The following is a 455758-nucleotide window of genomic DNA, read 5'->3' on the forward strand; positions in this document are numbered from 1 at the left end:
CGCCGCGGCACCACCCCGTCGTCCGCTGGGTCAAGCCCGAGGAGTTCGTCGGCTTCCAGGCCCGGGCCGAGGAGATCGGCTTCCCCGGTGTGCTCGCCGGGCCGCTGGTCCGCAGCTCCTACCGGGCCGGCCGGCTCTACCAGCAGGCAGTCGAGGCCCGCGGGCTGACCCGCTCGAACTGAGGACGTCGCGGCCGGTCCACCGGGACCGGCCGCGCGCGCCCCTATCCTGGGGGCATGGCACGCAGCAAGCCCACAGACTCCCCCGCGCCCGCCGGCAAGGCAGGGCGCGGCCCCGCTGCGGGGCGCGGCCGGTCCTCGGGCGCTGCCGCCGGGGCCACGGCCGCCTCCGGAAAGGGCCGGGCCGACAAGGGCAAGGGCCGGGCCGGCAAGGACGGCGAGCCCAAGGTCGGCCGGCTCAAGAAGGTCGGCAACCAGGTCCGCATGATCAAGCAGGCGTACTCGCTGACGCAGAAGAACGACCCGAAGCTCCCCTGGCTGATGCTCATCGCCTTCGTGGCGGTGGCCGGCGTCGTCGAGCTCGTGGCCGTCCTCCTCGGCTCCCCGTTCCTGTTCCTGCCGATCGCGATCGTCCTGGGCGTCCTGGCCGCCATGATCGTCTTCGGCCGCCGGGCGCAGGGCTCGGCCTACCGGCAGGTCGAGGGCCAGCCCGGAGCGGCGGCCTGGGTCCTCGAGGGCATGCGCGGCGACTGGCGGGTGAGCGCGGGCGTCGCCGGCACGACCCAGCTCGACGCCGTGCACCGGGTGCTCGGCCGGCCCGGGGTCGTCCTCGTCGGCGAGGGCTCCCCCACCCGCGTCCGGAGCCTGATCGCGCAGGAGAAGAAGAAGATCGCCCGCGTCGTGGGCGACACCCCGATCTACGACCTCGTCGTCGGCGACGAGGAGGGGCAGGTGCCCCTGCGCAAGCTCAGCACCCACGTGATGAAGCTGCCGCGCAACCTGTCCGCCGCCGAGGTCAACACCCTCGGCCGCCGCATGTCCGCGCTCGGCGGCCCCCGGATGCCCGTCCCCGGCGGCCCGATGCCCGGAGGCCGGCAGATGACGGTCAGCGCCCGGCAGGTCCGCCGCCGCTGAGGCAGGACCACCCCGCCCCCCACCGCGCGCTCGCGGCAGGGGGCGGGGCGGCCGGCATCCCAGGGGCCCGGGTCAGGCGACGTCGCGGCGGGTCACCACCGCCAGCGTCACGACGGCGAACCCGACCAGGTAGGCGGCCAGCCAGCCGGCCGACGCCGGCCCGCTGAGCACGTCGAGCACTCCCGGCGTGCCCTGCGCGGCTCCGCCCTGGGCGCGGCTCAGCGCGCCCACCAGCGAGCCCGCGGCCGTGCCCGGCAGGTGGTCGGTGACCACCGTCAGCCCGTCGAGCACCCCGCCCACGCCACGCAGCAGGGTCTCGACCACCAGCGCCCAGACCAGGCCCAGCCCCACGCCCAGCGCCGGGCTGCGGGTGAGGACGCCGACGAGCACCCCGGCCATGGCCCACGTGCCCAGCACGAGCAGCCCGGTGCCCACGGCCTGCGCCCAGTCCCCCACCGAGGGCAGGTCCACCGGCTGCCCCTCCACGGTCGCGACGAGGACGGACGCGCCCAGGTCGACCGCCGCGGTCACGAGCACCAGCCCGGTGACGACGACGGCGAGCGCGGTCAGGGTGCCGCCGATCACGGCACCGCGGCCCGGTCCCTGGGTGAGCACCGTCTTCCAGGTGCCCCAGCCGTAGCCGCTGCCGACCGCGAGCGCACCCAGCACCAGGACCAGCGCGCCGCCGAACACCGGCATCCCCTGCACCAGCGTCACCGGCGCGGCCGGCGGCAGCAGCCCGGGCAGCAGCGCACTGCCCACCGGTGCGCCGGGGGGCGCACCCGGCCCGGGGGCCGAGCCGTTGCGGTAGGCGATCCAGTCGAAGACGTAGCCGAACGTCACGTTGAGGGCCACCCACACCCCCAGCAGCACCCACATCGCCGGCCACCGCCGCAGCCGCAGCAGCTCGGCGCGCGTGCTCGCTCCCAGCGCGCTCATCGCACTCCCTCCAGGTCCGTCGCGGGGACGCCGGAGCTGCCGGTCAGCTCCAGGAAGACCTCCTCCAGGGACCGCTCGACGCTGCGGACCTCCCGCACGTCGACGTCCTCGGCGACCAGCGCCCGCACCAGCGCCGGCACCGGCGTCGCGCCGTCCAGCCGCAGCGCGCGGCCGTCGTCGACCACGGTGACGGCGTCGTCGCCGGCCACGCGCAGCGCGACGGCCAGGGCCCGGTCCAGCGGGTCGGCCCGCAGGACGACGGCGGCACCCCCGCGCAGCTCGGCCACGGTGCTCTCGGCCAGCAGCCGGCCGTCGGCCAGGACCCCGACCCGGTCGCAGATCTCCTGCACCTCGGTCAGCAGGTGGCTGGAGAGCACCACGGTCTGCCCGCCGCGGGCGACGTCGACGACGAGGGCGCGCATGTCGGCCATGCCCGCCGGATCCAGGCCGTTGGTGGGCTCGTCGAGGACGAGCAGCTCCGGCTCGCCCAGCAGGGCCGCGGCGACGCCGAGGCGCTGCTTCATGCCCAGCGAGTAGGAGCGGAAGCGGTCCCGGCCGCGGCGGGTGAGGTCGACCCGCTCCAGCGCCGCGTCGACGGCGCTCTCGCCCAGCTGCCGGTAGCGGGCCACCACCCGCAGGTTGTCCCGGCCGGAGAGGTAGGGGTAGAAGCCCGGGCCCTCGACGAGGGCGCCGGTCCCGGACGCGGCGGCGCGGCTGCCCGGCGCCGCGCCCAGGACGGTGGCCCGCCCACCACTGGGCCGCACCAGGCCGAGCAGCATGCGCAGCGTCGTCGTCTTGCCCGCGCCGTTGGGGCCGAGGAAGCCGTACACCTCGCCCCGCCGCACGGTCAGGCTCACGGAGTCGACGGCGGTCCGCGCCCCGTAGCGCTTGGTCAGGCGGTCGGTGACCACCACGGTGTCGTCCATGCCCGCCAGCCTGGCGACCGGCCGGCTCGCGCGCGTCGGCCCAGGAGCGGCTCTCGCGCGTACGCAGATCTGCGTACGCCGGGCGCCGTGCCGCGGGGGACGACGCGCCGGGCTGCGCCGACCTATCGTCGCCGCGTGCCCACCGCGCCCGCGCTCCGCCCGGGGTGGCACGACCTCGTGCCCGCCCTGCCGCTGCTGGTGCTCGGGCTGGCCGCGTCCGGCGAGGCCGCGGAGGACCAGCCGTGGCTGCGGGTGCCGGACGCGGAGGCCCACGTCTACGTGGCCGTGGCGGCGCTGGCGCTGCTGCTGCGCCGGCGCGCGCCGCGGCTGGTTCTCGTGGTCTGCGGGCTGGCCGTCTCGGCCTACCTCGCCCGGGGCTTCGCGTTCGGGCCGGTCCTGCTGACCGGGCCCGTGGCGGCCTGGGCGGTGGCGACCCGGCTGTCCTGGCGGGAGGCGCTGGCCTGGGTCACCGGCCTGGCCCTGGTCCCCGCCGCGGCGGCGGCCCCGGCGTTCTACGGGGGCCGGGGCGGCTGGCTGGCGCACCTCGCCTGGAGCACCGGGTGGGCTGCCGTGGTCGGCGGGGTGGCCGCCGTCGGTGCCGCGCTGCAGGTGCGCCGCCGCTCGGAGGAGGGGGTCCGCGCGGAGCAGGCCCGGCGCGCCGTCTCCGAGGAGCGCCTGCACATGGCGCAGGACGTGCACGACGGTGTCGGTCACGCGCTGGCGGTCGTCGCCCTGCACGCCGGGGTGGCCAAGCACGTCCTCGACCGCGACCCGGAGCGGGTCCGGGAGCTGCTCACCAGCATCCAGGCGACCAGCCGCGAGGCGCTCGACGGGCTGCGGGCCGACCTCGACCGGTGGCGCTCGGAGGACGCCGGCAGCCGCCGGCCGGTGCCGGGCCTGGCCGACCTCCCGCACCTGCTCGACCGGATGCGCGCCGGCGGCCTGGTGCTCACCGCCGACGTCGAGCCCTGCGACGGGGTCCCGGAGGAGGTCGGCGCGGTCGCCTACCGGGTCGTGCAGGAGTCGCTGACCAACGTGCTGCGGCACGCGGGCGGCGCGCCGGCGCACGTCCGGGTCGCCTGCAGTGGGGCGGCGCTGACCGTCGAGGTGGGCGATCGCGGCAGCGGCGTCGCCGTCCCGGTGCCGGCGACGGGCAGCGGGATCGAGGGGATGCGCCGGCGTGCGGCGTCGGTGGGCGGCTCGCTGACGGCGGGGCCGGTGCCCGGGGGCGGGTTCGCCGTCCGGGCCGAGCTGCCGCTGGCCGCCGCGGCTCCCCGGACGGCGGTCGCCGTCCCGGAGGTCCGGCCGTGATCCGGGTGGTCGTGGTCGACGACCAGGCGCTGGTGCGCATGGGCCTGCGGGTGCTGCTCGACAGCGAGCCGGACACCGAGGTCGTCGGTGAGGCGGCCAACGGCGCGGCCGGTCTCGACCTGGTGCGGGCCACGGTGCCCGACGTGGTCCTGATGGACGTCCGGATGCCCGGTGTCGACGGGCTGACCGCGCTGCGCCGGATCACCGCCGACCCGGCGCTGGCCGCCGTCCGCGTCGTCGTCCTCACCACGTTCGGCCTGGACGAGTACGTGTTCGAGGCGCTGGCCGCCGGCGCGAGCGGCTTCGTCCTCAAGGACGGCGACCCCGACGAGCTGCTGCGGGCGGTGCGGGTGGTGGCCGACGGCGGCTCGCTGCTGTCGCCCGCGGTCACCCGCCGGGTGATCGAGCAGTTCGCGGCGGCGCCGGCGGCCCGCTCGGCGCCGCACCCGGGGATCGCCGAGCTGACCGAGCGGGAGCGGGAGATCGTCGCCTGGGTGGCCACCGGCCGGTCCAACGACGAGATCGCCGAGGAGCTGGTGGTGAGCCCGGCGACGGTGCGCACCCACGTCAGCCGGGCGATGCTCAAGCTGCACGCCCGGGACCGCGCACAGCTGGTGGTGTTCGCGATCCGGTCCGGCCTGCAGGTCGGCCCCTGACCGTCCCGGGAGGGGCGGCCGGGATCAGGGGACCTGATCATGCGGTGTCCTCCCTCACGTCCCACCGTGAGGGAGGACGCTCGACGATCAGGTCACCTGATCGTCGCGGGCCCGGCGGAGGCCGTCAGAGGCGGGTGAGGGGTTCGGCGTAGCGGAAGGTGCCGCGCTGCTCGGGGCCGGCCAGCCGGCGGGCCTGGAAGTGCGCGTCCCACGCGGGGTCGGGCGGGGCGACGCCGAGGTCGGTGGACCGGACGAAGCCGAACCGCCCGTAGTAGCCGGGTGCCCCGAGCAGCGCGACGAGGCCCTCGCCGGCCGCCTCGGCCGCGGCGAGCAGCGCGTGCACCAGCACGGTGCCCACGCCCCGGCCCTGGGACCCCGGCCGGACACCGAGCGGGCCGAGCCCGAGCGCCGCGGCGCCCAGCGGCTCGATCCACCCGCGGGTCGCGATCACGTGCCCGACGACGTCCCCGCCGTCCGCGGCCACGAGGGACAGGTGCGGCAGGAAGCCCGCGTCCGCGCGCAGCTCGTCGAGCAGCCGGGCCTCGACGTCCGTGGGGAACGCCGCCGCGTGCAGCTCCCGCACCGCCGCGTGGTCGAGTGGGTGCTCGCGGCGGACGATCACCTGTCGCGGACGACGGCGGTGTCGGTGACCCGGTCGTGCAGGCCGCGGCCGTCGGCGTCGACCACCAGCGCCGGCACGAGCAGCATCAGCAGCCCGGTGCGGACGACGGCGCGCCACAGCGCCAGCCGCTGGGCCGGGCGCGGGTGGGCCAGCCGCAGGCCGAGCAGGCGCATGCCCGGGGTCTGCCCGGCGGCGACCAGGAAGAGCACGTAGACCGCGGCGAAGGACAGCAGGCTCCAGTTGCCCGGCAGGCTCGGCGCGGTGAACAGCCCGGCGACCACCGCCGAGAGGAACGCGTCGACGACGAAGGCCAGGACCCGGGTGCCGAAGGGCGCCAGCGAGCCGGGCCCGTCGGACGGCAGGCCCAGGGAGGCGCCCCGCCGGCGCTCCTGAGAGGGTTGCTGCGCGTCCCCGACCACGTGCACCAGCGTAGGACCCACCGGCAGCCGAACCGCCGGGCCGAGGAGACACCGACCGGCGCCGACACGCCGGACGGCGTTGTTACCGCCCTGAAACAGACGGGACACGGCAGGGCAACTCCTCGCTCGTAGCTTGGCCGGTGGCTGTCCGCCCACTCCCGGAGGATCGATGTTCACCAGTCCCGACGAGGTCGCCGCCTACATCCGCGACAACGACGTCGAGTTCGTCGACGTGCGCTTCTGCGACCTGCCCGGCGTCATGCAGCACTTCACGATCCCCGCGTCGACGTTCGGCGAGGACACGTTCTCCGACGGTCTGGGCTTCGACGGCTCGTCGATCCGCGGCTTCCAGGCCATCAACGAGTCGGACATGCTGCTGCTGCCCGACGCCAACAGCGCCTTCGTGGACCCGTTCCGCAAGCACAAGACGCTCAACGTGAACTTCTTCATCCACGACCCGATCACGCGGGAGGCCTACAGCCGCGACCCGCGGAACGTGGCGAAGAAGGCCGAGGCCTACCTGGCCAGCAGCGGCATCGCCGACACCGCCTACTTCGGCCCCGAGGCGGAGTTCTACGTCTTCGACTCGATCCGTTACGACACCAGGATCAACGAGGGCTACTTCCACATCGACTCGGTCGAGGGCTCCTGGAACTCCGGCTCCCCCACCGGCGAGAACGGGCTCGGCCCCAACCGCGGCTACAAGGCGCGGATGAAGGGCGGCTACTTCCCGGTCGAGCCCTACGACCAGCAGAGCGACCTGCGGGCCGACATGATGAAGAACCTCATCGGGGTCGGGCTGGAGCTCGAGCGCGGTCACCACGAGGTGGGTACCGGCGGCCAGGCCGAGATCAACTACAGGTTCGACACGCTGCTGCGGTCGGCCGACAGCCTGATGCTGTTCAAGTACGTCATCAAGAACACCGCCTGGGCGCACGGCAAGACCGCGACCTTCATGCCCAAGCCGCTGTTCGGCGACAACGGCTCGGGCATGCACTGCCACCAGAGCCTCTGGCGCGACGGCGAGCCGCTGTTCCACGCCGAGACCGGCTACGCGGGGCTGTCCGACACCGCCCGCCACTACATCGGCGGCCTGCTGGCCCACGCCCCGTCGCTGCTGGCCTTCACCAACCCGACGGTGAACAGCTACCACCGCCTGGTGCCCGGCTACGAGGCCCCGATCAACCTCGTCTACTCCGCCCGCAACCGCTCCGCCTGCTGCCGCATCCCGATCTCCGGCGACAGCCCCAAGGCCAAGCGCATCGAGTTCCGCGTGCCCGACCCGTCGGCCAACCCCTACCTCGCCTTCTCGGCGATGCTCATGGCCGGCCTCGACGGCATCAAGAACAAGATCGAGCCGCCGGCGCCGGTGGACAAGGACCTCTACGAGCTGCCGCCGGAGGAGGCCCTGGGCATCGAGAAGGTCCCGGCCTCGCTGGACGCCGTCCTCGACCGGCTCGAGGTCGACCACGAGTACCTCATCGACGGCGGGGTCTTCACCCCCGACCTGATCGAGACGTGGATCGAGTACAAGCGGGAGTTCGAGATCGACCCGATCCGCTTGCGCCCGCACCCGCACGAGTTCGCGATGTACTACGACATCTGATGTCAACCAGCGGGCTGACTTGCAGTTCTGTCTGCAGGTCAGCCCGCTCGGTCCCCAACCAGTCCCCACGAGAGGCGAGCACCCCGCCGACGGCGGCCCACGCGGACTCGTCGCTGTCGGGCCACTGGTGCCCGTAGGTGTCGAGCGGCGTCTTGGCCGAGCCGTACCTGAGGCGGTGCTGCACGGCCTTGGTGCTGCACGACCTCGACGTCGAGGCCGCTGCCGATGAGCAGGCTGGCCAGGTGGTGCCGCAGATCGAGGGAGCGGAACGCAGCGGGCAGCCCGGCGACCTGTGGCCGAGCCGAGCGGATCGCCCGCTCGATGGCCCACGTCGAGGTCTGCCGGCCCGCGCCGGCAGTGACGACGTGGTCGCCGCCCCACCGAGTCACGGCAGCCGACGACACCGCGGCCGGCTCCTGTCGGGCCGGTGCCGAAATGGCGCCAGTACCGGAGGGGGGCGACCGGGCGCGCAGCAGCTGGGCGGCTTCGGGGATGGTGAGCAGCTCGGACGGTGGCTCGGCGGCGTGTCACGGCCGGGGGTCCGGTCGGGCATGGCGGCCTCCGGGGCTCGGCGGGCACGGGCGGGGTGCGACCTGAAGAAGGCGCGATTCCGTGGCCATCGGTGACAGCCCACAGCCGACTTCTCCGGTCAGGCTCCTGTCCTCCTCCGGTTGCGCTCCCGTCGCCGGTGGCCCAAGAGGTGAGAGCGCCTGAGGTCTTCGCTCGGCGCCGGGCCGGAGCTGGGTGATGGCGTCCGGTACGAGCCCGGCTCCGGTGGTGGCGCGCCGTAGGTCGGCAGGCTCCGGTTCCCCTCCAGTCCCCTTCCGCGCGGCGCGGTGGCGGCCCCGTGAGGGGCGGCCCGCTCACCGCCCCAGGCTCGAGGCGGCACCAGGCGTGACCCGAGGCCCGTGGCGCTCGGACTCGGGTCGTGGGACACCCGACCGGTCGCTGGCCGCCCCCGGTGTGACAGCTGGACGCTGGGGATGCCCGGTGTCGCGGCCTGCGTGCCAGGCGTCACGGGCTGCGGTGAACCGGCCGGGCGGCTGACCCAGCAGGGCCGGTTCACCGGCGAGTCGGGCGATGCGAGCCTGTGCGCCAGCAGGCTCGTGCTGTGCAGTGGCGACGTGGCGCTCGAGATCGACAGCAGCCTGCCGGACCGGGTGCCCAGGCGATCGGTCCGAGCGGGTCGAGCCGTTCCTGGAGCCGGCGCCCCGGCGTAGATCTTCAAGTCACCGTGCATTCATCAACGCCACCCGACAATGACCAACACGTCACCCCGAGAAGCGGCAGTGGGCTCCACCAAGCGGGGCCCGGACTACCGCTGTGCGTAGCACGCGTGCCGTTCTTGAGTGAATGAGGTTTTCTCACCTGGTTCCGCGGTCGAGTGAGGTCAGGACGAGTGCGGCGGCAGCGATTGCACTGATGCGCTGAGGGCAGACGGTGACGCGGTCAAGGGCGCGCCACCGGCCGAGCAGAGCGTTGCTGCGTTCGGTGGGTGCCCGCAGCGCGGTGATCAGCCGGTTGTAGCAGCGGTTGTCGATGTGCAGCGGCCCGTCGGGATGGTGACGAACCGGGACGTGCACGCCGACGCCGGCACCGGTGTAGCCCTTGTCCGCCAGTACCGGCAGGCGTCTGGCCGCGTGCGGGTACAGCGTCGGAAGCACCAGCTCGCGGGCGGCGGTCAGGTCGTGGGTGGAGCCGGGACGGACTGCGGAGACCCACAGCGGAAAGCCGGTCGGGTCGGCGAGGACCTGCACGCTGCCGCCGAAGGCGTGGTGCTTGCCCGAGTACCACAGGTGATGACCCCGCTCGGCGCGGGCGGCCACCCGGTCGGTGGGCACCAGCGTGCCGTCCAGGCAGACAAAGGGCAGGTCCGCGGCGTGAGCGCGCGCCAGTACGGCCTCCAGGTCGGGCGCCTGCGCGGCGATGACCTCGAGCGCCTCGTGCAGATAGCGGTAGGCGGTGGCGATGCTCAGCCCGGCCTCCCTGGCCAGCGTGCGCAGATCCAGCCGGTGGCGCAGCCACCGCAGGACGAGCACGACCTGGGCGTGCACCGTGCCGGCCCGCTGCGCCGGCCGCGCACCGGGGCGGCGGCGGTGCTGGGCGATCCAGCCGGTCACGGCCTTCAACACCGCGGCGGACACGTCCAGGCTGGCACGATGAGACACAGCGGGCTCCCGGGGAAGACGGGGATCGACCTTTGGCGAGACGATCTTCACCCCGAGAGCCCGCGCGCTCTTCTGCAACCCTGGCTGCGACCAGCAGCAACGCCTATCAGGCCGCCAAATCTGGTGAGAAAACCTCAATGCTCGACGTTCTTGAGTGAATGCTCGAAGGGCAGCGGCAAGCGTTGGACGTTACGGGCAGGAAGTCGCCGTAGGGTGTCATCTCGTTGGTCGTTCACGGCGATCGTCGACTGCAACCAGGATGCCGTCTCGGCCCACTCGTGCATCCGCCGCCAGCAGGTCCAACCCGGCCCACAGCCCAACTCGGTCGGCAGCTCGGCCCAGCCGATGCCGGTGGAGAGCACGAACCCGATCCCCTGGAGCACGTCCCGATCCGAGGTCCGTGGTCACCCGGTGCGGCCGTGCACGGCCGGTTTGCGCAGTGGGATCAGCGGCTCGACCAGCGCCCACAGTTCGTCGCTGATCAGCCGCGGCGGGGAAGACGCCCGCAACGACATGTGCCGCAGCCTGCGCCGACGCCTCATGAGCGGACGGAGCCCGAGCACCCACTACCGCAACGTCGTCCAAGCTGCTGGCCGACTTCTTCGCCGGCACCGGACTCGACGTCGGATCGTCTCTGATGACCCCCGCCCCTGATCGTCTCTAGTCCGTCTTGCTGAACAGCCAGGCGGCGACGGCGAGGAGTAGGCCGCCCATCCCGCCGACGATCACCACGTCGAGCCAGACGGGGACCGTCCACGAACCCCAGTGCAGCGCGACCGCGGCGCCCGAGCCGGCGTCGACGTAGTGCAGGACCAGCCTGCGGACGGCGTCGACGCCGTAGGTTATCGGATTGACCAGGGCGAGGCCGTGCAGCCAGGCCGGCAGGGCGCTGCTGACCGGGAAGAAGGCCCCCGACAGGAACATCAGCGGCGCGAGCAGCAGCTGCACCCGCGGCATCACGGTCTGGATCTGTTCTACTCGCACCGCGATCACCAGGCCCAGCGCCGTGAGCGTGAACGCGACGACGAAGAGCAGCGCGATCGAGCCGACGATCATCAGCGGCGCGTACGGGACGCCGACCAGGCCGGCCAGCGCCAGCAGCACGACCGACTGCGCCGTCGCCACCGTCGCGCCACCCAGCGCCTTGCCCAGCACGATGCTGGTGCGGCTGATCGGCGCGACCATCATCTCGCGCAGGAAGCCGAGCTCCCGGTCCCAGACGATCGAGATCGCCGAGAAGACCGCGGTGAACATGACCGAGGTGGCCAGCACGCCCGGAAAGAGGAACGTCGAGTAATCCGCGCCGCCGAAGCCGCCCCCGCCGATGCTCGCGCCCAGGCCTTTGCCCAGCACGAAGAGGAACAGCAGCGGCTGCACGAACGAGGAGATGATCCGCCCGCGGTCGGTGCGGAACCGCAGGATGTCGCGGTACCAGACCACCTTCACCGCGCGGAGCTCGTGCCGCAGGCCGCGGCCGGCGAGCTGGACCGGAGCGATCGTCGTGGTCATCGCCCGCCTCCGGGGAACAGCCGGTTGCCCCGTCCGGGGGCGGCGGCCTGCCGGTCGGCCATCCGGGCGCCGGTGTAGGCCAGGAACACGTCGTCGAGCGTCGGCCGAGCCACGCTGACCGAGCGCACGGTGAGCCCGAACTCGAACAGCCGGGGCACGAACTCCTCGCCGTCCGGGGTGAGGACGACGAGCGCGCCGCTTTCCCGCGTGGTCTCCACGCCCAGCCGCTCGCGGAGGAGCGCCTCGGCGGCGTCGTCGTCGATGGTGGCCACTCGCACCCGGTCGTGCCCCACGCTCGCCTTGAGCGCGGACGGGGTGTCCAGTGCCCCGATCCGGCCGGCGTCGACGATGGCGATGCGGTCGCAGCGCTCGGCCTCGTCCATGTAGTGCGTGGTCAGGAAGACGGTGATGTCCTCCTCGGCGCGCAGCCGGTCGACGTAGCGCCACAGCGAGGCGCGCGACTCCGGGTCCAGCCCGATCGTCGGCTCGTCGAGGAACAGCACGCGCGGGGAGTGCAGCAGGCCGCGGGCGATCTCCAGCCGGCGCTTCATGCCGCCGGAGAAGGTGCGCACCTTGGAGTCACGCCGATCGGTCAGCCCGACCATCTCGAGGACCGCGTCGATGCGCGGTGCGACGTCCGCCTTCGGCATGCCGTAGATGTCGGCGTGGAAGCGCAGGTTCTGCTCGGCGGTCAGGTAGTCGTCGAGCGTCGTCTCCTGGAAGACCAGCCCGATGTGCCGGCGCACCTCGGTGCGCTCGCGCACCACATCGAAGCCGGCGACCCGCGCACCGCCGGCGGTCGGTCGCAGCAGAGTGCAGAGGATCTTGATGGTGGTGGACTTGCCGGCGCCGTTGGGGCCGAGGAAGCCGAAGAGCTCCCCCGCCCGCACCGACAGGTCGATGCCTCGGACGGCCTCCACCTCACCGAACGTCTTGACCAGGCCGTTCGCCTCGACCGCGGGCGGCCGGTCGGCGAGGGCATCCCGCGCTGGGGTCCCTAACGCTGTTAGAGTCACGCGCACAGATTTCTCTAACTTCGTTAGAGTGTCAAGCGTGCCGATCTCCAGAGCCGACGTCGTCCAGGCCGCCGTCGAGGTGCTCGACGACGAGGGCCTGGCTGGGCTGACCCTGCGCGCGGTCGCGGGCCGCCTGGGCGTCAGCGCGCCGACGCTGTACTGGCACGTCAAGGACAAGCGGCACCTGCTCGACCTGATCGCCGAGCAGGTGCTGGCCGAGGTACCGGAGAGCACCCGCGCGCCGCGGGAGGGCGAATCGGTGCTCGAGTGGCTCGCGGAGAGCTTCCGCGTCCGCCGCGCGCTGCTGCTGTCCCACCGCGACAGCGTCCAGGTGGTGGCCGGCAACCGACCGACGGACGACGCCCTGCCCGAGATCGAGCGCACCCTCGCCGTGCTGGTGGGCGCCGGCCTGGAGCCCGGTGAGGCCGTGCGCGTGATCACCGCGCTCGGCTCGTTCCTCCTCGGCGACGTCCTCGAGACCCAGGCGGCGGCGGACCGGCCGCTCGAGGAGCCGCGCGTCGCCGACCTCAGCGCGTTCCCCACCGTGGTCGCGGCGACCCGTACCGCCGGTGGCGAGGATGAGCGGTTCGAGGACGGTCTGCGCCTCATGCTCGACGGCCTGCGACTACGCCTCGAACGGCGCGCCCGAACCCAGGACGGCACCGCGCCTCAGCCGGCGTAGTCGCGGGCGAACGCGGCGAACCGCCGCAGCAACGGACGGCAGCCGGCGTGGACCACCGGCTCGACCAGCGGCCACCCCAGTCCGCCGAGCACACCAGCGGCAGGTCCACCTGCCCGGTCCGGACGGATGCGCAGTTGGCTGTGCGAGGGTGATCTCGAGGGTGCCCGACCCCGGACCATCCGGCCGGTGTGCACGACCTCTGCATCGGTGCGTCGAGGTGCCGGTCGGGGATCTCGCGCAGGCGTCGAGGTCGTCGCCTGCGCGAGTGACGTCGTGATGACGAGCCATGCGACCGGAATCGGTGGTGATCACCGTCCGCGGGTGGCGGCTCCGGCCGTCGCCGGTGACCGACGCACCGGAGCGCCGACGTCGGCCTGCCTGTGGGGGTGCGCCATGACGGCGCTGCTGATCGGCTGTGCGCGGGTGTCCACCGACGCCCAGGACCTCACCGCCCAACGCGACGGGCTGCTCGCGCGCGGCGTCGACCCGGGTCGGGTCCAGGTCGACCACGGCCTGACCGGCACCGACCGCGAGCGCCCCGGACTGCGCGAGGCGCTGGCCGCCTGCCGCGAGGGTGACACCCTGGTGGTGACCGAGCTCGACCGACTGGCCCGCCCCTCGCCCCACGCCCGCGCCATCGCCGAAGAGCTCACCCGCCGGCAGGTCCGGCTCAGCCTCGGCGGGTCGGTGTACGACCCGCACGACCCGGTCGACCGGCTGCTGTTCGACGTGCTCGCGAGGGTCGCCGAGTTCGAGGCCGACCTGATCCGGCTGCGTACCGGGGGAGGATGCGCGTCGCGAAGGCCACGGGGAAGCCGCGCGGCGAGCAGCCCGAGCTCAACCCCCGCCAGGAGCCACCCCTCGTGGACCTCTTCCGGCGAGGTGAGCACAGCACCGCGGAACTGGCCCACCTGTCCGGCGTCGCTCGCTCCACCGTCTATCGCGCCCTGGAGCGCGACCGAACCCGCGGCCGGACGAACGGTCACCGGACAGCGGCCTTCAGCGCGGGCACGAGCAGACGTCCTCAGCCTCCATCGAGAGCCGGGTTGTCCCGCATGCTCGACCCCTGCGGGACAACCCGGTCGTGCAAGGCGACCTGCTCCCGGAGTTCCGCCGCAGGTCCTGCCTGTGAGACGGCCGCATCTGGCTCGGGAAGGCGTTCGATGGCCCCGCCTGACGGTCGGCTTGGGGGTCGTTGGATGAGAACGAGCGCCACCGACCGTCTTCCGCAGGGCGAGGAACTGATCCCCCAGGAGGGAGAGCGCACGTGACCGCATCGAAGAACACGCTGGCCCGGCGGATGTTCGAGCTCGTGGAGCCGATCGGCGTCATCCCCTACTCCGCGGACGAGCCCAACGAGGCGATGTTCGCCCTCGGGTTCACCAACTACTGGGACACCTACTTCGCCGGCCGAGCCGCTCCCCTCGGCGCCTCGGTCCCCGCCGCGGTGGTGCACGCGCTGTTCTACAACTTCGCGCCGGGCGAGGTGGCCCGCCACATCCCGAGTGTCTGGAGCACCACCACGCCCCAGGCCGCGATCGCCGCTCGGCAACAGGGCTGCGTGCAGGCGCTGCGCCGGATCCTCGGCGACCTCATCGACACCCCTGCGTTCGCCCGCGCCGTGGACCTGCTGACCGCCGCAGCCCTCGGCGCTCCGCTCGAGGGTCGACCGATGTGTGCCGCCCTGCGAACGCTGCCCGTGCCCGATGAGGCCGTGGCGCGGCTGTTCCACGCGGCGTCGTTGCTGCGCGAGCACCGGGGCGACGGGCACATCGCGGCGCTGATGGCCGAGGGCATCGGTGGGCTGGAAGCCCACGTCCTGGCCGCCTTGGACTCGGGGATGCCGGCGGAGGAGTTCGGCCGCATCCACCACCTGCCGGCCGCGCAGCTGTCCGCCCTCGTCGACGGCATGAAGGACCGGGGCCTCGTCGCCGATGACGGCGGCTTCACCCGGGCCGGCCGGGAGACCAAACAGCGCATCGAGGCGCTGACCGACGACCTCGCCGTCGCGCCGTACCTGGTCCTGGACGCGGCCGAGGTCGACGAGCTGACCGCGGCCCTCGAGCCCCTCGCCGCCGCGCTCGTCGCCGCCCAGGACTGGGGATGAGCCCTCCGCAGGAACAGGCGACGACGTCATCTCCCCACGATCGACCGTCGGGGGATGCCTCGCGCGTGACCTGCGGCGCGGCAGGTTGCCGTGGCCCAAGACGGGCGGCGGTCCAGCCGACGCCGAAGCGGCTGACCCGGCTGCAGGAGGCCGGCTCGCGTGTACAGGCCGAGCCGTCGCGCGACCTCCAGGGAGTGGACCCTGCCGGGTGGACGAGCGGAGGGTGCGCATCGTCCCGGAGGGCGCACGCGAGACGTCGGTGCTGCGCTCGGCCGACGTCGACGACGACGACGAGGACCAGCGCCGGCGCCAGCGCCGGCGTGGGCAGCGGTCGACCAGCGGGTCGTCATCCGGCCGCGCAGCACGTTCCGGCCGCGCAGCACGACGCCTCGCAGCGCCGTGGACCGAGTGGGGCTGCCGCTGGGGGTCCGTCCTCGGGAACGTGAGGAAGCGTCGGCCTGACCGGATCGCCTCCGGCTAGCGTCCCGTCCATGCCGATCAAGCTCGAGAACGTCGCCATCGCCGTCCGTGACCTCGACGCGGCGATCGCCTTCTTCACCGACCTCGGGCTGACCGTCCTGGGCCGGGACACGGTCAGTGGAGAGTGGACCGACACCGCCGTCGGCCTGGACGGCAACCACGCCAAGATCGCCATGCTGCAGACGCCGGACGGCAACGGTCGCCTCGAGCTCTTCGAGTACATCCATCCCGACGCGATCGAGACGGAACCCACCCGGCCCAACGAGATCGGCATGCACCGCGTCGCCTTCTCCGTCGACGACATCGACGAGGCTCTCCAGATCGCCGCCAGGCACGGCTGCCACCCGCTCCGCGGCGTGGCCACGTACGGCGACGTCTACAAGCTCACCTACGTCCGCGGCCCCAGCGGCATCATCGTGATGCTCGCCGAGCAGTTGGAGAAGAGCTGACTGCGGGGCGATGGCCGCGCGACCACGGGCACGCAGTGCACACCGTTGAGCGATCCCCTTCGGGACGCGGTGACCTCCGGCCGCCCAGGGTCTCGGACGTCGCCGTAGCCGGTTGCCTTCCGTACGCAGCATCCGCTCGGCGCGGTGGTCGACCGGCCCTCGGTGTGGTCCGACCGATCAGTTCTCCGCGCCGTGTCGGTCTGCACGCCGAACACCGACTCACGGGAGGCTCCGCCGTGCGGACACTGACCTTCGGCATGAACGTGAGCCTGGACGGCTACATCGCCGCACCCGGCGACGACCTCGGCTGGAGCTCACCGAGCGACGAGCTGTTCGGGTGGTGGTCCGACCGGGTGGGGGCCACGGGCCTGGCGCTGTACGGGCGCCGACTGTGGGAGACGATGAGCTCCCACTGGCCGACCGCCGACCAGCAGCCCGACGCCACCCCGGCGCACATCGAGTACGCCCGCCGCTGGCGGGACATGCCGAAGGCGGTGTTCTCCTCCACGATCAGCGCGGTCGACGGGGCCCGCCTGGTCACCGGCGACGCCATCACCGAGATCACCCGGCTCAAGACCGAGGACGGCGGCCCCATGGACATCGGCGGCGCCACCCTCGCCGCGGCGGCCATGCGAGCCGGGCTGATCGACGAGTACGCGATCGTCACCCACCCGGTCCTGGTCGGCGGCGGCACGCCGTTCTTCACCGCCCTGGACACCCGGGTGCACCTGGACCTGGTGCAGACCCGCACGTTCCCCGGCGGCGTGCTCCTGACCAGGTACACAACCAGGCGGTGACCCGATCCCGGACCGGCGCGGGCCCGTGCCACCCGGAGATCTCGTGGCCATCAGGGCATCCTTCACGAACGGGGCTCACCGGTCCCTGATGAAGGGTCCCGCCGAGGGTCTGCCGCTGCCGTCTGGCGGCGCTCGCGAGGGGCAGCCACCCGCGCCGGGAGGACGGAGATCGTCGTGACGGGACCTGTGCACCAGCGGTCGAAGGCGGCGCTGGACGCCGACATCCGCGCCCGGCGCCGCACCGCGCTGGTCGTCAACGTCCGGTCCCGTCGGGGACGCCGTTCCTTCGGGGCGGTGCACCAACGGCTGCAGGCGACCATGGAGCTGGTCGACGTGCGCCCGGTCGCCGACCCCCGGGGCCTGCCCGAGGCGCTCGCCGCCGCGGCCGACAGCGGCGCCGACCTCGTGGTGGTGGGCGGCGGCGACGGCACGCTGAGCGAAGCCGCGCACCAGCTCGCCCACCGCGACGTCTGCCTCGGCGTGGTCCCGCTCGGCACGACCAACAACTTCGCCCGCGGCCTCGGCCTGCCGCTCCGCCTGCCCGCTGCCCTGCGTGTGCTCACCGACGGCAAGGTCGCCGACGTCGACCTCGGCCACGTGGCCGGGCGACACTTCGCCAACCTGACCAGCCTGGGGCTGTCGGTGCAGGTCGCCGAGCACGTGCCGCACCGGCTCAAGCGGGTGCTCGGCCGCGCTGCCTACCCGCTGACCGCGCTGGCCCTGCTGCCCGGCCACCGGCCCTTCACCGCGCGCCTGCGCATCGGCGAGGAGGTCCATGAATTCGCGACCCACCAGCTCAACATCGCCAACGGCAGTCACCACGCCGGCCGGGCGATCGCCTCCGACACCGGCCTCGACGACCGCGAGCTGGTGGTGTACCGGCTCGGCGACGCCAACCGGCTCGGGCTGAGCCTCGCGACCGTCCGTCAGACGGTCATCGGGCCCCGCCGGCCGCTGGCCCGCACCCGGTTCCTCAGGGCCGGCGAGGTGTGGTTGGAGACCGACCCGCCCCTCGCGCTCGACGTCGACGGCGAGATCCGCGGACGCACGCCCGTGCGGATCGTGCTCGAGGCCAACGCGCTGCGGGTGATGGTCGGCACGGACTTCCCGGACCGCTGACCACCACCTCCCTCGCGGTCATGGGCCTCTCCTGGGACGAGGAGCGCCGGCTCCTCCCGCCACGGAGCAGGGTGAGTCGTCCGCACCGCCGCCCGCGGGCTCTCCTGCTCTGCGCGTCAGTGACCGCGCCGTGGCCATCGCTCGCGCCCCGCAGACGCGGACGTGGGCCGAGCGTCTCCACGACCCGCCTCCCGCGGTCGTCGAGGACTGCGGCGGCTACCGAGGGACCTGGGCGACAGGGCGGAGACGTTGTCCCGTAGAGGGGACGCACAACGGCGACGTTCGGGCGGAGCGGGCGGCCAACCGCCGGTGCCCCGCAGGGGATCCCGACCGATCCGGGCCGAGCGCCGGCCTCTGTGGATGACCGCGCCGACGACCTCGACCAGCCCACTTCAGCAGCGGTTCCGTCCGCACCCGGATGACCGGGGACAGGCAGCGCAGCCGCTCGGCGCACCCCTGACAGCTCTCGAGCACCGGCGCCGTCGACAGGCCGAACCACCGCCAGAGGCCGGGACTGGCGGCCGCTGGCCGAGCCGACCAGGACCGCCTGCCCCATCCCGCCCTTCCCCAGGCCCTAGCTGGAGCACGCCCGGTAGCCGATCCCTGGCGGGACGGCGGCCAGCTGGTTACAGCAGTCCTCCGGTGCGCCGGTAGCTGTTCGTCTTGCGGACAGCATCGAGGTGCATGACGAGCGCACCGATCAGTTGTCGTACGGCGACGGGTCTGTGCTGGCATGACTCCAGAGGAGCGGATCGAGGAGTGCACATGAACTGGACGTTGGAGGTCGTGGTCGTGCCGGTGGCCGACGTCGACCGAGCCAAGGCCTTCTACGCCGACCAGCTGGGCTTCACCATCGACCACGACATCAGCCCTCCAGGCCCGGGCGACCGGCTCGTCCAGCTGACGCCGCCGGGCTCCGGCTGCTCGATCGTGATCGGCGAGGGCGTCGTTCCGCACATGCCTCCAGGCTCCCTCCAGGGCCTCCAGCTGGTCGTCCCGGACATCGCTGAGGCACACGCGCAGCTCGTCGAGCGCGGAGTCGAGGTCAGCGAGATCCAGGCGTTGGGCGGCGACGCGGATGCGCTGCGTCAGGGCGGGACGGCACTCGACAACGTCGGGTTCGTGTTCTTCCGCGACCCGGACGGCAACGGCTGGGCCGTGCAGCAGATCTCCGCGCGAGGGTCTGTCTCGCCACCGGCAGCAGCGACGGCCGAGATCGGTTGACGACCCAGGGGATGGTGTGCCGTACGCCCATCCCCGGACGGGCGTCGGTCGGTGAGGGCGGCTCGCGGCTGCCGGAGCGCACGTCTTCACCTCTCCGGACAACACGGTGTACCAGGCGCCGAGGCTGGCGGGTGCCCGGCTGCTCGAAGGTGTCACAGCCGCGGCTGCTGTCTCGTCTCATCAGGTGTCCGTGATCCTCGACCAGGGAGCTGATCATGAGGGTGTTCGTCGCAGGGGCGACGGGAGCGATCGGTAGGCAGCTGGTGCCACGTCTGGTCGAGGCGGGTCATGAGGTTCATGGCATGACACGCCGCGAGTCCAAGCAGGCGATGCTCCGCGCGTTGGGTGCTTCACCGGTGGTCGCGGACGCGCTCGACCCTGATCAGGTCGCGGAGGCCGTGGGCAGGGCGCGGCCGGACGTGATCGTGCATCAACTGACCGCGATCGGTGCGTTGGACGTGCGTCACTTCGATCGCGACTTCGCGCGGACCAACCGCCTGCGGATCGAGGGCACGGACCATCTGCTCTCCGCCGGGCAGGCGGTGGGCGTGCGGCGGTTCGTGGCGCAGGGGATCGCGGGCTACGGCGCGTACGCGCGCACCGGTGCGCCGATCAAGACCGAGGAGGATCCGTTGGACCCCGCGCCCGCGCGGGAGATGCGCGAGACCCTGGCCGCGATCCGTCATCTCGAGCAGGCGGTCCTCGGCGCACGGTGGACAGAGGGGATCGTGCTGCGCTACGGCGCCTTCTACGGGCCGGGCACGTCGATGGCACCGGGCGGGCAGCAGCCCGAGCTGATCCGCAAGCGCAGGTTCCCGCTGGTCGGCGACGGCGGCGGCGTGTGGTCGTTCATCCACGTGGCCGACGCGGCGGAGGCGACGGTGGCGGCGGTCGAGCACGGCAGCCGCGGTGTCTACAACGTCGTCGACGATGACCCCGCCCCGGTCGCCGAGTGGCTGCCGGCGCTGGCGCAGGAGCTCGGTGCCAGGAAGCCGATGCGCGTGCCGCGGTTCATCGGACGGCTGTTCGCTGGTGAGGCCGGCGTGGTGATGATGACCGAGCTCCGCGGCGCCTCCAACGCAAAGGCCAAGCGCGAGCTGGGGTGGCGCCCGGCGCACCCGAGCTGGCGGCACGGGCTTGCCGCGGCATGACCGCCCGCGAGCGGCTGCTCGACGAGCTGCGGCCGGGCGCATCCGCGCTCGCCTACCGGATGCTCGGCAGCGTGGCCGAGGCCGACGACGTGGTGCAAGGAGCGCTGCTGCGGGGTGTACCAGGCGCTCGATGCGGGCGAGCAGATCGCGTCGCCACGCGCGTTCGTGGCCACCGTCACCACCCGGCTGGCGATCAACGAGCAGCGCTCCGCGCGTGCCCGCCGCGAGCGCTACGTCAGCCAGTGGCTGCCAGAGCCGATCATCACCGACGGCCACGATGATCCGGCCCGGCACGCCGAGACCGCCGACTCGCTGTCGCTGGCGATGCTGGTGCTGCTGGAGAGCCTCTCGTCCGAGCAGCGCGCCGTGCTGCTGCTCCGCGACGTGTTCGACGACAGGGATCACGAGATCGCGCGGATCATCGGCAGGAGCGAGGACAACGTGCGTCAGCTCGCCACCCGCGCCAGACGCCACGTCCAGCAGCGCCGGCCGCGCTTCCAGACGACGCGTGAGCAGCGTGACGAGTCGGCAGCCCGGTTCTTCGCGGCTGCCGAGCACGGCGATCTCGCCGGGCTCGAGGCGCTGTTCGCGCAGGACGTGGCACTGACTGGCGACGGCGGCGGCAAGGTTCCGGCGCTCGCGCGGGTGCTGCGCGGACGCAACCGTGTCGCGCGGACGGTCGTCAACTGGGTCCGGCGGGTCGCGCGCCTTCCGGGCGTGTCCCTGCTCCCTGTCGAGCTCAACGGCAGCCCGGGAGCGTTCCTCCTCGACGCACAGCAGCGGCTGATCGGCGCGTGCGCGATCGACATCGCCGAGGGCCAGATCACGAGCACCAGCGGGATCGTCAACCCCGACGAGCTGACGCACCTCGGGCCGGTCGGCGACCTGGCACTGCTGCTGACGTCGGCACGATGAGCTCCGATCGTGGCGCGGACATCGACGCCGCAGGGTCCCTGACCAGGCTGCGAGTGAGGGCCCGCTGCGTCGACGTCCGCGCGTCCCAATCGCCCCGACGGCGGCGTCCCGCACGGGAATCCCTCTCTGGTTGCCCAGAGGAGGTCGTCGAGGGGTCGTCGCTCACCCTGGGCCTCGGGCGATGTGGATGAACCTTCGACGTCGTCCGCCCGGGCAACACGGCCCACGGCGGACAGGGTCGTGACTTCCCCGTGGCCGGGCACGGCGAACTCGGCAGCGATGCCGTCTCTGTCGCCGGAACTGCCGGACGTGCAGGTCCAGGGCGCGGGCTTGCACGGTCATGTGAGCGACGGCCTGGCCCAGGTCGTGGAGCGCGAACTCGGAGTAGTCCCAGTCCGCCCAGCGGGCCGCCTCGAGCAGGAGATCGACCTCCGTCACGCTCAACTCGTGCAACGCGGCGGAGGTCGTAGGACTCCACCGACTGGCCAGGAGCGGATGAAGGCCGGGTGTAGCACAGTCGTCCGCCACTCACTCAGGCTCTCGCTCCACCACTTCCTCGCACTGAGCTGCAAGACCGGAAGCGGATCCGGTCGCGGAACGCCGTGGCTTCACTCAAGCCCGGCGTTGCCGCTGCTCGACGAGCCAACCGTGCAGGACGGTGGCGAGACGCTCAGGAGCGTCCAGCTGGATCAGGTGCCCTGCATCCCGGACGAGCTGCAGGCGCGCCCCGGGTATCGCCTCGGCCAGGGCATGAGCCCGGTCGACCGGAATCCAGGTGTCCTCGACGCCCCAGGCGACGAGTACGGGCAGCGCCAGTGAGCCGTACAGCGGCTGCACCTCGTCGGTGTGGGTCTGGTCGGCCTGAGCGATCTGTCGATAGAACGCCGCCTGGCCCAGCGATCCGAGCCACGGCCCGACCAGCATGCGCGTCTGGCGCTCGTCGAGGCCGCGATGGCTGGCTCCCGTGATGTAGGTGCGCACCACGCCCTCGTGCACAGCGGCCGGCAGAGCCGCGAAGACATCAGCGTTGTCGCGTACCAGGCGAAAGAACTCCGACCCCCAGGGGGCAAGCGCGACGACGTCGACCATGGCCAGGGAGCTGTAGAGCGCACCGTGCAGCAGGTGTGCGCGCAGCGCGACGGCGCCCCCGTAATCGTGGGCGATGAGGTGTGGCCGGTCCAGTTCCCAGTGGCCGATGAGGTCGCAGAGCAGCTCGCCTTGCACGTCGAGCGAGACACGGTGCTCAGCCTCCATCGAGGACTGGCCGTAGCCGGGCATGTCCCAGAGGTGGACCCGGAACTCGGAGCTCAGCGCATCAGCGAACGGACGCCAGAGCGCCGAGGACCACGGGGTGCCGTGGCAGAACACCACCGGTGGACCATCGCCCCAGGCGTCCCATCGCACCTGACGTCCTCGCCAGACGAAGGTCTGCTCGAGTTGCACCCGACGATCCTGGCAGGGCTCGAGTCCGGTCGTCGCGCCCTTCCACGCCGGGGCCGGGCCGGTGTGGACGCCCCTGCGGGTCGGGACTCCCGCGCCAGGGATGCTGTCGAGGTGCCTGCCGCCGCCCGCTCCCCCTCACCGGCTGCGCTGCTCACCGAGCCGCCGCGGGCGGGTCTGGACCTCGCCGTCCTGGCGGCTGCCTGGCCGGTGCTCGCAGCAGCCCGCCGCGGTGACGGGCACCCGGTGCTGGTGCTGCCGGGGCTGATGACCGGCGACCCCGCCACCGTGGTGCTCCGGACCGCGCTGCGCGCCCTCGGCCACGACGTGTCCGGCTGGGACCTGGGCACCAACCGCGGCCCGACGGGCCACGTCGTCGACTCGCTGCGCGCCCGACTCCAGCGGTTGCACCGGACCTCGGGACGGCGGGTCAGCCTGGTCGGCTGGAGTCTCGGCGGGCTCTACGCGCAGGAACTGGCGAGAGCCGCGCCGGGCAGCGTCCGCGGACTGGTCACCCTCGGCACGCCGGTGCTGCGATCGGCGCCCTGGGTCCGCACTGCCTCGGGGATCGTCGACGGCGGCACCCGCCTCCTGCGCGGGGCGGCCGCGCTACCCCGGCCCTGGGCCGAACGCGGCTCCCTGCGCGTGCCCGCGACGTCGGTCTACACGCGGGCCGACGGCATCGTGCACTGGTCGTCGTGTCGCTACGAGCTCCGCCCCCGGCGGGAGAACGTGCAGGTGCGCGGCAGCCACCTCGGCCTGGCCTGCAACCCGGCGGTGCTCTGGCTGCTGGCTGACCGGCTGGGGATGGCCGAGGGCACGTGGACACCGTTCCGCCCGCCACCCGGACTCAGCCTGCTCTTCCCCCGCCGTCGCTGACACGAGCAGCCCGCCCGTCATCGACGTCCCGCCAGGTACACCCGGCAGGTCGACCGGTACCGGGTCGTCCCCGATCGGGCCTGACCCGGTCGTCCGGGCCGTGCGGTGGGGTGTGCTTGCTCGGCTCACCGCGGTGGTGCGGGGCTCCTCGAACGGGGTCGAGGACGGCAGCCGAGGGCGGGGTGCCGCCGCGACGCTCTCGGACCTCGGCAGGGCCGGGTGAGCAGGGATCTCCCACGACCGGCCCGGGTCCCGCGCGGAGCCGGCCGGCGTGCCCGGACCGCCCCGCCCGGGGATGCTCGGGAGCCGAGGGGTCCGGACGGGACCGCGGCCGAGGAGGACACGGTGCAGGTCAGGGACGTCATGACACGCGAGGTCGTCACGGTGGGACCGGACACCTCCGCCAAGGACGTGGGCGCGGTGATGGCGGAGCGGGGCTTCGCCGCCGTCCCCGTCGTCGACGGCGGCGACCGGCTGGTCGGCATCGTCGCCGAGGTGGACGTGCTGCGCGACCGGGTGCCGCAGGACCCCCGGCTGCACCTGCGCCGTGCCGAGGACGCCGGCGCGCCGCCCCCGCCGGTGCTGGTGCGGGAGGTGATGACCGAGGCCGTGCGGACCGTCGAGCCCGGCTCGGACCTCGCCGACGTCGCCCGGCTGTTCGTCGACCACCGGCTGCGCAGCGCGCCGGTCCTCGACGGCGACCGGCTGGTCGGGATCGTCAGCCGCCGCGACCTGCTGCGCGCCCTGGTCCGGCCGGACGACGAGATCCGCCGCGACCTGCTGCGGCTGGTCGAGGGCTACACCGGGGAGCTGGACGCGTGGGACGTCTCGGTCGCCGAGGGCGTGGCCACCGTCCGGCGCACCCGCGGGGAGCCGCAGGGGCCCGCGGGGTCCGAGCAGCGCGCCCTCGAGGCGCTGGCCCGGACGGTCGGCGGGGTGGTCGGCGTCCGCGTGCCGTGACCCGCGCGGACGCGGGTGCCTAGGCGGCGTCGTCCTCCAGCGCCGCGGTGTCCTCCAGGGCGGTGTCCTCCAGGGCGGTGTCCTCCAGGGCGGTGTCCTCCAGGGCAGCGTCGAGAGCGGCGACCTCGTCCTCGATGCCGACCATGACCTCGTTGGTCTGCAGCGTCACCAGCCAGGCCAGCGCGTGGTCCTCGACCGGCCGGTCGGTGACCGCGGCGATGGCGTCGAGCTGGGCGGCGACCAGCCCGCGGGCGGCCTGGTAGACGTCCGCGGCGCTCACCGCGATCTGCTGCTCGGCCAGCCAGAGCCGTCCGTCGGACAGCACGCGCACCTCGCTCTGGCTGCCGACCCCCAGGTCTGCGGCCGCGCTCGTCAGGACGGACATGCCGGCACGCAGCTCGGTGAGGCGGCGGCTCGGGTCGGGGGACGACGGCATGGGCACTCCTCGGACGGGCCCGCAGGCCTCGGGTCGTGCACTCGGTGTCGGCACCGCGCCCGCACGTCCTGACCGCCGGTGGGGTGCCGTGGCGTTCGTGGGACGGGCGGGACGAACCGTTGCGCGCCCGGACCTCGGAGGATCCGCGCGCCGGGCCTCCTCTGCCGCCCTGGGCCGCGCACGACCTCCACCGGCCCACCTCCGTCGTTGCCCTCCGTAAGCGCGTCGTCCCGATGTGTGACCTAGGTTACGGCGACAACTTACATGACTGCACGTAACGTTTTGGCTGCGCTCAGCTAAACAGGAGCGCGGCGCCGGTCCGCCAAACCCTGCCCACCGGTCGCCTCCACGATTCCCCAGGGCAGGGGTGGGGGACCCACGTCCACGGCGCCACGGCCCTGCCGCTGTTCGCCTCGGGGTGAAGCCGCGTCCCGCGGCCGGGCACACCGATCGCCCGAACCCGACAGCTCACCTCGCCGGCGGTGATCGGAGATCACCATGCCCAAGCACCGCGCGCCCCGCTACGTCCGCACCAAGAAGGTCCTCGCCAAGGCCCCCGTCGCCGCCGGCGCCACCGCCGTCGGGCTCGGCGTCCTCAGCTCCCCGGCAGCTGCAGCCGCCACCACCACCCACGACTGGACCGGCGTCGCCCAGTGCGAGTCCGGCGGCAACTGGAGCATCAACACCGGCAACGGCTACTACGGCGGCCTGCAGTTCAGCCAGCCGACCTGGGCCGGCTACGGGGGCACCGACCTGGCACCCCGCGCCGACCTGGCGACGCCGGGCCAGCAGGTCCAGATCGCCGAGGAGGTCCTCGCCGGGCAGGGCATCGGCGCCTGGCCGACCTGCGGCAAGTACCTGACCGAGGGCACCACGCCGGCCGCCGCCGGGTCGGGCGCCACGTCGACCACCGCGTCCACCCCTGCCGCGACCACCGCGTCCACCACCGCCGAGACCACCGCCGCCGCGCCCGCCGCGGAGCAGCCGGCCGGCACCCCGGCGACGACCCAGGACGACGGCGACCGCTGGGACCACGACGCCGGGACCTCCGGCCGCCACGCCGCCTGGGGCGACTACACCGTCGAGCGTGGTGACACGCTGCGCACGATCGCCGCCGCCCACGGCCAGTCCTGGCGCGAGGTCTACCAGCGCAACGCCGACGTCATCGGCAGCAACCCGAACCGCATCACCCCCGGGGAGGTGCTGACGCTGACGGGCGCCGAGCAGGCCGCTCCGGCCCCGGCGTCCCCCGCCGCGACGACGGCCACCGCCGGCACGTCGGCGCCGTCGGCCACGACGACCCCCCTCGCCCAGACGGCCGTCGGCGCCGCGCACATCACCAACAGCGCCGGCGACGTCAAGCCGCAGGTACAGGCCGCCGCCGACGCGGTCGTGGCCAACGTCGCCGGTGCCGCCGACATCACCCTCGGCGGCACCCGCGCCAGCGCCGTCGACCCGAACGGCCACCCGTCGGGCCTGGCGCTGGACTACATGGTCCTGTCCGACACCGCCCTCGGCGACGCGATCGTCCAGTACCACATCGACCACTGGGAGGAGCTCGGCGTGGACTACGTCATCTACGAGCAGCGGATCCTCACCTCCCCGACCGGCTCCTGGACGCAGATGGAGGACCGCGGCAGCGTGACCGCGAACCACTTCGACCACGTCCACGTGAACTACACGGCCTGACCCACCCCGCCGGACACGACAGCGACCCCCTGCCCGGCGGGCAGGGGGTCGCTGTCGTGTCCGGCTCAGCAGCAGCGGCTGACGGGGTTGCGCTCCACCTCGTCGGCGCGGCGCCGCTCGAACTCCCGCCGGCTCACCGGCTCGTGCCCGTGCCGTGCGCAGTGCGCGAGGTAGTCGTCCCAGCGGGCCTCGCCGCTCCACTCCCGCAGGTACCAGCGCACCCCGCGCCAGGCCCGGCCGGCGAAGGCGACCGCGGCGCTCACGAGCGGTCCCTCCCGGCGCCGACCAGCCGCTCCTGCTCGGCCATGGCGCGCTTCTCCTCGGCCGTCGCGAACAGACCCGCGGGCTCGACGATGGTCGAGGGCACCGCCGGCTCCTCCGTCGTCGGGAGCGCGCCGCGGGTGCGGACCGCCCGGGCGACGACCACCAGCGCGTTGACGAAGACGACCAGCACCAGGAGGGCGAAGAACGCCTGCAGCACCCCGTTGATCGTCGAGTTGGTGACGACCTGCTGCATCTGGCCCACGTCCTGCGCCGGCGGGAGGACCTCACCGGCGTCGAGCGCGTCGGCGTACCGGGCGCGCTGGGCGAAGTAGCCGATCGCCGGGTTGTCGGAGAAGACCTTCTGCCAGCTCGCCGTCATGGTGACCACCAGGTCCCAGGCCAGCGGGACGGCGGTGATCCAGGCGTACCTGAGCTTGCCGTGCTTCACCAGCAGGACGGTCGCCAGGGTCAGCGCGATCGCGGCGAGCAGCTGGTTGGCGATGCCGAACAGCGGGAACAGCTGGTTGACCCCGCCCAGCGGGTCGGTGACGCCGATGTAGAGCATCGAGCCCCACAGGCCGACGACGACGGCGCTGGCGATGACGTTGCCCGGCCGCCACGACAGGTCACCGAAGCGCTTCCACACGTTGCCGACCGTGTCCTGCAGCATGAACCGGCCCACGCGGGTGCCGGCGTCGACGGCGGTGAGGATGAACAGCGCCTCGAACATGATCGCGAAGTGGTACCAGAACGCCTGCAGGTTCCCGCCGAAGGCGTTGTGGAAGATCTCGGAGATGCCGACGGCGAGCGTCGGGGCGCCGCCGGTGCGTGAGATCAGGCTCGGCTCCTGGACGGCGGCCGAGGCGGCGGCGAGGTCCTGGGCGGAGGTGGAGAAGCCCAGGCCGTTGACGAAGGCCGCCGCCGTCTCCGGGGTCCCGCCGGTGGCGCCGGCCGGGGCGTTCATCGCGAAGTACAGGCCCTGGTCGATGACGACGGCGGCGATGAGCGCGCTGATGGCCACGAAGGACTCCATCAGCATGCCGCCGTAGCCGATCAGGCGGACGTGGCTCTCCTTGGCCACCATCTTCGGCGTCGTCCCCGAGGAGATCAGGGCGTGGAAGCCCGACAGCGCGCCGCAGGCGATGGTGATGAAGACGAACGGGAACAGCGACCCGGCGAAGACCGGGCCGGTGCCCTCCTTGGCGAACTGGGTGACCGCGTCGGCCTGCAGCACCGGGCGGGCGATCAGCAGCCCGACCGCCAGCAGGACGATGACGCCGACCTTCATGAACGTGGACAGGTAGTCCCGCGGGGTCAGCAGCAGCCAGACCGGCAGCACCGAGGCCACGAACCCGTAGACCACCAGGGCGACGACCAGCCACTCCTTGGACAGGGTCAGGGCGTCGGCCAGGCCGGTGCCCTCGATCCAGCCGCCGCCGACGATGGCCAGCAGCAGCAGGACGACGCCGATGCCGGTGGCCTCCAGGACCCGGCCGGGCCGCAGCACCCGCAGGTAGACGCCCATGAACAGGGCGATGGGGATGGTCAGCGCGATGGAGAAGACGCCCCACGGCGACTCGGCCAGCGCGTTGACCACGATCAGCGCCAGGACCGCGAGGATGAGGATCATGATCGCGAAGACGGCGATCAGCGCGGCGACGCCGCCGACGATGCCGATCTCCTCGCGGACCATCTGGCCGAGGCTCTTGCCGTTGCGCCGCATCGAGAAGAACAGGACGACCATGTCCTGCACGGCGCCGGCGAAGATCACGCCGACGACGATCCAGATGGTGCCGGGTAGGTAGCCCATCTGGGCGGCCAGCACCGGGCCGACCAGCGGGCCGGCGCCGGCGATCGCGGCGAAGTGGTGCCCGAAGAGCACCCGCCGGTCGGTGACGTCGAAGTCGACGCCGTTGTGCAGCCGCTCGGCCGGGGTGGCCCGCCGGTCGTCGACGCCCAGCGCCCGGTAGGCGATGAACCGCGAGTAGAAGCGGTAGGCGATGGCGTAGGAGGCCAGCGCGGCGAAGAGGATCCACAGCGCCGAGACCGACTCGCCGCGGGCCAGCGCGAGCACCGTCCACGCGACGGCGCCGACGATCGCCACCGCCGTCCACACCAGGACGCTCCTGACCGACGGCCGGCGACGGCCGGCTCCTCCGGGAGGTCCTCCGTCGGTGTCTGGCCTGCTGACGGTGGTGGACACGGGCCCCTCCTCGCGTGCGCGGACGGCGCCGGGACGACGCCGTCCTCTGGACGGGTCCGAGCATGGCTGGTGCCCGGACGGCGCCACCACACAGGGGTGGGACCGTGACCGCCCCGTGACCGGGGACCCCTCGCCGCCATCGCTTCCCGGCGCGCCACGGGGGCCCGCGCAGGGCCGGGGTCAGTAGCCCCAGACCTCCTGGGCGACCTCGACGACCAGCGCGAGCTTGGCGACCTGCTCGTCGCGGGTGAGCGCGTTGCCCTCGACGGTGGAGGAGAAGCCGCACTGCGGCGAGAGCGCGAGCTGCTCGAGCGGCACGAACCGGGCGGCCTCGTCGATGCGCCGCTTGAGGTCGTCCTTGCTCTCCAGTTCGGGCCGCTTGGTCGTCACCAGGCCCAGCACCACCCGCTTGCCCGGCGGCACGAACCGCAGCGGCTCGAAGCCGCCGGAGCGGGCGTCGTCGTACTCGAGGAAGAAGCCGTCGACCTCCAGCCCGCCGAACAGGGCCTCGGCGACGAAGTCGTAGCCGCCCTCGGCCACCCAGGAGGAGCGGAAGTTGCCGCGGCACATGTGGGTGGTGACCGTCAGGGTGTCCGGGCGGCCGGCCAGCGCGGCGTTGATCTGCCGGATGTAGCGCTCGTGCTGGTGCTCGGCGTCGCGGCCCTGGGCGGCGAGCTCGGCCCGCTGCGCCGGGTCGTTGAGGTAGGCCAGGCTGGTGTCGTCGAGCTGCAGGTAGCGGCAGCCCATCGCGGCCACGCCCCGCACCTGCGAGGCGTAGGCGGCCGACAGCGCGTCCCAGAAGGCGTCCTCGTCGGGGTAGACGGCCGGGTCGATCGCCGCCGCCCCGCCGCGGTAGTGGACCATCGACGGCGAGGGGATGGTCAGCTTCGCCGTCTGCCCCTCCCCCACCACCGACTGCAGGTACGCGAGGTCGGCGCCGAAGATCGGCTCCCCGATCGACAGCGGGCCGTCGACGTGCAGCCCGGCCGGGGTGAAGTCGATCGTCCCGTCGGCGTTCCGGAAGTGGACGACGATGTCCTCGCCGGTCACCTTGCTGATGCCGTCGATGGCGTAGATGAAGTCCATGTGCCACGAAGCGCGGCGGAACTCGCCGTCGGTGGCGGTACGCAGCCCGACGTCGCCCTGCAGCCGGACGACGTCGGCGATGGCCGCGTCCTCGATCCCGCGCAGCTCGGCGTCGTCGATCTCCCCGGCGGCGTGCCGGGCGCGCGCCTCCAGCAGCGACGACGGGCGCAGCAGGCTGCCGACGTGGTCGGCGCGGAACGGCGGTCCGGAGACGTCAGTCATGCCCTGCAGCCTCGTCCCCCGGCTGCTCCTCCGCAGCCTGCGACCAGGGCCGGACGCCGGAGTCTCCGGACACCAGCCGTTCCGCGGCGGCGTACACCAGCAGGCCCGGGATGATCAGCAGCGTCGGCGGCAGGACCAGCGGTGCGGCCAGGACGGTGATCGCCAGCACCCCGGGAGCGCTGAGCAGCCAGCCGCGCCGGCGTTCGGGGTTGCCCAGCGCCCCCCACCGGACGCCGGTCCACATGATCCAGCGCAGCAGCACCGGCACGCCGGCCTCCCGCATCACCCGCCGGAAGATCCCGTCGGCCTGGCGGGAGGTGACCACGCCGGTGCGGATGCCCACCCGGCACAGCCAGTCGTGCAGCACCGCGGCCAGCGTGTAGCGGCCCGACCGCGGCACCAGCCAGGTCACCGGGCGCGGGACGCTGGCCAGGTCGGTGTCGAAGCCCGCGGGGACGACGAAGCGGTCGCGGGCGCCGACGTAGGACAGTGGCTCGACCAGCGTCCAGCCGTCGGGCCCGGCGGTGCGCAGGACCGCGGAGGGTGGGTCGAAGGGCACCCCGCGATTCTGCGCCGCCCGGGCCGGCAGCCCGTCAGGAGCGCGGCCGCGCCGCGCCCTCGGCCCGGGTGCCCGGCCGGCGGGCCGCCAGCGGGCTGGCGACGTCCTCGAGCGACCTGCCCTCCGCGTCGACGCCGAGGAAGGCCGCCACGACTCCGCCGAGGACCATCACGCCGGCGCCGATCAGGTAGCCGGCGAACAGCGGACCGGTCGACTCGCCCTCGCCGATGAGCTTGCCGTAGAACCACGGCCCGAACGCGCCGAAGAGCTGGGCGATGGCGAAGAAGACGGCGATGGCCTTGGCCCGCACCTCCAGCGGGAAGATCTCGCTGACGGTCAGGTAGGCCGAGCTGGCCCCGGCCGAGGCGAAGAAGAAGATGATCGACCAGGCGATCGTCTGGGTGATCGCGTTGAGGACGCCGGCCTGGAACAGCACGGCGGTGACCGCCAGCAACGCGCCGGACAGGATGTAGGTGAACGCGATCATCCTGCGGCGGCCGACGGTGTCGAACAGGTGCCCCAGGACGAACGGGCCGGCCAGGTTGCCCACGGCGAAGGCGATGAAGAACAGCGGCACCGACCCGGTGGAGACGCCGAAGAAGTTCGTCAGGACCAGCGCGTAGGTGAAGAAGATCGCGTTGTAGAGGAACGACTGGGTGATCATCAGCGTCGCGCCGAGGACCGCGCGGCCGGGGAACTCGCGGAAGAGCACGCGCAGCAGCGCCAGGTAGCCGATGTCGGCGGCGGGCTCGAGGTCGATGGCCCTGCTCTCGTCGACGGCGGGCAGCCGCACGCCGGTCTGCTCGACCTCCTCCTCGATGTAGCGGATCGACTCCTCGGCCTCCCGCTCGTGGCCGTGCATGACCTGCCAGCGCGGGCTCTCGGGCAGGTGCCGGCGGACCACCAGGATCACCAGGCCGAGCACCGGGCCGATCAGGAACGCCAGCCGCCAGCCGAGGCCGACGTCCACCACGTTGAGGAAGACGAACGTCCCGAGGGTGCCGAGGACGGCGCCGCCCCAGTAGGTGCCGTTGACGGCGATGTCGACCCGGCCGCGGTAGCGGGCGGGGATGAGCTCGTCGATCGCGGAGTTGATGGCGGCGTACTCGCCGCCGATGCCCATGCCGGCGACGAAGCGGGTGAGGTAGAGGAACCACACCCAACCGGTGCCGTTGCCCAGGGTCAGCGCGGTGAGGCCGCTGCCGACCAGGTACACCGCCAAGGTGACCATGAAGAGGTTCCGCCGGCCCAGCCGGTCGGAGAGGTTGCCGAAGAGCAGCGCCCCGAAGACCTCGCCGAGCAGGTAGACGGTCGCGATCAGGCCGGCCTGCGCCGAGGTGAAGTGCAGCGTCTCGGGCTCGGTGAGCACGGCGGTGACGGAGCTCGCGACGGTGATCTCGAGCCCGTCGAGGATCCAGGCCACGCCGAGCGCGACGACCATCCGGGTGTGGAACGGCGACCAGGGCAGCCGGTCGATGCGGGCGGGGATGAGGCTGCGGATGGCGCCGGGCGCCTCGGCCGGCTGGGACAGGCTCGTCATCGAGGACCTCCGGATCGCGGAACCGGACCGCCCCCTACCCCGGTGAGCACTGGTTGACGCAACCAACCACCGCGCCACCTGATCGGGCGACCGCGGGTCAGCCGGTGCGCTCCTCGACCATGCGCGCCGAGACGCGCCGGATGCGGTCGGTCTGCCGCGAGACGACCACGTCGAGGACGCGGTTGACGGGGAAGACCTCGCCGAGCCGGGCCAGCCCCATGACCCGCGGGACGGCGACCGACCGCGACCAGTAGGACGTCAGGCAGCCGGCCACGCGGTCGGCGACCCGCTCGGTGGCGATGCCCGGGGTGAGCCGGCCGCGGGCGTCGGCGTCGGACCGCGGCGGGGACCCGTGACCGCGGGCCATCCACTCGGTGGCCACCGGTCCGGGCAGCACCGAGTGCACTCGGACGCCGCGCGCGGTCACCTCCCGGCGCAGGCCGGAGACGAAGCCCTGCACCCCCGCCTTGGTGGCCGAGTAGACCGTCAGCGGCGGCACCTGGGACAGCCCGGCCGAGGAGCTGACGACGAGCACGTCGCCGCGCCCGCGCTCGGCGGCGGACGCGAGCAGGTGCGGCAGCGCCAGCCGGGTCAGCTCGACCACGCCGGTGAGGTTGGTGGCCACCATGCCCTCGACGACCTCACCCGGGGTGTCCTCCACCAGCGCCGCGTACGCCAGCCCGGCGTCGAGGACGACGGCGTCGAGCCGCCCGTGCGCCTCGACCGAGCGCCGCACCAGCAGCTCGCGGTCGGTGCGGTCGGCGACGTCGGCGACCACCGGGGTGACCCCGGGCAGGCCGGCCACCGCCTCGGCCAGCCGGTCACCGTCGCGGGCGCAGGTGACCACCCGGGCCCCGGCGCCGGCGAGACGGGCCACGACGGCCCGGCCGATGCCGGCGCTGCCACCGGTGACGAGGACGACGCGATCACGCAGGTCTGTCATGGCCGCGCCCTACCCGGCGCGGCATCACATCGTGCACGGTGCATCGAATCCCGGCCCGCGGGGCATGGCGAGGTGCATGCAGCTGCCCGAGCCCCGGGGTCCCCTCACGGCCGCCCTCGCCGCGGACCTCCTCGCCGGTTCCGTCTCCCCGGACACCGTCGACCTCGCCGCCCGGATCGCGCAGGCCACGGCCGACCCGCTGCACGACGAGGACCTGCAGCTGGCGCTCGCCGTCTGCTACGAGCTGCACTACCGGGGCTTCGACGGCGTCGACGACGCGCTCGAGTGGGATCCCGCGCTGCTCACGCTGCGCGCCCACCTGGAGCGCCGGCACACCGCGGCGCTGCGGGAGCTCACCGGCTCCCCGGCGCCCACGGACGAGCCGGTCGACGTCCAGCTGGGCGCGCTCATCGCCGCCGACGACGGGCCCTCGCTGTCGCGGTACATGTCCCGGCACGGGACGGCCGAGCAGTGGCGCGAGTACCTGACCCTGCGGTCGGTGTACCACCTCAAGGAGGGCGACCCGCACACCTTCGCCATCCCGCGGCTGTCCGGGCGGGCGAAGGCGGCCATGGTCGAGATCCAGGCCGACGAGTACGGCGGCGGCGCTCCCGGGCGGATGCACAGCGAGCTGTTCGCCGGGATGATGCGCGACCTCGGCCTCGACGCCGGCTACGGCGCCCTGTGGGACGACGCCCCCGCCGTCGCCTTCACCGCCGTCAACACCATGTCGCTCTTCGGCCTGCACCGGCGCTGGCGCGCCGCGGCGCTGGGCCACCTTGCCTGCGTCGAGATGACGTCGTCGGAGCCCAGCCGGCGCTACTCGGCGGGGCTGCGCCGGCTCGGGCACGACGAGTCCACGACGGTGTTCTACGACGAGCACGTCGAGGCCGACGCCGTGCACGAGCAGATCGCCGCGGTGGACATGTGCGGGTCGCTCGTGGCCGAGGACCCTGCGCTGACCGCCGACGTCCTCTTCGGCGCCGCCTGCTCGCTCGCCCTCGACGGCCTGGCCGCCCGGTGGCTGCTCGGCGCCTGGGAGGCGGGGCGCTCGTCGCTGCGCGGGGTGCGCCCGCTGGCCGCCTGAGGGCGCTCCCCGCCACGCCCGCTCGGCCCCTCCGGGGGCACGCGGGCGGTGACGAGGAGGGGGTCCGCCTCCCCGCAGCGGGATCGTCCGGCATCCCGGCTGCAGATTCGGTCGTGCGCTGCCGATCATCCCGTCGCAGGACCGCGGGGCGATCCCCGGCGGTCCCCGACGACCGGAGGACTCCCATGTGGCGGCGACCCGACCCCGCTCCCCCGAGCGCACTCGCGCCCCCGCCGATGCCCCGGGACATCGAGACGCTGGAGGCCGTGGTCGCCGCCCTCGACGCCGGGGTGCGGACGGCGCTGGACGCCCACGTGGCAGTCGTCCGCACCCTCACCGAGGCCTGCGGCCTGGAGTACGGCGCGGTGTGGGCGCCCGCCGGCGACGGCTCGTTCACCCTCGCCCACGAGACCGGGCCCTGGGCGGCGGTCAGCGCGGGCTGGCCGGGCAGCGGCCGGCTCCCCGACGCGACCGGCGGCCGGGCGGTGCGCGAGCGGCGCGCCGTCCACCTGGACAGCGCCCCCGCCGCCCGGGGTGCCGACCCCCGCTGGCAGGCGGCCTGGGCCGCCGGCGCGCGGGAGGGCTGCTTCATCCCGGCCGTCGACGACGGCGTGGTCACCGCGGTCGTGGAGTACCACTCCACCCGGCAGCTGCCGTTCTTCGGCTCCCGGACGGAGAAGTGGGAGTCGATCCACCGGCTGTTCGCCGCCATGCGCGCGGCCGCCCTCGCCACGGCCGCGCAGCGGGAGACCGTCGACGACCGCCTCGCGGTCACCACCGTCGTCAAGCGCATGGGCGAGGCCAGCGACGAGTCGTCGGTCCTGCGCACCGCGCTGGAGACGGTGCGGACCACCTTCGGCTGGGCCTACGGCTCGTTCTGGGCACTCGACGAGGCCGAGGGCGTGCTGCGCTTCCGCACCGAGTCCGGCTCGGCCGGCGAGGAGTTCCGGCGGGTCACCCTGGGCGCCAGCTTCGCCGAGGGCGTCGGCCTGTCCGGGCGGGCCTGGCGCCAGCGCGACCTGGTGTTCGTGCGCGACCTGGCCGAGGTCACCGACTGCGTGCGCGCGCCCGCGGCCCAGCGGGCCGGTGTCCGGTCCGGGGTCTGCTTCCCGATCACCGCCGGCGGCCAGGTGATCGGCACGATGGACTTCTTCGTCACCGAGACCATCGACCTGTCCGACTCGCGGGCCTCGGCGCTGCGCAACGTGCAGCACCTGGTCTCCCAGCGGCTGGACGCGCTGCGCCGGGCCGAGGCCGACGCCCAGCGCTCGCGGGAGCTCCTCGACAGCGTCAACCGGCTCCGCGAGGCGGCGTCGGCGGCCGGCGAGGTGGCCGACAGCGCCGTCGCCCAGGCGTCGACCATGACCTCCGAGGTGGCGGCGCTCAGCGAGGCCTCGACGGCGATCGGCGAGGTCATCCGGATCATCTCCGGCATCGCCGACCAGACCAACCTGCTGGCGCTCAACGCCACCATCGAGGCCGCGCGGGCCGGCGAGGCCGGGCGCGGGTTCGCCGTCGTGGCCAGCGAGGTCAAGGACCTCGCCCGGGAGACCGCCGCGGCCACCCAGCGGGTGTCGGACCAGATCGCCGGCATCCAGGCCAGCAGCGAGCAGGTCACCGCCGGCATCCACACGACCAGCGAGGTGATCGGCCGGCTCGACGCGGTGCAGGCGCGGATCAACGACGTGCTTGAGGAGCAGGTCCGCATGGCCCGCGCCATCGACGCGCGCTCCTGACCCCAGGACCGTCCTGCCCCGAGGGGGTCCCCGCTCAGGCCGGGCGGTCGTGGCTGCGGATCGCCGCGGCCGGGCGCGGCCGACTCGGTGCGCTGGGCGCGGAGAAGCCCGAGCGCTTGTGGGTGCCGTCGCAGAAGGGCTTGATGCCGGACTTGCCGCAGCGGCACAGCGCCACCGTCCTGCGGCCCGGGTCGATCTCGGTGCCGTCCTGGTCGACCAGGCGGAAGTCGCCGCGCACGATCAGCGGCCCGTCCCGGTAGGGCGTGATCGTGGCACCGGGGCCCTCGGCGGGCAGGTCGTCGCGGTCGTCGTCGGCGGGCAGCGCTGAACTCACGCCCCCAGCGTGCCCCGCCGGCCCGGCCGGCACACGCCGCGGGCCTCCCGCTGCCGCGCGGGCGTCAGTCCCGCTCGCCCCAGCGCACCCACGACGCCGTCAGCGGGTGCTCCACCGCGAACTCGTCGGCGGCCGCCCGCCGCCGGGCCTCCGCGGTCCGGTGCGGGTGCTCGCGGTGGTGGACCCCCTCCGCGCAGCGGCTGTGGCTCAGGTAGTGCTGCAGCGCCGCCGCCGGGTCGATCCGCTTGCCGCGGGCGGCCACGTCGTGGCGGGCCTCCCACTCGCAGGCCAGCTTCTCGGCCGCGGACATGGACTCCGCACCTCCGATGCGCTCCGGTGGGCGGTGGACGGTGTCCGACATCGCGCTCTCCTCCCGGACACGGGAACCTGTCCCGATCGTCCTCCCGAACGGCCCCGGGTTCCAGCGCCCCGGGCACGTTCAGGCCTCGGGACGTCCGTAGAAGACGTGCTCGACCACCGCGCGGGCGCGCCGGGTGGTGCGCCGGTAGTCGTCGAGGAACTGCCCCGGGTCGGTGTCGGGGCCGTACCCGCTGGCCCGTGCGACACCGGCCAGCTCCAGGCCGGGCCGCGGCAGCTGGTCGCTGGGCCGGCCGCGGACGAGGAAGACCGCGTTGCGGGCCCGGCTGGCCAGCTCCCACGCCTCGCGCAGCGCCTGCGCCTGCTCCTCGGCGAGCAGCCCGTGCCCGGGCAGCGCGGCGAGGACGTCGACCGTCGAGGGGCGGCGCAGCGCCGGCACCGCGGCGGCGTGCTGCAGCTGCAGCAGCTGGACGGTCCACTCGACGTCGGCCAGCCCGCCGCGGCCCAGCTTGGTGTGGGTGGCCGGGTCGGCGCCGCGGGGCAGCCGCTCCCGCTCGACCCGCGCCTTGATCCGGCGGATCTCGGCCACCTGCGCGTCGGTCAGCCCGCCCTCCGGGTAGCGCAGCGGGTCGACCAGCTCGATGAACGCCGCGCCCAGTTCGGGGCTGCCGGCCACCGGGGTCGCGCGCAGCAGCGCCTGCACCTCCCACACCGACACCCAGCGCTCGTAGTACTCCCGGAAGGCCTCGAGGCTGCGCACCAGCGCACCCTGGCGGCCCTCGGGGCGCAGGTCGGCGTCGACCTCGAACGCCGGGTCGGGCGCCGGCTCACCGAGCAGGCGGCGCAGCGTGTGGGCGACGGCGTTGGCCGCCTGGGTGGCCCGTCCCTCCTCCGCGCCGGCCCGCGCGCGGTGCACGAAGAGCACGTCGGCGTCGGAGCCGTAGCCCATCTCCCCGCCGCCGAGCCGGCCCATGCCGATGACGGCCAGCTCCATCGGCACCTCGTCGGGGGCCAGGCCGGCCTCCCGCGCCCAGGCGCGGACGGCGACGTCGAGGCCGGCCTGCAGCGTGGCGACGGCGACGGCGGTGAGCGCCTCCCCCACCCGGACGACGTCGAGGCGGCCCAGCAGGTCGGCGGCGGCGATCCGCAGCAGCTCGGTGCGGCGCAGGGCGCGCAGCACGCGGATGCCGGCCTGCGGGTCGGGCGCGCGCCCGGCCGCGGCCCGCCACGCGCCGGCCAGCGCCTCGGCGCCGCGCGGCTCGAGCTCGGCGTCGTCGGCGAGGATGCGCAGCGCCTCGGGAGTGCGGGTGAGCAGCGCGGCCACGTACTGGCTGGAGCCGAGCAGCCGGGCCAGCCGCTCGGCCACCCGGCCCTCGTCGCGCAGCAGCCGCAGGTACCACTGGTTGCCGCCGAGGGCCTCGCTCACCTGCCGGTAGGCCAGCAGGCCGGCGTCGGGGTCGGCGCAGTCGGCGAGCGTCTGCAGCACCACCGGCAGCAGGTACCTCTGCATCGACGCCGACCGGGACAGCCCGCCCGACAGCGCCGCCATGTGCCGCAGCGCGCCCTGCGGGTCGGCGAAGCCGAGCGCCCGCAGCCAGTCACCGGCAGCAGCCGACCCCAGCTGCGCGGCCTCGGCCGGCACCTTGGCCACCGCCGAGAGCAGCGGACGGTAGAAGAGCTTCTCGTGCAGCCGGCGCACCTCGCGGGTGTGCAGGGCCAGCTCGGCGCGCAGGACGTCGACGGCGTCGCCGCGGGAGTCGGGCTTGTAGCCCATCGAGCGGGCCAGCCAGCGCAGCTGCTGCTCGTCGGTGGGCAGCAGGTGGGTGCGCCGCAGCCGCAGCAGCTGCAGCCGGTGCTCGACGGTGCGCAGGAAGCGGTAGGAGGCGATGAGGGTGGCGCCGTCGTCGCGGCCGACGTAGCCGCCGTCGACCAGCGCCGACAGCGCCGGCAGGGTGCCGCCGACCCGCAGCCGGACGTCGACCCTGCCGTGCACCAGCTGCAGCAGCTGGACGGCGAACTCGACGTCGCGCAGCCCGCCGCGGCCGAGCTTGAGCTCCCGCTCGGCCTGCGCGGGCGGGATGTTCTCCTCGACCCGGCGGCGCATGGCCTGCACCTCGCCGACGAAGCCGGGCCGCTCGCCGGCCTGCCACACCAGGGGGAACAGCTCGTCGACGTAGCCGCGGCCCAGGTCGGGGTCGCCGGCCACCGGGCGCATCTTCAGCAGCGCCTGGAACTCCCAGGTGCTGGCCCACTGCCGGTAGTAGGCCGCGTGGTTGGCCAGCGTGCGCACCAGCGCGCCGGCCTTGCCCTCGGGCCGGAGCGCGGCGTCGACCTCCCAGGCGGCCTCGTGGCAGATGCGCATGAGGGCGGCGGCCACGCGGGTGGCGCTCTGCACCGCCGGCGCCTCCGGGTCGCTGGGGTCGACCGGCTCGGCCACGAAGACGACGTCGACGTCGCTGACGTAGTTGAGCTCCCGGCCGCCGGTCTTGCCCAGGGCGATGACCGCCAGCCGGCACGGCGCGGCGCTCGCGGGCTGCTCGGCGACGGCGACGGCCAGCGCGGCGGAGAGGACCGCGGCGGCGATGTCGGCGAGCTCGGCGGCGACGTCCTCGGCCGAGAGGCCCTCGCCGAGGTCGCGGCCGGCCAGGCTCAGCACCGCCCGCCGGTAGCCCAGCCGCAGGGCGGCCACCCGCTGCGGCGAGGCGTCGGGCGCGGCCCTCCCCAGCCGCACGCCCCACGGCGGGTCGTCGGGGTCGGCGCCGACGGCGAGCAGCAGCTGCCGCTCGAGCGCCTGCGCGGTGGGCCGGACGGGGCCGCGGCTGTCGGAGTCCAGGACGGTCCAGTCGCCGGGGTGGGCGGCCAGGTGGTCGGCGAGGCCGGCGCTCGCGCCCAGCACCGCCAGCAGCCGGCTGCGCAGCAGCGCCGAGCCGCGCAGACGGGCCAGCAGTCCCGCGGCCGAGCTGCCGGTGGGGTCGGCGGCGTCGAGCGCCTCGATCAGGCGCGACAGCGAGCGGACGGCGAGGTCGGGGTCGCCGGCGCGGGCGAGCGCGGAGACGACCGGGGCGGCCTCGGGGTCGGCGGGCTCGTTGCGGTCGAGGTCCCACAGCCCCAGCGCCGGGTCCGACAGCAGGAGCGCGGCCCGCTCGGCGTCGAGGAACCCGAAGCGGGCCAGCCGCACCCGCGCTCGCCAGGGCACCTCGCGGGTCGTCGACACGCCCTCACACCCTCGTCGTGCTCGCGGCGCGCACCAGGTCGGCGAAGCGCCCGGCGAAGGGCGCCCACACCTCCTCGAGGTCGGGGTGCACCGCGGCGGCCCGCGCGGTGACGGTCGCCGCGTCGAACGGCGTGGACGCGACGCCGACGACGTCGCGTTCGGCCCACTCCGCGACGATCTCCGGCGTCGTCTCGATGTGGAACTGCAGGCCGTAGACGTGCCGGCCCACCCGGAAGGCCTGGTGCGGGTAGGCGGGGTTGCTGGCCAGCAGCGTCGCCCCGGGTGGGAGCTCGGCGATCTCGTCGTGGTGGAACTGGATCACGTCCGGCGACAGCGGCAGCGGGCCGAAGAGCGGATCGGAGGCCGCGGTGTCCCGCTTGGCGACGAGGGTGGCCCCCACCTCGGGTCCGTCGACGCCCGGGCGCACGCGGCCGCCGCCGACCTCGGCGAGCAGCTGGGCGCCCAGGCAGACGGCCAGGGTGGGGAGGTCGTCGCGCAGGGCCTTGGCCAGCACGCGCCGGACGCCGACGAGTTCCGGGCTGGTCCCCGCGTCGTCGGTCGCCGACTGCGGGCCGCCCAGGACGAGCAGCCCGTCGACGCCGTCGAGCGTCTCCGGGAGGTCGTCGCCGGCGCCGAGCCGGCGCTCGTCGAGCTCGAGTCCGGCCTGCGTCAGCCAGTCGCCCAGCCGGGCGGGCGGATCGGTCTCGTGCGGGACGACGACGAGCAGACGGGCCACGCGCCGAGGTTAGTTCCCCGCAGCAGGTGACTGGTCGGACCGGCCTCGTCGCAGGGGCCCGCGCCGAGCCTGCGAGGTGCAGGAGGCGACGAGGTCCTCCATCACAGACCGGGCAGGTAGCGCTTGAGCTCGAAGGGCGTGACGTTCCGCCGGTAGGAGTTGAACTCCTCCCACTTGTTGCGCAGGAAGAACTCGAAGACGTGCTCGCCGAGGGTCTCGGCCACCAGCTCGCTGCCCTGCATCGCGGTCAGCGCCTCGCCGAGGCTGACCGGCAGGTCCTCGTAGCCGGCGGCGCGGCGCTCGGTGTCGGTGAGCGACCAGACGTCGTCCTCGGCCTCGGGCGGGAGCTCGTAGCCCTTCTCGATGCCGCGCAGCCCGGCGGCGAGGATCACCGCGAAGGTCAGGTAGGGGTTGCAGGCGGAGTCCGGCGAGCGCACCTCGACCCGCGCCGACTGGCCCTTGTTCGGCTTGTACGAGGGCAGCCGCACCAGCGCCGAGCGGTTGGCCCGGCCCCAGGTGGCCGCCGTCGGCGCCTCGGTGCCGGCCAGCAGGCGGCGGTAGGAGTTGACCGTCTGGTTGGTGACGGCGGTGTACTCGCGGGCGTGGGTGAGCAACCCGGCGACGAACTGGCGGCCGGTCGCCGACAGCCGGGTCGGGTCGGCCGCGTCGTGGAAGGCGTTGCGGTCGCCCTCGAACAGCGACACGTGCGTGTGCATCGCCGACCCGGCCAGGTCGGTGAACGGCTTGGGCATGAAGGTGGCGTGCACGCCCTGTGCGAGCGCGACCTCCCGGACGACGTGCCGCAGCGTCATGATGTTGTCGGCCATCGACAGCGCGTCGGCGTAGCGCAGGTCGATCTCCTGCTGGCCGGGCGCGACCTCGTGGTGGCTGAACTCCACCGAGATGCCCATCGCCTCCAGCGCGAAGACCGCCTCCCGCCGGAAGTCGTGCGCCACGTTGTGCGTGGAGAGGTCGAAGTAGCCGCCGGTGTCGGCCGGCCGGGGCGGTGAGCCGTCGGCGGGGAGGTCCTCGAGCAGGAAGAACTCGACCTCGGGGTGGGTGTAGAAGGTGAAGCCCATGTCGGCGGCCTTCGACAGCGCCCGGCGCAGCACGTGCCGGGGGTCGGCCCACGACGGCGACCCGTCGGGCAGCGTGATGTCGCAGAACATCCGCGCCGTGTCGCTGGGCCGCCCGCTGCTGGAGGGCATCACCTGGAAGGTGCCCGGGTCGGGCTTGGCGAGCATGTCGGACTCGTAGACCCGCGCGAAGCCCTCGATCGCCGAGCCGTCGAAGCCGATGCCCTCGGCGAACGCCGCCTCGATCTCCGCCGGGGCGACGGCGACCGCCTTGAGGTAACCGGAGACGTCGGTGAACCACAGCCGCACGAAGCGGATGTCGCGTTCCTCGAGGGTGCGCAGGACGAACTCCTGCTGTCGGTCCATGCTAGCCATGATCGGGTCCGCTCGTTTCCGGGGTGTGACGTCGCCACACAGCCTGCCCGGTCGGGGCGCCGGGCACACCGGGAGGGCGCCCCCGTGTCGCCCCCCCGGACCGGCCGGTCGCGGGTGTCAGGCGGCGAGCGCCGCGAGCGGGACCGCGGGGTCGGTCAGCCGGTCGACCGCGACCTGCCGTCCCGACCGGACGAGGGCCTGGATCGGCTCCGTGACGTCCCAGACGCCGACGTTCATCCCGGCCTGCACGCGCCCCTCGTGCACCCAGAACGCGACGAACTCCCGCGACCCGACGTCGCCGCGGCAGACCACCGTCGCCTGCGGCGAGGCCAGCCCCGAGTACTCCATCCCGAGGTCGTACTGGTCGGTGGAGGAGTAGGGCACGCGGTCGTGCACCACCTCCTGGCCCAGCATCGACCGCGCCGCGGCCGGGCCGCCGTGCAGCGCGTTCGCCCAGTGCTCGACGCGCAGGTGCCGGCCGTACAGCGGGGAGTAGGACCGGGCGACGTCGCCGGCCGCGAACACGTCGGCAGCCGAGGTGCGCAGTGCCGCGTCGGTGAGGACGCCGCCGTCGACCCCGATCCCGGCCGCCTCCGCCAGGGCGGTGTCGGGCACCGCGCCGACCCCGACGAGCACCAGGTCGGCGGCGATCTCGGCACCGCCGTCGGTGAGCACCGCGGCGACCCGCCCGCCGGACCCGCGGAGCTCGCGGACGCCCGTGCCGGTGCGCAGGTCGACGCCGTGCTCCCGGTGCAGCCGGGCGAAGACCTCCCCCATCCGCGGTCCGAGCACCGCGTGCAGCGGGGTGGGCCGCGGTTCGACCACGGTCACCGCGTTGCCGTGGTGGCGGGCGACCGCGGCGACCTCCAGCCCGATCCACCCCGCCCCCACGACCACGACCCGCCGTCCGCCGCCGGGAGGTCGGCGCGCAGCCGGTCGGCATCGGCCAGGGTCCGCAGGTGCCGCACGCCCTCGAGATCGGCGCCCGGGACGGACAGCCGCCGGGCCGACGACCCGGTGGCCAGCAGCAGCCGGCTGAAGGGCAGCTCCTCCCCGTGTCCAGGGCCACCCGGTGGCCGGCCACGTCGAGGCGGGTGGCCCGCGTCCCCGTGCGCAGCTCCAGCCCGTGGGCCCCGTACCAGGCCTCGTCGTGCACCTGGGCGCTCGCGAGCTCCGCGGTGCCGAGGAGGTAGCCCTTCGACAGCGGCGGGCGCTCGTAGGGCGGCTCGGGCTCGGCCGCGACGAGCACGACCGGCCCGTCGAAGCCCTCCTCCCGCAGGGTCGCGGCGGCCGTGGCACCGGCGAGCCCCCCTGCCGACGACCACGATCGGCGCCTGGGTGTCCACGTCCGACTCCCCTCAGCAGGCCGTGCCGGTCAGGGCGAGGAACTCCTGGCGGGAGCGGGCGTCCTCGCGCAGCAGACCGTGCAGCGCGGAGGTGATGGTGCGCGACCCGCTCGCCCGGACCCCGCGCAGCGACGTGCACTGGTGCTCCGCCGCGACGACCACGCCGACGCCGCGCGGGGCCAGGTCGTCCTGCAGCCAGTCGGCGACCTGCTGGGTGAGCCGCTCCTGCACCTGCAGGTCGCGCGCGAACAGCTCGAGCACCCGGGCGAGCTCGGACAGTCCGAGGAGACGCTCCCCCGGCAGGTACCCGATCGAGGCGACCCCGGTGAAGGGCAGGAGGTGGTGCTCGCACAGCGACTGCACGGGGATCGCGGTGACGACGACCATCTCGTCGTAGCCCTCGTCGTTCGGGAACGTGGTCAGCTCGAAGGCCCGGCCGGTGAGCAGCTCGGCGTAGGCGGCGGCGACGCGGCGGGGCGTCTCGGCCGGGTGGGGGTCGGCCGGGTCGCGGCCGAGGGCCCGCAGCAAGGCGGCGACGGCCCGCTCGGCGGCGGGCAGGTCGACCGGGGCGCGGTCGCCGACGACGTGCAGCCGGTCCCGGCTCCCGCGCGGCGCGGTCACCGGCTCCGGGGCGCTCACCGCCGCACCTCCGCGCCGCCGCGGGCCGACGGCGCGTACCGCACGGCGAGGCGCGCCAGGGCCACCGCGCCGGCGAGCAGGCCGAGGTCGCGCAGCGCGACGTCGTAGGCACCGGGACCGGTGACCAGGTCGACGACGATCCCGGCCAGCCAGGCCGCGACGACCCACGCCCCGATCCGGGGGGCGACGGCGACGAGCACGCCGGCGAGGACCTCCACCACCCCGACGGCGTACATCGCCTGCTGCGCCGTGCCGGGGACGATCGCGTCGATCCACCCGGCGAGGTAGCGCGGCCAGTCGGTGAGCAGGTTCGTGAACTTGTCGAGCCCGAAGACGACCGGCGCGACGGTGAAGGTGGTGCGCAGCAGGAGGAACGCCTGCCGGCCGGGGTCGGCGGCGACGGAGGGAGGGGTCGGGTGCGCGTGGGTGGTCATGGTGGCCTCCTCTAAAACCAATGACGGTTGTCAGTAGAGACCTGGGCCATCCCGCTGTCAATCGCCCGGCGTGCCGCTCCCGTCGGGTCCGCCGGTGGCCTCCAGCCGCACGCAGCAGGCGCCGGGGACGGGCTGCAGCCGGGCGGTCAGGTCACCGACCCCGGCGCCGTCGAGCACCCCCTCGAGCAGCTGCAGGTTCATGCCGCAGACCAGCTCGGTGTGTTCGCGCGCCAGGGTGTGGAAGGGGCAGTTGGCGAGGGCGATCCCGCCGCCGTCGACGCGCGGCTCGTACCCGCGGGCCTCCAGCACGCGCAGCACGGCCTCGCGCCCCCCGGCCCCGTCGACGGCGGCCCCGAGCTCCCGCCCCCGCGCGCGGGCGCGCCGGTCCAGGACGACCCCCGGCCGCTCACCGGACCGCTCGGCCTCGACCACGGCCGCGGCGAGGAGCTCGCCGGCCAGGTCGTAGCGGCGTTCCGGCAGCGACACGGTCACCGAGCACGCCGACCGCCGGTAGAGCTTCGCCGGACGCCCCGCGCCGGGACCGCTGCGTCCCGTCCGCCGCTCGTAGTGGACGTCGAGCAGGCCGTCGTCGACGAGCCGGTCGAGGTGGAAGGCCGCCGTCGCCCGCGGGACGCCGACGGCGGCGGCCACCTCTTCCCGCCCGACCGCCTCCGGCTGGCGGACGACGTGGTCGTAGAGCCGGCGCCGGGTGGGCTCGGCCAGGGCGGCGACGGCGGCGACCTGGTCGGCGTGGGCGTCCACGCGCGGATCCTAGGTCGAACGCACGTTCGTCACACGGTTCCGGACTCGGCCGCGGGCACCGCTGCGCCCCAGTGCGGCGGGGTGAGCGCCGCGTCGAGGCGGCGCAGCTCGTCGCGGTGCAGGGCGCTGAGCCGGTCGAGGACCTGCTCGCCCTGGGCGGTGAGCAGGATCCGCACGGAGCGGGCGTCGTCGGGGTTGGCCGCCCGGGTGACGAGGTCCTGGCCCTGGGCCCGGTCGACCAGCTCGACGACGCTGTGGTGGCGCAGCTGCAGCCGCTCGGCCAGCTCCCGGATCGTGGCCCACTCCCGGTCGGGGAAGCCCTTGAGCGCCAGGAGCAGCTGGTACTGCTGCGGGGTCAGCCCGTGCCGGCGGACGGTGACCTCGCTGAAGCGCAGGTAGCGGCGGATGCCGAACCGGAACCGGGCGAGCGCCTCGAACTCCTGCTTGGTCAGCGGCGCACCGGCGGGTGCGCCGTCCTCCGCGGCCACCGCCTCATTCGACCACGCACGTGCCGCGCGCGGAGCCGGTCCACCGCCGGAGTATCGCGTTACGATGCACATGCCGGTGCGGATCGCCCCGAGGAGGCGCTCGTGCTCAGTGACGCCGAACAGCGGGCCGTGCAGGAGCTGGAGTCCGTGCTGATGTCGGACCCGGCCTTCGCCCGCGCCGTCACCCCCGTCGTGCGCCGCCTGCACGGGGTGGCCGCCCCCGTCGTCGTCGGCGTCGCCGCCACCGGCGGTTCCGCGCCGGCCCTCGAGTGGGCGGCCGCGGAGGCGGCCGGGCAGGGGCGCCCCCTGCGGATCGTGCACGCCTTCTGCGCGCCGGTGGTGCTCGACCCGCTCGGCGTGGTCCCCGCGGCCGACAGTCTGCCCGCCCAGCAGGCGGCGGCCGGGCGGCTCGTCCGTGCCGCGATGGCGCGGGTCCGGTCGATCGCCCCGGGGGTCGAGGTCTCCGCCGGCATCGTCCGGGGCTCCCCCCGCCGCGTCCTCCTGCGCGAGAGCCGGGACGCCGCGCTGCTCGTCCTGGGGTCTGAGTGGCAGGGGTGCCGGTGGCAGGGTGGCCGGCGACCGGGCCTGGCGCACCTCCTGCACGGGTCGCTGGCCGCCCGCGTGACCGCCGGCGCGGGCTGCCCCGTCGCGGTCGTGCGCCCGCCCGCGCCGGCCGCCGCGGACCTCGGGCCGCCCCGGGTCGTCGTGGGCGTCGACGGCCTCCGGCACTCCGACGCCGCCGTCGGGTTCGCCTTCCGGGCCGCCGCCCGGCGCGGCACCGCCGTCACCGCCGTCCACGCGTGGACGGCGGACTGCCCGGCCGACCTGGAGGCGGTGACCGCTCCCCTGGTGACCACCGAGACCGCGGCGCACGCGCTCGTCGACGACGCCGTCGCGAGGTGGCGGGAGCTGTACCCGGACGTGCCGGTGGGCACCGAGGTGGTGCGCCGCGACCCGGCCGCCGCGCTGATCACGCGGTCCGCGGGCGCCGCGCTCGTCGTCGTCGGGTCGCGGGGCCGGCGGGCGGGGCTGGGCGCCGTGTTCGGCTCGGTGAGCCGTGCCGTGGTGGTCGGGGCCGCCGGTCCGGTCGCCGTGGTGCACCGCGGCACCGAGCCGTCCCCGTCGGGGGCCTACCGGTGGGCCAGCAGGTAGTCCCGCAGCGCCACCGCGCTGTTGCGCTCCTCGTCGCGGGCGCTGTAGAGCAGGACGACGGGCCCGGCGCGGGCCGCGTCGAGCAGCGGCTGCCAGGCCCCGGGGGCGGCGTCGAGCTCCGCGGTGTAGCGCCGGCGGAACTCCTCCCAGCGATCGGGGTCGTGGCCGAACCACCGGCGCAGCGGCGTGCTCGGCGCCACGTCGCGCACCCACTCGTTGAGCTGCAGGTCCTCGCGGCGGACACCCCGGGGCCACAGGCGCTCCACGAGGAACCGCCGTCCTCCGGGCAGGGACGCGCGGTCGTACACCCGCCCCACGTGGATGGCGCCCACCCGAGCCTCCTCAGGTCGCGCGGGCGGCGCCGGGACCGGGTCCGCCCGTCGGCACCAGCGTGGCGGGGACGCGCCCCGGCCGGGAGCCCCAGTGGTGGCGGCGTCCGCGGTCGCGTCCCCGCCGGAGCGCCCTGCGCCGGGCACGTCGTCCCCGTGCCCGCACCGCACCGAACGGGACGACGGAGGCCGAGATGGACGTCATCCTGGTGGTCCTGGCGATCGTGCTCGCGGGGCTGCTGCTCCTGGCCGGGGCGAGCGTCCGCGTCGTCACCCAGCTCGAGCGGGGCGTGGTGCTCCGCTTCGGGCGGTTGCGCGGCGAGCCCCGGACGCCCGGGCTCACGCTCATCGCCCCGCTCGCCGACCGCATGCACAAGGTGAACGTGCAGGTCGTCACCATGCCCGTCCCGGCCCAGGAGGGGATCACCCGGGACAACGTCACCGTCAAGGTCGACGCGGTCGTCTACTACCGGGTGTTCGACCCGGTGCGGGTCGTCGTCGACGTGCAGAACTACCAGGCGGCGATCGCGCAGGTCGCCCAGGCGTCGCTGCGGTCGATCATCGGCAAGAGCGACCTCGACGACCTGCTCTCCAACCGCGAGCGGCTCAACCAGGGCCTGGAGCTGATGCTGGACAACCCCGCCGTCGACTGGGGCGTCCACATCGACCGCGTCGACATCAAGGACGTCGCGCTGCCCGAGTCGATGAAGCGGTCGATGTCCCGGCAGGCCGAGGCCGAGCGGGAACGCCGGTCCCGGGTGATCACCGCCGAGGGCGAGCTGCAGGCGTCGCAGACGCTGGCGCAGGCGGCCTCGGTGATGGCCGCCGAGCCGGCCGCGCTGCAGCTGCGCCTGCTGCAGACCGTGGTGGAGGTGGCCGCGGAGAAGAACTCGACGCTCGTCCTGCCCTTCCCGGTCGAGCTGCTGCGCTTCCTGGAGCACGCCACGCCCCCGCCCGCTCCGCACGCCGCCGCCCCGGCGGAGCTCCCCGTCCCGCGGCCCGCGGCCGACGCCGTGCCGGCACCGGCCGACGACCGCTGAGCCCACCTGCAGGACGACGCCCCCGTGGGTGTCGTGCCACTCCCGGTGGCGCGCGCCCCGGGGTGACGGCGACCCCGGTCACGCCGGGCCGGTCACCGGGTGGGATCCAGGGCCGCCGTGCCCGGTCTGGCCGGTCCCCGGACCCGGTTGTTGGATGGTCCCGTGACCGTGCAGCTGAGAGTCGCGATGGCCCAGGTCGACACCCGCGTCGGCGACCTGGAGGGCAACGCCGCGCTGGTCGTCGAGTGGGCGGCGAGGGCCGCCGGCGAGGGCGCGCACCTGGTCGTCTTCCCCGAGATGACGCTCACCGGGTACCCGGCCGAGGACCTGGTGCTGCGCGAGTCGTTCGCCGCCGCCAGCGAGCAGGCCCTGGTCGACCTGGCGGCCACGCTCGACCAGCGCGGGCTGGGCGACCTCGCCGTCGTCGTCGGGTACCTGGCGCACACCCACGGGCCGGCGCCGGCCGCCGTCGACACCCCGCCGGCCGCCGACGGGTCCGACGACGAGCGGCCCGGCGACGCCAACCCCCGCCGCGGCCAGCCCCGCAACGCCGCCGCCCTGCTGCACGGCGGGAGGGTGGTGGGCCGCTACGCCAAGCGGCACCTGCCCAACTACGGCGTCTTCGACGAGGCCCGCTACTTCGTGCCCGGCTCCGAGCTGCAGGTGGTGCGCCTGCACGGCGTCGACGTCGCGCTGACCATCTGCGAGGACCTGTGGGTCGAGGGCGGGCCGTGCGGCGTCGCGGGACAGGCCGGCGTCGACCTCGTCGTCTCCCCCAACGCCTCCCCCTACGAGCGGGCCAAGGACGACCTGCGGCTGCCGCTGGTGCGCCGCCGCGCCGCCGAGGCCGGCGCCCCGATCGTGTACTGCAACCAGGTCGGCGGGCAGGACGAGCTGGTCTTCGACGGCGACTCGCTGGCCGTCTCCGCCGACGGCGAGTTGCTCGCCCGGGCGCCGCAGTTCGTCGAGCACCTGCTCTGCGTCGACCTCACCCTCGACCCGGCGCGGGTGCCCGAGCGGCGGGAGGGACGGGTCGGGCCGATGACGGTCACCCGCACCGTCGTCTCCGAGGAGCCGGCTCCGGCGTTCGAGCCGCGCCCCGGGCACGTGGCCGACCCGCTGGGCGACTGCGAGGAGGTCTGGCGCGCGCTGGTCCTGGGGCTGCGCGACTTCATCGACAAGAACGGCTTCCCCTCCGTCGTCTTCGGCCTCTCCGGCGGCATCGACTCCGCGCTGGTGGCCGCGCTGTCGGTCGACGCGCTGGGCGCCGACCGGGTGCACGCCGTCGCCCTGCCCTCGCGGTGGTCCTCGGAGCACTCGATCGCCGACGCCGAGGACAGCGCGCGGCGGCTGGGCCTGCACTTCTCCACGGTGCCGATCGCGCCGGTGGTCGACGCGTTCGAGTCGCAGGTGGAGCTGTCGGGCACGGCGGCGGAGAACCTGCAGGCGCGGGTGCGCGGCACGCTGCTCATGGGGCTGTCCAACCAGCACGGGCACCTGCTGCTGGCCACCAGCAACAAGAGCGAGGTCGCCGTCGGGTACTCCACCCTCTACGGCGACGCCGCGGGCGGGTTCGCGCCGATCAAGGACGTGCCCAAGACGCTGGTGTGGGAGCTGTCCCGCTGGCGCAACGCGCACGCCCGCGACCGCGGCGAGACCGAGCCGATCCCGCAGAACTCCATCGACAAGCCGCCGTCGGCGGAGCTCGCGCCCGGGCAGAAGGACAGCGACTCGCTGCCCTCCTACGAGGAGCTCGACGCGGTGATCGCCGACTACGTCGACCGCGACCTCGGCATGGCCCAGCTGCTCGAGCGCGGCCACGACCCCGAGGTGGTGGCGCGGGTGCTGCGGCTGGTCGACGTCGCGGAGTTCAAGCGCCGCCAGTCGGCGCCGGGGACCAAGATCAGCCTCAAGGCGTTCGGCCGCGACCGGCGCCTGCCCGTCACCAACCGCTGGCGGGAGAGCCTGCCCAGCGTCCGGGAAGGAGCCCAGGCGTGAGCGAGTCGGTGCTCTACGGCGGGACGTCGACCGCGCGGGTGCGCATCCACCACCTGCGGCAGGCCAAGGAGCGCGGCGAGAAGTGGGCGATGCTCACCGCCTACGACACCTACGCGGCCGCGGTGTTCGAGGAGGCCGGCATCCCGGTCCTGCTGGTGGGCGACTCGGCCGGCAACGTCGTCCTCGGGCACACCTCCACGGTTCCGGTCACCGTCGAGGACCTGCTGCTCATGACGAAGGCGGTCACCCGTTCGACGAAGCGCGCGCTGGTCGTGGCCGACCTGCCCTTCGGCAGCTATGAGGCCTCGCCGGAGCAGGCGTTCGCCACCGCCGTCCGGATGATGAAGGAGGGCGGCGCGCAGGCGGTCAAGCTCGAGGGCGGGGTGCGGGTGGCGCCGCAGATCCGGCTGCTGGTCGACAACGGCGTCCCGGTGATGGCGCACGTCGGGTTCACGCCGCAGAGCGAGCACGCCCTCGGCGGCTTCCGGGTGCAGGGCCGCGGTGCGGGTGCCGAGCAGCTGCTCGCCGACGCGCGCGCCGTCCAGGACGCCGGGGCGTTCGCCGTCGTCCTGGAGATGGTGCCGGCCGAGATCGCCGCGCAGGTGACCAAGGAGCTGGCCATCCCGACCATCGGCATCGGCGCCGGCGTCGACTGCGACGCGCAGGTGCTGGTGTGGCCGGACATGGCCGGGCTCACCGGCGGCCGGGTCCCGAGGTTCGTCAAGAAGTACGCCGACCTGCGCGGTGAGCTGCTGCACGCGGCCCGCGAGTACGCCGACGAGGTCCGCAGCGGGGCCTTCCCCGGTCCCGAGCACTCCTTCGAGTAGCCGACCGGGGCCCTACCCTCCGGTCGTGCGCTCCTGGTCCCGAGCCGTCCGCCCCGACGAGGAGCCGGTGGCGGTGCTGCTGCCCGAGCCGCTCCCCGGCGACGTGCGCGCGCTGCTGTCCACGACTGCTACGTCGAGGCGGTGCGGCTCGTGCGCCGGCGCACCCAGCTGACCCTGCTGCCGGCCGTGCTGGCCGTCAACGCCGTCCGGGACGCGGCGCCGGAGGACTGACCCAGTCGGTTGCCGTCCTCGGTCCAGGGGCGTGCGCCCGGGGGCGGCCACGGGCCCTGGCCCCCCGGAGCGCGCGCACGGTCAGCAGGCCATAGCCGAGGGCGTTGAGGCCACCGGCGACGACGTACATGCCGAGCTGCGTCGTGGTCGCCCGGACGTCGAGCCCCAGCGGGCCGAACAGGACGTGCCCGAGGAAGCCGCCGTCGTAGGGCGCTCTCCCCGCCCGCTCCCGCAGCGCGAGCTCGAGCGTGGTCAGCGGACACGGGGCGCCGGCCAGGTTCACGGCCAGGACGGCGAGCGCCACCGGCGCGTGCGCCAGCAGCAGGTGGGGCCACCGGAGCGCCAGCAGGGCACCGGTGAGCATGAACAGCACGACGGCCGCGTGCAGGACCGCGACCGCGTCCGCGAGCAGCACGGCGTCCATCCTCGTGCCTTACGAGCCCACGGTGTGCGCTTCCGCCGCGTTCCGGGCCGTGGAACCGGGCGTCGGCGCACACCGTTGGGTCCCGGCACTGACGGACGCGGTCGGCCAGGACCGGATCAGCCCTCGGTCGGGTCACCGAGGAGTCGGCGGAACTGCGAGGCAGCGACGTCGCCCGCCGCCTCGACCACCTTGCCCACGACGGGGTGGACGACCAGCCCGGTGACGGCACCGGCCAGCTTCGGCAGGTTGTTGGCGAACCAGCTCCAGACGGACTGGAGCCTCGTCAGATCGGGCTCTGTCCCGACGACGCCCTGCTCCAGCTCGTCGACCCGTTGCAGAGCGGCGGCCTGCTCCTCCGGCGGCGCCTCGGCGCGGATCCGCGCCCTGACCTGCTCGACTGCACGGCGCAGCTCGGCGAGGTCCGCCTCGGTGACGGCCGGCGCCTGCTGCGAGCTGCGCGTGTAGTGCTGCTCGATGTCCCGGCCGACGGCGACCTGGCCGCCCTCACTCACCGAGCCGCCGATGTGCACCTGGTAGTCGTCTCCGGATCCGCGGTCGACGCTCACGGCTCATTTCCTCCACAGCTCTTGGTCCTACTTCTCGGCTCCCGGTCCGGCGGAGTGCCTCGCGCCTCTCGACGACGTCGTACAGCGGGTCTACGAGCGCGTCGCACATCCGAGGACGGGAGCCCTGGGGCCGCCACGGCAACCAGCCCTTCGGCGTCCGCACCCAGACCGATGACGTCCTGGCACTCCTGCGCGCTCTCGTTCAACACCTGTCCATTCGGACACGTGCACACGCCCTGCGCGTTCCGAACCTGGTCGTCAATCTCGCACGGTGGATAGGTGCAGGTGTTGGTCGCAGGATCCCGCTCCTGCGGCGCCGTGCACTGCACCGGCGGCGTGGTGCACGGACCCGACCCCGTCCGCTCCTGCCCCTCCGGACACGGCGGCAGCGTGCAGGTGTTCGTCGCAGGATCCCGCTCCTGCGGCGCCGTGCACTGCACCGGCGGCGTGGTGCACGGACCCGACCCCGTCCGCTCCTGCCCCTCCGGACACGGCGGCAGCGTGCAGGTATTGGTCGCAGGATCCCGCTCCTGCGGCGCCGTGCACTGCACCGGCGGCGTGGTGCACGGACCCGACCCCGTCCGCTCCTGCCCCTCCGGACACGGCGGCAGCGTGCAGGTATTGGTCGCAGGATCCCGCTCCTGCGGCGCCGTGCACTGCACCGGCGGCGTGGTGCACGGACCCGACCCCGTCCGCTCCTGCCCCTCCGGACACGGCGGCAGCGTGCAGGTGTTCGTCGCAGGATCCCGCTCCTGCGGCGCCGTGCACTGCACCGGCGGCGTGGTGCACGGACCCGACCCCGTCCGCTCCTGCCCCTCCGGACACGGCGGCAGCGTGCAGGTGTTCGTCGCAGGATCCCGCTCCTGACCCGACGGACACATGATGGGCGTCGGCGTGCACACACCGTCGGCGTTCTGCTCCTGGCCCGTCGGACATGCCGCTGCCACCAGAGGAACGACGACCTCCAGGTCAACGGCGCTGCCTGCCGGGACGCCAGTCCCCGCTCCCGGGTGGCTGGCGTCGACCTCGGGCACCATGACGCCCTGACGAGGGTCTTCGCTGACCTCGCCGACCCGCAGGCCGGTGCTCAGGAGCCGATCGGCCGCCTCGGACGGGCTCAGGCCCACCACGTCGGGCACGAGCACCACGGGCGGGCCGCTCGAGACCCGCAGGTCGACGGGGCTCCCCGCGGCAGCAGGCACCCCCGGGCGCGGCGACTGGTCGGCCACCGCACCCGCCGGGATGTCGGGGTGCTCGACCTCCTCGAGGGTGCCCGTCGCGAGCCCGGCTGCGGCGAGCTCGCGCTGCGCCTGTGCCAACGGCAGCCCGATGACGTCCGGCACCAGCGGTGTGTCGGACCTGGTGCCGACGCCGCTGAGCGCCACCGCCGTGTCGGGGAACCCCTGCGCCGTGAGGAGCAGGACCCCCGAGTGCTCTCCTGCGGCCATCGGCGCGAAGCTCACCGCGACCGAGCACGATGCGCCCGGCGCGACAGCGGCACCGGCGCACTGCCCGGCGTCCAGACGGAACGCCCCGGCGACGCCCGTGACGGCACTGGACACGAGCTGGAGTGGACGGTCGGCCCGGTTCGTCACCACGACGGCCTGCGCAGGACTGACGTCGCCAACGAGCACCTGCGAGAACTCCAGGAACCGGGGCGAGACGTCAGGTGCAGCAGTGGGGGGGGCGGCACCGGAACCGCTCATCGGCACCGCGGGCCCGTCGCCGCCGAAGAGCAGCTGAGCCGCCCGGAGCCCGGTCGTCACGGGGGTGAAGACCACCTCCACGACGCAGTCCTGACCCGGCTCGAGGGCGGCCGGACACGCGGCCTGGGTGACGGCGAAGTCGGGCGAGCCCGCGACGGACACGGTGGAGACGTCCAGGGGCACGTCCGCGGAGTTGGTCAGCACGACCTGCTGCCGGGGGGAGGGACTGCTCACCGGCTGGTCCCCGAAGTCCAGCGCCCGCGGCTCGACGCGGAAGGCGGGGTGCGACGGCGGCTCGGCGCCCGTCCCGGTGAGCGGGATCGCGAGCCCGGGGACCCCCTCGGGTCCGGGCAGGGTGAGCAGCCCCTGCCGCCGTCCCTGGTCGCCCGGCGTGAACCGGACGCCGATCGTGCACGTGGTGCCGGGCACGAGCTGGGCCCCCGAGCAGTCGTCGCCCTCGACGACGAAGTCGGCGGCATCCAGACCCGACAGCGCTGCCGTCCCGAGGACCACCGGCCCACCCGGCGGTCCGGTGACGGTCACCAGTCGCCGGTCGCCGGCCTCGTTGAGCGGTTGCTCGCCGAAGGTGAGCTCCGTCGGCTCAGCGGTCATCGACGACCCGTCCGGTTCCGTGCTGGTACCCGACAGCGTCGCGGACGGGTCCTCGGTCATCTCCCGGACGTCGACCGTCAGCGACGCCGCGCGGGGTCCGGCGCCCGTCGGGACGAAGACGACGTCCGCGCTGCAGCTCCCACCGGCCGGGATCTCCCGGTTGCGGCAGGTGCTCGCGGTGACGACGAACTCCGAGTGGTTCGCACCCGACGTCGGGAAGGCGTCGAGGTGGATCGGCGTCGTGCCGGTGTTCCGCGCGGTCAGGGTCCGCGACTCGCTCGCGTGACTGACCGCCGCTGTCCCGAACGACAGCGCCCGGTGGTCGAGCGCCACCGCAGCGGCCGCCGAACCCCCTGATCCGAAGATGACCAGCCCGGCGACGAGAGCCGGGACGACGATCAGCGAGGCACAGACGACCAGTACCTTGGCCGAGATCGGGGGGAGGGCGGCGCCCACGTGGGCCCCTGAGGAGTGCGCGGCCGTCGCACCGCTGTGTCCCTGGTGCGTCACGACGCCGCCGTCGTCCCCGGACACCGCGGACCCGTCGTGGTCCCCGTGTCCCTGGGGATCGTGCTGCTCGTCGGGGGGCGGCGGCGGAGGCGCCAGGACCAGGGAGAGGTTGTGCTGGGTGACCTCGGCCGCGGCGAAGGCGCCGACGGCCCTGCGCAGGTCCAGGGCATCGCGCAGCAGATCCCTCGCCGTGGCCGTGTCCCCCACGCAGAGAGCTCGGGTACCGAGCTGGTGCAGGGCGAGGGCCTCGGCCGGCCGGTCACCCAGTGCGCGGGCGGCCGTCAACCGGTGCTCCGCGACCTCGCGCCAGGCGTCCCAGCGGCCGCTCAGCGAGTAGGCCGCGTCGAGGAGGAGGCCGAGGGTGAGCACGTACCGCCACTCGCGGTGCCGTGCGGCGTCGGCGTGGACGGCGCGCAGCGGCTCGGCAGGTGCTCCGGGGGCGAGGATCGTGTCGCTGCGCTGCTCCGCCAGGTCCAGGAAGTACCGGCGCACCTCCTCGCGTCGTTGCTCCATCTGCCAGAGCAGGGGTGGTCCCAGCTCGACCCCCTCGGCCAGACCGTAGGTGGTGCGTGCGCCGCTGTTCGCGGGAGGGGCGGACGCGGACACGAGCCCCCGGGCCACGAGCCGGTCGACCCGCTCCTGGACGTCGTGCGCCCCGGTGATGGCCGACAGCTCCCCGACGCCGAGTTGGATCCCGGGGACCGCGGCGAGCAGCCCGAGGAGCCGCACGTCTTCGACGGAGTCGACCGGGATCGGTGGGGCTCCCGAGACCGCGGCGCTCGCGGCGAACTCCGCCAGCGTGCCGTCGGAGGTCCGTGCGGCAGCGGCGAGCCGCAACAGGCCGGCCGGGGATCCACGGACGAGGTCGCACAGCGTGTCGATCGCCGGTTGCTCCTCCGCAGGGATCGAGCGGCCCAAGGCATGGCCGACCAGCTCGCGTGCGGCCTCGCCGCGCAGTCCGGTGAGCTCGATGGCCAGCGCCTCGCCGACGCTCGGGGCGGAGGCGGTCGTGAGGACGAACCCGCACCGCGGGGCGTAATCCTCGACGTCGGCGATGTCGTCGTCCGACAGCTCGACGTCGTCGAGGAGGAGGGCCGCACGGACGTCCTGCAAGAGGTGCCGCAGCTCGCCGGGGGACGGCTTCACGGGGATGTCGGAGGAGTAGAAGACGTCGAACAGGACCTTCAGCAGGTCATCGTGCGAGTACCCGCGGGCCGAGAGGTGGGCCATCCCCCCGCACGCGTCGGCGATCGGCAGCTGGTGCGCGAGGGAGCGCAGCAGCGTGGACTTCCCCATGCCGGCCGGGCCGTACAGCTCGACCGGCGTCTGGGTGGAGAGGGCCTCGACCGCGCGCTCCGTCTCCTGCCGCCGCCCGACGAGGAAGGCGGGCCGGCGGGGCACCAGACTGACCGGGACCGGCCGCGGGCGGATGTTGGCCCTGGCGTCTGCGGGCAGGACGGTCACCAGGTTGCCGAGCACCGTGTCCACCCGCATCTGCACGATGTGCGAACCGACGGCCAGCTGTCCGCTGACGTCGCCGCCCACGGACACGCTGGTACGGATCACCCCGGCCGGCCCACCCGTCCCGTCGGTGGGGCCGGTGGACCCGTCCCCGGCAGGCTGCGCCATCGCTTCCCCCCAACAGGACCACTCCGTCGACCGTGGGAAGGCGCCGACGCGGCCGGTGACACCCGCTGCACGGGCTCGCGGCCGTCCGACCCCTCCACCGGGTCGCCTCCAGCAGGGATCCACCTCCTGGAGTGGGTGGTCTCGTCGTCGATGTCAGGACACGGTTCGTCGGCCGGACCCTAGGAAGCCGCCGTCACCAACTCGTCACCGTTCCGGGACGGGCCGGGTCCCCCGGTGGTCGACGAGGCGAACGTCGGGGCCCTCCCGGACTCGAGCAGTCCGTCGATCATGGCCGGACCGGTTCAGGTGGTGCACCGGTGGCGCGGGCCGAGCCGACTGTGTGCGCTTCCGCCTCGTTCCGGGCCGTGGAACCGGGCGTCGGCGTACACCATCGGGCCGAGGGAACCGGTGGAGCGGACCTCAGACGTCGGTGACGCGGATGCCGGCGTGGGCCTTGTAGCGGCGGTTGACCGAGACCAGGTTGACCGTCAGCGCCTCGACCTGGCGGGCGTTGCGCAGCCGGCCGGCGTAGACCCCGCGCATCCCGGGCAGCCGCCCGGCCAGCGCCTGCACGGTGTCGGTGGCGGCGCGGTCGTCGCCGACCACCAGGACGTCGCCGTCGAGGGTGGGCCGGGACAGGTCCTCGAGCAGCACCGCCGAGACGTGGTGGAACGCGCCGACGACCGCCGAGTCGGGCAGCAGCGCGGCGGCCTGCTGGGCCACCGACCCCTCGGGCACGTCGAGGACGTGGGCGCCGAGCTCGTCGAAGCCCATCGGCACCACGCAGTCGACGACGACCTTGCCGGCCAGCGGCGCCGCCAGCGCGGCCACCGTGTCCGCGTGCCCGGCGAAGGGCACCGCGACGACCACCAGGTCGGCGGCGCCGGCGACGTCGGTGTTGGACCCGCCCTGCACCGACACCTCGCCGACCGCGGCGGTCGCGGCCCGCTCACCCACCGAGGCGGCCACCTCGCGGGCCCGGTCGCCGTCGCGGGAGCCGAGCAGCACCCGCTGCCCGACGGCGGCCAGCCGGACGGCCAGCCCCCGCCCCTGCGGCCCGGTGCCGCCGAGCACCCCGACGACGAGCTCCTCCACCGGACGTCCCTGCGCTGCCGCGGTCACGCCGCCCCCTCCCCCGGCGCCGGCCCGCCCGGCGTCCCGGGGAGATCATGCCGGGTGGTCAGTCGCCCTCCCGCCACTCGCGGTCCTCGGCGTCGAGCCGCTCGTTGCGCTCGGCCACCGACTGCAGCGCGTGCTCGGCCTGCTCCCGCGTCTCGTACGGACCCAGCCGGTGCCGCTCGGCACAGCCGTCCCGGGTCTCCACGGTGTTGTGCTTGAGGCAGTAGAACCACGGTCCCTGCGCCACCGGCGCACCTCCACTCGGCCGGCCCCTCCACGACGGCGGGCACTCGACGGGGACATGCCCGAGGAGCCCGGCTGGCATGCTCCGTGCGTGTCCGACTCCTCGACCCCCTCGCCCGAGGACGTGCACGACGCACCGCTCAGGACGCAGTTCGAGGCCTTCCTCGACGACCACCGCCGCACCCTGGGAGCCTCCCTCGACGGGCTCACCGAGGAGCAGGCGCGTCGGTCATCGGTGCCGTCCCGGACGACGCTGCTGGGCCTGGTGGAGCACGCGACCTTCGTCGAGCGGGTCTGGTTCGACGAAGCGGTGACCGGCCGGTCACGGGCCGAGATCGGCATCCCCGCGACGCCGAACGAGTCCTTCGTCCTGCACGACGACGACACCGTCGACCCGGTCCGGCAGGCGCACGCCCGCGCCTGTGCGGCGTCCCGTCGGGCGACCTCCCACCCGGGCCTCGACGACGTCGTCCACGGCGACCGCCGCGGCCCGCTGCCGCTGCGCTGGGTCCACCTCCACGTCTTGCGGGAGCTCGCGCAGCACTGCGGGCACGCGGACATCCTCCGGGAGCATCTCCTCCGCGGGTGAGGAGCAGTCACTCCTCGACCATCACTCCTCGACCATCACCTGGTCGTGGCGGGCGTAGAACGCCGTCATCTCCTCCGGGCTCGGCCGCCGGCCGCTGCGGCGCAGCTCGGCCATCTCGGCGAAGAAGGTCTCCCGCGCGATGCCGGGGGTGAACAGGATGAGGAGGGACGCCGGCTCGCCGGAGTCGTTGCGGAACCCGTGCACGCCGCCCTCGGAGGCCAGCACGAAGTCGCCGGGCCGGTGCGGCTGCCACCGGCCACCGGCGTAGAGGGTGACCTCCCCGGACAGGACGTAGAAGGACTCGGAGAACGTCCGGTGGTAGTGCGGAGCCGCTCCGGCGGCGTGCGGGCCGAGCCGGTACTCGACCAGCCCGAAGCGGCCGGCGGTGACCGCGCCGGTCGCGACCATCCGCAGGGCGTTGGGGCCGGCGTCGGCCATCGGGTGGTCGGCCAGCGTCCGGACCTGCACTCGTCCCGGGTCGGGGTGCGACATGCCCGCGAGCCTGCCAGCGGCGCGGCCCCGCCGGGCGACTCCGGCCCGCCCGCGCCCGACCGTGATCACCGGGCCGCGCGGCGGAGCACCCGGAGAGGGCAGGTCGTAGGGCATCCTCTCGCGCGTGAGCTCCGCTCGACTCCTCGACCACGACGGCACGGCACCGTCCCCCGGGGCTCTCGGCACCGGCGGCACCGAGCACCGCGCCGCTGCGCTGACCCTCGCCGTCCTCCTCCTCGCCGGAGGCGCCGCCGGCCTGGTGGAGCTGGCCCTCGACGGCGTCGTCCGCGACGGGGTGGCGCGCTGGGCCCACGCGGCGGCCACGGCCGCCCTCCTCCTGGCCGCGGTACCCCTCCTGGTGCGCCGCCGGGCCGGCCTCTGGCAGACCTCCGGCCTGGTGCTCCTCGGCGACCTGGCCTACGTGGTCGCCGCCCTGTGCACGGAGGACCCGGTCAGCTACGCGCCGCCGCTGGTGCTGCTGGTCCCCTCGTTCGTCGCGGCCTGGTTCCTCCGCCCCTGGATGCTCGCGGTGCACCTGGTCATCACGCCGGTGGCCTGCTGGATCGCCCTGGCCGACAGCCACCCGGGTGCGGTGGCCCTGGCCGTCCAGGTCGGCGTGCACGCGGGGGTGCTCGACCTGGCCGCCGTTGCCGTCCTCGTCCTGCGCCGCCGGATGCAGCGGCTGCTCGCCGAGACCGAGGCCCTCTCGCACCGCGACCCGCTGACCGGGCTGCCCAACCGCCGGCAGCTGGTCGACCAGGCCCCCCGCACGTGGCGGCAGGCCCGCCGCGACGGCCTGCGGGTGGCCGCGATGGTCCTCGACCTCGACCACTTCAAGCAGGTCAACGACGTCCACGGGCACGCCGCCGGCGACGCCGTCCTGCGGGCCGTGGCCGCCGCGCTGGCCGCGACCGTGCGCCCCAGCGATCTGCTGGCCCGCGTCGGCGGTGAGGAGCTGGTCGTGCTCGGGCTGGTCGGCGACCCCACCGAGGCCGGCCGGCTCGCCGAGCGCCTCCGGCACGCGGTGTCGGCCACCCGCAGCGCGCACGGGCACGCGGTGACCGCCTCGATCGGCGTCGCGCTGACCAACCCGGTGGACGGCGAGGACGCGACCGACGCGCTGTGGCGGCTGGTCGACCGCGCCGACGCGGCGATGTACGAGGCGAAGCAGGCCGGCCGCGACCGGGTGGCCGCCTTCAGCCCGCCGCGGCCCCGCGCGACGCCGACCGACGAGCACCTCCCCTCCGGGCACGGCCGGCCCGCGCCCGGGCGTCTCGACCCGCCGACCGTCCCGGGCACCGCCGGCTCGCCGCCGGTGCCGCGCGACCCGCACTGAGCCCCGCTCCCCGCGCTCACCAGCCCGCCGTCGTCTCACCCGGTGGGAAGAGCGGTTCTCTGCTTCCCTGTCCCCATGACGCTGGTCGTCCCCGACCCGACGCGGACGGTGCCGCTGCCCCTGCGGCAGCAGGCCGACGTCCGGGACCGGTGGCTGACGCAGCGCCTGCTCGACCTCCTCCCGGGCCTGATGGACCGCGCCGGCATCGACCTGTGGGTGGTCGTCGGGCGGGAGAACAACGAGGACCCGGTGCTCGCGACGCTGCTGCCGGCGTCGTGGCTGTCGGCCCGGCGCCGGGTCGTCCTCGTGCTGCACCGCAGCGACGACGGGGTCACCCCCGTCGCCGTCTCGCGCTACCCGGTGGGCCAGTTCCTGCCCGGCTGGACGCCGGAGGACGCCGACGACGGCGGCGACGACGACGACGACGACGACGGCGACGACGACGGCGGCGACGAGGGGGGCCAGTGGGCGGCGGTGCGGCGGATCGTCGAGCAGGCCGACCCGCGGCGGATCGGCATCGACGTCTCGGCGCGGTGCGCGCTGGCCGACGGGCTGTCGGTGACCGAGCACGGTCTGCTCACCGAGGCCCTCGGCCCCCACGCGCAGCGGCTGGTGCCGGCCGAGGACCTCGTCGTCGGCTGGCTGGAGACGAGGCTGCCCGAGGAGGTGGCCGCCCTCGACGCGCTCAACGTGCTGACCGACCGGGTCCTCGCCGCGGTGCTCTCCCCCGCCGGGCTGACCGCCGGCACCACGACCGGGGCCGACGTGGCCTGGGAGGTGCACCAGCGGCTGGCCGACCTCGGCACCCCGCCGTGGTTCCACCCCGGTGTCACCGTGCAGCGGGCCGGAGTCCCGCTGCGGGCCCACGGCGACGGGGGCGTCGAGCTGCCCGCCGTGTCGCACCAGGCGGCGCTCGCCCCCGGCGACCTGGTCACCTGCGACGCCGGGCTGACCAGCCTCGGCCTGGCCACCGACCTGCAGCGCACCGCCTACCTGCTCCGGCCGGGCGAGACCGCTCCCCCGCCGGGCCTGCAGCGCGCCTGGGCCGCCGGCACCCGGGTGCAGGCGCTGACCGCCGCGGCCCTGCGCGTCGGCCGCACCGGCAACGAGGTGCTCGCCGCCGCCCGCGCGGCCGCGGCCGCCGAGGGGCTGCAGGCGGAGGTCTACTCCCACCCCGTCGGCGTGCACGGGCACGGGGCCGGGCCGGCGATCGGCCGGTGGGACGACCAGCGCGGCGTCCCCGGCGACGGCGACCGCGTGCTGCACCCCGACACCGTGTACGCCCTGGAGCTCGCCGTCCGCGTGCCGGTGCCCGAGTGGGGCGGGCAGTGCGTGCGGCTGGCCCTGGAGGAGGCCGTCGTCCTCACCGCGGAGGGGACGACCGCCCTCGGGACGCCGCAGCGCGAGCTGTGGACCGTGCCGGCCGGTTAGCTCTCGCGCGCCTTCGCCGTGGCCCGGTCGTTGGCCTTCTGGATGGCGTCGACGAGCTCGTCCTTGGTCATCGACGAGCGGCCGTGCACGTCCAGCCGCTTCGCGACGTCCATGAGGTGCTCCTTGGTGGCGTTGGCGTCGACACCGCCCCTGGTCTCCCGGTTCGTGTCCGCGCCGCCCTCGGCCTGGGCGTCGGACGGGCCCGTGTGGTCCTTGGGCTCCCAGTGGTCGCCCACCTTCTCGTGGGTGTGCTTGACCGCCGCCCACGCCACCCGGTTGGCCCGCTGCTCGTCTCCGTCGTAGGTCTCGACGGCCGAGTCGTGGGTCTTGGCCCAGGTGCGCTGCGCCTTGTCGTCGGAGCGCTGCAGGGTGCTGGGGATCTCGTCGGCCTTCGCGTCCCCGCTCCTCGTCGTCTTCGGCATGACGGGGACCTACCCAGCGGGCCCGCCGGTCAACGGCGTACCCGTCACTCCACCAGCCACTGCGACCAGTGGGCCCGCTGCTGCTCGGTCAGCGGGCTGGCGGCGTCGGCGGCGTAGTCGAAGCTGACCAGCACCATGTCCGCGCGCAGCGCCAGCTCGCCGTCCTGGGTGAGCTCCTGGCGCATGCCGATCGAGCTGCGGCCCAGCCGGGTGATCGTGCTGCTCACCGTCAGGTGCTCCGACACCCGGTAGTGGACCTGCCGCAGGTAGTCGACCTCCAGGCGGGCGAGGATGACCCCCGCGCCCGACGCGGGGTCGACCAGCGCCAGCCGCGCGTCCTCGAGCAGCCCCAGCACGCGGGCGTGGTTGACGTGGCCGTAGGCGTCGCTGTCGCCCCAGCGCAGCTGGACCGGGTGCTCGTGGACCGCACTCAGGGCAGGTCCGCCGTCTCCGCCGACTGCCGGTGGGCGCCCTGCGCGTCGTCCGGGTCGGGGTGGACGGTGCGCTCCTCCGACTCGGCGAGGATCACCTCCGCGGCGACCTCCTCCATGCCGCTGCCCTTCATCGCCGACTCCTCCGGGAGCAGGTCGGCGCGGGTCTCGATGTTGTGCTCGGTGACGTTGGCCAGCGCCTCGGGGCTGGGCTCTTTCTGGGTGACCACGGCGTCCTCCTCAGAAGCGGTGCTGCTCGGTGCCCAGGCCGAGGGCCCGGGCGACGTCCTGGACGTTCTCGAACTGCTGACCGGCGGGCAGCCGGCGCAGGTCCCCCAGCACGCGGTCGGTGGCGTTGGACTCCTGGGCCCTGGCCACCAGGGCGTCGCGGTCGGCCGGCCACACCTCCTTGCCGAGGACCTCGGCGATGGCGGCACGGCGGTCGACGTCGGCGGGGCTGGTGCCGGCCGGGGTGCCTTCCTGGCGCGGATCGGTCACGGGGTCGCCTCCTGGGCGGTCGGGACGGTCACTGGGGGGTCGCCGTCGAGTCGTCGGTGTAGCGCAGGATCGCCGCGACCGGGATGTCGCCCGGCATGGCCGCGCGGGGCACGACGACGACGCCCGCCGTGCTGGCCACGGCGGCGGCCACCAGCGCGGCCTCCGCCGGCACGGAGTGGACCTCCTGGGCGCCGAGGGCGTCCATGTCGCCCTGGTCGACGCCCAGCTCCAGCGGCGAGGCGCCCACGAGCAGCTTCTCGTCGTCCGGCGGGTCGGCGAGCAGCAGCGTCTCCACCTGCGCCTTGCGCAGCGCCTCCACGACCGGCGCGGTGCCGGTCACGGCGAGACCGTGGGCGCCGGCCGAGCTGATCTTCTCGACGGCCTCGGCCTCGTCGCGCGCCTCGTGCTCGGCGACGAGCTCGGCGGCCTTGCGCTCCACCGGCTCGCGGTCGGCGCCGGCGGCGCGGCCTCCCTCGTCCATCGACACGATCAGGTCCGACCACAGGCCGCTGGCCCGGTCGGTGAGGATCTGCCGGGCCCGCATGTCGCCGGCCAGCAGCACGAACCGCGGGTGCACCCGCCGCACGATCGAGGCGATGTGCTCGGCGACGTCGTCGGCGTTGTGCACCCACTTGTTCTCGGCGTTGTGCTGGTAGCGGTGGTGCGCCCAGCCGCCGCCCTGGAACTTGCGGATCTGGAAGGTGTCGCCCTTCACCGTCTCCTCCGCGTCGGCCTGCCCGGGGAGGGTGGCGAGGGTGAGGTCGGCGCCGGTGCGGTCGGTGAGGACCACCACGTGCGGCACGCGGCCGGGCAGCGCGCGCAGCACCGGCAGCAGGTCCGGCGTGGGCGACCACTCGGCCACCTCCCGCCGCGGGACGTCGGCCAGCTGCTGGTCGAGCACGACGCTGCCGTCGGCGGCGACGACGACCGCCCGGCCCCGGACGGTGCCGGCCTCCCCGCCGTCGTTGCCCTCGAGCAGCCGGCCGCGGACCGCCTCCACGACCTCCTCCGGGGCGCCCTGCTCCGCCAGCTTCTCGCCGATCGCGCGCACGCGGAGGTCGAGCTCGGTGTCGGCGTTCTCGGTCACGTGGGTGACGTCGGCGCAGACGGTGGCGTAGGGGCCGGCGGCGTCGAAGACCGGCGCCAGGAACGACACGTCCATGGGGTGGGGACCACTTCCTCGGTGTGCTGTCGGAGCGGGACGGCGCCCGCGACGGGGCGCGCTCTCGCTGGCCGCCTACCCACCGGCCCGACCGCCACACACCGTGTCGGATGCGGAGGGCGGGGGTAGGCGGGTCGCATGACCGAGCACGACCAGCTGCCGCTGCCCGACTACGACCACCTGCCGGTGGAGGGACTGATCTCGCGCATCCGCACGCTGGACGCCGCCGGCCTGCAGACCCTGCTGGACTACGAGAAGGCCCACGCCGACCGGCTGCAGGTCGTCCTGGCCATGCAGAACCGGCTGGAGTCGCTGCACCAGGGCGCCCAGCCCTCCGGCGGCGACCCTGCCGCCGCGGCCGCCGACGACCCGGTGCCCGCGTCGACCGGCTCCAAGGTGTCCGAGGCGACCACCGGCCCGGCGATGAACCCGCCGTCGCAGGGCGACCCGACCAACCCGGCCCAGCCCCGCTCGACCGGCTGAGCCCTGCGCCCCGCCGGCGAGATCTGCACACCGGCCGCCGTGGGAGCCCTGATGGCGACCAGTGCACAGATCTCGCGGGGGAGGTCGGCCGCCGTCCTCAGCCGCCGCCGAAGGTGGCCGCGATGTCCATCGCGGCGGGGCCGAGCAGCACGATGAACAGCGTGGGCAGGATGCAGAGGATCAGCGGGAAGATCACCTTCACCGGGATCTGCATCGCCTTCTCCTCCGCCCGCTGCCGCCGCTTGAGCCGCATCTCGGCCGCCTGGGTGCGCAGCACGTCGGCGATGGAGACGCCGTAGACGTCGGCCTGCACGACGGCCCGGATGAAGCGGCGCAGGTCCGGGACGCCGGTGCGCTCGGCCAGCGCCAGGTAGGCCTCGCGCCGGGGCTGCCCGACGGCGATGTCCTGCAGGGTGCGCACCAGCTCCTCGGCCAGCGGCCCCCTGCCGGTGCGCCCCGCCCGGGCGAGCGCCGACTCGAAGCCCAGCCCCGCCTCCACGGCGATGGTCATCTGGTCGAGGGTGTCGGCCAGCTCCAGGCCGATGGCCTGCCGGCGCTCCTGGCCGCGGCTGCTCAGCAGCAGCTCGGGCACGACGTAGGCGGTCGCGGTCACCAGGACCACCACGCCCACCAGCAGCGGGGTGGGCCGGCTGCTGAGGACCAGCGTCCCCACCCCGGCAGCGACGGCGACGAGCACGAGCTTGGCGGTCAGCACCCGCTCCACCGGCCAGCGGGCGGGCCGGCCCGCGGCGCCCAGCAGCCGGTCGATGCGGGCGGCGGCGCCGCGCGGGGTGAGGACCCGGACCAGCCGGGTGGCGCTCCTCCGGGCCGCGGGGGCCGCGGCGCCGGCCGGCGCGCGGTCCAGGCCGAGGAGCAGGTTCTGGCGGGCCTGCGCGGCGCCCGCCCCGGGACGGGCGAGCAGCGCCCAGCCCACGGCGGGCACGGCGAGCGCCACGGCCGCGGCGGCGGCGAGCACGGGGGTGGGGAGGGTGTCCATCAGAACCGGATGCTCACGGTCTTCTTGAGCCACAGCGCGCCGGCGACCAGCAGCAGCCCGCAGACGCCGAGCATCAGCACGCCGGTGGGTGTGGAGGTGAACGGCGCCAGGTAGCCGGGGTTGGTCAGCGCGATGAAGCCGCCGACCCCGAACGGCAGCACCATCAGGACGAGCGCCGAGAGCTTCCCCTCGGCCGACAGTGCCGCGACCTGACGGCGGATGGCGTTGCGCTCCCGGATCGTCCGGCTCACCACGTCGAGCACCTCGGCGAGGTTGCCGCCCACCTCGCGGTGGACGGCGATCGCCTGGGCGACCCAGGTGAAGTCGTCGCTGCCCGTGCGGGCCCCGACCTCGTCGAGGGCGTCGGAGAGGTCGCGGCCCACCCGGGTCTCGTTGACGATCCGGGCGAACTCCTCCGACGTCGGCGCCTCCGCCTCCTGCGCGACCGAGTCGATGGCGCGCAGCAGGCTGTGCCCGGCGCGCAGGCTGCTGGCCATCAGCTGCAGCGAGTCGTCGAGCTGGTCGGCGAAGGCCGCGCGGCGCCGCCCGGTCCGCCAGGACAGCAGCACCCGGGCGCCGAGGGGGGCGGCCGGCGCCATCAGCAGCCCGAGGACCAGGCCGCCGGCCACGCTGCCGAGCAGCCCCAGACCCAGGGCGGCCAGCGCGGTGCGCAGCACCAGGTCGGGCAGGCTCAACGACCACCCCGCCCGCTCCAGGGCCGCGGTGCCGGCGGCCAGCCGGCCGCGCCGCGCCAGCACCCGCTCCACGGCGGCGCCGGCGGCGGCCCCGGCCCCGGCCAGCGCCGACCCGGGCGGGGCGGTCGCCGGGTCCAGCCGGCGCAGCGGCACCGGCCGCGGGCCCGCCGGCACGACCGCGAGGACGAGCAGCAGCAGCGCGCCGGTGACGGCGACCAGACCGACGACGAGCAGCGCGGGGCTCACCCGGCCCGCCCCCGCTGCCGCACCGGCTGGGGCACCCCGAAGACCCGGGGGTCGACGGCGATGCCCAGCTCGGCGAAGCGGTCGGTGAACCGGGGCCGCACCCCGGTCGACACCGGCCGGCCGAGGAAGCGGCCGGAGGCGTCGACGCCGGCGGAGTAGTCGAAGAGGAAGGCGTCCTGCAGGGTGACCGTCTCCCCCTCCATGCCCTGCACCTCGGTGACGTGGGTGACCCGCCGCGTGCCGTCGCGCAGCCGGGTGAGCTGCACGACCAGGTCGACGGCCGAGGCGATCTGCTCGCGGATGGCGCGCAGCGGCAGGTCCATGCCGGCCATGAGGACGAGGGTCTCCAGGCGGGCGACGGCGTCGCGCGGGGAGTTGGCGTGCACCGTCGACAGCGACCCGTCGTGGCCGGTGTTCATCGCCTGCAGCATGTCCAGGCTCTCGCCGCCGCGGCACTCCCCCACCACGATCCGGTCGGGGCGCATCCGCAGCGAGTTGCGCACCAGGTCGCGGATGGTGACCGCGCCCCGGCCCTCGATGTTGGGCGGGCGGGACTCCAGCCGCACGACGTGGTCCTGCTGCAGCTGCAGCTCGACGGCGTCCTCGATGGTGACGATCCGCTCGCCCTCGGGGATGAAGGAGGACAGCACGTTGAGCAGCGTCGTCTTCCCGGTGCCGGTGCCGCCGGAGACGATGACGTTGAGCCGGGCCTCCACGCAGGCCCGCAGCAGCTCGGCCATCTCCGGGGTGAGCGTGCCGAAGCCGATCAGGTCCTCGACGGTGAACGGGTCCTTGGCGAACTTGCGGATGGTCAGCGTCGACCCGCTGAAGGCCAGCGGCGGGATGACCGCGTTGACGCGGGAGCCGTCCGCCAGCCGGGCGTCGACCAGCGGGGAGGACTCGTCGATGCGCCGTCCCACCCGCGAGACGATCCGGTCGATGACCCGCCGCAGGTGCTCCTCGGAGGCGAACCGCGCGCCGCTGCGCAGCAGCTTCCCGCCCTGCTCGACGTAGATCATCTCCGGGCCGTTGACCATGATCTCGGTGACCGTGGCGTCGTCGAGGAGGCGCTGCAGCGGCCCGTAGCCGAGGACGTCGTCGGCGAGCTCGGCGGTGAGCCGCTGCCGCTCGTCGGGGCTGAGCGGGATCCGCTCCTCCTCGACCACGGTGTCGAGCTCGCCGAGCACGATGGTCCGCAGCTGCTCCTCACCGAGGCCGGGGTCGTTGATCCGGCTGCCCATGCGCTCGAACAGCGCCTTGCCGACCCGGTCCTTGAGCCGGGTCAGCGCGTCACCCGCGGGCGGGACCGGCGCCGCACCCGCCGGGGCGGCGGGACGGGGTGCGGGCACCGCCGGCCGCGGGAGCGCGGCGGCCGGGCGGGGACCTGGGGCGGGCACCTCGAGGGCTGGCTCCGCAGCGCCCGGGGCGGCGGCACCGGGAACGGGCCGGCCGCGGGCGGCCTCGAGGCGGGCGGTGAGGTTCACGACGCGGCCCGGTGCGCGCAGGCGGAGGTCACGACGCCGCCCGGTGCTTGGCGCGGTAGCGGCCGGGGCGCACGATCGGGGTCGCGGCGAAGCGGGACACCAGCCGGCGCAGCTCCTTGACGACCGGCTCGCGCCCGCCGCTCTGCAGCAGCGGCACGCCCTGGTTGGTCGACGCGGGTACCGCCGAGGAGCGGGGCAGGACGACGTCGACCCCGGTGCCGATGGTGGTCTCGACGTCGCGCACCGACAGCCCGCCCCTCGGGTCGGCGAGGTTCATGACCACGTGCCGGCCGGCCGGGATCATGCACAGCTCGCGGAGCACGTCGAGCTCCTTGCGCAGCCCGCGCACCCCGGGCACGTCCATGCTGCTGAGCATCACGACGTCGGTGGCCCGGTCGAGGGCGGCCAGCGTCTGCTCCGACAGCCCCGGCGCGGTGTCGACGACGACGTAGCGGAACTCCCGCGCCAGCGAGGCGAGCAGCCCGCTGACGTCGGCGGCGGTCACCGCGTCCCCGGCGGCCGGGGACTCCGCCCCGCAGACGGCGTACAGGCCCGAGGGGTGCTGGGTGAGGAAGGTCTTGAGCACCATCGTGTCCTGGCTGGCCGGGCCGTGGACGGCGTCGGGCAGCGTGTACTCCGGCGTCAGGCCGAGGGCCGAGGCGACGTCGCCGAACTGGACGTCGAGGTCGACCAGCACCGTCGACTGCGGCGCGGCCGCGGTCAGCCCGATCGCCAGGTTGGTCGACACGGTGGTCTTGCCGACGCCGCCCTTCGGGGAGGCCACGGTGATGACCCGGCCGGTGTAGCGGGCGGTCTCCTCTACCGGTCGCAGGACGCGGCGGCGCCCGGTGGCGGCGGCACCGGCGCGGTCGATCGCGGCGCGGAGGTCGTCGACCGGGGCGTCCGGCGTCAGCAGGTCGCGGATGCCCGAGCGCATGGCGGCCTGCCAGAGCTCCGGCGTCGGCGCGGCCACCAGCACGACGCTGATGCCCGGGCACTGCACGTCCAGGCGCGCGGCCAGCGTCAGCGCCTCCTCCGGTGCGGCGTCCGGGCCCACGACGAGGACGTCGGGGAGCTCGCCGTCCCAGAGCTGCTCGAACAGGCGCGCGGGGTCGCCGGGCAGGCGGCCGGGCGGCAGCACGTGCACGTCGCCGTCGGCGGCGGCGAGGACGCGGCCGCACAGCTCCTGGTCGGCGGCGGCCAGGACGATGCGGCTCATGAGGGGTCCTTCGCGTAGAGGGTGTCGGGGGTGACGACCTCGGTGCCGGAGGGATCGACGTCCGCCGGTTCGAGGGAGAGCCAGACGGTGCCGTGCTCCATGCCGAAGACGACGGTCTCGGCCTGCGCGGGCGGCAGCCCGAGGGTGACCAGCAGGCTCGCCGTGGGCGCGCCGCCGCCGGAGGAGGCGTCCTCGGCCTCCTCGCCGTCGGCAGCGGGGGCCGGCGCGCCCTGCACCTGGGTGACCAGGACCCGGTCGAGGACCAGGTGCGTGGCGGCGGGCTCGGCGAGGGAGACGTGCACGCCGACGGTGTCCCCGGCGGCGAGCCGGCCACCGACGGCGCGCTGCGGCTCGAGCAGGATGCTGACCTCCGCCGCGCCCGCGGGCGGGGCGACGGTGCCGGGCGCGGTGAGCTCCTCCGGGGCGACGAAGCGGCCGGCCAGCAGCTGCTCCCCGGGCTGCAGGTCGACGTCGGCGACCCGCCCGGCCAGCTCCCCCAGGTCCTCCACGCGGCCCGCGACGGCGGCCCTGGCCGGCAGCAGCTCGGTGCGCACGAGGCCGTCGAGCTGGTCGGCGGGCGTCCCGGCGGCGATGGGCCGGTCGACGACGAGGACCGGCACGGTCTGCACGCCGGCGAGGGCGCGGGCGTCGGCGCCACGGACGTAGGCGACCAGCACGACGGTGCCGACGAGGGCGAGCAGCAGGGCCGCGAGGGCGGCGAGGAGGCGTCTCACGGGGCACCTATCGGATGAGTCGGAGGACGGCCGCGCCCAGGTCGGGGGCGCCCGGGTCGAGGGTGAAGTCGTCGGAGAGCTCGACGAAGCGGGTGAAGTAGCCGCTGATGCAGCGGTCGTTGCCGCTGCAGGGGCGCGGCGTGGTGCTGAACTGGCCGCCGAGGGAGTAGCCGGTGATCCGGAACGCGGCGTAGCCGTACACCCGGTACCAGGCGTTGCTGCCGGTCTCGCCGAACTGGTCGAAGATCGGAAGCAGCACGGTGGAGCCGAGGAAGCGGGTGAAGTCCGCCGTCGAGCAGTCCGCCGGCGGGGTGTTGCCGGTGGACGACGTCGAGCGGCCGGCGACCGCGCTGGTGGCCCGGCACTGCCCCGGGTCGGTCACCAGGTAGCCGAAGCCGCCCGGGACGACGTTGTGCGACGGCCCGGTGCAGTCGGTGGTGCCGGAGGTCTTGGTCAGCCGGATGGTGCGGACGGTGGTGCCCGAGGGCAGGCCCCCGCCGGTCTGCTGGGAGAACTCGCACCAGGAGAAGGTCAGCGGCAGCACCGCCGTCCCCCCGCCCGGGGCGCCCCAGGCGACCGTCGCCGTCGCCGAGACCGTCGTCGCGTCGATCCCGAGCACCGGGGCGAACCAGTGCTCGGTCGGCTCCCGGCCGGTGACGGTGACGCTGGTCGGCCGGCTGGACAGCACCGGAGGCGCGGCCGTCGCCGTGCCGGCGTTGGCGGCCACCAGCGCGGTGGCGGTGGCCTGCGGGTTCCCGCAGGCACCGCGGGCGCAGTCCTGGGCCACGGCCAGCGCGGCGGCGTCGGCGGCCACCTGCAGCCGCGACCGCTCCGCGTAGACGGCGCCGACGTCGACCGCGACCGCCGCGAAGCCGAGCACCGGCACCAGGAGCAGGGACAGCAGCACCGCGGTCGCGCCGCGCTCGTCGTGCAGCCGGCCGCGCAGGCGGGCGACCGGCCGCCGGGTCAGCCGCCGCACCGCATGACCCCCGTCCCGGTCAGGTCGACCGAGGCGCCGAAGAACCCGGTGAGGTAGGGCATGTCGTAGTCGATCCGCAGCCGCACCAGCGTGGAGCCGGTGCCCTGTGGGCAGCTGGCCGGCGTGATGACGATCTGGGCGTCGGTGATCGCCGGGTCCAGCGAGGAGGCCGCCGAGCGAACGGCGGCGCGGGCGGCGGCCGGGTCGTTCTGCAGCGCCATGAGCCGCACGCCCTCCCGGGCCGCGGCCGACAGCGTGCCCTGCACCTGGAAGCCGCGGCCGAACTCGGCGATGCCGAGCACCAGCAGGATGAGGACGGGGACGACGAGCGCGAACTCGACGGCACTGGCCCCACGCTCTCCGCGCAGTCGCGGCATCCTCGTCCCTCCTCCCGGGTGTGCTGCGGCGCAGCGGCCCCGCCGGGACGGGGCCGCTGCGCCGGGCGGCTGGTGCCTGTGTCGAGCGGATCGGTCAGGCGTGGCCGCCGGGCAGCGCGGTGACGATCTGCTGGAACAGGTCGCGCAGGTCCTGGCCGAGGAAGGCGACCAGGCCGACGATCACGGCGGCGATGAGGCCGACCATGAGGCCGTACTCGACGGCGGTGGCGCCCTCCTCCTCCCGCCGGAGACGGTCGGCGGCGAGGGCGACGAGGCTGACGAGGGCGGCGAACGGGTTCTGCACGGGGACTCCCTGGGGTGGCACCGGCCGGCGCGGGTCGGCTGACCCGGCCTCGCGGCTGTGCTGGTCCTGTCGCCACGACGGTTCAGCGCCTTGAGGGGTGTCCAGCCGATCGGAGGACGGCGACCGCCCGGTCGATCGGCGGTCCGACGACACCCGTCACGCGCGGTGACCGGAACCCGGGGGTCAGGAGAGGGCGGCGGGCCACCCCGCGGCGAGCGCCGTCCCCAGCAGCAGGGCGGGCCCGAAGGACAGCGCGCTGCGCAGGCCGACCCGGCGCACCGCCAGCAGCACCAGCGCCGCTCCCGCCTGGACGACGAACCCGGCGAGCACCCCGAACACGAGGGCCGGCCAGCCCAGCCAGCCGAGGTGCAGCCCGAGCAGGAGCCCCAGCTTGACGTCGCCCATGCCGAGCTGCCCCGGCGCCAGCAGCGCCAGCCCGAGGAGGACGGAGAAGAGGACGACCGCGCCGGCGCCGGCCCGCAGCAGGTCCGGCCAGACGCCGAGGACGGCGGCGGCGACCGCGAGCAGCGCGGCCGCCCCGGCGGTGGCGGGCAGCAGCACCCGGTCGGGCAGCAGCTGCTCGCGGAGGTCGATCACGGCGAGCAGGACGCCGGCGGCTGCGGACCACAGCCACGCCGGCAGCTCGGCGGTGGCGCCGAAGCGGAGGGCGGTGAGCACGAACAGAACCGCCGTCACCACCGCCAGCAGGCCGCGGGGCGCTGCCCGTCCGCCGCCGCCCATCCCGCCGCCGCCCATCCCGCCGCCGAGGACCCCGCCGCCGAGGACCCCGCTGACGGTCGCCGGCCGCGGCCACGGGAAGCGGGCGGCGGCCCGGTCGGCGAGCGTGCCCGCACCCGCACCGAGCAGCGCCGCGCCGGCCAGCAGGAGGCCGGTCACGAGGTGGCGCGGGAGCTGCGGGCGGGCACGGTCGAGACGGTGACACAGCGCCGGGGCCCGTCCGGACCGGTGCCCGGGGACACCGCGGCCGCGTCGTCCCGGGTGTCCCGGACGGCGCAGCCGCCCCACGGAGCGGCGGGGCCCGGACCGGGTCCCCGTCGGCCGTGCGGAGGTGGGAAGTCGATTGCCCGCGCAGGGCCGGCGGTGCCAGGTTGACCGCGACCTCGACGACCAGCAGGAGGACCGGTGGACACCCTCGACCCCGTGACCGCACGCCCGACCGCGCGCGCGGTCCGGCTGCCCGGCGGCCGGGACCTCGCCTGGTCGGAGTGGGGCCCACCGGAGGGCCGGCCGGTGCTGTTCTGCCCGGGCGCCGGGATGAGCGGAGTCCTGGGCTTCGGCGTCGACGTCCTGCCCGAGCTGGGGCTGCGGCTGCTCGCGCTGGACCGACCGGGGCTGGGCCGCTCCACACACGACCCGGCGAAGACCTCCGCGACCTGGGCCGCCGACGTCGGGCACGTCGTCCGGGCGGAGGGACTGCGCCATGCGCTGGGTGTCGGCTTCTCCCAGGGCGCGCCGTTCGCCGTCGCGCTGGCCGGCGCCGGGCTGCTCGACGCGGTGGCGCTCGTGGCCGGTCAGGACGACCTGCGCGCCCAGCGGCACCTGCTCGTGCCCGAGGTGGCCGGGATGCTCGACGCGGTCGACGGCGACCCCGACGGCTTCGAGCGGGAGGTCGCCCGGAGCGCGGACGCCGACTGGCTGTGGCAGGTCATCGTGACCACCGCCGCGCCGCGGGACCGTGCCCTGTACGAGGAGACGCCGCTCGGCGCCGCCGTCCGCACCGCGATCGACGACGGCTTCGGCCAGGGCGCGGCGGGCTACGCCCGGGACCTGCGGACCGCACTCGGGCCCTGGCCGGTGCGCCCGGAGGACGTCCTCATCCCGGTGCACCTCTGGTACGGCGCGGAGGACACCAGCACCGTCCACTCCCCCGACCGCGGTCGCGCGCTGGCACGGCGCTTCCCCGTCGTGCGGCACACCGTGCTCGACGACGAGGGCGGGGCGCTGCTCTGGACACGGGCGCGGGACGTGCTGGCGGCACTGGCCGGGGTGTGACCACCGCTACGCTCCGGCCGTGCACGTCGTGCGGGGTCTGCGGCAGGCACTGGTCCTGCTCGTCGGGTCGGCGGTCGTGGCGGTCGCCGCGGCCGGGATCTGGTCGGCCGTCGCCGACGGCGCCTTCCGGCCGAAGCTGTCGCTGTCGCTGTTCATCGTCGCCGGTCTGCTGGCCCTGTTCGGCGGGTCGGCCGTGTCCCGGGCGGAGACCTCCGACATCCGGGCGTTCCTCGGCATGGGACCGGAGGCCGACCAGCCCGACCTGACCCCGGCGCTCGGCCCCGTGGGCGTCTTCCTCTTCGTGTCGCTGCCGCTCGCCGTCGCGGGGCTGGTGGTGGCCGGCTGAGGCCGGATCGTCCTTCCTCACGGGCGGGTGTGACCGGCGCGGGATCAGAACGGCGTCAGCGCCGCCCCGGCGTCGTCGGGCCGTAGCCGACGTGCAGCAGGCCGTCGTCCACGGCGGTCAGCCGTCCGCCGGCCGCGGCCATGGCCTCGGCGGCGCGGGCCAGCCGCTCGTAGGCGGCCGCGGCGTCGGGCAGCGTGGCGGCCCGGTCCGCCGCGTGCCGGAAGGTCAGGCCCTCGACCGTGCGGACGAGCGCGCCGTCCTCGACGGCGTGGACGTACAGCGCGCTGCCGTCGGCGACGAGGTCCACGCCTGGTCCCACCCGCGCCGGCGCGACGCCCCACCGCCGGGACCCCAGGTCGACCGCGGAGACCTGCGGGGCCAGCTCGACCAGCAGGCCCGGCCGCACCGGCGGCCCGCCCACCTGGGCCGGCGCTCCCCCGGTCCCGGTGAGCACGGGTGTGCGCGCGGCGGCGCGGAGGTCCAGGACGTCGTCGCCGGTCACGGGCGGCTCGTCGACGAGGCGCACCCGCCAGCGCAGCCGGGGTGGGGCGCCGGCCGGCGCGGGCGGGGCGTCAGGAGCGGAGGCCCGCTGCCGCCGGGACGGGCGGGTGGCGAGCAGGTGCCCGTTGCGCATCGGCTCGGCCAGCGACCAGCCGGCCGCGGCCGCCGCCCGGAGCTCCGCGGTCAGGCTGCGCAGCGCGGCGACGACGTCGTCGAGGGTGCGGACGCCGTCGAGCTGCCAGCGGTGCTCGGTCTCGTGGCGGGAGCCCGGCCAGGGTGACGGCGGGCGGTGGGGTGGGGTCGGGGTGGTCATGCGGGTCCTCGCGCGGGCGGCGCCCTCTCCGGCGGGGTGCCGGCAGCGGGCTGCCGGGCCGGCGCCGGGAGGGAGCCGACTCGCGTGTCCGGGGCCGGCGGGTGTCCCCGGGCGGGGTCCGGCGCCGACCGCGTGATCATGGCACGCCCCGCGGCGCGCGCGCTGGCGGAGACGTTCCCGCAGGAACGCCCTGGCGTGCGCGGGTCAGGACGGGACGAGACCGCTGTCGGGGGTCGCGCGGACGAGGCCGAGTGAGTCCATCGCCTGCTCGTAGCACTCGTGGAGCAGGACCAGCCGGCTCACCAGCCGGTCGACCCACGCCGGGGAGGTGGTGACCGCCGTCGGCTCGAGCATGAGCGACCAGAAGAGCCGGTCGAGGTCGCGGCCGGACTCGTACCAGCGCCACTCCCGCGGCGGGACGTCCACGCCGAGGGCGGCGGTGTACAGGCGCGCGGCCGTCTGCCGCAGGTCGCCGACGGCTGCGACGTAGGAGGGCAGCGCGCGCACGTCCCAGCGTGTCCCCGGCCGCCGGGACCGCTGTCGCGCCACGAGCGGCTCGGGCACGGCGAGGCCGATGGCGCGGCCGAGGAGGGGCACCAGGCGCTGCCGGTCGGCCGTGGACAGCCGGTCGTTGGCGTGCCGCAGGACCGCGGCGAGCTCGCCGTCCACGCAGGCGGGCGAGTCGCTGAACGGCTCACCGGCCAGCAGGGCCGTGTACTCGAGGAAGCAGGCTCCGCGCGCCGGGCTGCGGTGCCTGCCCCGGCCGAGAACCGGCATCCCCTCGGGCACCTGGGACATGGTCGACCGCCTCCCCCGAGACGCACCGGGGACACCGTCGTCCCCACCGGTGCACGAGCGTAGGCGTGCCGGGCCCGACCTTCGCGTCGATCACGCCTGCCGTCGCCGACGCGTCCCGGGGACTGCCGTCCCGCCGGCTCCCCCGGCAGCATCGACGGGGTGGACGACGACTGGGCGGACTCGGTGTCGATGCGGCTGGCCTCCCTGGGGCTCGACCGCGGCCGGCTCACCGACGACCTGGTGACCGCCCTGGCGGTGCGCGGGGCGCTGCTGGTCGACCTCGGGCTGCGGGGACGGGTCGCCGACACCGACGACGCGGTCGAGGTCGACAACGCGCCCACCGGCTTCCCGCCCGCCGACCGGCTGTTCGCCGGCTGGGCGCCGTCGCTCACCGACGTGCTGCGCCACGGTCGGGTGGACCAGGAGGACCTGGCCGCCGAGCACCTGCGCCGCGGGTCGTGGGTGCTCCGCCGGCGCTGGCCCGGACGGCGCTACGACGACCGCCGGGCCGAGCGGACGGCGGCCGACGAGCGGGCCCTCGGGTCGCCGGGTGGCGGGTGGACGCCCGCCGACGCCGCCCTGACCGCCATCGCCGGCACCCTCGGCCCGCTCGCCACGCCGCGCGAGCTGCCGACCGAGGAGCTGCTCGCGCGCACCGGGCCGGTGCGGTGGCTGGTCGAGCTGGTGGTCGAGGAGGTCGACCGCGCGCTCGCGCGCGGGCGGTTCCTGCGCGGTGCGGTCACCTTCGCCGACGGCACCCCGGGCTGAGCTCCTCGGACGGGCCGACCTCGTGTGGCCCGGCCGGTGCGGCGTCCCGCACACCACGAGCGGACCGTCGCGATCGGCTGGTCGGCGCAGCCGTGCCCGTCACCGGCGGGGTGCTCGTGTGCGGCTCCGACCTAGTCGAGCAGCTCCTCGTCGGCAGGTGCTGATCGCGTCCGTCCCGGGGCCGGCGAGCGACTCCACCGGCCCTCGCGTCGGTAGCGTCCGGAGGGTGACGGGCGCCGGGGGGATCGGATGAGCGCTCCGCCGGTACCGAGGGCGGCCCGCAGCGTCCGGCGGGACTGGGAACTGCTGGTCGACGACGGCGCGCCACCGGAGGCCTTCGACCCCGCGATGGTCGCCGACCTGCCGGAGCCTGCGCGCCGGTGGCTGCTGCACGCCATCGCTCCGGGGACGCCGCTGTACCGATCGGTGGTCCTGACCATGCGGGGGGAGATCCGCCTCGGCGCCTGGCGGCCCTTCACCGCCCGCCAGGTCCTCGCCCCGCCCCGCGGGTTCATCTGGGCCGCCACCGCCCGCTTCTCCGGCCTGCCGGTGACCGGCTTCGACCGGTACAGCTCCGGATCCGGTCAGATGAACTGGCGGCTCGGCGGTCTCGTCCCCGTCATGACCGCCTCCGGGTCCGACGTCACGCGCAGCGCCGCAGGACGCCTGGCCGGCGAGACGGCGCTGGCACCGACCACCTTCCGCGGGGCCACGTGGACGGCCGGAGCCGACGAGGACCGCGCCGTGGTCACCTGGCGGATCGACGACCACGAGGAGAGCGCCGAGTTGCAGGTGGGCGCCGACGGGCGGCTGCTGGGGGTGGTGGTGCAGCGCTGGGGCGACCCCGACGGCGCCGGCTTCGCGCGCCACCCCTTCGGCGTCGCCGTCGAGGCCGAGGAGACCTCCGGCGGCGTCACCATCGGCTCGGTGCTCCGTGCCGGCTGGTGGTGGGGGACCGACCGCCAGGCCGACGGTGAGTTCTTCCGGGCCCGGATCACCGGAGCCGACCTCCGCTGAGCGGCGAGGCCGTCCGGCCGGCCGGGACCGATCAGCCCACCCGACGAGGAGTACCCGACGGCGGCCGGGCGAGGATGGGACGGCCCCGTCGAGCGAGGACGCCGTCCGGGGCACCCTCTCGTCCTCGTCCGCAGGAGGCGACGTGCACGACCTGCTTGGTCTCGAACTCGTCGTCGTCCTGGGCGCGACGGTGCTGCTGTGCGGCGCGGGCGCCCGTCGGCTGCGGGTGCCCCCGCCGGTGCTGCTGCTCCTCTGCGGCGTGCTGCTCGGCTTCGCCCCGGCGCTGCGCCAGGTGCACCTGCCGCCTGAGGCGATGCTGCTGCTGTTCCTCCCGGCGCTGCTGTTCTGGGAGAGCCTGACGACGTCGCTGCGCGAGATCCGCAGCAACCTGCGCGTCATCGTCCTGCTCAGCACCCTCCTGGTCATCGCCACGGCGGCCGCGGTGGCGGCGGCCGCGCACGCCCTCGGCATGCCGTGGGGGCCGGCGTGGGTGCTGGGCGCGGCGCTGGCGCCGACCGACGCGACGGCGGTCGGCGTGCTGGCCCGCGCGCTGCCGCGCCGGACCGTCACCACGCTGCGTGCGGAGAGCCTGGTCAACGACGGCACCGCGCTGGTCGTCTACGGCCTGGCCGTCGGTGTCACCGTGGGCGAGGACCGCTTCAGCACGCCGCACGTCGCCTGGCTGTTCCTGCTCTCCTACGGCGGCGGGGCCGCGGTCGGCGTGGTGACGGCGCTGGTCGCGGTGCAGGTCCGGCGCCACCTCGAGGACCCGCTGCTGGAGAGCGTGGCCATCCTGCTGATCCCGTTCACCGCGTACCTGCTCGCGGAGCTGGTCGGCGCGTCGGGCGTGCTCGCGGTCGTCGTCTGCGGGCTGATCATGAGCCAGGCGGGCCCGCGGCTCGCCCGCGCCGGGACGCGCCAGCAGACGACGGCGTTCTGGTCGATGGCGACCTACCTGCTCAACGGTGCCCTGTTCGTGCTGGTGGGCCTGGAGGTGCAGTCGGCCGCCCGCGGGCTGACCAGCGTCGACCTGGCCGGCGCGCTGGTCGCCGTCGCCGTCGTCTCGGCGGTCGTCATCGGCACGCGCTTCGCCTGGCTGTTCACCACGCCGTACGTGATCCGCGTGCTCGACCGGCGGCCGCAGCAGCGGCTGCGCCGCATCGGCGCCCGCGGGCGGGTGGTGAGCGGGGTGGCCGGCTTCCGGGGCGCGGTGTCGCTGGCGGCGGCCCTCGCGGTGCCCCAGACGCTGGCCGACGGCTCGCCGTTCCCCGACCGCGACCTGATCGTCTTCACCGTCACCGGCGTCATCGTGGTCACCCTGGGCCAGGCCCTCGTGCTGCCCGGCGTGGTGCGGTGGGCCCGGCTGCCGCGCGACACGTCGGTCGACCAGGAGCGCCACCTCGCCGAGACGCTGGCCACCGAGGAGGCCCTCGCCGCCATCCCGCAGATGGCGGCCGACCTCGGCACCGACCCGGACGTGGTCGACCGGACGCTGGCCGAGTACGAGGAGCACCTGCGCGTCGTGCAGGCCGACGGGGACGGCGCCGAGGACGAGCCCGCCGTCCGGCACGAGCAGCACTACACGGCGCTGCGCCTGGCCGTCCTCGCCCACAAGCGCGCCACGATCCTGCGGCTGCGCGACGAGCGGCGCATCGACGACGTGGTGCTCCGCCAGGTGCAGGCCCGCCTCGACCTCGAGGAGGTGCGCCTGTCCCGGCCCCAGGTCATCGAGTGACCGTCCCGGCGGAGGAGGGAGGGGAGGCACACACGTCCTCCCACTCCAACGTATAGCGCAGGGGGGATCTTGCGGCAAGACCCGGGTCGGGTCGCAGAATCGCCGCCCGAGGTCGGGCTGTGCAGATCCTGGGGGGCGCGAGATGTCCGTGTCGTCGTCGAACCGTGGCGCGGGGACGCCGGTCCGGGACCGGAGCGGCCACGTGCCGACCGCCGGCCCATTCGACCTCCCCGACCACCTCGCCGCCAAGGCAGACCCGGCCCTGATCGCCGACGACGAGCGGCACCTCGCGGCCGTCGGGGAGAGCCTCGGGCAGTCGATCGCCGACCTGTTCGAGCGCCTCGACGCCGAGCGCCGGGCGCCCGGCGGCAGCGGGGAGGAGGCCCTCAACCGGGACCTGGAGGTCCACCGGCTGACCGCCCGGCTGCGCACGCTGCGCCGCTTCGGTCTCGACCTCTGCCTCGGGCGGATGGACCCGGCGGACGGCTCCGCGCCGGTGTACGTCGGACGACTCGGTCTCACCGACAGCGCGGGTCGCCGGCTGCTCGTGGACTGGCGCTCCCCCGCCGCCGCGCCGTTCTTCGGCGCCACCCACGCCGACCCGATGGGCCTGGCCAGCCGCCGCCGGTACCGCTGGACCCGCGGCCGGGTCACCGACTACTGGGACGAGGTGTTCACCCCGGACGGGTTCGTCGGGCACGCCGCCGCGCTCGACGACCAGTCCGCCTTCATCGCCAGCCTGGGCGGCAACCGGTCCGACCGGATGAGGGACGTGCTCGGCACCATCCAGGCCGACCAGGACGCCATCATCCGCGCCGGGTCCCGCGACGCCCTCGTCGTCGACGGCGGACCGGGCACCGGCAAGACCGTCGTCGCGCTGCACCGCACGGCCTACCTCCTCTACTCCGACCCCCGCCTGGGACACCACCGCGGCGGCGTGCTGTTCGTCGGCCCGCACCAGCCCTACCTGGCCTACGTCTCCGACGTCCTCCCCAGCCTCGGCGAGGAAGGCGTGCGGACCTGCACGCTGCGCGACCTCGTCCGCGAGGGGGCCACCGCGACGGTCGAGGCCGATCCGCACGTGGCCGCGCTCAAGGCGTCGGCGGGGCTGGTGGGGGCGGTCGAGGCGGCGGTGCGCTTCCACGAGGAGCCGCCGGCCAGGGGGATGACGGTCACCACGCCCTGGGCCGACGTCCGGCTGGACGCCGACGACTGGGCGGAGGCGTTCGAGGCCCCCGACCCCGGCACCCCGCACAACGAGGCGCGCGGCCGGGTGTGGGAGGAGCTGCTCGCGATCCTGGTCGACGCGCACGACGACGAGGAGGTGTCCCCCGACCTCGTCCGCAGGTGGCTGCTGCAGGACGGCGAGCTGCGCGCCGCCTTCGACCGGGCGTGGCCGCTGCTGGAGGCCACCGACGTCGTCGGGGACCTGTGGTCGGTCCCGGCCTACCTGCGCCGGTGCGCACCCTGGCTCGGCGCGGACGACGTCCGGGCGCTGCAGCGCGCGGAGCCCCAGGCCTGGACGGTGTCCGACCTGCCGCTGCTCGACGCCGCCCGGCAGCGGCTCGGCGACCCGGGGGTGGAACGACGGCGGCACCGGCGGGAGGTCGCCGCCGCCCGCGAACGCGAGCGCATGGCCGGCGTCATCGACGAGCTGATCGCGACCGACGACTCCGAGCTGCTGCTGATGACGACCCTGCGCCACCAGGACCTCCGCGACGCCCTGGTCGACGAGGCCGCCCTGCCCACCGCCGACCCGGACGTCCTCGCCGGCCCGTTCGCGCACGTCGTCGTCGACGAGGCCCAGGAGCTGACCGACGCGGAGTGGCAGATGCTGCTGAGCCGCTGCCCGTCGGGGAGCCTCACCGTCGTCGGGGACCGCGCCCAGGCCCGGCACGGGTTCCCCGAGTCGTGGCAGGAGCGGCTCGGCCGGATCGGGCTGCACGAGGTGCGGGTGGCCTCCCTGACCATCAACTACCGGACGCCGGAGGAGGTCATGGCCGAGGCCGAGCCGGTCATCCGGGCCGTGCTCCCGGACGCCAACGTGCCGACCTCCATCCGCACCGGCGGCCGCCCCGTCGTCCACGGGTCGACGTCGGACCTGGGCCCGGTCCTCGACGCGTGGCTCGCCGCGCACGGCGAGGGGACCGCCTGCGTCGTCGGTGACCCCGCGTTCCCGGCCACGGCCCGCGTCCGGTCGCTGGACCCGGTGCTGACGAAGGGGCTGGAGTTCGACCTGGTCGTCCTCGTCGACCCGGAGGCGTTCGGCACGGGCGTCGAGGGAGCCGTCGACCGCTACGTCGCGATGACCCGGGCGACCCAGCAGCTCGTCGTCCTCACGAGCGCCTGACCGGGACGCCCGAGCCGGACAGGAGGCGCCGTGACCGGAACCCGCTCGCTCGCCCAGGTGTACCGGCGCTTCGGTGAGGTCGAGGCCGCGGACACCTCGCCGCTGTACGGTCGCGTCGCCGTCGCCCTGAGCGGGTCCGCCGAGGCGCTGCGCGCCGTCGAGGCGATACCGGCGCGCAAGCGGCACCCCGCGCTGGTCCTCGCCGCGCTGCACGACCTCGCCCTCGCCGGACGCGCCCCGGAGCTCGCCGCGGCCTGGGCCGCCGGGGACGGCGACGCGGCCGCCGGCACGGCGATCGACACGCTGCTGCGGATGACCGACGCGGTCGCGGCCACCGCCGCGCGCCGGCGGACGCAGACCCTCGAGACCGCGCGCTGCGCCGTCCTGTACCCGGCCGTCGCCGAGGCGGTGCGCCGGGCGGGCGCGGACGCGGTCGGGCTGATCGCCGTGGGCTCCCCGGCCGGCCTGGACCTCCACCTCGACGGCCTGGGCATCACCTACGGCGACGGGCGGTCGCTGGGGGATCCGTCGTCCCGGGTGCAGCTGTCGTCGTCGATCGTGGGGAAGCGGCCCGTCCCGATGCGGGCGGTGCCCCAGGTGGTCGCCCGGATCGGCGTCGACCCCGATCCGGTCGACGTGACCGACCCGGACGACGCCCGGTGGTTGCGCGCCTGCCTGCCGCCGGACGGACCGGAGCGGAGGGCGGCGCTCGACGCGGCGCTGGCGCTGGCGGCGACGGCTCCTCCGCTGCTGCTGCGGGGGGACGCCGTCGAGGTGCTGCGCCACGCCGTCGCCCGGGTCCCCGCGGACGCCCTGCCCGTCGTCACCACGGCGTGGGTGCTGTCGGGCCACACGCTCGAGAGCCGCCTGCGCTTCCTGCAGCGCCTCGACGACGCGGCGGCCGGCCGGGCGGTGGCGTGGGTGTCGGTGGAGGGGGTCGGTGTCGCGCCGGCGGTGCCGACGCTCGGCGACCGCCGCGCCTCGGGCCACAGCACGATCGGCCTGGCGGTGTTCGACGGGCCGGCGCTGCGCGTCGAGGCGATCGGCCGCTGTTGGTCGAGGGGCCGCCTGCTGTCGTGGCTGGCGGACTCCTGACCCTCCTGGTCCGTAGGACGGACGAGGGACGACGGACGGGTCGGCCCGGACGCCGGAGGCGTGACCGTGGACGTCGGCGGTCGTGGCAGGTCAGCCGCTGCGGTCGTCCCTGCGGTGTATCGACTGCGGCGTGCACCGGCCGCTCCGTGCGGCAGCCGTCTCCGCACGACGCTCGACGCGTGGCCGTCCAGCTACTCGACCGGGCGGTAGTCGACGAGCAGGTGGCCGCTCGGTGAGGTCACGCTCCGGATCGGTTCGAGCCGGATGGACGGCAGCCCGTCGAGGAGCCTCCGCCCGCTGCCGGCGATCACCGGCGCGATCGCGAGCCTGAGCTCGTCGACGACGCCTTCGGCGAGCAGTGCCTGCGTGACCGAGATGCTGGCGTGGACACCGATGTCCCCACCTGACCGGTTCTTGAGATCCCGCACGAACTCGACGAGGTCGCCGTCGACCACGGTCGTGTTGGCCCACTCCCGCCCGAGCGGTGTGGACGTGGCGACGTACTTCGCCACCCCGTTGATGAACGTCGCGAACGGCTCGATCTCGCTGCCCGGCCAGAACTCGGCCCACTCGTCGTGACTGCGCCGGCCGAGGACGACCGCGTCCTGCGTGGCGATCAGGGCGGCCCCGCTCGCGTCCAACACGTCGTCCCAGCCCGTGACGAAGCTGTCGGGACTCTCGGCGACGCCGTCGAGGGACACGAACTCGAACGCGACGACCTTGCGCATGCCTGACACCTTCTGTCGACCCGGACGTTGGTGTGTGGACGTCGTGTGGCGCTGGAGTTCATCGGTGGTCGGCGCTCGGAGGAGGACGACGACCGCTGCCGGCACCGCCCGCTCGGCCGGCAGGCACCGGCCCGGCGCTGTCGAGCGGCTGCGTCGGCTCGAGGTGACCGGTTCCCAGGAGTGACCGGCAGGTGTCCCCTGGCCGCCCTCCGTGGCAGCTGCCTGTGGCTCCGGAGGGCGTACCGGGGTGGACCGTCAGGACTTCTTGCCGCCCTTCTTGCCCAGCTCGCTCTGGGCGGCGGAGCTCTTGCGGGGGTTCTTCTCCCCCTCCTTCTCCGCCTTGGCGTTCGCCTTCTTCGCCGTGGCGCTGCCCTTGCCGCTCTTCTCCGCCATGCCGACCCCGATCGAGGCTCGCCGTCCGGGTCCGGACGGCTGGGGCGCTGGCATTACCCCGGGCCGACCGGCTGGTACAGCCGTGTGCGGGAAGGCGAGGGGACGCACTCGACGGAGGTCGGACGTCCCGGCGTCCACCGGTGTGCTCCTGAGGTGAAGCCCCGGTGAACGGGATCTCCTCAGGGCCACGGACCCCTCGGGCGCGCCGCTGGCGCGCAGTGCTGGCCCAACACCTGGCCAGAAACCAGAGGTGCCGAACAGCTGGTGATCATCACGCCAGAGGGTGACCCCGCGACCGCAAGGGATTCCCGGGTCTCGCCTGTCTCGATACCGTGCCGCCCACCCCCTGACCGGATGGGGGCTGATCGGGGAGAACTGATGGGCCTGTTCCGCAAGATGACCAGCTTGACGACTCTCGGTGCCGTCGACTTCCGTTCCGACAAGGAGCGCATCGCCCGCAGCTCGAAGGAGACGGCGAAGCAGCTCAAGGAGCAGAACCGACTGCTCCGTGAGCAGAACCGGTTGCAGCAGCAGTCGCGCAACCAGTAGACGATCCGGCACCCTGCCGGTGCACGGCAGGGTGCCTCGCTCGTTCCCCCGTCTTCCGTCCGCAGGACGGTTCCCCAGCTCGCGCCGCTGCCGCCTTCGACGGCGGCCCTGCGGCCCTGCGGCCCTGGCCGGGAGGGCGAGGCGCTCGGGCTGACGGCCCCGCGGGTCGACTTCCTACGCCGTCGGGTCCACGTCGAGGAACAGCTCCAGGGCACCAACGGCCGGGCTCCCGCGCTCGCACCGTTGAAGACCCGCGTCCCGCCGGGTGGTGTTGGTCGATGACGTCGTCCTCCAGGCGATCACCGGGCACGTGCAACGGTGGCAGCCCGGACCCCGACCGGCTGCTGGTGACCAACCGGCTCGGCGCGCCCCTGCGTCGTTCATCGTTCGGGCACTGCTGGCAGATTGCGGTCGAGGCCTGCGAGCTGCCGCGGGGCACCTGGTTCCACGATCTCCGGCACTTGTACGCCTCGGCGCTGGTCGGCGCGGGCCTGCACCCGAGGGCCATCCAGACCCGGCTGGGCCACGCCACGATCTCCGAGACGATGGACACTACGGCCATCTGTTCCCGGATGCCGAGGACCACAGCTGCGGGGCGCTCGACACGCTCCTCGGCGCGGCTCATGTGCCCCCAGGGGCTTCCGAGTAGCGAGTTCGCAAGTCAGAAGCGGGGCGACGGACGAGTCGGCCTGTACGCCGGGAACGGTTGCCCGGTGTTTGGCTGATCGTGGAACTCGACGGATATGGCTGTTCACCTGCGGATTCAGGGTTGGACGCTACCGACAGGTAACGGCTGGAATCGGCTGGAATCGGCTGAGTTGCGGACTATCTGCAAACTGGCTGCGGACTCATGGCGGCTGACACGGGCCGCCTCGATCTCGTTGAGGGTGGCGACGCCGCTCCACAACCCGGTCGAGGATGCCGGCTGCGACGGGCCGCCGGAAGGGCGCTCCCGCGTTCGGGATGGGCCTACGGCCCACCCTTCCTCTGCCCCGCCGCAGCCGGAGTAAGGCCGGTTGTGGGGAGCAACCAAAACAGTGTGGACAGGCGTCGGGGACCTTCGTGCCGCAGAAGCACCATCCCGGTCAGGTGATCACCGCAAGGGGATCCTCTGCCGGACGTCGGTGGGCTACTGCCCCGGTCTGCCCCGAGGTCTCCGTGTCGGGTCGCTTGGCCGTCAGTCCAGTCTCGATACTGACCGGGTGAGCACTGGAAGGAGCGTTGACTGACAGCGGTTCTCATGTGGCTTGTCGGAGGGGGTAGCCGGCGTGGGCGAACCAGCCGGCGGCGTCGGTGGCGGTGACCGCGGCCAGCGCGACGGCGATGGCGGCGTCCAGCGCCGCCCGGGTGCGCGCGGCGGCCGCCCGGATGAGGGTCTTCAGTTTGCTGAACGCCTCCTCGACCGGGGACAGGTCCGGTGAGTAGGCGGGCAGGAACACCAGCCGGCAACCGGCGGCCTCGACCAGCGCGCGGATCCGGTCGGGCTTGTGCGCCCCGACGTTGTCGACCACCACGACCTGCCCCGGGTGCAGCGCGGGCAGCAGGAAGTGCTGCAGGTAGGTGGCGAACACCGCGGTGTCGGTGCCGCCCTCCACCGTCATCGCCGCCGTCATCCCGGCCCACGACAGCCCAGCGATCAGCGTGGTCACCGGCCCGCGGTTGCGCGGCACTGCGCCGCGGACGCGGCTGCCGCGGGGCGCGCGGGCCCGGCGGCGGGTCATCGAGGTGTGGGTGCCGCACTCATCGACGAACACCACCTGGGTCGGGTCGGTGGTGGCCAGGTCGGTGCGCCACCGGGTGCGCGCGGTCTCGTCGCGCTCGGTGGCGCTCAGGCTTGTGACGTCAGCGGCCGGCCCGGCCGCCGCCGGCGCCCCGAGGGGGTCACTGCCTGCGCCGGATCGTCAGCGGGCAGGTCGGCGATGGCCCGCGACATCGTCGCCAGCGACACGGTCATCCCGGTGGCGGCGTTGAACGCCGCGGCGTGCTCGGCCAAGGTGGCGTCCGCCGCCTGTTGCAGCCGGGCCGGCAGCCAGGCCTGCAGCCGGGTCTTCTTCGCCGGCGCCGGTCCGTGCCGCTGCCCGGTCGGCGCCAGGCTGCCGGTGGCCCGCCGGCGTTGCAGATACCGCTCCACGGTCCGCACCGACATCCTGAACACCGTCGCAGCCTGTTCAGCCGTCATGCCGCCATCGACGGCGGCCACCACGCGCTCGCGCAGATCCGTCGAGTACGCCCGCATGCCGGTTGGGCTACTCCGTTACCCGCGCACCGTCAAGCAATCAGCACACCGCTGTGAGGTGTTCTCAACGGTTTGGTCGCTCGGCGTTGGTCAGGATGAGTGCGGCGGCGACGACCGCACCGATCCGCTGCGGGCACAGCCGCATCCGGCGCAGTGCTTTCCACCGGTTCTTGAGCAGTGCGATGCCGCGCTCACCCTCGGCGCGCAGCCGGGTCAGCAGTCGGTTGCAGGTCGCGGTGCTGGGTGCCAGGTGGGCACCCTTGGCCGGCGTATGGATGCCGACGCCCGCGCCGTCATAGCCCTTGTCGGCCAGGGCGGGCAGGCCCAGCAGCGCGGCCGCGGCGTGCAGCGCACCGAGGAACCCGGTGGCCCGGGCGGCGGCGAGGTCGTGCATCGAGCCCGGCTCGACGGGGGAGACGGCCACCGGGAAACCGTCCGGGTCGCAGACGACCTGCACGTTGCCGCCGTGAGCGCGGTGCTTGCCGGAGTACCACAGGTCGTGACCGGACTCGGGGTTGGTGGTCCGGCAGCGGTCGGTGCGGATGAGCGTGCCGTCGAGGACGACGTGGCTGCAGCCGGCGGCACTTCCGGCCTCGAGCACTCGGTGCAGGTCGGGGGCTTGGTCGGCGAGCACGTCGATGCCCTCGTGCAGGTAGCGGTAGCCGGTGGCGACCGAGACGCCGGTGTCGCGGGCCAGGGTGGGCATGTCGGCGTCCTGGCGGAACCAGCGCAGCACCAAGATGGCCTGGTCGCGGGCGGAGGCGGCGCGGGCGCCGATGCCGGTGCCGCGGCGGCGGCGTTCGGCGATCAGCAGGTCGGTGAGCAGGACGGCGGTGGCCTCGGGCACGTCGAGCGTGGCAGAGTAAGTCATCACGTGGGGTCCGTGCGGATGAGGGTCGTTCTTGGTCGACGCCATCCTCTGCCGGACCCCACGCCCCTGTGCAGCGACGTCGTCGTCCAGCCACTGACCTGTCCATTCAGCGTTCAGCAAAGCTCTTCCGCGCAAATCGGCTGAGAAGACCTCACTGGGACGGCTTCCATAACGCGCGTGACCTCGGCGGTCTCCCTACCCGTAGTGGCGGGCGGACGCGGACGGGCGCCTTCTACCGTTCAGTGACACTGCAGCTCGTGACACCGCAAGGTTGGCAACAGGCCCACGAGGCTGGCGTCCGGACTGTCGTCGACTTGCGCAACGACGACGAGCTGGGGGCCGAGCCGACCGACTCGGTCGGGATGACTCGGGTTCATGTGCCGCTTGACGGCATCGAGGACACGGAGCTCTGGCGCTGGCTGCGGGAAGAAGGGCTTAACGGGACGCCGCTGTACTACCGGCCCTTTCTGACCCGTCGGCGCGATCGAGTCGCCGCGGTGATGACGTGCCTGGCGCGGAGTACATCAGGCGGCGTGGTCTTCCACTGCTCGGCCGGACGCGATCGCACGGGCCTTGTCACCTTGCTGCTGCTGGCCTTGGCCGACGTAGAGCCGGAGGCCATCGCCGAGGACTACACCTTGAGCGCCGAACCTCTGCGACGACTCTCGGCTCGGGTGGGTCGACCCGACGAGCAGCCTGCTCTCGAGCGGGTGCTCGCGTCTCACGGCACCACGGCACAGGCCTCACTCCTGGCAACGCTCGAGGACATGGACGTCGCGTCCTACCTGCACAACGCCGGAGTCACCAGGGACGACTTGGCGAGCCTCCGCGATCGCCTCGTCGCGTAGACGATTGCGCCCGTCTCGGGACTTGGAAGTCTTTGATATCTGTCCCCGTGGGCCGAATCGAGCGTCCTCATTGCCGAACCCGCTACGGCGACGCTCGGACGGAGCGGACAGAGAATCGCCGGTGTCCCACAGGGGATCCACTTGCGGACATTGCTGCCGGCTACGTCGGACGGACTGGTGTCGTGCCGGTCGCCGTTCTTTTGCGATACCAAGGGCCGACCCAAGCTGCAGGCCCGGGACCGCGTCAAGGCGGTGCTCCGGGCCCGCGAGTCGGGACGGTAGGGACGGTCAGCGGACGGGGCGCCCCGGCCAGGTCGCAGGCTGCGGCTGCGGCGTCCAGTCGCTCGGCGATGGCCTCGTGGAAGCATTTCCTCGCGAAGTTCGCGGGGATGCCGAGGCCCCGGCGATCTGCTCCCAGTTCGCGCCGCCGCGCAGGGCCGCGCGGATGCCGATCAACTGGCTGTCGTGCGCCTTCCGGCAGACCACCTCTCACCCAGGGGGCAGCTTGAGCGCCTCGTAGGTGTCCAGCGAGGTGTCGCGGAACGATGCCCAGCCGTTCTCGTCGGCACCGATCCGTGTTGGCGGTGGTGTTGCCGTTGTCGCGGCGACTGAGCAAGTCAAGCGGGTGGTGGCAGTAGGAGCGAGACCTCCGCTGCCAGGGCGTCGGGGGTGATGCTCGTGATCGAGGCCTTTCCCGCCCGAGACGCCGGGCCAGAACGCTCGCAGCGGTGACGCCCGCAACGAGGCCGTAACCGGGCACGGCGCTGCGGGACGGGCCCCGGACGCACGGAGGGTCCACACCCCGACGAGCGGGGCGTGGACCCTCCGAGCGTTCTGCGGGATCAGGCGTCGACGCCCACGGCCTCCTTGGCGAGCGAAGCGAGCTGGGTCTGCGCGGCGCTGACCACGTTCGCCCGGCTCTTGTGGGTCTCCTCGTAGCGGATGATCACGCGGATGTCATGCGGCTCCTTGAGGTCCTTGATGGCCTTCACGGCGTCGCTGACCGAGAGCTGGTCGAAGTTCTTGATCGGCAGCTCGTCGGCGGAGACGTCACCGAGCTCCTCGCGGGCGGTCCGGGCAGCCTTGGCGGCGTCCTTGTTGCCCTCACGGCGGGCGATCTGCTCGGCGCGACGCAGCGAGGCGCTGCGGCCGGCGGTCAGGGTCTCGCGGACGGCCTCGGTGAGCTGCTGCGCCCGGTCGGTCACGGCGGAGACCCGGTCGGAGGTCTTGTCACCGGCGTGCTTGACGGTGTCGACGGCGTTGTTGACCCGGTTCGTCCAGAAACGGGCCGGGGCGTTGACCGCGCGGGCCACCCCGCCGGCGACCTTCTGGACAGGGGTCGCGACGAGCGCGGCGGGGCCGCCGAGGGCCTCCTCGGCGAGGACGACGGTCAGCCACTCCACGGTCGCCTGGTGGGCGCCGATGAGCTTCTCGGCCAGCCGGCGCACCTGGGTCTCCTCGGCCTGCTCGGCGAGGACCTTGACGTAGGTGGCGCGGTCGAGCAGCTGGTGCTCGAGGGACAGGTCGCTCAGCAGCGCCTCCTCGACCGGAGCCGCCTGCTCGAAGGTGGCCTTCAGGCCGGCGTTGAGCCGGCCGAGGGCCGGGGTGACGACGTCGGGGACACCGCCGAGGGAGCGGAGCGCCTCGGTGATCTCGATGGTGCGGGCAGCGGCGTTGTCGGCGTTCTGGGTCAGCTCGCGGCGGACGGCGTCAGTCCGGGCCTGCGAGATGCGAGTACGCGCAACCTGCTCCTCGGTCTTGGTGAGGAGCACAAGGGCGCGAAGCTGGTTGACGATCTTGCTGTTGTCGGCCATGTCTGCACTATGCCCCAGAACCCCGGGTGCTAGCTATTGCAAGCGGATTGCTAGCAGTGAGTCCTGTCACGTTCGCTCGGTTGACGTAGCCCCAGCTCCTCCTCCGCTCCCATAAACCCATCCCGCAGCGGAACAGCAAGCAGATGAGAGCAGTGTGCTGGTCACGGCGTCATGTCGTAGGTGATCCACATGGTGCGGGTGGCGTGCTGGTCGTACTTCGCCCGGCCGCGGAAGTTGTCGTCCGCGGTGATCCACCGCACCACGCTCCACCCATTGGCCGCAGCGCGTCCGCGCAGCTCAGTCAGCAGCGCGTCGACGGCCCCACCGCCGCGGTGGTCGGGGTCGATGAACAAGTCGTCGAGGAAGCAGCCAGTGCTGGCCGACAGCGGGCGGGCGAAGGGCCGGTAGTGCCCCAAGCCGGCAACGTCGCCCGTCTCGTCCTCGACCAGCAGGCAGCTGACCTCGTGCGCAGGGTCACGGATCCAGGACCACACGGTGGCGGCCGCCGCATCGGACTGCTCGATGCGGTAGAAGTCGGCGTACTGCCGGTACAGGGCCCGCCAGCGCGGCTGGCGTCGGTCTGACGAAGTGCCGTTGCAGTACTAAAGATCATTAACGGCTGGTGTTCAGGAACGGGCCGAACTCGAGCCCGGTACTGGCGAGGAAGCCGTCCAGCAGGACGGGGCGGTACTGCATCCGCTTCAGGCGGGTCTTCGCCAGCGCGGTCAGCTCGGCGAGGCTGTGTTTGGTCAGGTTGGCCAGCGACCGCTTCAGATGCGCCCACACCGGCTCCACCGGGTTGAACTCGTGGGCGTAGGGCGGCAGCCGGAACACCGTCAGCCACGGCCGGGCCGCGATCAGCTCCGTCATCGCGGCGCTGGTGTGGGTGTTGAGGTTGTCCCAGACCAGCACGATCGGCCCGCCGAGCTGGGAGTGGGCGGCGTCGAGCAGGTTGGCGTAGTCGGCCTCGGTGAAGCCCTTGCGCCCGCCGCTTCCGCGCCGTCGCGGTCGATGGGTGCGGTAGATCAGCCGCGGCCGGTGGGCCGGCTTGACCGCGACCAACGCGGCCACCGACAGCCGCGGGGCGTTGGAGGCGGTCACCCGCACCACCGGGGTGCGGCCGCGCCGGCCCCAGGTGCGTCCCTTCGGCGGCCTCAGCCCCTGGCCGGACTCGTCTTCGAAGACCAGCCAGGCGCCCAGGTCCGCCGCGGTCGTTTTATCGCCGGCCAGGTCTCCTCCCGCCAGGCGGCGATCTGCTCCTCGTCGCGCTCGACCGCTTGGCGGGCCGGGACCTGCACGCTCCAGCCCATGCGGTGCAGCAGCAGGTCCATTCCGGGCAGGGTGTAGTCCACGCCGAAGCGTTCGCGCACGACGGCGGCGATGCGCGGCAGCGTCCAGCACTGATCGGCCCAGCCCCACGCCGCCGGGCCGGCGTCGAGCAAGACCTGCAGCTCGTTCAGTTGGGTGGGGCTGAGCCGACAGCGGGCCCCACCGGCTCCCTTCGACGCCAGCGCCGGCCGACCGCCGTCGGCCAGCGCGCGCCGCCAGCGGTTGGCCGACATCCGGGTGACCCGCAACCGGGTGGCGACCTCCTGGTCGGAGGCGCCCTCCTCGATCCAGTTGGCCGCGGCCAGCCGCACCTGCTCTCGCCGGGCCCGCTCATCAGCGGTCAGCCCGCCGCCCTGGGCATAGCGCATGCCACCGGGATAGCGCAGGCCGCGGCGCCTGTCAGCAGCATCCAACCGACGATCACCAGAGCCCGGAACTTCCGCCGTTAATGATCTTTAGTGCTGTGTTCCTCAATGTGAGGTTGAATTAGACGTCCTGAGGTTGGCGCCGTGGTGGTGATCGACCATGCCGAAGCTGCTGTTCGCCCGGCCGCCGGTGGATGCGGTCGAGGAGCGCAAGATCCGCAAGCTGGCCGGAGCGCGGCACGCCCCGGCGGACTGGATCCGGCGGGGCGCAGATGATCACGATGTCCTGGGACGGGCTGCGGGTGCCGGCCATCGCCGCGACGCTGGGGTGCAGCCAGAAGGCGGTGCGCTATCGGCTGGCCCGCTTCGCCGCCGAGGGCCTCGATGGGCTCGGCGACCGGCCCGGCGCCGGCCGCAGACCGCGGATCCGCCAGGACCAGCGCTCCCAGCTGATCGCCCTGGTGGCCAGCCCGCCGCCGGGCCGGCTGGTCCGCGACGGCGCCGGCGAGCTGGTCGCCGCCGATCCCGAGGGTCCGGCGGTGTGGACCCTGGATGCGCTGACCGCCGCGGCGCGCGCGGCCGGTATCGACATCGCCCGGTCCCAGATGCGCCGGATCCTGCTGGCCGAAGGCGTGCGCTGGCGCCGCCCCCGATCCTGGGCCACCAGTCCCGATCCGGAGTTCGTCCCAAAAGAACGCGGGTCGTGGACTACTACACGCACCCGCCACCGGATACGACGGTCATTGCCGCCGACGAGTCGGCCCGGTGATGCCACGCACCTTCCCCCCGCCGGCGGGCTGGACCCCGGATGGCCACCGCGTGAAAGCGCCGTTGACCTACAGCCGCGGACCGGACAAGACCTGGGTCTATGGCGGCCTGCGGATCGGCGATGGACAGGCCGTGACCTGCTGCGCGCCCTCGCGCAACAGCGCGCACTGGCAGGCGTTTCTCGCCCGGCTGGAGCAGGCCAACCCGACCGGGACGATCGCGGTGATCACCGACAACCTCTCCAGTCATCACAGCCTGGCCACGCGGGCCTGGCTGGCCGAGCATCCGCGCCTCGAGCAGGTGTTCATCCCCAAGGGCGCCGGCTGGCTGAACCTGCAGGAGGCCTGGTGGCGCATCTTCCGCCGGCACGCCCTCGCCGGTCAGACCTTCGCCGACCCGAGCGAGATCGCGCAGGCCACCGAGGTGGCCACCGCCCAGCTCAACAGCCGCGCCAAGCCGTGGGTCTGGGGACGGCCACCGCCACCACCCCGACCCCGCCGGCGCCGCTTTACCTACCTGCTTTGAGGAACTCAGCACTAGGAGGATGCCCCGCATGACAGCACCGCGACGGGTTACGACAGCACCCGATACTCGCCTCAGGGACACGCGATGCCGCCGTGCTACCTGACGGTGGCCTGAGCGCCAGCCAGGAGGTCTTGGGCGCTGGCGGCGAGAGAAGCCCGGGCGGCCGGTGCGTCACCGAGGTAGCCCGCGACCATTGCGCCGTCCCGGAGCATCACGTAGCGACGGGCGGCCTCGTCGGGGTCCGGGTGCCCGGCGACCCGAAAGGCGGAGACGACCGTGGCGTTCAACCAGGCCCGGTGGTCGGCGATCGCACGGTGCACCGGGTCGGCCGGGTCGGGGTGTTCGGCGGCGGCGTTGATGAACGCGCAGCCGCGGAAGTCTGGACGGCACAACTCGTCCTCGATGCCTTCCGTGAGCCGCCGCAGCTGTGCAGCGGCGGCCTGCGCGTCGCCCGGAGGTCCACCCACATAGTCGCGCGCCGCGTCGTCCACCCCTCGCAGATAGGCGACGACGAGGTCCTCCTTGCCGGGGAAATGCCGGTAGAAGGTGGCGCGCGTGATGCCTGCAGCGCCGACGATCCGATCAACGCCGACCGTGTGCAGTCCCTCGGCGTAGAAGAGCTCGGCGGCGGTGCGGAGCAGGCGCTCGCGGGCAGCCGACGTGTGAGTCGGAGCGGTCACGTCATTCATGCCAGAGAAAGAACGAACGTTCCGTGTTGCGCTTCGGACGGTCCTATGATGCGGTCCGATAAAACGATCATTCTACCTATCCGCTCAAGGAGCACACTTGGACGTCAAGTACACCGCCATCGCCACCGCCTCCGGGGACGGCCGCAACGGCCACGCCCGCAGCTCCGACGGGTTCGTCGACGTCGAACTCGCCGTCCCTCGGGAGATGGGCGGCGCCGGCGGCGCGACCAACCCTGAGCAGCTGTTCGCGGCCGGCTACGCGGCCTGCTTCCACTCGGCGCTGAAGGGCGTCGCCCGGCAGAAGAAGCTCCCGATCACAGACTCCGCCGTGACTGCCGAGGTGGGGATCGGCAGCAACGACGCCGGCGGTTACGGGCTCACCGTGGCCCTCGAGGTCGAGCTCGGCGGCATCGACCAAGCCGCCGCCGACGACCTCGTCGCGGCCGCCCACCAGGTATGCCCGTACTCCAACGCCACCCGGGGCAACGTGCCGGTCACGCTGTCAGCCACCGTCGCCTGAGTCCTGTCGACCACCCCTCAGCGGAGCGCAGCGGACAACGGACCGCCTAGTACTGCAGCGGCACTTGTGCGTGTCTCTGCCGGGATCGGCGGAGGGCTGGTAGCAGCGTGAGCCGATGCGCTGCGATGGCCTGGTGGCCGAGGTGCAGGACTGGGCGGCGGGCCTGGAGGAGGTCCACCGGCGGATCGCCGGCGCGTTCGCCCGCGCCGAGCCGCAGGCCCGGGTGCTGACCTATCTGCGTGGCCTGCTCGGGCAGTCCGAGCGCAACGAACCCGGTACGGCGACGTTGCCGCAGCCTTCGGTCGCCACCTCGCGGTCCCGCAGGGGATCCCCATAGGACGACGGCCGGCCATCGCCTCCGCCGGCCTCTCGTGCTCCGGTAGCCGTGCGCACCCGGGCACCCGAGGTCACTGGGGTGTTATTGCAGCCCGGAAGCGCAGGAAGGTCGGACGGCGGCGCACACAAACCCGAACGGATCGAGGAGGCCGGGTCGCGCGCCGTAGGTTGACGTCGTGACCATCGACTCGCCGGCGGACGCCGAAACGGTCCACCAGATCGCAACTGCCAACCGGCTGCTGGCGGCCGACATGTTCACGACTCTTACTGCAGAGCAATGGCGCACGCCCAGCCTGTGCGCCGGGTGGACCGTTCGCGAGGTCGCAGCCCATCTCCTCGAACCTCTCGAGACCGAGGTCGGCACGCTCAAGCTGCTCATCTACCTGGTGCGCTATCGCGGCTCCTTGAACCGCATGGTCGATGACACGACCCGCAAGGTCGCCGCCCGACCCACCGACGAGCTCGTCACCGGCCTGCGCAAGCGTGCCTCGACACGACTGACGCCACCTGTAATCGGGCCGTTGGGTCCAATGACCGACACGTGCATTCACCTCCGTGACGCGGCCCGCCCCCTGGGTCTCGATGTCTCCCCGCCCCCGGCAAGCTGGCGCCCGGCCCTGGACTTCCTAGTCTCCAAGCCGGCCACCAGAGGCTTCATCCCCCGCGACCGACTCACTGGCCTGCGCTTCATCGCCACCGACCAAGACTGGCGACACGGTGACGGGCCGGAGATCCTCGGCAGCAGTGAGGCCATCGCCATGGCAGTCTCCGGACGCCCAGCCGCCCTCGACGACCTCGCTGGCCCCGGCCTCGACGTACTCCGTCGCCGAATCGCCCCGTTCCCACCCGCCGCGCCGTAGATCCGGCCGACCAGAGACCGGGCCGGTGTATCGCAGGACGATCGGTCAGTGGGACAGACACGCTCCCGGCCGCCTCGAGCCTGGCGGTCGTGACGGCGGCGCGCTCCTCAAGGGGTGAACTCCGCCACCAGGTCGGACAGCGCCGGTAGTAGCGGCGCACCCGCCCCGGGTGCACCTCCTCGCGGTCCGGCTCCACCGGTTCCTCGGCGACCAGCCGGTCCAGCAGGCCCGTAGAGGGTGCCGACCCGCAGCCGTACCCGACCCCCGGAGAGCTCGTGCACCTCGCCGATGACGCCGTAGCCGTGCCGCGGTCGATCAGCGGAGCGGGCAGCACCAGAACGGCGGGCTCGGTCAGTGGCCGCGACGTCATGCCCGAGCCTGACCTCTCGATGCATCGGGAGTCGATACATCAGGGCGCGGAGCGTCCGGCTCGGTGAAGCGGTATCCATGACACAGGCAGCAAGCAAGCCGGGACCCACGGTCGACGACCCATCCTCCGCCGCAGAAGGCGTCCGCCGCCGTCCAGCCATGACGGCATCGGATCACCAGAGCCGGAGTCCGGGATACTTCCACGACGCGCCTCCCAAGCTCGTCGACTGTTCGGCCAGAGGGATCCGGCCCGCCCACTCCGCCAGAACGCGACGTGATCGCGTCACGACGGCGTGGGGTCACGTTTGCGCAAAGTCGTCTTTCGCCTCCGGATGGCGCATGCCACCGTTCCGTCACCGTGTGGCTGCATCCGCTCCTGGAGTAAAGGACGACGGACATGACCGGAACGCGCACTTTGGATGTGTACGAGCTGGCCTACCTCGCCGCCGGGCCGCGCCGGGCCGCAGAGGCCGCCAGCACACCGTGCCCAACAGGCGGTGCCTGCGGGCCAACCACACGACCGGCAAGCTGGTCCTCGTGCAGCACCGGCCGTGCCACGAGCTGGAGGCGGCGGTGCTGGACGCCGTGGGCGCCCGCGGGCACCGCCTGTTGGGCACGGTGTGCTGGCGGCTGCGCGACGACGTGCGTCTCACCGGCATCGGTCAGTGCCTGGAGGAGGAGGGGTTGCTCGTCCGCAGGGCCGCTCCCGAGTCGCTGCGGCGCCGGTGGTGGACGGCGGTGTGCCTGAGCGGCGCCGGTCGGCGAGTCCTGCGGCAGCAGCGCCGCCAGCTCGACGCCGCCCCGACCGATGCGCTGCGGGTCGCCCTGTCCGGCCCGGCCGCGATGCATGACCGTGGCCTGTACGTCGCCCTGTTCGACCCTCCGCACCTCATCCCGGCGCAGCAGCTGCGGTGGGTCACGCCCGCGGCGTTCGCCGCCGGCGGCTACCGCCACGGCGATGCGGCGTATCTCGCCGGTGGTGCGTTCGGCGGCGGTGGGGGCTTCGACTGCGGCGGCGGTGGTGGGGACGGCGGCTGCTGAACCGGGTGACGCGGGCCGTCCGCTGCTGGGAGGAGTGCTGTGAGGATGCTGCGGGCCGCCCGCCCGGCGGGGTGCCGTCCTCGCCGAGTCCGGGCAGCCATGAGCGGCGGATGTCGGCAGCGTGGTCGTGCGCGTCTGGGCGCCCTTCTGCTGGTTGCGGCGCTCGCTGCCTGCACGCCCACGGCCGGATCCCCTTCCCCGGTCGCCACCGGTGCGGAAGACCTGTCCAGTGATCTGGCCAGTCGTGTCGCGCGCAGCGAGGACCTGCTCGAGCGCACGCTGTCCCCGGACGAGCCGGGCTGCTCGGCGGCGGTGGGCGTCGAGGGAGAGGTCGTGTGGGCCGCCGCTCGCGGAAGAGCTGACCTGGCGACGGGACGGTCCCTGACACCGTCCACGACGTTCGACATCGCCTCGGTGTCCAAGCAGTTCACCGCCACCGCGGCGCTGCTGCTGGTCCAGGAGGGCCGCCTGAGCCTGGACGATCCGCTGTCCCGCTGGATGCCGGACCTGCCTGCATGGTCGAACGAGACCACCATCGACCAACTGCTGCACCACACCAGCGCGATCCCGGACTACACCCCCCGGCTGGCCGCCGGCCACGAGCTCTCCGAGCCGACCAGCCAGGAGCAGGCGATCGCCGTGGTCGCCCGGATCCAGTCACTCGACGACCGGGTACGCGGGACGTTCGAGTACTCCAACTCCAACTACCTCCTGCTCGCCGAGGTCGTTCAGCATGCGGCGCAGCAGCCCCTGGCGGAGTTCGTGCGCACGCGGATCTTCGAGCCCCTGGCCCTGGACATGGTTCTCGACCCCTACGGCGCCAGCCCCGACAACACCGACCAGTCCTCGGCACGCAGCTACCAGACCGCCCCGCCCAGCGGAGCCTGGGAGCCGGCCGGGTCCCGCTGGGAGCAGATCGGCGACGGCTCGATCCAGAAGACACCCACGGAGCTGGTGCGCTGGGCCGACAACTACCGCACCGGCCGCCTCGGCGGCAGCCGACTCCTCGACGCCCAGCTGAACACCACCACCACCGCGGCCGGCCCTGACGGGGACCGGTACGCGGCCGGCATCACCGTCACTCGTGACGGCGCGTTGACGCACAACGGCCTCTGGGCCGGGTTCACCACGACGTTCGACGTCTCCGCCGACCGGCGCACAGCAGTCACCGTCTCCTGCAACGGCATAGACCCTCGATCAGGCCCCGACATCAAGGCGATGATCGAAGAGCTGCGAGCCGAGTGGGCCACGGCCTGACCCCGCGATCGGCTGCCCCGACCCCCTTGAACGTCGCCGTAGCGGGTTCCTCGATGGGTGACGCGACGGCGCTGGAGAAGCCGCACCACCGAGCGGGTGCGGGCTGCAGAGGCGCTGGCTCACCCGGCGGCTCGCGGCGATGAAGGCCAAACTTCCGTCGAGAGCACACGGGCAGGTGATCTGCCGGGCGGTGAGCCGGACGGGCCGGTTCGATGGCCTCCCGATGTCGTGCTCCGCGTCTCTAGCCTACGGAACGTGGACTTGATCGACGTCGGGTCGGCGGAGTTCGAACGGGTCGTGCGTCAACTGCCAGCGGACTCCTGGGAGTGGCCGACGCCGTCGGACGTCTCAGTGCGCGCCTTGGTCGAGCACGTTGTGGTCGGGAACCACTTCACCGCGCTGCTGCTGGCAGGCGTTGATCGCGATGAAGCTCGGACCATGCTCACGGGTGACCAACTTGGGGATGATCCAGTCGCTGCCGTGGTGGAGTCAGCACGACGCCAAGCACAGGCGTTCACCGCGAAACGCCCGGGTAGCCCGTTGCGGGCCGAACGGCAACATTCCCACTGCTGCCTACTTGCGGTCCCGTCTCGTTCACCTGGTGGTCCACGCGTGGGACCTCCTCCGTGCCGCGCGGCTCGAGGCGACCGTTGATCCGCGAGTTGTTGTCGGTCTGCTGAAGGTGGTCGAGCCGCACCTGGACGAGATGCTCGCCTTCGGGGCGTACGGGGCAGGTCCGAGCGGCACGCTGCCTCCCGACGCTTCACCGCAGAGCCGGCTGCTCGACTGGTTCGGACGACGGCCGTAGCCGACGTCACCGACCACCCGGACGACGATCCGCTGGCGGGCACGTTGGCCGGAGTGGGGCCGCGCGGAGATCGCGGACGGGCTGCGTCGACTCCAGGTGGCCGGCCTGGCACGCTGACCGGCATGGCGCGGGTGCTCTTCACCTCGTGCCCGGCGTACGGTCACGCCCTGCCCATGCTGCCGCTGATCCGGGCGGCCCAGCGCGCCGGCCACGAGGTGCGGGTCACCACCGGCCCGGACCTGGTCGGTCCGCTGGCCACCTGGGGGTTCGACGTCCACGCCGTCGGACCGACCTGGGCGACATCGTGGTCGGCACACGAGGTGGTCTGGGCGGACCCGGGCATGCCCGAGCAGCAGAGGAGGACGGACGGGCTGGCGGCGCTGTTCGGCACGCCGGCCCTCGCCCGACTCGCCGACCTGATCGTCATGGCGCAGACGTGGCGCCCCGACCTCGTCGTCCACGAGGTCCTCGAGATGGCGGGGCCGCTGCTGGGCCGACGGCTCGAGGTGCCGGGGGTCGTGCACGGCATCGGGCCGATGTTCCCGTTCTACGCCCACCTCATCGGCCTCGGGGGAGCCGCGATCGGCGAGCCCGGGCTGTGGGCGCAGGTCTCGGGCGAGCCAGCCGTCGACCTCTGCCCGCCCTCGCTGCAGCCCGGCGGCCCGCCGCCGTGGCCCGAGGCGGTCCCGTTGCGGCCGAGCGCCGGCGAGCGCGGTCCGGTGCCGCCGGAGGTGGCCGACGTGCTCGCCGGCGACCGGCCGGTCGCCTACTTCACCCTCGGCACGGTCAAGAACACCGACACCGCCGACCTCGCAGCCGGGCTCACGGCCCTGGCGGGGTACGACGGCGTCGTGGTCGCCACGACCGGGCGCCGGCTCGATCCCGACGAGCTCGGCCCGGTGCCGGCCAACGCCGTGGTCGCGGAGTTCGTTCCACAGGCCGCCCTGCTCGCGCGGGCCGACCTGCTGGTGTCCCACGGCGGGTCGGGCACGATGCTCGGCGGCCTCGTGCACGGCGTGCCTCAGGTCGCCCTGCCGCGCGGGACCGACCAGCCCCACAACGCCGCCCTGCTGGCCCGGTCAGGCGCGGGGGTGGTCGTCGCTCCGGAGGACTACGCCGTCACCACGATCCGGGCCGCGGTCGCGGAGGTGACCGGCGACCCGGCGTTCCGAGCGGCGGCGCAGCGCATCCGCGACGAGATCGCCGCGATGCCGGACGCCGACGCGGTGTGGGCCGGCCTCCGCGCCTAACCCGCATCGCCGCCTCGAGGGGAACAGCGGGCTCATCGTGGTCGCGGCGGCAGGAATGGACCCAGCATCGCAGCGCTGGGCGTCATCGACGTCCGCGCACCCGGAGGGTTGGCCCTGCGGTGTGCCACTTGACGGCAAGGTCATGTTGAGGCGGTGGATGCGCAGGCCGGGGCAGCAGCGCCATCGGAGTCGCTGTCCAGCGAGCTGCTGGGCTTCTCCACCGACACCCGCGTTCTGATCGTCAACTGCGATGACCTCGGCATGCACGAGTCGGTGAACGCGGCCGTATTCGAGGCGGTGCGCGAAGCCCCCGCTCCCTCGCTGTGGGAAGCGGAGGCCTCATCGCCGTCTTGGGTAGCGCGACCTCAGCTGACGTCGATCGACCAGTTGCCGTTCGCGGTGACCACGATGATCGCCGGGCCGGCCGGCATCGGCACGGCCCCGGTGTAGGGGTCGGTGGTGTTCACCAGCGCTTTCCCGTCACCGCCCGACCCGTAGGCCTTGACCCCGAAGTAGCGCCCCTCGGCGTTGCCATCGATCTTCGCCACGCCGCGCGACCCCTGGTAGATCAAGACGGCGTCGCCAGCGCCCGTCTGTGGCGCCGCAGCAGTGAAAGTCGGCGCGCTGCGCAGATCCGTCAGCGTGATGGACCAGGGGCCAACCGCCTGGACCTGCAGCTGCGTCGTCCCGCCGCGGTCGGCGTCGAGCAACGTGGTCCCGTTGTAGGGGTCGGTGGTGTTGACGAGCGTGTCCATGTCGCCGTCGACGGCCTTCACGCCGAAGTACCGTCCGGCGTCGTTGCCGGTGATCGTCGCGATCACGACGGTCGCGCCGGCGGGCTTGGCGATCGCCACGACGTCGTCTCCGGTGCCGGTGAACACGGTGGGCGGCTTGGGCATCGCAGCCTCGGCGGCGGCGCTGGCACTGGCCGCTGCGGCGGCACGGGAGCTGGCCGCGGCAGCGGCGCTCTGGCTGGCTGCGGCTGCCTCGTTCTGCGCGATTCGGCGCGCGTCGGCGGCCGCTGCCTCACTCGCGCGCGCGGAGGAGCTTGCGGCCGCCTGACGTTCGGCCTCTGATTGCCCGCAGGCGGAGGACGTGAGGCAGGCGGCAACCGCCAGAGCGACGGCCAGGGCGCGGCGGGACATCCGAGTCCTCTCGATCGGGCGGCATCACGGCGGGCCGCTGTAGTTCCGTTTCGGCAGCGGCCGCAGGTCCTCGCGTCGAACGACGCCGCGCTCCGCGACCCCTGGTGCAGCCCCCGCACGAGAGACCCCCGCTGTCCTGCAGGAGGACAGGGCTCTTCGTTCAGTAGCCGATCAACTGTCGGTCACCTTCCCGGCGTGCTTGGGACAGAACGCGGCCGCGGCCATACCGGTGAACCCGCAGGCCTGCGCGACGCTGTACGGCAGCGGGCAGGCTTCAGGTCCCCGGCTTGAATGGGTCGCTCTCAGTGGATCGGCGTCTTCGGCCGCGACCGCGCCGACCTGGGCCCCGCCCACGCCGCCGAACTGGCCGCCGCCGAGGCCGCCCGCTACGCCCCACCCCGCCCGCTGGGACAGGTACTGACCGAGCTGCAGCAGGCGTGGACGGTCGAGCAGCGCAGCCTCGAGCGGCTGGCCATCCTGCAGCCCTGGTGTGACGACCTGCGCCGAGCCGTGGCGCTACAGGCTGCCTACGGCGGCGAGCTGGCCTCGCTGGAGGCCGAGCACCAGCGGGCGGCCCTGGTTGCCCAGCAGGCGACGCAGCGGGTGCAGGCCGCCGACGCCGTCGTCGCCGAGCAGGTCGAGCGGCTCCGCGAGCGCCTGCTCGCCGCCTCGGACGACGACCGCGGCGCAGCCCGCACCGCGGCGAAGGTGGTGCTCGAAGACCCGGGTTGGTGGGGGCTCAACCGCGCCCCCGTCGCCCGGGCCGAAGAGCAGTTGGCCGGTTGGGCCGACCGGTGGCGCCTCCACCTGCCCGACCTGCCCACGGATCCCGAGCAGCTGGCGCGGGTGGCCGATCGGTTCGACGACCGGTCGGCGCTGTGGCGAGCCTTCAACGCCACCGCCCACCGCGCCGCCGAAGCCGCCCACCCCGAGCACGCCGGGCTGCACGCCACCGCCAAGGCCGCCGTGCGGGCCGGCGAGCAGGCCCAGGCCGCCCTGAGCGAGGCGCAGCGCCGGCACAGGGAGCGGCTGGCCCCGCTTGGACCGATCGCCCGGACACCCGATCCGGCCGGGACGCTGGCCCGCTTCGACGGTTCCGTCGCCGCCGCCCGCCACGAGCTCGCCGACGCCCAGGCGCGCATCGCCGGACTGTCCACCGAGTCGGCCCTGCTGGGCCAGTCGCCTGACCGGCTCGCTGCGGCGCGCGACGCCTGACGCGCCCGGTTCGCCGCCGAGCACCAGCAGCACTCGGCCATGACGCCGAACACGACCGACCACCCGGCGGGCGTCCCGCGGCCCGAGTCCGAGCGCTACGGGCCTCGGCCGGCGCGGGATGTCGCCCCGAGCCTCGGGCGGTGAGCCGGGCTGATCGCCACCTGGGCCGCTGCCGGCCACGACAGCGGGCACTGCAGGAGAACTGAAGAACCACTGCAGGACCCGCCAACCTCGGGCGGGTCACCGCCGCAGCCAGCCTCTGCTCCAACCTCGGCCCCGGCGGCGCCGGGGGGCGCAACCGGAGGAAAACAGAAGGTCGACCGGAGATGTTGGCTGTGGGCTGTCACCAATGGCCGGAGAACGGCGCCTTCTACAGGTGCACCCCCGCCCACACCCGTCGAGCCTCGGAGACAGCCATGCCCGACCAGACCCCAGCCGTGAACAGACCACGAAGCCCGCGTCCGAGCTGCTCACCATCGCCGAAGCAGCCCAGCTGCTGCGCGCTCCCGTCGCCACGCTCCGGTACTGGCGACACCTGGGCACCGGCCCGCGCAGCTTCCGACTGGGCCGCCGCGTCCTCTACCGCCGCGACGACCTGCACACCTGGATCGACGCCCAACGCCGGCAGGCCGATAACGACCGCCCTTGACGGGAGATATTGTGTCCGACAATAGTGACCGAGCGGAGATCCGGTCTCCCAGTCGGCGAGGAGCTCCGCATCGGCCGGGCCTCCGCACGGCACGTGCTGGCCAGCACCGACCCCACGCCGGTCACCGCCAGCAGCGGCGCCCAGGCCTGGCTCTACGTCGGACCCGATGAACGCGGGCGAGAGCTGGAGGTCATCGCGCTCGAGGTGGCCGGCGCCGCGCAGCCGTACCTGCTCGTCATCCACGTCATGCCCACCCAGCTCCGAGGATGAGCCCCATGGCCGACCGCACCCCGCCCGCCGTCACCCCCACCACGCCCATCGGCCCCGACGTCGACCTCGACGCCGAGGACGTCCGGCTGGCCGACGGAAGCCGACTGACCGAGGACAGAGCGGCGGAGATCGTCGACGAGGTCCGCCGCCGCGTCGGGCGACCGTCCCTGACCGGCGAAGCTGCCGCCTCACCGCGCATCACCTTCCGGATCGCTCCCAGCACCCGCGACCGGGCCGCCGAGATCGCCGCCCAGGAGGGCAAGACCGTCTCCCAGCTGGCCCGCGAGGCTCTCGAGGAGCGGGTCGCCGCGGGAGAACGACGAGCATGAGACCGAGGCGATGAAACGATGGCGTCGATCGCCAGACGGCCCGACGGACGTACCGGCCGCGGTTCCGTGACGCGTCCGGCAAGGAGCACGCCCGGCACTTCAAGCGGAAGGTCGACGCCCAACGGTGGCTCGATGAGACGACCGCGGCGATGGTCACCGGCCAGTACGTCGACCCCGCGGCCGGCCGGGTGACCTTCCGCGACTACGCCGAACGGTGGCGCGCCACCCAGATGCACCGCCCGACCACCGCGGCCCACGTCGCGACGATGCTGCGCCGCCACGTCCATCCCAGCCTCGGCGACAAGCGGCTCGGCTCGGTGCTGCCCAGCGACATCCAATCCCTCGTCAAGCAGCTGTCCCTGGACCTCGCCCCGGCGACCGTGGGGGTGGTCCACCGGATCCTCCCGGGAATCTTCAAGGCCGCCGTCCGGGACCGCCGCATCATCGCTTCGCCGTGCACGGGGACGCGACTGCCCAAGGTCCACAGGCAGCGCATCGAGCCGCTGTCCATCGAGGCCGTCCGCGCTCTCACAGACGCCGTCCCCGAGCGCTACCGGGCGCTGGTCACCCTCGCCGCCGGCACGGGCCTGCGGCAGGGCGAAGCGCTCGGGCTGACCGTCGACCGGATCGACTTCGTCCGCCGGCAGCTGACGGTCGACCGGCAGCTGGTCACCATGCCCGACCGCCCGCCCTACCTGGCGCCGCCCAAGACCCAGGCCTCGGTCCGGGTGGTGCCGCTCCCCCAGGTCGTCGTCGACGCCCTCGCCGCCCACCTCGCGCGGTGGCCGAGCGACGGCTTCGTCTTCACCACCGACCTCGGCAACCCGATCCGCCGGACCGCCTTCTCCGCCACGGTGTGGCGCCCGGCCGTCCGGGCAGCAGGCCTGGACGACACCGTGACCTTCCACGGCCTCCGGCACTTCTACGCCAGCCTGCTTATCCGGCACGGCGAGTCGGTCAAGACCGTCCAGGCACGGCTGGGCCACGCGAGCGCCGCCGAGACGCTCGACACCTACAGCCACCTGTGGCCGGACTCCGACCACCGGACCCGGACCGCAGTGGACGCCGTGCTGGCTCCCGCGGCTGAGGAACATCTGAGGAACGGGGACCCCGCCGGACCTGAAAGCGCAGGTCAGGCGAGGGACGACGGACGAGTCGGCCTGTACGCCGGGTTCTGTCCTCGGGCGCCTCGCGGCCTCCCGATGGGCGGTCATCCATCTGGGCCCGCCGTTGCCGGCGGGCTCGAGCGGTCCACCCGCAGGCTCGGGCGGGCAGCCCTCGAACGCCTGCGCAGGACGGCGTCCTGGAGAGCCAGTCCGCCGTCCCTCTCGACCTTGCTCCGGGTGGGGTTTACCGAGCCACACCGGTCACCCGGTGTGCTGGTGGTCTCTTACACCACCGTTTCACCCTCACCGGCGGTGTCTCCGAGGAGGCACCACCGGCGGTCTGTTCTCTGTGGCACTGTCCCGCGGGTCACCCCGGGTCGCCGTTAGCGACCACCCTGCCCTGTGGAGCCCGGACGTTCCTCGGCGACGGGGTCTCCCCCGCCGACGCGACCGCCCAGCCGACTCGTCCGTCGTGCCCGCAGTCTAGGCACTCCCCGGCTCGCCACCGCGCCCCCGTCACACGCAGCCGCGGGCGACCCCAGAGCCCCGCACCTCGCCGACACGCCGGTACGGGTGACGACACGCGCACCACGACCGGACAACTCGCCGACCCGACCGGTCCGCCGTTGTCACAGGTTCATAACGCCCATACGTTCTCTGCGTCCGGCCGGCCGTCACCTCCTCCACCCGGGGGAACCGCGCCGGATGCCGCCGAGTCGCACCGCACACACGGTGCGAGCCGGGGACCCACCGCACCACTGGGGTGAGTCCCGCTCCCCGAGCCCCACTCGGGGGCGGGTAGGGCGCATCCCCGCCCGAACCCGTCAGCTGACCCGGTAGGCGGCCCAGGGAGAACGGAGAGCCGCCGCCGGGTGCGCCCCTCGGGCCCGCCCCGCGCCCCTTCCACACCTCGGACGCGCCGCGCCTCCCACCCACGAGCCCGGGTCGGCGCAGTCGCCGCGCGCCCGGACCCGGATCCGCCCGGCCGTCGGCCCGCCACGCGCGGCGCCGAGCCCGGCCGCGGCTCCGGTGGCCCACGCCCGGGCCCGTGTCACCCCTCCGCACAGGAGTGCCCGCTGAGCAGACGGCGGCACCCGGTGGACCCCATCGTCAGGAGTTCTCCTCACCATGCTCTGGAACCCCCAGCACCACACCGAGGCCGGCCAGCACGACGCGACGCCGGTCCTCCGCCAGCGCGGCACGGCGGTCCGCCGGACCGCGGCGGTCGGCGCCTTCGCCGTCGCGTTCGCCTTCGCCGGACAGTCGATCGCCCTCGCCGACGACCACTGGGGCCGCGGCGGCTGGAGCGGCAGCACGGCCACGGCTCCGGCTCCCGCACCCGCGCCGGCGCCCGCCCCGGCACCCGCCCCGGCCCCCGCGGCCGCACCCGCCGCCGCGCCGGCCGCCGCCGACCTGACCGGCAAGCCGACCCCCACCTCGACCGCCTACAGCGCCTGGGCCCCGCACGTGCGCCCGGTGGTCGCCGAGGTCACGCAGGCCTTCGGCGTCTCCACCGTCTACACCCGCCCCGGCCACTCCCCCACGCAGCAGCTCGCCGCCGACTTCATGGTCTACAGCGACAGCGCCAAGGGCGCCGCCGTGGCCCAGTACGTGATCGACAACGCCGCGCGGCTGAACGTGGACTACGTCATCTGGCAGCAGCGGATCTACACGATCGGCGGCTCGGGCTGGAAGGCGATGGAGGACCGCGGTTCCCCCACGGCCAACCACATGGACCACGTGCACGTCAGCTTCAACCCCTGACCGGGCCCGCCTGAGGCGCGGCGCCGGGACCCGCCGAGGGTCCCGGCGCCGCGCTCAGCCGGCGTAGAGCACGAAGCCGGCCGCCCGCCGTCCGCCCGAGCGCGACGAGGCGGCCGTCGCCATCTCCACCTGCCGGCGCGCCTGCTCCTCCACCGGGTCGTCCGACAGCGCGGCCAGGTAGCGCCGGTGCTCCACCAGCGAGGCCACCGCCCGCTCGACGACGTCGTCCACGTCGACGACGTGCGTCACCCCGACCGGCGTCGCGACGGCGATCCACCGCACGCCCTGCCACGGCTCGGGGTCGGCCAGCTCGGGGAAGATCCACTCGTTCGCGGCGTCACCCACGGCGTCGAGCACCGCCCGGCCCAGCACCCGGTGGTCGGCGCTGTTCCACAGGGCCGGCGCGACGCCGGGCGGCGTCCACGTGTCCCCGAAGTGCATGGTCACGACCAGCTCGGGCCGGTGCCGCCGGATCGCCGCGGCGATCGCGCGCCGCAGGTCCAGCCCCTCCACCAGCCGCCCGTCGGGGTGCCCGAGGAACTCGACCACCGACACCCCCACCGCGGCCGCCGCCCGCCGCTGCTCCCCCTCGCGCAGCGGTCCCGCGGCCTCCGGCGGCAGGCCCGCGATGCCGGCCTCACCGCTGGTGGCCAGCACGTAGCGGACGTCGCGGCCGGCGGCCGTCCACGCCGCGACGGCGGCCGCGGGCCCGTACTCGATGTCGTCGGGGTGGGCGACGACGACCAGGGCGCGCTGCCAGTCGTCGGGCAGGGGCTCGTACGGCGGCTGGGACTCGGCGGTCACGGGGCCTGAGTCTGCCCGGACCGCTCAGCGCCCGCGCGCGACCCGCAGCGCGGCGGCGACCACCGGGGCCTGCAGCGGCAGCCGCACCGCCGCGACCGCCAGCGGCACCGGCCGACCGTGGGCCAGCCGGAACTGCTGCAGGTGCGCCGGCACGAAGCCGGCCAGCAGCCCCGCGGCCGACCAGCCGCCCACCCGCCGCGTCGACGGCGCGGCGAGCAGCGCGGCGGTGACGATCTCGGCAACCCCGGTGCCGAACACCCAGGCGCGGGCGTCGCCGAGCTCGGGCGGCACCAGCGGCTGGAAGACCCGCGGGCGCAGCAGGTGCAGGACGCCGGAGGAGCCCAGGGCGGTGGCGAGCCAGGTCGCCGGGGCGGGGAGGCGCACCCGGTCACCGTAGGCTGCCCGCTCGTGTCCGCCGCCGACCTGCTCGTCGCCGCCGCGGTCGCCCTCGGTGCCGGCGCGGTCAACTCCATCGCCGGCGGCGGCTCGCTGATCCTCTTCCCGACCCTGGTCGCCCTCGGCCTGGGCACCGTGTCGGCCAACGTCACCAACTCCGTCGCCCAGTGGCCGGGCTACCTCGGCGGCGTGCTGGGTTTCCGCCGCGAGTACGAGGGCCAGCGGGGGCGCCTGGTCCGGCTGGGCGTCGTGTCGGTGTTGGGCGGCGTCGCGGGCAGCGTGCTCCTGCTGACGACGCCGTCGGAGGCCTTCGACGTCGTCGTCCCGGTGCTGGTGCTGCTGGCCAGCCTCCTGCTGGCCCTGCAGCCGCTGCTCACCCGGCGGCTGCGCGGCCGCGAGGACACCGCCGCCCGCGACCCGTGGTGGCTCTACCTGGCGCTGTTCCTCGCCACCGTCTACGGCGGCTACTTCGGCGGGGCGCTGGGGGTCATCCTGGTCGGCGTCCTCGGCACCGCGCTGCACCGGCTGCCGCTGGCCAACGCGCTCAAGTCGGCGCTCTCCGCGGTGACGGCGACGGTGACCCTCGTCGTGTTCGGCCTGTTCGGGCCGGTCGCCTGGTCGGTGGTCGCGGTCGCCGCGCCGGCCAGCCTGGTCGGCGGGTTCCTCGGCGCCCGGGTGGCCACCCGCATCCCCGCGACGCCGCTGCGGGTGCTCATCGTGACCTTCGGCGTGGCCGTGTCGATCTACCTGTTCACCCGGATCTGACCGGTGGACCCGGTGGCGCTGACCGTCTCGGTCACCGTCCTCGCCGCGGTCCTCGCCGCTGCTGCCGCCGACCGGCCGCGGCTGCCCCCGGCCGCCGTCGCCGTCCCCGGGGCGCTCTACCTCGTGCTCGTCGGCGCCGTCGGGTACCCCGCCGCCGAGACCGAGGTGCGGGGACTGGCGCCGACGATCGGCTTCCTCGTCGTCGTGCTGGTGCTCGCCCACCTCGCCGACCGCGAGGGGGTGTTCACCTGGGCGGCCGCGGTCACCGCCCGCCGGGCCGGCCGCTCGCCGCGCGCGCTGCTGGGGCGGGTGGTCCCGCTGGCCGCGGTCGTGACGGCGGTGCTGAGCCTGGACACCACGGTCGTCCTGCTGGCGCCGGTCGTCGTGGCGACGGCGGCCCGCATGCGGGTGCCGGTGCGCCCGCACGCCTACGCCGTCGGCCACCTGGCCAACTCGGCGTCGTTGCTGCTGCCGGTGTCCAACCTGACGAACCTACTGGCCGTCGCCGCGACGGGGCTGTCGTTCCTGCGCTTCGCCGGGCTGATGGCCGGGCCGTGGCTGGCCGCGGTCGCCGTCGAGTACGCGCTGCTGCGCCTGCTCTTCCGCGCCGACCTGGCGGCCGCGGCCGGTGAGCCGGTCACCGACGTCCCGCCGGCCCCCCGGCTGGCGCTGGCCGTGGTGGCCGGCGTGGTGGCCGGGTTCGCGGTCGGCGGGCTCACGGGCCTGCCGCCGGTGGTGCCCGCGGCGCTGGGGGTGCTCGTGCTCGGCGGGTGGCGGCTGTCGCGGCGGACCAGCGCGGTGGGCGACCTGGTGGCCGCGGCCGACCTGCCGTTCGCCCTGTTCGTGGCCGGCCTGTCGGTGGTCGTGCTGGCGGTCCTGGACAGCGGGCTGCAGGAGGTGCTCGACCGGGTGCTGCCCGACGGGGCCGCCCTGCCCGCCCTGCTCGGCGTGGCCGCGCTCGCCGCGTTGCTGGCCAACGCGGTGAACAACCTGCCGGCCACCCTGGCGCTGCTCCCGGTCGCCGCGGCCACCGGGACGCCGGCGGTGCTCGCGGTGCTGATCGGGGTGGGGATCGGACCGAACCTGACCTACCCGGGGTCCCTGGCCAACCTCCTCTGGCGGCGGAGCCTCGGCGCGCACGCCCCGTCGCCCCGGCACCTCACGGCGGTCGGGCTGGTCACCGTCCCCCTCACCCTGGCTGCTGCGACCATGGCGCTGTGGCTCGCCCTGCACGTCTGACCCGCCGCGGGACGGACCACCCCCTCGGAGTGAAGCGGCTCCGTTCCGATTCCCGGACGTCCGATTCCTCTCGCATGACTGCTCCGGCGCGCGCCCGGCTCCTGCCGGGGATCCCGCGGTGGGTGCTGCTCGGCGCCCTGCCGCTGCCGCTGGTCGCCGTCGTCCCCGCGCTGGTCGCGGACCGGCCGGTCACCCCCGGGTCGGCCTCTCCCGGGCCGGCCGGGCTGCTCGGAAGCCTCGCCCTGCAGGCGGCCTTCTGCGGGCTGCTCGTGTGGCGGGCCCGCCGGCTGCCGCACGAGCGGGTCCTGTGGGGCCGGCTGGCTCTGGCGTCGGTGGTCTTCTCCGTCGCGGTGGTGGCCGGCGCCCTGCTCGGCGTCCAGGAGGCGACCGCCCCCTTCGCCGCCGTCCCCGTCGCCTGGGCACCGGTGCTCACCTTCCCGCTCCTGCACAGCGGCCTGGTGCGGTGGAACCGCTCGAGTGGCCACCTGACCGACCCGGACGACGTCCTCAACGGCGTCTCGGGCGTCCTCGCCGCGGTGGCCCTGCTCAACGTCGCCGTCACCCGGGCCGGCTCCCCGATCATGGCCGGGCCGTGGTGGGAGACGCAGGCCCTGCTGGCCCAGGTCGGCACCGGCGTGGTGCTGCTCGGCACCATCCTGTCCGTGGTGGGCCTCGCGTCGCTGCACCACGACCCGCGCCCGTGGCTGGTGGCCGCCGCGGTGACCGTCACCCTCGCCGGCGACCTGGCGACGCTGCTCGCCGACGGCGGCACCACCGGCTGGACGACGGCGGCCGAGCCCGCCGGCGCCGCCCTCATCGGCCTGGCCGCGGCGCTGTCCCCTGCCCGGGCCCTGCCGCGCCCGGCCGACCCGGCCGCCTCCACGGTCGGCGCCTTCGTCGTGATCGTGGCCTCGACGGTGATCCTGTTCGTCGAGCGCGGCCCCACCGTCGCGGCCTGCTGCGCGGCGCTGGCCCTCGCCGGTGCCGGCGTGCGGCTGCTGATGAACGTGCGCGAGCTCGCGCAGCTGGCCGTCAGCCGGCGGGAGGCGCTCACCGACGAGCTGACCGGGCTGGCCAACCGCCGGGCGGTGCTGCGCCGGATCGACGAGCTGTGCGGCCAGGGGCAGCCGATGGCGCTGGCGCTGCTCGACCTCGACAAGTTCAAGGAGGTCAACGACGGGCTGGGGCACGCGGCCGGGGACGACCTGCTGCGGCTGGTCGCCGGGCGGCTGACCGCGCAGCTGCGGACCGGCGACGTCCTGGGCCGGCTGGGCGGCGACGAGTTCGCCGTCGTCGCGCTGCTCGACCACGCCGGCGAGGACGGCGCCGCCCTGGCCCGCCGCCTGGCCGGGCAGCTGAGCGAGCCGTTCCAGGTGGGCGGCATGTCCGTGCACGCGAGCGCCAGCATCGGCGTGGCCACCCGGCCGGGCTCCGCCGTCGGGGTCCCGGCGGGGAGCGGCCCGGACGGCGGCGGCCCGGACGGCGGCGGCCCGGACGGCGGCGACCCGGACGGCGGCGACCCGGCCGCCACCACCGATCTCCTGCGGCAGGCCGACGCCGCGATGTACGCCGCCAAGCACGCCGGCGGCGGGACGGCGGTCTACGACCCGGCCCGCCACGGCGACCACCGCGGCGACCTGGCCCTGGTGGAGGAGCTGCGCCGGGGCCTGCGCGCCGGTGAGCTGGTGCTGCACCACCAGCCGCAGGTTGACGTCGGCACCGGCCGCACCGTCGGCGTCGAGGCGCTCGTGCGCTGGGCCCACCCCGACCGGGGCCTGCTGTCCCCCGCCGCGTTCCTGCCGCTGGCCGAGGTGCACGGCCTCATGCGCCCGCTCACCGACGAGGTGCTGCGCCAGGCGGTGACCCAGGCGGCGGCCTGGCACCGGGCGGGCCGGGACCTGCGCATGTCGGTCAACCTGTCGGCGAGCAACCTGCTCGACGTCGACCTGCCCGCGCGGGTGGCCGGGCTGCTCCGCGCGGCGCGGCTGCCGGTCGGCCGGCTGGTCCTCGAGATCACCGAGAGCGTGCTGCTCAGCGACCCCGACCGCAGCATCGCCGTCGTCGGCCGGCTCGCCGACCTGGGCGTGGCCGTGAGCATCGACGACTTCGGCACCGGCTACTCGTCGCTGTCCTACCTGCGCGACCTCCCCGTCGGCGAGCTCAAGCTCGACCGGTCGTTCACCGCCGACCTGCTCACCGACACCCGGACCGAGGCCATCGTCGCCAGCACCGTCGCGCTGGCCCACCGGCTGGGCCTGCGGGTGGTCGCCGAGGGCGTCGAGCACGACGAGACCCTGGCCCACCTGGCCGGGCTCGGCTGCGACGAGAGCCAGGGCTACCTGCACTCCGCGCCGCTGCCGGCCGACCGGCTGGGGGCCTGGCTCGACCGCACCGGGGCGCCGCTGGCGGTGCGCTGACCGCCTGGCGGGACGCGTGTGACGGACGGGTCCAGGTCCGGCCGGGACACGCGCCCGCGTGCCGCGGCCGGGCGGGACGGCTCCCTAGCGTCGGGGCATGCGCCAGCGACCCACCCCGGCCCGGCAGACCGACGACACGGCCCGCGTCCAGCAGCTGCACCTCATCGCCGCCGCGCGCGCCGCGGCCGTGCGCCCCACCTCGCGGCAGCAGGTGTCCGACATCGTCCGGGTCACCGCCGACGACGAGATCGACACCCGCACCTTCCGCGCGATCGTCGCCGACATCTCCGCCGACGTCCTCCGCTGACCCCGGCTCCGCCCCCGCCCGGATCGGCCACCCTTCAGGGGCCCGCGCCGAGCCCGGTGACACGCTGGAACGGCCCTCCTGCAGGGTCCCGCCGCGAGCGGAGCGAGGGGCGGGGGGCAGGAGGGCCCTCTACTCCCCGCCGCGGCCGGGCTCGCCGATGGCGATCATCGCCTCGACCGCGCGGCGGGCGCGGGCGGCGGTGTCCGGGTCGACGTCGACGGCACCCTCGCCGGTGCGCAGCGTCCGCAGCAGCTTGGCCGGGGTGATCATCTTCATGTAGCGGCAGGCCGCGCGGCTGTTCATCGGGATGAACGACGTCCCCGAGTTGAGCGCCCGCAGCTGGTGCAGGATGCCGACCTCGGTGGCCACGAGCACCTGCGGTGCGCGGGTGGTGGCGGCCTGCTCGACCATGCCGCCGGTGGACAGCACGCGGGTGCGCTCGGCGGGCAGGTCGCCGTGGCTGACCAGGTCGAGCACCGAGGTGGTGCAGCCGCACTCCGGGTGCACCAGGATCTCGGCGTCCGGGTGCGCGGCCACCTGCGCGCGGACGTCGGACGGGCTGATGCCGGCGTGCACGTGGCACTCCCCCGCCCACACGTGCACGTTCTCCCGCCCGGTCACCCGCTTGACGTGCGCGCCGAGGAACTGGTCGGGGCAAAAGAGGACCTCCCGGTCCTCGGGGATCGACCGGATCACGTCGGCGGCGTTGGACGACGTGCAGCAGACGTCGGTCTCGGCCTTCACCGCCGCGGTGGTGTTGACGTAGCTGACGACGACGGCGCCGGGGTGCTGCGCCTTCCACTCCCGCAGCTGCTCGGCGGTGATCGAGTCGGCGAGCGAGCAACCGGCGTCGTGGTCGGGCAGCAGCACCGTCTTGTCCGGCGAGAGGATCTTCGCCGTCTCGGCCATGAAGTGGACGCCGCAGAAGACGATCTCGCGCGCGTCGGTCTGCGCCGCGACCCGCGACAGGTACAGCGAGTCGCCGGTGAAGTGGGCGACGTCCTGGATCTCGGGCACCTGGTAGTTGTGCGCGAGGACCACCGCGCCGCGCTCGTCGGCCAGCCGGCGGACCTCGGCCGCCCAGCTCTCGTACTCGGCGGGCGAGAGGGTGCGTTCGTCGCCGGCGACGGCGGGCGTGGCGGGCGCGGTGGTCGCGGTCACGGGGCTCCTCGGCAGGGGTGGTCGCGGGGGGCTCATGCTCCCCCGCCCGGGTCCGGCAGCGGCAGCGTGGGGTGCCCGGGGCGGGGTGTCCCGTGCAACACCGCCGGCGCGGGGCCGCTTCCGGGCGCCGTCCCCGCCGGTCACCCCGGCGACCGTGTCCCCGGCCACACACCCGGCGCCGGGCAGGATGTCGGGGACGTCGGAGCACGGCTGGAGGCCTGGTGACCACACCGCTGGAGTCCGTGACGTGGATCCACGGCGCCCGGGACTGCTCGGGGACGGGCGACCCGCTCGTCCAGGTCCACCGGATGGAGCGCGACACGTTCGTCCTGCGGCTGAGCAAGTGCTACAGCTTCGAGGCGAACTTCCTGTACCTCCTGCTCGGCCGCGAGCGCGCGCTGCTGCTGGACACCGGCGCCCGGCCCGACGCCGGCGCGCGCGACCGGACGCTGCCGCTGCGCCGCACCGTCGACGAGCTCGTCACCGGCTGGGCGTCCGAGCGCGGCCTCCCCGAGCCGGAGCTCGTCGTCGCCCACACGCACGCCCACGGCGACCACGTGTCCGGGGACGACCAGTTCACCGACCGGCCGCGGACCCGCGTGGTGGAGCCGACCCTCGCCGCGGTGACCGGGTTCTTCGGCCTGCCCGACTGGCCGGAGGGCCGCGCCGTGCTCGACCTCGGCGGCCGGGAGCTGATCGTCCTCCCGCTCCCCGGGCACGAGCCGACGCACGTCGCCGTGCACGACCCCCGGACCCGGGCGCTGTTCACCGGCGACACCCTCTACCCCGGGCTGCTCACCGTGCGCGACTGGCCCGCGTACCGGCGCAGCGCCGCCCGGCTCGCCGACCTCGTGCGGCAGGAGGAGGTCTCGGTCGTCCTCGGCGCGCACGTCGAGATGACCAGGACGCCGGGCGTGCTGTATCCGCTGGGGACGACGTGGCAGCCCGACGAGCACCCCCTGCCCCTCACCGCCGCACACGTCCTCGAGCTGCACGAGGCCTGCGAGGCGATGGCCGGGGCGCCGCACGTCGACGTCCACGACTCCTTCGTGATCCAGCCGCTCGTCGCGGACGGGGGGCCGTCCGGGAGCTCGCCGGGGACGTGAGGACCGGCGCCGGGTGTGTACGGATCATCCACCGGCGCGGGGCGGACGGTACAGATCGGCACTAGGCGCGGGCCCACCTCGCACCTAGCCTCTCCGCGACCAGCCGCGCCGTCTCCGACGCCGGCCGATCCGCCCGTCCGCCGCCGTCGTCAGGAGGGTCAGCCGTGACGCAGCCGCGAGGTGCCGTCGACGCAGTGCCGTGCGCGGCGGCCCGCGCGTGACCGTGGTGCGCACCGGGGGCTCGGCCGTCGTCGACGCCCTCGTCTCCGAGGGGGTGACCGACGTCTTCGGCATCCCCGGAACCCACAGCCTCGAGCTGTACCGCGCGCTGGCCGGCGGTCCCGTGCGCCACGTGACGACGCGGACCGAGCAGGGCGCCGGCTACGCCGCCGACGGGTACGCCCGCGCCACCGGCCGGCCCGGCGTCTGCCTCGTCACCAGCGGGCCCGCGGTGAACAACGTCGCCGCCCCGGTGGGCACCGCGCACGCCGACTCGGTGCCGCTGCTCGTGGTGGCCCCCGGCCCGCCGCGGGGTCAGGAGGGCGCCGACGTCGGCGAGCTGCACGAGATGCGCGACCAGCGCGGGCACATGGCCGCGGTGGCCGAGCGCGCGGTGCGCGTCTCCTCCCCCGAGGAGGCCGCCGCCGCCGTCCACGAGACCTTCGCGCACTGGCGCACCCACCGGCAGCGCCCGCACGTCCTGGAGGTCCCGCTCGACGTCCTGACCGAGCCCTGGGACGGCGCGGACACCGGACCGCTCGCCGCCTCCGCCTCCCCCGGGGCGGACGCCGACGACCTCGCCTCGGCCGCCGGCAGGCTGGCGGCGGCCGCGGCGCCCGCCCTGCTGGTGGGCCGTGGCGCGGTGGGCGCCGCCGGGGCCGTCCGCGCGCTCGCCGAGCTGCTGGACGCGCCGGTGGTCACGACGGTCAATGGCAAGGGCGTGCTGCCGGAGACCCACCCCCTCTCGGTGGGCGCCTCGGTGCGGCTGGCGCCGGCCCAGCGGCTGCTCGCGGACGCCGACGTGGTGCTCGTCGTCGGCACGGGCCTGTCCGACGCCGAGCTGTGGGGCTGGGAGCCCGCGCTGCCCGGCACGACCATCCGGGTGGACGTCGAGGCCGGCCAGCTGCACAAGCGGCTGACCCCGACCGTCGGCCTGCACGGCGACGCGGCGACCGTCCTCCCCCACCTCGCCGAGCTGGTGACCGCCGAGCCGGTGGCCGCCGCGTCGGTGCCCCGCCGGGCCGGCGCGGCACGGGCCCGGCAGGCCCGGGAGGACTCCGCGGCCGCCGCCGCACCCGAGGCCGGCCCCTGGGCCGGGCTCAACCGCGCGCTGGCCGCCGCCCTGCCGCCGGAGACGGTCGTGGCCGGGGACAGCTCCCAGGTCACCTACTTCGGGACGGCGCACTTCTGGCCCGTGCCCGGCCCGGCGCAGCTGCTCTACCCCGCCGTCTACGCGACCCTCGGCTACGGCCTGCCCGCGGCGATCGGTGCCGGGATCGGCGACCCGGGGCGCCCGGTGGTCGCCCTCGTCGGCGACGGCGCGCTGATGTTCTCGCTGTCCGAGCTCGCCACGGCGGTCGAGCAGCGCCTGACCCTGCCCGTCGTCGTGGTCAACGACCACGGCTACACCGAGATCCGCGACGGCATGCGCCGGGCCGGCATCCCCCCGTTCGCCGTGGACCTGCACACCCCGGACTTCGCCGCGGTCGGCCGGGCGATGGGGGCGCGGGGCGTGCGCGTCGGCTCGGTGGACGACACCGTCGCCGCCGTCCTGCAGGCCCTCGACGCCGACGGGCCGTCGGTGGTCGAGGTCGACGCCCGCGCGCTGGCCGCCGCGTCCGGAGCGCCCTGATGCGCTCCGACCGGGGACGCGGGACCACGTCCGTGGTCACGGTCCTGTCCCGATCCGGCGCCGCGCCTGCCGTTCCGGGCCGCGACCACGCACGATCCGCCCAGAGCACACCCGACGCGCACCCACCCGAGGAGACCTGATGTCCGCCCGCCGCCCGACCCTGACGTCCCGCCCCACCCGCGGTGCGGCCCTGCTCCTGGCCGTCGCGGCCCTCGCCGCCGCCTGCGGCGGCGGGTCCGACAGCGGTGACGAGGCGGCCGGTTCGGCCGCGTCCACGGCCGGCGGCGACGCCGCGGCGGAGGTCGAGGCCGACCAGGAGCTCAACGCCATGCTCCCCGACGACATCCGCCAGGCCGGCACCCTCGAGGTCGGCACCGAGGCGCTCTACCCGCCCTACGAGTACCTCGACGAGGACGGCCAGACGATCATCGGGCTCGACCCGGACCTCCTCGACGCCATCACCGCCCGCCTGGGCGTGGACTACACGCTCACCAACACCGCCTTCGACGGGCTGCTGCCCGCGCTCGACGGCGACCGGTTCGACGTGATCGCCGCCGCCGTCACCGACACGACCGCCCGCCAGCAGAACTACGACTTCGTCGACTACTTCCAGGCCGGCCAGGCGATCGTCGTCGCCGCGGGCAACCCGGAGGGCATCACGGCGGTCGAGGACCTCTGCGGCCAGCCGGTCTCGGTGCTGGTGTCCTCGGCGCAGGAGTCCCTGCTCAACGAGTTCAACGGCGACCAGTGCGCCGCCGACCCGATCCAGATCACGTCCCTGCCGACCGACCAGGACGCGCTGCTGCAGGTGCAGAGCGGGCGGGCGACGGCCAGCTTCACCCAGGAGCCGGTCGGCCGCTACAACGCCGCGCAGATCGCCGGCGGCAACGCCTTCGAGGTGGCCAACACCGAGACCCTCTTCCCGAGCCCGCTCGGCTACGTCTTCGACAAGGAGGACACCCAGCTGCGCGACGCCTGGCAGGCCGCGCTGCAGTCCCTGATCGACGACGGGACCTACACCGACGTCCTCGAGGCCCGCGAGCTGGACTCCGGCGCGGTCGACGAGGCGACGATCAACGCCGGCACGCAGTGACCGCCTCCACCCCGTCGCGCACCGCGGCGGCTCCCCCCGACCCGGGCGCGCTCAAGGCCGTCCCGGTCCGCCACTACGGGCAGTGGGTGGCCGCCGCCGTCTGCGTGGTCCTGCTGGTCCTGCTGGTCCGCGCCATCGCGACGAACGAGTCGATCCAGTGGGACGTCATCGGGTCGCGGATCTTCTTCGCCGCCATCCTCGACGGCCTGGTGACCACCATCTGGCTGACCGTGGCCAGCATGGTCCTGGGCGTCGTCGGCGGGGTGCTCGTCGCGGTGATGCGGCTGTCGGACAACCTGCTGCTCAGGAGCATCAGCGGCGGCTTCGTGTGGCTCTTCCGCGGCACGCCGATCCTCGTGCAGATCCTCATCTGGTTCAACCTCGCCCTGTTCTTCCCGCGGCTGGGGTTCGGCAGCGTGAGCGTGTCGACCAACGAGCTCATCACCCCGTTCACGGCGGCGCTGCTGGCGCTGACCCTCAACGAGGCGGCGTACATGTCCGAGATCGTCCGCGGCGGGATCCTCGCCGTGGACGGCGGCCAGCGGGAGGCCGCCGAGGCGCTCGGGATGACCGGCGGCCTGGTGCTGCGGCGGATCGTCCTGCCGCAGGCGATGAAGGTCATCATCCCGCCGACCGGCAACGAGCTGGTGACGCTGCTGAAGACGACCTCGCTCGTCGCGGTCATCGGGGCCGGGGACCTGCTCACCGAGGCCCAGGCCGTCGGCGCCACCGACTTCACCCGCCTGGAGATGCTCATCGTCGCCAGCATCTGGTACCTGGTCCTGACCACCATCGCCAGCGCCGGGCAGGTGCTGCTCGAGCGGCGCTTCCTGCGCGGCAGCACGCACGCCCGGGGCCGGTCCTCCTTCCTGGGGCGGATCGCCACCGACCTGCGGCCCGGGCGCAACCGGGAGGCCGGCGCGGTCGCGGCGCCGGTCCCGCCGTCCGAGGAGAGGGGCGCGCGCTGATGACGACCGGATCGGCCGCACCGGCCGCGGCGGCGGCCGCGGGAGGCGAGCGCCTGATGGTGGAGGCGCTCGGCATCCACAAGTCCTACGGGTCCCTGGAGGTCCTCAAGGGGGTCGACCTGCGGGTGCGGCCCGGCGAGGTCACCTGCCTGCTGGGCCCGTCGGGGTCGGGGAAGTCCACCCTGCTGCGCTGCCTCAACCACCTCGAGCGGGTCGACGCCGGCACCGTCCGCATCGACGGGGAGCTCGTCGGCTACCGGGTCAAGGGCGACCGGGTGCACGAGCTGCCCAAGCACGAGGTGGCCCACCAGCGCCGCAGCGTGGGCATGGTGTTCCAGCGCTTCAACCTCTTCCCGCACATGACGGTCCTGCAGAACGTCATCGAGGCGCCCACCCGGGTGCTGCGCCAGCCCCGGGCCGAGGCCCGGGAGCGCGCGCGGGAGCTGCTGGCCCAGGTCGGGCTGGCGGACAAGGCGCAGAACTACCCCGTGCAGCTCTCCGGCGGGCAGCAGCAGCGGGTCGCCATCGCCCGCGCGCTGGCGATGCAGCCCAAGCTGATGCTCTTCGACGAGCCGACCTCGGCCCTCGACCCCGAGCTGGTCGGGGAGGTGCTCGACGTCATGCGTGGCCTGGCGGCCGGCGGGATGACGATGGTGGTGGTCACGCACGAGATCGGCTTCGCCCGCGAGGTCGGCGACACGGTCGTGTTCATCGACGGCGGGGTCGTCGTCGAGGAGGGCGCGCCCGCCGACGTCCTGGGCCGGCCGCAGCACGAGCGCACCCGCTCGTTCCTCAGCAAGGTGCTGTGAGGGTCCCGCCCGCCCGCCGGCGCACCGGCGGGCGGGCGGGGTCAGGCGCGGGTGAGCCGGTGCACCTCGGCGGCCACGGCGTCCCGGTCGGCGGCCAGCAGCGCCCGGAGGGCGGGCAGCGAGCGCGCCGACCGGGCGGCCGCGTAGGCGGCCCGTGTCCCGGACGAGCGCGCGGCCCACACCGCGGCGTTCACCGCCAGCCGGGTCCGGGCCAGCGGGAGGACGACCCGGGCCTCGACCTCGTCCAGCGACGCCTGCCCGCCCCAGCCGGCGACCACGTCGAGCAGCCCCCGCAGCGGGTCGTCGGTGAGCCGGGCCGCGTAGCCCGCCGCCACCGCGAGCTCGGCCACCCGCAGCCCGGTGAGCATGTCGCCGAAGTCGAGGACGCCGGTCACCCGGGGGCGGCCGCCGGCCCGCCCGACGAGGAGGTTGGCGTCGTGCAGGTCCTGATGGACGACGGCGCGCGGCAGCTCGGCCAGGTGCGGGGCCACGTCGGCGGCGAACCCGTCGGCGGCCGCGGCGGCGAGCTCGCCGACCTCCGGGTCCCGGACGTCGGGCAGCGCCTGCAGGATCGTCCGCCGTCCGCGCGAGGCCTCCCACACGTGGGTCAGCCCCGGTGGCGGCGGGGGCGCCGTGGCGAGGGCCGCGGAGAGGCGGGCGGCGGTGCCCCCGACCTCGCGCAGCAGGTCGCGGTCCACCGCGGCGGCGTGCAGCGGGACGCCGGTCAGCCACTCCTCGACCACCACCAGGACGGGGGTCCCTCCGGCGTCCGCTCCGGACACCGCCGTCCCGCTCCGGTCGGGGACGATCCCGGGCACGGGCTGCCCCCGGCCGGCCAGGTCGGTCATCACCGCGGTACGCCACTCGAGCACGGCGCGCTGCTGCTCCTCGTCGTGGACGACCTTGACCGCGAGGACGCGGCCGGCGACGTCCTCCACGCGGCAGATGGTGGCCAGCTCGCCCTCGACCCGCTCCACCCGCCGGGGCCGCAGCCCGTAGCGCTCCTCGACGAGGGCGCGCACCTGCTCGACGGCGAGGTCGAGGACGCGCCCGGCAGGCTCCGGGGAGGGCCCGCTCCTGACCACCCCACGGCCCCCCGCCGGTCGAGCCGACACACTGTCCCCGTCGAGCCTGCCCGTGCCGTGCGGGCGGGCGCAATCCCGGAGGGCCCGTGACGCCGCAGCGCATGCACATGGCCAACAGCCACGACCCCTCCACCGCGCGGGACGTGCTGCCGGCGTCGGCCGCGGCGCTGCTGCGGCGGCGGGAGCGGGTGCTGGGCGCTCCCTACCGGCTGTTCTACGAGGAGCCGCTGGAGGTGGTGCGGGCCGAGGGGACGCTGCTGTTCGACGCCGCGGGCCGTGACCACCTCGACGTCTACAACAACGTGCCGGCCGTGGGGCACTCCAACCCGCGGGTGCAGCGGGCGGTGGCCGACCAGCTCGGCCGGGTCAACACCCACACCCGGTACCTGACCTCCGGGATCGTCGACTACGCCGAGCGGCTGACCGCCCTGTTCCCGCCGCACCTGCAGCAGATCGTGTTCTGCTGCAGCGGCAGCGAGGCGGTCGACCTGGCGCTGCGGGTCGCCGAGTACGGGACCGGCGCCGCAGGGTGGCTGGTGACCAGCCACGCCTACCACGGCACCACCCGGGCGACGGCCGCCGTCTCCCCCAGCCTCGGCCCGAACAACCCGATCCCGGCGCACGTCGTCCTCGTCGACGCCCCCGACCAGCTGCGGGAGGACCCCGCCACGGCCGACCGTGCCCTCGCCGCCCGGGTCGCCGAGGGCATCGAGACGCTGCGGCAGCGGGGCCTCGCCCTGGCCGGGCTGCTCGTCGACTCCTGCCTGTCCAGCGACGGGCTGCAGCTCGGCCCCGCCGGCTTCCTGGGGCCGGCCGTCGACCTGGTGCACCGCCACGGCGGCGTGTACGTCGCGGACGAGGTGCAGCCGGGGTTCGGCCGCCTGGGCACCGGCTGGTGGGGGTTCCCCCGTCACGGCGTCGTCCCCGACCTGGTGGTGCTCGGCAAGCCGATGGGCAACGGGCTGCCGATCTCGGCCGTGGTGGGCCGGGCGGACCTCTTCGACCGCTTCGGGCGCGACGTGCGCTACTTCAACACCTTCGGCGGGAACCCGGTGAGCATCGCGGCGGCCACCGCCGTGCTCGACGAGATCGAGGAGCGGGACCTGGTCCCGCACGCGGCCGAGGTCGGCGGCCACCTCCTCGGCGAGCTGCGCCGGCTCGCCGCCGACGACGGGCGGATCGGCGAGGTGCGCGGCGCCGGCCTCTTCCTCGCCGTCGAGGTGGTGCGGGACCGGGCCGGCGCGACACCGGACGCGGCGGCGGCGGCGTTCCTGGTCAACGAGCTGCGCCGGCGGCGGGTGCTGATCAGCGCGTCCGGCCGGCACGCCAACGTGCTCAAGATCAGGCCGCCGCTGGTGTTCGGCCACCGGGACGCCGAGCGCTTCCTGACGGAGTTCACGGGGGCGCTCGCCGTCCTGGAGCCGCCGGACTGATCCCGGCCCGCCCGCCCCGCCGCGCTCAGCGCCGGACGTCCTGGACCAGGTGGAGGACCCGGCGGCCCGGGACGACAACGGGGTCCTCGAACGTGGTCTCCGGCGGTCCCCCGGCGCCGGAGTACGACCTCCCCGAGCCGAGGACGACCGGCACCGCAGACCATGACGCCCGCCCGCTCGGCGAAGCCGCGCAGGGACTCCGCCGTCGCCTGGGGGCCCGGTGCGGACCACTGGTCCGGGGAGACCGCGGCGGCTGCGCAACGGATCGATCGACGACGACGGTCGCTGCGCCGGGTGCCGACGTGCGGTCGTCTCCCGGTCGTCGAGACCGCCGCAGGTCGACCAGCGGCGCAGGTGGTCCCGCGCCCCGGCACCTCAGCGCAGGTGGCCGGTGTCGTTGACCAGGCGCACCGAGTGCCGGCCGTCGGTGGACCAGGCGACCGTGGACAGCGAGGCGGCCTCCAGGAACACCCGGTGGACCACCGCGTCGTCGACGTCGAGCCCGGCGGCCAGCAGCAGCTTGATCGGCGTGACGTGGGTGACCACCAGCACCGTCCGCCCCCGGTGCTCGCGCAGGATGCGCGCGCGGGCCCGGGCCACGCGCCGGCTCAGGTCGGCGACCGACTCCCCGCCCGGAGCGGCGACGGTGACGTCGGACGCGAAGCGCCGGGTGGCCAGCGGGTAGCGCTCCCGCGCCTCCGCGGCGGTCAGCCCCTCCAGCTCGCCGAAGTCGAGCTCGACCAGGTCCTCGTCGACCTCGACCGACAGCCCCAGCGCGGCGGCCACCGTCTCGGCGGTCTCCCGCGTCCGCCGCAGCGGCGAGGCGACGACCACCTCGATGCCCAGGTCGCGCACCCGCGCCGCGGCGGCCTCGGCCTCCGCGCGCCCGGTCGGCGACAGCGGCAGGTCGTTGCGCCCGCTGTAGCGGCGCTCGGGGGTGTGCGCCGTCCGCCCGTGGCGCAGCAGGTGCGTGACGGTGGTGACGACGGGCGCGGGCTCGGCGGCCGGCTGGACGTCGTCGGCCACGGTGCTCGGCTCGGCCGCGGTGTCGCGGTGCACCGGCTTCCCGTCCATCGCGCTGTTGGCCAGGGCGTCGGCGGCGCCGTTCTGCGCCCGCGGCACCCACGTGTAGCGGACGCTGCCCAGCTGCCGGGCCAGGTCGCGGGCCTGCAGCGCGAGCTTCTGCATGTCCGGGTGCTTGACCTTCCAGCGTCCCGACATCTGCTCGACGACGAGCTTGGAGTCCATCCGGACCTCGACGTCGGCGGCCGGGTCGAGATCGAGCGCGGCCTGCAGCCCGGCGACCAGCCCGCCGTACTCGGCGACGTTGTTGGTCGCCCGGCCCACCGAGGCGGCCCGCTCGGCGAGCACCCGCCCGGTGGTCGCGTCGCGGACCAGCGCGCCGTAGCCGGCCGGGCCCGGGTTGCCCCGCGACCCGCCGTCGGCCTCGACGACGAGCCGGCGCGTCACAGCCCGGACTCGGCGGTGCGGACGAGGATCCGGCCGCAGTTCTCGCAGCGGACCACCTCGTGCGGGTCGGCGTTGCGGACGGCGGCCAGTTCGCGCCCGTTCAGCTCGATCCGGCAGCCCTGGCACTGGCGCGCCTTCAGCACCGCCGCGCCGGTGGTGCCGGTCTGGGTGCGGATGCGGTCGTACAGCGTCAGCAGCGGGTCGGAGACGGCGGCGGCGACCTCGGCGCGGGCGGCCTCGTGCCGCGCGGTGGCGTCGGCGATGTCGGCCAGCGCGTCGTCGCGCAGCTGCTCGGCCCGCTCCCGGTCGGCGACGGCCGAGGCGCGGCCCTCCTGCGCGGCTCCCAGCGCGGCGTCGGCGGTCTCCCGGCGCTCCATCAGCTCGAGCACCTGGTCCTCCAGGTCCGACTGCCGCCGCGCGAGCGACTGCAGCTCCGACTGCAGCGAGGTGATCTCCTTCGGCGTCGCCGCCCCGGAGTCGATGCGCGACTGGTCGCGGGCCGCCCGCTGTCGCACGGTGTCGACGTCGGCCTCGAGCCGCTTCTGCTCGCGGTCGAGGTCGCTCACCTCGGTCTCGGCGCGGACCACCGCCTCGGCGAACGTGCGCTCGGCCTCCGTCGCGGCCTCGACCGCGGCGACCTCGGGCAGCGTGCGCCGCCGGTGGGCCAGCTGGGTGAGCGCGACGTCCTCGTCGGCCAGGGCCAGCAGCTTCTGCTGCTCGAAGTGGTCGGCCTTCACCCGCTCAACCTATATGTGCGCGTCGGCCCTCCCGGCCGCGTCCCGGGTCCCGCCCTGAGCTCGCGAGGGGTGGGGAGGGCGGGGTCCTTCACCGGCGGGCGCCGGCGTCCCCCGTCCCCGGCGGGGCCGACTCCAGCGGGTCGGGCAGGTCGCGGAAGGTCGGGTCCTCGCGCTCGGCGGTGTAGTCGGCCTCCGCCGTGCCGTCCACGCCCTCGGGCACCCGGGCCGCCCGCAGCGCCACGGTCACCAGCACGGTGACGACGAGGTTGACCAGCAGCGCCAGGAAGCCGGCGTACACGCTGGACTGCACGTCCAGACCGAGCTCGGCCAGCGGGAACGACGACCCGCCGAAGTGCTCGCGGACGACGCTGCCGTCCGGGCCGACCCGCTGGATGTTGTAGAGCATCAGCAGGCCCGCGGCCATCCCGGCCACCCAGCCGGCGACCAGGCCGCCGCGGTGCAGCCAGCGGGTGTAGAGCCCCAGCGCGACCGCCGGCAGCGTCTGCAGGATGATCACCCCGCCGATGAGCTGGAGGTCGATCGAGAACTGCGGGTCGATGAACAGGATGGCCGCGACCGCGCCGACCTTGACCACCAGCGAGGTGACCTTGGCGACCTGGGCCTCCTGCTTGGGCGTGGCGTCCCGCTTGAGGAACTCCTTGTAGATGTTGCGGGTGAACAGGTTCGCCGCGGCGATCGACATGATCGCCGCGGGGACCAGCGCGCCGATGCCGATGGCGGCGAAGGCGATGCCGGCGAACCAGCTCGGGAACATCTCCTGGAACAGCACCGGGACGATCGTGTTGCCGTCCTCGCCGATCGGCGTGACCCCGGCGGCGATGGCCATGAAGCCCAGCAGCGCGATGAACCCGAGCGCGAGGCTGTAGACCGGCAGGGCGCTCATGTTGCGCTTGAGCACGTCGCGGTTGCTGGCCGCCAGGATGCCGGTGATCGAGTGCGGGTAGAGGAACAGCGCCAGCGCCGAGCCCAGGGCCAGGGTCGCGTAGCCCAGCTGACCGGTGGCCGGGAGCAGCACCCCGGCGCCCGTCCCGGCGGAGAACTTCTCCTCGGCCGCGCCGAAGATCGCGTCCCAGCCGCCCAGCTTCGCCGGGATCACGATGACCGCCACGATGATCGTCAGGTAGATCAGCGTGTCCTTGACGAAGGCGATCAGCGCCGGCGCCCGCAGGCCGGAGTTGTAGGTGTAGAGCGCCAGGATCACGAAGGCGACGATGAGCGGCAGCTCGCCCTCGACGCCCATCGCCTTGAGGATCGCCTCGATGCCCACCAGCTGGAGGGCGATGTAGGGCATCGTCGCCACGATCCCGGTGAGGGCGACCAGCAGCGCCATCACCGGGCTGTCGAACCGGGCGCGGACGAAGTCCGCCGGCGTCACGAAGCCGCGGACGTGGCTGACCGACCACAGCCGGATCACCACGAGGAAGACCAGCGGGTAGATCACGACGGTGTACGGGACGGCGAAGAACCCGGAGGCGCCGGCGCCGAACATCAGCGCGGGGACGGCGACGAAGGTGTAGGCGGTGTACAGGTCACCGCCCAGCAGGAACCACGTGATCCAGGTGCCGAAGCTGCGCCCGCCCAGGCCCCACTCGTCGAGGTGCATGAGGTCCTCCGCGCGCCGCCAGCGGGCAGCGACGAACCCCATCACGGTGACGACGAGGAACAGGACGACGACGATCGTCAGCTCGACGACGTTGACCCCGTCCACGGCTCAGCGCTCCTGGTCTCGGGTGGTGGTGTCCCGGGTGGTGGCGGTGCGGCCGGCGTCCCGCGCGACGGCGGCGCGGGCGGCGGCCTGCTCGGCCGGGCTGCGCCGGGTGGCCCGGTAGACGAGCACCGTGGTCAGGACGCCGAGGGCGACGAACGCCAGCTGCAGCCAGTAGAAGAGCGGCCAGCCGAACAGGGTCGGCTCGACGTGGTTGTAGAGCGGGACGATCAGCGGCACCACGACCGGCAGGAGCAGCAGCCAGTTCCAGGGGCTGCGGTCGCTGCGCACGGGTACCCCTCCGGTCCGCGCCCGCCCGTCGACGGGCGGTGTCGGTGCGCTGGCCATCGTCGGCCTCCTCCTCCCGGGGCGCCGCCCCGGACCTCAGCCGGCCGCCCCTGCGGCCGGCTCCCCGTCTGCCCCTGCGTGCACCGTCCACGGATCGGTGCGGCGCCGGGAGACGACCGCCTCGACCCGGCCGGACAGGTCCGCGGCCAGCACCTCGGCGGCCACCGGCACCCAGGGCCACTCGGAGGCGAAGTGTGCCACGTCGCACAGGCCAGGGCCCTCGTCCTCTTGCGCCTCGCTCACCGGGTGGTGCCGCAGGTCGCTCGTCAGGAGGACGTCGGCGCCGGCGGCCGCGGCGGCCGGCAGCAGCGAGCCCCCGCTGCCGCCGCACACCGCGACGGTGCGGACCAGGCGGTCGGGGTCCCCGGCCGCGCGCACGCCGCCGGTGGTCGCGGGCAGCACGGCGGCGGCGTGCGCGGCGAAGGCGGCCAGCGTCGTCGGCACGGGGAGGTCCCCGACCCGGCCCAGCCCCTGCCGCGAGCCGGGGGCGACCGGCTCCAGCGGCCGGGTGGCCGTGAGCCCGAGGACGGCGGCCAGCGCGTCGTTGACCCCGACGTCGGCGGCGCGGTCGGCGTTGGTGTGCGCCACGAACAGCCCGCACCCGGCCCGCACGAGCCGGTGCACCAGCCGCCCCTTCGGGTCGTCGGCCGGGACGCCGTGCACCGGGGTGAGGAACAGCGGGTGGTGGGTGACCAGCAGGCCCGCGCCGGTCTCGACCGCCTCGTCGACGACGGCGGCCACCGGGTCGACGGCGACGAGCACCCGGTCGACCGGCTCGGCGGGATCGCCGCACACCAGCCCGACGGCGTCCCAGCTCTCGGCCAGTGCGGGGTCGTAGCGGGCCTCGAGTGCGGCGACGACCTCGGCGAGGGTGGCGGTCACGACGGCCGACCCTAGGTGGACCGCGCCATCACGACGCGCCGGCCGTGCACCTCCAGCCCCAGGGCGGCCTCGTGCGCGACCCGGGCGGCCAGCTCCGGACCCGGGTCGCTCACCTCGGTGAAGCCGCGGGCGGCGTACCAGGGGCCGTTCCACGGCACGTCGGCGTAGGTGGTGAGGGTGACCCGCCGTGCGCCGACCGCGCGGGCGACGTCGACGGCGGCCTCCAGCAGCGCCGCGCCGACGCCCCGCCGCATGGCCGACGGGTGCACCGACAGCTGCTCGAGGTGCACCTCGCCGTCCACCCGCTCCAGCGCGGCGAACCCGACCACCGGCCGCCCGGCGACCAGGACGCGCCCGGCGCCGGCCCGCAGGGCGGCCGGCGCGGCGGCGGGCAGGTCCAGCACCCCGCGCTCACGGAAGAGCCCGTCGGCGGCGTCCTCGACGGCGGGGACCTCCCGCAGGTCCGCGGCCGAGGCGACCCGGACGGCGATCCCGCTCACGCGCGGAGCATCCCAGCCCGGCGGCCCGCCACCGCGCACGCCCGCCGGGCACTCCTCAGACCACGGCCGGCACCCGGGGTCGGGGCACCGCCGGCACGCGACGGGAGGCGCGCACGACGCGGGCCAGCACCGACGGCGCCATCAGGCTGGGCGGCGGCGCCTCGAGGTTGGCCACCCGCAGGAACGCCGTCCCGACCGCGGGGTCGACGGCGGCCGCGCGCTGCACCCGGGCGACGTAGCCGTTGAGCAGCCGCGTGCGCCGGTCCACTGGTCCGGGGACGCCGGGGTAGCGCCGGTCCCCGCCGGCCGCGATCTGCCACGGGACGTCGACGACCGGCGCGCAGGCGCGCCAGAACTCCTGCGCCAGCGAGGGCCGGTCCAGCCCGCCGCGGAGGACGTCGCGCAGCGCCAGCGCCTCCAGGGCGGCCACGGCCATCCCCTGCCCGTAGACCGGGTTGAAGCTGCAGACGGCGTCGCCGGTGACCAGCAGCCCCCGCGGCGAGCGCGCCAGTCGCTCGTAGCGCCGGCGCACCGACGCCGGGAACCGGAAGCGCCGCGGCTCGTCGAGGGGCTCGGCGGAGCGGATGACCTCGTACAGCGCCGGCGAGGGCAGGCTCGCCGCGTAGGCCTCGAACCCGGCGTGGTCCAGCGGCGGCCGGTCCCCCAGGATCCCGCCGAGCCCGCAGACCCAGCGGTCCCCCTCCTGGGCGAGCAGGACGCCGCCCCGTGGGTTGTCCGGCGTGCCGGCCAGCGCGAGCCCGAGGGCCCCGTCGAGGTGGCCGGGCTCGCGGCGGTAGTGGCGCGTGGCGTAGGCGACGTCGACCTCGACCCGCTCCTCCTCCGGCGGCTCGAAGCCCGAGGCGGCCAGCCACTCCGGCGCGCAGGACTGCCGCCCGGAGGCGTCGACGACGAGGTCGGCGTCCCACCGGCGGAGCCCGTCGCCGGGCGGGTCGTCCCGGTCCAGCCCCTCGACGCCGGTCACCCGGCCCGAGGCGTCGTGCACCAGGGACCGGACGTCGACCCGCTCACGGACGCCGATCCGCGGGTCGGCCAGCACACGGCGGCGCACCTCCCGCTCCAGCAGCGGCCGGCTCACCATCAGGCCCTCGAGCCCCGACGTGGCCACGGCCATCGGCCGGCCCTGGCTGATCCACCGGAAGTCCGCCTGCATGTCGCCGGAGAGGGCGCCCCGCGCGACGAGGTCCGCGGTCAGCCCCGGCAGCAGCTCCTCCAGAGCCCGCCGTCCGCGCGCGAGCAGCCCGTGCGCGTGCGCGGACTGCGGGGCGCCGCCGCGCGCGACGGCGTCGTCGGGCAGCGTGTCGCGGTCGAGCACCACGACCCGGCCGACGTGCTCGGCGAGGACGCGGGCCGCCAGCAGGCCGGCCATGCTCGCGCCGATGACGACGGCGGTGCCGCCCTCGCCGGTGGTGGGAACGGTCATCGGTACCTCCCGGTCGCGCCACCCCTCCCCGGGGCGGCTCCTGACCGACCAGAGGCCGCCCTCCGTCGCCTGATACGCCGATCCCGCCGCACACCGGGCCCACGCAGCGCGTCCTCCCCCACCGCAGCGCGTCCTCCCCCACCGCAGCGCGTCCTCCCTCACGGTGGGCGGTCGGGGAGGACACGCGACGATCAGGTCACCTGATCCTCGCCGCGGGGACCCGGGGTGGGTGGAAAGCTCAGGACCCGTGGCGGAGCGGGGGTTGCGGGCACCGGCGTGGCTGGAGGAGCTGGTCCGCACGAGTCCCCCGCCGGTGCCCTGGCGCGACGTCGTCCGGTTCGCCGTCACCGTGCCCGCACCGCTGGCGCTCGCCCTGCTGGTCGGCGGCGGGACCGCCCTCGGCGCCGGGGTCTTCGCCACCACCGGCGCGCTGGCCGCGAGCCTCGCCCCGCAGGCCGGACCGCTGCGCGACCAGCTCCGCCGCACCGCCGCCGCGGTCGGCTTCGGCGCCGTCGGGCTGGTCGCCGGGCAGTACGCCGGCGGCGGCGGCTGGCTGCCGGTGCTCGTCGTCGCCGTGCTGTCGGCGGCGGCCGCCGTCATCAGCGGGGTCAACTCCGCGATGTCGCTGGGCGCGCTGCAGCTGCTGGTGTACACCGCGCTGGCCTCCGGGCTGGTCACCCCGCTGCCGGAGGTGGCCGAGGTGGCGTGCTTCTTCGCCGGCGCCGCGTGGGCGACGCTCACCACCCTGCTGCAGGCCGCGACCGAGCCCAGCGACCCCGACCGCACCTCGGTCGCCGCCGTCTTCACCCGCATCGCCGCGCTGCTCACCGCCGTGGGCACCGAGGGCACCGACGACGCGCGCCGCGAGCTGACCACCGCGCTCAACGCCGCCTACGACCGGGTCATCCGCACCCGCAGCCTCGCCGCCGGGCGCAACCGGCAGCTCTCCGAGCTCGCCGGGATCCTCAACGCGGCCGCGCCGCTGGTCGAGGCGGCCGTGGCCTCCGTCCGCGCCGGGGTGCCCGCCGACCCGCACGACGTGACGGCGGTGCACGCGCTGGCCGCCGCCGTCTCCGGCGCCCGCGAGCTGCCCGCCGAGCGGCCCCCCGCGCTGGAGGACGGGCCGGCGGTCCGCCGCGCGGTGCGGCACGGGGTGCGGCTGGCGTGGGCCGTGGTCGGCGATCCCGAGGAGCGGGCCGGAGCCGCCGTCCCGGCGCCGCGGCTGCCGTGGCGCGAGCGCCTGCGCGACGTCGCCGACCGCACCCTCGGCAGCCCCGACACCCGCGACTTCGCCCTGCGACTGGTGCTGTGCATGACCATCGCGGAGGTCGCCCGGCAGCTGCTGCCCATCGAGCGGCCCTACTGGGTGCTGCTCACCGTGGCGATCGTGCTCAAGCCCGACTTCGGGTCGGTGTTCACCCGGGCGGTACAGCGCGGCGCGGGCACGCTGCTCGGCGTCCTCATCGGCTCGCTGCTGCTGTCGGTGCTGCCCGGCGACGCCTGGGTGGTGCTCGCCATGGCCGTCGCCGTCGGCCTGCTCCCGTGGGCGCGGGGCGCGAACTTCGGCCTGTTCTCCGTCTTCCAGACGCCGGTGATCATCCTGCTGCTCGACCTCGCCGTCCCCGGCGGCCCGGGGCTGGTCGGCGCCCGGCTGGTCGACACCCTCATCGGCTGCGCGATCGTCCTGGTGGCCGGGTACCTGCTGTGGCCGCAGACCTGGCGGGCGCCTCTGGACGAGGCGCTGCACGCGGCCGTCCTCGCCCTCGACGACTTCGCCGGCGCGGCGTTCGGTGAGGACCACACCGCCCGCCGGCGGGCCCGGCGGCGCAGCTACCGGGCACTCACCGAGCTGCACACCCAGCTGCAGCGGCGGCTGGCCGAGCCGCCGCCGATCAGCACCCGGGCCGGCGCGTGGTGGCCGGTCATCGTGCAGCTGGAGCGGACGTCCGACGCGGTCACCGAGGCGGTCATCGCCGTCCGCGGCGGCGAGCCGGCCCCCGACCCGGCGCAGGTCGCGGCGCTGCGCCGGGCCGTCCGCGGCCTGGCCGACGAGCTGCACGCGACGACACCGCCGGACGACGCGGAGATCCTCGCCGACGGGGTGCTCGCGCCGGTGGCCCGCGAGGTCGACGCCGCCCGCCGGCTGGTCCGCGACGCCGCGCCCGGACGCCGCCCCGAGCCCACGGCACCCGGCACCTGACCCGGGTCCGCGGCCCCTACCACCCGCCCCGCGCGAGGCGGACGGGCGGGGGCGGAGTCGCCGGTCCCCCGCGGCTGCGCTGTCATGGACGGATGCCGACCGTCCCCGGTTCGACCTCCCCCGTCCCGCAGCAGCCCGGTCCCCCGCCCCCGGGCTCGCGCACCGTCCGCACCGACGACGGCGTCGACCTGCACGTCGAGGTCGACGGCCGCGAGGACGCGCCGCTGACCGTCGTCTTCAGCCACGGGTTCACCGCCCGGCTCGGCGAGTGGGACCTGCAGCGCGCGGCGGTCCGCGACCGCGCCCGCGTGGTGCTGTGGGACCAGCGCGGCCACGGCCGGTCGGGCTGGGCCGACCCCCGCAGCGCCACCATCGACCGCACCGGGCGCGACCTCGCCGAGGTCCTCGACGCCGTCGTCCCCCAGGGCCCGGTCGTGCTGGCCGGCCACTCGATGGGCGGCATGACGGTCATGGCGCTGGCCCGCCGCCGGCCCGAGCTGTTCGGCGACCGCGTCGTCGGCGCGTTCCTGCTGGCCACCTCGGCCGGCGGGCTGGTGTCCACCGGCCTGCTCGCCGCCGGCGTCCGGCTCCTGCGCCGGCTGCACCTGCTGCGGCTCTACCTGTGGTGGCTGCGGCTGCTGGCACCCACCCTCGAGCGGCACCGGCGCCGCGGCACCCGCTTCGGCCGCTACTACGTGCGCCGGTACCTGTTCGGGAAGGACGACGCCACCCGGGACGCCGTCCGGCAGGTGCAGGACATGCTCGAGGAGACGCCGCTGACGATCACGATGGCCTTCTACGGCACCTTCCTCGACCACGACGAGACCGCGTCGCTGCCGGTGCTCGGCCGGGTGCCGGTCACCGTCGTCGCCGCCGAGTACGACCGGCTCACCCCCGCCGTGCACGGCCGCCGGCTGGCCGAGGGGATCGGCGCCAGCGCCGAGCTGGTGGTGGTGCCGGGCGCGGGGCACAGCGTCAACCTGACCCGCACCGCCGTCGTCGACCGGGCCCTGACCGACCTGCTCGACCGGGTCGAGGCCGGCCTGGGGCCCGCCCGGCGGGCAGGCTGACGCCCGCCGTGCCTACTGTGGCCGTCACCACAGCAGCGGGGCCGGGGCCGTGTGACGACGGGGCCCCCGGACGACGAGCAGAGGAGCGACCACCGTGGACCGCCTGAGCGCGACCGACGCCGGCTTCTACTACGCGGAGAGCGAGAACGCGCCGCTGCACGTGGGCTCCGTGGCCGTCTTCGAGGGGCCGGCGCCGTCCTACGGCGACCTCGTGCGGCTGCTGCTGAGCAAGCTGCCGCAGGTGCCCCGCTACCGCCAGCGGGTCCGCCGGGTGCCGATGGACCTGGGCCGGCCGCTGTGGGTGGACGACCCGCACTTCCAGATCCTCTACCACGTGCGGCACACCGCGGTGCCCAGGCCCGGCGGCCCCGAGCAGCTGCGCAACGTGGCCGGGCGGGTGCTCGGCCAGCGCCTCGACATGGCCAAGCCGCTGTGGGAGGTGTGGCTGGTCGAGGGCCTGGAGGACGACCGGTGGGCCATCATCTCCAAGGTCCACCACTGCATGGTCGACGGCATCGCCGGCACCGACCTGATGCAGGTCGTGTTCGACCTCGACCCGAACGCCGAGCACACGGCGCCGCGCGACTGGACGCCGCAGCGCAGCCCGTCGAACCTCTCGATGGTGGCCGGCGCGCTCACGGAGACCGCCACCGCCCCGCTGCGCCAGCTCACCCACGGCCCCAGCGCCCTCACCGAGGGCGCGAAGGGCGCGCTCAGCAGCCTGCGCGCGGCGGCCACGACCCTGCCCGCGCTGGCCCGCCAGGCGCTGACCCCGACAGCCCGCACCCTCACCGGCCCGATCGGGCCGCACCGCCGCTGGGCCTGGACCGACGCCGAGTTCGCCGAGTTCAAGACCGCGCGCACCGCGCTGGGCGGCACGGTCAACGACGTCGTCCTGACCGCCATCAGCCGCGGCTTCCGCGACCTGCTCAAGGGCCGCGGCGCGCTGGGCGCCGACACCGTCGTCCGCACGATGGTGCCGATCTCGGTGCGCCAGGAGGGCGAGCGCGGCGCGCTGGACAACCGGGTGACCGCCGTCTTCGTCGACCTCCCGGTGGGCGAGCCCGACCCGGTGGTCCGGCTGGCCAGGATCCGGCGGCAGATGGACGACCACAAGAAGACGATGCAGGCGGTCGACGCCCGCTCGATCATCGCGATGGGCGACGTCATGGCGCCGACGCTGCTGGCCCTCGGCGTCCGCGCCTCGATGCAGGCCGGTCAGACGTGGTGCCAGGCGGTGACCACGAACGTGCCCGGCCCGCGGGTGCCGCTGTACGTGCTCGGCAAGCGGATGGTCTCCGCGCACCCCTACGTGCCCATCGCCGGCGGCACCCGCATCTCGATCGGCATCTTCAGCTACCTCAACTCGATGACCTTCGGGATCAACGCCGACTTCGACGCCTTCCCCGACGTCGACGTCCTCTCCGAGGGCATCCGCCGCGGCGTCGACGAGCTCGTCGAGGTCGCCGGCAGGCAGCCGGCCGCGGCCACCAGCTGAGCGCCCCGGCGCCCGCCGCGGTGACCTGGTTCACCGCGGCGGGCGCCGGGTAGCGGAACGCGGGTGACCGCTCCCGAGACCGACCTGACCGTCGCCGTCACCGGCCCCACCGGCACCTTCGGCGAGGGCCTGGTCCCGCTGCTGCAGGCCGACGACCGGATCCGGCGGGTCGTCGGCATCGCCCGCCGTCCCTTCGACCCGGCCGCCCGCGGCTGGACGAAGATGGAGTACCGGCGCGGTGACGTCCGCGACGACGACGCGCTGCGCGAGGCCTTCGCCGGCGCCGACGTCGTCGTGCACCTGGCCTTCCTGATCACCGGCAACGCCTCCCGGGACACCACCCGCGCGATCAACGTCGACGGGACGCTCAACGCCTTCCGCGCCGCGGCGGCGGCCGGCGTGCGCCGGTTCGTCTACGCCTCCTCGGTGGCCGCCTACGGCTTCCACCCGGACAACCCGGTCGGCATGACCGAGGAGTGGCCGGTGCGCCCGGCGTCGAAGCTCTTCTACGCCCAGGAGAAGGCCGAGCTCGAGCAGGTGCTGGAGGCGGAGGCGGCCCGGCACCCGGAGCTGTCGCTGTACATGCTGCGGCCGCCGGTGGTGCTCGGCCCGCACACGGTCGGCGCCAAGGACGTCCTCCCCGGCCCGCTGGCCCCACTGGGCCGCCGGCTGGCCGAGCAGAGCACCCGGCGGCTGCCGGTGCCGGTCCCGGTGGCGGTCCCCGCGCTGCCGCTGCAGTTCATCCACGAGGACGACGTCGGCCAGGCGCTGCTGCAGTGCGTCGTCGCCGCCGGCCCGCCCGGGGCGTACAACATCGCCGGCGACGGCGTGCTCACCGCCGCCGACGTCGCCCGCGAGTACGGCGCGATCCCGCTGCCGCTGCCCGCCGCCCCGGCCCAGCTCGCCGCCCGCGCGCTGTCCCGGCTGCCCTTCCTGCCGCCGGTCGCCGAGTGGGTGGAGGCGGCCAGCCACCCGGCGATCATGGACACCACCAAGGCCCGTGAGGAGCTCGGCTGGACGCCGCGCTACACCGGCCTGGAGGCGCTGCGCGCGACGCTGCGCTCGGGCTGACCCGGCTACCGCGGACGGCGCCGGCCCGGCAGGCTCGGCCCTCCCCCGGCCACGGCGGCAGACCGAGGGCCGGGCGGCCCACCGCCGGGCGGACGATGGGCGGGCAGAGGAGCTCGGAGGGAAGGTGCGCATGACGCAGCTGGTGGACACCGACGTCCCGCTGATCGTGCTGGTCGACGTCGACAGCGAGGTCGAGCGGCGGCTCGTGGCCGAGGCGCTGCCGCCCGGCGACGGCGGCTCCCTCACCGTCCTGCCCCTGCGGGGCGGGTCCCTGACCGGGCCGCTGGCCTCCGCCGCGCCCGACACCGTGGTGACGGCGGTCCGCGTGGCCTGGGCACCCCGCCGCGCGACCGGCCGCGCGACCGGCCGCGGGCGCAGCCGGACCCGGCGCGGGCGCCTGCAGGCCGCCGCCCCGTCGCTGCTGCGCCGTCCCCCGGGTGCGCTGCAGGCCGCCGCCCTGCGCCGCGACCCGGACCGGGCGCGCGTGGTGGTCGCCGAGCCCGCCTCGGTGGCCGAGCTGTCGGGGCGCTGGGACGGCACCGGGTCCCTCGCCGGCTTCGTCGCCCACCAGGCCGCCCTGGCCCTCGACCGGGCCGAACGGACCGTCGTCGGCGACCGGGCCAAGGTGCCGCGGCACGTCACCGAGGCGATCCGGCACAGCCCCGAGTTCCGGCGCGAGGTCGCGCGGCTCGCCGAGCGGCTCGAGCGCCCGGAGGAGGAGGTGCTCGCCGAGGCGGTGCAGGACCTCGACAGCCTGGTCGCCGCGATGGACCCGGTCGCCATCGAGGTGTTCACCGGCCTGCTGCGGCCGGTGCACGCCCGCGCCTGGGACGTGCAGGCCGACACCGCCCGGCTCGACGTGCTGCGCGAGCTCAACCGCCGGCACCCGTTGGTCTTCCTGCCCAGCCACCGCTCCTACGTCGACCCGCTGGTGCTCGCCGACGTCCTCGCCGCGCACGACTTCCCGCGCAACCACGTGCTCGGCGGGGACAACCTGCGGTTCTGGCCGGTCGGGCCGCTGGCCAAGCGCGCCGGGCTGGTCTTCATCCGCCGCAGCTTCGGCGGCGACCAGGTCTACAAGCTCGCCGTCCGCGAGTACTTCGCCTTCCTGCTGGCCAAGCGGTTCAACCTCGAGTGGTACATGGAGGGCGGCCGCTCGCGCACGGGCAAGCTGCGCCCGCCCCGGCACGGGCTGCTGGGCTACGTGGCCGACGCCATCGAGCGCGGGCGCGTGGAGGACGCCTACGTCGTCCCCGTCTCGATCACCTACGACCAGCTCCGCGAGGTCTCCGGCATGGCCGCTGAGCAGGGCGGGGCGGCCAAGCGCGGCGAGGGGCTGTCGTGGATGGCCTCCTACATCCGCGAGCAGGTGCGCACGCCGCTGGGCACGGTGCACGTCGGGTTCGCCGAGCCGCTGTCGCTGGCCGCCGCGCTGCGCAGCGGCGCCGACCCGGCCGATCCCGACGCGCGCCGGCTGACCCTGCAGAAGGTGGCCTTCCAGGTCGCCGTCGGCATCAACTCGGTCACCCCGGCCACGGCGACGGCGCTGGTCACCCTGGCGCTGCTCGGCGTCCGCGACCGGGCCCTCACCCTGGCCCAGGTGCAGCGGGTGCTGCAGCCCCTGCTGGCCTACCTCACCGAGCGGCGGCTCCCCTCCTCCGGCGCGGCCCTGGACACCGCCGGCGGGGTGCGGCGGGTGCTCGGCGCACTGGCCCAGCAGGGCGTCGTCACCGTCTACGAGGGCGGGGAGGAGCCGGTCTACGCCATTGAGCGCGGCCAGCACCTGGTCGCGGCGTTCTACCGCAACAACGCGATCCACCACTTCGTCGACCGGGCGGTCGCCGAGCTGGTGATGCTGCGCGACCCGGTCGACCGCTGGGAGGAGGCCGCCCGGCTGCGCAAGCTGCTGGAGTTCGAGTTCTTCTTCCCCGAGCGCGAGGCGTACCGCGAGCGGCTCTCGGCCGAGCTGGCGCGCCTGGACCCGGAGTGGGAGACCGCCGACGGCCGCGACGTCCTGTGCCGGGCGCCGCTGCTGGTGGCCCACCGGGTGCTGCGGTCCTTCGTCGACGCGCAGCTGGTGGTGGCCGAGCGGCTGGCCGCCCGCGACCCGCGGACGCCGGTCGTCGAGGCCGACTTCCTGACCGAGTGCAGCGGCGTGGGCCAGCAGATGCTGCTGCAGGGCCGGCTGCACGGACCCGAGTCGCTGTCCCGCGAGCTGTTCGCCGGCGCCCTGCGGCTGGCCGCCAACCTCGACCTGGTCGACCCCGGCCGGGAGGAGCTGGCCCGCCGCCGGCAGGAGTGGGCCGCCCGAGTCAGGGACGTGGTGAGCCGGGTAGCCGTGATCGACGAGCTGGACGCCGCGGCGCGGCGGGAGAACGTGGGGGTGGAGCCGTGACGGCCGAGCAGGAGACCCCGCCGGGAGGCGGGCTGGGCGGCAACGCCGCGGCGATGGCGCGCGCCGGCGTGTGGACCGAGGAGCAGCTCGTCGCCGACGTCGACGCCGCTCCCCCCGGCCCCCGCGTCGGGGCGTTCTTCGACTTCGACGGCACGGTCATCGACGGCTACTCGCTGGCCGCCTTCGCCCGCCACCACCTGCGCTCACTGGAGGTGACGCCGGCCGCCATGGGCCAGCTGCTCCTCAACGGCCTGCGCGGGGTCACCTCCGAGGAGGACTTCGAGCGGTTCACCGTCGCCGGCATGCGCGCGTGGGCCGGCCGCAGCGAGGACGAGCTGGTCGAGCTCGGCGAGCGGCTGTTCGTCCAGGGCATCGCCGGCTCGCTGTTCCCCGAGGCGTGGCGCCTGGTCACCGCCCACCTGCAGGCCGGGCACACCGTCGTCCTGGCCTCCTCCGCCACCCGCTTCCAGGTCGAGCCGGCCGCCCGCGCCCTCGGCGTGGAGCACGTGCTCGTGTCGCCGGTGGAGATCGTCGACGGCGTCTGCACCGGGCGCCCCGGCGGCCCGCTGCTGTGGCGCCAGGGCAAGGCCGCGGCGGTGCGGTCCTTCGCCGAGGAGCACGGCATCGACCTGCTGCAGAGCTACGCCTACTCCAACGGCGACGAGGACGTCCCGTTCCTGCGCACCGTCGGCCGGGCCCGGGCGCTGAACCCCGGCCGGGGCCTGGCCGCCGCCGCCCGCCACTACTCCTGGCCGGTCGCCCGCTTCCGACGGCGCGGCACGACCTCCCCGGTCGACCTCGCCCGCACCGTGGCCGGGGTCGGCGGCCTGTTCGGCGGGTTCGCCACCGGCCTGGCCGTCGGCGCGCTGAGCGGCTCGCGGCGCGAGGCGGTCGACCTCGGCATCACCCTCGCCGGGGAGCTCGGCAGCGCCCTGGCCGGCGTCCGGGTCGACGTCCAGGGCGCCGAGCACCTGGCCACCCGCCCGGCGGTCTTCCTGTTCAACCACCAGAGCCAGCTCGACGTCCTGGTGCTCGCCAAGCTGCTGCGCGGCGGCTTCACCGGCGTGGCCAAGAAGGAGCTGGCGAAGACGCCGGGCTTCGGGCTGGCGTTCCGGCTGGCCGACGTCGCCTTCGTCGACCGCGGCGACCCCGCCCAGGCCCGCAAGGCGCTCGAGCCCGCGGTCGAGCGGCTCCGCGAGGGCATCTCCCTGGTCATCGCGCCGGAGGGCACCCGGTCGGCCACCCCGACCCTGGGCGCGTTCAAGAAGGGCGCCTTCCACGTCGCGATGCAGGCCGGCGTCCCGATCGTGCCGATCGTGCTGCGCAACACCGGCGAGCTCATGTGGCGGGGCGCGACGACCATCCACCCGGGCGTCGTCCAGGTGCGCGTGCTGCCGCCGGTCCCCACCGACGGCTGGACCGCCGCGGACCTCGACGCGCGCGTGGCGGAGGTGCACGACTCCTACCTGCGCACCCTGGCCAACTGGTCGGGGCGCGCCGAGCGGCCCGTGGTGTCCGAGGAGCCCACCGCCGACGCCGGGCCGCCGGTGCCCGCACCGCCGCTGGACTGGGGCAGCGCGCCGGAGATGAACCCGCTGGAGACGGCGATGTGGCGCGCCGAGGCCGCCGACCCGCGGTTGCGCGCCAACGTGGCGCTGCTCGAGCTGCTCGACCCGGCACCGGACTGGGAGCGGCTGCGCGCCGCCCACGAGTGGGCCTCCCGGATGGTGCCGCGGATGCGCCAGCGCGTCGTCGAGCCGGCGCTGGGCATCGGCACCCCGCGGTGGGCGACGGTGACCGAGCTCGACCTCGACGCCCACGTGCGGCACGTGCACCTCGAGGAACCCGGCTCGATGCGCCAGCTGCTCGACGTCGTCGGCGAGTTCGTCTCCGCCCCGCTGGACCGCGACCGCCCGCTCTGGCAGGCGATGCTCGTCGAGGGCCTGTCCGACGGCCGCGCCGGCTACGTGGTCAAGACCCACCACAGCACCACCGACGGCCTGGGTGCGGTGCAGCTGATGAGCCGGCTGCACAGCCGCACCGCCGAGCACGACCCCGCCCGTCCCGAGCCCCCCGTACCCACTCCGGACGACGACGTCTCCCGCACCGCGCTGCTCGCCGAGCAGCTGGTCGGGACGGCACGCTCGGCGCCGCTGGCGCTGCTGCGCCGCGGCGCCGGCGCGCTGGGCAGCGCCGCGCACCCGTGGGACGCCGTCACCTCGGCGCTGGGCTCGGCGAGGGCCGCCGGCCGCACCCTCGCCCCGCCGGGGCCGGGCTCCGCGCTGCTCACGCCCCGCGGCGGCGGCTGGCACCTGGAGGTCCTCGAGGTGCCGCTGGCCGACCTCAAGGCGGGCGCCAAGGCGGTCGGCGGGTCGCTCAACGACGGGTTCCTGGCGGCGATGGTCGGCGGCTTCCGCCGCTACCACCAGCGGCACGGGGCGCCGCTGGGCACGCTCGCGGTCGGCATCCCGATCAGCCTGCGGGCCCAGGACGCCCCGGAGGGCGGCAACCGGTTCACCGGCGCCCGCTTCCCCGCACCGCTCGACGAGGCCGACCCCGCCGTCCGCATCCGCACGATCCGCGAGTTCGTGCTGTCCGTCCGCGGTGACGGCGGCGGCGGCGCCGGCGTGGTCAACGACCTGCTGGCGCCGACGCTGAGCTGGCTGCCCGCGCCGGTGATCGGCGCCGTCTCCGGGCAGCTGACCAGCGCGAACGACGTCCAGATCTCCAACGTGCCGGGGGTGACCCACCCCGTCTACATCGCCGGCTCGCGGATCGAGCGGATGTACCCCTTCGGCCCGCTGCCCGGCTGCGCGGCGATGATCACGCTGCTGTCGCACGAGGGGCAGTGCTGCATCGGCGTCAACGTCGACGCGGCCGCCGTCACCGACCCCGTCGGCCTGGTGGCCGACCTGCAGGCCGGCCTCGACGAGGTGGTCGCGCTCGGCCGCTGAGCACCCGGTGGACGCCGTCCGCGGCGTCCACCGGGTGTACTCCGGCGCTCCTGCGGTACTGCACCGGGGTGACCCGTGCCACAGCCCAGGAGCGGCCATGAGCTTCAACCTCGCCACGATCCTGCGCGAGTCCACTCTCGCCCACCCCGACAAGCCGATGCTGCGCCTCGGCTCCACGACGCTCAGCTACGGACAGGTCGACCAGCTCTCCGCCCAGGTGGCGGCCGGGCTGCGGTCGGCGGGGCTGCGGCGCGGCGACACCGTGGCGCTGCAGCTGCCCAACGTGCCGCAGTTCGTCCTCGCCTACTTCGGCGCGCTCAAGGCCGGGATGACGCTGGTGCCGCTCAACCCGCTGCTCAAGGCGCCGGAGGTGGCCTACCACCTGTCCGACAGCGGCGCGCGGGCGCTGATCACCTTCGACGCGTTCGCCGACGAGGCGGTCAAGGGCGCGGCCGAGGCCGGCGACGTCCGGGTCTACGTCGCCTCGGGACCGGGCTCCGGCGAGCTGCCCTCGGACACCACGTCGTTCGACGCGCTGGTCGCCGACGGCGCGGGCGCCGACCCCTCCGACGTCGAGCAGATGTCCCCCGACGACACCGCGGTGATCATCTACACCAGCGGCACGACCGGCCGGCCCAAGGGCGCCGAGCTCACCCACTTCCAGACCTACATGGCCGCCTCCGTCGCCTCGGAGACCTTCGGCTACCGCGCCGACGACGTCACCATGGCCGTGCTGCCGCTGTTCCACGTCTTCGGCCTCTCCAGCGTGATGAACAGCGCCATCCGCGCCGGCGCCACGCTGGTGCTGGTGCCGCGGTTCGAGGTCGGCGCCGTCCTCGACGCGTTCGAGCAGCACGGGGTGACGGTGTTCTGCGGGGTGCCGACGATGTTCGTCGCGCTCATGCACGCCGACCTGACCGGCCGCGACGTCGGCGCGCTGCGGATCTGCGTCTCCGGCGGCGCGTCCATCCCCGGTGAGGTCATCCGCGGCTTCGAGGCCGCCTTCCCCGGGACGACGATCCTCGAGGGCTACGGCCTGTCGGAGACCTGCGCGCTGGTCACGTTCAACCGCAGCGCCGAGGACCGGCGGGTCATGTCGATCGGCAAGCGGCTGTGGGGCTGCGAGGTGCGCGTCGTCGACCCGCAGGACGAGGAGCTGCTCCCCGGCCCGGAGCACGTCGGCGAGATCGTGCTGCGCGGGCACAACATCATGAAGGGCTACCTCGGCCGGCCGGAGGCCACCGCCGAGGCGATGCGGGGCGGCTGGTTCCACACCGGCGACCTCGGCCACCGCGACGAGGACGGCTTCTTCTACATCGTCGACCGCAAGAAGGACCTGGTCATCCGCGGCGGCTTCAACGTCTACCCGCGCGAGATCGAGGAGGTCCTGCACGCCCACCCGGCGGTGCGCGAGGCCGCCGTCATCGGCAAGCCGGACGAGCGGCTCGGCGAGGAGGTCGTGGCCTACGTCAGCCTGCGCCCGGGCGACTCGGCCGAGCCCGGTGAGATCATCGCGTTCTGCAGGGAGAGGCTGGCGGCCTACAAGTACCCGCGCGAGGTCGTCGTCATCGAGGAGCTGCCCAAGGGGCCGAGCGGGAAGGTGCTCAAGACCGAGCTCCGCACCCGCTGACCGCGTCCGTTCCGCCTCTTCCCGGCGAGAGGCGGAACGGCCGGGGTCAGGCGCGGGAGGGGGTCACGACGGCCTCGTCCAGCCACTCGAGGACGAGGGCGGCCAGCCGGTCGGGCACCTGCAGCTGCGGCACGTGGCCGACGCCGGCGAGCTCCTCGTAGCGCCACTCCGGCTGCCGGCGAACCGCCTCGCGGGCGGCGTCCACGGGCACCAGCCGGTCGCGGTCGCCGTGCACGAGCAGGACCGGGCTGGTGATCCGCGCCATCGCCGACCGGTACCGGCGCGGGTCGAGCAGGATGCCCAGCAGCGAGCGGGCCGCCGAGAGGAACGCCCGGTCCATGCCGGCGGCGTCCTCGCGCTGCTCCAGCAGCGTCACCGCGCGGTCGACCACCGGGGCCGGCAGCTCGTCGGGGTCGACGCCGACCAGCCGGAGCATCTCGCGCACCCGCGTCAGCGGCGTCTGCCGGGAGCGCCGCAGCAGCAGGACGCGCTCCCCCAGCCCGAGGACGGCGTACAGGGCGAAGGTCAGCGCGACCACCCGGTCCAGCCGGCGGCGCCTGCCCGGCAGCGCGGGGTCGAGCAGGACCAGGCCGGCGACGAGGTCGGGGGTGGCGGCGGCGGTAAACAGCGAGATCATCCCGCCCATCGAGTTGCCCACCAGCACGGCCGGCTCCCCAACGACCTCGCGCAGGAAGTCCTGCAGGACCGCGGCGTTGGCCTGCACGGTGGTGCGCCGCTGCCCGGGCTCGCTGCGGCCGAAGCCGGGCAGGTCCAGGGCCCACACCCGGGCCGAGGGCGTCAGCAGGGGCGCGAGCAGGTCCCAGTTGCCGTGCGAGCCGCCCAGGCCGTGCACCAGGACGACGGCCGGCCCGTCGTCGCGGCCGCCGTAGTCGACCACGTGCACCGGACCGCCGAGGTCCACCGTCCTCCTCGTGCCGGGCGCCTGCGCGCCCCCCGCGTCCCGGTCCACCCGTGCTCCTCCTCGCCGTGCGGCCGGCACCGGTGCGGTGCCCTCCGTACGGTTCCACGCCCTCCCGCCGGTCGCGCGCGGTGGGGCCGGTGCGGCGGGTGTGGCGCGGACCACACGTCCGCGTATCAGGCCGCCGCGCGCCGCCTCGGACAGGTGTGGGCGGGGCGTCACCGTGGTACCCGCCAGTAGCTACGGCGGGACGGCCCGCCGGTGAGGAGGACGACGTGGCGCGACAGGACACCGACGGGCCCAGCCTGCCGCTGTACCTCACCGAGATGAACCGGGCGATGGCCGACTACGGCCTCTACCTGGCGGCCAGGCCGCTGATGAACCGGCTGCCCGTCGGCGACGGTCACCCGGTCCTCGTCCTCCCCGGCCTGCTGGCCGACGACGTGTCCACCCGCACCCTGCGCCGGGTGCTGCGCCGGCTGGGCTACCGCGTGCACGGCTGGCGCCTGGGCCGCAACATCGGCCCGACCGCCGAGTGCGTCGAGGGCATGAGCCGGCGCATCGACGACCTCAGCGACCGCTACGGCCGGCCGATCAGCCTGGTCGGCTGGAGCCTGGGTGGCATCTTCGCCCGCGACCTGGCCCGCAAGACGCCGGACTCGGTCCGCCAGGTGATCACCCTCGGCAGCCCGTTCGCCCTGCAGCGCGACAGCCAGACCCGGGCGAACCGGGCCTTCGAGCGGTTCTCGCACCTGCACGTGGAGCCGCGCACGCTGCCGCTGGCGAGCGAGGCCACGCCGCTGCCCGTGCCGGCCACCTCGATCTACTCCCACCACGACGGCATCGTCGCCTGGCAGGCCTGCTTGGACCGGCTCTCGCCGCAGGCGGAGAACATCGCCGTCTACGCCAGCCACCTGGGCATGGGCCACCACCCGGCGGTCATCTACGCGGTGGCCGACCGGCTGGCCCAGCCCGAGGGCACCTGGCGGCCGTTCCGGCCCCCGCTCGCGCTGCGTCCCGCCTTCCCGCGCGCCGACGTCCCGCAGCCCTCGTTCGCCGCGGCCGCCGCAGCCTGACGGCACCTCGCCGGGGCCACCCCGAGGGCGGCCCCGGCGAGATCCCGACGTCCGGGGTCAGCGGCAGTCCCGCCACCCCGAGCCGTTCCAGTGCCCGTGGCCGCCGCCGTGCCCGTGGTGCTCCCAGCCCCCGTCCGCGGAGTCGCCGGACGGCGCCGGAGCGACATCCGCCGGTACAGCCTCCGCCGGCGCGGGCTCCGCACCGGCGGCGACCGGAGCGACCTCGGCGCCGGAGTCCACCGGCGCGATCTCGGCACCTGACGGCAGCGGTGCGGTCTCCGCACCCAGCTCCACCGGAGCGATCTCACCGCCGGCCGGGGCCGGCGCGGCCTCGGCACCAGGCTCCACCGGGGCGACCTCCCCACCGATCCCCACCGGCGCGACCTCGCCGCCGGAGTCCACCGGCGCGACCTCCCCACCCGTGGCGACCGGGACGTCCGCACCGGTGGCGACCGGGACGACGTCCGCACCGGTGGCGCCCTGCAGCGCAGCCGCGTCGAGGACGATGACCCCTCCGGCGCCCCCGGCTCCTCCACCGCCACCGTCGCCTCCGGACGCGTCGGCCGTCGCGGCGCCGGTGCCGATGGTGACGATGGTGAGCGTGTCGATCGTCGAGTTGTTGAGGACCAGCACGGTGCCCGAGACGGCCGTCGCGACCGCCGGCCCGCCCGCCCCACCGTCCCCGCCCGGCCCTCCGCCGCCGACGGCCTGCATGGTGGTGCGTGCAGGCAGCAGCTGCACGTACTGGTCCTCGAACACGGTTGCCTCCTGGTGGCCGGTTCCGGCGATCGCCGCGGGCGCGGGAGAGGCTCCGTGGAGGAGCGCAGGAATGGGCAGGGGGCGCATCCTCGCCATTCCCCGCCCCCGCTCCCGCTCGTGTGGCCCGACATTCTCAGGCGGTACCGAACTCGGCAAGTTCCGCGTCGAGAACGAGACCGAACAGTGGCTGAGCGCGGACGATCCCGGCCTCGGGACGGCGCACCACGGCACGCGTCCGACCAGTCCGACGTCGGAGGCTCGTGTCACTCTGCGAGGTCGGACCTGCACCTCCCGTGCGGAGAGGGCCGGGGCGACCTGCCGCGCCGCGGCGCCCGACCCGCGCGGGAATGGACCCGTCCGAATTCCCGCGCCCTTCCGCGGAAAGCGCGATCTCATACCCCGGTATGGGTCGACACGAATACGGCACGTCGCTGCCGGCGTCTCTCCTCGATCGCCGCGCTCCCCTTGCCGAGCGACCGTGGTCGGTCGCTAGGGTCGTTCCCCTTTCCAGGGGCGCCGCGCCCCGCAGGAGGGGGTCCGGTGAGTTCCAGCCTCGGGATCGATCTCGGGACGACGTTCGTCGCTGCCGCCGTCGCGGAGGACGGCTCCGCCGGGATGGTCCCTCTCGGGGACACGTCGGTGGTGGCGCACGCCGCGGTGCACGTCGGCGAGGACGGCTCGGTCACGTGTGGCGACGCCGCCGCCCGGCGTGCCGTGAGCGAGCCGGACCGCGTCGTCCACGACCTCAAACGCCGGCTCGGGGACCCGACCCCGGTGCTGCTCGGCAGCGCGCCCTTCCCGGTGACCACGCTCCTGGGCTCGTTGCTGCGGAGCGTGCTCGACCGGGTCGTCGAGGTCTCGAGGCGCGAGCCCGACACCGTCGTGCTCACCCACCCCGCCACCTGGGGGCCGGCGCGGTGCCGGGCCCTCGCCGACGTCGCCGCCTCCGCGGGCCTGACCCGGTACTCGACCGTCACCGAGCCCGAGGCCGCCGCGGCCCACCACGGCACCACCCGGGACGTGCGGGCCGGTGAGGTCCTCGCCGTCTACGACCTCGGCGGCGGCACCTTCGACGCGACGGTCCTGCGCCGCACGCCGCACGGCACCGAGGTGGTGGGCATGCCGGACGGTGTCGAGCGCCTCGGCGGCTGCGACTTCGACGACGCCGTCCTCGCCCACGTCGACGCCGTCGCCGGCGGGGTCCTGCGCCGGCTCGACCTCGGCGACGCCCGCACCGCCGTGGCCCTGGCCCGGCTGCGCCAGGACTGCACCGCGGCCAAGGAGGCCCTGTCCTTCGACACGGAGGCGACCATCCCGGTGTTCCTCCCCGGCCGGCAGCTGGAGGTCCGGCTCACCCGGGAGGAGTTCGAGGGCCTCATCCGGGTCCCCGTGGAGTCCACGATCCGGGTCCTCGGCCGGACGCTGCGGACGGCGGGTGTGGCGCCGGGCGAGCTCTCCGCGGTGCTGCTGGTCGGCGGTTCCTCGCGGATCCCGCTGATCGCCGAGGTGGTGTCCCAGGAGTTCGGCTGCCCCGCGGTCCTGGACGCCCACCCCAAGCACGCCGTGGCCCTCGGGGCCGCCGTCCTCGGCCGGCGCCTGGCCGGGACGGGCCGGAGCGGCCCCACCGGCACCGCCGTCCCGCGGCCGCCGGAAGCCCCGGCCGCCACGGCCCCCACAGCCGCTGCCCCCGCGGCCGCCGCCGTCGGCGCGGCCCCGACCGGACCGCCGAGCCGGCCGGCGGCGGCCGCCGCACCGGCGGCCGCTCCCGCAGCCGCCGTCCCGGGGGCGGGGTCCGCACCGGTCGACGCCGCGGCCGCCGGGCCGGCACCCGGGACCGCGCCGCCCGGGCCGAAGGGGCCGCCCGCCGTCCTGGCGGTGGTGGTCCTGCTCCTGGTCACCCTGCTCGGGGCAGCGGCGCTGGTCGCCGGAGGCGGCCTCGCGAGCGGTCGGGACGACGGCGCCCCGGCCGCGGCGTCCTCGGGTGCGGCCGAGGCCTCGCAGTCGCCCGCGGTCGAGCCGGTGGCGGCGAGCGTGCCGGTCCCGTCGGTGGCGGGCACCATCGCGGTCGGCGAGACGCCGGGCTACGCCGTCGCCTCGCCCGACGGCCGGCGGCTCTACGTCGCCCAGGGCGCGGCCGGGACCATCACCGTGGTCGACACCGAGGTCGACGAGGTGGTCTCGACCATCGACGTCCCGGCCGGCCCGCCGCGGTACCTGACCCTCTCGCCGGACGGCACCCGGGCCTACGTGAGCGTCTGGAACGACGACCGGACGATCGCGGCGATCAGCGTCCTCGACACCACGACCGGCGAGTTCGGGGCCACCGTGCCGATGCGGAGCCGCCCGTACGTCTCCGCGGTCAGCCCGGACGGGTCCCGGCTCTACGTCCCCAACCACGACTCCGACGTCCTCACGGTCGTCGACACCGGGACGGCGACGCCGGTCGCCGAGATCGACGTGCCGCCCAACCCGCACTGGGTGGAGCTGACCCCTGACGGCACCCGCGCCTACGTCGCCGACCACGACTCCGACGTCGTCGCGGTGGTGGACACGGCGACCGACACCGTCGTCGACGAGGTCCCGGTCGGGACGAGCCCGCACAGCATCGCGGTGCACCGGTCCCGGCCGCTGGCCGCCAACGTGAACTACGACGCGGCGTCGGTCTCGGTGATCGACACCGACAGCGACGAGGTCCTGGCCACCGTCCCGGTCGGCGAGGGACCCCAGGACGTCACCTGGTCGGCCGACGGCCGCTTCGCCTACGTCACCAACGTCGAGGACAGCACGCTGTCGGTCGTCAGCGCCGACGACCTCACCGTCACCGCGACCGTTCCGACCGGGACGTCGCCGACCTCGGTCACCGTGCTGCCCGACGGGCGCAAGGGCTACGTCAGCGACCTCGGCAGCGGCACGCTGACCGTCCTCGACCTCGCCGGGTGAGCGCCGCGGACGCCGTCCGGGTCACCGCGGGGAGGCGGTGAGGTCCACGCTGTCGCCGCCGACGGCCCGGCACTCGAGGTCCAGCGGGCCCGTGGGGACGCGCTGTCCGGGCGCGCAGGTGACCTCCTGCTCCCCCACGCGGAGCACCGCACGGCCGTCGCGCACCCCGAGGAGGGTGATGGCGGTACCGAGGACGGTCGCCCGCGAGCCGGTGCCCGCCAGCGACACGGAGCAGGAGGTCCCGGAGCAGGACACGCTGCTCACGGAGGAGGAGCCGCCGGCCGCCACCGCAGCGGCCGAGGCACTCGCCCCGGGGGAACCGGGAGCGCCTGGGGAACCCGAGGCACCGGGGGAACCCGCGGCACCGGCGGAACCCGCGGCACCGGCGGAACCCGCGGCACCCGGGGAACCCGGCGCGCCGGCGCCACCGGACGCGGTCGTCCCGCCCGGGCCGCCGGAGGAGCCCGCCGCCCCGGAGGAGGTGCTCGCCCCGCCGGGAGCGGGGGCCGCGCAGGCGGTGAGCAGGACGAGCAGGAGCACCCCGGCGAGGGCTCCGCAGGAGGAGCGCGGGGCGGGGCGCACCGCCGGCCGCCGGTGACGCGGCACGCAGCCGGGTTCGGGGGTCACACGCTCCACCTCCACCGCCGCCAGGTACGACCGTCCCGCGGTCACATCGGGGTCAGCCGGACCCGGAAGGAGACCGGCCACAGCTTGCCGGTGAGCAGGTACTCGCCGTCGCCGAGCGCCGTGATCCCGTTGAGCACGGCGTCCGGGTCGGCGCGGCGCTGCGGGTCCAGCAGGCCGGCCGCGTTGACCACCGCGGTGACCGCACCGGAGGCCGGGTCGATGCGGACCAGCTCGTCGGTCTGCCACACGTTGGCCCACACCTGGCCGTCGACGCACTCGAGCTCGTTGAGCCGGGTCACCGGCGTCCCCCGCAGCGTGACCGCGACGCTGCCCGTCTCGGCGAAGGTGTCCGGGTCGTGGAAGTGCAGCCGGTCGCCGCCGTCGCTGCGCACCAGCCGCGCGCCGTCGGAGCACAGCCCCCAGCCCTCACCGGTCAGCGGCAGCTGCCGCCGCACGGTGAGCGTGGCGCGGTCCCACTCGAGCACCACGCCGTCCTGCCAGGTCAGCTGCCAGATGCGGTCCCCGGCCACCGCGATGCCCTCGCCGAACAGCCGGCCGGGCAGCGGGACGGCCTCCTGCACCTCGCCCGTGGCCGGGTCCAGCGCGCGCAGCTGGGACTCCCCCGCCAGTCCCGTGCCCTCGTAGAGCACGTCCCCGTCCAGCTGCAGGCCCTGGGTGAAGGCCGACGGGTCGTGCGGGACCTCGGCCAGCACCTCCGCCCGCAGCACCGGCACCTCCGGCGCCGAGGCTGACGCGCTCGTGGACCGGCTGGTCAGGTGCTGCTCCGCGCCCTGCGGCAGCGCCGGCGGCACGAAGAGCGTGCCGACGAGCACGAGCAGGAAGGCGGGCGCCACGAGGCCGGTCCGCACCAGCGGGTGCGGACGCTCGGCCGCCGGCCGCCGCACCAGCGCCTGGACGGCCAGGGCGGCGAGCACGGCCGCGACACAGACGGCCAGCGGGAGGACCGCCACGGCACCCGGTGCCGGGAGGAGCGCCACCACCACCAGCGTCCCCAGCACGACCGCCGCCCACCGCAGCTCCCGCAGGGCCGCCACCGCGGCGACGACCAGGAGCGAGGCGACGAGGAGCAGCTGCCGCTCCGGGCCGGAGAGCACCGTCCCCGCGGGCGCGCGCAGCAGCACCGGGGCGACCAGGGCCGTGAGGGCGGTGACGGCGAACGCGGCGACGGCGAGCGGCGTCCACCACGGCACGGGCTCCGGGCGCGCTCCCCGGCGGACCACCACCAGGACGGCGGCCACGGCCAGGGGCACGCCCAGCAGCGGTGCGGTGGCGATCCCCACGGCCACCGCGAGGGCCCCCGCTCCGCCCAGGAGCCGCTGCAGGAGCAGTCCCCGCCGGTCGTCGACGTCCGCGCGGCCGGAGGCGGCCAGCGTGAGAGCGGTGGCACCCGCGGCCACCCACGCGGCGCCCACCACGCCCGGGCCCACGGTGGCCAGGGCCGACACGGCCGGGCCCATCGCGGTCACCGCCGCCAGCGGGACGGCGACGGCCATCGGCCGCCAGCGGCGGACGGCGGAGACCAGCAGCAGGCAGGCGACCAGCACCAGGACGGCCAGGACGGCCGGCTCCCGGCCGCCGCCGAGGACGTCGGCGTGCCGGTCGAAGGCGCCGGTCAGGGCGGCGTAGGCGGCCACCTGGTCCCGCACGACCGCCTCGCCCGGGCCCACGGCCGGAGCGGCGGCGCGCCCGACGTCGAGCACCCCAGTCGCGCTGGCGCTGATCCGGGCCTCCGCTGTGGACAGCGGTGCCGACAGGGCCACCGCGGTCACGCGCAGGACCAGCGCGGCCCCGAGCACCCCGAGCCCCACGGGGGCGGCGTAGCGGCGGGCGGCTCCCCACCGGCCCGGCGCCGCCCAGGACCAGCCCCACGACACCACGACCCGGCGCAGCAGCCGCCCGAACATCCCGAGGATCAGGACCATGCCCACCCAGGGGACGAGGAAGAGGACCAGCTGCAGGACGCCCAGGACGGCGGCGGTCAGCCGCCCCTCCCCCAGGGCCGCCTGCATCTCCTCGCCGTACTGCAGCGCGGCGTCCCAGGCCACCGGCACGACCCGGGGCAGGACGAGGAGCATCACGACCAGGTAGTACGCGAGCAGCGGGACGGCGATCGCCACCCACACGACGATCAGCCGCCGCGCCCGGGGCCGGAGCTCGTGCAACCGCGAGTGCGCCCGCCGGCCGGGGACCAGCGCACCGAACACCGGCCCGACGTAGGTGAAGAGCTCCGGCACCCCGATCAGGTCGGCGAGCATGTAGTAGCCGTCGAAGCGCAGCAGCGGCAGGAACTGCCGGACGGTCTCGGCGTGCATCGCGAAGGCCGCGACCAGCAGCCAGCCCTGCCCGGTGCCGAGGTAGGCGGCGGTGACCGCGGCCATGGAGACGGCGTTGAAGTAGACGCCGCCCAGGTCGACGCGCAGGCGCCCCGTCCGGCCGAGCCGGTAGGCGTCGGTGACGTCGCTGTAGAAAGCCGGCCAGACCAGGTAGATGCCGACGCCCATGGCCCCGGGACGCGCACCGCCGTAGCGGCAGGCCGTGACGTGGCCGCACTCGTGGAACCCGGCCGAGAGGAACACCAGCAGGAGGAGCAGGAGGGTGAGGGCGGGGCGGTGGATCAGCGACGTCACGCCCGACGTGAGCCGGTCGACGAGGTCGCCCTGGGCCAGGACCGCGACGTCCAGGGCGACGAACACGGCCATCGCCGCGATCCAGACCGGACGCAGGAAGAAGGGGCGCAGCAGCCCGGCGATGCGCCACGCGACCCGCTCCGGGACGACGTCGACCCGGTACCGGAGACCCAGCAGGGGGTCGGAGCGGACCGGCGCCCCCGCGGTGCCGGTGTCCCCGTCGCCGGACGCGATGATCCCGGCCGGGCGGAGCCGCTCGTCGACGAGGAACAGCACCTGCTCGGCGGTGAGCTCGTGACCGGAGCGTGCGCTCAGGTCCGCGGCGATCCCGTCGGCATCGCGGCCGTCCAGGGACTCCGCCACCCGGTACAGCAGCTCCGGCAGCTGCATGACCTGGCCGTCCGACCGGCGCACGAGGTACTTCGGCGTCTGGTACCCGGAGTCGGCGTACTCACCGAGCAGTTCGGTGCCCTCGGCCAGCCGGCGAGGGGAGTCGTCGAGATCAGCCACGGGCGGCGGCGCCGTGGGGCTCACCAGGGTGCTCTGCTGCAAGGTCCCGTCTTCCCTCGGACTGGTCTTCCCCGACCGACCCGCACCGGCACCCCGGGGCGGGACGGCCTCGACAGGAGGGGGCGATCGGGAACCGACCGCCCCCTCCCGTCAGTGCACGGTCATCCCGTCACAGCAGCCCGGGACGGTCGTGCAGCCGCGGAGGTCACGCACCCCCGAGGGTGAACGTGCCGCCAGCACCGCCGGCGCCACCCGCGCCGCCGTCGCCACCGGTCGCCGTGGCGTCACCGGACGTGGCGTCACCGGTGGTCGCGGTGTTGGTGGCGGTGGCGTCGCCGCCGAACAGCGAGACGGCGGTGGAGGTCTGGGTGATGGTCGGGATGTTCAGCGCCAGCGAGATGGCGTTGGCAGCCCCACCGGCACCGCCGGCGCCACCGGCGCCACCGTTGAGCTGCATGGTGGTGCGGGCGGGGAGCAGCTCGACGTACTGGTCCTCGAACATTGGTCCTCCTGTTGTTGGTTCGGTCGTCGTGCAGCGGCAATCGGATGACACCGGAGGTACGGCACGTGAATGTGCCGCACCGGCGATCCCCCGCATCCGACCGTTTCCGTTCACCGATCCGGCATCGGCCGCCCGACCATTCCACCCGGCGCGTGCGGTGCGCAACACAGGAATGACACATCGTCAGAGGCGCGCTACCGACTCCCATAAGGGAGATCACGTAGGGACAAATGGTGCACTGCGGAGACACGTCCTCCCCACTACGCAGAGGGACTCATCGCTACTGAGACCGCACGGTCGGCCGCCCTCGTCCCGGGCCGGAGCGGCCTACGGTCCGCGCCGCGCGCTCGTCGACCGAGCGCCTCGTCGGGAGCGCTCCTCCGGCGTGCCCGTGCGGTGCAGCCGGGTCCGGAGGAGGGCGAACGGCGGGTGTCTCCCGGTCCACCGGCGGCTACTACAGAACGTGTGGTTACCGCTACGTACCTCGACCTGCCACGCGGCGAGCCCTCGTCGTGGCGACAGCGCGGACGGCCGAGCGCACCGCCTCCTGCCGGCGAGCCGCCCACATCCCGACGCCGTCCGGGGCGCGCCCTCGCGATGGGAGGCGCGACGGCGGCTCCGACTCGGTGACCTGCGGGTTCCTCCCCGACCGGCGTCGCCGGAGCCCCGATCCCAGCGGCGGACGGCGTGCGCAGCACGTGCCGCAGAACGGTCGTGAGGTCGCGCCGATCCTCCTGCGACGGATCCCTGGGGGCGATTGTGCGGCCCATAAAGTACGGCGCCGTGGGGGAGACGACGCGATTCCAGGGAAACGAGGAGCCGGACGACCACCTCGGCTCCGGAAACGCCGATCGCCTCGATCCCCCGGCCTGGCGGGCGGCGCAGTCCGAGGCGGAGTGGGCCTTCGTCGAACGGGGCGGCGAGCTGCGCGCGGTCCTCGAGCGCGTCGACGGCGGCGAGCCCGCCGCCGTGGTCGTCTCGGGCCGGCACGGGGTCGGCCGGACCCGGCTGGCGCAGGAGGCGATCCGGGTCCTGCGGGACCGGCGACGCGGCACCGAGTGGGTCACCTGCACGCGGAGCACGGAGGTCATCCCGCTCGGGGCGCTGACCCACCTGGTGCCGGTGGGGGGCGCGTCGTCGGACCCGACGGCGGCCTGGCAGGCCCTGGCCGCCACCCTCGACAGCTGCCGGGAGGAGCACGGGCGCGTGGTCGTGGTGATCGACGACGCCCACCTGCTCGACGACCTGTCGGCCACCCTGGTGCACAAGCTGGTCCTCACCCGGAGGGCCAGCGTCGTCCTCACCGTCCGCAGCGGCACCCGGCTCCCCGACGTCGTCGCCGCGCTCTGGAAGGACGGGCTGGCCACGCGGGTCGAGCTCCCGCCGTGGTCCCGCGGACAGGTCGACCGGCTGCTCAGCGCGGCGGTGCACGGGACGGTGGACAGCCGCACGACGGAGTTCCTCTGGCGCACCAGCCGCGGGAGCGTGGCCCACCTGCGCGAGCTGGTCGCCGCCGGCCTGGGCACCGGTCGCCTCCACCAGGTGGGCGGCGTGTGGCGCTGGGACGGCGGGATCGAGCCGACGCAGCGGCTCCTCGACGTGCTGCAGGCGGAGACCGACGAGCTCGGTCCCGAGGAGCGGGCGGCAGCGGAGCTGCTGGCCGTCAGCGGTCCCCTGGACCTGACCGACCTCGTGGAGCTCACCTCGTCGGAGGTGGTCGCCGCCCTGGAGCGCCGGGGGACGGTCACGGTGGAGGAGACGCCGCACGGGCCGGCCGCGGACCTGACCGAACCCCTGCACGCCGTCGGCCTGCGCGCCCGGCTGCCGCACGCGACCGCGCGGGCCCTCCAGCTGCGTCTGGCCGCGACCACCTCGGCGCGACGGTGGACCGAGCAGGACCCTGCGCGGGCCGCGGAGCTCCTCCTGCAGACCGACGGCCCGGCGGTCGGGGCCGACCTGCTGGTCCGGGCCGCCCGGCAGGCCGCCGCCGCGGGCGACCACCCCACCGCCGAGCGGCTGGCACGGGTCGCGCTCGAGCGGGGAGCAGGCACCGCGGCCTCGATCGCCCTGGCCGAGGCGCTGCGGTGGCGGGGCCGCCCGGCGGAGGCGGAGGCCGCCGCCCGGGAGGCCGAGCCGGGCACCGCCGCCGAGCGGGAGCAGCTCGCCGTCACGCGGACCCTCAATCACTTCTACGGCCTAGGGTCGGTCGAGGAGGCCCGCGTCGAGGGGGCCGCTGCCGGGACCCACCAGGACGCGGTGTCCGCGGTGCGCGGTCTGCTGCTGTACTCAGCCGGACGATCGCGGGAGGCGCTGGGCTCGACCGAGGGCGCCCGGCGCGACCCGGCGAGCCGGCTGTGGGCGTGTGCGGCGCGGACCGGCGCCCTCGCCGTCCTGGGCCGCGCCGACGAGGCGCTCACCGCCGCCGACGAGGGGTGGAAGGCACTCGACGAGGCGGCGGCGACGGCGGAGACGTCGACCGCGCGCGCCGCGCTCGCCCACGGCGAGGTGCGCGCGCTGGAGCTGTCCGGGCGGATCCGCGAGGCGGTGCGGCGCGCGCACGAGCTGCACCGGGCCTCGCTGACCGGGCCGGCCGGGGCCGGGGACGCGGTGTCGGCCCAGGGCGTCGGCTCGGCGACGCTGGCGGCGGGCCGGCCGGTCGAGGCGGCGCGGTGGCTGGCCGAGGCGGCCGCGAAGCTGGCCGACGGCGACCCGCTCGGACTGCTCCCGCTGTGCCGGGCGCAGCTGGCCCAGGCCCTCGCCCTGGCCGGGGACGCGGTCCGCGCCCGCCAGGTCCTGGCGGCGCCGAGTCCCTCCCCGGTCGTCCTGTCCGCACCGGAGGCCCAGCTCGCTCACGCGTGGACGGCGGCCCTGGCCGGCCGTGGCGAGGACGCGGTCGCGGCGGCGCTGGGGGCGGCCTCGTCCGCGGCGGGCACGGGACAGCCGGCGGTGGAGGCCCGCGCCCTGCACGTCGTCGTCCGTCTCGGCGGGACCGGCGCAGCAGCCGCACGGCTGCAGGAGCTCGCGGGGGTCGTCGGCGGTCCCCTGGTCCGCGCCGGCGCCGCCCACGCCCGCGCGCTCGCAGACGGGCACGGGGACCGGCTGGACGAGGTCGCCACCGAGTTCGAGTCCATGGGTGCCGGCGCCCTCGCCGCCGACGCCGCCGCGCAGGCCGCCGCGGCACACGCCGCCGCCGGTCGGCGACGCCGCGCGGCCGCCTCCGCCGCGCGGGCCAGTGCCCTCGCGCGGGCGGCCGGCGGGGTGCACTCCCCCGCCCTGCAGGAGGTGGGGGTGCGGCCGCTCACCGCGCGGGAGCGGCAGGTGGCGGCGCTGGCCGCCGACGGGCTGAGCAACCTCGGCATCGCGCAGGAGCTGCAGCTGTCGGTCCGGACGGTGGAGACCCACCTCGCCAACGCCTACACCAAGCTCGGGATCAGCACCCGGGCCGCGCTCACGGTCGCGCTGGTGACGGCTGCCCGCGGATGGGTGCCGCGGCCCCGCGACGGTCAGCGGGCCGCGAGCCGGGCCGCCAGCCGGGCCACCCAGGGCAGCTGAGGTCCGGCGACGGCCGCGTCCGGCCGGGGACGTGCACGAGCCGGGCCCGGCCGACGCCCACGGCCCGCCGGGACGCGGGAGGGGAGCGACCGGAGACCGGTCGCTCCCCTCCGTGCGGTGCCGGGCCACCCTTCCGCGGCCCGGCACCGCCGCGCTGCCGCGAGGTCAGGCCGTGACGTCCACCGTGCCGCCGGCACCGCCGTCGCCGCCGTCGCCACCCGCGCCACCGACCGCGTCGGCCGCGCCGCTCGTGGCGTCACCGGTGGTGGCGTCGTTGGTGGCGGTGGCGTCGCCGCCGAACAGCGCGACGGCGGTGGAGGTCTGGGTGACGGTCGGGATGTTCAGCGCCAGCGAGATGGCGTTGGCAGCCCCACCGGCACCGCCGGCGCCACCGGCGCCACCGTTGAGCTGCATGGTGGTGCGTGCGGGCAGCAGCTCGACGTACTGGTCCTCGAACATCGGTCCTCCTGGTCGTCCGTGTCATCCGTGTCGGGCGTCGTGCACGCCGGCCGACCGGACTTCCCGAGCCGATCGGCCACCGCTGCCGAACACCATCGCGGTGTCGGCGGAATGGACGTTTCCAGTCGCGAAAGCGGACTGCAACTCCCAGATGACAATTGGTCGACATCGACTACGGAGAACGGAGGAATGGATCACCGACGTCGCAGTACGACCACTGAGAAAAGGGGCTCGGACCACGTAGTGACCGTTCTGGGCCGCTGGGACCGGACGCCGGTCACGTCGACGACCGGGAGGGTCCGCCGTCCCCCTCGCCGTCGTACGGCCCACGGGGAGCGGCACGGCGTGGTGGCGGGCCCGGCCGGAGACGACGGACGCCCGGACCCACAGATCATGGGTCCGGGCGTCCGCGACGTCCTGGGACGTCACAGGTGTGGGCGCGGCAGGGATCGAACCTGCGACCGCTCGCTTGTAAGGCGAGAGCTCTCCCGCTGAGCTACGCGCCCCGCCCGCCCAGCGTAGGTGCCGCCGGGCGGTGGATCCGGGAGACGGACCTCAGGCCGCGAGCTCCGCGACGGCGTCCTTCCAGCCGGACTGCTCGCGCGCGTCGCCGGGCTGGTTCACCTCGGCGAAGGCGATCCTCCCCCCGGCGTCGACGAGGAAGGTGCCGCGCACCGCCATGCCCGCCTTGTCGTTGAAGACGCCGTAGGCCTGCGCGGTGGCGCCGTGCGGCCAGAAGTCCGACAGCAGCGGGAAGTCGAAGCCCTCCTGCGCCTTGAACGCCTTGAGGCTGAACACCGGGTCGGTGCTGATCGCGACGACCCGCACGCCCGCGTCGGTGTAGGTGGTCAGCTCGTCGCGCAGCTGGCACAGCTCACCGGTGCAGATCCCTGAGAAGGCGAACGGGTAGAAGACGACCAGCACCGGGGTCCCGCGCAGGTCGGCGAGGGAGACGACCTGCCGGTCCTGGTCGGGGAGGCTGAACTCGGGCGCGGCATCGCCGACGGAGAGGCTCATGCACCCGATCCTGCCTCACGTGGTGACGTGCTCGAACGGGCCCCCTCGCGGGGGCCTGGTGACGTGCTGGCGCGGCCCCCTCGCAGGGGCCCGCGCCGAGCGGAGCGAGGCGTGGGGGGCGAGGGGGTCCGTGCTCAGCGGCGGGTGCGCGCCGTCTTCGGGGTGACCAGCCGGATGCCCGACCAGTCCTTGGCCGCCGAGATGCTGCTGGTCTGCGCCAGCCCGGCGGTGGGCGCGGCCTCGGTGACGTCACCGGGGGCGACGTGGCCGGGCCGGCCGGACTTCGGCACCAGCAGCCAGACGACGCCGTCGTCGGCCAGCGAGGCGATCGCGTCCACCAAGGCGTCGACCAGGTCGCCGTCGTCCTCACGCCACCACAGCAGGACGACGTCGGCCACCTCGTCGGTGTCCTCGTCGACCATGTCGCTCCCGGAGACCTCGGCGATGGAGTCGCGCAGGTCCTCGTCGGCGTCCTCGTCCCAGCCGAGCTCCTGCACGACCATGCCCGGCTTGATGCCCAGCCGGGCCGCCATGCTGGCGCTGCCCGAGTCGACGCTCATCCCTGCTGTTCCTCCAGAGGCTCGATGGCCGCCGACCCGGGGTCGGCGGGCACGGCGCGCCGGCTCACGGGCGCGTGGGGGTGTCGGGGGCCGACGGCGGACACGACCGGCGGGGAGGCCACCCGCTGCCTGGTCATGTCACCCCTCTCCTGCCCGGACACACGGTGCCGACGGCGTCGGTCCGCGTGGGCAGGAGCGTAGGGCATGCCTGGTCAGGCGCAAGCGCTCCGCGGAGGGCCGCACTCCGCCGCCGCCGGCGAGCCGGTACCCGGGAGTACGCGGCCGCCCCGGGGTCCTCGCGTGACGCGGACCGCCCGGACGCGCGACGATGGGGGCATGAGTGCACCGCAGCAGGGTGGGGACCCCACCCGCGACCCCGGCCAGCCCCGCGCGGTCATCACCGACGGACTCCCCAGCCAGCTGGTCGACACCGACCCCGACGAGACCCAGGAGTGGGTGGAGTCGCTCGACAGCGTCGTCGAGCACGCAGGCCGCGGGCGGGCCCGCTACCTCATGCTCAAGATGCTGCAGCGCAGCCGCGAGCAGCAGGTCGGCGTCCCGGCCCTCCGCAGCACCGACTACATCAACACGATCCCTCCCGAGCGGGAGCCGTACTTCCCCGGCGACGAGGAGACCGAGCGGCGCATCCGCGCCTACATCCGGTGGAACGCCGCGATCATGGTCCACCGCGCGCAGCGGCCCGGGATCGGCGTCGGCGGGCACATCTCCTCCTACGCCAGCTCCGCCTCGCTCTACGAGGTGGGCTTCAACCACTTCTTCCGCGGCAAGGACCACCCCGGCGGTGGCGACCAGATCTGGTTCCAGGGCCACGCCTCCCCCGGCATCTACGCCCGCGCCTTCCTCGAGGGCCGGCTGACCGAGGAGCAGCTCGACGGGTTCCGGCAGGAGGTCAGCCACCCCGGCGGCGGCCTGTCGTCCTACCCGCACCCGCGGCTGATGCCCGACTTCTGGGAGTTCCCCAGCGTCTCCATGGGCCTGGGCCCGATGAACGCCATCTACCAGGCGCGGTTCAACCGCTACCTGCAGGACCGCGGCATCAAGGACACCTCCGACCAGCACGTGTGGGCGTTCCTCGGCGACGGCGAGATGGACGAGCCGGAGTCGCTCGGCGTGATCGGCCTGGCCGCGCGCGAGGAGCTGGACAACCTCACCTTCGTCATCAACTGCAACCTGCAGCGGCTCGACGGCCCGGTCCGCGGCAACGGCAAGGTCATCCAGGAGCTGGAGTCGTTCTTCCGCGGCGCCGGCTGGAACGTCGTCAAGGTGATCTGGGGCCGCGAGTGGGACCCGCTGCTGGCCGCCGACCGCGACGGCGCGCTGGTCAACCTGATGAACCAGACGCCCGACGGCGACTACCAGACCTACAAGGCCGAGGACGGCGCCTTCGTCCGCGAGCACTTCTTCGGCCGTGACCCGCGCACCCGCAAGCTCGTCGAGCACATGAGCGACAAGGAGGTCTGGGACCTCTCCCGCGGCGGGCACGACTACCGCAAGGTCTACGCGGCGTTCAAGGCGGCGCAGGAGCACAAGGGCCAGCCGACGGTCATCCTCGCCAAGACCATCAAGGGCTGGACGCTGGGCAGCCACTTCGAGGGCCGCAACTCCACGCACCAGATGAAGAAGCTGACCGCCGAGGACCTCGCCGCCTTCCGCGACCGGCTCTACCTGCCCATCCCCGACGAGCAGCTCGACAAGACCCTGCCGCCCTACTACAGGCCCGAGCCGGACTCCGACGAGATGCAGTACATGCTCGAGCGGCGCCGGGCCCTGGGCGGGGCGGTGCCGCGGCGGCGCTCGGAGTTCAAGCAGCTCAAGGCGCCTGACGACAAGGCGCTCGACGTCCTGCGCCGCGGCTCGGGCAAGCAGGAGGTGGCGACGACGATGGCGTTCGTCCGCCTGCTCAAGGAGCTGCTGAAGGACAAGGAGCTCGGCCCGCGCTTCGTGCCCGTCATCCCCGACGAGGCCCGCACCTTCGGCCTGGACTCGCTCTTCTCGTCGCACAAGATCTACAACCCGGCCGGCCAGCGCTACACCTCGGTCGACCGCGAGCTCATGCTCGCCTACAAGGAGTCCGAGCAGGGCGTGATCCTGCACGAGGGCATCAACGAGGCCGGCTCCACGGCGTCGTTCACCGCCGTCGGCACCTCCTACGCCACGCACGGCGAGCCGATGATCCCGATCTACATCTTCTACTCGATGTTCGGGTTCCAGCGGACCGGCGACGGCTTCTGGGCCGCCGCCGATCAGATGACCCGCGGCTTCATCCTGGGCGCCACCGCCGGGCGGACGACGCTCAACGGCGAGGGCCTGCAGCACGAGGACGGGCACTCGCTGCTGCTCGCCCACACCAACCCCGGGGTGGTCTCCTACGACCCGGCCTTCTCCTTCGAGGTCGCCCACATCACCCGCGACGCCCTGGTCCGGATGTACGGCGACGACCCGGGCGCCCCGCTGGGCGGGCACCGCTCCCCGGACGTCATGTACTACCTGACCGTCTACAACGAGCCGTTCAGCCAGCCGGCCGAGCCCGAGGGCCTCGACGTCCAGGGCCTGCTGGCGGGCATGTACCGCTATGCACCGGGGCAGGGGGACGGACCGAGGGCGCAGGTGCTGGCCTCGGGTGTGGCGGTGCCGTGGGCGCTGCGCGCGCAGGAGCTGCTCCGCGAGGACTGGGGCGTGTCGGCCGACGTGTGGTCGGTGACGTCGTGGACCGAGCTGCGCCGGCAGGCCGACGTGGTCAGCGAGCACAACCTGCTGCACCCCGAGGACGAGCCGCAGGTGCCCTTCGTGACGCAGAAGCTCGCGGACGCCGAGGGCCCGGTCGTGGCGGTGTCGGACTGGATGAAGTCGGTGCCCGACCTGATCGCGCCGTTCGTCCCGGGCGGCATGTCGACGCTGGGCACCGACGGGTTCGGCCTGTCCGACACCCGCCCGGCGCTGCGGCGGCACTTCCACGTCGACGCCGAGTCCGTCGTCGTGCGCACGCTCGCGTCACTGGCCGACCGGGGTGAGCTCGACCGGTCGAAGGTCCGCGAGGCGGTGGAGAAGTACCAGATCCGCGACGTCCGCAAGGCGCCGGCGGAGGAGCGGACGGACCCGAGCCCGGCGACGTGAGGTGAGGACCGCCCCGCGCCCCACCGCTCGCGGCGGGGCGCGGGGCCGGGGTCGTGACGGTGGGGGCCGGGTCGGTCGACCCGGCCCCCACCGCCGTCCCGGGGTGACCGGAACCGTCGGGTTCCCCTACGCTCGGTGTCCGCAGCAGACGACCGAGGGGGACGCGTCGGTGGAGCTGAACCGGAGACAGCTGTTCCGCCTGGGCGCGGCCTCGGCCGCGTTCCTGGCCCTCCCGGTGGCGGTGGCGACGCCGGCCCGCTCGGCCACCGCGGCCGGGCTGAGCCGGTTCACCGAGCCGCTGCCCACGATGGCCGACCTCGGCGTGCTCGACGCCACCGCGGGGGCCGCGACCCTGCGCACGGCCGGCACCCTGCACCGCTACCACGCCGACCTCCCGCCCACGTCATCGCTGGCCTACCAGGGGGCCGGCGGGCAGACCTGCCTGGGCCCGGTCGTGGTCGCGCGCCGCGGGGTCCCCTTCGACCTCACCGTCGTCGACGGGCTGACCGGCCACCCGCTGGCCGGCGCGATCGACACCTCGCTGGTCCAGGACGCGATCTCCGCCGGGCTGCTGTCCGGGCCGGCCGACCAGGACCGCACCGCTCCGCGCACCGCCCTGCACCTGCACGGGGGCAACACCGCGGCGGACTCCGACGGCGGCCCGCTCGACACCGTCCCGCACGGCGGCGCCCGCACGCACCACTACGACAACGCCCAGGCCGCCACGGCGCTCTGGTACCACGACCACGCCATGGCCACCGGCCGGCTCAACGTGCTGGCCGGGCTGGCCGGGCTCTACCTGCTCCGGGACGACGACGACCCCGGCGACGGCTCGCGGCTGCCCGGCGGCCCCTACGAGGTGCCGCTGCTGCTGCAGGACCGCGCCTTCGCCGACGACGGGTCCCTCGCCTACCCGGTGGCCTCGGTCCCGGGCAGTCCGCGCACCTGGGTGCCGGAGTTCTTCGGCGACGTCTCGACGGTCAACGGGCGCGCCTGGCCGACGCTCGGCGTCGACCGGGGCCGGTACCGCTTCCGGATCGTCAACGCCGCGAACAGCCGCTTCTACCGGCTGCGCTTCCTCCGCGACGCCGCCGCCCTGCCCTTCTGGCAGATCGGCACCGACGGCGGCCTGCTCGACGCCCCCGTGCCGCTGGACGTCGTGACGCTGGGCCCCGGTGAGCGCGCCGACCTGGTGGTCGACTTCTCCGACCTGCCCCCGGGCACCGACGTCGTCCTGGGCAACGACGCGCCGGCGCCGTACCGCAGCGGCGCTCCCGGCGACACCGGCGGCGGTCCGGCACTCCCGGAGGTCATGCGGTTCACCGTGGGAGAGCAGGTCGGCGCGGCACCCCCGCTGCCGGCCCGGCTGCGCGCCGTCCCCGTCACCCGCCTCGAGGGCCTGCCGGTGGCGGCCACGCGGACGATGACGCTGGTGCACGCCATGGACATGGCCGGCGGCCCGATGATGGCGCTGCTCAACAACCGGACGTTCGCCTCGGCCGACTACACGACCGCTCCGGTGGCCGCCGACACCGTCGAGCAGTGGGAGTTCGTCAACGGCACCGGCGTCGCCCACCCGATCCACCTGCACTACACCCAGTTCCAGGTGCTCGACCGGCAGCAGCTCGACGTGCGGTCCTACTCCGCGGACACGTACGGGCCGGGCCAGCCGATGCCGGGCACCGGCCCCTACCCGCCGCCCCCGGCCACGCCGTATCTGCTGGGCCGGCCTCGCCCGCCGGCGGCGGAGGAGCGGGGCTGGAAGGACACCGTGGTGGCGCTGCCGGGCGAGGTCACCCGCATCCGGGTGCCCTTCGGGGCCGGCGCCGCCGGGGGTGCGCCGCTGGCCATGGGGAGCACCTTCCGCGGGGAGTACGTCTGGCACTGCCACCTGCTCGAGCACGAGGACAACGAGATGATGCAGCGCTTCGTCGTCCGGTAGCGGTCTTGACCTTGCCGCAGCGGCAGGGTCGATGCTCTTCCCCGTGGTGAGCATCGGGGCGCTGGCGCGGCTGGCGGGGACGACGACGCGGGCGGTCCGGCACTACCACGAGGTGGGCCTGCTGCCCGAGCCGCGACGGCGGCCCAACGGCTACCGCGACTACGACCTCGGCGACGCCGTCCGGCTGCTGCGGATCCGCCGGCTGACCGGGCTCGGCCTGTCGCTGCCCGAGGTGGCCGCCGCGCTCGGGCAGACCGCGGCTCCCGACGCGGCCGGGCTGCGGGAGGTCCTGCAGGCGCTGGACGCCGAGCTGGCCCGGCAGGAGGACGCGATCCGCGCCCGGCGCCGCGAGCTGGCGGCGCTGCTCGCCCGCGACGGCGACCCGGCCGCTCCCCCGCAGGTGACCGAGCTGCTGGAGGCCCTCACCGGCGCCGCTCCCGGGGCACCCGCCGACGCCGTCGCCCGTGACCGGGAGCTCCTCGAGGTGCTCGCCGCGACCGGGCCCGAGCGCTTCGACGCGGTGGCCGACGCCTACCGCGCCGCGCTCGCCGACCCCGCGGCCGTCGCGGCGATGACCGGCTGGGCGGCCCGCTTCGAGGCACTGGCCACCGTGCGGGCGGCCGATCCCGCGGTGGCCGAGCTGGCCGCCGAGCTCGCCGCCGCCGGCCGGGAGTGGTTCGCCGGCGCGGGTGGCGGGCCGGACGGGGGCGACCCCACCGCGTGGGAGGCCTTCCTCGCCGGCCTCGCCCCCGCCCAGCGGCGGTGCGTGGAGCTGGCCGGTCAGGAGTGGGCGGCGTGCGCGCGCTGAGGTGGGCCGGGCCGGTGCTGCTGGTCGTCGAGGCGGTGCTGGTGGTCACCGGCCGGCTGTCGCTCGGCTCCGCCGCGCTGGTGTTCCTCGCCGTCGAGGCGGCACTGGCGCTGCTGGCGGCCGGGCAGCTGGCGACCGGCGTGCACCGCTTCCGCCGGGAGCGCGCCGGCGGCGCGGACCGGGAGGAGGCGCTGGCGGCCGCGCTCCGTGCGGTGCTGCCCGGCCCGGCGGCCGCCGCGCTGCTGCACGAGGCCCGCACCGCCGGGTCGCTCGTCCTGCTCCTGCGGCGCCGGCGGCACGGCGTGCCCGAGGGGGCGGTGCCGATCGGCTACGAGCGGGCGCTGCGGCCGATGGCGGTCACCTTCCTCGTGGTCCTGGTCCTCGAGCTGGTGGTCGTCGAGCTGGCCGTCCCGTGGCCGGGGGTGCGCGCCGCCCTGCTCGTCGTCGGCGTCTGGTCGTTGCTCGCGGTGGCCGGCATCGCCGCGGGCAACGTCGTCCGGCCGCACGTGGTCACGGCGACCACGCTGCGGCTGCGGTCGGGCACCTGGGCCGACGTCGCCGTCCCGCTCGAGCGGGTGGCCGGCGCGGGCGTCCGGCGGCGCGCGGCCCCCGACCGCACGGTCGCGGTCACGGACGGTGTCCTGACCATGGGCGTCGGCGGCGGCACCACCGTCGACGTCGCGCTCATCGGGCCGACAGACCTGACCGACGGGCGCCGGGCGCACGTCGTGTCGGCGGTCCGGTTCGCCGCCGACGACCCGGCCGCGGCGGTCGCGGCGATCCGGGCCGGCGTCGCGGCGGGGTCCTCGCTCAGCCCGCCCAGTCCGGCCGGCTGAGGTCGAGCTGCCACACGAGGACCGGCCCGCGCCGCACCCCGCCGACGCGGGCCGGTTCCGGGTCCAGGGAGAGGACGACGCCGTCCGGGGCGTCCCCGGCGTCCCCGGTCCAGAGCCGCGCGTCGGGCCGGTGCAGGTCCACCCAGCCGCGCACGGCCCGGAGCACCGCGTGCGACGGCGCCGCGGCGGGGTCGGCGGACCGCAGGTGGGTCTGGACGACGCGCGCGCCGTCCGGGCCCGCGACCTCGTCGTGCGCCAGCCCGGTCCCGGCGCGCAGCACGCCGACGTCCCCGGCGCCCATCGGTGTGCCGTCGCCCCAGGCGTGGGTGAGCGAGCCGGCCAGCACGACCGCGACGACGTCGACCGCGCGGTGCTCGTGGCGGCCGTAGCCGGCGCCGGGCGCGAGCCGGTCGTCGGTGACCCGCAGCAGCGGGCCCAGCGACCCGTCGCCGGGCTCGAGCAGGGTGCGGCCGACCAGGGCGGTCACGGCGCCGTCCCGCGGACCGGCAGCGCTCCCGGGCCACCGGGCAGGCCGCCGGCCACCAGGGCCACCGTCAGCGACCAGGCCATCCCGAGGGACAGCCCGCCGACGACGTCGGACAGGAAGTGCACGCCCAGCCACATCCGGGTCAGCCCGACCAGCACGGCGAGCGCGACGCCGGCGACGACGGCGACCCGGCGGCCGCGCGCGGACAGCCGGGGCCAGGCGAGCACCAGCGCGACGGTGACCAGCGTGGCGATGCCCGACGAGTGCCCGCTCGGGTAGCTCAGCGTGTCGTAACCCAGGCCGCCGTTCTCGAACGCCGGGCGCGCGCGGCCGACCAGCTCCTTGAGCGCCGTGGTGAGCGGGCCGATCCCGACGATCGCCACGGCCACCCAGGCCAGCGTCCGCCACGCGTGGCGCCCGGCCAGCCCGACGAGCACCGGCAGGAAGACCAGCACGCGGAACCAGGTGACCCCCGGCGTGGTGAGGACCTCCAGCAGCCCGCTCACGAGTGCGGAGCGGTCGTCGCCGGCGTAGAGCTCCTGGCTCAGCGCGTCGTCGAGGCGGACCTGTGGCGCGAAGCCGGTGAGCACCCCGGCGCCGAGCACCCCGAGGACGGCGACGCCGGCGCCGACGGCGGTCAGCGCGCGCCGGCGCGTCCGTGTCGGCGAGGACGGCGCGGCGGGGTGCAGGGCGGGCTCCACGCCCCCACTCTCCCCGACGCCCCGACCCGTGACACGCTGACGGCGTGGCCCACCGGGTGAGCGACCGCCCGCCGTCGGCGGCGACGCTGCGGCGGCTCGAGCGTGCCTCCGGGGCGATCGCGACCCGGGCCGTGGCCCGCATGGACGAGGACCTCCCGTGGTTCCGCACCATGCCCGCCGACCAGCGCTCCTGGGTCATGCTGGTCGCGCAGGCCGGGATCGCCTCGCTGGTCGAGTGGTGCCGCTCCCCCGACCGTCCGCCCCGGCTGACCGGCGAGGTGTTCGGCGCCGCCCCGCGCGACCTCGTCCGGGCCGTGCCGCTCAAGCAGACCGTCGACCTGGTGAAGGTCACCGTCGAGGTCATGGACGACCACGTCGAGTCCGTCGCCGAGCCCGGGGACGCCGACGTGCTGCGCATGGCCGTGCTGCAGTTCAGCCGCGAGGTCGCCTTCGCCACCGCGCACGTCTACGCCACCTTCGCCGAGAACCGCGGCGCGTGGGACGCCCGGCTCGAGGCGCTCGTCGTCGACGCGCTGGTGCGCGGCGAGCACTCCGAGGAGCTGCCCGGCCGGGCGGCCGCGCTCGGCTGGGCGGGCACCAGCCCCGTCGTCGTCCTGGTCGGCGCCGCGCCCGGCGACGGCGACACGCACGCCGCCGTCCGCCGGGCCGCGCGCGCCCACCACTGCGAGGTGCTCGTCGGGGTGCACGCCGACCAGCTCGTCGTCGTCCTCGGCGGTGCCGACGACGTGACGACGGCGACCGACCGGGTGGCCGAGGAGTTCGGGCCCGGCCCGGTGGTGCGCGGCCCGGTGGTCGACCGGCTCAGCGCCGCCGGCGGGTCGGCGGCGGCCGCGCTGGCCGGGTGGCGGGCCGCCCGGGCCTGGCCCGGCGCCCCGCGCCCGGTTCCCTCCGACGCCCTGCTGCCCGAGCGGGCCCTCGACGGCGACCCGCTGGCCCGGGCGGCGCTCACCGAGCGCGTCGTGCGGCCGCTGCGGACCGCCGGCGGCGGGGTGCTCGAGACGGTGCGCGCCGTGCTGGCCGGCGGCGGCAACCTGGAGGCGAGCGCCCGGGCGCTGTTCGTGCACCCCAACACCGTCCGGTACCGGCTCAAGCGGGCCGCGGAGCTGACCGGGCAGGTGGCCACCGACCCCCGCGGCGCGTGGACGCTGCAGGTCGCCCTGGCCCTCGCCGACCTCGACGGCGGCCGCTCGCTCTGGCACTGAGGAAGGACCCTGGTGCCCCCCACGCCTCGCAGGCTCGGCGCGGGCCCCTGCACCAGGGCCACCGGGCGCCCCACCGCTCGCGAGCTCGCGGCGGCCCCTGCAGGAGGGCCAGACTGCGGATCGCACGCGGACCGTGTGGTCTCCACCACGGATAGGCGCCTCGGCCGCCTTCCACGGCCTCCGGATTGTGGACATCCTCCAAAGGGCGGTGGTGACCTTTCGTTCCGGACACCACCGCAGGGCACCGGAACGCCTGGCACGGTGAGGAGGTGCTCGCCGTCCTCGCCCCCGGTCAGGGTGCCCAGAAGCCCGGCATGCTCACCCCCTGGCTGGAGCTCCCGGGCGCGGAGTCCTTCTTCCGCTGGGCCGGCGCGATCGCCGATGCCGACCTGCTGACCCTGGGCACCACCGGCGACGCCGAGGCCATCAAGGACACCGCGGTCACCCAGCCGCTGGTCGTCGCGATGAGCCTGTTCGTCGCCCGCGAGCTCGGCGGCCTGCCCGGCCCGGTCGCGCACACCCCGCAGACCGGGCGCGACGTCGCCATCGCCGGGCACAGCGTCGGCGAGCTCACCGCCGCCGCGTTGGCCGGCGTGCTGAGCGTCGAGGCCGCCATCGCGCTGACCGCCGTCCGCGGCCGGGCGATGGCCCGCGCGTGCGCGCTCACCCCGACCGGCATGTCCGCCGTCCTGGGCGGCGACCCCGACGAGCTGGCCGCGGCGCTGGAGCAGCACGGGCTGGCAGCGGCCAACCTCAACGGCGGCGGCCAGGTCGTCGTCGCCGGGCCGCTCGAGGGCCTGGCCGCGCTGAAGGCCGCACCGCCGGCCAAGGCGCGCGTCGTGCCGCTGTCGGTGGCCGGCGCGTTCCACACCGCCTACATGGCCCCCGCCCGCGAGGAGCTCGAGGGCCTCGTCGGCGGGCTGCGGCCGGCCGACCCGAGCCGCCTGCTGCTGTCCAACGCCGACGGCGCCGCGGTCGACTCCGGCGCCGAGGCGCTGTCCCGCCTGGTCACGCAGGTCACCAGCCCGGTGCACTTCGACGCCTGCCTGGCCACCCTGCGCGAGCTCGGCGTGACCGCCGCCCTCGAGCTCCCGCCGGCCGGCGCGCTGGCCGGTCTGGCCAAGCGGGAGTGGAGCAAGGACGGCGTCGAGGTGCTGGCGCTGTCGGGCCCCGGCGACCTCGACCGGGCCCGCGCGCTCATCGACGCCGCCCGCAGCCGCCCCGAGGCCCAGCACCTGCCCGACTGGCGGGTCGTCGTCTCCCCCGTCCGTGGGACGGTCAGCCCCGCCGACGTCGCCGAGGGCACCCGGCTGCCCGCCGGCACCCCCCTGGGCCGCGTCCGCAGCCGCCGCGGGGAGGCCGACGTCACCGCCGGCTACGACGGCGTCCTCGCCGAGTGGCTGGTCCAGGACGGCGACCTCGTCGACGCCGGGGACCCGCTGGCCCGTCTCTACCCGGAGGTCTCCGCGTGAGCATCCAGATCAGGCAGGGCGCCCCCGGCGCACGGATCCTCGGCCTGGGCGCCTACCGGCCCCGCCGCCGGGTGACCAACGACGAGCTCGCGCAGGTCATGGACACCAACGACGAGTGGATCCGGACCCGCGTCGGCATCGCCGAACGCCGCTGGGCCGAGAAGGACGAGACCCTGGTGGAGATGGCCGTCGCCGCCGGCGGCAAGGCCCTCGCCGCCAGCGGCCTGGACCCCGACGAGGTCGACCTGGTGGTCCTGGCCAGCGCCAGCCTGCGCGACCCCATCCCCGGGATCGGCCCGCAGGTCGCCCACCGCCTGGGCATCCCGCGGCCCGGCGCGTTCGACCTCAACGCCGGGTGTGCCGGGTTCTGCTACGCCCTGGGCGTCGTCTCCGACGCGATCCGGGCCGGGTCGGCGCGCAACGCCCTGGTGGTCGGCGTCGAGCGGCTCACCGACGTCACCGACCTCGCCGACCGTTCCACCGCGGTGATCTTCGCCGACGGCGCCGGCGCCGCGGTGGTGGGCGCGGCCGAGCAGCCGGCCATCGGCCCGGTCGTGTGGGGCAGCGACGGCGACCAGTACAACGCCATCGAGATCGCCGCCGGCACCGGCACGATGACCATGGCGGGGCAGGCGGTCTACCGCTGGGCCACCACCCGGCTCACCGAGACGCTGGAGGAGGCGATGGAGGCCGCCGGCGTCGGCCCGGCCGACATCGACGTCTTCGCGCCGCACCAGGCCAACCTGCGCATCGTCGAGTCGATGACCAGGAAGCTCGGCTTCGGCGGGGACACCGTGGTCGCCCGCGACATCGTGCACTCGGGCAACACCTCGGCGGCGTCGGTCCCGCTGGCGCTCACCGCGCTGCTGGAGTCCGGTGAGGCCAAGAGCGGTGACGTCGCCCTCGTCCTCGGGTACGGCGCGGGTCTGACCTTCGCCGGCCAGGTGCTGACCCTGCCCTGAGCAGGGCGGCGGACTCCACCACAGACACCCGGACTCCCCGGGCCCGACGGCGGGACACCCCCGCCTCCACCGAGAGAGAGGACCCCTCGTGAGCGAGGACATCCAGGCAGGTCTGGCAGAGATCCTGGAGGAGGTCGCCGGGGTCGCCCCCGCCGACGCCACCCCGGAGAAGTCGTTCACCGAGGACCTCGACGTCGACTCGCTGTCGATGGTCGAGATCGCCACGGCCGTCGAGGACAAGTTCGGGGTGGCCATCCCCGACGACGAGCTCGGCAACATCAAGACCGTCGGCGACGCCATGGACTACATCCAGAAGAACCGCGGCTGACGCAGGACCCCCTGCCCCCACCGCTCGCGAGCCCGCAGCGGGACCCTGCAGGGGGGCCACACCCGGCCACCCGGCCGCACCCGTCCCCAGGAGGAAACCGTCATGACCGATGTCGTCGTCACCGGCCTCGGTGCCACCACGCCGCTCGGCAGCGACGTCGCCAGCTCCTGGGACGCGCTGCTGGCCGGGCGGTCGGGGGTCAGCCGCATCACCGACGACTGGGCGAAGCAGTTCCCCGCCCAGCTCGTCGCCCGCCTGGCCACCGAGCCCGCCGAGCAGCTCGACCGGGTGCGCGCCCGGCGGCTCGACCGCAGCCAGCAGGTCGCGGTCATCGCCGCCGAGCAGGCCTGGGCGCAGTCCGGCGCCGCGGACGCCGGGGTCGACCCGCTGCGCATCGCCGTCGTCTTCGGCACGGGGATCGGCGGCGCGCTGACCCTGCTCGGCCAGGACGACGTCCTGGAGGAGAAGGGCCCCAAGCGGGTCTCCCCCTTCACCATCCCGATGCTCATGCCCAACGGCCCGGCCGCCGCGGTCGGCCTGTCGATCGGCGCCAAGGGCGGCGTGCACGCGCCGGTCAGCGCCTGCGCCTCCGGCGCGGAGGCCATCCGCTGGGGCCTGGACCTGCTGCGCTTCGACCGTGCGGACGTCGTCCTCGTCGGCGGCACCGAGGCCTGCATCCACCCGCTGCCCATGGCCGGCTTCTCCTCGATGCGCGCGATGAGCACCCGCAACGACGAGCCCGAGCGCGCCTCTCGGCCCTTCGACAAGGCCCGCGACGGCTTCGTGCTCGGCGAGGGCGCCGCCGCGCTCGTGCTCGAGCGCGCCGACGCGGCGCGGGCCCGGGGCGCGCACGTGCACGCCCGGGTGGCCGGCGCCGGCGCCACCGCCGACGGCTACGACCTCGTCGCCCCCCACCCGGAGGGCGAGGGCGCCGGGCGGGCGATCGCCGCGGCCATCCGCGACGCCGGGCTGACCCCGGCCGACATCGGCCACGTCAACGCCCACGCCACCTCGACGCCGGTCGGCGACACCGCCGAGGCCGCGGCCATCCGCAGCTCGATCGGCGAGCACGTGCTCGTCAGCGCCACCAAGAGCCAGACCGGCCACCTGCTCGGCGCGGCCGGGGCGCTGGAGTCGGTGTTCACCATCCTCGCGCTGCGCGACCAGGTCGTCCCGGCGACGGCCAACCTCGACGACCCGGACGACGACGCGGCCGTGCAGGCCCTCGACATCGTCCGCCGCGAGCCGCGCAAGGCCACGCTGACCGCCGCGGTGAACGACTCCTTCGGCTTCGGCGGCCACAACATCGCCCTCGTCTTCACCACCGCGTAGGCGACGACGCGCGCAGCACCCCAGCCCGGGCGGCCCCGTGCCGCCCGGGCCGCCCCAGCACGCCCACGTCCGGCCCGTGGAGGTCCCGTGACCACGCTGCACGCCGCTCCCGCTCCCCCCGCCCTGGACCCGCGCGACCCCGAGGACCGCCTGCACCGCCTGTTCGACCCCGGCTCCGTGCGGCTGCTGACGCCGCGGGACACCTCGGGGGTCGTGGCGGCCCGCGGCACGGTCGCGGGCGGCCCGGTGGTGGCCTACTGCACCGACGCGACGGTGATGGGCGGCGCCATGGGGGTCGACGGCTGCCGGCACGTCGTCGACACCATCGACACGGCGCTGCGCGAGCGGGTGCCGGTCGTGGGCGTCTGGCACTCCGGCGGCGCCCGGCTGGCCGAGGGCGTCACCGCGCTGCACGCCGTGGGCGAGGTGTTCGCCGCGATGGTGCGCGCCTCGGGGCGGGTGCCGCAGGTCTCCGTCGTCCTCGGCCCGGCCGCCGGCGGCGCCGCCTACGGGCCGGCGCTCACCGACCTGGTGGTCATGGGCCCGGCCGGGCGGGTGTTCGTCACCGGCCCCGACGTCGTCCGCTCCGTCACCGGCGAGGACGTCGACATGGAGAGCCTCGGCGGCCCCGACACGCACGGCCGGCGCAGCGGGGTGGAGCACGTGGTCACCGACTCCGAGGACGCCGCGCTGCGGACCGCCCACCAGGCGGTCGACCTGCTGGCCGCCCAGGGCCGGTTCGCCCCCGCCGCCGACGAGCCCGACGTCGACCTGCGGGCGCTGCTGCCCGAGCGGGCCAACCGCGCCTACGACGTCAGGCCGCTGGTCGCCGCCGTGCTGGACGGGCCCGGCCTGGAGCTGCACCCGCGGTGGGCCCCCAACGTCGTCACCACCCTCGGCCGGCTCGCCGGGCGGACGGTCGGCGTGGTCGCCAACAACCCGCTGCGGCTGGGCGGCTGCCTGGACTCCGCCTCGGCGGAGAAGGCGGCGCGCTTCGTGCGGATGTGCGACGCGTTCGGGGTGCCGCTGGTGGTGCTCGTCGACGTCCCCGGCTACCTGCCCGGCGTCGGCCAGGAGTGGGACGGCGTGGTGCGGCGCGGCGCGAAGCTGCTGCACGCCTTCGCCGAGGCCGTCGTCCCGCGGGTGACCCTGGTGACCCGCAAGGCCTACGGCGGGGCCTACATCGCCATGAACGCCCGCTCGCTCGGCGCCACCGCTGTCTTCGCCTGGCCGGGCGCGGAGGTGGCCGTCATGGGCGCCAAGGCCGCCGTCGGCATCCTGCACCGCAAGCAGCTGGCCGCGGTGCCGCACGCCGAGCGCGAGGCGCTGCACGCGCGGCTGGCCGCCGAGCACGAGCGGATCGCCGGCGGGGTCGACCGGGCGCTGCAGATCGGCGTCGTCGACGAGGTGGTCGACCCCAGCCGCACCAGGCGGGCGCTGGTGGCGGCGCTGACGGGCGCCCCGGCCGGCCGCGGCGCGCACGGCAACATCCCGCTCTGAGGGGCGGCGCCACGATCAGGGAACCTGATCGTGGCGTGTCCTCCCCCACGGTGGACGGTGAGGGAGGACGCGCTGCGGTGAGGGAGGACGTCCGGCGGTGAGGGAGGCCGTCCGCGCCTGACGGCCGTGGACGACCGAGAGGCCCGCCACCGCTGCAGCGGTGACGGGCCTCTCGTCCTGAGGCCGGCCGGACGCCGCTTCCCCGACGGCGTCCGGCCGACCTGGTCTGGAGCCTACGACGAGTTCCCGCAGGACCTCATCTCGTGTGCCCGGATCGTGACCTGCGGATTCGATTCCGGCAGCTCACACGACCTGGTGCAGCCACGTGACCGGGCTGCCGTCCCCGGCGTGCCGGTAGACCTCGAGATCGGCGTCCCAGGCCGCACCCAGCAGCTCGTCGACGCCGTGGCGGAACGCCTCGATGGAGGTCGCCGTGGCAGCCAGGTGGCGCAGCTGCTGCTCGGTGACGACGAGGTCGCCGTTGGCGCTCGTGGGCGCGCGGTAGACGCCGTACCCGGGCACGTAGGACATGCGCTCGCCGTCGTTGCCGTGGCTGGCTTCCTCGGTGACCTCGAAGCGCAGCATGGGCCACGCGCGCAGCGCGGCGACCAGCTTGGCGCCCGTCCCGGGGGCACCGGTCCAGGCGACCTCGGCACGGTAGGCACCGTGCGCCGCGGGCTGGTCGGCCCACGACAGGGAGACCGGCGCGCCGACGACGCGTTCGAGCGCCCACTCGACGTGCTGGCAGAGCGCCTTCGGGCAGGAGTGCACGAAGACGACACCCTGGGTAGACCGTCGCTGCACGAGGCACCTCCATCGACTCGATCGGTCTCGTCTTCCCCAACGGACGATCGATTCGGTGACAGGCTGTGGTCAGTGGCGGCGGACCAGGGGCTCCAGTGACAGTGTGCACGATGATGTGCCCGTCGCGCCAGTGCGGATGAGGCAGCTGTGCCGGATGTGACCGACGGGACCTCGGGCGTCACGGAAGTGCTGGTCAGCGGCATACCACGAGGGCGACCCAGCCGTCCAACCAGGGTGCGGGTCGCCGTGACCGTACACCGGGGCTCTCGCCACGGGCGGTCCCCGAGGGACGTGTCGCGGCCGGACGCGCCCGTTCCGGCGTCACGGTGAGTCATCGCCACACCGGCGGGGTCGTCACCGTGCGGGGTCGCGCACCTGCCCTCCGCCCGCCGTCGCGGCCCAGTGGGGAGACCGCGTCGGCCCGGCGCGGCAGCCCGGCGCCGCCGTGGCCGCGTCCTCGGCCAGCACCTTCGTCCTCGGCCAGTGCCGTCCCGTCGCCCCGGGCCGGGTCGGCGAGGTGCGGGCATGGGGCGGCGAGGACTCCGGCCGCGGTGGGTAGGGGCCCGGCATGACCGAGGACGACCGCAGCCACACGCCACGGCAGGGGCTGGCCGACGCCGGCCGCGACGTCGTGGGGCCGATGGTGCTCGGCGCCTGGGACGCCTTCCTCGAGCAGGCCGCCGCCGTCGACCTCGACCGACCGACCCGCCTGCCCGGCTGGCGGGCGCACGAGGTCTGCGTGCACCTGGGGGTCTGGCCCGACCACGCGGCGCTGGCCGGCCTGGTCGCCTCGGCGCGCGCCGGTGGCACGGGCACGCCGCCCGACGTCGACGCGACCAACGCGCGGGTGACCGCCGCCCACCGGGACGCCTCGCAGGCGGAGGTGCTGGCCGCCCTGCGGCGCAACCGGGAGGCCACCGTCAGCTACCTCGCCGACGAGCCGGCCTGGCTCGACACCGCGCCGGTGGTGTCGACGGTGGGCCGGCTGCCGATGCTGTCGGTGGTCCTCGGGCAGGCCTACGAGCTCGCCGTCCACGGCCTGGACCTCGTGCCGCTGGGCGCTCCCCCACCGCCGCCGGAGGTGCTGCAGGCCGGCCTGGCCGCGCTCGCCGACGTGACCGGCGCGCTCGCTTCGTCGTCGGGGATCACCGGCGGCGCGGCGCTGGTCACCCCGGACGGCGGCTGGGCGTTCGCCGCCGCGGACGGCGGCTGGACCGTCCGGCGGCTCGACGGCGACGTCCGGCCCCGCGGCGCCGCCGTCGAGGCCCGCGCCGACGTACTGCTGGACGCCGCGTCGGGGCGCACCAACCCGGCCGCCGCGCTCGTGCGCCGGCGACTGCGGGTGCACGACCTCGCGGGGCTGATGCAGCTCGCGCCCATCGTGGAGTCGGCGCCGGGCATCCCGGGCGGGCCGATCCTGGCGCTGGCCGCACGCACCGTCGGCGGGGCCGGCGACCTGCTCGGCCGGCTGCGCGGGCGCCGCTGACCAGCCGGCCCGGACGGGAGCCGCTAGCAGCCGCCGCCGAGGGAGACGCCGTGCGCGCTCAGCCACGGCACGGGGTCCACGCGGCTGGCGTAGAGCCCGCCCTGGTGCACCTCGAAGTGCAGGTGCGGGCCGGTGGACTGGCCCTCGTTGCCGACCTCGGCGATCTGCTGGCCGGGACCGACCACCTGCCCGGCGGAGACGAAGAACCGGTTGACGTGGCCGTAGAGGGTGATCGTGCCGTCGTCGTGCTGGAGGTAGACGGCCTGGCCGAAGCCGCTGGCCGGCCCGGCCTGCAGGACGACACCGCCGGCGGGGGCGACGATCGGCGTCCCGATCGGGGCGGCGATGTCGACGCCGTAGTGCATGGTCCCCCACCGCGCGCCGTAGCAGGAGGTCACCCGGCCCGAGGTCGGGGCGATGCCGCCACCGGTGACCTGCACGGTCAGCGCGGCCTGCTGCTCGGCCTGCTGCTGGGCGGCCCAGGCGGCCTCGGCGTCGGCGATGCCGCGCAGCCGGAGCAGCTCGGTCTCGGCGACGCGCAGCCGCTCGTCGAGCGCCGCCTTCCGGGCGGCGAGGGCGTCGTAGTCGGCCTGGGCGCCGGCCAGCCGGGCGTCGGCGGCGGCCTGCGCCTCGGCGGCGGCGCGCGAGGCGGCGTCGCGCTCGGCCACGGCGGCGCGGGCCACGGCCTCGGCCTCGGCCTCCTGGGACTCGAGGAGCTCGAACTCCTCGAGGGTCTGCGCCCGCTGCGCGCCGAGGATGTCCAGGGTGGCGGCCCGCTCGAGCACCTCGCGAGGGCCCTCGCTGTCGAGCAGCACGGAGACTCCCCCGCCGAGGTCCCCCTGGCTGCCCATGTACGCCTCGCGGCCGAGCTCGACGACCTCGTCCTCGGCGGCGGCCACGGCGTCGCGGGCGGCCTGCAGCTCGGCGGCGGCGACGGCGGCCGCCTGCTGGGCGGAGGCCAGCTCGGCCCGGGCGACGAGCGCCGCGTCCGCGGCGGCCTCGGCCTCCACCGTCATCCGCTGCAGCTGCTCCTCCGCGGCGGTGACCTCGCCCTGGATCCGGCCGACCTCGGCGACGAGGTCGCGCTCGGCGGCCTCCGCGGCGGCGACGTCGTCCTGCGGGTCGGCCAGCGCGGAGGCCGGGGACGAGAGGAGGAGTCCCCCCACGGCGCCGGCGGCGAACACGGCGCGGCGGAGCCGGCGGGACGGGGCGGGGCGGGTGCCCGGGGCGGTCCGGTGGCGCAGGGTCGCCAAGGGGCGCGTCTCCGTTCGTCGCGGCCGCCTCCGGGTCGGCGGGCGCCCCGCAGGGCACGCCGCTGCCCACGTCCGGCGTCCGCGGGCGCGACCGACCCGGGGACTCCCACGGGTCCCCGGTCCCCCGGCACGCGGGCCGGGGCGGTCAGGCGGGGCCCGGCCGGTGCCCTCGGTGCGAGGCGCTGGAGCCGGCTGAGCCGCAGGCGAACGTACTACGGCCCCCACCAGCCACATCACGAACGGGGAACGGTGACGGCGAGCCTGTGCGCCGTTCCCGAGTGCCTGACCTGCACGTCTCACGAGGCGTCCCGAGGGCCGCACGATCCGCGACGGCCGCCGCTCCCGGCCCGTCGTCCCCCTGGTGTGCGGTGCCTCACAGGTCCGTCACAGGAACGGCGGGCACCCTGGCCGACCGAAACGGCTCGGCGCAGGAGGAACCACATGGACGACGTCACCGGAGGGCAGGTCCCGCCGATGCGGGCCGGCGACAGCGACCGGGCGGCCACGGTGCACCGGCTGCAGGACGCCGTCGCCCAGGGGCGGCTCACGCCGGACGAGGGCAGCGAGCGCATGGCCGCCGCCTTCGCCGCGGTGCACCTGCACGACCTGCCCCGGCTGACCGCCGACCTGCCGCCCGCGACGGCACCCGCCGCCACCCCGGCGACGGCACCGGGCTGGGGGCCGCTGGGTCTCCTGGCCTGGGAGCAGGTGCGCGCGACCGTGACCGGCGCCCGGACCGGCGGCCCGGCGGCGCTCCGGCTCGCGCTGGCCGCGGCGGCCGCGCTGCTGCTGCTGGTCCTGCTGGGCTCGCTGGTGGTGCACGGCCTGTTCGGCGCCGAACCGCGCGGCTTCGACCCCGGCTGGGACCACGGCCCCCACTGAGCGTCGGTCAGCCCACCGGCGTGGCCGAGCCGTCGGCCCACACGACCAGGCCGGTGCGGCCCGGCCGGCCGGCCAGCCAGCGGGCGGCGTCGCGGCCCTGCACGTAGGCCGCCGTCGCGTCCACGTCGGCGTCGGTGAGCGACCCCGCCACCACCGTCACCGACGCGACGCCGGAGGGCGGCCGGCCGGTGCGCGCGTCGACCAGGTGCTGACCGCGGTGGGCGGTGCCGGAGGTGGCCACCGCGCCGGTGTGCACGGGGACCCGGGCGATGAGCCGGCGCGGGTCGCGCGGGTCCTCGATGCCGATCCGCCAGGGGGCGGCGTCGGGGTCGAGCGTGCGGCAGAGCAGGTCGCCGCCGGCGTTGAGCGCGAAGTCGGTGTCGGGCAGCGCGCGCAGCGGCTCGGCCGCCCGCTCGGCGGCCCAGCCCTTGACGACGCCGCTGGGGTCGAGCACCTCGGCGCCGTCCGGGCCGCGCCGCCGGACGCGGAAGGCGCCACCGCTGTCGCGCTCGGCGGCGTCGCCGATGGCGAGCACCTCGGCGACCTCGGGCGGGCAGTCGCCGAGGGCCAGCTCGCCGCGGGCCAGGCACGAGACCACCGAGTCGGCGCGCCAGGTGCTGAAGACGCGGTCGGCCTCGCGCAGGACCGCCACCGCCTCGGCCCACGCCGCCCGGCCGGTGGCGTCGTCGACGTGCCGTCCGCGCAGGGCCAGGCTGATCGGCAGCCCCATCACCTGCTCGACGTGCCGGGTGAGCGCGGCGGTCACAGCCCCGCCTCGTCGAGGGCACCCTGCAGCGACTGCAGGTAGCCCTCGCTGGTGTAGGTGGCGCCGCTGACCATGTCGACGTCGGCGCTCTGGGCGTCGAGCGTCTCCTGCACCAGCTGCGGGACGGCCCGGGCGTTGATCTGCCGGTCGCGGCCGTTCTCGGTCGGGTACTCGACCACCTCGACGTCGGTGATGACGCCGTCGGCCACGGTGACCTGCACCTGCACCGGCCCCCAGCGGGTGTCCACCGAGGGCCCGGTCACGGTGACCGCGCCGCTGGTGTCGGTCGTGCCGCCGTCCCTGGTGCTGCCGCCCGTCGGGCCGCCGTCGGTCGTGCCGACCGGCGCGGCCTCCACCACCGTGCCGGCGGCCGGGGCGGACGACGTCGACGTCGGGTAGCCGAACAGCAGGACGACCCCGGTCACGGTGCCGGCGAACCACAGGACGATGCGGCGCACCCCGCTCACCACCCGAAGCTCTCGACGTGGCAGCGCGCGGCGGGCAGGCCCGCGGCCTCGGCGCTGCGGCGGACGTCTGCGGCCCAGCCCTCCGGGCCGCAGACGTAGACGTCGCGGTCGGCGACGTCGGGCACCCAGGTGCGCAGGACGGCGGCGTCGTCGCCCGGGGGCGTGCCGGCGCCGAGCCAGGAGCCCGGCGCGCGCCGGTGACCGGGCAGGAGGAGCACCCGCAGGCCTCGCTCGGCGGCGAGGACGGCGAACTCCGACTCGAACAGCGGGCGCCCGGTGAAGCGGTAGAGCAGCGTGGCCTCACCCGGGGCGTAGGGCAGGGCCTCGGCGAGGGCGCGCAGCGGGGCGACGCCCACCCCGGCGCCGACGAGCAGCACCCTGCGGCGGGATCGGGCGCGGGCGCTGAGCCGGCCGTGCGGGCCCTCGACCAGGGCGCGCGTGCCCGGGCGCAGGGAGGCGAGCGCGGCGCTGCCGTCGCCGGAGTCCTTGACCGTGATCCGCAGGCTGCGCCCGTCGGGGGCCGCCGACAGCGAGTACGGGTGCGCGCGCGTCCAGCCCGGGCCGGTGAGGAAGCGCCAGGTGAGGAACTGCCCGGCCTCGACCGGGAGGCGGCCGAGGTCGCGGCCGGTGAGGTAGACCGAGACGACGCCGTCCCCCTCGGGCACCACGGAGGTGACCCGCAGGCGGTGCCGGGCGCTGCGCGCCAGCGGCAGCGCGACCCGCCACACGAGGACGGCGACGGCGGCGGCCGCCCACAGACCCCACCAGTAGACGGTGCGGGCGGTCGAGGCGAGGAAGTCCTGACCGGTCCACAGTTGGTGCGGCAGGGCGAGGCCCACGCCGAGGTAGGCGTAGAGGTGGATCAGGTGCCAGGACTCGTAGCGCAGCCGGCGGCGGGCGGCGCGGACGCTGGTGACGACGACCATCACCAGGCAGGCGGTGCCGGCGACGGCCAGCAGCATGCCGGGGTAGTCGGTGGTGAGCTCCCAGAAGGTGGCCGGCGTCCGCGCCAGCTCACCGGCGGCGTAGCCCCAGGTGATCAGGACGACGTGACCGACCATGAGGTCGAACGAGGCGAAGCCGGTCAGCCGGTGCAGCCGGGCGAGCCGGTCCTGGCCGAAGGCGCGCTCGAGCACGGGGATGCGGGCCATCAGCAGGACCTGCACCAGCAGGAGGTCCGAGGCCAGCAGTCCGGTGAGGCGGCCGGCCGACTCCAGGCCCGACCCCCAGGCGGTGAGGTCCGCGAGGCCGCCGCCGGTGGCCCACCACCAGGTGACCAGGGCCAGGCCGGCCCAGAGCAGGACGGCGGCACCGGTGCGGACGGCGGCGTCGGTGCGCGCCCGGGGATCCCTCCCGGGGGCGGCGGGCACGGTCCCCGGGAGGGGTGCCGCCACGGTCGTCGTCACGCGCTGTCCCCGGCGGTCCCGTCCGTCGTGCCGCCGTCCGTGCTGCCGCCGTCCGTGCTGCCGTCGTCGGCCGTACCACCGTCAGTCGTGCCGTCGTCGAGGCCGGGCGGGGTGCCGCCGAAGCCGGGCGGGACCCCCTGACCGAAGTCGGGGCGTCCGCCGGGAGAGCCGTCGCCGTCCGGGGCGGTGCTGCCGCCCTGCCGGACGACCGAGGTGGCGGCGTCGTCCCCCGTGGTGGTCTCGGCCAGGGCGAAGCCGCCGACGCCGCCGACGGCGAGCAGCGCGGCGGCCGCGGCGCCGACCGCGGCCCGCTGCCGCAGCCTGGCGGGCAGCCGCCGGCGACGCGTCCCGCCGGCGGCTGCGGCGCCCGTGGGGAGCTCCGCCGTCGGCGCGGTGGCGGCAACCGGCACCTGGACCGTCGTGGACGAGCCGGGGACGGGCGACGGCGTGGCCGGGCTGTGCTCGGGGTGCCAGGCAGGGGCGCCCGAGGGCTCCCAGCGGTTGCCGCTCAGGTCGTGCTGCTCGTTCACGGTGCTCCTCGTGGTCTGGGGAGCTCTCACGGTGGCGGCTGGAGCTGGGGTGCGGCCGCGCGGTTGCTGTGAGTCGCCTGGACGCCACGGGCACCCACCCGTCCGCGTCTGGCAGGCTGGGCGGCGCTCGTCAGGGGCGGTAGCTCAGCCGGTCAGAGCATGGGACTCATAATCCCTGGGTCGTGGGTTCGAGCCCCACCCGCCCCACCACCAGGCAATACACGGGTACTAAATCCCGCACAGCGCTCGAACAGACGGGGACTGTGCCATCATCTGAACCATGACGCATGCCCCGATCCGGCGTGCCGCAGCCGCTCCGAAGGGCGCAACTGTGACCGCGACTACACCCGGGATCGACGATCTGGCTGTTCTGCTGCCCGACTGGCGCACCCACCTGCGTGCCCGCAACGTCGCGCCCTCGACGATCGCCAGCTACCTGAAGGTCGGGGACAACCTGTTGGTCTGGCTGAGAGAGGCGGGGATGCCGACGGGGGCCGCCGGCATCGCCCGAGAGCACCTCGAGGCCTTCCTCGCGGCACTCGCCGACCGGGTCTCCCCCGCCACGGTCGCCAAGCACTACCGCTCGCTGCAGCAGCTCTTCCGGTGGCTGGTCGAGGACGGCGAAATAGGCCACTCCCCCATGGAGCGGATGCGCCCACCTGCGGTGCCCGAGCAGCCGGTCCACATCCTCACCGACGACGAACTGAGCGCCCTGCTAGACGCGGCGCGCGGCAACACCTTCGAGAACCGCCGGGATACCGCCATGCTGCGGATGCTGATCGACACGGGCATGCGCGCCGGGGAGCTGGCCGGGCTCAACGTCGACGATCTGGACGCCGAGCAGAGCGTAGCTGTGGTGATGGGTAAGGGCAGACGCGGCCGTGCGGTCCCCTATGGCTCCAAGACCGCCGACGCGCTGCGTCGCTACCTCCGCGCCCGGGCCGCGCACCCCCAAGCCGCCACGGAGGCGCTATGGCTGGGCAAGAAGGGCCGGGTCACGGACTCCGGCGTCCGGCAGATGCTCGAACGCCGCGCCCTTGAGGCCGGGGTGCGGAACGTCCACCCACACCGGTTCCGGCACACCTACGCCCACACCTGGCTCGCCTCCGGCGGCCAGGAGCAGGACCTGATGCGGCTCGCCGGCTGGCGGTCCCGGGAGATGGTCGGCCGATACGCCGCCAGCGCCGCCGACGAACGCGCCCGCGCCGCATTCCACCGCGCCGCCCTCGGGGACCGGCTGTGAGGCCCCGTTCCCGCTGGGCGTTGACCGCGGGCGACCCCAAGCGTCGCTGACCTCGCGTCACCGGAACGTCCCGCATCTGGCCGGCGAACGGGCGCCGTGCCGCCGCTGTCGAAGGTCGAGATCCTCGGTTCACGGGATGGCGCTACCTCGGTTCGCCTAGCGTTCCGCCGTGGGGCCCGGTCTTCCGTTGGCACGGCGGGCTCCCCGGGCGTGGGCCGAGGCCAGCGCGAGCCGGAGGAAGTAGGCCTTGCGTGCGTGCTCGGCGCGACGGGCTCGCTCGCGAGGATCAAGAACGCCGTCCGGGTCCACCTCGCGCTCGAACCGGGCCAGGAACGCGGCTCGGGCAGGTGCCGTGTGGGCGGCGGCGTCGGGGATGCCGGCGTGCAGGTGGTGGGCTGCCATGCGGGCCCGCAGGGCCCGCCGAGCCGCAGGGCTCGCCGGCGGCACGGCACGTTCTCCCTCCCCCGCCGCACCGCGGCTGCCGGAGCGGCCTCGGCGCGGTCCGCGTGGAGGGACTTCGTCAGTGCTCACTGACCTGGCCTGCTTTCGCGTCGATCCAGGTTCGGAGGTCGTCGCGGCGGTAGAGGACGCGGCGGCCGGGCCGGAAGCTGTGGGGGCCGATGTTGCGGTGCCGCCAGTAGCGGAGGGTGGCGACGGGGGCGCGGAGGAGGTCGGCGGCTTCGACGATGGTGAGCAACTCGGTCTCATGGGCGGCGATCGGGTCGGGCATGGCTGGCTCCGGGTCTCGTCGGGGATGGGGCGCTGTCGTCGTAGAAGGCGCCATTTCGGGCCGATTGGTGACACCCCGCGGCCAGCTTTTCCGGGCTTACTCCGGTTTTTCTCCTGTAGGCCTCCTGAGCTCACGCTCTGTGCGGCACGAGGATGTCGCGGTCATCTGCCGATGCCGTGGCCGGGACGGCCGGCGGACCGGACGTGGTGCTCCTCCTGCCTGTGTCGGCGGTAGACCGAGGCGTCGGGCGGTGCGGTGCGGTCCCGCTGCTGCTGTTGGCGTGCGGTGTCACGCCGGGCCTGCCAGGTGTCGCGTTTCCGGGTGCGCCGGTCGGGCGGGTGGCCGAGGAGGGCCGGCTCGGCCGTCAGCTGGGCGATCCGGGCCTGGGCGGCGGCGAGTTCGGCGTGGTCTGCGGCGGCCTGCCGCTCGAGTTCGGCCAGCTGTCCGGCCGGGTCGTGGGTCAGGGCGATCCCGCCGAGGCGGCCGACCATCGCGGTCTGCTCGCGCCGGGCGTCGTCCACGGCGCGGGCGGCCTGCTGGTGGGCGTGCCGGGCGGCGGCCGCCACGGCCTGCAGCGCCGCGTACTCGGGATGCCATTGCTCGGCGGCCTGGCGGGCGGCAGCGTCGAACGCTGTCCACAGGGCGGGGCGGTCATCGAACGAGTTGGCGTGCTCGGCGAGCGCGCGGGCGTCGGTCGGCAGGGTGGGCAGGTAGGGGCGCCACGCGTCGCCCCACGCGGTGAGCTCCGCGGCGGCCTCGGTGACCGTCCCGCGCCGCAGCCGGAAACGACCGGCTCCTTGCAGGACCACCCCCGCGGCCTGGTGGGCCGGCTCTCGTTGACTGTTCCAGGCGTCGAGCAGATGGTCCCGGATCCGGTCGCTGTCGCCGGCGACGGTGATCTCGGCGGCCTGCAGCCGCCGCTCGGCGCGGTGGGCCTCGTGCCAGATCTCCTGGTGCCGCTCCGTGGCCGCCTGCATGCGTTCGTGGGGGTCCCAGCCGAGCTCCACGAGCTGCCGCAACCGGTTCCGCACCGGCTCCTCGACAGCGAGCCGCAGCCGCCAGCGCTCCTCGACGCTCCACGCCTCGTGCAGGTCCGCGAGCACGTGTTCCAGCGGGCGGGGCTGCGCGTAGCGGGCGGCCTCCGCGGCAGCGAGCTGGGCGGCGTGCGCGGGGCCGAGGTCGGCGCGGTCGCGGGCGAACACGGCGACCCACTGCTCCCGCGCCTCCACCAGATCCGCGGCGATCAGGTGGGCGGTGTTGCTTTGGCGGCCGCGGGTCATCCCCACATACGCCGACGCCGCCCCGGTTTGCTCCCCGACCACCAGGTGCGCGGTCGGGACGGTGTCGCCCTGCACGCCGTGGGCGGTGGTCACGTAGGCCAGCTCCACGTGCTCTCTGACGTAGTCGGCCGGAAGCACCCGTTGCTGCTCAGAGCCGGGGGTGACAGAACAGGAACGTCCCCGGGAGCCGGCACCGGCGCCAGGGGTGACAGTGGCCGGCGCCGTGTCGGCGAGGGTGACGACCACTTCCCCGGTCGCGTCGGCCGAGACGACAGTCCAGGTGTCGCGGTTGGCGACGCCAAAGGCGCGGTCGTTGCGGCGGGTGGCGATCCGGTCCCCGGCACCGATCCACTGACCCGACCGCGTCGTCACCGCGGCGACGTCATCGACGCGGCGCTCGGTGACCAGCCGCTCCCGGATCGCGGCGTTCAGCTCGGCCGCCTGCTCACGGGTGTCCACCACCACCGCCGGCCGCTGCCGCGCGTCGAAGGCCACGGCGACGGTGGCGGCCAGCGCCTCGTTCAGCGCGGCGGCAGCGGGGTGGATCCGGATCTGCCCGCGGGCGCACAGCGCGTCGAAAACCTTGCCGGAATCCTCTCCGGTGCGCATGGCCAGGGTCAGGTCGGCGTAGCCGGAGTCCGGCACCGTCCGCATGGATCCATCAGGGTCCATGAGCGTGCGGGTGAACCGGTGCACCCCGTCCAGGATCAGGTGCGCGGCCGGGTCGACCCGGTCGGCGGCGAGATCCAGCACACCGCCACGCCCGACCGCCGCCAGCTGACGCCGATCACCCAGCAACGCCACCCGCACCCGGCACTCATCGGCTACGGTCAGCAGGGCGCGGGCGGTGTCCTGATCCAGCATGCCCGCCTCGTCGACGACCAGCAGATCCCCCGGCCGCAGCCGCGCTCCCTCGCCCGGGCTTCCATAGACGCCTCCGGTGACCGGGTCGGCCTGGCCGAGGGTGAGCCGCGTCCAGGCCCCGTCGCCGTCCCACCGCCAACCGTGCTGAAAGGCCAGCCACGCCGCCGACCCGGCCGTAGTGCCGACCTCCACGGAGGCGACCTTCGCCGCCTTCAACGTCGGCGTCACCACCACCAGCCGACGCCCATCGCCCTCGAGCAGTCGATGCGTGACGGCCAGGGTGGTGGTCTTCCCGGCACCGGCAGCCCCCTCCACGACGACCAGCGGCCGGTTCCCGGCGAGGGCGGCGACCGCGGCCGTCTGGCCCGCATCCAGCCGTCCACCGGCCGCCGACAAGACCTCGGGCGGTGTCAGGTGGCGGTCCCGGCCACCGGCGGCAGCCCGGGCAGCGAGGCGGGTGGTCAGGTCGGCTTCGACATCCAGGACCGGCTGGCACGTCCATGCGCGGATGTGCTCCGCAACGGCGACAGCAGCACCGTCCGGGGACAGCAGCGGCACGCAGCGGCCCATGGCGCGGGCGGTGACGTCCTCAGCCAGCTGGATACGGACCGGGCCGTCGGCGACGATCCCTTGGGCGGCGATCAGCTGCTCCACTTCGCCACGGAGATCGGCCGGGTTCCACGCAGACCGAGTCGCACCCGCCCGGGCCACCGCCGTCTCGGCCGCGCCGTCCCGATCGAACATGCCGACCGGCGTCGCTGTCAGGGCGACGGGAACATTGCGGTCGCGGTAGCCGAGGTCGGCGAGCTCGGCCAGCCACCGTTCGGTGACGTTCGCCCCCGGTTGCGGGTTCACCTTGTCGGGACGCCCTTCGGCCCACGCCCGCCGGTCCCACGCCTTGCGCAGCGCCGGACCGGGAGTCTCGTCGGGATGCGCGCGCGTCCATTCCCGTTCATATCGGTCCGCATTCCTCGCGATTTGCGCGGCGCGGGCACTGAACGGGCCCACATACTCGGCAAGCTCCAGTATTTCTCCAGTACCGTCCAGCGTGAATCCGTGCGCGGCCAGGGCGTCCCGGAATTGCGGGTCGGTGGCGACCGCGGCGTGCCCGATACCGTTGATCGCTGCGAGGGAGTCGCGGACGCCGATGGTGTGCAGGCCACGCCATTTCCCGGCCGCGAACACCCGCGCGTTGATCTGGAGATGCAAATGCCGGTGTGGATCCCCGGCACGGGAGGTGTGGTGCGCGACCGTCACCGCCTCCAAGCGCTCGACGGGCACCTGCAGCTGCCCGCCGCGCGGACCGACGCGGGTGGTCGCGTGACCGGCGAGCCAGCCGATGACCTGGCCGGCGGCGCGGTCCTGCGCCGCGTCGTAGGCGGCAGCGATGTCGGGGTGCAGCGCGGCGGCCATGGACCACGACTTCGGGCCGTTGACCACGACCTCCACGAACCGGACCGCCCGGTCGTCGGTGCGCAGCCATCCCCGGGGCTCGCCGGTCTCGGGGTCGAGCCCGGCCACCCAGGACTCGTAACCGTCCCCGGACAGCGGTGCCCACTCCTGGCCCCTGCCGTCAGGGCCGGTGGTGAAGCGGCGGGCGATCCCGGTGCCCTCGGCGAGGTAGTAGTCATCCGCTCTGCCCCGGTCGGCCTCCACGTAGTGCCGGGCGGCGGCCGGTGCGCCGGCGTAGACCTTCATGCCGCCGTGCATCTATCAACGCCACCAGACAATGGCCAACATGTCACCCCATAAGACGCCGATGGGTCCCGCGAAGCGGGGCCCGGTCTACCTCTATTGGTAGCATGCGTGCCGATATGAAGTAAAGGCTCGATGGTCAGTGATAAACGTTGGTCGTTACAGTGGTGGGTGATTGCAGGCGTCACTTCGTTGGCGGTTGATGACGGTCGCTGGTCGATGTGTCGCGCGTCAGACTTTCTGGCAGGGCCCGTTGCTTGCGGGTCTGACCTGGCAAGGAGTCTGATCGTTCATGGCGAGACCGCCGGTGTTCCCGGCTGAGGAGAAGGTCCGGATCGTGCTGTCGATCCTGGCCGGAGAGGTGACCGTCGCCGAGGCCGCGCGGCGGGCGAAGGTGTCCGAGCAGTCGGTCGGGAACTGAAAGCGCCAGTTCCTGGAGTCCGGCCGGGCCGGCCTGGTCGCCGGCAGGTCCGGTCCGTCGACCCGGGAGGCGCAGCTGGAGGCCGAGGTCGCCGAGCTGACCCAGGCCCTGGGCGAGGCCGCGGTCGAGCTACGGGTGTGGAAGAAGTCCGCCGAGGGCCGCCTGGGCCCTTCGCGGACCTCGAGGTGATCTGCATCCAGGCGGGCATGCCGACCACGAGGTTCTGCGCTCTGATCGGCGTGCCCGAGCGCACCTGGCGCCGCCACCAGGCCCGCGCCCGGGCCGCCTGGCCGACGCGGGGCCCGTGGCCGCGACCGGCCCGCGAACGCATCCGCGACGCCGCCCGTCGGCACGCGCTGGCCCATCCGGCCTGGGGACACCGCAAGGTGTGGGCGATGTGCCGCCACGACGGGCACCGGGTTTCCCAGGCCACTGTGCTGCGGCTGCTGCGTGACGAGGGGCTGCTGCTGGAGGCCAACTACCAGCGGGAACGGCGCGCGCTGGCCGCCCGCCGCAAGGTCGCCTTCGCCACCGAGCCGACCGGTCCCAACCAGGTATGGCAGCTGGACTTCTCCGAGTTCGAGACCACCGCCGGCGGCACGTGGCGGCTGGCCGGCTGCCGGGACTACTGAAGCAAGTACGAGTTGGGCTGGCACGTCGCGCCGACCGCGAACCAGCACGACGCCGTCGCCGCGGTCGAGCTCGCCCTCACTGAGGCCGCCCGCCTGGCGGGGCGGCCGCTGGCCGACCTCGCCGAGCGCGACGAGCAGGGCAACCTGGTTCCGCTGGTCACCATCGTGACCGACAACGGCGGGCCGTTCCGGTCGTTTCGGTTCGAGGCGTTCATCGCCACCCACCCCGAGCTGCGGCACGTGCGCACCCGGGTCAAGACCCCGGGGCAGAACGGCTCACGCGAGCGCGGCTTCGGCTCGCTGAAGTACGAGAAGCTGTTTCTCGAGGAGATCCCCGACGCCCTGGACCTGGTCGCCCACGCCGAGGACTACCGGGTCGAGTACAACACCGTCCGCCCGCACGAGGCGCTGGCCTGGAACCGGCCCAGAGACGTCCACCTCGGCCTGGCCGACCCGCTGATCCCCAAGTTTCCCGAGACCGAAGATCTGCCAGCTGCTTGACGCGGGACAGATTCTCGAATGACGACTGGCTGGTTCCTCGCGACCATGGCGTCCCCTGTGCCGGTGTCATCCACTCGCGGACGTCGCAGCTTTCCGCACAGCCGTTGGGATGTCGGGTGCCGTGCAGCGGACGGACGACCCGAAGCGCCCTAGTCATGGGCCGTATCAGGAGGGCGTCCCGGTTGTCCCACCGGTGTGGGACAGGTCACCGGGCGGGTCTTACGGGTCGGCGGCCCAGGGGCGCCGCTCCGTCCCGCGGTGTTTCCGGTGAGGGTTCGGCTGGCGGGACGGTCAGACAGTGACGGCACCAGCGCAGCGGACTGTCCCATAGCGGCTGCCTAAGGGACAGCCGTGATGCTGACGTGACGCCGCGATGACGGGGTCAGGGCATGCTGCACGCGCCCCCAGGACTCGACAAGGATTTCGTCAGGACAATCGGTCAGTCCGCTCCCAGGTTCGAGGTCGTGGTTGGAAGTGAGTGAAGCCGTAGCCGCCATCATCGGCGCCGTCCTTGCCCTCAGTGGAGTCACGGCCACCTTGGCCGTGCAATTGAAACGAGATCGTCAGGAGTTCAAATGGCGGGAGTCCGTCGAGCGCGAACGACGTGCATCCGACCTGGAGCAACGGCAATTTGAAGTGCTCACGACAGCCGTCGGCTACCTCGAAGGCGGATCCCAGCGGCGAAATGTCGGCCTCGCCATGCTGGCAATCCTTCGACAACTGGAGGACAAGGATCAGGAGGCGGTATTTCGACTGATCCTCACGCAAGCCCGGTACCTGCTGGCCCACGGGTCCAACCGGTGGGAAGGACATGAGTTGGCCAACCTGGAAGGAATGTTGGAGATACTGCTTGGACGCGGACAGACGTGGCTAGAGGTCGTACCCGGTCGTGTATCCGGGTTCCGCGCTGACGTCGACCGATTCCTCAACGACTCGGAGGGCTACATGGGTTGGGACCCGGAGGCGGACAGAAAGGACGGCGGTCGGCCAAACATCAGCGCCATCGAACATATTCGTGAGGTTCTCAAGGAGGCGAAAGTTCACCTCGTGGATAAGGCGCCACCGGTGTCGGCATGAACGATCTCCTCAAGTCCGATTGAGTCGACAATCAGGCGACGTTGCTAGCGGCGCTTCTGGCATGTCCCTAGAGCCGCCGTTAGGGACGGGGCTGTGGGCCTGCGTTCGCCGTCACCGGAGAGGGATCCCTGCGGGACTCGGCGACTCCGGTCGTGGCGTCAGCGACCTGAAGCTGCAGGTGCATGCGCCGGCCACGGGGCGCCTGCAGGACTCCCGTGCGGCAGGCGCTGTCGTGGTCCGTCTGCGCCGTTGTTCTCAGGCCCGGCCGTCTCGCAGGGCCCTGTTCCGGTGGTTTGCAACCTGTGTCGGTGGTCGTCCTACGCTACTTGTCGTGACCGAGTCTGATGAGGTTGATGGCGAAAGGCCGGGATGGCATGACGACCCGATCAGCTCCGTTGGGCAGGACCGGCTCCGCCGAGCGCCGTTCGCAGAGCATGCCGCACGCCTCATCAACGAGAATCACACAGCGGAGTCCAGCGTTGTCTACGGCCTTGAGGGGCCCTGGGGCAGCGGCAAGTCCTCGGTGATCGCGATGATCACTACTTTTCTCACCGCCCCGCGCGACGGAGTCGACGGCCTTTGGCGCTTCGTGTCGTTTACCCCGTGGGCAACTTCGGGGACCGAGGCGCTGCTCGAGGAGTTCTTCGCCGCCCTTGGTGAGGCCGCCCCCAAGACCGAACGAACCCGACGGTTGCGCGAGCGGATCACCGCCTACGCAGACATCGCCAGGCCGCTGGCCGCCGCGATCCCGGGGGTGGGGACTGCGATCGCCGAGGCGAGCCGTGCCGTCGAGGAGCGGCTCCGCAAGCCTTGGAATGTCGCGTTCGCCGAGGTCGCCGCCGAGTTGCGGGACCTCGGTACCCCCATCCTGGTTGTGGTGGATGACATCGACCGGCTGCAGCCGGCTGAGCTGCTGGACCTGTTGAAAGTTGTCAGATTGCTCGGTCGCTTTCCGGGCGTTGATTTTCTGCTTGCCTACGACGAGCAGACGTTGGTCGAGACCCTCCAGGACCCCTCCCGCGGCCGTGTCTCGACAGCGCGCGCGCGAGCGTTCATGGAGAAGATCGTTCAATACCCGCTGAGCATGCCGCCGCTGCTGACGGGCAAGATCGTCAAAATCCTTGATGCCGGACTGACGGAGATCGTGACACTCGAGCGGGTCGAGACGAACCTCGAAAAGCATCGCATTGGACGCATGGTCCTTACCACGATGCCCTCTCAACTGACCACGCCGCGGGCCATCGAGCGGTTCCTGGCTCAGGTCCGCGAGCAATTCCGCATCCACGACCTCGACGAGATGAATGACGTTGACCTGATTTTGGCGACCTTCCTAAGGGTGCAGTTCCCCGACCTGTTCGCGCATCTACAGCGCTGGAAGACCGAGCTCACCCGCGGGTCGACCGGCTCGATCGGCCTTGCCTCACGCGACGAAACCACACCCGACTGGGAAACGCTGCTCGCCGCCGTCGAGGACGACCAAGACCGGCACGATGCCCGCGCCGTCCTCCAGACCCTATTTCCAGCCTTCGCCGAGAAGCACGCCGCACGAGCCAAAGCAGGGAGGTTCGCGCACCCCGACTACTTCGACCGCTACCTCGCTCAGTCCATCCCTGAGGGCGACATCCCTGACGCGGTGATCGCTCGAGCCCTGGCACAGGCGGCCGGCGGACACCCCGACGAGCTCCTCACCCTCGTCTTGGCCGAGGACGACGAGCAGGTCACCCTCGCACTGAGCAAGATCCGGGTCCGCTACCCCGATGTTGGCGAGCCCTGGACCCGCGGGGAAGCACCCGAGGGTCCGGTTTCGATGGAGCTGCTGCGCACCGGCATGAGGCTGGTCGACCAACTTCCGGACCGTGTCGCCGCGTGGACGTCCTCTCAGTCCCAGACGACCTACTGGATGGCAAACCTGCTGCGCCTCCTGCTCAACGCCAACCCGGGAACAGACGTTGACCCGGCGCTGGCCGTCTGCACCCAAACCCACCGGCGCGCCCACGTCCTCTCCATCGCTACCAGCACCATGGAGCGCATCCGTCCGGAAACCCAAGAAGCCCTCCGGAGTGCGCTGCGACGCGAGGCCACCCGGATCCTTCCCATGCTGCTCGCCGACCTCCGCGGGCGCGATGACTCCAAGAGCGAGCCCGGCAGTCCCTTCCTCTACGGCGTGGTCGACAAGGCGGGCCTCCTGCCCGAGCTGCAGGCCGCGGTCCGCGAGGGTGTCGGTGCTGGTGACTTCACCGTCGAGGATGTCGCGGCCCGCTTTGTTGGGTTCGCCTACATCGTGGGCGGCCCGACTGGGACGCCGCCGTCCTCCGCGTCCTTCTCCGGTGGGCTGTTTAGCAAGGTCACCGGTGTTCAGGCCGACTCTGCCGACCACAGCGAGCGGGAGACCTGGATCGACACCAGTTGGGCCCGCCGCCGGGCATTCGCGGCTCGCTACATCAAGGAGCCTGCAGCCGAGACTTCGTGACCTCACGTCTTGATGATGCTTCGACTGGCCAGTCATCCTGACGCCTCAGGGACCACGTTCGCACATCTGCGCGGCGGCTCGCGGCTTCTCAAGGACCGGTCGATCCGGGCCCTTGTCGAACGTTCAGCATTTAGGGTCGGCCGTTACCTGGAGGCTCGACGGGCAGCGACGAAGGCATACGCGGCCTGTCGTCGAGCATTCATTCGGTCGCCTAGAAATGGCGCGAGAGTGGCAAATGCACCCAACGCGCACGCGCTCGCGGCAACGAGCCGCCGGCAATGGCCGCGTACTCGTACCGCCAGCCACATTCACACTCCTGGCCGCTCCCCACAACCGGCCCCAACCCGGCTGGGGCGGGTCGGGTGAAGGGTGGGCCGGAGGCCCATCCCGCAGGGACGCGAAGCGCCCTTCGGGCGACCCGCCGCAGCCGGCATCGTCTACCGGCTGTGGAGCGGCGTCGTTCCCCCTCACCGCAGCCTGGATGGGCCACCAGCGTTGGTGTTCCTAACAGGAAGAGCAGTGTGCCGGGTCCTCTGATACACGAGGGCTCCTGCAGAGGCGCGGGTAGGCGGTCCACCCCGCGTCCGTCCGTTGCGATCATGCTACGTCGAGACGCGGTCAGCGGCAGTGGGTTGGTAAACGAAGAGTCGCTGGGGCGGCGGCGATGTTGGTGTAGCCAGCCAGCAGGACGAGGACGATCGCGGTGTGTGCCCCAGGGCGGCCATGACCGGTGGTCCGGTGCCGGACCGGATCGATGAGTGGCCTCCACCGAGGCACACCGCGAACCCCGGGCAGGCGCTTCGACCGGGATGCATAGGATGAAGTGACCCCCGTCAGGCGGACGCCTCGTTCTGTGTCGTGAGCATCTTCTCGAAGTCGGCCGGGCTGAGGTTGTCCAGTCGGCTGTGCCGGCGGCGCGGGTTGTAGAAGCCCTCGATGTAGCTGAAGACCTCCATCTCCAGCTCGTGGCGGGTCGGCCAGGGCCGCCGGTAGACCAGTTCGGTCTTCAGCGTGGCGAAGAAGGACTCGGCCATCGCGTTGTCGAACGCCGAGCCGACCCGGCCCATCGAGGCCAGCAGACCCGAGGTGCGCAGCGTCTTGCCGAACTCACAGGACGTGTACTGGCTGCCGCGGTCGGAGTGGTGCACCAACCCCGGTGCGGGCTGGCGGGTGAACAGGGCCATGCCGACAGCGTCGAGGACCAGCTCAGTGCGCAGGTGGTCGGCCATCGCCCAGCCCACGACCCGCCGAGTGCAGGCGTCGACCACCACTGCCAGATAGAGGAAGCCCTCCCAGGTGCGCAGGGAGGTGATGTCGGCGACCCACAGCTGATCGGGTACCGGCGCGGTGAACCTCCGCTCGACCAGGTCCGCGGCGGTCGCAGTCGAGCGTGTACGGCGGCCGTACTTGCCGCGGCGGCGCCGGTGGATGCCCTCAATACCGCCGATGCGCATGAGCCGGGCGACCCGCTTGCGGTTCCACCGGTGCCCGCGATCGCGGATCTCGGCGGTCAGCCGGCGGGCGCCATAGACCCGGCGGTGCTCGAGCCAGGCCTCGCGGGCGGCCTCGATGGCATATGCCTCCTCGAGCTCGGCCGCGGTCGGGCCACCGCCACGGGCGGCCCAGTCATAGAACGCAGTCTTGCTCACGCCCAGCACCCGGCAGAGACGGCGCACGCCGTAAGTCGTCTTCTCCGCGGCGATGAAGCCGAAGACCGCGCCCCGGCTCACCGCCCCGTCTCCCGCGCGAAGAAGACCGCGGCTTTTTTCAGGATCGCTTTCTCGAGTTCCAGCTCGGCCACCCGACGCCGCAGCCGAGCCAGCTCGGCCCGCTCATCACCGCTGACCGGACCGCCGGGCGTGGCCCGCTCCCGCTTGAGCGCGCCCACCCAGTTCCGCAGCGTCTCGTGATTGACATCGAGTTCCCCGGCGACATCGCGGACGCCGCGACCGCCGTCGACCACGAGCATCGCCGCCTGCCGACGGAACTCCTCGGAGTACTTGCTGACCCTCCCCAACCGGGGCCTCCTCCCTGGCTACTGCCAAGTCTGGAGGTGTCCGGCCCACGGGGGTCACTTCAAGGACAACAGACCAAGGACGTCAGACGGCGCGGGGGCAGTCCCTTGAACCGACCGACTCATGCACCGCTAGTAAACTCCATGGGTAAATCGATGGGCTGCCGAATCCCTCACACTACTCGCCGGAACTATCAGTCATCCAGGGCCAGGCAGGTGCAGCACGTAGCTGACCAAGACATCCTGACTTACCCGCATCTGCATTCGGGCGCGGGCACCCGAACCGATGGTGCCGACATCAAGCGTCTTGACCCTAACACCGTCCAATGTCTGCGATTGCCTGTCGAAGCCGAGAAAGCCAAATCCGTAACGAACCTTTATGTTCGCGCCTGTCGGACGATCGAAGACGCCTTGAGCAGAGCCGCCGGGTCCCCAGAACGTCTCAAGTGTCCGCCAGCCACCCGCCTCAACCAATCGTTCTCTTGGCAACGTTGCCACGGTATCCACCTCTCAAGAACTCCTGTTGACAGGGATGTGAGCTCTCCCACCTCGCGGGCAGACATGGCATCAACCACACCGTCCGGAAGTATCGCAACGGGGCCTCCCTGCACACCATCGGCGCGGGCCTGGAGGCCGACGGGGTCATCACCGACCGGGGCCGGTGCCGAGTGGCACGCCAGCGCCGTGAAGACCGTCCTGCAGTCGCAAGACGTGGCGAAGGCTTTCCGCCAGAGAGAACCGCGACAGCGAATCACCGGATGTAAGCCCATTCGACGCGGTACGAGTAGTCGTCGTCGAAGTCCCTGTCGGCGTACATCACGGTAAGTCTGCCCTCGCTCTCGGAGAGGACTGCACCGATGTCGCGGATGTGGTGATCTGCGTTTGCAAAATTAAGTTCCCAACCTGTGAGCATTCGTTCTGCTCCATCTGGGATTGGGAGTGGCTCATCGTGAGGCTGGACACCGCCAGTGCTTGTGCCCCTTGCAATACCCGTATCGTAATCTGAGCCCTCTATTAAGCCCGCTGTTGGTATGGCGATGAAATCAATCAGGTAGCCGAAGGTGTCGTCTGATTTCTTGTCGGAAAGTCTTGTATGCAGTGTGTCGCCTCCTCGGAACCACACGCCGATCCGGTCCACGTGGTGGTCGCCACCACTAAAAAACAACTTGAATCCCGTCAAAACAAGCAGCTGATTTCCACCTGAGGTGACTTCGGATGGTAGGCGTCGTTCGCAGCTGCCTACACATCCTAGGTCGCGTATCTGGAACCTCCTGGCGCCGGGGATGGTTAGCAGTGAGTGCGAGACTAGGTATCGGAACCGCTCCCCGCTCGGACTCTCGTCTTGCATCGAAACCCGCATGCGACCGTTCCGAAGATTCGATGGATCTAGATCCGCGTTGGGACTAAGGTCTCTTGACCGGCCGCCCACCAGTAGCTGAATCAGGGACAAGTGGCGGTCTGCGGACGTATCGTATACAAATCGAAATCCTCTCAGTGCTGGCATTGCGCCAATGTTGAGTACTGTAAATTGTTGGCCATCCTGGTCGAAAGGAAAGGCGAAACCCTCGAAGGTTGGCATCTTGATCTCCTTAACTTGAGTGAGCGATGTCCCAACTCGCGCATCGCCGTGGCGGCCGTTCCTCGCGAGCCTCATGCGCGCGAGGAACGAGAGCGGCACTCGTCTACTGACGGCGCTGTGACGGGCCGGTGGACAGTGGGTAGCCCGCCGACCGGGACCCGGAGGCTAGATGCAGGCGCGTCACCGGAACGTCACCGGCACTTTCAGCCTCGGGCGGTCATGACGCTCCGAGGTCGTCGGGTCCTGGGCCGATGCCGATCCGGCGTCGAGTGGGCGATGCGGGGATGGACCGATCAGCTTCTGAGGATCGAGGCGCTGCTGCGAAAGGCGGGACCCGCCAGGATCGGATGTCAAGTTCCCGGGCAGCGGTCTAGGGGACGGTCGCGCCGTCGTAGTCCGCACAGGGTCCGCAGATGGTCCGCAGGATGCCCGTATCCGGCCATCGAGAGCCAACCACCTCCCTCACCCATAAGCGCAGCTCAAAGCACTGGTTCAGGTGATCCGGGCAGGTCAGCGGCTTACCCCTCAATCATGTCGGGGATGAACCTTATTGGCACCTGATGTTCGCCAGCGGTCCGCAGCTTGCCGACCGGAACGACGACCTAGCTGAGCGCGTCGAAGGCGGTCAAGAGGGAGTCTCCGCAGCAAGGCAGGACCCAGTCAGATCGTGGGTAGTTGGACCCAGACCAGCGCCGCCAGGAAGCTCTAGGAGAGCCAACGCGGGGCGCGGCTGGGGATGCCGACCGATGTGGGCTCGGGCTGTCGCTCTGATAGCGGTCGGATCAGCAAAGGATCATCAAGGGCGAGTGTGGCAGGAACGGTCCATAGTGGAGGCCGGTATTGGACAGGCCCGTTGCCGTCATGCTCTAGGTGTACCCGGCCAGGACGTTGGTGACAGGCGTCGGGGCTTGAACGAAGGAGAACCTCCGAGTGGGGTGTGGCTTGTCGAAGGCCCAGTCCCTGCTCGGAGGTTCTCGTGTCCCACGCTAATGCCCGCACCACCGTTCATGGCCGGCAGTTGATCGTCCAGCGGTATCAGGCAGGCTGGAAGAAGGCGCACATCGCTGCGGCGATGGGGATCTCCCGTAAGTGCGTGCGGACCTGGATCGACCGCTACGCCGCCGAGGGCCAGGCGGGCCTGCAGGACCGGTCCAGCCGCCCGCGTACCAGCCCGCGGCGAACGGCGGCCGAGGTGGAGGACCGCATCGTTGAGCTTCGGGGGCGCGAGCGTCGGGGGCCGGCCTTCATCGGCGCCGAGCTGGGGGTGCCGGCCCGCACGGTGTCGCGGGTGCTGGTCCGCCGCGGGCAGCCCCGGCTGGCCGCGCTGGATCCGATGACCGGGCAGGTGATCCGCGCCTCGAAGACCACCGCGATCCGCTATGAGCGGTCCCGGCCCGGCGAGCTGGTGCACATGGACGTCAAGAAGCTGGCCCGCATCCCCGTCGGCGGTGGCTGGCGGGCGCACGGGCGCGCCGCTGGCAGCACCAGCCGGGACCGGGCAACCCGGGTCGGCTTCGACTACGTGCACTCACTCGTCGATGACCACTCCCGGCTGGCCTACTCCGAAATCCTCCCCGACGAGAAGGGACCCACCTGCGCGGCGTTCCTCGCCCGCGCCGCGGCTTACTTCGCCGCCCACGGCATTCCGCTCATCGAGCGGGTGATGACCGACAACGCCTGGGCCTACCGGTGGTCCCTGCGCGAGGTCATCACCGCCCTCGGCGCCCGGCAGAAGTTCATCCGCCCGCACTGCCCGTGGCAGAACGGCAAGGTCGAACGCCTCAACCGCACCCTGGTCACCGAATGGGCCTACCGGCAGGTCTTCACCAGCAACGACCAGCGCGCCGCCGCCCTCGCTCCCTGGCTCGAGCACTACAACACTCGACGCCGTCACAGTGCAATCGGCGGCCATCCTCCGATCAGTCGCCTGGCACCAACCTGATGGCCGGGTACATCTAGGGTCGAGGGTCTGCGGACTCTTGACGACTGGGGGGTGCTCTGGATGGACGACAAGCACACAGGCACACGTGCACAACAACCAGGCGCACCTGACAACCACACTGAAGAGGAGGCCAAAAACCCGGCAGGCGCGCCCGACGGTTCCTCAACCGATTATGGGGTAAGAAGGGGCGCATTGCGGAAGTCCCTACACGACGACCTAGTCGGCTGGGTAGCCCTGGCGTTTTCAGTACTAGGACTCGTTGGCACCAACCTCTGGCTAGGCATCCAATGGAACACCCAGAGAGAGCAGTTGGCAATTCAACGCGAGAACTTGGCGCGGGCTCAGGAGCAGTTCGAGTTGGAAGGGGGAAGCCTGAAGCTGGATCCCTATGTTGACGCACTGGACCGTGAGACTCTCACCTGGACTTCCTGGTCAACTCCTGAAGGCTTCCCCTTCGCGGACGCCAGATTGACATATGAGGACTTCGACAAGTCTTTCATCTATGTGGTCATCACAACCACGAATATCGGCCGAACGGACACTAGCATCTCGGGGGCAGGAGTCGTGCTCGACGGCCGTGGGAGTCGAACGACGGGTGATGTGTACTGTGAATCAACTCCGCCAGACGATCCAGGATTGCAGCCCTGCGAGTTCCCCTTAGCTATCGACGCGCAGACTTCGGTGCTACTTTTCATACCCATTGACCCCTCGTCCGAGGGTCTGGCGTGCAACGATTACGTCGAGTCCCAGGGCCTCATAGCGGCTGTTGAGCGGATTGACGGAATCATTCGTCGGGAGCCGACTACAACTAGGGTGCCCTTTTCCAATGATTGCCCAGGCCCTGCCGTTGCTCCTCCAAGTTAGCAGCCGGCACTTGCCTGATCAATTGGCGCTGGATGCCTTGCTGAGCGGCAAATGAGCAGGTTGGAGCCTAATTTAGGCGCCGCGGTCAAAGAGCATGGGCCCCGCAGATGGGGGCACCAATCAATAGCAACTTTCGTCCACACGGACCCCACATTTCACCTAAGCTGCCACGCTCGCAGGGCGAGGGAGGGGTGGGCCGGAGGCCGATCCCGAAGGGACGTGAAGCGCCCTTCCCGCGACCGAGGTAGCCGGCACGCTGATCGGGTGGGTGAGGGCCATCAATTTTGCCAGTGGGGCCGACGAACGAGCGGGACGGGGGCCCGAAGCCAGTTCGCGAGACGGCCGATCGCCGTTGCGCCTTCACCGGAGACCTGTCGCCAGTCCCCATCCAGTCCCCAAGACGCTCAGCGAGAGCCGTCCACCTCCAGTCCTGGCCAACGGAGAAGTACAGGTCAGCCGTAATGTCCATGAGGAGTCACGGGTAGCCAATCACGCGGGGTCGCCACGTTCTCCGGCACCGCGCGATAGGCCCAGGTCGCCGGGTTGTTGTGCTGAGCTTGGGTGACCATGCGGGCTGGCGAGCGAGGCTAGGGAGGGGCGACCTCGCTGGGCCCACCTAGGTCGACCCACCGCATGCGGAGAGCTCGAGCAGCAACATACCCCGCCACCCGGTTACGAGGGCCTGGCAGGGAGGAACGAATGTGACGTCGAGCAGCCCGCCGCCCGTTGCGATCTCCTGCACGAGCGTGCCCGGGGGTCGCCAGAGGCAGAGGGATCCGTCGCCGCCGATGGAGAGCCCGAGATCATGGCCGTCCAGGCGGCCCATCGCTACCCCGAACACCGCTGATCCGTGCCCAGTGACCGGTGCGCCGAGTGGCTGCCACTCGGCCAGGTCCCACCACCGTACGGCGCCGTTCGCATCACCTGTGAGGGCGATCGGGACCCCATCGCCTTCGGTGGCGGCCAGGCACCAGACCTCGGCGTCGTGAGCCGCCACGGGAGCCCGAAGGGGCTCTCCGTCGGCCGCTCGCCAGGGCCGCAGTGTGCCATCGGCGCCGGCGGAGACGAGGACGTCGATGCCGCCCAGGTGGGTGGCCAGCAGTGCCAGGACGGAGCGCTGCCCGGAGCAAATGGGGTCGCCGACCTCCTCCCAGGTCTGGAGGTTCCACCGGTGGATGAGGCCGTCGTTGCCGCCGGCCGCCGCGACGGGGCTGCCGTCGATCGTGCCGAGCGCGACGGCGTTGACCCACCCCGGCTTGGTCAGGGTTGAGCCCACTGCAGAGCCCGACTCCAGGTCCCACAGTCGCACCGTGCCGTCGCCTCCGGCCGAGGCCACCACCGGCCGCCCGGCGAGCGTCCCCGTCACCATCGCGTTCACCCAGTCGCCGTGGCCGGGCACGGCGTTGCCCACCGGTTCCCCGGTGCGGAGGTTCCACCGCCTCAAGACGTGGTCCGCTCCGCCGGACAAGGCCCACGTCTCCGCCCCCACCCGTCCCGCAGCGACGGCCGAGACGCCACCGGCGTGCGCGGGCGCGGCGGTGTCGGCGGTTGTCGGCGGCGCCGTCCTCCAGCGGCGGATGGTCCCATCGGCACTCGCGCTCACGATGGCGAGCTCGCCGTCGACGGTGGCGGTCCGCACCGCGGTGACGGTGCCGTCATGACTCATGAGCGGATCCCCGACGGTCCTCCCTTCCACCACGTCCCAGCAGCGCACGTACGTGTCCGCGCTCCCCGAGACCACAAGTGCATGCCCGTCGACCTCGCCGAGGGCGACCGACGTGACCTCGGCGTCGTGCACGGTCACCGGCCTGCCGACCTGACGGCCGTCGCGGGGATCCCACATCCGCCAACTCCAGTCGACGGCTCCAGACACGACGGTCTCCCCACCGTCGGCCACCCCGACGGCGAGCGCGTTGACCCGCCCCTCCTGACCGCGCGCGGGCGGCCCGACCGGCGATCCGTCGGCCAGGTCCCAGCGGCGGACGGTGCCGTCATCGCCAGCGGAGACGACCAGCGTGCGCCCCGGCACGTCGGCCACGGTCAGAGCGGTCACCCGGCCCTCGTGGCCCCACATGGGTGGGCCGACCGGCGAACCGTCCCCCAGGTCCCAGCGGCGGATGCTGCCGTCATCGCCGGCGGAGACGACCAGCACTTGCCTGGGAACCTCGCCCACGGTCAGGGCGTTGACCCGACCCTCGTGGCCGCGCATCGGCTCACCGACGGGGATCACGTCGGCAAGATCCCAGCGCTGGAGCCCACCGTCCTTGTCCGCCGAGACTATGAGGGCCCGCCCGTCCGCCGTTCCGGCCACCACCGCCCGCACCGGTGCGGTGTCCCCGGGCAGCGACTCCCCTGCGGGAACCCCGTCGACGAGATCCCAGCAGCGCACCGTCGCGTCCTCGCCGCCGGTGATCACGACCACGCGCGACTCGAACACGGTCAGCGCCATCGCCGTGACGGCCCCGTCGTGCCGCCCCACCAGCCCGTAGTCCTGGGCCGGCTGCCAACGGGCCCACGGAACGTGCCAGGACTGCCCGAGTGGAAGCCTGGCCAGGCGCCGGGCCAAGTTCTCGTGTCCGGTGCAGCGGGCGGTCAGTTCCAGCACCGCAGCGTTGTCGGCATACGCCCCGCCCCTCAACCTGTGCGCTGCGCGGCGGTAGACATGGGCTGCCGAGAGGGCGTCGTCCTCCCCGGCTGCTGGCAGGACCTCGGTGAGGCGTCGCGGTGATGCGACCACTAGGAACAGCGGGTCCGTCAGCAGGCCATCCAGCAACCCGGATCGCGCAGCGTGCACCGCGAGGTAGGAGCGGACGTACGGGTTGGCTCTTCGCCAGTTCGGTCCCTGCGCCCCGTTCGCCCGGGGGACGCCGCCCATCAGCGTCGCCGTGATCCGCCGGTCCGCGTCGACGCCGCGTGACTGGTCCCGGAGATGCTCCGCGAGGGCGGCGTGGTATAGACGGTAGACTGAGCGCTCATCCGCCGTGGACTCGACGATGTAGGCCCCCGCTCGGTCCAGGAGCCACCGCACGTCGCTATCGGTGTACCCGACCCCGGAGAGTGCGGACGCGAGCGGCGCCCAGATGTTCTCCCAGGGAAGCCCGGATCCCGCCGCGTACGCCAGCGGCTGCAGGAGGTCGCGAACCCGCTGCTCGTCGGCGCCGAATCGTTCGAGGTACTCGTCCAGCGCGTCTCCGACGGTGGCGGGGAACCTCGTCCGCCAGCCGCGACGACCGATGTCCACCGCGTCTCTCGCATCGACCAGCGAGCGGCTCACGATGCGAGCGATGAGGAAGCTCGGATAGGCCCGCGCCGCAACTGCCTCGGCCACCTGGCGGGCGAGTCGGGGCTTGTCCCGGTACGGGCTGTGTCCGGTGATCCCGGTCCCGCCACCGAGGATCTTGGCTGAGTACTCGGCGAGGTCAGCCGTGGACAGGTAGCGAGGATCGTCGAGGTCCATCACATCGGTCCGGGTGCCGAGTGAGGGCAGTACCTCTCGACGAGTGCCGACGAGGACGTTAAGACCGGGGATCCGGGCGGCGGACAGGGGCGCTAGCAGGCGCCGCGCGATGTCCCTGGGCGCGATCGCCTCGTCGAGCGAGTCGAGGACGATGGTGAGCCTGGTGCGCTGCACGGAGGCGAGGGAGGCGAGGAACGTCGCCGGCTCGGCGAAGTCGATTCCGAGGGTTTCGGCAAGCACGCCGATGACGTCCGCCAGCGTCCTGTCCCGCGCGATCACGGCGACGTCGATCGACTCCGGCGGCGGAGTGGTATCGGGATCACCCAGCTGCTCGCGGGGGACCCGACTGCGGTATCCGGGGTCGGACAGGGTGACCAGTCGCGCCAGCAGGGCGGACTTGCCGGAGCCGGGGCCTCCTGTCACCACCTTGATCCGACCATCGCCTCCCTCGGCGAGCCAGGAGACGAGCTCACGCAGCGCAACGCGCCGGCCGGTGAAATACCACCCCTTGTCGCCCTCGACCTCGACGCCGCGGGAGCGCGGTCCCCAATGGCTCAGGACGTCCCCCTGGTCGAGCAGGCTCCGTTGCGTCTCGACATCGAGGCCCGAGGGGAGGTCGGGCCGGTAGCGCGGATTGGGCAGGAGTGGGGAGGTTCCGCTGCTGTCGCCCATGGCAGCTCGAGCGTGCTGGTGGGGCCATGAGCGCTGCAGTTGCTCGTTGACGTCGGCGATGACCGAGTTGGGGTCCAGGAACCGCTGGTAGGCCATCCCGTGGCGGGGGTTCTCGACCGCCTCGACGAGGCAGGGGACGAATGCGCCCTGCTGCGCCTCCTCCTTCGGTCTAGCAGCCGCCACGAACCACAGCCCGGAGCCAGCCGATCCCTGCACGTACCTGGACGAACTGACGGACCGGAGCACCGCCAGCAGGTCGTAGGTACCGGCTCCCGCATAGCAGGTGTCGATGATGACGAGCGCGTGCTGGATCGCGGTTGCGCCGAGCATGCGGACCAGGTCCTCGGTGGGGAGTGCAGTGCCGACCATGTTGCGCTCGGAGGAGTCGCGCGTGAGCAGGTAGTGGCGTCCGTCCGGTCCGTAGGCTCCGTGCCCGGAGTAGTACACGACGACGAGGTCGCCGGGTCGCCGGTCGTCGTCGGTCAGCCATCCGCTGAGCTCCGACCTGAACTGTCCGCTCGTCGGGTCACTCGCAAGATCCGGGAGGACGCACTCGTAGTGCAGCCGCTGTTCGAACAATTGCCGCACCTGCGCGAGGTCCGTGACGACGGAGGGAAGGCCCGCGTCGTCGCCGAGGCGGTCGTACCGGGCCGTGCCGGCTGCAATCAGGAATCGGCGGAATCCCGCCGTGTCATGACCGGACGCCGGCGGCGATGGCACGCCCCGCCTCCTGCGCGGTCAGGTACGGGACGATGTCGTGCGCGGTGGCGCCGTTGTATATAAGTACGTCCTGAACACGCGGGCCGAATTGTGGAGCCAACTGCTTGCGCAGGGCCACGACGTCGCCGCCGTCGGCGATGTTGGTCCAGGTGTTCATGGACCCGGGCCAGACTCCTCGACCGTCCACCGGCCTCGGCGTCAACCTGTCGAAGACGACGTTGGGGATGCCGAGGGGAGACCCGAGGGTGACCAGGGCCCGGACGCTCCACCCGGGGTTTGCACACAGTGCCTCGTAGGCGACGACCGAACCCAGCGAGTGACCCACGAGCACCTTGGTGTCGGCGGTGACGGCGGAGGCGACTCGCTCGAGAACTCTCGCCTTAATGCTCGGCTCGGTGAGGAACGAACGAACCTGCTTGAGGTCGGCGACAAGCGCTCGCTCGGCCATGCCGGCGAAGAATTTCGACGAACTCAACGCGTTGAGGGCACGCTGCACCCATGAGGGCGTGCGAGCCTTGGTGTCGGCGTCGGGTCCGGGGACGCCTTCGGTTCGTGCCGCTTCAGCCCACCACTCCGCGAGAAGGTCCTTTTCGACGCCGTCCTCCACGTCACTGGCTTCGTATGGCGGGTCACCGGCAGGCTTTCCTCCCGCGGGCCGAAAGATGTCCCCGTAGAAAGCGATGGCCAGGTCGAAGTCGTCCGCGATCCGCGACGCGGTCCGACCGACTCCGTCCCGCAGGGCCGGCAGCCAGGTCTCGCGCAGCACTCGTTCACCCTTGAGTTGCTGGCCGATCCCGTGGATCCCCACAACTGTTGCCATTGCGCCCTCCGGAGCAAACGGGCCGCTGGTCCTCGCGGGACGAGGCTAGCTGTCACCGGAGCGGTGCCCAAGATGCTCTGGACGACCCTTGACGCCCAGGGCGGCCGTGTCAAGCTCAGGGCGTCGAGACGTCGCCCCCCGCAAGGGCTTATGCGCGAAGCGCACGATGACGGCGAGCTCACGGCGGCTTACGACGACGAGGACTACTGGCAGCCCTACGGCGAGGGCGAACGCATAGGCGGCATGGGTGCATCGTTCGGAGTTGAGCCGGGGAGTTGGCGCCCTGCTGGCACTCCCTTGATGTCCCGTTCTTCGTCAAAGGCTCCAGCCTTGAGCTCGGCGGTGCACGCCGCTTCATTATCCGTCTCCTCACCCCTTACTAGTGGCAGACGAGGACTGCAACGGGACAAATGAAGGCGGTGCCCCCTCGAACTACCGGCCACACGCCATTCATCTGATGGGAACCTCAGCTTTGGGCCGCTGACCGCGCGCACCTTACGTATCCGGAACGGCTGAGGAGAGATGATAGACTTGCTGATAGCAGTAAAACCGCGCGAACCGTAGTGAATTTGTCGAGGGCGGCTTTCTCGCGGATGCCTTCGTAGTGCTGGGCATCGGCCACCGCTGCCGGCCGATCGCCTCGTCCACCGAGAGGGCCGCCGAGCGCGTCCGCACATCACGCTGCATCCACAGCTCGACGTTCCCGGGCGCAGCCACGCCAGCCCGTCCTTGCTCAGCGGCCCGAGCCGTCGTCCCGCTGCCGTCGCGTTGCGGCAACCCAATTGCCCAGCGTGCCCTCGTTGACCCCAAGTCCCGGGCCACCTGCGCATCGGCTTGCCGATCTTGAACAACAGCCAGACCGCGCCGGACTTGAAGTTCTCGTCGAACTCTTGGTACCGCCGCACCATCGCCCCTTCTCAAGAGGCGCAACTTCTCCCCGCTACGAGGGAAGCCCAGGAGCAGACGACCGTCGTAACGATGCGTGATGCCCGCTGCGCGTCGAGACCTTAGTCGAAGACCCGAGTTTTCGACGGCCTACGCTCTCGACTGACCTGCGTCGACGCACGTGAGCACAGCGGACAGTGCGTGAGCACTCATACCAATGGGATTGCAGGGTGGATGACGTCAGGCGACCGCGGTGATGTAGGCAAGTTCTGGGTCGCCGAAGAAGCCGCGGACGATGTGCGGCAGGCGCTGCAGCCGGCGTAGCCGGGCGGTGATGACCGCCTTCATTTGCTCGAGCCCCTTGGGAGCCGCCGGCGCTACCCCGTCGTGCTTGAGGTTCTTCCACACCCATTCGTCCGGATTGAGCTGCGGGGAGTACGCCGGCAGTCGGTGCAGCCGCAGGGCGCCGTGGGTGGAGGCGACGAACCGGTCGACGGTCTTCGCGCGGTGCACCGGGTGGTTGTCGACGGTGCAGAACACCGGTCCGGTACCGGCGCGCTGGGCGTCGTGGATCAGCCGCTGGAGGAAGGCGATGAACCGGGCGCCGGTCAGCGTGCCGGGCAGCACCGAGAACCGCAGTGCGCCCTTCGCGCTGATTGCCGAGATCATGTTCAGCCCGAACCGGGCGCCGGTAGTGCGCACCGTTGGCGTCTTGGCGACCGGGGCCCAGGTGGTGCCGGCGTGATAGTCGCTGCGCACGCCGGCCTCGTCGATGAAGTAGACCGTGCCGCCGGCGGCCTTGGCCTGCGCGGCGATCTTCGGATACTCGACCTCCTTCCACCGGGCCACCGCGGCCGCGTCGGCCTGCTCGGCGCGCCAGAGCGGACGCTGGGCGGAGAAGCCCAGGCCGTGCAGGGTGCGCCCGACGCTGGCCACGGTCAACGGCACGCCGAACCGCGCCTCGATCAGCTGCCGGACGATCTCGCGGGTCCATAGCGCGACCGCAAATCCGTGATCTCGCGGATCGGTGGTGATTATCAGATCGGCCAGCTCGCGCAGCTAGGTGTCGGACAGCTTGCGCCGCGGGCCCGGCGCCGATCGCGACAGCAACGCCTGGCGACCGCCCGTCCGGGCCTTGGCCAGCCAGGTGTAGATCGTCTTGGGATGGATGCCCACCGCGGTCAGCCCGGCGCCCACCTCGGCCGCCGGCACGCCCCGGGCCACCTGATCGACCGCCCGCAGCCGCAGCACCTCAAGGGTGTGGTGGTCCAGCTTCCGGCCGTCGTCCTCGCGCATGGTCCATCGTCATCCGCATCGAATCGCCGGTCAACCAAGCAGCAATCGGCTTAGTAATCCCTGGGTCGTGGGTTCGAGCCCCACCCGCCCCACCGTGAAGCGTTGAGCTCGGCAAACGCAGCACGAAGCAGCTGACAGAATTCCGCACGAGCCCACCGAGCCAGCCCAGTGGCCTCGGTCGGCTCGTGCGGAGCTTCTGCGTGACCGCTTTAGGTGACACGCCTCATCCGCCGCTCGAGGCGGATTGGTCCGCTACCAGGGTTTCGGAAGTGGTTGGCGACCACGGGGTCACTGTCGCCGAGTACATGGACTCATACCACCAACGGCCGCACGACGAGATCAGTCTCGTCCCGTCCGCCAAATATGAGGACCTCTACTGCCGTCACAACGCGCCCCGGCCTCACCGAAGGCTCTTTCCCAGTATCGAAGCCAGGCTATTGCCGCCAGGTGCCTCCGCGGCGCGAGTTTCGGCGGCGCATGGGAGATGTCGTCCCCAACAGCCCGTAGGGTTCGGGCTACCTGTTCGGTCAGGATCGGTGCTCCACGGGCGTTGAAGGCGCTCCGCCGCATTGACGTAGCGGTGACGCCGCTACATCAGGATGGGCCACCTCCCGAGGGAGGGACCATGGCCAAGCGTCTGGTGACTGTGCGACGACACCCGCAATACGCCGGACCAGGCGGCGGAGGGAAACCCCTTCCCGACCGCCGTGACTAGGGCGGCCTAGGAGGTGGCGATCAAGGGCGATGACGGCTTGGAGCAGCGCGTAGACCGCGTGGGCGGCGTCGGCACCGCATGCCGTGAGCGGATCCGTGGTGGCGCGTTTGGATCAGACTTCCCGCAACATGAAGGAGGTCTACCGGACCATCGCCGACAACTACGATCCGGGCGACGAGTCCTGCCCAGTCCCCACCGCGGGCGGGGTTGTCGGTCATGGCGTCATCACCCTGATTGCGGGAAATGCCCGTGGTCATGAGCGGCAGGACGACCCGCGACGTACCCGCCCTAACCAAAGATCTGGCCACAGCCCTGGGATGCCCCGAGCAAGCAGTCATCCGTTGGCGAGACGATGAGCGCCCGAGGGAACGAGGGATCAACGACTCCCGCTCCCCTGTCGAGCCGGCTGAAGGTCGCTCCGACATGGCAGGCGTCGGTGTTCGCCACTGCCGTGTTGGTCGGAATCTTCAGCATTGCGGCCTACTGAGGTTTTCTCACGAGGATCTGCCGTACGCGGACGGCTATAGGAGGCATCACTGCAGGTCAGGCGCATGTGCCAGCGGAGGTGTCAAGTGCCACGTGGCGGGACCCGCACCGAGTAGCCGTGATCGAAGTCGCCAACGACTGGTCACAGCCCTGACCAGCGGCGCCGACCGCACCCTTCGAGCTGGTGCGGATTGCTGGTGAGAAAACCTCACTCTCTGACGACGCCCTCGGAAGTCCGCCCGCGCGTACTAGGCATGCTGTTTGTGTTCGGAGTTGCCGCAGTGGTGCTCGGCAGGCTGCCAGGGTTCCTGTTCGGTGTCCCTCGCACAGCGACAGCCATGTACGACACTGGCCATGGTGCTGCCAGCAGCAACCCCGAGCCCACGGTAACGCCCGGAAAGAGCTGCCGAACACCAACCTGGAATAGGTGTCAAATTGGCTGACGAAGGTTCTCATCGGAGTTGCCCTGGGACAACTTGGCAACATAGGACCTGCCGCGAGGCGGCTTTTTAATGGGATGTCCGAAGAACTGGGATCGCCGAGCCTTCTCCCGCATTCGTCGGTGCGCTCGTCATATATGGCGCGGCGTTGGGCTTCATGTACGGATGGCTCGCGGCGCGCGTCTGGATCGCCTGGACCATAGCAGCGCTGGACGGAGGCGACTCCCACTGAACCCAATAACTGCTCATCTTCGACGCTTCTTTTGACTCTCGCTGAGATGCTCGCACTCCCGTCGCCGGGCCGCTGTGCAGGCGACGGCTTCAGTTCTAATGCCCCACCGCGTCGACCTCCCTGGGGACCAGCCGAGCGCCGCTGCTCACCCAGCCAATCGAGCGCCGACCGACACAGCCGCCATCACTGCACTACGCCCCGAAGCCCGCTCGAGATGTGCGAAGCCTCCCGATAGTCTCGATGATTGTCCCACCCGCTACTTGGACGGCAAGGGACCATGCGATGAGTTGGACGTAGTCCGCGGCATCGCCTTCAAACGAGGTGTTGTCGATGAATTCCGACTGAAACCCCACGAAAGTAACGATCGAGGCGACAAAGAAGAGGGTTAGCCACCAAGCGTTGTCCAGAAGCCACAGGCTTGGCCGACGGCGGTCACGCCTTCTCAATTCCCGTCGGGTTGCAGCCGGCTGCCGGTCGGACGCTTTGGTCTGGCTGTCGTGGCCGGCAGTCTCAGCGATGTCCGAGGACGTTACTGTTCCGCTGATTCCGGCCCATGAGGCCTGCCTTGACGCGTCGGCCGGTTGTCCATCAACCTTCGACATGTCAGCCAAGACCTGACCGATCGTCTGACCCTTAGCCAGTCGGTCGATCCAGCTTTCGAGCTGCTTAGCCGGCAGACTCTCCGGCCCCTGGTTCGCGGCCTGACGCAGGACATTTGCGAGTCTGCCGGCAAATCGTCGCACCGTGAGCAGTTCCTGCAGGACGGTGTCGGGCTCCTTCCACGGCCACGGTCGTGCCCGCACGTCATCCAGGAATTCCGCCTCGGCCACAAGCGCTGCATCAGCAAATTGGAGGCGAGGATCGGCCTTCATGATGCGACGTTGGGTGTCCATCCCCTCTCGAAGCGCTTCTGCGGCGTCGGCGAAGATTAGGAGACTGTCCTGGTGGTCATGCAATTGTTGAACGGGTTCGCCAGCTTCTTCGAGGCTGTACGAGGCGATGTAGCCTTGAGCCTCGTCGAGCCGGTTCTTCGCGGTGGTCGGAAGGACTTCTCGGTGCGGGAGCAGACGGCTCCACACCCCCCGCTGCCTGCGCCGCAATGCCGCAAGCGGCGAGAAGGTGTCCTCTAGCCACTTGACTAGTGTTCCGGCGAGGGCCCCGACCGCCAACGCGGTCCCGGCCTTCCATGCCACGACGCCGCTTCGTGAGAGAAGGGTCGCGGTGACCGGCAACGTGATGGCAGGTCCCACGCTCCGGTCAATCACCACCTGGCCCTCGTAGACTCCAGGCCCGATGTCGTTGGGGGTGGTCGGGTTGGCGTTCACGTTCACCACCAGGCCGGATCTCCCCACGTTGCTGGCGGAGACGCCGAACTGGGCGGCGGGAAACTGATTGCCGGCTCCGCTGATAAGATCACCGCGGAGAGCTGCGGAGAGGATTTCGGGCCGTGGGACATCGCTCCCCTCGTCCGAGCACTCAGCAGAGTCCCGCAACTGCTCGGACTCACACAGGTCCAGCCGCAGCGTCCTGCTGATCGCCTCCCGGCTCAGGCCAAAGCTGAGCTGTAGCCCCTGATCGAAGCTGGCGACGGTCGTAGACGGTCGGGCTTCCGCGCGGATCAGGAGGGTAACCACGCCCCCAAGGACCACGATCCCGAGCATGAACAGCAGCGTGCGTGTCACCGCACCACTGTTCGACTGGCGCGTCATGTGGACCTCCCCACACGCAGCCGACGGCGTCAGGCAAAGACTGGCGACATGTGAGCTGGGCCGAGCGAGACGACACCACTGTGGCCCTCTGACCTCGGGCGTTGGTGGCTACCCGGTGGCTCCACGCCGCGTATTCGTCAGATCGAGCATGCTTCGTCGACGTCACCGCGCCATCACGGTTCTATCACGGGGAGTTCCGAGCAGTCGCAGGACGGGTCGGGCGCGTAGTGGGAGCGATGGTCATGACTAGTAACGGGACGGACGGTTGATCGTCCGCAGAGCTCGCCGCGGCGGCGGCTGCGAACCCGAGCCTGTAACTCCTGGTGGCAGCCAGTCCCGTCGTCGACTCACGACTGAGAACAAGTAGGGCCGCCCCATTGGCCGCCCCTTCCCCAGGGCGTTACGTGTCGGCCATCGAACACCCGAGTACTCGATGACCCATGCTCCCGCATGACCTGCGTCGACCCAGGTCGGCACAGCGCATGGCGCGTGAGCACTCATAATCCCTGGGTCGTGGGTTCGAGCCCCACCCGCCCCACCGATGAAGTTCCAGGTCAGCGGCTTGCGTCGTGATCGTCGATCTTGGCGATAGGGCCCCGTGCCCACACGGTGCCCACACTACGTACCGTGACGTCTCGTGACTGACGCCTGGTGGGCGGCGTCCATGCGTTCCGCGAGGGCGCCCAGGTCGTCGTCGAAGAGCCCGGCGTAGACGTCGAGGGTCATCGCTGCCGAAGCATGGCCGAGCATCCGCTGGACCGCCTTGACGTTCGCGCCACTGGTCACCAGCAGGCTCGCGGCGGTGTGCCGGAGGTCGTGCGGGGTGAGGTCTTCCAGCCCGGCGGTCTTGGCCGCCGGATCGAAGAACCGCCGTCGGAAGTTGCCCGAGCGCAGCACCGCGCCGCCCGGCGAGGTCAGGACGAGGTCGTCCCGGCCCTTGCCCTCGCAGCGGCGGGACAACGGCTCGACGAGGACGGCCGGAATCGGCACGGTGCGCTGCTGGTGCGTCTTGGGTGTGCCGTACTCGACGGTGCCGCCGACCTCAGTGGCGCTCTCGGCGACGGTGAGCCGCTTGCGCAGGAAGTCGACCCGGCGGACCCGCAGGGCGGCCATCTCGCCGAACCGGAGCCCGGTGTAAGCCAGCAGCCGGACGACGTCGCCGTACTCCCCCGCTGCGTCCGCCAGCCGCTCGACCTCCCCCCGGGTGAGGAAGCGGGGCTCGGTGCGCCGAGCTCTGGGCAGCGGGACGCCAGCGGCCGGGTTGCGCGGGATGCGCCCGTCACGGACGGCGAGGGTCAGGATGAGCGCGAGCACGCGGTGCGCCTGCCGCACCGTTGCAGGCGCGAGGCCGCTGGCGACGAGCTGGGCCACCCAGGCGGCGACCTCGGCGTGGGTGATGTCGGCGAGCCGGTGCCGGCCCCAGCGCGGTAGGAGCTGGGCCCGCAGCAGCGACCGGTAGCGGTAGAGCGTGCTGGGTTTGAGGCCCGTCTGCGCGGCCAGCCACTGCTCCGCCCAGGCTTGGACCGTGACCCGGCCCCGCTCCGGCGCCGTCCAGGTCTGCGTGACGATCGCCGAGGTCTGCTCGTCGAGCCAGCGCTGGGCGTCGACCCTGCGCTTGAACCGCTTCTCGTGCTGTCGGCCGCCGGCGTCGCGGTACCGCGATCGGTAGCGCTTGCTGCCGTCGCTGAGCACGTCCATGGTGATGGTCCCTGCCATCAGGCGACCGTGCCCACGACTGGTCCCCGGGTCAACGCCGTCCTGCCGTCCTGGGGAGGAAGCGGCGCACCGGTGGACGGGTCGGTCACCGACGGTCGACGGTCTCGGCGCGCTGCTGCGTGATCCAGTCGTGGAGGTCGTCGCGGCGGTAGAGGACGCGGCGGCCCAGCCGGAAGCTGCGCGGGCCGGTGCCCAGGTGTCGCCAGTAGCGCAGGGTGGCGACGGGGGCGCGCACGAGCTCGGCGGCCTCGGTGATGGTGAGCAGCTCGGGCTCGCGGCCGGTGGCGGGCTGGGTCATGGCGGACTCCGGATCCGATCGGCTGGTGTGGGCCGTACGCCTGGAGAAGGCGCCTTCTCGGGGCGATTGGTGACAGCTCACGGCCAAGTTCTTCCGACCGTCTCCAGTCCTCCTCCGGTAGTCCTCCACTACTTCTCGTGTGGAGCTCGCGTCCCGTTACTGGAGACTCGCGGTCACCGTCCGAGGGACGGGCCGGCATCCCGACGACCGGCGGCTACCTCGTGGTGCCGCGGCTGCGGGCTACCGAACCCTGCCGCGGGAGCGACCGGCCGCCGGGGGCTCGACTGGGACTGCAGGCGGTCGGCGTCTCGGGCTACGCGCCAGGTGTCCCGCTCTGCGCCAAGCCGGTCGGCCGACTGGGCGGCCAGGGCCGGATCGGCCTCCAGCTGGGCGATGCGCACCCGTGCTGCGGCCAGCCCACGCTGGTCGGCGGCGATGTCGCGGTCGAGGTCGGCCAGCCTGGCCGCGGGATCCGGGGTGCGGCCGACCGCGCCGAACCGGCCCAGCTCCTCCTCGCCCCGGCGGCCCGCCTCGGCCAGCGCGTGTCGCGCCCGTTCGTGCTCGTGCCGAGCGGCGTCGGCGGCCGCGCGCAGGACGGCGTATTCGGGATGGGCATCTTCGGCAGTGCGCCGGGCGGCAGCGTCAAACGCGGCGGCCAGCGCCGCCCGGTCGTCGGACCCGTCGGCGAACCGGGCAAGCCTGCCGGCGTCGGTGGGCAGCTGCGACAGGTGGGGACGCCACCGGTCGGCCCAGTCGATGAGTTGCCCTGCGGCGTGGGTGACGGCGGCTCGCCGCCATCGCAGCCGGCCGGGGCCATCGAGCACGGCCCGAGCCGCAGCCCGGGCTCCCCTCCGTTCGCTGTCCCAGCGACGGAGTAGCTCATCGCGGATGCGCTCCGCCTGCGCCATGACGGCTGAGCCATTGACGTCGAACCGCTGCATGGCTTGTGCGGCGGCGCGGGACGACGTCCGGCACCGCCCCTCGAGGGCTGCGAGCTGGTCGGCGTGGCCGACCTGCAGCACGACGACCTCGCACAGCCGGTCGCGCATTGGTTGCAACAGAGCGAGCAGGTCCAGGCAGCGCTGCTCTTCCGTCCACGCCTGGTGCAGGTCGGCCAGGACCTGCTCGAGTGGGCGGGGTGCGGCGTAGTGCGCGGCCTCGGCGGCGGCGAGCTCGGCGGCGTGGCCGGGGCCGAGGTCGGCTCGGTCGCGGCCGAACACGGCGATCCACTGCTCGCGCGCCTCGGTCAAGTCGACGGCGATCAGGTGGGCGGTGTTGGCGGTGCGGCCGCGGGTCATCCCGACGTAGGCCGACGCCGCGCCGGTGTGCTCACTGATCACCACGTGCGCCGCCGACACGGTGTCGCCCTGCACCGCGTGCGCGGTGCTGGCGTAGGCCAGCTCCACGTGGGCGGTGACGTAGCCGGCAGGCAGCACCCGCTGCCCCGCTGTCGCAGGGGTGACGGCGTCGGGGGTGACGTCAGCAGGAGCGGCGTCGGCCGGGGTGACAACGACGTCGCCGAGGCGGCCGACGGCGGTGACGGTCCAGGTATCGCGGTTGGCCACCCCGAGGGCGCGGTCGTTGCGGCGGGTGGCGATCCGGTCGCCGGCGCTGATGCGCTGCCCGGCGCGGGTGGTGACCGCGGCGCGGTCGTCGACGCGGCCCTCGGCGACCAGCCGGGCGCGAATGGCGGCGCTCAGCTCGGCGGCCTGCTCGCGGGTGTCCACCACCACCGCCACGCGCACGCCGTCGCGGTGATGGGCAGCAGCCAGGTCGGCCAGCGCCTGCTGCAGCGCGCCGGCATCAGGGTGCAGCCGGATCTGATCGCAGCCCACGAGGGCGTCGAACACCATGCCGGGGTCCTCGCCGGTGCGCATGGTCAGGGTCAGGCCGGCGTACTCGCTATCCGCGGTCGCGTGACCGGTTTGGTCGGTGCGGGTGAAGCGGTGCACCTCGTCGAGGGTCAGATCCCCGGGCGGGTCGACTGCACGGACGGCGAGGTCCAGCACGCCGCCGCGGCCGACAGCGGCCAGCTGGTGGCGGTCGCCGAGCAGCGCGACGCGGGCTCCGCTCTCGTCGGCGATGGTGAGCAGGGCGCAGGCGGTGTCCTGGTCGAGCATGCCTGCCTCGTCGACCAGCAGCAGATCCCCAGCGCGCAGCCGCTCTGCCTCTCGTGACCCGGCATGCACCTTTCCGGTGCGAGGGTCGGCGTCACCCACGGCCAGCCGGGTCCAGGCGCCGTCGTCGTCCCAGCGCCAGCCGTGGTGGTAGGCCAGCCACGCCGCTGACCCGGTGGCGGTGCCGAGCTCCGCGGCGGCGACCTTGGCGGCCTTGAGCGTCGGGGTCACCACCGTCAGTCGGTGGCTCTGCGCTTCGAGGAGGTCGCGGGCGGCGGTCAGCAGGGTGGTCTTGCCGGCGCCGGCCGCGCCCTCGATCACGAGCAGCGGCCGGTCACCGGCCAGTGCGGCGGCCGCGGCTGCCTGGCCGGGATCCAGCCGCGTGAGCGCGGCCAGCGGCAACTCAGGCCGCGGCCGTGGATCGGCCGGCGAAGCAGCGCTGCGGGCGGCGAGCCGACTGGTGAGGTCGGCTTCCACGTCGAGCACCGGCTGGGAGGTCCACGTCCGGATGTGCTCCGGAACTCCCTCCCGGTCCAACAGCGGTACACACCGCGCCATCGTGCGTGCGGTCAGGTCCTCGGCCAGCTCCATCCGAACCCCGGCGTCGACGACGATGCCCGCGGCGGCGATCAGCTGCTCGACCTCGCCGCGGACGTCGGCGGCGTTCCACGCCGAGCGGCCGGCGGCCAGCCGGGTCAGCACTGTCCCCACGGCGGCCTCCCGGTCGAGGGTGCCCACCGGTGTCGTCGCCACGTCCACAGGGTGGTTGCGGTCGCGGTAGCCCAGGGCGGTGAGCTCGCCGACCCACCGGGCGGTGAGGTCCGCACCGGGTTGCGGAGTGACCTTGTCCGGGCGGCCCTTGGCCCACGCCCGCGCATGCCAGGCCCGCCGCAGCGCCGGGCCCGGCGTCTGACCGGGGTGTGCTGCGGTCCACTCTCGTTCGTAGCGGTCCAGGTTGTGCCCGATCTGCGCCGCCCGGGCGCTGAACGCGCCCACGTGCTCTGCCAGCTGCCGTATCTCTCCCGTGCCGTCCAGGGTGTAGCCGTGCGCGGCCAGCGCGGCTCGGAACCGCGGATCGCTGACCACCGCGGCATGCCCGATGCCGTTGATCGCCGCCAGCGAGTCGCGCACGCCCACGGTGTGCAGCCCCCGCCATCTGCCGGCGGCGAAGACGCGGGCGTTGATCTGCAGGTGCAGATGCCGGTGCGGATCCCCGGCGCGGGAGGTGTGGTGGCGCACGGTCACCGCCTCCAGGACCTCCACCGGAAGTTGCACCTGCCCGCCGCGCGGGCCGACCCGGGTGGTGGCGTGCTGTGAGAGCCAGCCGATGATCTGGGTCGCGGCGCGGTCCTGGGCGGCGTCGTAGCCGGCGGCAATGTCGGGGTGCAGGGCGGCGGCCAGCGACCAGGATTTCGGGCCGTTGACCACCACCTCGACGAACCGCACCGCGCGGCCGTCGGTCCGCAGCCGACCGCGCGCGGTTCCGGTGTCGGGGTCCAGGCCGGCCACCCACGCCTCGTAGCGATCCCCGGCCAGCGCAGCGAGCTCCTGCACCCGCCCGCCGCCGGCGGTGTAGCGGCGCGCGATCCCGCTGCCCTCGGTCAGGTAGTAGTCATCGGCCCGGCCCCGGCCTGCCTCCAGGTAGTGCCGGGCCGCCGAAGGAGCACCGGCGTAAACCTTTATTCCGCCGTGCATTCTCAACGCCACCCAACAATGACCAACACGTCACCCCCAGAAACGGCAGTGGGCCCCGAGAAGCGGGGCCCACACTACCCGTATTGGTAGCATGCGTGCCGTTCTTTGGTGAAGTACTAAGCGTACATACGAGAAGACTCGAGTGGCGGCCCTGCGACGTTGAGGCGTCTCATCGTTGATGATCTGCGGTTGCCATTTACGCCAAGTCGGACGCCTTTTCCCAGATGCAGATGCGGATGACGATCAGCTCCGCGGTGCACCGGTCCGCGTCACGCCACCCTAGACACGGCGGCGTGGATGTCGAGCGGCGGCCGGCGCCGAGGCTGAGGCCGGCACGCCAGGTCTGTTCCGGTCGTCCTCCCCGTGCCGGGAGGTCCACCGGGGGGCTTGCGGGACCGCGGACTAGGGGGAACTGCTCTGTCCTGCAGCTCTCCCGGTCGGGTTCCTGTCCGTACGCAGCGTCTGCTTGGCGTGGTGGTCGACCGGCCCTCGGTGTGGTCCGAGCGATCAGTCCTCCGCGCCGTGCTGGTCTGCACGCCGAAGACCGACTCACGGGAGGCTCCCCATGCGGACACTGACCTTCGCCATGAACCTGAGCCTGGACGGCTACATCGCCGCGCCCGGCGACGACCTCGGCTGGAGCGTGCCGAGCGACGAGCTGTTCGGGTGGTGGTCCGACCGGGTGGGGGCGACGGGCACGGCGCTGTACGGGCGCAGACTGTGGGAGACGATGAGCTCACACTGGCCGACCGCCGACCGGCAGCCCGGCGCCACACCGGCGCAGATCGAGTGCGCCCGCCGCTGGCGGGACATGCCGAAGGTGGTCTTCTCCTCCATGACCAGTGCGGTCGACGGGAACGCCCGCCTGGTCACCGGCGACGCGGTTCCCGAAATCACCCGGCTCAAGGCCGAGGACGGCGGCCCCATGGACGTCGGCGGCGCCACCCTCGCCGCGGCAGCCATGCGGGCCGGGCTATCGACGAGTACGCGATCGTCACCCACCCCGTCCTGGTGGGCGGCGGCACGCCGTTCTTCACCGCCCTGGACGACTGGGTGAACCTGGACCTGATGGAGACCCGGACGTTTCCCGACGGCGTGCTGCTGACCAGGTACGAGACCAGGCGGTGAACACACGACCTCGAATCGGCCTGCAGGGTGGCGTGATCATGGGATTGCCCTGTGCTCATCGCTGCCTGAGCCTAGACGCGAAGAGAGGCCCGCCGCCTCTTCCTCGAAGTGCCGCGACTCCCGGATAGTTCCGACATGACTCAAGCCCATGGTCCCGACATCACAAGCGTCGACAGCAAGCCGCCCGGCAGTGCAGCTTCCCCATTCGACGCCTTGGCGGAAGCTCAAACGTGCTGGAACTCATATCACCATGCGGCTGCGAGATCTCAGCGAGGGTTCCGAGTGTCCGAGGTGGTGCTCCTTGCCGTATGTTCCCTCATTCCGATCAGCGGCATCTTGACCCCAAACGATGCCCGCCTGCCCGCCATACTCGGAGCCGTCGTTGTTGCTCTCACAGGATTACGTTCTGTCTTTCATTGGCGGGACAGCTGGCTAAGCTGCGAGATGGTCTGCGAGAAAATTCAGTGTGAGATGAGACTCTACAAAGCGGGCGTCCACCCTTACGGCGAGCCTAATAGTAAGGATCAGCAATTGGCGAGTCGCTTAAACAATATCGAGCGCCAGGAGATGTTGCACTGGGCAAGTCTCAGCGGCCCAGAGTCGAAGACCGCCCAGTACGATCCGCCGTCACCAGCGCGCCGTCAGTAAATCTCCAGTTATCGTGCCGCCCGAGTGGGGCTCGACGTCCAAGCTTACGCCAGCCTTCAACCAGCGTCATGCAAAGGGCGTCGGCCCGGTCTGGTGAGGGGAGTCCCCGCTTGCGCATGTCGTTTTTCGACTCGATCTTGATGCGTCCCCGGCTATCCACGGTCCACTTCATGGCTCCGAGCTGAGCTGCCAGCTGGTCGTCGTCTGGGTCGATGTCGATGAGTCCCTCTTCGAACATCTCTCGCAGGCCCAGTAGAGCTCCGCGCGCCGGGTTGATGAACCTCTCCTTCTCGATGGGAGCCTCGCCGCCGTTGAAGCCGACCACGTCCGCGCCGAGCTCGAGGAGGCGGTCGAGGACGCCGGCGCCCACACCGACCTCATCCACCACGATCTCGACGAAATCTGGGACTCAACATTGATCTCGTCGCGTGCCCGCACGATGTGGCCGGTCGTGGTCATGGTGTCGGTCTTGGAGTGCGAGCGGTACAGCGGAGCCCAGCCGCCCTCGCGCCGGTAGATGGTTGTCTCGTCCTCGCCGTACCGAGCGATGTCCGGTCCCAGCTGCGGCTTCCAGTTCCGCTGCAGCGACCGCTGCTGGGCCGCTTTGATCCACTTCGGGTCGATCAGGCTGTCGTCGCTGATGTCCGGGAACTCGCACAGCACCTCGGACTGGTAGATCGGCGAGGTGACGCCCCAACGCTTCTTGCGTTCTTCCACCCACTCGGGAGAGACCAGGAGCGACAGAGCTCTGCTGGGACCTCCTCGCTCGTATAGGCCGGCGTGTCGAAGGCGGACACCTGCAGGACGTTGCAGCCGCTGCCGGGCTTGCAGACCGTCGAGAAGTGCGACGACGGGTTGTCCGGGTTAGCGATCGAGGCCGGCCTGCACTGGATCCGCGACGTCGTCTTCGGCGAAGACCACAGCCAGGTTCGCACCAGCCACGGATCGACGAACCTTGCCTGCCTGCGCACCCTGGCGGTCAACGCCCTCCGACTGGCCGGGCACCTCAACATCGCCGCCGGCCTGCAACAACACGCGCGAACACCGCTGCTGCCGCTGGCCACCCTGGGCCTCACGTGACGACTTTGCCGAGGCCCTGGGAGTCGACCGCGTCGAACAGGCTCTTGGGAATGCCATCCGCCTCGTCGAGCACCACTAGGACGTACTTGGCGTGGATGCCCTGGAAGGCGGCCTGGTCATAGTCGGCCGGCTTGCGTCCGTACGCCACCAGCTCCTGGCCGATGTACCACTTGGCGTCGAGCCTGACGCGGCCCGAAAGGTTGCCCTTGCGAGGGCCTTGCCGATTTCTCGCCACAAGATGGCTTCGACCTGGGCCGTCGTCGGAGCTGTGATAAAGACGAAGGCTTCTCCGACGGGATGGACGTCTAAGAACGCGTCTTCGCACTCGGTCGGGCGGCGCGGCGTGGCAGTCCGGTGACAGGACGAGCTCCTGGTAGAGCGGGTGGTTCCTACACCTTCCGGCCTCACTAGGAGCTCGGATGTCAGTCGCGCCGGTCTGCTCGTGCCTGTCGTGCCCGACTCACCACGCGGCCGCGAGTCGGCCCGCGGGGACTGCTGCAGCTTCGGTTGACGGCGGTTGGGACTGATCATGCCGCGACGGCGGCCTGAGTGGTGAAGGCGAGTTCGTACTCGACCGGGGTGAGCTTGCCGAGGGCGCGCTGGCGCCGGCGGCGGTTGTAGGTGTGCTCGATCCAGAACACAACCGCGCCGTGGAGCTCGTCGCGGGTGCGCCAGCGCCGTCGGTCCAGGACGTTCTTCTGCAGGAGCGCGTGCCAGGACTCCATCGCGGACTCCATCGCGGCGTTGTCTCCGGCGGAGGCGACGCGGCCCATCAAGCCCTTCAGCCCGGCCGCGGTCACAACGGCGCGGAAGGATCGTGCTCGGAACTGCGATCCGCGGTCGCTGTGCACCACCACGACACCGGCCGGTCGGCGTCTGGCCACAGCCGCGCGCAGGGCGGTGACGGCCAGCTGGGCGGTCATCCGTTCGTCGAGGGCGTAGCCGACGATCCGGTTACTGAACAGGTCCTTGATCGCGCAGCAGTACAGCTTGCCCTCGGCGGTGGGGTGTTCGGTGATGTCGGTGACCCAGATCTGGTCGGGTCGCTGGGCGGTGAAGTTCCGCTGCACGTGGTCGTCGTGCACCGCCGGGCCAGGGCTCTTGCCCATACCTCGCCGGCCCTTGCGCACGGTGGTCGACCACAACTTCTGCTGCGAGCACAGCCGCCAGATCCGCCGCTCGCCGGCGACGAGTCCGGCGCCGGTGACTTCGTCGGCGAGGAACCGGTAGCCGAACTCCGGGTCATCGCCGTGGGCGTCGATGAGGGCGTTGGTGAGATAGGCCTCCTCGAGGTCGCGCCGGCTGACCGGGGAAGTGAGCCAGGTGTAGTACGCCTGCGGGCTGAAGCCGAGTACCCCGCAGGTCAGCCGCACCGGGATGCCCTCGGCGGCCAGGTCACGGACCAGCGGGTAGCTCATTTTGGGAGGCTGCCCGCGGCGAAGTAGGCCGCCGCCCGGCGCAGGATCTCGTTCTCCATCTCCAGCCGGCGCATCTGGCGGCGCAGCTGCACCAGCTCGTTCTGCTCGGCGCTGGTCTGCCCGTCGACGACGCCGTCGTCGATGTCGGCCTGGCGTACCCAGCGGCGCACCGACTCGACCGAGATGTCGAAGTCAGCCGCGACCTCGGCCTGACTCAGGTCACCGCGGCGGGCGACCCGGACGACGTCACGCTTGAACTCCGGCGGGAACTTCTTGGGCACAGCGACATCCTCTCCGCGGGACCTCGTCCCACAGAAGCGGTGTCAACCGGACTTGCAGCAGTCCCGCGGCGTGCGGGTTCTATCCGTCCTCGTCGATGACCGACGCACAGTGGACGCTGCTCGAGCCGCTGCTGCCGCCACCGGGCAACACCGGCGGCCGCGGCAGTCGACCGAAGAAGCATCCGCGGCGGCGGGTGCTCTATGCGATCTTCTACGTCGTCCGCGGCGGCATCGCCTGGTCGGCGCTACCGGCGGAGTTCCCACCGGCCAAGACCGTCTACGGGCTGTTCCGTCGCTGGGTGCGTGCCGAGGCGTGGACCCGGCTGCACGACGCGCTGCGCGATCGCGTCAGGATCGTCGCCGGCCGTCATCCGCTGCCCACAGCGGCGGTGATCGACTCGGCGTCGATCCGCGGCGCGGACACCGTGCCCGCCCGCTCGCGCGGCTACGACGCCGGTAAGCGGGTCAACGGCCGCAAGCGGCACCTGGCCGTGGACACCGGCGGCCTGCTGCTGACCGTGGTCGTGACGATCGCCGGCCTGCAGGACCGCGACGGCGCGTGCGACTGCTGGCCGCGCTGCGCGCCAAGTTCTCCACCATCGCCTTGATCTGGGCCGACGGCGGCTACGCCGGCCGCCTGGTGCGCTGGGCCGGTGCGGTGTTGGCCCTCACCGTCACCATCGTCAAGCGCACCGACGACCTCGCCGGCTTCCAGGTCATCCCGCGCCGCTGGGTCGTGGAACGAACCCTGACCTGAATCAGCAAGCACCACCGCTGCGTCCGCGACTACGAGATCCTGCCTGAGCACGCCGAGGCGATGGTCTACATAGCAATGATCATGACCATGTCCCGCCGGCTGGCCCGCTGACCCAGTCATGAGACGCGCTCTAAGGCCAAGAACCAGGCAGCAAGCCTGGAGGCTGTGAAGCTCTTGCCAGAGTCGTGGCAGTTTTTGACTGCCGTGTAGCGATGTTCGACCACGCTACGGGCGACGTCGCGCTGCTTAGACCGCATGAACTCGCCTAGACGCGTTTCAACCCAACCGATCGGATCTTGAACACATGGGTCTGGTCTTGGATCTAGACGGCCACAAAACGTCTGCCAAGTGGGGGAGTCTGTTAGGGCCAAAAGCTATGCGTTAGCGCGGGCTGACTCTGCGTCACCGCGTTAACAACTCTACTAGGCAATCCTTTGGAGGACTGGTTGCCAAGCTCTGCCTAAAGGGCCCAAACCCATAAGCGTAGGCGCGGTCCGCACCGGCTCGCACGAAGCCGGCGTGACCTGGCAAACGCACTGGTCAGACGGACGACACGTCGGGCGGGGCAGACTCAAGACACGCATGTAGATGACCGAGGGGTTGAGTCGTTGACACGGTTGGAGAGTGGGACGTGTTGATGGGTACGTGTTCCGGTGGACAGAGGGATACCGTGCATGGAGGGGTACACAAGACCCGCTGAGGTGATGCAAGGCAGGCAAGCCAAGGCAGAGGCGCAGTCGCAAGCTGACTGTTCCTAGACGTTGAGAGCAGCGCGCTGTGAGCGAGGTCGCCCCCGTCAGGGGTGCGGATAGTGACGCTGCACTGAGAGGCCCGACTTCGGACAGAGTTGGTGACGCCCCTCAGTCATTCGAGCAACAACCGTTGCTATCGCGCGCACTTTTTCGGGCTATCGGACCTCTTGATAGGGGACCTACATGGACCACTCGCTCGTCGAGGTATTGATAAGCGGGTCGGCTGCGACCATCGTTACGTCCGTGTGCTTGACGATTCGTTCTGTCTGTAAGCAGCGTCGGATACGCAAAGTCGCGCTAGAGGACCTAGCGCTGCGCCGGCACATCTTCGATCAGGCTCGGCGAGCCGACGTGCTCAAGGACCTGCCCGACCTCCGACGTGCGGAGCAGGTGAACGTTCAGTGGCGGGGAGTCAAGATCGGCGGGCGTGGCGCGCGTGAGGCGCTGCCGGCACCTGTCAGAGACGAACTGCAGGAACTCTGAACCTCGGCCGAGAACCTCTTGCTCTGGCCCGGATGGTGAGTGGAGTGGCGTACATTCCGGGGCCATGGGGTCAAAGGCGCCTCGCAGTCTCGACGCCGTTCACGACCTCGTTGCGCGCCCGTACGGGTCGATCGCAGGGAACGCAGTGCAAGTTTTGATTGCGTCGGGTGTCACTGGACAACTTCTCTTGGACGTGCCGCGTCAGTAGCTCAACGGCTGGACGAAGTCGTCGTAGTCGTCGTCCATGAGAAGGCCACGGAAGCCGATATGCTCAAACTCGCTGCTCGCACCGCCCACACCTTCCCTGTAACACCGGCTGAACGCGTGAATGGGGACGTTCATCCCATAGTCGCCGGCCCAAAACCGACCGGCGACGGTGCGTGCGAAATACCCCCACCACCTGTGCCAATCGCCAGCATCACCATGCCAGACCTCACGCGTCTGGCCAGGTTCGATCGTGTACCACCCGTGGCCGGAAAAGGGCTGACCCTCGTCGCCACCGGGGCAGTTCGGATCCCACCTAAGGAAAGCTAGCGACATCCGATCCGGGGTGTCGTTCCGGAAGCTAAGACCCATGGTCAGCCGTCCTGACTCGCGGGATTACGCGGCGGAGTGCGGACACTTGCTTCAGCGGGGTCCGGCTCCACGGTTCCGGGGGTTTGTGGAGAAGCTACGAAGTAGCGACGGGGAGGACCACCGAGTGAGGTTTGTCCCATAGCAACCCGACCCCGACCCCGACCTTCGGCGCTACTTTCCTCAGATTGACGCTCGGTCATCGTTGCCCCTTCCATGAATGGTAGGATTCCCTTAAGTCGTCAGACTAGCAAGGCAGTCAAGTCTGATCACGCACTGTATTGACACGGCCCGCACCGAGCGATCCTCGCTGGTCGGATAGCGCGCTAAGCGCGGATTGTTGGAGCAGGCACCACCTCGCCGCGCTGGTGGCCCTAGCCGAGCATGCACTCTTGCTTCTGTCTCTACTGTGGGTCTAATGATGCTTAGGTCCGAGACGCCTTCTGACGGTTGGCGAGCAAGCCGCACCAGATAGCGGCCAGGCCAACCGCTGCAACAGCCAGCATCAGCATCGCCAACGAGCCGAACCAAAACTCATCAGGAGCCGGTACCAAGCCGGGTAGTGCCAGTGACACTCGAAGCCGCCATTGGCGATGGGGGTGCAGATGACGTGACCGGACCAGCCCTTCATCGGCGGTCCTCGCAGCAACTCAGCATGTCATAGCCGTGGATCGTTAGATGGCCCGGACCGATACGGACTAAGAAGGCCGCATCGTCGGGGTCGAGGTGACCGATGCCGTGCGGACAGGTCCGCTCGAAGACACTTTTGTCGCCGGGCCAGACCAGCGGCCGGCGGCGCGTGTGGTGATCACTGGGGTTGTGCACGACGCAGTGCTCGCCGGCGCATGCCGTCGTTGGGTGCACGTTCTTGAGGATGGACACGCCTTGGTGCGCGCCGATGAAGCCGTCCGTCGCATCGCCGACGATGTAAGTCGATGGGGCCTCTGGATCGGCGAGCAGGTCGTTTAGGCCTTCGCTACTGCCGCGATAAGCCGGAACAACAGGCCGACGATGAACAGGATAAGCCAGATGGCACCGACCAAGAGGGCGATGGGCCAGCAGAGCGCCAAGAGGATGGCGTACAGCAGAAACTTGATCATTGAGGCGCCGCCGCCCTCGTTCTGCTCCACCACGAGCACGACCGGACCACATGACCACCGATCGGGCCGAGTTGTTACTGAGAATAGCTCACTGGCACGCTCTCTTGCGCGTAGACCAACCACAAGACGGCGTATACAGCGAGGTCTCGTCGGGTGTCGAGCACACTCTCGTTGCGGGGGTCGTCCATCCGGCCGTTGAGGCGCAACGACTGAAGCCGCGCCATCTTCTGACTTGTGTATCGTCTTTGGTTGCAACCTTGTTCAGTTGTGTGTTTGTCGCTCACTTCTGCCGCTTGAGCCGAGGCGTGACATCCTGGCGCTGCATAGCTCTGCGGAACTGAGCTTCGCCTTGGCCGCCGACTGTTGGTAGCTCGTATGCCGCAACAACGCCCGGCGAATGAAGGCAGAAACAGACCTGCCATCGGCTTGCGCCAATTCCTCGACCAGGTTGGCCTCGTCGTCAGTCAGATGCGTGTGCAGCCGTCGATTAGGTAGTTCTTTCTGCGTTTCCTACGGTCCAGCACCATTCTGCTCCGCTTGTATGCGGATAGGCGCAGGTTCCGCCGATATGATGCGATCGACCTGGGCGAGGCCGTCGAACCCCAGCGGCATGGGGTAGCGGTTTCACAACACCAGCGGCAAACGTTGCGTCAGGCGGTATAGTGTGGCCCCTCTTTGAGAGCCAAATTCCTGAGTCGCTGACTGAGCGACTTGCGCCTGGAGCTGCCGTATTGGCGTAAATCCAGATAGGCGTGCCACGGCGAGACTATGGGCCCATCGGGAGGGGCAGGGCACTCGCTGTCATCCACAGCCTGCAGTCCTAGTGCTCCGTCGCGGTGGTCCTTGATGTGATCTCACGGCCAGGGTGACCATTTCTTATGGCCGCGCACGTGCGGGTGGTACAGGTACCGGAGGGCGATCGGCGGGAGCTCACGCGGCGGGTTCGGGACAAGGGCGCACCGGCGCGGGAGGTCGAACGCGCCCGGATCGTGCTGCTGGCCGCGGATGAGGTGCCGGGCAAGGAGATTGCCGCGATGGTCGGCTGCGCCGAGGGAACGGTGGTGACCTGGCGCGGGCGCTATGCCGAACACGGCCTGGCCGGGCTGGAGGATCTGCCGCGCCCCGGTAAGCCCTCCCCGCTGCCGGAGGCGCTCCGGGACCGGGTGCTGGAGCTGACCCTCACCGCACCGCCGATCCAGTACGGCGCCACCCACTGGTCCTCGCGGCTGCTGGCCGCGGCGCTGGCCGGCGAGGGCACGCCGATCTCGCACGCCACGGTGGCGAGGATCTGGCACCGCTTCGGCGTGCAGCCCTGGCGGGCGCAGACCTTCAAGTTCTCCACCGACCCGCAGCTGGAGGGCAAGATCCGTGACGTCGTCGGGCTCTACCTGCATCCGCCGGAGCAGGCGGTGGTGCTCTGCGTGGACGAAAAGCCGCAGCTGCAGGCGCTGGAGCGGACCGCGCCGGTGCTGCCGGTTCGGCCCGGGCACCCGGAGGCGGTCAGCTTCGACTACCTCCGGCACGGCACCACCACGCTGTTCGCCGCACTGGAGGTGGCCACCGGGCGGGTCACCGAGGCCTGCACCGAGCGGCACCGGCACCAGGAGTTCCTAGCATTTCTCAAGCAGGTCGCCGCCGCCTATCCGCGCCGCGAGTTGCACGTGGTGGTCGACAACTACGCCACCCACAAGCACCCCGCCGTTCGGGCCTGGCTCGCCCGGCACCCGCGGGTGCAGCTGCACTTCACCCCGACCTCGGGCTCCTGGCTCAACCTGGTCGAGGCGTTCTTCTCGATCATCAGCCGCCAGGCCCTGCGCCGCGGCAGCTTCCTCACCGTGGCCGACCTCATCGCTGCCATCGAGCGTTTCATCGACGCCTGGAACGACCGCTGCGCACCCTTCACCTGGACCAAGGACCCCGACACGGTCATCGCCAAGGCCACCGACCCGCGCCACCGCAAGACACCAACGACGTCAGTTACGGAGCACTAGGGCTGCGGTGTCGTTGACCCGTACAGCCCACACTCCAGCGCTCCTCTTTCCTGCTACCTGCGTGAAGTGCTCAAAGGCATCCTTGGGCCCGACCTTCGACTCCCTATCGACTGAAACCTTGCCATCCTCACCAGGCCCAAAGGCTTGGCTGGACAATACTTTCCCATCCCAGAACTTCGGGAACACTTGGCGCCACAGTTTCTCGCTCGACTCCGGGTCGAGAGGAAACTCGCAGTCGGTCAGGTCGGCCGAAGCACCAGGATTCTCGCTCGTCACCGTAGGTAATCTCCCAACTGGATCGCCACACGGTCAGGGTCCGAAGCTCCTAGGTCGAATTCAGCCCCTTCCTCGTTAACATATGTCACGAGAAAGACGTGGGTGGTCGCATCGTTTCTGATTTCGACCGATAACGCTTCGACGTTTGGCGTGAGTGCTGTGGGGCCCCATTCAAGCTGAACGCCACCCTCAATCAGGGGAAAGACGCCCGGCGGCCGCCACCCCCTCCTAGCGATCCTTCGAAGGACGTCACCTGCCATCTCGAGGGCAACCGGAGCAACCGGCTCCCCGCTACCGTCGAGCCAACCTCTCTCTAGCACTGCTAGGTCTCGAAGACGGGATGAGGCTGCCGAGCGGGGTATGAGGGCGCTCAAGATTGACCGGAGCCGGCGCAGCAGAGGCTCTGTCACGGCACAGAAGTACTCCACTCCCAGTAGGTCAATTCAAGAGCTTCACTTATTGCTGGGTTGGTCTCCTTGAAGCTTTCGGACCTGCCGAGCGATGGATGTCTTGAGTGCTTGGGCCACGTCCGCTGGCAGCGCTACCTCGGACAACGCCGTGGTGACGATGGCGGCAAGCATCTCGCCTTGGCGCTCGGCCAGGCGGACCATGCGCTCGTTGAGACCAGCCGCGACGGCCTTGGTAGTGAAGTCGGCGCAGCGGTCCGCCCGCTCCAGCAGTAGCCCCAGCTCGGCATCGGTGTGCGCCGAGCCCACGTGCGTGACGATGCGCTGCCTCCCAGCGGCGTACTCCGCGATCTGCACCGCCGTGGCCCCCGACGCCGTCCGCACCCGCCGGATGAACGCCACCGGCGGACCCTAAGCCGACCCCACTTAGTACTGCAACGGCAGTTATGGCGGTGCCTGTCCTCGGGTGCGGTAGTGGGCGGCGCGGGCCTGGGCCTGGCGGCGTCAGCGCCACCAGGACCAGTCGGCGGTGTGGTCGAGGTCGGGCCGCGGAGTGCGGATGAGGGTATTGAGCAGGCGCCGGAGCTCGGGCACGGTCAGCGCGATGAGCTGCTGGCTTCCGGCTCCGGACCCCCCTTTTCCGCGGTGACCCGGGTAGCGCTCAGATAGGCGTGGGCGAGCATCGCCAGGGTGATGTGCCGATACCAGGCGGTGTAGTCGCGCACCTGGTAGGAGGCCAGGCCGGCCTCGTTCTTGGCCGCCTGGAAGCACTCCTCGATCCGCCAGCGACCGCCGGCCACGGCGACGAGTTGTTCGAGGGTGGTGCCGGCGGGGCCGGCGCAGACGTAGAAGGCCAGCTCCGCGGCCTCGTCAGCGGTCTTGGGAATGGTGCGGCGGGCCAACACCCAGCGCGCCCATCCCGGGTCGAACCCGGTCAGCAGCTGCAGGCGTGCCCAGTCGTAGAGGCGCAGGCCGTGCGCGCCGGCGCCGGCCGAGCACCGAGCCCAGGCCGACTCGGGCAGCTCGGCGATCAGCGCGCGCACCCGGCGCTGCCGCCAGTCGAGGGTGGCCACCGTGTCGTTGCTGCGGGTGGCCAGCACGTAGGGCAGCCCGTGTTGTTCGCACCAGACCCGCAGCCGCTTGTCCTGCCCGTAGATCTCATCGGCGGTCAGCCAGCTCACCGGCACGCCCGCGTCGAGGGCCCGGGTCAGCATCCGGCGGGCCAGCTCGGGCTTGGTGGCGAACGGCGCGTCATCCGGGATGCCGGCCGCCCGGGCCCGCTCCCGGTCGTCGGTCCAGGCCCGGGGCAGATAGAGCTCGCGGTCGATCAAGGCGCGTCCGGCGTCGGTCGCGTAGGCGCAGAAGACGCCGACCTGGCAATTGTCGATCTTGCCGGTGGTGCCGGTGTACTGCCGGGCCACCCCGGCCGAGCGAGCGCCCTTCTTGATGAACCCGGTCTCGTCCACGATCAGCACGCCACCGGGGCCGAGCCGCTCGACCACGTAGCCCCGCAGTTCGTCGCGGACCGCCTCGGCATCCCAGTCGGCGGTGCGCAGCAGCCGCTGCATCCCGTCCGGAGAGACCTCGCCGGCGGCCTCGGCCAGCGTCCAGCCGTTCTTGCGCTCCAACTGGCCCAGCAGGCCGCGCAAATAGGCCAGCACCCGGGCCCGCGGCTCGGCCCGGGCGAACGCCCCGGCGATCCGGGCGTGCACCTCCTCCAGGCTCGCCGCCCAGTCAGCCACCTCGGCCACCAGGCCATCACAGCGCATCCGAAAACGCTGCTACCAGCCCTTACTGGATCCCGGCAGCGACACACCTTCAAGTGCCGTTGCAGTATTAGAAGACGTTGCATTAGTTCGTCGGTAGGCGTCGGGCGCAGAGCAGGGTGACCGCCAGGCGGACCAGCGCGGTGATCGTCGTGGCGCTGCGGTCGTAGCGCAGCGCGAGGCGTTTGTAGGACAGCAGCCAGCCGAGCGTGCGCTCGACGACCCAGCGGTGCCGGCCCAGGCGGACGCTGGAGTCCCGGCCGATCCGCGCGATGCGGGCGGTGATCCCGCGGCGGCGCAGGTAGCGGCGGACCCACGGGTTGTCATAGCCCTTGTCGCCGTGCAGTTTGAGCGGCCGGCGGCGCGGATGGCCGCGGCCGCCGCGCTTGATCGCCGGCATCGTGTCCAGGATCGGTTCGACGAGCATGCTGTCGTGCCGGTTCGCGCCAGTGACCAGCACGTTGAGTGGCAGGCCGTGTGCGTCGACGAGCAGGTGGTACTTGCTACCGGCCTTGCCCCGGTCGGTCGGGTTGGGGCCCGTTAGCTCACCCCCCTTTTCGCCCGAACGCCGACACTGTCGAGGCTGGCCCGCGACCAGTCCAGCCGGCCCTGCTCGCCCAGCCGGTCGAGCACCGACTGGTGGAGTCGGTCGAAGACGCCGGCCTCGGCCCAGTCGTGCAGTCGCCGCCAGCAGGTCCAACCCGAGCCATAGCCGAGCTCGCCGGGCAGCTTGGCCCAGCCGATGCCGGTGGTCAGCACGAAGGCGATGCCCTCAAGCACGTCCCGGTCGGAGGTGCGCGGGCGGCCGGTGCGGCCATGCACGGCGGGCTTGCGGGGTGGGATCAGCGGCTCGACCAGCGCCCAGAGCTCGTCACTGATCAGCCGTGGCGGCGGGGAAGACACCAACGACGACATGGCCAGCACGCTGCGCCGACCTACCTCAGCCCGACAGAGCCTGAGGACCTACTTCCACAACGTCTTCTAAGCCCGAGGTCGGTGCCGCGTTCCGGCTCGGTGTGTACTTCATGGGTCACCGTATGCAGCCGAATGTCGAGAGTCAGTTCGACATGACGCCACACCCGTTGGCGGACACGCCAAGAAGCTGCCCTTCCCGACTGCAGCCGAAATGGTCGGCGATTACTGACCGAGCACGGGCAGGCCGTCGCGCTCTCAGTGCCTGCCGGAGCCGGCTACCTCCGCTGAAAGCCGTCAGCAGGGAGCACCACGGGATCGCCAGGGGTGCACGCAGGACCTTCCGTTCCGCCACGCCCGACCGCGTGGGTGTCAGTCAACAATCAGTCAACAAGACTGCCGTCTGATACCGGTGTCAGCCAACGCTGCCCAACCGTGAAAGGGCTGCTCAGGGGCTACTTCCCAAGTCGTACAACCACGGCCATCCACGCTAGCAACGTTCCGCATCAACTTGGGATAGTGCGGCTGGGTAGGTCCTGCTGTTATTCGCGCTTTGGTCGACAGTTCGGAGCAACAGCGGGGCGCTCAACTCGCCCATTGCGGTTTCCCACCTGCTTCCGCGGTCGAGTGAGGTCAGGACCAATGCGGCTGCGGCAACAGCGCCGATGCGCTGCTGGCAGAGGGTAACCCGGTCGCGTCAGACAGGTCGGGGGCGTGCGCGGCGAGGACGTCGAGTGCTTCATGCAGATTGCGGTAAGCCGTGGCAATGCTCAGCCGGGCGTCAGCGGCCGGGGTTTGCGGTCCAGGCAGTGGCGCAGCCACCGCCTGGACCAGGGCGACCTGGGTGTGCACCGTCCCGGCCCACTGGCCAGGCCGCGATCCCGGCCGGCGCCGGCGCGGATACAGCCGGTCACCGCCTGCAACACCGATGCGGACACACCAGGACTGGCCCGAGAGACCCAGTCCCTGGGCAACGGCCCAGGCCGCCGGGCAGCCCACCTCGCAGTCCGCACAGAGTCCGCAGATCGTCCGCACGATGCCCGTATGCGACCATCTCGAGCCAACCACCTCCCTCACCCATAAACGCAGCTCAGAACGCTAGTCCTGGTGATCCGGGCAGGTCAGCGGCTCACCCGCCAATCATGTCGGGGATGACCCACAGGTCCAATGTGCAGGAGGTGTGCCACTTCGTCCTGCGGCCTCTGCAGTGCCGTCCATGCGGCGGAATGAGCCGGCAGTGGCGGAGTCCGGCCGGCAAGATCAGTAAGCGCGTCCCAGGCAACGGGCCACTTTGCCTACCGCTCTGCCACGTGACGGCCGCTTTGATAACCGTGCTTACGAGCAGTGGGCCGCTGTGTCCCGAGGTGTCCTTGGCAGGAGCAGGGTTGACGTGCTGGCTGGCCCACTCGAGGACGCCGCGCCGAGAGATGTGCACTCGGTCGTAGGCGTGGTCATCCAAGTTGACCAAAGCGCGCCATGCCGTGTCAGCGGAGGTCAGGCCGTCCGGCGGTGTAGCGAGTCCCCTGGGACGCATGGGGCTCAAGTGAGTCCGGCCGGCGAACATCGCTAGCTAGTTGGCCGAGGATCAGCACAAGTGCTCCGGCTACGCGCCGTATCGGAACGAAACCGCTGTGTGAGAGTGGCAGCCGCCTCACCCACAGATTTCTGGAGTCCGGATCATGCGTCGTACCACCACCACCGCCGCCGCTGGTGTCCTGTTCACCGCGGCCCTCTCCTTCGGTTTCGCCGGCACGGCCCACGCCGCCGACCGCTACGACTGCAAGGACTTCGTCTCGCAGGCGGACGCTCAGGCTGTCTACGACGCCGACACGAGCGACCCGAATGGCCTGGATGGCGCCATCGGCACCGGCTTCTCTGGTGTTGCCGGCGTGGCCTGCGAGGACCACGACTACGTCGCCAACCCGGGGACCGTCACCAGCGCCATGGCCCTTGGCAGCACGAGCCAGGTGGTCCCCAGCACCACGAGCCAGGTGGCCACCCGTCCGGCGGGCGCCGTCGCCGCCGGCGACGGCAGCTCGTCCGGCGACGACGCCGGCGCCCTGCCCTACGTCCTGGGCGGTGTCGCCCTGACCGCGGCCGGCGGGGCTGCGTTCGCTGCCCGGCGCAGCTCCCGCGCGACCGTCTGACCTCCCCGACGTGCGGCACCGCGCACCCGCCACCCACCCCAGCCACACAGTGGCCGGGGTGGGTGGCGCGGTGCGCATCGTCGCGGCGTACCCGCCACCGCCACCACCACCGGGTGCGAGGGTGTCGGGCACCGACGCGGAGCTGGAGGCTCTCCTCGCCCGGCCGCCTCGCGTCACCCGCTACGGACGGCCCCGTCGCCCCACCGTCCGGACCGCCCGGCCCCGCGCGGCCCGGGCCTGGGCGGGCACCTCCGCCGTGCTCGCGGCCGCGGGCATCGCTGCGATCGTCCTCCTGCCCCAGGATGTGAGTGACCCCGTCCGACTCGCCGTCCCCCTCGCCGTGGACGCCCCGCCGGTCACCGCGACCGCAACTCCGTCCGCGCCCGCTGCCGAGGCGGTCAGTCCTGCGGCCAGCGCAGGCCAACTGCCGGCCAGCACTCCCAGCCGGGTCCAGATCCCGGCCCTCGGGGTCACATCCCGGATCATGGAGCTCGGCCTGAAGCGGGACGGCTCCATGGAGGTCCCGCCGGGCGCCTATCCGGTCGGCTGGTACGACGGCAGCCCCACACCCGGTCAGCTCGGGCCCGCTGTCCTCGCCGGCCACGTCGACTGGCAGGGCGAACCGGGAGCCTTCTACGGGCTGCGGGAACTGCGCCGCGGCGACACCGTCGTCGTCGACCGCGCCGACGGCACCGTGGCCACCTTCCGGGTCGACCGCGTCGAGGAGCACCCCAAGGACGGCTTCCCGACCGAGGAGGTCTACGGCGACATCGACCACTCCGGCCTCCGCCTCATCACGTGCGGCGGAGCGTTCGACGAGGACTCGGGGAACTACGAGGACAACATCATCGTGTTCGCCAGCCTGGCAGCGGTCGGCTGATACTCGGGCTCCCCTGCGCAGGCCACATGCAGGTCGTCCTACGTCGAGAGCGCCGATCAGGAAACACTGCGAATGCACCGCTGCTGATTCGTCAGCGGGTGTGGTCCGGCTGGCGCCGCTCATCCGCTTCCGCAACAGGCGTGGTGATGTCCTCAGTCCGCCGATAGTCCACAAGACGGCCGTCGCGACCATCCTCAGGCCAGCGATCGTGAACATTTTCATCGCAGGTCAGCGGCTTACTCCCATGACGCTAAACGGCTACCGAACGCGAGGAAGTAGTTTTGTATTAACTTTTTGGCGGTCATCGCGGAGGTCCTAACCCACTGGCCGAGGCGGCACTCCTTGCAGTGGTCAGCGGATGTAAGCATTATGCAAGCATGCCGCATGTCCTGGTGCGCGATGTCCCCGAGGACGTGCACGCCGCTCTGCAACGCAAGGCCGAGCGCCGCCACCAGTCGCTGCAGCAGTACCTCGCTGTCGAGCTGCGTCACCTCGCCGAGCACCGCTCGATCAGCGAGGTCCTCGACGAGGTCGAAGCGCAGCACGGCGGTCGCGTGGGCCTGCAGGCAGCCGTGGCCAACCTGGACGAGGAACGCTCGCGACGCTGAGCGTCCAGGCGAGCGCGCAGTGATCGTCGTCGACGCCTCCATCCTGGCCAACGCCCTCGCCGACGACCACATAGCCGGGGAGGCCGCCCGCGGGGAGCTGCGCGCCGCCGACCAGGTCACCGCGCCCGATCTGGTCGACGTCGAGACCGTGTCGGTGCTCCGCAAGCGCTGGCTGGCTCGCACGCTGACCGACCAGCGGTTCGAGGCCGCCCTCGGGCATCTGCAGCAGCTGCGGTTCGAGCGCGTCCCAAAGCTGCGACTGATGCGGCGCGCCCTCGAGCTGCGCGCCAACGTCAGCGCCTACGACGCCTGTTACGTGGCCCTGGCCGAGCGGTTGGACTGCGAGTTGATCACGGCGGACGGTCGGCTGGCCGCCGCCCCCGGCCCGCGATGCGCCATCCGCGTCCTGCGCTGACAGCGCTTCCCGTACGGAGCGCCGGGACCGGTACCCCTGCCCCGTGTATGTACTAGCCGTGCCCACACCGTGCCCACACGATGCCCACAGAAGGGCCGTTTCGGACCGTCGACAGCCATCGACCGCCAACGGCAAAACCGCAGCTCAAAGGGGACATTACGGATAATGGTGCAGGCCAGAAAAGTGCCCTGGAAGATCTCATAATCCCTGGGTCGTGGGTTCGAGCCCCACCCGCCCCACAACTAGCCGCCTACCTGCCCAAACTCCCGATCTACCAGGCGAACCTCGATGCTCTGCCGATCCCGCGACTGGTAGATCGGGTATTCGTAGCAATCCTCGTAGTCTCGCCACATCAAGTAGATGACATGCCGAAATGCCACCTGATCAAGGAGTCAGTCGCGCGCGAGGCCTGGAACGTCGCAGATGTCGCGCGCTCCTCGTTGATAAGCCTCGTCAGACGGGCACGGGCTATCAGGTCCTGCCTGGAAGAAGCATCCCGCCACGGATTAACTCTGTCGATCGTGAAGGACGCCGACCCCTGGATCTTCTCGGCAAGGAGTTTGGTGCTTTTCAGTTCGAAGTATTCAGCCAGGGTGAGGAAGTTATCGGAAGTCAGAAACCCAGCGGGGGAGGCTCGCCGGGAGGATCGGCTTAATCCCGCTTGAACACTCCGCTGAGTCCGACCACGACGATGGCGGTCACCAGCCAGCCAGCGGTGAACTCGAGCGGGGCCCATGCTGGCCAGGACTCGGCGACTACCGGACAGCGGCCGTTATCTCTCGGTTCCGCCGTACTCGCTCCGCTTCTGGAACAACGCCAGCAGATTGTGAAAGGCCCCGCTGTCGTCGGCGTCCTCGCGTACCTCGGCGTCGAGCGCCTGCCGCCACCAGGTCTCGGCCTCGCCGTCGTCCCCTCGCCCGGCGAACAGCACTCCCAGGTTGTTCATCGCCTGGCTGTCGCCGGCGCGGAGGTTGTCGATGAGCCCGGGCTTGTACAGGGCGAAGTAATCGACGTCGATGTACAGGAACATGAAGCTGGGTCGCCCTGACCGAAGCCTGACCGACGGGGTCCCTCGGCGAGCACCGGTGACCCAAGGTCCTCCGGGGCGCCCAGATCAGCGCTCGGCCACGTCGACGGCCGCGGGCACCGACGTGGCAGAGCGCTGCTCGACCCCCACTGACTATGCGTTGTCAGGACGGTCGGCTGTTCGAGCGCGCACCAGCCGTACACCGGTCGCAAGCAGCCACACCATCCAGGCGAAGTAGCCGGTCGCCCCCGCCAACACCGGGAGCGTCGAGCCGTCCGCGACCGCGAGGCTGGCCGCCCCGGCGGCGAGGAGCAGGCCTCCCCCGGCCACGCCGAGCAGCAGCTGCCACCGCGGCGTCAGCCTGGTCGCATGCGTCGCCAGCGCAGCGCCGATGAAGGTGGTGCCGAGTGCCGGCAGCGCCAGCGCGAACGCTGCTGCATGCATGTGCCAGGCGAGTTCGAATGCCGGGCTCGGCGCGGCGAGATTGCCGGCGGACACCACGACTCCGTCCCACAGAACGGCGTAGAACGCGAAGACCGCCGAGGAAATCGCGCCCGCGGCCACCGCGAGGCGCGACCAGTCCACGCCCGCACCCCCGCGGCGCCCGACGAGCCCGTGCAGACCGGTCAGGAACCCGAGCAGCAGCGGCAGGTACAGTGCCTGCAGGCCGACCGCGATCGCGACCGAGCCCCGGTGTTCCGCGTGGAAGGCGAGCACGTCCTTGATCGGGGCCCAGTAGGTTGGCGTTTTGGCCAACACCACCGTGTTCTCGAGGACCAGCGACGCTGCCAACGCGATCGCCGCCGCGCCGATAACCCGCATCGTCGCCGCCCCGGCTGCACTCGTCTCCGGCGCCGGGCGGGTTCCCGCATCCGGTCGCTGTCTGATCTCCGCTAGAGCTTCTTCTCGTGCGGTGCGGGATTGAGGCGTTCTCATCAGATTGCTCCTCGCCTTGATCGGGTGGGTGCTGCCACCGTCACGGATGCCGGTGGCGGGCACATCAGCCCTGGAGCCTGATTCGATCTGGCCGTTGGCACAGCCGAGCTGTCGTACTTTCGGCCGATACCCCGAGCACGCGGGCTGCCTAGGCTGATCAGGTGGCCACCAGCGCACTCCGCTCGCTGTGGGCCGAACCTCGACCCACGAATGCTCCGGACCGGGGGCCGCGGGACTGGGCCGTGGTCGCAGCACTGGTCTGCTGGTCCTTGGTGGAGGTGGTGCTTCGCCGGGCCGCCTGGACGTCGGCGAACCTGGCGCCGCGCCCGCTGCTGCTGCTCTACGTGCTCGCGGTCCTCGGCCCGCTGCTGTGGCGACGCACGCACCCGCTCGTCGCGGTTGCGGTCTCCTTCGGCACGTTGACGATCCTCGACATCGTCAGGATCCTCACCGGGTCGCACGGCGCCCTGCTGTCGAGCATGTCCGCGGCGCTGATCCTGGCCTACGCCCTGTTCCGGTGGGGGTCCGGTCGGGAAGCCGCAAGCGGCCTCAGCGTCATCCTGCTCTGGCTGGCTATCACCAACGTCGCCGACCCCATGAGCCTGGCGGGAACGGTCGGAGGTTACGGGTTCTTCCTGTCCGCCGCCGCGCTCGGCGCCGCGATCCGCTATCGGACGAAGAGCCGCATCCGCGACGTCGACCAGGCCAAGGCCCGCGAACGCGAACAGCTCGCCCGTGAACTCCACGACACCGTGGCCCACCACGTGTCGGGCATCGCCATCCAGGCCCAAGCAGGACGTGCCATCGCGGCCTCCCACCCCGAGCGTGCCGTCGAGGCCCTGGCCGTCATCGAGGACGCAGCGACCCGCACCCTCACCGAGCTGCGCGCCATCGTCGGCGTGCTCCGCGCCTCGCAGGACACCGAGTTCGCGCCGCAGCCCGGCGTGGCCGAGGTCGAGCAGCTCGCCACCGATGGCCAGGCGCGTCCCTGCGTCGAGGTGACGCTCTCCGGCGAGTTCGACGACCTCAGCCCGGCGGTCGGGGCCGCGATCTACCGCCTGGCCCAGGAGTCCGTCACCAACGCTCGACGGCACGCCCGCCACGCGACCCAGGTCATCGTCACCGTCACCGGCGACGCCGACCAGGTACGGCTGACCATCGACGACGACGGCTCCGCCGCCGGCGGCCGCGCCCCAGCCGGCTACGGCCTGGTGGGCATGCGGGAACGCGCCGCACTGCTCGGCGGCACCTTCTCCGCAGGCCCCGCCGCCGAGCGGGGCTGGCGGGTACAGGCGGTCCTGCCCCGAACCGGGACGCCACGATGAGCATCAGGGTCCTCATCGCCGACGACCAGCCCATCGTGCGCACCGGGCTGACGATGCTGCTGGACGCCCAACCCGACATCGACGTGGTCGGCGCGGCCGCCGACGGGCGTGAGGCAGTCCGCCTCGCGCTCCAGCTGCGCCCCGACGTCGGCCTGTTCGACATCCGGATGCCGCTGATGGACGGCATCGAAGCCACCCGACGCCTCGCCGGCCCCGACGTCACCGACCCCCTGCCGATCGTGGTCATCACCACCTTCGACCTCGACGAGTACGTCCACGGGGCGCTCAAGGCCGGCGCCCGCGGGTTCCTGCTCAAGGACGCCGGACCCGCCCTGCTGACCCAGGCCATCCACGCCGCCGCCGACGGGGACGCACTGATCGCCCCCAGCGTGACCGTCCGACTGCTCGCAGCGTTCGCCCACGCGCAGACCTCACCACCGAGGCAGCCGATCGAACCGCTCACCGCCCGCGAGGAGGAAGTCCTCGTGCCGCTGGCCCAAGGCCGCACCAACAGCGAGATCGCCAGCGAGCTCTACATCACCCCGAGCACCGTCAAAGCCCACCTCGCCAGCCTCATGCGAAAACTCGGCGCCCGGAACCGTGTCGAGGTCGCCATGTGGGCCCACGAGACCGGCCGCATCTGACGCCGCAGAAGGCTCCCGCCGCCGTGTGCCGCAACCCTCGCAGCGTCGCAGAGCGGCGTGTACCCCGCGGAGGGATGCTGCGTCCTCTCACCGGATGACGGGCTGCCCTGGGCAGCGGGACGCCGGCGGCCGGGTTGCGCGGGCTGCGCCCGTCGCGGACGGGGAGGGTCCGGATGAGCGCGAGTTCGCGGTGGGCCTGCCGCACCGTCGCCGGCGCGAGGCGGCCGGCGACGAGCTGGGCCCGCAGCAGTGACCGGTAGCGGTGGAGCGTGCTGGGCTCGAGGCCCGTCTGCGCGGCCGGCCACTGCTGCGCCCAGGCCTCGACCGTGACCCGGCCCCGCTCCACCGAACCGGGGCACCCCTTGACGCGGTGGTCGACCGGCCCTCGGTGTGGTCCGACCGATCAGTCCTGCGCGCCGTGTCGGTCTGCACGCCGAACACCGACTCACGGGAGGCTCCACCGTGCGGACACTGACCTTCGGCATGAACGTGAGCCTGGACGGCTACATCGCCGCACCCGGCGACGACCTCAGCTGGAGCTCACCGAGCGACGAGCTGTTCGGGTGGTGGTCCGACCGGGTGGGGGCCACGGGCCTGGCGCTGTACGGGCGCCGACTGTGGGAGACGATGAGCTCCCACTGGCCGACCGCCGACCAGCAGCCCGACGCCACCCCGGCGCACATCGAGTACGCCCGCCGCTGGCGGGACATGCCGAAGGCGGTGTTCTCCTCCACGATCAGCGCGGTCGACGGGGCCCGCCTGGTCACCGGCGACGCCATCACCGAGATCACCCGGCTCAAGACCGAGGACGGCGGCCCCATGGACATCGGCGGCGCCACCCTCGCCGCGGCGGCCATGCGGGCCGGGCTGATCGACGAGTACGCGATCGTCACCCACCCGGTCCTGGTCGGCGGCGGCACGCCGTTCTTCACCGCCCTGGACACCCGGGTGCACCTGGACCTGGTGCAGACCCGCACGTTCCCCGGCGGCGTGCTCCTGACCAGGTACACAACCAGGCGGTGACCCGATCCCGGACCGGCGCGGGCCCGTGCCACCCGGAGATCTCGTGGCCCTCAGGGCATCCCCTCGTGGTGATCACCTGACAGGCGAGCCCCGGCGCCTCCCACGGCTCGACGGTGTCCCGAGCCGCTCCACCACTGTCCCGGCCGCTCTCCACGACCGGCTCTCCGCCGGCTGCAACGGCTCAGGGGAAGGGTGGGCCGCAGGCCCATCCGGAGGGGACGCGACACGCCCTTCCGGCGATCCGTTGCAGCCTGCACCTCCGGCCGGCTGTGGAGCGGTCTCGTCGGCCCCGAGACGCTCCGCCGACACCAGCACCGACCACTACTCGTCGGCTGCGAGAGCGCTGTTCAGCGGCAGGTCTCGCGAGGCCCACGAGTCGCGATCACCGGGGGGCGACCCACCACGACACATGAGCCACGTAGCGCCCTGCTCGGTCGCAGAGCGCCACCCCCAGCGCCGCCACACCTCACACCACGGCACCGTCCCGTGGCGGTGCGCCGCATCTGCTCACCGGTGCCCGAGAGCGTGGCGTCGGGCACCGCGACGTGGTGTGCTCCTCACCGGATCGTGCCGAAGGAGGGGTGGCGGGTGTGGATCCACGCGACGCCGGTGCGGAGGCTGCGGCGCGTGCCGAGTCGGCGGGTCGCCGGACGCAGGAGATCGCCGAGCGGCTGACGCGGCTGGCCACGGACCGCCGGTCGGGGACCGGTGACGTCGGCATCGCCCAGCAACACGCGGAGGAGGCGCGGCACCGCGCCGAGGAGTCCCTGCGGAGGGCGATAGCCGGACACGAGCGGGCCGCGCGCAGCCACGAGCGCGCAGCCGAGGTCCACGAGCAGGCCGCCCGCCGTGGCCTCGGAGACGTCGCCGAGCACGAACGGCGGGCCGAGCGGCACCGGCGTGACGCCCGGGCCGACCACGACGAGGCGGTCCTCGACCGGGCACGGGCGGGGTGGACGGACGACGACGGGTCCGCCCCCACGGGAGCGGCGCGGTGAGCGCCGGCGCCGCCCATCCGGGCGAGGGCCCCGAGCCGGACGCCGGGTCGCTCCCCGAACCGCGGCGCCCCCTCCGCCCGAGCAGACGAGGAGCCGAAGACCTGCTGGCCCAGCTCGCCGACGTCCAGGTCGCGCACGAGGAGCTGCGCGTCGCCGAGGAGGAGATGCGGGTCCAGCAGGAGCAGATCACGCACCTGCTCCTGAAGCACGACGCGGAGCGCCGCTGGAGGGGGCAGATGTCGGCCCTGCTCCCGCTCGGGCTCTTCGTCACCGACGGCAATGGCGCCCTGACCGAGGCGAACCCGGCACTGGCGGCCCACCTCGGGACCGCGCTCCAGCGGCTGCGCGGCAAGCCGCTCAGCGTCTACCTGGCCCCCGAGGACGTCCGGCCGTTCCGGTCCGCGCTGCGCGAGCTGGGCTCCGGAGCGGCGGTCGACCAGACCCTCACCGTGACCGTGCACCCACGACGGCGGCCCCCGCTGCGGGCGCACCTGTTCGGGTTCACCGACGCCGCCGACCACCGCGCGTCGGCAGCACGCGTGCAGTGGCTCCTGATCCCGGAGGAGGCGGTCGTCGGCGGGCGCGTCGACGACGAGCCCGCGGCCCCGGCGCGCGCGGCGGCCGGCGCCGACACGGAGGGCGAGGAGCGGATCCCCGCCTCGCAGGTCATCGGGCTGGCCACGGCGCTGACCGAGCTGTCCGGGCTCCCGGCCGGGCAGGCCGACCGGCCGTGGCTGCTCGGCCGGATGGCGGCGCTGATCCGTGGCGCGGTCCCCGCCGCCGACTGGGTCAGCATCACGGTGGGCGACCCGCGGGAACCCCAGCGGCTGGGCAGCGACTCGGCGGAGGCGCAGACCTTCGACGGCCGGCAGGTGCAGGCCGGCGAGGGTCCCTGCTGGGACGCCTACCGGGTCGGTTCGGTGGTGGTCACCGACGACGTGGTCACCGATCCGCGCTGGCCGGGCCTGGCCCCGCTCGTCGCGGCCGGCCCGGTCTGCAGCGTCCTGGCCGTGCCGCTGCACGAGGACGGCGCCGCCTCGGGTGCCATCAACGTCTACTCCGGGCGGACGGGCGCCTTCGGGCTCGCCGGCCGGCGCATCGCCGAGCTCGCGGCCGCCGCCGTGGCCGGGGTCCTGCAGAACGTCGCGGAGCGCGAGGCCATGCAGCAGCTGGCGGTCAACCTCGAACGGGCCCTCGGCTCCCGGGCGGTCATCGACCAGGCCAAGGGGATCCTCATGGTCCGGCTCGGCGTGAACGCCGACGAGGCCTTCGCCAGACTGGTGACCCTCAGCAACCGGCACAACGTGAAGGTCCGAGACCTCGCCACGCTCGTCGTCGAGGGTCACGTCGACGACCTGCTCACGGCCGACTGACCCGCCTCCGTCCGACCGGCCCGGGCGGGCCTTCAGACGTCGACGGGGTCCATCAGCACCACCGCGCCGCCCCGCTCACCGGGCACGTGCCGGAAGGCGCTGACGGTCACCCGGACGCGCGCCCGGCGGCCGCGGCGGTTCACCGCGTCCAGCTCGACCGTCTCGTGCGGCTCGCCGTCCCCGACGACCTGGCGTCGCAGCACCGGCTGCAGCTCGACGACGGGGAGGCCGATGTCGAGGCTCAGGAGCAACTGCCCGCGGGCCTCGTCCGACCGGATGCCCCACAGGTCCTCGGCCGCGTCGTTCCAGGCGAGGACCCGCAGCTCCGGGTCGACGACGAGGACACCGACGCGGAAGCTGCCCAGCACCCCGGACATGAACCGGTTGAGCGCAGCGACCTCGTCGGTGGTGCTGCGCAGCTCCTCGTTCGTGGAGTGGAGCTCGTCGTTCATCGACTGGAGCTCCTCGTTCATCGTCTCCAGTTCCTCGTTGGTCGACTGGAGCTCCTCGTTGGTGGTCTCCAACTCCTCGACCGTCGACTGCAGCTCCTCGTTGGTGGTCTCCAGCTCCTCGTTCGTGGACTGCAGCTCCTCGTAGGCGGTCTCCAGCTGACGGTTCGCGTACTCGAGCTCCTGGTGCAGCCGGCTGTCCTGGGTGACGTCCTCGAAGGTGACGGTCGTCCCCAGGAAGGTGCCGTCCTCGCGGTGCAGCGGGATCACCTGGACGTCGAAGACGTCGGGCTCCTGACCGGGCCTGCGGCGCTCGACGGCCCGGATCTGCACCGGCGACCGGTTGGCCCGCGCCTCCGTGAGCGCCGTCCGCAGCTCCACCGGCCGGTAGGCGACCTCCAAGTCCTGGATCGGCCGCCCGACGTCGCGGCCGTCGACGCCCAGCACCCGCTCGGCCTGCCGGTTCACCATGGCCAGACGCCCGTCCGCGTCGAGGGCGAGCTGTGCCGTCGGCGCCGCGAGCATCGCCTCCCGCCGGAGCCGGGAGAGCTCACCCTCCCCGACCCCGAGGCCCTCCCTGAGGACGGTGGGGACGGTGCGCCGTTCGATCGCCGGCTGGGCGTCCCGTCTGCGGAAGAAGCGTCGGCTCAGGTCGACCGGGGCGAACAGCTGCCCGTGCGAGAGCAGCATCTCCGCCTTGCCGAGGAACAGCAGCCCCTCGGGGTTGAGCGCGAAGTGCAACCGGCCCAGGATGCGGCTCTGCGTCTCGGCGTTGAAGTACATGAGCGTGTTGCGGCACAGGAGCAGGTCCACGTGCGAGATCGGCGCGTCCTGCACGAGGTCGTTGCGACCGAAGATCACCGACCGTCGCAGGTCCTTGCGGAAGGCGAACCGGGAACCCTCGGGCTGGAAGTACTCCTCCACCTGCGCCGCGGTGAGGCCGGCCAGCTCCCGCTCGGTGAACACCGCCATCCGGGCCTGGGCCAGCGCCTCCTCGTCCACGTCGGTCGCGTAGATCTTCACCCGCTGCCGGAACTGCTCGGTCCCGAGCGCCTCGGCGAGCAGGATGGCGAGGCTGTAGGCCTCCTGGCCCGAGGCCGAACCCGCGCTCCACACCCGGATCGTGGGCCCGGCGGCCGCGACGAGCGGGGGCAGCAGCCGTTCCCGCAGGTGCTCCCACGCCGGCCGGTCCCGGAAGAAGCTCGTCACGTTGATCAGCACGGTGTTGAACAGCGGCGTGAACTCCTCGGGGTGCACCTCGAGGAAGTCCTGGTAGTCGGCCGTGGAGGTGATGCCCACCTCCGCCATGCGGCGTCGCACCCGACGCACCAGGCTCGGTCGCTTGTACCCGGTGAAGTCGAAACCGCGTCGCTCGCGGAGGAACACCAGGAGCGACTCGAAGGCCGGATCAGCTGCCTCGGCAGCGCTGAGCCGCTCGTCCGGGACGTCCTCGGCGGCGTCCAGGGCGGCGTCCTCGCCGTCCAGGGCGGAGCGGACCTCCGCGGGGACGTCGTCCTGCGCGCTCACCGATCAGGCTCCTCCCGCGTCGCCGGGGAGCCCCTCCCCGTTGAGCTCTCCCTGCTGCAGCAGCCGGCGCAGCAGCCCGGCTGCGTGCAGGGCCTCGTCGTGGCGCTGGCGGAACGCCCGGGCGCTGATGGCGTGACCGCGCTGCTCGGCCCGCTCGCCCATCCGCAGGCTGAGCGTGGCGCGCTCCTCGAGCCCGCGCAGCGCCATCCACAGCGCGCCCTCCAGCGCCTGCGACTGCTCGACCGCGAGCGCCTCCGCCGACCACGCGTGCCCGACCCGGCAGCGGAACCGCTCCATCCCGCCCTCGGTGATGGAGAACAGCGCGCCGTGACAGGTGGGGCAGCCGAACCCGGACGGGGCACCGGGGCGGTCGTCGGCGTCGAAGGCGTCGGTGTCCAGGTGGGCCATCGCCGTCTCCGTGTCCACCAGGTCGCTGGGCGGGGGCTCGTCCACCTCGTCGACGTCCTCGGCCAGCAGCTCGGCCAGCATGGAGCCCATCTCCTCGGCCGCGACGACGTGGTCGGCACCCCCGACCTCGGCGGCGTGCTGGGGCATGCCGGGGTACAGCGCCTCGTCCGGGTCCTGCGCCACCCCGACGCCGCCTCGCGCCCGGACGGCGATCATCCCGGCGGTGCCGTCGTCCAGGGCGCCGGAGAGCACCACCGCGACCACCCGGCGACCGGCTGCGCGGGCCGCCGAGCGGAAGAGGACGTCGACGGCCGGACGGTGACCGTTCTCCCGCGGCCCGCGGGAGAGCAGGACGTGCCCGTCGCTGACCATCAGGTGCCGGTCGGGGCTGGCGACGAGGACCGTCCCCGGCTCGAGCCGCTCACCGTCGACCGCGGGCCGCACCGGCAGCGGACAGACCCGGTCCAGGATCGCCGGGAGTGCGCTGCGGGCGTTGGTGGGCATGTGCAGCACCACCAGGACGGCGGCCGGCAGGTCGGGCGGGAAGCCGCCGAGCACCTGCCGCAGCGCCTCGACCCCGCCGGCCGACGCGCCCACCACCACCAGGTCCCTCCGCGCGACGGTCACGGCGTTCCCTCCCCCGCCCGGACGTGCTCCAGCCAGGGCACCGGCAAGGCGTGCCCGAACCGTAGCCCCGCACGGGCCCCGGTGGAGCGGCCACCCGGTCCTCGACCGCCGTGGGCACAGGAGGTGGTGCTAGCCTCGTCCCGGGTCGAAGATCCGGCCCGGGCAGCCCGCTCGCCCAGCGGGTGACATCCGGCAGCCGCGTCCGGATCGGTCCTCGGGGATCCGCCCGTGAACACGAAGCTCGACCTCCTCGGCCCTGAGTCCGAGCTGTCGGCACCGCTCCTCCTGTCGATCGACCTCTCCTCCGGCACCGTGACGGTGCACGGAGAACTCGACCGCCAGGAGGTCCACCGGTTGGCCGACGCGGTCGCGGCGCTGCTCCACTCGCCGTCGCCCCGCTGGTCGATCGATCTCGCGGACGTCACCTTCTGCGACGTCGCGGGCCTCCGGGGCCTGCTCGCCGCGCGGCGACTCGCGGCCCGCAGCGGTCGCCGGCTGTCGGTGACGCGGCCGAGTCCGTGGCTGCGTCGGCTGATGCACCTGACCGGGGTCGACGCGCCTGACGCCGACACCGCGGTCGGGACGTCACCGGTCGCGCCGTCCCAGCTCCTCCCGGGCAGCGGTCTACTTGAAGGGCACCACGGCTGACCCGCACGCCGCGGCGATGTCCTCCAGCTCCTCGTTGAGGGCGTGCGCCAGGACGTTGTACTCACCGGGCGGGAGGTCCAGGAACCCGTGGATCTGCGCCGCGACCGACACCTCGTCCGCCGTCCCCCCGAGCGCCACGTAGCGCAACCACACCTCGCGGGTCTGCAGGCCGACGAGACGGAAGGCGGCCAGGAGGGGCGGCGTCCCGCCCGGGCTCTGGGTCATGGCCACCCGATTCTGCGGACCCGCGAGGGGGGTCGGCTGACTGGTCTCGGAACGAACCGTGGAACGTGCCCGCAGCCGACGGTAGTGCTCCCCGAGGGGATCCGCGGGGACGGCGGGCGGTCGGGTCGACGGGCGACCCGCGATGGCTGTGTCAGGTACCTGACACTGGCGTACCTTCCGGGGGGTGGAGTCGCTGTCGCCGGCCTTCCCCGGGGACTTCGACGTCGTCGTCGTGGCAGCGTCCGCCGGCGGCGTCAAGGCCCTGCAGACGATCGTGCCGGCCCTGCCGGCCGCCTTCCCCACGCCGGTCCTCGTGGTGCAGCACCGCCCCCCGGACACCGCGGACCTGCTGACCGGACTCCTGCGGGCACGGGCCGCGCTGCCCGTGCACGAGGCCGCGGACGGCCCCCTGCGGCCCGGCGTCACCGTGCTGCCGCCGCGGACGTCGGCACGGCTGGACGGCTCCGCCGCCCTCACGCTGACACCGGCACCGCCGAACCGCACCGCCGACGGACTGCTGGTCTCGGCTGCCGCGACGTGCGGGCCACGGGTGCTCGCGGTGGTCCTGACCGGACGTCTGGACGACGGCGCCGCCGGGGTCCGGGCGGTGCGGCGCGCCGGCGGGCGCGTCCTGGTCCAGGACCCCGACGACGCGGAGTTCCCCGGCATGCCCAGCGCAGCGCTGGCGACCGGCTGCGTGGAGCACGCCCTGCCGCTGCGGCACGTCGCCGCGGCGCTCGTCGCCTACACGATGGCGCCGGGTGCCGCCGACCTGCTCGCCGTCCCCGTCGCACCGTGGGCGCGGTTCGGCACGGCCACCGACGTCTTCGCATGACGTCCGGCTCCGAGGAGTCGCGGGTGGAGCGGAGGGCCGGACGGGCAACAGGCGACGGACGACGGCCCCCCGCTCCGGATCCCCGGCGCAACCTCCTCCTGGCGGGCCTGCCCGACGCCGAGCTGCGGCGGCTGCTGCCCGAGCTCGAGCTGGTGCACCTGGCGCTGCACGACCGCGTCCTGACCCGCGAGGAGCCCATCGAGCACCTGCACTTCCCCCTGGACTGCGTCCTGTCGCTGATGGCCCCCGCCGGTGGAGGGGCGCAGGTCGAGGTCGCCACCATCGGCTACGAGGGCATGTCGGGCCTGCCGGTCTTCCTCGGCACGGCGTCCGGCCCGAACGACTCCTTCTGCCAGGTCCCGGGGCGCGCGCTGCGGCTGCCGGCCGCCGGCTTCCGGCGGTTCCTGGCCTCCGACGGCGCCCTGCACCAGGCGCTGCACCGCTACACGCAGGCGACGATGGTCCTGCTGGCCCAGAACGTCGCCTGCAACAGCACGCACCGGACCGAGCAGCGCTGCGCCCGGTGGCTCCTGCAGACCCGTGACCGCGTCGGCGCCGACCAGTTCCCGCTGACCCAGGAGTTCCTCGCCCAGATGCTCGGGGTCCGCCGCGGCACCGTCTCCCTGACCGCGGGCGTCCTCCAGGAGGCCGGCACCATCCGGTACAGCCGCGGCGTCATCACGGTGCTCGATGCCGACGCCCTCCACCGGGCCGCCTGCGCCTGTTACGACCTCGTCCAGGAGCACTTCCAGCGCCTCACCGGAGCGCCGGACGCCTGACTCCCGGCCGCGGGCCCGTCACCCGGCGTCACCGCCGCGTCACGCGACGGCCCTGGTCGACGGCGGGTTCCCGACGCCAGGTGCGGGGGTGCGGCCGCAGCCGCACGGGAGGCGCGGGTCGCACCCGAGCGGGCCGGCGTCGGCCCGCTCGGGTCAGGTGTCGGTGCCGGCCGGTCAGGCCCCCGCGGTGGTCGGGTCCCCGGCGGTGTCCTCCGGCGCAGACGGCAGGGCGGTCCCGCCGGCCGCCGAGGTGACGCCCGGGCGGCCGCGGCGCGCGACCGTCATGGTGAGGAAGGACGTGGCCACCCCGGTGGCCAGCGCGCCGAGCGCCCACGCCGGCCCCGTCCGCTCGAGGCCCAGCGCGTGGTCGAGGGAGAGCTCGCCCGGGCCGGTCTCGGCCAGCGCCGTCACCGCACCGATGAGGACGGCGTTGTACTCCCACCCGCCGTTGGCGGCCCACGGGCCGTTGGGCAGGTGCACCTTGCGGATGGCCGTCGTCATCACCCCGGTGAGGGCGGAGGCGGCGAGCGGGGTGGCGAGGCCGGCGGCCAGCAGCGTGCCGCCGGCGGTCTCGGTGGCCCCGGCCAGCACCGCGTGCACCTTCGCCGGCCGCATCTCCAGGGCCTCCATCATGCCCTCGGTGCCGGCCCGCCCCGGGCCACCGAACCAGCCGAAGAGCTTCTGCGTGCCGTGGCCGATGAACAGCCCGCCGATGACGAGCCGCACTCCCAGACGTCCGATGCTCATGTGCCCTCCTCCGTGGTTCCGGGTCGTCAGGTGACCACGCCCCGGCCGTGTCGGCATCCCGGACCCCGGTGGCGGCCACGGGCGACCGGGGGCGCGAGTGGTCACCGGCGACCCGGGTCGGTGAGAATCCTGGCGCGCGGGTCCCGTGCCGTCGAGAGCCGAGCACCGACGGACCCGAGCACGGACGAGACCCGAGCCTGGAGACGAGACGCACCCCGTGGACGACGCCGCACAGGCCGAGCGCGACCGGGACGGCGCCCGGGCCGCCCTGCTCGAGCTGGCCACCTCCGCCGCGGGCATCGGCACCTTCGACTGGGACCTGACGACCGGGGACCTGACGTGGGACGAGCGCCTCGACGAGCTGCTCGGCCACGAGCGCGGCGCCGTCGACCGCACCATGGCGGGCTTCACCGCCCACCTCCACCCCGAGGACGCCCCGCGGGTGACCCGCCTGCTGCAGCAGGCCGTCGAGACCCGGGGCGAGTACGAGGCCGAGTACCGCGTCGTCGTCCCCGGCGCCCCGGTCCGCTGGCTCGCCGCCCGTGGGCGGGTGCTGACCGACGAGGAGGGCACCGCCGCGCGCCTGCTCGGTGCCGCCTGGGACGTCTCCGCCCGCCGCGAGGCGCAGGACCGCGTCGCCCAGATGCTGGAGACGATGGCGGTCGGCTTCCTCGCCGCCGACCACGACGGGGTGGTGACCCACGTCAACACCGAGGGCGAGCGGATCACCGGGTGCCCGCGGGAGGACCTGCTCGGCCGGGTGCTGTGGGAGGTCCTCCCCGGCGCCGTCGGCGGCGAGTTCGAGGAGCACTGCCGGCGGGCGGCCCGGACCCGGCGGCCGGTGACCGTCGAGGCCCGCTCCCCCGGCCCCGCCGACGTCTGGGCCGAGGTGCGCGTCGTCCCGACCCCCGAGGGCGTGTCCCTGTACCTGCTGGACATCTCCACCCGGCGCCGCGTGCAGGAGGAGGCCGAGCGGGCGACGGCCCGAGAACGGCTGCTGAGCAGCATCACCGACGACCTGGCCGCCACCCTCGACGCCGACGAGGCCGTGACCCGGCTGAGCCGCTTCGTCGTCCCCGCGATCGCCGACTGGTGCATCGTGACCCTCGTCGCCGACGACCGGGAGGCCGGCTCCCAGCGGGGCCTGCGCGACGTCACGTCCTGGCACGCCGACCCGGCCGCGCGCCCGGTCACCGAGGCGTACGCGCGGGGCCGGCTGGCAGCGCTCACCGACGGCGCGATGATCGTCCGTGCCCTGCACACCGGACTGCCGCAGCTGCTGCGCACCGGGGCCACCGCGACGGCCCAGGGCGTGATCGAGCCCGGCCCGGTGCGCGACCTGTTCACGCGGCTGGCGCCGGAGTCCGTGGCCGTCGTGCCGCTGCCCGGCCGCTTCGGCCCCGTCGGTCTGCTCACGCTGGCCAACGGCGCCGCCCGCGGCCCCTTCCGGGCCGAGGACCTGACCACGGCCGGTCACGTGGCCGCCCGCGCCGGGCTCGTCCTCGACAACGCGCGGCTCGTCCGGCAGCAGCGGGACATGGCCGAGGGACTGCAGCGCTCGCTGCTCACGCCGCCACCGCAGCCCGACCACCTGCAGATCGTCGTGCGCTACGTCCCGGCCACGCGGGCCGCCGAGGTCGGCGGGGACTGGTACGACGCCTTCCTCCAGCCCGCGGGCGCCACCGTTCTCGTCATCGGCGACGTGATCGGCCACGACACCCAGGCCGCCGCGGCCATGGGGCAGATCCGCTCCATGGTGCGCACCATCGGCGCCGAGGACGGGGCCGCGCCCGCCGAGGTGCTGCGCCGGACCGACCAGGTCATGGAGACCCTGCGGACGGGCACCGCCGCCACCGCCGTCGTCGCCCGCCTCGAGCAGTCCGCCGACGAGCGGGCCCGCGGCGTCACCCACCTGCGGTGGTCCAATGCCGGCCACCCCCCGCCGATGGCCCTCGACGCCGATGGCAGCGTCGTCCCCCTGGCCACGGCCACGGCCGACCGGCTGCTCGGCGTCACCCCCGACGCGCCCCGCCAGGAGTCGGAGGTCGTCCTCGACCGGGGTGCGGTGGTCCTCCTCTACACCGACGGGCTGGTCGAGCGCCGCGACCAGGACCTCGACGCCGGACTCGACCGGCTGCAGCGGGAGCTGGCGGCGCTCGCCGGCCGGGACCTCGACGAGGTCTGCGACCGCCTCCTGGAGCGGATGCTGCCCGACAACCCCGAGGACGACGTCGCCCTCGTCGCCGTCCGGCTGCACCCGCAGGACCGGCCGCGCCCGCCGGAGGCCGGCCCCGCCGACGTCCCTCGCCCCGGCTGACCGGCGTCACGCCGGGCTCCCGCTCAGCGGCGCCGTCCGCGTCGCCGCGGGACGCCGGTCGTGACCGCGGCGACGAGCAGCAGCTTGACCAGCCAGTCACCGGCGTGGATGGCCGCCTGCTGCCAGGGCACCTTCTCGTGCACCACCGAGCCGGTGAGCAGCACGCCGGGGAAGGCCACCCACAGCGCGGCCGCCAGCCGGGCGGCCTCCGCGGGCGACATGGCCCCGGTGCGGACGGCGAGACCCCGCACGGCCGCCGCGACGACGGCACTGCGGGCGAACTCGACCGGCGGCAGCCACGGCGGCGGGGGTGCGTCGGTCGCGTACACCTCGTCCAGCCGGGCCAGGCGGTCGCCGAAGGCCGTGTACCAGGCGGTGCTGGAGGCGACGGCGGCCGCGGCGGCCAGGCCGACGGCGGGCAGACCGGAGGACGGGGTGGCTACGGGCACGGTGGGCTCCTCGACTCGGGGACGTGCAGGACGGACTCCCCGCGACCACCGGACTCATCGGCGCGGGACCCGTCGGCGCGGACTCGTCCTCCCCGAGCAGGCGGGGCATGCTCGGTGGATGAGGCGCACCACCGTGGCCACCTCGACCGCCGTCGCGGCCACCGCGGCCGTCGGCACGGCCGGCACCGACGTCACCTCGTCCTGGTACCGGCGCCTGGACAAGCCCGCCTGGCAGCCGCCCGGTCCGGTGTTCGGCCTGGCCTGGACGACGCTGTACGCCCTGCTGGCGACGGCGGGGGCCCGGGCGGTGCCGCACGGTGGCCGCAGCTACGCCCGCGCCTACGCCGCCAACCTGCTGCTCAACGCCGGCTGGACCTGGTCGTTCTTCCGGTTGCGGCGCCCCGCGCTCGCCACGGCCGAGGCGCTGCTGCTCGCGGCGTCCACCGCCGACCTGGCCCGGCGCAGCGCCCGCCTCGACCCGGTCGCCGGCCGGCTGCTGCTCCCCTACGCCGCCTGGACCGCCTTCGCCGTCGCCCTGAGTGCGGAGATCGCCCGCCGCAACCGACCCGGACGCCGCGCCTGACCCGGCGCCGCGGGCCACTCCTCCGGCTGATCGCGCCCGTTGCCCCTGGCCGTCTCCGGGTGGGCGGGCGACGATGGCCGGGTCGTCGCCGTCCGGGAGCTCAGGGGGAAGTGCGTGCACAGGACCGCCCGCCGCGGACGCTCCGCGCGCCTCATCCCGGTCCTCGGCGCGAGCGCCTGCGCGCTGGGCGTCACGGCCGCGCTGGCCGCGACGTCGCCGCCGCCCGCGGCCGGCGCCGGCGCGGCCGGGGTGGGGGTGGCGGAGGTGGCCGGTACGGCGCCGGCGGGGAGCAGCACCACACAGGTTCCCGAGGTCCCGCCGCCGGCCGGCCCGCTGGACGTGCCCAGCATCGGCGTCCTGGCCCCCGGTTTCGAGGACGGCTGGGCGCCCGCCCCGCCGACGACCCCGCCTCCTCCGCCGACGACGCGGCCGTCGGCCGTCCCGCCACGGACCGCCGCGCCCGCCCCGGCGCCCGCGACGATCGAGGAGCCACCGGCACCGGCCTCCCCGGCCGACGTCCCGCCGCCGGAGATCCCGCCGGGGACACCGCCGGCCGAGCCGTCACCGGCCGAGCAGCCTGCGCTCGAGGCGCCGCCGGCGGAGGCACCGGTCGTGGAGGTGCCGGTGGCAGAGGAAACGGTCACGGAGCAACCGGTCACGGAGCAACCGGTCACGGAGCAACCGGCCGCGGAGCAACCGGCACCAGAGCCGACCGTCTCGGCCGAGCCCGCGCCGACGCCGGCCACCGCGGCCGAGACCACGCTCACCGAGCCATCCCTGGAGCCCACGCCCGCCGAGCCGTCCCCGGAGCCCACGCCGGAGCCGACGACGGCGGCTCCCGAACCCACCGCCGAGCCGACGCCGACCGAGGGGACGCCGGCCCCTGCGCCGACGGCCGCCGAGCCGACCGAACCGACGCCGACTCCTGAGCCGACGGCGGCTGGGTCCGCGACGGCCACCGAGTCCGCGACACCCACCGAACCCGCGACGACCACCGAACCCACGACGACCACCGAACCCACGACATCCGCCGAGCCGGCACCCGCCGAAGCCACATGCCCGCCGACCACGGCTGACGACCCGGCTGACGACCCGGCCGCCGCCACGGCGGCCGACCCGGTCACCGACCCGGCGCCGGCCGACCCGACCGTCCCGGCCGACCCCGCCGCGCCGACGGAGGCCGTGGACGCCGACGTGGCGACCGACGTCGACCCCGCGACGTCCGAGCCCTGCGCTGCCCCGGAGCCGGCGACGCCGACGGAGCCGGTCGCCGCACCCACCGCCTGACTGGCCGCCGAGCAGCGGGAGCAGCCGCGACCGAGGATGGGGCGTGCCCATCGACGTCACGCAGACCTATGCCGCCGACCCCGACCGCGTGCTCGCCGTCCTCACCGACGAGCAGTTCCTCCGCGAGTTCGCGCAAGCCCTGGAGGCGCAGGTCGAGGAGGTCTCCAGCCTGCAGGACGGCGCGAGCACGCGGACCTCGCTGCGGATGGCGGCGCCCACCACCGGCATCCCCCCGGTGTTCGCGCGCTTCGTCGGCCGCACGGTGCCGGTGCTCGACGTGCACACCTGGACCGCCGACGGCTCCGGCGGGCACCGGGCCACGCTCGACGTCCGCGCCGAGATCATGGGCCGCACGGCGGTGGTCACCGGCGAGCGGCGGCTGCTGCCGGCCGACGGCGGCACCCGCGCCACGGTGACCGGTGACGTCCGGGTCGACGCGCCGATCATCGGGCGGCAGGCCGAGTCGGCCGTGCAGGAGCTGGTGACGGCCGTGGTCCTGCGCCGCGAGCACGAGACGCTGCTGCGCCGCCTCGGCTGAGCGCCGTCAGGGGGCGGTCGAGCCCCAGTGCGCGACGTCGCTGCCGGCCTCGTCGACGAGCACGTACTCGGCGCTCCCCTGCGGGTCGTCGGCGCGGTGGCGGCTGACGACGTCCACCGGCTCGGCCTCGGCGGCGGACGCGTCAGCGGCGTCCCACTCCTGCAGCACGGATCCGTCGCCGGTGGTCAGTCGGTATCGGGGCACGGCCGGACCGTAAGCCGATCACGCCAACCCGGCCAGCGCACGCGCCAGCACCGCCCGGGTGTCCGCGGGGTCGACGACGTCGTCGACCTCGAAGGCGGAGGCGACGTTGAGCGCCCTGCCCTGCGCGTAGGAGGCGGCGACCAGCTCGCCGAAGCGGGCCTCGCGGGCCTCCGGGTCGAGCGCCTCGAGCTCGCGCCGGTGTCCGAGCCGGACGGCGCCCTCGAGGCTCATCGGGCCGAACTCGCCGGTGGGCCAGGCCAGCGTGAGCAGCGGCGCGCGCAGGTCGCCGCCGAGCATGGCCATGGCACCGAGCCCGTAGGCCTTGCGCAGCACTACCGCCAGCAGCGGCACGCCCAGCTGCGCGCCGACGACGTAGAGCCCGCCGAAGCGGCGCACGGTGCCGGTGCGCTCCGACTCCGGCCCCACCATGAACCCCGGGGTGTCGACCAGCGAGAGCACCGGCAGCCCCGCGGAGGAGCACAGCCGCAGGAACGCCGCGGCCTTGTCCGCCGACTCGCCGTCGATCGCGCCGCCGAGGTGCCGCGGGTCGTTGGCGACGATCCCCACCGGCCGCCCGTCCAGGCGGGCCAGCGCGGTGACGACGCCGCGGCCGGACCCCGGGCGCAGCTCCAGCACGCTGCCGGTGTCGGCGAGCGTGGTCACCACCGGCCGCACGTCGTAGCTGCGCACCCGGTTGGCCGGCAGCGCCGTCCGCAGCAGCCGCTGGTCGGCGCACTCCCCCGGCTCGACCCGCCCGGCCAGCAGCCCGAGCGCCTGACGGGCCGCGGCGACGGCGGCCGCGTCGTCGGGCACCACGACGTCGACGACGCCGGTGGCCGCGTGCACCGCGGTCGGGCCGACGTCCTCCGGCGCCACCACGCCCAGCCCGCCGGCCTCGATCATCGCCGGGCCGCCCATGCCGATGCTGCTGTCCTCGGTGGCGACGACGACGTCGCAGCACCCGACCAGCGCGGCGTTGCCGGCGAAGCAGTACCCCGAGACGACGGCGACCGTGGGCACCGTCCCGGCCAGCCGCGCCATCGTGGTGAACGTCGGGACGTCGAGGCGGGAGAAGCCGCCGCCGTCGGTGTCACCGGGCCGCCCGCCGCCGCCCTCGGCCACCAGCACGACCGGCAGCCGGCGCTGCGCGGCGACCTCGAGCAGCCGGTCGGTCTTGCGGTGGTTGGTGCGGCCCTGCGTGCCGGCGAGCACGGTGTAGTCGTAGGCGAGGACCGCGCAGGCCACGCCGTCGACCTCGCCGATGCCGGTGACCATCCCGTCGGCCGGTGTCCGCTCGACGAGCTCCTCGACCGACCAGCGGGCCCGCTGGGCGGCGAGGCCGAGCTGGCCGTACTCGACGAAGGTGCCCTCGTCGACCAGCGCGGCCACCACCTCGCGGGCGGTCATCCGCCCGGCCGCGTGCCGGCGGGCCACCACCTCGGGCCGGGCGTCGTCGAGCGTCGTGGCCCGCCGCGCCCGCAGCTCGGCCAGCTCGGGGCGCACGGCGTCGAGGTCGGTCCCGTCCGGCCCCCCGGCGGCGTCGCCGACCTCCCCGGGGACGACGCCGGCGAGCACCGCTCCCGCGGTCACGACGTCCCCCACCCGCACCGCCAGGCCGGTGAGCACGCCGCCGGCCGGCGCGATCACGACGTGCTCCATCTTCATCGCCTCGAGCACCACCACCGGCGCCCCGGCGGCCACCGCGTCCCCCTCGCCGGCGGCGACCTCGACCACCGCCCCCGACAGCGGCGCGGTCACCGGCAGGACGCCGTCGACGGCGACCGGTGCGTCCGCCGGCCGGTCGGGCACCAGCTCGGCCAGGCGGGCGTCGACCAGGTCGGTGGTCGCCTGCCCCGCGGCCACCTCCGGCAGCGCGAGCAGCGCGGCGAGCAGGTCGCGGTTGGTGGCGACACCGGCGACGTCGAGCTCGGCGAGCGCCCGGCCGGCCCCGGCCAGCGCCCGCGGCAGGTCGCGGTCGTGCACGACGACCTTGGCCAGCAGCGAGTCGTAGCGCGGGCTGACCTCGCCGCCGGGCACCGCGGCGGTGTCCACGCGCACGCCGCGGCCGGTGGGCGGGACGAAGCGCCCGAGCACCCCGGCCGCCGGCTGCACGGTGCCGTCGGGCAGCAGGGTCTCGGCGTTGACCCGGACCTGGACGGCGACCCCGTGCGAGGGCGGTGGCGCGACGAGGTCCAGCTCGGCGAGCGTCGCCCCCTCGGCCAGCCGGAGCGCCACCTCGACCAGGTCCAGGCCGGTGACCTCCTCGGTGACCGTGTGTTCGACCTGCAGCCGCGGGTTGACCTCGAGGAACACGACCTCGTCGCCGCGGACGAGGAACTCGACGGTGGCCAGCCCGCGGTAGGACGCCGATCCGCACAGCGCGGTGGCGGCCGCGGCCAGCCGGGCGCGGACGGCGTCGTCCAGGGCCGGGGCGGGCGCGACCTCGACCAGCTTCTGCGGGCGCCGCTGCAGCGAGCAGTCGCGGTCGCCGAGGGCGACGACGGCCGCGCCGTCGCCGGCCACCTGCACCTCGACGTGCCGGGCGCCGGTCAGCAGCCGCTCGACGTAGACGGCGCCGTCGCCGAAGGCCGCCGCCGCCTCCGAGCGGCAGCGCTCCAGCGCCGCGGGCAGCTCCCCGGGGTCGCGCACCGGGCGCATCCCCCGCCCGCCGCCGCCGGCGCGGGCCTTGACCATGACCGCGGCGCCCTCTCCGAGACCGGCGAGGAAGCGGGCTGCCTCCGCGGGGTCGGTGTCCCCCGGGGTGGCCGCGAGCACCGGGATCCCCAGCTCGACAGCCCGCGCGCGGGCGCGGGTCTTGTCCCCGAACAGGTCGAGGGCGCCGAGGTCCGGTCCGACGAAGGTGATCCCCGCGCCGGCGCAGGCCCGGGCGAAGCTCCGGGCTCTCGGCGAGGAAGCCCCAGCCGGGGTGCAGCCCGTCGGCCCCGGTGCGCACCGCGGCGTCCACCACCGCGGCGACGTCGAGGTAGGCGGCCGGCCCGGCGCCGGGGAGCCGGGCGGAGTGGTCGGCTCGGCGCACGTGCAGGGCGCCGGCGTCGTCCTCGGGGGCGACCGCGACGGTGGACAGACCCAGGGCGGCGGCGGTGCGCAGGACGCGGACGGCGACGTCGCCGCGGTTGGCGACCAGCAGCCGGGTGATCGTCATCGGCGCCGGAGTCTAGGGAGCGACGCGGGCCGATCCGGAGCAGGCTGTCGGACATGACGACGCCGCAGCCCGAGCCGGAGACCCCGCAGCCGCGCGACATCGCCCTGGAGATGGCCGACGAGCGCACCGCCGCCGACCTCGAGGAGCAGAGCGACCCGGAGGCCCCGACCAACCCGGCGTGAGACAGGCGCACCGGCCAGGCTCCGGGCGTACTGTGCCGCCCATGTCCGCAGAAGCGGGTCTCGGGCGGCTGGTCGCCGGGCGCTACGTCGTCAGCGGGGTCCTCGGCCGCGGTGGCATGGGTGTCGTGTGGCGGGCCACCGACCAGGTGCTCAACCGCCCGGTCGCGCTCAAGGAGGTCGTGTTCCCGGCCCACCTGAGCGACGAGGAGCGCGACGCGCTGCGCCGCCGGACGCTGCGCGAGGCCCGGACCGCGGCGCGCCTCGTGCACCCGAACGTCACCACCCTCTACGACGTCGTCGAGGAGGACGGCCGGCCCTGGCTGGTCATGGAGCACGTCGACGCGCGCAGCCTGCAGGAGGTGGTGCAGCAGCACGGGCCCCTGCCCTGGACGACCGTCGCCCGCATCGGGCTCGACGTGCTCGGCGCGCTGGAGGCCGCCCACGAGGTCGGCATCGTGCACCGCGACGTCAAGCCGGGCAACGTCCTGGTCGGCCGCGACTGCGCCGCCCACCTGACCGACTTCGGCATCGCCGTGGCCACCGGCGACCCGTCGATCACCACGGCGGGGGCCATCATCGGCTCGCCGCCGTTCATGGCTCCCGAGCGCGCCCGCGGCGAGGAGGCCGGCCCCGCGGCCGACCTGTGGTCGCTGGGGGCCACGCTCTACACCGCCGTCGAGGGCCGGCTGGCCTTCGAGCGCACCGAGCCGATGGCCACCCTGTTCGCCGTCGTCTCCGACGACCCCGCGCCGGTCGAGCACGCCGGGCCGCTGGAGCCGGTGCTGCGCGGCCTGCTCACCAAGGACCCCGCCGCGCGGATGGACGTCGCCGCGGCCCGCCGGGATCTCCAGCACGCCCTCTCCGGCAGCGAGCCGGGCACCACGTGGGCGCCGCCGCACACCGACGACACCGACGACACCGCCGTCCACCAGGACGGGGCCGCGCTCGGCGGGCGGGTGGAGCGCTTCGACGCCGACGACCTGCGGGCGCTGGCCTCGGTGATCGGCACGGTCGCCCGGGACGCGCGCGAGCAGGCGCGCTACCTCGCCGACAAGCGCCGCGAGCGCAAGGAGCGCAAGGAGCGCAAGGAGCTCCGGGAGCGCGAGGGGCGGCCGGGACGCCGGCGGGCCGGGGGCGCAGCGCAGTCCCCGCAGGCACCGCCCTCACAGGCGCCGTCCCCGCCGGCACCGTCCCCGCAGGCGCCATCCCCCCAGGCACCGCGCTCGCAGGCACCGCCCGCCGCACCGCCCGCTGCACCATCGCGCGTGGCCACCTCCCCGCCGCGGTCGGCCGGCCCGGCCCGGCGCCGGTGGCGGTTCAAGCGCCGGTGGGTCGTCGTCCCGGTCCTGCTGGCCGTCCTGGCGGTGCTGGCCGCCGTCATCGGCATGGTGGCCCTGATCGCGACGGCCTTCGGCGCCCTCTGAGCGGTCAGCGCCGGCCGGTCAGCAGCGCGGGGTCGAGGCGCTCCCCCGCGACGTAGTACAGCGTCGCGCCCTCGGGGACGGGCGTGTCCCACCGCGGGCTGACCTGCAGGCCCGCCTCGGTGCGCAGCGCCAGCACCGTGGCGCCGTGGTCGCGGCCGAAGGCGGTCTGGCACTCGCCGAACGTGCGGTGCGGCAGGCCGCGCGGCACCCGCAGCGAGTAGGTGTTGCCGTGCCCGCCGGCGGTCATGAGCTCGTTGTAGACCTGGGTCAGGCCCGGGTCGGCCGCCTCCTCCGACAGCAGGAACGGCATGTGCCACTGCACCACCTGCACGCCGGCGTTGACGTAGCGCAGGCTGTCGCGCCGGCCGAGGTCGCGGACGGCGGCGACCATGTGCACGCGCGGGTTGGCGTGGTCGACGGCGACCGCGATGGCCAGCGTCTCGTTGTCGTCGCGGCCGTCGACGACCGCCGTCCGGGCGCGGTCGACCCGGGCGCGGACCATCACGTCGGCGTGGGTGAGGTCGCCCCGCACGAAGGACACCTGCGACTGCTCGGGCATCGGGTCGACCGCCACGTCGTCCCAGGCGCACAGCGCGATCCGGGTGCCCGGCTCGACGCACAGCTCGGCGACGATCCGCTCGGTGCGGCCGGGCGTGTAGCCCAGGACGACGACGTGGTCGCGGAGGTCCAGGGCCACCACTCCTCTCAGCCGCCTGCCCCGCACGGTCTGCAGGGCGGTGGCCAGCTCGGTGAACAGCAGCGTCAGCGTGACGATGCCGCCGACGATCACGTAGGCGCCGACGACGTGGCCGCCGAGGCTCACGGGGAAGACGTCGCCGTAGCCCACCGTGGCGGCGGTGACGACGAAGTACCACCAGTAGGTGGACGGGGCGACGATCTCGCTGCCGGCCGGCTCGACCAGCGCCATCGCCGCCCAGCTGGTGAGGAACACCAGCACGGCCACCGCCAGCGGCAGCCGCCACCCGCGCAGCCGGAGCCGCACGGTGCGCAGCAGCCAGAACAGGGAGAACGGCAACGCGGGACTCCCTCGACGGCGCGGCGGACACCGCAACCTACCGTCGCCCGCCGCCGCGAGGAGTCCCCCGCGAGCGCGAGGGGTAGCGGCCCCGGCATGCGCAGCCGCGACCTCCTCACGTACGCCTACTCGCAGATCGGCGAGACCCTGCGCGCCGCCGTCGAGGGCCTGTCCCCCGACCAGCTCGCGCAGCGGCCCGGCCCGGACGCCAACCCGATCGGCTGGCTGGCCTGGCACGCGCTGCGGGTCCAGGACGACCACCTCGCCGAGGTCGCCGGCAGCGGGCAGGTGTGGACGGCGCAGGGCTTCGCCGGCCGCTTCGCCCTCCCCGTCGACGACGCCGCCACCGGCTACGGGATGTCGTCGGAGGAGGTCGCCGCGGTCCGCGTGCCCTCGGCCGACCTGCTGCTCGAGTACGCCGACGCGGTGCTCGCCCGCAGCCGGGAGTTCCTCGGCGGCCTGTCCGACGACGACCTCGACCGCGTCGTCGACGAGCGGTGGGACCCGCCGGTGACCCTCGGCGTCCGGCTGGTCAGCGTGCTCTCCGACGACCTGCAGCACGCCGGCCAGGCGGCCTACGTGCGGGGGCTGCTCGGCGCCTGAGGCAGGTGCGCGGGCAGCACCCGGGCGGCGAGCTCGGTGAGCACCGGCCCGGGCTCGGCCATGCAGCGGGCGACGTCGGGCTCGACGTCGGTGAGCGCGCCGGCGCCGGCGAACCCGGCCTCCCGCAGCTCGGCGGCGCCCAGCTGCACGCGCCCGGCCAGCCCGACGCAGGGGACGCCGGCCGCGCGCGCCCGGGCCAGCACCACCGCGGGCGCCTTGCCGCGCAGGGTCTGGAAGTCGAGGCTCCCCTCCCCGGTCACCGCGAGGTCGGCACCGGCCAGCGCGTCGTCGAGCCCGACGAGGTCGGCCACCAGCTCGGCCCCGCTCGACACCGACGAGGTGAGGACGGCGGCGATCCCGGCGGTGGTGCCCCCGGCCGCGCCCATCGCCGGGATCCCCTCCAGCTCGACCCCGAGGTCGCGCCGCACGACGGCGGCGAAGCGGGCCAGCGCGGCGTCGAGCTCGGCGACCTGCTCGGGGGTGGCGCCCTTCTGCGGGCCGTACACGGCGGCGGCGCCGACCGGCCCGGTCAGCGGGTTGTCGACGTCGGTGGCCACCTGCACCTCGAGACCGTCGAGCCGGGGGTCGCGGGCGCCGGCGTCGATGCGGTCGAGGCGGGCCAGGCCGGCCCCGCCGGGCGGCACGTCGCGGCCGTCGGCGTCGAGCAGGCGGACCCCGAGGGCCTGCAGCAGGCCGGCGCCGCCGTCGGTGGTGGCGCTGCCGCCGAGGCCGACGACCACCCGGGTGGCGCCGGCGTCGAGCGCGGCCAGCAGCAGCTCACCGACGCCGCGGGTGGTGGCGGTGGTCGGCGCGAGCTCCTCGAGCAGCCCGAGCCCGGCCGCGGCGGCCATCTCGACCACCGCCGTCGTCCCGTCGACGGCGAACTCCGCCTGCACCGGGCGGCCGTCGGGGCCGGTGACCGTCGCCGTCCGCGACGCGTACCCGGCGCGCAGGGCGGCGGCCACCGTGCCCTCGCCGCCGTCGGCCATCGGCCGCAGCAGCACCTCGGCGTCGGGACGCTCGCGCAGCAGGCCGCGGGCGACCGCCTCGGCGGCGTCCGCGGCGGCCAGGGAGCCCTTGAAGGAGTCGGGGGCGATCACGATGCGCACGCCCGGCAGCATGCCGTACCCGCGCGTAGCGTCGGCTCGTGCCCGAGCCCGTGACCACCGACTTCTACGCGCTGGAGGACCTCCTCACCCCCGAGGAGGTCGACGTCCGCGACCGTGTGCGCACGTGGTGCGACACGGAGGTCCTGCCGAGGATCAACGACTACTGGGAGCGCGCGGAGTTCCCGTTCGAGCTGGTGCCCGGGTTCGCCGAGCTGGGCATCGCCGGCGGCACCATCGAGGGCTACGGGTCGCCGGGGATGAGCGCGGTCTCCGCCGGGCTGGTGGCCGCCGAGCTGGCCCGCGCCGACGGCAGCATCGGCACCTTCAACGGCGTGCACAGCTTCCTGGCCATGCAGTCGATCGCGCTGCTGGGTTCGGAGGAGCAGCGCGAGCGGTTCCTCCCGCCGATGGCCCGGATGGAGGAGATCGGCGCGTTCGGGCTCACCGAGCCCTCCCACGGCTCGGACGCCGTCGCCCTGGAGACCAGCGCCCGCCGCGACGGCGACTCCTACGTCCTCGACGGCGCGAAGAAGTGGATCGGCAACGGCACCATCGCCGACCACGTCATCGTCTGGGCCCGCGGCGAGGACGGGCAGGTCGGCGGCTACGTCGTCGAGAAGGGCACCCCCGGGTTCACCGCCCGCAGGATGACCGGCAAGACGGCGCTGCGGGCGGTGTGGCAGGCCGAGATCACCCTCGAGGGCGCCCGGGTGCCGGCGGAGAACAAGCTGGCGAACTGCCGGTCGTTCAAGGACGTCTCCACGATCCTCGACCGCACGCGCTACACGGTGGCCTGGCGCGCCCTGGGCCTGGCCACCGGCGCCTACGAGCTCGCGCTGGCGCACTGCCTGCGGCGGGAGCAGTTCGGCCAGCCGATCGCCGGCTACCAGCTGGTGCAGGAGAAGCTCGCGCGGATGCTCGCCGAGATCACCGGCATGCAGTTGATGTGCTGGCGGCTGTCGAGCCTGGCCGACGCCGGCCGGATGACCGCGGCGATGGCGTCGCTGGCCAAGCGGCACTGCTGCGCGACCGCGCGGCAGATCGCGGCCGACGCCCGCGACCTGTTCGGCGGAGACGGGATCCTGCTCGAGCACCACATCGCCCGGCACCACGCCGACATCGAGGCGATCTACACCTTCGAGGGCACCGACCACGTGCAGGCGCTGATCGTCGGCCGGGAGATCACCGGCCTGTCGGCCATCACCGGCCGCCGCCGCTGAGGATCCCGGCCGCGCCGCCGGGCTGTCGGCCCCCGCCGCTCAGCCGGCCTGCCGCAGCGGCGCGGTGAGCGCCAGCCCGGAGAGGCGGCGGCACTCGGGGCAGCCGGTGCCTCCGGCACCGACGCGCTCCCACTGCTGGGACCCCCGGACCTGGACGATGGCGCCGCACAGGGCCAGTTCCACCTCCCCGTCGAGCTCGGCGGAGGGGCGGTGGGACTCGACGGCGTGCCACGGGTGGCCGTCTGCGGCCGGATGCCCCCGCGACCACCGGTCAGGCCGGGCGACCCCGACCGCGTAGGACTCCACGCGTCCAGTGTGCCCTCCGCCACAGTCGGCGAACCACACCTGATCAGGGGACACGGAACCGTCCGCGGCGGTGCTGCCGACCCTCGACGGGGTAGGTCACCGGGCCCGATCCCCCCGCCAGGAGGCACCCCGTGACCCAGACCGAACGCGACGTGGTGGAACTGCTCAGCGCCGACCACCGCGAGTTCGACCGCATCTTCACCGAGCTGGAGGGGCTGCTCGGCCGGACCGGTGAGGACGAGCTGGCCCGCAAGCGCGCGCTCGTCGACGAGGTCAGCATCGGCCTGGTCAAGCACTCCGTCGCCGAGGAGACGCAGGTCTACCCGCGGGTGCAGGCGGAGGTCGACGCCGAGGAGGCCGAGCACGCCAAGCACGACCACGCGCAGGCAGAGGAGACGATGAAGCGCCTCGAGCGCCTGGACCCCTCCGACGAGCAGTACGACACGGAGATCCGGACGCTGGTCCACGAGATCCGCTCGCACGTCGAGCACGAGGAGGGGCGGATGTTCACCGAGCTCAAGGCGCAGTTCACCCACGACCAGCTGGTGGAGATGGCCCGTCAGGTCGAGCGGATCAAGGCGATCGCGCCGACCCGGCCGCACCCGATGGTGCCCAACGAGGGCGGCATCCGGACGGCGCTCGGCCCGGTCGCGGCGCTGGTCGACCACCTGCGCGACGCCGTCAGCGGGCGGGGCAAGCAGGACACCTGACCGGCCCGGGCGGCGCGGACCGCCGCCGTCCGGGAGGCTCCCGGCGCCGCCTCGGCACCTCCGCTGCCCTGCCGGCGTTACCGTCGACAGGGCAGCGGAGCGGGAGGAGCTCGGACGGTGGAACCAGTCAGCCTGGTGATCGGCGCGGCACTGCTGGCCGTCGGGTTCGTGGCCGGCCGGCTCGGGCGGCGCCGTCCCGCGGGACCGCCGCCGAACCCCACCCCGCTGTGCGGCTGCGGGCACACCCTGAGCCAGCACGACACCGGCACCAACACCTGCTACGCCGAGCTGCGCCGTGACACCTACGACAAGCGCGGCCGCTGGTCCGGGCACTCGTGGGTGCCCTGCACCTGCCGGCAGTACGTCGGCCCGCGTCCGATCGACGAGGTCTTCGTCCCCCGGGTCCTGCCGCCCACCGACTGACGGACGGCCCGCCGCACCGTCCGGGTGCCGACAGCGGGAGACGACGTCTCCTGCGGCCTGCCTGCAGGGTCCCGCCGCCAGCCGCCGAGCGGTGGGGTCAGCGGGGTCGGTCGGCGAGGTCGGTGAGCGCGCCGACCAGCGCGGTGACCCGCTCGGCGCCCATCTCGCCGGCCAGCGCCGACTCGTGCGCCCGCACCAGCGCCTCGAGCCGCGCCAGCCGGGCGCGGCCGCGGTCGGAGAGGTGCACGCGCACCCGCCGCCCGTCGCCGGGGTCGGGCAGGCGGTAGGCCAGGGCGGCGTCGACCAGGCCGTCGACCAGACGGGTCGCGGTCGGCGCGGGCAGGCACAGCGCGGATGACAGCTCGCCCATCGAGCACCCGGGTCCGGCGGTCAGCGCGCGCATCACCCGGAAGGTGTCGAGCGTCGCGCCGTCCTCGGCCAGCACGGTGGCGACCCCGCGGGACACCCGGCGCGACACGAGGGCGAGCAGCTCGACGAGCGCGGGCGCGACCGTCGCGTCCACGGCCCCTGCGGCCTCCTGCTCGACCGGCATGGCCGCACCATACTCAGGCGCGTGCCCCGATCGACCGTCCCGATGGACGCCTGGGAGGCCACCCTCACCGGCCGCCCCCGCGACGTCGTCCGCATCGGGTTGGCGGTCCCGCTGTCGGGTCCCCTCGCCCTGACCGCGCCCTCCGCGCTGACCCTCGCCGCGCTCGCCGCGGAGGAGGTCGACGAGGCCGGGGGCGTCCGCGGCCGCCGCGTCGAGCTGGTCACCGTGGACGCCGGGCGCCGTCCCGCCGAGGTGGCCGCCGAGGTCGCCGCGCTGCGGTCGGCCGGCGCCGTCGACGTGGTCGTCGGCTTCTCCACCAGCGACGTGTCCCGCGCCGTGGCCACCACGCTGGCCGGCGGCACCCGGTACGTCTACACCCCGCCGCACGAGGGCGGCCGCGCCGCCCGCGGTGCCCTGCGGATCGGCTCCTCCCCGCTCGACCAGCACGCCGCCGCGCTGGCCTGGTTGGTCCGACACCGCCGCGCCCGCCGCTGGCTGCTGCTCGGCACCGACTACGTCTGGCCGCAGGCGGTGCACCGGTCCGCCCGGACCGTCCTGCGCGACCTCGGTGCCGACGTCGTCGGCGAGCTGCTGGTGCCCTTCGGCCCGACCGACCCCGGTCCGGCCCTCGACCTCGTCCGGAGGACCCGCGCCGACGCCGTCCTGCTCAGCCTGGTCGGCCGCGACCTGGTCGCGTTCAACCGCGCCTTCACCCGCGCCGGCCTCGACCGCCGCGTCGTCCGGCTCTCCGGGGCGCTGGAGGAGAACGGCCTGTACGCCGTCGGCGGCGACGACACCGGCGAGCTGTACGCGTGCATGCCCTCCTTCGCCGCCGCCGCCTCCGACGGCACCACCACGGACGAGGGCCAGCTCGCCCTGCAGGAGCGGCTGGCCTCCTCCGCCGGCCCGACCGCCCCGGTGGTCTGCGCCTACGCGCGCGGCGTCCACGACGGCGTCCGGGTGGCCGCCGGCCTGCTGGCGGGGGACGTCGCGCGCGTCCCGCGGGCGGGGGCGCGGCTGGCCCGCGCCGACGGGCTGGTGCTGCGGGAGGTCGGCTGACCGGGGGTCCTTCCACCTGGAAACAACCGCGGCCTACCCTTCCCCGCGTCCGGCCCCCGAGCCGGCCGAGAGGAGGAGTCGTGAGCGACCCCCGCACCACCTCGTCCGCGCGGACGACGAAGCAGACACCGGGCGGCGCCGCCGGCGCGGTCCCGGCGGCCGGTGCCGCCGGCACGCACGAGTCGGGCGTGGAGGAGTTCGGCTACCGCCAGGAGCTCAAGCGGTCGCTGAGCTTCACCGACCTGCTCGTCTACGGCCTGGTCTTCATGGTGCCGATCGCGCCGTTCGGCATCTTCGGCAGCGTCTTCCAGGGCTCCGGCGGCATGGTCGCCCTCGCCTACGCGATCGGCGGGCTGGCCATGGCGTTCACCGCGGCCTCGTACTCGCAGATGTCGCGCGCCTTCCCGATGGCCGGCTCGGTCTACACCTATGCCGGGCGCGGCATCGCCCAGCCGTTCGGCTTCATCGCCGGCTGGATGATCCTGCTCGACTACGTGCTCATCCCGGCGCTGCTGTACCTCATCGCCGCCATCGCGATGAACTCGATCGTCCCGGCGGTCCCCGTGTGGGTGTGGCTGGTCGGCTTCGTCGTCCTCAACACCGTCGTCAACTACCTCGGCATCGAGTTCACCGCCCGGGTCAACAAGATCATGCTCATCGGAGAGCTCGTCGTGCTGGCCGTCTTCCTCGTCGTCGGCATGGTGGCGCTGGCCTCCGGGGAGGGCCGCGGCTTCGACTTCTCGCCGATCTACAACAGCGACACGTTCTCGCTGGGGCTGGTGTTCGGCGCGGTGTCGATCGCGGTGCTGAGCTTCCTCGGCTTCGACGGCATCTCCACCCTCGCCGAGGAGAACCGCGAGTCCGCGCGCTCGATCGGCAAGGCGATGATCGCCGCCCTGGCGCTGGCCGGGACGCTGTTCATCGTGCAGACCTGGGTCGCGGCGCTGCTGGTGCCCGACCCCGACACCCTGATCGCCGAGGGCGACGCCGCCGGGACGGCGTTCTACGACGCCGCGGCGGTCGCCGGCGGGGCGTGGCTGTCGACGCTCACCGCGGTGGCGACGGCGGTGGCGTGGGGCTTCGCCAACTCGCTGGTGGCCCAGGCGGCCACCTCGCGCCTGCTGTTCGCCATGGCCCGCGACCGCCAGCTGCCCGGCTTCCTGCGCAAGGTCCACCCGACCCGGCGGGTGCCGGTCAACGCCACGCTGCTGGTCGCGGCGGTCTCGCTCGTGCTCGGCCTCTACATGACCAGCCGCGACGACTACGGCGTCCCGACGCTCTCGACGCTGGTCAACTTCGGCGCGCTGACGGCCTTCCTGCTGCTGCACGTGTCGGTGGTCGTGCACTTCGTCGTCCGCCTGCGCAGCCGCAACTGGTGGCTGCACCTGGTCGTGCCGGTCGTCGGCTTCGTGATCCTCTTCTCCGTCATCGTCAACGCCCAGCTCGCCGCCCAGACGGTGGGGCTCATCTGGGCGGCGGTGGGCCTGGTGCTCATGGCCGTCCTGCTGGCCACCGGCCGCAGGCCCGAGATCCGGGCGGAGGAGTCGCTGTGACCGCCTCCCTCGAGGTCGTCTCCCTGGAGCCGACCGCCGACCAGTGGCGCTACTCGTTCGGCGGCGGCGAGCCGCTGCTGACCGTCGCGCCGGGCACCGTGGTCGAGCTGACCACCGAGGACTGCTACGGCGGCGAGGTGCACGGCGTCGACGACCTGCCCAGCCAGGTGTGCGACTTCCCGTTCCTCAACCCGGTCACCGGGCCGATCGCCGTCGAGGGCGCCGCGCCCGGCGACACCCTCGCGGTGCACCTGGTCGACATCGCGCCGGCGCGCGACTGGGCGGTGTCGAGCACGTTCCCGCACTTCGGCGCGCTCACCACCACGCACGCGACGGCGATGCTGCACGACCCGCTCGAGGAGCTCGTCTGGCTCTACGAGGTCGACCGCGACCGCGGCACCTGCCTGTTCCGCCCGCGCCGCGGCGGCCCGGAGGTGGAGCTCCCGCTCGACCCGATGCACGGCACGATCGGCGTCGCCCCGGCGGCCGGGGAGGTGTTCGCCAGCATCACGCCGGGCGCGCACGGCGGGAACATGGACACCCCGGAGATGCGGGCGGGCACGACCGCGTACTTCGGCGTCCACGTGCCCGGCGGGCAGCTGTCGATCGGTGACGGGCACTGCCGGCAGGGCGAGGGCGAGGTCTGCGGGACCGCGGTCGAGGCGGCCATGCGCACGGTCGTCGTCGTCGACCTGGTCAAGGGCGGGGCGCCGGCCTGGCCGCGGCTGGAGACCGACGAGCACCTCATGTCGACCGGCTCGACCCGGCCGCTGGAGGACGCCTACCGGGTCAGCCAGCACGACCTGGTCACCTGGGTCGCGGAGCTGGCCGGCTGGGACCGGCTCGACGCCTACCAGCTGGTCAGCCAGGCCGGGCTCGCGCCGACGGGCAACGTCGTCGACACGAACTACACGATGGTCGCCAAGCTGGCCAAGCGCTTCGTCCCGGGCGCCGCCGCGCACGACGGCGTGCACGAGCGGCTGCGCGAGACGGCCGCCGCCTACCTCGGCCAGCGCTGAGGCCGGGCGCCGGCCCGGCGTCCGGAGGGGACGCCGGGCCGGCCGTCCGACAGTGGCGCTCGAGCTCTGCACCACCGCGTCCCGACGCTGGTCGCGCTGCCCAGTGCTGTGTTGCGGGCCGCGGGGGCGAGGCGCCGGATCCGGGGGCGTGTGTCGCGTCATGGACGGCGTCCGCGGGCGTCCGGGCGGGTAGGGGCGTCCGGTGCACCGCCCCGCCTCGGAGGAGACCTCGTGACCCCGTCCACCGGACGCCCGCCCGGCCGCCGGGCCGCCCTGCTCGCCGCCACCGAGCCGGTGCGGGCCGCCGCCAGCGCGGGCGCGCTCGCGCTGGGCTGGCCGCTGCTGCGCGGCGCCCCGCGCGGTGAGCCGCACGGGGTGCTGGTGCTGCCGGGGCTGCTCGCCTCCGACGTCTCCACGCTCACCCTCCGCCGCTGGCTGCGCGGCCTGGGCTACCCGGTCGTCGGCTGGGAGCTCGGGCGCAACCGCGGCCCGACGAAGGAGATCACCGACGAGCTGCCGCGGCTGCTCGAGCGGCTGGCCGAGCAGCACTCCGGTCCGGTGAGCGTCATCGGGCAGAGCCTCGGCGGCATCTACGCCCGCCGGCTGGCGCTGCGGGTGCCGCGGCTGGTCCGCCAGGTGATCAGCCTGGGCTCCCCGTTCGCGCTCGCCGGCCGCCCCGCCGACGGCACGCCCGGGGCCCGCGCCTACGATAGCTACCGGCACCTGCACGCCGTGCCACGGGGGCGCGGCGACCTCGCCGGGCCCCTCCCGGTGCCGAGCACCGCCGTCTGGTCGCGGTGGGACGGCGTCGTCGACTGGCGGGCCTGCCGGCAGGTGCCGGGTCCGCGCGCGGAGAACGTCGGCGTGCACGCCAGCCACCTCGGCATGGGCCACGACCCGGCGGTGCTCTGGTTGGCGGCCGACCGGCTGGCCCAGACCCGCGAGGGCTGGCAGCCGTTCCGGCCGCCGGCCCGGCTGCGGTTCCTCTACCCGCGCGAGGACGGCGACGCGACCGGCTGACGGCGCCGGGCCCGCAGGACGGCGTCGGCCACGTGCACCGACCCGTGCTCGTGTCCGCGCGCCCGCCGGGGCCGGGTCTCGGCCACCTCGACCGCCCAGTCGGCGGGGTCCAGGGCGGCGGCCATCTGCTCGCCGGTGGCGTACCACTCGGGCAGGCCGGGCCGCTGCACGGCGGCGTGCAGGTCGCTGCCGTCGTGCGCGGTGACCAGCAGCGTGCCGCCGGGCGCGACCGCCGCGGCCAGCGTCCGCAGCACCTCGTCGCGGCGGTCGGGCAGGAAGTGCAGGAACGACGCCGTCACCAGGTCGAAGCGCTCCTCGCCCGGCTCCCAGGCGGTGACGTCGGCCTGCCGGGTCCGCAGCGGCACGCCGGCCGCCGCGGCCGCCGCGGCGGCCCGGTCCAGCGCCGTGCGGGAGACGTCGAGCGCGGTGACGTCCCAGCCGCGCCGGGCCAGCCAGACGGCGTCGCCGCCCTCGCCGGCGCCGGCGTCCAGGGCACGGCCCGGCGGCAGGTCGGCGACCTCGGTGGCCAGCACGTCGTTGACCCGGCCGCTCCAGACGCCGTGCCCGTGCGCTCGGTAGCGCTCCTCCCACCAGGCCTCGCCGAACTCCGGGTCGGTCAGCGCGCGGACCACCTCGACCGCCTGCCGCGTCTCCTCGGCGACCAGGTCGGCGTTGATCGCCGCGCCGGCCCGCACGCCGTCGGCCGCGGCCGCCACCACCTGGGCGGCGAGGTCGGTGACGTTCCCCGCCACCCAGACGCCGGGCACCTCGGTGACGCCCATCGGCCCGGCCTCGACGCGGGTGCCGAGCACGCGCTCGCCCATCGCGAACTCGGTCGCCGCCAGGCCCAGCCCGGCCAGCACGGTCGAGCGGGCCGCCATCCGCGGCGGGACGACGACCGCTGCCCGGGGCACGACCTCGCCGCTCGCCAGCCGGACGCCGGAGAGCCGCCCGCCGTCGGTGTCGAGCGCGGCCACCTCGCCGGGGACCGTCCGGATCCCCCGGGCGGCCAGCTGCTCGGCCTCCTCACCGGGCAGCGTCGTGCCGTGCAGGAAGAGCACGACGTCGGCGGTCCACTGCCGCCACAGCAGCGCGGCGTGCACGGCCGCCGGCCCGGTGGCCAGCACCCCGATCGGCCGGTCGCGCACCTCCCAGCCGTGGCAGTACGGGCAGTGCAGGACGTCGGTACCCCACAGCTCCCGCACGCCCGGCACGTCGGGCAGCTCGTCGGTGAGCCCGGTGGCCACGAGCAGCCGGCGCGCGCCGAGCACCCGGCCGCCGGCCAGCGCCACGGTGAAGGCGCCAGCCCCGCCGCCGACACCGGTCACCCGGTCCTCGACCAGCACGCCGCCGTAGCCGGCGACCTCGGCGCGTCCGGCGGCGAGCAGCTCGGCCGGTGGGGTGCCGTCGCGGCCCAGGTAGTTGTGCATGGCGTGCGCCGGTGCGTTGCGCGGCGTCCCGTCGTCCACCACCGCCACCGACCGCCGCGCCCGGGCCAGGGTCAGCGCCCCGGACAGGCCGGCCGCTCCCCCGCCGACGACCACCACGTCGTACGTCTCGTGCATCGTCTCGTCCATGCCGGAGACGGTCCACCCAACCGTGCCGTCTTGACAATCTCCGTTGCTGGAACGGCAAACTGGTCGGCATGGCCCGCGACGACGCCCCCGATCTCGACGACGTCCTGACCGCGGTCGGCCCCCGGCTGCGGGAGCTGCGCCGCCGCCGCGGGGCGACGCTGACCCAGCTCGCCGAGGACACCGGCATCTCGGTCTCGACGCTGTCGCGGCTGGAGTCGGGGCAGCGCCGGCCCACCCTCGAGCTCCTGCTGCCGCTGGCCCGCGCGCACCAGGTCCCGCTCGACGAGCTGGTCGACGCCCCCGAGACCGGCGACCCGCGGGTCCGGCTGCGGCCGATCACCCGGCACGGCGCGACGTTCATCCCGCTCACCCGGCGCCCCGGCGGGCTGCAGGCCTACAAGCAGGTGCTGCCGCCGCGCTGGGGCAGGGAGCCGAGGGAGCTGAAGTCGCACGAGGGCTACGAGTGGCTCTACGTGCTATCCGGGCGGCTGCGGCTGCTGCTCGGGGACACCGACGTCGTCCTCACCGCGGGCGAGGTCGCCGAGTTCGACACGCACGTGCCGCACTGGATGGGCAACCCCGACGACCGGCCGGCCGAGCTGCTGGCCCTCTACGGCCCGCAGGGCGAGCGGATGCACGTCCGCGCCGCCCCCAGCGCGCGTTAGGGGACGAGGACCAGCCGGACGCCGGCCTCCCCCGACGCCTGCTGCCGCCACGCGTCGGCCACCTCGGTCAGGGGCAGCGTCCGGTGGGCGACGCCGATCCACCCGGCGGCGGCCGACCCGAGGACGGCGTCGAGGGCCGCGCGGCGCCGGTCGGGCGGGAGCGCGTTGTTGGTGTAGCCGAGCACCTCCGCGGAGCGGCTGCGCAGGACGGCGGAGGAGAACGTCGCCTCGTCGCCGGAGGCGCTCCCGAGGTTGACCAGCCGGCCGCCGTCGGCGAGCACCCGCGCGGCTGCGGTCGCCGCCGTCCCGAAGACCGGGTCGACGACGACGTCCACCGAGCCGCCGGTCGCCTCGCGCAGCCGGGCGGTGAGCACGTCGGCGTCGCCGTCGGCCGCGACGACGACGTCGGCGCCGGCGGCCCGGGCCCGCGCCCGCGCCGCCTCCGAGCGGCCCAGCGCCACGACCCGCGAGGCGCCGAGGACGTGCGCCGCGCCGATGGCGGCCTGCCCGACGGCGCCCCCGCCGCCGAGGACGAGGACGCACTCGCCCGGCCGCAGCCGCGCGCGCCAGGTCAGGCACGCCCAGGCGGCCACGGCGGACAGGCCGAGGGCGGCGACCGCGGCGTCGGGCAGGTCGGCGGACAGCGGCACCAGGTCGTCGTCGGCGGCGGCGCAGCGCTGCGCGAGGGCGCCGTCGCCGGGGACCATCCCGGCCGACGTCGCGAACCACACCCGCGTCCCGGCCGGGTGGACGACCGAGTCCTCCACGACGCCGACCCCCTGCACGCCCGGGACGTAGGGCACGGCCGGCGTCCCGAGATAGGAGGTGCCCGAGGCGCAGAGCAGGTCCAGCGGCACGACCGGCGCGGCGGTCACCCGGACCAGGCTGCGGCCGGGCCCTGCCTCCGGGTCGGGGTGCTCGGCGTGCTCGGGGACCGTGCCGGGCCGGCGGACGACGGCGGCGCGCACGTCAGGTGCTGATGTCGGGGTACGGCAGCGAGATGTGCTCCATCGCCTTCCCGTAGGCCCTCTGGTACTCCAGCGGCCCGTGGTCGCGCTCGAACAGCGCGATGAACAGCGTGAGCGTGAGGAACGGGTGGGCGCCCATCTGGAACAGCGTCACGTGGTCGTGCTCGCGCAGCGCCCGCCGCTCGTCCTCGGTGAACTCCAGCCAGGTGCTCCGCTCGGCCGGGGTGCAGTTGAGGACGCGGTTGGCCATCTCGGCCTCCCACCACTGCACCGTGCCGGCGGGGTCCTCGCGGTAGCGCTCGACGAGCTCGGGGTCGCGGTCGACGGTGTAGAGGAACTTGTCCAGCAGGTACCTGCTCACGCCGCGACCACCTCTCCGGGGACGCCGTTCGGGTACCAGGTGAAGTAGGCCTCCATCGTGTGGAACAGGTCGAGGGTGTCCACGTGGTCTGCCTTCGCGCCCTCCCCGGCGACGCCCATCATCAGCATGAAGTCCATGAACCCGTGGGTGGCGTTGCCCGGGGCGTGCAGGGAGTCCAGCGACACCTCGGCCAGGCAGCCCTCGACGTCGCCGGAGGCGATCCACTCCACGGCCCTGCGGTCGAACTCCGGGTCGGGCCCGTGCTCCCCGAACTGCCGCGGGCCGCCCAGCTCCAGCGACAGGTGGCCGGTGCCGATGACGGCCACCCGCTTGTCGGACTCCCAGGACTCGACCATCTCCCGGATGGCCTTCCCGAGCGCCACGAACCGCCGGGGCTGGGGCAGCGGCGGGGCGAAGATGTTGGTGTAGACCGGCACGATCGGCAGGTCGGCCTGCGGGCGCAGCGTGATGATCGGGCACGTGATGCTGTGGTCGATCCGCAGCTCGTTGCTGAACGCCAGGTCGAAGTCGCGGTCCAGGCCGTCGCGCAGCAGGTGCGCGGCCAGGTCCTCCTCGCCGCGCAGGGTCATCCGCGGCAGGCCGAACTCGCGCTCCTCGTTGTAGAAGTTGGCGTCGAAGAAGGGCGCCTTGCCGACGAGGAACTGCGGCATGTTGTCCAGCCACAGCTGGTGGAAGTGGTCGCTGCCGACCATCACCAGCACGTCGGGCTCGGCGCGGGTGAGCGTCTCCCGGAACCGCTCGATCTTGGCCACCCACTCGTCGGCGAACGGCGGCCGGTCGGCGCCCGTCGACGTGCTCGCCCGGTAGTAGAACGGGTGGTGGGTGGACGCGATGACCGCGGCCAGCTCAGCCATGGGTGCCTCCGTCGTCGGTCGAGGGCAGGGGGTCGGGCACGTACGGGTCGGGGGCGACGGACCGGTTGTCCAGGTCCACCGACAGGAAGACGTCGTTGGCCAGGGGATGGCGGATCTCCTCGGCGAGCTGGCCGATCAGCCCGGCGGTGCGGGCCAGCAGCGCGAACCCGCGCAGCAGCTGCAGCGGCAGCCCGAGGTCGGCCAGCGCCGCCCCGCACACGCCGGCGCCGTTGAGCGGCAGCGTCCTCCCGAGCACCTGCGGGTGCACGCGGCCGATCGCGGCGAACAGCGCCAGGTGCGGGCCGGTGAGCCCCTCCTCGGCGGCGATCTGGAACAGCCGCGGGGTGCGCGGGTCGCCGTCCTTGTGCACGTGGTGGCCCAGCCCCGGCACGAACCGGCCTGCGGCGCGCTGCGCGGTGACCGTCTCCAGGGCGAGGGTGTCCCAGCCGGCGTCGTCAGCGGGGAGGGCGTCGGCGGAGGCGAGGACGTCGTGCAGGAACCGGCCGCAGTCCTCGGTGACGCCGAGGAACCGCGAGCCGCCGCCCAGCAGGCCGGCGGCCAGCGCACCCTGCACCGAGTCCGGCGCGGAGAGCCACGTCAGCCGGGTGACGATCGCGGTCGGGGTGAAGCCGTGGTCGGCCAGCGCGGCCAGCACCGCCTCGAACACGCGGGTCTCCCCCGGTGTCGGCCGGCGCTGGGTGGCCAGCCAGAACGCCAGCTCGCCGAAGCCGACGCTGCCCATGACGTCGCGGGCGAGGTCGGTGCCGAGCAGGGTGATCGACTCCCGGCTCGAGGCGCCGAGCGCCGTGGGGTAGTCGGTCACGGCATCTCCCTGCCCTCGGCCAGCCAGCGGCGGATCTCCGCGCCGTGCTCGTCGAGCGCCGGCGGCGGGAGCCGGTAGTCGGCCGCGGTGTCGGAGAAGCGGATCGGGTTGCGGATCGAGGGGATCCCCGCACCGTCCTCCCCCGCGGTGACGACGGGGTCGAGGCCGACCTCCTCGGCGAAGGCCACGCCCTGGTCGACGGTGTTGATCGGCCCGCAGGGGACGCCCGCGGCGATGATCTCCCGGAACCAGTCCATCGTGGAGCGGGTGCGCAGCCGCTCGACCAGCAGCGGGCGCAGCTCCGCGCGGTTGGCCGTGCGGTCCTCGTTGCGCAGGAACCGCGGGTCCTGCGCCAGCTCCGGGACGCCGAGCACCTCGCACAGCTTGCCGAACTGGCCGTCGTTGCCCGCGGTCACGATCAGGTCGCCGTCGGCGCAGGGCAGCGGCTCGTAGGGGAACAGGCTGGGGTGGCTGTTGCCCATCCGGAACGGGACGACGTCGCCGGCCACGTACGCCGACGTCTGGTTCACCATGCCCGACAGGGCGCTGGAGAGCAGGTTGACCTCGACGTGCTGCCCGCGGCCGGTCTCGTGCCGCAGGTGGAGCGCCGACAGGACGCCGATGGTGGCGTGCAGGCCGGCCATCACGTCGAAGACGGCCACGCCGGCGCGGTACGGGTCGCCGCCCGGGTCGCCGGTGAGGCTCATCAGCCCGGAGATGGCCTGCACGATGAGGTCGTAGCCGGGCAGCGACCGCCCACCGGGGCCGCTGCCGAAGCCGCTGATCGAGGCGTAGACGACGCCCGGGTTGGTGGCCGCCACGCTCGCGTGGTCCAGGCCGAAGCGGGCCAGCCCGCCGGGCTTGAAGTTCTCCACCAGCACGTCGGCGCGGCGGGCCAGCTCCCGCGCGGCGGCCAGGTCGGCGTCGTCCTTCAGGTCCAGGGCGACCGACCGCTTGTTGCGGTTGACGCCCAGGTAGTAGGTGGAGACGCCGTCCCGGACGGGGGGCTGCCACGTGCGGGTGTCGTCGCCGCCGGGGCCCTCGACCTTGACCACCTCGGCGCCGAGGTCGGCCAGCAGCATCGTGGCGTAGGGGCCGGCCAGGATCCGCGAGAAGTCGGCGACGAGCAGGCCCGCCAGCGGTCCCCGGGGCGGCGGTGCACCGGCTCCGGCCGGTCCTGACGTCATCGTCGCTCCTCGCGTCGGGTCGACGCGGACACCCGTCCGCCATCGGGGCCGATCCTCGGCACGGTCGTCCTGCGCTGTCAACTGCCCCGCGGGCGGCTTGACAGGTGTCGCAGGTCAGGAGCAGGGTGACGCCGTCCGCGGCGGTGTCCGTTCTGCGGACAACCGTCCGGCAGTGTTGCCGACGTCCGAGGAGAGCCCATGACCGAGCCCGCGCCCCCGGCCCCGCAGGCCGGGCGCCCCGTCGTCCTGCGCGGCGGGACGGTGCTGACCATGGACGACGCCGGCACCGTCCTGCCCGGGGCCGACGTGCTCGTCGTCGGCGACCGGGTCGCGGCCGTGGGGACGTCGCTCGAGGTGCCCGAGGGCACACAGGAGGTCGACGCCACCGACGGCATCGTGATGCCGGGGATGATCGACACCCACCGGCACATGTGGCAGACGGCCATGCGCGGCTACGGCGCCGACTGGACGCTGACCCAGTACTTCGTCTGGTACTACCTCGAGCACGGCCGCCGCTTCCGCCCCGAGGACGTCGCCGCGGGCAACCGGCTGGCCGCCGTCGAGGCGCTGGACTCCGGGGTCACCACCGTCGTCGACTGGTCGCACGGGCTGCAGACGGTTGACCACGCCGAGGCCGCCGTCGACGCGCTGCAGTCGGTGCCCGGCCGGTACGTGCTCGCCTACGGCAACATCCAGGCCGCGCCGTGGGAGTGGACCGCCGACCGGGACGTGCAGGCCTTCCTCGAGCGCCGCCGCACCGGCGCCGGCGACCTGCTCGACCTCCATCTCGCCTTCGACGTCACCGGCGACCCGGCATTCCCTGAGAAGGCGGCCTTCGAGGTGGCCCGCGAGCTCGGCCTGCCGGTGACCACCCACGCCGGCGTCTGGGGCGCGACCAACGACGACGGCATCCGGCTCATGCACGAGCACGGCTTCGCCACGCCGGAGACCGTCTACGTGCACGCCGCCTCCCTCTCGCCGGACAGCTACCACCGCATCGCCGCCACCGGCGGGTCGATCTCGGTGTCGACGGAGTCCGAGCAGAGCGCCGGGCAGGGCTACCCGCCCACCTGGCAGGTGCGCGCCCACGGGATCCCGGTGTCGCTGTCGATGGACACCAGCGTGTGGTGGAGCGGCGACCTGTTCTCCGCGATGCGCACGACGCTGGGCGCCGACCGCTCGCGCGAGCACTTCGAGGCCCACCTCAAGGGCGAGACGGTCACCCAGCTGGCGCTGCGCGCCCAGCACGTCGTCGCGTGGGCCACCCGCGGCGGGGCGACGGCGCTGGGCCGCGACGACCTCGGCCGCCTCGTGCCGGGCGCCAAGGCCGACGTCGTGCTCGTCAAGAACGACGCCTCGCCGGTGTCCTTCCCGCTGCTCAACCCCTACGGCCACATCGCCTTGCAGGCCCAGCGCGGCGACGTGCACACCGTGCTCGTCGACGGGCGGGTCGTGAAGTCCGACCACCGGCTGGTCGGCGTCGACCTCGCCGCGGTCCGGCGCGAGGTGGAGGCCACGGTCGAGCACCTGCGCGCCGACATGGGCGAGGAGGTCTGGGGGTCGGGGATGGACCCGGAGCTGCCGTCCACGGAGGTCCTGGACAACCCGTACCAGTACACCGACTACCGCTCGCAGTCCACGCACGCCGCCCGTGAGGAGGCCTTCGAGCGCCACCTGGCCGGGGAACGCTGAGGAGCGGTCGTGGCCGGACGCGGTGAGGGACCGGACTTCGTCGAGGCGCTGGCCCGCGGCCTCGACGTCCTGACCTGCTTCGGCGCCGACCGCCCGGGCATGACCCTGAGCGAGGTCGCCGCGGCCGCCGGCCTGGCCCGGCCGACCGCGCGACGGCTGCTGCTCACCCTCGAGGAGCTCGGCTACGTCCGCTCGGCCGGCGGGGTGTTCTCGCTGACCCCGCGGGTGCTCTCCCTGGGCATGGCCTACGTCGGGGCGCTGGGCCTGTGGGACGTCGCCCGGCCGCACCTGGAGGGGCTGGTCGCCCGCACCGGGGAGTCCTCGTCGATGGCCCAGCTCGACGGCTCCGACATCGTCTACGTCGCCCGCGTGTCGGTGCCCAAGCTCATCGCGCTGCGCGTCGAGATCGGCACCCGCTTCCCCGCGGCGCAGACGTCCCAGGGCAAGGTGCTGCTCGCCGCGCTGGCGGCCGACGAGCTCGCCGCCACCCTCGCCGAGCCCAGCCGCTCGGGACTGCCGCCCTTCATCGGGCGCATGCCCGAGCAGCTGCGCGACGAGCTGACCGAGGTCCGCGCCCGCGGCTGGGCGCTGGCCGACGAGGAGCTGGCACCGGGCGTCCGCTCGGTCGCCGTCCCGGTGCGGGACGGGACGGGTGCGGTCCGGGCGGCCGCGAACGTCACCGTGCACGCCGCGGAGACCTCCCGGGAGCGGCTGCTCGAGGAGCACCTCCCCCTCCTGCTGCGCACCGCCGGGGAGATCAGCGCCGACTGGACGCGGTGGCAGTCGCGGCCGCACGTCGAGGTCGGCCGGTCGCACCCCGCCGTCTCGCGCACGGCCGGGTGAGGCGCGGCCGGACCGGGTATCCACGGCCGTCATGAGCGGGAAGTCGGCGGAGGACTACGCCAGGGACTACACGGACCCCGAGCTGCGTGAGCGGCTCAAGGAGGAGATCAAGGCCGGGGACAGGGGCGGGCGGCCCGGCCAGTGGAGCGCGCGCAAGAGCCAGCTGCTCACCCACGAGTACGAGGCGCAGGGCGGCGGCTACCGGCACGAGGGCGAGCGCACCGCGAGCCAGCAGCACCTGCAGGAGTGGACCGACCAGGACTGGCGCACCGCCGAGGGCGACGACCGCGCCCGCGGTGCCGACGGGACCAAGCGCTACCTGCCCGACGCGGCGTGGGAGCTGCTCTCCGACGAGGAGAAGCGGGCCACCGACACCCGCAAGCGCGGCTCCGACGAGCAGCACGTGGCCAACACCGACGCGGCCAAGGAGGCCCGCAAGGCCGCCGAGCTGGTCGACGTGAAGGCCACCGAGGCCCGCGCGCGGGTCGAGAAGATGCACGGCGACTCGCAGCTCGACCGCGCCGAGCAGGCCGAGCGCGAGCTCGGGAAGGGCCGCACGACGGTGCTCCGGGCGATCGAGGAGCAACGCACCCACGACTGAGGAGTGGGGGCGGCGATGATCAGGTGACCTGATCATCGCGCGTCCTCCCTCACGGTGGACGGTGAGGGAGGACGCGCTGCGGAGCGGGAGGACCTGCTCCGGTGCGGGAGGACGCACCGCTGCCAGGGACCGCGACGCGCCGTGCAGACCTTGCAACCTTGCACAGACTGCAAGAAGGAGTCACCATGATCCGGTGACCACCGGCCTGCGCGAGCGCAAGAAGCTCGCCACCCGGCTGGCGATCCACCAGGCCGCACTGCAGCTCGTGGCCGAACGGGGCCTCGACGGCGTTTCCGTCGACGACGTCGCCGCGCGGGCCGAGATCTCCCCCCGCACCTTCTTCAACTACTTCCCGTCCAAGGACGACGCCGTCCTCGGGCTCGACCCGGCCACGGCCGACCGGGTCGCCCAGGGGCTGGCCGCACGTCCCGCCGACGAGTCGCCCCTGGCCGCCCTGCGCGCCGTCCAGCTCGAGGAGGCCGCCGCGATGGCCGCCGAGCCCGAGGGGCTGTGGCCGCTGCGGCTGCGGGTCATCGAGGCGCACCCGGTGCTCGTCGCCCGGCTGCACGCGACCTTCGGGCGGTCGGAGCGGGCGCTCGCCGAGGCCGTCGCCGCCCGTACCGGCACGCACGTCGACGCCGACGTCTACCCGACCCTGCTGGCCGCCGTCGCCGGCGCCGCGATGCGCACCGCACTGCACCGGTGGCTGGCCGGCGACTTCACCGTGCCGCTCCCCCGCCTCGTCGACGAGACCTGGGACGCACTCGCCGCCGGGCTGCCCGCCCCGCGCACCTGATCCCCCCCGAGCGGCCGGCGCCGTCCGCTCCCCCGGTGCCGCGCGCCCGCGGCACCACCGCTGAACGACCCCTGGAGACCCCGTGCACGCCCCGCCTCCCGACCGCTCCGTCCCGCCGATCGTCCTCACCCGGCGGCGGGTCAACGTCATCTTCGGCGCCCTGCTCGCCGGCATGCTCATGTCGAGCCTGGACCAGACGATCGTGTCGACGGCGATGCCGACCATCGTCGGCGACCTCGGCGGCGTCTCGCACATGGCGTGGACGACGACGGCCTACCTGCTGGCCACCACGCTGGTCATGCCGGTCTACGGCAAGTTCGGCGACATCTGGGGCCGCCGCACGCTCTTCCTGGTCGCCATCGGCCTGTTCACGGTCGCCAGCCTGGGCGCCGCGACGGCGCCGGACTTCACCTGGTTCGTCGTCTGGCGCGGGGTGCAGGGCCTCGGCGGTGGCGGGCTGATGATCCTCTCCCAGGCGATCATCGCCGACGTCGTCCCGGCCACGGAGCGGGCCCGGTACATGGGCCCGATCGGTGCGCTCTTCGGCCTCTCGGCGGTCGCCGGGCCGCTGGTCGGCGGGTTCTTCACCGACCACGCGTCGCTGGGCTGGCAGTGGTGCTTCTGGATCAACATCCCGGTCGGCCTGGCCGCGTTCGTCATCGGCTGGTCCGCGCTCACGCTGCCGCGCCGGCGCAACGCCGGGCGGCTCGACCTCGCCGGCATCGCCGTCCTGTCGGTGGCGACGACGTCGCTGGTGCTGTTCACCGACTTCGGCGGCCGCGACGGCTGGACCGACCCGGCCACCCTGGCCCTGGTGGCACTCTTCGCCGTCGCGGCGGCCGCCTTCGTCGCCGTCGAGCTGCGCGCCGAGCAGCCGATCATCCCGATGGGCCTGTTCCGCAACCGCACCTTCGTCGTCACCACCGCGCTCGGCGCGGCCGTGGGCCTGGGCATGTTCTCCGCGATCGCCTTCATGCCGACGTTCCTGCAGATGGCCTCCGGGCTGTCGGCCGCCAACTCCGGCCTGCTGATGACGCCGATGGTCGCCGGGATCATCGTCACCATCCAGGGCTCGGCCTCGTCGATCGCGCGCACCGGCCGCTACAAGGCCTTCGTGGTGGCCGGCGTGCTCGTCATCGCCGCCACCATGACCTGGATGACGACGCTGTCGGGCGGCACCTCACTGTGGGTGGTCGGCGGCATGTTCTTCTGCCTCGGCGCCGGGCTCGGGCTGGTCATGCAGAACGTCGTCCTCGCCGCGCAGAACGCGGTGTCGGCGCACGACATCGGCTCGGCGACGGCGACCAACAACTACTTCCGCGAGGTCGGCGCCACCCTCGGCGTCGCCGTCTTCGGGACGCTGTTCACCAGCCGGCTGGCCGACAACCTCACCGGCGCCCTGTCGGCCAACGCCGAGCAGGCGGTCGGGGCGGGCATCACCTCACCGGACACGCTGGTGCCCGCGGCCGTCGACGCCGCCGGGGAGCCGCTGCGGACGGCGATCGTCGACGCCTACGCCGACGCCCTGGCGCCGGTGTTCGGCTACCTGCTGCCCTTCCTCGCCGTCGCGCTGGTGCTGGCGCTCGTGCTCCGCGAGCTCCCGCTGTCCGACGTCGCCGGCATGGTCGCCCGCGGCGAGGCGGTGGAGTCCGAGGAGGCGCTCGCCGCGCCGCCCTCGTCCGGCACGCACGCCGCCGTCCCCGCGCCCGAGCCCACGCCGGCCGACGGGCGCGACGACCGAGACGGCGACCGGGACGACGACGCGCTGCGCGTCTGACCCGATCGCCGCACCCCGGTGGCCCAGGACGCGCGCGGTCCTGGGCCACCGGCGTCCCGGGGTCCCGGAGGGAGCGGTGCGCACCCGTGGCCTCCCCGCGCGGGAGGCGCCACACGTGCACAGGACCGAGGTCGGACGCCCCGTCACCCGGCGCGGGCGGCGGCCGTCTCGGCGACCAGGCGCTCGAGCAGGTCGGCCGGCAGCGCGGACCCGAAGTCGGCGGCGAAGCGGCGCATCGGCATCGAGCCGATCATCCGCAGCATCACCTCCTGGTCCCCGGGCGAGGCGGCGTCGGCGGGCAGGGCGGCGGTCAGCGCCTCGACCAGTGCCGGCCCGGCGGCCGGGTGGGCGAACCACTCGGCGACCGACGAGTCGAGCGTCAGCACCCGGACCAGGTCGTCGCCGGCGAGCGGCACCCGCTGCTCGACGAGGACGGTCCCGGCGTCGGCGCAGACCTGCACCGCGTAGTCACCGGGCGCCACCACCCAGCCGGACTCGACGACGTCCCAGTAGGCGAACGCCCGCCGGTCCAGCTCCAGCGTGACCTGACGGCTCTCCCTGGGCCCGAGCGCCACCTTGGTGAACGCGCGCAGCTCCCGCAGCGGGCGGCGCACCGGGCCGGCCGTCGTCGACACGTACACCTGGACGACGTGCCGCCCGGCCCGGTCGCCGGTGTTGGCCACCGTGACCGAGACGGTGGCCGTGTCGCGGCCGGTGACCTCGACGCGCAGGTCCGACGTGGCGAAGCTGGTGTAGGAGAGCCCGTGCCCGAACGGGTACCGCACCGGGCGGCGCTGGGTGACCAGCCCGCGGTAGCCGACCAGCACACCCTCGCCGTAGACGACCCGGCCCTGCTCGCCGGGGAAGGACAGGGAGCTCGGGGAGTCCTCCAGCCGCAGCGGCACCGTCTCGGCCAGGCGGCCCGACGGGTTGGCCAGGCCGTAGAGCAGGTCGGCCAGCGCGCCGCCGCCGGCCTGGCCGAGCAGCGCGCCGTCCAGGACCGCGTCGACGTCGTCGTGCCAGCCCTCCAGCGAGACGACCCCGCCGTGGGAGAGGACGACGACCGTCCGCGGCGCCGCGGCGGCCACGGCGCGGACCAGGTCGACCTGCGCGGCGGGGAGGTCGATCGTCGTCCGGTCGAAGCCCTCGGACTCCTCGGCGTCCCCCAGGCCGACGAAGACGACCGCGACCTCCGCGTCGCGGGCCAGCGCGACCGCCTCGGCCCGCAGCGCCGCGGCGTCGCCGGAGCCGTCGAGGGTGGAGCCGGCGGCGAAGGGGACGTCGCCGTCGGCCAGCGCGCGGACCGCGTCCAGGGCCGCCTCGACCCGGGTGGCGTGGACGTTGGAGCTGCCGCCGCCCTGGAAGCGCGGCGTGCGGGCGAACTCGCCGACGACGGCGACCCGGGTGCCCGGCGCCAGCGGCAGGGTGCCGCGCTCGTTGCGCAGCAGCACCGCGCACTCGGCGGCCAGCTCCCGGGCCAGGGCGTGGTGGCCGGCGGCGTCGAACCCGTCGGCGGGTTCGCCGGCGTAGCGGGCGAGCGCAGCCACCCGGGCGGCGCTCGCGTCGACGAACGCCTCGTCGAGCTCCCCGGCACGCACCGCCTGCACCACCCGGCGGTTGCCGGCGCCGGAGTCGCCGGGCATCTGCAGGTCCAGGCCGGCGGCCAGGGCGGCGACCCGGTCGTCGACGGCGCCCCAGTCGGAGACGACGACGCCCTCGAACCCCCACTGCTCCCGCAGCACCTCGGTGAGCAGCCAGCGGTTCTGGCTGGCGTAGACGCCGTTGACCTTGTTGTAGGCGCACATGACCGTGGCCGGCGCCGCCTCGGTGACCACCCGCTCGAAGGCCGGCAGGTAGACCTCGCGCAGCGTCCGCTCGTCGACCTCGGCGCTGACGCGCATGCGCTCGGTCTCCTGGTTGTTGGCCGCGAAGTGCTTGACCGAGGCGCCGGCGCCCTGCGCCTGCTGGCCGCGGACGTGCGCGGCGCCCAGGACGCCGGACAGCAGCGGGTCCTCGGAGTAGTACTCGAAGTTCCGCCCGCCCAGCGGCGAGCGCTTGATGTTCACGCCCGGCCCGAGGACGACGTGCACGCCCAGGGCGTGGGCCTCGCGGCCGATCGCCGCCCCGATCCGCTCGGCCACCGTGGGGTCCCAGCTGTTGCCCACGGCGACCGCCGGGGGGAAGCAGGTCGCCGGGACGTTGCGGGTGATGCCCAGGCCGCCGAAGTCGCCCTCCTGGCGGCGCACCCCGTGCGGCCCGTCGGTGAGCACCACCGACGGCAGGCCGGCCTCCTCGACCGGCGGGGTGGACCAGAAGTCCTGGCCGGACAGCAGGGTCGCCTTCTGCTCGAGGGTCAGCCCGTCGAGGGTCGGGTCGGTGGTCACGCGAGCTCCTGGGGTCGTCGGCGCCGGTGTGGGCACGAGCGCACCACGAGCGAGCCGCGGGTGCACCACCCCGCCGGAGCGGGCCGGCTCGGTGACCCCGCCGCCGGCGCACCGACCTCCGCTCAGACGCCGAGCCGCGGGTCGACGTGGATCTCGGGTCCGCCTCCGCTGCTCTCCGGGCTTCCCGGCGAGCACGGTGCCGACCTGGGCGAGACCGACGGTGGCGGCGACCAGCGGCCGGGGGTCGACGGCGCCGGTCCGGTAGGCGGCGATCGTGGGTGCCGGACCCGGGGACGCCGAGAGGACCCCGACCGCGGTGACGTCCGCGAGCAGCAGCGTCCGGGTGTCGACGGTGCTCGGCGTGCCGGCGATGCCGGAGCGGACGACGCAGCCGCCGGGCTCCACCAGGTCCAGGGCCAGCGCCGGGTGACCCGGCCGCACCACTCATGACCGGGCCGCAGCGGGTACGCGGAGTGCCCGGTCCGCAGGTGGGAGAGCGCGCCGGTGAACAGCTCGACGTCGGTGCTGCAGACGCCGACCCGCTCGACGTCGACGACCACCTCGCCCGGGACGGCGGTCGGGGCGGGCACCTCCTCCACCGCACACCGCCCCGGCCCGGAGAGCACGACCGCGCGCATCGTCCTCGACACAGCGCCAGGATGGCGGGCGTGACCCTGCGCAGCGCGGCCTGGTACTCCGGAGACGTCCGCAACGCCTACATCCACCGGGCGTGGATGCGCCGCGGCCTCCCGGACGACGCGTTCGGCCGCCCGCAGATCGCGATCGCGAACACCGCCTCCGACCTCGTGCCGTGCAACCGCCACCTCTCCGAGGTCGCGGCCGCGGTGCGCGACGGCGTCCACGCCGCCGGCGGCACCCCGCTGGAGCTGCCGGTGTTCGGCCTGGGCGAGACACAGGTCCGGCCCACGGCGATGCTCTGGCGCAACCTGGCCGCGATGCAGATGGAGGAGGCCTTCCGGGCCAACCCGGTCGACGGGCTGGTGCTGCTCGGCGGGTGCGACAAGACGATCCCGTCACTGCTCATGGCCGCCGCCTCGGTCGACCTGCCCGCCGTCGTCGTCCCCGGCGGCCCCATGCTGACCGGCACCTTCCGCGGGGTGCCCCTGGGGTGCGGCACCGACGTCTTCCGGCTGTCGGAGGAGGTCCGCGCCGGCACCCTGTCCGCGGAGGAGTTCGCCCGCTCGGAGTCGGCGATGATCCGCAGCCGCGGGCACTGCAACACGATGGGCACCGCCTCGACCATGGCGGTCGTCGCCGAGGCGCTGGGCACCGTCGTCCCCGGGGTCGCCGGCACCCCGGCCGCGGACAGCCGGCTGCTGGAGGCCGCGCACGGCACCGGCCGGCTGGCCGTGGAGATGGTCGCCGCCGACCGCCGGCCCTCGACGTTCCTCACGAAGGCGTCCTTCGCCAACGCCATCGTGGCGCTGGCCGCCGTCGGCGGGTCGACGAACGCCGTCGTCCACCTGCTGGCCGTCGCCGGGCGGCTGGGGATCGACCTCACGCTCGACGACTTCGACCGCATCGGGTCGGGCGTGCCGGTGCTCGTCGACCTGCTCCCGGCGGGGCGGTTCCTCATGGAGGACCTCCACCGCGCCGGCGGCCTGCTCGCCGTGCTGGGCCAGGTCCGCGACCTGCTCGACCCGACCGCGCTCACCGTCACCGGCGCGCCGCTGGTCGACGCCCTCGACGACGCCGCGGTCTGGGACCCGGAGGTCATCCGGCCGCGCGGGGAGCCGCTGGTCGAGCACGGCGGCATCGCCGTGCTGCGCGGCAACCTCGCCCCCGACGGCGCGGTGGTCAAGCCGGCCGCGGCCTCACCGCACCTGATGCGGCACCGCGGCCGAGCGGTGGTCTTCGACTCCATCGAGGACTTCCGCGCCCGCGTCGACGACCCCGACCTCGACGTCGACGCCGACTCCGTGCTCGTCCTGCGCGGCTGCGGCCCGAAGGGCTACCCCGGCATGCCCGAGGTCTCCAACATGCCGCTGCCGAGGAAGCTGCTCGAGCGGGGCGTGCGCGACATGGTGCGGGTCTGCGACGGGAGGATGAGCGGCACCGCGTACGGCACCGTCGTCCTGCACGTGGCGCCGGAGGCGGCCGCCGGCGGCCCGCTGGCCCGGGTGCGCACCGGCGACGTCATCACGCTCGACGTCGCCGCCCGGCGGATCGACGTCGAGGTCCCGGACGACGAGCTGGCCGCCCGCCCGCCGAGCGAGGCGACCGTCGCCGGCTTCGCCGCCCCCCGGCGTGGCTGGGAGCGGCTCTACGTCGACCACGTGCTGCAGGCCGACACCGGCGCGGACCTCGACTTCCTCGTCGGCTCGAGCGGGTCGGCGGTCAGCCGCGAGTCCCACTGAGCTCCGTCAGCTGCCCACCCGGGTGAGCACCGACGTGCCGAAGCGCTCCGCGGCCGCCCGCTTGTAGCCCGCGGGGAAGTCGGCGGACGCGCCGCGATCGATCGCGGCGAGCCGCACCTGGGCGTCCGCGTCGCCGCCGGCGGCCGCGACGCACAGCTCGGGAGCGACGTTCGCGGCCGCCACCAGCGCGCCGGCGGCCCCGATCGCGCCGCTCAGCCCGACCAGGGTCGCCGCCCCCGTGTAGAGGTCGCCGAGGAAGACGTCGCGCTCGTGCAGCAGCCGGCCGGCGTCCCCCGAGGAGTCCTTGAGCCCGGACACCGGCAGGTCGGGCAGCAGGTCGACGGGGATCCCGGGCGCGGAGGCCCCCGGGAAGTGGTACGCCAGCAGCGGCCCGGGAGCGGCCTTGGCGACCGCCTCGTAGTACGGGCGCGGATCGGCGACCCCGGGCGGCGAGAGAGCCAGGACGGCGTCCGCGCCCGCGGCGGAGGCGCGCTCGGTCAGCTCCGCCGCCTGCCGGCCGGTGGGTGCGCCGGTGCCGGCGAGCACGGGCACCTCCGCCGGCAGCGCCGCCCGCACCGTGCCGACGAGCGCGTCCCGCTCCTCGGCGGTGAGGGCAGCCGCCTCCCCCGTCGTCCCGGCCACGAGCACGCACCGGACGCCGAGGCCGACCAGCTGCGCCGCCAGGTCGGCGGTGGCCGGCGCGTCTAACGCGCCGTCCTCGCGGAAGAGGGTGACCAGGGCGACGCCGACGCCGGTGAACAAGGCCATGCCCGCATCCTCCTCCTGAGGACGCCGCCCGGCCCGGCTCGAGGCCTCCGCCGGCCCCGCCCGATCGGGCCGTCAGCACGGGGGGGCCCGGAGTCGCGGTCGGAGGGCCACGATCAGGTGACCTGATCATCGCGCGTCCTCCCTCACCGCCCACCGTGAGGGAGGACGCGCCGCGGTGAGGGAGGACGCGATTCCGGCATCAGCTCCCCGGGGAGACCTCCGGCTGCGGCTCCTCCGTCCCCGGCAGCGCGTCCGCGGCCCCCGGCTGCGACTCGCCCGTCCCCGGCAGCGCGTCCGCGGCCCCCGGCTGCGACTCGCCCGTCCCCGGCAGCGCGTCCGCGGCCTCCCGCTGCGGCTCGTCGTCATCGGGCGGCCGGGGGTCCTCGACCTGCGGGTGCGGGTCGTCCCCGCGGTCGCGTGCGCGGCCGGCGCCGGGCAGTCCCGACACCACCTGGTGCAGGTCGTCGATCAGCTCGAGCAGCGCGTGCAGGTCCGTCGGCACCCGCCCCAGGTCGGCGGTGCTCGGCAGGTGACCCGACTCCAGCCCCCGCAACAGCCGCGGCACCTGGTCGGCGAGGACGGCCAGGTTCGCGGTCCGGTCCTCGGTGAGCAGCGTGGGCAGCCGGTCGAGCAGCGTGGCCAGCGCGCGGGAGACGTCGTCGGTCACCACCCGGTCGAGCCGGGCGAGCAGGCCCAGGGCGGCCGCCGCCTCCCCTCCCCCGAGGACCTCCTCGGTGCGGTCGAGGTGCTCGTCGGACAGCAACCGGTCGAGTCGGCCGCTGATCCGGGCGAGGCGCCCGTCCTGCAGCACCCCGTCGGCACGCTCCACCAGGCGCGGCACACGGCCGTCGGCGAGCAGGGCGTCGAGCCGGCCGAGCAGCGGGAGCACCCGCTCGTCGGCCGCCAGGTCGAGCAGCGCGCGGACCCGCCGGTCGGCGGCCAGGTCGAGGGCCTGCTGCACCCGGTCACCGGTGAGGATGCCCAGGGTCCGGTCGATCCGGTCGTCGGTCACGACGTCGAGGGCCAGCCCGAGCCGCTCGTCGGCGGCCAGGGCCAGCGCCCGGCCGATCCGCTCGTCCGCGACCAGGTCGAGCAACCGGCCGACCCGCTCGTCGGCGGCCAGGTGGAGGGCGACCCCCACCCGGTCGTCCGCGGCCAGCTCCAGGGCCCGCTCCGCGCGGGGGTCCGCGAGCAGGTCCAGCGCCCGCTGCAGGCGCTCGTCGGCCACCAGGTCCAGCGCGCGGTCCAGCCGAGTCAGCAGGTCGGTCGACAGCACCCGGTCCAGCGCCTCACCCAGCCGGGGCAGCCGGTCGGAGGACAGCAGCCCGTCGAGCGCGTCGAGCGCCCGCGGCACGACGTCGGCCCGCGACCGCAGGGTGTCCACCGTCCGGGTCACCGCCTCCACGCGGTCCGGTGCCAGCGCCGACCCCAGCCGGTCCACGACCGCGCCCAGGGTCGCCACGCGCTCGGGGGTCACCGCGTCGGCGACCCGCCGCACCACCGCCGTGGCGGCGTCCACGACCTCGGGGGCCGCCGCCGCGGCGCGGGTCACCGCGGGCGCCGCACCGTCGAGCAGGGCCCGGGTCCGGCGCAGGACGTCGTCGGCGAGCGGCAGGAGCCCCTCGGCGCGCGGCAGCGCCGCGCCCAGCGTGCGGACGGACTCCGCGAGCGTCCAGGGCAGGTCGAGGAGGTCCGAGGGACCGGGCAGGCGCACGGGCCCTGGCTACCCGCGTACCCGCCCGCGACTCACCGGTTCCAGGACACCCGGTCCTCGGCGGCGTCCCAGGCGGTCTCCGACCCCGCCCGCGGCAGGTACAGCTGGGCGTCCTGGGTGGTGCGCAGCAGCGCCCGCAGCTCCGGCAGCCCGCCCGACAGCACACCGAGGCCGCGGGCCTGGACGAGGACGTTGCCCAGCGCGGCCGCCTCCACCGGGCCGGCCAGCACCGGCAGGCCGCACGCGTCGGCGGTCAGCTGGCACAGCAGGGTGTTGCGTGCTCCCCCACCGACCAGGTGCACGATCTCGACCGCGCGCCCCGAGAGCTCCACCGCCCGCCGGACGGTGCGCCGGTAGGCCAGCGCCAGGCTGTCGAGGATGCAGCGCACCGTCTCGGCCTGGCCCTGCGGCGGCGTCTGACCGCTGCGGGTGCAGGCCTGCGCGATCCGCGCCGGCACGTCGCCGGGCGGGAGGAACACCGGGTCGTCGGGGTCGACGAGCGCGGTGAAGGCCGGCACCTGCGCCGCGGCGGCGAGCAAGTCGGGCAGGTCCGCCGGCAGGCCGTGCGCGGCCCACGTCCGCTGCGACTCCTGCAGCAGCCACAGCCCCATCACGTTGCGCAGGTAGCGCACCGTGCCGTCGACGCCGAGCTCGTTGGTGAACCCGGCCGCGCGGCTGGCCTCGGTGAGCACCGGCTTCTCCAGCTCGACGCCGACCAGCGACCACGTGCCGCAGGAGACGTAGGCGAACCGGTCGGTGGCCGCCGGGACGCCGACCACCGCCGAGGCCGTGTCGTGCGAGCCGACCGCGAGCACCGGCACCGGCCCGGCCAGCCCGGTCTCCTCCAGCACCGCGCCGGTGAGCTCACCGAGGCGGTCGCCCGGCTGGCGCAGCGGCGGCAGCAGGCCCCGGTCCAGCCCCAGCCGGTCGACCAGGTGCCCGGCCCACTCGCGGGTGGTCGCGTCGAGCAGCCCGGTGGTCGAGGCGTTGGTGACCTCCGCCCCGACCGCGCCGGTGAGCCAGTAGGCCAGCAGGTCCGGGACCAGCAGCGCCCGGCGCGCCGCGGCGAACCGCGCCGTGCCCCGCATCGCGGCGAACTGGAAGACGGTGTTGAACGGCAGGTGCTGCAGGCCGTTGACGGCGTAGAGCTCCTCGGGCGGGACGACGGCGTGTACCGCCGGCACCGCGGCGGCGTGCCGGGCGTCGCGGTAGTGAACCGGGTTGCCCAGCAACTCGCCGTCGGCGTCGAGCAGGCCGACGTCCACGGCCCAGCTGTCGATGCCGACGCCGTCGACCCGCCCGGCCTCCCGGCCGGCGGCGCGCAGGCCGTCGAGGACCCCGGCGTACAGGCCGAGGACGTCCCAGTGCAGGGTCCCCGCCGTCCGCACCGGCCGGTTGGGGAACCGGTGCACCTCGGTGAGGTCCAGCCGCTCCGGGCCGACCCGCGCGGCCATCACCCGGCCGCTGGAGGCCCCCAGGTCGACCGCCGCGAGGGTCAGCTCCCCGCTCATGGCTCGACTCCGGCTCGCCCCGCTCCTCGCTCGTTCCTCGCTGCGATGCTCACTCGCTCGTCGTCTTCGTGCGTCATCGCAGGAACGCCGCCGCGACGCCGGAGTCGACGGGCACGTGCAGCCCCGTCGTCCGGGTGAGGTCGCCGCCGGTGAGGGCGAAGACGGCGTCGGCGACGTGGTCGGGCAGCACCTCGCGCTTGAGCAGGGTCCGCTGGGCGTAGAACTGGCCCAGCTCCTCCTCCGGCACCCCGTAGACCGCGGCCCGCTTGGCGCCCCAGCCGCCGGCGAAGATGCCCGACCCGCGGACGACGCCGTCGGGGTTGATGCCGTTGACCCGGATCTGGTGCTCGCCGAGCTCGGCGGCCAGCAGCCGCACCTGGTGGGCCTGGTCGGCCTTGGTCGAGGAGTAGGCGATGTTGCTCGGGCCGGCGAAGACCGCGTTCTTCGAGGAGATGTAGACGACGTCGCCGCCCATGCCCTGCTCGATCATGATCCGGGCGGCCTCGCGGGAGACGAGGAAGCTGCCCTTGGCCATGACGTCGTGCTGCAGGTCCCAGTCGGCCTCGGTGGTCTCCAGCAGCGGCTTGGAGATGGACAGGCCGGCGTTGTTGACCACCAGGTCGACCCCGCCGAAGGCCAGCACCGCTGACCGGAACGCCGCGGCCACGGCCTCGGCGTCGGAGACGTCCGCGGCGACGCCGACGGCGACGTCGCTGCTCCCGATCTCCTCCGCGGCGGCCTGCGCCTTGGCCGGGTCCAGGTCGGCGACGACGACGCAGGCGCCCTCGCGGGCCAGCCGCTGGGCGATGGCCTTGCCGATGCCCGACGCCGCACCGGTGACCAGGGCGACCCGGGTGGCCAGTGGCTTGGGCTCCGGCATCCGCGCGAGCTTGGCCTCCTCGAGCGCCCAGTACTCGATGCGGAACTTCTCGCTCTCGTCGATCGGCGCGTAGGTGCTGACCGCCTCGGCGCCGCGCATCACGTTGATGGCGTTGACGTAGAACTCGCCGGCCACGCGCGCGGTCTGCTTGTCGGCACCGAAGCTGAACATGCCGACGCCGGGCACCAGCACGATCGCCGGGTCGGCGCCGCGCATCGCTGGCGAGTCGGGCGTCGCGTGTCGCTGGTAGTAGGCGGTGTACTCGGCGCGGTACTCCTCGTGCAGCTCCCGCAGCCGCGCGACGACGTCCTCGACCGGGGCGGACGCCGGCAGGTCGACCACCAGCGGGCGCACCTTGGTGCGCAGGAAGTGGTCGGGGCAGGAGGTGCCCAGCGCGGCGAGGGGCCCTAGCGCCTCCCGGGACAGGAACTCCAGGACGACGTCGGAGTCGGTGAAGTGCCCGACCTGCGGCTTGTCGGTCGACGCCAGCCCGCGGACCACCGGCGCGAGGGCGGCGGCCCTGGTACGGCGCTCGGCCTCGGGCAGCGGCTCGAAGCCGGGGACGACGGCGCCGAACGGCTCGGGTTTCCCGCGCTCGGCGAGGAACCGCTCCGCGGTCCGGATGATCTCCAGTGAGTTGGCCTCGCACTCCTCGCTGGTGGCGCCCCACGCGGTGACGCCGTGGCCGCCCAGGATGCAGCCGATGGCCTGCGGGTTCTTGTCCTTGATCGCGGCGATGTCCAGGCCCAGCTGGAAGCCGGGACGGCGCCACGGCACCCAGACGACGCGGTCGCCGAAGCACTCGCGGGTCAGCGCCTCACCGTCGGCCGCCGTCGCCAGGGCGATGCCGGAGTCGGGGTGCAGGTGGTCGACGTGCGCGGCCTCGACCAGGCCGTGCATCGCGGTGTCGATCGAGGGTGCGGCGCCGCCGCGGCCGTGCAGGCAGAAGTCGAACGCGGCGACCATCTCGTCCTCGCGGTCGACGCCCGGGTAGACGTCGACCAGCGAGCGCAGCCGGTCCAGCCGCAGCACGGCCAGGCCGGACTCCTGCAGCGTGCCGAGGTCACCGCCGGAGCCCTTGACCCAGACCAGCTCGACCGGCGAGCCGGTCACGGGGTCGGTCTCGGTGCCCTTGGCCGAGGTGTTGCCGCCGGCGTAGTTGGTGTTGCGCGGGTCGGCGCCGAGCCGGTTGCTCCGGCCCAGCAGGTCACTGACGACGGGGTTCGTCACAGGAGGGGTTCCTTCCGGGTTCCTGGACCCGGCGAGATCGCGGGATCTCGCACGGTGGGAGGGGCTGGTGTGGGCGAGATCGCGTGATCTCGCCGAGTCGACGGGGTCGCCTCCCGCGGGCGGGAGGCGGCGGGCTCACGCGCCCCAGGAGGCCTGGGTGCCGCCGACGCGCTCGCGGGCGATGCGCTCCTGGTGGCCGGACCGGGCGTAGGCGGCGTACGGGTCGGGGTCGAGTCCCTGGGACTCGCGCAGCTCGGCGAGCAGCGGGCGGACGTCGGTGCTGAACGCGTCGGTCAGCGCGCCGTGGGCGCCGAGCACGTCACCGGACCGCTGAGCGGCGGCCAGCGCCTCGCGGTCGACCAGCAGCGCCTTGGCCGTGGCCTCCTGCACGTTCACCACCGAGCGGATCTGGCCGGGGATCTTCGGCTCGATGTTGTGGCACTGGTCGAGCATGAAGTTGACGCCCGAGTCCGGCCGGAGCGCGTCGGCGGCCACGATCTCGTTCATGATCCGGAACAGCTGGAACGGATCGGCCGAGCCGACGATGAGGTCGTCGTCGCCGTAGTAGCGGGAGTTGAAGTCGAACGCGCCCAGGCGCCCCACCCGCAGCAGCTGCATGACGATGAACTCGATGTTGGTGCCCGGCGCGTGGTGGCCGGTGTCGAGGACGACGGTGGCCTGGTCGCCGAGGGCCAGGCAGTGCAGCAGCGAGGTGCCCCAGTCGGGGATGTCCATCGCGTAGAAGTAGGGCTCGTAGAACTTGTACTCGAGCAGCAGCCGCATGCCCGGGTCGAGCTGGGCGTAGACCTGCTGCAGGGAGTCGGCGAGCCGGTCCTGGCGGCCGCGCAGGTCGTCCTGGCCGGCGTAGTTGGTGCCGTCGGGCAGCCACAGCTTCAGGTCGGTCGACCCGGTGGCGCGCATGACGTCGATGCACTGGGTGTGGTGGGCGATCGCCTTGCGCCGCACCGCCTCGTCCGGGTGGGTCAGCGACCCGAGCCGGTAGTCGTCGTCCTGGAACAGGTTGGAGTTGATGGCGCCGATCGAGACCCCGAGGTCGGCGGCGTGCGCGGCGAGCTTGCCGAAGTCGTCGACGAGGTCCCACGGGACGTGCAGCGACACCCGCGGCGCGGCGCCGGTGAACCGGTGCACCACCGCTGCGTCCTTGATCTTCTCGAACGGGTCGCGGGCGACCCCGGGCTGGCCGAAGACCTTGAACCGGGTGCCGGAGTTGCCGAACGCCCAGGAGGGCAGCTCGATGGTCTGGTCGGCCAGCGCGGTGAGGGCACGGGCGCGGAGGTCGGTGGTCACGAGGGGTCTCCCGATGGTGCGGTGGTGGACTGGTCGACTGCCGCGAGCTGGGCGTCGAGGTCGAAGACGAGCTCCAGCTCGGCCTTGCCGCGGCCGTCGCCGGTCTCGAAGAAGGGCGCCATCGAGGCCTCCCAGCGGGCGCTCACGTCGGTGGCGTCCACGGCGGCCTGGGCGGCGGTGAGGTCGTCGGTCTCCACGATGCCGACGAGCAGGCCGTCGCCGCGGAGGTGGAGCTGGTAGTCGCGCCAGCCGGCGTCGCGCAGCGCGCGCAGCATGTCCGGCCAGACGGCCGCGTGCCGCTCGCGGTACTCGGCCAGCCGGTCGGGGCGGACCTGGAGGGTGAAGCAGGAGCGGGGCACGCGGGACTCCTCGGGAGGGGGTGCCCCGGTCCCGCGCGGCGGCGGGACCGGGGCGGACGACTCAGAAGTCGAAGTCGTCGATGTTGTCGGCGTCGAACACGGTGGGCTCGCCGAGGACGACGACGCCGTCGGCGCCGATCTCGTACTCGCCGAGGTCACCGGCGGTGAAGGTCTCCCCCTCGGCACCGGTGATCTGCCCGGCGGCCAGCGCAGCACCGGTGTGGGCCGCGAGGTAGCCGAGGTCCTCGGGGTTCCACAGCGCGAACGCGGTGACGGTGCCGTCCTGGACGAACTCGCGCATCTGGTTCGGCGTGCCCAGTCCGGTCAGCGCGACCCGGCCCTTGTACTCCGAGCCCGACAGGTAGCGCGCCGCGGCGGAGATGCCCACGGTGGTCGGGGAGATGATGCCCTCGAGGTCGGGGTAGGTCTGCAGCAGACCCTGGGTCTCCTGGAAGGACTTCTCGTCCTCGTCGTCGCCGTAGACCGTCGTGACGATCTCCATGTCGGGGTGCTTCTCGGCGGCGTAGCTCTGCATGAGCTCGATCCAGGTGTTCTGGTTCGTCGCGTTCGCCGTGGCCGACAGGATGGCGACCTGGCCGGCGCCGCCGATCTGGTCGGCCATGAGGTCGACCTGGGTCTGCGCGATGCCGTCGGCCGTGGCCTGGTTGATGAAGACGTCGCGGCACTCGGGGGCGGTGTCGGAGTCGAAGGTGACGACGCTGGCGCCGCCGCTGCGGGCCTGGTCGAGCGCGCTGCAGATGGCGTTGGGGTCGTTGGCCGAGGTCAGGATGACGTCAGCGCCCTGCTGGGTCAGCGTGTTGATGTAGCTGACCTGCGAGGAGGCGCTGGCCTCCGACGGGCCGACCTGGCTGAACTCGCCGTCGAACTCGCCGACGGCCCGCTCGGAGCCGGTGGCGGCGACGTCGAAGTAGGGGTTGTTGAGCGCCTTGGGCAGGAAGGCGACGGCGAGGTCGGCGGGGATCTCGGCGTCGGGGTCGGCCGAGGCGGACGCGCCGCCGCCGGAGCTGCTGCCCTCGTCCTCGCCGCGGGTGGTGCCGCCGCAGGCGGCGGTGGTGAGGACCAGGGCGGCCACTGCCACGCCGGTCAGGCCACCACGCAGGCGGCGGCCGGTCAGGGATCGCGACATCGGGGTTCCTCTCTGGGTGTGCCGGGGTTGGGCACGGATGGGCGGTGCGGGGAAGTGCGGGGGTCGGCTCAGGGAGCCGGCCGGCGCCGGCGGCGTCCCTCGACGCGGGCGGCGACCTGGGGCGCGACGACGGCGGTGATCAGCAGGACGCCGGTGACGATGTTCAGGACGTCGGAGGGGACGTTGACCAGCTGCAGGGCGTTGCGGACCGAGGCCAGCAGCAGGGCGCCGGCGATGACGCCGAGCAGCCCGCCGCTGCCGCCGAAGATCGACACCCCGCCGAGCAGGATGGCCGCGATGACCTGCAGCTCCAGGCCGGTGGCGTTGTCGGCGCGGGCGCTGCCGTAGCGGAGGGTCCAGTAGACGCCGCCCAGCGCGCTGACCACGCCGGTGGCGACGAACAGCCACAGCTTGGTGCGGGCGACGTCGATGCCGCTGAACCGCGCGGCGTCCTCGCTGTTGCCCATGGCGTAGAGCGACCGGCCGACCGGGGTGGCGTGCAGCACGACGCCGGTGACGACGACCAGCACCAGCAGCGGCACGACGACGGTCGGGATGCCGGTGGAGCCGATCGAGCTGATCGCCCAGGTGGTCCACGCCCGCGGGAAGTCGGCCACCGCCTGGTCGCCGAGGACGACGAAGGCCAGTCCGCGGTAGAGCGCCAGCGTGCCGATGGTGACCGCCAGCGAGGGCAGCCCGAGCCGGGTCACCAGGAACCCGTTGACCGCGCCGAGCACGGCCCCGAGGACGAGCACCAGCGGGACGATGAGCTCCAGCGGCAGCCCGGCGATCCACAGCTGCCCCATCACCGCGCTCGCCAGGCCGACGGTGCTGGCCACCGACAGGTCGATCTCGCCGGTGACCACCACGAGCGTCAGCGGCAGCGCGATCAGCGCGATGACGACGACGTCGAGGAGCAGGAAGCCGGCGTTGCGGCTGGAGGCGAACCCGTCGACCGAGAACGCCGCGACGAGCAGGAACAGCACGAGGAACGTGGTGATGACGCTGCCCGTGGGCAGGGTCGGGCCGCGGCGCGCGGGCGCGGCGGGCGCCGGTGCGGCCGGCGCGGGGGCGGTCTCAACGGTCACGGCGGGCGTTCCTCCCCCGGAGGCGGGCGGCCAGGCGCAGCTGCAGCGCCCGGTCCAGTGCGATGGCGGCGAGGATCAGCGCGCCGACGGCGGCGTCCCGCCAGAACGGGTCCAGGCCCAGCTGGGGCAGCGCGGTGCCGATCGTGGTGAGCAGCAGCGCGCCGAGCGCGGCGCCGTAGACCGAGCCGCTGCCGCCGAAGATGGCGACCCCGCCGACGACCGCGGCGGCGACGACGAACAGCTCCTGGCCGGTGCCGGCGGTGGTGTCCAGCGTCTGGAAGCGGGCGGCGTAGAGGACGCCGGCCAGGCCCGCCAGGGCGCCGTTGACGACGAACGCGGTGAGCACCCGCCGGCCGACCGGGATGCCCGACAGGCGCGCGGCCTCGGGTGCCGAGCCGATGCCGTAGAGCTCGCGGCCACTGCGGAAGGTGCGCAGGTAGTAGCCGACGAGGAGCACCACGACGACGGCGACGAGGAACAGCACCGGGATGCCGAGCAGCCGCGCGGTGCCCAGGGACTTGAACCCGCCCGGCAGGTCGGCGGCGTTGATCTGCAGCCGGTCGGCGCTGGAGGCCCACAGCGAGTCCAGGCCGCGGAAGGCGTAGAGCGTGCCGAGGGTGACCACCAGCGAGGGCACCCCGGCGACGGCGACGATCGCGCCGTTGAGCAGGCCGCACACCGCGCCGACGGCCATGCCCGCCAGCACCACCACGACGATCGGCAGGTTAGGCGCGGTCACCAGCAGCGTGCCGGTGGCGTAGGCCGACAGGCCCAGGACCGACCCGACCGACAGGTCGACGTTGCGGGTGACGACCACCATCGTCTGGCCAGCGGCGAGGACGGTGAGGATCGCCGCCGACAGCAGCAGGTCGCGGACGTTCTGCCCGGACAGGAACCGCGGGTTGGCGACGACGGTGACGACGACGAGGAGCACCAGCGCGGCGACGATGCCGAGCTCGCGGGCGACGACGAGGCGCTGCACGAGCGCGGCGCCGCGCCGGCCATCGCGCTCGGGCGCGGCCAGCTCCTCGGGGAGCGCCTCGGCGGTCCTCGTCAGGGGCGCGCTCACCGGGCGCCTCCCGGGACCGGGGCGCCCTGACCGGTGGCGGCCAGCATCACGCTGTCTTCGTCGGCGCGGGCGCGGGGGATGTCGTCGACGAGGCGGCCCTCGGAGACGACGAGGACGCGGTCGGCCATGCCGAGCACCTCCGGCAGTTCGCTGGACACCATGACGACGGCGAGGCCGTCGGCCGCCAGCTGCGACAGCAGCCGGTGCACCTCGGACTTGGTGCCGACGTCGATGCCGCGGGTGGGCTCGTCGACGATCAGCACCCTCGGCTCGGTCGACAGCCACTTGGCCAGGACGACCTTCTGCTGGTTGCCGCCCGACAGCGTGGACACCGGGTCGGTGAGCCTCCCGGCCTTGACCTGCAGCCGCTTCGACCACTCGGCGGCCTGCGCGCGCTCGGCACGGGAGCGGAGCAGCCCGCCCCTCGCCAGCTGCCAGCGCCGGGTCAGGGTGGCGTTCTTCTCCACCGACAGCTCCATGACCAGGCCCTGCTGGCGCCGGTCCTCCGGCACCAGCGCGATGCCGGCGGCCATCGCCGCGGCCGGGTCGCCCCTCCTCAGCTGCCTGCCCGCGACGCGGACGGTGCCGGCGTCGTAGGGGTCGACGCCGAAGACGGCGCGGACGATCTCGCTGCGCCCGGCACCGACCAGGCCGGCCAGCGCGACGATCTCGCCGGCCCGCACGTCGAAGGAGACGTCGGAGAACACGCCGCGACGGGTCAGACCGCGCACCTCGAGGACGACCTCACCCGGCGTGACGTCGAGCTTGGGGAACAGCGAGGAGACCTCGCGGCCGACCATCCGGCGGACCACCTGGTCCACGGTCAGGTCGCGGGTGAGGTCGGTGGAGACCCACTGCCCGTCGCGCATGACGGTGATCCGGTCGCAGAGGTCGAACACCTCGTCGAAGCGATGGGAGATGAACAGCACCGCGGCACCCGAGGCGCGCAGCGACCGGGCGACGGCGAACAGCCGCTCGACCTCGACGCCGGACAGCGCCGCGGTCGGCTCGTCCATGACCAGCACCCGCGCGTCGAACGACAGCGCCTTGGCGATCTCCACCATCTGCTGGTCGGCGATGGACAGCCCGCGCGCCGGGCGGTCGGGGTCGAGGGCGACGCCGAGCCGGTCGAACAGCGCCCGACAGCGCGCGGCGAGGTCACGGCGGTCGATCCGGCGGCCGGCGCGCAGCGGCTGGCGGCCCATGAAGATGTTCTCCGCGACCGACAGGTCGGGGAACAGCGTGGGCTCCTGGTAGATGACCGCGATGCCGGCGGCCCGCGCGGCGGCGGGGTCGGCGAGGGTGACCGGCTGCCCGTCGAGCAGGACGCGGCCGGTGTCCGGGCCGTGCACCCCGGCGAGGATCTTCACCAGGGTCGACTTGCCGGCCCCGTTCTCGCCGACGAGCGCGTGGGCCTCCCCCGCGCGCAGCTCGAGCTGCGCCCCGCGGAGGGCCGCGACCGCACCGAAGCTCTTGCCGACGTCCTCCAGGGCGAGGACGACCTGCCCGGACGCCGGCGGCGCGGACGGCGCCGAGGCGTGGTCCACGGCGACCACCTCCGTTATGAAACGATTCAGACGAGTTGTGGCGCAGACCATAGGATGGGGTTCCACGACGTGTCAACGTCCCGTCATCACGTGGGGACGGGGGTTTGACACGTTTCAGTTCACAGGCGACGATCGGAACCGGACGGTGTCCCCCGTCACCCCATCCCAGGCCTGCGCGAGGAGATCCCCGTGCCCGCGAGCATCCGCGACGTCGCCGAGCACGCCGGCGTCTCGGTCGGCACGGTCAGCAACGTCCTCAACCGGCCCGAGGTGGTCAGCGGGCCCACCCGTGAGCGGGTGCTCCACGCGATCACCGTCCTCGGCTTCGTGCGCAACGAGTCGGCCCGCCAGCTGCGCGCCGGGCACAGCCGCACCATCGGGCTGGTCGTCCTCGACATCGCCAACCCGTTCTTCACCGACGTCGCCCGCGGCGTGGACGACGTCGTCGACCCGGCGGGCCTGGCGGTGATCCTCTGCAACTCCGACGACCGCCCGGAGAAGGAGGCCGCCCACCTCGACGTGCTCGCCGAGCAGCGGGTGCAGGGCGTGCTCATCACCCCGACCGCGGAGCTGTCCCCGCACCTGGACTCGCTGCGCCGTCGCGGGGTGCCGGTGGTGCTGGTCGACCGGCGCGCGCCCACGGCCGACCAGTGCGCCGTCGCCGTCGACGACGTCCTCGGGGGCCGGCTCGCCGCCGAGCACCTGCTCGAGCGCGGGCACCGGCGGATCGCCTTCATCGGCGGCGCGTCGGGCCTGCCGCAGGTGCAGGAGCGGCACGCCGGCGTCGTCGCCGCCGTCCGCGAGGCCAGCGGGGACGACGACGCGCTGCTGGTCCTCTCCCCCGAGCACCTCACCGTCGACGGCGGCCGCGAGGCCGCCGCCCGCATCGTCGGCCTGCCGGCCGCCCGCCGGCCCACCGCTGCGGTGTGCGCCAACGACCTGCTGGCCCTCGGCGTGCTGCAGGAGATGGTCCGCCAGGGCGTGCGGGTGCCCGAGGACTTCGCGATCGTCGGCTACGACGACATCGACTTCGCCGCGGCCGCCGCGGTGCCGCTGACCTCGGTGCGCAAGCCGCGCCAGGAGCTGGGCCGGCGCGCCGCGGAGCTGCTGCTGGCAGAGTCCCGGGAGGGGCACCGGCACGAGCAGCTGGTCTTCGACCCGGAGCTGGTGGTCCGGGAGTCGAGCATGGTCCGCCGCGACGCCGCGGCCGACCGGGAGGGAGCGGCATGAAGGTCGCGCTGTTCGCGACGTGTCTGGTCGACACGATGGCGCCGCAGGTCGCCCGGGCGACCGCGGCGCTGCTGGAACGGCTCGGTCACGAGGTGGTCGTGCCGGCCGGGCAGGCGTGCTGCGGGCAGATGCACGTCAACACCGGCTACCGGCGCGAGGCGGTGCCGATCGTGGCCAACCACGTGCGCGCCTTCGCCGGCGCCGTGTCATCGGGTGTCGAGGCCGTCGTCGCCCCCTCGGGGTCGTGCGTCGCCTCGATCCACCACCAGCAGGCGATGGTGGCCCGCCGGGCGGGGGACGAGGCGCTCGCCGAGGAGGCCGAGGCGCTGGCCGCGCGCACCTACGAGCTGTCGCAGTTCCTCGTCGACGTCCTCGGCGTCACCGACGTCGGCGCCTACTACCCGCACCGGGTGACCTACCACCCGACCTGCCACTCGCTGCGGCTGCTGGAGGTGGGCGACCGGCCGCTGCGGCTGCTGCGCGCCGTGCGTGGGCTGGAGCTGGTGGAGCTGCCCGGCGCGGAGTCCTGCTGCGGCTTCGGCGGCACGTTCGCGGTGAAGAACGCCGACACCTCGACCGCGATGCTCACCGACAAGATGGCCAACGTGCTGTCCACGCACGCCGAGGTGTGCACGGCCGGCGACGCCTCCTGCCTCATGCACATCGGCGGTGGGCTGTCGCGGCTGCGCTCGGGCACCCGGACGGTGCACCTGGCCGAGATCCTCGCCTCGACGGAGGACGCCGTGACCCCGCACCAGACCACCCGACCGGCGGTGACCGCGTGACCACGACCCCGCAGGACCTGCGCACCGACCAGACCCCGCTGGCCCCGGGGGCCCCGCGGTCGGGGACGACGTTCCTCGGCCTGCCCACCGCGCCCCGCGGCGTGGGGCACCTGCGCGGCGACCGGCCCTTCCCCGACGCCGCCCGCGACGCGCTGCGCGACGGCCAGCTGCGCGCCAACCTCGGCCACGCCACGACGACGATCCGCGGCAAGCGCGCCCGGGTGGTCGCCGAGCTGCCCGACTGGGCGCAGCTGCGCGCGGCCGGCAGCGCGCTCAAGACCGCCACCATGGCCCGCCTCGACGAGCACCTCGAGGAGCTGGAGCGGCAGGTGACCGCCCGCGGCGGCACGGTGCACTGGGCGCGCGACGCCGGCGAGGCCAACCGCATCGTCACCGACCTGGTGCGGGCCACCGGCACCGACGAGGTGGTCAAGGTCAAGTCGATGGCCACCCAGGAGATCGGTCTCAACGAGGCGCTCGAGGCCGCGGGCATCACCGCGCACGAGACCGACCTCGCCGAGCTGATCGTGCAGCTCGGCGACGACATGCCCAGCCACATCCTGGTGCCGGCCATCCACAAGAACCGCGCCGAGATCCGCGAGATCTTCCTGCGCACGATGCCCCAGTTCCAGGGCGAGGGCGCCGACCGCGACCTGCCCGACGAGCCGCGCCGGCTGGCGATGGCCGCCCGCGCGCACCTGCGCGAGCGGTTCCTGCGCGCCCGGGTCGCGATCAGCGGCGCCAACTTCGCCGTCGCCGAGACCGGCACGCTGGCCGTCGTCGAGAGCGAGGGCAACGGGCGGATGTGCCTGACCCTGCCGGAGACGCTGATCACCGTCATGGGCATCGAGAAGCTGGTGCCCACCTGGCGCGACCTCGAGGTGTTCCTCCAGCTGCTCCCCCGCTCCTCCACCGGCGAGCGGATGAACCCCTACACCTCCACGTGGGCCGGGGTGACACCCGGCGACGGGCCGCAGGAGTTCCACCTGGTGCTGCTCGACAACGGCCGGACGGCGGTCCTCGCCGACGAGGTCGGCCGCCAGGCGCTGCACTGCATCCGCTGCTCGGCCTGCCTCAACGTCTGCCCGGTGTACGAGCGCACCGGCGGGCACGCCTACGGCTCGGTGTACCCCGGCCCGATCGGCGCGGTGCTCTCCCCGCAGCTGACCGGCGTCGAGGACAACGCCTCGCTGCCCTACGCCTCCAGCCTGTGCGGCGCCTGCTACGACGTCTGCCCGGTGGCCATCGACATCCCCTCGATCCTGGTGCACCTGCGCGCCGAGCACGTCGAGGCGCAGGAGAAGCCCACCGCCGAGGCCGTGGCGTTCAAGGCGCTGGCGCGGGCGATGTCGCACCCGCGGCTGTGGCGGCTGACCCAGCGGGCCGCGGGCCTGGGCCGGCTGCTCGCCCGCGGGCGGCCGACGCTGCCCGCGGCGCTGCCGCCGCCGGTGTCGGGCTGGACCCGCAGCCGCGACCTGCCCGCCCCGCCGGCGGAGACCTTCACCCAGGCGTGGGCGCGCGAGCACGGGGGCCGGTCGTGACCAGCGCCCGCGAGGAGGTGCTCGGCCGCGTCCGCACCGCGCTGGGCGAGACCCGCGCACCCGTGCCGCAGGTGGCCCGCGACTACCGCGCCACCGACGACCGCCCCGCCGACCTGCTGCTCGACGTGCTCCTCGACCGGCTCGAGGACTACAAGGCCTCGGTGCTGCGCTGCGGCCCCGACGACGTCGCCGCCACGGTGACCGCGGCCCTCGACGCCGGCCTGGGGACCGGGTGGACGCCCGCGTCGGTGGTCGCCGCGCCGGGTCTGGCCGAGGCCTGGCGCCCCGGCGGGCTCGACACCGACGACGACCGGCCGCCGGTGCAGCTCGCCGAGCGCGCCGCCGCGGTCACCGCCGTCGCCGTGGCGATCGCCGAGACCGGCACGCTGGTCCTCGACGGGACGCCGGCGTGCGGACGGCGGGCACTGTCGCTGCTGCCCGACTGCCTGGTCTGCGTGGTGACCGCCGACCAGGTGGTGGGCGGGGTGCCCGAGGGCCTGGCCCGGCTGGACCCGCTGCGCCCCCTGACGATGATCAGCGGGCCGTCGGCCACCAGCGACATCGAGCTGGAGCGGGTGGAGGGCGTGCACGGCCCCCGCACGCTGGTCGTCGTCCTCGTCTCCTGAGGGGCGGCGCCACGATCAGGGGACCTGATCGTGGCGCGTCCTCCCCCACCGTGCGCGGTGAGGGAGGACGCGCTGCGGTGAGGGAGGACGCGCGCCGGGGTCGGCTCAGCGCGGCGTGATCGGCTCGGGGAAGACCGCGCGCACCGCCGCCATGTCGAGGTCGCGGATCGTGGCGATCAGGAGGTCCACCGAGTCGGCGGGCAGCCAGCCGGGCTCGGCGAAGACCAGCACGCCGTCGCGGAAGACCATGAGCGTGGGCGCCGAGCGGACCCCCACCTCGGCGGCCAGCCCCGGCTCGGCCCCGGTGTCGACGGACGCGAACGTCAGGTCGGGGTACCGCCCCGCCGCGGCGTCGAACACCGCGCTGAACGCGCGGCTCGACCCCGACCGGGCCGTGCGGAAGTCGACCAGCACGATGCCCGGCGCGTGCACCGCGGCCGCGAAGTCGGCCGCGGAGAGGGCGACGGTCACCCGCCCAGTGTGCTCGCCGTGCGGCCGGTCGGCGACGAGCAGGTCGATGGGCGACGAGCAGGTCAGCGGGCGACGAGCAGGTCAGCGGGCGGCGAGCAGGTCAGCGGGCGGTGAGGTAGGCGACGACGAGGTCGCCGAGCATCCGGCGCTGCTGGTCGCGCCGCTGCGGGTCGAGCATGTCCCGGCCGAAGAGGGCGCGCCAGGTGTAGCGGTTCGCCGTCCGGTAGATGCAGAAGCCGCTGATCACCTGGTGCACGTCCAGCGCCTCCACGTCGTCCCGGAAGACGCCGGCCTCCCGGCCGCGGGCGAGGATGCGGCCGAGGACCTCCAGCGCCCGGGTGTTGAGGTTGGACAGCCGCTCGGAGCGGGCGACGTGCTCGGCGCGGTGGATGTTCTCGATGCTCACCAGCCGGATGAAGTCCGGGTGCGCCTCGTGGTGGTCGAAGGTCAGCCCGGCCAGCGCGCGGATGGCCTCGACCGGGTCCAGGTGCTCGACGTCGAGCTGCTGCTCGAGGCCGCGGATCCGGCCGTAGGACCGCTCCAGGACGGCGACGTAGAGCTGCTCCTTGCCGCCGAAGTAGTAGTAGATCATCCGCTTGGTCGTGCTCGTCTTGGCGGCGATCTCGTTGACCCGCGCTCCGGCGTAGCCGCGGTCGGCGAACTCCTTGGTGGCCACGTCGAGGATCTCGGCCCGGGTCCGCTCGGCGTCCCGCTGCCGGGGCGGCCCGGGCACCGGCTCGACCGGGGGGACGGGCGCGACCGGGGGAACGGACCCCAGGGGGGCGTCGGGCTCGTCGGGCAGCGGCTGGACGGCGGACGACACGGCGGCGGACCTCTTCACCTCGGCGGACCGACCTCGAGCCTAGGACGGGACCGTCCGGTTCCGGGCAGGTCCACCGGCCGGCCCGTGCGGGCCGACTCCACGACCGCCTCGAGCACCCGCAGCGTGGCCAGCCCGTCGCGCCCGCCGCAGAGCGGCTCGGCCTCCCCGCGCACGACCGCGGCGAAGTGCTCGATCTGGGCCGCCAGCGGGTCGCGGCGCCCGACCGCGACGGTGGAGCTCTCGAACGGCTCCCACCACGAGGGCGGGCCGGCGTGGGTCCGCAGCCGCATGGTGGGCACCGACAGCGACCCGGCGGTGCCGGCGAGGTGGTAGCAGTCCTCGTCCGGGTGGGTCGGGTAGCTCGCGTCCTCACCCGAGGTCTGCTCCCACGAGCGGGGCGAGGCGGCCGCGTCGGAGAGCAGGAAGGAGCCCAGTGCCCCGCCGGCGAAGGTGAGGACCACCGCGGCCGTGTCCTCCACCGGGAAGCCGCGGACGGCGTTCGACGTCGTGGCCTGCACCCGGACGACCTCGCCGACCAGCCACCGCAGGCAGTCCACCTCGTGCACCAGGTTGAGCAGCACCGGGCCGCCGCCGGGCTGCCGCCGCCAGCCCCCGCTGACGTCGAAGTAGGCGTCGGGCTTGGCGAACAGCGCCGTCCCGACGACGGCGACGACGCGGCCGAGGACGCCGCCGGCCACCACCTCCCGGGCCCTGGCCAGGATCGGGCTGTGCCGGCGGTGGTGCCCCACGAGCAGGGGGACGCCGGCCGCCTCGGCCGCCTCCACCAGCCGGGTGGCGGCCTCCACCGTGTCGGCCAGGGGCTTCTCCACCAGCACCGGGACGCCGGCGGCGACGCACGCCAGTCCGCCCTCGACGTGCAGCCGGTTCGGTGTGGCGAGGACGACGCCGTCGGGCCGGTCCCGCTCAAGGAGCCCGGCCAGCGAGCGGTACCGCGGGACCCCGTGCTCCTCGGCCACCGCGTCCGTGGCCGGCGCGGGGCCGACGACCGCGGCCAGCCGCGTCGAGGAGCCGGCGGCGATCTCCTCGACGTGACGCCGGCCGATCCTGCCGACGCCGGCCACGGCGATCCGCACGGCCGGTTCCCCGGTCACGTCGCCTCCCTGGTGTCGAAGCGGTCGGCGGCCGGGCCGACGGGAGTCGGCCCGGCCCCCTTCTCAGGCCGAGGCGCGGATCCGCTCGTACTCCTCGCGCGGCACCACCGGGGCATCGTCGCGGCCCAGGTCGTTCATGTGCACCCGGTGGGTCTCCCGGGCCGACCAGGCGGCCGCCGCCGCGATGATCCCGATGCCGAGGGTGATGCTGCCGACGATGAGCGGCACGTTCGACCCGCCCGGCGCCACGACCGCGTAGAGCAGTGGCAGGAACGCGGTGATCAGCGTGCCCAGGTTCTGCGCCACCGCGAAGGCCGTGACGCGGGTCTTGGTCGGGAAGAGCTCCTGGTAGAACGCCGGGAAGACCGCGTTGTAGCCCTGGTAGACGATGCCCCACATCAGCACGGCGAAGACGAACGACAGCACGACGTTCTCCTGGCTGATGAAGTACAGGTACGCGTACGACAGCGCCGTCGACCCCAGGGCGCCGACGATGATGCACGGCCGCCGGCCGATGCGGTCGGACAGGTTGCCGACGAACGGGATCAGCAGGACGGCGACCGCGTTGCCCACCACGGAGATCCACAGGTAGGTGGTCGTGCTGAAGCCGACCCCGTAGGCGTCGTTCGTCGCGTACGTGGCGCCGAACACCGTCGCGGCGAGGGGCACCGCGTTCATCAGTGCCATGCAGACCACCCGCAGCATGTCCTTGCCCGACTCCCGGACCGCCTGGACGATCGGCGCCTTGGGCACCTCGCCGTGCACGGCCTCCTCCTGGAAGGCCGGGGTCTCGTCGACCCGCCGCCGGACCAGGTAGCCCGCGAAGACCACGAGAGCGCTGAGCAGGAACGGGATGCGCCAGCCCCACGACATGAACTGGTCCTCCGGGAGGATGGCCGAGAGCGGCAGGAACACCGCGGCGGCGAGGATCTGCCCGGCCTGGACCCCCTGCAGGCTGTAGCTGGCGTAGTAGCCCCGCCGGCCGAAGGGTGAGTGCTCGACGATCATCGCGCTGGCGCCGGAGATCTCCCCGCCGACCGCGAAGCCCTGGACGAGGCGCAGGACCACCAGGAGGAACGCCGCGAGGCTGCCCACCTGCGCGTAGGTCGGCAGGAGCGCGACGGCGAACGTCGAGACACCCATGAGGAGCATGCAGAGGACGAGCACGTTCTTGCGGCCGTGCGTGTCCCCCCAGTGGCCCAGGACGAACGCGCCGATCGGGCGCGCCACGTACCCGGCGCCGAAGGTGGCCAGCGACTGCGCGATGGCGGTCTGCGGATCGCCCTCGGCGAAGAAGACGGTCGGGAACACCAGCGCCGCGGCCTGGGCGTAGATGAAGAAGTCGTAGTACTCCAGCGCGCTGCCCATCCAGCCGCTGGCCGCGGCCTTCCGGGGCGTCTTCTGGAACTCGCGGGGCTCGGACGAGCCCGGCTCGGCGACTGCGTCGCGCATCGGTCCTCCTGGGAGGGAAGGGGGTGCGCCGCCAGGCGCGGGACGGCGGTGCTCGGTGCGGGGCGATCGTGGTGACCGGCACCACGACTCTAATGAACTACTTGGTACATTAGCGTGGCGCAGCGCACAAGACCCCTCCCGGAAACCGGTCGTGGACGGGTCGACACTGGCGGCGGAGTGCTGGGGTGTGCTCTGCTGCACACCAACTCACCAACTGGTACACAAGGGGGAGGCGGTCCGATGACGGACGGTTCGCAGGGTTTCCTGATCGGTCTGGTCGGCAGCGGCATCGGCCCGTCCCTGACCCCGCCCCTGCACGAGCGCGAGGCCGACGAGCTGGGGCTGCGCTATCTGTACCGGCGGCTGGACCTCGACCGGCTGCAGCGGCCGGCGTCGGCGATCGGCGAGATCCTCGCCGCCGCCCGGCTGGCCGGCTACGACGGGCTCAACGTCACCCACCCCTGCAAGCAGCTGGTGCTCGAGCACCTCGACGAGCTCTCCCCCGACGCCGCTGCCCTCGGCGCGGTGAACACCGTCGTGCTGCGCGACGGGCGGGCGGTCGGCCACAACACCGACTGGTCGGGCTTCGCCCGGTCCTTCGACCGGGGCCTGCCCGAGGCCCCGGTGCACCGGGTCGTGCTGCTGGGCGCCGGGGGCGCCGGCGCCGCCGTCGCGCACGCGCTGCTCACCCTCGGGGTCGGCCGGCTGACCGTGCTCGACGTCGACGGCACGCGGGCCGGGGAGCTGGCCGCGGCCCTGGCCGGGCGCTTCGGCGCCGGCCGCGCCGACGGCGGCGACCTCGGCGGGCTGCCCGCGGCACTCGCGGGCGCCGACGGCCTGGTGCACGCCACCCCCACCGGCATGGCCGCCCACCCCGGCCTGCCGCTGGACGCCGGCCTGCTGCGGCCCGACCTGTGGGTGGCCGACGTCGTCTACCGGCCGCTGGAGACCGCGCTGGTCCGCACCGCCCGCGAGCTGGGCTGCCGGGTGCTCGACGGCGGCGGCATGGCCGTGTTCCAGGCCGTCGACGCGTTCCGGCTGTTCACCGGCGTCGAGCCCGACGCCGGACGGATGCTGGCCCACTTCACCACGCTGGTCCCCGACGTCCGTGTCCCCTGACGGCCCCCTCCGCCCCCCGGCGGGGAGGCCCCGCCGGACCGTGGCCACCGTCTGCCTGTCCGGGACGATAGAGGACAAGCTGGCCGCGGCGGCCGCCGCCGGGTTCGACGGCGTCGAGGTCTTCGAGCCCGACCTGGTGGCCGCGCCGTGGTCGCCGGCCGAGCTGGCCGCCCGCTGCGCCGACCTGGGCCTGTCGATCGACCTCTACCAGCCCTTCCGCGACCTGGACTCCACCGACCCCGGCCGCTTCGCCCGCAACCTGCGTCGCGCCGAGGCCAAGTTCGACGTCATGGCCGCGCTCGGGGTCGACACCGTGCTGGTCTGCTCGTCGGTCGCGCCCGACGCCGTCGACGACGTCGACCTGCTCGCCGAGCAGCTCGCGACCGCCGCCGGCCGGGCGCACGAGCGGGGCCTGCGGATCGCCTACGAGGCGCTGGCCTGGGGCCGGCACGTGTCCACCTGGGAGCGGTCGTGGGACGCCGTCCGCCGCGCGGACTCCCCCGCGCTCGGGCTGTGCCTGGACAGCTTCCACGTGCTCTCCCGCGGCGGGGACCCGGCCGGCTTCGCCGACGTCCCCGGGGAGAAGCTGTTCTTCCTGCAACTGGCCGACGCGCCGCAGCTGGGCATGGACGTGCTGCAGTGGAGCCGCCACCACCGGCTCTTCCCGGGGCAGGGCGCCTTCGACCTGCCGCGCTTCGTCGGACACGTGCTGGCCGCCGGCTACACCGGCCCGCTGTCCCTCGAGGTGTTCAACGACGTCTACCGCCAGGCCGACCCGGCCCGGACGGCGGTCGACGCCATGCGCTCCCTGCAGTGGCTGGAGGAGGCGCTGGCGCTGCGCCACCCCCAGGCCGGCCTGCCGCTGCCCCCGGCCGCGCCGGCGCTGTCGGGGTGGTCGTTCACCGAGCTGGCCGTCGACGGCGCCTCCGGCCCGCAGCTGGCCGGCGTCCTCGCCGCGCTCGGCTTCACGCACACCGGACAGCACCGCTCCAAGCCGGTCCAGCTGTGGGAGCAGGGTCCCGACGCCGCGCACCGGGCGCGGGTGCTGCTCAACGCCCAGGACACGCGGGCCGAGGCGGTGCGCTCCCCGGCGGCCGGGGTGGCCGCGGTGGCCGCGCTCGGCCTGGAGAGCGCCGACCCGCCGCGGTCGGCCGCGCGCGCCGAGGCGATGAGCGCCCCCGTCCTCCCCCGCACCCGGGGTGCCGCGGAGGCCGAGCTGTCCGCCGTCGCCGCCCCCGACGGCACCCTGGTCTTCTTCACCCGCACCGGACCCGACGGCTGGCCGGCCGACTTCCTGCCCACCGGCGCGCGGCCGGGACCGGGCGCCGGGATCACCGGCATCGACCACGTCTGGCTCACCCAGCCCTTCGACGCCTTCGACGAGGCCGGGCTGTTCTACCGGGCGGTGCTCGGCCTGGACCCGCAGGAGGTCACCGAGCTGGCCGCGCCCTTCGGCCTGGTGCGCACCCGTGCGGTCGCCGGGCCCGACCGGGCCGTGCGGCTGGCGCTGTCGGTGTCGGCGCTGCGCCGCGGCGGGTGGGCACCCGGCGTCCCCGAGCCGCAGTCCGTGGCCCTGGCCACCGACGACGTCGTCGCGACCGCCCGGGCGCTGCGGGCGGCCGGCGCGCCGCTGCTGCCGCTGCCGGCCAACTACGCCGACGACATCGAGGCCCGCCTCGACCTGCCGGCCGGGCTGCTGGCCGCGGTCCGCGAGCACGGCCTCATGTACGAGGAGGACGCGCACGGCGGCTATCTGCACCTGGCCACCGAGGTCCTCGGCGACCGGGTCTTCTTCGAGGTCGTCCAGCGGCTCGGCGGGTACGACGGCTACGGCACGGCCGACGCCCCGGTCCGCATGGCCGCCCACCGCCGCCGTCGTCAGGCACCGCGTCCTGGGGCACGCTGACCGGGTGCACGCCGCGAACCGCCTGGCGGTCCACCAGTCCCTCGTCCACCCGCGCGACGCCCTCGAGCTGACCGAGGCGCTGCCCGGCACCGGGTGGCACTCGGTCGGCCTGCACGTGGGCGGCACGGCCGAGGTCGAGCCGTGGTGGCGCGGCGGTGCCGGTGAGCGCAACCTCGCCCGGCTGGTGGCCCTGCTGCTCGAGACCCGGGTGACCGTCCTCGACGTGGGGCGCGTGCAGCTGGGCACCGGCCTGCCGCGCGACGACGTCCACGCCGGCCACGGCCGGGTGCTCGACCTGGGCGCCCGCTTCGGCGCCCGGTACGTCACGGCGCGCTTCGCCACCCCCGGCCTCGGCCGCGCCGAGCGCGCCGACGTCTTCGCCCAGCTCGTCGAGCAGGCGCGCCCCTACCGGGTGCTGCCGCTGCTCGCGCCGGTCCCCGCCGACCGGCCCGACCTGGTCGCCGACGCGGTCGCGGTCGTCCCGCCCGGCTCCGGCGGCGTCGTCCTCGACGTGCCCGTGGGCTCGTGCACGCCCGAGGAGGTCGAGGCGGTCGTCGACGCCCTCGGCGAGACGCTCGGCTACGTGCGGCTCAGCGCCCGGCAGGTCGCGGCCGCCGGGACCGCGGCTGCGGGCCTGCTCGCCACCCTGCCGCCGCACGTCCCGGTCGCGCTCGGGGGCGACGACTCGCTCGGCTTCCTGCACGACGACGTCGGTGCCCGCCTGACCGAGCTGCACGGGCTGGTCGACGGCCTGCTCGAGCACCCCCGCGCCCGGGCGCACCGGCACCCCCGCGCCCGGGCGCACCGGCAGGCCGGCGCCTGACGCGTCCCCGCACGCCCCACGGACACGGACGAATCCGTTCCCGAGGTCCCCGGTACCTGCTCCCGTACGCTCCGTCCCCAGCAGCGACCCGACGACCGGCGCACCGACCTGGAGCCGAGGTGACTGGACTCCCCGTGTACGAGCCCACCCCGCCGGCTCCCGTCCGGCCGTGGTCCCCGGCGCCGCAGCTGCCGGTCACGGCACCGGTGACCGGCAGCGAGCACGACCGGGTGCGCTTCCTCGCCGACGTCACCGAGTCCCTCGCCGAGCTGCTCGACACCGGCGAGGCGGCCGACCGGCTGGCCCGGCTGGTGGTGCCGCGGCTGGCCGACTGGGCGACGGTCACGGTGCTCGCCGGCGACGGCGCCCCGGGCCGGTCGGCCCGCGCCCACCGCGACCCCGCGCGCCTCGACGACGTCGACACCTACCTCGCCGGCCGGGTGACCGCCCCGCGCGACCAGGCCGCGCTCGCCACCGCCCTGCGATCCGGGGAGCCGGTGCACCTCAGCGGCGTCGACCCCGACGTGGGCCGGGAGTCGCTGCCCGAGGGACCGGTGCGCGCGGCGTGGGAGCGGCTGGCGCCCGCCTCGAGCCTGCTCGTGCCGCTGCAGGCCCGCGGCTCGGCCTTCGGGGTGCTGTCCCTGGTCCGCTGCGGCGAGCGGCCGCGGCACACCGAGGCCGAGGTCGCCCTCGCGATGGAGACGGCCCGCCGCGGCGCCCTCGCCCTGGACAACACCCGGCGCTACGGCCGGCAGCTGCGGGTGGCCGAGACGCTGCAGCACAGCCTGCTCACCCCGCCGCCGCAGCCCGAGGGGCTCGAGATCGCCGTCCGCTACCGGCCGGCCGGGTCGCAGGCGCTGGTCGGGGGCGACTGGTACGACGCCGTCGCCCAGCCCGACGGCGCGACGCTGCTGGTCATCGGCGACGTCACCGGGCACGGCGTCGAGGCCGCCGCGGCCATGGCCCAGCTGCGCAGCGCGGTCCGCACGCTGGCCTACGACTCCCCCGACAGCCCGGCGCGGACGCTGGACCGGGTCGACCGGGTGCTGACCGGCCTGCACCGGGGGACCCTCGCCACCGCCCTCGTCGCCCGCCTGGAGCTCCCCGACGGCGACGGCGCCCGCATGCTGCGCTGGTCCTCGGCCGGGCACCTGCCGCCCCTGCTGGTCTCCCCCGAGCGCGAGGTGCGGGTGCTCACCTCCCGCGCGGAGCGGCTGCTCGGCATCCAGGAGCCCGCGCCCCGCACCGACCACGAGGTCACCGTGCGCCCCGGGGAGACGGTGCTGCTGGTCACCGACGGGCTGGTCGAGGCCGGCCGGCGGGACATCGACTCCGGGCTCGACCGGCTGACCGACGCGCTGCACGGCCTGGCCCGGCTCCCGGCCGACGCCCTGTGCGACCGCCTGCTGAGCCGCGTGGTGCCCGAGCGCACCGACGACGACCTCGCCGTGCTCGCCGTCCGCGTCCTGCCGACCTGACCCAGCCCCTGCACGGCGAGCGGGTCAGGCCCAGAAGGCGCGGACCTCCTCGGCGACCCGCTCCGCCTGCGCCCGGCCGGCCCGGGCGGCGGGCTCGCGTGTGGCCGGGTCGAGCGGGTTGGTGCCGAACGCGGCCAGCGCGGCGTCGTCGGCGAGCACCAGGTGTGCCTGACCCTCGCGGCGCAGCGTGGCCAGCTCCTCGTCCAGTGACGGGCCCAGGAGGCCGCCGACGCCGCCCACCGGCGCCACCACCAGCACCCGGTCGAACCCCGCGGCCAGGTCGGCGTTGGTGGGGGTGCGCAGGCCGCCGTCCATGAACCGCCGGTCGCCGATGGTGATCGGCGGGTACACCCCGGGCACCGCGCACGAGGCCGCGACGGCGTCGAGCAGCGGGACGCCGGTGTCGCGGTCGATGGCCAGGAACTCCCCGTCGGCGGTGTCGATGGCGGTGACCACCAGGCGCGCCGCGGGCCACTCCGGCGCGCCGATCCGCCCGCCGATGACCGCCCGCCGCTCCGACTCGGGCATGGTCCGCGCCCGCAGCGCGAGCGCGCCGATCCGCGCCCTGGCGTCCTGCTCGCCGGTCGCGCCGGCGAGCACCTCGGCGAGCGTGGCGGAGAAGGCCGCGCCGTCGAAGTCCACGGCCCGCTCGGTCGCCGGCACCGGGCCGAGCTGGGCGGTGTAGGCCTGCTCGAGGTCGGTGCCGGTGCGCAGCAGCGTGCCGACGATCGAGCCGGCCGAGGTGCCGACCACCAGGTCGGCGTCGCGGACGTCGACGCCGGCCGCGGCCAGCCCGGACAGCAGCCCGAGCTCCCAGCCGATGCCGGCGATCCCGCCGCCGCCGAGGACGAGCGCCCTGCTGCCCGCGGTACCGCTCACCTCAGGACTCCGAGACGCCGGCGTCGACGGCCATCTCGTGGGCGGTCACGTGCCGGGACTCGTCGGAGGCGAGGAAGAGCACGACGTCGGCGACGTCCTCGGGCTGGATGACCTGCACCGGCAGGAGGCTGCTGAGCATGGGCGCCAGTCTGAGGTCCCCGCCGTCCGGCCGCTGTGTCGCCCGTCACGCTGGGCATGCTGTTGCACTCAGTGCAAGGCCCTAGGGTCGCAGCCGTGTCCGACAGCGCGCGGGAGGCCCACCGCTGGCCACCTGGCGGCGCTGCGGACAGCGACCCTGCGGCTGGTGGCCGAGCGGGGCTTCACCGCGGTGACGGTCGACGACATCGCCGCGGCGGCGGGCACCTCCCGCCGGACGTTCTTCAACTACTCCCCCACCAAGGCCGCCGCCCTGTTCGACCCCGACCCGGAGCTGGCGGCGCGGCTGCGGGCGCTCACCGAGCGTGCCCCGGTGACCGACGACCCGTGGGCGGACCTGCGGTGGATCTGCCGGGAGTTCGTCGGCTGGGGGCCGCAGGAGACGCTGCACGTCTACCGCCTGGTCGCCGGCTCCGAGGAGCTGGCCGACTACCCGGTGCAGGTGCACCGGTACGTGGAGGGCGCGCTGGAGGCCTGGGCGCTCCGGCGCCTGCCCGGCGATCCGCTGGGGGCCCGGCTGCTGACCTCGGCCGCGGGTGCGGCGCTCGTGGCGGCGTTCCGGACCTGGGACCCCGCCACCGCGCCCGCGGAGTTCGTGCGCCTGACCGAGCGGGCGCTGGGCGAGGTGACCGTCCGGACCGGGCGGGGAAGGGAGTGCGCATGAGCACGGGGGCGGAGCGGCTGCGCGCGGGGGCCCGGCGGGCGTGGACGGAGCTGCGGCCGGTGCTCGCGGCCGAGGCCGAGGCGGCGTTGGGCGAGGCGGAGGGCGACGCGTTCCTCGCCCGCGCCGACCTCGCGCTCTACGACGTCCACGAGCCGCTGGCCATCCTCTACGGCGACGCGGCCGACGGGCTGTTCGCGCGCGGGCTGCGCGCCGCGCTGGCCGCGGCGGCCGAGCGGCCCGGGCCGCTGCGGCGGATCGACCGGCGCCGCGAGATCGACCCGGCGTGGTTCCAGCGGTCCCGCACGCAGGGCTACGTCTGCTACGTCGACCGGTTCTGCGGCACCCTCGACCGGCTGCCCGGCCGGCTCGACCACCTCGCCGGGCTCGGCACCACCTACCTGCACCTCATGCCCCTCCTCCGGCCCCGCGAGGGCGAGAACGACGGCGGCTACGCGGTGGCCGACTACCGGGCCGTCGACCCGCGGCTGGGCACCATGGCCGACCTCGAGGCCGTGGCCGCCGCGCTGCACGAGCGGGAGATGGTCCTGTGCATCGACCTGGTGCTCAACCACACCGCCCGCGAGCACCCGTGGGCGCAGGGCTGGCTGGCCGGGGACCCCGCCTACGCCGGCTTCTACACCGCGTTCCCCGACCGCACGATGCCCGACGCCTACGACGCGACCATCCCCGAGGTGTTCCCCGACCGGGCGCCGGGCTCGTTCAGCTGGGTGCCCGAGGCGCGCGGCGGGGCCGGCGGCTGGGTGTGGACGACGTTCTGGCCCTACCAGTGGGACCTCGACTACACCAACCCCGAGGTCACCCTGGCGGTGCTCGGCGAGATCACCTGGCTGGCCAACCGCGGCGTCGACGTCTTCCGGATGGACGCCGTGCCGTTCATGTGGAAGCGGCTGGGCACCAGCTGCCAGAACCAGCCCGAGGGGCACAGCCTGCTGCAGCTGCTGCACGCCCTCACGCGGCTGGCCGCCCCCGGCGTGGTCTTCAAGGCCGAGGCGATCGTCTCCCCCGACGACCTGGTCGCCTACCTCGGCGGACACGACCGGTACCGGCCCGAGTGCGAGCTGGCCTACCACAACTCGCTGATGGTGCTGCTGTGGAGCAGCCTGGCCACCCAGGACGTGCGGCTGGCCCACCAGGCGCTGCGCCGGATGCGGCCCATCCCGCCGGCCGCCACCTGGTGCACCTACGTCCGCGGCCACGACGACATCGGCTGGGCGGTCACCGACGAGGACGCCGCCGCCGTCGGGCTCGACGGCTTCGGCCACCGCCGCTTCCTCAACGACTTCTACGCCGGCCGCTTCCCGGGCTCCTTCGCCCGCGGCGGGCTGTTCCAGGAGAACGAGGCCACCGGCGACGCGCGCGTCTCCGGGTCGGCGGCCTCGCTGTGCGGCATCGAGGACGCCCTCGACCGCGACGACCCGGTCGCGCTGGACGCCGGGGTGCGCCGGCTGCTGCTGCTCTACTCGGTCGTCTACGCCTTCGGCGGCATCCCGCTGCTCTACTCGGGCGACGAGCTTCGCGCTGCGCAACGACGCGTCCTACCTCGAGGACCCCGCGCTGGCCCCGGACAGCCGCTGGATGCACCGCCCACCGATGGACTGGGCCGCCGCGGCGCGCGCCACCGACCCCGCGACGCTCGAGGGCCGGGTGTGCGCCGGGATCCGCCGGCTCGGCGAGGTGCGCCGGTCGCTGCTGGCGCTGCGCGGCGGGGTGGAGTCGGCCGTGGTCGACGCCGGCAGCGACGCGGTCCTGGTGTGGCGGCGCAAGCACCCGCGCAGCGGCGCCTTCGTCGGGCTGGCCAACGTCTCCCCGCAGCCGCAGGAGGTCGACGCCGACACCGTCACCGGGTTCGGCACCTTCGACTGGGTGCACGGCAGCGACGGGCCGCTCGGCGTCCGCGACGGCCGGCTCACCGTCCCGGGGCTGGGCTTCGCCTGGTTCGCGGAGCCGTGAGCGGTGCCGACGCCGTCACCCGAGGAGGAACTCCGCGACCAGCGGCGCCAGGACCTCCGGGGGCACCACGTGACCGTGGCCCCTGAGCACGCGGAGCCGGCCTGCCGGCAGGAGCTCCGCCAGCCGGCCGCCCACCGCCGCCATGAACGGCGGGCTCTCGTCGCCGACGAGGACGACTCCGGGCCCCGCCGCGCGCCGGGCGACGTCCTCGGGGACCGCCCCGCCGGTCTCGGCGGAGCCGAGCACCGCGATGTCGTAGGCCAGCGTCGGTGCCAGCGCGACCAGTTCCGCCCACCGCGGCGTCGACCGCATCGCGTCGACCACCTCGCCGGGCATCCCGGTGCCCCGGCACCACCGGTCCACCGCCTCGTCCCGCCGCCCGGCGGCCAGCAGGTCCAGGACCTCCGCCGCGAAGGTGCGGCTCTCGTCCTGGAACGCCGGGTCGTCGGGGGCGAAGGGCGGGTCGTGGAGGACGAACCCGTCCACCGGCAGGCCCCCGGCGGCGGCGCAGAGGACCAGGGCGGCGCCGGAGGAGTGCCCGTACAGGAAGGCCCGCCCGCCGACCGCGTCCACCAGCGCGGCGAGGTCCTCGACCTCCCGGTCGACCGCGTACGGGTACGTGTCCCCGCTGTCGCCGCGGCCCCGCCGGTCGTAGTCCACGGTCGTGAAGGAACCACCGAGCGCCCGCGCCGTCGGGCGCATCAGGGCGCGGTCGCAGGTCGCGCCGCAGACCGTGACCAGCGGCGGCCCGGAGCCGAAGACCTCGTAGGCGATGGTCGTGCCGTCCGCGGAGGAGACCGTCTGGTACGTCATGCGGGGTGGACCGGCGGGCGGCGCACCACTCATCGGCGACACACGCAGGAGGACACGTGGCACGGATGGACCTGAGGGTGCGGCTGCTGGGCCGGGCGCTGCGCCGGCTGTCGGTCGCGACGATGGACGACGAGCAGCTGCGCCGCGCCCAGGAGCAGCGGATCGGCCACAACCCGGTCACCGACCTGCTGCTGGGCGGGGTGGCCCGCGGCGTGCGCCTGACCGACGGGACGGCGCGCGGCGAGGCCGGCCCGGTGCCGATCCGCACCTACCGGCCGGTGGCCGCGGGCGGCCCGCTGCCGCTGGTCGTGAACTTCCACGGCGGCGGCTGGACGCTGGGCAACCTGGACTCCGCGGACTGGCTGTGCAGCAACGTCGCGGCGACCGTCGGCGCCGTCGTCGTCTCGGTCGACTACCGCCTCGCTCCCGGGCACCGCTGGCCGACCGCGGCCGAGGACTGCTACGCGGCGCTGGCCGACGTCGTCGGGCGGGCGGGCGAGCTCGGCGCCGACCCCGCGCGGGTAGCGGTGATGGGCGACAGCGCCGGCGGCAACCTGGCCGCCGTCGTCAGCCTGATGGCCCGCGACCGGTCCGGGCCGCGCATCGCCCACCAGGGGCTGGTGTACCCGTCGGTCGACCTCACGATGAGCAGCCCGTCGCTCGACGAGAACGCCTCGGCGCCGATCCTCACGAAGGCCGACTGCCTGGCCTTCCGCGACCACTACCTGGGCGGCCAGGACCCGACGCAGCCGTACGCCTCGCCGCTGTTCGCCCCCGACCACTCCGGCCTGCCGCCGGCCCTGGTGCAGACCGCCGAGCACGACCCGATCCGCGACGACGGCCGGCGCTACGCGGAGGTGCTGCGCGCGGCCGGCGTCCCGGTGCGGCTGACGGAGTACGTCGGCATGCCGCACGGGTTCCTCGCCTTCCCGCGGCTGTGCCGGTCGGCGCCGCAGGCGCTGGCCGAGCTGTGCGCGGAGCAGGCGGCCGCGCTGACCTGAGCTCCGGCGGCGACCCACCCGCACGGGGCATGCTCCGCACCGCCTCCCGTGCCGATGCAGGAGGTGACCCCACTCCACAGGAGGAGACCCGATGCCCCGGTCGGCCCTGGCGCTCCCGCGCGTGGCGGCGCTCGTCCTCATCGTCTGCGCGGCCGGGGTGCTGGCCACGACGGTCCTGCCGCCGTCCGCGGCGGCGCTCGTGTCGGACCTCACGCAGGCCGGCGCGGCCGCGGCGGCCGCCGCGGCGACGGCCCGGTACGCCCTGCGGGCCCGGGGCCGCCGGCTGCGGGTCGCGTGGGGGCTGCTGTCCGGCGCGTGCCTGTCCTGGTTCGCCGGCCAGTCCTGGTGGCTGCTCCTGGCCGCCCGGGGTGAGGCCCCGTTCCCCTCGCTGGCCGACGCCGGCTTCCTCGGCTTCTGTCTCCTCTCGGTGCCGGCCCTGGCCCTCCACCCGGCCGGCGGCGGGCGCACCGGCCGCTGGCAGCGGGTCCTCGACGCGGTCATGACCTCCGGCGCGGTCGGCCTGGTGAGCTGGCAGACCGCCCTGGGCGCCGTCCTGCGTGACGACACCGGCCACGACGTCGCGGCCCGGCTGCTGCTGGCCGCCTACCCCGTCTCCGACGTCCTGCTCGTGGTGATGGCGGTCCTGCTGATCACCAGGACGCCCGGGGACCGGTCCGCGCTGAACCTGGTGGCGCTGGGGGTCACGGCCCTCGCCGTCGCCGACAGCGCCTTCGCCTACCTGGCCGCCACCAGCGCCTACGACGGAGGCACCGCCGACGCCGGCTGGACCGCCGGGTTCGCCCTGCTGGCGGTCGCGGGGCTCTGCCGTCCACCCCGGCCGACCGTGCAGGACGACGGCGCTCCGCGCCCGGCCGGGCGCTCCGGGACGGCGGCCTCCCTGCTCCCCTACGTGCCGGTGACGGTGGCCCTGACCACCGACCTGGGGCTCACGTTCACCGGGGGCGCCCCGACGCCGGGCGAGACGGTCGTCGTCGCCGTCGTGATGGCCGCGCTCATGGGCCGCCAGTACATGACGGTGCGCGAGAACGTCCGCCTCGCCGACGACCTGGCCGCCCGCGAGGCCCAGCTGCGCCACCTGGCCTTCCACGACTCCCTGACCGGCCTGGCCAACCGGGCGCTGTTCCTCGACCGGCTCGACCACGCGCTGGCGCTGCACGCCCGCGACCTCCGCCCGGTCGCCGTCGTCTTCCTCGACCTCGACGACTTCAAGGAGGTCAACGACACGCACGGCCACGCCGCCGGGGACGACCTGCTGGTACAGGTGGCCGGGCGGCTGACCGGGGCGGTGCGCGGCGGGGACACCGTCGCCCGACTCGGCGGCGACGAGTTCGCCGTCCTGCTCGAGGACGGCGGCGACCCGCAGGAGGCGGCCGGGCGGGTGGCCGGCGCGGTGCGGGAGCCGTTCCCGGTCGCGGGCCGGCTGCGGGCGGTCGGGGCGAGCACCGGCGTCGTGGGGCTCGCGCCCGAGGACCCCCCGGTCGGCGCCGACGAGCTCGTGGCGAGGGCCGACGCGGCCATGTACGCCGCCAAGCGAGGCGGCGGGAACCGGGTCGTGCTGGACGGCGCCGCTACTCGGTGAAGACCGCGGCGAGGGCGGCGGCGACGTCGGAGTGGCCGCGGACCAGCCGGAACTGACCACGGCCGAGGCGGGCCAGGTCGCGGCCGAGCTCGACGTCCTTCTCCCCCGAGACGTCGAGCAGCACGTCGAGGCGCGGCAGCCGTGCGGCGGTGCGCCGCGGGTCGGGGCCGGCGTTGTGCACGCAGTCGGAGAGCAGCAGCACGCGGGCGTCGCGGGTCTTCACCCCGGAGAGCAGCCGGCCGGCGGTCTCCAGCGCGAAGGTCACGTTGGTGAGGCCCTGGGCGGGCACGCGCAGCAGCAGGTCGAGGACGGCGAGCGGGCCCACCTGCTCGCCGGGGCGCACCAGGACCGCGGCGTCGGACCAGAACGCGACGACGCCGACCCGGTCGCGGGTCAGCTCGCCGGCCAGCGCGCCCACCGTGGCCGCCGCCGTCCGCACCCGCTCGCCCTTCATGGACCCCGAGACGTCGACGACGAGCACCACCGACCGGCGCTGGCGCACCCGCTCGCGGACGACGACGTCGCGGTCCTCCGGGACCGGGTTGCCGGCCAGCGCGTCGAGCGTGCGCTCGAGGTCCAGCTCGTCGGAGCCGCCGCTCCACGGCAGGCTGCGCAGCTCGCCCACCCCGCGGCGGGGGCGCCGGTCGTGCGGGGGGCGCGGCACCGACAGCCGGCGCGCGATCGCCTGGGCGCGGCGGCGGGTCTCCTGGTCGGTGGCCTCCCCGGCGCCGAGGTCGGCCAGCGGCACCAGCTCGGCGGGCTCGTCGGTGGTGCCCGGCGCGCTGCCCCCGGGCCGCCCGGGCGTCCCCCGGGTGCGCCGGCGGTCGCCGGAGGACAGCGCCAGCCCCCCGCCGCCCGGCGCGGGCCGGTACAGCGAGGGCTGCTCGGTGAGCTGCTTGGGGCGCCGGCGCAGCGGCCGGGCACCGCGTGGGGTGCCCTCCCGGCGCCGGGTCAGCGGCGAGTCGGCCGCGACCTCTCTTCAACCGGGGCGGGCGGCCGCCGGGCGCAGCAGGAAGTGGTCCTCCCAGATCTCGCGCAGCACGGCCTCCGGAGGCGCCTCGACGGTCTCGTCGAGCTGGATGCGCCCCGACAGGGCCAGCAGCAGCGCGTCGAGCACGACGGCCGTGTAGTCCTCGGGCAGCCCGCGCGGCGGCTCGAGCGCCGGCTCGTCGGGCACCGCGACGTCGCGCATGACCGCCAGCTGGGCGGCCACCAGCGCCAGGTCGATGGCGCCGCGCACGCTGCTGCCCTGCCGGACGTCGTCGCGCTCGCGGGTGGCGCGGGTCAGCGCGACGGCGTCGGCGACCAGCCGCGGCGCGGTGACCCCGGTGCGCCGCTCGACGATGCCCCGCTCGGCGGCGGCGTCCTGGTAGCCGATGGCCAGCCGGACCAGCCGGTCGGTGACCGAGCTCGACAGCCGGGTGGTGCCGACGTTGTCGTAGGGGTTCATCGAGGCCACCACGCGGAAGGTGGGCAGCGCCTCGATCGACCCGACCCGGGGGACGGCGATCCGACGCTCGGCCATGGCGGTGAGCAGCGTGTTGAGCGTGTCCTCGGGCGCCCGGTTGAACTCCTCGACGTAGAGGAAGCCGCCGGCGCGCATCGCCTCGACCAGCGGCCCGGGCACGAAGTTCTCCGGGGTGTAGTCCTCGCGCAGCACCCGCGCCGGGTCGTGGTGGCCGACCAGGCGGGTGGGGGTGAGGTCGGCGTTGCCCTCGACGAAGACCAGCGGCACGCCCCACTCGGCGGTGATCGCCCGCAGCAGGGTGGACTTCGACGTGCCGGGCGGGCCCTCGAGCAGCACGTCGCGGCCGGCGGCCACCCCGGCGAGCAGCATGTCGAGCTCGTGGTCGCGGCCGACCAGGTGGCGGGCGACCCGGCCCCGGACCTCGCGGACGGCGGCGCCGTCCCCGGCGGTGACTCGGCTGCCGGTGACGACGGCGTCCTCGACGGGCTGCGCGGACGGCTGCTCAGGGAACGTGGTCGGCTCCTCGGTCGCTCGGTCGCTCGGTCGGGACCCGGGCCGGCCGCGTCCCGCCCGGACGCTAGTGACCCTGCGCATGGTTCTGCAACCGCACGGCCGGTCCCCGGGGTCGGTCGCCCGCCGGCCGGCCCGGCTGACAGGGTGGGGAGGTGACAGACGTCGAGCAGGCCTCCGGGCACCGGACCCCGGCCGTCAACGACTACCGGGGCCACGGCATCCACGCCGCACCGGGCGTGCACGAGTACGCGCTGGAGCTGGTGCGGACGGCGCTGCCCGACGGCGGGCGGGTGCTGGAGGTCGGCTCCGGCTGCGGCGCCCTGGCCCTGCGCCTGCGCGACGCGGGCTTCGACGTCGTCCCCACCGACCTCGACCCGCCGCACGAGTGGATCGCCCGGCTCGACCTCGACGCGCCCGAGTGGACCGACGAGACCCGCGGGCCCTTCGACCTCGTCGTCTGCGTCGAGACGCTCGAGCACGTGGAGAACCCCCGGCAGGTGCTGCGCTCGATCCGTGCGCTGCTGCGGCCCGGCGACCGGCTGCTCGTGAGCACGCCGGACGTCACCCATCCGCACTCCCGGCTGCTCACGCTGCTGCGGGGCGCGCCCTACGTCTTCGGCCCGCGGCACTACCACGCGCCGGGGCACATCACGCTGCTGCCCGACTGGATGCTCACCGAGCACGTCCGGCTGGCGGGGTTCGACGACGTCCGGCTCACCGGCGGCGGCGACGCCTTCTACCGGGGGCCGCTGCGCGTCGCCTACCGGGTGGAGATGGCGGTGCTGTGGCTGCTGGGCATCCGCGCCCGGCGTCCGCGCTCCGGCGACGGCATCTGCACCTTCCTCACCGCCACCGCCGTCTGAGCCGGCGGGCTCAGCCGGCGGGTTCGGCCACCGGCTCAGCGGCCGCCACGCCGGCGCGACCGCGGCCGCCCCGCTTGGCGGCGTAGAGCGCGGCGTCCGCGGCCGCGTAGAGGGCCCGCAGCTCCGTGGCGTGGCTCGGGGCGTGCGCGACACCGACGCTGACCGACAGGGCCAGCAGGGTGCCGTCGGCCAGCGGCAGCGGGGCGGCGCGGACGGCGTCCACCAGCTCCTGCGCCCGCTCGGCGGCCACCGCGGCGGAGCACCCCGGCAGCAGGACGGCCAGCTCGTCGCCCCCGAGGCGGCTGATGACGGCGTCGGCGGCACGGACGTGGCTCCGCAGCACCCCGGCGAGGTGGACCAGCGCGTCGTCGCCGACCGGGTGGCCGTGGGCGTCGTTGATCGACTTGAACGAGTCGACGTCGACGATGACGAGGGCCGAGCCCTCGCGGCCCGCCGCCGCCGACAGCGCGCCGACCAGCGCCTCGTCGAGGACCCGGCGGGTGACCAGCCCGGTCAGGCCGTCGACCGCGGCCAGGTGCCGCAGCTCGGCCACCAGCCGCTCGATCCGCCCCATCACCAGGACCAGCAGCACGGTGGTGAGCCCGAGGACCGCGGCCACGAACAGCGCGTCGACCAGGGCCTCCGCGGCCGGCTCGGCGGCCAGCAGGGCGGAGACGTCGAAGCCGACCGCGAGGGCGGTGACCAGCGCGGCGGCCACCGCCCGCATCTGCGAGGCGGCGAAGAGGACCGGCAGCCCGAGCAGCAGGTGGGCGACGTCGAGCTGGTCGGGGAAGACGTGCGCGAGCACCCCGATCGTGACCACGGCGGCCACCGGCAGCAGCAGCCACACCCCCGCGCGGGTCATCGTCGCGAGCGGGACCAGGGACGGCAGGGTCGAGCAGACGAGCAGCACGACGAGCCCCACCCACGACAGGGAGCGGGCGGAGTCGGGCATCGGCACCGGCTCCACCAGCAGGTAGACGGCGAGCAGGAGGGCACCGACGAGGAACAGCGCGCTCGAGGCGCGCGCGGCGAACACCTCGTCGCGGGGTTCGCACAGCCGGTGCAGGTCCATGCCCTCCCATCGGCGCACCGACCTGCGCGGACCACCCCCGCCCCACCCGGTCGGGTGAGGCGGGGGCGCCAGCCGGGAGCAGGAGTCGGCCGTGCTCGACCGCTGCATCGAGCTCATCGAGAAGCGGGCCGGACGCCGTCCCACGGGCTACGTCGCCCCCTGGTGGGAGTTCTCCCCGGTCACCAACGAACTGCTGCTCGAGCGCGGCATCAAGTACGACCACTCGCTCATGCACCGCGACTTCGAGCCGTACTACGTCCGCGTGGGTGACAGCTGGACGAAGATCGACTACTCCCGGCCGGCCGACACCTGGATGAAGCCCCTGGTCCGCGGCGAGGAGACCGACCTCATCGAGATCCCGGCGAGCTGGTACCTCGACGACCTGCCGCCGATGATGTTCATCAAGGCCGGCCCGAACAGCCACGGCTTCGTCAGCCCCCGCCATCTCGGGGAGATGTGGCAGGACCAGTTCGACTGGGTCTACCGGGAGATGGACTACGCGGTGGTCACCTTCACGGTGCACCCCGACGTCTCCGGCCGGCCGCAGGTGCTGCTGATGCTCGAGCGGCTCATCGCCCACGTCAACGCCCACGCCGGCGTCCGCTGGACGACGTTCGACCAGATCGCCGACGACTTCGCCGCCCGCTCACCGCGCCGGGCCTGACGCCCGGCTCCCCCGACCGTCACCGGCGGGCGCCCATCCGCGCCCGCCGGCGACCGGCGGCGGCTGCCCGGCCGTCCGCCCCGCACCGGGACGGCGCCCTCCGCGCCGCCCGTCCCCGTCCAGCCCGCACGTGGCTCGAAGGAGAGCACTGTGAGCGCCACCCTCCCTCCCCCCGACCGCCAGCTCCAGTCCGACCGGCTCGCCGCCGACGGCTGGCAGCCCAACCGCATCACCGTGAGGGACACCCGGTTCGCCACCGGGGTCGCCTTCCTGGCCTGGGTCTTCGCCGTCTACGACTTCATCCTGTTCGGGACCCTGCTGCCGGAGATCTCCGCCACCTACGGGTGGTCGGCGTCCACGGCCACCGCGGGCGCCCACGGCCACCGCGGTGGCCACCTGGGTGGCGGTCGGGACCTTCGTCGTCGCCCTGGTCCTCGGTCCGGTGGTCGACCGGATCGGGCGTCGCCGCGGGATGATGGCCACCCTGGCCGGGACCGCGATCGCCTCGGGGGCGACCGCGGCCACCATGAACCCGGCCTACCTCGTCGGCGTCCGCAGCATCGCCGGGCTCGGCTACAGCGAGCAGGCCGTCAACGCCGCCTACCTCAACGAGATCTACGACGTCACCGAGGACGAGGCCATCAAGCGGCGGCGCGGCTTCTTCTACAGCCTCGTCCAGGGCGGCTGGCCGATCGGCGTCCTGCTGTCGGCGCTGCTGACGGCGATCTTCCTGCCGCTCGTCGGGTGGCGTGGCTGCTTCCTCATCGCCGTCTTCCCGGCCGTCCTCGTCGTCATCCTCAGGCGGAAGATGAAGGAGTCCCCGCAGTGGCAGCTGCAGGACCGGGCGCGGCAGCTCCGACGCGCAGGGCGTGTCGTGGAGGCCCAGGCTCTGCTGCGGTCCCACGGCATGCCGGTCGAGGAGCCGAAGGCGCCCTTCGCCGCGATCTTCGGCCGCGGGTTCGCCCGCAACACGGTGTTCCTGTCGGTCGCCTTCTTCCTCAACTGGTTCGGCACCCAGACCTTCAGCGTCCTGGGCACGACAGTGCTCACCGAGGGCACGGGCGTGTCCTTCAGCAACGCGCTGGTGATCCTCATCCTGAGCAACGCGGTCGCCTTCGCCGGCTACGTCTTCCACGGCTGGCTCGGCGACCGGGTCGGCCGGCGGAACACCATCGCCGTCGGCTGGGTGCTGGGCGGGATCGCCTTCGCGCTCATGTGCACGGTGGCCGAGGGCGCGGTCGCGGTCGTGACCCTGTTCAGCCTGGGGCTGTTCTTCCAGATCGGCCCCTACAGCGCGCTGCTGTTCTTCATGGCCGACTGCTTCAGCACGGCCAGCCGCGCCACCGGGACGACGTTCGTGAACAGCCTGGGCCAGATCGGCGCGATCGTGGCGGGTGTCGTCATCACCTCGATGCTCACCGCCGGTGCGCAGCTCACGACCGCCGCCCTGGTGGTGGGGGCACTGGGGACGGTCGCCTCCGGCCTGGTGACGTTCGGCTGCACCAAGGAGGGCGCCGGGGTGTCGGAGGCTCCCCTCCCGGCGCGCTGACACCTGATCCCACCGGCGCGGACGCTGCGGCTCCGCGCCGGTGGGGATCGTCTCCCCGATCCACCGGAGGTCCGGCGTGTGTGGTGCGTGCGGCACGTCCTCGGCCGCGGACTGGGCCTCGCCCGTCCTCGGCCTGCGCACCGCCCGGGCGGCCGCCGCGGCGGTGATCGCTGCGGCGGCCGCCCGGGGGAGGGCGATCCGCGCCGTGCCCGGCGGGTGGACGGTGCGCCGCCCGACCGGCGCCGGCGCCGTGGTCGGCACCCTGACCGACCTGGTCGCCGCCACCGTCCCGGATCCCGGCGCCTCCCCACTCCTGCCGACGGTGTCGGGCGCCCACCTGCCCCCACCGGACCGCCGCCGCCCGGTGACGCTCGTACACGGGGAGGTCGCCGACGCGCTGGTCGCCGGCGGCGACGCCTGGCCCGACCTGGTCGCGGAGGCCGGGCCGCCGCTCGTGCTGGCCGTGGCGGACGCGCCGGGCAGCGTGCTCGACCGGCTGCTCGCCGACCCCCTGCGCCGCGCGGTCCGGGTCACGGACCTCGTCGGCTGCACGCTGCCGGGCTGGGGCGACGTGCCGGTGAGGCTGCCCGACGTCCCGGGCGCCGTCGCCCCGGACCGGGTGCCCGCGCTCGCCGCCCTGCTCGCCATCCGGCTGTCCGGCCGACCGTCGTCGGAACGGACGCGGACGCTCGTGGACGTCGCCGGGACGACGCTGCGCCTGGAGGCCCTGGGCGGGCGGGTGCTCGCCTTCTGCCGGGACGGGCGCTGAGCCGTCGTCTCGACGCCGACCGGCCCCGGCACCGCCCCGGGTCGGCCCTCAGTCGGCCAGGCGCTGGGTCAGCCAGTCGTGGAAGGCGCCGATGTGGTGCTCGGAGGGGACGAGGACCCCGCCGTCGGCGTAGGCCCGCGAGGACATGGCCGGCTGGGTGCGCTCGCAGGCGGCGAAGTCCTGCTCGTTGACCCGGTGGAACAGCTCCACCGACCGCGACACGTCCCGGCCGGACTCGACCACCTCGCGGGTGTAGAGCCAGTCGCACTCGACCACGGTCCGGTCGGCCGACAGCGGGTACATGCGGTGGAAGATCACGTGGTCGGGCACCAGGTTGACGAACACCGTCGGCTTGACCGTGATGGCGTAGTAGCGCCGGTCCTGGTCCTCCTCGACGCCCGGGAGCCTGTCGAACCCCTCGCTGCCGTCGACGGTGAAGCCGCGCACGTCCTCGCCGAACTCCGCGCCGTGCCCCACGAAGTACTGCGCGGCGTAGCCGTCGGCGAACTCCGGGAGCACCTCGGTGAGCTCCGGGTGGATCGTCGCGCAGTGATAGCACTCCATGAAGTTCTCGACGATCAGCTTCCAGTTGGCCTTCACGTCGTAGGTGATCCGCCGCCCGACCGACAGCCGGTCGAGCTCGTAGCGCTCGATGGACTCCAGGTCGCCGAGCCGCTCGGCGATCGCGCCCTGCACGTCGTCCTCGAACGACGGCGGCTCGTCGGCCAGGCACACCCAGGCGTAGCCCAGCCACTCGCGCAGGTGCACCGGGACCAGGCCGTACCGGTCGCGGTCGACGTCGGGCATCTTGGTCAGGTTGGGTGCGGCGACGAGCTTGCCCGACAGGTCGTAGGTCCAGGCGTGGTACGGGCACTGCAGGGCCCGCCTGACCTGGCCGGAGTCCTCGGTGCAGATCTGCGCGCCGCGGTGCCGGCAGATGTTGAGGAACGCCCGCAGCTGCCCGTCGCGGCCGCGGACGACCAGGACGCTCTCCCGGCCGACCTGGACCTTGCGGAACGCACCGGGCGCCGGGAGGTCGGCCGAGCGCACGGCGCAGGTCCACGTGGTCTCGAAGACCCGCGTCTGCTCGAGGGAGAAGACGGCCGGATCGGTGTAGTACTGCCCGGGCAGCGTGCGGATGAGGCTGGCGGGCAGGTCGGTCGCGGTCATGCGGCACCTCGGGCGTGGCATCGGGCGCCCCTGCGGCAGGACGCCGGCGGTCGGACAGTGCGGTGCGGTGCGGTGCGGTGCGGTGCGGTGCGGTGGCGTGCGGTGCGGTGGCGTGCGGTGCGAGCGGAGTGGACCTCACCGGTCCCGGCGGGCGGTCCGGCGACCACGTGTGTTGCAGATTACGACGAGCGTTGCGCTCTGCACAACGGCCTCCCGGGCGTGTCCGCCGTCAGCCGAAGAACCCCAGCCGCCGGCTCAACTCGTCGGCCGCCGCGACGACCCGCGGCCCCAGCTCCTCGAGGTGCTCCGGGGAGAGCCGGAAGGAGGGGCCCGACACGCTGACCGCCGCGATGACCTGGCCGTCGGGGTCGCGCACCGGGGCGGCGACCGCGTTGAGGCCGATCTCCAGCTCCTCCACGCTGACGGCCCACCCGCGGAGCTCGATCTCCGACAGCTCCCGCTCGAGGACGTCGGGGTCGGTGACCGTTCCCTCCGTGTAGCGCTCCAGCGGACCGGCCAGCACCTCCTTGCGCACCGGCACGGACGCGTACGCGAGGAGCACCTTGCCGCTGGAGGTGGCGTGCAGCGGTGTCCCGCGCCCCACCCAGTTGTGCGTGCTGATCGTCGCCCCGCCGCGCACCTGGGTGACGTCGACCGCCCGGCCGCCGTCGAGGATGGCCACGTTGACCGTCTCACCGGCGTCGGCGGCCAGCTCCTCGCAGGCCCGGCGCCCCTCCTGGGCGAGGTCGAGCTGGGCGACGGTGGCACCGGCGAGCCGGACGATGCCGAAGCCCAGGCGGTACTTGCCGCGGTCGGCCAGCTGCTCCACGAGGCCCCGACCCTCCAGGACGGCGACCAGCCGGGACGCGGTGGACTTGTGCACACCGAGCTCGGCGGCGATCTCGGTGACCCCTGCCTCGCCGCGCCGGGCGAGGATCTCCAGGACCTCGAGCGCCCGGTCGACGGACTGGACCAGGGCCGCCGGCCCGCGCTCCCCGCTGGGGATCTGCTCGACACTCACTCCCCCAGCGTAGAGACAGCGGTCACAACGAATCCGTTTCTTGACGTCGCCCTGCTTCCTTGTCACGCTGTTCCGTCAGAAGAGCGACGTTGCGCCTTCCGCAACCACGGAGGTCCGATGATCCCGGTCTGCCCCACGAGCGCCCTCCCCCCGGGAGAGGCCCTCCGCGTGAGCGCCGACGTGACGGCCGACGTGGCGATCGCCGTCTTCAACGCCGACGGCGAGTTCTTCGCGATCGACGACACCTGCACGCACCAGGACGCCTCCCTCGCCGACGGCTGGCTGGAGGGCTGCACCGTCGAGTGCCCGCTGCACGCCTCGTGCTTCGACCTGCGGACCGGGCAGCCGTCGGGCCCCCCGGCCAAGACCCCCGTGCGCACGCACGCGGTGTCGGTCGTCGACGGCGTGGTGCACGTGTCCCTCAGCCCCGCCGAGGAGGGCGCGGCGTGACCGCGACGATCGCCGTCGTCGGGGCGTCGCTGGCGGGCCTGTCGGCCGCCCGCGCGCTGCGCGCCCGGTCCTTCGACGGGCGCCTGGTCGTGATCGGCGACGAGCCGCACGCCCCCTACGACCGCCCGCCGCTGTCCAAGGACCTGCTGGCGGGCACCAGCACGCTCGAGGACGTCGCGCTGGGCACCGCCGCCGACGAGGCGCTCGACCTCGAGTGGCGGCTGGGCACCGCCGCGGTCGGCCTCGACCCCGCGACCCGCTCCGTCCGGCTGTCCGACGGCAGCGAGGTCCGGGCCGACGGCGTCGTCCTGGCCACCGGCGCCCGCGCCCGTCGGCTGCCCGGCACGGAGGGGCTGGCCGGTGTGCACGTGCTGCGCACCCTGGACGACGCGCTGGCGCTGCGCGCGGACCTGCTCGCCGCCCGCTCCCTGGTCGTGATCGGCGCCGGCTTCATCGGCGCCGAGGTGGCCTCCACCGCCCGGGGCCTGGGCCTGGACGTCACCGTCGTCGAGGCGCTGCCGGTCCCGCTCGCCGGGCCGCTGGGCGCCGAGATGGGCACGGTGTGCGCGGGGCTGCACGCCGACCACGGCACCCACCTGCTGACCGGCACCGGTGTGGCCCGCCTCGTCGGCGCGCCGCGGGTCGAGGCCGTCGAGCTCGCCGACGGGCGCCGGCTGCCCGCCGACGTCGTCGTCGTCGGCATCGGGGCCGTCCCGAACGTCGAGTGGCTGGCCGGCTCCGGCGTCCCCCTGGCCGACGGCGTGGTCACCGACGCCCGCGGCGGGACCGGGCTCCCGGGGGTCGTCGCCGTCGGCGACTGCGCGGCGACCTGGTCGGCCGAGGCCGGCCGCGCGGTGCGCAGCGAGCACTGGACGCACGCCCTCGAGCAGCCGGCGACCGCCGTGGCCGCCCTGCTGGGCGACGAGCCGTCGGGGCCGGCACCGGTGCCGTACTTCTGGTCGGAGCAGTACGGCTCGCGGATCCAGTTCGCCGGCAGCCGCCGCGACGGCGACGCCGTCCGCGTGCTCGAGGGGGACCTCGCCGAGCGCAGCTTCCTGGCCGTCTACGAGCGCGAGGGCCGCCCGGTCGCCGTCCTCGGGGTGGACCAGCCGCGGCTGTTCACCCGGTGGCGGCGGCAGCTGCGCGCCGCCGAGCCCGCCGTCCCCTGACCCGCCGGGGACGCCGTCCGCCGGACCGCTCCCCAGCCAGGCCACCCGACCGATCGACCGCGACCGCGCCGAGGAGCAGTCCATGTCCGAGCAGCACTACGACTTCGTCATCGTAGGGGGCGGGTCCGCGGGCAGCGCGCTCGGCAACCGGCTCAGCGCCGATCCGGGCAATCGGGTGCTGCTCCTCGAGGCCGGGCGCAAGGACTCCCGGTGGGACGTCTTCGTGCACATGCCCGCGGCACTGACCTACCCGATCGGCAGCCGGTTCTACGACTGGAAGTACGAGACCGAGCCCGAGCCGTGGATGGGCGGCCGGAAGGTCTACCACGCCCGCGGGAAGATCCTCGGCGGCTCCAGCAGCATCAACGGGATGATCTGGCAGCGGGGCAACCCCATGGACTACGAGCGCTGGGCCGCCGATGAGGGCATGGGCAGCTGGGACTTCGCCCACTGCCTGCCCTACTTCAAGCGCCTGGAGAACTGTCTGGCCGCCGCTCCCGACGACCCGTTCCACGGGCACGACGGCCCGCTGGTGCTCGAGCGCGGCCCCGCCACCAACCCGCTGTTCGGCGCCTTCCTCGCCGCCGCGCAGGAGGCCGGGTACGCGCTCACCGACGACCTGAACGGCTACCGGCAGGAGGGCTTCGGCCCCTTCGACCGCAACGTGCACCGCGGCCGCCGGCTCAGCGCCGCCCGCGCCTACCTGCACCCGGTGATGGACCGGCCCAACCTCACGGTCGAGACCCGCGCCTTCGTCACGAAGATCCTGTTCGAGGGCGAGCGCGCCGTCGGCGTCCAGTACCGGCACGGCCGCGGCCCGCTGAAGACGGTGCACGCCGGTGAGGTCGTGCTCTCCGGCGGGGCGATCAACACCCCGCAGCTGCTGCAGCTCTCCGGCGTGGGCAGCGGCTCGGAGCTGCGTGCCCTCGGCATCGACGTCGTGGCCGACCTGCCGGGTGTGGGCGAGAACCTGCAGGACCACCTCGAGGTCTACATCCAGCACGCAGCCAAGCAGCCGGTGTCCATCGCGCCGGGGATGAAGTGGTGGCGCAAGCCGGGCATCGGCGCCCAGTGGCTGTTCCTGCGCAGGGGCCTGGGGGCGACCAACCACTTCGAGGCCGGTGGCTTCGCGCGCAGCAACGACGACGTCGCCTACCCGAACCTGATGTTCCACTTCCTGCCGATCGCGGTGCGCTACGACGGGTCGATGCCGGCCGGCGAGCACGGCTACCAGGTGCACATCGGGCCGATGTACTCCGACGCCCGCGGCACCCTGAAGATCAGGAGCACCGACCCGCGGGTGCACCCGGCCATGCGGTTCAACTACCTGTCCACCGAGCAGGACCGGCGCGAGTGGGTCGAGGCCGTGCAGGTGGCCCGGAAGATCTTCGCCCAGCCCGCGTTCGCGCCCTACAGCGCCGGGGAGATCTCCCCCGGGCCGGAGATCGAGACCCCCGAGCAGATCCTCAGCTGGGTGGCCAAGGACGCCGAGACCGCACTGCACCCGTCGTGCACGGCGAAGATGGGCACCGACCCGCTGTCGGTGGTGGACCCGACCACCATGGGGGTGCACGGGCTGGAGGGGCTGCGGGTGGCCGACGCCTCGGCGATGCCCTACGTCACCAACGGCAACATCTACGCCCCGGTGATGATGCTGGCCGAGAAGGCCGCCGACCTGATCCTGGGCAACACCCCGCTGGCCCCCGAGCACGTCGAGTTCTACCGGCACCAGCCGGCCGCGGCCCCGCAGGCCGCCGGCCAGGCCTGAAGGAGGAGCTGTGCCCTACGAGGTGAGGGGCGTCGTCGCCCGCGGCAAGGGAGCACCGGTCAGCGTCGAGACGATCGTCGTGCCCGACCCCGGTCCGGGTGAGGCGGTCGTCGACGTCGCCGCGTGCGGGGTCTGCCACACCGACCTGCACTACCGCGAGGGCGGGATCAACGACGAGTTCCCCTTCCTGCTCGGCCACGAGGCCGCCGGCACCGTCGCCGCCGTCGGCGAGGGCGTCACCAACGTCGCCGTCGGCGACTTCGTCGTGCTCAACTGGCGGGCCGTCTGCGGCCAGTGCCGCGCCTGCCTCAAGGGGCAGCTGCAGTACTGCTTCAACACCCACAACGCCGCCCAGCAGATGACCCTGGCCGACGGCACCGCGCTGAGCCCCGCGCTGGGCATCGGCGCGTTCGCCGACAAGACGCTGGTGCACTCCGGGCAGTGCACGAAGGTCGACCCGGCCACCCCCGCGACCGCCGCCGGCCTGCTCGGCTGCGGGGTGATGGCCGGCGTGGGAGCGGCGATCCACACCGGCGGCGTGCAGCGCGGGGAGAGCGTGGCGGTGTTCGGCTGCGGCGGGGTGGGCGACGCCGCGATCGCCGGGGCGGCGCTGGCCGGGGCGACGACGATCGTGGCCGTCGACGTCGATGACCGCAAGCTGGCGTGGGCGCAGCAGTTCGGCGCCACGCACACCGTCAACTCCCGCGACACCGACGCGGTGGCGGCGATCCGCGGTGTCACCAACGGCTTCGGGGTGGACGTGGCGATCGACGCGGTGGGCCGTCCGGAGGTGTTCACCCAGGCCTTCTACGCCCGTGACCTGGCCGGGCGGGTGGTGCTGGTCGGGGTGCCCACCCCGGACATGCAGCTGACCCTGCCGATGATCGAGCTGTTCGGCCGGGGTGGGGCGATCAAGTCCTCCTGGTACGGCGACTGCCTGCCCTCCCGGGACTTCCCGCTGCTGGCCGACCTGTCCCGGCAGGGCCGCTTCCCGCTGGCCGACTTCGTCTCCGAGACCATCGGGCTGGACGACGTGGAGAAGGCCTTCGAGAAGATGCACGCCGGCGAGGTCCTACGCTCCGTCGTCGTCCTCTGACGCGGCGCCGTGCCGGGATGGTCCTGGAGCACGCCCTGCTGTCGGTCCGGCCCGGCCGGGAGGCCGCCTTCGAGGCGGCCTTCGCCGAGGCCGAGCCGATCATCGCGAGCACGCCCGGCTTCGGCGGGCTGACGCTGTCCCGGTGCCTGGAGCGCCCCGGCACCTACCTGCTGCTGGTCACCTGGGCGACGCTGGAGGACCACACCGTCGGCTTCCGCGGCTCGGCCGGCTACCGCGAGTGGAGCCGGCTGCTGCACCCCTTCTACGACCCGTTCCCGACGGTCGAGCACTTCGCGCCCCTGCGCGGCACGCCGTCCCCGGCCACCGACGGGTGACCGGGGACGGCGCACCGGCTCACTCGTCGAAGACCAGCGAGGGCGTGTCGACCCGCAGGGTCTGGCCGCGGAAGAACTCCGGGTGCCGCGCCCGCCAGGCCAGCATGAGCACCGCGCCGAGCACCAGCAGCCCGATCCCGATGACGAAGACGCTGCCGATCCCGAACACCGACGAGCCGCTGCCGTAGGCGGGATCGAGGGTGTCGACCGCCGTCTGGACGAACACCGCGGTGAGCATGAGCGCCCCCACCAGCGGGAACAGGCCCTTGAACACCAGGTCCCGCGCGCTGCGGAAGAGCTCGTGCCGGAAGTACCAGACGCAGGCGTAGGCGGTCAGCCCGTAGTAGAAGCAGATCATCAGGCCGAGCGCGTAGATCGTGTCGATGAGGACGTTCTCGCTGATCAGCGTCATGCCGACGTAGAACACCGCGGTGCCGACCCCGGCCACCAGCGTGGCGGTCGACGGGGTGAGGAACCGCGGGTGCACCTCGGCCAGGCGGCGGGGCATCGCGCCGTAGGTGCCCATCGCCAGCAGCGTGCGGGTGGGCGGCAGGAACGTCGTCTGCAGGGACGACGCCGAGCTCGCGACGACGGCGAGGAACAGCAGGAACGCCAGGCCCGGGCCCATGACGGGGCCGGCCAGCGCGGCGAACACGTTGTCCTCGGTCTCGGGGTTGCCGAGGCCGGTGCCCTTGGTGCCGACGCCGGCGTACATCTGCACGGCGACCGCGGTGACGAGGTAGGTGACGATGATGACGACCATGGTGAGCAGCGCCGCCCGGCCCGGCGTGCGGGCGCTGCCGGCGGTCTCCTCGTTGACCGTCAGGCAGGTGTCCCAGCCCCAGTAGATGAAGATCGACAGTGACAGACCGGCGGTGAAGGCGCTGAACGAGGTGATCGCCGTCGGGTCCAGCCACGACAGCTCGAAGGGGATGCTGCCGGGTGCGGACCCGGCCTTGACGAACGCCAGGACGGCGAAGAGCGCCAGCACGACCATCTGGAAGCCGACGAGGACGTACTGCAGCCGCTTGGTGACCTCGACGCCGCGGTAGGTGATCCACGTGGCGAGCGCGACGAAGGCGACGCAGGTCGCGACGTTGACCAGCTTGTCGTCGCCCAGCGTGGCCACCGACTCCGAGCCGGTGATCTCACCGAGCAGCAGGTAGAAGAAGGACACGGCGACGCCGGCGAGGTTGGACAGCACGATGATCGTCGCGAGCAGCGCACCCCAGCCGCACAGCCAGCCGACGTAGGGGTTGAACGCCTTGGTCGTCCAGGTGAACGACGTCCCGCAGTCCGGCGCCACCCGGTTGAGCTCCCGGTAGGCGTAGGCCACCAGCAGCATCGGCAGGAACCCGGCGAGGAAGACCGCCGGCATCTGCAGGCCGACCTCGGTCACCGTCGGGCCCAGCGTGGCCGTCAGCGCGTACACCGGCGCGATGCTCGAGACCCCGAGCACCACGCTGGCCAGCAGGCCCACGGAGTTGCCCGCCAGCCCCTTGGTCCGCAGATCGGTCTGCTGCCCGGTCCCCCGGTCCTGTCCCACCGCCATGCGGCCCTCCTCTCGTCGCACCGCCGTCAGCGGCCCGTCGTCGGCCGGGCAGGTGTGCCGGGCCTCACAGGGGAACAGCAGGCCACTCCACCGTCCCGCGGGGAAGTCGCCGACCTGTACACCCGGCACCGGACCCGTCGACAGTCCGGCATGGCCGTCGTGCACGGATCCGAGCGCAGGCAGCGTGCCCCACGACTGTTTCGTGCGCGTTTCCTGCACCGGATCGGGCTTTTCCGTCGGTGGTCCCGAGGTCGGGAGACCCTGCGGGCTCAGCCGCCGGACACCGGGAGCCGGGCGTGCATCCCGGCCAGCAGGGCGTCCAGCCCCAGGTCGAAGGCGGCGTCGGCGCGCGCCCGCCCCTGCGGAGCCGCGCGCAGGGCGGCGTCCAGGGCGGGGGTGTCGCCGCCCCCGACGCGCCAGACCTCGTCGGGCGCCGCGAGGTCCAGAGCCGAACCGAGCGCGTAGCTGTCCAGCACGCCGACCCACAGCACGACCTGGTCCTCGGGGAAGCCTGCCTTCCCGAGGAGAGCGGCCACCCGGTCGTAGCCCAGCAGCACGGACCCGGCGGTCATGGTCTGCTCGCTCAGCAGCGGGATGAGGCTGGGGTGCTCGGCGAGCGCCCGCCGGTAGGAGCGCATCCAGGCCGCCACCTGCGCGCCCCACCCCGACCGGTCCAGCCGGGGCAGCTCGAGGCGGACGACCAGCCGCTCGCGCAGCAGTTCCACGATCTCCTGCCGCCCGCTGACGTGGTGGTAGATCGACGCCGCGCTCACGCCGAGCCGGGCGGCCAGACCGGCTGACGGCCGGGGCGCACCGCATCGAGCACATCGAGACGCTGCCGAGCGCGCTCATCGGGGCCTTCGTGCGCCAGGGCGTCGTGGCCAGCATGCAGCCGACCCACTGCACCCACTTCACCCGCGCCGACCAGACCGACAACTCGTCCACCCGGCTCGGCCCGGAGCGGGGCGGCCGCGCCTGGCGCTGCCGGGACCTGCGCGACGCCGGCGTGCCGCTGGTGCTGGGCTCGGACCGGCCGGTGGCGCCCTTCGACCCCCGGCGGGTTCTCGCCGACGCGCAGCTGCGCCGTCCCGCGGGCGAGCCCGACGTCGCCCCCGTGCAGCCGCACCAGGGACTGACGCCGCTGATGGCCCTCGAGGGGTACACCACGCAGTCCGCGTGGGCGGCCGGCGAGGCAGCGTGCTCGGGGCGCATCGCCCCGGGGATGCGGGCGGACCTCACGGCCTTCGCCGTCGACCCTCTGCAGGCGCCGCCCGACGAGCTGGCCGACGCCCCGTCGTGCTCACCACGGTGAGTGGCAGTGCCGTCCACCGGGCCGCGACGGTCGACGGCTGACCCCGCGCTCCACCGCTGGGAGGCTTGGCGGCACGGTAATCGTCGTATAGCTTGTCTCCAACCACGGATTCCGTCGTCTTCAGGGCCCACCGCCCCGACCCGCTCCGATCGGACCCCGCCATGACCCGCTACGGCGCCCAGTTCGGGCCCGACATCACCTTCCTCGGTGTCGACCGCTGCGACCTCGACGACCCGGCCTCCTTCGCCGGCGCCGACGTCGTCGTGCTCGGCGCGCCCTTCGACGGCGGCACCTCGCACCGCCCCGGCACCCGCTTCGGCCCGCAGGCCATCCGGATGACCGACTACCTGCCGCACGACGGGTCGCGGCCGAGCCTGGCGCTGCGCACCGATGGGCTGCGCGACCTGCGCGTGCTCGACGCCGGCGACGTCGAGATGTACTCCGGCGACATCGAGACGGCGCTGCCCGCGCTGGAGGCCGCCGTCGAGACCGTCACCCGGTCCGGCGCGATCCCGGTCGTGCTCGGCGGGGACCACTCGATCGCCTTCGCCGACGCCAAGGGCGTGGCCAACGTGCTCGGCCACGGCCGGGTGTCGATGATCCACTTCGACGCGCACGCCGACACCGGCGACATCGAGTTCGGCTCGCTGTGGGGCCACGGCCAGCCCATGCGCCGGCTCATCGAGTCCGGCGCGCTGCGCGGCGACCGGTTCCTGCAGGTGGGCCTGCGCGGCTACTGGCCGCCGCCGGAGACGCTGGACTGGATGGCCGCGCAGCGGATGCGGTCCTACGAGATGACCGAGATCGGGCACCGGGGGCTGGACGCCTGCCTCACCGAGGCCTCCGGCATCGCCACCGACGAGTGCGACGGCGTCTTCCTCTCCGTCGACATCGACGTCTGCGACCCCGGACACGCGCCGGGCACCGGGACGCCGGAGCCGGGCGGGCTGACCGCCCGCCAGCTGCTCGACGCCGTCCGCCGGCTGTGCCTCGAGCTGCCGGTCGTCGGCATCGACGTCGTCGAGGTCAGCCCGCCCTACGACCACGCCGACATCACCGCGGCGCTGGCCAACCGCGTCGTCCTCGAGGCGCTCTCGGCGCTGGCCCGCCGCCGGCGCGACGCCCGCGACGGCACCCGCTGGGACCCCGCCCTGCCCCTGCTCGCCAACCGCCCCGACACCCAGGAGGACCCGTCATGACCGAGCTCGCGACGTCCTGCTCCGCCGCCGGTTCGGCCGGCACGCGCGCGGCCGCCGGCACCCCACACCCGCTCGACCCGTTGGCACCCGAGGAGTTCCGCGCCGCCGCGGCGGTCCTGCGGCGGGACAAGGGGGTCGACGAGCGCTGGCGGTTCGCCTCCATCGAGCTCCGCGAGCCGGCCAAGGACGTCGTCCGCGCCTTCACCCCCGGCGACCCGATCCGCCGCGAGGCCCGGGTGACCGTGTGGAGCCGCGACGAGGGCACGCCGTACAAGGCGGTCGTCTCGCTCACCGACGACGCCGTCATCTCGTGGGAGGCGGTGCCCGGCCAGCAGGCGAACATGACCCTCGACGAGTGGCACGAGGCGCACGAGGTGCTCATCCGGCACCCCGACGTCGTCGCGGCGCTGGCCGAGCGGGGCATCACGGACCTCGACCTGGTGCTCATCGACACCTGGGCCTACGGCCACTCGCTCATCCCGCAGGGCCTGCAGGACCGCCGCGTCGGCTGGACCGACGTGTGGCGCCGCTCGACCCCGAACGGCAACCCCTACGCCAACCCGGTGATGGGCCTGCACTTCGTCGTCGACCTCAACACGATGGAGCTGCTGCAGGTCGAGGACACCGCGCCGCCGGCGCAGCCCGACGGCATGGGCGAGTACGTGCCCGCCCTCGTGCCGGGGCTGCAGCAGCGCACCGACGTCCGCCCGCTGGAGATCACCCAGCCCGAGGGCGTCTCCTTCGAGCTCGACGGGCACGAGCTGCGCTGGCAGAAGTGGTCGATGCGGCTGGGCTTCAACCACCGCGAGGGCCTGGTGATCCACCGGGTGTCCTACGACGGACGGCCGGTGGCGCACCGGATGTCGTTCGCCGAGATGGTCGTGCCCTACCGCGACCCGAGTCCCGACCACCACCGGCGCACCGCGTTCGACATCGGCGAGTGGGGCCTGGGCTTCATGACGACGTCGCTGAAGCTGGGCTGCGACTGCCTCGGCGACATCACCTACGTCGACGCCGTCCTGCACGACACCCGCGGCGAGCCCTATCCCATCGAGAACGCCATCTGCCTGCACGAGGAGGACGACGGCGTGCTGTGGAAGCACGTCGACGAGCAGGCCGGCGCGGAGGTGCGGCGGTCGCGGCGGATGGTCGTCTCGTTCCACGCCACGGTGGCCAACTACGAGTACCTGACCTACTGGCGCTTCTACCAGGACGGCACGATCCAGTGCGAGGTCCGCGCCACCGGGATCATGGTGACCAGCGCCTACGAGGACAGCCCGCCGGCCTACGGCACCGTCGTCGACGAGCGCACCTACGCGCCGATCCACCAGCACTTCGTCGTCGCGCGGCTGGACATGGAGGTCGACGGCCCGGACAACACCGTCGTCGTCACCGAGAGCGAGGCGCTGCCGGTGTCGGAGGACAACCCGTACGGCCTCGCCGTCGTCACCCGGAGCCGGCCGGTGGAGCGCGAGTCGCAGGCGCGGCTGGACGTCGACTTCGCGACCCAGCGGTCGTTCAAGGTGGTCAACCGGACCAGGCCCAACCGGCTGGGGACGGCGCCGGGCTACAAGCTGTACCCGAACTCGGCGATCCCGTCCCTGGCCGACCCGAGCGCGCCGTTCCGGCAGCGGGCGCAGGTCATCGACCACCCGGTGTGGGTGAGCCGGTTCGACGAGGAGGAGCGCTGGCCCTCGGGCGAGTTCTGCAACCAGAGCCGCCGCGACGAGGGGCTGCCCCAGTGGCAGCAGGCCGACCGCCCGCTGGTGGACACCGACGTGGTGCTGTGGCACGTGTTCGGCATCCACCACGTGCCGCGGCCGGAGGACTGGCCGGTCATGCCGGTCGACGTGTTCTCCTTCGAACTCAAGCCGGTCGGCTTCTTCGACCGCAACCCCGCGCTCGACGTCCCGCCGGCCCCGGGCTCGTGTCACTAGAAGGACCCCCCTGCCCCCACGGCCCCGTCCAGAGGCTCGCCCCGAGATCGCAGGGGGTGAGGGGGACGGGGTCCTCCCACCTGCAGGAGGGCCGGGAGAGATGACGCAGCCGCTCGGTGCGGCGGCCCTGCCGCGGTTCCTCGCGCACAGCGCGGCGGGGGCCGCGGCGGGCTGCGCCGCCGTGCACGGCCTGGCGCTGCTCGCCGCGCCGCACGCCGGGATGGCGCTGCTGTCGGCGGCCTGCCTGCTGTGCGCGGTGCACCTGTGGCGGCGGCCGGGCCGGGCGGCGTGGGGGGCACACGTCGTCCTGACGACGGCGATGCTGCTCGCCCACCCGCCGGTGCTCACCGCGCACGTGCACTCCACCGCGACCGACCTCGCCGCCTGGGCCGGGCCGGTCGCGGGCCTGCTCGCGGTGGTGGCGCTGCTGCTGGCCGCGGCGCGGGGAGCACGCGCGCTGTCCGTACCACGACCGCGGTGTCGGTGGAGCGAACGACCGGGCGCGTCGAGCCTGCTGCCACCGCAGGGGGCATCCCTGCCGTGACCGAGTGGGTCGAGGACCGCGGCGACCCTGGATGCGGCTCCAGGACAGGGGTGCGGCCCCCGGATCAGGCCTTGCACCGGGCAGGAGGTGCTTGCCGCCGTGACGACGAGCCAGAAGGCGATGAGCCGCTCGCGCAGGACGATCACGAGTCGACCGCAGTCGTGCTGGGCGGCGTCACGACGTGACGACGCCGTGACGACACGGTGACGCCACATCGTTTCCCATGGGTTGGACATCCCCTCGTCCGGTGGGACCACCGGGCGAGCCGCAGACGAGAGCGGAGTTCGCCATGACCCATGGGCTCGTCATGAAGGTCCCGGCCTCGACCGAGTTCTACGACGCCTTGCACACCGAGGTGGGGCGGCGCAGCACCGGCAGGGCCGACGGTCTGCTGCTGCACGTGGGCCGAGCGACGGACGATGGCTTCGAGGTGTTCGAGATCTGGGAGTCCGAGGACGAGTGCCACCGCTTCTTCGCCGAGGTGGTCTGGCCGGCGATGGACACCGTGTCGGTCGCACATGCTCGGCGGGGTGACCCGGTGCTGGTGGAGTTCGAGCCACGTGGCCTGATCATCCCCAGCGCGGCGATCGCCGTCTGAGGGACGACCTCGCTCTCGCTCCGCGTCGGACGACACCTGTTCGAACCACCCCGGCGAGTCCGCAGACCCGGGGTGTCGACCGTCAGGAGGCTCGTACTCGACCGGGGGTCAGGTCGTGGCAGGTGCGGTGTGCAGCCGGCGGTCGTCGTGCTCCTCGACCCACTCCGAGGTGGCCAGTTCGACGTCGTCGAGCCCCTTCACGGCCCGCGGCGCCGGATGAGCTCGTCCTCCGCCGCGACGTCACGGTGCGCGCGCACGGCACGACGACGGCGGCCGCTCCCGGGTCCGGATCCGCCGTCGTCGACGTCTCCACCGCCCGGGAGCCTCAGCTCCACCCCCCGGGAGCCTCGGCGGCGGGTGGGTCCGGTCGGCTCTCGGCGAGGCGCTGGAGCTCCTCGACCAGCCCGGATGCACGCGCTCGGCGGACGCCGTGCTTCGCCATCAGTCCGTTGCTGACGAGGAGGAGGGTCTTGGCCGGAGGAGCGAAGAACCCCTTGGCGGTGTGCGGGGCGTAGACGGCCCGCCCGTCGCCTCCGGGGTGGAGCCAACCGGTGCCCGTTCGGGTGCTCAGACCGATGAGTCCGGATCGGTAGGAGTGGGCCAGCAGGCCGGCCCGTCGATCACCTGGGGGCAGCAGTCCGGGAGTCGCAGCCAGGTGCAGCCCGGCCGGGCTGTGGCCGGTGACCCGGACGGGCACCACGACGGGGAGACCGTCGGCGCCCCGATAGGCCAGGAGCTGGTGCGCCAGCCGGCTGACCCGTCGGGTCAGCCGGGCCACGTCGACGCGGGGGGCGACGCCGAGCTCCGGCGGCGCCTGAGGAGGCGGTGCCGGCGGCGGAGGCGCGCCGTACACCTCCGGCTCGCTGGTGGCTGACGTGTCCGGCCACGCCATGATGCGCGACACCGAGATGTCGATGAACACCCGCTCCCAGTAGTACTCGTGCAACAGTCGGTCCCACAGTGGGCCCCGCTGCACCTGTCCCGTGAAGCGTTCGGCCTGGGGCATGAAGGACTCCAGACGGGTCCTCGACGGCGTGAGGTCGACCGTCGCGAGCCCTTGGACGAGAACGAACCGAGGCGAGTCGGCGAACCCGTGCTCCCGGGCGTGGAAGGCCAGGGACACGTGCGGGTCGCGGACGATCCGCCGCAGTTTCTGCGGGAACCCCAGGGACGTGGTGAAGCCGACGACACCCCGGGATCGATCGGCCGACCCGCACGGCGCGACACCGGTCACCACGGCGCCGCCGGCGGCGGTCACGTAGGCAGCAGCGGCCGTCAGATCTCCTCCGATGACGGCATCGACCTCCTCGGGCCAGCGGACGGGTACGACATCCGTCGATGAGGCTCCGGTCTCGACCATCGGGAGCTCCTCCACCAGTCGCCACCTCGCCGGCACGACGGTCGCGGGAACGACCGCGCCGGACCCTCCAGGGCCATCCGTCCCCAGGCTCCGGTCGAGCACCACCCGCCGGAAGGGACGAAGGTCTCGGGGCACGAGGTCCGCGGCCGGCTCAGCGGAGCGGTCGCCCAGGGACAGGGAGCGCCCATCCGGCAGTGCACGCAGTGCACCGGCCTGCTCGGCGTGCATCCCTCCGGCCGTAGCGCCTTGCCGGTTGGTTCCGCGCTCCACCGGGTCGATCGCACCGGCAGGGTGCGGAACGAGCCGGCAGAGCGCGGAGGAGTGGCGAGGTCTCAGTCCTCGGGCAGCCGCACCGGGGCGAGCTCGTCGAACAGGTCACCCGGGCCGGGGTTGTCCGGGTGGCTGCGCCCGCCGAGGTGGTGGACGACGCCCCACACCGCGTTGAGCGCCGTCTGCACGGCGCCCTCGGCCCAGCCGGCGGTCCAGGAGATGTCGTCGCCGGCGAGGAACAGCCCGCGGTACCGCTCCGGCAGCTCGTCCTGCTTGAAGTGGGTGAACAGCCGCCGCTGGTAACGGTAGTGGCCGGGCAGGTTGGCCTTGAACGCGCCCATGAAGTCGCGCTCGGACTCCCACGACACCGTCACCGGCGAGGCGATGACGTGCCGCCGCAGGTCGACGTCGGGGTAGATCTCGCGCAGCGAGGCGAGCATGACCTCCATCCGCTCGGTCGCCGACAGCGGCAGCCACTTCAGCGAGTCGTCGGCCCAGGTGTAGCTCAGGCAGATCAGCCCGGGTTCCCCCTCGCCCTGGTCGAGCAGGTACGTGCCGCGGGTCATCCGGTCCGACAGCGTCATGCTCATCCGGTGCCGGCCGGTCTGCGGGTCGACGTCCTGCCAGAACGGCCGGTCGACCAGGCAGAACAGCTTCGTCGAGCCCATGTAGTGGGTGCGCTCGATCGCCGTCCAGTGGTCGATCGGGAACAGCGCCTCGTCGCAGACGATCCGCGAGAGCAGGTTCCAGCTCTGCGCGGTGAACACCGCCGCCTTGTAGGTGCGGATGCCGCCGGCCTCGTCGGTGACGGTCAGGCAGTCGGGCGCGGTCCGGTGCAGCCGGGTCACCCCGGGCAGCGGCCGCCCGCCCGGGTGCAGCGCGGCCAGGCTGGTGCCGGCCGGCCAGTGCACCGGTGCCTCGACCTGGCGGCGCCACAGCCCCACCGGGAGCTGCTGGGAGCCGCCCACGATGGACAGGTGGTCGTCGTCGGCGGCGGTGTAGACCACCCGCAGGATCTCCAGCATCGAGTTCGGGTAGTCGGTGTCCCACCCGCCGGTGCCGAAGCCGACCTGGCCGAACACCTCCCGGTGCCGGAAGGAGCGGAACGCCGGCGACGCGGCGAGGAACCCGTAGAAGGTGGTGTCGTCGAGCCGCTCGACCAGCTCGTCCCAGATCGCCTTGATCGCCTTGACGTCGCGGTCGCGGATCGCCGCCTGCATGTCCTCGAGCTGCACCCGGTCGACCAGCGTCTCGTGCCAGGCGTCGGCGACCTCGCGGTAGAGCGGCGGCAGGTCGTCGAGGGTGCGCGCGTAGTGGGTCTCGCCCTTGAGGTCGACCACGGTGCTGGGCGTGGCGACGTCGAGCGGGTTGGGGAAGCGCGTCGTCCGCAGGCCGAGGTCGCGCACGTAGGAGAACAGCGCGGTCGACGACGGCGGGAAGCGCATCGCGCCCATCTCGGCCACCACGCCGGGGTGGCCCTCGAAGCCGACCGAGCGCAGCCGGCCGCCGATCTCGTGGGCCTCGTAGACGACCGGCTTGAGGCCGAGCCGCATCAGCTCGTAGGCGGTGACGACGCCCGACAGGCCGCCGCCGATGACGGCGACCTCGGTGCCGTGCTCGACCTCGGGCACCTCACCCAGGCCGGCGGGGTGCGCCAGCCAGTCGTCGTAGGCGAAGGGGAAGTCCGGGCCGAACATGGTCAGCGGCCGGACCGGGCGCTCCTCGCCCGGCTCGTGGGCGGCGACGGGGATGGCGGAGGTCATGCGCGGTTCTCCGGGGGGTAGAGCTCGGGGCGGCGGTCGGCCAGGTGGGTGTTCACCCGGCGGGAGGCGGTGAGGACGGCGGGGTCGACGTCGGCGAGCAGCAGCTCCTCGCCGCGGCCGGCGCGGGCGAGCTCGGTGCCCTCGGGCGAGATCACGCAGCTCGCGCCGCAGTAGACGAACTCGCCCTCGGTGCCGGTGCGGTTGGTGTAGGCGACGAAGACCTGGCTCTCGTAGGCGCGGGCCGGCACCAGCACGGTGCCGACGTGGCCGTAGGGGTCCATCAGCCCGGTGGGGACGACGAGCAGCTCAGTGCCGGCCAGCGCGTGCGCGCGCACCGCCTCGGGGAACTCGACGTCGTAGCAGACCAGCAGGCCGACGGTGAGGCCGTCGAGGCGGAACTGCACGACGCCGACGTCGCCGGGCACGAAGGCGTCGCGGTCGACGTCGCCGTAGAGGTGGGTCTTGGCGTAGGTGGCCAGCAGGCTGCCGTCGCGGTCGAGGACGGCGACGGTGTTGGCGACGCCGGCGGGGGTGCGCGCCGGCAGCCCGACCGCGATCGCCAGGCCGTGCTCGGCGGCGAGCGCGGCCACCCGGTCGGTCAGCGGGCCGGGTACCGGCTCGGCCAGCTCGGCGACCCGGTCGGCGCCGATGGCGTAGCCGGTCAGCGACATCTCCGGGGTCACCAGCAGCCGGGCCCCGGCCGCGGCGGCCCGGCGGGCGGCGTCGGCGACCGCGGCCAGGCCGGCCTCGGGGTCGGGGGTGCGGGCCGGGCCCTGCAGCAGCGCGATCCGCACGGTCAGACGCCCGCGCGCAGGGCCGAGCGGCGGTACCCGTAGCCGGCGTAGACGGCCAGGCCCAGCAGCATCCAGCCGAGGAACACCACCCAGGTCGAGGTGCCCAGGCCGAACATGAGCAGCACGCAGAACAGCACGCCCAGCACCGGGGTGAGCGGGTAGAGCGGGGTGCGGAAGGTGCGCGGCAGGTCCGGCCGGGTGCGCCGGAGGATCACGACGCCCACGTTGACCAGGGCGAAGGCGAACAGCGTGCCGATGCTCGTGGCGTTGGCCAGCTCACCGAGCGGGACCAGGCCGGCGAGCAGCGCGATGAGGACGCCCACGATGACGGTGTTGGCCACCGGGATGCGCCGGCGGGCGCTGACCTTCGAGAACACCGGGGGCACCAGCCCGTCGCGGGACATCGCGTACAGGATGCGCGTCTGCCCGTAGAGGACGGTGAGCACCACGCTGGCGATGGCGATGACGGCCCCGATGGAGAGCAGCACCGCCGTCCAGGTCTGCCCGGTGGCCAGGTTCAGGACGTCGGCGAGCGCGGCCTCCGAGCCGCTGATCTGCGGCCACGGCACCGCACCGACCGCGGCCAGCGCGACCAGGACGTAGACGACGGTGACCACGGCCAGCGACAGCACGATGGCGCGCGGGAGGTCGCGGCGGGCGTCGCGGGCCTCGTCGCCGGCGGTCGAGGCGGCGTCGAAGCCGATGTAGGAGAAGAAGGCCTGCGAGGCGGCGGCGGTCACCCCGGCGGCGCCCATGGGCAGGAACGGCGCCAGGTTGCCGGCGCGGAAGGCGGTGAAGGCGACCGCGCAGAAGAACAGCAGGACGCCGACCTTGAGCACGACCATCGCGGTGTTGACCTTCGCGCTCTCGCTGGTGCCGCGCAGCAGCAGCGCCATGGCGAGCAGGACGACGACCACCGCGGGCACGTTGACGATCCCGCCGTCGCCGGGCGGCGCGGACAGCGCCTCGGGCAGCACCGCGCCGACCGTGCCGGAGGCGAGGTCGTCGATGTAGGCGCCCCACCCGACCGCGACGGCGGCCACCGAGACGCCGTACTCGAGCATCAGGCACCAGCCGCAGACCCAGGCGACCAGCTCGCCCATCGTGGCGTAGGTGTAGGAGTACGAGGAGCCCGACACCGGGATGCTGCCGGCGAGCTCGGCGTAGGACAGCGCGGAGAACAGCGCGGTGACGGCGGCGAGCACGAAGCCCAGGACGACGGCCGGCCCGGCCAGGGGCACCGCCTCGCCGAGGATGACGAAGATGCCCGTGCCCAGGGTCGCGCCGATGCTCAGCGCGGTGAGCTGCAGCAGCCCCATCGACCGGCGCAGGCCCGAGCCGCCCTGCTCCTCGTGCTGGGCGACGATGACGTCGACCGGCTTGAGCCGGAAGAGCCGGCTGCGGCGGGCCGGGGCGCCCTGGGTCACCGGGCCGCCCGGTCCGGCGCTGACTGTGCTCACGGGGGCTCCTCTGCGGCCGTCCTGTGGTCTGGGTCGCAGTGAGCATCACCACCTGTTGCCCGATTGTCAACCACTGTTTCCTAGCGGGGCGGCCGCCCCGCAGAGAGGGCCGGCGCGAAGACCCACAGCACACGGGTCACGCCGTCGGTGCGCAGGGAGCGGAAGCCGTGCTCGGCGCCGGGTGAGAAGGTGAACGCGTCACCGGGACCGAGCGTGGTCACCTCGCCGGCCACGGTGACCTCGAGGTCGCCCTCGAGGACGAAGACGAACTCCACCTCGGCCGGCAGCGCGTAGGCCTCCTCGCCACTGCCGCCGCCAGGGGCGATCTCGGACAGGATCGCCTGCACCCGCCGCTCCCCCTCGGGCGTGAGCAGGTACTCGGTCAGCCCGCGACCGCCGAAGGCGATCGGTGGGTAGCTGCCGGCGCGGACGGCCTCCCCGCCCGGCGCGGCCTCGAACAGGCTGCCCGGGGAGATGTCGAGGGCGGCGCACACCCGCACGAGCGCGGCCACCGAGGCGCTGGCCTGGTCGCGCTCGAGCTTGCTGAGGAAGCCCTTGGTCAGCCCGCTGGCCTCGGCCACGTCGGTCAGCGTGAGCCGGCGCGCGTGCCGGACCGCCTTGAGCCGGTCGCCGATGCGCGGCACACCTGCCTCGGACACTGCCTCCACCGCACCTCCCGGATCTCGCACCGACCCTAGTTCGCGCGAGGGAGTTGACAAGCGGGAAACACGAGTTGACCCTGACGGCCGACCCGGACGGAGGAGCCCGTCCGCCGCCGCACCCCCCTCGCCCCCTCAGGAGCGCCCCGTGCAGGAGCAGACCCCCATCGGTCCCGTCGACGCCACGCGGGTCCCCCGCTACGGCGGGCCGGCCACCTTCGCCCGGCTGCCGCGGATCGACGAGGTCTCCCGCGCCGACGTCGCCATCCTCGGGGTGCCGTTCGACTCCGGGGTCAGCTACCGGCCCGGCGCCCGGTTCGGCCCGGGGCACGTGCGCGCGGCCTCCAAGCTGCTGCGCCCCTACAACCCGGCGCTCGACGCCATGCCCTTCGGCACCCAGCAGGTGGCCGACGCCGGCGACGTCGGCGTCAACCCGTTCGACCTCGGCGAGGCGATCGAGACCATCGACCGCGCGGTGACCGACGTGCGGGCCGACGGCGCCCAGCTGCTCACCATCGGCGGCGACCACACGATCGCGCTGCCGATCCTGCGGTCGCTGGCCCGCGACCACGGGCCGGTCGCCGTCCTGCACTTCGACGCCCACCTCGACACGTGGGACACCTACTTCGGCGCCCCCTACACGCACGGCACGCCGTTCCGCCGCGCCAGCGAGGAGGGGCTCATCGACATGGAGCGCTCGCTGCACATGGGCATCCGCGGCCCGCTGTACGGCAAGCAGGACCTCGAGGACGACGCCGTCCTCGGCTTCCAGGTGATCCGCTCCGACGACTACGAGGTCGACGGCGTCCGCAGCATTGTGGAGCGGATGCGCGCCCGGCTGGCCGGCGGCCCGGTGTACGTGTCGGTCGACATCGACGTCCTCGACCCCGCCCACGCGCCCGGCACCGGGACGCCGGAGGCCGGGGGGCTCACCAGCCGGGAGCTGCTCCACACGCTGCGCGGGCTGGTCGGCCTGGACGTGGTCGGCGCCGACATCGTCGAGGTCTCCCCGCCCTACGACCACGCCGAGATGACCGGCATCGCCGCCGCCCACGTGGCCTACGACCTGCTCTCGGTCCTCGCGCTCAACCGCGCCGGGGCCTGAGCGGCGGGACCCCCTCCCCGCGCGACCTCGTGCTCTGCCCACACCGGTGGGCAGAGCACGAGGTCGGCCGGGACACCCCTGCCGCCCCCGCCCCGCGCCGCGGCCGGTGTCGTCAGGGGCCGGGTGCGTCAGAGGTCAGGAGCGGCCGACGCCGCGCCCTGCGGGCCACGGGTGCCCCAGGCGTAGGTCTGCTTGGCCAGGCCCAGGTAGAGGTGGGTCTCGGTGGTCTCCACGCCCTCGACCGCGCGGATGCGCGCGACCACGTCGAGCAGCTGGTCGTCGTCCTCGCAGACCACCTCGACGAGCAGGTCGACCGACCCGGCGGTGATGACGACGTAGTCGACCTCGGTGAACGCCGCGATCCGCTCGGCCGCGGCGCGGGCGTCGCCGCTGGTGCGCACACCGACCATCGCCTGCCGGGAGAAGCCGACCTGCAGCGGGTCGGTGACCCCGACGATCTGCATGACGCCGGCGTCGAGCAGCCGCTGCACGCGCTGCCGGACGGCCGCCTCCGACAGCCCGACGGCCGTGGCGATGCGGGCGTAGGGACGGCGGCCGTCCTCCTGCAGCTGCTCGATGATCGCCCGCGAGACGTCGTCCAGCACGAACTGCCGACGGATGGTCACCGGTGGTCCTCCCGCCTCGGTCACGTCAGACCCGGCGGCTCCGGGCCCGTGGATCCTAACGAGGCCGCGCCGAGGCGGCGCGCACGTCACCGGGCGGGGGGAGAGCCCCTGCGGCCTGCCGCGCGAGCCGGGTCCCGCACGGCACCGGGCGTCGGCGGAGCACCCGACCCGGACGGGTCATCCCGGGACGGTGGTCCGACGACCGTGGCGCGCCGGTCTGCGACCTTCTCCGGCGGGAGTCCCCGGCGCACCGGCCGGGACCGGCAGTGGAGGACGTCATGAGTGGGACAGCCCACCCCCCGGAGCGCAGCCTGATCGAGGTCCGGTCGATCGACTACGTCCCCCGCGCCGAGCGGCACGGCAAGGTCTGGCACCAGGGCCCGTTCTGGTTCGCCGGGAACTTCGTGCTGGTCACGATGGTGACCGGCTTCATCGGCGTCTCCCTCGGGCTGTCACTGGGCTGGACGCTGCTGGCCATCGTGCTCGGCGTCGGGTTCGGCACCTTCTTCATGGCCTTCCACGCCAACCAGGGGCCGCGGATGGGCCTGCCGCAGATGATCCAGTCACGGGCGCAGTTCGGCACCCGCGGGGCGGTGCTCCCGTTCGCCGCGACGGTGTTCGTCTACGTCGGCTTCATCGTCTTCGACCTGATCCTGGCCACCCAGGCCCTGCAGCTGGTCCTGCCCGGCGGCACCTGGTTCTGGTACCCGGTGCTGGCCCTGCTCAGCATCGCGATCGCCGTCGTCGGCCACGACCTGCTGCACGTCGTGCAGCGCTGGCTGACCTACGTCCTGCTCGTGGCCTTCGGCGTCTTCACGGTCTGGGCGGTCGTCCACCTCGGCGACGCCCCGCAGCCGGTGGAGACCGGCTGGACGCTCACCGGCTTCCTCACCATGTTCTCCCTCGCCGCGGGCTACCAGATCAGCTACTCCGTCTACGTCTTCGACTACTCCCGCTACCTGCCGGCCGACACCCCCTCGGGGAAGGTCATCGGCTGGACCTACCTCGGCGCGGCCGGGTCGGCGATCTGGCTGATGGGGCTGGGGGCGCTGCTGGCCGACCGGCTGGAGGCGCCGGACGCCATCGGCAGCCTGGTGGCGGTGGGCGACGAGCTGTTCCCGCACTTCGGGACGGCGCTGGTGCTGGTCTCCGTCCCGGCGCTGATCGGGATCATGTCGGTCAACGCGTACGGCGCCATGCTGACCAGCGCCAGCGCGGTCGACGGCTTCCGCCGGATCTCCCCGGGGCTGCGGACCCGCGTCACCGGGATCGTCGTCGTGATGCTCCTGGCCGTGGTCATCGCCCTGGTGCTCCCCGAGGACTACCTCGGCAGCTTCAACACCTTCGTCCTGCTGATGCTCTACTTCCTCATCCCGTGGACGGCGGTCAACCTCGTCGACTTCTACGTCGTCCGCCGGGGCCACTACGCCATCACCGAAATCTTCGAGCCGCGGGGCATCTACGGGACCTGGCCCGCCCGGGGGCTGATCCCCTACCTGGCCGGCGTCCTCGCGATGGTGCCCTTCGTCGTCACCACCGCCTACACCGGCCCGGTCGCCGAGGCACTCGGCGGCGTGGACGTCTCGTTCGTCGTGGGGCTGGTCGTGGCCGGCGGCCTGTACCTGCTGCTCAGCCGCGGGCTCGACACCGCGGCGGAGGACCGGGCGCTGGCCCGCAGCGACCAGGAGCTCGAGTCGCTGGTGCACCAGGGACTGGCCCGCCCGTCCGACGCCACGGACCCGCTGGCGTGAGCGCCCTCCGGACGGCGGCGTCCCGCGTGCGGGTCGCGATCGTCCAGCAGCCGCCCGCCGTCCTCGACCTCGCGGCCGGGGTGGACCGGGCGGTGACCGCCGTCGCCGCCGCCGCGGCCGACGGCGCGCAGCTGGTCGTCTTCCCCGAGACGTGGCTGACCGGCTACCCGGCGTGGGTGTTCGGCCTGGCCGGCTGGGACGACGCCGAGGCGCGGCGGTGGTACGGGCGCCTGCTCGCCGAGTGCCCCGCCGTGGACGGGCCCGAGCTGGACCCGCTGCGCGAGGCGGCCCGCCGGCACGGCGTGCTGGTGGCCATGGGCCTCAACGAGCGGGCCGGCGCCGCCGGCGGGTCGCTGTTCAACACGCTGCTGCACCTCGGCCGCGACGGCGCCACCGTGGGCGTCCACCGCAAGCTCGTCCCGACCCACACGGAGCGGATCGTGTGGGCACCGGCCCCGGACGCCTCGGGTCTGCAGGTGCACGACACCGCGGTCGGCCGCGTGGGCGGCCTGGTCTGCTGGGAGCACTGGCAGCCGGTCATCCGCCAGGCGCTGCACGCCCAGCACGAGCAGGTGCACCTGGCGCTGTGGCCGGACCTGACCGAGATGCACGGCCTGGCGGCACGGACCTACGCCTTCGAGGGCCGCTGTTTCGTGGTCTCCGCCGCGCAGTACCTCACCGCCGACGACGTCCCCGACGACCTCCGGGACGCCTACAGGCTCGGCGTGGGCCCGGGCACCCCGGACACCGGCACCTGGTTCCTGGGCGGCAGCGGCGTGGTCGGTCCCGACGGCTCGTGGGTGGCCGAACCGCTGTTCGGGCAGCCGGGGACCGTGCACGCCGAGCTCGACCTGGAGCTCACCACGTCCTACAAGCACGACCTGGACGTGGCGGGCCACTCCAGCCGGGCGGACCTGTTCAGCCTGACCGTCGACCGGCGTCCGCGGGCAGCCGTCGCGTGGCGGGGTGCCGACGTCGAGGGCAGCGGGCCGGCCGGGGGCTGCTGAGGAGGGAGGACCTCCTCGACCCCCGGCCGGCCGCCCCGGGGTCAGCCCACGGCCTCCACCAGCCGGCGCAGCTCCGCGACCACCACGCACGCCCGGCCCAGGACGTCGTCGCGGGCGGACGTGGCCTGCTCCCGGACGGCGGCGAAGCGGGCCAGCGCGGCCGCGTGCCGCCCGGCGAAGGCGTCCGCGTCGCCGTCGGCGTCGCGCAGCAGCGCCGCCACGAGGGCCCACCGCAGCCCGTCGACCTCGTCGCGCAGCGCCGCGCGGGCCGCGACGACCCAGTGCGAGATGCCGGCCTGCTCCGCGGTCCAGGCGTGCACGCCCGGCAGCGCCAGCAGGCGCTCCACGGCGGCGTCGGCCTCCACGACCCGGGCCGTGCCGACCCCGGCGGCCCGGGCCACGCCGGCCAGGTCGACCAGGTCGGCCTGGCACCCCAGGACGGCGACCCGCGCGGCGAGCTCCGGACCGGCACCGGCGGCGGCCAGCTCGGCCCGCAGCGCGCGGGCCCGGTCGCCGGCGGCGCCCGGGCGGGCCAGCCACGACGCCGGGTCGAGCTCGGCGGCGACCGCGGCCAGCGCGGGCGCCGCGGCGGTCAGCGCCGCCGGGTCGGGGTGGGCCCGCAGCAGCCGGTCGGCCGTCCGCTCGGTGGCCGCCTGCAGCTCGGGCAGCGCCAGCCGCTCGACGGCCAGCGGCACCTCGTCCCCGGCGAGACCGTCGACCAGCGCCCACACCGCGTCGAGACCCAGCACCCGCGTCGCCACGGTGTAGGCCCGCACGGCGACCGGCGTCGGGACGCCGTGGCGCTCCTCCAGGCGCAGCAGGAAGCCCGGCCCCACCCGGTTGACCAGGTCGTTGGCCAGCTGGGTGGCGGTGATCTCCCGCGCCAGGGGGTGTGCGGCCACCCGGTCGGGCCAGCGCTCGCCCACCGCCCGCGGGAAGTAGGCCGCCAGCACCCCGGCCACCGACGGGTCGTCGGGCAGGTCGCCGGCCAGCAGCTCCTCGCGCACCAGGTTCTTCGAGTGCGCCAGCAGCACCGCGGCCTCGGGCCGGGTGAGCCCGGCACCGGCCTGGCGCAGCCGCTCGACGTCGGCCTCGCTCGGCAGGCCCTCCAGCTCGCGGTCGAGGCCGTGCCGCTCCAGGTCGGCGATCAGCTGGGCGTGCCGGTCGAGCAGGAACGGCGCCTGGGCCGCGCACACCGACAGCGCCCGCGCCTGCAGCACGTTGTCGGCCAGCACCGCGGCGGCCACCTCGTCCTCGACCTCGCGGAGCACCGCGTCGCGCTCGGCGCGGGGCACCCCGGACAGCGCGACCTTGAGGTTGACCTCGCGGTCGGAGGTGTCCACGCCGGCGGAGTTGTCGATGAAGTCGGTGTTGAGCGCGACCCCGGCCCGCGCCGCGGCGATCCGCGCCCGCTGGGTCAGCCCGAGGTTGCCGCCCTCCCCCACCACCCGGCAGCGCAGCTCCCCGGCGGTCACGCGGACGGCGTCGTTGGCGCGGTCGCCGACCTGCGCGTCGGTCTCGTCGGCGGCGCGGACGTAGGTGCCGATGCCGCCGTTCCACAGCAGGTCGACCGGCGCGCGCAGCACCGCCCGCACCAGCTCGGCCGGCGACAGCGACTCGGCGTCCACACCCAGCCGGGCGCGCACCTGCGCCGACAGCGGCACGCACTTGGCGTCGCGGCGGAACACCCCGCCGCCCGGGGACAGCGCCGAGCGGTCGTAGTCGTCCCACGACGAGCCCGGCAGCGCGAACAGCCGGCGCCGCTCGGCCGCCGACCGCACCGGGTCGGGGTCCGGGTCGAGGAAGACGTGCCGGTGGTCGAAGGCCGCCACCAGCCGCAGCTCGTCCGACAGCAGCATCCCGTTGCCGAACACGTCGCCGGACATGTCGCCGATCCCGACCGCGCTCAGCGACCCGTCCGGGTCCACGCCCAGCTCGCGCAGGTGCCGGCGCACCGACACCCACGCGCCGCGGGCGGTGATGCCCATGGCCTTGTGGTCGTAGCCGCTCGAGCCGCCGGAGGCGAACGCGTCGCCCAGCCAGAAGCCGCGGCGCTCGGACACCTCGTTGGCCAGGTCGGAGAAGGTCGCCGTCCCCTTGTCGGCGGCGACCACCAGGTAGGGGTCCTCGCCGTCGTGCACGACGGTGCGGGCCGGGTGCACGACGACGTCGCCACCCCTGCCGTCGCCCCTGCGGTCGTCGGTGACGTCGAGCAGCGCGCCGACGAAGGTGCGGTAGGCCTCGGCCACCCGCTGCTGCACCGCCGCGCGGTCCAGGCCGCGCAGGTCCTCGCGGACGACGAACGCGCCCTTGGCGCCGGCCGGCACGATGACCGCGTTCTTGACCATCTGCGCCTTGACCAGGCCGAGCACCTCGGTGCGGAAGTCCTCCGGGCGCTCCGACCAGCGCAGGCCGCCACGGGCCACGCGGGCGCCGCGCAGGTGCAGCCCCTCCATGGACGGCGCGCAGACGAACGTCTCCACCGCCGGCCGCGGCCGGGGCAGCAGGTCCAGCTGCGCCGAGGCGATCTTCAGGGCCAGGGCCGGCCGCGGTGCCCCGTCGGCGCCGACCTGGTAGCGGTTGGTGCGCACCACGGCGGCGAGCACGTCGCGCAGGCCGCGCAGGATGCGGTCGGCGTCCAGGCTCGTCGTCCGGGTGAGCAGCTCGGCGAGGTGCTCGGCCGCCGATGCCGCGGCCGCGGGGTCGGCGGCGTCGGGGTCGTGCCGGGCGGCGAAGTGCGCCAGCAGCGCGCGGGCGAACTCCGGCGCGGCGAGCACCGTCTCCTCGACGTAGCCGCGGGACAGGCCCAGCCCCACCTGGGCGAGATAGCGGCAGGCGGCGCGCAGCACCGCGACGTCGCCCACCGGCAGGCCGGCGCCGACGGTGAGCCGGGAGAGGCCGTCGAGCTCGGTCTCCCCCGCCCACGCCGCGGCCAGCGCCTGCTCCAGCCGGGACAGCGCGGTGGCCGGCGCCGCCCCGGACGGGAGGAGCAGCTCGAGCCGGGTGGCCGGCGCGTCGTCGTCCCCGGGGACGGCGACGGCGTCGGCCACCCGCACGCCCAGCCGGTCGAACACCGGCACGACGTCGGCGAGCAGCGGGCGACCGGCCGGCCAGGTGACCAGGCCGGCCACCCGGCCGCTCCCGCCGGTGCCCTCGGGGCGCAGGGTCAGCCGGCGGGCGCCGGCCGCCGGGGCGCTCACTTCCCCGCGTGCGCGTCGAAGGCGGCGTCGAGGACGTCGAGGCCCTCGGTGAGCAGGTCCTGCCCGATGACCAGCGGGGGCAGGAAGCGCAGCACGTTGCTGTGCGTGCCGGCGGTCAGGGTGATGACGCCCTCGGCGTGGCAGGCCTTGGAGATCGCGTTGGTCAGCGCGGAGTCGGGCTCGTTCGTGCCCGGCTCCACCAGCTCGACGGCGAGCATCGCGCCGCGGCCGCGGACGTCGCCGACCACGCCGGTGCGCTCCTGCAGCGCGCGCAGCCGCGGCAGCATGGTGGCCTCGATCGCGCGCGCGGCGGAGCCGAGGTCCTGCTCGCGCATCGTGCGGATCGTGGCCAGCGCCGCGGCGCAGGCGACCGGGTTGCCGCCGTAGGTGCCGCCCAGGCCGCCGGTGTGCACGGCGTCCATCAGCTCGGCGCGGCCGGTGACCCCGGCCAGCGGCATGCCGGCGGCGATGCCCTTGGCGGTGACCACCAGGTCGGGGACGAGCCCCTCGTGCTCGGAGGCGAACCACGCGCCGGTGCGGCAGAACCCGGTCTGCACCTCGTCGGCGATGAACACCGCGCCCGAGCGGTGGCACCAGTCGGTCAGGGCCGGCAGGAAGCCCGGCGCCGGGACGATGAAGCCGCCCTCGCCCTGGATCGGCTCGATGAGGACCGCGGCCACGTTGGCGGCGCCGATCTGGGTCTCGATCAGGTCGATCGCCCGCGCGGCGGCCTGCGCGCCGGTCATCCCCGGCTCGTCGCGGTACGGGTAGGACATCGGCACCCGGTAGACCTCGCCGGCGAAGGGCCCGAACCCGTTCTTGTACGGCATGTTCTTGGCCGTCAGCGCCATCGTGAGGTTGGTGCGGCCGTGGTACGCGTGGTCGAAGACGACGACGGCCGAGCGGCCGGTGGCCACGCGGGCCACCTTGACGGCGTTCTCCACGGCCTCGGCGCCGGAGTTGAACAGCGCCGAGCGCTTCTCGTGGTCGCCGGGGGTGAGCTCGTTCAGCTCCTCGGCGACGGCGACGTAGCCCTCGTAGGGCCCGACCATGAAGCAGGTGTGGCTGAAACGGGCGACCTGCTCCTGCACGGCCGCGACGACCTCGGGCGCGGCGTGGCCCACGTTGGTGACGGCGATGCCCGAGCCCAGGTCGATGAAGGAGTTGCCGTCGACGTCGACGACGACGCCGCCGGAGGCGCGCTCGACGTAGACGGGCAGGACGCTGCCCACCGCGGCGGTGACCGCCCCGGCGCGGCGGGCGCCCAGCTCGCGCGAGCGCGGGCCGGGGATCTCGGTGACCAGCCGTCGCTCCTGGGCGACGGTGTCGGGTCCGGTGAGCACGTCGGTCATCGCTGTCTCCTCGTGAGCCGGCCTCCCCCGACGGAGGAGGTACCGGCCTTCAGGGTGGGTGGCGCACGTCTCTCCCGGTACCGTCCGAAACGGCACTCCCGGATCCTCCGGGTGTCCACATCGTCGAGTCCGTCGAGAGGTCCCCCCGTGCCGGTCACCGTCGCGACCCTGCTGGGCACCGCGTCGCTCGAGCTGACGCTGCACACCCGCGGCGCGCCGGTGGACCGCGCCGTCTCCTGGGTGCACGTCAGCGAGCTGGCCGACCCGACACCGTTCCTCGCCGGCGGCGAGCTGCTGCTGACCACCGGCCTGGCGCTGGCGCCCGAGGACGCCGGCGGGTACGTGCGGCGGCTGGCCGAGGCCGGGGTGGTGGGACTGGGCCTGGGCACCGGCCTCACCCACGCGCAGGTGCCCGCGGAACTGGTGACCGCGGCCGACGCGCACGGCCTGGCGGTGCTGGAGGTGCCGCGGCAGACGCCGTTCATCGCGCTGTCGCGGGCGGTGTCCACCGCGCTGGCCGCCGAGGAGTACGCGGCGGTCACCCGGACGTCGACGGTGCAGCGGGAGCTGACCCGCGCCGCCGTCGCGCCCGGCGCCCCGGGCACCGTCGTCGACCGGCTGGCCCGGCACCTCGGCGGCTGGGCCCTGCTGGTCGACGCCGCCGGGACGCCGCTGGAGGCCGCACCGCCGTCCGCCCGGGGCCGCGCCGGCGACCTGGCGGCGGCGGTCGACCGGCTCCGCACGGCACGGCCCCCCGCCGGTGCCGCGCTCACCCAGCCCGGCGAGACGGTGCTGCTGCAGTCACTGGGCACCGGCGCGCGGGTCCGGGGGTTCCTCGCCGTCGGCCGGCCGGGGCCCTTCCCGCCCGGGGACCGGCACGTGGTCAACGCGGCCGCGCTGCTGCTCACGCTGCGGCTGGAGCAGTCCCGCGCGCTCGACAGCGGCACCGCGGCGCTGCGCGCGGCGATCCTGCAGCTGCTGCTGGCCGGGCAGACCGCCGCGGCCGGGCCCGTGGTGGCCGCGCTCGGCGAGCGGCTGCCGGACGAGCCCGTGCGGGCGCTGGTGGTGCTGGGCAGCCCCGAGCAGCGCGCCGCCGCGGTCGACGTGGCCGCCGACGCCGCGGCGCACGTCCGCGAGCCGGTGCTGTCGGCCGAGCTCGACGACGCCCTCGTCGTCCTGGTGCCGGCCGACGGGGTGCTCGCCGGGCGGCTGGCCGACCTGCCCGGGCGGGTGCCCGGCGCCGTCCTCGGGACCGCGTCGCCGGTGCCCTGGGACCGGCTCGGCGAGTCGGTGCGGCAGGCCCGCCAGGCGGCCGGGCACGGCCGGGCCGCGGGAGCGCCGGTCACCGCCTTCGCCGACCTGGCCGGCCGCGGGCTGGCCGCGCTGCTCGACCCGGCGGCCACCGGCGCGTTCGCCGAGGCCGCGCTCGCGCCGCTGGTCGCCGCCGACCGGGCGGGCCCCGGCGACCTGGTCGAGTCGCTGCGCGTGTGGCTGGCCGCGCACGGTCAGTGGGAGCCGGCCGCCGCCCGCCTCGGTGTGCACCGGCACACCCTGCGCAAGCGGATCCGGCGGGCCGGGGAGCTGCTCGGCCGCGATCTCGACTCCCCCGGCGTCCGCGCCGAGCTCTGGCTGGCCCTGCACCCGCCCACCGGCTGACGAAGGACCCCCTGCCCCCACCGCGCGCACGCTCGCGGCGGGCCCCCTGCGAGGGGCCAGACGCCATGCGCGCCCGCCGGGCGCTCCCTAGGCGAAGGCCGGCATGACCTCGTCGTGCAGCAGCTGCAGCTGCTCCTCGACCGGAGCGACGCCGGCCAGCTCGCGGCCGGTGAAGGCCTTGACCAGCGAGGCGTCGGTGATCGCCGCGATCAGGTGGTTGACCCCGGCCGGCTCGATCTCCCTGATCTTCGCCGTCACCTCCTCCGGCGTCCCGGAGAACGACAGCTTGTCGGCGATCTCGGGGGTGGTCAGCTCGATGCCCCGGGCGAGGTCGCCGCCGGCGATGGCGTCGACGATCGGCTTGAGGCTGTCGGGGTCCACGCCGTTGCGCTCAAGCTGCTCGGCCGGCATCGACGAGGCGTAGATGCCGACCATGCTGCGGGCGGCGTCCTTGGCGGCGGCCGAGTCGCGGCCCACCGAGACGACGACCCACGCGCCGAAGTCCAGCGTCGTCCAGTCCTTGCCGGCCCGCTCGGCGCCCACCCGCAGGTTCTCCGCGGCGTACTCGTAGGCCTCCCGCGTGTAGCTCAGCGCATGGTGGCAGCCGTCGGAGTGCTCGGCCGCGGCCTGGAACGACCGCGGGCCGCGCATCGCGCCCATCTTCACCGGCAGCCGCTCCTGCACCGGCCGGGCGAAGGTGAACAGCCCGTCGTAGGAGAAGAACTCGCCGTCAAAGGTGATGGCGCCCTCGTCGAGGAACGTGCGCAGGACGCGCACGCCCTCGACGACCCGCGACAGCGGCTTGGTCGTCGTCCAGTCGGTCCTGTACTGGGCGAGCAGGCCGAAGTTGCCGCTGGAGAGCACGACCTCGGCCCGGCCGCCGGTGAGCTCGTCGAGGGTGGCGGCGGCCTGCGCGATGAGGGTGGGCTCGCGCAGGGTGACCGCCGAGACGCTGGGGCCCATCCGGACCCGCGAGGTCCGCGCGGCCGCCGCGGCGAACAGCAGCCAGAGGTCCTTGTGCCAGGTCTCGTCGGCGGCGTAGACCGCGTGGAAGCCGAGCCGGTCGGCGAGCTCGATCGCGCGCAGCGACTCCTCGAGGGGGTAGTCGGGCAGCATCGCGTAGCTGAACCTCATCGGATCTCCCCACCCACCGGGACACCGGCGTCCCGCCGGATCTGCTGGAGCTGTGCGGCCACCTCGCGGGCGTCGCCCTCGGGGATGTGCGCGGAGTGCCGGTCGGGCCGGGCGAGGAACAGGTAGAGCAGCCCGCTGCCGGCGACGACGGCCAGGCCGATGGCGACGATCCAGCGGTCGAGGAAGGTCTCGGTGCCCGGCGCCGGCTTGACCAGCAGGACGATGGCGAACAGCCCGTAGGCGAGGGCCAGGACGAGCTCGAGCGGCTACCAGCTCAAGCACCTGTTCATGGGGCACCAGGGCACCCTCGGCATCGCGACGAAGGCGACGCTGAAGCTCTTCCCCAAGCCGGAGGCCGAGCTCTCGCCGTTCTGGGCGTTCGACGACTACGAGGACGCCCACGCCTGCACCGGCGCGCTGGCCCGCGCCGGGGTGGCCACCTTCGCCGGCGCGGTCCTCTTCGACGAGCACAAGGTCGCCTACCTGCGCCGCGACGACGAGGCCTACATCCCGCAGCCCACCGACGTCCGGGCCCTGGTCTGCTCGGTCATGTACGGCTACGAGGACGAGGTGCGGGCCGGCGGGAAGCGGCTGTTCCGGATCGCCAAGGAGCACGGCGCCCGCTACCTGGGCGACGAGATCTCCGAGGGCGACTGGGCCGCGCGGCACGACCGCTACGCCACCCCCCTGCACGGGCGCACCAAGGACGGCCAGGTGATCCCGATGTCCTGGCACTGCGAGGACGCCGCGGTCAACTTCAGCAACGTCCCCGCGGTCAGCCGGGCCTGGCACGGGATCCTGGCCGACCTGCGCCGCAAGACCGACGTCTTCGACGACTGGGGGATGTTCGCCTACACCTCGGCCAGCACCGGGGTCGACTACCTCACCGAGATCGACGTCGGCATCTGGGAGCAGCGCCTCGACGACGCCGCCTGGGCGGCGTGGGTGCAGGCCAAGCGGGACATCGGCGCCGTGGCCCTCGCCCACGGCGGGTCGATGAGCGCCTGCCACGGGTCCTGCCGGGAGGGCGAGGTCGACCTGGTGCCCGACGAGCTCGGCCGGGGCTTCGACGTGATGCTCGACGTGAAGCGGGCGCTGGACCCCAACAACGTCATGAACCCGGGCAAGTACCTGCTCGACCGGGCCTACGGGAGGGACACGACCGATGAGGACCGATGACCAGCCCGCGGGTCCGGGCGCGACGGCGCCCTACCGGTTCGCCGAGCAGCACACCCCGCCGGCGCCGCTGCGCGCCAGCGAGGTGGCGCAGACGACCTTCGAGCACGTCTTCGAGGTCGACCCGCGGCTGATGCAGGAGCACGTGCTCCAGCAGGTGTTCCCGAACTGGGACACGCTGCGGATCATGCGCAGCCGGCACGACCACCTCGCGTGGATGCACCGGCACTTCGCCGACCGGGTCGTGACCGGGTCGGAGATCCTCGCCGAGGTCGAGGCGGAGGCAGCTGCAACAGTGGATTCGCAGCGATCGGGTGCCGACACTGGATCGATCAACGGTCAGACGGCACTATGACGACGGGATCAGCAGCAGAGACGAACGAGAGGGACCTGCGGTGAGCGAGAAGCTCGAGTTGCGCAACTTCGTCGGCGGGGAGCACGTCGACGCCACCGACGGCCGCCGGGTGGACCTGGTCGACCCGTCCACCGGCGAGGTGTTCGCCTCGGCGCCGGTGTCGGGCCCAGAGGACGTCGACCGCGCCTACCGGGTGGCCGCCGACGCCTTCGAGACCTGGCGGGACACCACCCCGTCGGAGCGGCAGCAGGCGCTGCTCAAGCTGGCCGACGCGGTGGAGGAGCACGCCGAGGAGCTGGTGGCGCTGGAGAGCCGCAACACCGGCAAGCCGGTCGGGCTGACCGCCTCGGAGGAGATCCCCCCGATGGTCGACCAGATCCGGTTCTTCGCCGGCGCGGCCCGCACCCTCGAGGGCAAGGCCGCCGCCGAGTACCTCAAGGGGCACACCAGCTTCATCCGGCGCGAGCCGATCGGCGTCGTCGGGCAGGTCACGCCCTGGAACTACCCGATGATGATGGCCGTCTGGAAGATCGCCCCGGCGCTGGCGGCCGGCAACACCGTCGTCCTCAAGCCCTCGGACACCACCCCGGTGAGCACGCTGCGGCTGGCCGAGCTGGCCGCCGAGATCCTGCCGGCGGGCGTGCTCAACGTCGTCTGCGGCGACCGCGACACCGGCCGCGCCCTCGTCGAGCACCCGGTCCCCCAGCTGGTGGCCATCACCGGGTCGGTGCGCGCCGGCATGGAGGTCGCGGGCTCCGCGGCCAAGGACGTCAAGCGGGTGCACCTGGAGCTCGGCGGCAAGGCACCGGTCGTCGTCTTCGACGACGCCGACCTCGAGGCCGCGGCCGAGGCGATCGCCGTCGCCGGCTACTTCAACGCGGGGCAGGACTGCACCGCCGCCTCCCGCGTGCTGGCCGCCCCCGGCATCCACGACGACTTCGTCGCGGCGCTGACCGAGCAGGCCCGCAACACCGCCACCACCTACGAGAAGGGCGCCGAGGACGAGGACGCCCTGGTGCCGCCGGTGAACAACGCCAACCAGCTCGCCCACGTCACCGGCTTCCTCGACCGCGCCCCCGACCACGCGCAGGTCACCACCGGCGGGCACCGCCAGGGCGACCGCGGCTTCTTCGTCGAGCCGACGGTGGTCGCGGGCCTGCGGCAGGACGACGAGATGGTGCAGCGGGAGATCTTCGGCCCGGTCATCACCGTGCAGCGCTTCACCGACGAGGACGAGGCGGTGCGCTGGGCCAACGGCGTGGAGCTGGGGCTGGCCTCCAGCGTGTGGACGAGGGACTTCGGCCGCGCCATGCGGATGAGCAAGCGGCTGGACTTCGGCTGCGTGTGGATCAACACCCACATCCCGCTGGTCGCCGAGATGCCGCACGGCGGGTTCAAGCACTCCGGCTACGGCAAGGACCTCTCCGCCTACGGCCTGGAGGACTACACCCGCATCAAGCACGTCATGGCCAACATCGAGTCCTGACCCACCCGCGCGATCAGGGCGCCGTGACCACCGCGGGACCGCGGACGGTGGTCACGGCGCCGTGATCACGGGGCGTCGGCGGGGACCAGCCGGACGGCGTCGAGCGCGACGAGCGCACCCAGCTCGTCGGCGACCATGACGATCTCGCTGATCCGGCCCCCTGTGAGGGTGAGCACGTCGATCACCCGGAGCTCCAACTCCCGGCCGGTCGGCGGCAGCGGCCCCGCGGAGGACTCGTAGGTGCCGACCTGCCGGCCGCCCATCCGGAAGGCGACGGCGACCCGGTCGCCGTCCTCGACGACGGCGACCACCTCCCGCCGGACCTGCGCGAAGGTGCCCTGCACCGCGCGGGCGCGGGCGACCAGGTCGGCGGCGGTGAGCTCCCGGCCGTTGACGGTGACCGGGTCGGTGTAGACGGCGCGGAAGGCGTCCTCGGCCGCGGGCCCGTCGGGCAGCGGGTCGGACCACAGCCGCAGCAGGCGCTCGACGTCGAAGGTCGTGGTGGCAGCCATCGCCCCAGGGTGACCTCCCCCCGGCTCGGCCGCCAGGGCTCCCGGTGCGCGGACCCGGTGCACGACGGAGCGAGGCCCCCGGTCCGATCCGGACCGGGGGCCTCGCTGCGTCCCGGCCGCCCCGAGGTCGTCAGGGGCGGCCGGGGTCCTGGACGGCGATGCCGGGTCCTAGACGGCGATGCCGGTGAGGACGAGCACGCGCTCCTCGGTGAGGTCCTCCATCGCCGCGTGCACGCCCTCGCGGCCGGTCCCGGAGTCCTTCACCCCGCCGTAGGGCATCTGGTCGGCGCGGAAGCTCGGGACGTCGCCGACCACCACTCCCCCGACCTCGAGCACCTGCGCGGCGCGGAAGGCCACCTGCAGGTCGCGGGTGAAGACGCCGGCCTGCAGCCCGAACCGGCTGTCGTTCACGCGGGCGAAGGCCTCGTCGACCGAGTCGACGGTGTCCAGGACGACGACCGGGCCGAAGACCTCCTCGCAGGAGACCTTCGCGTCGGCCGGGACGTCGGTGAGCACGGTGGGCGCGTAGGAGGCGCCGTCGCGGGTGCCGCCGGTGAGGACCCGCGCGCCCGCGGCCACGGCGTCGGCGACCCAGCCCTCCACCCGGCGGGCGGCGGCCTCGTCGATCAGCGGACCCACGTCGGTGGCGTCGTCGGTGGGGTCGCCGGTGACCAGCTTGCCGACGGCCTCGACGACGCGGTCGGTGAGCTGCTGGGCGACCGCGCGGTGGGCGAGGACCCGCTGCACCGAGATGCACGACTGCCCGGCCTGGTACATCGCGAAGGTGGCGATGCGCGAGGCCGCCCAGTCCAGCGCGGCGTCGTCCTGGTCGGGGGCCACGACGGCCGCGGCGTTGCCGCCGAGCTCGAGGGTGACGTGCTTGCGCGGCGCCGACTCCCGGATCGACCAGCCGACCGGCACCGACCCGGTGAAGGAGACGACCGGCAGGCGCGGGTCCTGCACCAGCTGCGCGGCCACCTCGTTGGGCACCGGCAGCACCGACCAGGCGCCGGCCGGCAGGTCGGTCTCGGCCAGCACCTCGCCGAGCAGCAGCGCCGACAGCGGCGTGGCCGGGGCGGGCTTGAGCACGATCGGGGCACCGACGGCGATCGCCGGGGCTACCTTGTGGGCCACCAGGTTCAGCGGGAAGTTGAACGGCGCGATGCCCAGCACCGGGCCGCGCGGGACCCGCCGCACCAGCGCCAGGCGGCCGGTGGCGGCCGGGTCGGTGTCCAGCCGCTGCAGGCTGCCCGACCAGCGCCGCGCCTCCTCCGCGCCCCAGCGGAACGTCGAGACGGCGCGGGTCACCTCCAGGCGGGCCCACTTCAGCGGCTTGCCGGACTCGGCGGTGATGAGCGCGGCCACCTCCTCGCCGCGCTCGGCCAGCCGGCGGGACACGTGGTCCAGGGCGGCGGCGCGCACGTGCGCAGGGGTCGCGGCGTACTCGGCGCGGACGGCGTCGGCGGCGGCGACCGCGGCCTCGACGTCCTCGGTGGTGGCGGTCGTGGTCGTCCCGGCGAGGGCGCCGTCGTGCGGCGAGCGGACCTCGAGCACCTCGGTGCCGGTGGCCGGCCGGCCGGCGACCCAGTAGGGGGTGGACATGCGCGCCTCCTCAGGAGATGGGAACCGTCCCGAGCGTCGCGGACGGCGGGGCCGGGGACGAGGCGCCGGTCCGTCCACCGCGGGCCCGTGAGGACGCCGTCCTGGCACGCGGGCGCGGCTCTCTACCGTGACCCGGACACCTGCACGGACGTCGCCTGGAGGAGCCGTGGCCCACCCCGTCGCCGACCCGGTCGGGAGGAGCGCGCTGCGCAAGGTCGCGTGGCGGCTGGTCCCCTTCCTCGGGCTGCTGTACTTCGTCAACTACCTCGACCGCACCAACATCGGCTTCGCCAAGCTCACGATGAGCGAGGACCTCGGGCTCACCGAGACGATGTTCGGCCTGGCCTCGGGGCTGTTCTTCATCGGCTACCTGTTCTTCGAGGTGCCGAGCAACCTGGCGCTGCACCGCTTCGGCGCCCGCCGGTGGATCGCCCGGATCATGGTGAGCTGGGGCGTCGTCGCCGGCGCGATGGCCTTCGTGCAGTCGGCCGGCTGGCTCTACGCGCTGCGGGTGCTGCTCGGCATCGCCGAGGCCGGCTTCTTCCCGGGCGTGCTGCTCTACCTGACCTGGTGGCTGCCGCGCGCCCAGCGGGTGCAGCTGATCGGCGCCTTCCTGGTCGCCGTCCCGCTCTCCTCGGCGCTCGGTGCGCCGCTGTCGGGCGCGGTCATCCAGTACGGCGACGGGCTGTTCGGCCTGGCCGGCTGGCGGGTGATGTTCCTCGTCGAGGGGCTGCCCGCGCTGCTGCTCGGCGTCGCCTGCTGGTTCTACCTGACCGACCGCCCCGAGGACGCTCGCTGGCTCACCGCCGACGAGCGCGGCTGGCTGGCCCGGACGATCGCCGCCGAGGGCGAGACGTCCGGGCCGCGGGAGGCCTCGCCCTGGCGGGCCATGGCCAACGTGCGGGTGGTCGGGCTGGGCCTGGTCTACTTCGGCGTCGTCTACGGCCTCTACGCCGTCTCCTTCTTCCTGCCCACCGTGGTGGCCGGCTTCGCCGAGCGCTTCGACGCCGAGTACACGATCTTCGAGACCGGGGCGATCGTCGCGGTGCCCTTCCTGGCCGGGGCCGTGGCGATGGTGCTGTGGAGCCGACACTCCGACCGCACCGACGAACGCCGCTGGCACCTGGCGCTGCCCGCGGCGCTGGGCGGGGTGACCATCCCGGTGGCGCTCTACCTCGACTCGCCGTTCACCGTCATGGCCGTCATCACGCTGACGGCAGTCGGCATCTGCTGCGCGCTGCCGGTGTTCTGGCACTTCCCGCCGCTGTTCCTCGCCGGCGCCGGGGCGGCCACGGGCATCGCGCTGATCAACTCGCTGGGCAACACCGCGGGCTTCGCCGCCCCGTACATCACCGGGTGGATCTCCGACGCCACCGGCAGCATCCGCCCGGCGCTGTGGCTGGTCGGCGTCGCCATGCTGCTCGCCGCCGCCGGGGCGCTGCTGCTGTCGCGGCGCCGGGCACCTGCGGCGGCGGGCGAACGCGACACGGTGCTCGGCTGAGCGCCGGTGCCCGACCCGGTCGCGGTGCTTCACTGGGGCCCGTGACACAGGCTCCCGCGCTGCGGTCCGGCGTCGTCGCCGCGCTGCTCGACGCACTGCCCGCCGACCGCGTGCTGACCGACGGCGACGTCGTCGGCTCCTTCGTGCACGACGAGGCGGAGTGGGCGCCGCACGGGACCCCGGCGGCCGTGGTCCGGCCCCGGTCCACCGCCGAGGTGCAGGCCGTCGTCCGGGCCTGCCTGGAGCACCGGACGCCGCTGGTCCCCCGCGGCGCCGGCACCGGGCTGTCCGGCGGCGCCAACGCCGTCGACGGCTGCGTCGTGCTCTCCACCGAGCACATGCGGGCGATCGTCGCGATCGACCCCGTCGAGCGCTACGCCGTCGTGCAGCCCGGCGTGGTCAACGACGACCTGCGCGCCGCCTGTGCCGAGCGGGGTCTCTGGTACCCGCCCGACCCGGCCAGCTCCCCGTGGTCGACCATCGGCGGCAACGTCGCCACCAACGCCGGCGGCGTGTGCTGCGTGAAGTACGGCGTCACCCGCGACTACGTGCTCGAGCTCGAGGTGGTCAACGGCCTCGGCGAGGTCGTGCGGCTCGGCCGCCGGACCGCCAAGGGCGTCGTCGGCTACGACATGGTCGGGCTGGTGGTCGGCTCGGAGGGCACCCTGGGCGTGGTCACCGAGGTGACGGTGCGGCTGCGCCCGGCGCGGGCACCCGAGCGCACCGTCGTCGGCTACTTCGACTCCGTGGTCGACGCCGGCCGCGCGGTCGAGGCGCTCGGCGCGGCGGGGGTGACGCCCTCGGCGCTGGAGCTGGTCGACCGGCACTGCCTGGCCGCCGTCGACGAGTGGAAGAACATGGGCTTGTCGGTCGACGCCGCCGTGGTGCTGCTCGGCCGCACCGACGCACCCGGGCCGGCCGGCGATGCCGAGGCCGACGCGATGCTGCGCAGCTTCGAGCTCGGCGGGGCCACGTGGGCCGCGGCGTCCACCGACCCGGCCGAGGCCGAGGCGCTGTTCGCCGCGCGCCGGCTGGCCTACCCGGCGTTGGAGCGGCTGGGCCCGCTGCTGACCGAGGACGTGTGCGTGCCCAAGGCCGCCGTCCCGGAGATGCTCGCCCGCATCGAGGCCGCCGCCGTCCGCAACGACGTGCTCATCGCCAACATCGCGCACGCCGGCGACGGCAACCTGCACCCGCTGCTCATCACCCCGCCCGGCGACGCCGAGGCGCGGGCCCGGGCGCAGGTCGCGTTCGGCGAGATCATGCGCGACGCCGTGGCGCTGGGCGGGACGGTGACCGGCGAGCACGGCGTCGGCCTGCTCAAGCGGGACGGGCTGGCGATCGAGCTGTCGCCCGAGGTCGTGGCGATGCAGCGCGCGGTCAAGGCCGCGCTCGACCCGCACGGCATCCTCAACCCCGGGAAGGTGTTCCCCGACGGGGTGCCGGCGTGAGCGCCGACGACTTCTCCGAGCACGTCGAGGTCACCCGCCCCCGGGGCCGGGTCGTGCACGCGTGGCGCCGGCCCGGCGGCACGCGGCCGGTGCTGGCGGTCCACGGCATCAGCAGCACCTCGCGGCTGTGGACCTGGCTGCTCGCCGAGGACCCCGACGTCGACCTGGTCGCCGCCGACCTCAGCGGCCGGGGGCGGTCGGACCCGCGGTCGGACGCCTCCACCCTCGCCGGGCACGTCGCCGACCAGCTCGCCGTGCTCGACGCGCTCGGGCTGGAGGCCGTCGACGTCCTCGGCATGTCGCTGGGCGGCTTCGTCGCCGTGCAGCTCGCGGCCACCGCACCGGAGCGGGTGCGCAGCCTGACGCTGCTCGACGGCGGGCCACCGATGGTGCGCCGGCCCACGAGCCGCGAGCAGCTGGAGGCGGCCGTCGCCGACCGGATCGCCCGGCTGGGCACCGACTGGCCCGACCTGGCGGGCTACGTCGACGTCGTCGTCGCGAACACCGCGCCGCTGCTCGACCCCGCCGACCCGCACCTGGCCACCTGCCTGGCGCACGACCTGGACCGGGGCCGCGACGGCGGCCGGGTGCGGCTGGACGGCCGGGCGCTGGTCGACGACGCCGCCGACGTCTTCCTCACCGACGCCGCCGCCGACGCGCTGGCCCGGCTGTCGGTGCCCACGCGGCTGCTGTACGCCGAGTGGAGCGTCGGCGCCGGGTCGACGCCGGCCTACACCGACGACGAGGTGGCCGCGGTGGTGGCGGCGTCCGGCGGCCTGCTGACAGCCGAGCTGCTGGCCGGCCACGACCACGCGGGCGTCGTGATGAGCACCTCGGGGGCAGCGGCCTCGGCCCGGGCACTGCGCCGGTCGCTGGCGGCCACCGGCTGAGCCGGCTCAGCCGGTGGCCGCACCCGCGGCCGGCCGGGGGGACGGGAGGTCCAGGGGCGCGGCGAGCAGGCGGCGCAGCGCGGCTCCCCGCTCCCCCATCGCCGTCTCGAGCCCGGCCAGCACGGTGCCGGCGTCGGCGGTGAGCTTGCGTCCGGTGGCGGTGCGGCGCACCAGCCGGCCGCGCCGGCGCGACGGGTCGGCGGCCACCTCGAGCAGCCCGAGCCGCACCAGCCCGGCCACCAGGTCCTGCGCGGCCTGCCGCGTGCTGCCCAGCCGGCGGGCCAGCTCGGCGGGCGGCGTGCCGTCGGCGTCGAGGAAGGCGAAGACCAGCGACTGCGCACCCGACAGGCGCGGCCAGCCGTGCGCCACCAGCTCCTCGCGCAGGACCGCGTCGAGCTGACGGCTGGCCATCAGCAGCAGGGCGGCCAGGGGCGGCTCCAGCAGGGCGGCCAGGGGCGGCTCTCCCCTCTGCACGCCGCCAGGCTAGCTGACACCCTCGTCCTGTCAGGGGGCCTGACGGCGAGGGAGGGACGGCGTGATGGACGGGGTGGCGGGCCGCGGGCGGCCGGACACACCAGTGGTCCTCCCGGGCGAGCGGTGACCGTCCTCGTGGTCGGCGCCAGCGGCACCGTCGGCAGCGAGGTCGTGCGCCGCCTGGCCAGGCGGCGCTTCGCCGTCCGGGCCGGCGCACGCCATCCGCTGCGGGCGGCCGCCGTCCTGCCGCCCGGCGTGCCGGTGGCCCGGCTGGACCTGGAGGACCCCGCGACCTGGCCGGCGACCCTCGCCGGCGTCCGGCGGCTGTTCCTGCTGCGCCCACCCGACGTGGCGCGGGCCGCGCGGCTGCAGCCGTTCCTCGACGCCGTCGTCGCCGCGGGCGTGGAGCACGTGGTGCTGCTGTCGGTGCAGGGCGCCGACCGCAACCCGCTGCTGCCGCACCGGGCGCTCGAGCGGCGGGTGGAGGCGACCGGCCTGAGCTGGACGCACCTGCGGCCGGCGTACCTCCTGTCCAACCTGCTCACCGTGCACCGGGCCGAGATCCGCGACCGCTCGGAGATCACGGTGCCGGCCGGTGAGGGGCGCACCGCCGTCGTCGACGTCGGGGACCTCGCCGAGGTCGCGGTGCTGACGCTGACCGGCCCCGGTCACGAGGGCCTCGCCTACGAGCTGACCGGCTCGGAGGCGCCCACCTGGTCCGAGGTCGCCGCCACGCTGTCGGCCGTGCTCGGCCGGCCGGTGGTCTACCGGCACCCCGGCGCCCTCGCCTTCCTGCGGCACGCGCGTCGCACGGGCACCCCGGCCGGGCCGGCCGCCGTCATGACCGTCCTCCACACGGCCACGCGGCTGCGGCTGGCCGATCGGACCAGCGGCGACCTGGGACGGCTGCTCGGCCGCTCCCCCACGACCCTGCGCCAGTTCGCCGAGGCCCACGCCCACGCCTGGTCCTGATCGGCGCGCCGGCGGGCCGTCCTCCCGGTTACGGTCCCGTGCGTGGCCGACCTCTCCCGCACCGCCCGCCTCGACGTCCTCGTCGAGGGCTACGCCCGGCTGCCCCACGTCGCCGGCACGGTGAGCCTGGTCCGCGACGCCGGCCGGGTGGTCGTCGTCGACCCCGGCATGGTGGCCGACCGGGAGCTGATCCTGCGGCCGCTGCGCGAGCTCGGCGTCGCGCCCGAGGACGTCACCGACGTCGTCCTCAGCCACCACCACCTCGACCACACGCTCAACGTGGCGCTGTTCCCGGTGGTCCCGGTGCACGACTTCCAGTCGGTCATCGAGGGGGACGTGTTCACCCGGCGGGCCGCCGACGGGGTCGAGATCACCCCGTCGGTGCGGCTGCTGGCCACGCCGGGGCACACCCCGCAGGACGTCACGACGCTGGTGGGCACGGCCGACGACGTCGTCGCGCTCACCCACCTGTGGTGGACCGGCGAGGGTCCCGCCGACGACCCCTACGCCCCTGACCGCGACGAGCTGCGCCGCCAGCGGGAGCGGGTGCTGGAGACCGCCACCCTCGTCGTCCCCGGTCACGGCCCGGCGTTCCGCCCGGGAGCCGGCACGCCCCGCTGACCCGGCCGGTCGGGGACGCCGCGGTGGCCGCCGGCCCGCATGCTGACCGGGTGACCCCCGACCTGGTGACCCCCGACCTGCAGCGCTTCGTCGACGCCCAGTCCGGCACCTACGACCGCGCCCTCGCGGAGTTGCGGGCGGGGCGCAAGAGCAGCCACTGGATGTGGTTCGTCTTCCCGCAGGTCGCCGGGCTCGGCCGCAGCGCCACCGCCCAGCACTACGCGATCCGCGACCTGGACGAGGCCCGCGCCTACCTCGCGCACCCGGTGCTCGGCCCGCGCCTGCTCGAGAGCGCCCGGGCGCTGACCGGGCTGCCCGGGTCCGACCCGGTGCCGGTCCTCGGCCCGGTGGACGCGCTGAAGCTCCGCTCGTCGATGACGCTGTTCGCGCACGCCGACCCGGACGAGCCGGTGTTCCGCGCCGTTCTCCAGCAGTACTTCGGCGGCGCGGAGGACGACGCGACGACGTCCCGGCTGTAGGTCCCCCGCGCACCGTCGTGCTCTGCCCACAGGTGTGGGCAGAGCACGACGGTGCGCGGGCGGACACCCTGCCCGGCGCGCGGCGGCGGTCGGTGTCGGCGAGGCTGACCACCGTGAGCGACGACAAGGGATCCGGGTACGTCACCGGCGGCCGGGAGTACAGCCGCGACACCAACTACATCACCGACCGGATCACCGCCGACGGGTCGAGCCCCTGGCCGGTCGAGGCCGACCGGTACCGGCTGGTCATCGCCCGCGCCTGCCCGTGGGCCAACCGCGCGGCGATCGTGCGGCGTCTGCTCGGCCTGGAGCCGGTGCTCTCGATGGGCATCTGCGGGCCCACCCACGACGAGCGCAGCTGGACCTTCGACCTCGACCCCGGCGGCCGTGACCCGGTGCTCGGCTACGAGCGGCTGCAGGAGGCCTTCCTCGCCCGCGACCCGCAGTACCCGCGGGGCATCACCGTGCCGGCGATGATCGACGTCCCGACGAAGGCCGTCGTCACCAACGACTTCATGCAGATGACCCTCGACTTCTCCACCCAGTGGACGGCGCACCACCGCGACGGCGCCCCCGACCTCTACCCCGGGCACCTGCGGGACGAGATGGACGAGGTCATGCAGCGCGTGTACACCGAGGTCAACAACGGGGTGTACCGGTGCGGCTTCGCCGGCTCCCAGCGCGCCTACGACCAGGCCTACGAGCGGCTGTGGACGGCGCTGGACTGGCTGGAGGAGCGCTTGTCGACGCGGCGGTTCCTCATGGGCGACACGATCACCGAGGCCGACGTCCGGCTGTTCACCACGCTGGCCCGCTTCGACGCCGTCTACCACGGCCACTTCAAGTGCAACCGGCAGAAGCTGACCGAGATGCCGGCGCTGTGGGGCTATGCGCGCGACCTGTTCCAGACGCCGGGGTTCGGCGACACCACCGATTTCCCGCAGATCAAGGAGCACTACTACGTCGTCCACGCCGACATCAACCCGACGCAGGTCATCCCGATGGGCCCGGACACCTCGGCCTGGCTGACCCCGCACGGCCGCGAGGGGCTCGGCGGTTCCCCGTTCGGCGACGGCACCCCGCCCGGACCGGTGGCACCGGGTGAGGAGGTGCCCGCCTCGCACGGGCCCGGCGGCATCGGCCACCGACCCGACGAGGAGCGGCAGCACTGAGAGGGCCCTCCTGCAGGGCCGCCGAGCGGCTCACCTCCTCCGACGCCGTGGTCGCGATCGCGATCACCCTGCCGGCGCCCGACGGCGACACCAGCGGGGCCGTGCTGCGGTCGCTGGCCGACGACCGCTTCGAGTACCTGACGTTCCTGGTCGGCTCCCTCGTCATCGGGGCGCACTGAGCGGCGTACCACCGTGTGTTCCGCTGCCTGGTCGGCGTGGGGCGCGGGCTCGTGCCGCTGAGTCCGGCCTGGCTGCTGCTCGTGGTGTTCGCCGCGACGGTGACCGTGGCCGCGCGGCAGGGCTCGTTCGCGCCGGCGACGCCCGCCTCGGTGGTGCGGCCGCCGTGGCTCCGGCGCCGCTGACGGCACCGCGCCCGGTCTCCCGCGCGTCGGGTGCGGAGCCGGACGACGGAGGCGGCGCCGTGTCAGGAGCGCCGCCCCCGTCGTCCTCTCGGATGGGCCGGGAGGTCAGGGGTCCCCGCGCGGCAGTGGCCACAGCGCCTGGTACCCCCATCCCCGATACCTCCCCGCCCGGTGGCCCCGGCCCAGCCGAGGCCGGGTCGAGGTCACGCCAGGGAGGCGTGCACCACCGACCGGGATGCGGGGAGTGGACGGTGCGCTCCCTCCGCGACGGCCGCGTGCACGCCGGGGGGAGGTCAGTCGGGGGAGAACCCGGGGTCGGACAGCGTGGGGCCCACCGGGTCGTGGACCGGCGCCCCGACGAGGACCGCGCCCGCAGCGGAGCGCGGCAGGCCGTAGTCGAAGACCGCGGCGAGAGCCGCGAGCGGCGTCGACGACGACGAGGTGAGCGTGGGCGGGCCGGTCGGAACCGGCGCAGCGGGTGTCGGCGTCGGGCCGGGAGGCACGGGTGCCGGTAGCGGCGGTGCGGCGGCGGCCGGCGGCGCAGCGGACGGAGCGGGAGCTCGGACGCCGGTCCTGCCGGTCCGGCCGGTCTCGTGGTGCAGCAGCTCGACCGCGGCGGCCTCGACGGCCGGGAGGACGGGGACGGTCGCCCCGGCACACGGGGCGCCGATGCCGACCGCCGCGAGCCCCGGCGTGGCCGTCGGGGTCGCCTGCACGACCGCGGGCTGGGTGGCGGGGACGGCCGTCGGCGTGGTCGCGACGACGGGCGCGGAGGAAGAGGTCTCCTCGGCCACCTCGGCGGCCACCTCCTCGGCCGCCGGCTCCTCGGCCACCGACTCCTCGGCCGCCGGCTCCGCGACCACCGGCTCCGCGACCACCGGCTCCGCGACCACCGGCTCCTCGGCTGCGGACTCCTCGGCCACCGACTCCTCCGCCACCGGCTGCTCGACCGGCTGCACGGCCTCGAGCACCGTGGGCTCGACCTCTGCTGCCGACTCGGTCGCTGGAGCCGGGGTGTCCGTCTCCGACTCGGGCACGACGTCGGCCTCCGGGACCACCGTGTCGACGACCGGCCCCGCAGCGTCGCGATCGGGGACGACCTCCGCCACCGGCTCGGCGACCGGGTCTGCCACCTCAGCCACTGGCTCGGTGATGGGACTGACCACGTCGGTCACCGGCTCGATCACCGAGGTCACGACCTCAGCCACCGGCTCGGTAACCGGCTGGACGCCTCCGATGGGAGGGCCAGACACCGGTCCGACGACCTCGGTCACCGGCTCACCCCCTCCTGTCACCGGCTCGGTGACAGGAGTCGACGGCTCGATGACGGGCTCGACCACCGGGCTCACCGGCTCGACGACCTCAGTCGCCGGCTCGACCACGGGCTCCACCGCAGGTCCGGCCACCGGCCTCACCGGCTCGACGACCTCAGCCACCGGCTCCGTCACCGGCTCGACCACGGGCTCGGCAGCCTCGGTCACCGGCTCGACGACGGGCTCGGCGACCGGCTCGACCACCTCGCTCACCGGCTCAGCCACGGGCTCGGTGACCTCGACCACCGGCTCGACAACCCCAGTCAGCGGCTCGGCGACGGGGAGCGCCGGCTCGAGCACAGGATCGGCGCCCTCGGTCACCGGGTCGACCACCTCGGCCACCGGCTCGACCACGGGCTCGACCACGGGCTCGACCACCGGCTGGACACCCTCGGTCGACGGCTCGACCACCGGTTCGACGACCTCGGTCACCGGCTCGGTCACCTCGGTCACCGGCTCGGTCACCTCGGTCACCGGCCCGACGACCTCAGTCACGGGCTCGGTCACCTCGGTCACCGGCTCAGCGACCTCCGTCACCGGTTCAACGACCTCAGGCACCGGCTCAGCCACGGGCTCAGCGGGCTCGGTCACCGGCTCGGTCACCTCGGTCACCGGCTCCACCACGGGCTCAGCGACCTCCGTCACCGGCTCGGCAACGGGAGGCGCCGGCTGGAGCGCAGGCTCAGGGACCTCAGTCACCGGCTCGACCACCTCGGTCACCGGCTCGACCGCGGGCTCGGGGACCTCGGCCACCGGCGGGGCGACCGGGGGCACCACCTCGGCCACCGGCGGGGCGACCGGGGGCACCACCTCGGCCACCGGCGGGGCGACCGGGGGCACCACCTCGGCCACCGGCGGGGCGACCGGGGTCACCACCTCGGCCACCGGCTCGATGACGTCGGCGACAGGGTCGACCGCGTCGGCCGGCGACTCCGTCACGACGGCTGGGGCTGCGGGGACCGTCGTCGTCGACGCGACCACCTCGGCCGGGTCGACGTCCGGGGCAGGAGCGGAGCCGGCGTCGACCACCCCGCCGACCGCGCCCAGCGGGCCGTCGTCGGCGCGAGCGGCCCCGGAGACGACCAGGAGGACGGCATACAGGCAGGTCACCAGGCCGGCGAGCAGGAGGATCCGGTGCAGCCAGGAGGAATCCACCGCGCGCTGCGCGGCCGGCCGTGCCGAGTTCCTCCCGTGCACGGACCCAGGCTAGGGCGGAGACGGCCGCCACGCCCAGCGAAACTGAAACGTCTGGACCCGGTCAGACCAGGCGCACCCGCAATCGGCGGAAACCACGGCCCTTGTTCTCCATCTTGACCACCTCGACGCGGCCGACCATCGCCGTCGAGGCCACGTGCGTCCCACCGTCGGCCTGCAGGTCGAGGCCGACGATGTCGACGATCCGCACCCGCTCGATGTCGGGTGGCAGCAGGTCCGTCGCCGTCCGGATGAGGTCGGGGATGGCGTAGGCCTCCTCGCGCGGGAGCGTCCGCACCTCGATCGGCCGGTCGGCGGCGATCTCGGCGTTGACGGCCTCGGCCACCCGGTCCTTGAAGTCGGGCGGCACCTCGGCGAGGTCGAAGTCCATGCGGGCGACCAGGGGCTCCATGTTGCCGCCGGTGACCTTCGCGCCGAAGTCCCGGAGGACGACGCCGGTGAGGACGTGCAGCCCCGAGTGCGTGCGCATCAGTGCGGTGCGCCGCTCGTCGTCGAGGGCCCCGCGGACGGCGGTGCCCGGCGGCGGCAGCGGGTCGCCCTCGACCGGGACGAGGTACAGCTCGTCACCCCTGCGCGTCCCGGCGATGCGGGTGCGCACCCCGCCCCACAGCAGCACGCCCTCGTCCGGCGGCTGACCTCCGCCTCCCGGGTAGAAGGCCGAGCGGTCCAGCACGATGCCCTGCTCGGGGTCGGCTGCCACCACGGTCGCGTCCCACTCGCGGACGGTGGCGTCGGCGAGGTCGAGGCGGCGGGTGTGGCCGTGCGCGTCACTGCTCACGACCCGCATGCTGCTCCGCCGGGGGTCGTGGCGGGACCCCGGGTCGGGCCGCCGGTCGGGTGGTCACCAGCGCGGCGGCCTCCGGCGGCGGGCCGGTCAGCTCCCAGCCTCCTCCCACGCCGGGAAGGCGCCCGGGTCGACCTCCGGGTGGAACTGCACGCCCGGGTGCCGGCCGTGGGTGAACGCCTGCACCGCCCGGTCGGTGCGGGTCACCTCCACCCCGCCCGGCGGCACGGTGCACCGGTCGCCGTGGTGCTCGAACCACGGCCCGGCCGGCACGAGGGAGGGGTCGGCGGTCTCGACGTCGAGGAAGCCGTGCTCGCCGGCCGGCGCCTCCAGCGCCGGGCGCAGGCTGCCGACCAGCCGGTGTCGCACGAGGGGTCGGCGTCGTGCACGAGGACGAGGGCGGTTCCCATGCCCTCCGGTACCGGCAGGTGGTGCGTGCGCCCTTCCCCCGGCGAGCCGTCACGAGGACGCTGTCTGGCGCGACGGTGCCGCGTGGGCGCCGCCGTCCCGAGGGAGGAACGGGATGTACGCACGTTCGACCACCATCAACGGCACGCCCGCGAGGATCGACGACGGCATCGCCTACGTCTGCGACGAGGTCATGCCCGTCGTCACCGAGATGCCGGGCTGCGTGGGGCTGTCGATGCTGGCCGACCGGGACACCGGCCGGAGCATCATCACCTCGTCGTGGCACGACGCCGACGCCATGCGGTCCAGCGCCGAGGGTGTGCGCGGCATCCGCGACCGGGCCGCGGAGGTCTTCGACGGTCAGCTCCAGGTGCAGGAGTGGGAGGTCGCGGTCATGCACCGGCGCTCGGAGTCGCCGTCGGGCGCGAGCACGCGGGTGACCTGGTTCCGGTGCGACCCCGCCGACGTGGACCGGGTCCTCGACGCCTACCGCGCCGTCATGGTGCCGCGGATGGAGAACTACTCGGGTTTCTGCAGCGTGAGCCTGATGGTCGACGGCGCGCAGGGCATGGCCGCCTCCGCGGTCACGTTCGAGGACCGAGAGTGCATGGAGGCCAGCCGGATGCACGCCCGCGCCAGCCGCGACGACTTCGCCCGGCTCATGCGGATCGCGATCACCGACACCGAGGAGTTCGAGCTGGTGCTCGCGCACCTGCGGGTGCCCGAGACGGTCTGAGGGCGGCCCTCCTCCGCCTCCCGGACGCGGGAGGCGGAGGAGGCGGTGACGTGCCGGGACGCCCTCCCTGCAGGGGCCCGCCGCGAGCGTGCGAGCGGTGGAGGGCCGGCGGCCCCGTCCCGAGGCTCGTCCCGAGCCTGCGAGGGATGAGGACGCGGTCCTGTGATCAGACGACGCGGGTCAGCGCCGGCCAGAGGTCGTCGCCCCCGCCGGCGAGCAGGCCGGCACCCAGCGCCCGCGACCACACCAGCTCGCTGCCGCCCTCGTCCCGCCAGGACCAGCAGCGGCGGGTGAGGTGGTGCAGCCGGTGCTCCTGGGTGAAGCCGATCGCGCCGTGCACCTGGTGGGCGAGCTTGGCCACCACCTCGACGGCGGCACCGGCGCGCACCTTGGCCGCCGCGGCGGCCAGGACCGCGGTGTCCTCCCCGCGGTCGAGCGCCTGGACGGCCGCGTCGACCAGCGCCGCGGTCGCGGTGACCTCGCCGGCCATCTGCGCCAGCTCCAGCTGGATGGCCTGGAACCTGCCCAGCGGCCGGCCGAACTGCACGCGCTCGCCGGCGTACTGCACCGTCCAGGCCAGCACCTGCTCGAGGGCGGCGGAGATCTGCAGCGCCCGCGCCAGCGCGTAGCGGGCGCGCACCAGCCCGGCCTGCGCCGGGCTCAGCAGCGCCCCGGGCACGCCGACGCCGTCGAGCACCAGCGACCCCCGCGGCTCGCCGGCCAGGTTGACCGCGCGCGAGGCCGCCAGGTCGGCGGCGTCCACGACGGCGAGCACCTCGCCCTCGATGCCCGCGGGCGGCCGGGCCAGCACGGCGACGTGCCGGGCCACACCGGCCCACGGGACGTCGACGGCCGTGCCGGTGAGGGTGAACCGGCCCGGGCCGTCGCCGTCGTCGGACGGCTCGGCGGTGAGCGCGCCGTCGACCGCGACGGTCAGCGGCTCCTCCGGCGAGGGCAGGTCGAGGTCGCCGACCAGCAGCGCGGGTGCGGCCACGAGCAGCTGCTCGGCCACCGGCACCGCCCCGGCGCCGGCCGCGAGGGTGCGGACGACGGCGACGGCGTCGGCGAGCTCACCGCCGGAGCCGCCGGCCTCCTCGGGCAGCCCCACCCCGGTCAGCCCGGCCTCGGCCAGGTCGGCCCACAGGCCCGCGTCCCACGGCTGCTCGGCGGTGAGCACGAACGGCTCGTGCCCGGCGAGGATCTCCCGGACGGTCTCGACCACCAGGTCCTGGTCGGATGCCATCAGCGCAGCCCCAGCCCTCGCGCCACGATCCCGCGCAGGATCTCGTTGGTCCCGCCCCGCAGCGTGTAGCCCGGTGCGTGCAGCTGCGCCTCGGCCAGCGCCCGGCCCAGCGGGTCGGGGCTGTCCAGCGACGCGGGGACGTCGGCCACCCGGCGCACCTCGTCGACGACGTCCTGCTCGAACGTCGTCCCCACGTCCTTGACCAGCGCCGCCGGGATGTCGGGCAGCTCGCCGCGGTCCAGGGCCGCGGCGATGCGCAGCGACAGCTGGCGCAGCGCCAGCGCCCGTGACGACAGCCGGCCCAGCGTGGCCAGCTGCGCCGGGTCGCCGGAGTCCGCGGCGCGGCGGCCGAACTCGGCCAGCAGCGGCCAGGTCGAGAGGAACCGCTCCGGACCGGACCGCTCGAAGGCCAGCTCCGCGGTCACCTGGTGCCAGCCGGCGCCCTCGGTGCCCAGCAGCATGTCGCCGGGGACGACGACGTCGTCGAACACGACCTCGTTGAAGTGGTGGCCGCCGTCGAGGATGCGGATCGGGTTGATCGCGATGCCCGGCAGTGACAGGTCGATGAGCAGCTGGGTGAGCCCCTGGTGCTTGCCGCGCGGGCCCTCGCCGGGCGGGCCGGTGCGCACGAGCACGATCGCGTAGTGCGAGTGGTGGGCGTTGCTCGTCCAGACCTTGGCGCCGTTGACGACCCAGTCTCCGTCGGCGTTGCGGGCCGCGCGGGTGCGGATGGAGGCCAGGTCCGAACCGCTGTCGGGCTCGCTCATCCCGATGACGAAGTAGCACTCACCGGCGGCGATGCGCGGGAGGATGTCCTTGCGCTGCTCCTCGGTGCCGTAGCGCAGCAGGTTCGGTCCGGACTGCCGGTCGGCGATCCAGTGCGCGGCCACCGGAGCACCGGCGGCCAGCAGCTCCTCGGTGACGGCGTAGCGCTCCATCGCGGTGCGCTCGTGGCCGCCGTACTGCTTGGGCCAGGTCATGCCCAGCCAGCCGCGGGCGCCGAGCTTCCTCGAGAAGTCGGGGTCCACGCCGGACAGCCAGGTGTCCACGTGGGTGGTGAAGCTCCCGGCGGCCAGCTCCTCGGCCAGGAACTGCCGTACCTCCAGCCGGACCTGCTCGGCGGCCTCGGAGGGTGGCGCGGGCGCCAGGGTCAACTGGTTGCTGGTCATACCGGGTCCGTCCCCACGTCGGCGTGGCTGTTCTCCTGCCTCGGTTGTACAGGTCACCCCGGGGCCGGCGCCCGCAGGGGGACGACGTCAAGGGTCTCCCTCACCGTCGGGGCCATCGTCGGGGTCGCCGCCCGGCCGCACGTCGCGGGCCAGCTGCCGCAGCTCCCCGACCGCGTCGCCGACCGCCCCCGAGAGCCGGGTCAGCGCCCCCGACACCAGGCGGCGCACCGACGCCGGGTCCAGGCCGAGCACCAGCCCGAGGCCCGCGGCGACGTCGAGGCCCGGGAAGCCGGCCGGCGGCGCCTCCGGCTCGGCCCGCTCGGGGGACCAGCGCATCGCGTCGCCGGACACGGTGACGTCACCGCCGGCCCCGTCGAGCACGTCGGCCAGGTCGGCGGCGGGACCGCAGGCGCGGACAGGACCGGGCACGACAGCGGGCACGGCGGCGGGCACGGCGGCGGGCAGGGCGGTGAGCAGGGCGGGGTCGGCCTCCGGCTCCTCGGACGCGGCCGGCTCCTCGTGCGCGTCCGGGAGCCGGGTGAGCACCAGCAGCGCGACGTCGTCGGCCCGGCGCGGGCCGGTGAGCGCGGCGAGCAGCCGGTCGCAGAGCACGTCCGGGTCGGCCGGTTCCTCCCCCGCCGCCACCTCCTCGGCGGTGGCGCACAGCCGGTCGAGCCCGGCGTCGAGGTCGGCGGTGCGGCTCTCCACCAGCCCGTCGGTGAAGAGCACCAGCGAGGCACCGGCCGGCAGCCGGCCCGACCACTCCGGCGCCGGCCCGGGCGGTGCGCCGAGCGCCCGGCCGGGCACGACCGGCAGCAGCTGCGCGCGCCCGCCGGCCACCAGCAGCGGCGGCAGGTGGCCGGCCGAGGCGATCCGCAGCTCCCCGGTGCCCGGGCGCAGCGTGGCGAAGAGGGCGGTGGCCATCCGCGGCAGGCCGAGCAGCGGCCAGCTGTCGTGCAGCCGCTCGACCAGCGCCCCGGGGGCCGGCCGGTCGACCAGCAGCGCCCGGTGCACGCTGCGCAGCTGGCCCATCGTCGCGGCGGCGGTGACGTCGTGGCCGACGACGTCCCCCACGGCCAGCCCCACGTCGGTGCCGCCGGGCAGCGGGACGACGTCGTAGAAGTCCCCGCCGACGTCGGCGCCACGGCTGCCCGGCAGGTACCGCACCGCCAGCGCCAGCCCCGCCACCGCCGGGGGGTGCGGTGGCAGCAGGCTGCCCTGCAGGGCGTGGGAGGTCCGCGACTCCAGCTCGAAGCGCTGGGCGACGTCCATGCCCTGCGACATCTGCAGCGCCAGCTGCTCGGCGGTCTCGACGTCGGCCTCGCTGAAGCGGCCACGGCGCGAGTCGGCGCCGAGCGTGATGACCCCGAGCGGGCGGCCGTCGACCAGCAGCGGCACGCAGATGAGGTCGGTGAGCTCGAGCGCGCGGCTGACCGACAGGTGCTCCGGCGAGGTCGACATCCGCAGCAGCAGCCACTCGTCGACCCCGTGCGCCCAGACCGTGCGGCGCTCGACCATGGCCCGCACGCTCGGGTGGGTGCCGTCGCGGTGCGGCAGGTGCTGGTCGCGCAGCTGCTCGACCAAGTGCCGGCGGGCCGGGTCGGCGTGCGCCACCACCGGCTCGACCAGCCCGTGCTCGGTCACGAGGTCGATGACGCAGACGTCGGCGAGCCGGCCCACGGCCAGCTCGGCCAGGCGCTCGACGGTCTCGCCCACCTCCCGCGGCGCGGCCAGCAGCCGGGCGGCCTCGAGCAGGAACGCCGAGCGGGCGGCCTGCCGCAGGGTCTCCTCGTGCAGCCGGACGCGCTCGAGCGCCTGCCCGGCCTGCCGGCCCAGGGTGGCCAGCAGCTCGGCGTCGGCCGGCGACAGCGCGCCGCGGGTGCCCGGCTCGGTGAGGCTGATCAGCTCGCTGTCGTCGGTGACGCCGAGGACGAGGACCAGCGCGCCCAGGTGCCGGTCGTCGGCCGCCGAGACCGGGACGACGACGAGCGCCTCCTGCCCCGCCTCGGCCATGGTCGCGGCCAGCCCCGGCCAGCGCTCGCGCAGTTCCGGCCCGACCGGCGCCGCCCGCACCCCGCCGGTGCGCACCAGCTCCGCCCCGGCGGGCGCCGCCGTGGCCAGCTCGGTGAGCAGCTCGGGCGAGAGCCCGTCGGAGGCGGCGAGGGTCACCGGCACCGGCTGCCCCTCGACCCGCCCGCCGGGGACGGGGTCGGCCAGCCACAGCCCCGCGCCGGCGGCCTCGACCGCCGAGCGCGCACGGCGCACCACCACGTCGGCGACGCGCTCGGCCGAGCCCGCGGCGGCCAGCTCGGAGACCACCTGCTGCAGCGTCCGCGCGCGTGCCTCGGAGTCGGCCGCGGCCCGCTGCGCGGCCAGCAGCGCCCGCTCGTAGCGCCGCCGCGACGTGGCCTCGAAGACCGTGGCGCGCACCAGCACCGGCTGCCCCTCGGCGTCGCGCACCTCGACGGCGTTGACCAGGCAGGGCAGCACCGACCCGTCGGCGCGGACGACGTCGAGCGCCACCTCCCGCACGGCGCCCTGCAGCCGCAGCAGCGGCGCGAGGTGGGTCTCGTAGAACACCCGGCCGCCGGCGCTGAGCAGGTCGGGCAGCCGCCGGCCGCGCACGTCGTCGGGGTCGCGCCCGGTCCAGGCGCAGAAGGTGCCGTTGACCTTGACGACGCGGCCGTCGGGGACCATCGAGAGGTAGCCGCAGGGGGCGTTCTCGTAGAGGTCGGCCGGGTCCTCCTCGAGCAGCCGGGCCAGCCCCTCCGGCCGGTGGTCGCGCTCCGTGCGGTCCATCGCGCCCGCCCGGTCAGATCCCGGTGTCGCGGAGGAAGGCGCGGATGGCCGCCGTCGTCTCCTCCGGCGCCGACAGGTGGGGGCAGTGCCCGGTGGCCGACAGCTGGGTGAAGACGCTGCCGGGGACGTGCTCGTGCACGTAGCGGCCCACCGGCTCCGGCGCGATCGCGTCCTGGCTGCACTGCAGGACCAGCGTGGGGACGCGCACCCCGGGCAGGTCGGCGCGGTTGTCGGACAGGAACGTCACCCGCGCGAACTGGCGGGCCACCACGGGGTCGGTGCGGCAGAAGCTCCCGGCCAGCTCGGTGGCCACCCGGGGGTTGCCGGGACCGGCCACCACTGGGGCCAGCGCCGCCGACCACTGCAGCGGGTTGCTGTCGAGGGAGTCCAGCAGCGCGGCGACGTCGGCCCGGGAGAAGCCGCCGGTGTAGCCGTCCTCGTCGACGTAGCGCGGACTGGGGCCGACCATCACCAGCGCCGCGAACAGCTCCGGCGCCTCCGCGGCGGCGAGGACGCCCATCATCGCGGCCACCGAGTGGCCCACGTAGACGGCGCCGGTGAGGTCGAGCTCGCGGCAGATCTCGACGACGTCGCCGGCGTACCCGCGCAGCGACCCGTAGCGCTGCGGGTCGTAGGCCGCCAGCTCCGAGTCGCCGGACCCCACGTGGTCGAAGGTGACCACCCGGTGGTCGGCGGCGAAGCCCGGTGCGACGGCCCGCCACATGGTCTGGTCGCAGCCGAACCCGTGGGCGAACAGCATCGGCCGGGCGGTCTCCGGGCCCCTCACGCGCACAGCGTTCCGCGTGATCACGCTCACGGACCGAACGTAACGGACGACGCCGTCCCTGTCGCCGCCCCCCGGCGCACCCGCCGGAGCCGGAACGGCGCCGTGCCCCCTGTCGTGCCCCCTGTCGGGCCGCCGCCGGCCTCCCTATGCTCTGCTCGTACCGGACCGGCCCAGCACCACCCGAGGTGTCCCATGACCACTCCCTCGGTCCGTTCCCCCACGGCCGGCCCCGCTGCCCGGACCACCGGTCCGCGGGCCGTCGCCTACCAGCTCGTCCTGCACCGGCTGGTCCGCCGGGAGCTGCGGCTGCTGGCCGACCTCGTCACCTGGGCGCCGGCCGGCGAGCCGGCCCGCACCGCCACCCTGACCCGGCACGCCGACCTGCTCGGGCGGGTGCTGCGGGGGCACACCACCACCGAGCGGGAGCTGCTGTGGCCGGCGCTGCTGCGCGCCCTGCCCGCGGACGCCGCCCCGGCCGCGCGGGAGACGGTGGCGGGCTGGACGGCGCGCTGCGCCGTCGTCGACCAGGCGCTGCGTGCCCTGTCCACCGGGGGGCGGCAGTGGGGAGTCGCGCGGTCGCCGAGGGCCCGTGACGCCTTTGCGCTGGCCTGCCTCGACCTCGCCGCGGCCGTCGAGGCGCTCACCGCCGCCGAGGAGCGCGAACTGCTGCCCCTGGTCGCCGACCGGCTGCCGGCCAGGGGGTGGACGGCGATCCGCCGCGCGGCACGGCCGGCGCTGTCCGGGCGCGAGCGGCTGCTCCTGCTGGGCCTGGCGCTGGAGGACGCCGCCCCCGCGGAGCGGGCGCGGCTGCTCGCGGGCGTGGGCCGGGGGTGGCGGCTGGTGTGGCGGCTGGTCGGCCGCCGTCGTCACCGCGCCGCGGTGGTGCGGCTGCGCGGAGCCCCGCCGCCGGCGTGAGGGAGGACCGGGTACGACGACGGACCCGGTCCCGGGCTCACCAGCGCGACGTGCCGCAGTCGGTGCAGCGCTTCTTGGCCGTGGTGGTCTCGCCGCGGCAGTTCGGGCACGTCCAGGTGGCCCGGCCCGTCCGCGTCGTGGCCCTCGTGGTCGTCGTGCTGTCCAGCGTGGTGGTGCTCACGGTGCGCTCCCCTGTCGTCCGGGTGAGCACCCCACGGTAGGCACCCGTCATGACGTCTCGATGACATCGAGGTTGCCGGGAGCACCGTGTCGTCCCACCCGTCACGGGAGCCCCACCCGGCCCGTGCCGGGGGGCGGCGACCCGGCGGCCAGTGCCTGGGCGCGCCCGCTCGCCTGCGCCAGGACCAGCTTCACCGGCCGGTCCAGCGCCGCGGCCGCGCGGACGACGTCCTCCCACTCCGGCACCGCGTTGAGCACCCCGCCGTCGGGCCCGAGGCCGAGCTTGACGGCCACCGGCTGCCCGTCGACGTCGACGGTAGCGAACCGGCGGGCGAGCACCGAGCGGGCCACGACGGACTCGCGGACCCCCAGCGTGGTGGTCTCCCGGAACAGCACGGCCCGCACCGCCGGGACGGCGGCCGGCTCGGCCAGCGCGCTGACCACGTGCGCCGGGCGGCCCTTCTTCACCAGCACCGGCGTCAGCCAGGCGTCGAGCGCCCCGGCGGCCAGCAGGCCGGCGAGGACCGCCGGCCAGGCCCGCGGGTCGAGGTCGTCGACGTTGGTCTCGAGCACCACCACCTGCTGCGCGGACCCCGGCTCCGGGGATCCCGCTTCGAGGGCCTCCCCCACCACCAGCCGCACCACGTTCGGCCGGTCGGCGGGGTCCCGGCCGCCGGCGCCGGTGCCGGTCGCCGCGGGCCGCAGCGGCGGCAGCGGGCCGTACCCCGACGCCAGGGAGGTCACCAGCGCCACGCCCGTGGGCGTCGCCAGCTCCTCGCCGGCCGGCCCGCCGTGCGCCGGCACCGACGCGTCGGCGAGCAGCGCCAGCACCGCGGGCCCCGGGACGGGCAGCACCCCGTGCGCCGTCCGCACCGACCCACTGCCCAGCGCGATCGGCGAGGCGACCAGCCGGTCCAGGCCGAGGGCGGCCACGCCGGCGCACACCCCGACCACGTCGGCGACCGCGTCGAGGGCGCCCACCTCGTGGAAGTGCACGGCGTCGGCGGGGACGCCGTGCACCGCGGCCTCCGCGCGGGCCAGCGCGGCGAAGACGCCGGACACCGACGAGCGCAGCGGCTCGGGCAGCCGGCCGAGCAGGACCCGCACGTCGGCCCACGTCCGGTGCGGCTGGTCGCCGGCCGGCACCTCGACGTGCACCCGGACGGCGGCCAGCCCGCCGCGCCGGACGTCCTCGCGGCGCAGGGTGATCGGCAGCCCGAGCGGCTCCAGGGCCGCGGACAGCGTGGCCGGCGGGACCCCGGCACCGACCAGCGCCCCGAGGAGCATGTCGCCGGAGACGCCGCTGCCCAGGTCGAGCCAGCCGACCCGGCTCACTCCGCCGTCCGCCCGGCGGCGATGCTCCGGGCGACCCGGGCGGCGAACACCCCGGCGCCGAAGCCGTTGTCGATGTTGCAGACGACCACCCCGGGGGCGCAGGAGTTGAGCATCCCCAGCAGCGCGGACAGCCCGCCGAAGCTGGCGCCGTAGCCGACGCTGGTCGGCACCGCGACGACCGGCGTCCCGACCAGCCCGCCGACGACGCTGGGCAGGGCACCCTCCATCCCGGCGACCACGACCACCACGTCGGCGTCCCGGAGCACCGGGCGGGCGTCGAGGACCCGGTGCAGCCCGGCCACCCCGACGTCGGTCACCCGGACGACGCCGGCGCCGTGCACGCGCAGCGTGGTGGCCGCCTCGGTCGCCACCGGCTCGTCGGAGGTGCCGGCGCTGACCACGGCGACCAGCCCGGCGGGCGGCGGCAGCGGCCCGACCGCGACCGTGGACCGCTCGACCAGCGCGTCGGGCCAGCGGGCGGTCAGCGCGGCGACGGTCCCGGGCGCCGCCCGGGTCACCAGCGCCGGCCGGTCGGGGGCGTCCGCGCGCAGGGCCGCGACGATGGCGACCACCTCCTCGGCGGTCTTGCCGGCGGCGTACACCACCTCGGGGTCACCCGTGCGGGCCGCGCGGTCGGTGTCGACCCGCGCGAAGCCGAGGTCCACGTACCCCCGGTCGGCGGCGTCGCTCACCGCGCCACCGGCGTCAGCGTGAACGCCCGCCCCGGCCGGTAGGGCTCCTCGTCGAGGACGGCGGTGCGGATGCCGGGCTCGACGGCGCGCACGGCCGCGAGCACCGCGGCGACCACGTCCGGGCCGACCCGGTCGCGGTCGGCGGCCCCGACCTCGATCCGCACCTCGTCCTCCCGCAGCCGGCAGCGCACCACGGCCACCCCGGTGCGGGCGGTCAGCAGCGCCTCGCCGACCTCGACGGCGTGCAGCCGGGCGGGCGTCACCGCCGTCCCGGTGTAGAGCCGGCTGGCCAGGCACGGGGACGCCGGCAGGTCGGCGTGCGGCAGCCCGAGCTTCCCGGGCCAGCGCGCGGACGTCGGCCTTGGCCGCCCCCACCTCGACGAAGGGGTGCCGGACGCCGGCCTCGGCCGCGGCCCGCAGGCCCGGGCGGTACTCGCCGAGGTCGTCGGCGTTGGCGCCGCTGAGCAGCCCGTGTCCGCCACCGGCCACGGCCACCAGGTCGCCCATCGCGTCGTAGAGGTGGGACTTGCAGACGTAGCAGCGGTTCCGCGGGTTGGCCAGGTAGGCCTCGTCCTCGAACTCCCGCGACCGCACCGTGCGCAGGTCCCAGCCCTCGGCGGCCGCGGTCTCCAGCACCCGGGCGGTGGCCGCCGCGGGGACGGCCGGGGTGACGCTGTGCACGACCAGCGTGGTGTCCGGCGCGGCCCGGTGCGCGGCCGTGGCCAGGGTCAGGCTGTCCACGCCGCCGCTGCAGGCCACCGCCCGGTACGGCAGGCCGGCGAGCAGGTCGAGCAGCCGCGCCCTCATGCCAGGTCCCCTCCTCGTGCGGCCGGCCGGTGCGGCCGCCGCCCCATCCTGCGGCATCGGCGGGGAGCGGACCCGTCCGCGGCCGCCTCCGGACGGCGCCGTGGCTAGGCTGCCGACGTCGGTCGCCGCCCGGCCGGCCGACGTCCCGCCGGCAGCTGGAGGACGGTCCGATGACGGCAGCACCCCCGACCGTGTCCCTCGCCTACGGCCGCGGCGCGATCGACGTCCCGCTGCAGGACGGCGCCCTGGTGATCACCCCGCAGGACGACCCGGCGCTCGCCGATCCGGCGACCGCCCTGCGCGACGCCCTGCGCGACCCCCTGGGCGTGCCCCCGCTGCGCGAGCAGGTGCGGCCCGGGATGACCGTGGCGGTCTCCGTCTGCGACGGGACCCGCGCGCAGCCGCGCCCGGCGATGCTGCACGCCCTGCTGGAGGAGATCGACGCCGCCGCGCCGGGCTGCGAGGTCGTCGTCCTGGTGGCCACCGGCACGCACCGGGGCAACACCGCCGAGGAGCTGCGGGAGATGCTCGGCGACGACGTGCTGGCCCGCTGCTCGGTGGTCAACCACGACGCACGGGACCGGAGCTCGCTGACGTCCCTCGGCACCGCCGGGGACGGCGTGCCGCTGGAGCTGGACACCCTGTGGCTCCAGGCCGACCTGCGGATCACCACCGGGTTCGTCGAGCCGCACTTCTTCGCCGGGTTCAGCGGCGGGCCGAAGATGGTGGCGCCCGGCCTGGCCGGCATCGACACCGTGATGGTGCTGCACGACGCCACCCGCATCGGCAGCCCGCTGGCCACCTGGGGCGTGGTCGAGGACAACCCGGTGCACCGCGACATCCGGGCGTGCGCCGCGCTCGCTCCCCCGCACCTGGCCCTCGACGTGCTGCTGGACCGGGCCAAGCGGATCACCCACGTCGTCTGCGGCGAGCTGTTCACGATGCACGCCCGCGCCTGCGAGCTGGCCCGCGCCGCCGCCATGCGGGCCGTGCCGGAGCCGATGGACGTCGTCGTCACCACCAACTCCGGCTTCCCGCTGGACCAGAACCTCTACCAGGCGGTGAAGGGGATGGCCGCCGCCGAGCGCGTGGTGCGCCCGGGCGGCAGCGTCCTGGTGGCCGCCGAGTGCGCCGACGGCCTGCCCGCGCACGGCTCCTTCGCCGAGGTGCTCGGTGCCGCCGACGACCCGGCGGGCCTGCTCGAGCTGATCTCCTCCGAGGGGTTCAGCGTGCCCGACCAGTGGCAGGTGCAGATCCTGGCCCGCATCCTCGGCAAGGCCGACGTCCAGCTGTACTGCGACGGCCTGGGCCCCGACGCGGTGCGCGCCGCCCACCTCACCCCGACGGCGGACCTGGCCGGCTCCATCGCCGAGGCGGTGGAGCGGCACGGGCCGGGAGCCCGGGTCTGCTACCTGCCCGAGGGGCCGCAGACCATCCCCTACCTCGCGGGCTGACCCGCCGGGTCGCCCCCGGCCGGTCCCGCGGGCGGTCTGCAAGCGGGCGTCCAAGCCGGCTCCCAGTCAGCCGCAGGTGGCGGGCGGGAGCGTCCTCGCAGCGAGCCGGACACGGCTCCCGACCGAGGAGGCACCCGCCATGACCAGCACCCGCCCGACCCGCACCCGCCCGGCCCGCACCCGCCTGACCCGCACCCTGCTGCGCGCCACCGTCCCGGCGGCCGCCGTCGCCGCGGTGCTCGCCACCGCCGGCACCGCGTCGGCGGACACGTACGCCTACAACGCCTACGACACCGACGACAACGGCTACGTCGACCAGTACGCCTTCGACGACAGCGGCGACGGCTACGAGGACACCTGGGCGATCGACTGGGACGAGAACGGCCTGGTCGAGCAGGTCGCCGTCGACACCGACCTCGACGGGTGGGCCGACACCTGGGCCTTCGACAGCGACGAGGACGGCTCCGTCGAGGAGGTCGGCGTGGACACCACCGACAACGCGCTGCCCGACGTGTGGGGCGCCGACACCGACCTCGACGGCGTGATCGACGCGGTCGCCTACGACGAGGACGACGACGGCTACGCCGACTGGTCGGAGTCGGCGGCCACCACGTCCTACGCCTACGCGTCCGTGAGCTACGTCTTCGCCGAGGCCGACGGCTGGGTCTACTGGGAGACCACGGTCGAGTACGGCCACGGCCTCGCCTCGGGCGAGGCGACCGCCGACAGCGGCATCTCCTCGCTGACCGGTGAGGAGCCGGCGGTGTCCGCGCAGATGGACGACGCCGAGGCGGCCGGGCTGGTCGCGGCGGCGATCGACCAGCTGTTCTGACCCGCGGGACCGATGAGTCCCGGGCGCCGCGGCGGTCGGGGACGTGTGAGCACCGTCCTCCTCGTCCCCGGCGCCGGCGGGCGCGCCTGGTACTGGCACCGGCTGGTGCCCGAGCTCGAACGGGCCGGGCACCGGCCGGTCGCCGTCGACCTCCCGGCCGGCGACGACACCGCCGGGCTGCGCGCCTACACCGATGCCGCGCTCGCCGCGCTGGACGACGCCGGCGCCGACGACGACGTGGTGGTGGTCGGCCAGTCGATGGGCGGGCTGACCGCGCCCCTGGTCGCCGCCCGGCGACCGGTACGGCTGCTGGTGCTGCTCAACGCGATGGTGCCGCGGCCGGGCGAGACCGGAGGCGAGTGGTGGCAGGCCGTCGGCCAGGCTGCCGCCCGCGCGGACTGCGCGCGGGAGCAGGGTCGCCCGGTCGGCGACGACGTCGAGGCCGACTTCTCCCACGACGTCCCGCCGGAGGTCTGGGCCGCCGGTGCCGCGCACGCGTCGGCCCAGTCGGGCACGCCGTTCACCGAGCCGTGGCCGCTGGCCGCGTGGCCGGACGTGCCGACCCGGGTGCTGGCCGGCCGCGACGACCGCTTCTTCCCCCTCCCGCTGCAGCGGCGGGTGGCGCGGGAACGGCTGGGACTCGACGTCGACGAGGTGCCCGGGGGCCACCTCGTCGCGCTGTCCCGGCCGGTCGAGCTGGCCGCACACCTGACGGCCTGTCTGCGGGAGACCCGGCACACGCCGCCGCAGGGGTGACAACAGGTCCCCGAAAGGCGCAGGATGGTCGATTGCCGCACGCGCCGGAATGGGCGCGAAATGGCGGCGGAGAGAGAACGGCGACCATTCTAGCAGAGGGAAGTGCATTGCCGGCGACCCCGTCCGACGTCGTCCCCGACCCCGAGCTCGCCTGCGAGCAGGAGTACGTCACCGACCTCTACGCCCGGCTCGACGCCGCGCGGGAGCTGGCCACCCGGCGGCTGCGCCAGGCCATCTCCTGGCCCGCGGTCGACCCGCAGGCGCTGCAGGAGCGCGACGCGACCGTGCGGTTCCAGACCGAGCGGGTGACCGCGCTCGACGCCGCCGAGGCCGGCCTGTGCGTCGGCCGCATCGACCGCACCGACGACGGCCCGCTCTACATCGGCCGGATCGGGCTGCCCGCCGACGACGCCGCCACCGACCCCGCGCTGGTCGACTGGCGCGCGCCCGCGGCCCGGCCCTTCTACACCGCCACCCCGGTGCACCCGCTGGGCATCGAGCGGCGCCGGCACATCCGGACCCGCGGGCGCACCGTCACCCGGCTCGACGACGAGGTCCTCACCGGCGGGGTGGCCGGATCGGGCCTGACCGGCGAGGCGGCGCTGCTGGCCGCCCTGGACGCCTCCCGGACCGGGCGGATGACCGACATCGTCCGCACGATCCAGGCCGAGCAGGACCGGGTGATCCGCGCCGACGACCGGGGCGTGCTCGTCGTCCAGGGCGGGCCGGGCACGGGCAAGACGGCGGTGGCCCTGCACCGCGCGGCCTACCTGCTCTACACGCACCGCGAGCGGCTGGCCCGGCGCGGGCTGCTCGTCGTCGGCCCGACACCGACCTTCCTGCGCTACATCGCCGACGTGCTGCCCTCCCTGGGCGAGACCGGCGTGCTGCTCGCCGGGCTCGGCCAGCTGCGCCCGGGCCTCGACGCCCGCGGCGAGGAGTCCCCGGAGTCGGCGGCGGTCAAGGGCCGGCTGGGGATGGTGGAGGTCCTGCGCGCCGCCATCGCCGACCGGCAGGTGGTGCCCGACGGCCCGCGCGAGGTGGTCCTCGACGGGTTCCCCCTGCGGCTGCGGCCCGTCGACGTCGCCCGCGCCCAGGCCGCCGCACGCAAGGCCGACCCGCAGCACAACCTGGCCCGGCCGGTGTTCGTCCGGCGGGTGGTCGACACCCTCACCCGCCGCTACGCCGACCGGATCGGCGCGGGCATCGACGTCGGCCGGGACCTCTTCGACTCCGAGGACGTGACCGCGCTGCGCCGCGAGGTGGCCGGCGACCCCGGCGTCCGCTCGCTGCTCGCGCAGCTGTGGCCGGTGCTCACCCCCGAGCGGCTGCTCACCGACCTCTATGCCGACCCGGCGCGCATCGCCACGGCCACGCCCGGCTGGTCCGATGCCGACCGGGCGCTGCTGCACCGCCCCCGCGGCGCGCGGTGGACGCCGGCGGACGTGCCGCTGCTCGAGGAGGCCGAGGAGCTGCTCGGCTTCGACGACAGCGCGCAGCGGGCCCGCGCCGAGCGCGACCGCCGGCGGGCGCTGGACCGCGCGCAGGAGACCCTCGACGTGCTGCACGGCTCCCGGTCGGTCGACCTGGAGGACGAGCACCTGGCCGCCGAGGTGCTCAGCGCCGGCGACCTGCTCTCGGCCGAGGACCTCGCCGACCGGCACCGCGAGCTCGACACCCGCACCACCGCCGAGCGGGCCGCCGCCGACCGCACCTGGACCTTCGGGCACGTGGTCGTCGACGAGGCCCAGGAGCTCTCGGCGATGGCCTGGCGGCTGCTGGTGCGGCGCTGCCCCACCCGGTCGATGACCGTCGTCGGTGACGTCGCGCAGACCGGCAGCCTGGCCGGCGCCGACCGCTGGGACGCGGTGCTGCGCCCGCACGTCGGCGACGCGTGGCGGCTGGAGGAGCTGACGGTCAACTACCGCACGCCGGCCGAGGTCATGGACGTCGCCGCCGACGTGCTGGCCGCCTCGGGCACGGGGCTGCGGCCGCCGCGGTCGGTGCGCACCGGCGGGACGCCACCGGTGGCCGAGGTGACCGGGGTCTCCGGGCTCGCCGGGCGGACGGCCTCGGTGGCCGCGGAACTGGCCGGTGGCGAGGGGACGACGGCGGTGCTCGTCCCGCCCAGCCGCCTGACCGACGTCGTCGCGGCGCTGGGCGAGGTGCGGCCCGACGTGCAGTCCGGCCCCGGCGCGGACTCCTCGCTCGGGCCGGTGGTGCTGACGCCGGGCGAGGCCAAGGGGCTGGAGTTCGACTCCGTCGTCCTCGTCGACCCGCAGGGGGTGCTCGACGAGGGCGTGCGCGGCGGGAACGACCTCTACGTGGCGCTGACGCGGGCCACCCAGCGGCTGGTCGTCCTGTCGCCCGGCCCGCTGCCGGCGGTGCTGTCCCGGCTGGCCGCCGTCGCCGCCTGAGGGACGCCCGCTCCGGGTCGCCACAGGGTGCCGCGCGTCCTCGTGCTCTGCCTACCGGTGTGGGCAGAGCACGAGGTCCGGCGGCGCACCCCTGCCGCCCTCCCCTCACGCCGGTCCCCGCGCCGGCGGCCCCGCGCCGGCGGCTCAGCGCGCCGGTGCGACCGGGCGGAGCACCACCCCGCTGGCCGGGCGCGCCGGGATCCGGCGCAGCGAGATGGTGAGGTCCTGGCCGGCGGGGATGTCGGCCGCCAGCCGGGCCAGCCGGGGTGCCAGCGCGGCGAGCAGCGCGACGGTGATCTGCTCGCCGGGGCAGCGGTGGTTGGTGCGCGGGTCGCCACCGCCCTGCGGCACCAGGTCGAAGGCGCCGATCTCCCGGTCGAGGAAGCGCTCGGGCCGGAAGGCGTACGGGTCCTCCCACAGCGCCGGGTCGTGGTTCTGCCCGTAGAGGTCGAGCAGCACCATGGAGTTGCGCGGGATCGCCTGCCCGCCGAACTCCAGCCGCCGCGGCGCCCGGCCGCCGATGAACGGGGCGAACGGGTAGAAGCGGCGCACCTCGTGCGCCCACGCCTCGGCGAACGCCCCATCGGCGCCGGCCAGCCGCGGCCGGTGGTGCGGCCACCGGGCCAGCGCGTGGCCGGAGAAGGCCATGAACCACGCGACGGCGGTGGTGGGCCGGATGACGTTGAGCAGCTCGACGGCGGCCAGCCGGGGGTCGAGCAGCCGCCCGTCGACGTCGCGGTGCTCGGCGACGATGCGCAGCGCGGACCCCGCCGGGGCCGGCAGCTGCCCCGCCCGCACCTGCTCGACCACCCGCGTCAGCCACCGCTGGCGCCGACCGCGGGCACGCCGGGCACGCCAGTGCCGGGGTCCGCCGGTGGCGAAGCCGTCGACCATCGCGAGCAGGTCGCGGGCCAGGGCGGGCACCTCCTCCGGGGCGACCGCGACCCCGGCCCAGCGGGTCACCGCGCCGGCGATCACCCGGGCCGACTCCTCGAGGAGCACGACCCGCGGGCGGGTCGCCCACTCCCGGGCGGCGGCGTCCCAGTCGGCGCACGCCCGCTCGCGCAGTGCCGCGACGCCGGCGTCGTCCATGAGCACGGACACGAACATCGCCTTGCGCACCCGGTGCGCCTCGCCGTCGAGGGTGTGCACCGCGCCCTTGCCGAACAGCGTGCCCTGCACCGGCTCCGGGATGGCGTGCGAGCGGCGCACGTGGTCCTCGTCGTAGAGGAACCGGGCGGCCTCGGGACCCTCGATGCCGACCGCGGGCAGGCCGCCGAGCCGGGTGCCGGCGGCGCGCAGCCCACGGGCGCGGCGCAGGTCGGGCATCCAGGCGTACCCCTTGGTCAGCAGGGCGAGGCTGTTCTCCAGGCGCATGGGGAGGCCTTGCCCGCCCGGCGGCGGGACAACCGCTCAGCCCGGTCGCTGCTGCTGCAGCCGGTCGTCGCGCGGCTCGGTGGCGGCGTCGGACGGGCCCTCCGGCGGCTCGTCGTCCCGGCGGCCGGCCGACCGGCCGTACCCGAGCCGGCGCAGCAGGGCGGCGACCTCCCCGGCCGCCGACGTCGTCGCCGGCCCCTCCGGCACCCGCTCGGCGACGGCCTGCAGCGCCTCGGCCAGCCCGCGCTCCTCCTCGTCGAGCATCCCGCGGTACGCGGGGTCGAGCAGGTAGCCGGTGGGCGGGGTGGACAGGCAGCCGATGAGGTCCAGCAGCACCTCCAGCCGCCGCGCCGCCTCGGCGGCGGGGGTGTCGGCGCGCGACATCGCCACCGTCTCGACGTCCTGCTCCCACAGCCGGCTGCGGGCGGGGTCCTCGCGCAGCGCCAGCACGGTGCCCGACCGGTGGCGCGGCTCGCGGCCGGGACCGCTGACGGCGCTGCGCACCTGGTGGGCGATGCGGATCAGGTCGTCGTCGAGCATGGAGGTGCCGACGAAGAGCACGTGCCGGGTGAGCAGCAGGGAGTGCAGGACGCCGGCCAGCGCGGCTCGCGAGTCGCCCAGCTGCAGGTACTCCTCGCGGGTCAGGACGACGCTCGCCGGGTGCGCGGCGTCGCCGTGCAGCTTGAGCAGCCACGGCCGGCCCGGCTGTGCCTCGTCGTAGGGCAGCACCGACAGCTCCCGGCCGATGTCGGCGGCGGCCAGCTCCACCAGCGGGTCGTAGTTCGTCGTCACGAACTCCTGCACCGGCAGGTCGGCGATCAGGGCGTGCGCCAGCGCGTAGGGGCCCGGGCCGAAGCGCTCCTGCACGAACTCCTGGAGCCGCTCGCGCCCCAGCTCGCGGGCCAGCAGCGCCGCGGAGTCCTGCGGCGGCAGCTGGGACAGCCCGGCCCGCAGCTCCTCGTCCAGCCCGGAGCGCCCGGCCAGCTCGTCGAGCAGCTGCTCCCACGTGGGCAGCCCCGCCGCGGCGCTGACCCCGGCGCCGATGAACAGCGCCAGCTGCCCGCGCCGCGCCCGCTCCCCCAGCTGCTGGGCCAGCGTCCACAGCGGGTCGGGCAGGTCCCAGCCGGCGGTGTCGCCCCGCCGGATCCGCTGGGCGGCGGCGAGGTCGCTGGGGCCGCGCAGGACGAGGGCGACGTCGAAGCCGTGCTCGGCGGCGGCCTCCCGCAGCACCGGCAGCAGCTGCTGGATGAGGTCCCCGCGGCGGCCGGCCGCGCCGCCCCAGCCGGTGCCCAGGGCCGGCAGGCCGACCAGCCGGCGCGCGCGGCCGTGCACCGGCTCGCCCACCTCGCGGCGGGCGACGGCGGCCAGCGCCTCGCGCGCGCCGTCGAGCAGCCAGTCCAGGCCGCGGCCGCGGTCGTCGACGGTGTCGAGCAGCCAGACCCGCCGGGACCCGCTCCCGGGCACCTCGAGCACCCGCTCGGCGCCGGACCACTCCAGGTCGACGCAGACGCCCTGGTCGTCCTCGTCGGCGACCAGGTCGTCGGGTAGCAGCTCCCGCCAGCTGCCGGCCACCCGCAGCGTGCGACCGGTGGGCACGAGGACGTCGTCGCACACCAGGCGGGTCAGGTCGGCTCCGACGACGAAGACGTGTCCGCTCACGACGGGGGCACTACCCCGGGACGGCCCCGTCCGGAACCAGCTCAGGCGCTGCCGCAGCCGCCGGCCGCGCAGGCGCAGCCGGCACACCCGGCCGGCCGGGCCGGCACCGGCCGCGCGGCGACCGCCCGCAGCCCGGCCGCGCCGACCAGCACCGGCACCGCGGCCAGACCGGCGGCCAGCGCGGCGACGACCGTCGCGACGCCGGCCGCGCGGTCGGTGCCCTGGACGGCCGCCGTGACGGCCAGCAGCCCGCTGACCAGCACGGCCCACACCAGCAGGGCCGAGCCGGCGCGGCGGGCGGCGCCCCCGCGCGCGGAGGCCACCGCCGCGGCCGCCAGCAGCCCCAGGGGCACGCCGGCGAGCAGCACCCACCCGGTGGCCACCGCGGAGACGGCGGCGACGGCGAGCGCCGCGAGGCCACCGGCGACGGCTCCGCCGCCGAGGCGCGGGGCACCGGCCCGCAGCAGGCCCGCGCCGCGGACGGCGGCGAGCAGGCCGAGGGCGCCCAGCAGCAGGCGGGCGCCCAGGTCACCGGTCAGGACGGCGACCACCGCGAGCACGAGCAGCAGCACGCCGAGCAGCGCCCGGACCGGCCAGGCCCGGCGGGCCGCCTCCCGGGAGCCGGGAGCCCCCGCCGTCCGCGCCGTCGTGCGTCCTGCCGTCGTCCGTCCTGCCGTCGGTGTCGCCACGTCGGCCAGTGTCCCGCACGCCCGCCACTCCCCCGCGGCGCACCCGGCGGCACACCCGGCGGCACACCCGGCGGCACGGCCGCGCCCGTGCGACGCTCCCGGAGCCGCTCAGCGGAGGCGGCGCGGGAGGACGGACGGCGTGACGGACGGCGGGGCGGACGACGGCGCACCGGTGACCCAGCGGGCGGCGCACAGCCCGGCCCTGCGGCACACCGCCCGGCTGGGCCTGCTCGGCTACGCGCTCATCCACCTGCTGGTCGCCTGGCTGGCGCTGCAGCTGGCGTGGGGGCCGGGGCGCTCGCGGACCGGGGGCCGGTCCGCCGACTCCGCCGGGGCGCTGGACGTGCTGGCCGAGTCCCCGTTCGGCGACGTCCTGCTGTGGGTGCTCGCGGTGGCCCTGGCCGGCCTGTGCGCCTGGCAGGCGGTCGAGGTCCTGCGCCACCACCGCGAGGTGCCCGCCCCCGGTCCGCGGCGGCGGCGGGCGCTGGTGCAGGTGGTCAAGACGGTCGGCACCGCGGTGCTCTACGGCTTCCTCGCCGTGTCCGCGGGCCGGGCGGCGCTGGGACTGCGCGCCGGGCGGGCGCAGGAGCAGCAGACCGTGCGCGGCGTCCTGTCCTGGCCCGGCGGGCAGCTGCTCGTGGTCGCCGTCGCCCTGGTCGTGGTGGGCATCGGCGCCTACCACGTGCGCAAGGGCTGGCGGTCGGACTTCCTCGGCGAGATCGACCTGTCCTCGGTCTCCCCGGCGCTGTGCGCCCTGACCGCGCGGCTCGGGCAGGTCGGCTTCGTCCTCAAGGGCGTCGCGCTGGTGCTGGTGGGCGGCGTCGTCGGCTGGGCGGCGGCCACCTTCGACCCCGCGAGCGCCACCGGCCTCGACGGTGCCCTGCGGGCGGTGGCCACCGGGCCGTTCGGCCCGTGGGTGCTCACCGTGGTCGCCACCGGGCTGGCGACCTTCTCCGTGTACCTGCTGGCGCGGGCCCGGCACCCGGTCGGCTGACCGCGTGCGACGACGCGGCGGGTGGGTCCCCGCTGTGCCACGCTGATCCGTCACACGGGGGTGCGGAGAGGAGACCGACCATGGGCGGGCAGCGCACGACGACGGGTGCCGCCGGCCGGGCCGGGGACAGCGAGGCCCTGGAGCACCTGGCCCGGGTCGGGCTGATCGCCTACGGGACGGTCCACGTGCTGGTCGCCTGGCTGGCGCTGCAGCTGGCCTGGGGTGACGGCGGGCAGTCGGCCGACCAGTCCGGTGCGCTGGCGACGCTGGCCGCCACGCCGGTCGGCAAGCCGCTGCTGTGGGTGCTGGCGATCGGGCTGGTCGCCCTGGCCCTGTGGCAGGCCGCCGAGGTGCTGCGCTGGCGGTCGGGCTGGTCGGCGTCCGGCGAGCAGCGGAGCCGGGCGCTGAAGAAGTCGGGCAAGGCGCTGGTCAAGGCCGTCGTGTACCTGGCGCTGGCCTACACGGCGTTCCGCTTCGCCACCGGGGGCGGGCAGTCCAGCTCCGGGCAGCAGCAGCAGACGACGGCCGGCGTCCTGGGCTGGCCCGGCGGGCGCTGGCTGGTCGCCGCGGCCGGTCTGGTGCTGGTGGGCGTCGGCGTCCACCACGTCGTCAAGGGCCTGAAGAAGAGCTTCCTCAAGGAGATCGACCTCGCGTCGGCGCCGCCGGCGGCGGAGCGGACGGTGACCCGCCTCGGCCAGGCCGGCTACCCGGCCAAGGGCGTGGCGCTGGCGCTGGTCGGCGCGCTGCTGGTGTACGCGGCCCTCACCTTCGACCCCGCGAAGGCCTCGGGTCTCGACGGCGCCCTGCGCACGATCCTCGACGCGCCGTTCGGGCGGATCCTGCTCACGCTCGTCGCGCTCGGCATCGCCGCGTTCGGCGCGTTCTGCTTCGTCCGGGCCCGCTACCCCGAGCGCACCTGAACACCACCGGCGACGATCGGCCGGTGCCGCGCGCCCGTGCCCTCCTCGGCCGCGTGCACCGGGCGGTGGAGGCGGCGCGGGAGGTCACCGACCACCCGGTGCTGGCGGCCGCGGCCCGGGTGGGGCTGGTGGCCTACGGCGTCGTCCACCTGCTCATCGGCTGGCTGATCGGGCGGGTGGCCGCCGGGGCCGACGACACCGACGCCGACCAGACCGGCGCGCTGCAGACGGTCGCGACCACCCCCGGCGGGTCGGTGCTGCTCTGGGCCATCGGCCTGGGCCTGCTGGCGCTGGCGTTGTGGCAGGGCGGTGAGGTGCTGCTGTGGTGGCGGGGGCTGGTCGACCGCGCGCACCGCACCCGGACCGCGGTGGTGTGCGCCAAGTGCCTGGCCAAGGCGGCCGTCTACGCCGTCCTCGGGGTCACCGCGCTGCTGTTCGCCGTGGGTGCCGAGTACGAGGCCGACGAGCGGCTGCGCGAGCTGACCGGGGAGACGCTCGAGGTGCCCGGCGGTGCGGTCGCGGTGGGCGCCGCCGCGGTCGGGGTCGTGGCGCTGGGCGCCTACTCGGTGCTGCGCGGGATCACCGGCGGCTTCATGCGCGACATCGACCTGCCCGCCGCGCCCGACCGCTGGGAGCCGGCGATCGAGGTCATCGGCCGGGTCGGCTACGCGGCCAAGGGCGTGGCGTTCGGCGTCGTCGGCGTCCTGCTGTTCCGCGCCGCGACGACGGCCGACGTCTCCACCGCCACCGGCCTCGACGGCGCGATGACCGCGATCGGCCGCACCGGTGCCGGCCCGGTGCTGCTCACCGTCGTCGCCGTGGGGTTCGCCGCGTTCGGCGTCTACGCGCTGGCCCGCGCCCGCTACCCCGACCGCGACCCGTCCCAGTGACGTGCTGGAACGGCCCCCGTGCAGGGTCCCGTGCCGAGCCTGCGAGGCGTGGGGGGCACGGGGGTCCTTCAGGTCCTCGGGCCGCCGGCGACGTAGACGACCTGGCCGGAGACGAACCCGGCGCCCTCGCTGACGAAGAAGGACACCGTGTGCGCGATGTCCTCGGGGACGCCGGCGCGGGCCACCGGGATGGCCGCGGCGCGCTCGGCCACGTACTCCTCCCAGTTCCGGCCGATCCGCTCGGCGGTGGCCCTGGTCATCTCGGTCTGGATGAAGCCGGGGGCGATCGCGTTGGCGGTGACGCCGAACTTGCCCAGCTCGATGGCGAGGGTCTTGGTGAAGCCCTGCAGCCCGGCCTTGGCCGTCGAGTAGTTGGCCTGGCCGCGGTTGCCCAGCGCCGAGGTGCTCGACAGGTTGACCACGCGGCCCCAGCCGGCCGCGACCATGTGCTCCTGGCAGGCCCGCGCCATGAGGAACGAGCCGCGCAGGTGCACGTGCATGACCAGGTCCCAGTCGGCGTCGGTCATCTTGAACAGCATGTTGTCGCGGGTGACGCCGGCGTTGTTGACCAGCACCACGGGCGGGCCGAGCTCCGCGGCGATCCGGTCGACGGCGGCCTGCACCTGCTCGGCGTCGCCCACGTCGGCCCCCACGCCGAGGGCGCGCCCGCCGGCGGCCTCGATCGCCTGCACCGTCCCGGCGGTCGAGGACTCGTCGAGGTCGATCACGGCCACGGCGAAGCCGTCGGCGGCCAGGCGCAGCGCGGTGGCCGCGCCGATGCCGCGGGCGGCGCCGGTGACGATCGCGACGCGGGCGGGGGTCTGGCTCATGGGACCGTTCTCCTCGGGCTCGGGGGCTGCCGGCCGATCATGCCGGGCAGCCCCCGGACGCGCCGAGCGGGGTGCTACACCCGCTCGAGGACGGCGGCCAGCCCCTGCCCGCCGCCGATGCACATCGTCTCCAGGCCGTAGCGGGCCTCGCGCCGGGCCATCTCCCGGGTCAGCGTGGCGAGGATGCGGCCCCCGGTGGCGCCGACCGGGTGGCCGAGGGAGATGCCCGAGCCGTTGACGTTGGTCCGCTCGAAGTCGGCCTCGGTGAAGCCCCACTCGCGGGTCACGGCGAGGACCTGGCTGGCGAAGGCCTCGTTGAGCTCGATCAGGTCGATGTCCGACAGCTTCAGGCCGGCCAGGTCGAGCGCCTTCGCCGTCGCCGGGACCGGACCGATGCCCATGGTCTTCGGCGGCACGCCGGCGACCGCCCAGGACACCAGCCGGGCCAGCGGGCGCAGGCCCAGCTCGGCGGCCTTCTCCGGCGAGGTCACGACGCAGACCGCGGCGCCGTCGTTCTGGCCGCTGGCGTTGCCGGCCGTCACGGTGGCCTCCGGGTCGTCCTTCCCCATGATCGGCCGCAACTTGGCGAGGGTCTCGACGTCGGAGTCGGGGCGGATGTGCTCGTCGCGCTCGACGACGGTGTCGCCCTTCCGGCCCTTCACGGTGACCGGGACGATCTCGTCGGCGAAGCGACCCTCCTCGGTGGCCGCGGCGGCCCGCTGGTGGCTGCGGACGGCGTACTCGTCCTGCTCCTGGCGCGAGATGGAGTACTCACGGCGGAGGTTCTCGGCGGTCTCGAGCATGCCGCCGGGCACCGGGTGGTTCCTGCCGCCGGCGGTGACGCGGCCGCGGGCCAGGCCGTCCTGCAGCAGGACGCCGGGGCCGGCCTTGACCCCCCAGCGCATGGCGGTCGAGTAGAAGGGGGCGTTGCTCATCGACTCCGCACCACCGGCGAGCACGACCTCGGCGGCGCCGGTCTGCACCGACATCGCGGCGTAGAGCACCGCCTGCAGGCCCGAGCCGCAGCGGCGGTCGACCTGGATGCCGCCGGCGGTCACCGGCAGGCCGGCGTCCAGCGCGGCGACGCGGCCGATGGCCGGGGCCTCCATCGTCGGGTAGCAGTGGCCGAGGACGACGTCGTCGACCGACTCGGGCGGCAGGCCGGTGCGCTCGACCAGCGCACGGACGACGGTGCTGGCCAGGTCCTGCACGGGCACGTCCCGCAGTGCCCCCCCGAAGCCCCCGACCGGGGTCCGCAGCGGCTCACAGATGACCGCGTCACGCACGGCGTCCTCCTCCTCGACTCGGCCGCGCCGGCTCGGGTCCAGCGCCGCCGCCGAGTCTGCTCCCCCGGACGCCGGTCCGTGCAGTCAGGTCACGAGCAGGAGCACCCCTCGAGCCGGCGAGGGGTGGGGCAGGCGGCCTCCCTGCAGGGGCCCGCCCCGAGCCTGGCGAGGGGTGGGGGGCAGGGAGGTCCTTCCTCAGGCGGCGCCGGGCTCGACCTGCTCGACGGCGAGGAGGTCCCACAGGCCGGTGACCTGCAGCGCGCGGGCCACGGCGCGGGTGCCGACGAGCACGCGCAGGCGGGCACCCTGGCCGGCGGCGGTGCGGTGGGCGATGGCCAGCGTCGAGAGGCCGGCCGAGTCGAGGAAGGTCACCGCCTCGAGGTCCACGACCACCTCGCGCGGCTGCCCGGCGAAGGCATCGTCGAGCGCGCGGCGCAGCTGCGGCGCGGTCGAGCAGTCGACCTCGCCGGTGAGGACGAGGCGGGCGGCGCCGTCGACGGCGAGGGCCTCGACGGTCAGCAGGTCGTCGGTGGGGCTGGGCGACACGGTGGTCACGGCGCGCCTCTCGATCGGGGGCGGGCCCGTACGGAGCGGGCGGCCCGTGAGCCACACCACGGCGTGGAGTCCGGCATCGGGATGCACGGCTGCACGTTTGAACCGCGCTCCCGACCGTAGGCGTGGGCCGGGGTGCGACGCAAGGGCCGGGGCCGGTCTCGGATGTCCGGGCGACCCGGCGTCCACCGTGTCGTGCGCCGGGCGTCCCACCTGCGCCGACGCGGGCCCGACCGGCTCCTCGCGGACACGGGGATACTGGTCGACGTGACCAAGCGGCTGTGGCTGGCGGGCCTGATCTGGGCGGCGGTGTCCGTCGTGGCGTTCCTCGCCCTGGGCAACGCCATCGTCGCCACCGGCCTGGCCGTCTTCGGGTTCGTGCTGCTGGTGGTCCTGGCGATGGCCGGCGACTGGGAGCAGCACCCCGACTTCGAGGAGCGCGAGCTCGCCCGCGCCCGCCGGCGCGCCGTCAAGCGGCAGCGCACCGCCGGTGCCCGCGCCAGGGACCGGGAGCGCTGGGAGGCCCACCAGGCGCGCAAGGCGGAGAGGGCCCGCGCCCGGACGCCGGGGGACGACGGCCGGGTCTGACCCGGGGACGGGGCCTCCTCAGCCGACCGCGTCCTCCGCGGCGAGGTCGGCGGCCCGGCCCGGCTCGGCGAACGCCTCGGCCAGCGCCTGCCGCGCCGACCAGGCGCCGGCCCGCCAGGCCAGCGCCCGGCCGAGCGCGCCGGGGCTGCCGTCCACGTGGTCGACCGCGCCGTCCGGCCACCAGGTCACCGGCCGGCCCTCGACGAGCAGCGGCTCGTGGACGGCGACCTCGCCGGCCAACTGGGCGACCCCGAGCCGCGCCGCGGCCAGCTCGCACCCGGGCACCGCCGACCACGGCTGCCGCCGCGCCGGAGCGCTGGTCACCGTGCCGTGCACGCGCTCACCGGCCAGCGGCAGGTCGAGCAGGTCGGCCACCCGCCCCGGCGCGCCGCCCGCGGGCACCAGCTGCGCGTCGACCAGCGGCCGCAGCCACGGGGCGTCGAGCACCACCACCGGCTCCCGCCCGGGGTCGGCCACCCGGTCCGGAGCCACCCGCACCCGCGCCGGCGGGTCGACGTCGAGGCCGTCGAGGGCCGCCGCCAGCCGCGCGTACACCGTGCGCAGCACCGACGCCGGGACCGTGCGGGCGGGGTCGCCGAGCCGGTCGAGCAGGTCCAGCGCGCCGTCGACGTCGGCCAGCACGTCGTCCACCGCGGCCGGGACGTGCAGCCGGCCGAGCACCTCCGGCGGCCCGTGCGCCTCGTCGTACAACCCCTGCAGCTCCCGGCTGCCGGGCGCGCGGAGCCGGTCGGGCCGGCGGCCGTCGAGCACCGGGTGCGTGGTCAGCCACCAGCGCAGGTAGCCGGGCACCGGGACGCCGTCGAGGACGACGTCGGCCCACGCCTCCTCGCCGACCGCGGCCAGCAGCGGCAGCGCGCCGGCCCAGTCGGCCACCAGCTCGAGGTCGCGGACGGCGGTGAGCGGCGGCCACGCCGGCGGCGGCGCCCCGGGCGGCAGCCGGTCGAGGACCGCCTCGGCCCACTCGTCGGCCGCGTCGACGTCGAGGTCGTCGGGGTCCTCGCCGCGGACCAGCGCGAAGCCGGACAGGACGCCGGCCGCCCGCAGGGCCGCGGGGTCGGCGGTGGCGGCGAAGGCCGCGTCGAGCGTGCCGAGGGCGCCGTCGGCGAGCACCGCGGCCAGCGGCGCCCCGGGCGCGAGCAGCTCCCCCGCCGGCGCCCACGCCCCCGCGTCGTCGGGCAGCGCCAGCTCGGCCAGCCACGGCAGCTCACCGGGTGCGGTGCCGGCGGCGGCGACCAGGGCGAGCACCGCGTGCGCCAGGTCGGCCGGGTCGGCGTCGCCCCAGCCCTCCTCCACGGCGTCCACCGACTCCTCCACCGCCGAGCGCACCGCGGGGTCGGCGAGCACCGCCGCCGCGGTGGCCGGGGAGGCGCCGAGGCGCTCGAGCAGCCGCCGGGCCGCGGGCGGCGCGACCGCCTCCGGGTGGGCCACCCGCAGCGACAGCGGGCCGAGCCGCTCGACGGGGAGGTCGTCGGCCGGGAGGAGCACGCCGGCCGGCCCGGGAGCCGTGCGGCCGTCGGCCAGCGGCACCGGCAGCGCGCCGAGCTCCTCGCGGTCGGCGCCGTCGAGGGCCGCGTACAGCCGCGCCCACCACGCCGGCGGCCGCGCCACCCCGCCCACGGCCTCGACCACCTGCGCGAGCCCCATCCGCCGCACGCCGAGCGCGGCCAGCGCGGGGGCGCCGTCGCGCCGCGACCACGCCGCCGGCAGCAGCCCCGGCAGCACGCCGGCCAGGACGGCGACCCGCTCCTCCGCGGCGTCGTCGAGGACGGCGGCGCGGTCGGGGGTCTGCCGCACCTCCCCGTCCTCGTCGTCGGCGGCCGGCAGCCAGGCCGCCGTCCGCAGCCGGTCGAGCGCGGCGCTGCCGAGAGCGGCGTCGAGCGCGGCGCCGGCCAGGCCGATCCGCGGGACGAGCGCGAGGACCGCGGGGTCCGGCGGGAGCGCGAGCAGCAGGTCGGCGTAGGTCTGGGCCGCCACGGCCACCAGCGCGTCGGTGAGCGGCCCCGGCGCCACGTGCCGGCGGTCGGGACCGAGCGGGAAGGGCGCGACCAGGCGCACCGGCAGCGACAGCGGCTCGTCACTGGGCGTCGGCGCGTGCACCACCTGCCGCCCCGGTAGGGGCAGGGGGCGGCCGTCGTCGTCGAGCGGCACCGCCCAGGTGACCGTGTACCCGCGGCGGGCGCGCTCCTCCACCGGGCGGTCGGCGACGAGGTCCTCGGGCAGCTCGCCGGTGCGCTCCTCCACCCGCCAGGTCGTCGTCCGGTCGCCGTCGCGCAGGCGGGCCAGGGGGCGGGTGCGCGAGCACGACAGCGTCCGGGCCGCCCCGTCGACCACCACCTCGACCTCCGCCAGACCGGGCAGCGCGAGCAGCAGCTCGGCGTCCAGCTCCTCCAGCGCCGCGCGGACGGCGGCCCGCGAGCCCGGGCGCAGGGGCAGCACGACCTCGGTGGCGAAGCCCTCCCGTGGCGCCCCCTCGGCCGGCCAGGGCAGCCGCAGCACGGGGACGACACCCTCGCGGCGGGCGACCTCGTCGGCGAGCGCCGGCAGGTCGGCGATCTCGGCGCGGGTGCGGGCGGCGCTGAAGCGCACACCGCCGTGCGTCGAGTGCACGGCCGGCTCGTCGCTGACGGCGAGCACCGCGGCGAAGCCCACTCCGAACCGGCCGACGGTCTGCACCGGCGACCCGCCCGCTCCCGCGGGACCGCCGTCCGCCGGGAGCTGCTCCCGCTTGGCCGAGGCCCGCAGGCTGGCCAGGCCGGCGACACCGGCGGCGTCCAGCGGCGCCCCGGTGTTGGCCGCGTGCAGCACCTCGCCGCCACCCCCGACGTCGGCCAGCTCCAGCCGCAGCCGGCCCGCGACGCCGGCGCGCACCGCGGCGTCGGCGGCGTTCTGCGCCAGCTCGACCAGCAGCCGGTCGCGGTAGCCACCGCGGACGAGGTCCTCCTCGGCGTTGGCGTCCTCGCGGAAGCGTGCCGGGGAGTCGCTCCACGCGGCGAGCACCCGCCGGCGCAGGCCCGCGGTGTCGAGGGGGTCGGCCACGAGGTCAGCATGGCAGCGCGCGGGCCCTCCGGACGTGTCCCGACCGGCCTCGTCCGGGGGCTCGCCAGGCGGCAGGAGGACGGGTTCTCCTCCCTACGCACGGGGAACTCCACCGGTAACCTGCGCCCCATGCCGCGCGCCGAGCAGATGGACACGGTCACCGGCACGGTCGACCGGCGCGGCACCTCCGAGACCTTCGCGTCCACCGACCCGGCGAGCGGCGCCGTCGTCGGCGTCTTCCCGGTGCACGACGCCCGGGCGGTGCAGGAGACCGTGGACCGTGCCCGTCCCGCGGCGCGGCGCTGGGCCGAGCTCGGGTTCGACGGCCGCCGGCAGCGGCTGGCCGCCTACCGCGGCCACCTCGCCCGGCACGTGCACGAGCTGGCCGACCTGGTGCACCGGGAGAACGGCAAGCCGCGCGCCGACGCGGTCCTCGAGATCAGCCTGACCATCGGGCACCTGGCCTGGGCCGCGGCGCACGCGCGGAGGACCCTCGGCCCGCGCCGCGTGCGCGCCGGCCTGCTGGCGGCCGACCACGCCGCGTACCTGGAGTACCAGCCGCTCGGCGTCGTCGGCGTCATCGGCCCGTGGAACTACCCGGTGTTCACGCCGATGGGCTCGATCGCCTACGCCCTGGCCGCCGGCAACGCCGTCGTCTTCAAGCCCTCGGAGCACACGCCGGCGGTGGGCGCCTGGCTGGCCGCCGCGTGGCGGGCCGCCGTCCCAGACATCGCCGACGCCTTCCAGGTGGTCACGGGCAACGGCTCGACCGGCACCGCGCTGTGCCGCGCCGGCGTGGGCAAGCTGGCCTTCACCGGCTCGGCGCCCACCGGCCGGAAGGTCATGGCCGCCTGCGCCGAGACGCTCACCCCGGTGCTCATGGAGCTCGGCGGCAAGGACGCGATGATCGTCGACGACGACGCCGACGTGGCCGCCGCTGCCGACGCCGCCGTCTGGGGCGCGATGAGCAACGCCGGGCAGACCTGCATCGGCATCGAGCGCGTCTACGCGACCTCCGCCGTCTACGACCGGTTCGTCGCCGAGGTCACCGAGCGGGTGCGCGGCCTGCGGCCCGGGTCCGACGACGAGGCCGCCTACGGCCCGATGACGATGGCCTCGCAGACCGACGTCGTCCGCCGGCACGTGGACGACGCGACGTCCTCCGGCGGCCGCGCGGTGACCGGCGGGACGGTCGAGGACGGCTTCGTCGCCCCGACCGTGCTGCTCGACGTCCCCGAGACCTCGGCCGCCGTGCAGGAGGAGACCTTCGGCCCGACGCTGACCATCACCCGGGTGCGCGACGCCGAGGAGGCGCTCGAGCGCACGAACGCGACGTCCTACGGCCTGGCCGGCGCAGTGTTCTCCCGGTCGAGGGCGCGCGCGATGGACCTCGCCCGCCGGATGCGCAGCGGCATGACCAGCGTGAACTCGGTGCTGAGCTTCGCCTCGGTCCCGGCGCTGCCCTTCGGCGGCGTCGGCGAGAGCGGCTTCGGCCGGATCCACGGCGAGGACGGGCTCAAGGAGTTCACCCGCGCCAAGGCGATCACCCGCCGGCGCTTCACCCTGCCGGTGGACCTGATGAGCTTCCGCCGTCCACCGGCTGCCGCCGACGCGCTGGCCCGGCTGATGGGCGTGGTGCACGGCCGGCACCGCTGAGCGCCGCCGCGCCCGATGTCGAGGGGCCGGCCCGACCCCCTCGCTGGCGGCGTTCCTCGCGCGCTGCGGGTCCTGCAGGACCGGCGACGCGCGAGGAGGACCCGCACTGCGTGCGCCAGGGTCTGTCCCCGGCAGGTCGGCCCCGGCATCCTCGGTCCCGGCCGGCCGGGACATCCCTCCCGGTCCTGCCCGGTGGCCGCCCCGTGTGCGGGGACGGCCGCCGGATCGACGCTTCCTCCACGCGGGCGACCGGAGCCCGGGATACCGAGGGAGGGGACATGTCCACGGTGCTGGTCAAGGTCGGCGGTGCCGCCGCCGCGCTGTCCGGGGTGCTGGTCGTCGTCCAGGAGGTGTGGTCGCTGGCCGTCGGCGGGCTGGCCGAGGGGCGCGCCGAGTCGGCGGTGCACACGACCCAGATGCTGCTGCTCGTCCCCGGCTTCGTGGGGCTCTACCTGGTCCAGCAGCACGCCATGGGGCGCTTCGGCCAGGTGGCGACCCTGGTCGCGCTGCTCGGCAGCACGGCCATGTTCGGCGCGGCGCTCACCGAGGTGACCCTGCTGCCCGAGCTGACCGCCGAGGGCTCCCCGCTCGTCGACGACCCGGGTCCCGTGGCCGTCGCCGTCTTCCTGGCGGCGTTCGTCACCTGGATCGCCGGCCTGCTGCTGTTCGGGATCGCCACCTGGCGGGCCGGCGTGCTGCCGTGGCGGGCCGCGGCGCTGCTCGTCGTCGGGCTGCTGGTCGGGCTCGGGCTGAACGCGTTCGTGCCGGGGGTCCTCGTCCTCTACGCCGCGGGTCTGGTGTGGCTGGGCGTCGCGGCCGCGACCCGGCCGGTCCCGCGGCCGGCGGTCGGCGCACCGGCGGTCCTGGTCCCGTGACCGCCGCCGGGGCACGGGAGGCCGGACGGTGCCCGCCGTCCCGGTGACCCCCCGGGCGCACAGCCACTCCGGCTCCGGCCGCCTCGTCGGGGCGGCCGGAGCCGCGGTCACGCTCGCCCTCGGGGTGTTCACCGTCGTGGGGGGTGCCCACACCGGCACCGGGGACTCACTGCCGCTGCTGGCCACCGTGGTGCCGGCGGGACTCCTCGGCAGCGTCGTGGTCGCCGCGCGCCCCGCGGACCCGGTGGGCCGGTCGCTGCTCGCCGGGGCCGTGCTGGTCCTGCTCGGGTGCGCGGGTGAGGAGTGGGTGCTGCTGGGGCTGCCCGGCCGCGACCTCGCGGTGTGGTCGCAGACCTGGACCTTCCAGGCCGGGCTCGTCCCGCTGTTCGTGCTGGTGCCGCTGTACTTCCCCGACGGCCGGCTGCCCTCCCCCCGGTGGCGGCCGGTCGCGTGGGCGGCGGTGGTCCTGACGCCGCTGCTGGGGCTGGTGCTGGCCTTCTCGACACGCGCCGTGCCGATCGGGGACGTCGAGCACCCGAACCCGTTCGTGCTCCCGGTGCCGGCCTGGCCGGGCGACGCCCTCGGGGTCGCCGTCCCGGTCCTGGTGCTGCTCGCCGCGGCGAGCGTGGTCGTCCGGCTGCGCCGTGCCCGCGGTCCGGAGCGGGCCCGCATCGCCCTGCTGGTGTACGCGGTCGTCCTCACGGCGCTCGCGTTCCTCACCGACGCCCTCGTGGCCTTCGGGTGGCCCGGCGCGTACGAGGACGTGTTCCCCGTCGTCCAGGTCGTCCCCGTGACGGTGGTGGCCGCGGCCGCGGTCTCGGTGCTGCGCCACCGGCTGTTCGACGTGGAGCGGGTGCTCGACCGGACCCTGCTGTGGTCGCTGCTCACCGGCTGCGTCCTGCTCGTCTACGTCGCCGCCGTCGGGGCGCTGGCGGTCGTGTCGGTCGACGGGCCGGGTGCCGGGTTCCTGGCGGTGGCCGTCGTGGCCGTGGCGGTCGCGCCGCTGCGGGCGTGGCTGCAGCGCCGGGTGGACCGGCTCGTCTACGGCGGCCGGGCCGACCCCTACCGGGCGCTGGCCCTGCTCGGCCGGCGCCTGGAGTCGGCGCTCACCCCCGCGGCGGCGCTGGCGTCGGTGGTGACGGCGGTCGCGGAGGCCCTCCGGCTGCCGTTCGTGGCGATCGAGTCCCGCACGCCCCACGGGTACGAGACGGCGGCCGCGCACGGCGCCCCTCCCCGGGCCGACGCCGAGCCGGTCGCCGTTCCGCTGGTGCACGCCGGCGAGGAGGTGGGCCGGCTGGTGCTCGGCGGGCGCGGACGGCGGCTGGAGCTGGCGCCCGGCGACCGCCGCCTGCTCGAGGACCTCGCCCGGCAGGTCGGCATCGCCCTGCACGCGGTGCAGGTGACCGAGGAGGCCCGCCGGCTGGCGGCCGACCTGCAGCAGTCCCGCGAGCGGCTGGTGCTGGCGCGGGAGGAGGAGCGGCGCCGCATCGGCCGGGACCTGCACGACGGCCTCGGGCCGCAGCTGGCCGGGCTCACGATGACCGCCGAGGCCGCTCGTGACCTGGTGGGGATCGACGACACCCGCGCCGCGGAGCTGCTCGACGGCCTGCTGCGGCGCTCGGACGCGGCGGTCGGCGAGGTCCGCCGCATCGCCCACCAGCTGCGCCCGCCGGCGCTCGACGCCCTGGGCCTGGTGGAGGCCCTGCGCAGCCACGCCGCCACGGTGCGGGGCGTCGACGTCGAGGTCGACGTCGCCGACCTGCCCCCGCTCCCCGCGGCGGTCGAGGTGGCGGCCTACCGCATAGCCCTGGAGGCGGTGCACAACGCGGCGGTGCACGCCGGTGCGGCGACCTGCCGCGTCGAGGTCGGCTGTGCCGGCGGCGCGCTGCACCTCACGGTGACCGACGACGGCCACGGCCTGCCCGAGGCGCCGCCTGCCGGGGTCGGGCTGTCGTCGATGGCCGAGCGGGCCGCCGAGCTGGGGGGAGCTGCACGCTCACCCGGGGGCCGGCAGGCGGCACCGTGCTGCGCGCGACGCTGCCCTGCGCGGCCGGGGCACCGGGCGGGAGGTGAGCACCGTGGACGCGCTGCGGGTACTGGTCTGCGACGACAGCGACACCTTCCGCGAGGGGCTGCGCGCGCTGCTGTCGACCAGCGCCGAGGTGGACGTCGTCGGCGAGGCGGCCGACGGCGCGTCCGCCGTCGAGGCGGCGCTGGCCCTCCAGCCCGACGTCGTGCTCATGGACCTGACCATGCCCGGGACCGGCGGCGTCGAGGCGACCCGCCGGCTACTCGCGCACAGCCCGCACATCGCCGTCCTCGTCCTGACGATGGCCGAGGACGACGCCTCGGTCTTCGCCGCGCTGCAGGCCGGGGCGCGCGGCTACCTGCTCAAGGGGGCGCGCAAGGCGGAGATCCTGCGCGCGGTGCAGGCGGTCACCGACGGCGGGGCGGTCCTCGGCGCGCCGGTGGCCACCCGACTCGCCGCCCTGGTGGCCGGCCGGCCGCGCCCGGAGTCGGTCTTCCCCGACCTGTCGGCGCGAGAGCGGGAGGTCCTGGTGCTGCTCACCGAGCACCTGACCAACGGGGAGATCGCCGCCCGGCTCGGGCTGTCGGAGAAGACGGTGCGCAACCACCTGTCCAACGTCCTCGCCAAGCTGCGGGTGGCGACCCGGGCCGAGGCCGTCGCGGCCGCCCGCCGCGCCGGCCTGTGACCCGCCTCAGCCGTGCGTGGTGGCGGCCGAGGCGGTGGTGGGCTCGGTCGCGACGGCGGGCGCGACCGGGGCGGGCCGACGGCGGATCGAGATCGACAGCGCGGCGGCGAGCAGGCACAGCCCCCCGGCGAGGAACCACGCCAGGTCGTAGGAGCCGGTGACGTCGCGGATCACGCCGCCGCCGAACGCCGCGAACGCCGAGCCGACCTGGTGCGAGGCGAAGACCCAGCCGAAGACCACCGGCGCCCGGGCGCCGAAGTGCTCCCGGCACAGCGCCAGGGTCGGCGGCACGGTGGCCACCCAGTCCAGGCCGTAGAAGACGATGAACGCGACCATGCTGACGTGCAGGTGCGGCCCGAACAGGGTCGGCAGCAGGAACAGCGAGGCGCCGCGCAGGCCGTAGTAGGCCAGCAGCAGCACCCGCGGGTCGGCGCGGTCGGTGAGCCAGCCGGAGAACACCGTCCCGGCGATGTCGAACAGGCCGACGACGGCGAGCAGGGACGCCGCGGTCGTCACCGGCATGCCGTGGTCGTGCGCGGCCGGGATGAAGTGCGGCTGCACCAGCCCGTTGGTCGACAACCCGCAGATGAAGAACCCGCCGGCCAGCAGCCAGAACGGCCGGTGGCGGGCGCCCTCGACCAGCCCGCGGACGGCGGCCCGCGCCGCGCCGGTGCGCACCGGGTCGACGTCGTCGGCCGCCGTCCCGCCGTAGGGGACGACGCCGACGTCGCGGGGCCGGTCGCGCAGCAGCCAGGCGACCAGCGGGACGACGGCGAGCGCCGCGGCCGTGGTGCCCAGCGACGCCGCCCGCCAGCCGCCGTCGGTCTCGGCGACCGCGGCGACCACCGGCAGGAACACCAGCTGCCCGGTCGCGCCACCGGCGGTGAGGATGCCGCTGACCAGGCCCCGCCGGGCGACGAACCAGCGGCCGGTCACCGTGGCCACGAGCGAGAGCGCCATCGACCCGGTGCCGAGCCCGACCGCGAACCCCCAGAGCAGCACCAGCTGCCAGCTCGCCGTCATGAAGACGGTCAGGCCGCTGCCCAGCGCGGTCAGCAGCAGGGCGCAGAGGACCACCCGCCGGATGCCGAAGCGCTCCATCAGCGCCGCGGCGAAGGGCGCGGTCAGCCCGTAGAGCGCCATGTTGACCGCCACGGCGGCCGAGATCGTCGACACCGACCAGCCGAACTCCGCGCGCAGCGGGTCGATGAGCACACCGGGCACCGCGCGGAAGGCCGCGGCGCCGACCAGCGCCAGGAAGGTCACCGCGGCCACCCACCAGGCGGGGTGGATCCGGCGGACGCGGGGCGGCGCAGCGGTGGTCACGAACCGAGAGCATGACCCACGGCCCGGTGCCCGGACCAGTGGCCCGACGGCCAACACCTGCAAGGATCCGGCCATGACACCAGGCCCGGGTCCGGCCACGACACCAGGCCCGGGTCCGGCCACGACACCGTCCCGGCCGCACGAGGTGGTCGTCCTCGCCGTCGACCGCGTCGTCGGCTTCGAGCTGGGCCTCCCCCACCGGCTGCTGGGCCTGGCCGAGGACGACGCCGGCCGGCCGCTGTACCGGGTGCGCGTGGCCACCCTCGACGGGCGCCCGGTCCGCACGGCCGACGGCTTCTCGGTGCTGCCGGAGCACGACGGGTCGGTGCTCGCCGAGGCCGACACGGTCGTGGTGCCCGGGATCATGGGCGGCCCCGTCGTCCGGGAGGGGCGCATCCCCGACGGGCTGGCCGCGGCCGTCCGCGACGCCGCGCGGCACGCCCGGATGGTGTCGATCTGCACCGGCGCCTCGGTGCTGGCCGCCGCCGGGCTGCTCGACGGCCGCCCCGCGGCCACGCACTGGCGCGACGCCGAGGCCTTCCGCCGCACCTTCCCCGCCGTCCGGCTCGACGCCGACGTCCTCTTCGTCGACGACGGCGACGTGCTGACGTCGGCCGGGGTGGCGGCGGGCATCGACCTGCTGCTGCACCTCGTGCGGCGCGACCACGGCAGCGAGGTGGCCAACCGGGTGGCGCGGCGCAACGTCGTCGCGCCGTGGCGGGAGGGCGGGCAGTCGCAGTTCGTCGAGCGGCCGGTGCCCGTGGCCGGTGGCGCCGGGACGGCGGCCACGCGGGCCTGGGCGGTCGAGCACCTGGGCGAGCCGCTGACCCTCGCCGACCTCGCCCGGCACGCGCGGATGAGCGTGCGCACCTTCACCCGCCGGTTCCGCGAGGAGACGGGGGTGTCGCCGCAGCGCTGGCTCGCCGGGCAGCGGATCGCGCTGGCCCGCCGGCTGCTGGAGTCCACCGACGCCCCCGTCGACCGGGTGGCCGCCGACGCCGGGTTCGGCACGCCGGCCTCACTGCGCGCCCACCTGCGCGCCGCGATCGGGGTGCCGCCGGGCACCTACCGCCGCACCTTCCGCGGCGCCTGAGCAGCCACCACCGCCGCGCGGCCGCCCCCGGACGGGTGAGGTGTGACGCGCGACTCCCGCGCCGGAGGGCAGGTGTGGGGGCCGCGTCTGGTTGAGTGGGACGTACCGGCGCCGCCCTCGCTCATCCGGAGCACAGGACTCGACGTCGGGCTGGTGCAGCGCCACCGAGGCGCGCCCGGCCGTCCGACGTCGCCGACGGCGCGACCCGCCCCGAGCCCGGGGCCGGCGTGCGCCCGCGTGCGGTGACCGGGGACGGCGACCCGAACCGCCCGAGGAACCGATGACCTCCCCGCAGTCCCCCTCCCCCACCGCCGGCTCCCGGCCGCGCCGACGTCGCGGCGGCCGCGGCCGCGGCGCCGGGGTCACCCCGACCCCCGAGCAGCGCCCGACCACGGCCACCGCCGCGCCGGCCCCTGCCGTCGTCCCCGCCGTCGTCCCCGCCGGCGACGTCGCCACCGTGCTGCCCACCGACACCACGTTCGAGGCGCTCGGCGTGCCCGCGCCGCTGGTCGAGGTGCTCGGCGCCAGCGGCATCACCGCGCCCTTCCCCATCCAGGTCGCGACGCTGCCCGACTCGCTGGGCGGCCGCGACGTCCTCGGCCGCGGCCGCACCGGCTCGGGCAAGACGCTGGCGTTCGGCCTGCCGCTGGTCGCCCGCCTGGCGACCTCCGACAGCCGCCGGCAGGCCCGGCGGCCGCGTGCCCTGGTGCTCGTCCCGACCCGCGAGCTGGCCAACCAGGTCCTCGCCGTCGTCGACCCGCTGGCGCGGGCGCTCGGCATGAACGCGACGACGATCTTCGGTGGCGTCGGCCAGAACCCGCAGGTGCAGGCGCTGGCCCGCGGGGTCGACGTCGTCATCGCCTGTCCCGGCCGGCTCGAGGACCTCATCGGCCAGGGTCACTGCGACCTCGGCGCCGTCGAGATCACCGTCCTGGACGAGGCCGACCACATGGCCGACCTCGGCTTCCTGCCCGGCGTCAAGCGGATCATGGACCGGACGCCGAAGACCGGCCAGCGGCTGCTGTTCTCGGCCACGCTGGACAACGGCGTCGACGTCCTGGTCAAGCGCTACCTGACCGACCCGACCACCCACTCGGTGGACCCGGCCGTCGCCCCGGTCGCGACCATGACGCACCACGTGCTGCAGGTGGCCGCGGCCGACAAGCCGGAGGTGGTCCGCCAGCTGGCCTCCGGGCTGGGCCGCAGCGTGCTGTTCACCCGCACCAAGCACCAGGCCAAGAAGCTGGCCAAGCAGCTGACCGCCGCGGGCGTCCCGGCCGTCGACCTGCACGGCAACCTCAGCCAGAACGCGCGCGAGCGCAACCTCGAGGCGTTCAGCTCCGGGGAGACCCGGGTGCTGTGCGCGACCGACATCGCCGCGCGCGGGATCCACGTCGACGACGTCGCGCTCGTCGTGCACGTAGACCCGCCCGCCGAGCACAAGGCCTACCTGCACCGCTCCGGGCGCACCGCCCGCGCCGGTGCCGGCGGCACGGTGGTCACCGTCTCCACGCCCGACCAGGCCGGCGAGGTGCGCACGCTGGCCCGCCAGGCAGGCATCACCCCGACGGTGAGCCAGGTGCGGCCCGGCGCCGCGCAGATCACCGAACTCACCGGCCCGGCCGCCCCGTACGTCGAGCCGGCCCCGGCGCCTGCCCCGCAGCCGCAGCCGCAGCCGCAGGGCCAGGGTGGCGGCGGCCGTCGGCGTCGTTCCGGCGGCGGGTCCGGCGGGTCCCCCGCCAGCCCGGCGTCCGGCGGCCGCAGCGGCTCGGCAGCCGGCGGGAGCTCGGGCCGCGCCACCGGCCCGGCGCGCACCCGCGCCGAGCTGGCCGCCCGGGCCGGCACCCACTCCGCCGCCTCGTTCAGCGGTAGAGGGCGGCGCGGCGGTCGCTGACCTCCCGCGCGTGTCGTCGTCGGGACGGTCGGGAAGAGTGCTCCCGACCGTCCCGACGACCCCGCGAGGTACCCCGTGGCCCTGCCCATCACCCTGTCCGAGATCGGCCCGCGGATCTCGGCGGGCGCCTTCATCCTGAACAGCGGGCTGGGCAAGCGCGCCGCCGACGACCAGACCGCAGCCGGCCTGCACGGCTTCGCCACCGGCACATACCCCTTCCTGCAGGGCGTCGAGCCGCGGCAGTTCGTGCAGGCCGTCTCGACGGCGGAGATCGTCATCGGGGCGGCCCTGCTGACCCCGTTCGTGCCCACCGCCCTCGCCGGTGCCGCCCTCACCGGGTTCGCCGGTGGCCTGCTCGGCCTGTACCTCAGGACGCCGGGCATGCGGAAGGAGGGCAGCCTGGCGCCCACCGAGCAGGGCCTGTCGATCGCCAAGGACGTGTGGCTGCTCGGCATCGGTGTCGGCCTGCTCACCCGCGGCACCGTCGACCGGGGCGGCAGGCGGGTCAGCAAGGCCGCCAAGACGCTCGCCAAGGCCAACGCACGGGTCGCCCGGGCCGAGCGCCGGGCCGAGCGGAGGACCGCCCGCGCCGCCGCCTGAGCGAGCCGGGCGCCGGCGCGGACCCGCGCCGGACCCCGGTCAGCCGGGGAGGAACACCGTCCCGACCAGTCGCCGGACCCGGTTCCCGCCCGGCTCGTTGGCCATCCGTGCGCGGAGCACCTGCCGCACCTCCTCGAGCAGGCCGGTGAACTCCTCGTCGTCGAGCCAGAGGCCGGCCATCCGGTAGCCGACACCGTCCCGGGCGGGATCCAGCCCGCCCGGGACGTCCGCGGCCCGGTCGACCCAGCGGTCGAAGTCGGCCAGCAGGGCGGCGACGAACGTCCCGAACGCCCGCCGGTGCTCCTCGGCGGTCATCGACGCCGCCTCCCCGGGCCCGACCGAGGCGGCGTCGGCCACGAGCCGGTACGTGCGCTCGGTGCTGCCGCGGACCCGTCGCTCGGCGACCACCTGCAGGACGCCGGCACCGGCGAGCACCCTGACGTGCCGGTACAGCGTCGCGGCCGGGACGTCGGAGAAGCTCCGCGTGCAGCTCTCCGGTGGTCAGCGCCCGGTCTCCCAGGAGGGCCTGCACGACCCGGAGGCGCACCGGGTGCAGCAGCAGGTTGGCAGTCGCCACGCCCGCCACCTCTCTCACTATTGACAACGGTGTCACTTGTGAGAACCATGGTGCCATGGCGACGATCGAGACGACATCCGGGACGCTGCGCGTCTCCCTCACCCGGGCCGAGCGGGTCCTCGGACTGCTGCGCGACCTCGAGGTGCCCCTGACCGCGGTGCGCTCCGCGACCGTCGTGCCCGACGGCATCGCCGCAGCCCGCGGGCTGCGCGCGCCCGGACTCGGCCTCCCGGGTCTGCGGCTGATCGGGACGTGGCGACGGCGCGGCCACCGGACCCTGGTGAGCGCGCGCCGCGGCAGCCCGGCCGTGCGCGTGGAGCTCGCGGGGCAGCGCTACGACACGGTCCTCGTGTCGAGCGACGACGCGGCCGCCGTCGCCGCCGACGTGGCCGCACGCCTCGCCCTCCGGTGACCGTGCACGAGGTGCCCGTGCGCGAGGTGCCCGTGCGCGCGGTGCCCGTGACGGTGCCCGGCTCTCCGCCGCTGGCCGGCACCCTGGCCCTCCCGCGCCTCCCGGGCCCGGCGCCGGCGGTGCTGCTCGCGCCCGGTTCCGGACCGCTAGACCGCGACTCCGACCACCGGCGGGCCCGCTTCGGCGTCACCCGCGCGCTGGCGCACGCCCTCGCCGACGCCGGGCTGGCCTCGCTCCGCTACGACAAGCGCGGCGTCGGCGGCACCCCGGGCGACTGGCGGCGGGCCGGGCTGCACGACCTCGCCGACGACCTCGCCCGCGCCCGGGACGTGCTCGCCGCCCGGCACGAGGTCGACGGCGACCGGGTCGTGCTGGCCGGACACAGCGAGGGCGCCCTGCTGTCGGCGGCCGTGGCCGCGCGCGGGGTCCCGGTGGCCGGCGTCGTCCTCCTGGCCGCGTCGGCGCGGCCGGGAGGGGACCTGCTGCGCTGGCAGGCGCGGCAGATCGGGCCCACCCTGCCGGCGCCCGTCCGCGGCCTGCTGCGGCTGCTGCGCACCGACCTGGAGCGGAAGGTGGCCGCGAACCACCAGCGGATCCTGGCCACGACCACCGACGTCGCGCGCATCGGGGGCGTGCGCCTCAACGCGCGGTGGCACCGGGAGTTCCTGGTGCACGACCCGCGGCGCGACCTCGCCGCGCTGGAGGTCCCCGTCCTGGCGGTGACCGGGAGCAAGGACCTCCAGGTGCCACCGGACGACCTCGAGGTGGTGGCCGCCACCGTCCGGGGACCGGTGGAGACCCTGCTGGTGCCCGACCTCACGCACACGCTGCGCCGCCGGACCGGCCCCGCCTCGGTGCGCGGCTACCGCAGCGAGCTGCGCCGTCCGGTCGACCCGGACGTGCTTTCGGCCGTGGTGGGCTGGTGCCGACGGGTGTGTGCCGTGCCGTTCCCGTCGTGACGCGCCGGACCGGGGTTCCGCAAACTGCCTGAAGGTTGCAGTATCCGCGGGACGGGGTGTCGCCGACGGCGCGGGACCACCGTCGGCTCCGAGGAGGCTCGTGTGTCCCACCCCACCCGCTCCACCCGCCGCAGCGCGGCGCTCGTCCTGGCCCTCGGCGTCGGCCTGCTGAGCGCGTGCTCGGGCGGCGACGACGGCGCCGAGGCCGCGGACGCCGCCTCGACCGGCGCGACGTCGGCGAGCGCCACCACGAGCAGCGCGGCGCCCGAGGGCAGTGCGGCCGCCGGGACCACCACCGCCGCGCCGGCGCCGCCGGCGACCACGGCACCCACCGAGGCCCAGGCGCAGACCCTCACCGCCACCGAGGGCGAGATGTACATCGAGCTCTCCGAGGACACCCTCACCCCGGGCAGCTACACCATCGAGGTGGTCAACGAGGGAAACGCCACCCACGACCTGGTGGTCGAGCGGGACGGCTCGGACGTCGCCGCCACCGAGAACATCGCGCCGGGCGCGTCGGCCACGCTCGAGGTCACCCTCGAGGAGGGCGACTACGTCTTCTACTGCTCCGTCGCCAACCACCGGGCCATGGGCATGGAGACCGACGTGACGGTCGGCGCATGACCGGGGGCACCGCGACCAGGACGCCGCGGACCGGCATCGCGATCGGGGTGCTGCGGCTGGTCGGCGCCGCGCTGCTGGCGGCGATCGCCGTCATCCACGGCTACCTGTGGCAGACCGGCTACGACACCATCGAGGTGATCGGCCCGGCGTTCCTGGTGCAGACGGTGCTCGCCGCCGGTGGCGCGCTCCTGCTGCTCGTCGCCCCGCCGCGCCTGGTGGTCTGGGCGGCGCTGCTCGGCGCCGTGTTCGCCGCCGGGTCGCTGGCCGCCCTGGTCCTGTCGACGACGGTCGGGCTGTTCGGCTTCGTGGAGAGCACCGTGGCGAGCCTGTGGTGGGAGTCGTTCTGGGTGGAGGCCGCCGCGGTGGTCGTCCTGACCGCGCTCGCGGTCCTCACCCGCCGGCGGGCCGGCCGCTGACCCCGGGCGGTGGACGGTGAGGGGGGACGTCCACCGCCCGGTTCCTCAGTTGCCGCTGGAGAACGCGGCGTCGAAGGCGGCGGCCGGCGGGTCGAAGGCCAGCCGGCGCACGAACGCCAGGGCCTCGGGGGCGCCGACCAGGCGGTCCATGCCGGCGTCCTCCCACTCCACCGAGATCGGCCCGTCGTAGCCGATGGTGTTGAGCATCCGGAAGCACGCCTCCCACGGGACGTCACCGTGGCCGGTGGACACGAAGTCCCAGCCGCGCCGCGGGTCGGCCCAGGGCAGGTGCGAACCCATCCGGCCGTTGCGGCCGTTGCCGACCTGCTTCTTCGCGTCCTTGCAGTCGACGTGGTAGATCCGGTCCTTGAAGTCCCAGATGAACGACACCGGGTCGAGGTCCTGCCATACGAAGTGGCTCGGGTCCCAGTTCAGCCCGAAGGCCTCGCGGTGCCCGATCGCCTCCATGGTGCGGACCGTCGTCCAGTAGTCGTAGGCGATCTCCGAGGGGTGCACCTCGTGCGCGAAGCGGACGCCGACCTCGTCGAAGACGTCGAGGATCGGGTTCCACCGGTCGGCGAAGTCGCGGTAGCCGGCCTCGACCATCGACTCGGGCACCGGCGGGAACATCGCCACGGTCTTCCAGATCGCCGACCCGGTGAACCCGACGACGGTCTGCACGCCGAGCCTCGCCGCGGCGCGGGCGGTCAGCTCCATCTCCTCGGCCGCCCGCTGCCGGACGCCCTCGGGGTCGCCGTCGCCCCACACGCGTGGGTGGACCATGCCGCGGTGGCGCTCGTCGATCGGGTCGTCGCAGACGGCCTGGCCGTTGAGGTGGTTGGAGATGGCGAAGACGGACAGGCCGTGCTTCTCGAGCAGGTCGAGCTTCTGCTGCACGTAGGAGTCGTCGTTCGCGGCCTTCTCGACGTCGAGGTGGTCGCCCCAGCAGGCGATCTCCAGGCCGTCGTAGCCCCACTCGGAGGCGAGCCGGGCCACCTCCTCGAAGGGCAGGTCGGCCCACTGGCCGGTGAACAGGGTGACGGGACGGGGCATGGGGGGTCCTCTCTAGATCCGGGTCCACACGGAGTCGGCCGCCGCGCTGCGCTCGACCGCGTCGAGCACCCGCTGCACCTGCAGGCCGTCGGCGAAGGACGGGGCCGGGTCCTCGTCCTTGGCGATGGCGGTGAGCAGGTCGACGACCTGGTGGGTGAAGCCGTGCTCGTAGCCGAGGCCGTGCCCGGCCGGCCACCAGGCCGACACGTAGGGGTGCCCGGGCTCAGTGACGAGGACGCGGCGGAAGCCGGCCCGCTCGGCGGGCTCGGAGCCGTCGAAGAACTGCAGGACGTTCATGTCCTCGAAGTCGAAGGCCAGGCTGCCCTCCGAGCCGTTGACCTCGACGCGGAGGGCGTTCTTGCGGCCGAGGGCGAAGCGGGTCGCCTCGAAGGTGGCCAGCGCGCCGCCGCTGAACCGGCCGAGGAACACCGCGGCGTCGTCGACGGTGACCCGGCCCGTGCCCTCCCCGGCGACGCCGGACAGCGACCCGGCCGCGGCCGGCAGCGGCCGCTCCTCGACGAACGTCTCCAGCAGCGCGCTGACGCCGGTCAGCGTCTCGCCGGTGACGTGCTGGGTGAGGTCGACGATGTGCGCGCCGATGTCGCCGAGCGCGCCCGACCCGGCCTTGTCCTTCTCCAGCCGCCACGACATCGGGGCCGCGGGGTCGGCGATCCAGTCCTGGAGGTACTGGGCGCGCACGTGCCGCACCTGGCCGATCCGGCCCTCGGCGACCAGCCGGCGGGCCAGCGCGATCGCCGGCACGCGGCGGTAGGTGAAGCCGACCATCGAGCGGACGCCGCGGGCGGCGGCGCTCTCGGCCGCGGCGGTCATCGCCTCGGCCTCGGCCACGGAGTTGGCCAGCGGCTTCTCGCACAGGACGTGCTTGCCGGCCTCCAGGGCAGCGATCGCGATCTCGGCGTGGGTGTCGCCGGGGGTGCACACGTCGACGAGGGCGACGTCGTCGCGCTCGAGGACCCGCCGCCAGTCGGTCTCCACCGACGCCCAGCCCAGCCGGGCCGCGGCGTCGGTGGCCCGGTCCCGGTCGCGGCCGGCGAGGACGGTGAGCTCCGGGCGCAGCGGCAGGTCGAAGAAGCGGGGGGCGGTGCGCCAGGCCTGCGAGTGCGCCGCGCCCATGAAGGCGTGTCCGATGAGGCCGACCCCGAGGGTCGGCCGGTCAGGTGAGGTCAAGGGGACTCCCCGGGGAGGGGCGGGGCCGCCGGCGTGCACCGGCGGCCCCGCCCGGGCGGATCAGGACTCGAAGGCGCTGTCGATGTACTGGTCGACGTTGTCCGCGGTGACGACCGGCGCGTTGAGCACGATCTGCCGCGGGATCTCGGTCTCGACCAGGTCGGACAGGGCCTTGTCCTGCGCGAGCAGCCGGGCCAGCCGGACGCCGTCGGCGGCCTGGGTGGACGGGTAGATGACCGTCGCCTGCAGCACCGAGTCGCCGGACTGGATCTCGCGCATGGCGTTGGCCGAGCCGGCGCCGCCGACCATGAAGAACTCGTCGCGGCCGGCGCTCTCGATGGCGGCCAGCACGCCGACGCCCTGGTCGTCGTCGTGGTTCCAGATGGCGTCGATCTGCGGCGCGGCCTGCAGCAGGTTGGAGGCCGCCTCCTCACCGCCCTCGACGGTGAAGTCGGCCGCGACCCGGTTGTCGACGTCGAGCCCGCACCCGGCCAGCGCGTCGGCGAAGCCCTGGCTGCGGTCCTGGGTCAGCGGCAGCGAGTCGATGCCGGCGATCTCGGCGACGACGGCGTCCGGGTTGTCACCGAGCTGCTCGCAGATGTACGTGCCGGCCGAGACGCCCATGCCGTAGTTGTCACCGAGGACCGTGGCGCGGGCGGCGAACGGGCTGTCGAACTCGCGGTCGACGTTGATGACCGGGATGCCGGCCTCCATGGCCTGCAGCGCCACCGGGGTCAGCGCGGCGCCGTCGAAGGGCAGCAACACGATGGCGTCGACGCCGTCGTTGATGAAGGTCTCCACCTGGCTGATCTGGGCGCTGACGTCGTTGGTGCCCTCGGCGACGACGAGGTCGACGTCCTCGTACTGGTCGGCCTGGGCGCGGGCGTTCTCGGTGATGCCGGCGATCCAGCCGTGGTCGGCGGCCGGCGCGGAGAAGCCGATGGTGACGGTGTCGCCGGTCTCGTCGTTGTCGCTGGCGGCCTGGTTGCCGCTCCCGCTGCTGCCGCTGTCCTCGGGGGTGTTGCTGGTGCAGCCGGCCACGAGCACGCCCGCGCTGAGCAGCGCGACCGTGGCGTGGGGCAGGCGGCGGAACGGACGCTGCCTCGTTGCAGACATGCTCTCTCCTCGGGTGTCGCCCCCTGTCCGGGAGCAGGGACGGGCGCCACCGGACGGCGGTCCGGCGGGTGGTGCGGTGTGCGGTGCGCTGTGAGGTGCGCTGTGAGGTGCGTGTGTGGTGCGCCCCGGCGCGCGGGGACGCGTGCCGGGAGGGTCAGCGGGTCGTGCCGGTGGCGGCCGGGCGGGCGCCACCCGGGCCGCCGTCGGCGGCGCCGCCGGAGACGGCCCCCGCCGGTGACCCGGTCGCGGGGAGGCCACCGGACGGTGGTCCGGCGGTCGGGCGGCGGAAGCCGAAGCCGCCGGTGGCCAGGCGCTGCTGGAGCAGGACGGCGAGCACGATGATCACGCCGCGGGCCACGGCCTGCGCCGAGCTCGACAGGTTGTTGAGCGTGAAGACGTTGCCGAGCGTCGTGAAGATGACGACGCCGAGGACGGTGCCGACGATCGTGCCGCGGCCGCCGATGAGCAGCGTCCCGCCGATGACCACCGCGGCGATGGCGTCGAGCTCGTAGAGGGTGCCGTGCGTCGAGCTGCCGGTGGTCGTGCGGGCCATGAGCATCACGGCCGCGACGCCGCAGCAGACGCCGGACAGCACGTACAGCCAGACGGTGTGCCGCTGCACCCGGATGCCCGCGAGGCGGGCGGCCTCGGCGTTGCCACCGACGGCGAAGGTGCGCCGGCCGAACGTGGTCCGGTTGAGGACCACCCACCCGGCGAGGGCGACCAGCGCGAAGATGACGACCAGCGTCGGGACGCCGAGCACGTCGCCGGAGAAGAAGGACAGGAAGTCCTGGTCCCGCACGATCTGCGTGCGCCGGTTGGCGATGATCTCGGCCAGGCCACGCGCCGCGGCGAGCATCGCCAGGGTCGCGATGAACGCGGCGAGTCTCCCGTAGGCGATGACCACGCCGTTGACCAGCCCCGCGACCGCGCCGACGACGACCGCGGTGGAGACCATGACGATCCAGTGGACGTCCTCGGCCAGCTGCTGGGTGGCCAGGGTGGTGGCCCAGACCGAGGACAGCGCCACCAGCGCGCCGACCGACAGGTCGATGCCGCCGCCGATGATCACGAACGTCATGCCGACGCTGACCACGCCGATGACCGAGGCCGCCCGCAGGATGGTCAGGACGTTGTCGACACTGGCGAACCGGTCACCGGCCGTGGCGATGCCGACGACGCACAGGATGACCAGCGCGACGACGAGGCCGAGGTTGCGGCCGACCGGACCACCCAGCGGACCGCCTCCCGGCCGGTTCCGGCCGGCGTCGGCCTCCGGCGTCCCCGCGGCCACCGCGGTGCTGCCCTCGCTCATGCCCTGCCCGCTCATGCGACGTCCCCTTCGTGCACCGGGACGCCGTGCGTCGACGTCCCCTCCATGACCAGGTCGAGCACGCGGTGCTCGTCGAGGGCCGTGGCCGGCTCCTCGGCCAGCACCCGGCCCTCCGCGACGACGAGGACCCGGTCGGCCAGACCGAGCACCTCCGGGATCTCGCTGGAGACGACGACCACCGCGACACCGCGGTCGGCGAGGGCGCGCACCAGCGCGTAGATCTCCGAGCGCGCCCCGACGTCGACGCCGCGGGTGGGCTCGTCGAGCAGCAGCACCCGGCACTCGCGCAGCAGCCAGCGGGCGAGCACGACCTTCTGCTGGTTGCCGCCCGACAGTGTCCGGACCTCGCGGGTGACGTCGGCCGGGCGGACCTCCAGCGCGGTGACCTGCTCGCGCGCCGCCTGCCGCTCCGCGGCGCCGGACAGCAGGCCCGCGCGGGCGAAGCGGGCCAGGCTGGAGATGCTGATGTTGCGGGCGACGGACTCGCCCAGCAGCAGGGCCTGGCTCTTGCGCTCCTCGGGCGCCAGCCCCACGCCGGCCGCCACCGCGGCGCCGACGTCCCCGGCCCGCAGCCGGCGGCCGTGGACGCGGACGGTGCCGCCGGTGGCGCGGCGGGCGCCGTAGACGGTCTCGAGGATCTCCGACCGGCCCGAGCCGACCAGCCCGGCGAGGCCGACGATCTCCCCCGGGCGCACGGCGAACGAGACGCCGGAGAAGGAGCCGCGCAGGGCCAGGTCCTCGACCTCGAGCACCGGCTCGGCACCGGCCGCGGGGCGCCGCCCGCGCTCGGGGAAGACGTACTCGATGTCCCGGCCGGTCATCAGGGTGATGACCTCGCGGGTCGGCGTCTCGCGGGCCGGCAGGCCGGTGGCGACGGTGCGGCCGTCCTTGAGGACGGTGATCCGGTCGCCGATCCGGCGGATCTCCTCGAGCCGGTGGGAGATGTAGACGACGGCGACGCCGTCGGCGGTGAGCTCGCGGATGACCGCGAACAGCCGCTCGACCTCCTCGTTGTCGAGGACGGCGGAGGGCTCGTCCATGATGATCAGCCGGGCGTCCTGCGACAGCGCCCGCGCGATGCTCACCATCTGCTGCGACGCGGCCGGCAGCGAGCCGACCTCGGCGCCGGGCCGGATCTCGGGGTGGCCGAGCCGGGTGAGCAGCTCCGCGGCGCGGCGGTTGGTCTCCCGGGGCCGCACGAACCCGAACGAGGCCTGCTCACGGCCGAGGAGGACGTTGTCGGCGACGGTGAGCCCGGCGACCAGGTCGAGCTCCTGGTAGATCGTCGCGATCCCCAGCGCGAGGGACGCCTGCGGGGTCGACAGCCGCACCTGCTCGCCGCGCCAGCCGATGGTGCCCTCGTCGGGCTGGTGCGCGCCGGCGAGGACCTTGATTAGCGTCGACTTGCCGGCGCCGTTCTGGCCGAGGAGGCAGTGCACCTCCCCCGCGCGGACGTCGAGGTCCACGCCGCCCAGCGCGCGCACGCCCGGGAAGGTCTTGACGATGCCGTGCATCTCCAGCAGCGGCGGGTCCGCCGGACGCATGGCCTCACCTCCGACTTCTGCTCAACGCTGACCATTAGTCTGTGCAGCGGTGACCATATGAACGGAGTCACACGGGGTCAAGGGAGTGCGCGCGGCGTCACCGAACCGAGATCCGGCGCGCCCCTGCCGGGCAGCGCTCCGGTGCCGGGGCGCGGTGGTGCGGGGACTAGCGGGCGAGCGCCTGGTGGACCGAGTCCTCGTCGAGGTAGCCCTGGATGGCCATGAGCGCGGCACCCACCCGGCCGGAGAGGTCCGGGGCGTCGCTGACGGTGATCTCCAGCGCACGGGCGGCCAGGGGCATCGACCGGCCGTAGACCGCCTCGCGGATGCCGGCCAGCAGCGGCGCACCGGCCTGGGCGACGCCGCCGGTCATGACGATCCGGTGCGGGTTGAAGAAGTTGACCAGCGCGGCGAGGACCGTCCCGATGGTGCGCCCGGCCCGGCGGACCAGCTCGAGGGCCGGGCCGTCGCCCTGCGCGGCCAGCTCGACGACCTCGCGGGCGGTGGTCACCGGCAGCCCCGCCGCGACGGCGTCGCGCAGCAGCGCCCCGCCGCCGGCCAGCGCCTCCAGGCAGTTCTCGTTGCCGCACCGGCACAGCACGGTGCGGCCGTCCGGCGTCGGCACGTGGATGTGCCCGATGTCGCCGGCGCTGCCCTGCGCACCCCGGTACACCTCGCCGTCGACGATGATCCCGCAGCCGATGCCGGTGCCCACCTTGACCACGAGGACGTCCTGCGCCGAGCCGGCGACCCCCATCTCGCCCAGCGCCATGACGTTCACGTCGTTGTCGACGAAGACGGGGCAGCCGTAGCGACCGAAGGCGGTGGGGATCGGGTGGTCGTGCCAGCCCGGCATGATCGGCGGGTGCGAGGGCCGTCCGGTCGAGAACTCCACCGGGCCCGGCACCCCCACCCCGACGGCGCAGACGTCGGCGGGGGTGAGGCCGGCCTCGGCGAGCACCCGTTGCGCCAGCCGGTCGACCTCGGTGAGGACGGGGCCCGGGCCCTCGGCGATGTCGATCGGGTGTCCGACCGTGGCGAGGATCTGGGCGGACAGGTCGGTGACCGCGACGTCGACGCTGGTGACCCCCAGGTCGACGGCGAGCACGCAGCCGGCCCGGCTGTTGAAGCGCAGCAGCGTCGGCGGGCGCCCCCCGGTGCTCCAGCCCCGGCCGCCCTCCTCGAGCAGGCCGGCGGCGATGAGCTGGTCGACCCGCGCGCTGACGGTGTTGCGGGCGGCCCCGGTCAGGGCGACGAGCTCGGCCCGGCTCCGGGCGCGGCCGGTGCGCACGTGGTGCAGCAGCGCGCCGGCCGAGGCGGAGGTGGAGGCCATGCGGTCATCGTGACACGCCATGAGGCCACTGCTCACCCCTGCGCCCGGAGTGCTGGCCGGAGTGACCGCCGCCATTCAATCCACCGGCGACCAGGGCCATGGACATCGCAACCACCGTGAGACCCACAGACCCGGGAGCATCTCGGTGAGCAACGAGACAGGCCAGCCACCGCAGTGATCAGCACGGCCGATCGCTTGCCTTTCGGAGGAACTCGAGAACTCGTGCCGGTCGCCAGCGGTGCGCCCTGTCGTTCTCGTCGAGATCACCTGTCAGTACAGGTTCGGCCGCACTGTTCACGGGGATGCGGATCGTCCACGGCCGAGACGCCGAAGTGCATCGACTCCACTCACTGGCATCGCCTGACCGGGAGCCCCCGGGACAGAAGGACACCACCCTCGATCCTCGAATGAGCGTGACGTGCTCGCACATCCATCGACAGGGCATCGCGGAAATGGTCGCCGAGATGAGACGGGTCAACTGGAGATCGGCGACACCACCCGAGACCATCGGGGGTGACCTGCCCACACCGGCCAAGGACATGAGCAGGTCACCACCACAGCACTGCTGATCACCCCTGCAACAGGATGCTCGCGCGCACCGCGTACTGACCACTCCCACAATAGACGTTCGACCGAGCGCCCGGAGAGGTCCACGGCCCCAGGTACTGGGAGGTGATGTTGCTGCTACTGGTCTTGCAGTCGAGGACGGCCCGGTGCCGACCGGTCCCTCCCGAGCAATACGACCAGCCTGACGACGCGCTGTAGGCGTATGAACAACCAGTCGGCGCCGCGACGGCCGCCGAGGTGGGAAGAGCACCGAAGAGAGCAGCAGTTGCTCCCAGGACGACAGCTGCTCTGCGACCCCGCATCGCGACTCCCCCTGAAGGCGTGTGAGGCCCGTCACTGCAGCCTTCGACACGGACGAGTCGAGCAAGTCCGGGTAATCGATGGAATTCGTCCCAGCAGATCCGCTGGGTGTCCACCTGGGGCAATCCGTGCTGTTTACGGCGTCTCGTCGTGTCCTTGACACACGGCCGACCACGTGGAGCCGATGGCGGCCCGCAGGACGGCAGCGACGTCGTCCGGGTGGGTCTGCACCGTCATGTGGGCCGCGCCGGGCAGCTCGACCACCCGGCCCCGCGGCGCGGCCGCGGCCACCTGCCGGGCCCAGTCGGCGCGGCACAGCCGGTCGCGGGTGCCGCGGACGACGGTCACCGGCACGCCGACGGCGCGCAGCCTGGCATCGATGCGGTCGGGCGCGGCGACCCGCCACAGCGCCCGCATCGCCCGCGGACCGGTCGACAGCCACTGCGCCAGGACCAGCGGCAGCTGCCACCACGGCTCGCGGAGCGCCGTCCGCAGCCACCAGGCGGCCAGCCGGGGCAGCGCGCGCAGCCGCGGGTCGGTCGTCGGACCGAGCAGGACCACCGCGGTCACCCGCGGGTCGACGGCGGCCGCGGCGACGACCTGGCAGCTCTGCGAGTGACCGGCCAGCACGACCGGCCCGGCGCCCAGGCGCTCCCGCAGCCGGGCGGCCAGGACGTCCAGCGACGGAACGGGTGCAGCACGGCCCATCCCGGGTAGGAGGACGACGTCGGCGGCCACCCGCCGGCGCAGTCGCTCCGACGAGCGTCCGTCGAGACCCAGGCCCGGGACGAGCACCACCCGCGGGATGACGGCGGACACCGGCCTCGTTGTACCGGTCGACGGCGTGAGCCGCGACCAGGGCCGGGTACCGGCCGTGACGGGGATCACCGCCCGCCCCGGCCAGCCGCCGGACACCGGCCCCACCGACAGGGAAGGATCAGTCGTCATGACGACATCACCTGCGCCCACCGCCGCCGCCAGCTCCGCGCCCGGCCGGCCGCGGGTGGTCATCATCGGCTCCGGGTTCGGCGGCCTGTTCGCCGCCAAGGCGCTGCGCCGCGCCGACGTCGACGTCACCGTGATCGGCAAGACCAGCCACCACCTGTTCCAGCCGCTGCTCTACCAGGTGGCCACCGGCATCCTCTCCGAGGGCGAGATCGCCCCGGCCACCCGCGAGGTGCTGCGCCACCAGGCCAACGCCCGGGTGGTGCTGGGCGAGGTCGTCGACGTCGACGTCGACGCGCGCACCGTCACCTCCACGGTGCTCGGCCGCACCACCGTGCACCCCTACGACGAGCTGGTCGTCGCCGCCGGTGCCGGGCAGTCCTACTTCGGCAACGACCGGTTCGCCGAGTTCGCCCCCGGCATGAAGAGCATCGACGACGCCCTCGAGCTGCGCGGCCGCATCTTCGGCGCCTTCGAGCTGGCCGAGCTGGCCACCGACCCGGCCGAGGTCGACCGGCTGATGACCTTCGTCGTCGTCGGCGCCGGACCCACCGGGGTGGAGATGGCCGGGCAGATCGCCGAGCTCGCGCACCGCACGCTGCGCCGCGACTTCCGCAACATCGACCCGCAGAGGGCGCGGATCATCCTGCTCGACGGTGCGCCGCAGGTGCTGCCGCCGTTCGGTCCGAAGCTGGGTGAGAAGGCGCGCCGCCACCTCAACGAGATCGGCGTCGAGGTGCAGCTGGGCGCGCTGGTCACCGACCTGGACGCCGACGGCCTGACCGTCAAGGACTCCGACGGTCAGGTGCGCCGCATCTCCGCGGCCACCAAGGTGTGGGCCGCCGGCGTGCAGGCCTCCCCGCTGGGCCGGCTGCTGGGTGACAAGACCGGCGCCGAGGTCGACCGGGCCGGGCGGATCGCGGTGCAGTCGGACCTGACGCTGCCCGGCCACCCCGAGATCCACGTCATCGGCGACATGGCCAACCACCCGGACAAGTACCCCGGCGTCGCGCAGGTCGCCATCCAGGGCGGGCGCTACGCCGCCGAGGCCATCCGGCGGCGGCTGGCCGGCAAGGGCCCGCAGGGCCCGTTCCGGTACCGCGACAAGGGCAACATGGCGACGATCTCGCGGTTCTCCGCCGTCGCCGACATCAAGAAGATGAAGTTCGAGGGCTTCACCGCCTGGGTGATCTGGCTGGTGGTGCACCTCTTCTACATCATCGGCTTCAAGAGCCGGGTGACGACGGTGCTGCACTGGATGGTCAGCTTCCTGGGCCGCGGCCGCTCCCAGCGGGTGGCCACCCAGCAGCAGGTCTACGGCCGGCTGGCGCTGGAGAAGCTGGGCCCCGGTTTCGAGGCGTCCAAGACCGGCGGCCCCAAGGACGGCGCCGCCGTGGCCGAGACGGTCAACCCCGACCAGCAGGGCGACTTCGTCGGCCGCCGCACCGCCTGAACGAACGACCCTGGGCCCGTCCGGCGTCAGCCGGGCGGGCCCAGCCACGCGTCCAGCGCGGCGGTGACCAGGTCGGGGGTCACCACGTGGCCGCCGTCGAACTCGTCGTAGACGACGTCGTAGCCGGCCCCGGCCAGGTCGCGGGCGACCCGCCGGCCGCAGCGCTCCACCGGGAGGACCCGGTCGCGAGTGCCGTGCGCGATCCACACCCGGGGCCGGCCCACGCGGCCGGGCGGAGCGGCGAAGCCGGGCGAGAAGGCCAGCAGCGCCTCGAACAGGTCGCCGTTGGCCGCCCCGAGCGACAGGGCGTAGGACGCACCGTCGGAGAAGCCGCCCAGCGCCACCCGCGAGACCGCGACTCCGGACGCCACCCGCTCCAGCGCGGCGTCGAGGACGGCGACGTCGCGGCCGAGTCCGCCGGCGAGCAGGTCCCAGGTGGTCGCGGCCGAGGTGGTGGCGAGCACCGCGACCCCGCGCGCGGCGGCCACGGCCCCCACCGCGGCCAGGCCCTGCCCGGCGTTGCCGCCCGCACCGTGGCAGAAGACCAGCAGCGGCCGGGGCCCGCGCGGCCCGCCCGGCACCGCGACCAGCGCCTCGCCGCGCCCGCCGAGGTCGAGCGCTGAGGTGCCGGGCCGCAGCGGCGGTCCTGCCGGGGCCGGGCCGGGCCGCGCGTCGAGGCGCCCCTCGCGGGCCGGACGGTTCACTCGACGTGCGCCATCGGCGGCACGTGCTCGTCGGCCCGCTCGAGGTGCAGCGGCCGCAGCGGGCGGGTCTCCTCCAGCCACAGGAAGGCGTCGTAGCGCTCGCCGAGGACGGTGGGCACGTAGTTGCCCCAGCGCTCGCGCTCGGGCCGGTAGACGACGCCGATCGCGCGGTGCCCGAGCGGGCGCCCCAGCCAGGCCGGGCGCTCGCCCCGCGGGACGACGACCAGCGCGTCGCGGCCCAGCTCTGCGTGCAGCAGGTCCTCCAGGCTCCCCTCCCGCGCCGGCGGCACGGCCATCCGCTCCATCTGCGCACCCCACTCGCGGCCGGCGACCACGCCGCCGCGGTGCCCGCCGAAACCGACCAGGACGACGTCGTCGGCGCCGCGCCGCTCGCGCAGCAGCTGCCCGACGGTGGTCATCCCGGCGTCGGCCATGTCGGTGGCCCGCGCGTCCCCGACGTGCGTGTTGTGCTCCCAGACGACGGCCCGCGCGCCGGTGTGCGCCAGCAGCCGGTCGAGGGTGTCGGCCATGTGCACGTCGCGGACGTTCCACGACTCCGCCGAGCCCCGCACCATCGCGCGGTAGTAGCGCTCGGCCCCGGCGACGACGGCGGCATTCTGCTCCGCGGCGAACCGGGCGTCGACGGCATCGACGGCGGCATCGACGGCGCCGTCCCCGCTGCTCGCCGACCCGCGCTCCCCGCACAGCCGGCGCAGCAGGTCGACGACGGTCTCCTCGCAGGTGGAGGGCGCGAACCGGCTGGCGAAGGCGTACTCGGCGCCGTCCTCCCCGAAGGGCTCGAAGCAGTGCAGCGCCCGCCGCGCGGCCTCGACGTGGCCGGGCTCGTGCTCCTGGACCCAGGCCAGCAGCTCGTGCATCGAGTCCCAGAGGCTGTACACGTCCAGGCCGGCGAAGCGGACGCGGTCGCCCTCGGGGCGGCCGGCGTTGTGGTCGCGCAGCCAGCGGCAGAAGTCGACGACGTCGTCGTTGGCCCACATCCAGGTCGGCCAGCGGGAGATCGCGTCCAGCGCCGTCCGAGGATCCTCGTCGCCGCCGGGGCGCAGCCGCACACTGCGGTCGACCCGCGCGCAGTCGGGCCAGTCCCCCTCGACGGCGACCAGCCCGAAGCCGTGCTCGGTGACCAGCCGGCGGGTCAGCGCCGCCCGCCACGCGTAGTACTCGTGCGTGCCGTGGGTGGCCTCGCCGACCGCCACCACCCGCGCGTCCCCGATCCGCTCGAGGAGCGGGTCGAGGTCACCCTCGTCGCGCAGCGGGAGCGCGAGCCCTGCGATCCCCTCGCCGTCCATCAGGCCCTCCCGGCCGCCCCCTCGCGGACGACCTGCTCGGCGACCGCCCGGCGGTCGCCCGTGCGCAGCCAGGTGCTCCGCTGCCGCGCCGCCGAGGTACCCCGGCCGAGGAGGTCCTGCACCCGCGCGGTGACCTCGTCCCACTCGCCGGCGTCGGCCAGGTCCGGCTCCAGCTCGGCGAGCAGCCCGCCGACGGCCTCGCGCGGGTCGACCAGCTCGCAGCGCAGCGGGTCGAACAGAGGCCCGGACAGACCCGAGCGGGCGGCCCGCCAGCGCGCCGCCCGCAGCACCTCGGGGCGCAGCTCGGGCACCGGCTCGCCCCGCCGCGCCCGGCCGGCGAGCACCCGCACCAGCGAGCGCACCAGCGCGGTGTGCAGGACGGCGTCGTCGAGGGTGGTGCAGACGTCGGCGAGCCGGAACTCCAGCGTGGGCAGGCGGGCCGAGGGGCGCACGTCCCAGTAGAGGTGCGAGCCGTCCTCGACCACGCCCGAGGCGACCAGCGCGGCCAGCACCCGGCGGTAGCCGTCGGCGTCGCCGAGCGGCTCGGGCGCGCCGGCGTGCGGGAACCGGGTCCACCACAGCGTCCGCCACGACTCGTAGCCGGTGTCCACGCCGTCGTGGAACGGGGAGCTGGCGGTCATCGCCAGCAGCACCGGGATGTAGGGGCGGGTGCGGTCGAGGACGGCGACAACGGTGTCGAGGTCGGGGACGCCGACGTGCACGTGGCAGCCGGTGATGTCCTGCTGCCGCGCGAGACCGGCCCAGCGCTCCACCATCGCCTCGTAGCGGTCCCCCGGCGTGACGGGCATCGTGTGCCAGGAGCCCCACGGGTGGGTGGAGGCGGGCAGCAGCACCAGCCCGTCGCGCGCCGCGGCGCCGGACGCCTCGGCGCGGGCGGCGACGAGCTCGGCCCGCAGCTGCCCGAGCGAGGTGCAGACGCCGGTGGCGGTCTCCAGCTGCGTGGTCGCGATCTCCGGGTGCACGTGCGGGCCGGCCTCGCCGGCCAGCGCCGCGGCCGACGCCCGCGGCCCCGGCGTCAGCTCGAAGGTGCCGGGGTCGACGAGGTGGAACTCCTCCTCGACGCCCACGGTGCGCCCGACGGCGTCGCCGTCCCTGCCGCTCTCGGGGTCCTCGCCGTCGGTGCGCACGCCCCTCCTCGGTGCCCGTCCCGGTCGCCGGGGAGCCCGACGCTACGGCCGCCGGGGCCCTCCCGCACCTGCTCACCAGCACCGTCGTGCTCTGCCCACAGGAGTGGGCAGAGCTCGAAGGAGACGCCGGAGGGGTGCCGCGTGTCCTCGTGCTCTGCCCACAGGGGTGGGCAGAGCACGACGGTGCGCGAGGGACACCTGCCGCTCGGATCGCTGTGGGCGTAGCGCAGGGGGTGGCAGCTCCGGCGGGCGAGGGGTCCACTGGTTGGTGCAACGTTGTAATCAAGGAGGTGCGTCGTGACCCGACCGGACACCGACGCGGCACTGGACGCCTACTCCCGGGTGGTCACCGCGGTGGCCGCCGACCTCACCCCGCACGTCGCGGCCCTGCAGGTCACCGCGCCCGACGGCCGACCCGGCGCGGGATCCGCGGTGGTCGTCCCCGGCGACGGGCTGCTGCTCACCAACGCCCACGTCGTCGGCCGGGCGCGCTCCGGGCGCGCGGTCTTCAGCGACGGCACCGAGACGGCGGTCGAGGTCGTGGGCACCGATCCGCTGTCCGACCTCGCCGTCGTCCGGGCGGCCGACGGCGCCCCGGAGCCGGCCGTGCTCGGCGACGCCGCCGACCTGCGGGTCGGGCAGCTCGTCGTCGCCGTCGGCAACCCGCTGGGGCTGGCCGGGTCGGTCACCGCCGGCGTGGTCAGCGGCCTGGGCCGGTCGCTGCCGACGCGGGACGGGCGGACGGCGCGCGTCGTCGAGGACGTCATCCAGACCGACGCCGCCCTCAACCCGGGCAACTCCGGGGGCGCCCTCGCCGACTCCGCGAGCCGGGTGGTCGGCATCAACACCGCCGTGGCCGGGTGGGGCCTCGGGCTCGCCGTGCCGGTCAACGACACCACGCGGCGGATCATGGCGACGCTGGTGCGCGACGGCCGGGTGCGCCGGGCCTACCTGGGTCTGGTCAGCAGCCCGGCACCGCTCCCGGCGGCGCTGGCCGAGCGCACCGGGCGGCGCCGCGGGCTGCGCGTGGTCGACGTGGTGGCCGGCTCACCGGCCGACCGAGCCGGGCTGCGCGCCGGCGACCTCGTGCTCGAGGCCGGTCGCGCGCCCGTCGCGGAGGCGCAGAGCCTGCAGCGGCTGCTGTTCGGGGAGGCCGTGGGGCGGCCGCTGCCGGTGACGGTGTACCGGCGCGGCGCGATGGTCGACGTCATCGCCGTCCCCACCGAGCTCACCGGCTGAGCATCACGGCCGGCGCCAGTCGCCGGAGGTGAGGTGCGAGCCGGCCATCGGGCCCATCTGCAGCATGCCCCCGTCGACGGCGTAGGAGGACCCGGTCACGTAGGACGCCTGCGGCGAGGCGAGGAAGGCGACGACGGCCGCGACCTCGTGCGCGTCCCCCGGGCGGCCGACCGGGATGCCGGGCCGCTCGTGGCCGGGCGCGGTCGGGTCCTCGTCCTCCTGGCCGGTCATCGGCGTGGCGATCTCCCCCGGTGCGACGGCGTTGACCGTGATGCCGTGCTCGGCCAGCTCGATGGCCGCGACCCGGGTGAGCAGGCCCAGGCCGCCCTTGGCCGCGCAGTACGCCGCCGCGCCGACGCGCGGCTGGTGCTCGTGGACGCTGGTGATGTTCACGATCCGCCCGCCGCGGCCGGCCACCACCATCCGCCTCGCCGCCCGCTGCAGGCACAGGAACGCCGCGTCGAGGTCGGTGGCCAGAACCTCGCGCCAGGTCTCGTAGTCGGTGTCGAGGACCGACGTCGCGTGACCGGTGCCGGCGTCGTTGACCAGGACGTCGATGCCGCCGAGCGCGTCGGCCAGCTCGTCGACCACCGCCGCGGCCCCCGGCAGCGCGGTGAGGTCGACCGGGCGGACCTCCGCGCGCCGGCCGCGCGAGCGCACCTCCTCGGCCGTCCCCTGCGCGGCCGCCTCGTCCCGGTACCAGGTGATGCCGACGTCGCACCCCTGCTCGGCGAGCGCGACCGCGACGGCCCGCCCGATGCCCGACTCCGACCCGGTGACGACCGCGACGCGGCCGGCTGCATCCGTCATGGCCCCATGCTGCGGGCGGCCGCCGGTGCCCGCCGCGCGACCACCGTGCGCGATCCGGTCGCGACCGACCGGAGTCCGGGCCCGCGCGTCGCCCCGCCGCCCGGGCGGACCCGCCGATCGGCACGAACACTCGGGGAACTGACGCAGCCACCCGTCAGCTCAGGCTCCGTCGGGAGATGCTCCTGTCCCTCCAGACCTTCGGCCCCTACGAGCTCGACGAGCTCCTGGGCCGCGGCCGCACGGGCGAGGTCCACCGTGCCTGGGACACCCACCGCCACCGGACCGTCGCGCTCCGGATCGTGGCGCCCGGGCCCAGCGCCGACCCGCGGTTCCGCGCCCGCTTCCTCCGCGACTGGGGCCTGGCCGCGCAGCTCGACGAGGCCCACGTCGTCCCCGTGCACGAGGTCGGCGAGATCGACGGCCGGCTGTTCGTGGACACCGAGCTCGTCGACGGACGAGACCTGTCGGCGGTGCTCGCCGCCGAGGGTCCCCTGCCGGCCGGCCGGGCCGTCGACGTCGTCGGCCAGGTGGCGGCCGCCCTCGACGCCGCGCACGCGCACGGGCTGGTGCACGGCGACGTCCGGCCGGGGACCGTGCTGCTGTCCGGGCACAGCGCCCGCCCGCACTGCCACCTGGTCGGCTTCGGCACCGTCGGCGACGGGTCCCCGGGGTACGTCGCGCCCGAGCGGCTGTCCGGGCGGCCCGCGGACTCCCGGGCCGACGTGTACTCGCTGGCCTGCCTCCTGCGGGAGCTGCTCACCGGCGCCCCGCCCGGGGGTGCGGGGCCGGTGCCGCCGGCGCTGGCGGCGGTCGTCGCCCGGGGCACGGCCGAGGACCCCGACCGGCGCCCCCCGAGCGCCGGGGACCTGGCGCGGGCCGCCCGCACGGCGATCGCGCCGGCGCCGGACACCGTTCCCCTCCGCCCCGCGCCGGCCGCGGCCGCCGTCCCGGCGGGGACCGTCCGCGGCAGGTCCGCACCGGGAGCCGACCGCGGGCGGCACCGCTCCGCGACGGCGTCCCGGCCGGGGCCGCGGCCGGGACGCCGTCGCGGCCTGGCGGCGGCCCTGCTGGCCGGGGCGCTCGCGCTGGCCGGGGCGGGTGGGGTGGCCGCGACCCAGCTGACCTCCGACGCCTCCGACGCGCCGGCGCCGACCCCGGTCGCCGTGGAGTCGGTCGACGACCCCGGCCGGGACCCCTTCGTCCCGACGCCCGGGCAGCCGCCGCCGGGGACGCCCGCCGCCGCGTCGGGGACGGACGACCCGGCGCAGGGCAGCACGGGGACCACGGCCGGCACGGACGACCCGTCCTCCGGCGGCGCGGCACCCACGTCCGCCACGGAGGATCCGTCCGCAGGGACCGACGAGCCCGGCCCGGGCGCGGGCACGCCGGTCGCCGCGCCCGGCGGCGCGGTGACGGGGGACGTGCCCGGTCTGTACGGCGGCGGCGGGGAGGAGGTCTGCGACGCCGCGGGCATGGTCGCGTTCCTCGCCGAGCACCCCGACCGCGGTGCCGCGTGGGCCGGCGTGGAGGACGTCCCGACGGAGGAGATCGACGACTACCTCGCCACGCTCACCCCGGTCGTGCTGCGCTTCGACACCGCGGTCACCAACCACGGCTTCGCCGACGGACGGGCGACCCCGTTCCAGTCGGTGCTGCAGGCCGGGACCGCCGTGCTGGTCGACGACGCGGGTGTCCCGCAGGTCCGCTGCGTCTGCGGCAACCCGCTCGGGCCACCCGCTGCGCGCCCCTCCCCCGAGTACCGGGGCGATCCGTGGCCCGGCTTCGCGCTAGACACCGTCGTCGTGGTCGAGAGCAGCCCGGCGCCCGTGCCCGCCTTCGTCCTCGTCGACGACGCGACCGGCGCGGTGGCCACGCGGCCGGTGGGCACGGCCGGTGACGTCGACAGCGTGGCCGACCCGGCCCTGGCGGAGCGGGCCCGCGTCATCGGGACGCAGCCGGCACCACCCCCGCCGAGCACCGGCACGACGTCGGCCGGTCCGTCGGTCGCGGTTCCGCCCGACGCCGGGTCACCCGGCGACGACCCGACCGGTGACGGCTCCGCGCCGGCCGGCAGGTCCGGCGGGTCCGGCGGGTCGTCGGCGCCCGACCCCGGGCCCGGGACGGGCGGCACCTCGGGCGGCGACCCGCCGCGACGGGGCAGCGGGGAGCAGCCGGCCGATCCCCCGGCGGACGACGGTCCGGCCGGGGACGGGCCGGTCGACGAGACACCTGCCGAGCAGGTCCCCACCACGGACGGGCGACCGGCCGGCGAGACGCCCACCACCGAGCCACCCACCACCGAGCCACCCGCCGACGAGCCACCCGCCGACGAGCCACCCGCCGACGAGCCACCCGCCGACGAGCCACCCGCCCAGGAGTCGCCCGGCGAGGACGCGCCCACCCAGGACACGGCCGGCGAGGATGCGCCCACGCAGGAGTCACCCGCCGAGGACACGCCCACCGAGGACACGGACGCGACGCCGGCCGACGAGGCGCCCACCACGGACACGCCCACCACGGACACGCCCACCACGGACGAGGGGACGAGCACCCCGTGACCGGCGGGCCGGCCGCTCAGTCCGCTGCTGCGGCGGCGCACCGGGCGGCGAGGTCGCGCAGGTGGGCCTTCACCTCCGGCGGGCCGAGCACCCGGAACGGCGCGCCGGTGACCCCCAGCGCCAGCGCCGCCCAGTCGAGGTCCTCGGCCTCGATCCGCACGCGGCAGCCGCCCTCGTCGTCGGTCACCGTGGCCCAGCGGCCGATCCGCCCGCGCACGGGCCCGGCCGGTGCGGCCATGATGGCCTCGACGACGTACCGGCTCCACGCGCTGCCGATCCGCTCGCGCACGTAGGCCGCGGCGTCCTCGGCGGGGAACCGGCGCGGGCCGAAGACGGCGCCCGTGCCGCGCGGGCCGTCGAGCCGGTCGAGCCGGAACACCCGCCAGTCGCCGCGGTCGAGGTCCCAGCCGACCAGGTACCAGCGGCGGCCGAGCGCGACCAGCCGGTGCGGCTCGACCGAGCGCTCGCCGCGCTCCCGGCCGGGCGGGGTGTAGCCGAACACGGTCCGCTCGGTGTCGCGGCAGGCCAGCGCGACGGCGGTGAGGACGGCGGGGTCGACGGCGTCGCCCTCCGACGTCGGGCCCCAGCCGCCGGGGACGGTCATCGTGCGCAGCGCCTCGACCTGCCGCCGCAGCCGGGTCGGCATGACCTGCACCAGCTTGGCCAGCGCCCGCACCGACGTCTCCGCCATCCCCGCGACCGGGCCGGCCGCGGCCGCCTGCAGTCCCACGGCCAGCGCCACGGCCTCGTCGTCGTCGAGCACCAAGGGCGGCAGCGCGGCCCCGGGCGCCAGCGCGTAGCCGCCGTCCACCCCGCGCGAGGCCGCCACGGGGTAGCCGAGCCCGCGCAGCCGGTCGACGTCGCGGCGCAGGGTGCGCGCCGAGACGCCGAGCCGGTCGGCGAGGTCGGGGCCGGGCCAGTACCGGCGCGCCTGCAGGAGGGACAGCAGGCGCAGCGTGCGGGCCCCGGGATCGGTCACCCCGCCATCATGAGCTACACAGCGGACAGGATCTGGCCGCAATGTCCGGGAGCATGGTGCTGTCCAGCCCGACGAGACCCGGAGGACCCCGTGACCGCTCTGACCGCCCCCGCCCTGACCGCCGAGCGCGCCGACCTGCTCGAGACGCTCGCCGCCCACCGCGCCTTCCTGCGCTTCACCGTGCGGGGACTGACCACCGAGCAGGCCACCCGGCGGACCACCGCCAGCCAGCTGACCCTGGCCGGCATCGTCAAGCACGTGGCCTCCACCGAGGCGAGCTGGGCCGACTTCGTCGTGCGCGGCGCCGCGGCGATGCAGCAGTCGCCGGAGGAGTGGGCGCAGGAGTGGGTCCTGCAGCCGGGCGAGACGCTGGAGTCGGTGCTCGCCTCCTACGACGAGGTCGCCGCGCGCACCGACGAGCTCGTCCGCACCGTCGACCTCGACTCCAGCCACCCGCTGCCCGAGGCCCCGTGGTTCACCCCCGGCGCCACCCGCTCGGCGCGCCGGGTGTTCCTCCACGTCGTGGCCGAGACCGCCCAGCACGCCGGTCACGCCGACATCCTGCGCGAGTCGCTCGACGGCCAGAAGACGATGGGCTGACCATCGCCTACCCCTCCCGCAGCGCCCGCTCGAGCTCCTCGACCCGGGCTGCGGCGCGCTCGCCCTCCCCGGCGGCCCGCTCCGCCACGCGGTCGGCCGCGGCGGCCCGCCGCCGCGCCCGGCCGGCGTCGCCCTCCGCGGCGGTTCCCTCCTCGCGGACGCGGGCCAGCTCGGCGGCCAGCTCCTCCGCACGGGCGCGAAGCTGCTCCTGCCGCGCGGCGGCGCGGGCGGCCCGGTCGTGCGCCGCGCGCGCCGCCGGCCGCCTCCTCGGCGGCCGCCGCGGCCGCGCGCGCCTCCTCCCGGGCGTCCTCGAGCTCGCGCCGGCGCCGCTCGACCTCGGCCCGCCGCTCCGCCGCGGCCTGACGCTCCGCCTCGGCCTGACGCTCCGCCTCGGCCTGACGCTCCGCCTCGGCCTGACGCTCGACCTCGGCCCGCCGCTCCGCCTCGGCCCGCCGGCGGCCGGCGGGCGCCCCGGTCGCGGGTGCCGCACGGGCCGGCCGCGGCGAGGGCACCACCCGCAGGTCCGGCCGGGCCCCCAGGCCCATCCCCTGGTAGGAGAGCGGGCCGGTGAGCCGGCCGGCCAGCAGCGCCTCGCCGGCGCCGGGGTCGGCCAGCGCGGCCCGCAGCGTCTCCTCCACCTGGCCGGCGACGGCGTCGCTGAGCGGGTGGCCCAGCCGCGCCGCGAGCACCCGGGCCTGGCGGGTCAGCGCCGCGAGCAGCCGGGAGCGCTGGGTGCCCAGCGCCCGCAGCTGGTCGCCGGCCAGGCTCGCCTGCGCCTCGCGGAGCAGGTCGCCGAGCTCGACCAGCCCGGTGATCTCCGCGGGCAGCTCGCGCACCAGCGCGTTGCACGCCCACGCGGCGGTCGAGGGCCGACCCAGGGCGCCGATCTCCCCGGCGAGCGCGCGGTCGCCGGTGCCCCGCGCCCGGCGGACGGCCTCGGTACGGGCGGCCACGAACTCGCCGGGCGGCAGCCCGTAGAGCTCGTCGGCGACCTCGTCGAGGTCCACGGCACCTCCCCGGGCGGTCCGGACGTCGCCCGCCGACCCTGCCACGACGGCGGGGAAGACACCGGGCACGCGACGGCGTTGCCGCCGTCGTCGTGCGGGTGGTCGACTCGCCGCGACGACACGAGAGGGGTGGCGGGATGACGACGTGCGGACACCTGGACCAGATCCGGGACGTGCCCCCGGACTCGACGGAGGGCTGCAGCGACTGCCTGGCGATCGGCTCGGGCTGGGTGCACCTGCGGGAGTGCCTGACGTGCGGCCACGTCGCGTGCTGCGACTCCTCCCCCAACCGGCACGCCACCGCCCACGCCGAGGGCAGCGGCCACCCGATCATCCGGTCCTTCGAGCCGGGCGAGGACTGGCGCTGGTGCTATCCCGACCAGGCCCTCGTGTGAGGACGCTCGGTTGATGGAGCTGTCGGTCGTCGGTCTGCTGGCCGGCTCCTTCGCGGTGACCGTGCTGGCCCGGCGGGCCGGGGTCTCGCCCCCGCTGGCCCTCGTGGTGGTCGGCCTGGCCCTGGCCTACGTGCCCGGCGTGCCGGACTACGCGCTGGACCCGGAGCTGATCCTGACGCTCGTCCTGCCGCCGCTGCTGTACTCGGCGGCGCTGGACAGCTCCTACCTGCGGCTGCGGGCCAACCTGCGCGCGATCGGCATGCTCGCGGTGGGCGCGGTGCTGTTCACCACGCTGGCCGTCGGGCTGGCGGCGTGGTGGCTGGTGCCGGGGCTGCCACTGGCCCCGGCGCTCGTGCTCGGCGCCGTCGTCGCCCCGCCGGACGCGGTCGCGGCCACCGCCGTCGGCCGGCAGCTCGGCCTGCCGCGCCGGGTGATGACGATCCTCGGCGGTGAGAGCCTGGTGAACGACGCCACGGCGCTGACGCTCTACCGGGTCGCCGTCGCGCTGGCCGCCGGCGCCGGCTACGGCATCGTGGAGGGGCTCGGCGTCTTCGTGCTGGCCGCGGTCGGCGGCGCGGCCATCGGCTGGGGGCTCGGCTGGCTGGTGCACCGGGTGCGGCTGGCGCTCGGCGACGGCGTGCTGGAGAGCGCGCTCGGGCTGCTGGTGCCCTTCGTCGGGTTCGTCGTCGCCGAGGAGGTGCACGCCTCGGGGGTGCTCGCCGTGGTGCTGGCCGGGCTCTACCTCGGCCACCGCTCGCCGCAGGCCGACCCGGTCGCCCGGCTGCAGGACCGCGCGGTCTGGAAGGCCGCCGACACGGTGCTCGAGGCCATGGTCTTCGCGCTGATCGGCCTGCAGCTGCCCGCCGTCCTGGAGGGCGTCGGGTCGGCCGTGGTCCTGCTGACCGCCGTCGGGCTGGCGCTGGTCGTCGTCGCGTTCCTCGCCCGGGTCGCCTTCGTCTTCCCGACCGCCTACCTGCGTCCCGTCGCGCGCCGCCGGCCGGGCTGGTCGCCGCCGTCGTGGCGGCACGCCGCCGTCGTCTCGTGGGCCGGGATGCGCGGGGTGGTCTCGCTCGCCGCCGCGGCCGCCATCCCGCTGACGACGTCCCACCACCCCTTCCCGGGCCGCGCCGAGGTGGTCTACCTGGCGTTCGTCGTCACGGTCGGCACGCTGCTGCTGCACGGGCTGACGCTGCCGGCGGTGATCCGCCGGCTGGGCGTGCAGTCCTCGGAGGACTCCGCCGACGCGCTGGCCGAGGCGCAGGCGCAGTCCGACGCCGCCCGGGCCGCCGCCGCCCGCCTCGACGAGCTCGACGACGGCGACCCGCTGCACGCACGCGCGGTCACCGAGCTGCGGCAGCGCGTCGAGGCCCGCACCAACGCGGCGTGGGAGCGGCTCGGCGGGCCGGTGCCCAACGGCGGTGAGACGCCCAGTGCCCGCTACCGGCGGCTGCGCCGGGCGATGCTCGAGGCCGAGCGGGAGGTGTTCGTCCGCCACCGCGACCAGCGGCGCATCGACGACGAGGTGTTCCGCCGGGTGCAGCACGAGCTGGACCTGGAGGAGGTCACGCTGCTGCGGGAGTGACCACGGGAGGAACTCGCGCCCGCGCGGCGGGGGTGGCACGGTGGGCGCGGGAGACGGCGTGGTCCCCCGGCCGGACGACGTCCCGCCGCGCCGGCACCGCCGACCCCTCCCGGAGGCAGCCGTGGTCCCCTCCCCCGCCGCCCAGCCCAGCGCGGTCCCCAGGCCGGTCGGACCCCCGACGGTCCTGTTCATCGGCGCCCGCGACGCCGCGACCTCGCAGATGGCCGCCGCGCTGCTGGCCAGCCGCGCCGGCGGCCGGGTGCGCGCCCTGTCGGCCGGGTCGGCGCCGGCCGCCCGGGTCGACCCGGCCGCGGTCGCGGCGATGGCCGAGGTCGGGGTCGACCTGACCGCCCGGTTCCCCAAGCCGCTGACCGCCGACGCCGTGCACGTCTCCGACGTCGTGGTCGTCCTCGGCCCGGCCCAGCCGTGCCCGGTGCTGCCCGGCACGCGCTACCTCGACTGGCCGGTCGAGGACCCCGCCGGCCGGGACGTGGCCGGCGTCCGCCCGGTGCGCGACGAGCTCGACCGCCGGGTGCACGGGCTGCTCGCCGAGCTCACCGCCTGACCGGCTGCCGGGCCCGCCGCCCGATCCGCCGGGGTGCCGCGCCGGCGCACCCCGTCCCGGCCCGTGCGGCCCTACGCTGGCCGCACCCGTCCCGCCGGCGTCCCGGAGGTCCCCGTGCTGCTGCGCCTGCTCGGCCTGCTGCTGGTCGTCTGGCTGGTCGTGACCGTCGTCGGCTGGGTCGTGAAGGGCCTGTTCTGGCTCACCGTCGTCGGCCTCGGGCTCTTCCTGCTCACCGCGGCCCTGGGCATGCGCAAGCGCATCCGACCCTGACCCGGCCGCCGGGCGCGAGGACGACCGGCAGGCGGACGAGCCGGCCGGCGGCCCGGGGCGACCGGCGTGCGAGGCTCCCGTCTCCCCCGACGAGAGGTCCTGCCCGTGCCGTCCCCCGACGTCGTCGCCGCCCGCGTGCAGGCCGTGCTCGACATCCCCCTGCACCGCTTCCTCGGCGTCCGGCTGCGCGACCCGGCCGACCCGTCGGCGGGCATCTGGTTCCCCGTCGACGAGGCGGCGCAGAACCAGGCCGCGCTCCTGCACGGCGGCGTCGTCTACACGCTGCTCGACGTCGCGGGCTTCCTCGCGCTGCTGCCCGCGCTCGGGGACGCCGAGCACGCCGTCACCCACGACCTGTCGGTGTCGCTGCTGCGCCCGGTCCGCGCCGGCGCGCGGGTCGACGTCACCGGCTCGGTCCTGCGCCGCGGCCGGGCGGTGGCCTTCCTGCGGTCGGAGGCCACGGTCGACGGCGTCGTCGTCGCCTCCGGGCAGGTCACCAAGAGCGTCGTCCCCGCCGGCTGAGCACCGCGCCACGGGAACGCCGGGGCGGGTGCGGCCCGCTTGTGCCCGGGACCGCGGCGGGGCAGGGTCGGTGGCGCCCGCCGCCGTCGTCCCGGAGGTGCCCGGTGAGCCGTTCCCTCTCGACCGTGACCGCCCGCCCGCGGGGAGGGCGGCCGTGAGCGTCTACGACGAGCGCCCCTGGCTGGCCCGCTACGGCGACCAGCCGGCCGACTACGCGATCGAGTTCGACGACGCGCTGGCCATGTACCGGGCCGGCGTCGCCGCCGACCCCGACGGCGTGGCCCTGCAGTACTTCGACGGCACGCTGACCCGGCGCGAGCTCGACGAGCTCACCGACGGGCTGGCGGCCGGCCTGCTGGCCGAGGGGTTCTCCCCCGGTGACCGGCTGGCGGTCTACCTGCAGAACGTGCCGCAGTTCGTCATCGCGATGGTGGCGACCTGGAAGGCCGGCGGGGTCATGGTGTCGATCAACCCCATGAGCCGGACGCGGGAGCTCTCCTACCTGCTCGCCGACTCCGGCGCGACCGTGCTGCTGTGCCTGGACACGCTCTACGCCGAGGTCGCCCGCGACGTCGTGCCGGACACCGACGTGCGCCTGGTGCTCACCACCAGCGGCCTGGACCTGCAGACCCGCGACGACGAGCGCCTGTTCGCCGGCGTCACCCGGCAGCGGCACGAGGGCACCACCGACCTGCTGGAGTTCATCGGACGGCACCGCGGGCAGACCCCGCCCCCGGTGACGTTCGGGCCCGACGACGTCGCGTTCCTCACCTACACCTCGGGGACGACCGGCGTGCCCAAGGGCGCGATGAACACCCACCGCAACGTCGTCTTCACCGCGCAGGTCTACCGGGACTGGGTGCACGCCGGGCGCGACGGCGCGATCTTCGGGATCGCCCCGCTGTTCCACATCACCGGCCTGATCGGGCACGTCGCGGTGAGCATGCTCGTGCCGGCGCCCCTGGTCCTGGCCTACCGCTTCGAGCCGCAGGTGGTGCTCGACGCCTTCCTCGAGCACCGGCCGGCGTTCACCATCGGCGCGATCACCGCGTTCAGCGCGCTGCTCAACGCCCCGGGGTTCAGCAAGGAGCACTTCGACTCGTTCACCTCGGTCTACTCCGGCGGGGCGGCGATCTCCCCGACCGCCGAGCGCGCCTTCCGCGAGGCCACCGGCAAGCAGGTGCACAACGCCTACGGCCTCACCGAGACCACCTCGCCCATGACGGTCACCCCGTTCGGCTCGCCGTCGCCGGTGGACCCCACCTCGGGCGCCCTGTCGGTCGGGGTGCCCGCGCCCAACACGATCGTCCGCATCCAGGGCGACGACGGCGAGGACCTGCCGCTGGGCGAGGTGGGCGAGATCGTCGCCGACGGCCCGCAGGTGGTGGCCGGCTACTGGGGCAAGCCCGAGGAGACGGCGGCCAACCTGCCCGGCGGGGCGCTGAAGAGCGGCGACGTCGGGTTCATGGACCCGCAGGGCTGGGTGTTCATCGTCGACCGCAAGAAGGACATGATCAACGCCTCGGGCTACAAGGTGTGGCCACGCGAGGTCGAGGACGTGCTCGCCGAGCACCCCGCCGTCCGGGAGTCGGCCGTCGTCGGCGTCCCCGACGAGAAGCGCGGGGAGACGGTCAAGGCGTTCGTCAGCCTCAAGCCGGGCGCGAGCGCGACGCCGGAGGAGCTCATCGCGCACTGCAAGGAGCGGATGGCCGCCTACAAGTACCCGCGCAGCGTGGAGCTGGTCGACGAGCTGCCCAAGACGGTCACCGGCAAGATCCTCCGGCGGGAGCTGCGCGGCACCTGACCGGCCCGGGCGGTCAGCCCAGCAGCGGCCGCAGGTTCTCCGTCCAGACGTCCCAGCCGACCCGGGCGATCAGCGCGGTGACCACCACGAGGAAGACCGCGCGGACGAAGCCGGTGCCGCGGGTGGTCGCGGTGCGCGAGCCGAGGTAGCCGCCGAGGGTGTTCGCCGCGGCCATCGCCAGGCCCAGGCCCCAGACGACCGACCCGTGCGGCACGAAGACCAGCAGGGCCCCCAGGTTGGTGGCGACGTTGACGATCTTGGCCTTGGCGCTGGCGGACAGGAAGTCGTAGCCGAGCAGCGCGACGAGGGCGAAGACGAGGAAGGACCCGGTGCCTGGGCCCAGGACGCCGTCGTAGCAGCCGACGGCCGCGCCGACGGCGAGCGCGGTGCCGTGGTGCCGGCGCCCGCTGTGGCGCAGCACGGTGACCTGGCCGAGCGCCGGCCGGAGCGCGGTGAACAGCGCGATGCCCACCAGCGCGACGACGATGACCGGCTCGAACACCGCGGCCGGCAGCAGCGCCGCCACCGACGCGCCGCCGGAGGACGCCACCAGCGCGACCGCGGCCATGGGCAGCGCCGTGCGCAGGTCGGGGTGCACCCGCCGCTGGTAGGTGACCGCGCTGGTCGTGGTGCCGAACACCGACGCCAGCTTGTTGGTCGCCAGCGCCTGCACCGGAGCCAGCCCCGGGACCAGCAGCAGCGCGGGCAGCTGGACGAGCCCGCCACCGCCGACGACGGCGTCGACCCAGCCGGCGGTCAGGGCCGCGAGGAGCACGAGGACGAGCACCGACGGCGTCAGCCCGTCGGGGAGGACCAGGTCGCTCACCTGGTCCGCGTCCCCGCACGCCGCCGTCCCCGCACGCTCCCCGTCCTCCTCCGCTCGCCCGGGGACCGAGCCTCCCCCAGCGGGTCCGGCGACGGGCGGGCGGGGTCGGGCTGTCGCGGGAGCCCCGCGCCCCTCAGGCGACCTGGACCGAGCGCTTGGCCAGGCCGATGAAGAAGCCGTCGATCGCGGTGGTGACGCCGGCACTCGGGTCGGTCGCCGCGCCGAGGGTGACGAACAGCGGCGTGAAGTGCTCCACGGTGGGGTGGGCGTAGCGCAGCCCGGGCGCGCGCAGCCGGAACCGCGACAGCTCCTCGACGTCGCCGCGGTCGAGCGCGTCGGCGGCCCAGGCGTCGAAGTCCGCCGACCAGCCGGGCACGGCGCCGCCGAGCATCTCGCGGGTGAGGTACGGCAGGCCGTGGGTCATGAACCCCGACCCGACCACCAGCACGCCCTGCTCGCGCAGCGGCCGCAGCCGCTCCCCCAGCGCCAGCAGCGTGGCGGTGTCGTGGGTGGGCAGGCTCAGCTGCAGCACCGGGACGTCGGCCTCCGGGTACATGACCTTCAGCGGCACCCACGCCCCGTGGTCCAGGCCCCGGCCGCGGTGCTCGTGCACGTGCGCGGTCTCCGGCAGCACCGCGCGCAGCTGCTGGGCGAGGGCCGTCGCCTCAGGGGTGTCGTAGCGCATGCGCGCGTACATCGGGTCGAACCCGCCGAAGTCGTAGACGAGCCCGGTGGGGACGGTGCTGGTGACGCCGAGGGAGTCCGACTCCCAGTGCGCGCTGACGATGAGCACGGCGCGCGGCCGCGGCAGGGACCGCGCCCACTCCGACAGCTGCCGCATCCACGGCGCGTCCTCGAACAGCGGCGGGGCGCCGTGGCTGAGGTAGAGCGCCGGCAGCGGGCCGTCGTCCGGCGTCCAGGGCCGGTGCGGGTCGAGGCCGGCGACGTGCCGCAGGTGCGCCGCGAAGGGGTGCCGGGGGTCGATCAGGGCGTCGGCGGCGGCGGTGGGGTGCACGGGGTCTCCCGGGTCAGCCGGCGAGCGGCAGGTCGAGGGTGTGCGCGGTGTGGTCGCGCTTGACGGTCAGGTAGCGGGCGTTGGCCGCGGACAGGTGGACGCCGGTGGCCACGCGCTCGGTCACGGCGACGCCCTGCAGCTCGAGCTGGACCGCCTTGTCGGGGTTGTTCGACAGCAGCCGGACCCGGTCGGCGCCGAGGGCGTGCAGCATCTGCGCGGCGGCGGTGTAGTCCCGCTCGTCCTCGCCCCGGCCCAGGGCCAGGTTGGCCTCATAGGTGTCCAGGCCGGCGTCCTGCAGGGCGTAGGCGTCGAGCTTGGCGTACAGGCCGATGCCGCGGCCCTCCTGCCGCAGGTACAGCAGGACCCCGCCGGCCTCGGTGATCCGCTCGGCCGCCTCGCGCAGCTGCGGCCCGCAGTCGCAGCGCTCGGAGCCGAACACGTCCCCGGTGAGGCACTCGCTGTGCGGGCGGACCAGCGGCGCCGGGCCACCGACGGCGGCACGGTCGACGGCGGCCCGCCAGTTCCCCAGCCCCAGCGCCAGGTGCTCCCTGTCGTCGGCCAGGCCGGTGAAGGTGAACACCTCCGCGGTCGTGGCATAGCCGTCGGGGAAGCGCAGCGGGACCGTGACCCGGGTGCGCACCGCCGACGGGACCGGGGACACCAGGTCGGCGCCGAGCGTGAGGGTCATCGGGACCTCCGGATCAGTTGTACCTACAAGCGATGACCCTAGCGCGAAGAGGTTGAAGGTACAAGTAGCTGGGTGGGACGATGTCGGCGTGGAACCCCGGTGGCTGGACGAGGCGGAGCGAGCGGCGTGGGTGCGGCTGGTCGCCGTCGTCGAGCTGCTGCCCGGCGTCCTGGACGGCCAGCTGCGGCGCGACGCGCAGCTGACCCACTTCGACTACCACGTGCTGGCGATGCTCTCCGAGGCGCCCGGGCGGGTGCTCCGCATGACCGACCTCGCCGCCCGCACCAACGCCACGCTCCCCCGGCTGTCGCACGTCGTCCGCCGGCTGGAGGACCGCGGGCTGGTCGAGCGGGCACCGTGCCCGGAGGACGGCCGGGCCACCAACGCGCACCTCACCCCGGCCGGGTGGGCGAAGGTCCGCGAGACGGCACCGGGCCACGTGACCACCGTGCGGGAGCACGTGATCGACGCGCTCACCCCCGAGCAGGTCGGCCAGCTCGCCGGCATCGCCGAGGCACTGCTGCACCGCCTCGACCCCGACGGGCGGGTGACCGGCGCGCTGGACAGCCGCGAGCAGGCGGCCGGCCGCTAGCCGGAGCTCTTCTGCACCAGCCGGCGGACGCCGGCCAGCCACCGCTGCGGGTCGGCGGCCTTCTGCGCCCAGTAGGTGCCGACCTCGGGGTGCGGCAGGACGAGGAAGCGGTCCTCGGCCAGCCCCTCGACCACCGCCTGCGCGACGTCCTCCGGCGTGATCACCGACCCCGACGCGGCGACGATCGACGCCGCCGAGCGGCCCTGCTCCAGCGGGTCGAGCAACAGCGGGGTGGCCACCCCGAGCGGGCAGACGACGCTGACGCCGATGCCGCGGTCGCCGTAGGTCACCGCCAGCCACTCGGCCAGCGCGACGGCGCCGTGCTTGGTCACCGTGTACGGGGCGTCGCCGGGCGTGGTGAGCAGACCAGCCGCGGAGGCGACGTTGAGCAGGTGGCCGCTGCCGCGCTCGAGCATCGACGGCAGCACCGCCCGCGCCGCGTACACGTGGGAGAGCACGTTGACGGCGAAGACCTGCTGCCAGACGGCGGTGTCGACCTCCAGGCCCCCGCCGGTGAACACCCCCGCGTTGGAGCAGAACAGGTCGATGCGCCCGTGCGCGGCCAGCGTCCGCTCGACCAGCGCGGCGACGGCGGCCTCGTCGGTGACGTCGGTGGTGTCCGCCGTCCCGCCGACCTCCTCGGCCACCCGCTCGACGGCGGCACCGTCGCGGTCGCTGACCACGACGGCCGCGGCGCCCTCCGCGGCGAAGCGGCGGGCGAGCGCGGCACCGATGCCGCTGCCCGCTCCGGTGACGACGGTGACGGCGTCGGTCAACTGCATGTCGGGGACCTCCTCGGGCGGGCCCGGGACCGGGCCGTGGCTCGGGTACGGGAGTGGGCGGACGAGCGGGACGGGGACGGCGGGCTGCACCCGGCTGGTGCGGCCGAGCCCGACCAGTACCCGGGACACGCGCGTCGTCGACCACTCCCACCCGACCGTCCCGGCACGACGACGGTCCTCGTGCGTCGTGTGCCGTCGTCGGGGCATGGGTAGGGGCCGTCGACCAGCAGCTTCCAGCCCAGGGAGAACCCATGACCACGCCCCAGATGACGACCCGCGACGCCGCCACCGGTCAGCGCGACATCAAGTCGCACGACACGACCAGCTTCGCCGACCTCGGCAAGGAGATGTGGTCCTACCTGACCGGCAAGGGTGCGGCGATCAACTACGAGTTCGTGGACATGACCGTCGAGGTGCCGCGCGAGACCGGTCCCGAGGCGCCGCGGGCGACGTGGAAGCTCAACGGGACCCTGCGCATCACCACCGCCGAGAACGCCAGCCGGGGATGACGCCGGGGGACGACCGCACCCTCGACGTCACCGCCGACCTGCGCGTCGAGGTCGACGGTGTCCCCGTACGGGTCCGGGCGTCGGGGTCGGAGATCGCCGTGACCTCCGCGGACGTCCGGCGGCTGTTCGCCGCGGTCCGCGTGGCCGGCGGAGCGGCGACCCAGGGCTCACCGGGTCGCGCCGACCTGGCCCGGGTGGCCGACACGCTCGCCGGGCACGGTCTGACCGCGCGGCTCGACGGGCCTGCCGGGCGGGTGCTGTCCCTCGGGGCGGCGGTCGACTCCGCGGCCGGATCGGGCCTGCTCGGTTCACGCCACGCCCGCGTGCACCCGGCGGGAGCGCTGCGCAGCAGCGGGCCGGTCCCCGCGCTGGCGGCAGCGGCGCTGGTGCTGCTCGTCCTGCTCCGCCGGCTCCGCCGCTGAGTCCCGGACCGGGTGCGCACGCGCGCCCGGTCCGGCATCGGCTCAGGCGGCCGTGCGGGCGCCGCGCCACAGGTCGACGCCGGCGTCGACGGCGTGCTGGTCGATGCGGGCGAGCTCGTCGGCGGAGAAGTCCAGCCGGTCGAGGGCGGCGACGTTCTGCTCGAGCTGGGTCACGCTGCTCGCGCCGATGAGCACGCTGGTCACCCGCTCGTCGCGCAGCGCCCAGGCCAGCGCCATCTGGGCGAGGGACTGCCCGCGCTCCTGGGCGAGGTCGTTGAGCGCCCGGACGTGCTCGAGCGCCTCGCCGGAGAGCAGGTCGGTCGACAGCGACTTCCCCTGGCTGGCGCGCGAGCCCTCGGGGATGCCGCCCAGGTACTTGTCGGTGAGCATCCCCTGGGCGAGCGGGGAGAAGGCGATGCAGCCGGCGCCGACGTCGGCGAGGGTGTCGAGCAGGCCGTCGGTCTCGATCCAGCGGTTGAGCATCGAGTAGCTCGGCTGGTGGATGAGCAGCGGCGTGCCCAGGTCGGCGAGGATCCGCGCCGCCTCCGCCGTCGCCGCCGGCGAGTAGGACGAGATGCCGGCATAGAGCGCCCGCCCGGAGCGGACGGCGGTGTCCAGCGCGCTCATCGTCTCCTCGAGCGGCGTCGTGGGGTCGGGCCGGTGGGAGTAGAAGACGTCGACGTGGTCCAGGCTCATGCGGCGCAGCGACTGGTCGAGGCTGGCGAGCACGTACTTCCGCGAACCGCCGCCCTGGCCGTAGGGGCCGGGCCACATGTCCCAGCCGGCCTTGGTGGAGAGGACCAGCTCGTCGCGGTAGGGCGCGAAGTCGTCGCGCAGGTGGCGGCCGAAGTTGGTCTCGGCGCTGCCGTAGGGCGGGCCGTAGTTGTTGGCCAGGTCGAAGTGGGTGATGCCCAGGTCGAAGGCGCGCCGCAGGACGGCGCGCTGCCGCTCGAGCGGGACGTCGTCACCGAAGTTGTGCCACAGCCCGAGGCTGATGACCGGCAGGTCCAGGCCGCTGCGGCCGGTGCGGCGGTAGGTCATCGTCTCGTAGCGCGCGTCGGCGGCGGAGTAGGTCATGACCCCACTCCTGCCCGCCGGGCGCCCGGCCGGAACGCGGCGCGGACACCTCACCGGCGCCCGTGGCGGACCCCACCGCCGCGGGCGCCGTCGCGTGGCGGATCGGGCGCGGTGTGCAGGTCACTCGGCGGTGTACTCGCGCAGCAGGTCGGCGGCGTCGCGGTAGCCCTCCTCGGCGAGCCGGCGCAGCTCGGCGACGTCACCGAGCTCGCCGGCGAGCTCGACGAGCTGGTCGGTCGCCGTCGTCCAGCCGAGGTCGGACAGCCGCCGCAGCTCGGCCAGGTCGCCTCGCTCACCGGCCAGCTCGACGAGCTCGTCGACGGCGTCGCGGTCACCCTTGGCAGCTCGCTCGCGCAGCCCTGCGTAGTGGGGAGCGGTCATCGGACCAGGGTGCTCCTCGGCGGGTGCGGTGCACAGGCACCAGCTCACGCCGTCGCCCGATCCGCCCGGGAGCCGGCGCCCGTGCTCCGGGTCAGAAGGGCGGTGGGTCGTCGTCCGGGTCGGCCGGCCGTGGCACTGGGTCGTCGCGCGGGTCGGTGTCGGTGGGCGGCGGGTCGGGAGCCGGTGGCGGTGGCGGCATCCCGGGTGGTCGGGTGGTGCGGGTGACCCCGGACGGGTGGTCGCCGTCAGTACGCCGTCGGCGCTCATGTGGAAGCGCCAGCCGGGGGCGAAGGTCTCGAGCCGGTGGTGGCTGCGGCACAGGCAGCACTGGTTGGCGCAGTCGGTGGGCCCGCCGTCGGCGTGCGGGACGACGTGGTCGGCGTCGGCCCAGCCCACGCGTTGGCCGCAGGTGGGGAAGCGGCAGGTGCGGTCGCGGGTGCGCACGAACGTCTGCTGTGCGGTCGAGGGCGTGTAGCCGGAGGTCTGCGCGGGCCGGTCGAGCACCGCACACCCGCATTCCGCCTGCGGGTGCGCGGGGCAGCCGCGGCGCACCAGGCGCCGCAGCGCGTCGAGCCCGGCGGTGGCCCGTAGAGCGCCGTCGGTGTCGGTCCGCGCCACGGTCACCGACCCACCCGCCGGAGTCCGCAGCCCCAGGCCGTCCCACTGGGCGAGGACATCCCGAAGCCGGCCGGCGGTGATCGGCAGCCTGTTCACCTCGCCCGGTTCGGTCGACCGGCCGGCGAGGGAGGCCAGGGTGGCGGAGAGGTGCAGGTGCGCGGTCACCGGCGCCCGGGCGGTGTCCCAGGGGCGTGTGATCAGGTCGGCGAGCACGGCCGCGCGGAGCTGCCCGATCGGCCGCTCGTCGCCATCCTGCTTGGAGAGCACCGCGAGCTGGTCGACCAGGTCGTAGCAGGCCGCCGCCACCGACGCGGGCAGCACGGTGGCCAGCGTGCTCATGCCGGCCTGCGGGGAGGGGTGGACGCGCACATCGGCGTGCCGCTCGGCGTCGCGGCGGCGCTCGTCGACCGCGTCGGCGTCCACGGCCAGCAGCGCCGCCACGGCGCGCTTGCGCAGCCTGCCGGTGGTCAGCGCGGCCGCCTCGGCCAGCAGCTGCGCCTCCACGGCGCGGGCGATCGCGGGGTCGGTGTGTTCGAGCACGTCGACGAGGACCCTGGCCCGCGCCTCGTCCAGGCTGCCGGCGGCCAGCGCCGCCCACGTGCCCGGCAGCGACGTGCGGTAGGTCCAGGCCCGGTGCGCCAGGTGGGTGGCGGTGCCGCGGCCGCAATTGAGGATCATCGCCAGCTCGGCGGTGAAGAACTCACTCACCCCCGGTAGCTCGGGATCCGGCGCCCACGACCCCCGCCGCGCCCCTGGTGTCCCAGGAGCGGGATCGAGCTCATCAGGGCTGTCATCGGCCAGCCCGAGCACCAGCTCTGCCTCGTAGGCAGCCGTCATCGCCTTGACCGCCTGCAACCGCGCCAGCTCGGCGGCCTTCTGCTCCCGCGACAGCGACCCCACCGGCAACCGCCGCAGCTCGGGACCCTGTACCAGCAGCAGGTCGAGCAGCCCACCGGCAACCGCCGGCTCGCACTCCTCGACCGCTGTCATGAGGCGAACCCACGACCGGGGGACGACAGAACCGCAGCTCACAGGCGTGTACGGCGGTTCGGCCCTGGGCGAGCGGACGGCATCGACCGACGACGTCCGCCCCTGGTGGACGCCGCCGTCGCGGGGATGTCACTGGCGCCCGACGGCGGCGGTCGCCTACCGTGTAGTGCGTGTCCGCAGCTCTGCAGTCGTGGTGGCGCGCCTCCTAGGCGCCCGCCTCTGCACCTGCCCCACCCATCCGCGGCCGCCTCGATCGAGGCGGCCGCTGCTGCGTGCAGGACCGGCCCGGTCGACGGCCTCCCCACCCGGAGGACCCGATGCCCGACTCCCTGCTCGCCCGCCTCGTCGCTGACCCCACCCCACCGCCGTTCGCCGTCCTCCGCAGGGAGGACGGCCCCGCCACGGACGGCGGCCCCGGTGTCGAGGTCCTGGTCGGCGACCTGGTCGACGTCCCCACGCTCGCGGACGTCCCCGACGACGACCAGGTGCTCGCCCTCGTCCCCTACCGCCAGGTGGTCGAGCGCGGCTTCGTCTGCCACGACGACGGCGCCCCACTGCGCTGCCTGGTCGTCCGCGACCGCGAGGTGCTCACCCGGCAGCAGGTGCTCGACCTCCTCCCCGACGAGCCGGTCGACGTCGAGCACCTCGGCTTCGACGTCGACGACGCCGCCTACGCCGCCACCGTGGCCGCCGTCGTCCGCGACGAGATCGGCCGGGGCGAGGGCGCCGACTTCGTCGTCCGCCGCGACCACCGCGCCCGCACCACCACGCCGGCGCCCTGGGCCGCACTGCGGCTGCTGCGCCGTCTCCTGCAGAGCGAGCCGGGTGCGTACTGGACCTTCGCCGTGCACGCCGGCGACGCCACGCTGGTCGGCGCCACCCCCGAGCGGCACGTCAGCAGCCGGGGCGGCGAGGTACTGATGAACCCGATCAGCGGCACCTACCGGCACCCGGTGACCGGGCCCGACGAGCAGGGCCTGCTGGCGTTCCTCCGCGACCTCAAGGAGACCGAGGAGCTGTTCATGGTGGTCGACGAGGAGCTCAAGATGATGAGCGCCGTCTGTCCCGACGGCGGCCGGGTGCTCGGCCCGCGCCTGAAGCAGATGAGCGCCCTCACCCACACCGAGTACCTGCTGCAGGGGCGCAGCGACCTCGACGTGCGCGACGTCCTGCGGGAGACGCTGTTCGCGCCGACGGTCACCGGCTCACCGGTGCGCAACGCCGCCCGGGTCATCCGGCGGCACGAGGCGACGCCGCGCGGTTACTACTCCGGCGTGCTGGCGCTGCTCGGGCACGACGACGACGGCCGGCAGACCCTCGACGCGCCGATCCTCATCCGCACCGCCCACCTCGACCCCGACGGCGGCATCCGCGTCCCGGTCGGCGCCACGCTGGTGCGCGACTCGGTGCCCGAGCACGAGGTCGCCGAGACCCACGCGAAGGTGGCCGCCGTCCTGCGGGCCCTCGACGGGCACCCCGCGCCGCCCCCGGCGGCCCGGCTGGCCGACCGCCCCGCCGTCCGTGCCGCCCTCGCCGAGCGCAACCGGTCGCTGGCCCCGTTCTGGCTCGAGCCGCAGGCCGACCGGGCGCTGCCCGCGCTGAGCGGCCGCAGCGCCCTGGTGGTCGACGCCGAGGACGCGTGGACGGCGATGCTGGCCACCCAGCTGCGCCGCCTGGGCCTGCGCACCGACGTCGTCGCGTGGGACGCCGACCCCGACCCCGACGGCCACGATCTGCTCGTCGCCGGTCCGGGCCCGGGTGACCCGCGGCAGCCGGACGCGCGGATCACCGCGTTGCGCGACCTGGTGGGGCGCCGGCTCACCACCGGGCGGCCGCTGCTCGCCGTCTGCCTGAGCCACCAGGTCCTCGCCGGCCTGCTGGGCCTGCCGCTGGTGGCGCTCCCCCGCCCGCACCAGGGCACGCAGCGGCGGGTGGAGCTCTTCGGCACCACCGCCCGGGTCGGCTCGTACAACACCTTCACCGCCGCCCCCGGCGACCTGCCCGAGGGGGTGGAGGCGGCCGTCGACCACGACACCGGTGAGGTGCACGCGCTGCGCGGACCCGCCTTCGCCTCGGTGCAGTTCCACCTGGAGTCGCTGCTCTCCCCCGACGGCCTGGACCTGCTCGCCGACCTTACCGGAGCACTGCTGGCCGGGCGCCCGGCAGCGGGCCGGTGAGCCCGGGGACTGCAGGCCGACGAGGACGACGTCGTCCGAATCCGCTGCGAGACCCCGGTGGCTCGGTTCGGGAGGTGCCGGGACGCCGCGCGGAGGAGCGGTGACGCCGGTCCGCGGCTCTGCTTGCATGACCGGCCATGAGCGGCGAACCGGCCCGGGACCCGTCCGGACTGCGCGTGGCGGTGCTCGGCCCCGGAGGGGTCGGCGGGCTGCTCGCGGCGCTGCTGACGCAGGCCGGGGCGAGCGTGACCTGCCTGGCCGGGGCCGGCACCGTCGAGGTCCTGCGCACCTCCGGGCTGCGGGTGGACAGCCGGCTGCTCGGCGTCGTCACCGTGCACGTGGACGCCGCCGAGCGGCTCTCCACGCCGGTCGACGTCTGCCTGGTCTGCGTCAAGGCGACGCAGCTGGACGCGGCCCTCGCGCGGGTGCCGGCCGACGTCCTGGGCGATGCGCTGCTCGTCCCGCTGCTCAACGGCGTGGAGCACGTCGCCGGGCTGCGGCGGCGCTATCCGGACGCCACCGTCGTCCCCGCCGCGATCCGGGTCGAGAGCACCCGCACCGAACCCGGCGTCGTGTGCCACGACAGCCCGTTCGTGACCATCGACCTCGCGGCGCCGGAGGGGGCCGCGGAGCGGGTGGACCGGCTGGCCGGGGTCCTGGAACGGGCCGGGGTGACCGTGCGGACCACCGACGACGAGGCGGCCGTCCTCTGGGGCAAGCTCGCCTTCCTCGCGCCGTTCGCCCTGCTCACCACGTCGGCGCGGGCGACCGCCGGCGAGGTGCGCGAGCACCGGCGCGACGACCTGCTCGCCCTCGTGCGCGAGGTCGCGTCGGTGGCCCGCGCCGAGGGTGCCCCCGGTGACGCCGACCTGGTCGTGGGCTTCTTTGACGGCGTCCCGGCGGGCATGCGCTCGTCGATGCAGCGTGACGCCGCCGCGGGCCGGCCGACCGAGCTCGACGCCATCGGCGGAGCCGTCGTCCGCGCCGCCGAGCGGCACGGGATCGAGGTGCCGGTGACCGCCCGCTACGTCGCCGAGCTGCGCGCCACCACGGACTGAGCGCCGCCCGGAGGCCGGGTCGCCCCGGCCGCGAGCAGGGCCGCGACGAGGACGGCGACCACCACGAGGAGCGCGTCGAGGACGCCGGTCGCCTCCGCGACGACGCCGATCAGCGGCGGCCCGCCGAGGAACGCGGTGTAGGCGATCGAGCTGACCACCGAGACCCGCGCCGCCGCCAGCGCGGGGTCGTCGGCGGCGGCGCTCATGCCGACCGGGAAGCCCAGCGCGGCGCCGGCGCCCCACAGCACCGCGCCGACGACGGCCAGCGGCAGCGCGGGCGCGGTGACGAACAGCAGGAGCCCGGCGACGGCGGTCGCGCCGCCCACCCGCAGCGTCCGGACGCGACCCCACCGCTCGAGCACGCCGCCCCCGAGCACCCGGACGGCGGTCATGGCGGCGACGAAGCAGGCGAAACCGGCCGCCGCGACGGCCTCCCGGACCTCCTGCCCGTCCACCAGCGCGACGGCGAGCCAGTCGTTGGCGCTGCCCTCGGCGAACGCGAAACCCAGGGTCATCAGGCCGACCAGCAGCGTGCGCGGCTCCCGCCAGGCCCGCCCGACACCGGAGCCCCGCTCGCGGGCGGTCCCCTCCCCGGTCCCGCGGGGCAGGAACGCCCGGGTGGCGACCCCCACCGCGCCGAGGGAGAGCGCCGCCACGAGCAGCAGGTGCAGGGGCAGTGGGAAGGCCAGGGCCGCGGCGAGGGCCCCGAGCAGCGCACCGGCGACCGCGCCGAGGCTGTACCCGGCGTGCAGCCGCGGCATGAGCGGGCGGCCCAGCCGCCGCTCGACGTCGGCGCCCTCGATGTTCATGGCGACGTCCCACCCGCCGACCCCGACGCCGACCAGCGCGAGGCCGGCCCCGGCCAGCGGCACGGAGGCCAGCCCCAGGCCCCCGGCGAGCAGCAGCAGTCCCACGGTGGCGACGGCGGCCGCGGCGAGCACGCCGCGCGCCGTGCCGGTCCGGTGCACGACCGGTCCGGTCGCCGGCAGCGCCAGCGTCGACCCCGCGGCCACGCAGAGCAGGAGCAGCCCGAGCCCGGCGGCGGACAGGTCCAGCGTGTCGCGCGCGGCCGGGACGCGGGAGATCCACGACGCGAAGGCGAACCCGTTGACGATGAAGGCGGCGGCCACGGCGGTGCGGGCCCGCCGGACCCGGACGTCGGTCTCGGACGAGGTGGGGGTCACGGCTCTCCTCTGCGCTCCCGGGCGACGCCCCGACGCTACGGCCGCCCGGTCCCCGCACCCCGACCGGTCCGGTCTCCCGGGTGGCGCCGCGCGTCCTAGGAACCCGACGGCGGCTCGGCGAGCAGGTCGACGGCGATCTCCATCGGAATCGCCTCGAACCGCTCGGCGACGGCCCCGGCCATCAACCGCTCGCCCTCGGTGTCGCCGTGCTCGCACCGCTCCCGCGTCGCGGCGTCGGGCCAGCGGGCGTAGGCCACCCAGGTGCCGTCGGCGGCGCGGTGCAGGCGGGAGCCGTGGCTGCCGCACCGCGCGCGGATGGCGCGGGTGACCCGCGCCCACCCGTCGACGAACCGGTCCTCGGCGCCCGGGTGCAGGCGCCAGCGGTACACCACTGCGAACACTCGTCCCTCCTCCGTGTGCCTCCGCGGGTGACCCTCACACCTCGAGCGCGCACGCGGTCGAGCGGCAGCGCGACCGCGGCGCCTCCGGCAGTGCCGCGGAGCTGACGGATGGGCGGCGTCTGGCACGTTGACGGGGTGGACGATCCCGCCGCACCGCCGGTGCAGCTGCTGTACGTGCCCTACGACTCGGGCGTGCGGGACGCGCGGATGGGAGCCGGTCCGCTCGCACTCGCCCGCGCCGGCGCGGCGCCTGTGCTGCGGGAGCGCGGACACGACGTCGACGAGCAGGTGCTCGAGCCGACGTCGGCCTGGCGCGCCGAGACACGGACCGCCTTCGAGCTGCACCGGGTGGTGGCCGGCGCCGTCCGGGAGGCACGCGGCAGCGGCCGGCTGCCGCTGGTGCTGGCCGGCAACTGCAACACCACTCTCGGCGTCCTGGCCGGCCTGTCCCGGTCCGGCCGGCGGGTCGGGCTGGTGTGGCTGGACGCGCACGGCGACCTCAACACCCCGGAGACGACGTCGACCGGGTTCCTCGACGGCCAGGGGCTGGCCATGGTCCTCGGGTGGTGCTGGCGGACGGCGACCTCCGGCGTCGAGGGGTTCGAGCCGCTGCCGGAGGAGCACGTGGTGCTCGTCGGGGCCCGCGATCTCGACGCGGCCGAGGAGGCGGCGCTGCGCGCGTCCGGCGTCCGGTGGCTGCCCCCGGACGACGCCCGGGACGGCGACGCCGTGGCCGCGGCCCTGGACGACCTCGCCACCCGGGTCGATGCCCTGCACCTGCACGTCGACCTGGACGTGCACGACCCCGACGCGGTGGCCCCGGCGAACGAGTACGCGGCCCTCGACGGGCTGCTGGCCGCGGACGTGCTCCGGCTCGTCGGGCAGGCCGCCGAGCGGTTGCCCGTGCTCTCGGCGACTTTGGCCGCCTACGACCCGGCCCACGACCGCGACGGGCGGGTGCAGCGGGCGGCGCTCGACCTGCTCGCCCACCTCGCCGCCGCCGGCACCGGCGCGGGGCCGTGAACGCCGTCGTCACCTCCACGAGCGGCAGCGCTCCTCGGCCGACCAGGCACGATGCCCGGGTGACCGACGACCGGCTGCCACCCCTGACGGCCGCCGGCGAACGCGCCACGCTGATCGCGGTGTTGGAGCGTCAGCGCGCCACTCTGGCCTGGAAGTGCCACGGCCTCGACGACCAGCAACTCAGGACCCGGGCCGTGCCGCCGTCGGGACTGTCCCTCCTCTGGCTCGTCCGCCACGCGACCGAGGTGGAGCGCAGCTGGTTCCGGCGGGTCATGCAGGCGGACGACGAGCCGGCCGTCTGGGAGGTGCCGGCCGACGCAGGCCTCGGCGACGAGGAGATGACCGGGCCGCAGGCGTTCGACCGCTGGGAGCGGGAGGTCGGCCGGTCGCGGGCCTTCGTCTCGGCCGCCGCATCGCTCGACGTGGTCGGGGCACACCTCGGGGAGCAGTACTCGCTGCGGTACGTGCTGCTCCACGTGATCGAGGAGTACGCCCGCCACAACGGCCATGCGGACCTGTTGCGCGAGCGCGTGGACGGCGCCACCGGCGAGTAGGCGCCCAGGGGCGGCACTGGGGGGCCGGTCCGCGGCACGGGCGCCCCGGGCACCGTGTCTTACCATATGTGACACACTCGAGGTCGTGGCCGAGACCATCACCTTCCGTCC

Annotated in this window: 421 protein-coding genes, 2 tRNA genes, 1 other RNA gene, 7 pseudogenes and 2 riboswitches (2 of these 433 only partly in view); of the genes and pseudogenes, 216 read left to right on the forward strand and 215 right to left on the reverse strand. The window is 74.6% G+C overall.

Annotated elements, in window-relative coordinates:
- A protein-coding gene (gene lipA / locus ACWIZO_RS23945) for a lipoyl synthase (RefSeq protein WP_448640091.1) crosses the window boundary here: on the forward strand, nt 1–182 show its final stretch. It extends 793 nt beyond the left edge of the window; the window shows 182 of its 975 coding nt (coding positions 794–975); its start codon lies off the left edge, out of view; its stop codon occupies nt 180–182.
- Between the two features lie 54 nt (nt 183–236).
- Nucleotides 237–1094 carry a DUF4191 domain-containing protein gene (locus tag ACWIZO_RS23950; RefSeq protein ID WP_448640092.1) on the forward strand — a complete coding sequence of 286 codons (858 nt, stop codon included), beginning with the start codon at nt 237–239 and terminating at the stop codon, nt 1092–1094.
- A gap of 72 nt (nt 1095–1166) precedes the next feature.
- On the opposite strand, the gene ACWIZO_RS23955 is transcribed toward ACWIZO_RS23950, so the two are convergent.
- Both ACWIZO_RS23955 and ACWIZO_RS23960 read right to left on the reverse strand, forming a co-directional pair.
- Nucleotides 1167–2033 carry an ABC transporter permease gene (locus ACWIZO_RS23955; RefSeq protein ID WP_448640093.1) on the reverse strand — a complete coding sequence of 289 codons (867 nt, stop codon included), beginning with the start codon at nt 2031–2033 and terminating at the stop codon, nt 1167–1169.
- On the reverse strand, nt 2030–2959 hold the full coding sequence (locus tag ACWIZO_RS23960) for an ATP-binding cassette domain-containing protein (RefSeq protein WP_448640094.1): 930 nt from the start codon (nt 2957–2959) through the stop codon (nt 2030–2032). Before ACWIZO_RS23960 ends, ACWIZO_RS23955 begins: the two co-directional genes overlap by 4 nt.
- Before the next feature lie 135 nt (nt 2960–3094).
- On the opposite strand from ACWIZO_RS23960, the gene ACWIZO_RS23965 reads away from it, so the two are divergent.
- Both ACWIZO_RS23965 and ACWIZO_RS23970 read left to right on the forward strand, forming a co-directional pair.
- Nucleotides 3095–4270: a sensor histidine kinase gene (locus ACWIZO_RS23965; protein WP_448640095.1), complete on the forward strand. Its 1176-nt coding sequence runs from the start codon at nt 3095–3097 to the stop codon at nt 4268–4270.
- Nucleotides 4267–4926: a response regulator transcription factor gene (locus tag ACWIZO_RS23970; RefSeq protein WP_448640096.1), complete on the forward strand. Its 660-nt coding sequence runs from the start codon at nt 4267–4269 to the stop codon at nt 4924–4926. The genes ACWIZO_RS23965 and ACWIZO_RS23970 overlap by 4 nt, the downstream gene beginning before the upstream one ends.
- 124 nt (nt 4927–5050) lie before the next feature.
- Here the strand turns inward: ACWIZO_RS23970 and ACWIZO_RS23975 are convergent, their stop codons facing one another.
- Nucleotides 5051–5548, reverse strand: a complete 498-nt coding sequence (locus ACWIZO_RS23975; RefSeq protein ID WP_448640097.1) for a GNAT family N-acetyltransferase — start codon at nt 5546–5548, stop codon at nt 5051–5053.
- Nucleotides 5545–5967, reverse strand: a complete 423-nt coding sequence (locus ACWIZO_RS23980; protein WP_446761339.1) for an RDD family protein — start codon at nt 5965–5967, stop codon at nt 5545–5547. Before ACWIZO_RS23980 ends, ACWIZO_RS23975 begins: the two co-directional genes overlap by 4 nt.
- Before the next feature lie 169 nt (nt 5968–6136).
- Here ACWIZO_RS23980 and glnA point away from each other — a divergent pair, with 169 nt between their 5' ends.
- On the forward strand, nt 6137–7573 hold the full coding sequence (gene glnA, locus ACWIZO_RS23985) for a type I glutamate--ammonia ligase (RefSeq protein WP_448640098.1): 1437 nt from the start codon (nt 6137–6139) through the stop codon (nt 7571–7573).
- 1364 nt (nt 7574–8937) lie between these two features.
- Here glnA and ACWIZO_RS23990 read toward each other — a convergent pair.
- The 4 genes and pseudogenes from ACWIZO_RS23990 to ACWIZO_RS24005 form a co-directional block, all read right to left on the reverse strand.
- Complete coding sequence (locus ACWIZO_RS23990; RefSeq protein WP_448640099.1) at nt 8938–9741, reverse strand: transposase family protein; 804 nt, start codon at nt 9739–9741, stop codon at nt 8938–8940.
- Between the two features lie 224 nt (nt 9742–9965).
- Nucleotides 9966–10256 (reverse strand): annotated as a pseudogene (locus tag ACWIZO_RS23995) (transposase); the annotation flags it as partial.
- Between the two features lie 145 nt (nt 10257–10401).
- Nucleotides 10402–11250, reverse strand: coding sequence for an ABC transporter permease (locus tag ACWIZO_RS24000; RefSeq protein WP_448640100.1), 849 nt, complete (start codon nt 11248–11250; stop codon nt 10402–10404).
- The gene (locus tag ACWIZO_RS24005; RefSeq protein WP_448640101.1) at nt 11247–12272 is read right to left on the reverse strand and encodes an ATP-binding cassette domain-containing protein; all 1026 of its coding nucleotides are present in this window, start codon (nt 12270–12272) and stop codon (nt 11247–11249) included. The genes ACWIZO_RS24000 and ACWIZO_RS24005 overlap by 4 nt, the downstream gene beginning before the upstream one ends.
- Before the next feature lie 31 nt (nt 12273–12303).
- Between ACWIZO_RS24005 and ACWIZO_RS24010 the strand changes: the two genes are divergently transcribed.
- From ACWIZO_RS24010 to ACWIZO_RS24050, 9 genes are all read left to right on the forward strand, one after another.
- Nucleotides 12304–12948, forward strand: a complete 645-nt coding sequence (locus ACWIZO_RS24010) for a TetR/AcrR family transcriptional regulator C-terminal domain-containing protein (RefSeq protein ID WP_448640102.1) — start codon at nt 12304–12306, stop codon at nt 12946–12948.
- 393 nt (nt 12949–13341) lie between these two features.
- A complete protein-coding gene (locus ACWIZO_RS24015) occupies nt 13342–14151 on the forward strand; it encodes a recombinase family protein (protein ID WP_448640103.1) in 810 nt (269 codons plus the stop codon).
- A gap of 64 nt (nt 14152–14215) precedes the next feature.
- A complete protein-coding gene (locus ACWIZO_RS24020; RefSeq protein WP_448640104.1) occupies nt 14216–15055 on the forward strand; it encodes an SCO6745 family protein in 840 nt (279 codons plus the stop codon).
- 491 nt (nt 15056–15546) lie between these two features.
- Nucleotides 15547–15984: a VOC family protein gene (locus ACWIZO_RS24025; protein WP_448640105.1), complete on the forward strand. Its 438-nt coding sequence runs from the start codon at nt 15547–15549 to the stop codon at nt 15982–15984.
- Between the two features lie 236 nt (nt 15985–16220).
- On the forward strand, nt 16221–16781 hold the full coding sequence (locus tag ACWIZO_RS24030) for a dihydrofolate reductase family protein (RefSeq protein ID WP_448640106.1): 561 nt from the start codon (nt 16221–16223) through the stop codon (nt 16779–16781).
- A gap of 174 nt (nt 16782–16955) precedes the next feature.
- Nucleotides 16956–17900 carry a diacylglycerol/lipid kinase family protein gene (locus tag ACWIZO_RS24035; protein WP_448640107.1) on the forward strand — a complete coding sequence of 315 codons (945 nt, stop codon included), beginning with the start codon at nt 16956–16958 and terminating at the stop codon, nt 17898–17900.
- Between the two features lie 684 nt (nt 17901–18584).
- The gene (locus ACWIZO_RS24040; protein ID WP_448640108.1) at nt 18585–19124 is read left to right on the forward strand and encodes a VOC family protein; all 540 of its coding nucleotides are present in this window, start codon (nt 18585–18587) and stop codon (nt 19122–19124) included.
- Between the two features lie 215 nt (nt 19125–19339).
- Nucleotides 19340–20275, forward strand: a complete 936-nt coding sequence (locus ACWIZO_RS24045; RefSeq protein ID WP_448640109.1) for an NAD-dependent epimerase/dehydratase family protein — start codon at nt 19340–19342, stop codon at nt 20273–20275.
- Between the two features lie 114 nt (nt 20276–20389).
- The gene (locus tag ACWIZO_RS24050) at nt 20390–21190 is read left to right on the forward strand and encodes a sigma factor-like helix-turn-helix DNA-binding protein (protein ID WP_448640110.1); all 801 of its coding nucleotides are present in this window, start codon (nt 20390–20392) and stop codon (nt 21188–21190) included.
- A gap of 612 nt (nt 21191–21802) precedes the next feature.
- Here ACWIZO_RS24050 and ACWIZO_RS24055 read toward each other — a convergent pair.
- Nucleotides 21803–22633 carry an alpha/beta fold hydrolase gene (locus ACWIZO_RS24055; RefSeq protein ID WP_448640111.1) on the reverse strand — a complete coding sequence of 277 codons (831 nt, stop codon included), beginning with the start codon at nt 22631–22633 and terminating at the stop codon, nt 21803–21805.
- A gap of 111 nt (nt 22634–22744) precedes the next feature.
- On the opposite strand from ACWIZO_RS24055, the gene ACWIZO_RS24060 reads away from it, so the two are divergent.
- Together ACWIZO_RS24060 and ACWIZO_RS24065 are read left to right on the forward strand one after the other, a co-directional pair.
- A complete protein-coding gene (locus ACWIZO_RS24060; RefSeq protein WP_448640112.1) occupies nt 22745–23509 on the forward strand; it encodes an esterase/lipase family protein in 765 nt (254 codons plus the stop codon).
- Between the two features lie 345 nt (nt 23510–23854).
- On the forward strand, nt 23855–24469 hold the full coding sequence (locus ACWIZO_RS24065; RefSeq protein WP_448640113.1) for a CBS domain-containing protein: 615 nt from the start codon (nt 23855–23857) through the stop codon (nt 24467–24469).
- Between the two features lie 19 nt (nt 24470–24488).
- Here ACWIZO_RS24065 and ACWIZO_RS24070 read toward each other — a convergent pair whose 3' ends face one another.
- Nucleotides 24489–24905 carry a hypothetical protein gene (locus tag ACWIZO_RS24070; protein WP_448640114.1) on the reverse strand — a complete coding sequence of 139 codons (417 nt, stop codon included), beginning with the start codon at nt 24903–24905 and terminating at the stop codon, nt 24489–24491.
- A 331-nt stretch (nt 24906–25236) separates the two neighbouring features.
- Nucleotides 25237–25402, forward strand: a riboswitch (cyclic di-AMP (ydaO/yuaA leader).
- A gap of 1 nt (nt 25403) precedes the next feature.
- Between ACWIZO_RS24070 and ACWIZO_RS24075 the strand changes: the two genes are divergently transcribed.
- A complete protein-coding gene (locus ACWIZO_RS24075; protein WP_448640115.1) occupies nt 25404–26594 on the forward strand; it encodes a transglycosylase family protein in 1191 nt (396 codons plus the stop codon).
- A 65-nt stretch (nt 26595–26659) separates the two neighbouring features.
- Here the strand turns inward: ACWIZO_RS24075 and ACWIZO_RS24080 are convergent, their stop codons facing one another.
- The 6 genes from ACWIZO_RS24080 to ACWIZO_RS24105 all read right to left on the reverse strand — a co-directional run bounded on the left by ACWIZO_RS24080 (nt 26660) and on the right by ACWIZO_RS24105 (nt 33411).
- Entirely contained in the window at nt 26660–26857 is a 198-nt protein-coding gene (locus ACWIZO_RS24080) for a YbdD/YjiX family protein (protein WP_448640116.1), read from the reverse strand.
- Nucleotides 26854–28974 carry a carbon starvation CstA family protein gene (locus ACWIZO_RS24085; RefSeq protein ID WP_448640117.1) on the reverse strand — a complete coding sequence of 707 codons (2121 nt, stop codon included), beginning with the start codon at nt 28972–28974 and terminating at the stop codon, nt 26854–26856. Before ACWIZO_RS24085 ends, ACWIZO_RS24080 begins: the two co-directional genes overlap by 4 nt.
- 267 nt (nt 28975–29241) lie before the next feature.
- Nucleotides 29242–30369 (reverse strand): 5-methyltetrahydropteroyltriglutamate--homocysteine S-methyltransferase, encoded by a 1128-nt coding sequence (locus ACWIZO_RS24090; RefSeq protein ID WP_448640118.1) that lies wholly within the window; start codon nt 30367–30369, stop codon nt 29242–29244.
- Nucleotides 30362–30928 carry a DUF1353 domain-containing protein gene (locus tag ACWIZO_RS24095; protein ID WP_448640119.1) on the reverse strand — a complete coding sequence of 189 codons (567 nt, stop codon included), beginning with the start codon at nt 30926–30928 and terminating at the stop codon, nt 30362–30364. The genes ACWIZO_RS24090 and ACWIZO_RS24095 overlap by 8 nt, the downstream gene beginning before the upstream one ends.
- A gap of 34 nt (nt 30929–30962) precedes the next feature.
- Nucleotides 30963–32468 (reverse strand): MFS transporter, encoded by a 1506-nt coding sequence (locus tag ACWIZO_RS24100; protein ID WP_448640120.1) that lies wholly within the window; start codon nt 32466–32468, stop codon nt 30963–30965.
- Nucleotides 32469–32565: 97 nt separating this feature from the next.
- Nucleotides 32566–33411, reverse strand: a complete 846-nt coding sequence (locus ACWIZO_RS24105; protein ID WP_448640121.1) for an SDR family oxidoreductase — start codon at nt 33409–33411, stop codon at nt 32566–32568.
- Nucleotides 33412–33487: 76 nt separating this feature from the next.
- On the opposite strand from ACWIZO_RS24105, the gene ACWIZO_RS24110 reads away from it, so the two are divergent.
- Nucleotides 33488–34498 (forward strand): iron-containing redox enzyme family protein, encoded by a 1011-nt coding sequence (locus tag ACWIZO_RS24110; protein ID WP_448640122.1) that lies wholly within the window; start codon nt 33488–33490, stop codon nt 34496–34498.
- A gap of 236 nt (nt 34499–34734) precedes the next feature.
- Entirely contained in the window at nt 34735–36234 is a 1500-nt protein-coding gene (locus ACWIZO_RS24115) for a methyl-accepting chemotaxis protein (RefSeq protein WP_448640123.1), read from the forward strand.
- Between the two features lie 34 nt (nt 36235–36268).
- Here ACWIZO_RS24115 and ACWIZO_RS24120 read toward each other — a convergent pair whose 3' ends face one another.
- The 11 genes and pseudogenes from ACWIZO_RS24120 to ACWIZO_RS24170 all read right to left on the reverse strand — a co-directional run bounded on the left by ACWIZO_RS24120 (nt 36269) and on the right by ACWIZO_RS24170 (nt 45956).
- On the reverse strand, nt 36269–36568 hold the full coding sequence (locus ACWIZO_RS24120; RefSeq protein WP_448640124.1) for a CDGSH iron-sulfur domain-containing protein: 300 nt from the start codon (nt 36566–36568) through the stop codon (nt 36269–36271).
- 64 nt (nt 36569–36632) lie between these two features.
- The gene (locus ACWIZO_RS24125) at nt 36633–36929 is read right to left on the reverse strand and encodes a hypothetical protein (RefSeq protein ID WP_448640125.1); all 297 of its coding nucleotides are present in this window, start codon (nt 36927–36929) and stop codon (nt 36633–36635) included.
- A gap of 78 nt (nt 36930–37007) precedes the next feature.
- On the reverse strand, nt 37008–40100 hold the full coding sequence (locus ACWIZO_RS24130) for a bifunctional [glutamine synthetase] adenylyltransferase/[glutamine synthetase]-adenylyl-L-tyrosine phosphorylase (RefSeq protein ID WP_448640126.1): 3093 nt from the start codon (nt 40098–40100) through the stop codon (nt 37008–37010).
- Between the two features lie 4 nt (nt 40101–40104).
- The gene (locus ACWIZO_RS24135) at nt 40105–40836 is read right to left on the reverse strand and encodes a type 1 glutamine amidotransferase (RefSeq protein ID WP_448640127.1); all 732 of its coding nucleotides are present in this window, start codon (nt 40834–40836) and stop codon (nt 40105–40107) included.
- Between the two features lie 101 nt (nt 40837–40937).
- The gene (locus ACWIZO_RS24140; protein ID WP_448640128.1) at nt 40938–42278 is read right to left on the reverse strand and encodes a glutamine synthetase family protein; all 1341 of its coding nucleotides are present in this window, start codon (nt 42276–42278) and stop codon (nt 40938–40940) included.
- A 126-nt stretch (nt 42279–42404) separates the two neighbouring features.
- Nucleotides 42405–42701, reverse strand: a complete 297-nt coding sequence (locus tag ACWIZO_RS24145; RefSeq protein ID WP_448642995.1) for an oxidoreductase C-terminal domain-containing protein — start codon at nt 42699–42701, stop codon at nt 42405–42407.
- A gap of 81 nt (nt 42702–42782) precedes the next feature.
- Nucleotides 42783–43633, reverse strand: a pseudogene (locus ACWIZO_RS24150) (NAD(P)/FAD-dependent oxidoreductase); the annotation flags it as partial.
- 12 nt (nt 43634–43645) lie between these two features.
- On the reverse strand, nt 43646–44272 hold the full coding sequence (gene folE, locus ACWIZO_RS24155) for a GTP cyclohydrolase I (RefSeq protein ID WP_448640129.1): 627 nt from the start codon (nt 44270–44272) through the stop codon (nt 43646–43648).
- Nucleotides 44269–44706 (reverse strand): hypothetical protein, encoded by a 438-nt coding sequence (locus ACWIZO_RS24160; RefSeq protein ID WP_448640130.1) that lies wholly within the window; start codon nt 44704–44706, stop codon nt 44269–44271. Before ACWIZO_RS24160 ends, folE begins: the two co-directional genes overlap by 4 nt.
- 57 nt (nt 44707–44763) lie before the next feature.
- On the reverse strand, nt 44764–45468 hold the full coding sequence (locus ACWIZO_RS24165; protein ID WP_448640131.1) for a helix-turn-helix transcriptional regulator: 705 nt from the start codon (nt 45466–45468) through the stop codon (nt 44764–44766).
- A 29-nt stretch (nt 45469–45497) separates the two neighbouring features.
- Nucleotides 45498–45956, reverse strand: coding sequence for a MarR family winged helix-turn-helix transcriptional regulator (locus tag ACWIZO_RS24170; protein ID WP_448640132.1), 459 nt, complete (start codon nt 45954–45956; stop codon nt 45498–45500).
- A 102-nt stretch (nt 45957–46058) separates the two neighbouring features.
- On the opposite strand from ACWIZO_RS24170, the gene ACWIZO_RS24175 reads away from it, so the two are divergent.
- Nucleotides 46059–47108 (forward strand): universal stress protein, encoded by a 1050-nt coding sequence (locus ACWIZO_RS24175; RefSeq protein ID WP_448640133.1) that lies wholly within the window; start codon nt 46059–46061, stop codon nt 47106–47108.
- Here ACWIZO_RS24175 and ACWIZO_RS24180 read toward each other — a convergent pair.
- On the reverse strand, nt 47087–47440 hold the full coding sequence (locus ACWIZO_RS24180; RefSeq protein WP_448640134.1) for a DUF488 domain-containing protein: 354 nt from the start codon (nt 47438–47440) through the stop codon (nt 47087–47089). The genes ACWIZO_RS24175 and ACWIZO_RS24180 overlap by 22 nt on opposite strands.
- A gap of 191 nt (nt 47441–47631) precedes the next feature.
- Here ACWIZO_RS24180 and ACWIZO_RS24185 point away from each other — a divergent pair, with 191 nt between their 5' ends.
- From ACWIZO_RS24185 to ACWIZO_RS24200, 4 genes are all read left to right on the forward strand, one after another.
- Entirely contained in the window at nt 47632–48477 is an 846-nt protein-coding gene (locus tag ACWIZO_RS24185) for a slipin family protein (RefSeq protein ID WP_448640135.1), read from the forward strand.
- A 162-nt stretch (nt 48478–48639) separates the two neighbouring features.
- On the forward strand, nt 48640–50475 hold the full coding sequence (locus ACWIZO_RS24190) for an NAD+ synthase (protein WP_448640136.1): 1836 nt from the start codon (nt 48640–48642) through the stop codon (nt 50473–50475).
- The gene (gene panB / locus ACWIZO_RS24195) at nt 50472–51302 is read left to right on the forward strand and encodes a 3-methyl-2-oxobutanoate hydroxymethyltransferase (RefSeq protein WP_448640137.1); all 831 of its coding nucleotides are present in this window, start codon (nt 50472–50474) and stop codon (nt 51300–51302) included. The genes ACWIZO_RS24190 and panB overlap by 4 nt, the downstream gene beginning before the upstream one ends.
- 25 nt (nt 51303–51327) lie before the next feature.
- Complete coding sequence (locus tag ACWIZO_RS24200; protein WP_448640138.1) at nt 51328–51474, forward strand: hypothetical protein; 147 nt, start codon at nt 51328–51330, stop codon at nt 51472–51474.
- Nucleotides 51475–51498: 24 nt separating this feature from the next.
- Here the strand turns inward: ACWIZO_RS24200 and ACWIZO_RS24205 are convergent, their stop codons facing one another.
- The 5 genes from ACWIZO_RS24205 to ACWIZO_RS24225 all read right to left on the reverse strand — a co-directional run bounded on the left by ACWIZO_RS24205 (nt 51499) and on the right by ACWIZO_RS24225 (nt 58346).
- Nucleotides 51499–51948, reverse strand: a complete 450-nt coding sequence (locus ACWIZO_RS24205) for a DUF2784 domain-containing protein (protein ID WP_448640139.1) — start codon at nt 51946–51948, stop codon at nt 51499–51501.
- A 125-nt stretch (nt 51949–52073) separates the two neighbouring features.
- Complete coding sequence (locus tag ACWIZO_RS24210; protein WP_448640140.1) at nt 52074–52523, reverse strand: hypothetical protein; 450 nt, start codon at nt 52521–52523, stop codon at nt 52074–52076.
- Entirely contained in the window at nt 52520–56917 is a 4398-nt protein-coding gene (locus ACWIZO_RS24215; RefSeq protein WP_448640141.1) for a choice-of-anchor D domain-containing protein, read from the reverse strand. Before ACWIZO_RS24215 ends, ACWIZO_RS24210 begins: the two co-directional genes overlap by 4 nt.
- Before the next feature lie 483 nt (nt 56918–57400).
- Entirely contained in the window at nt 57401–58102 is a 702-nt protein-coding gene (gene npdG, locus ACWIZO_RS24220) for an NADPH-dependent F420 reductase (RefSeq protein WP_448640142.1), read from the reverse strand.
- A gap of 58 nt (nt 58103–58160) precedes the next feature.
- Nucleotides 58161–58346 (reverse strand): hypothetical protein, encoded by a 186-nt coding sequence (locus tag ACWIZO_RS24225; RefSeq protein ID WP_446761375.1) that lies wholly within the window; start codon nt 58344–58346, stop codon nt 58161–58163.
- Nucleotides 58347–58433: 87 nt separating this feature from the next.
- Between ACWIZO_RS24225 and ACWIZO_RS24230 the strand changes: the two genes are divergently transcribed.
- Nucleotides 58434–58931, forward strand: coding sequence for a DinB family protein (locus ACWIZO_RS24230; protein WP_448640143.1), 498 nt, complete (start codon nt 58434–58436; stop codon nt 58929–58931).
- 21 nt (nt 58932–58952) lie between these two features.
- Here the strand turns inward: ACWIZO_RS24230 and ACWIZO_RS24235 are convergent, their stop codons facing one another.
- Entirely contained in the window at nt 58953–59423 is a 471-nt protein-coding gene (locus ACWIZO_RS24235) for a cupin domain-containing protein (RefSeq protein WP_448640144.1), read from the reverse strand.
- Between the two features lie 124 nt (nt 59424–59547).
- Between ACWIZO_RS24235 and ACWIZO_RS24240 the strand changes: the two genes are divergently transcribed.
- Together ACWIZO_RS24240 and ACWIZO_RS24245 are read left to right on the forward strand one after the other, a co-directional pair.
- Nucleotides 59548–60759, forward strand: a complete 1212-nt coding sequence (locus ACWIZO_RS24240) for a GGDEF domain-containing protein (protein ID WP_448640145.1) — start codon at nt 59548–59550, stop codon at nt 60757–60759.
- Between the two features lie 75 nt (nt 60760–60834).
- Nucleotides 60835–62190 carry a M24 family metallopeptidase gene (locus ACWIZO_RS24245; RefSeq protein WP_448640146.1) on the forward strand — a complete coding sequence of 452 codons (1356 nt, stop codon included), beginning with the start codon at nt 60835–60837 and terminating at the stop codon, nt 62188–62190.
- On the opposite strand, the gene ACWIZO_RS24250 is transcribed toward ACWIZO_RS24245, so the two are convergent.
- The 5 genes from ACWIZO_RS24250 to ACWIZO_RS24270 are packed head-to-tail and all read right to left on the reverse strand — an operon-like array spanning nt 62187 to nt 64703.
- Complete coding sequence (locus ACWIZO_RS24250; RefSeq protein ID WP_448640147.1) at nt 62187–62612, reverse strand: ChaB family protein; 426 nt, start codon at nt 62610–62612, stop codon at nt 62187–62189. The genes ACWIZO_RS24245 and ACWIZO_RS24250 overlap by 4 nt on opposite strands.
- A gap of 44 nt (nt 62613–62656) precedes the next feature.
- Complete coding sequence (locus ACWIZO_RS24255; RefSeq protein ID WP_448642996.1) at nt 62657–63046, reverse strand: acyl-CoA thioesterase; 390 nt, start codon at nt 63044–63046, stop codon at nt 62657–62659.
- Nucleotides 63043–63273 carry a hypothetical protein gene (locus tag ACWIZO_RS24260; RefSeq protein ID WP_448640148.1) on the reverse strand — a complete coding sequence of 77 codons (231 nt, stop codon included), beginning with the start codon at nt 63271–63273 and terminating at the stop codon, nt 63043–63045. Before ACWIZO_RS24260 ends, ACWIZO_RS24255 begins: the two co-directional genes overlap by 4 nt.
- A 10-nt stretch (nt 63274–63283) precedes the next feature.
- Entirely contained in the window at nt 63284–63541 is a 258-nt protein-coding gene (locus tag ACWIZO_RS24265) for a DUF2795 domain-containing protein (protein ID WP_448640149.1), read from the reverse strand.
- A 28-nt stretch (nt 63542–63569) separates the two neighbouring features.
- On the reverse strand, nt 63570–64703 hold the full coding sequence (locus tag ACWIZO_RS24270; RefSeq protein ID WP_448640150.1) for a baeRF2 domain-containing protein: 1134 nt from the start codon (nt 64701–64703) through the stop codon (nt 63570–63572).
- A 138-nt stretch (nt 64704–64841) separates the two neighbouring features.
- Here ACWIZO_RS24270 and ACWIZO_RS24275 point away from each other — a divergent pair, with 138 nt between their 5' ends.
- A complete protein-coding gene (locus tag ACWIZO_RS24275; protein WP_448640151.1) occupies nt 64842–65186 on the forward strand; it encodes a hypothetical protein in 345 nt (114 codons plus the stop codon).
- A gap of 97 nt (nt 65187–65283) precedes the next feature.
- On the opposite strand, the gene ACWIZO_RS24280 is transcribed toward ACWIZO_RS24275, so the two are convergent.
- The 9 genes from ACWIZO_RS24280 to ACWIZO_RS24320 all read right to left on the reverse strand — a co-directional run bounded on the left by ACWIZO_RS24280 (nt 65284) and on the right by ACWIZO_RS24320 (nt 73118).
- Nucleotides 65284–66183, reverse strand: a complete 900-nt coding sequence (locus ACWIZO_RS24280) for a type II secretion system F family protein (RefSeq protein WP_448640152.1) — start codon at nt 66181–66183, stop codon at nt 65284–65286.
- Complete coding sequence (locus ACWIZO_RS24285) at nt 66183–67124, reverse strand: type II secretion system F family protein (RefSeq protein WP_448640153.1); 942 nt, start codon at nt 67122–67124, stop codon at nt 66183–66185. Before ACWIZO_RS24285 ends, ACWIZO_RS24280 begins: the two co-directional genes overlap by 1 nt.
- On the reverse strand, nt 67121–68473 hold the full coding sequence (locus ACWIZO_RS24290) for a CpaF family protein (RefSeq protein WP_448640154.1): 1353 nt from the start codon (nt 68471–68473) through the stop codon (nt 67121–67123). The genes ACWIZO_RS24285 and ACWIZO_RS24290 overlap by 4 nt, the downstream gene beginning before the upstream one ends.
- A gap of 163 nt (nt 68474–68636) precedes the next feature.
- Nucleotides 68637–69827, reverse strand: coding sequence for an AAA family ATPase (locus ACWIZO_RS24295; protein ID WP_448640155.1), 1191 nt, complete (start codon nt 69825–69827; stop codon nt 68637–68639).
- Complete coding sequence (gene cpaB, locus ACWIZO_RS24300; protein ID WP_448640156.1) at nt 69824–70561, reverse strand: Flp pilus assembly protein CpaB; 738 nt, start codon at nt 70559–70561, stop codon at nt 69824–69826. Before cpaB ends, ACWIZO_RS24295 begins: the two co-directional genes overlap by 4 nt.
- Nucleotides 70562–70568: 7 nt before the next feature.
- On the reverse strand, nt 70569–71540 hold the full coding sequence (locus ACWIZO_RS24305) for a pilus assembly protein TadG-related protein (RefSeq protein WP_448640157.1): 972 nt from the start codon (nt 71538–71540) through the stop codon (nt 70569–70571).
- On the reverse strand, nt 71528–71917 hold the full coding sequence (locus ACWIZO_RS24310; RefSeq protein ID WP_446761391.1) for a TadE/TadG family type IV pilus assembly protein: 390 nt from the start codon (nt 71915–71917) through the stop codon (nt 71528–71530). The genes ACWIZO_RS24305 and ACWIZO_RS24310 overlap by 13 nt, the downstream gene beginning before the upstream one ends.
- A 94-nt stretch (nt 71918–72011) precedes the next feature.
- Nucleotides 72012–72221, reverse strand: a complete 210-nt coding sequence (locus ACWIZO_RS24315; RefSeq protein ID WP_446761392.1) for a Flp family type IVb pilin — start codon at nt 72219–72221, stop codon at nt 72012–72014.
- 183 nt (nt 72222–72404) lie between these two features.
- Nucleotides 72405–73118 carry a prepilin peptidase gene (locus ACWIZO_RS24320; protein WP_448640158.1) on the reverse strand — a complete coding sequence of 238 codons (714 nt, stop codon included), beginning with the start codon at nt 73116–73118 and terminating at the stop codon, nt 72405–72407.
- Between the two features lie 264 nt (nt 73119–73382).
- Between ACWIZO_RS24320 and ACWIZO_RS24325 the strand changes: the two genes are divergently transcribed.
- Both ACWIZO_RS24325 and ACWIZO_RS24330 read left to right on the forward strand, forming a co-directional pair.
- On the forward strand, nt 73383–74234 hold the full coding sequence (locus tag ACWIZO_RS24325; protein WP_448640159.1) for an alpha/beta fold hydrolase: 852 nt from the start codon (nt 73383–73385) through the stop codon (nt 74232–74234).
- Nucleotides 74235–74253: 19 nt separating this feature from the next.
- Complete coding sequence (locus ACWIZO_RS24330; RefSeq protein ID WP_448640160.1) at nt 74254–74580, forward strand: hypothetical protein; 327 nt, start codon at nt 74254–74256, stop codon at nt 74578–74580.
- Between the two features lie 55 nt (nt 74581–74635).
- Here the strand turns inward: ACWIZO_RS24330 and ACWIZO_RS24335 are convergent, their stop codons facing one another.
- A complete protein-coding gene (locus tag ACWIZO_RS24335) occupies nt 74636–75394 on the reverse strand; it encodes a hypothetical protein (protein WP_448640161.1) in 759 nt (252 codons plus the stop codon).
- Nucleotides 75395–75598: 204 nt separating this feature from the next.
- Nucleotides 75599–76192 carry a hypothetical protein gene (locus ACWIZO_RS24340; protein ID WP_448640162.1) on the reverse strand — a complete coding sequence of 198 codons (594 nt, stop codon included), beginning with the start codon at nt 76190–76192 and terminating at the stop codon, nt 75599–75601.
- 159 nt (nt 76193–76351) lie between these two features.
- Between ACWIZO_RS24340 and ACWIZO_RS24345 the strand changes: the two genes are divergently transcribed.
- The 5 genes from ACWIZO_RS24345 (at nt 76352) to ACWIZO_RS24365 (ending at nt 83157) form a co-directional block, all read left to right on the forward strand.
- Complete coding sequence (locus ACWIZO_RS24345) at nt 76352–76960, forward strand: hypothetical protein (RefSeq protein WP_448640163.1); 609 nt, start codon at nt 76352–76354, stop codon at nt 76958–76960.
- A gap of 249 nt (nt 76961–77209) precedes the next feature.
- Nucleotides 77210–77977, forward strand: a complete 768-nt coding sequence (locus ACWIZO_RS24350) for a DUF6544 family protein (RefSeq protein ID WP_448640164.1) — start codon at nt 77210–77212, stop codon at nt 77975–77977.
- A 142-nt stretch (nt 77978–78119) separates the two neighbouring features.
- Complete coding sequence (locus ACWIZO_RS24355) at nt 78120–79712, forward strand: Na+/H+ antiporter (RefSeq protein ID WP_448640165.1); 1593 nt, start codon at nt 78120–78122, stop codon at nt 79710–79712.
- A 202-nt stretch (nt 79713–79914) separates the two neighbouring features.
- Complete coding sequence (gene helR / locus ACWIZO_RS24360) at nt 79915–82062, forward strand: RNA polymerase recycling motor ATPase HelR (protein WP_448640166.1); 2148 nt, start codon at nt 79915–79917, stop codon at nt 82060–82062.
- A 30-nt stretch (nt 82063–82092) separates the two neighbouring features.
- Complete coding sequence (locus ACWIZO_RS24365) at nt 82093–83157, forward strand: DUF2332 domain-containing protein (RefSeq protein ID WP_448640167.1); 1065 nt, start codon at nt 82093–82095, stop codon at nt 83155–83157.
- Between the two features lie 191 nt (nt 83158–83348).
- Here ACWIZO_RS24365 and ACWIZO_RS24370 read toward each other — a convergent pair whose 3' ends face one another.
- Together ACWIZO_RS24370 and ACWIZO_RS24375 are read right to left on the reverse strand one after the other, a co-directional pair.
- Nucleotides 83349–83885: a dihydrofolate reductase family protein gene (locus ACWIZO_RS24370; protein WP_448640168.1), complete on the reverse strand. Its 537-nt coding sequence runs from the start codon at nt 83883–83885 to the stop codon at nt 83349–83351.
- Nucleotides 83886–84140: 255 nt separating this feature from the next.
- Nucleotides 84141–84278 carry a hypothetical protein gene (locus ACWIZO_RS24375; protein ID WP_448640169.1) on the reverse strand — a complete coding sequence of 46 codons (138 nt, stop codon included), beginning with the start codon at nt 84276–84278 and terminating at the stop codon, nt 84141–84143.
- Between the two features lie 405 nt (nt 84279–84683).
- Here ACWIZO_RS24375 and ACWIZO_RS24380 point away from each other — a divergent pair, with 405 nt between their 5' ends.
- Together ACWIZO_RS24380 and ACWIZO_RS24385 are read left to right on the forward strand one after the other, a co-directional pair.
- Nucleotides 84684–84827: a hypothetical protein gene (locus ACWIZO_RS24380; protein ID WP_448640170.1), complete on the forward strand. Its 144-nt coding sequence runs from the start codon at nt 84684–84686 to the stop codon at nt 84825–84827.
- Between the two features lie 278 nt (nt 84828–85105).
- On the forward strand, nt 85106–85552 hold the full coding sequence (locus tag ACWIZO_RS24385) for a tyrosine-type recombinase/integrase (RefSeq protein ID WP_448640171.1): 447 nt from the start codon (nt 85106–85108) through the stop codon (nt 85550–85552).
- Between the two features lie 513 nt (nt 85553–86065).
- Here ACWIZO_RS24385 and ACWIZO_RS24390 read toward each other — a convergent pair.
- The 3 genes from ACWIZO_RS24390 to ACWIZO_RS24400 all read right to left on the reverse strand — a co-directional run bounded on the left by ACWIZO_RS24390 (nt 86066) and on the right by ACWIZO_RS24400 (nt 87937).
- Entirely contained in the window at nt 86066–86659 is a 594-nt protein-coding gene (locus tag ACWIZO_RS24390) for an IS630 family transposase (RefSeq protein ID WP_448642997.1), read from the reverse strand.
- Nucleotides 86656–87063 carry an IS630 transposase-related protein gene (locus tag ACWIZO_RS24395; protein ID WP_448640172.1) on the reverse strand — a complete coding sequence of 136 codons (408 nt, stop codon included), beginning with the start codon at nt 87061–87063 and terminating at the stop codon, nt 86656–86658. The genes ACWIZO_RS24390 and ACWIZO_RS24395 overlap by 4 nt, the downstream gene beginning before the upstream one ends.
- A gap of 64 nt (nt 87064–87127) precedes the next feature.
- On the reverse strand, nt 87128–87937 hold the full coding sequence (locus tag ACWIZO_RS24400) for a transposase family protein (RefSeq protein WP_448640173.1): 810 nt from the start codon (nt 87935–87937) through the stop codon (nt 87128–87130).
- 65 nt (nt 87938–88002) lie between these two features.
- Between ACWIZO_RS24400 and ACWIZO_RS24405 the strand changes: the two genes are divergently transcribed.
- Nucleotides 88003–88782 (forward strand): tyrosine-protein phosphatase, encoded by a 780-nt coding sequence (locus ACWIZO_RS24405; protein ID WP_448640174.1) that lies wholly within the window; start codon nt 88003–88005, stop codon nt 88780–88782.
- A gap of 842 nt (nt 88783–89624) precedes the next feature.
- Here the strand turns inward: ACWIZO_RS24405 and ACWIZO_RS24410 are convergent.
- The 4 genes from ACWIZO_RS24410 to ACWIZO_RS24425 form a co-directional block, all read right to left on the reverse strand.
- Nucleotides 89625–90596 carry a ferritin-like domain-containing protein gene (locus ACWIZO_RS24410; protein WP_448640175.1) on the reverse strand — a complete coding sequence of 324 codons (972 nt, stop codon included), beginning with the start codon at nt 90594–90596 and terminating at the stop codon, nt 89625–89627.
- 161 nt (nt 90597–90757) lie between these two features.
- Entirely contained in the window at nt 90758–91150 is a 393-nt protein-coding gene (locus ACWIZO_RS24415) for an N-acetyltransferase family protein (protein ID WP_448642998.1), read from the reverse strand.
- A 58-nt stretch (nt 91151–91208) separates the two neighbouring features.
- Entirely contained in the window at nt 91209–91841 is a 633-nt protein-coding gene (locus ACWIZO_RS24420; protein ID WP_448642999.1) for an IS630 family transposase, read from the reverse strand.
- Nucleotides 91751–92293 (reverse strand): winged helix-turn-helix domain-containing protein, encoded by a 543-nt coding sequence (locus tag ACWIZO_RS24425; protein WP_448638246.1) that lies wholly within the window; start codon nt 92291–92293, stop codon nt 91751–91753. The genes ACWIZO_RS24420 and ACWIZO_RS24425 overlap by 91 nt, the downstream gene beginning before the upstream one ends.
- Before the next feature lie 269 nt (nt 92294–92562).
- Between ACWIZO_RS24425 and ACWIZO_RS24430 the strand changes: the two are divergent.
- Together ACWIZO_RS24430 and ACWIZO_RS24435 are read left to right on the forward strand one after the other, a co-directional pair.
- Nucleotides 92563–92898 (forward strand): annotated as a pseudogene (locus tag ACWIZO_RS24430) (helix-turn-helix domain-containing protein); the annotation flags it as partial.
- A 160-nt stretch (nt 92899–93058) separates the two neighbouring features.
- Nucleotides 93059–93583, forward strand: coding sequence for a transposase (locus tag ACWIZO_RS24435; RefSeq protein WP_448640176.1), 525 nt, complete (start codon nt 93059–93061; stop codon nt 93581–93583).
- A 95-nt stretch (nt 93584–93678) separates the two neighbouring features.
- Here ACWIZO_RS24435 and ACWIZO_RS24440 read toward each other — a convergent pair whose 3' ends face one another.
- On the reverse strand, nt 93679–94263 hold the full coding sequence (locus tag ACWIZO_RS24440; protein WP_448640177.1) for a TetR/AcrR family transcriptional regulator: 585 nt from the start codon (nt 94261–94263) through the stop codon (nt 93679–93681).
- A gap of 106 nt (nt 94264–94369) precedes the next feature.
- Here ACWIZO_RS24440 and ACWIZO_RS24445 point away from each other — a divergent pair, with 106 nt between their 5' ends.
- The 8 genes from ACWIZO_RS24445 to ACWIZO_RS24480 all read left to right on the forward strand — a co-directional run bounded on the left by ACWIZO_RS24445 (nt 94370) and on the right by ACWIZO_RS24480 (nt 101163).
- On the forward strand, nt 94370–94792 hold the full coding sequence (locus tag ACWIZO_RS24445; protein ID WP_448640178.1) for an organic hydroperoxide resistance protein: 423 nt from the start codon (nt 94370–94372) through the stop codon (nt 94790–94792).
- A 133-nt stretch (nt 94793–94925) separates the two neighbouring features.
- Nucleotides 94926–95129, forward strand: coding sequence for a hypothetical protein (locus ACWIZO_RS24450; protein ID WP_448640179.1), 204 nt, complete (start codon nt 94926–94928; stop codon nt 95127–95129).
- A gap of 175 nt (nt 95130–95304) precedes the next feature.
- Nucleotides 95305–95988, forward strand: a complete 684-nt coding sequence (locus ACWIZO_RS24455) for a maleylpyruvate isomerase family mycothiol-dependent enzyme (RefSeq protein ID WP_448640180.1) — start codon at nt 95305–95307, stop codon at nt 95986–95988.
- A gap of 852 nt (nt 95989–96840) precedes the next feature.
- A complete protein-coding gene (locus tag ACWIZO_RS24460) occupies nt 96841–97398 on the forward strand; it encodes a hypothetical protein (protein ID WP_448640181.1) in 558 nt (185 codons plus the stop codon).
- Between the two features lie 99 nt (nt 97399–97497).
- Complete coding sequence (locus ACWIZO_RS24465) at nt 97498–98655, forward strand: serine hydrolase domain-containing protein (protein WP_448640182.1); 1158 nt, start codon at nt 97498–97500, stop codon at nt 98653–98655.
- Between the two features lie 463 nt (nt 98656–99118).
- A complete protein-coding gene (locus ACWIZO_RS24470; protein WP_448640183.1) occupies nt 99119–99463 on the forward strand; it encodes a hypothetical protein in 345 nt (114 codons plus the stop codon).
- 122 nt (nt 99464–99585) lie between these two features.
- Complete coding sequence (locus tag ACWIZO_RS24475) at nt 99586–100713, forward strand: glycosyltransferase (protein ID WP_448640184.1); 1128 nt, start codon at nt 99586–99588, stop codon at nt 100711–100713.
- A gap of 153 nt (nt 100714–100866) precedes the next feature.
- Nucleotides 100867–101163, forward strand: a complete 297-nt coding sequence (locus ACWIZO_RS24480) for a hypothetical protein (protein WP_448640185.1) — start codon at nt 100867–100869, stop codon at nt 101161–101163.
- Here ACWIZO_RS24480 and ACWIZO_RS24485 read toward each other — a convergent pair.
- Nucleotides 101079–101858, reverse strand: a complete 780-nt coding sequence (locus ACWIZO_RS24485) for a hypothetical protein (protein WP_448640186.1) — start codon at nt 101856–101858, stop codon at nt 101079–101081. The genes ACWIZO_RS24480 and ACWIZO_RS24485 overlap by 85 nt on opposite strands.
- Before the next feature lie 291 nt (nt 101859–102149).
- On the opposite strand from ACWIZO_RS24485, the gene ACWIZO_RS24490 reads away from it, so the two are divergent.
- The 5 genes and pseudogenes from ACWIZO_RS24490 to ACWIZO_RS24510 form a co-directional block, all read left to right on the forward strand.
- Complete coding sequence (locus ACWIZO_RS24490) at nt 102150–103073, forward strand: hypothetical protein (RefSeq protein ID WP_448640187.1); 924 nt, start codon at nt 102150–102152, stop codon at nt 103071–103073.
- Between the two features lie 466 nt (nt 103074–103539).
- Nucleotides 103540–103722, forward strand: a complete 183-nt coding sequence (locus ACWIZO_RS24495; RefSeq protein ID WP_448643000.1) for a helix-turn-helix transcriptional regulator — start codon at nt 103540–103542, stop codon at nt 103720–103722.
- A 93-nt stretch (nt 103723–103815) separates the two neighbouring features.
- The gene (locus ACWIZO_RS24500) at nt 103816–103992 is read left to right on the forward strand and encodes a hypothetical protein (protein ID WP_448640188.1); all 177 of its coding nucleotides are present in this window, start codon (nt 103816–103818) and stop codon (nt 103990–103992) included.
- Between the two features lie 5 nt (nt 103993–103997).
- The gene (locus ACWIZO_RS24505) at nt 103998–104321 is read left to right on the forward strand and encodes a hypothetical protein (RefSeq protein ID WP_448640189.1); all 324 of its coding nucleotides are present in this window, start codon (nt 103998–104000) and stop codon (nt 104319–104321) included.
- A gap of 266 nt (nt 104322–104587) precedes the next feature.
- Nucleotides 104588–105334: pseudogene (locus ACWIZO_RS24510) on the forward strand (tyrosine-type recombinase/integrase); the annotation flags it as partial.
- A gap of 134 nt (nt 105335–105468) precedes the next feature.
- Here ACWIZO_RS24510 and rnpB read toward each other — a convergent pair.
- Nucleotides 105469–105893: RNase P RNA component class A (gene rnpB, locus ACWIZO_RS24515), an RNA gene on the reverse strand.
- A 233-nt stretch (nt 105894–106126) separates the two neighbouring features.
- Nucleotides 106127–106285: riboswitch (cyclic di-AMP (ydaO/yuaA leader) on the forward strand.
- Nucleotides 106286–106555: 270 nt separating this feature from the next.
- Here rnpB and ACWIZO_RS24520 point away from each other — a divergent pair.
- Nucleotides 106556–107191, forward strand: coding sequence for a hypothetical protein (locus ACWIZO_RS24520; RefSeq protein WP_448640190.1), 636 nt, complete (start codon nt 106556–106558; stop codon nt 107189–107191).
- Nucleotides 107192–107245: 54 nt separating this feature from the next.
- Here ACWIZO_RS24520 and ACWIZO_RS24525 read toward each other — a convergent pair whose 3' ends face one another.
- Together ACWIZO_RS24525 and ACWIZO_RS24530 are read right to left on the reverse strand one after the other, a co-directional pair.
- On the reverse strand, nt 107246–107995 hold the full coding sequence (locus ACWIZO_RS24525) for a PIG-L deacetylase family protein (RefSeq protein ID WP_448640191.1): 750 nt from the start codon (nt 107993–107995) through the stop codon (nt 107246–107248).
- A gap of 24 nt (nt 107996–108019) precedes the next feature.
- On the reverse strand, nt 108020–108379 hold the full coding sequence (locus tag ACWIZO_RS24530; protein WP_448640192.1) for a DoxX family protein: 360 nt from the start codon (nt 108377–108379) through the stop codon (nt 108020–108022).
- A gap of 24 nt (nt 108380–108403) precedes the next feature.
- Here ACWIZO_RS24530 and ACWIZO_RS24535 point away from each other — a divergent pair, with 24 nt between their 5' ends.
- The 4 genes from ACWIZO_RS24535 (at nt 108404) to ACWIZO_RS24550 (ending at nt 113119) form a co-directional block, all read left to right on the forward strand.
- A complete protein-coding gene (locus tag ACWIZO_RS24535; protein WP_448640193.1) occupies nt 108404–109156 on the forward strand; it encodes a sulfite exporter TauE/SafE family protein in 753 nt (250 codons plus the stop codon).
- 3 nt (nt 109157–109159) lie between these two features.
- Nucleotides 109160–110395, forward strand: coding sequence for an SLC13 family permease (locus ACWIZO_RS24540; protein WP_448640194.1), 1236 nt, complete (start codon nt 109160–109162; stop codon nt 110393–110395).
- Between the two features lie 74 nt (nt 110396–110469).
- Nucleotides 110470–112812 carry a putative bifunctional diguanylate cyclase/phosphodiesterase gene (locus tag ACWIZO_RS24545; RefSeq protein WP_448640195.1) on the forward strand — a complete coding sequence of 781 codons (2343 nt, stop codon included), beginning with the start codon at nt 110470–110472 and terminating at the stop codon, nt 112810–112812.
- A 97-nt stretch (nt 112813–112909) separates the two neighbouring features.
- Nucleotides 112910–113119, forward strand: a complete 210-nt coding sequence (locus ACWIZO_RS24550) for a hypothetical protein (RefSeq protein WP_448640196.1) — start codon at nt 112910–112912, stop codon at nt 113117–113119.
- Nucleotides 113120–113248: 129 nt separating this feature from the next.
- On the opposite strand, the gene nadA is transcribed toward ACWIZO_RS24550, so the two are convergent.
- Complete coding sequence (gene nadA / locus ACWIZO_RS24555; protein WP_448640197.1) at nt 113249–114280, reverse strand: quinolinate synthase NadA; 1032 nt, start codon at nt 114278–114280, stop codon at nt 113249–113251.
- Between the two features lie 221 nt (nt 114281–114501).
- Between nadA and ACWIZO_RS24560 the strand changes: the two genes are divergently transcribed.
- The 5 genes from ACWIZO_RS24560 to ACWIZO_RS24580 all read left to right on the forward strand — a co-directional run bounded on the left by ACWIZO_RS24560 (nt 114502) and on the right by ACWIZO_RS24580 (nt 120108).
- A complete protein-coding gene (locus ACWIZO_RS24560; RefSeq protein ID WP_448640198.1) occupies nt 114502–115386 on the forward strand; it encodes an MBL fold metallo-hydrolase in 885 nt (294 codons plus the stop codon).
- Between the two features lie 217 nt (nt 115387–115603).
- The gene (locus ACWIZO_RS24565) at nt 115604–117238 is read left to right on the forward strand and encodes a thiamine pyrophosphate-binding protein (protein ID WP_448640199.1); all 1635 of its coding nucleotides are present in this window, start codon (nt 115604–115606) and stop codon (nt 117236–117238) included.
- A gap of 139 nt (nt 117239–117377) precedes the next feature.
- Nucleotides 117378–118331, forward strand: a complete 954-nt coding sequence (locus tag ACWIZO_RS24570) for an ABC transporter substrate-binding protein (protein ID WP_448640200.1) — start codon at nt 117378–117380, stop codon at nt 118329–118331.
- Complete coding sequence (locus ACWIZO_RS24575; RefSeq protein WP_448640201.1) at nt 118328–119299, forward strand: amino acid ABC transporter permease; 972 nt, start codon at nt 118328–118330, stop codon at nt 119297–119299. Before ACWIZO_RS24570 ends, ACWIZO_RS24575 begins: the two co-directional genes overlap by 4 nt.
- Nucleotides 119299–120108, forward strand: a complete 810-nt coding sequence (locus ACWIZO_RS24580; protein ID WP_448640202.1) for an amino acid ABC transporter ATP-binding protein — start codon at nt 119299–119301, stop codon at nt 120106–120108. Before ACWIZO_RS24575 ends, ACWIZO_RS24580 begins: the two co-directional genes overlap by 1 nt.
- Before the next feature lie 41 nt (nt 120109–120149).
- On the opposite strand, the gene ACWIZO_RS24585 is transcribed toward ACWIZO_RS24580, so the two are convergent.
- The gene (locus ACWIZO_RS24585) at nt 120150–121193 is read right to left on the reverse strand and encodes a phosphotransferase (RefSeq protein WP_448640203.1); all 1044 of its coding nucleotides are present in this window, start codon (nt 121191–121193) and stop codon (nt 120150–120152) included.
- An 86-nt stretch (nt 121194–121279) separates the two neighbouring features.
- On the opposite strand from ACWIZO_RS24585, the gene ACWIZO_RS24590 reads away from it, so the two are divergent.
- Nucleotides 121280–122626 carry an aspartate aminotransferase family protein gene (locus ACWIZO_RS24590; RefSeq protein ID WP_448640204.1) on the forward strand — a complete coding sequence of 449 codons (1347 nt, stop codon included), beginning with the start codon at nt 121280–121282 and terminating at the stop codon, nt 122624–122626.
- Between the two features lie 375 nt (nt 122627–123001).
- Here the strand turns inward: ACWIZO_RS24590 and ACWIZO_RS24595 are convergent, their stop codons facing one another.
- The 7 genes from ACWIZO_RS24595 to ACWIZO_RS24625 form a co-directional block, all read right to left on the reverse strand.
- Nucleotides 123002–124096 (reverse strand): bifunctional RNase H/acid phosphatase, encoded by a 1095-nt coding sequence (locus ACWIZO_RS24595; RefSeq protein WP_448640205.1) that lies wholly within the window; start codon nt 124094–124096, stop codon nt 123002–123004.
- Nucleotides 124093–124833: a zinc ribbon domain-containing protein gene (locus ACWIZO_RS24600; RefSeq protein ID WP_448640206.1), complete on the reverse strand. Its 741-nt coding sequence runs from the start codon at nt 124831–124833 to the stop codon at nt 124093–124095. The genes ACWIZO_RS24595 and ACWIZO_RS24600 overlap by 4 nt, the downstream gene beginning before the upstream one ends.
- Nucleotides 124834–124921: 88 nt before the next feature.
- The gene (gene mctP / locus ACWIZO_RS24605) at nt 124922–126562 is read right to left on the reverse strand and encodes a monocarboxylate uptake permease MctP (RefSeq protein ID WP_448640207.1); all 1641 of its coding nucleotides are present in this window, start codon (nt 126560–126562) and stop codon (nt 124922–124924) included.
- 3 nt (nt 126563–126565) lie between these two features.
- The gene (locus ACWIZO_RS24610) at nt 126566–126907 is read right to left on the reverse strand and encodes a DUF3311 domain-containing protein (protein ID WP_448640208.1); all 342 of its coding nucleotides are present in this window, start codon (nt 126905–126907) and stop codon (nt 126566–126568) included.
- Between the two features lie 36 nt (nt 126908–126943).
- Complete coding sequence (locus ACWIZO_RS24615; protein WP_448640209.1) at nt 126944–127789, reverse strand: Nif3-like dinuclear metal center hexameric protein; 846 nt, start codon at nt 127787–127789, stop codon at nt 126944–126946.
- Between the two features lie 11 nt (nt 127790–127800).
- A complete protein-coding gene (locus ACWIZO_RS24620; protein WP_448640210.1) occupies nt 127801–128289 on the reverse strand; it encodes a GNAT family N-acetyltransferase in 489 nt (162 codons plus the stop codon).
- Nucleotides 128290–128344: 55 nt separating this feature from the next.
- Complete coding sequence (locus ACWIZO_RS24625) at nt 128345–129730, reverse strand: FAD-dependent oxidoreductase (RefSeq protein ID WP_448640211.1); 1386 nt, start codon at nt 129728–129730, stop codon at nt 128345–128347.
- Between the two features lie 262 nt (nt 129731–129992).
- Between ACWIZO_RS24625 and ACWIZO_RS24630 the strand changes: the two genes are divergently transcribed.
- The 7 genes from ACWIZO_RS24630 to ACWIZO_RS24660 all read left to right on the forward strand — a co-directional run bounded on the left by ACWIZO_RS24630 (nt 129993) and on the right by ACWIZO_RS24660 (nt 142548).
- Nucleotides 129993–131930, forward strand: a complete 1938-nt coding sequence (locus ACWIZO_RS24630; protein ID WP_448640212.1) for an FUSC family protein — start codon at nt 129993–129995, stop codon at nt 131928–131930.
- Nucleotides 131931–132022: 92 nt separating this feature from the next.
- The gene (locus ACWIZO_RS24635) at nt 132023–133000 is read left to right on the forward strand and encodes an alpha/beta fold hydrolase (protein ID WP_448640213.1); all 978 of its coding nucleotides are present in this window, start codon (nt 132023–132025) and stop codon (nt 132998–133000) included.
- Between the two features lie 94 nt (nt 133001–133094).
- Nucleotides 133095–134498 (forward strand): WS/DGAT/MGAT family O-acyltransferase, encoded by a 1404-nt coding sequence (locus ACWIZO_RS24640; protein WP_448640214.1) that lies wholly within the window; start codon nt 133095–133097, stop codon nt 134496–134498.
- A 63-nt stretch (nt 134499–134561) separates the two neighbouring features.
- The gene (locus ACWIZO_RS24645) at nt 134562–135569 is read left to right on the forward strand and encodes an NAD-dependent epimerase/dehydratase family protein (protein WP_448640215.1); all 1008 of its coding nucleotides are present in this window, start codon (nt 134562–134564) and stop codon (nt 135567–135569) included.
- Between the two features lie 130 nt (nt 135570–135699).
- A complete protein-coding gene (locus ACWIZO_RS24650) occupies nt 135700–137964 on the forward strand; it encodes a glycerol-3-phosphate 1-O-acyltransferase (protein WP_448640216.1) in 2265 nt (754 codons plus the stop codon).
- Entirely contained in the window at nt 137961–140918 is a 2958-nt protein-coding gene (locus ACWIZO_RS24655) for a wax ester/triacylglycerol synthase family O-acyltransferase (protein WP_448640217.1), read from the forward strand. The genes ACWIZO_RS24650 and ACWIZO_RS24655 overlap by 4 nt, the downstream gene beginning before the upstream one ends.
- A gap of 97 nt (nt 140919–141015) precedes the next feature.
- Nucleotides 141016–142548, forward strand: a complete 1533-nt coding sequence (locus ACWIZO_RS24660; RefSeq protein ID WP_448640218.1) for a long-chain-fatty-acid--CoA ligase — start codon at nt 141016–141018, stop codon at nt 142546–142548.
- Between the two features lie 46 nt (nt 142549–142594).
- Here the strand turns inward: ACWIZO_RS24660 and ACWIZO_RS24665 are convergent, their stop codons facing one another.
- A complete protein-coding gene (locus ACWIZO_RS24665) occupies nt 142595–143518 on the reverse strand; it encodes an alpha/beta fold hydrolase (RefSeq protein ID WP_448640219.1) in 924 nt (307 codons plus the stop codon).
- A gap of 224 nt (nt 143519–143742) precedes the next feature.
- Here ACWIZO_RS24665 and ACWIZO_RS24670 point away from each other — a divergent pair, with 224 nt between their 5' ends.
- On the forward strand, nt 143743–144543 hold the full coding sequence (locus ACWIZO_RS24670; protein ID WP_448640220.1) for an esterase/lipase family protein: 801 nt from the start codon (nt 143743–143745) through the stop codon (nt 144541–144543).
- A 57-nt stretch (nt 144544–144600) separates the two neighbouring features.
- On the opposite strand, the gene ACWIZO_RS24675 is transcribed toward ACWIZO_RS24670, so the two are convergent.
- Nucleotides 144601–145302, reverse strand: coding sequence for a hypothetical protein (locus ACWIZO_RS24675; protein WP_448640221.1), 702 nt, complete (start codon nt 145300–145302; stop codon nt 144601–144603).
- 540 nt (nt 145303–145842) lie between these two features.
- Between ACWIZO_RS24675 and ACWIZO_RS24680 the strand changes: the two genes are divergently transcribed.
- On the forward strand, nt 145843–148242 hold the full coding sequence (locus ACWIZO_RS24680) for an Hsp70 family protein (protein WP_448640222.1): 2400 nt from the start codon (nt 145843–145845) through the stop codon (nt 148240–148242).
- Nucleotides 148243–148263: 21 nt separating this feature from the next.
- Here ACWIZO_RS24680 and ACWIZO_RS24685 read toward each other — a convergent pair whose 3' ends face one another.
- From ACWIZO_RS24685 to ACWIZO_RS24695, 3 genes are all read right to left on the reverse strand, one after another.
- Complete coding sequence (locus tag ACWIZO_RS24685; RefSeq protein WP_448640223.1) at nt 148264–148497, reverse strand: hypothetical protein; 234 nt, start codon at nt 148495–148497, stop codon at nt 148264–148266.
- 413 nt (nt 148498–148910) lie between these two features.
- A complete protein-coding gene (locus tag ACWIZO_RS24690; RefSeq protein WP_448640224.1) occupies nt 148911–152069 on the reverse strand; it encodes a glutaminyl-peptide cyclotransferase in 3159 nt (1052 codons plus the stop codon).
- 163 nt (nt 152070–152232) lie between these two features.
- Entirely contained in the window at nt 152233–152529 is a 297-nt protein-coding gene (locus tag ACWIZO_RS24695; protein WP_448640225.1) for a hypothetical protein, read from the reverse strand.
- Between the two features lie 783 nt (nt 152530–153312).
- Between ACWIZO_RS24695 and ACWIZO_RS24700 the strand changes: the two genes are divergently transcribed.
- Nucleotides 153313–156081: a LuxR C-terminal-related transcriptional regulator gene (locus ACWIZO_RS24700; RefSeq protein ID WP_448640226.1), complete on the forward strand. Its 2769-nt coding sequence runs from the start codon at nt 153313–153315 to the stop codon at nt 156079–156081.
- Nucleotides 156082–156246: 165 nt separating this feature from the next.
- Here ACWIZO_RS24700 and ACWIZO_RS24705 read toward each other — a convergent pair whose 3' ends face one another.
- From ACWIZO_RS24705 to ACWIZO_RS24720, 4 genes are all read right to left on the reverse strand, one after another.
- Nucleotides 156247–156540: a hypothetical protein gene (locus ACWIZO_RS24705; protein WP_448640227.1), complete on the reverse strand. Its 294-nt coding sequence runs from the start codon at nt 156538–156540 to the stop codon at nt 156247–156249.
- A gap of 434 nt (nt 156541–156974) precedes the next feature.
- Nucleotides 156975–157046, reverse strand: a tRNA-Val gene (locus tag ACWIZO_RS24710).
- A gap of 49 nt (nt 157047–157095) precedes the next feature.
- A complete protein-coding gene (locus ACWIZO_RS24715; protein ID WP_448640228.1) occupies nt 157096–157557 on the reverse strand; it encodes a peroxiredoxin in 462 nt (153 codons plus the stop codon).
- A 134-nt stretch (nt 157558–157691) separates the two neighbouring features.
- On the reverse strand, nt 157692–158117 hold the full coding sequence (locus tag ACWIZO_RS24720) for a DUF3052 domain-containing protein (RefSeq protein WP_204690813.1): 426 nt from the start codon (nt 158115–158117) through the stop codon (nt 157692–157694).
- Between the two features lie 336 nt (nt 158118–158453).
- Between ACWIZO_RS24720 and aceE the strand changes: the two genes are divergently transcribed.
- The 4 genes from aceE (at nt 158454) to ACWIZO_RS24740 (ending at nt 164838) form a co-directional block, all read left to right on the forward strand.
- Nucleotides 158454–161252: a pyruvate dehydrogenase (acetyl-transferring), homodimeric type gene (gene aceE, locus ACWIZO_RS24725; protein ID WP_448640229.1), complete on the forward strand. Its 2799-nt coding sequence runs from the start codon at nt 158454–158456 to the stop codon at nt 161250–161252.
- 169 nt (nt 161253–161421) lie between these two features.
- Complete coding sequence (locus ACWIZO_RS24730) at nt 161422–163194, forward strand: multicopper oxidase family protein (RefSeq protein WP_448640230.1); 1773 nt, start codon at nt 161422–161424, stop codon at nt 163192–163194.
- A gap of 31 nt (nt 163195–163225) precedes the next feature.
- Entirely contained in the window at nt 163226–164002 is a 777-nt protein-coding gene (locus ACWIZO_RS24735; protein WP_448640231.1) for a MerR family transcriptional regulator, read from the forward strand.
- Nucleotides 163990–164838, forward strand: coding sequence for a hypothetical protein (locus ACWIZO_RS24740; protein WP_448640232.1), 849 nt, complete (start codon nt 163990–163992; stop codon nt 164836–164838). The genes ACWIZO_RS24735 and ACWIZO_RS24740 overlap by 13 nt, the downstream gene beginning before the upstream one ends.
- Here ACWIZO_RS24740 and ACWIZO_RS24745 read toward each other — a convergent pair.
- Both ACWIZO_RS24745 and ACWIZO_RS24750 read right to left on the reverse strand, forming a co-directional pair.
- Nucleotides 164813–165325, reverse strand: a complete 513-nt coding sequence (locus ACWIZO_RS24745; protein ID WP_448640233.1) for a pirin family protein — start codon at nt 165323–165325, stop codon at nt 164813–164815. The genes ACWIZO_RS24740 and ACWIZO_RS24745 overlap by 26 nt on opposite strands.
- Entirely contained in the window at nt 165322–166026 is a 705-nt protein-coding gene (locus ACWIZO_RS24750) for a phosphatase PAP2 family protein (RefSeq protein WP_448640234.1), read from the reverse strand. The genes ACWIZO_RS24745 and ACWIZO_RS24750 overlap by 4 nt, the downstream gene beginning before the upstream one ends.
- Before the next feature lie 44 nt (nt 166027–166070).
- Between ACWIZO_RS24750 and ACWIZO_RS24755 the strand changes: the two genes are divergently transcribed.
- The 6 genes from ACWIZO_RS24755 to ACWIZO_RS24780 all read left to right on the forward strand — a co-directional run bounded on the left by ACWIZO_RS24755 (nt 166071) and on the right by ACWIZO_RS24780 (nt 172843).
- Nucleotides 166071–167249 (forward strand): PucR family transcriptional regulator, encoded by a 1179-nt coding sequence (locus ACWIZO_RS24755; RefSeq protein WP_448640235.1) that lies wholly within the window; start codon nt 166071–166073, stop codon nt 167247–167249.
- Nucleotides 167250–167518: 269 nt separating this feature from the next.
- Entirely contained in the window at nt 167519–168721 is a 1203-nt protein-coding gene (locus ACWIZO_RS24760) for an acyltransferase domain-containing protein (protein ID WP_448640236.1), read from the forward strand.
- Nucleotides 168718–169683: a beta-ketoacyl-ACP synthase III gene (locus ACWIZO_RS24765; protein WP_448640237.1), complete on the forward strand. Its 966-nt coding sequence runs from the start codon at nt 168718–168720 to the stop codon at nt 169681–169683. Before ACWIZO_RS24760 ends, ACWIZO_RS24765 begins: the two co-directional genes overlap by 4 nt.
- Nucleotides 169684–169771: 88 nt before the next feature.
- On the forward strand, nt 169772–170011 hold the full coding sequence (locus ACWIZO_RS24770; RefSeq protein WP_446756489.1) for an acyl carrier protein: 240 nt from the start codon (nt 169772–169774) through the stop codon (nt 170009–170011).
- A 102-nt stretch (nt 170012–170113) separates the two neighbouring features.
- The gene (locus ACWIZO_RS24775; protein WP_448640238.1) at nt 170114–171343 is read left to right on the forward strand and encodes a beta-ketoacyl-[acyl-carrier-protein] synthase family protein; all 1230 of its coding nucleotides are present in this window, start codon (nt 170114–170116) and stop codon (nt 171341–171343) included.
- An 87-nt stretch (nt 171344–171430) separates the two neighbouring features.
- Nucleotides 171431–172843, forward strand: a complete 1413-nt coding sequence (locus ACWIZO_RS24780; protein ID WP_448640239.1) for an acyl-CoA carboxylase subunit beta — start codon at nt 171431–171433, stop codon at nt 172841–172843.
- Nucleotides 172844–173146: 303 nt separating this feature from the next.
- On the opposite strand, the gene ACWIZO_RS24785 is transcribed toward ACWIZO_RS24780, so the two are convergent.
- Nucleotides 173147–173647: a DUF3145 domain-containing protein gene (locus ACWIZO_RS24785; protein WP_446756492.1), complete on the reverse strand. Its 501-nt coding sequence runs from the start codon at nt 173645–173647 to the stop codon at nt 173147–173149.
- A 568-nt stretch (nt 173648–174215) separates the two neighbouring features.
- On the opposite strand from ACWIZO_RS24785, the gene ACWIZO_RS24790 reads away from it, so the two are divergent.
- Nucleotides 174216–175133, forward strand: a complete 918-nt coding sequence (locus ACWIZO_RS24790) for a maleylpyruvate isomerase family mycothiol-dependent enzyme (RefSeq protein WP_448640240.1) — start codon at nt 174216–174218, stop codon at nt 175131–175133.
- A gap of 23 nt (nt 175134–175156) precedes the next feature.
- Here the strand turns inward: ACWIZO_RS24790 and ACWIZO_RS24795 are convergent, their stop codons facing one another.
- Nucleotides 175157–176386, reverse strand: coding sequence for a M23 family metallopeptidase (locus tag ACWIZO_RS24795; protein ID WP_448640241.1), 1230 nt, complete (start codon nt 176384–176386; stop codon nt 175157–175159).
- Between the two features lie 441 nt (nt 176387–176827).
- Between ACWIZO_RS24795 and ACWIZO_RS24800 the strand changes: the two genes are divergently transcribed.
- Nucleotides 176828–177268: a DUF1707 SHOCT-like domain-containing protein gene (locus ACWIZO_RS24800; protein ID WP_448640242.1), complete on the forward strand. Its 441-nt coding sequence runs from the start codon at nt 176828–176830 to the stop codon at nt 177266–177268.
- Between the two features lie 7 nt (nt 177269–177275).
- On the opposite strand, the gene ACWIZO_RS24805 is transcribed toward ACWIZO_RS24800, so the two are convergent.
- The 4 genes from ACWIZO_RS24805 to ACWIZO_RS24820 are packed head-to-tail and all read right to left on the reverse strand — an operon-like array spanning nt 177276 to nt 180437.
- On the reverse strand, nt 177276–178034 hold the full coding sequence (locus ACWIZO_RS24805; RefSeq protein WP_448640243.1) for an FAD:protein FMN transferase: 759 nt from the start codon (nt 178032–178034) through the stop codon (nt 177276–177278).
- Nucleotides 178031–178501, reverse strand: a complete 471-nt coding sequence (locus ACWIZO_RS24810; protein ID WP_448640244.1) for an FMN-binding protein — start codon at nt 178499–178501, stop codon at nt 178031–178033. Before ACWIZO_RS24810 ends, ACWIZO_RS24805 begins: the two co-directional genes overlap by 4 nt.
- A complete protein-coding gene (locus tag ACWIZO_RS24815) occupies nt 178498–179907 on the reverse strand; it encodes a ferredoxin reductase family protein (RefSeq protein WP_448640245.1) in 1410 nt (469 codons plus the stop codon). The genes ACWIZO_RS24810 and ACWIZO_RS24815 overlap by 4 nt, the downstream gene beginning before the upstream one ends.
- Nucleotides 179904–180437 (reverse strand): hypothetical protein, encoded by a 534-nt coding sequence (locus ACWIZO_RS24820; RefSeq protein WP_448640246.1) that lies wholly within the window; start codon nt 180435–180437, stop codon nt 179904–179906. The genes ACWIZO_RS24815 and ACWIZO_RS24820 overlap by 4 nt, the downstream gene beginning before the upstream one ends.
- 133 nt (nt 180438–180570) lie before the next feature.
- Here ACWIZO_RS24820 and ACWIZO_RS24825 point away from each other — a divergent pair.
- Both ACWIZO_RS24825 and ACWIZO_RS24830 read left to right on the forward strand, forming a co-directional pair.
- Nucleotides 180571–180647 (forward strand) — tRNA-Ile (locus tag ACWIZO_RS24825).
- A gap of 121 nt (nt 180648–180768) precedes the next feature.
- Complete coding sequence (locus tag ACWIZO_RS24830) at nt 180769–181680, forward strand: tyrosine-type recombinase/integrase (protein WP_448640247.1); 912 nt, start codon at nt 180769–180771, stop codon at nt 181678–181680.
- A 520-nt stretch (nt 181681–182200) separates the two neighbouring features.
- Here the strand turns inward: ACWIZO_RS24830 and ACWIZO_RS24835 are convergent.
- Nucleotides 182201–182410, reverse strand: a complete 210-nt coding sequence (locus ACWIZO_RS24835; RefSeq protein ID WP_448640248.1) for a helix-turn-helix domain-containing protein — start codon at nt 182408–182410, stop codon at nt 182201–182203.
- A 161-nt stretch (nt 182411–182571) separates the two neighbouring features.
- Nucleotides 182572–186252, reverse strand: coding sequence for a MobF family relaxase (gene mobF / locus ACWIZO_RS24840; protein WP_448640249.1), 3681 nt, complete (start codon nt 186250–186252; stop codon nt 182572–182574).
- Nucleotides 186253–186541: 289 nt separating this feature from the next.
- On the opposite strand from mobF (ACWIZO_RS24840), the gene ACWIZO_RS24845 reads away from it, so the two are divergent.
- The 5 genes from ACWIZO_RS24845 to ACWIZO_RS24865 all read left to right on the forward strand — a co-directional run bounded on the left by ACWIZO_RS24845 (nt 186542) and on the right by ACWIZO_RS24865 (nt 191350).
- Nucleotides 186542–186670 (forward strand): hypothetical protein, encoded by a 129-nt coding sequence (locus tag ACWIZO_RS24845; protein WP_448640250.1) that lies wholly within the window; start codon nt 186542–186544, stop codon nt 186668–186670.
- A 206-nt stretch (nt 186671–186876) separates the two neighbouring features.
- A complete protein-coding gene (locus tag ACWIZO_RS24850; RefSeq protein WP_448640251.1) occupies nt 186877–187302 on the forward strand; it encodes an IS3 family transposase in 426 nt (141 codons plus the stop codon).
- A gap of 12 nt (nt 187303–187314) precedes the next feature.
- Nucleotides 187315–187803 carry an integrase core domain-containing protein gene (locus ACWIZO_RS24855; protein WP_448640252.1) on the forward strand — a complete coding sequence of 163 codons (489 nt, stop codon included), beginning with the start codon at nt 187315–187317 and terminating at the stop codon, nt 187801–187803.
- Between the two features lie 474 nt (nt 187804–188277).
- Complete coding sequence (locus tag ACWIZO_RS24860) at nt 188278–188880, forward strand: hypothetical protein (RefSeq protein ID WP_448640253.1); 603 nt, start codon at nt 188278–188280, stop codon at nt 188878–188880.
- Nucleotides 188881–189211: 331 nt separating this feature from the next.
- A complete protein-coding gene (locus ACWIZO_RS24865) occupies nt 189212–191350 on the forward strand; it encodes a KAP family P-loop NTPase fold protein (RefSeq protein WP_448640254.1) in 2139 nt (712 codons plus the stop codon).
- Between the two features lie 833 nt (nt 191351–192183).
- On the opposite strand, the gene ACWIZO_RS24870 is transcribed toward ACWIZO_RS24865, so the two are convergent.
- From ACWIZO_RS24870 to ACWIZO_RS24885, 4 genes are all read right to left on the reverse strand, one after another.
- Nucleotides 192184–193080: an IS3 family transposase gene (locus ACWIZO_RS24870; protein WP_448640255.1), complete on the reverse strand. Its 897-nt coding sequence runs from the start codon at nt 193078–193080 to the stop codon at nt 192184–192186.
- Entirely contained in the window at nt 193077–193367 is a 291-nt protein-coding gene (locus ACWIZO_RS24875; protein ID WP_448640256.1) for a transposase, read from the reverse strand. Before ACWIZO_RS24875 ends, ACWIZO_RS24870 begins: the two co-directional genes overlap by 4 nt.
- Nucleotides 193368–193562: 195 nt before the next feature.
- Nucleotides 193563–193871 (reverse strand): hypothetical protein, encoded by a 309-nt coding sequence (locus ACWIZO_RS24880; RefSeq protein ID WP_448640257.1) that lies wholly within the window; start codon nt 193869–193871, stop codon nt 193563–193565.
- Nucleotides 193872–194115: 244 nt separating this feature from the next.
- The gene (locus ACWIZO_RS24885) at nt 194116–194943 is read right to left on the reverse strand and encodes a hypothetical protein (RefSeq protein ID WP_448640258.1); all 828 of its coding nucleotides are present in this window, start codon (nt 194941–194943) and stop codon (nt 194116–194118) included.
- Between the two features lie 976 nt (nt 194944–195919).
- Between ACWIZO_RS24885 and ACWIZO_RS24890 the strand changes: the two genes are divergently transcribed.
- Nucleotides 195920–196885, forward strand: coding sequence for an IS481 family transposase (locus ACWIZO_RS24890; RefSeq protein ID WP_448640259.1), 966 nt, complete (start codon nt 195920–195922; stop codon nt 196883–196885).
- A gap of 60 nt (nt 196886–196945) precedes the next feature.
- Nucleotides 196946–197749: a hypothetical protein gene (locus ACWIZO_RS24895; protein WP_448640260.1), complete on the forward strand. Its 804-nt coding sequence runs from the start codon at nt 196946–196948 to the stop codon at nt 197747–197749.
- 616 nt (nt 197750–198365) lie between these two features.
- Here the strand turns inward: ACWIZO_RS24895 and ACWIZO_RS24900 are convergent.
- The 8 genes from ACWIZO_RS24900 to mobF (ACWIZO_RS24935) all read right to left on the reverse strand — a co-directional run bounded on the left by ACWIZO_RS24900 (nt 198366) and on the right by mobF (ACWIZO_RS24935) (nt 215007).
- The gene (locus ACWIZO_RS24900) at nt 198366–202598 is read right to left on the reverse strand and encodes a caspase family protein (RefSeq protein ID WP_448640261.1); all 4233 of its coding nucleotides are present in this window, start codon (nt 202596–202598) and stop codon (nt 198366–198368) included.
- Nucleotides 202570–203418 (reverse strand): hypothetical protein, encoded by an 849-nt coding sequence (locus tag ACWIZO_RS24905; RefSeq protein ID WP_448640262.1) that lies wholly within the window; start codon nt 203416–203418, stop codon nt 202570–202572. The genes ACWIZO_RS24900 and ACWIZO_RS24905 overlap by 29 nt, the downstream gene beginning before the upstream one ends.
- 1125 nt (nt 203419–204543) lie before the next feature.
- Nucleotides 204544–205362 carry an IS630 family transposase gene (locus tag ACWIZO_RS24910; RefSeq protein WP_448643001.1) on the reverse strand — a complete coding sequence of 273 codons (819 nt, stop codon included), beginning with the start codon at nt 205360–205362 and terminating at the stop codon, nt 204544–204546.
- Nucleotides 205363–205599: a helix-turn-helix domain-containing protein gene (locus tag ACWIZO_RS24915; RefSeq protein WP_448640263.1), complete on the reverse strand. Its 237-nt coding sequence runs from the start codon at nt 205597–205599 to the stop codon at nt 205363–205365.
- A gap of 2064 nt (nt 205600–207663) precedes the next feature.
- Nucleotides 207664–209181 carry a hypothetical protein gene (locus ACWIZO_RS24920; RefSeq protein WP_448640264.1) on the reverse strand — a complete coding sequence of 506 codons (1518 nt, stop codon included), beginning with the start codon at nt 209179–209181 and terminating at the stop codon, nt 207664–207666.
- 618 nt (nt 209182–209799) lie between these two features.
- Complete coding sequence (locus ACWIZO_RS24925) at nt 209800–210897, reverse strand: tyrosine-type recombinase/integrase (protein ID WP_448640265.1); 1098 nt, start codon at nt 210895–210897, stop codon at nt 209800–209802.
- Between the two features lie 85 nt (nt 210898–210982).
- Entirely contained in the window at nt 210983–211195 is a 213-nt protein-coding gene (locus ACWIZO_RS24930) for a helix-turn-helix transcriptional regulator (RefSeq protein WP_448640266.1), read from the reverse strand.
- A 173-nt stretch (nt 211196–211368) separates the two neighbouring features.
- Nucleotides 211369–215007 carry a MobF family relaxase gene (mobF, locus tag ACWIZO_RS24935; protein WP_448643002.1) on the reverse strand — a complete coding sequence of 1213 codons (3639 nt, stop codon included), beginning with the start codon at nt 215005–215007 and terminating at the stop codon, nt 211369–211371.
- A gap of 565 nt (nt 215008–215572) precedes the next feature.
- On the opposite strand from mobF (ACWIZO_RS24935), the gene ACWIZO_RS24940 reads away from it, so the two are divergent.
- Nucleotides 215573–216064 (forward strand): dihydrofolate reductase family protein, encoded by a 492-nt coding sequence (locus tag ACWIZO_RS24940; protein WP_448640267.1) that lies wholly within the window; start codon nt 215573–215575, stop codon nt 216062–216064.
- A 206-nt stretch (nt 216065–216270) separates the two neighbouring features.
- A complete protein-coding gene (locus ACWIZO_RS24945; protein ID WP_448640268.1) occupies nt 216271–216783 on the forward strand; it encodes a DUF4231 domain-containing protein in 513 nt (170 codons plus the stop codon).
- 168 nt (nt 216784–216951) lie between these two features.
- Here the strand turns inward: ACWIZO_RS24945 and ACWIZO_RS24950 are convergent, their stop codons facing one another.
- Entirely contained in the window at nt 216952–217500 is a 549-nt protein-coding gene (locus tag ACWIZO_RS24950) for a hypothetical protein (RefSeq protein ID WP_448640269.1), read from the reverse strand.
- Between the two features lie 63 nt (nt 217501–217563).
- Between ACWIZO_RS24950 and ACWIZO_RS24955 the strand changes: the two genes are divergently transcribed.
- Nucleotides 217564–217863 carry a hypothetical protein gene (locus ACWIZO_RS24955; RefSeq protein ID WP_448640270.1) on the forward strand — a complete coding sequence of 100 codons (300 nt, stop codon included), beginning with the start codon at nt 217564–217566 and terminating at the stop codon, nt 217861–217863.
- On the opposite strand, the gene ACWIZO_RS24960 is transcribed toward ACWIZO_RS24955, so the two are convergent.
- Nucleotides 217856–218011, reverse strand: a complete 156-nt coding sequence (locus tag ACWIZO_RS24960) for a hypothetical protein (protein WP_448640271.1) — start codon at nt 218009–218011, stop codon at nt 217856–217858. The two genes, ACWIZO_RS24955 and ACWIZO_RS24960, sit on opposite strands and share 8 nt — an antisense overlap.
- Before the next feature lie 379 nt (nt 218012–218390).
- Nucleotides 218391–219562 (reverse strand): IS3 family transposase gene (locus ACWIZO_RS24965; protein ID WP_448640272.1). Its coding sequence is split into 2 segments (ribosomal slippage): nt 218391–219292 and nt 219292–219562, totalling 1173 coding nucleotides; the frame shifts between segments, so codons are not numbered across the junction.
- Between the two features lie 95 nt (nt 219563–219657).
- Between ACWIZO_RS24965 and ACWIZO_RS24970 the strand changes: the two are divergent.
- Both ACWIZO_RS24970 and ACWIZO_RS24975 read left to right on the forward strand, forming a co-directional pair.
- Nucleotides 219658–220430: pseudogene (locus ACWIZO_RS24970) on the forward strand (IS5 family transposase).
- A gap of 824 nt (nt 220431–221254) precedes the next feature.
- Nucleotides 221255–221554, forward strand: coding sequence for a hypothetical protein (locus tag ACWIZO_RS24975; protein WP_448640273.1), 300 nt, complete (start codon nt 221255–221257; stop codon nt 221552–221554).
- Between the two features lie 201 nt (nt 221555–221755).
- Here the strand turns inward: ACWIZO_RS24975 and ACWIZO_RS24980 are convergent, their stop codons facing one another.
- From ACWIZO_RS24980 to ACWIZO_RS24995, 4 genes are all read right to left on the reverse strand, one after another.
- The gene (locus ACWIZO_RS24980; RefSeq protein WP_448640274.1) at nt 221756–222130 is read right to left on the reverse strand and encodes a hypothetical protein; all 375 of its coding nucleotides are present in this window, start codon (nt 222128–222130) and stop codon (nt 221756–221758) included.
- Nucleotides 222131–222754: 624 nt separating this feature from the next.
- Nucleotides 222755–223009 (reverse strand): hypothetical protein, encoded by a 255-nt coding sequence (locus tag ACWIZO_RS24985; protein WP_448640275.1) that lies wholly within the window; start codon nt 223007–223009, stop codon nt 222755–222757.
- A gap of 83 nt (nt 223010–223092) precedes the next feature.
- Nucleotides 223093–223266 carry a hypothetical protein gene (locus ACWIZO_RS24990; protein WP_448640276.1) on the reverse strand — a complete coding sequence of 58 codons (174 nt, stop codon included), beginning with the start codon at nt 223264–223266 and terminating at the stop codon, nt 223093–223095.
- A gap of 222 nt (nt 223267–223488) precedes the next feature.
- Complete coding sequence (locus ACWIZO_RS24995; protein ID WP_448643003.1) at nt 223489–223707, reverse strand: ribbon-helix-helix protein, CopG family; 219 nt, start codon at nt 223705–223707, stop codon at nt 223489–223491.
- Between the two features lie 398 nt (nt 223708–224105).
- On the opposite strand from ACWIZO_RS24995, the gene ACWIZO_RS25000 reads away from it, so the two are divergent.
- Nucleotides 224106–225218, forward strand: coding sequence for an IS630 family transposase (locus ACWIZO_RS25000; RefSeq protein ID WP_448640277.1), 1113 nt, complete (start codon nt 224106–224108; stop codon nt 225216–225218).
- Here the strand turns inward: ACWIZO_RS25000 and ACWIZO_RS25005 are convergent.
- The 5 genes from ACWIZO_RS25005 to ACWIZO_RS25025 form a co-directional block, all read right to left on the reverse strand.
- A complete protein-coding gene (locus ACWIZO_RS25005) occupies nt 225201–225494 on the reverse strand; it encodes a hypothetical protein (RefSeq protein ID WP_448640278.1) in 294 nt (97 codons plus the stop codon). The two genes, ACWIZO_RS25000 and ACWIZO_RS25005, sit on opposite strands and share 18 nt — an antisense overlap.
- Nucleotides 225491–225922 (reverse strand): hypothetical protein, encoded by a 432-nt coding sequence (locus tag ACWIZO_RS25010; protein ID WP_448640279.1) that lies wholly within the window; start codon nt 225920–225922, stop codon nt 225491–225493. Before ACWIZO_RS25010 ends, ACWIZO_RS25005 begins: the two co-directional genes overlap by 4 nt.
- A gap of 24 nt (nt 225923–225946) precedes the next feature.
- Entirely contained in the window at nt 225947–226303 is a 357-nt protein-coding gene (locus ACWIZO_RS25015) for a hypothetical protein (RefSeq protein WP_448643016.1), read from the reverse strand.
- A gap of 194 nt (nt 226304–226497) precedes the next feature.
- Nucleotides 226498–227670 carry an IS701 family transposase gene (locus tag ACWIZO_RS25020; RefSeq protein WP_448640280.1) on the reverse strand — a complete coding sequence of 391 codons (1173 nt, stop codon included), beginning with the start codon at nt 227668–227670 and terminating at the stop codon, nt 226498–226500.
- Between the two features lie 82 nt (nt 227671–227752).
- Nucleotides 227753–228582, reverse strand: a protein-coding gene (locus tag ACWIZO_RS25025) for an IS5 family transposase (protein ID WP_448640281.1) whose coding sequence is annotated in 2 segments (ribosomal slippage) — nt 227753–228225 and nt 228225–228582 — 831 coding nt in all. Because the reading frame shifts where the segments join, the coding sequence is not laid out codon by codon here.
- Nucleotides 228583–230258: 1676 nt separating this feature from the next.
- Between ACWIZO_RS25025 and ACWIZO_RS25030 the strand changes: the two genes are divergently transcribed.
- The 4 genes from ACWIZO_RS25030 to ACWIZO_RS25045 all read left to right on the forward strand — a co-directional run bounded on the left by ACWIZO_RS25030 (nt 230259) and on the right by ACWIZO_RS25045 (nt 232629).
- Nucleotides 230259–230726: a hypothetical protein gene (locus ACWIZO_RS25030; protein ID WP_448640282.1), complete on the forward strand. Its 468-nt coding sequence runs from the start codon at nt 230259–230261 to the stop codon at nt 230724–230726.
- Between the two features lie 340 nt (nt 230727–231066).
- Nucleotides 231067–231606: a class F sortase gene (locus ACWIZO_RS25035; RefSeq protein WP_448643004.1), complete on the forward strand. Its 540-nt coding sequence runs from the start codon at nt 231067–231069 to the stop codon at nt 231604–231606.
- Nucleotides 231607–231983: 377 nt separating this feature from the next.
- The gene (locus ACWIZO_RS25040; protein ID WP_448640283.1) at nt 231984–232214 is read left to right on the forward strand and encodes a FitA-like ribbon-helix-helix domain-containing protein; all 231 of its coding nucleotides are present in this window, start codon (nt 231984–231986) and stop codon (nt 232212–232214) included.
- Nucleotides 232215–232233: 19 nt separating this feature from the next.
- Entirely contained in the window at nt 232234–232629 is a 396-nt protein-coding gene (locus ACWIZO_RS25045; protein ID WP_448640284.1) for a type II toxin-antitoxin system VapC family toxin, read from the forward strand.
- Nucleotides 232630–233401: 772 nt separating this feature from the next.
- Here ACWIZO_RS25045 and ACWIZO_RS25050 read toward each other — a convergent pair.
- Together ACWIZO_RS25050 and ACWIZO_RS25055 are read right to left on the reverse strand one after the other, a co-directional pair.
- Nucleotides 233402–233659 (reverse strand): hypothetical protein, encoded by a 258-nt coding sequence (locus tag ACWIZO_RS25050; protein ID WP_448640285.1) that lies wholly within the window; start codon nt 233657–233659, stop codon nt 233402–233404.
- A gap of 150 nt (nt 233660–233809) precedes the next feature.
- Nucleotides 233810–234655, reverse strand: coding sequence for a hypothetical protein (locus ACWIZO_RS25055; protein ID WP_448640286.1), 846 nt, complete (start codon nt 234653–234655; stop codon nt 233810–233812).
- 179 nt (nt 234656–234834) lie between these two features.
- Between ACWIZO_RS25055 and ACWIZO_RS25060 the strand changes: the two genes are divergently transcribed.
- The 3 genes from ACWIZO_RS25060 to ACWIZO_RS25070 all read left to right on the forward strand — a co-directional run bounded on the left by ACWIZO_RS25060 (nt 234835) and on the right by ACWIZO_RS25070 (nt 237584).
- Nucleotides 234835–235917 carry a sensor histidine kinase gene (locus ACWIZO_RS25060; RefSeq protein ID WP_448640287.1) on the forward strand — a complete coding sequence of 361 codons (1083 nt, stop codon included), beginning with the start codon at nt 234835–234837 and terminating at the stop codon, nt 235915–235917.
- Nucleotides 235914–236561 (forward strand): response regulator, encoded by a 648-nt coding sequence (locus tag ACWIZO_RS25065; RefSeq protein WP_448640288.1) that lies wholly within the window; start codon nt 235914–235916, stop codon nt 236559–236561. The genes ACWIZO_RS25060 and ACWIZO_RS25065 overlap by 4 nt, the downstream gene beginning before the upstream one ends.
- Nucleotides 236562–237023: 462 nt before the next feature.
- Nucleotides 237024–237584 (forward strand): dihydrofolate reductase family protein, encoded by a 561-nt coding sequence (locus ACWIZO_RS25070; RefSeq protein ID WP_448640289.1) that lies wholly within the window; start codon nt 237024–237026, stop codon nt 237582–237584.
- A 557-nt stretch (nt 237585–238141) separates the two neighbouring features.
- Here ACWIZO_RS25070 and ACWIZO_RS25075 read toward each other — a convergent pair.
- On the reverse strand, nt 238142–238504 hold the full coding sequence (locus tag ACWIZO_RS25075; RefSeq protein WP_448640290.1) for a hypothetical protein: 363 nt from the start codon (nt 238502–238504) through the stop codon (nt 238142–238144).
- A gap of 74 nt (nt 238505–238578) precedes the next feature.
- On the opposite strand from ACWIZO_RS25075, the gene ACWIZO_RS25080 reads away from it, so the two are divergent.
- On the forward strand, nt 238579–239955 hold the full coding sequence (locus tag ACWIZO_RS25080) for an ANTAR domain-containing protein (protein ID WP_448640291.1): 1377 nt from the start codon (nt 238579–238581) through the stop codon (nt 239953–239955).
- A gap of 32 nt (nt 239956–239987) precedes the next feature.
- Here ACWIZO_RS25080 and ACWIZO_RS25085 read toward each other — a convergent pair whose 3' ends face one another.
- Both ACWIZO_RS25085 and ACWIZO_RS25090 read right to left on the reverse strand, forming a co-directional pair.
- Nucleotides 239988–241931, reverse strand: coding sequence for a CheR family methyltransferase (locus tag ACWIZO_RS25085; protein WP_448640292.1), 1944 nt, complete (start codon nt 241929–241931; stop codon nt 239988–239990).
- A gap of 3 nt (nt 241932–241934) precedes the next feature.
- Entirely contained in the window at nt 241935–242966 is a 1032-nt protein-coding gene (locus ACWIZO_RS25090) for a chemotaxis protein CheB (protein ID WP_448640293.1), read from the reverse strand.
- 228 nt (nt 242967–243194) lie between these two features.
- On the opposite strand from ACWIZO_RS25090, the gene ACWIZO_RS25095 reads away from it, so the two are divergent.
- A complete protein-coding gene (locus tag ACWIZO_RS25095; protein ID WP_448640294.1) occupies nt 243195–243614 on the forward strand; it encodes an STAS domain-containing protein in 420 nt (139 codons plus the stop codon).
- Here the strand turns inward: ACWIZO_RS25095 and ACWIZO_RS25100 are convergent.
- Nucleotides 243591–243839, reverse strand: coding sequence for a hypothetical protein (locus tag ACWIZO_RS25100; RefSeq protein ID WP_448640295.1), 249 nt, complete (start codon nt 243837–243839; stop codon nt 243591–243593). The two genes, ACWIZO_RS25095 and ACWIZO_RS25100, sit on opposite strands and share 24 nt — an antisense overlap.
- A gap of 184 nt (nt 243840–244023) precedes the next feature.
- Here ACWIZO_RS25100 and ACWIZO_RS25105 point away from each other — a divergent pair, with 184 nt between their 5' ends.
- Together ACWIZO_RS25105 and ACWIZO_RS25110 are read left to right on the forward strand one after the other, a co-directional pair.
- Nucleotides 244024–244674 (forward strand): chemotaxis protein CheB, encoded by a 651-nt coding sequence (locus ACWIZO_RS25105; RefSeq protein ID WP_448640296.1) that lies wholly within the window; start codon nt 244024–244026, stop codon nt 244672–244674.
- Complete coding sequence (locus ACWIZO_RS25110; protein WP_448640297.1) at nt 244671–245453, forward strand: Crp/Fnr family transcriptional regulator; 783 nt, start codon at nt 244671–244673, stop codon at nt 245451–245453. Before ACWIZO_RS25105 ends, ACWIZO_RS25110 begins: the two co-directional genes overlap by 4 nt.
- Before the next feature lie 174 nt (nt 245454–245627).
- Here ACWIZO_RS25110 and ACWIZO_RS25115 read toward each other — a convergent pair whose 3' ends face one another.
- On the reverse strand, nt 245628–246200 hold the full coding sequence (locus ACWIZO_RS25115) for a DoxX family protein (RefSeq protein WP_448640298.1): 573 nt from the start codon (nt 246198–246200) through the stop codon (nt 245628–245630).
- A 217-nt stretch (nt 246201–246417) separates the two neighbouring features.
- On the opposite strand from ACWIZO_RS25115, the gene ACWIZO_RS25120 reads away from it, so the two are divergent.
- On the forward strand, nt 246418–248517 hold the full coding sequence (locus ACWIZO_RS25120; protein WP_448640299.1) for a SpoIIE family protein phosphatase: 2100 nt from the start codon (nt 246418–246420) through the stop codon (nt 248515–248517).
- Between the two features lie 23 nt (nt 248518–248540).
- Here ACWIZO_RS25120 and ACWIZO_RS25125 read toward each other — a convergent pair whose 3' ends face one another.
- On the reverse strand, nt 248541–248966 hold the full coding sequence (locus ACWIZO_RS25125) for a DUF1761 family protein (RefSeq protein ID WP_448640300.1): 426 nt from the start codon (nt 248964–248966) through the stop codon (nt 248541–248543).
- A 118-nt stretch (nt 248967–249084) separates the two neighbouring features.
- Here ACWIZO_RS25125 and ACWIZO_RS25130 point away from each other — a divergent pair, with 118 nt between their 5' ends.
- From ACWIZO_RS25130 to ACWIZO_RS25140, 3 genes are all read left to right on the forward strand, one after another.
- The gene (locus ACWIZO_RS25130; protein WP_448640301.1) at nt 249085–249549 is read left to right on the forward strand and encodes a TspO/MBR family protein; all 465 of its coding nucleotides are present in this window, start codon (nt 249085–249087) and stop codon (nt 249547–249549) included.
- A 114-nt stretch (nt 249550–249663) separates the two neighbouring features.
- Nucleotides 249664–250836: a hypothetical protein gene (locus tag ACWIZO_RS25135; RefSeq protein WP_448640302.1), complete on the forward strand. Its 1173-nt coding sequence runs from the start codon at nt 249664–249666 to the stop codon at nt 250834–250836.
- Nucleotides 250837–250879: 43 nt separating this feature from the next.
- A complete protein-coding gene (locus ACWIZO_RS25140; protein ID WP_448640303.1) occupies nt 250880–251374 on the forward strand; it encodes a DUF2505 domain-containing protein in 495 nt (164 codons plus the stop codon).
- Between the two features lie 6 nt (nt 251375–251380).
- Here ACWIZO_RS25140 and ACWIZO_RS25145 read toward each other — a convergent pair whose 3' ends face one another.
- The 3 genes and pseudogenes from ACWIZO_RS25145 to ACWIZO_RS25155 all read right to left on the reverse strand — a co-directional run.
- Complete coding sequence (locus ACWIZO_RS25145) at nt 251381–251578, reverse strand: hypothetical protein (protein ID WP_448640304.1); 198 nt, start codon at nt 251576–251578, stop codon at nt 251381–251383.
- 18 nt (nt 251579–251596) lie between these two features.
- Nucleotides 251597–254353, reverse strand: coding sequence for a carboxyl transferase domain-containing protein (locus tag ACWIZO_RS25150; RefSeq protein WP_448640305.1), 2757 nt, complete (start codon nt 254351–254353; stop codon nt 251597–251599).
- Between the two features lie 172 nt (nt 254354–254525).
- Nucleotides 254526–254741: pseudogene (locus ACWIZO_RS25155) on the reverse strand (biotin carboxylase N-terminal domain-containing protein); the annotation flags it as partial.
- 53 nt (nt 254742–254794) lie between these two features.
- Here ACWIZO_RS25155 and ACWIZO_RS25160 point away from each other — a divergent pair.
- Together ACWIZO_RS25160 and ACWIZO_RS25165 are read left to right on the forward strand one after the other, a co-directional pair.
- The gene (locus ACWIZO_RS25160; protein WP_446756542.1) at nt 254795–254923 is read left to right on the forward strand and encodes a hypothetical protein; all 129 of its coding nucleotides are present in this window, start codon (nt 254795–254797) and stop codon (nt 254921–254923) included.
- A gap of 41 nt (nt 254924–254964) precedes the next feature.
- On the forward strand, nt 254965–256347 hold the full coding sequence (locus ACWIZO_RS25165) for a serine/threonine-protein kinase (RefSeq protein ID WP_448640306.1): 1383 nt from the start codon (nt 254965–254967) through the stop codon (nt 256345–256347).
- A gap of 4 nt (nt 256348–256351) precedes the next feature.
- Here ACWIZO_RS25165 and ACWIZO_RS25170 read toward each other — a convergent pair whose 3' ends face one another.
- Nucleotides 256352–257383 carry an ion channel gene (locus tag ACWIZO_RS25170; protein WP_448640307.1) on the reverse strand — a complete coding sequence of 344 codons (1032 nt, stop codon included), beginning with the start codon at nt 257381–257383 and terminating at the stop codon, nt 256352–256354.
- A 96-nt stretch (nt 257384–257479) separates the two neighbouring features.
- Between ACWIZO_RS25170 and ACWIZO_RS25175 the strand changes: the two genes are divergently transcribed.
- A complete protein-coding gene (locus tag ACWIZO_RS25175; RefSeq protein ID WP_448640308.1) occupies nt 257480–257986 on the forward strand; it encodes a mycothiol transferase in 507 nt (168 codons plus the stop codon).
- Here ACWIZO_RS25175 and ACWIZO_RS25180 read toward each other — a convergent pair.
- Nucleotides 257959–259095, reverse strand: coding sequence for a glycerate kinase (locus ACWIZO_RS25180; protein ID WP_448640309.1), 1137 nt, complete (start codon nt 259093–259095; stop codon nt 257959–257961). The genes ACWIZO_RS25175 and ACWIZO_RS25180 overlap by 28 nt on opposite strands.
- 38 nt (nt 259096–259133) lie before the next feature.
- Here ACWIZO_RS25180 and ACWIZO_RS25185 point away from each other — a divergent pair, with 38 nt between their 5' ends.
- Entirely contained in the window at nt 259134–260315 is a 1182-nt protein-coding gene (locus ACWIZO_RS25185) for an acyl-CoA dehydrogenase family protein (RefSeq protein ID WP_448640310.1), read from the forward strand.
- Nucleotides 260316–260354: 39 nt separating this feature from the next.
- On the opposite strand, the gene ACWIZO_RS25190 is transcribed toward ACWIZO_RS25185, so the two are convergent.
- Nucleotides 260355–260621, reverse strand: coding sequence for a hypothetical protein (locus ACWIZO_RS25190; protein WP_448640311.1), 267 nt, complete (start codon nt 260619–260621; stop codon nt 260355–260357).
- A gap of 131 nt (nt 260622–260752) precedes the next feature.
- On the opposite strand from ACWIZO_RS25190, the gene ACWIZO_RS25195 reads away from it, so the two are divergent.
- The gene (locus tag ACWIZO_RS25195) at nt 260753–261331 is read left to right on the forward strand and encodes a hemerythrin domain-containing protein (RefSeq protein ID WP_448640312.1); all 579 of its coding nucleotides are present in this window, start codon (nt 260753–260755) and stop codon (nt 261329–261331) included.
- A gap of 117 nt (nt 261332–261448) precedes the next feature.
- A complete protein-coding gene (locus ACWIZO_RS25200) occupies nt 261449–261754 on the forward strand; it encodes a hypothetical protein (RefSeq protein ID WP_448640313.1) in 306 nt (101 codons plus the stop codon).
- A 97-nt stretch (nt 261755–261851) separates the two neighbouring features.
- Here ACWIZO_RS25200 and ACWIZO_RS25205 read toward each other — a convergent pair whose 3' ends face one another.
- Nucleotides 261852–262307 (reverse strand): MarR family winged helix-turn-helix transcriptional regulator, encoded by a 456-nt coding sequence (locus ACWIZO_RS25205; RefSeq protein ID WP_448640314.1) that lies wholly within the window; start codon nt 262305–262307, stop codon nt 261852–261854.
- Nucleotides 262308–262328: 21 nt separating this feature from the next.
- Here ACWIZO_RS25205 and ACWIZO_RS25210 point away from each other — a divergent pair, with 21 nt between their 5' ends.
- The 4 genes from ACWIZO_RS25210 to ACWIZO_RS25225 all read left to right on the forward strand — a co-directional run bounded on the left by ACWIZO_RS25210 (nt 262329) and on the right by ACWIZO_RS25225 (nt 266958).
- Nucleotides 262329–263366, forward strand: coding sequence for an ABC transporter substrate-binding protein (locus ACWIZO_RS25210; protein ID WP_448640315.1), 1038 nt, complete (start codon nt 262329–262331; stop codon nt 263364–263366).
- Nucleotides 263367–263446: 80 nt separating this feature from the next.
- Nucleotides 263447–264919 carry an APC family permease gene (locus tag ACWIZO_RS25215; protein WP_448640316.1) on the forward strand — a complete coding sequence of 491 codons (1473 nt, stop codon included), beginning with the start codon at nt 263447–263449 and terminating at the stop codon, nt 264917–264919.
- Nucleotides 264916–265938: an acetamidase/formamidase family protein gene (locus ACWIZO_RS25220; RefSeq protein ID WP_448640317.1), complete on the forward strand. Its 1023-nt coding sequence runs from the start codon at nt 264916–264918 to the stop codon at nt 265936–265938. Before ACWIZO_RS25215 ends, ACWIZO_RS25220 begins: the two co-directional genes overlap by 4 nt.
- 231 nt (nt 265939–266169) lie before the next feature.
- Nucleotides 266170–266958: an esterase/lipase family protein gene (locus ACWIZO_RS25225; protein ID WP_448640318.1), complete on the forward strand. Its 789-nt coding sequence runs from the start codon at nt 266170–266172 to the stop codon at nt 266956–266958.
- Here the strand turns inward: ACWIZO_RS25225 and ACWIZO_RS25230 are convergent.
- Complete coding sequence (locus ACWIZO_RS25230; RefSeq protein WP_448640319.1) at nt 266925–268535, reverse strand: methyltransferase domain-containing protein; 1611 nt, start codon at nt 268533–268535, stop codon at nt 266925–266927. The genes ACWIZO_RS25225 and ACWIZO_RS25230 overlap by 34 nt on opposite strands.
- Before the next feature lie 68 nt (nt 268536–268603).
- On the opposite strand from ACWIZO_RS25230, the gene ACWIZO_RS25235 reads away from it, so the two are divergent.
- Entirely contained in the window at nt 268604–269200 is a 597-nt protein-coding gene (locus tag ACWIZO_RS25235) for a helix-turn-helix domain-containing protein (protein WP_448640320.1), read from the forward strand.
- Here ACWIZO_RS25235 and ACWIZO_RS25240 read toward each other — a convergent pair.
- The 5 genes from ACWIZO_RS25240 to ACWIZO_RS25260 are packed head-to-tail and all read right to left on the reverse strand — an operon-like array spanning nt 269197 to nt 273414.
- The gene (locus ACWIZO_RS25240) at nt 269197–270168 is read right to left on the reverse strand and encodes a zinc-binding dehydrogenase (protein WP_448640321.1); all 972 of its coding nucleotides are present in this window, start codon (nt 270166–270168) and stop codon (nt 269197–269199) included. The genes ACWIZO_RS25235 and ACWIZO_RS25240 overlap by 4 nt on opposite strands.
- 1 nt (nt 270169) lies before the next feature.
- A complete protein-coding gene (locus ACWIZO_RS25245) occupies nt 270170–270529 on the reverse strand; it encodes a hypothetical protein (protein ID WP_448640322.1) in 360 nt (119 codons plus the stop codon).
- Complete coding sequence (locus ACWIZO_RS25250; protein WP_448640323.1) at nt 270526–271404, reverse strand: DODA-type extradiol aromatic ring-opening family dioxygenase; 879 nt, start codon at nt 271402–271404, stop codon at nt 270526–270528. Before ACWIZO_RS25250 ends, ACWIZO_RS25245 begins: the two co-directional genes overlap by 4 nt.
- Nucleotides 271397–272227, reverse strand: coding sequence for a citryl-CoA lyase (locus ACWIZO_RS25255; RefSeq protein ID WP_448640324.1), 831 nt, complete (start codon nt 272225–272227; stop codon nt 271397–271399). Before ACWIZO_RS25255 ends, ACWIZO_RS25250 begins: the two co-directional genes overlap by 8 nt.
- On the reverse strand, nt 272224–273414 hold the full coding sequence (locus tag ACWIZO_RS25260; protein WP_448640325.1) for a CaiB/BaiF CoA transferase family protein: 1191 nt from the start codon (nt 273412–273414) through the stop codon (nt 272224–272226). Before ACWIZO_RS25260 ends, ACWIZO_RS25255 begins: the two co-directional genes overlap by 4 nt.
- 198 nt (nt 273415–273612) lie before the next feature.
- On the opposite strand from ACWIZO_RS25260, the gene ACWIZO_RS25265 reads away from it, so the two are divergent.
- From ACWIZO_RS25265 to ACWIZO_RS25285, 5 genes are all read left to right on the forward strand, one after another.
- Nucleotides 273613–275106, forward strand: a complete 1494-nt coding sequence (locus ACWIZO_RS25265; RefSeq protein ID WP_448640326.1) for an amidohydrolase family protein — start codon at nt 273613–273615, stop codon at nt 275104–275106.
- A 9-nt stretch (nt 275107–275115) separates the two neighbouring features.
- On the forward strand, nt 275116–275949 hold the full coding sequence (locus ACWIZO_RS25270; RefSeq protein ID WP_448640327.1) for an IclR family transcriptional regulator domain-containing protein: 834 nt from the start codon (nt 275116–275118) through the stop codon (nt 275947–275949).
- 31 nt (nt 275950–275980) lie between these two features.
- Nucleotides 275981–276550 carry a hypothetical protein gene (locus ACWIZO_RS25275; protein ID WP_448640328.1) on the forward strand — a complete coding sequence of 190 codons (570 nt, stop codon included), beginning with the start codon at nt 275981–275983 and terminating at the stop codon, nt 276548–276550.
- A 193-nt stretch (nt 276551–276743) separates the two neighbouring features.
- A complete protein-coding gene (locus ACWIZO_RS25280) occupies nt 276744–277346 on the forward strand; it encodes an acyl-CoA-like ligand-binding transcription factor (RefSeq protein WP_448640329.1) in 603 nt (200 codons plus the stop codon).
- Between the two features lie 82 nt (nt 277347–277428).
- On the forward strand, nt 277429–279123 hold the full coding sequence (locus tag ACWIZO_RS25285; RefSeq protein ID WP_448640330.1) for an MDR family MFS transporter: 1695 nt from the start codon (nt 277429–277431) through the stop codon (nt 279121–279123).
- Between the two features lie 143 nt (nt 279124–279266).
- On the opposite strand, the gene ACWIZO_RS25290 is transcribed toward ACWIZO_RS25285, so the two are convergent.
- Together ACWIZO_RS25290 and ACWIZO_RS25295 are read right to left on the reverse strand one after the other, a co-directional pair.
- Entirely contained in the window at nt 279267–281702 is a 2436-nt protein-coding gene (locus ACWIZO_RS25290; protein WP_448640331.1) for a glycoside hydrolase family 3 C-terminal domain-containing protein, read from the reverse strand.
- Complete coding sequence (locus ACWIZO_RS25295; protein WP_448643005.1) at nt 281630–282067, reverse strand: alcohol dehydrogenase catalytic domain-containing protein; 438 nt, start codon at nt 282065–282067, stop codon at nt 281630–281632. Before ACWIZO_RS25295 ends, ACWIZO_RS25290 begins: the two co-directional genes overlap by 73 nt.
- On the opposite strand from ACWIZO_RS25295, the gene ACWIZO_RS25300 reads away from it, so the two are divergent.
- Together ACWIZO_RS25300 and ACWIZO_RS25305 are read left to right on the forward strand one after the other, a co-directional pair.
- The gene (locus ACWIZO_RS25300) at nt 282012–282179 is read left to right on the forward strand and encodes a hypothetical protein (RefSeq protein WP_448643017.1); all 168 of its coding nucleotides are present in this window, start codon (nt 282012–282014) and stop codon (nt 282177–282179) included. The genes ACWIZO_RS25295 and ACWIZO_RS25300 overlap by 56 nt on opposite strands.
- The gene (locus ACWIZO_RS25305; protein WP_448640332.1) at nt 282167–283885 is read left to right on the forward strand and encodes a dihydroxy-acid dehydratase; all 1719 of its coding nucleotides are present in this window, start codon (nt 282167–282169) and stop codon (nt 283883–283885) included. Before ACWIZO_RS25300 ends, ACWIZO_RS25305 begins: the two co-directional genes overlap by 13 nt.
- Before the next feature lie 6 nt (nt 283886–283891).
- Here the strand turns inward: ACWIZO_RS25305 and ACWIZO_RS25310 are convergent, their stop codons facing one another.
- From ACWIZO_RS25310 to ACWIZO_RS25355, 10 genes are all read right to left on the reverse strand, one after another.
- Nucleotides 283892–284653, reverse strand: coding sequence for a dihydrodipicolinate synthase family protein (locus tag ACWIZO_RS25310; protein WP_448640333.1), 762 nt, complete (start codon nt 284651–284653; stop codon nt 283892–283894).
- A 199-nt stretch (nt 284654–284852) separates the two neighbouring features.
- Complete coding sequence (locus ACWIZO_RS25315; RefSeq protein WP_448640334.1) at nt 284853–286367, reverse strand: hypothetical protein; 1515 nt, start codon at nt 286365–286367, stop codon at nt 284853–284855.
- A 32-nt stretch (nt 286368–286399) separates the two neighbouring features.
- A complete protein-coding gene (locus tag ACWIZO_RS25320) occupies nt 286400–287878 on the reverse strand; it encodes a rhamnulokinase (protein ID WP_448640335.1) in 1479 nt (492 codons plus the stop codon).
- 73 nt (nt 287879–287951) lie between these two features.
- Nucleotides 287952–289988 (reverse strand): bifunctional aldolase/short-chain dehydrogenase, encoded by a 2037-nt coding sequence (locus ACWIZO_RS25325; protein ID WP_448640336.1) that lies wholly within the window; start codon nt 289986–289988, stop codon nt 287952–287954.
- Between the two features lie 135 nt (nt 289989–290123).
- Entirely contained in the window at nt 290124–291296 is a 1173-nt protein-coding gene (rhaI, locus tag ACWIZO_RS25330; RefSeq protein WP_448640337.1) for an L-rhamnose isomerase, read from the reverse strand.
- Nucleotides 291293–291655: an L-rhamnose mutarotase gene (locus ACWIZO_RS25335; protein WP_448640338.1), complete on the reverse strand. Its 363-nt coding sequence runs from the start codon at nt 291653–291655 to the stop codon at nt 291293–291295. Before ACWIZO_RS25335 ends, rhaI begins: the two co-directional genes overlap by 4 nt.
- 61 nt (nt 291656–291716) lie before the next feature.
- Entirely contained in the window at nt 291717–292802 is a 1086-nt protein-coding gene (gene rhaS / locus ACWIZO_RS25340; RefSeq protein ID WP_448640339.1) for a rhamnose ABC transporter substrate-binding protein, read from the reverse strand.
- Nucleotides 292803–292870: 68 nt separating this feature from the next.
- Nucleotides 292871–293890, reverse strand: a complete 1020-nt coding sequence (locus ACWIZO_RS25345; protein WP_448640340.1) for an ABC transporter permease — start codon at nt 293888–293890, stop codon at nt 292871–292873.
- The gene (locus ACWIZO_RS25350) at nt 293880–294959 is read right to left on the reverse strand and encodes an ABC transporter permease (RefSeq protein ID WP_448640341.1); all 1080 of its coding nucleotides are present in this window, start codon (nt 294957–294959) and stop codon (nt 293880–293882) included. Before ACWIZO_RS25350 ends, ACWIZO_RS25345 begins: the two co-directional genes overlap by 11 nt.
- Nucleotides 294956–296506 carry a sugar ABC transporter ATP-binding protein gene (locus ACWIZO_RS25355; RefSeq protein ID WP_448640342.1) on the reverse strand — a complete coding sequence of 517 codons (1551 nt, stop codon included), beginning with the start codon at nt 296504–296506 and terminating at the stop codon, nt 294956–294958. Before ACWIZO_RS25355 ends, ACWIZO_RS25350 begins: the two co-directional genes overlap by 4 nt.
- Before the next feature lie 189 nt (nt 296507–296695).
- On the opposite strand from ACWIZO_RS25355, the gene ACWIZO_RS25360 reads away from it, so the two are divergent.
- Genes ACWIZO_RS25360 through ACWIZO_RS25375 form a run of 4 tightly spaced genes read left to right on the forward strand, consistent with a single transcriptional unit; the run spans nt 296696 to nt 300688 of the window.
- Nucleotides 296696–297736, forward strand: a complete 1041-nt coding sequence (locus ACWIZO_RS25360; protein WP_448640343.1) for a LacI family DNA-binding transcriptional regulator — start codon at nt 296696–296698, stop codon at nt 297734–297736.
- A complete protein-coding gene (locus ACWIZO_RS25365) occupies nt 297733–298521 on the forward strand; it encodes a (Fe-S)-binding protein (RefSeq protein ID WP_448640344.1) in 789 nt (262 codons plus the stop codon). The genes ACWIZO_RS25360 and ACWIZO_RS25365 overlap by 4 nt, the downstream gene beginning before the upstream one ends.
- Entirely contained in the window at nt 298518–300062 is a 1545-nt protein-coding gene (locus tag ACWIZO_RS25370; protein ID WP_448640345.1) for a LutB/LldF family L-lactate oxidation iron-sulfur protein, read from the forward strand. Before ACWIZO_RS25365 ends, ACWIZO_RS25370 begins: the two co-directional genes overlap by 4 nt.
- On the forward strand, nt 300059–300688 hold the full coding sequence (locus ACWIZO_RS25375) for a LutC/YkgG family protein (protein ID WP_448640346.1): 630 nt from the start codon (nt 300059–300061) through the stop codon (nt 300686–300688). Before ACWIZO_RS25370 ends, ACWIZO_RS25375 begins: the two co-directional genes overlap by 4 nt.
- Nucleotides 300689–300793: 105 nt before the next feature.
- Here the strand turns inward: ACWIZO_RS25375 and ACWIZO_RS25380 are convergent, their stop codons facing one another.
- The 4 genes from ACWIZO_RS25380 to ACWIZO_RS25395 all read right to left on the reverse strand — a co-directional run bounded on the left by ACWIZO_RS25380 (nt 300794) and on the right by ACWIZO_RS25395 (nt 304546).
- The gene (locus ACWIZO_RS25380) at nt 300794–301159 is read right to left on the reverse strand and encodes a thioredoxin family protein (RefSeq protein WP_448640347.1); all 366 of its coding nucleotides are present in this window, start codon (nt 301157–301159) and stop codon (nt 300794–300796) included.
- 100 nt (nt 301160–301259) lie between these two features.
- On the reverse strand, nt 301260–301982 hold the full coding sequence (locus ACWIZO_RS25385) for a TetR/AcrR family transcriptional regulator (RefSeq protein WP_448640348.1): 723 nt from the start codon (nt 301980–301982) through the stop codon (nt 301260–301262).
- A 14-nt stretch (nt 301983–301996) separates the two neighbouring features.
- Nucleotides 301997–303094, reverse strand: coding sequence for a Gfo/Idh/MocA family protein (locus ACWIZO_RS25390; protein WP_448640349.1), 1098 nt, complete (start codon nt 303092–303094; stop codon nt 301997–301999).
- A 63-nt stretch (nt 303095–303157) separates the two neighbouring features.
- Nucleotides 303158–304546, reverse strand: a complete 1389-nt coding sequence (locus ACWIZO_RS25395; RefSeq protein ID WP_448640350.1) for an MFS transporter — start codon at nt 304544–304546, stop codon at nt 303158–303160.
- Nucleotides 304547–304786: 240 nt separating this feature from the next.
- Between ACWIZO_RS25395 and ACWIZO_RS25400 the strand changes: the two genes are divergently transcribed.
- The 4 genes from ACWIZO_RS25400 (at nt 304787) to ACWIZO_RS25415 (ending at nt 309872) form a co-directional block, all read left to right on the forward strand.
- Nucleotides 304787–305665 carry a shikimate dehydrogenase gene (locus tag ACWIZO_RS25400; protein WP_448640351.1) on the forward strand — a complete coding sequence of 293 codons (879 nt, stop codon included), beginning with the start codon at nt 304787–304789 and terminating at the stop codon, nt 305663–305665.
- A gap of 40 nt (nt 305666–305705) precedes the next feature.
- Nucleotides 305706–307571 (forward strand): TIM barrel protein, encoded by a 1866-nt coding sequence (locus ACWIZO_RS25405; protein ID WP_448640352.1) that lies wholly within the window; start codon nt 305706–305708, stop codon nt 307569–307571.
- Nucleotides 307572–307575: 4 nt separating this feature from the next.
- On the forward strand, nt 307576–308394 hold the full coding sequence (locus ACWIZO_RS25410; protein WP_448640353.1) for a hypothetical protein: 819 nt from the start codon (nt 307576–307578) through the stop codon (nt 308392–308394).
- A 119-nt stretch (nt 308395–308513) separates the two neighbouring features.
- A complete protein-coding gene (locus ACWIZO_RS25415; protein WP_448640354.1) occupies nt 308514–309872 on the forward strand; it encodes a PP2C family protein-serine/threonine phosphatase in 1359 nt (452 codons plus the stop codon).
- A gap of 24 nt (nt 309873–309896) precedes the next feature.
- On the opposite strand, the gene ACWIZO_RS25420 is transcribed toward ACWIZO_RS25415, so the two are convergent.
- Complete coding sequence (locus tag ACWIZO_RS25420; RefSeq protein ID WP_448640355.1) at nt 309897–310751, reverse strand: patatin-like phospholipase family protein; 855 nt, start codon at nt 310749–310751, stop codon at nt 309897–309899.
- Between the two features lies 1 nt (nt 310752).
- Complete coding sequence (locus tag ACWIZO_RS25425; protein ID WP_448640356.1) at nt 310753–310890, reverse strand: SDR family oxidoreductase; 138 nt, start codon at nt 310888–310890, stop codon at nt 310753–310755.
- 156 nt (nt 310891–311046) lie between these two features.
- Between ACWIZO_RS25425 and ACWIZO_RS25430 the strand changes: the two genes are divergently transcribed.
- Nucleotides 311047–311571, forward strand: coding sequence for a TetR family transcriptional regulator (locus tag ACWIZO_RS25430; protein ID WP_448643006.1), 525 nt, complete (start codon nt 311047–311049; stop codon nt 311569–311571).
- Nucleotides 311568–313628, forward strand: coding sequence for an alpha-amylase family protein (locus ACWIZO_RS25435; protein ID WP_448640357.1), 2061 nt, complete (start codon nt 311568–311570; stop codon nt 313626–313628). The genes ACWIZO_RS25430 and ACWIZO_RS25435 overlap by 4 nt, the downstream gene beginning before the upstream one ends.
- On the opposite strand, the gene ACWIZO_RS25440 is transcribed toward ACWIZO_RS25435, so the two are convergent.
- Nucleotides 313558–314355: an alpha/beta fold hydrolase gene (locus tag ACWIZO_RS25440; protein WP_448640358.1), complete on the reverse strand. Its 798-nt coding sequence runs from the start codon at nt 314353–314355 to the stop codon at nt 313558–313560. The genes ACWIZO_RS25435 and ACWIZO_RS25440 overlap by 71 nt on opposite strands.
- 65 nt (nt 314356–314420) lie before the next feature.
- Here ACWIZO_RS25440 and ACWIZO_RS25445 point away from each other — a divergent pair, with 65 nt between their 5' ends.
- On the forward strand, nt 314421–315356 hold the full coding sequence (locus ACWIZO_RS25445; protein WP_448643007.1) for an alpha/beta hydrolase: 936 nt from the start codon (nt 314421–314423) through the stop codon (nt 315354–315356).
- A gap of 91 nt (nt 315357–315447) precedes the next feature.
- The gene (locus tag ACWIZO_RS25450) at nt 315448–316956 is read left to right on the forward strand and encodes a diguanylate cyclase domain-containing protein (RefSeq protein WP_448640359.1); all 1509 of its coding nucleotides are present in this window, start codon (nt 315448–315450) and stop codon (nt 316954–316956) included.
- On the opposite strand, the gene ACWIZO_RS25455 is transcribed toward ACWIZO_RS25450, so the two are convergent.
- Entirely contained in the window at nt 316946–317704 is a 759-nt protein-coding gene (locus ACWIZO_RS25455; protein WP_448640360.1) for a vWA domain-containing protein, read from the reverse strand. The genes ACWIZO_RS25450 and ACWIZO_RS25455 overlap by 11 nt on opposite strands.
- A 231-nt stretch (nt 317705–317935) precedes the next feature.
- Nucleotides 317936–319018, reverse strand: a complete 1083-nt coding sequence (locus ACWIZO_RS25460) for an AAA family ATPase (protein ID WP_448640361.1) — start codon at nt 319016–319018, stop codon at nt 317936–317938.
- A gap of 71 nt (nt 319019–319089) precedes the next feature.
- Here ACWIZO_RS25460 and ACWIZO_RS25465 point away from each other — a divergent pair, with 71 nt between their 5' ends.
- The gene (locus ACWIZO_RS25465) at nt 319090–319800 is read left to right on the forward strand and encodes a class I SAM-dependent methyltransferase (RefSeq protein ID WP_448640362.1); all 711 of its coding nucleotides are present in this window, start codon (nt 319090–319092) and stop codon (nt 319798–319800) included.
- A 10-nt stretch (nt 319801–319810) separates the two neighbouring features.
- On the opposite strand, the gene ACWIZO_RS25470 is transcribed toward ACWIZO_RS25465, so the two are convergent.
- Nucleotides 319811–320875: a GGDEF domain-containing protein gene (locus ACWIZO_RS25470; protein WP_448640363.1), complete on the reverse strand. Its 1065-nt coding sequence runs from the start codon at nt 320873–320875 to the stop codon at nt 319811–319813.
- A 91-nt stretch (nt 320876–320966) separates the two neighbouring features.
- On the opposite strand from ACWIZO_RS25470, the gene ACWIZO_RS25475 reads away from it, so the two are divergent.
- The 3 genes from ACWIZO_RS25475 to ACWIZO_RS25485 all read left to right on the forward strand — a co-directional run bounded on the left by ACWIZO_RS25475 (nt 320967) and on the right by ACWIZO_RS25485 (nt 323857).
- Complete coding sequence (locus ACWIZO_RS25475) at nt 320967–321539, forward strand: hypothetical protein (RefSeq protein WP_448640364.1); 573 nt, start codon at nt 320967–320969, stop codon at nt 321537–321539.
- Between the two features lie 388 nt (nt 321540–321927).
- A complete protein-coding gene (locus tag ACWIZO_RS25480) occupies nt 321928–323088 on the forward strand; it encodes an MFS transporter (protein ID WP_448640365.1) in 1161 nt (386 codons plus the stop codon).
- 76 nt (nt 323089–323164) lie between these two features.
- Complete coding sequence (locus tag ACWIZO_RS25485; protein WP_448640366.1) at nt 323165–323857, forward strand: hypothetical protein; 693 nt, start codon at nt 323165–323167, stop codon at nt 323855–323857.
- A 48-nt stretch (nt 323858–323905) separates the two neighbouring features.
- Here ACWIZO_RS25485 and ACWIZO_RS25490 read toward each other — a convergent pair whose 3' ends face one another.
- Complete coding sequence (locus ACWIZO_RS25490; RefSeq protein WP_448640367.1) at nt 323906–325027, reverse strand: aromatic ring-hydroxylating oxygenase subunit alpha; 1122 nt, start codon at nt 325025–325027, stop codon at nt 323906–323908.
- Nucleotides 325028–325256: 229 nt separating this feature from the next.
- The gene (locus ACWIZO_RS25495; RefSeq protein ID WP_448640368.1) at nt 325257–326048 is read right to left on the reverse strand and encodes an IclR family transcriptional regulator; all 792 of its coding nucleotides are present in this window, start codon (nt 326046–326048) and stop codon (nt 325257–325259) included.
- Between the two features lie 117 nt (nt 326049–326165).
- Here ACWIZO_RS25495 and ACWIZO_RS25500 point away from each other — a divergent pair, with 117 nt between their 5' ends.
- From ACWIZO_RS25500 to ACWIZO_RS25520, 5 genes are all read left to right on the forward strand, one after another.
- A complete protein-coding gene (locus ACWIZO_RS25500; protein ID WP_448640369.1) occupies nt 326166–326498 on the forward strand; it encodes a bifunctional 3-phenylpropionate/cinnamic acid dioxygenase ferredoxin subunit in 333 nt (110 codons plus the stop codon).
- On the forward strand, nt 326495–327667 hold the full coding sequence (locus ACWIZO_RS25505; RefSeq protein WP_448640370.1) for an NAD(P)/FAD-dependent oxidoreductase: 1173 nt from the start codon (nt 326495–326497) through the stop codon (nt 327665–327667). Before ACWIZO_RS25500 ends, ACWIZO_RS25505 begins: the two co-directional genes overlap by 4 nt.
- Nucleotides 327668–327749: 82 nt before the next feature.
- Complete coding sequence (betA, locus tag ACWIZO_RS25510; protein WP_448640371.1) at nt 327750–329435, forward strand: choline dehydrogenase; 1686 nt, start codon at nt 327750–327752, stop codon at nt 329433–329435.
- A gap of 10 nt (nt 329436–329445) precedes the next feature.
- Nucleotides 329446–330531: an S-(hydroxymethyl)mycothiol dehydrogenase gene (locus ACWIZO_RS25515; protein WP_448640372.1), complete on the forward strand. Its 1086-nt coding sequence runs from the start codon at nt 329446–329448 to the stop codon at nt 330529–330531.
- 17 nt (nt 330532–330548) lie between these two features.
- On the forward strand, nt 330549–330866 hold the full coding sequence (locus ACWIZO_RS25520; RefSeq protein ID WP_448640373.1) for an antibiotic biosynthesis monooxygenase family protein: 318 nt from the start codon (nt 330549–330551) through the stop codon (nt 330864–330866).
- Between the two features lie 19 nt (nt 330867–330885).
- On the opposite strand, the gene ACWIZO_RS25525 is transcribed toward ACWIZO_RS25520, so the two are convergent.
- Together ACWIZO_RS25525 and ACWIZO_RS25530 are read right to left on the reverse strand one after the other, a co-directional pair.
- Complete coding sequence (locus ACWIZO_RS25525) at nt 330886–332418, reverse strand: APC family permease (protein WP_448640374.1); 1533 nt, start codon at nt 332416–332418, stop codon at nt 330886–330888.
- Between the two features lie 269 nt (nt 332419–332687).
- The gene (locus ACWIZO_RS25530) at nt 332688–333191 is read right to left on the reverse strand and encodes a TetR/AcrR family transcriptional regulator C-terminal domain-containing protein (protein WP_448640375.1); all 504 of its coding nucleotides are present in this window, start codon (nt 333189–333191) and stop codon (nt 332688–332690) included.
- 23 nt (nt 333192–333214) lie between these two features.
- Here ACWIZO_RS25530 and ACWIZO_RS25535 point away from each other — a divergent pair, with 23 nt between their 5' ends.
- From ACWIZO_RS25535 to ACWIZO_RS25555, 5 genes are all read left to right on the forward strand, one after another.
- Nucleotides 333215–333730 carry an amidohydrolase family protein gene (locus tag ACWIZO_RS25535; protein WP_448643008.1) on the forward strand — a complete coding sequence of 172 codons (516 nt, stop codon included), beginning with the start codon at nt 333215–333217 and terminating at the stop codon, nt 333728–333730.
- A gap of 161 nt (nt 333731–333891) precedes the next feature.
- Entirely contained in the window at nt 333892–334929 is a 1038-nt protein-coding gene (gene speB / locus ACWIZO_RS25540) for an agmatinase (protein ID WP_448640376.1), read from the forward strand.
- Nucleotides 334926–336866, forward strand: a complete 1941-nt coding sequence (locus ACWIZO_RS25545; protein ID WP_448640377.1) for a primary-amine oxidase — start codon at nt 334926–334928, stop codon at nt 336864–336866. The genes speB (ACWIZO_RS25540) and ACWIZO_RS25545 overlap by 4 nt, the downstream gene beginning before the upstream one ends.
- 100 nt (nt 336867–336966) lie before the next feature.
- Complete coding sequence (locus tag ACWIZO_RS25550) at nt 336967–337410, forward strand: hypothetical protein (protein ID WP_448640378.1); 444 nt, start codon at nt 336967–336969, stop codon at nt 337408–337410.
- Between the two features lie 289 nt (nt 337411–337699).
- Nucleotides 337700–338008, forward strand: coding sequence for a hypothetical protein (locus ACWIZO_RS25555; protein ID WP_448640379.1), 309 nt, complete (start codon nt 337700–337702; stop codon nt 338006–338008).
- Between the two features lie 325 nt (nt 338009–338333).
- On the opposite strand, the gene ACWIZO_RS25560 is transcribed toward ACWIZO_RS25555, so the two are convergent.
- The 5 genes from ACWIZO_RS25560 to ACWIZO_RS25580 all read right to left on the reverse strand — a co-directional run bounded on the left by ACWIZO_RS25560 (nt 338334) and on the right by ACWIZO_RS25580 (nt 344314).
- Entirely contained in the window at nt 338334–339368 is a 1035-nt protein-coding gene (locus ACWIZO_RS25560) for a hypothetical protein (RefSeq protein ID WP_448640380.1), read from the reverse strand.
- 332 nt (nt 339369–339700) lie between these two features.
- Nucleotides 339701–341401 (reverse strand): flavin monoamine oxidase family protein, encoded by a 1701-nt coding sequence (locus tag ACWIZO_RS25565; protein ID WP_448640381.1) that lies wholly within the window; start codon nt 341399–341401, stop codon nt 339701–339703.
- A complete protein-coding gene (locus ACWIZO_RS25570) occupies nt 341398–342195 on the reverse strand; it encodes a carbon-nitrogen hydrolase family protein (protein ID WP_448640382.1) in 798 nt (265 codons plus the stop codon). The genes ACWIZO_RS25565 and ACWIZO_RS25570 overlap by 4 nt, the downstream gene beginning before the upstream one ends.
- Before the next feature lie 2 nt (nt 342196–342197).
- Nucleotides 342198–343655: an amino acid permease gene (locus ACWIZO_RS25575; RefSeq protein ID WP_448640383.1), complete on the reverse strand. Its 1458-nt coding sequence runs from the start codon at nt 343653–343655 to the stop codon at nt 342198–342200.
- Between the two features lie 80 nt (nt 343656–343735).
- Nucleotides 343736–344314, reverse strand: a complete 579-nt coding sequence (locus tag ACWIZO_RS25580) for a helix-turn-helix domain-containing protein (protein WP_448640384.1) — start codon at nt 344312–344314, stop codon at nt 343736–343738.
- Nucleotides 344315–344462: 148 nt separating this feature from the next.
- Here ACWIZO_RS25580 and speB (ACWIZO_RS25585) point away from each other — a divergent pair, with 148 nt between their 5' ends.
- Complete coding sequence (speB, locus tag ACWIZO_RS25585) at nt 344463–345419, forward strand: agmatinase (protein ID WP_448640385.1); 957 nt, start codon at nt 344463–344465, stop codon at nt 345417–345419.
- Nucleotides 345420–345547: 128 nt separating this feature from the next.
- On the opposite strand, the gene ACWIZO_RS25590 is transcribed toward speB (ACWIZO_RS25585), so the two are convergent.
- A complete protein-coding gene (locus tag ACWIZO_RS25590) occupies nt 345548–346045 on the reverse strand; it encodes an Lrp/AsnC family transcriptional regulator (RefSeq protein ID WP_446756619.1) in 498 nt (165 codons plus the stop codon).
- A 278-nt stretch (nt 346046–346323) separates the two neighbouring features.
- Here ACWIZO_RS25590 and ACWIZO_RS25595 point away from each other — a divergent pair, with 278 nt between their 5' ends.
- Together ACWIZO_RS25595 and ACWIZO_RS25600 are read left to right on the forward strand one after the other, a co-directional pair.
- Nucleotides 346324–347796 (forward strand): purine-cytosine permease family protein, encoded by a 1473-nt coding sequence (locus tag ACWIZO_RS25595; protein ID WP_448640386.1) that lies wholly within the window; start codon nt 346324–346326, stop codon nt 347794–347796.
- The gene (locus ACWIZO_RS25600; RefSeq protein ID WP_448640387.1) at nt 347793–348803 is read left to right on the forward strand and encodes a carbon-nitrogen hydrolase family protein; all 1011 of its coding nucleotides are present in this window, start codon (nt 347793–347795) and stop codon (nt 348801–348803) included. Before ACWIZO_RS25595 ends, ACWIZO_RS25600 begins: the two co-directional genes overlap by 4 nt.
- 41 nt (nt 348804–348844) lie before the next feature.
- Here the strand turns inward: ACWIZO_RS25600 and ACWIZO_RS25605 are convergent, their stop codons facing one another.
- Together ACWIZO_RS25605 and gabT are read right to left on the reverse strand one after the other, a co-directional pair.
- On the reverse strand, nt 348845–352003 hold the full coding sequence (locus ACWIZO_RS25605) for an NAD-glutamate dehydrogenase domain-containing protein (RefSeq protein WP_448640388.1): 3159 nt from the start codon (nt 352001–352003) through the stop codon (nt 348845–348847).
- Entirely contained in the window at nt 352000–353355 is a 1356-nt protein-coding gene (gene gabT / locus ACWIZO_RS25610; RefSeq protein ID WP_448640389.1) for a 4-aminobutyrate--2-oxoglutarate transaminase, read from the reverse strand. The genes ACWIZO_RS25605 and gabT overlap by 4 nt, the downstream gene beginning before the upstream one ends.
- Nucleotides 353356–353502: 147 nt before the next feature.
- On the opposite strand from gabT, the gene ACWIZO_RS25615 reads away from it, so the two are divergent.
- The gene (locus ACWIZO_RS25615; RefSeq protein WP_448640390.1) at nt 353503–355011 is read left to right on the forward strand and encodes a PucR family transcriptional regulator ligand-binding domain-containing protein; all 1509 of its coding nucleotides are present in this window, start codon (nt 353503–353505) and stop codon (nt 355009–355011) included.
- Between the two features lie 87 nt (nt 355012–355098).
- Here the strand turns inward: ACWIZO_RS25615 and ACWIZO_RS25620 are convergent, their stop codons facing one another.
- The gene (locus ACWIZO_RS25620) at nt 355099–356145 is read right to left on the reverse strand and encodes an LLM class flavin-dependent oxidoreductase (RefSeq protein WP_448640391.1); all 1047 of its coding nucleotides are present in this window, start codon (nt 356143–356145) and stop codon (nt 355099–355101) included.
- Between the two features lie 288 nt (nt 356146–356433).
- Here ACWIZO_RS25620 and ACWIZO_RS25625 point away from each other — a divergent pair, with 288 nt between their 5' ends.
- The 3 genes from ACWIZO_RS25625 to ACWIZO_RS25635 are packed head-to-tail and all read left to right on the forward strand — an operon-like array spanning nt 356434 to nt 359162.
- Nucleotides 356434–357324 carry an FAD-binding oxidoreductase gene (locus ACWIZO_RS25625; protein ID WP_448640392.1) on the forward strand — a complete coding sequence of 297 codons (891 nt, stop codon included), beginning with the start codon at nt 356434–356436 and terminating at the stop codon, nt 357322–357324.
- Nucleotides 357311–357676 carry a hypothetical protein gene (locus ACWIZO_RS25630; RefSeq protein WP_448640393.1) on the forward strand — a complete coding sequence of 122 codons (366 nt, stop codon included), beginning with the start codon at nt 357311–357313 and terminating at the stop codon, nt 357674–357676. The genes ACWIZO_RS25625 and ACWIZO_RS25630 overlap by 14 nt, the downstream gene beginning before the upstream one ends.
- Nucleotides 357677–357716: 40 nt before the next feature.
- A complete protein-coding gene (locus ACWIZO_RS25635; protein WP_448640394.1) occupies nt 357717–359162 on the forward strand; it encodes a gamma-aminobutyraldehyde dehydrogenase in 1446 nt (481 codons plus the stop codon).
- Nucleotides 359163–359227: 65 nt separating this feature from the next.
- Here the strand turns inward: ACWIZO_RS25635 and ACWIZO_RS25640 are convergent, their stop codons facing one another.
- Together ACWIZO_RS25640 and ACWIZO_RS25645 are read right to left on the reverse strand one after the other, a co-directional pair.
- Nucleotides 359228–359674: a nuclear transport factor 2 family protein gene (locus ACWIZO_RS25640; RefSeq protein ID WP_448640395.1), complete on the reverse strand. Its 447-nt coding sequence runs from the start codon at nt 359672–359674 to the stop codon at nt 359228–359230.
- Nucleotides 359675–359842: 168 nt separating this feature from the next.
- Entirely contained in the window at nt 359843–361276 is a 1434-nt protein-coding gene (locus tag ACWIZO_RS25645) for an aldehyde dehydrogenase family protein (protein ID WP_448640396.1), read from the reverse strand.
- Nucleotides 361277–361442: 166 nt separating this feature from the next.
- On the opposite strand from ACWIZO_RS25645, the gene ACWIZO_RS25650 reads away from it, so the two are divergent.
- Genes ACWIZO_RS25650 through ACWIZO_RS25660 form a run of 3 tightly spaced genes read left to right on the forward strand, consistent with a single transcriptional unit; the run spans nt 361443 to nt 365118 of the window.
- Nucleotides 361443–362777, forward strand: coding sequence for an MFS transporter (locus ACWIZO_RS25650; protein ID WP_448640397.1), 1335 nt, complete (start codon nt 361443–361445; stop codon nt 362775–362777).
- 41 nt (nt 362778–362818) lie between these two features.
- Entirely contained in the window at nt 362819–364228 is a 1410-nt protein-coding gene (locus ACWIZO_RS25655) for an FAD-binding oxidoreductase (RefSeq protein ID WP_448640398.1), read from the forward strand.
- Complete coding sequence (locus ACWIZO_RS25660; RefSeq protein ID WP_448640399.1) at nt 364225–365118, forward strand: alpha/beta fold hydrolase; 894 nt, start codon at nt 364225–364227, stop codon at nt 365116–365118. The genes ACWIZO_RS25655 and ACWIZO_RS25660 overlap by 4 nt, the downstream gene beginning before the upstream one ends.
- A 6-nt stretch (nt 365119–365124) precedes the next feature.
- Here ACWIZO_RS25660 and ACWIZO_RS25665 read toward each other — a convergent pair whose 3' ends face one another.
- On the reverse strand, nt 365125–365592 hold the full coding sequence (locus ACWIZO_RS25665; protein ID WP_448640400.1) for a MarR family transcriptional regulator: 468 nt from the start codon (nt 365590–365592) through the stop codon (nt 365125–365127).
- A 123-nt stretch (nt 365593–365715) separates the two neighbouring features.
- Here ACWIZO_RS25665 and ACWIZO_RS25670 point away from each other — a divergent pair, with 123 nt between their 5' ends.
- The 6 genes from ACWIZO_RS25670 (at nt 365716) to ACWIZO_RS25695 (ending at nt 369198) form a co-directional block, all read left to right on the forward strand.
- Nucleotides 365716–366564, forward strand: a complete 849-nt coding sequence (locus ACWIZO_RS25670) for an SDR family oxidoreductase (RefSeq protein WP_448640401.1) — start codon at nt 365716–365718, stop codon at nt 366562–366564.
- A gap of 42 nt (nt 366565–366606) precedes the next feature.
- Nucleotides 366607–367185, forward strand: a complete 579-nt coding sequence (locus tag ACWIZO_RS25675; protein WP_448640402.1) for an MBL fold metallo-hydrolase — start codon at nt 366607–366609, stop codon at nt 367183–367185.
- 50 nt (nt 367186–367235) lie between these two features.
- Entirely contained in the window at nt 367236–367664 is a 429-nt protein-coding gene (locus tag ACWIZO_RS25680) for a DUF1810 domain-containing protein (RefSeq protein ID WP_448640403.1), read from the forward strand.
- 113 nt (nt 367665–367777) lie between these two features.
- Nucleotides 367778–368836, forward strand: coding sequence for a glutathione S-transferase family protein (locus ACWIZO_RS25685; RefSeq protein ID WP_448640404.1), 1059 nt, complete (start codon nt 367778–367780; stop codon nt 368834–368836).
- Nucleotides 368837–368883: 47 nt separating this feature from the next.
- Complete coding sequence (locus ACWIZO_RS25690) at nt 368884–369015, forward strand: hypothetical protein (protein ID WP_448640405.1); 132 nt, start codon at nt 368884–368886, stop codon at nt 369013–369015.
- A 51-nt stretch (nt 369016–369066) separates the two neighbouring features.
- Nucleotides 369067–369198: a hypothetical protein gene (locus ACWIZO_RS25695; RefSeq protein WP_448640406.1), complete on the forward strand. Its 132-nt coding sequence runs from the start codon at nt 369067–369069 to the stop codon at nt 369196–369198.
- A gap of 293 nt (nt 369199–369491) precedes the next feature.
- Here ACWIZO_RS25695 and ACWIZO_RS25700 read toward each other — a convergent pair whose 3' ends face one another.
- From ACWIZO_RS25700 to ACWIZO_RS25710, 3 genes are all read right to left on the reverse strand, one after another.
- Complete coding sequence (locus tag ACWIZO_RS25700; protein ID WP_448640407.1) at nt 369492–371708, reverse strand: hypothetical protein; 2217 nt, start codon at nt 371706–371708, stop codon at nt 369492–369494.
- A gap of 61 nt (nt 371709–371769) precedes the next feature.
- Nucleotides 371770–372504, reverse strand: a complete 735-nt coding sequence (locus tag ACWIZO_RS25705; RefSeq protein ID WP_448640408.1) for an alanyl-tRNA editing protein — start codon at nt 372502–372504, stop codon at nt 371770–371772.
- A 96-nt stretch (nt 372505–372600) separates the two neighbouring features.
- Nucleotides 372601–372879, reverse strand: a complete 279-nt coding sequence (locus ACWIZO_RS25710) for a hypothetical protein (RefSeq protein WP_448640409.1) — start codon at nt 372877–372879, stop codon at nt 372601–372603.
- Between the two features lie 154 nt (nt 372880–373033).
- On the opposite strand from ACWIZO_RS25710, the gene ACWIZO_RS25715 reads away from it, so the two are divergent.
- Entirely contained in the window at nt 373034–373654 is a 621-nt protein-coding gene (locus ACWIZO_RS25715; RefSeq protein WP_448640410.1) for a hypothetical protein, read from the forward strand.
- Nucleotides 373655–373820: 166 nt separating this feature from the next.
- Here ACWIZO_RS25715 and ACWIZO_RS25720 read toward each other — a convergent pair whose 3' ends face one another.
- The 4 genes from ACWIZO_RS25720 to ACWIZO_RS25735 all read right to left on the reverse strand — a co-directional run bounded on the left by ACWIZO_RS25720 (nt 373821) and on the right by ACWIZO_RS25735 (nt 379652).
- A complete protein-coding gene (locus ACWIZO_RS25720; protein ID WP_448640411.1) occupies nt 373821–374897 on the reverse strand; it encodes an acyl-CoA dehydrogenase family protein in 1077 nt (358 codons plus the stop codon).
- The gene (locus tag ACWIZO_RS25725; RefSeq protein WP_448640412.1) at nt 374897–376066 is read right to left on the reverse strand and encodes an acyl-CoA dehydrogenase family protein; all 1170 of its coding nucleotides are present in this window, start codon (nt 376064–376066) and stop codon (nt 374897–374899) included. Before ACWIZO_RS25725 ends, ACWIZO_RS25720 begins: the two co-directional genes overlap by 1 nt.
- A gap of 87 nt (nt 376067–376153) precedes the next feature.
- Nucleotides 376154–378865, reverse strand: coding sequence for a SpoIIE family protein phosphatase (locus tag ACWIZO_RS25730; RefSeq protein WP_448640413.1), 2712 nt, complete (start codon nt 378863–378865; stop codon nt 376154–376156).
- A gap of 13 nt (nt 378866–378878) precedes the next feature.
- Nucleotides 378879–379652 (reverse strand): alpha/beta fold hydrolase, encoded by a 774-nt coding sequence (locus ACWIZO_RS25735; protein WP_448640414.1) that lies wholly within the window; start codon nt 379650–379652, stop codon nt 378879–378881.
- Between the two features lie 192 nt (nt 379653–379844).
- On the opposite strand from ACWIZO_RS25735, the gene ACWIZO_RS25740 reads away from it, so the two are divergent.
- Both ACWIZO_RS25740 and ACWIZO_RS25745 read left to right on the forward strand, forming a co-directional pair.
- Entirely contained in the window at nt 379845–380567 is a 723-nt protein-coding gene (locus ACWIZO_RS25740; protein ID WP_448640415.1) for a hemerythrin domain-containing protein, read from the forward strand.
- Between the two features lie 50 nt (nt 380568–380617).
- Nucleotides 380618–380788 (forward strand): hypothetical protein, encoded by a 171-nt coding sequence (locus tag ACWIZO_RS25745; RefSeq protein ID WP_448640416.1) that lies wholly within the window; start codon nt 380618–380620, stop codon nt 380786–380788.
- Nucleotides 380789–380849: 61 nt separating this feature from the next.
- Here ACWIZO_RS25745 and larC read toward each other — a convergent pair whose 3' ends face one another.
- Genes larC through ACWIZO_RS25760 form a run of 3 tightly spaced genes read right to left on the reverse strand, consistent with a single transcriptional unit; the run spans nt 380850 to nt 383037 of the window.
- Entirely contained in the window at nt 380850–382082 is a 1233-nt protein-coding gene (larC, locus tag ACWIZO_RS25750; protein WP_448640417.1) for a nickel pincer cofactor biosynthesis protein LarC, read from the reverse strand.
- The gene (gene larB / locus ACWIZO_RS25755; protein WP_448640418.1) at nt 382079–382774 is read right to left on the reverse strand and encodes a nickel pincer cofactor biosynthesis protein LarB; all 696 of its coding nucleotides are present in this window, start codon (nt 382772–382774) and stop codon (nt 382079–382081) included. Before larB ends, larC begins: the two co-directional genes overlap by 4 nt.
- Nucleotides 382771–383037, reverse strand: coding sequence for a hypothetical protein (locus ACWIZO_RS25760; RefSeq protein ID WP_448640419.1), 267 nt, complete (start codon nt 383035–383037; stop codon nt 382771–382773). The genes larB and ACWIZO_RS25760 overlap by 4 nt, the downstream gene beginning before the upstream one ends.
- Before the next feature lie 714 nt (nt 383038–383751).
- On the opposite strand from ACWIZO_RS25760, the gene larA reads away from it, so the two are divergent.
- The 4 genes from larA (at nt 383752) to ACWIZO_RS25780 (ending at nt 389040) form a co-directional block, all read left to right on the forward strand.
- Nucleotides 383752–385035: a nickel-dependent lactate racemase gene (larA, locus tag ACWIZO_RS25765; protein WP_448640420.1), complete on the forward strand. Its 1284-nt coding sequence runs from the start codon at nt 383752–383754 to the stop codon at nt 385033–385035.
- Nucleotides 385036–385174: 139 nt separating this feature from the next.
- On the forward strand, nt 385175–385867 hold the full coding sequence (locus ACWIZO_RS25770) for a hypothetical protein (RefSeq protein ID WP_448640421.1): 693 nt from the start codon (nt 385175–385177) through the stop codon (nt 385865–385867).
- Between the two features lie 45 nt (nt 385868–385912).
- Nucleotides 385913–386623: an alpha/beta fold hydrolase gene (locus ACWIZO_RS25775; RefSeq protein ID WP_448640422.1), complete on the forward strand. Its 711-nt coding sequence runs from the start codon at nt 385913–385915 to the stop codon at nt 386621–386623.
- A gap of 107 nt (nt 386624–386730) precedes the next feature.
- Complete coding sequence (locus ACWIZO_RS25780; RefSeq protein ID WP_448640423.1) at nt 386731–389040, forward strand: HelD family protein; 2310 nt, start codon at nt 386731–386733, stop codon at nt 389038–389040.
- A 144-nt stretch (nt 389041–389184) separates the two neighbouring features.
- On the opposite strand, the gene ACWIZO_RS25785 is transcribed toward ACWIZO_RS25780, so the two are convergent.
- From ACWIZO_RS25785 to ACWIZO_RS25795, 3 genes are read right to left on the reverse strand one after another with little or no spacing between them, the layout of a single operon-like run.
- Nucleotides 389185–390417 (reverse strand): cytochrome P450, encoded by a 1233-nt coding sequence (locus ACWIZO_RS25785; RefSeq protein WP_448640424.1) that lies wholly within the window; start codon nt 390415–390417, stop codon nt 389185–389187.
- Between the two features lie 36 nt (nt 390418–390453).
- Complete coding sequence (locus ACWIZO_RS25790; protein WP_448640425.1) at nt 390454–392076, reverse strand: SIR2 family NAD-dependent protein deacylase; 1623 nt, start codon at nt 392074–392076, stop codon at nt 390454–390456.
- A gap of 41 nt (nt 392077–392117) precedes the next feature.
- A complete protein-coding gene (locus ACWIZO_RS25795; RefSeq protein WP_448640426.1) occupies nt 392118–392765 on the reverse strand; it encodes a hypothetical protein in 648 nt (215 codons plus the stop codon).
- A gap of 139 nt (nt 392766–392904) precedes the next feature.
- Here ACWIZO_RS25795 and ACWIZO_RS25800 point away from each other — a divergent pair, with 139 nt between their 5' ends.
- The 3 genes from ACWIZO_RS25800 to ACWIZO_RS25810 all read left to right on the forward strand — a co-directional run bounded on the left by ACWIZO_RS25800 (nt 392905) and on the right by ACWIZO_RS25810 (nt 395569).
- Nucleotides 392905–393759: a DUF1206 domain-containing protein gene (locus ACWIZO_RS25800; protein ID WP_448640427.1), complete on the forward strand. Its 855-nt coding sequence runs from the start codon at nt 392905–392907 to the stop codon at nt 393757–393759.
- 80 nt (nt 393760–393839) lie between these two features.
- On the forward strand, nt 393840–394679 hold the full coding sequence (locus ACWIZO_RS25805) for a DUF1206 domain-containing protein (RefSeq protein WP_448640428.1): 840 nt from the start codon (nt 393840–393842) through the stop codon (nt 394677–394679).
- Between the two features lie 23 nt (nt 394680–394702).
- A complete protein-coding gene (locus ACWIZO_RS25810; RefSeq protein WP_448640429.1) occupies nt 394703–395569 on the forward strand; it encodes a DUF1206 domain-containing protein in 867 nt (288 codons plus the stop codon).
- Between the two features lie 68 nt (nt 395570–395637).
- Here the strand turns inward: ACWIZO_RS25810 and ACWIZO_RS25815 are convergent, their stop codons facing one another.
- From ACWIZO_RS25815 to ACWIZO_RS25825, 3 genes are all read right to left on the reverse strand, one after another.
- Nucleotides 395638–396399, reverse strand: a complete 762-nt coding sequence (locus tag ACWIZO_RS25815; protein ID WP_448640430.1) for an SDR family oxidoreductase — start codon at nt 396397–396399, stop codon at nt 395638–395640.
- A gap of 74 nt (nt 396400–396473) precedes the next feature.
- Nucleotides 396474–397685, reverse strand: coding sequence for an acetyl-CoA C-acetyltransferase (locus tag ACWIZO_RS25820; protein ID WP_448640431.1), 1212 nt, complete (start codon nt 397683–397685; stop codon nt 396474–396476).
- A 195-nt stretch (nt 397686–397880) separates the two neighbouring features.
- Nucleotides 397881–398240, reverse strand: coding sequence for an STAS domain-containing protein (locus tag ACWIZO_RS25825; RefSeq protein ID WP_448640432.1), 360 nt, complete (start codon nt 398238–398240; stop codon nt 397881–397883).
- Between the two features lie 264 nt (nt 398241–398504).
- On the opposite strand from ACWIZO_RS25825, the gene ACWIZO_RS25830 reads away from it, so the two are divergent.
- A complete protein-coding gene (locus ACWIZO_RS25830; RefSeq protein ID WP_448640433.1) occupies nt 398505–398825 on the forward strand; it encodes a hypothetical protein in 321 nt (106 codons plus the stop codon).
- 18 nt (nt 398826–398843) lie between these two features.
- On the opposite strand, the gene ACWIZO_RS25835 is transcribed toward ACWIZO_RS25830, so the two are convergent.
- Complete coding sequence (locus ACWIZO_RS25835) at nt 398844–401882, reverse strand: sacsin N-terminal ATP-binding-like domain-containing protein (protein WP_448640434.1); 3039 nt, start codon at nt 401880–401882, stop codon at nt 398844–398846.
- A 129-nt stretch (nt 401883–402011) separates the two neighbouring features.
- On the opposite strand from ACWIZO_RS25835, the gene ACWIZO_RS25840 reads away from it, so the two are divergent.
- From ACWIZO_RS25840 to ACWIZO_RS25855, 4 genes and pseudogenes are all read left to right on the forward strand, one after another.
- Nucleotides 402012–403538: an aldehyde dehydrogenase family protein gene (locus ACWIZO_RS25840; protein WP_448640435.1), complete on the forward strand. Its 1527-nt coding sequence runs from the start codon at nt 402012–402014 to the stop codon at nt 403536–403538.
- A 278-nt stretch (nt 403539–403816) separates the two neighbouring features.
- On the forward strand, nt 403817–404413 hold the full coding sequence (locus tag ACWIZO_RS25845) for a hypothetical protein (RefSeq protein ID WP_448640436.1): 597 nt from the start codon (nt 403817–403819) through the stop codon (nt 404411–404413).
- 1456 nt (nt 404414–405869) lie between these two features.
- A pseudogene (locus ACWIZO_RS25850) lies at nt 405870–406031 on the forward strand (histidine kinase); the annotation flags it as partial.
- A gap of 451 nt (nt 406032–406482) precedes the next feature.
- A complete protein-coding gene (locus ACWIZO_RS25855) occupies nt 406483–407127 on the forward strand; it encodes a response regulator transcription factor (protein ID WP_446756672.1) in 645 nt (214 codons plus the stop codon).
- Nucleotides 407128–407133: 6 nt separating this feature from the next.
- Here ACWIZO_RS25855 and ACWIZO_RS25860 read toward each other — a convergent pair whose 3' ends face one another.
- Entirely contained in the window at nt 407134–408453 is a 1320-nt protein-coding gene (locus ACWIZO_RS25860) for an MFS transporter (protein WP_448640437.1), read from the reverse strand.
- 73 nt (nt 408454–408526) lie between these two features.
- Here ACWIZO_RS25860 and ACWIZO_RS25865 point away from each other — a divergent pair, with 73 nt between their 5' ends.
- The 3 genes from ACWIZO_RS25865 to ACWIZO_RS25875 all read left to right on the forward strand — a co-directional run bounded on the left by ACWIZO_RS25865 (nt 408527) and on the right by ACWIZO_RS25875 (nt 412040).
- Entirely contained in the window at nt 408527–409546 is a 1020-nt protein-coding gene (locus tag ACWIZO_RS25865) for a GlxA family transcriptional regulator (protein WP_448640438.1), read from the forward strand.
- 280 nt (nt 409547–409826) lie between these two features.
- Nucleotides 409827–411440 (forward strand): DEAD/DEAH box helicase, encoded by a 1614-nt coding sequence (locus tag ACWIZO_RS25870; RefSeq protein WP_448640439.1) that lies wholly within the window; start codon nt 409827–409829, stop codon nt 411438–411440.
- 75 nt (nt 411441–411515) lie between these two features.
- The gene (locus ACWIZO_RS25875) at nt 411516–412040 is read left to right on the forward strand and encodes a hypothetical protein (protein ID WP_448640440.1); all 525 of its coding nucleotides are present in this window, start codon (nt 411516–411518) and stop codon (nt 412038–412040) included.
- A 39-nt stretch (nt 412041–412079) separates the two neighbouring features.
- Here ACWIZO_RS25875 and ACWIZO_RS25880 read toward each other — a convergent pair whose 3' ends face one another.
- Nucleotides 412080–412475: a hypothetical protein gene (locus ACWIZO_RS25880; RefSeq protein ID WP_448640441.1), complete on the reverse strand. Its 396-nt coding sequence runs from the start codon at nt 412473–412475 to the stop codon at nt 412080–412082.
- 197 nt (nt 412476–412672) lie between these two features.
- Here ACWIZO_RS25880 and ACWIZO_RS25885 point away from each other — a divergent pair, with 197 nt between their 5' ends.
- From ACWIZO_RS25885 to ACWIZO_RS25900, 4 genes are all read left to right on the forward strand, one after another.
- Nucleotides 412673–413029, forward strand: coding sequence for a hypothetical protein (locus ACWIZO_RS25885; RefSeq protein WP_448640442.1), 357 nt, complete (start codon nt 412673–412675; stop codon nt 413027–413029).
- A 17-nt stretch (nt 413030–413046) separates the two neighbouring features.
- Nucleotides 413047–413988, forward strand: a complete 942-nt coding sequence (locus ACWIZO_RS25890) for an alpha/beta hydrolase family protein (RefSeq protein WP_448640443.1) — start codon at nt 413047–413049, stop codon at nt 413986–413988.
- A 102-nt stretch (nt 413989–414090) separates the two neighbouring features.
- Nucleotides 414091–414612 (forward strand): cupredoxin domain-containing protein, encoded by a 522-nt coding sequence (locus ACWIZO_RS25895; RefSeq protein ID WP_448640444.1) that lies wholly within the window; start codon nt 414091–414093, stop codon nt 414610–414612.
- Entirely contained in the window at nt 414609–415028 is a 420-nt protein-coding gene (locus tag ACWIZO_RS25900; RefSeq protein ID WP_446756681.1) for a hypothetical protein, read from the forward strand. Before ACWIZO_RS25895 ends, ACWIZO_RS25900 begins: the two co-directional genes overlap by 4 nt.
- A gap of 45 nt (nt 415029–415073) precedes the next feature.
- Here ACWIZO_RS25900 and ACWIZO_RS25905 read toward each other — a convergent pair whose 3' ends face one another.
- The 7 genes from ACWIZO_RS25905 to ACWIZO_RS25935 form a co-directional block, all read right to left on the reverse strand.
- The gene (locus ACWIZO_RS25905; RefSeq protein ID WP_448640445.1) at nt 415074–416081 is read right to left on the reverse strand and encodes a sugar phosphate isomerase/epimerase family protein; all 1008 of its coding nucleotides are present in this window, start codon (nt 416079–416081) and stop codon (nt 415074–415076) included.
- Nucleotides 416082–416093: 12 nt separating this feature from the next.
- Nucleotides 416094–417269: a Gfo/Idh/MocA family protein gene (locus ACWIZO_RS25910; RefSeq protein ID WP_448640446.1), complete on the reverse strand. Its 1176-nt coding sequence runs from the start codon at nt 417267–417269 to the stop codon at nt 416094–416096.
- Nucleotides 417270–417329: 60 nt separating this feature from the next.
- Complete coding sequence (locus ACWIZO_RS25915) at nt 417330–418385, reverse strand: substrate-binding domain-containing protein (RefSeq protein WP_448640447.1); 1056 nt, start codon at nt 418383–418385, stop codon at nt 417330–417332.
- A gap of 154 nt (nt 418386–418539) precedes the next feature.
- Nucleotides 418540–419715 (reverse strand): ABC transporter permease, encoded by a 1176-nt coding sequence (locus ACWIZO_RS25920; RefSeq protein WP_448640448.1) that lies wholly within the window; start codon nt 419713–419715, stop codon nt 418540–418542.
- Entirely contained in the window at nt 419712–421262 is a 1551-nt protein-coding gene (locus ACWIZO_RS25925; RefSeq protein ID WP_448640449.1) for a sugar ABC transporter ATP-binding protein, read from the reverse strand. Before ACWIZO_RS25925 ends, ACWIZO_RS25920 begins: the two co-directional genes overlap by 4 nt.
- A 166-nt stretch (nt 421263–421428) precedes the next feature.
- The gene (locus ACWIZO_RS25930; RefSeq protein ID WP_448640450.1) at nt 421429–422595 is read right to left on the reverse strand and encodes an ROK family protein; all 1167 of its coding nucleotides are present in this window, start codon (nt 422593–422595) and stop codon (nt 421429–421431) included.
- A 1002-nt stretch (nt 422596–423597) separates the two neighbouring features.
- Nucleotides 423598–424281 (reverse strand): alpha/beta fold hydrolase, encoded by a 684-nt coding sequence (locus ACWIZO_RS25935; protein WP_448640451.1) that lies wholly within the window; start codon nt 424279–424281, stop codon nt 423598–423600.
- 127 nt (nt 424282–424408) lie between these two features.
- Between ACWIZO_RS25935 and ACWIZO_RS25940 the strand changes: the two genes are divergently transcribed.
- Nucleotides 424409–425860 carry an NAD(P)/FAD-dependent oxidoreductase gene (locus tag ACWIZO_RS25940; protein ID WP_448640452.1) on the forward strand — a complete coding sequence of 484 codons (1452 nt, stop codon included), beginning with the start codon at nt 424409–424411 and terminating at the stop codon, nt 425858–425860.
- 26 nt (nt 425861–425886) lie between these two features.
- Here the strand turns inward: ACWIZO_RS25940 and ACWIZO_RS25945 are convergent, their stop codons facing one another.
- Genes ACWIZO_RS25945 through ACWIZO_RS25955 form a run of 3 tightly spaced genes read right to left on the reverse strand, consistent with a single transcriptional unit; the run spans nt 425887 to nt 429019 of the window.
- Nucleotides 425887–426564, reverse strand: a complete 678-nt coding sequence (locus ACWIZO_RS25945; RefSeq protein WP_448640453.1) for an alpha/beta hydrolase — start codon at nt 426562–426564, stop codon at nt 425887–425889.
- The gene (locus ACWIZO_RS25950; RefSeq protein WP_448640454.1) at nt 426561–427871 is read right to left on the reverse strand and encodes an erythromycin esterase family protein; all 1311 of its coding nucleotides are present in this window, start codon (nt 427869–427871) and stop codon (nt 426561–426563) included. The genes ACWIZO_RS25945 and ACWIZO_RS25950 overlap by 4 nt, the downstream gene beginning before the upstream one ends.
- On the reverse strand, nt 427871–429019 hold the full coding sequence (locus ACWIZO_RS25955; protein WP_448640455.1) for a carboxylate-amine ligase: 1149 nt from the start codon (nt 429017–429019) through the stop codon (nt 427871–427873). Before ACWIZO_RS25955 ends, ACWIZO_RS25950 begins: the two co-directional genes overlap by 1 nt.
- A 297-nt stretch (nt 429020–429316) precedes the next feature.
- On the opposite strand from ACWIZO_RS25955, the gene ACWIZO_RS25960 reads away from it, so the two are divergent.
- Nucleotides 429317–430258, forward strand: a complete 942-nt coding sequence (locus ACWIZO_RS25960; RefSeq protein ID WP_448640456.1) for a S1C family serine protease — start codon at nt 429317–429319, stop codon at nt 430256–430258.
- Nucleotides 430259–430261: 3 nt separating this feature from the next.
- Here the strand turns inward: ACWIZO_RS25960 and ACWIZO_RS25965 are convergent, their stop codons facing one another.
- Entirely contained in the window at nt 430262–431068 is an 807-nt protein-coding gene (locus tag ACWIZO_RS25965) for an SDR family oxidoreductase (RefSeq protein WP_448640457.1), read from the reverse strand.
- 176 nt (nt 431069–431244) lie between these two features.
- Between ACWIZO_RS25965 and ACWIZO_RS25970 the strand changes: the two genes are divergently transcribed.
- A complete protein-coding gene (locus ACWIZO_RS25970) occupies nt 431245–433626 on the forward strand; it encodes a DUF6777 domain-containing protein (protein ID WP_448640458.1) in 2382 nt (793 codons plus the stop codon).
- Between the two features lie 16 nt (nt 433627–433642).
- Here ACWIZO_RS25970 and ACWIZO_RS25975 read toward each other — a convergent pair whose 3' ends face one another.
- The gene (locus ACWIZO_RS25975) at nt 433643–434605 is read right to left on the reverse strand and encodes a helix-turn-helix transcriptional regulator (RefSeq protein WP_448640459.1); all 963 of its coding nucleotides are present in this window, start codon (nt 434603–434605) and stop codon (nt 433643–433645) included.
- A gap of 90 nt (nt 434606–434695) precedes the next feature.
- Between ACWIZO_RS25975 and ACWIZO_RS25980 the strand changes: the two genes are divergently transcribed.
- The gene (locus ACWIZO_RS25980) at nt 434696–435205 is read left to right on the forward strand and encodes a DinB family protein (protein ID WP_448640460.1); all 510 of its coding nucleotides are present in this window, start codon (nt 434696–434698) and stop codon (nt 435203–435205) included.
- On the opposite strand, the gene ACWIZO_RS25985 is transcribed toward ACWIZO_RS25980, so the two are convergent.
- Complete coding sequence (locus ACWIZO_RS25985) at nt 435154–436212, reverse strand: hypothetical protein (protein WP_448640461.1); 1059 nt, start codon at nt 436210–436212, stop codon at nt 435154–435156. The two genes, ACWIZO_RS25980 and ACWIZO_RS25985, sit on opposite strands and share 52 nt — an antisense overlap.
- Before the next feature lie 137 nt (nt 436213–436349).
- Between ACWIZO_RS25985 and ACWIZO_RS25990 the strand changes: the two genes are divergently transcribed.
- The 6 genes from ACWIZO_RS25990 to ACWIZO_RS26015 all read left to right on the forward strand — a co-directional run bounded on the left by ACWIZO_RS25990 (nt 436350) and on the right by ACWIZO_RS26015 (nt 441350).
- Complete coding sequence (locus ACWIZO_RS25990) at nt 436350–436607, forward strand: ubiquitin carboxyl-terminal hydrolase 14 (protein WP_448640462.1); 258 nt, start codon at nt 436350–436352, stop codon at nt 436605–436607.
- Between the two features lie 13 nt (nt 436608–436620).
- Nucleotides 436621–438189: a Na+/H+ antiporter gene (locus ACWIZO_RS25995; RefSeq protein WP_448640463.1), complete on the forward strand. Its 1569-nt coding sequence runs from the start codon at nt 436621–436623 to the stop codon at nt 438187–438189.
- Between the two features lie 121 nt (nt 438190–438310).
- Nucleotides 438311–438754, forward strand: a complete 444-nt coding sequence (locus tag ACWIZO_RS26000) for an arsenate reductase/protein-tyrosine-phosphatase family protein (RefSeq protein ID WP_448640464.1) — start codon at nt 438311–438313, stop codon at nt 438752–438754.
- A 63-nt stretch (nt 438755–438817) separates the two neighbouring features.
- Nucleotides 438818–439024: a hypothetical protein gene (locus ACWIZO_RS26005; RefSeq protein ID WP_446756702.1), complete on the forward strand. Its 207-nt coding sequence runs from the start codon at nt 438818–438820 to the stop codon at nt 439022–439024.
- Between the two features lie 105 nt (nt 439025–439129).
- Complete coding sequence (locus tag ACWIZO_RS26010; RefSeq protein WP_448640465.1) at nt 439130–439546, forward strand: PaaI family thioesterase; 417 nt, start codon at nt 439130–439132, stop codon at nt 439544–439546.
- A gap of 154 nt (nt 439547–439700) precedes the next feature.
- The gene (locus ACWIZO_RS26015) at nt 439701–441350 is read left to right on the forward strand and encodes an AMP-binding protein (protein ID WP_448640466.1); all 1650 of its coding nucleotides are present in this window, start codon (nt 439701–439703) and stop codon (nt 441348–441350) included.
- A gap of 13 nt (nt 441351–441363) precedes the next feature.
- Here the strand turns inward: ACWIZO_RS26015 and ACWIZO_RS26020 are convergent, their stop codons facing one another.
- The 3 genes from ACWIZO_RS26020 to ACWIZO_RS26030 all read right to left on the reverse strand — a co-directional run bounded on the left by ACWIZO_RS26020 (nt 441364) and on the right by ACWIZO_RS26030 (nt 443879).
- Nucleotides 441364–442176 carry a sulfite exporter TauE/SafE family protein gene (locus ACWIZO_RS26020; RefSeq protein ID WP_448640467.1) on the reverse strand — a complete coding sequence of 271 codons (813 nt, stop codon included), beginning with the start codon at nt 442174–442176 and terminating at the stop codon, nt 441364–441366.
- Between the two features lie 133 nt (nt 442177–442309).
- Complete coding sequence (locus ACWIZO_RS26025) at nt 442310–443191, reverse strand: dioxygenase family protein (protein WP_448640468.1); 882 nt, start codon at nt 443189–443191, stop codon at nt 442310–442312.
- Between the two features lie 13 nt (nt 443192–443204).
- Nucleotides 443205–443879 (reverse strand): GTP cyclohydrolase II, encoded by a 675-nt coding sequence (locus ACWIZO_RS26030; RefSeq protein ID WP_448640469.1) that lies wholly within the window; start codon nt 443877–443879, stop codon nt 443205–443207.
- Nucleotides 443880–443967: 88 nt separating this feature from the next.
- Here ACWIZO_RS26030 and ACWIZO_RS26035 point away from each other — a divergent pair, with 88 nt between their 5' ends.
- On the forward strand, nt 443968–444471 hold the full coding sequence (locus tag ACWIZO_RS26035) for a MarR family winged helix-turn-helix transcriptional regulator (protein ID WP_448640470.1): 504 nt from the start codon (nt 443968–443970) through the stop codon (nt 444469–444471).
- Here ACWIZO_RS26035 and ACWIZO_RS26040 read toward each other — a convergent pair.
- Nucleotides 444468–445253: an SDR family oxidoreductase gene (locus ACWIZO_RS26040; RefSeq protein WP_448640471.1), complete on the reverse strand. Its 786-nt coding sequence runs from the start codon at nt 445251–445253 to the stop codon at nt 444468–444470. The genes ACWIZO_RS26035 and ACWIZO_RS26040 overlap by 4 nt on opposite strands.
- A gap of 251 nt (nt 445254–445504) precedes the next feature.
- On the opposite strand from ACWIZO_RS26040, the gene ACWIZO_RS26045 reads away from it, so the two are divergent.
- A complete protein-coding gene (locus tag ACWIZO_RS26045; RefSeq protein ID WP_448640472.1) occupies nt 445505–445762 on the forward strand; it encodes a hypothetical protein in 258 nt (85 codons plus the stop codon).
- Nucleotides 445759–446184, forward strand: coding sequence for a hypothetical protein (locus ACWIZO_RS26050; RefSeq protein WP_448640473.1), 426 nt, complete (start codon nt 445759–445761; stop codon nt 446182–446184). The genes ACWIZO_RS26045 and ACWIZO_RS26050 overlap by 4 nt, the downstream gene beginning before the upstream one ends.
- A gap of 42 nt (nt 446185–446226) precedes the next feature.
- On the opposite strand, the gene mgrA is transcribed toward ACWIZO_RS26050, so the two are convergent.
- Together mgrA and ACWIZO_RS26060 are read right to left on the reverse strand one after the other, a co-directional pair.
- Nucleotides 446227–447261, reverse strand: a complete 1035-nt coding sequence (gene mgrA, locus ACWIZO_RS26055) for an L-glyceraldehyde 3-phosphate reductase (RefSeq protein ID WP_448640474.1) — start codon at nt 447259–447261, stop codon at nt 446227–446229.
- A 120-nt stretch (nt 447262–447381) separates the two neighbouring features.
- Complete coding sequence (locus tag ACWIZO_RS26060; RefSeq protein ID WP_448640475.1) at nt 447382–449250, reverse strand: DUF222 domain-containing protein; 1869 nt, start codon at nt 449248–449250, stop codon at nt 447382–447384.
- Between the two features lie 317 nt (nt 449251–449567).
- Here ACWIZO_RS26060 and ACWIZO_RS26065 point away from each other — a divergent pair, with 317 nt between their 5' ends.
- On the forward strand, nt 449568–451427 hold the full coding sequence (locus ACWIZO_RS26065) for an anthranilate synthase family protein (protein WP_448640476.1): 1860 nt from the start codon (nt 449568–449570) through the stop codon (nt 451425–451427).
- A gap of 137 nt (nt 451428–451564) precedes the next feature.
- A complete protein-coding gene (locus ACWIZO_RS26070; RefSeq protein WP_448640477.1) occupies nt 451565–452485 on the forward strand; it encodes a ketopantoate reductase family protein in 921 nt (306 codons plus the stop codon).
- Here the strand turns inward: ACWIZO_RS26070 and ACWIZO_RS26075 are convergent.
- Both ACWIZO_RS26075 and ACWIZO_RS26080 read right to left on the reverse strand, forming a co-directional pair.
- Complete coding sequence (locus tag ACWIZO_RS26075) at nt 452452–453669, reverse strand: MFS transporter (protein ID WP_448640478.1); 1218 nt, start codon at nt 453667–453669, stop codon at nt 452452–452454. The two genes, ACWIZO_RS26070 and ACWIZO_RS26075, sit on opposite strands and share 34 nt — an antisense overlap.
- A gap of 95 nt (nt 453670–453764) precedes the next feature.
- Complete coding sequence (locus tag ACWIZO_RS26080; RefSeq protein ID WP_448640479.1) at nt 453765–454070, reverse strand: antibiotic biosynthesis monooxygenase; 306 nt, start codon at nt 454068–454070, stop codon at nt 453765–453767.
- A gap of 135 nt (nt 454071–454205) precedes the next feature.
- Between ACWIZO_RS26080 and ACWIZO_RS26085 the strand changes: the two genes are divergently transcribed.
- From ACWIZO_RS26085 to ACWIZO_RS26095, 3 genes are all read left to right on the forward strand, one after another.
- Nucleotides 454206–455093 carry an arginase family protein gene (locus tag ACWIZO_RS26085; protein ID WP_448640480.1) on the forward strand — a complete coding sequence of 296 codons (888 nt, stop codon included), beginning with the start codon at nt 454206–454208 and terminating at the stop codon, nt 455091–455093.
- Between the two features lie 59 nt (nt 455094–455152).
- Entirely contained in the window at nt 455153–455647 is a 495-nt protein-coding gene (locus ACWIZO_RS26090) for a DinB family protein (protein WP_448640481.1), read from the forward strand.
- A gap of 85 nt (nt 455648–455732) precedes the next feature.
- Nucleotides 455733–455758, forward strand: the start of a protein-coding gene (locus ACWIZO_RS26095) for a hypothetical protein (protein ID WP_448640482.1). Its footprint extends 208 nt past the window's final position; 26 of the gene's 234 nt are visible here — the first part of the coding sequence; the start codon lies at nt 455733–455735; its stop codon lies off the right edge, out of view.

This window comes from Geodermatophilus sp. URMC 63, assembly GCF_053502565.1.

What these genes read in the sequence shown, in the direction of transcription:
- ACWIZO_RS23950 (WP_448640092.1), top strand. Translation starts at nt 237, where the DNA reads ATGGCACGCAGCAAGCCCACAGACTCCCCCGCGCCCGCCGGCAAGGCA.
- ACWIZO_RS23955 (WP_448640093.1), bottom strand. Translation starts at nt 2,033, where the DNA reads ATGAGCGCGCTGGGAGCGAGCACGCGCGCCGAGCTGCTGCGGCTGCGG.
- ACWIZO_RS23960 (WP_448640094.1), bottom strand. Translation starts at nt 2,959, where the DNA reads ATGGACGACACCGTGGTGGTCACCGACCGCCTGACCAAGCGCTACGGG.
- glnA (WP_448640098.1), top strand. Translation starts at nt 6,137, where the DNA reads ATGTTCACCAGTCCCGACGAGGTCGCCGCCTACATCCGCGACAACGAC.
- ACWIZO_RS24000 (WP_448640100.1), bottom strand. Translation starts at nt 11,250, where the DNA reads ATGACCACGACGATCGCTCCGGTCCAGCTCGCCGGCCGCGGCCTGCGG.
- ACWIZO_RS24015 (WP_448640103.1), top strand. Translation starts at nt 13,342, where the DNA reads ATGACGGCGCTGCTGATCGGCTGTGCGCGGGTGTCCACCGACGCCCAG.
- ACWIZO_RS24025 (WP_448640105.1), top strand. Translation starts at nt 15,547, where the DNA reads ATGCCGATCAAGCTCGAGAACGTCGCCATCGCCGTCCGTGACCTCGAC.
- ACWIZO_RS24040 (WP_448640108.1), top strand. Translation starts at nt 18,585, where the DNA reads ATGACGAGCGCACCGATCAGTTGTCGTACGGCGACGGGTCTGTGCTGG.
- ACWIZO_RS24045 (WP_448640109.1), top strand. Translation starts at nt 19,340, where the DNA reads ATGAGGGTGTTCGTCGCAGGGGCGACGGGAGCGATCGGTAGGCAGCTG.
- ACWIZO_RS24070 (WP_448640114.1), bottom strand. Translation starts at nt 24,905, where the DNA reads ATGCCGTCGTCCCCCGACCCGAGCCGCCGCCTCACCGAGCTGCGTGCC.
- ACWIZO_RS24075 (WP_448640115.1), top strand. Translation starts at nt 25,404, where the DNA reads ATGCCCAAGCACCGCGCGCCCCGCTACGTCCGCACCAAGAAGGTCCTC.
- ACWIZO_RS24090 (WP_448640118.1), bottom strand. Translation starts at nt 30,369, where the DNA reads ATGACTGACGTCTCCGGACCGCCGTTCCGCGCCGACCACGTCGGCAGC.
- ACWIZO_RS24100 (WP_448640120.1), bottom strand. Translation starts at nt 32,468, where the DNA reads ATGACGAGCCTGTCCCAGCCGGCCGAGGCGCCCGGCGCCATCCGCAGC.
- ACWIZO_RS24105 (WP_448640121.1), bottom strand. Translation starts at nt 33,411, where the DNA reads ATGACAGACCTGCGTGATCGCGTCGTCCTCGTCACCGGTGGCAGCGCC.
- ACWIZO_RS24110 (WP_448640122.1), top strand. Translation starts at nt 33,488, where the DNA reads ATGCAGCTGCCCGAGCCCCGGGGTCCCCTCACGGCCGCCCTCGCCGCG.
- ACWIZO_RS24115 (WP_448640123.1), top strand. Translation starts at nt 34,735, where the DNA reads ATGCCCCGGGACATCGAGACGCTGGAGGCCGTGGTCGCCGCCCTCGAC.
- ACWIZO_RS24125 (WP_448640125.1), bottom strand. Translation starts at nt 36,929, where the DNA reads ATGTCGGACACCGTCCACCGCCCACCGGAGCGCATCGGAGGTGCGGAG.
- ACWIZO_RS24140 (WP_448640128.1), bottom strand. Translation starts at nt 42,278, where the DNA reads ATGGACCGACAGCAGGAGTTCGTCCTGCGCACCCTCGAGGAACGCGAC.
- ACWIZO_RS24145 (WP_448642995.1), bottom strand. Translation starts at nt 42,701, where the DNA reads ATGCTGGGCCAGGAGGTGGTGCACGACCGCGTGCCCTACTCCTCCACC.
- ACWIZO_RS24160 (WP_448640130.1), bottom strand. Translation starts at nt 44,706, where the DNA reads ATGACCACCCACGCGCACCCGACCCCTCCCTCCGTCGCCGCCGACCCC.
- ACWIZO_RS24185 (WP_448640135.1), top strand. Translation starts at nt 47,632, where the DNA reads ATGGACGTCATCCTGGTGGTCCTGGCGATCGTGCTCGCGGGGCTGCTG.
- ACWIZO_RS24235 (WP_448640144.1), bottom strand. Translation starts at nt 59,423, where the DNA reads ATGTCGCACCCCGACCCGGGACGAGTGCAGGTCCGGACGCTGGCCGAC.
- ACWIZO_RS24245 (WP_448640146.1), top strand. Translation starts at nt 60,835, where the DNA reads ATGACGCTGGTCGTCCCCGACCCGACGCGGACGGTGCCGCTGCCCCTG.
- ACWIZO_RS24250 (WP_448640147.1), bottom strand. Translation starts at nt 62,612, where the DNA reads ATGCCGAAGACGACGAGGAGCGGGGACGCGAAGGCCGACGAGATCCCC.
- ACWIZO_RS24270 (WP_448640150.1), bottom strand. Translation starts at nt 64,703, where the DNA reads ATGGACGTGTCGTTCCTGGCGCCGGTCTTCGACGCCGCCGGCCCCTAC.
- ACWIZO_RS24275 (WP_448640151.1), top strand. Translation starts at nt 64,842, where the DNA reads ATGACCGAGCACGACCAGCTGCCGCTGCCCGACTACGACCACCTGCCG.
- ACWIZO_RS24280 (WP_448640152.1), bottom strand. Translation starts at nt 66,183, where the DNA reads ATGGACACCCTCCCCACCCCCGTGCTCGCCGCCGCCGCGGCCGTGGCG.
- ACWIZO_RS24295 (WP_448640155.1), bottom strand. Translation starts at nt 69,827, where the DNA reads ATGAGCCGCATCGTCCTGGCCGCCGCCGACCAGGAGCTGTGCGGCCGC.
- ACWIZO_RS24310 (WP_446761391.1), bottom strand. Translation starts at nt 71,917, where the DNA reads ATGCCGCGACTGCGCGGAGAGCGTGGGGCCAGTGCCGTCGAGTTCGCG.
- ACWIZO_RS24335 (WP_448640161.1), bottom strand. Translation starts at nt 75,394, where the DNA reads ATGACCACCCCGACCCCACCCCACCGCCCGCCGTCACCCTGGCCGGGC.
- ACWIZO_RS24340 (WP_448640162.1), bottom strand. Translation starts at nt 76,192, where the DNA reads ATGTCCCAGGTGCCCGAGGGGATGCCGGTTCTCGGCCGGGGCAGGCAC.
- ACWIZO_RS24350 (WP_448640164.1), top strand. Translation starts at nt 77,210, where the DNA reads ATGAGCGCTCCGCCGGTACCGAGGGCGGCCCGCAGCGTCCGGCGGGAC.
- ACWIZO_RS24370 (WP_448640168.1), bottom strand. Translation starts at nt 83,885, where the DNA reads ATGCGCAAGGTCGTCGCGTTCGAGTTCGTGTCCCTCGACGGCGTCGCC.
- ACWIZO_RS24375 (WP_448640169.1), bottom strand. Translation starts at nt 84,278, where the DNA reads ATGGCGGAGAAGAGCGGCAAGGGCAGCGCCACGGCGAAGAAGGCGAAC.
- ACWIZO_RS24385 (WP_448640171.1), top strand. Translation starts at nt 85,106, where the DNA reads ATGACGTCGTCCTCCAGGCGATCACCGGGCACGTGCAACGGTGGCAGC.
- ACWIZO_RS24395 (WP_448640172.1), bottom strand. Translation starts at nt 87,063, where the DNA reads ATGCGGGCGTACTCGACGGATCTGCGCGAGCGCGTGGTGGCCGCCGTC.
- ACWIZO_RS24410 (WP_448640175.1), bottom strand. Translation starts at nt 90,596, where the DNA reads ATGGCCGACAACAGCAAGATCGTCAACCAGCTTCGCGCCCTTGTGCTC.
- ACWIZO_RS24425 (WP_448638246.1), bottom strand. Translation starts at nt 92,293, where the DNA reads ATGCGCTATGCCCAGGGCGGCGGGCTGACCGCTGATGAGCGGGCCCGG.
- ACWIZO_RS24435 (WP_448640176.1), top strand. Translation starts at nt 93,059, where the DNA reads ATGCCACGCACCTTCCCCCCGCCGGCGGGCTGGACCCCGGATGGCCAC.
- ACWIZO_RS24465 (WP_448640182.1), top strand. Translation starts at nt 97,498, where the DNA reads ATGAGCGGCGGATGTCGGCAGCGTGGTCGTGCGCGTCTGGGCGCCCTT.
- ACWIZO_RS24470 (WP_448640183.1), top strand. Translation starts at nt 99,119, where the DNA reads ATGATCCAGTCGCTGCCGTGGTGGAGTCAGCACGACGCCAAGCACAGG.
- ACWIZO_RS24475 (WP_448640184.1), top strand. Translation starts at nt 99,586, where the DNA reads ATGGCGCGGGTGCTCTTCACCTCGTGCCCGGCGTACGGTCACGCCCTG.
- ACWIZO_RS24485 (WP_448640186.1), bottom strand. Translation starts at nt 101,858, where the DNA reads ATGTCCCGCCGCGCCCTGGCCGTCGCTCTGGCGGTTGCCGCCTGCCTC.
- ACWIZO_RS24490 (WP_448640187.1), top strand. Translation starts at nt 102,150, where the DNA reads ATGGGTCGCTCTCAGTGGATCGGCGTCTTCGGCCGCGACCGCGCCGAC.
- ACWIZO_RS24505 (WP_448640189.1), top strand. Translation starts at nt 103,998, where the DNA reads ATGGCCGACCGCACCCCGCCCGCCGTCACCCCCACCACGCCCATCGGC.
- ACWIZO_RS24520 (WP_448640190.1), top strand. Translation starts at nt 106,556, where the DNA reads ATGCTCTGGAACCCCCAGCACCACACCGAGGCCGGCCAGCACGACGCG.
- ACWIZO_RS24545 (WP_448640195.1), top strand. Translation starts at nt 110,470, where the DNA reads ATGACTGCTCCGGCGCGCGCCCGGCTCCTGCCGGGGATCCCGCGGTGG.
- ACWIZO_RS24550 (WP_448640196.1), top strand. Translation starts at nt 112,910, where the DNA reads ATGCGCCAGCGACCCACCCCGGCCCGGCAGACCGACGACACGGCCCGC.
- ACWIZO_RS24570 (WP_448640200.1), top strand. Translation starts at nt 117,378, where the DNA reads ATGTCCGCCCGCCGCCCGACCCTGACGTCCCGCCCCACCCGCGGTGCG.
- ACWIZO_RS24580 (WP_448640202.1), top strand. Translation starts at nt 119,299, where the DNA reads ATGACGACCGGATCGGCCGCACCGGCCGCGGCGGCGGCCGCGGGAGGC.
- ACWIZO_RS24610 (WP_448640208.1), bottom strand. Translation starts at nt 126,907, where the DNA reads ATGGCCAGCGCACCGACACCGCCCGTCGACGGGCGGGCGCGGACCGGA.
- ACWIZO_RS24625 (WP_448640211.1), bottom strand. Translation starts at nt 129,730, where the DNA reads ATGACCGTTCCCACCACCGGCGAGGGCGGCACCGCCGTCGTCATCGGC.
- ACWIZO_RS24635 (WP_448640213.1), top strand. Translation starts at nt 132,023, where the DNA reads ATGCCGACCGTCCCCGGTTCGACCTCCCCCGTCCCGCAGCAGCCCGGT.
- ACWIZO_RS24650 (WP_448640216.1), top strand. Translation starts at nt 135,700, where the DNA reads ATGACGCAGCTGGTGGACACCGACGTCCCGCTGATCGTGCTGGTCGAC.
- ACWIZO_RS24660 (WP_448640218.1), top strand. Translation starts at nt 141,016, where the DNA reads ATGAGCTTCAACCTCGCCACGATCCTGCGCGAGTCCACTCTCGCCCAC.
- ACWIZO_RS24695 (WP_448640225.1), bottom strand. Translation starts at nt 152,529, where the DNA reads ATGTTCGAGGACCAGTACGTCGAGCTGCTCCCCGCCCGCACCACCATG.
- ACWIZO_RS24705 (WP_448640227.1), bottom strand. Translation starts at nt 156,540, where the DNA reads ATGTTCGAGGACCAGTACGTCGAGCTGCTGCCCGCACGCACCACCATG.
- ACWIZO_RS24715 (WP_448640228.1), bottom strand. Translation starts at nt 157,557, where the DNA reads ATGAGCCTCTCCGTCGGCGATGCCGCGCCCGAGTTCAGCCTCCCCGAC.
- ACWIZO_RS24720 (WP_204690813.1), bottom strand. Translation starts at nt 158,117, where the DNA reads ATGAGCGTCGACTCGGGCAGCGCCAGCATGGCGGCCCGGCTGGGCATC.
- aceE (WP_448640229.1), top strand. Translation starts at nt 158,454, where the DNA reads ATGAGTGCACCGCAGCAGGGTGGGGACCCCACCCGCGACCCCGGCCAG.
- ACWIZO_RS24735 (WP_448640231.1), top strand. Translation starts at nt 163,226, where the DNA reads ATGCTCTTCCCCGTGGTGAGCATCGGGGCGCTGGCGCGGCTGGCGGGG.
- ACWIZO_RS24775 (WP_448640238.1), top strand. Translation starts at nt 170,114, where the DNA reads ATGACCGATGTCGTCGTCACCGGCCTCGGTGCCACCACGCCGCTCGGC.
- ACWIZO_RS24790 (WP_448640240.1), top strand. Translation starts at nt 174,216, where the DNA reads ATGACCGAGGACGACCGCAGCCACACGCCACGGCAGGGGCTGGCCGAC.
- ACWIZO_RS24800 (WP_448640242.1), top strand. Translation starts at nt 176,828, where the DNA reads ATGGACGACGTCACCGGAGGGCAGGTCCCGCCGATGCGGGCCGGCGAC.
- ACWIZO_RS24835 (WP_448640248.1), bottom strand. Translation starts at nt 182,410, where the DNA reads ATGCCCGACCCGATCGCCGCCCATGAGACCGAGTTGCTCACCATCGTC.
- mobF (WP_448640249.1), bottom strand. Translation starts at nt 186,252, where the DNA reads ATGAAGGTCTACGCCGGCGCACCGGCCGCCGCCCGGCACTACGTGGAG.
- ACWIZO_RS24845 (WP_448640250.1), top strand. Translation starts at nt 186,542, where the DNA reads ATGGCGAGACCGCCGGTGTTCCCGGCTGAGGAGAAGGTCCGGATCGTG.
- ACWIZO_RS24850 (WP_448640251.1), top strand. Translation starts at nt 186,877, where the DNA reads ATGCCGACCACGAGGTTCTGCGCTCTGATCGGCGTGCCCGAGCGCACC.
- ACWIZO_RS24885 (WP_448640258.1), bottom strand. Translation starts at nt 194,943, where the DNA reads ATGCCAACCTTCGAGGGTTTCGCCTTTCCTTTCGACCAGGATGGCCAA.
- ACWIZO_RS24895 (WP_448640260.1), top strand. Translation starts at nt 196,946, where the DNA reads ATGGACGACAAGCACACAGGCACACGTGCACAACAACCAGGCGCACCT.
- ACWIZO_RS24905 (WP_448640262.1), bottom strand. Translation starts at nt 203,418, where the DNA reads ATGGCAACAGTTGTGGGGATCCACGGGATCGGCCAGCAACTCAAGGGT.
- ACWIZO_RS24915 (WP_448640263.1), bottom strand. Translation starts at nt 205,599, where the DNA reads ATGCGCGAGGACGACGGCCGGAAGCTGGACCACCACACCCTTGAGGTG.
- ACWIZO_RS24920 (WP_448640264.1), bottom strand. Translation starts at nt 209,181, where the DNA reads ATGACGCGCCAGTCGAACAGTGGTGCGGTGACACGCACGCTGCTGTTC.
- ACWIZO_RS24925 (WP_448640265.1), bottom strand. Translation starts at nt 210,897, where the DNA reads ATGGCAGGGACCATCACCATGGACGTGCTCAGCGACGGCAGCAAGCGC.
- ACWIZO_RS24930 (WP_448640266.1), bottom strand. Translation starts at nt 211,195, where the DNA reads ATGACCCAGCCCGCCACCGGCCGCGAGCCCGAGCTGCTCACCATCACC.
- mobF (WP_448643002.1), bottom strand. Translation starts at nt 215,007, where the DNA reads ATGCACGGCGGAATAAAGGTTTACGCCGGTGCTCCTTCGGCGGCCCGG.
- ACWIZO_RS24940 (WP_448640267.1), top strand. Translation starts at nt 215,573, where the DNA reads ATGCGGACACTGACCTTCGCCATGAACCTGAGCCTGGACGGCTACATC.
- ACWIZO_RS24945 (WP_448640268.1), top strand. Translation starts at nt 216,271, where the DNA reads ATGACTCAAGCCCATGGTCCCGACATCACAAGCGTCGACAGCAAGCCG.
- ACWIZO_RS24975 (WP_448640273.1), top strand. Translation starts at nt 221,255, where the DNA reads ATGGACCACTCGCTCGTCGAGGTATTGATAAGCGGGTCGGCTGCGACC.
- ACWIZO_RS24980 (WP_448640274.1), bottom strand. Translation starts at nt 222,130, where the DNA reads ATGGGTCTTAGCTTCCGGAACGACACCCCGGATCGGATGTCGCTAGCT.
- ACWIZO_RS25000 (WP_448640277.1), top strand. Translation starts at nt 224,106, where the DNA reads ATGGCCGCGCACGTGCGGGTGGTACAGGTACCGGAGGGCGATCGGCGG.
- ACWIZO_RS25020 (WP_448640280.1), bottom strand. Translation starts at nt 227,670, where the DNA reads ATGCGCTGTGATGGCCTGGTGGCCGAGGTGGCTGACTGGGCGGCGAGC.
- ACWIZO_RS25030 (WP_448640282.1), top strand. Translation starts at nt 230,259, where the DNA reads ATGCGTCGTACCACCACCACCGCCGCCGCTGGTGTCCTGTTCACCGCG.
- ACWIZO_RS25040 (WP_448640283.1), top strand. Translation starts at nt 231,984, where the DNA reads ATGCCGCATGTCCTGGTGCGCGATGTCCCCGAGGACGTGCACGCCGCT.
- ACWIZO_RS25050 (WP_448640285.1), bottom strand. Translation starts at nt 233,659, where the DNA reads ATGTTCCTGTACATCGACGTCGATTACTTCGCCCTGTACAAGCCCGGG.
- ACWIZO_RS25065 (WP_448640288.1), top strand. Translation starts at nt 235,914, where the DNA reads ATGAGCATCAGGGTCCTCATCGCCGACGACCAGCCCATCGTGCGCACC.
- ACWIZO_RS25100 (WP_448640295.1), bottom strand. Translation starts at nt 243,839, where the DNA reads ATGACCCAGAGCCCGGGCGGGACGCCGCCCCTCCTGGCCGCCTTCCGT.
- ACWIZO_RS25110 (WP_448640297.1), top strand. Translation starts at nt 244,671, where the DNA reads ATGACGTCCGGCTCCGAGGAGTCGCGGGTGGAGCGGAGGGCCGGACGG.
- ACWIZO_RS25115 (WP_448640298.1), bottom strand. Translation starts at nt 246,200, where the DNA reads ATGAGCATCGGACGTCTGGGAGTGCGGCTCGTCATCGGCGGGCTGTTC.
- ACWIZO_RS25130 (WP_448640301.1), top strand. Translation starts at nt 249,085, where the DNA reads ATGAGGCGCACCACCGTGGCCACCTCGACCGCCGTCGCGGCCACCGCG.
- ACWIZO_RS25160 (WP_446756542.1), top strand. Translation starts at nt 254,795, where the DNA reads ATGACGACGCCGCAGCCCGAGCCGGAGACCCCGCAGCCGCGCGACATC.
- ACWIZO_RS25165 (WP_448640306.1), top strand. Translation starts at nt 254,965, where the DNA reads ATGTCCGCAGAAGCGGGTCTCGGGCGGCTGGTCGCCGGGCGCTACGTC.
- ACWIZO_RS25175 (WP_448640308.1), top strand. Translation starts at nt 257,480, where the DNA reads ATGCGCAGCCGCGACCTCCTCACGTACGCCTACTCGCAGATCGGCGAG.
- ACWIZO_RS25205 (WP_448640314.1), bottom strand. Translation starts at nt 262,307, where the DNA reads ATGCCGGTCGAGCAGGAGGCCGCAGGGGCCGTGGACGCGACGGTCGCG.
- ACWIZO_RS25230 (WP_448640319.1), bottom strand. Translation starts at nt 268,535, where the DNA reads ATGGACGAGACGATGCACGAGACGTACGACGTGGTGGTCGTCGGCGGG.
- ACWIZO_RS25235 (WP_448640320.1), top strand. Translation starts at nt 268,604, where the DNA reads ATGGCCCGCGACGACGCCCCCGATCTCGACGACGTCCTGACCGCGGTC.
- ACWIZO_RS25250 (WP_448640323.1), bottom strand. Translation starts at nt 271,404, where the DNA reads ATGGCTGAGCTGGCCGCGGTCATCGCGTCCACCCACCACCCGTTCTAC.
- ACWIZO_RS25260 (WP_448640325.1), bottom strand. Translation starts at nt 273,414, where the DNA reads ATGACGTCAGGACCGGCCGGAGCCGGTGCACCGCCGCCCCGGGGACCG.
- ACWIZO_RS25265 (WP_448640326.1), top strand. Translation starts at nt 273,613, where the DNA reads ATGACCGAGCCCGCGCCCCCGGCCCCGCAGGCCGGGCGCCCCGTCGTC.
- ACWIZO_RS25275 (WP_448640328.1), top strand. Translation starts at nt 275,981, where the DNA reads ATGAGCGGGAAGTCGGCGGAGGACTACGCCAGGGACTACACGGACCCC.
- ACWIZO_RS25305 (WP_448640332.1), top strand. Translation starts at nt 282,167, where the DNA reads ATGGCGGGCGTGACCCTGCGCAGCGCGGCCTGGTACTCCGGAGACGTC.
- ACWIZO_RS25310 (WP_448640333.1), bottom strand. Translation starts at nt 284,653, where the DNA reads ATGGCCTTGTTCACCGGCGTCGGCGTCGCCCTGGTCACCCTCTTCCGC.
- ACWIZO_RS25320 (WP_448640335.1), bottom strand. Translation starts at nt 287,878, where the DNA reads ATGAGCGGGGAGCTGACCCTCGCGGCGGTCGACCTGGGGGCCTCCAGC.
- rhaS (WP_448640339.1), bottom strand. Translation starts at nt 292,802, where the DNA reads ATGTCGCGATCCCTGACCGGCCGCCGCCTGCGTGGTGGCCTGACCGGC.
- ACWIZO_RS25365 (WP_448640344.1), top strand. Translation starts at nt 297,733, where the DNA reads ATGAAGGTCGCGCTGTTCGCGACGTGTCTGGTCGACACGATGGCGCCG.
- ACWIZO_RS25395 (WP_448640350.1), bottom strand. Translation starts at nt 304,546, where the DNA reads ATGCGCGACGCAGTCGCCGAGCCGGGCTCGTCCGAGCCCCGCGAGTTC.
- ACWIZO_RS25400 (WP_448640351.1), top strand. Translation starts at nt 304,787, where the DNA reads ATGACGGACGGTTCGCAGGGTTTCCTGATCGGTCTGGTCGGCAGCGGC.
- ACWIZO_RS25425 (WP_448640356.1), bottom strand. Translation starts at nt 310,890, where the DNA reads ATGCTCAGCAGCCTCCTGCCGGTGCAGGTCATCCAGCCCGAGGACGTC.
- ACWIZO_RS25435 (WP_448640357.1), top strand. Translation starts at nt 311,568, where the DNA reads ATGAGCACGGGGGCGGAGCGGCTGCGCGCGGGGGCCCGGCGGGCGTGG.
- ACWIZO_RS25440 (WP_448640358.1), bottom strand. Translation starts at nt 314,355, where the DNA reads ATGACGTACCAGACGGTCTCCTCCGCGGACGGCACGACCATCGCCTAC.
- ACWIZO_RS25445 (WP_448643007.1), top strand. Translation starts at nt 314,421, where the DNA reads ATGGACCTGAGGGTGCGGCTGCTGGGCCGGGCGCTGCGCCGGCTGTCG.
- ACWIZO_RS25450 (WP_448640359.1), top strand. Translation starts at nt 315,448, where the DNA reads ATGCCCCGGTCGGCCCTGGCGCTCCCGCGCGTGGCGGCGCTCGTCCTC.
- ACWIZO_RS25460 (WP_448640361.1), bottom strand. Translation starts at nt 319,018, where the DNA reads ATGCGCAGGGTCACTAGCGTCCGGGCGGGACGCGGCCGGCCCGGGTCC.
- ACWIZO_RS25470 (WP_448640363.1), bottom strand. Translation starts at nt 320,875, where the DNA reads ATGGACCTGCACCGGCTGTGCGAACCCCGCGACGAGGTGTTCGCCGCG.
- ACWIZO_RS25490 (WP_448640367.1), bottom strand. Translation starts at nt 325,027, where the DNA reads ATGACCGCGACCGACCTGCCCGCCAGCCTCATCCGCACGCTGCCCGGG.
- ACWIZO_RS25500 (WP_448640369.1), top strand. Translation starts at nt 326,166, where the DNA reads ATGATCCCGGTCTGCCCCACGAGCGCCCTCCCCCCGGGAGAGGCCCTC.
- betA (WP_448640371.1), top strand. Translation starts at nt 327,750, where the DNA reads ATGTCCGAGCAGCACTACGACTTCGTCATCGTAGGGGGCGGGTCCGCG.
- ACWIZO_RS25520 (WP_448640373.1), top strand. Translation starts at nt 330,549, where the DNA reads ATGGTCCTGGAGCACGCCCTGCTGTCGGTCCGGCCCGGCCGGGAGGCC.
- ACWIZO_RS25525 (WP_448640374.1), bottom strand. Translation starts at nt 332,418, where the DNA reads ATGGCGGTGGGACAGGACCGGGGGACCGGGCAGCAGACCGATCTGCGG.
- speB (WP_448640376.1), top strand. Translation starts at nt 333,892, where the DNA reads ATGACCCGCTACGGCGCCCAGTTCGGGCCCGACATCACCTTCCTCGGT.
- ACWIZO_RS25545 (WP_448640377.1), top strand. Translation starts at nt 334,926, where the DNA reads ATGACCGAGCTCGCGACGTCCTGCTCCGCCGCCGGTTCGGCCGGCACG.
- ACWIZO_RS25550 (WP_448640378.1), top strand. Translation starts at nt 336,967, where the DNA reads ATGACGCAGCCGCTCGGTGCGGCGGCCCTGCCGCGGTTCCTCGCGCAC.
- ACWIZO_RS25555 (WP_448640379.1), top strand. Translation starts at nt 337,700, where the DNA reads ATGACCCATGGGCTCGTCATGAAGGTCCCGGCCTCGACCGAGTTCTAC.
- ACWIZO_RS25560 (WP_448640380.1), bottom strand. Translation starts at nt 339,368, where the DNA reads ATGGTCGAGACCGGAGCCTCATCGACGGATGTCGTACCCGTCCGCTGG.
- ACWIZO_RS25565 (WP_448640381.1), bottom strand. Translation starts at nt 341,401, where the DNA reads ATGACCTCCGCCATCCCCGTCGCCGCCCACGAGCCGGGCGAGGAGCGC.
- ACWIZO_RS25595 (WP_448640386.1), top strand. Translation starts at nt 346,324, where the DNA reads ATGAGTGGGACAGCCCACCCCCCGGAGCGCAGCCTGATCGAGGTCCGG.
- gabT (WP_448640389.1), bottom strand. Translation starts at nt 353,355, where the DNA reads ATGACCGACGTGCTCACCGGACCCGACACCGTCGCCCAGGAGCGACGG.
- ACWIZO_RS25620 (WP_448640391.1), bottom strand. Translation starts at nt 356,145, where the DNA reads ATGAGGTTCAGCTACGCGATGCTGCCCGACTACCCCCTCGAGGAGTCG.
- ACWIZO_RS25625 (WP_448640392.1), top strand. Translation starts at nt 356,434, where the DNA reads ATGGGGCACCAGGGCACCCTCGGCATCGCGACGAAGGCGACGCTGAAG.
- ACWIZO_RS25630 (WP_448640393.1), top strand. Translation starts at nt 357,311, where the DNA reads ATGAGGACCGATGACCAGCCCGCGGGTCCGGGCGCGACGGCGCCCTAC.
- ACWIZO_RS25640 (WP_448640395.1), bottom strand. Translation starts at nt 359,674, where the DNA reads ATGGCTGCCACCACGACCTTCGACGTCGAGCGCCTGCTGCGGCTGTGG.
- ACWIZO_RS25645 (WP_448640396.1), bottom strand. Translation starts at nt 361,276, where the DNA reads ATGTCCACCCCCTACTGGGTCGCCGGCCGGCCGGCCACCGGCACCGAG.
- ACWIZO_RS25715 (WP_448640410.1), top strand. Translation starts at nt 373,034, where the DNA reads ATGTACGCACGTTCGACCACCATCAACGGCACGCCCGCGAGGATCGAC.
- ACWIZO_RS25720 (WP_448640411.1), bottom strand. Translation starts at nt 374,897, where the DNA reads ATGGCATCCGACCAGGACCTGGTGGTCGAGACCGTCCGGGAGATCCTC.
- ACWIZO_RS25725 (WP_448640412.1), bottom strand. Translation starts at nt 376,066, where the DNA reads ATGACCAGCAACCAGTTGACCCTGGCGCCCGCGCCACCCTCCGAGGCC.
- ACWIZO_RS25730 (WP_448640413.1), bottom strand. Translation starts at nt 378,865, where the DNA reads ATGGACCGCACGGAGCGCGACCACCGGCCGGAGGGGCTGGCCCGGCTG.
- ACWIZO_RS25740 (WP_448640415.1), top strand. Translation starts at nt 379,845, where the DNA reads ATGACCACTCCCTCGGTCCGTTCCCCCACGGCCGGCCCCGCTGCCCGG.
- larA (WP_448640420.1), top strand. Translation starts at nt 383,752, where the DNA reads ATGACGGCAGCACCCCCGACCGTGTCCCTCGCCTACGGCCGCGGCGCG.
- ACWIZO_RS25770 (WP_448640421.1), top strand. Translation starts at nt 385,175, where the DNA reads ATGACCAGCACCCGCCCGACCCGCACCCGCCCGGCCCGCACCCGCCTG.
- ACWIZO_RS25785 (WP_448640424.1), bottom strand. Translation starts at nt 390,417, where the DNA reads ATGCGCCTGGAGAACAGCCTCGCCCTGCTGACCAAGGGGTACGCCTGG.
- ACWIZO_RS25805 (WP_448640428.1), top strand. Translation starts at nt 393,840, where the DNA reads ATGGGCGGGCAGCGCACGACGACGGGTGCCGCCGGCCGGGCCGGGGAC.
- ACWIZO_RS25815 (WP_448640430.1), bottom strand. Translation starts at nt 396,399, where the DNA reads ATGAGCCAGACCCCCGCCCGCGTCGCGATCGTCACCGGCGCCGCCCGC.
- ACWIZO_RS25840 (WP_448640435.1), top strand. Translation starts at nt 402,012, where the DNA reads ATGCCGCGCGCCGAGCAGATGGACACGGTCACCGGCACGGTCGACCGG.
- ACWIZO_RS25845 (WP_448640436.1), top strand. Translation starts at nt 403,817, where the DNA reads ATGTCCACGGTGCTGGTCAAGGTCGGCGGTGCCGCCGCCGCGCTGTCC.
- ACWIZO_RS25865 (WP_448640438.1), top strand. Translation starts at nt 408,527, where the DNA reads ATGACACCAGGCCCGGGTCCGGCCACGACACCAGGCCCGGGTCCGGCC.
- ACWIZO_RS25870 (WP_448640439.1), top strand. Translation starts at nt 409,827, where the DNA reads ATGACCTCCCCGCAGTCCCCCTCCCCCACCGCCGGCTCCCGGCCGCGC.
- ACWIZO_RS25885 (WP_448640442.1), top strand. Translation starts at nt 412,673, where the DNA reads ATGGCGACGATCGAGACGACATCCGGGACGCTGCGCGTCTCCCTCACC.
- ACWIZO_RS25900 (WP_446756681.1), top strand. Translation starts at nt 414,609, where the DNA reads ATGACCGGGGGCACCGCGACCAGGACGCCGCGGACCGGCATCGCGATC.
- ACWIZO_RS25905 (WP_448640445.1), bottom strand. Translation starts at nt 416,081, where the DNA reads ATGCCCCGTCCCGTCACCCTGTTCACCGGCCAGTGGGCCGACCTGCCC.
- ACWIZO_RS25915 (WP_448640447.1), bottom strand. Translation starts at nt 418,385, where the DNA reads ATGTCTGCAACGAGGCAGCGTCCGTTCCGCCGCCTGCCCCACGCCACG.
- ACWIZO_RS25920 (WP_448640448.1), bottom strand. Translation starts at nt 419,715, where the DNA reads ATGAGCGGGCAGGGCATGAGCGAGGGCAGCACCGCGGTGGCCGCGGGG.
- ACWIZO_RS25925 (WP_448640449.1), bottom strand. Translation starts at nt 421,262, where the DNA reads ATGCGTCCGGCGGACCCGCCGCTGCTGGAGATGCACGGCATCGTCAAG.
- ACWIZO_RS25930 (WP_448640450.1), bottom strand. Translation starts at nt 422,595, where the DNA reads ATGGCCTCCACCTCCGCCTCGGCCGGCGCGCTGCTGCACCACGTGCGC.
- ACWIZO_RS25940 (WP_448640452.1), top strand. Translation starts at nt 424,409, where the DNA reads ATGACGACATCACCTGCGCCCACCGCCGCCGCCAGCTCCGCGCCCGGC.
- ACWIZO_RS25950 (WP_448640454.1), bottom strand. Translation starts at nt 427,871, where the DNA reads ATGGACGGCGAGGGGATCGCAGGGCTCGCGCTCCCGCTGCGCGACGAG.
- ACWIZO_RS25965 (WP_448640457.1), bottom strand. Translation starts at nt 431,068, where the DNA reads ATGACGGATGCAGCCGGCCGCGTCGCGGTCGTCACCGGGTCGGAGTCG.
- ACWIZO_RS25970 (WP_448640458.1), top strand. Translation starts at nt 431,245, where the DNA reads ATGCTCCTGTCCCTCCAGACCTTCGGCCCCTACGAGCTCGACGAGCTC.
- ACWIZO_RS25990 (WP_448640462.1), top strand. Translation starts at nt 436,350, where the DNA reads ATGACGACGTGCGGACACCTGGACCAGATCCGGGACGTGCCCCCGGAC.
- ACWIZO_RS25995 (WP_448640463.1), top strand. Translation starts at nt 436,621, where the DNA reads ATGGAGCTGTCGGTCGTCGGTCTGCTGGCCGGCTCCTTCGCGGTGACC.
- ACWIZO_RS26030 (WP_448640469.1), bottom strand. Translation starts at nt 443,879, where the DNA reads ATGACCCTCACGCTCGGCGCCGACCTGGTGTCCCCGGTCCCGTCGGCG.
- ACWIZO_RS26040 (WP_448640471.1), bottom strand. Translation starts at nt 445,253, where the DNA reads ATGCAGTTGACCGACGCCGTCACCGTCGTCACCGGAGCGGGCAGCGGC.
- ACWIZO_RS26045 (WP_448640472.1), top strand. Translation starts at nt 445,505, where the DNA reads ATGACCACGCCCCAGATGACGACCCGCGACGCCGCCACCGGTCAGCGC.
- ACWIZO_RS26050 (WP_448640473.1), top strand. Translation starts at nt 445,759, where the DNA reads ATGACGCCGGGGGACGACCGCACCCTCGACGTCACCGCCGACCTGCGC.
- mgrA (WP_448640474.1), bottom strand. Translation starts at nt 447,261, where the DNA reads ATGACCTACTCCGCCGCCGACGCGCGCTACGAGACGATGACCTACCGC.
- ACWIZO_RS26060 (WP_448640475.1), bottom strand. Translation starts at nt 449,250, where the DNA reads ATGACAGCGGTCGAGGAGTGCGAGCCGGCGGTTGCCGGTGGGCTGCTC.
- ACWIZO_RS26065 (WP_448640476.1), top strand. Translation starts at nt 449,568, where the DNA reads ATGCCCGACTCCCTGCTCGCCCGCCTCGTCGCTGACCCCACCCCACCG.
- ACWIZO_RS26070 (WP_448640477.1), top strand. Translation starts at nt 451,565, where the DNA reads ATGAGCGGCGAACCGGCCCGGGACCCGTCCGGACTGCGCGTGGCGGTG.